At 37.0% G+C, this 343,133-nt stretch carries 290 protein-coding genes, 4 tRNA genes, 4 pseudogenes and 2 riboswitches (1 of these 300 cut by a window edge); of the genes and pseudogenes, 111 read left to right on the top strand and 187 right to left on the bottom strand.

What is annotated here, in order from left to right:
• Positions 1–40: 40 nt before the first annotated feature.
• Positions 41–1,321, bottom strand: a complete 1,281-nt coding sequence (locus J3U37_RS04700) for a tetratricopeptide repeat protein (protein ID WP_267373524.1) — start codon at positions 1,319–1,321, stop codon at positions 41–43.
• 547 nt (positions 1,322–1,868) lie between these two features.
• Between J3U37_RS04700 and J3U37_RS04695 the strand changes: the two genes are divergently transcribed.
• Complete coding sequence (locus J3U37_RS04695) at positions 1,869–3,230, top strand: APC family permease (protein WP_220219484.1); 1,362 nt, start codon at positions 1,869–1,871, stop codon at positions 3,228–3,230.
• A 107-nt stretch (positions 3,231–3,337) separates the two neighbouring features.
• On the opposite strand, the gene J3U37_RS04690 is transcribed toward J3U37_RS04695, so the two are convergent.
• The 9 genes from J3U37_RS04690 to J3U37_RS04650 all read right to left on the bottom strand — a co-directional run bounded on the left by J3U37_RS04690 (position 3,338) and on the right by J3U37_RS04650 (position 14,972).
• Entirely contained in the window at positions 3,338–3,601 is a 264-nt protein-coding gene (locus J3U37_RS04690) for an HPr family phosphocarrier protein (RefSeq protein ID WP_220219483.1), read from the bottom strand.
• Positions 3,602–3,747: 146 nt separating this feature from the next.
• A complete protein-coding gene (locus J3U37_RS04685; RefSeq protein WP_220219482.1) occupies positions 3,748–4,686 on the bottom strand; it encodes a phosphatidate cytidylyltransferase in 939 nt (312 codons plus the stop codon).
• 65 nt (positions 4,687–4,751) lie between these two features.
• On the bottom strand, positions 4,752–5,210 hold the full coding sequence (locus J3U37_RS04680) for a hypothetical protein (RefSeq protein WP_267373522.1): 459 nt from the start codon (positions 5,208–5,210) through the stop codon (positions 4,752–4,754).
• 7 nt (positions 5,211–5,217) lie between these two features.
• Positions 5,218–6,546 (bottom strand): phosphatase PAP2/dual specificity phosphatase family protein, encoded by a 1,329-nt coding sequence (locus tag J3U37_RS04675; RefSeq protein WP_267373520.1) that lies wholly within the window; start codon positions 6,544–6,546, stop codon positions 5,218–5,220.
• Between the two features lie 3 nt (positions 6,547–6,549).
• Positions 6,550–8,301 carry a bifunctional alpha/beta hydrolase/class I SAM-dependent methyltransferase gene (locus tag J3U37_RS04670; RefSeq protein ID WP_267373518.1) on the bottom strand — a complete coding sequence of 584 codons (1,752 nt, stop codon included), beginning with the start codon at positions 8,299–8,301 and terminating at the stop codon, positions 6,550–6,552.
• Positions 8,271–8,921, bottom strand: coding sequence for a CDP-alcohol phosphatidyltransferase family protein (locus J3U37_RS04665; RefSeq protein WP_255556215.1), 651 nt, complete (start codon positions 8,919–8,921; stop codon positions 8,271–8,273). The genes J3U37_RS04670 and J3U37_RS04665 overlap by 31 nt, the downstream gene beginning before the upstream one ends.
• A 73-nt stretch (positions 8,922–8,994) precedes the next feature.
• The gene (locus J3U37_RS04660) at positions 8,995–13,269 is read right to left on the bottom strand and encodes an acyl-CoA dehydratase activase-related protein (protein ID WP_267373516.1); all 4,275 of its coding nucleotides are present in this window, start codon (positions 13,267–13,269) and stop codon (positions 8,995–8,997) included.
• Positions 13,270–13,483: 214 nt separating this feature from the next.
• Entirely contained in the window at positions 13,484–14,209 is a 726-nt protein-coding gene (locus J3U37_RS04655; RefSeq protein ID WP_220219476.1) for an epoxyqueuosine reductase QueH, read from the bottom strand.
• A 271-nt stretch (positions 14,210–14,480) separates the two neighbouring features.
• A complete protein-coding gene (locus J3U37_RS04650; protein WP_267328508.1) occupies positions 14,481–14,972 on the bottom strand; it encodes a hypothetical protein in 492 nt (163 codons plus the stop codon).
• 254 nt (positions 14,973–15,226) lie between these two features.
• Here J3U37_RS04650 and J3U37_RS04645 point away from each other — a divergent pair, with 254 nt between their 5' ends.
• The 5 genes from J3U37_RS04645 to J3U37_RS04625 all read left to right on the top strand — a co-directional run bounded on the left by J3U37_RS04645 (position 15,227) and on the right by J3U37_RS04625 (position 21,636).
• Positions 15,227–16,639, top strand: a complete 1,413-nt coding sequence (locus J3U37_RS04645) for an EmmdR/YeeO family multidrug/toxin efflux MATE transporter (protein ID WP_255556214.1) — start codon at positions 15,227–15,229, stop codon at positions 16,637–16,639.
• Between the two features lie 1,598 nt (positions 16,640–18,237).
• Complete coding sequence (locus tag J3U37_RS04640; RefSeq protein ID WP_267373514.1) at positions 18,238–19,620, top strand: glycoside-pentoside-hexuronide (GPH):cation symporter; 1,383 nt, start codon at positions 18,238–18,240, stop codon at positions 19,618–19,620.
• Positions 19,621–19,664: 44 nt separating this feature from the next.
• The gene (locus J3U37_RS04635; protein WP_267373511.1) at positions 19,665–21,194 is read left to right on the top strand and encodes a glycoside hydrolase 43 family protein; all 1,530 of its coding nucleotides are present in this window, start codon (positions 19,665–19,667) and stop codon (positions 21,192–21,194) included.
• A gap of 143 nt (positions 21,195–21,337) precedes the next feature.
• Entirely contained in the window at positions 21,338–21,415 is a 78-nt protein-coding gene (locus J3U37_RS12120) for a hypothetical protein (protein WP_416379984.1), read from the top strand.
• Between the two features lie 65 nt (positions 21,416–21,480).
• Positions 21,481–21,636: a hypothetical protein gene (locus J3U37_RS04625; RefSeq protein WP_416379983.1), complete on the top strand. Its 156-nt coding sequence runs from the start codon at positions 21,481–21,483 to the stop codon at positions 21,634–21,636.
• Between the two features lie 265 nt (positions 21,637–21,901).
• On the opposite strand, the gene J3U37_RS04620 is transcribed toward J3U37_RS04625, so the two are convergent.
• The 7 genes from J3U37_RS04620 to J3U37_RS04590 all read right to left on the bottom strand — a co-directional run bounded on the left by J3U37_RS04620 (position 21,902) and on the right by J3U37_RS04590 (position 32,096).
• Positions 21,902–24,760, bottom strand: coding sequence for a valine--tRNA ligase (locus J3U37_RS04620; protein ID WP_267373502.1), 2,859 nt, complete (start codon positions 24,758–24,760; stop codon positions 21,902–21,904).
• A gap of 198 nt (positions 24,761–24,958) precedes the next feature.
• Entirely contained in the window at positions 24,959–25,807 is an 849-nt protein-coding gene (panC, locus tag J3U37_RS04615; RefSeq protein WP_267373500.1) for a pantoate--beta-alanine ligase, read from the bottom strand.
• A 4-nt stretch (positions 25,808–25,811) separates the two neighbouring features.
• Complete coding sequence (gene panB, locus J3U37_RS04610) at positions 25,812–26,666, bottom strand: 3-methyl-2-oxobutanoate hydroxymethyltransferase (protein WP_267373498.1); 855 nt, start codon at positions 26,664–26,666, stop codon at positions 25,812–25,814.
• Positions 26,667–26,668: 2 nt separating this feature from the next.
• Positions 26,669–27,508, bottom strand: a complete 840-nt coding sequence (locus tag J3U37_RS04605; protein WP_220219469.1) for a Rossmann-like and DUF2520 domain-containing protein — start codon at positions 27,506–27,508, stop codon at positions 26,669–26,671.
• 890 nt (positions 27,509–28,398) lie between these two features.
• Entirely contained in the window at positions 28,399–29,850 is a 1,452-nt protein-coding gene (locus J3U37_RS04600; protein ID WP_267328516.1) for a hypothetical protein, read from the bottom strand.
• A gap of 291 nt (positions 29,851–30,141) precedes the next feature.
• Positions 30,142–30,597, bottom strand: a complete 456-nt coding sequence (locus J3U37_RS04595; RefSeq protein ID WP_220219467.1) for a DNA polymerase III subunit chi — start codon at positions 30,595–30,597, stop codon at positions 30,142–30,144.
• 17 nt (positions 30,598–30,614) lie between these two features.
• Positions 30,615–32,096 (bottom strand): leucyl aminopeptidase, encoded by a 1,482-nt coding sequence (locus J3U37_RS04590; protein WP_267373495.1) that lies wholly within the window; start codon positions 32,094–32,096, stop codon positions 30,615–30,617.
• Between the two features lie 140 nt (positions 32,097–32,236).
• Between J3U37_RS04590 and lptF the strand changes: the two genes are divergently transcribed.
• The gene (gene lptF, locus J3U37_RS04585; RefSeq protein ID WP_220219465.1) at positions 32,237–33,340 is read left to right on the top strand and encodes an LPS export ABC transporter permease LptF; all 1,104 of its coding nucleotides are present in this window, start codon (positions 32,237–32,239) and stop codon (positions 33,338–33,340) included.
• A 12-nt stretch (positions 33,341–33,352) separates the two neighbouring features.
• Positions 33,353–34,417, top strand: coding sequence for an LPS export ABC transporter permease LptG (gene lptG / locus J3U37_RS04580; protein WP_220219464.1), 1,065 nt, complete (start codon positions 33,353–33,355; stop codon positions 34,415–34,417).
• 110 nt (positions 34,418–34,527) lie between these two features.
• Here lptG and msrB read toward each other — a convergent pair whose 3' ends face one another.
• The 3 genes from msrB to msrA are packed head-to-tail and all read right to left on the bottom strand — an operon-like array spanning position 34,528 to position 36,094.
• Positions 34,528–34,965 (bottom strand): peptide-methionine (R)-S-oxide reductase MsrB, encoded by a 438-nt coding sequence (msrB, locus tag J3U37_RS04575; RefSeq protein ID WP_294833120.1) that lies wholly within the window; start codon positions 34,963–34,965, stop codon positions 34,528–34,530.
• 58 nt (positions 34,966–35,023) lie between these two features.
• Positions 35,024–35,542: a cytochrome b gene (locus J3U37_RS04570; protein WP_220219462.1), complete on the bottom strand. Its 519-nt coding sequence runs from the start codon at positions 35,540–35,542 to the stop codon at positions 35,024–35,026.
• A gap of 15 nt (positions 35,543–35,557) precedes the next feature.
• Positions 35,558–36,094 carry a peptide-methionine (S)-S-oxide reductase MsrA gene (gene msrA / locus J3U37_RS04565; RefSeq protein ID WP_267328519.1) on the bottom strand — a complete coding sequence of 179 codons (537 nt, stop codon included), beginning with the start codon at positions 36,092–36,094 and terminating at the stop codon, positions 35,558–35,560.
• A 156-nt stretch (positions 36,095–36,250) separates the two neighbouring features.
• Between msrA and J3U37_RS04560 the strand changes: the two genes are divergently transcribed.
• Positions 36,251–36,523 (top strand): DksA/TraR family C4-type zinc finger protein, encoded by a 273-nt coding sequence (locus tag J3U37_RS04560; protein ID WP_220219460.1) that lies wholly within the window; start codon positions 36,251–36,253, stop codon positions 36,521–36,523.
• Between the two features lie 69 nt (positions 36,524–36,592).
• On the opposite strand, the gene J3U37_RS04555 is transcribed toward J3U37_RS04560, so the two are convergent.
• On the bottom strand, positions 36,593–37,249 hold the full coding sequence (locus J3U37_RS04555; RefSeq protein WP_220219459.1) for a DUF421 domain-containing protein: 657 nt from the start codon (positions 37,247–37,249) through the stop codon (positions 36,593–36,595).
• Positions 37,250–37,850: 601 nt separating this feature from the next.
• On the opposite strand from J3U37_RS04555, the gene J3U37_RS04550 reads away from it, so the two are divergent.
• Positions 37,851–38,216, top strand: a complete 366-nt coding sequence (locus J3U37_RS04550) for an ester cyclase (RefSeq protein ID WP_220219458.1) — start codon at positions 37,851–37,853, stop codon at positions 38,214–38,216.
• Positions 38,217–38,617: 401 nt separating this feature from the next.
• On the opposite strand, the gene J3U37_RS04545 is transcribed toward J3U37_RS04550, so the two are convergent.
• The 5 genes from J3U37_RS04545 to erpA all read right to left on the bottom strand — a co-directional run bounded on the left by J3U37_RS04545 (position 38,618) and on the right by erpA (position 41,995).
• Positions 38,618–39,781 carry a DUF3829 domain-containing protein gene (locus tag J3U37_RS04545; protein WP_267373493.1) on the bottom strand — a complete coding sequence of 388 codons (1,164 nt, stop codon included), beginning with the start codon at positions 39,779–39,781 and terminating at the stop codon, positions 38,618–38,620.
• Between the two features lie 237 nt (positions 39,782–40,018).
• Positions 40,019–40,094, bottom strand: a tRNA-Gly gene (locus tag J3U37_RS04540).
• An 18-nt stretch (positions 40,095–40,112) separates the two neighbouring features.
• Positions 40,113–40,200 (bottom strand) — tRNA-Leu (locus tag J3U37_RS04535).
• Positions 40,201–40,342: 142 nt separating this feature from the next.
• Complete coding sequence (locus J3U37_RS04530) at positions 40,343–41,242, bottom strand: AraC family transcriptional regulator (protein WP_267373491.1); 900 nt, start codon at positions 41,240–41,242, stop codon at positions 40,343–40,345.
• A gap of 414 nt (positions 41,243–41,656) precedes the next feature.
• The gene (gene erpA / locus J3U37_RS04525) at positions 41,657–41,995 is read right to left on the bottom strand and encodes an iron-sulfur cluster insertion protein ErpA (RefSeq protein ID WP_220219455.1); all 339 of its coding nucleotides are present in this window, start codon (positions 41,993–41,995) and stop codon (positions 41,657–41,659) included.
• Between the two features lie 158 nt (positions 41,996–42,153).
• Here erpA and hemL point away from each other — a divergent pair, with 158 nt between their 5' ends.
• A complete protein-coding gene (hemL, locus tag J3U37_RS04520; RefSeq protein WP_267373490.1) occupies positions 42,154–43,446 on the top strand; it encodes a glutamate-1-semialdehyde 2,1-aminomutase in 1,293 nt (430 codons plus the stop codon).
• 70 nt (positions 43,447–43,516) lie between these two features.
• On the top strand, positions 43,517–43,993 hold the full coding sequence (bcp, locus tag J3U37_RS04515; RefSeq protein WP_220219453.1) for a thioredoxin-dependent thiol peroxidase: 477 nt from the start codon (positions 43,517–43,519) through the stop codon (positions 43,991–43,993).
• Positions 43,994–44,032: 39 nt separating this feature from the next.
• Here the strand turns inward: bcp and J3U37_RS04510 are convergent, their stop codons facing one another.
• Entirely contained in the window at positions 44,033–45,118 is a 1,086-nt protein-coding gene (locus J3U37_RS04510) for an AI-2E family transporter (protein WP_267373489.1), read from the bottom strand.
• Between the two features lie 48 nt (positions 45,119–45,166).
• Positions 45,167–46,693 (bottom strand): helicase HerA-like C-terminal domain-containing protein, encoded by a 1,527-nt coding sequence (locus tag J3U37_RS04505; RefSeq protein ID WP_267373486.1) that lies wholly within the window; start codon positions 46,691–46,693, stop codon positions 45,167–45,169.
• Between the two features lie 109 nt (positions 46,694–46,802).
• Between J3U37_RS04505 and J3U37_RS04500 the strand changes: the two genes are divergently transcribed.
• Positions 46,803–47,018: a YdcH family protein gene (locus J3U37_RS04500; protein ID WP_220219450.1), complete on the top strand. Its 216-nt coding sequence runs from the start codon at positions 46,803–46,805 to the stop codon at positions 47,016–47,018.
• A gap of 452 nt (positions 47,019–47,470) precedes the next feature.
• On the opposite strand, the gene mgtA is transcribed toward J3U37_RS04500, so the two are convergent.
• A complete protein-coding gene (gene mgtA / locus J3U37_RS04495; protein ID WP_267373484.1) occupies positions 47,471–50,179 on the bottom strand; it encodes a magnesium-translocating P-type ATPase in 2,709 nt (902 codons plus the stop codon).
• A gap of 700 nt (positions 50,180–50,879) precedes the next feature.
• On the opposite strand from mgtA, the gene J3U37_RS04490 reads away from it, so the two are divergent.
• On the top strand, positions 50,880–51,659 hold the full coding sequence (locus J3U37_RS04490) for a hypothetical protein (protein WP_267373483.1): 780 nt from the start codon (positions 50,880–50,882) through the stop codon (positions 51,657–51,659).
• 105 nt (positions 51,660–51,764) lie between these two features.
• Here J3U37_RS04490 and J3U37_RS04485 read toward each other — a convergent pair whose 3' ends face one another.
• From J3U37_RS04485 to hutW, 7 genes and pseudogenes are all read right to left on the bottom strand, one after another.
• Positions 51,765–53,657, bottom strand: coding sequence for a DNA topoisomerase III (locus J3U37_RS04485; RefSeq protein ID WP_267373482.1), 1,893 nt, complete (start codon positions 53,655–53,657; stop codon positions 51,765–51,767).
• 624 nt (positions 53,658–54,281) lie between these two features.
• A complete protein-coding gene (zntB, locus tag J3U37_RS04480) occupies positions 54,282–55,283 on the bottom strand; it encodes a zinc transporter ZntB (RefSeq protein WP_267328530.1) in 1,002 nt (333 codons plus the stop codon).
• Between the two features lie 90 nt (positions 55,284–55,373).
• A complete protein-coding gene (locus J3U37_RS04475; RefSeq protein ID WP_220219445.1) occupies positions 55,374–56,159 on the bottom strand; it encodes a heme ABC transporter ATP-binding protein in 786 nt (261 codons plus the stop codon).
• Between the two features lie 3 nt (positions 56,160–56,162).
• Positions 56,163–57,125, bottom strand: coding sequence for a FecCD family ABC transporter permease (locus J3U37_RS04470; protein ID WP_220219631.1), 963 nt, complete (start codon positions 57,123–57,125; stop codon positions 56,163–56,165).
• A gap of 65 nt (positions 57,126–57,190) precedes the next feature.
• Positions 57,191–57,829 carry an NAD(P)H-binding protein gene (locus J3U37_RS04465; protein WP_267373481.1) on the bottom strand — a complete coding sequence of 213 codons (639 nt, stop codon included), beginning with the start codon at positions 57,827–57,829 and terminating at the stop codon, positions 57,191–57,193.
• Positions 57,830–57,843: 14 nt separating this feature from the next.
• Positions 57,844–58,344, bottom strand: coding sequence for a heme utilization cystosolic carrier protein HutX (gene hutX, locus J3U37_RS04460; RefSeq protein ID WP_220219443.1), 501 nt, complete (start codon positions 58,342–58,344; stop codon positions 57,844–57,846).
• A gap of 125 nt (positions 58,345–58,469) precedes the next feature.
• A pseudogene (hutW, locus tag J3U37_RS04455) lies at positions 58,470–59,774 on the bottom strand (heme anaerobic degradation radical SAM methyltransferase ChuW/HutW); the annotation flags it as partial.
• 259 nt (positions 59,775–60,033) lie between these two features.
• Here hutW and J3U37_RS04450 point away from each other — a divergent pair.
• From J3U37_RS04450 to J3U37_RS04405, 10 genes are all read left to right on the top strand, one after another.
• Positions 60,034–60,891: a heme/hemin ABC transporter substrate-binding protein gene (locus J3U37_RS04450; protein ID WP_267328535.1), complete on the top strand. Its 858-nt coding sequence runs from the start codon at positions 60,034–60,036 to the stop codon at positions 60,889–60,891.
• Between the two features lie 92 nt (positions 60,892–60,983).
• Complete coding sequence (locus J3U37_RS04445) at positions 60,984–63,287, top strand: TonB-dependent receptor domain-containing protein (RefSeq protein WP_220219440.1); 2,304 nt, start codon at positions 60,984–60,986, stop codon at positions 63,285–63,287.
• A gap of 330 nt (positions 63,288–63,617) precedes the next feature.
• Positions 63,618–64,256 carry a YjfI family protein gene (locus J3U37_RS04440; protein ID WP_220219439.1) on the top strand — a complete coding sequence of 213 codons (639 nt, stop codon included), beginning with the start codon at positions 63,618–63,620 and terminating at the stop codon, positions 64,254–64,256.
• A gap of 36 nt (positions 64,257–64,292) precedes the next feature.
• The gene (locus J3U37_RS04435) at positions 64,293–64,985 is read left to right on the top strand and encodes a PspA/IM30 family protein (protein WP_267336391.1); all 693 of its coding nucleotides are present in this window, start codon (positions 64,293–64,295) and stop codon (positions 64,983–64,985) included.
• A 109-nt stretch (positions 64,986–65,094) separates the two neighbouring features.
• The gene (locus tag J3U37_RS04430) at positions 65,095–65,757 is read left to right on the top strand and encodes a hypothetical protein (RefSeq protein ID WP_267328536.1); all 663 of its coding nucleotides are present in this window, start codon (positions 65,095–65,097) and stop codon (positions 65,755–65,757) included.
• 35 nt (positions 65,758–65,792) lie between these two features.
• Positions 65,793–67,901, top strand: coding sequence for a hypothetical protein (locus tag J3U37_RS04425; protein WP_366518692.1), 2,109 nt, complete (start codon positions 65,793–65,795; stop codon positions 67,899–67,901).
• A 96-nt stretch (positions 67,902–67,997) separates the two neighbouring features.
• Positions 67,998–72,989, top strand: coding sequence for a DNA repair ATPase (locus J3U37_RS04420; protein WP_267373479.1), 4,992 nt, complete (start codon positions 67,998–68,000; stop codon positions 72,987–72,989).
• A gap of 1,014 nt (positions 72,990–74,003) precedes the next feature.
• Positions 74,004–75,347 carry a tetratricopeptide repeat protein gene (locus J3U37_RS04415; RefSeq protein ID WP_267373477.1) on the top strand — a complete coding sequence of 448 codons (1,344 nt, stop codon included), beginning with the start codon at positions 74,004–74,006 and terminating at the stop codon, positions 75,345–75,347.
• A gap of 141 nt (positions 75,348–75,488) precedes the next feature.
• Positions 75,489–76,865, top strand: a complete 1,377-nt coding sequence (locus tag J3U37_RS04410) for a tetratricopeptide repeat protein (protein WP_267373476.1) — start codon at positions 75,489–75,491, stop codon at positions 76,863–76,865.
• 186 nt (positions 76,866–77,051) lie between these two features.
• Positions 77,052–78,431: a tetratricopeptide repeat protein gene (locus tag J3U37_RS04405; RefSeq protein WP_267373475.1), complete on the top strand. Its 1,380-nt coding sequence runs from the start codon at positions 77,052–77,054 to the stop codon at positions 78,429–78,431.
• Here J3U37_RS04405 and J3U37_RS04400 read toward each other — a convergent pair whose 3' ends face one another.
• The 4 genes from J3U37_RS04400 to J3U37_RS12115 form a co-directional block, all read right to left on the bottom strand.
• Positions 78,432–82,175, bottom strand: coding sequence for a T6SS effector BTH_I2691 family protein (locus J3U37_RS04400; protein ID WP_267373474.1), 3,744 nt, complete (start codon positions 82,173–82,175; stop codon positions 78,432–78,434).
• A gap of 15 nt (positions 82,176–82,190) precedes the next feature.
• Positions 82,191–83,159: a DUF4123 domain-containing protein gene (locus J3U37_RS04395; protein ID WP_267373472.1), complete on the bottom strand. Its 969-nt coding sequence runs from the start codon at positions 83,157–83,159 to the stop codon at positions 82,191–82,193.
• Positions 83,160–83,171: 12 nt separating this feature from the next.
• Positions 83,172–85,595, bottom strand: coding sequence for a type VI secretion system Vgr family protein (locus J3U37_RS04390; protein WP_267373471.1), 2,424 nt, complete (start codon positions 85,593–85,595; stop codon positions 83,172–83,174).
• Between the two features lie 678 nt (positions 85,596–86,273).
• Positions 86,274–86,423: a DUF2612 domain-containing protein gene (locus J3U37_RS12115; RefSeq protein WP_416379978.1), complete on the bottom strand. Its 150-nt coding sequence runs from the start codon at positions 86,421–86,423 to the stop codon at positions 86,274–86,276.
• Between the two features lie 556 nt (positions 86,424–86,979).
• Between J3U37_RS12115 and J3U37_RS12110 the strand changes: the two genes are divergently transcribed.
• From J3U37_RS12110 to J3U37_RS12105, 3 genes are read left to right on the top strand one after another with little or no spacing between them, the layout of a single operon-like run.
• On the top strand, positions 86,980–87,114 hold the full coding sequence (locus J3U37_RS12110) for a type II toxin-antitoxin system HicA family toxin (protein ID WP_416379977.1): 135 nt from the start codon (positions 86,980–86,982) through the stop codon (positions 87,112–87,114).
• 58 nt (positions 87,115–87,172) lie between these two features.
• On the top strand, positions 87,173–87,523 hold the full coding sequence (locus tag J3U37_RS04385) for a type II toxin-antitoxin system HicB family antitoxin (RefSeq protein WP_267373469.1): 351 nt from the start codon (positions 87,173–87,175) through the stop codon (positions 87,521–87,523).
• Positions 87,454–87,624, top strand: a complete 171-nt coding sequence (locus J3U37_RS12105; protein WP_416379976.1) for a type II toxin-antitoxin system HicB family antitoxin — start codon at positions 87,454–87,456, stop codon at positions 87,622–87,624. Before J3U37_RS04385 ends, J3U37_RS12105 begins: the two co-directional genes overlap by 70 nt.
• 97 nt (positions 87,625–87,721) lie before the next feature.
• On the opposite strand, the gene J3U37_RS04380 is transcribed toward J3U37_RS12105, so the two are convergent.
• The 5 genes from J3U37_RS04380 to dusA form a co-directional block, all read right to left on the bottom strand.
• The gene (locus tag J3U37_RS04380; RefSeq protein ID WP_267373468.1) at positions 87,722–88,378 is read right to left on the bottom strand and encodes a DUF7424 family protein; all 657 of its coding nucleotides are present in this window, start codon (positions 88,376–88,378) and stop codon (positions 87,722–87,724) included.
• Positions 88,379–88,421: 43 nt separating this feature from the next.
• Positions 88,422–88,778, bottom strand: a complete 357-nt coding sequence (locus J3U37_RS04375; RefSeq protein ID WP_267373466.1) for a hypothetical protein — start codon at positions 88,776–88,778, stop codon at positions 88,422–88,424.
• Between the two features lie 125 nt (positions 88,779–88,903).
• Positions 88,904–88,980, bottom strand: a tRNA-Arg gene (locus J3U37_RS04370).
• Between the two features lie 237 nt (positions 88,981–89,217).
• Complete coding sequence (rep, locus tag J3U37_RS04365; protein ID WP_267373465.1) at positions 89,218–91,233, bottom strand: DNA helicase Rep; 2,016 nt, start codon at positions 91,231–91,233, stop codon at positions 89,218–89,220.
• A gap of 95 nt (positions 91,234–91,328) precedes the next feature.
• Entirely contained in the window at positions 91,329–92,291 is a 963-nt protein-coding gene (gene dusA, locus J3U37_RS04360; protein WP_267373464.1) for a tRNA dihydrouridine(20/20a) synthase DusA, read from the bottom strand.
• Positions 92,292–92,457: 166 nt separating this feature from the next.
• Here dusA and J3U37_RS12100 point away from each other — a divergent pair.
• Positions 92,458–92,733: pseudogene (locus J3U37_RS12100) on the top strand (site-specific integrase); the annotation flags it as partial.
• 350 nt (positions 92,734–93,083) lie between these two features.
• Here J3U37_RS12100 and bamE read toward each other — a convergent pair.
• Complete coding sequence (gene bamE / locus J3U37_RS04355; protein ID WP_267373463.1) at positions 93,084–93,524, bottom strand: outer membrane protein assembly factor BamE; 441 nt, start codon at positions 93,522–93,524, stop codon at positions 93,084–93,086.
• A gap of 214 nt (positions 93,525–93,738) precedes the next feature.
• Between bamE and J3U37_RS04350 the strand changes: the two genes are divergently transcribed.
• From J3U37_RS04350 to J3U37_RS04325, 6 genes are all read left to right on the top strand, one after another.
• Complete coding sequence (locus J3U37_RS04350) at positions 93,739–94,350, top strand: FKBP-type peptidyl-prolyl cis-trans isomerase (RefSeq protein ID WP_267373461.1); 612 nt, start codon at positions 93,739–93,741, stop codon at positions 94,348–94,350.
• Between the two features lie 567 nt (positions 94,351–94,917).
• Positions 94,918–95,739 carry a 4-hydroxy-tetrahydrodipicolinate reductase gene (gene dapB, locus J3U37_RS04345; protein ID WP_267373460.1) on the top strand — a complete coding sequence of 274 codons (822 nt, stop codon included), beginning with the start codon at positions 94,918–94,920 and terminating at the stop codon, positions 95,737–95,739.
• A 9-nt stretch (positions 95,740–95,748) separates the two neighbouring features.
• Positions 95,749–96,243 (top strand): tRNA adenosine(34) deaminase TadA, encoded by a 495-nt coding sequence (gene tadA / locus J3U37_RS04340; protein WP_220219417.1) that lies wholly within the window; start codon positions 95,749–95,751, stop codon positions 96,241–96,243.
• Between the two features lie 133 nt (positions 96,244–96,376).
• The gene (gene hpt / locus J3U37_RS04335; RefSeq protein ID WP_220219416.1) at positions 96,377–96,916 is read left to right on the top strand and encodes a hypoxanthine phosphoribosyltransferase; all 540 of its coding nucleotides are present in this window, start codon (positions 96,377–96,379) and stop codon (positions 96,914–96,916) included.
• 10 nt (positions 96,917–96,926) lie between these two features.
• Positions 96,927–98,651, top strand: coding sequence for an autotransporter assembly complex protein TamA (locus J3U37_RS04330; RefSeq protein ID WP_366915699.1), 1,725 nt, complete (start codon positions 96,927–96,929; stop codon positions 98,649–98,651).
• A gap of 1 nt (position 98,652) precedes the next feature.
• Entirely contained in the window at positions 98,653–102,453 is a 3,801-nt protein-coding gene (locus tag J3U37_RS04325; RefSeq protein ID WP_267373458.1) for a translocation/assembly module TamB domain-containing protein, read from the top strand.
• A gap of 154 nt (positions 102,454–102,607) precedes the next feature.
• Here J3U37_RS04325 and J3U37_RS04320 read toward each other — a convergent pair whose 3' ends face one another.
• Together J3U37_RS04320 and mnmD are read right to left on the bottom strand one after the other, a co-directional pair.
• Positions 102,608–103,537 (bottom strand): hypothetical protein, encoded by a 930-nt coding sequence (locus J3U37_RS04320; protein WP_267373456.1) that lies wholly within the window; start codon positions 103,535–103,537, stop codon positions 102,608–102,610.
• Positions 103,538–103,659: 122 nt separating this feature from the next.
• The gene (gene mnmD / locus J3U37_RS04315; protein WP_267373455.1) at positions 103,660–104,370 is read right to left on the bottom strand and encodes a tRNA (5-methylaminomethyl-2-thiouridine)(34)-methyltransferase MnmD; all 711 of its coding nucleotides are present in this window, start codon (positions 104,368–104,370) and stop codon (positions 103,660–103,662) included.
• Between the two features lie 90 nt (positions 104,371–104,460).
• On the opposite strand from mnmD, the gene J3U37_RS04310 reads away from it, so the two are divergent.
• From J3U37_RS04310 to J3U37_RS04285, 6 genes are all read left to right on the top strand, one after another.
• Positions 104,461–105,192, top strand: a complete 732-nt coding sequence (locus J3U37_RS04310; RefSeq protein ID WP_267373453.1) for a 1-acylglycerol-3-phosphate O-acyltransferase — start codon at positions 104,461–104,463, stop codon at positions 105,190–105,192.
• A 3-nt stretch (positions 105,193–105,195) separates the two neighbouring features.
• Positions 105,196–105,972 carry a methyltransferase domain-containing protein gene (locus J3U37_RS04305; RefSeq protein WP_267329737.1) on the top strand — a complete coding sequence of 259 codons (777 nt, stop codon included), beginning with the start codon at positions 105,196–105,198 and terminating at the stop codon, positions 105,970–105,972.
• Between the two features lie 262 nt (positions 105,973–106,234).
• Positions 106,235–107,161, top strand: a complete 927-nt coding sequence (gene rfaD, locus J3U37_RS04300) for an ADP-glyceromanno-heptose 6-epimerase (protein ID WP_267329736.1) — start codon at positions 106,235–106,237, stop codon at positions 107,159–107,161.
• An 11-nt stretch (positions 107,162–107,172) separates the two neighbouring features.
• Positions 107,173–108,219 (top strand): ADP-heptose--LPS heptosyltransferase RfaF, encoded by a 1,047-nt coding sequence (gene rfaF, locus J3U37_RS04295; RefSeq protein ID WP_267373452.1) that lies wholly within the window; start codon positions 107,173–107,175, stop codon positions 108,217–108,219.
• A gap of 2 nt (positions 108,220–108,221) precedes the next feature.
• A complete protein-coding gene (gene rfaC, locus J3U37_RS04290) occupies positions 108,222–109,184 on the top strand; it encodes a lipopolysaccharide heptosyltransferase RfaC (protein ID WP_267329734.1) in 963 nt (320 codons plus the stop codon).
• Positions 109,185–109,228: 44 nt separating this feature from the next.
• Complete coding sequence (locus tag J3U37_RS04285; RefSeq protein ID WP_267373450.1) at positions 109,229–109,429, top strand: YaeP family protein; 201 nt, start codon at positions 109,229–109,231, stop codon at positions 109,427–109,429.
• On the opposite strand, the gene J3U37_RS04280 is transcribed toward J3U37_RS04285, so the two are convergent.
• From J3U37_RS04280 to trmA, 3 genes are all read right to left on the bottom strand, one after another.
• A complete protein-coding gene (locus J3U37_RS04280; protein ID WP_220219406.1) occupies positions 109,422–110,825 on the bottom strand; it encodes a heavy metal sensor histidine kinase in 1,404 nt (467 codons plus the stop codon). The genes J3U37_RS04285 and J3U37_RS04280 overlap by 8 nt on opposite strands.
• Entirely contained in the window at positions 110,812–111,498 is a 687-nt protein-coding gene (locus tag J3U37_RS04275) for a heavy metal response regulator transcription factor (RefSeq protein WP_220219405.1), read from the bottom strand. Before J3U37_RS04275 ends, J3U37_RS04280 begins: the two co-directional genes overlap by 14 nt.
• Before the next feature lie 358 nt (positions 111,499–111,856).
• Positions 111,857–112,957: a tRNA (uridine(54)-C5)-methyltransferase TrmA gene (trmA, locus tag J3U37_RS04270; protein WP_267373449.1), complete on the bottom strand. Its 1,101-nt coding sequence runs from the start codon at positions 112,955–112,957 to the stop codon at positions 111,857–111,859.
• Between the two features lie 409 nt (positions 112,958–113,366).
• On the opposite strand from trmA, the gene srmB reads away from it, so the two are divergent.
• Complete coding sequence (gene srmB / locus J3U37_RS04265; protein WP_220219403.1) at positions 113,367–114,680, top strand: ATP-dependent RNA helicase SrmB; 1,314 nt, start codon at positions 113,367–113,369, stop codon at positions 114,678–114,680.
• Positions 114,681–114,799: 119 nt separating this feature from the next.
• Complete coding sequence (locus tag J3U37_RS04260; protein ID WP_267329732.1) at positions 114,800–115,402, top strand: peroxiredoxin C; 603 nt, start codon at positions 114,800–114,802, stop codon at positions 115,400–115,402.
• Between the two features lie 152 nt (positions 115,403–115,554).
• Here the strand turns inward: J3U37_RS04260 and J3U37_RS04255 are convergent, their stop codons facing one another.
• The 4 genes from J3U37_RS04255 to J3U37_RS04240 all read right to left on the bottom strand — a co-directional run bounded on the left by J3U37_RS04255 (position 115,555) and on the right by J3U37_RS04240 (position 117,056).
• Positions 115,555–115,887 (bottom strand): DMT family transporter, encoded by a 333-nt coding sequence (locus J3U37_RS04255; RefSeq protein WP_220219401.1) that lies wholly within the window; start codon positions 115,885–115,887, stop codon positions 115,555–115,557.
• Positions 115,888–116,000: 113 nt separating this feature from the next.
• Positions 116,001–116,076, bottom strand: a tRNA-Lys gene (locus J3U37_RS04250).
• 216 nt (positions 116,077–116,292) lie between these two features.
• Complete coding sequence (locus J3U37_RS04245) at positions 116,293–116,607, bottom strand: DMT family transporter (RefSeq protein WP_220219400.1); 315 nt, start codon at positions 116,605–116,607, stop codon at positions 116,293–116,295.
• A 125-nt stretch (positions 116,608–116,732) separates the two neighbouring features.
• The gene (locus J3U37_RS04240; RefSeq protein WP_220219399.1) at positions 116,733–117,056 is read right to left on the bottom strand and encodes a DMT family transporter; all 324 of its coding nucleotides are present in this window, start codon (positions 117,054–117,056) and stop codon (positions 116,733–116,735) included.
• Between the two features lie 663 nt (positions 117,057–117,719).
• On the opposite strand from J3U37_RS04240, the gene J3U37_RS04235 reads away from it, so the two are divergent.
• From J3U37_RS04235 to J3U37_RS04225, 3 genes are read left to right on the top strand one after another with little or no spacing between them, the layout of a single operon-like run.
• On the top strand, positions 117,720–118,376 hold the full coding sequence (locus tag J3U37_RS04235; RefSeq protein WP_220219398.1) for a nucleoside recognition domain-containing protein: 657 nt from the start codon (positions 117,720–117,722) through the stop codon (positions 118,374–118,376).
• Positions 118,369–118,836, top strand: coding sequence for a YjiG family protein (locus tag J3U37_RS04230; protein WP_267329731.1), 468 nt, complete (start codon positions 118,369–118,371; stop codon positions 118,834–118,836). Before J3U37_RS04235 ends, J3U37_RS04230 begins: the two co-directional genes overlap by 8 nt.
• A 14-nt stretch (positions 118,837–118,850) precedes the next feature.
• Positions 118,851–119,951, top strand: a complete 1,101-nt coding sequence (locus J3U37_RS04225) for a M20 peptidase aminoacylase family protein (RefSeq protein ID WP_267373447.1) — start codon at positions 118,851–118,853, stop codon at positions 119,949–119,951.
• Positions 119,952–120,058: 107 nt separating this feature from the next.
• On the opposite strand, the gene ribB is transcribed toward J3U37_RS04225, so the two are convergent.
• The 6 genes and pseudogenes from ribB to eco form a co-directional block, all read right to left on the bottom strand.
• The gene (gene ribB, locus J3U37_RS04220; RefSeq protein ID WP_220219395.1) at positions 120,059–120,694 is read right to left on the bottom strand and encodes a 3,4-dihydroxy-2-butanone-4-phosphate synthase; all 636 of its coding nucleotides are present in this window, start codon (positions 120,692–120,694) and stop codon (positions 120,059–120,061) included.
• 216 nt (positions 120,695–120,910) lie between these two features.
• Positions 120,911–121,098: riboswitch (FMN riboswitch) on the bottom strand.
• Between the two features lie 122 nt (positions 121,099–121,220).
• The gene (locus J3U37_RS04215) at positions 121,221–121,979 is read right to left on the bottom strand and encodes an ABC transporter permease subunit (RefSeq protein WP_366518694.1); all 759 of its coding nucleotides are present in this window, start codon (positions 121,977–121,979) and stop codon (positions 121,221–121,223) included.
• 243 nt (positions 121,980–122,222) lie between these two features.
• A pseudogene (locus tag J3U37_RS04210) lies at positions 122,223–123,095 on the bottom strand (ABC transporter permease subunit); the annotation flags it as partial.
• Between the two features lie 318 nt (positions 123,096–123,413).
• On the bottom strand, positions 123,414–124,550 hold the full coding sequence (gene potG, locus J3U37_RS04205; RefSeq protein WP_220219393.1) for a putrescine ABC transporter ATP-binding subunit PotG: 1,137 nt from the start codon (positions 124,548–124,550) through the stop codon (positions 123,414–123,416).
• Positions 124,551–124,655: 105 nt separating this feature from the next.
• Positions 124,656–125,765: an extracellular solute-binding protein gene (locus J3U37_RS04200; protein WP_220219392.1), complete on the bottom strand. Its 1,110-nt coding sequence runs from the start codon at positions 125,763–125,765 to the stop codon at positions 124,656–124,658.
• 310 nt (positions 125,766–126,075) lie between these two features.
• The gene (gene eco / locus J3U37_RS04195) at positions 126,076–126,570 is read right to left on the bottom strand and encodes a serine protease inhibitor ecotin (protein ID WP_220219391.1); all 495 of its coding nucleotides are present in this window, start codon (positions 126,568–126,570) and stop codon (positions 126,076–126,078) included.
• A gap of 112 nt (positions 126,571–126,682) precedes the next feature.
• Here eco and ydiK point away from each other — a divergent pair, with 112 nt between their 5' ends.
• Entirely contained in the window at positions 126,683–127,735 is a 1,053-nt protein-coding gene (gene ydiK, locus J3U37_RS04190; RefSeq protein ID WP_220219390.1) for an AI-2E family transporter YdiK, read from the top strand.
• Between the two features lie 128 nt (positions 127,736–127,863).
• Entirely contained in the window at positions 127,864–129,219 is a 1,356-nt protein-coding gene (gene pssA / locus J3U37_RS04185) for a CDP-diacylglycerol--serine O-phosphatidyltransferase (protein ID WP_267373445.1), read from the top strand.
• Between the two features lie 1,083 nt (positions 129,220–130,302).
• On the opposite strand, the gene J3U37_RS04180 is transcribed toward pssA, so the two are convergent.
• From J3U37_RS04180 to J3U37_RS04130, 11 genes are all read right to left on the bottom strand, one after another.
• A complete protein-coding gene (locus J3U37_RS04180; RefSeq protein WP_220219388.1) occupies positions 130,303–131,277 on the bottom strand; it encodes a sugar-binding transcriptional regulator in 975 nt (324 codons plus the stop codon).
• 21 nt (positions 131,278–131,298) lie between these two features.
• Positions 131,299–132,078, bottom strand: a complete 780-nt coding sequence (locus J3U37_RS04175; RefSeq protein WP_267373444.1) for a triose-phosphate isomerase — start codon at positions 132,076–132,078, stop codon at positions 131,299–131,301.
• A gap of 226 nt (positions 132,079–132,304) precedes the next feature.
• On the bottom strand, positions 132,305–133,420 hold the full coding sequence (locus tag J3U37_RS04170; protein ID WP_366915701.1) for a glycerol dehydrogenase: 1,116 nt from the start codon (positions 133,418–133,420) through the stop codon (positions 132,305–132,307).
• A gap of 70 nt (positions 133,421–133,490) precedes the next feature.
• The gene (gene dhaL, locus J3U37_RS04165; RefSeq protein ID WP_267373442.1) at positions 133,491–134,153 is read right to left on the bottom strand and encodes a dihydroxyacetone kinase subunit DhaL; all 663 of its coding nucleotides are present in this window, start codon (positions 134,151–134,153) and stop codon (positions 133,491–133,493) included.
• Between the two features lie 15 nt (positions 134,154–134,168).
• Entirely contained in the window at positions 134,169–135,170 is a 1,002-nt protein-coding gene (locus J3U37_RS04160) for a dihydroxyacetone kinase subunit DhaK (RefSeq protein ID WP_220219384.1), read from the bottom strand.
• A gap of 36 nt (positions 135,171–135,206) precedes the next feature.
• Complete coding sequence (locus tag J3U37_RS04155; protein ID WP_220219383.1) at positions 135,207–135,554, bottom strand: Lin0368 family putative glycerol transporter subunit; 348 nt, start codon at positions 135,552–135,554, stop codon at positions 135,207–135,209.
• 25 nt (positions 135,555–135,579) lie between these two features.
• A complete protein-coding gene (locus J3U37_RS04150; RefSeq protein ID WP_220219382.1) occupies positions 135,580–136,053 on the bottom strand; it encodes a Lin0368 family putative glycerol transporter subunit in 474 nt (157 codons plus the stop codon).
• 15 nt (positions 136,054–136,068) lie between these two features.
• Positions 136,069–136,452, bottom strand: a complete 384-nt coding sequence (gene dhaM, locus J3U37_RS04145) for a dihydroxyacetone kinase phosphoryl donor subunit DhaM (protein ID WP_220219381.1) — start codon at positions 136,450–136,452, stop codon at positions 136,069–136,071.
• Positions 136,453–137,110: 658 nt separating this feature from the next.
• The gene (locus J3U37_RS04140; RefSeq protein WP_267373441.1) at positions 137,111–138,658 is read right to left on the bottom strand and encodes a hypothetical protein; all 1,548 of its coding nucleotides are present in this window, start codon (positions 138,656–138,658) and stop codon (positions 137,111–137,113) included.
• A gap of 581 nt (positions 138,659–139,239) precedes the next feature.
• Positions 139,240–140,775, bottom strand: a complete 1,536-nt coding sequence (locus tag J3U37_RS04135; protein ID WP_324170087.1) for a hypothetical protein — start codon at positions 140,773–140,775, stop codon at positions 139,240–139,242.
• A gap of 721 nt (positions 140,776–141,496) precedes the next feature.
• Positions 141,497–143,473, bottom strand: a complete 1,977-nt coding sequence (locus J3U37_RS04130; protein ID WP_267373439.1) for a TonB-dependent receptor domain-containing protein — start codon at positions 143,471–143,473, stop codon at positions 141,497–141,499.
• 169 nt (positions 143,474–143,642) lie between these two features.
• Between J3U37_RS04130 and J3U37_RS04125 the strand changes: the two genes are divergently transcribed.
• The 4 genes from J3U37_RS04125 to J3U37_RS04110 all read left to right on the top strand — a co-directional run bounded on the left by J3U37_RS04125 (position 143,643) and on the right by J3U37_RS04110 (position 149,437).
• On the top strand, positions 143,643–144,569 hold the full coding sequence (locus J3U37_RS04125; RefSeq protein WP_267373438.1) for a siderophore ABC transporter substrate-binding protein: 927 nt from the start codon (positions 143,643–143,645) through the stop codon (positions 144,567–144,569).
• Positions 144,570–144,903: 334 nt separating this feature from the next.
• Positions 144,904–146,220, top strand: coding sequence for a 30S ribosomal protein S12 methylthiotransferase RimO (gene rimO / locus J3U37_RS04120; RefSeq protein WP_267335806.1), 1,317 nt, complete (start codon positions 144,904–144,906; stop codon positions 146,218–146,220).
• A 9-nt stretch (positions 146,221–146,229) separates the two neighbouring features.
• Entirely contained in the window at positions 146,230–147,618 is a 1,389-nt protein-coding gene (locus tag J3U37_RS04115) for an MATE family efflux transporter (protein WP_220219375.1), read from the top strand.
• Positions 147,619–147,940: 322 nt separating this feature from the next.
• Positions 147,941–149,437, top strand: a complete 1,497-nt coding sequence (locus J3U37_RS04110; RefSeq protein ID WP_267373437.1) for a phosphoethanolamine transferase — start codon at positions 147,941–147,943, stop codon at positions 149,435–149,437.
• A gap of 83 nt (positions 149,438–149,520) precedes the next feature.
• Here J3U37_RS04110 and tkt read toward each other — a convergent pair whose 3' ends face one another.
• From tkt to J3U37_RS04080, 6 genes are all read right to left on the bottom strand, one after another.
• A complete protein-coding gene (tkt, locus tag J3U37_RS04105) occupies positions 149,521–151,527 on the bottom strand; it encodes a transketolase (protein ID WP_267373536.1) in 2,007 nt (668 codons plus the stop codon).
• 125 nt (positions 151,528–151,652) lie between these two features.
• Entirely contained in the window at positions 151,653–152,603 is a 951-nt protein-coding gene (gene tal, locus J3U37_RS04100) for a transaldolase (protein WP_220219373.1), read from the bottom strand.
• A gap of 212 nt (positions 152,604–152,815) precedes the next feature.
• Positions 152,816–153,271 (bottom strand): ribose 5-phosphate isomerase B, encoded by a 456-nt coding sequence (gene rpiB, locus J3U37_RS04095; RefSeq protein WP_220219372.1) that lies wholly within the window; start codon positions 153,269–153,271, stop codon positions 152,816–152,818.
• Between the two features lie 348 nt (positions 153,272–153,619).
• Entirely contained in the window at positions 153,620–153,871 is a 252-nt protein-coding gene (locus J3U37_RS04090) for a FeoC-like transcriptional regulator (RefSeq protein ID WP_220219371.1), read from the bottom strand.
• A gap of 62 nt (positions 153,872–153,933) precedes the next feature.
• The gene (feoB, locus tag J3U37_RS04085) at positions 153,934–156,258 is read right to left on the bottom strand and encodes a Fe(2+) transporter permease subunit FeoB (RefSeq protein WP_267373436.1); all 2,325 of its coding nucleotides are present in this window, start codon (positions 156,256–156,258) and stop codon (positions 153,934–153,936) included.
• Positions 156,255–156,497 (bottom strand): FeoA family protein, encoded by a 243-nt coding sequence (locus tag J3U37_RS04080; protein ID WP_220219369.1) that lies wholly within the window; start codon positions 156,495–156,497, stop codon positions 156,255–156,257. The genes feoB and J3U37_RS04080 overlap by 4 nt, the downstream gene beginning before the upstream one ends.
• A 400-nt stretch (positions 156,498–156,897) precedes the next feature.
• Between J3U37_RS04080 and J3U37_RS04075 the strand changes: the two genes are divergently transcribed.
• From J3U37_RS04075 to J3U37_RS04065, 3 genes are all read left to right on the top strand, one after another.
• Positions 156,898–157,254 (top strand): ArsC family reductase, encoded by a 357-nt coding sequence (locus J3U37_RS04075; RefSeq protein WP_267373435.1) that lies wholly within the window; start codon positions 156,898–156,900, stop codon positions 157,252–157,254.
• 13 nt (positions 157,255–157,267) lie between these two features.
• A complete protein-coding gene (gene dapE / locus J3U37_RS04070; RefSeq protein WP_267373434.1) occupies positions 157,268–158,407 on the top strand; it encodes a succinyl-diaminopimelate desuccinylase in 1,140 nt (379 codons plus the stop codon).
• Positions 158,408–158,503: 96 nt separating this feature from the next.
• The gene (locus tag J3U37_RS04065; protein WP_267373433.1) at positions 158,504–158,695 is read left to right on the top strand and encodes a hypothetical protein; all 192 of its coding nucleotides are present in this window, start codon (positions 158,504–158,506) and stop codon (positions 158,693–158,695) included.
• Between the two features lie 5 nt (positions 158,696–158,700).
• Here J3U37_RS04065 and cysZ read toward each other — a convergent pair whose 3' ends face one another.
• The 7 genes from cysZ to J3U37_RS04030 form a co-directional block, all read right to left on the bottom strand.
• A complete protein-coding gene (cysZ, locus tag J3U37_RS04060; protein WP_267373432.1) occupies positions 158,701–159,519 on the bottom strand; it encodes a sulfate transporter CysZ in 819 nt (272 codons plus the stop codon).
• A gap of 94 nt (positions 159,520–159,613) precedes the next feature.
• A complete protein-coding gene (locus J3U37_RS04055; RefSeq protein ID WP_267373431.1) occupies positions 159,614–161,536 on the bottom strand; it encodes a GNAT family N-acetyltransferase in 1,923 nt (640 codons plus the stop codon).
• A gap of 3 nt (positions 161,537–161,539) precedes the next feature.
• Positions 161,540–161,995, bottom strand: coding sequence for a DUF441 domain-containing protein (locus J3U37_RS04050; protein WP_267329710.1), 456 nt, complete (start codon positions 161,993–161,995; stop codon positions 161,540–161,542).
• Positions 161,995–162,705: a phosphoribosylaminoimidazolesuccinocarboxamide synthase gene (gene purC / locus J3U37_RS04045; RefSeq protein WP_267329709.1), complete on the bottom strand. Its 711-nt coding sequence runs from the start codon at positions 162,703–162,705 to the stop codon at positions 161,995–161,997. Before purC ends, J3U37_RS04050 begins: the two co-directional genes overlap by 1 nt.
• Before the next feature lie 187 nt (positions 162,706–162,892).
• Positions 162,893–163,639 (bottom strand): outer membrane protein assembly factor BamC, encoded by a 747-nt coding sequence (gene bamC, locus J3U37_RS04040; RefSeq protein WP_267329708.1) that lies wholly within the window; start codon positions 163,637–163,639, stop codon positions 162,893–162,895.
• A gap of 35 nt (positions 163,640–163,674) precedes the next feature.
• A complete protein-coding gene (gene dapA, locus J3U37_RS04035) occupies positions 163,675–164,553 on the bottom strand; it encodes a 4-hydroxy-tetrahydrodipicolinate synthase (RefSeq protein WP_220219360.1) in 879 nt (292 codons plus the stop codon).
• A 97-nt stretch (positions 164,554–164,650) separates the two neighbouring features.
• Positions 164,651–165,409 (bottom strand): Nif3-like dinuclear metal center hexameric protein, encoded by a 759-nt coding sequence (locus tag J3U37_RS04030; protein ID WP_267335822.1) that lies wholly within the window; start codon positions 165,407–165,409, stop codon positions 164,651–164,653.
• Positions 165,410–165,929: 520 nt separating this feature from the next.
• Between J3U37_RS04030 and J3U37_RS04025 the strand changes: the two genes are divergently transcribed.
• Both J3U37_RS04025 and rnt read left to right on the top strand, forming a co-directional pair.
• Positions 165,930–166,685, top strand: a complete 756-nt coding sequence (locus J3U37_RS04025; protein ID WP_267373430.1) for a tetratricopeptide repeat protein — start codon at positions 165,930–165,932, stop codon at positions 166,683–166,685.
• Between the two features lie 122 nt (positions 166,686–166,807).
• Positions 166,808–167,449: a ribonuclease T gene (gene rnt / locus J3U37_RS04020; RefSeq protein ID WP_220219357.1), complete on the top strand. Its 642-nt coding sequence runs from the start codon at positions 166,808–166,810 to the stop codon at positions 167,447–167,449.
• 67 nt (positions 167,450–167,516) lie between these two features.
• Here rnt and J3U37_RS04015 read toward each other — a convergent pair whose 3' ends face one another.
• Positions 167,517–167,846, bottom strand: a complete 330-nt coding sequence (locus J3U37_RS04015) for a Grx4 family monothiol glutaredoxin (protein ID WP_294833667.1) — start codon at positions 167,844–167,846, stop codon at positions 167,517–167,519.
• A 453-nt stretch (positions 167,847–168,299) separates the two neighbouring features.
• Here J3U37_RS04015 and yccS point away from each other — a divergent pair, with 453 nt between their 5' ends.
• Positions 168,300–170,444 (top strand): YccS family putative transporter, encoded by a 2,145-nt coding sequence (yccS, locus tag J3U37_RS04010; protein WP_267373429.1) that lies wholly within the window; start codon positions 168,300–168,302, stop codon positions 170,442–170,444.
• Positions 170,445–170,595: 151 nt separating this feature from the next.
• Here the strand turns inward: yccS and J3U37_RS04005 are convergent, their stop codons facing one another.
• The 4 genes from J3U37_RS04005 to yejK all read right to left on the bottom strand — a co-directional run bounded on the left by J3U37_RS04005 (position 170,596) and on the right by yejK (position 174,988).
• Positions 170,596–171,603, bottom strand: a complete 1,008-nt coding sequence (locus J3U37_RS04005) for a hypothetical protein (protein ID WP_267373428.1) — start codon at positions 171,601–171,603, stop codon at positions 170,596–170,598.
• 170 nt (positions 171,604–171,773) lie between these two features.
• Positions 171,774–172,772: a hypothetical protein gene (locus tag J3U37_RS04000; protein WP_267373427.1), complete on the bottom strand. Its 999-nt coding sequence runs from the start codon at positions 172,770–172,772 to the stop codon at positions 171,774–171,776.
• A gap of 317 nt (positions 172,773–173,089) precedes the next feature.
• A complete protein-coding gene (nfo, locus tag J3U37_RS03995; protein ID WP_220219354.1) occupies positions 173,090–173,938 on the bottom strand; it encodes a deoxyribonuclease IV in 849 nt (282 codons plus the stop codon).
• Between the two features lie 45 nt (positions 173,939–173,983).
• The gene (gene yejK / locus J3U37_RS03990; protein ID WP_220219353.1) at positions 173,984–174,988 is read right to left on the bottom strand and encodes a nucleoid-associated protein YejK; all 1,005 of its coding nucleotides are present in this window, start codon (positions 174,986–174,988) and stop codon (positions 173,984–173,986) included.
• Between the two features lie 182 nt (positions 174,989–175,170).
• Between yejK and J3U37_RS03985 the strand changes: the two genes are divergently transcribed.
• Positions 175,171–176,553 (top strand): MATE family efflux transporter, encoded by a 1,383-nt coding sequence (locus tag J3U37_RS03985; protein ID WP_267373426.1) that lies wholly within the window; start codon positions 175,171–175,173, stop codon positions 176,551–176,553.
• Positions 176,554–176,729: 176 nt separating this feature from the next.
• Here J3U37_RS03985 and J3U37_RS03980 read toward each other — a convergent pair whose 3' ends face one another.
• From J3U37_RS03980 to J3U37_RS03970, 3 genes are all read right to left on the bottom strand, one after another.
• A complete protein-coding gene (locus tag J3U37_RS03980) occupies positions 176,730–177,350 on the bottom strand; it encodes a hypothetical protein (protein ID WP_220219351.1) in 621 nt (206 codons plus the stop codon).
• A gap of 52 nt (positions 177,351–177,402) precedes the next feature.
• The gene (locus J3U37_RS03975; RefSeq protein ID WP_267335832.1) at positions 177,403–178,314 is read right to left on the bottom strand and encodes a hypothetical protein; all 912 of its coding nucleotides are present in this window, start codon (positions 178,312–178,314) and stop codon (positions 177,403–177,405) included.
• Between the two features lie 501 nt (positions 178,315–178,815).
• Entirely contained in the window at positions 178,816–179,682 is an 867-nt protein-coding gene (locus tag J3U37_RS03970; protein ID WP_267373425.1) for a YicC/YloC family endoribonuclease, read from the bottom strand.
• Positions 179,683–179,834: 152 nt separating this feature from the next.
• On the opposite strand from J3U37_RS03970, the gene rph reads away from it, so the two are divergent.
• From rph to J3U37_RS03955, 3 genes are all read left to right on the top strand, one after another.
• Positions 179,835–180,551 carry a ribonuclease PH gene (rph, locus tag J3U37_RS03965; RefSeq protein WP_220219348.1) on the top strand — a complete coding sequence of 239 codons (717 nt, stop codon included), beginning with the start codon at positions 179,835–179,837 and terminating at the stop codon, positions 180,549–180,551.
• A 13-nt stretch (positions 180,552–180,564) separates the two neighbouring features.
• Positions 180,565–181,212 carry an orotate phosphoribosyltransferase gene (pyrE, locus tag J3U37_RS03960; RefSeq protein WP_267373424.1) on the top strand — a complete coding sequence of 216 codons (648 nt, stop codon included), beginning with the start codon at positions 180,565–180,567 and terminating at the stop codon, positions 181,210–181,212.
• A 265-nt stretch (positions 181,213–181,477) separates the two neighbouring features.
• Positions 181,478–182,599, top strand: a complete 1,122-nt coding sequence (locus J3U37_RS03955; RefSeq protein ID WP_267373423.1) for an SIMPL domain-containing protein — start codon at positions 181,478–181,480, stop codon at positions 182,597–182,599.
• A 194-nt stretch (positions 182,600–182,793) separates the two neighbouring features.
• Here the strand turns inward: J3U37_RS03955 and J3U37_RS03950 are convergent, their stop codons facing one another.
• The gene (locus J3U37_RS03950) at positions 182,794–183,498 is read right to left on the bottom strand and encodes a GntR family transcriptional regulator (protein ID WP_267335838.1); all 705 of its coding nucleotides are present in this window, start codon (positions 183,496–183,498) and stop codon (positions 182,794–182,796) included.
• 176 nt (positions 183,499–183,674) lie between these two features.
• Here J3U37_RS03950 and J3U37_RS03945 point away from each other — a divergent pair, with 176 nt between their 5' ends.
• Together J3U37_RS03945 and J3U37_RS03940 are read left to right on the top strand one after the other, a co-directional pair.
• A complete protein-coding gene (locus J3U37_RS03945; RefSeq protein ID WP_267373422.1) occupies positions 183,675–185,549 on the top strand; it encodes a glucose PTS transporter subunit IIA in 1,875 nt (624 codons plus the stop codon).
• Between the two features lie 15 nt (positions 185,550–185,564).
• Entirely contained in the window at positions 185,565–187,001 is a 1,437-nt protein-coding gene (locus J3U37_RS03940) for a 6-phospho-beta-glucosidase (protein ID WP_220219343.1), read from the top strand.
• A gap of 122 nt (positions 187,002–187,123) precedes the next feature.
• On the opposite strand, the gene dinB is transcribed toward J3U37_RS03940, so the two are convergent.
• From dinB to J3U37_RS03910, 6 genes are all read right to left on the bottom strand, one after another.
• Entirely contained in the window at positions 187,124–188,179 is a 1,056-nt protein-coding gene (gene dinB / locus J3U37_RS03935; protein ID WP_267373421.1) for a DNA polymerase IV, read from the bottom strand.
• Positions 188,180–188,262: 83 nt separating this feature from the next.
• Complete coding sequence (cptA, locus tag J3U37_RS03930) at positions 188,263–189,969, bottom strand: phosphoethanolamine transferase CptA (protein ID WP_267373420.1); 1,707 nt, start codon at positions 189,967–189,969, stop codon at positions 188,263–188,265.
• Positions 189,970–190,269: 300 nt separating this feature from the next.
• Entirely contained in the window at positions 190,270–190,974 is a 705-nt protein-coding gene (thiQ, locus tag J3U37_RS03925; protein WP_416379982.1) for a thiamine ABC transporter ATP-binding protein ThiQ, read from the bottom strand.
• Positions 190,961–192,529: a thiamine/thiamine pyrophosphate ABC transporter permease gene (thiP, locus tag J3U37_RS03920; protein ID WP_267373418.1), complete on the bottom strand. Its 1,569-nt coding sequence runs from the start codon at positions 192,527–192,529 to the stop codon at positions 190,961–190,963. Before thiP ends, thiQ begins: the two co-directional genes overlap by 14 nt.
• A gap of 13 nt (positions 192,530–192,542) precedes the next feature.
• Complete coding sequence (gene thiB, locus J3U37_RS03915) at positions 192,543–193,541, bottom strand: thiamine ABC transporter substrate binding subunit (protein WP_267373417.1); 999 nt, start codon at positions 193,539–193,541, stop codon at positions 192,543–192,545.
• 40 nt (positions 193,542–193,581) lie between these two features.
• Positions 193,582–193,689, bottom strand: a riboswitch (TPP riboswitch).
• A gap of 43 nt (positions 193,690–193,732) precedes the next feature.
• A complete protein-coding gene (locus tag J3U37_RS03910) occupies positions 193,733–194,377 on the bottom strand; it encodes a hypothetical protein (RefSeq protein WP_267373416.1) in 645 nt (214 codons plus the stop codon).
• 184 nt (positions 194,378–194,561) lie between these two features.
• On the opposite strand from J3U37_RS03910, the gene argS reads away from it, so the two are divergent.
• The 3 genes from argS to J3U37_RS03895 all read left to right on the top strand — a co-directional run bounded on the left by argS (position 194,562) and on the right by J3U37_RS03895 (position 200,121).
• A complete protein-coding gene (gene argS, locus J3U37_RS03905) occupies positions 194,562–196,295 on the top strand; it encodes an arginine--tRNA ligase (protein WP_220219336.1) in 1,734 nt (577 codons plus the stop codon).
• 75 nt (positions 196,296–196,370) lie between these two features.
• Positions 196,371–198,710: a penicillin-binding protein 1C gene (pbpC, locus tag J3U37_RS03900; protein ID WP_220219335.1), complete on the top strand. Its 2,340-nt coding sequence runs from the start codon at positions 196,371–196,373 to the stop codon at positions 198,708–198,710.
• A 397-nt stretch (positions 198,711–199,107) separates the two neighbouring features.
• Positions 199,108–200,121 carry an amidohydrolase family protein gene (locus J3U37_RS03895; protein WP_220219334.1) on the top strand — a complete coding sequence of 338 codons (1,014 nt, stop codon included), beginning with the start codon at positions 199,108–199,110 and terminating at the stop codon, positions 200,119–200,121.
• 316 nt (positions 200,122–200,437) lie between these two features.
• On the opposite strand, the gene rluB is transcribed toward J3U37_RS03895, so the two are convergent.
• The 4 genes from rluB to rnm form a co-directional block, all read right to left on the bottom strand.
• Positions 200,438–201,322 carry a 23S rRNA pseudouridine(2605) synthase RluB gene (gene rluB / locus J3U37_RS03890; RefSeq protein ID WP_220219333.1) on the bottom strand — a complete coding sequence of 295 codons (885 nt, stop codon included), beginning with the start codon at positions 201,320–201,322 and terminating at the stop codon, positions 200,438–200,440.
• Between the two features lie 42 nt (positions 201,323–201,364).
• Positions 201,365–202,069: a DUF3592 domain-containing protein gene (locus tag J3U37_RS03885; RefSeq protein ID WP_267329690.1), complete on the bottom strand. Its 705-nt coding sequence runs from the start codon at positions 202,067–202,069 to the stop codon at positions 201,365–201,367.
• Positions 202,070–202,100: 31 nt separating this feature from the next.
• The gene (locus J3U37_RS03880; protein ID WP_220219331.1) at positions 202,101–202,721 is read right to left on the bottom strand and encodes an L-threonylcarbamoyladenylate synthase; all 621 of its coding nucleotides are present in this window, start codon (positions 202,719–202,721) and stop codon (positions 202,101–202,103) included.
• 107 nt (positions 202,722–202,828) lie between these two features.
• Positions 202,829–203,662 carry an RNase RNM gene (gene rnm, locus J3U37_RS03875; RefSeq protein ID WP_267329689.1) on the bottom strand — a complete coding sequence of 278 codons (834 nt, stop codon included), beginning with the start codon at positions 203,660–203,662 and terminating at the stop codon, positions 202,829–202,831.
• A gap of 72 nt (positions 203,663–203,734) precedes the next feature.
• Here rnm and rraB point away from each other — a divergent pair, with 72 nt between their 5' ends.
• The gene (gene rraB, locus J3U37_RS03870; RefSeq protein WP_220219329.1) at positions 203,735–204,130 is read left to right on the top strand and encodes a ribonuclease E inhibitor RraB; all 396 of its coding nucleotides are present in this window, start codon (positions 203,735–203,737) and stop codon (positions 204,128–204,130) included.
• Between the two features lie 117 nt (positions 204,131–204,247).
• Here the strand turns inward: rraB and J3U37_RS03865 are convergent, their stop codons facing one another.
• From J3U37_RS03865 to prfA, 5 genes are all read right to left on the bottom strand, one after another.
• Positions 204,248–206,920: a beta-N-acetylhexosaminidase gene (locus J3U37_RS03865; protein WP_267373415.1), complete on the bottom strand. Its 2,673-nt coding sequence runs from the start codon at positions 206,918–206,920 to the stop codon at positions 204,248–204,250.
• 9 nt (positions 206,921–206,929) lie between these two features.
• On the bottom strand, positions 206,930–208,345 hold the full coding sequence (locus J3U37_RS03860; protein ID WP_220219327.1) for an OprD family outer membrane porin: 1,416 nt from the start codon (positions 208,343–208,345) through the stop codon (positions 206,930–206,932).
• A 556-nt stretch (positions 208,346–208,901) separates the two neighbouring features.
• On the bottom strand, positions 208,902–209,756 hold the full coding sequence (gene kdsA / locus J3U37_RS03855) for a 3-deoxy-8-phosphooctulonate synthase (RefSeq protein WP_305054793.1): 855 nt from the start codon (positions 209,754–209,756) through the stop codon (positions 208,902–208,904).
• A gap of 18 nt (positions 209,757–209,774) precedes the next feature.
• Positions 209,775–210,611 (bottom strand): peptide chain release factor N(5)-glutamine methyltransferase, encoded by an 837-nt coding sequence (gene prmC / locus J3U37_RS03850; RefSeq protein WP_220219325.1) that lies wholly within the window; start codon positions 210,609–210,611, stop codon positions 209,775–209,777.
• Entirely contained in the window at positions 210,608–211,693 is a 1,086-nt protein-coding gene (gene prfA / locus J3U37_RS03845; protein ID WP_220219324.1) for a peptide chain release factor 1, read from the bottom strand. The genes prmC and prfA overlap by 4 nt, the downstream gene beginning before the upstream one ends.
• 363 nt (positions 211,694–212,056) lie before the next feature.
• Here prfA and J3U37_RS03840 point away from each other — a divergent pair, with 363 nt between their 5' ends.
• The 3 genes from J3U37_RS03840 to J3U37_RS03830 all read left to right on the top strand — a co-directional run bounded on the left by J3U37_RS03840 (position 212,057) and on the right by J3U37_RS03830 (position 215,506).
• Positions 212,057–213,241 (top strand): carbohydrate porin, encoded by a 1,185-nt coding sequence (locus J3U37_RS03840; RefSeq protein WP_267373414.1) that lies wholly within the window; start codon positions 212,057–212,059, stop codon positions 213,239–213,241.
• A gap of 170 nt (positions 213,242–213,411) precedes the next feature.
• Positions 213,412–214,599 carry a mannose-6-phosphate isomerase, class I gene (manA, locus tag J3U37_RS03835; RefSeq protein WP_267373413.1) on the top strand — a complete coding sequence of 396 codons (1,188 nt, stop codon included), beginning with the start codon at positions 213,412–213,414 and terminating at the stop codon, positions 214,597–214,599.
• Between the two features lie 151 nt (positions 214,600–214,750).
• Positions 214,751–215,506, top strand: coding sequence for a GntR family transcriptional regulator (locus tag J3U37_RS03830; protein WP_220219321.1), 756 nt, complete (start codon positions 214,751–214,753; stop codon positions 215,504–215,506).
• A 116-nt stretch (positions 215,507–215,622) separates the two neighbouring features.
• Here the strand turns inward: J3U37_RS03830 and deoC are convergent, their stop codons facing one another.
• Positions 215,623–216,345: a deoxyribose-phosphate aldolase gene (deoC, locus tag J3U37_RS03825; RefSeq protein WP_267335857.1), complete on the bottom strand. Its 723-nt coding sequence runs from the start codon at positions 216,343–216,345 to the stop codon at positions 215,623–215,625.
• 194 nt (positions 216,346–216,539) lie between these two features.
• On the opposite strand from deoC, the gene J3U37_RS03820 reads away from it, so the two are divergent.
• From J3U37_RS03820 to J3U37_RS03805, 4 genes are read left to right on the top strand one after another with little or no spacing between them, the layout of a single operon-like run.
• Positions 216,540–216,962: a PTS sugar transporter subunit IIA gene (locus J3U37_RS03820; protein ID WP_267373412.1), complete on the top strand. Its 423-nt coding sequence runs from the start codon at positions 216,540–216,542 to the stop codon at positions 216,960–216,962.
• Between the two features lie 27 nt (positions 216,963–216,989).
• On the top strand, positions 216,990–217,481 hold the full coding sequence (locus J3U37_RS03815; RefSeq protein ID WP_267335859.1) for a PTS system mannose/fructose/N-acetylgalactosamine-transporter subunit IIB: 492 nt from the start codon (positions 216,990–216,992) through the stop codon (positions 217,479–217,481).
• Positions 217,482–217,505: 24 nt separating this feature from the next.
• Positions 217,506–218,336 carry a PTS mannose/fructose/sorbose/N-acetylgalactosamine transporter subunit IIC gene (locus J3U37_RS03810; RefSeq protein WP_267373411.1) on the top strand — a complete coding sequence of 277 codons (831 nt, stop codon included), beginning with the start codon at positions 217,506–217,508 and terminating at the stop codon, positions 218,334–218,336.
• Positions 218,337–218,350: 14 nt separating this feature from the next.
• Positions 218,351–219,178 (top strand): PTS system mannose/fructose/sorbose family transporter subunit IID, encoded by an 828-nt coding sequence (locus J3U37_RS03805; RefSeq protein ID WP_267373410.1) that lies wholly within the window; start codon positions 218,351–218,353, stop codon positions 219,176–219,178.
• A gap of 235 nt (positions 219,179–219,413) precedes the next feature.
• On the opposite strand, the gene J3U37_RS03800 is transcribed toward J3U37_RS03805, so the two are convergent.
• From J3U37_RS03800 to aceE, 6 genes are all read right to left on the bottom strand, one after another.
• Entirely contained in the window at positions 219,414–219,554 is a 141-nt protein-coding gene (locus J3U37_RS03800; protein ID WP_267373409.1) for a hypothetical protein, read from the bottom strand.
• A 439-nt stretch (positions 219,555–219,993) separates the two neighbouring features.
• Positions 219,994–220,197 (bottom strand): hypothetical protein, encoded by a 204-nt coding sequence (locus tag J3U37_RS03795; RefSeq protein WP_267373408.1) that lies wholly within the window; start codon positions 220,195–220,197, stop codon positions 219,994–219,996.
• Between the two features lie 253 nt (positions 220,198–220,450).
• On the bottom strand, positions 220,451–220,591 hold the full coding sequence (locus tag J3U37_RS03790; RefSeq protein WP_267373407.1) for a hypothetical protein: 141 nt from the start codon (positions 220,589–220,591) through the stop codon (positions 220,451–220,453).
• A 373-nt stretch (positions 220,592–220,964) separates the two neighbouring features.
• Positions 220,965–222,389, bottom strand: a complete 1,425-nt coding sequence (lpdA, locus tag J3U37_RS03785) for a dihydrolipoyl dehydrogenase (protein ID WP_220219310.1) — start codon at positions 222,387–222,389, stop codon at positions 220,965–220,967.
• A 15-nt stretch (positions 222,390–222,404) separates the two neighbouring features.
• On the bottom strand, positions 222,405–224,021 hold the full coding sequence (aceF, locus tag J3U37_RS03780) for a pyruvate dehydrogenase complex dihydrolipoyllysine-residue acetyltransferase (RefSeq protein ID WP_220219309.1): 1,617 nt from the start codon (positions 224,019–224,021) through the stop codon (positions 222,405–222,407).
• Between the two features lie 12 nt (positions 224,022–224,033).
• On the bottom strand, positions 224,034–226,700 hold the full coding sequence (gene aceE / locus J3U37_RS03775; RefSeq protein ID WP_220219308.1) for a pyruvate dehydrogenase (acetyl-transferring), homodimeric type: 2,667 nt from the start codon (positions 226,698–226,700) through the stop codon (positions 224,034–224,036).
• Between the two features lie 374 nt (positions 226,701–227,074).
• Between aceE and lipB the strand changes: the two genes are divergently transcribed.
• The gene (gene lipB, locus J3U37_RS03770) at positions 227,075–227,695 is read left to right on the top strand and encodes a lipoyl(octanoyl) transferase LipB (protein WP_267328771.1); all 621 of its coding nucleotides are present in this window, start codon (positions 227,075–227,077) and stop codon (positions 227,693–227,695) included.
• Between the two features lie 11 nt (positions 227,696–227,706).
• Positions 227,707–228,666, top strand: coding sequence for a lipoyl synthase (lipA, locus tag J3U37_RS03765; RefSeq protein ID WP_220219306.1), 960 nt, complete (start codon positions 227,707–227,709; stop codon positions 228,664–228,666).
• Between the two features lie 17 nt (positions 228,667–228,683).
• Here lipA and J3U37_RS03760 read toward each other — a convergent pair whose 3' ends face one another.
• The gene (locus J3U37_RS03760) at positions 228,684–230,456 is read right to left on the bottom strand and encodes a DUF3413 domain-containing protein (protein ID WP_267373406.1); all 1,773 of its coding nucleotides are present in this window, start codon (positions 230,454–230,456) and stop codon (positions 228,684–228,686) included.
• A 193-nt stretch (positions 230,457–230,649) separates the two neighbouring features.
• On the opposite strand from J3U37_RS03760, the gene J3U37_RS03755 reads away from it, so the two are divergent.
• From J3U37_RS03755 to J3U37_RS03745, 3 genes are all read left to right on the top strand, one after another.
• On the top strand, positions 230,650–232,422 hold the full coding sequence (locus J3U37_RS03755; protein ID WP_267373405.1) for a Lon protease family protein: 1,773 nt from the start codon (positions 230,650–230,652) through the stop codon (positions 232,420–232,422).
• A gap of 142 nt (positions 232,423–232,564) precedes the next feature.
• Positions 232,565–233,086 carry a bifunctional 3-hydroxydecanoyl-ACP dehydratase/trans-2-decenoyl-ACP isomerase gene (gene fabA / locus J3U37_RS03750; protein WP_220219625.1) on the top strand — a complete coding sequence of 174 codons (522 nt, stop codon included), beginning with the start codon at positions 232,565–232,567 and terminating at the stop codon, positions 233,084–233,086.
• Between the two features lie 1,018 nt (positions 233,087–234,104).
• Positions 234,105–234,590, top strand: a complete 486-nt coding sequence (locus tag J3U37_RS03745) for a thermonuclease family protein (RefSeq protein ID WP_267335869.1) — start codon at positions 234,105–234,107, stop codon at positions 234,588–234,590.
• A gap of 14 nt (positions 234,591–234,604) precedes the next feature.
• Here J3U37_RS03745 and J3U37_RS03740 read toward each other — a convergent pair whose 3' ends face one another.
• From J3U37_RS03740 to J3U37_RS03725, 4 genes are all read right to left on the bottom strand, one after another.
• Positions 234,605–234,886: a DUF5339 domain-containing protein gene (locus J3U37_RS03740; RefSeq protein ID WP_220219302.1), complete on the bottom strand. Its 282-nt coding sequence runs from the start codon at positions 234,884–234,886 to the stop codon at positions 234,605–234,607.
• A 177-nt stretch (positions 234,887–235,063) separates the two neighbouring features.
• A complete protein-coding gene (locus J3U37_RS03735; RefSeq protein WP_220219301.1) occupies positions 235,064–235,273 on the bottom strand; it encodes a cold shock domain-containing protein in 210 nt (69 codons plus the stop codon).
• A gap of 313 nt (positions 235,274–235,586) precedes the next feature.
• Positions 235,587–236,396, bottom strand: a complete 810-nt coding sequence (gene proC / locus J3U37_RS03730) for a pyrroline-5-carboxylate reductase (protein WP_267328767.1) — start codon at positions 236,394–236,396, stop codon at positions 235,587–235,589.
• A gap of 144 nt (positions 236,397–236,540) precedes the next feature.
• On the bottom strand, positions 236,541–237,497 hold the full coding sequence (locus J3U37_RS03725) for a type IV pilus twitching motility protein PilT (protein WP_267328766.1): 957 nt from the start codon (positions 237,495–237,497) through the stop codon (positions 236,541–236,543).
• Between the two features lie 33 nt (positions 237,498–237,530).
• Between J3U37_RS03725 and J3U37_RS03720 the strand changes: the two genes are divergently transcribed.
• The gene (locus J3U37_RS03720; RefSeq protein ID WP_267373404.1) at positions 237,531–238,232 is read left to right on the top strand and encodes a YggS family pyridoxal phosphate-dependent enzyme; all 702 of its coding nucleotides are present in this window, start codon (positions 237,531–237,533) and stop codon (positions 238,230–238,232) included.
• Between the two features lie 36 nt (positions 238,233–238,268).
• Complete coding sequence (locus J3U37_RS03715) at positions 238,269–238,826, top strand: YggT family protein (protein WP_220219297.1); 558 nt, start codon at positions 238,269–238,271, stop codon at positions 238,824–238,826.
• Positions 238,827–238,858: 32 nt separating this feature from the next.
• Here J3U37_RS03715 and J3U37_RS03710 read toward each other — a convergent pair whose 3' ends face one another.
• The 4 genes from J3U37_RS03710 to corA all read right to left on the bottom strand — a co-directional run bounded on the left by J3U37_RS03710 (position 238,859) and on the right by corA (position 241,649).
• Entirely contained in the window at positions 238,859–239,281 is a 423-nt protein-coding gene (locus tag J3U37_RS03710) for a YcgN family cysteine cluster protein (RefSeq protein WP_220219296.1), read from the bottom strand.
• Positions 239,278–239,523 (bottom strand): YcgL domain-containing protein, encoded by a 246-nt coding sequence (locus tag J3U37_RS03705; RefSeq protein WP_267373534.1) that lies wholly within the window; start codon positions 239,521–239,523, stop codon positions 239,278–239,280. Before J3U37_RS03705 ends, J3U37_RS03710 begins: the two co-directional genes overlap by 4 nt.
• Positions 239,524–239,550: 27 nt before the next feature.
• On the bottom strand, positions 239,551–240,510 hold the full coding sequence (gene glk, locus J3U37_RS03700; protein WP_267373403.1) for a glucokinase: 960 nt from the start codon (positions 240,508–240,510) through the stop codon (positions 239,551–239,553).
• Positions 240,511–240,707: 197 nt separating this feature from the next.
• The gene (gene corA / locus J3U37_RS03695; RefSeq protein WP_220219293.1) at positions 240,708–241,649 is read right to left on the bottom strand and encodes a magnesium/cobalt transporter CorA; all 942 of its coding nucleotides are present in this window, start codon (positions 241,647–241,649) and stop codon (positions 240,708–240,710) included.
• Positions 241,650–241,865: 216 nt separating this feature from the next.
• On the opposite strand from corA, the gene J3U37_RS03690 reads away from it, so the two are divergent.
• Both J3U37_RS03690 and J3U37_RS03685 read left to right on the top strand, forming a co-directional pair.
• Positions 241,866–242,384: a single-stranded DNA-binding protein gene (locus J3U37_RS03690; RefSeq protein WP_220219292.1), complete on the top strand. Its 519-nt coding sequence runs from the start codon at positions 241,866–241,868 to the stop codon at positions 242,382–242,384.
• A gap of 117 nt (positions 242,385–242,501) precedes the next feature.
• Positions 242,502–243,164 carry a MarC family NAAT transporter gene (locus J3U37_RS03685; protein ID WP_267373532.1) on the top strand — a complete coding sequence of 221 codons (663 nt, stop codon included), beginning with the start codon at positions 242,502–242,504 and terminating at the stop codon, positions 243,162–243,164.
• 17 nt (positions 243,165–243,181) lie between these two features.
• On the opposite strand, the gene J3U37_RS03680 is transcribed toward J3U37_RS03685, so the two are convergent.
• The 12 genes from J3U37_RS03680 to prfC all read right to left on the bottom strand — a co-directional run bounded on the left by J3U37_RS03680 (position 243,182) and on the right by prfC (position 258,496).
• Entirely contained in the window at positions 243,182–243,874 is a 693-nt protein-coding gene (locus J3U37_RS03680; protein ID WP_220219291.1) for a DUF2461 domain-containing protein, read from the bottom strand.
• A gap of 3 nt (positions 243,875–243,877) precedes the next feature.
• Positions 243,878–244,642 carry a 3-deoxy-manno-octulosonate cytidylyltransferase gene (gene kdsB / locus J3U37_RS03675; RefSeq protein ID WP_267373402.1) on the bottom strand — a complete coding sequence of 255 codons (765 nt, stop codon included), beginning with the start codon at positions 244,640–244,642 and terminating at the stop codon, positions 243,878–243,880.
• A 21-nt stretch (positions 244,643–244,663) separates the two neighbouring features.
• A complete protein-coding gene (locus J3U37_RS03670) occupies positions 244,664–244,849 on the bottom strand; it encodes a Trm112 family protein (protein ID WP_267373401.1) in 186 nt (61 codons plus the stop codon).
• 3 nt (positions 244,850–244,852) lie between these two features.
• Complete coding sequence (gene lpxK, locus J3U37_RS03665; RefSeq protein ID WP_267373400.1) at positions 244,853–245,860, bottom strand: tetraacyldisaccharide 4'-kinase; 1,008 nt, start codon at positions 245,858–245,860, stop codon at positions 244,853–244,855.
• Between the two features lie 95 nt (positions 245,861–245,955).
• Positions 245,956–248,265 (bottom strand): DNA internalization-related competence protein ComEC/Rec2, encoded by a 2,310-nt coding sequence (locus tag J3U37_RS03660; RefSeq protein WP_267373399.1) that lies wholly within the window; start codon positions 248,263–248,265, stop codon positions 245,956–245,958.
• 288 nt (positions 248,266–248,553) lie between these two features.
• Positions 248,554–248,844: an integration host factor subunit beta gene (ihfB, locus tag J3U37_RS03655; protein ID WP_220219286.1), complete on the bottom strand. Its 291-nt coding sequence runs from the start codon at positions 248,842–248,844 to the stop codon at positions 248,554–248,556.
• Between the two features lie 98 nt (positions 248,845–248,942).
• Positions 248,943–250,625 (bottom strand): 30S ribosomal protein S1, encoded by a 1,683-nt coding sequence (rpsA, locus tag J3U37_RS03650; RefSeq protein ID WP_220219285.1) that lies wholly within the window; start codon positions 250,623–250,625, stop codon positions 248,943–248,945.
• Positions 250,626–250,738: 113 nt separating this feature from the next.
• The gene (gene cmk / locus J3U37_RS03645) at positions 250,739–251,419 is read right to left on the bottom strand and encodes a (d)CMP kinase (RefSeq protein WP_220219284.1); all 681 of its coding nucleotides are present in this window, start codon (positions 251,417–251,419) and stop codon (positions 250,739–250,741) included.
• A gap of 1 nt (position 251,420) precedes the next feature.
• A complete protein-coding gene (aroA, locus tag J3U37_RS03640) occupies positions 251,421–252,701 on the bottom strand; it encodes a 3-phosphoshikimate 1-carboxyvinyltransferase (RefSeq protein ID WP_267373398.1) in 1,281 nt (426 codons plus the stop codon).
• Between the two features lie 31 nt (positions 252,702–252,732).
• Positions 252,733–253,605 (bottom strand): helix-turn-helix domain-containing protein, encoded by an 873-nt coding sequence (locus J3U37_RS03635; protein WP_220219282.1) that lies wholly within the window; start codon positions 253,603–253,605, stop codon positions 252,733–252,735.
• Positions 253,606–253,705: 100 nt separating this feature from the next.
• Positions 253,706–256,585, bottom strand: a complete 2,880-nt coding sequence (gene ptrA / locus J3U37_RS03630; RefSeq protein WP_267373397.1) for a pitrilysin — start codon at positions 256,583–256,585, stop codon at positions 253,706–253,708.
• A gap of 318 nt (positions 256,586–256,903) precedes the next feature.
• Complete coding sequence (gene prfC / locus J3U37_RS03625; protein ID WP_220219280.1) at positions 256,904–258,496, bottom strand: peptide chain release factor 3; 1,593 nt, start codon at positions 258,494–258,496, stop codon at positions 256,904–256,906.
• Between the two features lie 205 nt (positions 258,497–258,701).
• Here prfC and ilvY point away from each other — a divergent pair, with 205 nt between their 5' ends.
• Both ilvY and J3U37_RS03615 read left to right on the top strand, forming a co-directional pair.
• Complete coding sequence (gene ilvY / locus J3U37_RS03620; protein ID WP_220219279.1) at positions 258,702–259,604, top strand: HTH-type transcriptional activator IlvY; 903 nt, start codon at positions 258,702–258,704, stop codon at positions 259,602–259,604.
• Between the two features lie 65 nt (positions 259,605–259,669).
• The gene (locus J3U37_RS03615; RefSeq protein WP_267373396.1) at positions 259,670–261,763 is read left to right on the top strand and encodes a 3-hydroxybutyrate oligomer hydrolase family protein; all 2,094 of its coding nucleotides are present in this window, start codon (positions 259,670–259,672) and stop codon (positions 261,761–261,763) included.
• A gap of 70 nt (positions 261,764–261,833) precedes the next feature.
• Here the strand turns inward: J3U37_RS03615 and J3U37_RS03610 are convergent, their stop codons facing one another.
• The 3 genes from J3U37_RS03610 to fsa all read right to left on the bottom strand — a co-directional run bounded on the left by J3U37_RS03610 (position 261,834) and on the right by fsa (position 264,034).
• A complete protein-coding gene (locus J3U37_RS03610) occupies positions 261,834–262,418 on the bottom strand; it encodes an ACP phosphodiesterase (protein WP_267373395.1) in 585 nt (194 codons plus the stop codon).
• 15 nt (positions 262,419–262,433) lie between these two features.
• Entirely contained in the window at positions 262,434–263,222 is a 789-nt protein-coding gene (locus tag J3U37_RS03605) for a siderophore-interacting protein (protein ID WP_267328754.1), read from the bottom strand.
• Positions 263,223–263,371: 149 nt separating this feature from the next.
• Complete coding sequence (gene fsa / locus J3U37_RS03600) at positions 263,372–264,034, bottom strand: fructose-6-phosphate aldolase (RefSeq protein WP_267335880.1); 663 nt, start codon at positions 264,032–264,034, stop codon at positions 263,372–263,374.
• Positions 264,035–264,293: 259 nt separating this feature from the next.
• Here fsa and J3U37_RS03595 point away from each other — a divergent pair, with 259 nt between their 5' ends.
• Both J3U37_RS03595 and J3U37_RS03590 read left to right on the top strand, forming a co-directional pair.
• On the top strand, positions 264,294–265,160 hold the full coding sequence (locus J3U37_RS03595) for a helix-turn-helix domain-containing protein (protein WP_220219274.1): 867 nt from the start codon (positions 264,294–264,296) through the stop codon (positions 265,158–265,160).
• Positions 265,161–265,904: 744 nt separating this feature from the next.
• Entirely contained in the window at positions 265,905–266,069 is a 165-nt protein-coding gene (locus J3U37_RS03590; protein ID WP_267373394.1) for a hypothetical protein, read from the top strand.
• A gap of 448 nt (positions 266,070–266,517) precedes the next feature.
• On the opposite strand, the gene J3U37_RS03585 is transcribed toward J3U37_RS03590, so the two are convergent.
• Entirely contained in the window at positions 266,518–266,655 is a 138-nt protein-coding gene (locus tag J3U37_RS03585; RefSeq protein ID WP_267373393.1) for a hypothetical protein, read from the bottom strand.
• Here J3U37_RS03585 and J3U37_RS03580 point away from each other — a divergent pair.
• Positions 266,654–268,072 carry a sodium:proton antiporter gene (locus J3U37_RS03580; protein ID WP_220219272.1) on the top strand — a complete coding sequence of 473 codons (1,419 nt, stop codon included), beginning with the start codon at positions 266,654–266,656 and terminating at the stop codon, positions 268,070–268,072. The two genes, J3U37_RS03585 and J3U37_RS03580, sit on opposite strands and share 2 nt — an antisense overlap.
• A gap of 225 nt (positions 268,073–268,297) precedes the next feature.
• On the opposite strand, the gene J3U37_RS03575 is transcribed toward J3U37_RS03580, so the two are convergent.
• Genes J3U37_RS03575 through J3U37_RS03565 form a run of 3 tightly spaced genes read right to left on the bottom strand, consistent with a single transcriptional unit; the run spans position 268,298 to position 272,464 of the window.
• Positions 268,298–269,482 (bottom strand): carbohydrate porin, encoded by a 1,185-nt coding sequence (locus J3U37_RS03575; protein ID WP_267373392.1) that lies wholly within the window; start codon positions 269,480–269,482, stop codon positions 268,298–268,300.
• 37 nt (positions 269,483–269,519) lie between these two features.
• On the bottom strand, positions 269,520–270,875 hold the full coding sequence (locus J3U37_RS03570) for an MFS transporter (protein WP_267373391.1): 1,356 nt from the start codon (positions 270,873–270,875) through the stop codon (positions 269,520–269,522).
• A 20-nt stretch (positions 270,876–270,895) separates the two neighbouring features.
• Positions 270,896–272,464 carry a hypothetical protein gene (locus J3U37_RS03565; protein WP_267373390.1) on the bottom strand — a complete coding sequence of 523 codons (1,569 nt, stop codon included), beginning with the start codon at positions 272,462–272,464 and terminating at the stop codon, positions 270,896–270,898.
• 409 nt (positions 272,465–272,873) lie between these two features.
• Between J3U37_RS03565 and J3U37_RS03560 the strand changes: the two genes are divergently transcribed.
• Positions 272,874–273,680 (top strand): helix-turn-helix domain-containing protein, encoded by an 807-nt coding sequence (locus J3U37_RS03560; protein ID WP_220219268.1) that lies wholly within the window; start codon positions 272,874–272,876, stop codon positions 273,678–273,680.
• 85 nt (positions 273,681–273,765) lie between these two features.
• Here J3U37_RS03560 and J3U37_RS03555 read toward each other — a convergent pair whose 3' ends face one another.
• Entirely contained in the window at positions 273,766–274,566 is an 801-nt protein-coding gene (locus J3U37_RS03555; protein ID WP_220219267.1) for a DUF1266 domain-containing protein, read from the bottom strand.
• A 316-nt stretch (positions 274,567–274,882) separates the two neighbouring features.
• Here J3U37_RS03555 and rhaS point away from each other — a divergent pair, with 316 nt between their 5' ends.
• Positions 274,883–275,707, top strand: a complete 825-nt coding sequence (gene rhaS / locus J3U37_RS03550; RefSeq protein ID WP_220219266.1) for an HTH-type transcriptional activator RhaS — start codon at positions 274,883–274,885, stop codon at positions 275,705–275,707.
• Between the two features lie 30 nt (positions 275,708–275,737).
• Positions 275,738–276,592, top strand: a complete 855-nt coding sequence (locus J3U37_RS03545; RefSeq protein ID WP_267373389.1) for a helix-turn-helix domain-containing protein — start codon at positions 275,738–275,740, stop codon at positions 276,590–276,592.
• A gap of 42 nt (positions 276,593–276,634) precedes the next feature.
• Here the strand turns inward: J3U37_RS03545 and rhaM are convergent, their stop codons facing one another.
• From rhaM to rhaB, 6 genes are all read right to left on the bottom strand, one after another.
• Complete coding sequence (gene rhaM / locus J3U37_RS03540; RefSeq protein ID WP_267328746.1) at positions 276,635–276,949, bottom strand: L-rhamnose mutarotase; 315 nt, start codon at positions 276,947–276,949, stop codon at positions 276,635–276,637.
• Between the two features lie 89 nt (positions 276,950–277,038).
• The gene (gene fucO / locus J3U37_RS03535; protein ID WP_267373388.1) at positions 277,039–278,193 is read right to left on the bottom strand and encodes a lactaldehyde reductase; all 1,155 of its coding nucleotides are present in this window, start codon (positions 278,191–278,193) and stop codon (positions 277,039–277,041) included.
• Between the two features lie 24 nt (positions 278,194–278,217).
• Positions 278,218–279,252 (bottom strand): L-rhamnose/proton symporter RhaT, encoded by a 1,035-nt coding sequence (rhaT, locus tag J3U37_RS03530; protein WP_267373387.1) that lies wholly within the window; start codon positions 279,250–279,252, stop codon positions 278,218–278,220.
• Positions 279,253–279,312: 60 nt separating this feature from the next.
• Complete coding sequence (gene rhaD, locus J3U37_RS03525; protein ID WP_220219261.1) at positions 279,313–280,134, bottom strand: rhamnulose-1-phosphate aldolase; 822 nt, start codon at positions 280,132–280,134, stop codon at positions 279,313–279,315.
• A 10-nt stretch (positions 280,135–280,144) separates the two neighbouring features.
• Entirely contained in the window at positions 280,145–281,398 is a 1,254-nt protein-coding gene (locus J3U37_RS03520) for an L-rhamnose isomerase (protein ID WP_267373386.1), read from the bottom strand.
• A 39-nt stretch (positions 281,399–281,437) separates the two neighbouring features.
• Entirely contained in the window at positions 281,438–282,850 is a 1,413-nt protein-coding gene (rhaB, locus tag J3U37_RS03515) for a rhamnulokinase (protein WP_267373385.1), read from the bottom strand.
• 209 nt (positions 282,851–283,059) lie between these two features.
• Here rhaB and asd point away from each other — a divergent pair, with 209 nt between their 5' ends.
• Both asd and mscM read left to right on the top strand, forming a co-directional pair.
• Complete coding sequence (asd, locus tag J3U37_RS03510) at positions 283,060–283,908, top strand: archaetidylserine decarboxylase (RefSeq protein ID WP_220219258.1); 849 nt, start codon at positions 283,060–283,062, stop codon at positions 283,906–283,908.
• Positions 283,909–283,993: 85 nt separating this feature from the next.
• Positions 283,994–286,534: pseudogene (mscM, locus tag J3U37_RS03505) on the top strand (miniconductance mechanosensitive channel MscM); the annotation flags it as partial.
• Here mscM and J3U37_RS03500 read toward each other — a convergent pair.
• Positions 286,531–287,061 (bottom strand): DedA family protein, encoded by a 531-nt coding sequence (locus J3U37_RS03500; protein WP_220219256.1) that lies wholly within the window; start codon positions 287,059–287,061, stop codon positions 286,531–286,533. The pseudogene mscM and the gene J3U37_RS03500 overlap by 4 nt on opposite strands.
• Before the next feature lie 202 nt (positions 287,062–287,263).
• On the opposite strand from J3U37_RS03500, the gene fdhD reads away from it, so the two are divergent.
• The 4 genes from fdhD (at position 287,264) to J3U37_RS03480 (ending at position 291,750) form a co-directional block, all read left to right on the top strand.
• Positions 287,264–288,076 (top strand): formate dehydrogenase accessory sulfurtransferase FdhD, encoded by an 813-nt coding sequence (gene fdhD, locus J3U37_RS03495; protein ID WP_267373384.1) that lies wholly within the window; start codon positions 287,264–287,266, stop codon positions 288,074–288,076.
• 425 nt (positions 288,077–288,501) lie between these two features.
• Positions 288,502–289,320 carry a purine-nucleoside phosphorylase gene (locus J3U37_RS03490; RefSeq protein WP_267373383.1) on the top strand — a complete coding sequence of 273 codons (819 nt, stop codon included), beginning with the start codon at positions 288,502–288,504 and terminating at the stop codon, positions 289,318–289,320.
• Positions 289,321–289,382: 62 nt separating this feature from the next.
• The gene (locus J3U37_RS03485) at positions 289,383–290,621 is read left to right on the top strand and encodes a nucleoside permease (RefSeq protein ID WP_220219253.1); all 1,239 of its coding nucleotides are present in this window, start codon (positions 289,383–289,385) and stop codon (positions 290,619–290,621) included.
• 217 nt (positions 290,622–290,838) lie between these two features.
• Positions 290,839–291,750: an EamA family transporter gene (locus J3U37_RS03480; protein WP_267335895.1), complete on the top strand. Its 912-nt coding sequence runs from the start codon at positions 290,839–290,841 to the stop codon at positions 291,748–291,750.
• Positions 291,751–291,826: 76 nt separating this feature from the next.
• On the opposite strand, the gene dsdC is transcribed toward J3U37_RS03480, so the two are convergent.
• A complete protein-coding gene (gene dsdC, locus J3U37_RS03475) occupies positions 291,827–292,795 on the bottom strand; it encodes a DNA-binding transcriptional regulator DsdC (RefSeq protein ID WP_267373382.1) in 969 nt (322 codons plus the stop codon).
• Positions 292,796–293,161: 366 nt separating this feature from the next.
• On the opposite strand from dsdC, the gene J3U37_RS03470 reads away from it, so the two are divergent.
• Positions 293,162–293,449, top strand: a complete 288-nt coding sequence (locus tag J3U37_RS03470; protein ID WP_267373381.1) for a hypothetical protein — start codon at positions 293,162–293,164, stop codon at positions 293,447–293,449.
• 617 nt (positions 293,450–294,066) lie between these two features.
• Complete coding sequence (locus tag J3U37_RS03465) at positions 294,067–294,543, top strand: hypothetical protein (RefSeq protein ID WP_220219249.1); 477 nt, start codon at positions 294,067–294,069, stop codon at positions 294,541–294,543.
• 104 nt (positions 294,544–294,647) lie between these two features.
• Here the strand turns inward: J3U37_RS03465 and amtB are convergent, their stop codons facing one another.
• From amtB to J3U37_RS03420, 9 genes are all read right to left on the bottom strand, one after another.
• Positions 294,648–295,928, bottom strand: coding sequence for an ammonium transporter AmtB (amtB, locus tag J3U37_RS03460; RefSeq protein WP_267373380.1), 1,281 nt, complete (start codon positions 295,926–295,928; stop codon positions 294,648–294,650).
• Positions 295,929–295,948: 20 nt separating this feature from the next.
• Positions 295,949–296,287 carry a P-II family nitrogen regulator gene (glnK, locus tag J3U37_RS03455; RefSeq protein WP_220219247.1) on the bottom strand — a complete coding sequence of 113 codons (339 nt, stop codon included), beginning with the start codon at positions 296,285–296,287 and terminating at the stop codon, positions 295,949–295,951.
• A gap of 252 nt (positions 296,288–296,539) precedes the next feature.
• Positions 296,540–298,027, bottom strand: a complete 1,488-nt coding sequence (gene dgt, locus J3U37_RS03450) for a dGTPase (protein ID WP_267373378.1) — start codon at positions 298,025–298,027, stop codon at positions 296,540–296,542.
• A 48-nt stretch (positions 298,028–298,075) separates the two neighbouring features.
• Positions 298,076–299,146, bottom strand: a complete 1,071-nt coding sequence (purK, locus tag J3U37_RS03445) for a 5-(carboxyamino)imidazole ribonucleotide synthase (protein ID WP_267373377.1) — start codon at positions 299,144–299,146, stop codon at positions 298,076–298,078.
• 1 nt (position 299,147) lies between these two features.
• On the bottom strand, positions 299,148–299,648 hold the full coding sequence (gene purE / locus J3U37_RS03440) for a 5-(carboxyamino)imidazole ribonucleotide mutase (protein WP_267335899.1): 501 nt from the start codon (positions 299,646–299,648) through the stop codon (positions 299,148–299,150).
• Positions 299,649–299,878: 230 nt separating this feature from the next.
• Positions 299,879–300,229 carry a RidA family protein gene (locus J3U37_RS03435; RefSeq protein WP_220219623.1) on the bottom strand — a complete coding sequence of 117 codons (351 nt, stop codon included), beginning with the start codon at positions 300,227–300,229 and terminating at the stop codon, positions 299,879–299,881.
• A 25-nt stretch (positions 300,230–300,254) separates the two neighbouring features.
• Positions 300,255–302,258, bottom strand: a complete 2,004-nt coding sequence (gene uvrB / locus J3U37_RS03430; RefSeq protein WP_267328733.1) for an excinuclease ABC subunit UvrB — start codon at positions 302,256–302,258, stop codon at positions 300,255–300,257.
• A gap of 395 nt (positions 302,259–302,653) precedes the next feature.
• Entirely contained in the window at positions 302,654–304,114 is a 1,461-nt protein-coding gene (gene modF / locus J3U37_RS03425; RefSeq protein ID WP_267373375.1) for a molybdate ABC transporter ATP-binding protein ModF, read from the bottom strand.
• Between the two features lie 15 nt (positions 304,115–304,129).
• Entirely contained in the window at positions 304,130–304,906 is a 777-nt protein-coding gene (locus J3U37_RS03420; protein ID WP_267373374.1) for a TOBE domain-containing protein, read from the bottom strand.
• Between the two features lie 288 nt (positions 304,907–305,194).
• Here J3U37_RS03420 and modA point away from each other — a divergent pair, with 288 nt between their 5' ends.
• The 3 genes from modA to modC are packed head-to-tail and all read left to right on the top strand — an operon-like array spanning position 305,195 to position 307,335.
• Positions 305,195–305,947, top strand: a complete 753-nt coding sequence (gene modA, locus J3U37_RS03415) for a molybdate ABC transporter substrate-binding protein (RefSeq protein ID WP_267328730.1) — start codon at positions 305,195–305,197, stop codon at positions 305,945–305,947.
• A gap of 11 nt (positions 305,948–305,958) precedes the next feature.
• On the top strand, positions 305,959–306,648 hold the full coding sequence (gene modB, locus J3U37_RS03410; protein ID WP_220219239.1) for a molybdate ABC transporter permease subunit: 690 nt from the start codon (positions 305,959–305,961) through the stop codon (positions 306,646–306,648).
• 6 nt (positions 306,649–306,654) lie between these two features.
• Positions 306,655–307,335 carry a molybdenum ABC transporter ATP-binding protein gene (gene modC / locus J3U37_RS03405; protein WP_267373372.1) on the top strand — a complete coding sequence of 227 codons (681 nt, stop codon included), beginning with the start codon at positions 306,655–306,657 and terminating at the stop codon, positions 307,333–307,335.
• On the opposite strand, the gene J3U37_RS03400 is transcribed toward modC, so the two are convergent.
• The 4 genes from J3U37_RS03400 to J3U37_RS03385 form a co-directional block, all read right to left on the bottom strand.
• The gene (locus J3U37_RS03400; RefSeq protein WP_267373370.1) at positions 307,314–308,066 is read right to left on the bottom strand and encodes a UDP-2,3-diacylglucosamine diphosphatase; all 753 of its coding nucleotides are present in this window, start codon (positions 308,064–308,066) and stop codon (positions 307,314–307,316) included. The two genes, modC and J3U37_RS03400, sit on opposite strands and share 22 nt — an antisense overlap.
• Entirely contained in the window at positions 308,059–308,550 is a 492-nt protein-coding gene (gene ppiB, locus J3U37_RS03395) for a peptidylprolyl isomerase B (protein ID WP_267328727.1), read from the bottom strand. Before ppiB ends, J3U37_RS03400 begins: the two co-directional genes overlap by 8 nt.
• A gap of 80 nt (positions 308,551–308,630) precedes the next feature.
• On the bottom strand, positions 308,631–309,479 hold the full coding sequence (gene folD / locus J3U37_RS03390; RefSeq protein WP_267373368.1) for a bifunctional methylenetetrahydrofolate dehydrogenase/methenyltetrahydrofolate cyclohydrolase FolD: 849 nt from the start codon (positions 309,477–309,479) through the stop codon (positions 308,631–308,633).
• 58 nt (positions 309,480–309,537) lie between these two features.
• Positions 309,538–310,230, bottom strand: a complete 693-nt coding sequence (locus J3U37_RS03385; RefSeq protein WP_267373367.1) for a hypothetical protein — start codon at positions 310,228–310,230, stop codon at positions 309,538–309,540.
• Between the two features lie 366 nt (positions 310,231–310,596).
• On the opposite strand from J3U37_RS03385, the gene J3U37_RS03380 reads away from it, so the two are divergent.
• On the top strand, positions 310,597–310,863 hold the full coding sequence (locus J3U37_RS03380) for a GrxA family glutaredoxin (protein WP_034912061.1): 267 nt from the start codon (positions 310,597–310,599) through the stop codon (positions 310,861–310,863).
• A 48-nt stretch (positions 310,864–310,911) separates the two neighbouring features.
• Here the strand turns inward: J3U37_RS03380 and tsaB are convergent, their stop codons facing one another.
• The 4 genes from tsaB to J3U37_RS03360 form a co-directional block, all read right to left on the bottom strand.
• Positions 310,912–311,592, bottom strand: a complete 681-nt coding sequence (gene tsaB / locus J3U37_RS03375) for a tRNA (adenosine(37)-N6)-threonylcarbamoyltransferase complex dimerization subunit type 1 TsaB (protein ID WP_267373366.1) — start codon at positions 311,590–311,592, stop codon at positions 310,912–310,914.
• A 27-nt stretch (positions 311,593–311,619) separates the two neighbouring features.
• A complete protein-coding gene (locus J3U37_RS03370; RefSeq protein WP_267373365.1) occupies positions 311,620–313,524 on the bottom strand; it encodes an ATP-dependent DNA helicase in 1,905 nt (634 codons plus the stop codon).
• Positions 313,525–313,872: 348 nt separating this feature from the next.
• Positions 313,873–314,847, bottom strand: coding sequence for a glycosyltransferase family 8 protein (locus J3U37_RS03365; RefSeq protein WP_220219231.1), 975 nt, complete (start codon positions 314,845–314,847; stop codon positions 313,873–313,875).
• A 10-nt stretch (positions 314,848–314,857) separates the two neighbouring features.
• Entirely contained in the window at positions 314,858–315,835 is a 978-nt protein-coding gene (locus tag J3U37_RS03360; protein ID WP_267373363.1) for a glycosyltransferase family 8 protein, read from the bottom strand.
• Positions 315,836–315,986: 151 nt separating this feature from the next.
• On the opposite strand from J3U37_RS03360, the gene J3U37_RS03355 reads away from it, so the two are divergent.
• On the top strand, positions 315,987–316,943 hold the full coding sequence (locus J3U37_RS03355; protein ID WP_267328722.1) for a glycosyltransferase family 8 protein: 957 nt from the start codon (positions 315,987–315,989) through the stop codon (positions 316,941–316,943).
• Here the strand turns inward: J3U37_RS03355 and J3U37_RS03350 are convergent.
• Positions 316,940–317,908, bottom strand: a complete 969-nt coding sequence (locus tag J3U37_RS03350; protein ID WP_267373362.1) for a glycosyltransferase family 8 protein — start codon at positions 317,906–317,908, stop codon at positions 316,940–316,942. The genes J3U37_RS03355 and J3U37_RS03350 overlap by 4 nt on opposite strands.
• Positions 317,909–318,047: 139 nt before the next feature.
• Between J3U37_RS03350 and J3U37_RS03345 the strand changes: the two genes are divergently transcribed.
• The 3 genes from J3U37_RS03345 to J3U37_RS03335 all read left to right on the top strand — a co-directional run bounded on the left by J3U37_RS03345 (position 318,048) and on the right by J3U37_RS03335 (position 321,136).
• The gene (locus J3U37_RS03345) at positions 318,048–318,983 is read left to right on the top strand and encodes a capsular polysaccharide synthesis protein (protein WP_267373361.1); all 936 of its coding nucleotides are present in this window, start codon (positions 318,048–318,050) and stop codon (positions 318,981–318,983) included.
• A gap of 82 nt (positions 318,984–319,065) precedes the next feature.
• On the top strand, positions 319,066–320,043 hold the full coding sequence (locus J3U37_RS03340) for a glycosyltransferase family 8 protein (protein ID WP_267373360.1): 978 nt from the start codon (positions 319,066–319,068) through the stop codon (positions 320,041–320,043).
• A gap of 16 nt (positions 320,044–320,059) precedes the next feature.
• Positions 320,060–321,136 (top strand): glycosyltransferase family 2 protein, encoded by a 1,077-nt coding sequence (locus tag J3U37_RS03335; RefSeq protein ID WP_267373359.1) that lies wholly within the window; start codon positions 320,060–320,062, stop codon positions 321,134–321,136.
• Here the strand turns inward: J3U37_RS03335 and msbA (J3U37_RS03330) are convergent.
• From msbA (J3U37_RS03330) to J3U37_RS03280, 11 genes are all read right to left on the bottom strand, one after another.
• Complete coding sequence (msbA, locus tag J3U37_RS03330) at positions 321,133–322,926, bottom strand: lipid A export permease/ATP-binding protein MsbA (protein WP_220219224.1); 1,794 nt, start codon at positions 322,924–322,926, stop codon at positions 321,133–321,135. The genes J3U37_RS03335 and msbA (J3U37_RS03330) overlap by 4 nt on opposite strands.
• Before the next feature lie 16 nt (positions 322,927–322,942).
• Complete coding sequence (gene msbA, locus J3U37_RS03325; protein WP_267328717.1) at positions 322,943–324,679, bottom strand: lipid A export permease/ATP-binding protein MsbA; 1,737 nt, start codon at positions 324,677–324,679, stop codon at positions 322,943–322,945.
• A 251-nt stretch (positions 324,680–324,930) separates the two neighbouring features.
• The gene (locus J3U37_RS03320; RefSeq protein WP_267373357.1) at positions 324,931–325,989 is read right to left on the bottom strand and encodes an acyltransferase family protein; all 1,059 of its coding nucleotides are present in this window, start codon (positions 325,987–325,989) and stop codon (positions 324,931–324,933) included.
• 92 nt (positions 325,990–326,081) lie between these two features.
• Positions 326,082–327,173, bottom strand: coding sequence for a glycosyltransferase (locus J3U37_RS03315; protein WP_267373356.1), 1,092 nt, complete (start codon positions 327,171–327,173; stop codon positions 326,082–326,084).
• Positions 327,174–327,212: 39 nt separating this feature from the next.
• On the bottom strand, positions 327,213–329,480 hold the full coding sequence (locus J3U37_RS03310; protein ID WP_267373354.1) for a glycosyltransferase family 8 protein: 2,268 nt from the start codon (positions 329,478–329,480) through the stop codon (positions 327,213–327,215).
• Positions 329,481–329,509: 29 nt separating this feature from the next.
• Positions 329,510–331,462 (bottom strand): HAD family hydrolase, encoded by a 1,953-nt coding sequence (locus tag J3U37_RS03305; RefSeq protein WP_267373353.1) that lies wholly within the window; start codon positions 331,460–331,462, stop codon positions 329,510–329,512.
• 445 nt (positions 331,463–331,907) lie between these two features.
• The gene (gene rfbB, locus J3U37_RS03300) at positions 331,908–332,936 is read right to left on the bottom strand and encodes a dTDP-glucose 4,6-dehydratase (protein WP_267373352.1); all 1,029 of its coding nucleotides are present in this window, start codon (positions 332,934–332,936) and stop codon (positions 331,908–331,910) included.
• Positions 332,937–332,938: 2 nt separating this feature from the next.
• Positions 332,939–334,180, bottom strand: coding sequence for a sigma 54-interacting transcriptional regulator (locus tag J3U37_RS03295; protein ID WP_267373351.1), 1,242 nt, complete (start codon positions 334,178–334,180; stop codon positions 332,939–332,941).
• Positions 334,161–335,204, bottom strand: coding sequence for a beta-N-acetylhexosaminidase (gene nagZ / locus J3U37_RS03290; RefSeq protein WP_267373350.1), 1,044 nt, complete (start codon positions 335,202–335,204; stop codon positions 334,161–334,163). Before nagZ ends, J3U37_RS03295 begins: the two co-directional genes overlap by 20 nt.
• Complete coding sequence (locus J3U37_RS03285; protein ID WP_267373349.1) at positions 335,204–335,899, bottom strand: hypothetical protein; 696 nt, start codon at positions 335,897–335,899, stop codon at positions 335,204–335,206. Before J3U37_RS03285 ends, nagZ begins: the two co-directional genes overlap by 1 nt.
• Positions 335,900–335,903: 4 nt before the next feature.
• The gene (locus tag J3U37_RS03280; RefSeq protein WP_220219214.1) at positions 335,904–336,251 is read right to left on the bottom strand and encodes an HIT domain-containing protein; all 348 of its coding nucleotides are present in this window, start codon (positions 336,249–336,251) and stop codon (positions 335,904–335,906) included.
• A 336-nt stretch (positions 336,252–336,587) separates the two neighbouring features.
• Between J3U37_RS03280 and rpsF the strand changes: the two genes are divergently transcribed.
• From rpsF to rplI, 4 genes are read left to right on the top strand one after another with little or no spacing between them, the layout of a single operon-like run.
• Positions 336,588–336,971: a 30S ribosomal protein S6 gene (gene rpsF, locus J3U37_RS03275; RefSeq protein ID WP_220219213.1), complete on the top strand. Its 384-nt coding sequence runs from the start codon at positions 336,588–336,590 to the stop codon at positions 336,969–336,971.
• Positions 336,958–337,263 carry a primosomal replication protein N gene (gene priB / locus J3U37_RS03270; protein WP_366518690.1) on the top strand — a complete coding sequence of 102 codons (306 nt, stop codon included), beginning with the start codon at positions 336,958–336,960 and terminating at the stop codon, positions 337,261–337,263. Before rpsF ends, priB begins: the two co-directional genes overlap by 14 nt.
• A 4-nt stretch (positions 337,264–337,267) precedes the next feature.
• Positions 337,268–337,495, top strand: a complete 228-nt coding sequence (gene rpsR / locus J3U37_RS03265; RefSeq protein WP_025314965.1) for a 30S ribosomal protein S18 — start codon at positions 337,268–337,270, stop codon at positions 337,493–337,495.
• Positions 337,496–337,517: 22 nt separating this feature from the next.
• Positions 337,518–337,967, top strand: coding sequence for a 50S ribosomal protein L9 (gene rplI / locus J3U37_RS03260; RefSeq protein ID WP_267373347.1), 450 nt, complete (start codon positions 337,518–337,520; stop codon positions 337,965–337,967).
• Between the two features lie 114 nt (positions 337,968–338,081).
• Here the strand turns inward: rplI and ggt are convergent, their stop codons facing one another.
• The 5 genes from ggt to J3U37_RS03235 all read right to left on the bottom strand — a co-directional run.
• Positions 338,082–339,779, bottom strand: a complete 1,698-nt coding sequence (gene ggt / locus J3U37_RS03255; RefSeq protein ID WP_267373345.1) for a gamma-glutamyltransferase — start codon at positions 339,777–339,779, stop codon at positions 338,082–338,084.
• A gap of 234 nt (positions 339,780–340,013) precedes the next feature.
• On the bottom strand, positions 340,014–341,363 hold the full coding sequence (gene celB / locus J3U37_RS03250; RefSeq protein WP_267328706.1) for a PTS cellobiose transporter subunit IIC: 1,350 nt from the start codon (positions 341,361–341,363) through the stop codon (positions 340,014–340,016).
• Positions 341,364–341,377: 14 nt separating this feature from the next.
• Entirely contained in the window at positions 341,378–341,866 is a 489-nt protein-coding gene (locus J3U37_RS03245; RefSeq protein ID WP_220219208.1) for a hypothetical protein, read from the bottom strand.
• 5 nt (positions 341,867–341,871) lie between these two features.
• Complete coding sequence (locus J3U37_RS03240; RefSeq protein WP_416379981.1) at positions 341,872–342,210, bottom strand: PTS cellobiose transporter subunit IIA; 339 nt, start codon at positions 342,208–342,210, stop codon at positions 341,872–341,874.
• Between the two features lie 14 nt (positions 342,211–342,224).
• Positions 342,225–343,133, bottom strand: the 3' portion of a protein-coding gene (locus J3U37_RS03235; protein ID WP_267373343.1) for a BglG family transcription antiterminator. It continues 1,101 nt past the right edge of the window; the window shows 909 of its 2,010 coding nt (coding positions 1,102–2,010); the start codon falls outside the window, past its right edge — the gene reads right to left on this strand; its stop codon occupies positions 342,225–342,227.

Genomic DNA, 343,133 nt, shown 5'->3' with positions numbered 1-343,133 from the left:
CGCTATTTTCTACACTGTCATCTTTACAATACATAACACCTTAATTATGCGTTGCTTCAGTAACACCCTGATCGGCTGCTTTTTTGTACCAATACAACGCTTTTTCTTTATCGACTGCGACACCATCTCCTTTGTCATACATAAGTGCTAAATCATATTGTGCATCACCAAGTCCTTGTTCAGCGGCTTTTGTGTACCAATATAATGCTTTCCTTTTATCAACGTTGACATCATCACCTTCAGCATACATCCTTGCCAAATAATATTGCGCTCCAACAAACCCTTCTTCCACTCCTTGAGCTTGAGAAAACCAATATAACGCTTTTTCCTGATTGGCTTCGACACCCTCACCTTGGTCATACATATAAGCTAACTCTAATTCCGATAAAATATCCCCTTCTTCTACTGCTTTTGTATACCAATATAATGCTTTCCCGATATCAACTTTGACCCCATTACCTTGGGCATACATACGTGCAAAACCAGATAGCACTTCAACAATCCCTAATTCCTGTCTTTCTATTTGAGCTTGAGCTCGGGAGTTCCAATAGAGTGCTTTTTCTTTATTGACTTTAATACCCTCACCTTGGTCATACATATAAGATAACTCTAATTGTGCAGTAATAAACCCTTCTTCTGCTACTTTAGTATACCAATATAGCGCTTTTTCTTTATCGGCTTCGACACCATCCCCGTTGTCATACATAAGTGCTAAATCATATTGTGCATCACCAAGCCCTTGTTCAGCTGCTTTTGTGTACCAATATAGTGCTTTCCTTTTATCAACTTTGACTTCATCACCTTCAGCATACATCCTTGCAAAATAATATTGCACGTAAGCAGCCCCCTTTTCTTCTTCTTGAGCTTGAGAGTACCAATAAAGTGCTTTTTCTTTATTGACTTCGACACCATCTCCTTGGTCATACATATAGGCTAACTCTAATTGCGCATAAATATGACCTTGTTCCGCTGCTTTTGTGAACCAATAGAGTGCTTTATCGTTATCAATGCCGACAAGATGACTGTTGACAACGTACCCCATGTTATACATCAGTGCTAAATAATATTGCGCCTCAACAAGCCCTTGTTCCGCTGCTTTTGTGTACCAATATATCGCTTTTTCTTTATTGCCGACACCTATACGTTGGTAATATATATGTGCTAAATTAAACTGAGCTTCCCTATCTCCATGCTTAGCCTCAGTGTTACAAGCAATTAAAGCTTTTTCAAAATCTTTTTGTTCAAAATAGCTAGCGCAATGATTAGCGTAAGCCGTCGTCGATAATAATGCTGCTAATACAACAAATAGTGTTTTTTTCATGGTTTTCCTTAGATTCCTAAAATATAGTATTTTTTACTTTGCCTACTAATAATAAAAGAACAAAATAGGCTTGCTTTCTTTTACTCGTTAACAATGTACTTTTAAAGGTTTATGGATATATAGAGTTGAAAAAAATGTTAACACACCACTTATTGGGTCACATAAAAATGTCTCTGTTATTAGAAAAGTATTTAACCACACTATTCCCTTTCCTTCAGCAATTAAAAAAGGAATTTATTTTATGAGTAAATAACCTTAGCATATTCTATTTTCATCCTTTTATACTTATTCATCACTGAACGCTTACCTAAATATCAGTCACTTTCAATGCATTTAAACCATCTATTTTGATTAAGATTTGTTTAGAAATAATTCATCCTAAATGGTCAAATTCGCCGTTTGCATAATTTAATGTCAATATAATAAAAATTAGCTTGCATAATTATAATAATGTGGGAGAATTCCCTGCCGCTTTTAGCGGGTAAAAAGGCAAAACTATACTTAGTAGTTTTTTATTGTTTTTTGGGACAGAGGAGCAAAGTTAGTCATGTCCGCAATAAAAATGAAACGAGTTTTAACCACACCTGCATTGATTGCATTTGGTTTAGCTTATATGGTTCCTTTAGGGATCTTTACCACTTATGGGGAAGTTACCGTTGCCAGTAATGGGCACTTACCTGTAGCTTACATTATCACCTTAGCCATGATCTTTTTTACAGCACTGAGCTATTGCCGTATGGCAAATAAGCTACCGATTGCTGGATCTGCCTACTCTTATGTACAACATACCTTTGGAGGCAAAATTGGATTTTTGGTTGGTTGGGCGCAAATCCTTGATTACCTGTTTTTACCGATATTAAATTATTTGGTTTTGGGTATCTATCTTAATGAAGCATTTCCTGATATTCCCGCATGGGTTTTTGTGTTAGGTTCTTTAATTAGCGTAAGCTTTTTAAATTACTTAGGTATTAAGTTAATTAATTCGGTTAATTTTACTTTGATTATTGTTCAAATGATTTTTATCGGGTTATTTATCTTTTTAACACTGACCAATGTTAATTTAACGCCTGAAGCAATGATGAAACCGTTGTTAGTGAATGCGGGCGATTTTAGCGGGCTACTTTCCGGGGCAGCAATATTATGCTTAGCATTTTTAGGATTTGATGCTATTGCAACGTTAGCTGAAGAGTCAAATGATGCGCAAAAATCGTTACCTAGAGCGATTATATGTACCGTGCTTATTGCCGGTTGTATCTTTTTGGTGGTCTCTTATTGTGCCCATTTAGCTTATCCTAACTGGATCGATTTTGCTAATAACAAAGATACTGCAAGTTTAGAAGTTGTGCGCCGTGTAGGTGATATTAGCCATTTAGGTGGTGATTTTATGTATAACTTTTTCCAAGCTGCATATTTAACCGGTGTGTTTGCCTCTGCAATGACTGCACAAACCAGTGTTTCACGCATTTTTTATGCTATGGGGCGTGAAGGTGTGTTACCGAAGCAGATCTTCTATAAAATTCATCCACGCTTTAGAACGCCTTATTTATCGATTATCTTTGTAGCTTGTTTTTCATTGCTATCATTAGTATTAGATCTTAGTCTGGTCGTTTCGATGATAAGCTTTGGCGCCTTAGTTGCTTTTACTTTTGTTAACTTATGTGTTATCAAAAGTTATCTTAGCGGTAAAAACACTAAAACGTTAGCAATCCTGTTTAAATATGGATTATTGCCGGCGATTGGCGTGCTACTTTCTTTGTGGTTGTGGACAAGTTTGGATGAAACAGCGATGGTTGTTGGATTGGTCTGGTTAGCAATTGGCTTTTTATATTTGGTCTATTTAACCAAAGGCTTTAGATCTGCATTACCTTCGATCGATCATAAAGAATTAAGTTCGATTATTAAAGATTAAATTATCTGGTCTACTTACAAGTTTTAGTTACTGTCCTTTTAAAACAATTCCGTCGACATGATGTCGACGGAATAATGAAATTTTTGGTTATGAATAAGTATCGTTAATTACTCACCAAAACCAGTAGCAAATAATTCACGGATTTCATCCATCGCTGCTTGCTCGTCTTCACCGTCACAAATAATTTCGACAGTTGAACCACCTTTAATACCAGCACCAAGCAAACCCATCATACTTTTTAATTTGATCGTTTTATCATTATAAACAAGCTCAATAGATGATTTATAACGACCCGCTAATTTTACCAGTGTCGTTACAGGGCGTGCATGTAAACCAGTTGAATTTTTTACTACCATTTGCTCTTTTAACATATTACAGTCCTTATTTATATCTTAACGTTAATACAATGGCAGTATTTATATCATAAATTGAATAATATTGCTCTTTTTTTGCATGCAAATTTTTGCAAAATAATACGCATCAATGATTTGAAGGATTATTCAATCTCAGTTTACTTTTATCCCCAGAAATATCGAACAACATGGAAAAAAACCGGCGCAGCAAAACAGATTGAATCAAACCGATCAAGCACACCGCCATGCCCCCCGATTAGCCGTCCCCAATCTTTTACGCCCCGATCTCGCTTAATGGCAGACATAACCAATCCACCAAAAAAACCAAGCAAGGTGATCATTAACGAAATCAGCCCGGCTTGCACAAAGCTAAATGGCGTTATCCAAAACAAGCAAGCACCAATAAAGCTTGCCGATAATACCCCACCGACAAAACCTTCAATGGTTTTTGACGGGGATAAATTTGGACTGATTTTATGCTTGCCCCATAATTTTCCAAACACATATTGTAAAACATCGGATAACTGCACAACCAAGACTAAAAAAGCAATAAGCAGTAAGTTTCGGCCTTGATAATTATCGATTTGTAACGCTAATAATGCCGGCACACAAGAGATGCTGTAAACGGTGATTGTCAGCCCCCATTGTACTTCGGCAGTGCGTTCAAGAAAATTTTGGCTTGAACCGGTAATTGACGACAAAATAGCTAACAATAAAAAACCATAAATCGGTATAAAGATACTGAACATCCCATACCAAGAAATGGCAACGAAAATATATTGCAGTGGTAAGGCAACGCCAAAGGCAAAAATTAGCGCATAAAAGTCATAGCGGTTAACGGGGGTTAAGACCAAAAATTCACGCAATGCTAAGCCGGATATAACAAAAAATAGAAAAATGACCGCCAGTTTTCCGATGAAAAATGCCAAACCAATAATTAGCACCATAATCCACCAAGCATTAATGCGGGTGTTTAAATTATCAATCACCGGATTAGGACTTTGCACTCGTCGTTTTAATAACAGACCAATAGTCGATGCGATGACTAAAAACAGACCGATACCCAAAAATAAAAGCAGTGTATCACGTTGGTAATCTGTCATGTCTTTCTCCTGATTGTCTGTTATTGCTCAATGTAGCATTAAGCATTAATGCAGGGTGTGCTTAATTAAAAAAATAACACACCTAACGCCAGAGCTGTTAGTAATCCAAGTTGTAAAATAATACAAGCGATCTGTTTTTTGAATAACTTCATTGTGCCGTTTTCACGTTCATGGATTGATCGCACGTTTTGTTGATTCGCTTTAATCAGATTTAATTGCCCTAAAGCATCGTCTAATTCCGTGATTGCTTCGGGCAGACGGTCGCTTTGGCTGGCAAGATATTCAAATAACTTTCTATCAAAGGCGATACGTAGCGCATAATATTTACTGATTAATCCGATAAAAAAAGTGATCAAACACAATATGATTACATATAGATTGCCGATTGACCAACTTGCCAGTAGCCAGAAAAACAGTGCCATTAAGCTCAATGATAACGACAAAATATCTAATCGCTGGCTGATAAGTAAAAAGCTACTGAATGTCACTAACCTCGTTTTCGTTATATTATCGGTTTGAGTCATCTAATCTTTACCCCTTTTTTAATTGTAAAAACCACTCAGTTAAAATTACACGTTGCGCTTTAGAGATCACAATACTGCTACGACAAGCTTTTACTTTGGCAATGGCTTCATCAAGATTTTGCGCTCGATGCGTCCATAATAACCAAGCAATAACCGCCGTAGCGCTACGGGAATAACCTAATGCACAACACACCAGTAATTTGCCCTTTTGATAATACTGATTAATCACTTCTGCGCTCTGCTGGCACTGCGCCGCGGTTAGCGGGGTCATATCTAAGACCGGTATTAAAGTATAATTGCCCTTAAAAGGCGCTATGGGTAATTCAGCGCATAAGTCCAGCACCGAAACAAACTGGTAGGCTTTGAGCGTTTTAGTTTCCGCTATGCGACCAAGATAAAGCTTTTCTTCGATGATATCGGGGGATGCATGGTTAATGGTCCATAAACGGGAATTGAGCCACATAACAACCCAATAAGGTAAATAAAGTATGGCGATAGCCAACTTAAACCGTCCGTTAGGCTGTTTTTGAAAACCTTTAGCACCTAATAGCAAATAATTAATGGCAACTAATACCAGTGCGCCGGCTAACCATAATAACCACAATGTCTCATGCTTAAAGTAAACAGCCAAACCATAGGTTATAAGCGCAAAAACACTATAGAGCGTCACCCATTTGCCGTTTTTCAAGTGTGAAGCATTTTTGAATAGTGATTGCCCATTATCCGGCCATAACCAGATACATAAGCAACCAACCCATAATCCGGTCGGTATATCAAAAAAGTGGTGTTGCCATGTGGTTAATACGGAAAGCGCAATCAGTAAACACCAAATATTAAGCAGATACTTTGTTGCCACAGATTTAAAATAGCCGGCATAAAATTGCCACAAAATAACCAGTAAGGTGATATGCAGTGACGGGGCTTGATTAAATGGCTTATCAAAGCCCATTAATACCTCAAACAGCCATCCCAAAAAGCCGTCTAAAGCCGGGCGTTCATAGCTGAACTTAAGCGGGAAAAGCAAAAAACAGCCGATACAAATTATTTGAGCGGTCAGTAGTCGTAAACAAAGTGTTTTAACCGATTGCTTACTGGTTGCTAATAAGATTGCCAGACCATACATCAAATCGATTGACCAATAGGGCACAATAGTCCAAGACCAAAGCGGAATTAAGCTTTCCCAGCTAAAAACAATGCTTGTGACATCAGCACGGCTAGCGGTAAATGAGTTGGTTAAATTATAACTGCTAAAGAAAAACAGGCACAATCCAACTAACCATAAGCATTTATAAATGCTTAAATGAGTTGAAGGTGCGGTTGCTGATGTTTTCATCATCGATTAGTGAATGCGCTGTGCTAATGAAACGGTAAAGATGCCCCACTGATCAATGCGCATGGTAATTTTTTTGAAGCCCGCTTGAGCGACAAGCTGATCCATTTCAAGTTGTGTTCGTCTACGCATTATCCAAGGTTGACCGTCTCGATGAGAAGTTAACGCTCTGGCAATAAAGGTTAACTGTGGATGCCAAGGCTGGTTGGTATAAATCAAAAAACCACCAACCGGTATCGCATCGGCTAATCCGGCTAACGAGTTATGGATTAATTGATTATCGCCAAACAGCTCGTAAAGCCCTGAGACAATGGCAAGATTAGGTTTTGGTGATAATTGCGCTAATTGTTGTCGATCAAACGCATCACCTTTTTCAAAACGAACGATATCACTTAAGCCTTTTTGTTCAATCAATGCTTGCCCGTCACGAACATTAATATCGCTATAATCCCTCAATAGCACGTAATCGGGTTTGTGAGCGATTTGAGTAATGGTATCTAAAATATAGCGTCCATGGCCGGCTGCAATATCGACAATATTGACCTTGTCATTTTGTTGCTGTAAACGACTAATCGCCTCTTTTAATAGCTCTTCAAGATTGAGCTTACGTTGTCTAATGCCACGCCAACCAATAGATTGTAAATAGAGATAATCAAAAAATTGCCCTAATTTAGAATTTCCCGCAGGTTCATTCCGATAGACATAATCAAGGGTACTGCCGGAATCAAAGCCAGTTTCTAAACCGAGTTTAATGCCATGAGATATTTTGCCGGCGTACTTTAAGCTTGCCTTAATAAATTTCCAATATAACGGCTTAACTAAACCGGAAGGCGGTAAGGTTAAATTATCGGTTTCTAATCGAGTATAACCTACCCGATCGGCGTTAAGTCGTGACGGCGTATAAGCTGGGCTGGCAAAGCAGCCGAGAATAAAACGCCTTGCTCGTTCAAGAGCGATATGGCGATCTTTTTCACCCAACGTATCATGAAAAAAGCCCGGCAAAATATGAAACTCTTTTTGCGGCGTGCCTAGATTGTCATAAAACTGTTGTTGGGGTTTACGCCTAACCACATAATCCGATCCGGAAACCAGTAATTGAGTCGGTACGGTAATTGCGTTAGCATCTTTTATAATTCTGTCTGATACCGAATAGAGATCGAGCAGTAAACGCACTGAAATCGGTCGGGTAATGAGTGGGTCTTGCGTGAATGAGCGGGCACGTTCAGCATCATGAGTTAATAAATTGGGTTTGACATAACTATTAACAAAGAAATTGCCTTTAAAGTTATACAGCAATTTTAGTCCGGGAACGGCAAGCGGCACATAGAGTTTAACGCTAAAAGCGGGTGATGCTAAGACTAAAGCACGAATATTGGGCACATAATCATGCACCCAAGCGCTGGCAATAACTGCGCCTACACTTTGGGCGATAATAGCGATATCTTGTTGGTTAAGTCCGTACTCTTGGGTGATATGTTCAATAAAACATTGCGCATCTTTGACTAAAGTGGCAAAGTTTGGGGCATCTCCTCGCTCCCCTTCTGATTGTCCGTTTCCTCTTGCATCCCATGCAAAGATTTGGAAATCGGGCAGCGCAAGTTCATCAGCCAGATGCGCAACACGTCCGGAATGTTCATGCCCTCGATGAAACAGCACCAACGCTTGATTTGATTGTTGGTCGCTATCCACAGCCGGCCAATAGCGATAAAAAATTTGGCAGCCATCATGACTTATAAAAGATTTTTCTTGTTGTTGTCGCATAAACTGATCCTTAATTCTTTGGACTCATTCAATCCCTTTTTGATCCGATTTACAATGGTATAGATTAGTAAAGCACTTATCAGCCACAGTAAAGGATTAATCCAATCCAATGGGAGTAAATAGCTTGCAATACCTAAACTGATAACACTGAAAACAAATGCGCGATCACTTTTGCCCATAGGTCCGTCATAACGGCGGGTAGCGCCAATCATCAGTCCCAACACGCCACTATATTCAGTCAGAAACGAAAGCAATACCACAAACATAACTAAACTATAGCTAACAGTAGCAACTTGCGTAAATACAGCGATCAGTGCGCAATCAGATATCACATCACAAATTTCATTTAAGTAAGCGCCTAGATTAGATTTTTGGTTAAACTCTCTTGCCAACATACCGTCAATGGCATTGAGCGCCATACGAATAAACATCCATAGCGGGATGAGATAAAAAACCCATTGATATTGCGCTAATAGCCCAACAATTAATGACACAAAAATCGATCCTATACAAGCAGCGATCGTGACCTGATTAGCCGTAATATCGGCATGGTAAATTTTATTCGCATAAGGGCGAAGTAGAGATTGGAACCGTGATTTTAATTGATATATTGACAACACTTGCAATCCTTTTTAGCCATAAATGAGGGCGTTAACCAACAGATTAAGCAACCATTATAGCGCTTTACATATATTAAACAATGCGTTGTAACTGACTATACTTTAAAGCACTTATCATAAAATGCAAACGATTAAGTACATTTACTTCCCCTGCTCCGTCATCAAAATCAAGATATAGTAGATTAAGTTTAGGATTCAGATCTCGCATCCGCTTTTCAACGCCTTTTGATACCACATGATTGGCGATACAACCAAATGGCTGTAAGCTGATAACATTATCTATCCCTTGCTGGGCAAAAGTCATAATACCGGCTGGAATTAACCAACCTTCACCAAATTGGTTGGCTAAATTTAAGATCTCTTGCGCTTTTTGCGCCATATTGCGCAGGTTATGGAAAGGTTGATAGTATTTAAAGTCCGCTAATATCTGGTTGGTTTTATCGATATAAACCTGCGCTATTTTTTCTAGGAATTTAAGTACATAAGACAGGTAACTATTAGCAATCAGATGATTTTTGATATTGCTGTCATAGTTAACAAAACATTGCGCAAAAAATTCAATCATTGGTGGCATCACCGGCTCAATGCCTTGTTCTATCAGCCACTCTACACTATGTTGATTACCAAAATTATTATATTTGACATAGATTTCACCCACAATACCGATCTGCGGGCAGGCTCTATTGTGCGTTTCAATCTGATTAAACTGCGCCACGGCTTGACTTAATAAAGTAAAAATCGCTTTTTTACCCTTGTGTTGGCTAATAAGCTGTTTTAGTTTGTCGGTGTAAAACCGTTTAAGCTCATCAGCTTGCTGTTTCACTTTTGCCCTCGGCGCAATGGCGTAATACATTTTAGCCAGCGAATCGGCAAACAGCATGGCAAAGAAAGTCGTCGGTAGAGTTTTAAGCCAGTTAATTTTAAAGCCCGGTTGCTCAATTTCATTGATATTACCGGTACTAAGCGAAATAATCGGTACATCGGCAAAACCATTACTTATCATCGCTTTTTTAATTAATGATAGATAGCTACTGGCACGACATTGCCCACCGGTTTGGGTAATGCCAATAGCGACTTGATCACGCTGATATTTCCCCGAACGCAGTGCTTTAATAATGTCGCCGACAATGATTGTTGCCGGATAACAGATCTCGTTATTACAATATTTTAAGCCCCACTCAACCGAACGCTTATCCGGCTTAGGCAAAATTTCCAATTTATAACCGGATAAAGCAAAAATCGGCGGTAACAAAGGCGAATAAAAGTCAGAAATAAACGGCGCTAATATCGTTTTTCGCTGTTTATCGGGTAGCGTAAAAATCGCTGTTTTTTGGCGCTCTTGCAATGTTAATGGTTGGTGATGATTAATCCGGATTGATTCAATAATTGAGCGTAACCGTAATCTAACTGAGCCGGTAGCAGTGATCTCATCAACCCGAATCACGGTGCAGGTTTTGCCTTGCGACGCTAAGATCGCTTTACACTCATCAGTGACAATTGCATCGGGTCCACAACCAAAAGAGTTTAACTGAACAAATTGAATATTATTTGGCTGCTGAGCTACAAACGATGCTGCGGCGTACAGGCGGTTTGGGTAACTCCACTGCGAGCAGATTTGCAGTTCCGGCGAAAGCGCATCAGTGGCGCCCAATACTGAATCTTCGCAAATCACATCACAACCTAAAGCGTTTAAAATCTCAGGGGTTTTATGGTTGATTAAGCTGTCGCTATGATAAGGACGACCAGCTAAAATAAAGACATAACGCCCAGTTTGCTTCGCCTTATCCAACACGTCAACCGCTTTATCATAGAGCGCTTTTTTGTAGTCACTTTGCGCAATCAAGGCTTGTTTAAACGCCTTATTGGCAACTTGTTTAGTAATGCCTAATGATGTTAGATATGCTATGCAGCCTTTTTTAAGCAATTTAATATCACTAAAATTGATGACCGGATAATCAAGCGCAATACCATATTTGCTAGCCGGATTGATAGCGCTATTTATCACTTCGGCATAACTACTGACAATCGGACAGTTATAGCTATTGACCGCATTATTAAACTGTGCCGATTCAAATATCACCATAGGCATAAAAATACGATCAACATTGGCGTTAATCAGCGCCATAATATGCCCGTGCACCAGTTTAGCGGGAAAGCAGATGCTGTCTGACATTACAGTGCCGGCGCCTTTTTCATAAATTTCATGGGTCGAAAATGGTGAAAGGGTCACATTGATACCGCTGGCGGTGAGCAATGTATGCCAAAACGGGAAATTTTCATACTGGCCTAAAACACGAGGAATACCAATATTGATTGTGGCATTTGGCACTTCACCGTTACAGCGATCAAATAAAAGCGAGTTTTTGAAATCAAACATGTTAAATGCATGTTTATCTTGATAAGGATTATTGCTTAAAAAACGTTCGCATTTATTGCCCGAATAATAGCGCTGCCCATTGGCAAAACGGTAAATCATAATATCACAATGATTTTCGCATCCTTTACAGCGTGAAGGCTTAGCTTTGTTATCTAGCGCCTTATCCAAATTATCTAAACCGATAAAGGTTGATAAGCTCGGATGCTCAGCGTAATGATGTTTAGCAAACAGCGCTGAGCCATAAGCGCCCATTAGTTCCGGAATATTGGAGCTGGCGATCTGTGCGCCGGTTAACTGTTCCAGCGCCCGAAATACCGCCGGATTTTTAAACGTTCCCCCTTGCACCACAATATGATCGCCTAGTTTTTTTATATCATGCAACTTCAGCACTTTATGAATGGCATTTTTAATTACCGAAAACGCAAGCCCGGCGGATATATCGCCCATGGTGGCGTTTTCACGCAGTGCTTGTTTCACTTTAGAGTTCATAAATACCGTACAACGAGTCCCTAAATCGCAGGGGCTAGTGGATTGACAAGCGGCATTGGCAAACTCGATCGTATTGGAATTAAGCGATTTTGCAAAGGTTTCAATAAATGAACCACAACCCGATGAACACGCTTCATTTAACTCGATATGATTCACTACGCCATTAGCGATAAAAATGGCTTTCATATCTTGCCCGCCAATATCCATAATAAAACTGACTTTGGGATCAATATGTTTGGCTGCGGCAAAATGCGCCATGGTTTCAACTAATCCATCATCAATAGCAAATGCCGCCTTTAACAGCTCTTCCCCATAACCGGTCACACCGGTGCGAGCAATATTGATGGTTTTGCCGGATGCGGTAATCTCTTGTTTTAACTGTGTTAAGCCTTTAATTAAGGCACTAATGGAGTGTCCATTATTGGGCGCATAATAGCTAAAAAGTAGCTGGTTATCTTCACCAATTAAAGTAATTTTGGTGGTGGTTGAACCACTATCAATACCTAAAAAAGCATTTTGCTTTGAATAATCCGATAGGCTTACGCTGGGGATTTGAATATAGTGACGCTGCTTTTGCCAATCTGCAAAAGATAACGACTGACTAAATAGCGGCTTTAAGCGAGTGGGAGAAGCGAGCTGAATTTTATTTGAAGCAGTTAATCTTTGGGTAAAATCATCAATCGAAAGCACTGTTCGGCAACAGCTATCAATAGCGGCGCCCCATGCCGATAATAGCGTCGGGTGCGCCGTTTGCACAACATCATTAGCATTCAACTTTAAAATATCGCAAGCAGCTTGTTTTAAGGTTGGAATAAATGAAAACGGTCCGCCAATAAACATCACCTTTGGCACAATATCATAGCCTCGAGCAAGGCTGTTTACCAACTGGATACAAACGGCATGTAATACTGAGTAAGCGATATTTTCTTTCGATACATTACGGCTGATAAGATTTTGCACATCGGTTTTGGCAAAAACACCACAGCGGGAGGCAATTGGAAAAATGTTGTCATGATGCTTAGCGAGTTGATCGAATTGTTGTACGGGGGTATAGAGCAAAGTAGCCATTTGATCAATAAAGGCACCTGTTCCACCGGCACAACTGCCATTCATTCGAATATCTGGCGGACGGTCGGGAAAAAAGAAGATCATCTTACTATCTTCACCGCCGATATCAATTAAAGTGCTAACTTGCGGATATTGGCGCTGAACCACTTCAGAAGCCGCAACCACTTCTTGAATAAAGGCAATATTAGCTTTTTCGCATATTCCCATACCGGCCGATCCGGTCACTTTTACCGACAGCTCGATATCATTGCCAATTTTTTGTTTGATTTCGCTTAAAAGGTCAAGCACGGTGGCGATGATATGGGTATTATGACGAACATAATTGCTATAGACAAAATGGTCTTGCTCATCTAACAAGACACATTTCGCAGTAGTCGAACCGACATCCAATCCAAGCCTATATATTTTTGACATAACAAACTCACATTTTGCAAAAAAGGACTTAAAGTATTTAAAGATGCTTATCACAAACTTAGTTTTATCATAATATTTTTAAATAACTTAAGATAGTGTAATTTTTGCAGTTTTTATTTGATGTGTTCAAAATGCACACACTTTATAAGGTGTGTGCTAGCGAAAATATTCAGATATCACTTCACTTTGTGTGGGTTTATCCTTCCCCCCAAAATTAATCTTTTTGGTGTTCAGCTAACCCTTGTTTTGCAGTTGCAATGACATTTTTTAAATCGATGCCCTGCGCTTTGGCGGCAAAAATACAGCCGCAATAACATTGGCGATAGACATCGTACTCTTTGCAAATTTCAATCGATCGTTTATAGCCATTATTCTTCTTAAAATCGGAAGGAAGATAGTTAACTGAGAAGATCTCTTGAATTTCAAAACCTAATTGATTGATCTTCTGACTGTTCTTTTTCGGGCTTAAGGTCAAGGCGCTGGCAAAATAGTCATAGCCCAGCTCTTGCGCTTTAATTGCCGCTAAATCTAACCGCATTTTATAACACAGATGACAACGTTCCCCCCCTTCCGGTGCATCACGCAGATGTTCAACTTGTTTAATAAATTCAGCCGGTTGATATGGCGCTTGTAAAAATTGCACATGGTGACCGGTTTTTTGATTAAAATCGGCAATAAATTTTTGCTGAACAACGCTACGATACTCATATTCAACCCGAGGATGAATATTAGAATTAGCAAAATATATGGTGATATCAGCATATTGTGCTAAATACTCTAAAACATAGGTACTGCAAGGGGCACAACAGCTATGGATCAGTAATTTGGGGCGAATCGATTCGCTTTGCCAATCAGCAATGACCTCTTTTAGCACTGAATCGTAATTGACTTTATTATGGGGATTTAATTTATCAAGAATATCTTTGGCATTAATTAACATGTGAGCTCTTTTATTTTTGTTATTCTGCTAACTGAAATTTTTAAGCCGACTATGATATAGCGATAATCGGTGTCCTTCAAGTTATCGCTATAAATTTTATGGCTAAAAAGGCCGACTTAAAGAGTCAGTTAAGCTTTTAATATTTAACTTAGCTCAAAGCGCTATATTAATATCACACCCTAATAACAAAAACCTTGTTAACAAAACACCGTGTTAATAATAAACCACGTTAATAAAGCATGATATTAACTAAACGATTAACCATATTCACTTAGATTAATAACCCAACCGCGCCGATAATCAGGCATATAACCGGCAAGATAATAAAAATATTGCTGATAATTTTCTTGATACGATCATTGACTAAAAATGTGATAGTGCCAACGGTCATTAGCGTTAAACTCGGATCCATGGCTAACATATCATCAATCGCAACGGCACTAATGCCAATCGTTGCTAAAATGATGCTAAAAAACTCTCGATGTCGGTTTTGAGTGGCAAAGAGAAATAGCATCAAACCCACGCAGATCAAAACAACGGAATAAATGGTATAGTTAGGATTTAATAGCGGATCATGATGTTTGATTGAATACGTTGTTCGAATTAACAAGCCAATCATCACCATAAAAACACTGATGCTTTTGACAACATTATCACTCGCAAAACGCAGAGTGATGCCCAAAATAAATAAACCTAAATAGACCCACCAACAGGTAGTGAGCGTCAATAAAAGTAAGTTCATTGGGGTATTTTCTAAAACCATTTGTCATTGCCTTACATTTTAACGATAAGCTTAATAGGATTAACTTTAATCGATTATCTTGTGCCAGACAAATTAATATTGTCATTTAAATGAAAAATAATATTATCAATAAGATAATAGCCAACTCATCCGCTAAATCATCGTCCAATTTTTTTGACTATTTTTGATCGCTTTTTTAAAACAGCCATTCATTTTTATTTCATAATGGAGTTATAATTGTGTTTATCTTTTCCTGATGTCAATTAGGCCTGAAATTGGATGTTCAACTCCTTAAACGATTAAAGAATCTGCAATTATATAAAAAAAGACACTCGAATAATGTCTTATTGTGGAAAGAGATCTACCCGCTAGCCATTCCAATTTTCATCGAAAATCTATCGGTTATATTAATGGGCATTTTCAGCACTTTTCTGGTCAGTTGGATCGGTAAAGCTGAAATGGCAGCGGTTGGGCTTGCTGAAAGTTTTAATATGATCGTAATGTCCTTTTTTATGGCGGTCGCCCTGGGTACGTCGGTGGTAGTGGCGTTTAGCTTAGGTCGCCATAATCGCAAAAAAGCAGTGGTTGCTGCCCGGCAATCGATTACGCTGTTAGTGATTATATCAATCTTACTATTTCTATTTGTCGAGTTTTCCGGTTATTGGATAGTTGAGATTATTGCTGGAAAAGCCGAAGCAGACGTAAAAGAACTCACGTTAACTTTTCTGCGATTAACGGTGTTAGGCTACCCTGCTTTAGCCTTTATATTGGTTGGTTGTGGGGCATTGCGAGGCGCCGGTAACACTAAATTGCCGATGTACTTAAATATTATTATGAATATCCTCAACTTATCGATAAGTTATATCTTAATTTATGGTATTTTTGGTTGGGGCGGTTTAGGTTTTATTGGTGCCGGAATTGGCTTAACCATTTCACGTTATTGCGGAATGTTCTTTATTTTACTGGTGCTGACCATAAAACCTAGTCGAGCGCTATTTATTCCTTTTCGAAGTTATTTCCATTCATTTAATAGTAAAATCTTGATTGATATTCTTAGCATTGGTATTCCCGCCAGTGTGGAATCGGTGATGTTTAATATCGGTAAGCTGCTTACTCAAACATTTGTTGCCGGAATGGGCACATCGACTATTGCCGCAAACTTTATTGCCTTTTCAATAGCCGGCTTGCTCAACTTACCGGGTGGCACACTTGGCGCAACCTCAACGATCATTGTCGGTAAACGTATCGGCATGGGGCAGATCTATCAACCGACCAGACAACTGAAATTTATCTTTCACTTAACTAACTTTTTACTCTGCTTTTTAGCATTTTTATCCATACCTTTTGCCGGCTTTTTAAGTTCGTTATATACCAATGATCAGGAAGTGATCGACATTGCTAAACATCTCCTGTGGTTTAATGCCCTATTTACGCCATTTTGGGCTTCATCATTTGTTCTACCTTATGGCTTTAAAGGTGCTAAAGATGCCAGTTACACCATGTGGGTCGCTATTGGCAGTATGTGGATGTGCCGAATCGTTGTCGGTTATATCTTTGGTGTATACTTTGGCTTTGGCGTGATTGGTGTCTGGTTTGGTATGTTCCTAGATTGGGTGATAAGAAGCCTGTTTTTCTACCACCGATTAGTCAGTGGCAAATGGTTATGGCGACATCGAAAGCGAAACTAATAGTTTAACGTTTATAATAGCGCAATATTAAAATGTTCCATACAACATAGCCGGTAAGATCTTGTCAAGAAGTTTCAGAAAATACCTATGTTTTAGTAAAAAATCAGATTATCTTTAAGATATATAAAAATATTAATCTTGAATATTATTTAGCTAATATTAATCAATCTAGACCGCCGGTCGTTTATTAAATAAAAAATCATTGGTTATCTTTACATAAATCAAAGCCGGTAAACTCTTGTCAAGAACTTTCAGAAAACACCTATGTTTTAGTAAAATCAGATTATCTTCAAGATATAAAAAATATTAATCCTAAATATTATTTAGTTACTATTAGCTAACTTAAATCGCTAGTCGCTTGTTAAATAAACATCGTTAGTCATTCTTACGTAGATCAAACCAGTAAAATCATGTCAAGAAGTTTCAGAAAATACCTAGGTTCAGTATAAAACAGATTATCTTTAAGATATTAAAAAAATATTAATCCTGAATATTATTTAGCTAATATTAATCAATCTAGACCGCCGGTCGTTTATTAAATAAAAAATCATTGGTTATCTTTACATAAATCAAAGCCGGTAAATTCTTGTCAAGAACTTTCAGAAAACACCTATGTTTTAGTAAAATCAGATTATCTTCAAGATATAAAAAATATTAATCCTGAATATTATTTAGCTAATATTAATCAATCTAAACCGCCGGTCGTTTATTAAATAAAAAATCATTGGTTATCTTTACATAAATCAAAGCCGGTAAATTCTTGTCAAGAACTTTCAGAAAACACCTATGTTTTAGTAAAATCAGATTATCTTCAAGATATAAAAAATATTAATCCTAAATATTATTTAGTTACTATTAGTCAACTTAAATCGCCAGTCGCTTGTTAAATAAACATCGTTAGTCATTCTTACGTAAATCAAACTAGTAAAATCATGTCAAGAAGTTTCAGAAAATACCTATGTTTTAGTAAAAAATTAGATTATCTTTAAGATATTAAAAAAATATTAATCCTGAATGTTCTTTAGCTAATATTAACCAATCTAAACTACCAGTCGCTTATTAAATAGAAAATCATTAGTAATCCTTACGTAAATCAAAGCCGGTAAGATCTTATCAAGAAGTTTCAGAAAATACCTATGTTTAAGCAAAAAAATCAGATTATCTTTAAGATGTTAAAAAGATATTAATCCTAAATATTATTTAGCTAATATTAACCAACCTAAACCACCTGTCGCTTGTTAAATAAAAAATCTTTGGTAATTCTTACTTAAATCAAAACCAATAAACTCTTGCCAAGAAGTTTCAGAAAATACCTATGTTTCAGTATAAAAGCCGAATTTTAACTTTTAAATCGCTTTTCTCTGCAAAACCAAACAGCAAATCTAACCAAATCCCCTTAGTCTTTGTACGATAAAACTGTGATATCAATCACATTAACCATATAACGTAATTACGCTACGCAAAATCGTAATACTGTTTTGAAAACTTATTTTATAAACTCAACTCATGGTTATTGTTTAGCAATAAGTTATCAGCAGTAAACCGTTAATTTATAACGGCTTAACATCGATTGTCATTGGGGTTATAAGGAGATTGTAATGGATAACAAGAAATTATCAGTCATGGAAAAAATAGGATTTGGCATGGGGGATGCGGCATGTGGCATTGTTTACTCGTCGGTCACGATGTTTTTAACCTATTTTTATACTGACATTTATGGTCTTTCAGCTGCGGCGGTTGGGATCATGTTTTTAGCGACACGCATTTTTGATGCGATTATCGACCCAATAACGGGTATGGTGGCTGACCGCACCAAAACCCGTTTTGGTCGATTTCGGCCTTGGCTTGTCTGGTTCTCAATTCCCTATGCCGTGCTTGCCGTGATGACCTATACCACGCCGGATTTTGGTTATTCCGGTAAATTGTTATATGCCTATATTACCTATGCGCTATTAATGCTTTGTTATACTTTTATTAACATCCCATATTGTGCACTTGGTGGGGTGATTACTCGGGATGAGAAAGATCGTCTGAGCGCCCAATCCTATCGTTTTACCATTTCATCAGCATCGGGGTTAATGGTATCAGTCGGCACATTATTTTTAGTCGATTGGCTGGGCAAGGAAGATAAGCAACTGGGCTTTCAACTGACCATGGCGATTATGGGCATTATCGCTATTGGCATGTTACTGCTCTGTTTTTTTACCACCAAAGAGCGTGTGACGCCGATTAAAGATGAGCAAGTCAGCGTTAAAAAAGATCTTAAATGCCTACTTGCCAATGACCAGTGGTGCATTGTTGCTATTATTACTTTTTTCTCGAGTATGGCGGGCGTGATGCGAAGTTCCGCTACGCTTTATTATGCCACCTATTTAATGTTGGGTGGCATCAGTTCAACAGCCGGCACGGCGATGAAATCGGCCTTTGTTTCTACCTCAGTTGTTGGCACCATACTTGGTGCCATGGCAGCAGGATATTTTGCTAAGCGCTTTAGTGCGATTTCACTGTTTAAAAATATTAACTTAATTCTGTTTGCCATTGGTGTGTTGATGTTTTTTGTGCCGCCGGTTTGGTTACCGGTTGTATTTCCTCTCTACTTTTTAATTGGATTTTTTCATCAAATGTATCAACCGTTTAAATGGAATATGATGGCAAACGCCGCTGACTATGGCGAATGGAAATTTGGCCGACGTGCAACCGGGCTTTCATTTTCCGGCAATCTGTTTGCATTAAAATTAGGTATGGCGGTAGCTGGTGCTTTGGTTGGGGTCTGTTTAGGTCTGTTAGGCTATCAAGCTGGCGTCGATGAGCAAACACCACTAGCCACCATGGGCATCATCGGACTGTTAACCATTGGACCGGCATTTTCCTATCTGTTACTTTGGTGGTTAATGCGCTTTTATAAATTAGATGACAACATGATGAAAAAAATTCAAGATGATCTGCTTGCCAGACAAAAGCAAGCTGATAATCATCAGTAAGATAGTGTTTCGGTTATAAATGGACAAACCAGAAAGGTATTAATATGAGCAGTAACTATTATCATAATCCGATTATTTGCGCCGACTATTCTGATCCGGATATTATCCGAGTTGGCGATGACTTTTTTATGGTCGCATCAAGCTTTAATCATTTACCTGCACTACCTGTTTTACATTCTAAGGATTTAATCAACTGGGAGATTATTAATCATGTTTTTTCGTCGTTTGAGTTTGGTGATTATGATCAGGTGCAGCCGGGTAAAGGCGTTTGGGCGCCGTCTATCACTTATCATGATGATAAGTTTTGGGTCTTTTTTAGCACTCCCGATGAAGGTATCTTTATGTGTCATAGCACCGATCCTTGGGGCGAATGGAGCAAACCGCATTGTGTTCAGCCAGCGCTAGGTTGGATTGATCCTTGCCCGTTTTGGGATGATGACGGGCGGGCATGGTTAGTACATGCCTTTGCCCAGAGCCGGTGTGGTCTAAAGCATCAATTACAACTGTTTGAGATGAAAACTGACGGTAGCGAATTAATCGGTGAAGGCAAAATCATTTATGACGGCACCGCCGATTTGCCTACGCTTGAAGGTCCCAAACTGTATAAAAGAAACGGTTGGTACTATATTTTTGCGCCAGCCGGCGGCGTCGAAACCGGTTGGCAAACGGTTTTACGATCCGATAAGCTAACCGGCAATTGGACAGCGCGAAATGTGCTTTTTCAAGGTAACACCCCCATTAATGGCCCACATCAAGGCGGTTGGGTGGAGTTAGCCAATTCGCAGTGCTGGTTTGTACACTTTCAAGATGCCAATGTATATGGGCGAATTGTGCACTTACAGCCAATGTATTGGGACGATGATAACTGGCCAAGGATCGGCCAAACGTTAGATGATCATGGTGCCGGACAACCAGTTTTATCTTACCCGAAACCGCTTGTTAACGGTGAGTCTACAGGCGATAAAATACAAACCAGTGATAATTTTGAGCAGGGAAAATTTGGCTTACAGTGGCAATGGCCAGCCAATCCACAACCACACTGGCTGGCTGATAGTGAGGCGGGATTGGTGTTAAATTGTTGCCCGTTACCGATACGTAATGGGCAAGAGACACTCTATTTTGCGCCAAATTTACTGTTACAAAAATTTGCGGCATTTCAGTTTTCGGCGCAAACAGAAATGACCTTTAACCCAACCCAATCGGGCGATTTTGCCGGAATGATTATTTATGGTGAACGCTATGCAGCTTTAGTTGTTTGTTATGATAACGGTGAATATCGTCTTATGTATCGTTATGGTTGGGTTAAAGATTCGGGTGTTGTTGATGAGTATCATCAGCCGATTGCAAAACTCGACTCCGCCTCCTGTCAACTTAAGGTAGAAGTCGGATTAAATGGTATCTGCCAATTTTACTATCGCCAATCGCAAGATAGTTGGATTGCACTGCCCCGTCAATTTGCCGCCGGTAAAGGTAAATGGGTTGGTGCTAAAATCGGTATGGTGGCAGCAACTGACGCTGGGCAAACTATGGGCGGCAATTGCCATTTTAAATATTTTAGCGTTGTCGCTAAGTGATAAAAAACGCCCACAGTTATCGTGGGCGGTTTAGATTGTTTGTTATAGGCTTTTAATCGCTTGGTATTGCGCTTGAAAATAAGATTGCACTACCCTGTCAATTTGCCGTCGGTAAAGGTAAATGGGTTGGAGCTAAAATCGGTATGGTGGCAGCAACTGACGCTGGGCAAACTATGGGAGGCAATTGCCATTTTAAATATTTCAGCGTGGTCGCTAAGTGATAAAAAAACGCCCACGTTATCGTGGGCGGTTTAGATTGTTTGTTATAGGCTTTTAATCGCTTGGTATTGCGCTTGCAAATGGGATTGCACTCCCCCGCCAATTTGCCGCCGGTAAAGGTAAATGGGTTGGTGCTAAAATCGGTATGGTGGCAGCAACTGACGCTGGGCAAAATATGGGCGGCAATTGCCATTTTAAATATTTCAGCGTGGTCGCTAAGTGATAAAAAAAACGCCCACGTTATCGAGGGCGGTTTAGATTGTTTGTTATAGGCTTTTAATCGCTTGGTATTGCTCTTGCAAATATGATTGCACTTCCCCGTCAATTTGCCTCGGTAAAGGGAAATGGGTTGGTACTAAAATCGGTATGGTGGCAGCAACTGATGCTGGGCAAACCCTAGGTGGCAATTGTCATTTTAAATGTTTTAGCGTGGTCGCTAAGTGACAAAAAAAACGCCCACGGTTGTCGTGGGCGGTTTAGATTGTTTGTTATAGGCTTTTAATCGCTTGGTATTGCTCTTGCAATTTAGCTTTATCATTAATATAGCCTTGTTGTTTTTCTTTCTCTTTCGCCACAACAGCCGCTGGCGCTTTATCGACAAAACTGCTATTGCTAAGTTTTCCGTCGATACGAGCAATTTCGTTATCGATGCGTGCCATCTCTTTTTCCAGTCGAGCTAATTCATCTTCTTTGTTAATTAACCCAGCCATTGGAATAAGTAGTTCAGCACCGTCAACTAACTTAGTGACTGATAATGGCCCGGTTTCACCTTCATCTAACAGCACAATTTCTGATAATCTTGCCAGCGATTCAATAAAGGTTATATTATCACTGATAATACGATGAACAGCAGGTGAAGCTTGGCGAATCAATAATTGTAATGGTTTGCTCGGTGCAATATTCATTTCAGCTCGAATATTACGCACGGCAATCACCGCCTCTTTGATCCAGTTAATATCGGCAACAGCTTGATCGTCAATATGTTTACTATCAAAAGTCGGCATCGGTTGTAACATAATAGTATCAGCCTTGATACGCATTAGTGGTTTAACACTTTGCCAAATTGCTTCAGTAATAAATGGAATAATTGGATGTGCTAAGCGTAACAATGCTTCCAATACCGTCACTAAAGTATGACGAGCAGCACGCTGTTCAGATTGCTCACCATTTGCCAGTACTGATTTGGTTAACTCTAAATACCAGTCACAGAACTGATTCCAAGTAAATTCATATAAAATATTAGCGGCTAAATCAAATCGATAAGTATCGAAGGCTTCTCGATAGGTTTTCACGGTATGATTAAATTCAGCTAATATCCATTTATCGGCTAATGAATAGGCTAAATCACCACCGGTAAAGCCACAATCGTGATCTTGCGTGTTCATAAGGACATAACGGCTGGCATTCCAAAGTTTATTACAGAAGTTGCGGTAACCTTCTAAACGTTTGAGATCCCAATTGATATCACGTCCGGTTGAGGCTAGTGCCGCTAAGGTGAAGCGTAATGCATCAGTACCGTGCGCTTCAATGCCGTTAGGGAACTGTTTTTCAGTACGTTTGGCAATTTTTTCCGCCAGTTGTGGTTGCATCATATTGCCGGTACGTTTTTCCAATAAATCAGCAAGTGAGATGCCGTCAATCATGTCTAAAGGATCGATAACATTCCCTTTAGATTTGGACATTTTTTGCCCTTCTTCATCACGAATTAAGCCTGTAACATAGACTGTTTTAAACGGAATCTGCGGCTTACCGTCTTTATCTTTGATAAAGTGCATGGTCATCATAATCATTCTAGCGACCCAGAAGAAGATGATATCAAAACCGGTGACCAGTACATTGGTTGGGTGGAAAGTTGCCAAATCATCGGTATTTTCCGGCCAACCTAATGTAGAGAAAGTCCAAAGTGCAGATGAGAACCAAGTATCAAGCACATCTTCATCTTGTGATAATACCACATCATCAGCGATATTGTTTTCCCGACGGACTTCGGCTTCGTCTCGTCCAACATAGACATTGCCTTGCGCATCATACCACGCCGGAATACGGTGACCCCACCATAATTGGCGTGAAATACACCAATCTTGAATATCATTCATCCACGAGAAGTACATGTTCTCGTACTGTTTTGGCACAAATTGGATATCGCCATTTTTAACGGCATCAATAGCAGGCTCGGCCAATACTTTCGCTCGCACATACCATTGGTCAGTTAACATTGGCTCAATCACCACGCCGCCACGATCACCATACGGTATGGTTAAATCATGTGGTTCAATCTTTTCTAAAATGCCTTGCGCTTCACAGGCGGCAACAACCGCTTTACGGGCAGCAAATCGTTCTAAATTTTGCAATTCAGTCGGAATATCTCCCCCATAAACATCACTCGGTTCGCCGTTTGTGTCAAACACTTCGGCTTGTGAGCGGATCTCACCGTCAAAGGTGAAGATGTTGATCATCGGTAATTGATGACGGCGACCCACTTCGTAATCATTAAAGTCATGTGCCGGAGTAATTTTTACGCAACCGGTACCTTTTGTCATGTCGGCATGTTCATCACCAATAATCGGAATACGACGATTAACCAAAGGTAAAATAACAAATTTACCGATCAGATCTTGATAGCGAGGATCAGCCGGATTGACCGCTACCCCGGTATCACCTAATAATGTTTCCGGACGCGTTGTAGCGACAACTAAATAATCTTTACCGTCTGCCGTTTTGGCGCCGTCAGCAAGTGGATAACGTAAATGCCACATTGAGCCTTTTACTTCACGATTTTCAACTTCTAAATCAGAAATCGCGGTGCGTAATTTTGGATCCCAGTTGACCAAACGTTTACCACGGTAGATCAAATCTTCCTGATAAAGTCTAACAAATACCTCTTTTACCGCATTTGATAGCCCTTCGTCCATAGTGAAGCGCTCACGATCCCAATCCACCGAATCGCCTAAACGACGCATCTGTTTGGTAATGCTACCGCCTGATTGCGCTTTCCACTCCCAGATTTTTTCGATAAACATTTCACGACCATAATCATGACGGGTTTTGCCCTCTTCGGCAGCAATTTTACGTTCAACCACCATTTGCGTTGCAATACCGGCATGGTCGGTACCCGATTGCCATAACGTATTGTTACCTTGCATACGATGATAACGTATTAATGCATCCATAATGGTTTGTTGGAATGCGTGCCCCATGTGTAAACTTCCGGTCACATTCGGCGGTGGGATAGCGATGCAGTAGCTTGGCTGTGATTTGTCGCCATTAGGCTTAAAATAGCCACTTTGTTCCCAATGTTGATAAATTGGTTGTTCGATTTCTTGTGGATTATAAGTTGTATTTTTCATAATAAATGCATAAATCCTGATTCAAGGCATAAAAATACTATCTATTCTACAGTAAAATAGCCAAACAATAAATTGGCTAAGTGAGAAACTCGTTGATTAAATCTCTTATCAATTTCGCTTTTATTGGAATGATTGGCATTAAAAAACCGCTGTGTCATAAGCGGCCTTTTATACAGTTAAATTTCGATATGTTAAAAGCTAACTGGGTTGATAGATAAAATTATCAATTAATCGTGTTTTACCAATATAAACGGCAAGTGCACATAAGCTATCTTGCTTAAGGGAATCAATCGCATTGAATGATGCCATATCGACAAATTCGATATAATCAATTTTAGCAAGCGGCTCAGCGTTAATTATTGCTTGCATAGCACCGGCAATGATATCAACCGATCTTTCACCCTGTGCAATCATTTCGCCAGCGCATTGAATGGCTCGATAAAGGCAAGTTGCCGCTTCTCTTTCAGTTGCGGATAAATAGCTATTGCGTGAACTTTTTGCCAGTCCGTCTGCTTCTCGCACAATCGGGCAACCAATAATTTCAATATCGACGTTAAGATCGCAAACCATTCGTTTAATCACAGCAAGCTGCTGAGCATCTTTTTGTCCAAAATAGGCTCGATCCGGTTGGGTGATGTTAAATAATTTAGTGACCACCGTGCAGACACCCTTAAAATGTCCCGGTCGCTTTTTACCACATAACGCTTCTGTAAGCCCATTAACATCGACATAACTGTTAAAGTGAGCCTCGTACATTTCGCTGGCTGTTGGGCAAAAGATAAGATCGACTCCCATTTGCTGGCAGGCAATTTTATCTCGCTCAAGATCACGAGGGTAACTTGCCAAATCCTCGTTAGGGGCGAACTGGATGGGATTAACAAAAATGGTCACAATCACTTTTTGATTCTGCTCTTTGGCCGCCGCCATTAAACTTTGGTGCCCTTCATGCAAAAAGCCCATAGTGGGAACTAAACCAATACTTGCGCCGGACTGCCGCCAAGCTTTAACTTGCTGGCGAACTTGATCAATTGAGGTCACAACTTTCACGGTATTATCCTTGATGACTGATGAAAAATTCAGATTTAATTTTTGCCATTACATCGCTATCGATAGCAAATTCATGATTTGCAGACGGAAACTGTTGCTGCTTCACTTCTTCGCAATAATCTTTAAAAGCCTGCTTCATTTGCTCGCCAATTGGCGCAAATGATTTTACAAATTTAGACGATACACCTTCATACATCGACAACATATCTTGATAGACTAAAACCTGACCGTCACAACCAACACCGGCACCAATGCCAATAGTTGGAATGCTAACCAGTTCAGATATCAGTTTTGCCAACTCCGCCGGCACACATTCGAGTAAAATAGCCGCCGCACCTGCTTGCTCAACCGCCAATGCATCAAGCACTATCTTTTTAGCGTCGTTATAGTCTTTGCCTTGAACTTTATATCCGCCTAATGCCAGTACCGATTGTGGCATCAAGCCAATATGCGCAATGACCGGAATCGATGCTTGTGTAATCAATTGAATATGTTCAAAAAACGCCTGCCCGCCTTCAAGCTTGACCGCTTGTGCTTGACCTTCTTGAATTAAACGACCGGCATTATACACCGCATCATAGGGCGAAGTATGGTAGGACATAAAAGGCAGATCAGTCACAACAAAAGCTGTTTTAGCCGCTCTGGCAACCGCTTTGGAGTGGTGAATCATATCTTCCATTGTCACCGATACGGTACTTTGGTAACCCAGCATCACCATTCCCAATGAGTCACCAACCAATAAACAGTCAACGCCACTCTCATCCATTAATCTAGCGGTGGTGTAATCATAGGCGGTTAACATCGTGATTTTTTCTTGATTCAGTTTTCGTTGTTGTAGGGTGAGAATTGTGTTTTTCAAAGTTACAGCTCCAGTTCTAATTGTTTGTAGTCCCTGTTTGGATGTTTTTTTCGACTGATATTAAGCAATATGGTCGATAGTTGCTGGTAAATGGGCTTAAGCTCATCGGGCATGGCCATAATATGTTGTTTGATTGTTTCAACATCGCCACGTTCAACCGGCCCGGTCAACGCATCAATGATACCCGCCCGGCAAGCATTATTGGCATTGCCTAAAAATAGTGGATGCCACGCCTGTTCACTAAACTCTTGATCCAATCCACACTGTTCGTTGAGCAGATCAACACCAATTTGCACCAAAGCCAAAACTTGATTGCTTAGCATGACACAAGCGGCATGGTAAAGCGGCTTTTTAATGGCGGGCAAAATGGCGATAGGGTTGGGGAGTTTTGCGAAAAATTCAGTTAAGGTTGGAATGATATCGGCATTGGCTTCCAGCGTGAAAGACACATTAACCATATCAGAAAAACAATCAAAGCGGTCGTAAATTGCATAGAGTGGATGTAATGAAAAAGCGAAGGGATGAACAACTTTATTTTGGCTAAAGATATGAGACGTTAACAGCCCGCTACAATGGCCAATCCATTTATTGCCAATTGGCAGTTGACACAAATCATACCAAACTTCGGCAATTTGACTATCTGAGACGGTGACCAACAAACAATCACACTTAGCAACTATCTCAGCTAGCGTTAAAAATGCATGACTTTGGGTAAATTCGCTTGCTTGTTTTGCATGCTCATACGAGCGGCTATAAAATCCTGCGACTTCGATTCCACAAGAACTAAAATACTTCCCTAAGGTGCAACCAACCTTCCCTGCACCAATAAAACCAACGATCATAACAGATACAAATAGTTAAAAATTAACGCATTATAGCGTAATTTGCTGTTTATTCAATTGAATTAGTTTTATATAAACAATATCACAGCATAACAAAGGCTAGCGTTTAAAAAGTGATAAAGGTGTTTGTCAAGAAGTTTCAGAAAATATATACGTTTCAGTATAAAACAGTGTTGATTATAGTAAATCTATTAAAAATTTATCTGATTACCCTACCTTAATGGCAACATATTCTTGTCAAAAACTTTCAGAAAATGCATACGTTTTAGTATAAAACTGTTTTAATTACTGTAAATGTTTAAAAAAATCTATCTCACTACCCTATAGAAACGGCAGCGGATTCTTGCCAAGAAGTTCCAGAAAATATATGCGTTTTAGTATAAAACAGTGTTGATTATAATATATCTATTAAAAATCTATCTGATTACCCTACCTTAATGGCAACATATTCTTGTCAAAAACTTTCAGAAAATGCATACGTTTAAGTATAAAACTCTTTGAATTAGAGTAAATCTATTAAAAATCTAGCTTACTTCCTTACATAAACGACAACATATTCTTGTCAAAAACTTTCAGAAAACACATACGTTTCAGTATAAAACTGATTTTTAATTGTGTTTAGAATTCGACTGTTATTTTACAAAATTAAAAATACAACTTTACGCCTTAATAAAGTTTGCATAATTAGGTAGTCAAACATGCTAAAAGCGATGGCGGGATAAGCGTTGGTATATAGACTTTTTACAAAAAGCAAAGCGGAAGAAATACAAATTCAATAAGGCTGAGTTTGTGAGAAGATTAATCGTTATACCAAGAAAATAGGCTGTTAAATTATCTATAAAAAACCTTATAACAAAAATTGCTATAAGGTTTTTTCTCAACAACGATAATTACCAAGCCACACAACTGCTTAAGAAATTACCATAATCATCGTTTCTGAAACCAACAACGCCGGTTCCTGATTCAACTACGTAATGATTTTCGGGACTATGGACGGTCGCAGCCCAATAATAAGCGTCACCATAATCACTATCATAAACTATCCAATCACTATCCGGATAATATTCCCTGGTTACCTTACCCCATTCAGAGAATAAACCACCCATCCATTCGGTAGTCGCACTGTTTCGGTAGCTAATCTTCCTACGGTAAATTTCACCAACCCCTGGTACACCTTCTTCCCAGTTAATTTGGTTACCGGATGAGTCGACGGTACGATTAGAGTTTGTAAAATCCCATACTGCCGGTAGATTGTATGTACCACTTAAGGTGTTACAACGATCAGAACTTTCAGCCCAATTTCTGGAAGGACCATCCGGGAAGGCGATCATCCAGCGCTGGATAAAAAATGAATAAAATGCATTAGTTTTGTTGCGATCGGCGTACAATTTAAAAACTGAAGGTACAAATTTACCGCCATTGGTTGCAGCTGAAGGTCCTTTTAATGTCACTCGCAATTTTCCGTTATGCTCACTTAAGACTAAATGTACCCCTGTTCCACCGAGAGATGAAACGTTAGTACCATTGATATCGATAACTTCAGCAACACTTAAGCCGGCAAGTTTAAGGTCGAAAAATAAGTTGTTAGATCCAATCGTAGGAAAATTGTTTCCCGGATTATTGGTATCATTCATCGTAAAGCCCTTACCTCTAACCCAAGTGTTATCTACATCACCTTCATTGTTAAGATTCGGTTGTGCATAACAAAATTTAACCACAGAAGGGACTTTAGGGTACATATAATAAGCGTGTTGTTCGCCGATAAAAGAACTTTGGTTAGGAATACCATATTGTGTGCTGATCGTGCCATTGTCAGAAGATACCAATAACTTCAAAGGTGCATCACAAGGCTCTAATACAGCATTTTCATTATTTTTAACAAAATTTGTAAGATCGTTACCGTCACCGTCAGTCCAGTTTACCTGTAAATCGCCGGTTATTACCGGGTTATAATCGCCGTCATCATCACCCCAAAAATTGGCATTAAGGATGACATCTTGAATAGGTAGTCGAGGGTAATTCGCGTTTTGTGAAGGCAATGTGACGATAGTTTTTATATCGGAGAACTTGACATTTTCGTTATCAAATTTTATCGGATTTGCTGCCGTTGAGGTATCAGAATGGGCAGTGATTTCTTCGCCATTTGGTAATGTGATTGACAACAAAGGGGATAGATACTCCGTTTTGGTTTGTCCATTATCAAATGTTACATAAGGGGCGTAACCTTCGATACTTCGTAAGGTGGATATCGAGATTGACGTAGCTGGATTGGATAAAGCAAGCAAGCCTAAAGTTAAGAGTAATGTCTTTTTCTTATGAAGAAGACAATTGCATTTCAACATATTTTAGTCCTTTTAGTTATAATTTATTATTATTTGTTATTATTGATTTTTTTTATTGTTTTTTGATCTTTCCTGACCTTTTCGGCAAGTATAAATTAAACATATTCGTTAATCAATAAGTTATACCTATCGTAATAGTCAGGAAAAATTGATCTAAGGTATCTTTCGAACAAAATCTGGAGGATTTGGATTTAACGCAACAGTGATGAAGAGATACTACATAAATATTGCGGGTATAATCGTCTCAACTACTCGAATTCCTAAACTTTTTTACCGATATACTTAGCTATACTAGCTAATTAAGATCGGAATAGTTTTAAGATTAAAACCTGCTTGTTTATAGGTTTTATACCTTTCCCGGGCTAACACTTTCAAGTGTTCATCTACCGGCACAAAGTCAATCACATCTCGGTATACGCCGGAAAATTCCGGGAACTGTTCTTGCAGATTGATCAGTATCTGCCGACTACCGCTACTACGTCTTTGCGGCCAACAAATTTCAACCGGTGAACCACCTCTCATGCCTTCACCGGCTAAATTGTGCGGCACAAAATGTTGCGTATCTTGTTGCCACAGGTATTCATCTATGCGTTCAGCTTGCGCTTGATCTTGACAGGCTACCAGTATCCGTTGCTTTGTTTGCCAAGCTTCGGTAATTTTTTGACAAGCCAATTTTTCATGAAACAAAACACCCGCCTCATCCGCCGGTGCCTTGTTTTCTAAGAGATAAAATATGACTTTTTTCATAAACCCCTATCTTTATATTATTGCGCTAATAGATATTCGATTAACATCGCCACCGGTCTACCGGTTGCACCTTTGTTGGCGCCTGACTGCCAAGCAGTACCGGCGATATCTAAGTGTGCCCATTGATATTTTTCGGTAAAGCGAGATAAAAAACATGCAGCCGTTATTGTGCCACCGTCACGCCCACCGGCATTAACTATATCGGCGCAAGTGGAGTTTATCTGATCTTGAAAATCATCGTCAATAGGTAACGCCCATGCTTTATCGCCTGCGCTGTTTGATGCGGTTATTAACTGTTCAACTAATTTATCATTATTGCCCATTACGCCGGTATAGTGATGACCTAAAGCCACAATACAAGCGCCAGTTAAGGTGGCAATATCAATAACCGTTTTAGGTTGATAACGATCAACGTAGGTTAAGGCATCGCATAACACTAAACGGCCTTCCGCATCGGTATTGATAACTTCAACGGTGATGCCGGACATCGTGGTTAAGATATCGCCCGGTCGATAAGCATTGCCGTCCGGCATGTTTTCGCATCCTGCCATAATACCAACCACATTTATCGGTAAGTTTAATTGAGCAACAGCCTGCATAACACCATAAACGGTTGCCGCACCGCACATGTCATATTTCATCTCATCCATACCGGCTGACGGTTTAATCGAAATGCCGCCCGAATCAAAAGTTAAACCTTTACCGACTAAGACATAAGGCTGCGCTTTTTTATCTTTGGCGCCATGATACTCAATAACGGTCATGATTGATTCGTTTTGTGAACCACGCCCTACCGCTAAATAAGCATTCATATTTAATTTAGCCAGCTCTTTTTCACCTAAACAAGTGACTTTTAACGAAGCATGCTGCTTACCGAGTTTTTTACCTTGTTCTGCTAAGTAGCTGGCATTACAAACATTAGACGGCATATTGGCAATCGTTTTAGTTGCACTAATAGCTTGCGCAATAATGTTACCTTGTGATAAAGCTTCGTTTGCCTGTTTAACCAGTTTTTTATCGCCACAAAGTAAAGTGATTTTGGTTAAACTTGCTAACGGTGATTTTTTTGATTTGTAGTCATCAAAACGATAAGTTAATTGAGCAACAATTTGGGGTAACTGTTTAGCGATCTGTAATGTGATTGATGAATTAATGTTTAAGATATCCCAGCTGATCTCTTTTACTTTTTTCGCTAATAGTTCTTTAACCGCTGCTTGAATAACTTTTTTCGATTGCTTTAAATCAAACGCTTTTAATTTGCCACAACCGACAAAAAGCAGTTTTTGTTTTAATTGAGTTGAGCAGGAATATAAAAAGGTTGTGTGCCCTATTTCGCCACTAATTTCACCTGACTTAATCATTTGGCTAATTAAGCCGTTGGTTGCGAGGTCTAATTCTTTTACTGAATCTATTTGATTTTTATCTAGAAATATTGGCAGCACGAAACATTCGGATTTTTGTTTTGTGATAGTTGCGCTGTTTTTTATTTGAAATTCCATTAGCTTTCTCTTTAGTGTTTGATTTAAAGTGAATGATAACATTTTATCGGTTCATAAAGCGATAGCAACAAAAAGATAACGAAACCTTGCAAATCAGATTATAATAGCCAAATTTGGTTGAACTAGTAGATAGGTAAAATGTGATTATTCGTCGATATTTAGTAAGAGAAACATTGAAAACGCAAGGTGCAATACTATTTATATTATTGCTGATCTTTTTTTCTCAAAAATTAATCAGAATTTTATCCAGCGCCATTGATGGAAACATTCCACGTGATTTAATCATGCCTTTATTAGTGTTAGGCATTTCCAATATGGCTGATCTTATTTTACCGCTTAGCCTGTTTCTCGGTGTGCTTGTGACCTTCGGTCGATTATATGCAGATAGTGAAATGGTTGCAATGCACGCTTGTGGCGTAAAAAAATCGATCAACTATCAAGTTGTGTTCTTTCTTTGCATTTTAACCTGTGGCTTAACTGCCCTCAATAGTCTGTGCTTTGGTCCTTGGTCGAGTTCAAAGCAAGATCAGTTAGTTGAAAATGCGAAAATTAATCCTAGTTTAGCCGGTTTGTTAGCCGGTCAATTCCAGCAAACCCCGGACGGTAATTCTGTTATCTATATTGGTAATGTGAACAATAATAATTTAGACAATGTCTTTATTGCGCAAATTAATCCTAAAAACAATCAACGTCCGTCAATTATTATTGCCAATAAAGGCAAAACTGGGCAAGATGAGCAAGGCAATCAAATTATTACCCTGCAAGATGCTAATCGCTATGAAGGCACCGCTCAATTAAAAGATTTTCGTATTTCAAACTTCCATAACTATTTAGGCATCATCAAACCTAAAGAGTTAGATATGAATAATGAGGATGAAAAGATCGACGTGCAACAGTTAAGTATGACTGAACTGTATCACAGCAATACCGCGAAAGCTAACGCTGAGTTTTATTGGCGATTAACCCTTATTATTTCTGTACCGCTTATGGCCTTTATGGTGATTCCGTTAAGTGTCTCAAGTCCACGGCAAGGGCGATTGGCGCAAATATTGCCGGCATTGTTGCTCTATTTAATCTATTTTCTTTTAGCCAGTTCATTTAAAGCTAACGCCGGCAAAGAGCGGCTCGATCCGGCATTTTGGTTTTATGTTATCAATTTAGGCTATCTAGTTATTGCCTTAATTTTGAATTGTTGGGATAACTTATTTATGCGTAAACTTCGTTTAAAATATATTGCATCGTAAAGGAGAAAAGGGATGTTTTCGATTTTAGATCGCTATATTGGTAAAACTATAATAAGTACAATTGGACTTTGCCTGTTTTTATTAATCAGCCTATCGGGCATTATCCGTTTTATCGATCAGCTTAGAAAAATTAAAGTTGATTATGATGCTTTTTCTGTCGGTATGTATACATTGTTAATGGTGCCTAAAGATTTGGAAATATTTTTCCCAATGGCGGCACTGTTAGGCGCGTTAATCGGCTTAGGTATTTTGGCGTCCCGTAGTGAACTTATCGTTATGGAAACATCGGGATTTAGTCGTTTTAAAATTGCTTTGGCGGTAATGAAAACCGCACTACCCTTAGTTATTTTAACCATGGCTATCGGTGAATGGGTCGCACCCATTAGCGAACAAACCGCACGCAATATGCGTTCAGAAAAGCTTTATGGCAATTCGTTAATGGCTGAACAAGGCAGTTTATGGGCTAAAGACGGTAATGATTATGTGTATATCGGTCATGTTAATAATGACAGTTCGATAGCCAATATTGATATTTATTCAGTGGGTAACAATAAGTTGCTCTCGATAACCCATGCGGTTAGCGGTGTGTTTAAAGACGGTGTTTGGACGTTAAATCAACTTGAAAAGAATGATTTAACTAATCCAAATCAGATCACCAATGTCAATATGCTCTCAATGGAGTGGAAAACCAATATTACGCCCGATAAATTGAGCATTGTGGCTTTCGATCCCGATTCTTTGTCTGCTTCCGGTCTTTATCAATATTCCCAATATTTAAAAAGCTCCGGTCAAGACACCAAATATTATGATCTGCTGTTTTGGAAAAAGATGATTAAACCCGTTTCTGTAGCCGTTATGATGCTATTGGCTTTATCGTTTATATTCGGTCCTTTACGTAGTGTATCTATGGGGATTAGGGTGATTATTGGGATTAGTTTTGGATTTTTGTTCTATATTGCCGACAATCTTTTTGCGCAAATTAGTATTGTTTGGGGTGTCTATCCGGTGGTTGGCTCGCTTCTAACCAGTTTGATCTTCCTGATAATCAGTTACATCTTATTTAAGCGCAAAAACTAAGTTAAATTTTACTAGTGGAAGAATTTAAGGTTAGTTTGCCTATTACTCTAATTTTTGTATCTCCCCCTCCTATCACCCAATGAGAGCATGATAGGAGGGGGGTTGGCTAGCTATTTAAATAGATGCAGATATTCGCCATAACCTTTTGCTTCTAACTCATCTTTCGGAATAAACCGCAACGCAGCAGAGTTAATGCAATAGCGTAAACCACCTAACGTTTTCGGACCGTCGTTAAAGACATGCCCCAGATGCGAATCGGCTTGCTGTGATCTCACCTCTATGCGGCGCATACCGTAGCTGTTATCCTCTTTTTCGATGATACTGTCATTGTTGATTGGCTTAGCAAAACTTGGCCAACCACAGCCAGAATCAAATTTATCTGACGAGGTAAACAGTGGTTCACCCGATACCACATCAACGTAAAGCCCTTCTTGATGATTGTCATTAAACTCGTTTTCAAACGGCGGCTCTGTCCCATTTTGTTGAGTGACATGATATTGCATAGGACTTAGCGCTGAAACGGCTTTTTCTTTCAATAATTTATTCATAACCCACCTATCTTACGCAACTTAATTAATATGAATTAACTTAGGATCGTTAATCGCCTTATAACATCGATTGCAAAGCCTTATCTTTAACCCAAAAATAGTGATATAAAGCCCCGGCAATGTGTAACATCACTAATATGGCTAACAAATACGATCCCACTATATGAACAGAGTGAAAAAATCCATATAACCCATTGGGCATAGGTATAGCCGGTATTGAGATGAGGCCAAACACATTCAAAGCACGGCTACTCATAAGATACCCGGATAAGGGTAATATAAATAATAGAATATAAAGAAATCCCTGAGTTGATTTGGCTAAAATGCGTTGTAATTTCTTATTTTTAGGTAAGACATCCGGCACGCCGTCTTTACTAATGACAATCACACGCCATACGGTAAATAGGAAAACCACGACCCCTAGCGATTTATGCCATAAATAGATATTAGCCATACCACCTAAAATAGGTGACAATGTCACTTTGAAGATTAATAACGCAACGACAATGACCACCAGTAACGCTGATAACCAATGGATCGTTTTTTGTTTACTGCTATATTGTGGATATTTCTGCATTGTTTTTTTTCACTCTCATCTATTTTTATCAGCCCAATTTTTCGAGATAAAGGGTGCTCGACCCGATAACTGGTAATAACGATTATAATGTTCCGGTCGCTTTTTATAGTAATCTTGATGATATTCTTCTGCCGGATAGAATGCAACAGCCGGTTCGATTGCGACATTAATTGGTTGGGAAAAACGTTTGCTGGCAATTAATTTTTGTTTAGACTCTAAAGCCAGTTTATGTTGTGAAGGTGTATGATAAAAGATAACCGGGCGATAAGAGTCACCCCGATCAGCAAACTGCCCATTGGCATCGGTTGGGTCAATTTGTTGCCAAAATATATCAAGCAAGGCTTGATAGGTGATTTTGTTCGGATCAAATGTGATTTCTACCGCTTCAGTATGGCCGGTTGTTCCCTGACAAACTTGCTCATAAGTCGGATTAGGCACATGCCCGCCGGTATAACCAGAGACAACACTTATTACACCCTCATATTTGTCAAACGGCTTAACCATACACCAAAAACAGCCGCCGGCAAATGTTGCTTTTTCATATTTTTGCATAAAGACCTCCGATAAAATAACTCATACCTTTTGAAATTAACGTTATCAGACTACTTTTATCATTCTAACTTTTCTTTTAAGCAATAATCCTCACTTGAAATTGTATAAATTATCACCATATTGATATTCAATATTCCTACACGGGAGGATTTGAATATGGCTAGTGGTTGGGCATCTGATGATGCTGTAAATCAACAAATTGAAGGTACCATTGCTGATGCTATCGAAAATGTTAGACGTCATTTAAACCAAAATACAAAGAGTGCCGATTTTTGTATTGAATGTGGTGAGCCTATTCCCGAAGCTCGCAAACAAGCGCTACCGGGTGTTCAATATTGCTTATCTTGTCAGCAAGAAATCGATAAACAAATTAGCAAAACCGCTACATTATATAATCGACGTGGCAGTAAAGATAGCCAATTGCGTTAGTATTAATGGATAGCAAGGTGGTTAACAATCCAAATCACCTTGCTACTTCATCTTATTGTACCAGTGATGTTATTTATTCGCCTCGCCATTACGCACTGAATCGTATGGATAAATCAGAAATTTGTTATCAAACCATTCCGCACAAAAGATGTCTTCAATCTTATCATAACCCTGTTTTTTGATTTCACTTTTCACCCAATCTTCCGATTTTTTTAGCTGTTCCAGATTATCATGACTGATTCCACCATTTTCGATAATCAATACCGCAATATCTTTTTCACCTTTCTTGATAATGGTTAGTGAGCCATTTAATTCATACCAAACTTGTTTTAGCTGATCAAAAGAGGAGATACCTTGAATATTGACTAACGTCTCAAAGTCTCTGACCGGTAAATTAGCTTTGATAAAGTTATCACTCAATAGATTACCGTTTTTCACCAATTGAATTGGCTCACCGTCAATGGCATCACGCAAACGGGAATTTTTTGATTTAATAAAGCGAATCAATATTAATAATCCCGCCCAAATGGCAACTAATCCAGCCGATTCCCATGCAGAAACTGTTGGACTTAATAACGCTCCCCCGACTAACGCACCGATAACCATGCTACCGACCTGATCTAACTGAGACATTGGCGCTATTTGGCTTTTTCCGGATAATTTGACATAGATAAGTAATATTATTAAAGCTAACAAAAATTTTGGCGCCATTGATAATAAATACATGTCCTACCTCCAAGCTAAGATTTTATTATTCATTCCCGATAAATATGTTTTTAGAAAGATATGTACTGATATATGGAACAATAAAAATATGTGCAAATTGGAATATATTTAGTCACGATAAAATCAATCTATTTTTGCTGACGATTTTAAGCGCTGTAAGATCAGTTAGAACAGAAAACTTCTTTATTTTACACGAATTTGGATATTTTAAAATATCCTACTTACAATAGATATTGATTATATTGATGATAAATGCAGGTCAGTCGGGATTTTAATTAGATAAGTAAAATGTTTTTATCGACGGTTAAAAATCATCAATTTATCGCTTTAATGGTTAAATAATTCCTGTCACAAGTTTTTCGTCAAAATCAACGTAAAAAATATAGCGAGCGGTCATAACAGGTTAAAAACTAGCTATTACGATTAGAAACAGGCATAATAGCTTTATCCTTATGGTGGCAAATCAGCTACTACATACCCGCAAGGGTGTATAAATAATTATCCTATCAACATCTGTCTTATTGAATTTTAATCTTTTTTAACACATTTAATTAATCGTTTTTTAATATTCTTTGTATGATTTTAATAAGGGGTACAGATTATGAAAAACAAGCAATTAGTTGAAAACTTCTTTAAAGATGTATTTATCAATGGCGATGTAGAGAAAATTAAACATTACGTCGCTGAAAACTATATTCAACACAATCCTCAAGTTAAAAATGGTTTAGACGGTTTTACTGAATTTTTTAAGTCTTATATTAAAAGTAAACCAAAATTTGATGTGATTAATATTAGTTGTGAAGCCGATATGGTTTATGTTTTTTATAAAACCACCATGCCCGATGGCTCGATTAGTAAAGTTTGTGATATTTACCGTGTTGAAAATAATAAAATTGCGGAACATTGGGATGTGATTGAATCGCATGTCGAAAAAATTAAATCGGTCAATCATAACAGTGTATTTTAGAAACAGGATTGCTAAAACAGATTTTTAAATCTCGCCTTTCGTGGAAGTTTACTTTGACATAAGCTTCCACGAAACCATGCGCAATTAGCTAACTATCAGTAAATTTTATCGGTGTTTCTAAAGTACTTTAAGCTTCTGTCAAAACAAAGGCTTAGCAAGCAATAAACCAGATATTTTAATAATACTTGCAGCCTAATAAAGCCAAATACCTCAATCAATTCCTGTATTTTTATTTAACATCTAAATGAATTTGAAGTTTCACTGCTTGTTTAGCAAATCATTTAATTTACTAGCCAATAGATCTTGAACTAAGTGTTAAGGTAAAAAATAGCAATTTATTTCAGGTATTTAACCTAACACATGGTAAACAACACACCTTAAAGGTACTGTTTGAAAACTAATTAAGGTTGATTGATACGGTCGTTATAACATTCGACTGCTTGATTATAATGTTCGACCATATACGTTGTTACCGCACGCGGATTATTTCTGATAGCGCGATAATCACCAATAAAATCTTCTAAATATCTTATCATCGAGCTAAATCCCACAATATTTCTACCGTTTTTTTCAGCCATTTGTAGCTCATTTTGTAGCTTGTCGAGTCTGTCCTCTAACAGCGCTAAATATTCATTGGCTTTAGTGATTTTTTCTTTATCCTGAAAATCTTCAAGATAGTCAAATTGCGCTAAGATTTGTTCGCCATAATTTAAACACTCTTCTGCATAAAGTTCTAAGGTTCGACCCTGCTTTTTAAATAACTCTAGACTTAATTTACTTTGCTCATATGCCAACTGTTGGACAGAGGCAGAAAATTGATTATAAAGTTGGTTTGCTTTTAAATAATCTGGCGTAAAAGTCGCCATTAACTCTTTCCCTTTTGCCCCATTATCATCTTCAAAACGTCTGGTGGAGTTATATTTTTCCAGTTCAGCCCAAATCGGTAAAAGCTCATCTAGCGTTGCGATTAGATTACGAGCATGAGTATCTACCGGTTCAATCGGAATCGGATTTTTAGTTAAAGTGGCAATCAAGCTTTGGCGTAACCTTTCGTAACCTCTGGAGTTTAAAAGCAGTGAGGATTCAATAACGCGATAGTTCTTATTTTCAATCCCCTGCTTTATTTTCTCTACCCTATCAGACCAAACCGATAAACCAGCACTTAGGCGTCTACTGTGCTGGTTTGTCGCATCGATATAGTTAGATACTTTCTGAGTTATTTGATACGCTTTTTGTTCTTCAGTTAAATTAGCTGTTGCCGTTGTTTGAGCAGGCTCCACAATCTTTTGAGTATCAAGTTTAACAATATTAGTAATGTTGTCCTGTTGCTTAGTATTTTCAACGTCTGGTTTAGTATTTACGTCGCTTTGTTTAGTATTTACAACATTTGGTTCGGTGTTTACGACTGCATTATCATCAAAAGAATCATCAGATAAATTGATATCATAAGAATTAATTGAAGTTGACACATTAGATTTTTCCGAAACATCATTATTATCACCTTCATCACAACCAGTCAAAGCCAGCACATTAATCACTAATGCTAATAATAATTTTTTTTCCAAAATCTTATCCTTTCAAGCGAATTAAAACTTAAGTTTTGCGTAAAGCATTTATTGTTTATTAGAATTATTGAAAATTCAAGTAGATTATTTTATAAACACTAATTATTTGTGATCCAGATCAGTAATCGGTGTTTTTTGTCGTGCATAAATTTGGATTTTCTCGAATGTTTTGAGAAAACTAGTACAACTGGCAGTTAGCTCGGTTAACGTTTAGGAGATTAAGTAAGGCTTGTTAATTGGAGCGGGAAACGAGGTTCGAACTCGCGACCTCAACCTTGGCAAGGTTGCGCTCTACCAACTGAGCTATTCCCGCATAAGAGATGATTAATAATGGTGCCCGGGGCGAGACTTGAACTCGCACGGCCAAAAAGGCCGAGGGATTTTAAATCCCTTGTGTCTACCGATTTCACCACCCGGGCTCAAAACTGGTTACGTAAGGTAATTCGCTTTGAATGCAGTGCATTTTACCTATCTAAATTTCAACGTCAATAAAAAAATGAAAATAATTGATTAACTGCTCAATGTTTGTCTGATTTGGCCTCTATTCGACCTTGTTTTGATTTAATATCGTTTTTTGAGCATATCATTATTAGGCGAAGCCCCAAACTGGCGTTTGTATTCTCGACTAAACTGTGACTGGCTTTCGTAGCCGACTTGAAAGGCGACCGATTTCACATCTTTACCTTCTTGAAGCATAAGGCGTTCAGCTTCATATAAACGTAACTGTTTTTGAAATTGTAAGGGACTTAGAGTTGTGACTTGACGAAAATGGCGATGAAAGGTTGAGCTCGACATATTCACTAACTTTAATAAGGTATCAACATCAAGTGGCTGAGTGTAGTTATTGCGTAGCCAGTTAATCGCTTTGGCTATCTGCTTAAGGTTTGCCCCTTTTAGATTGGAAAATCGTAGACTTTGACCCAATGGACTGTTAAGCAAATAATAATGAAGTTCTTTGATAAGCAGTGGCGCAATAAAGCCTATACTTTGGGGCTGTTCGAGCAACTCAATTAGGCGCAAAAACGTATCAATAATTTGATGTGTTGCTGTAGAGACGACCACCGCTGATGTGGGTTTATTTGTCGCTAAGTCAGGTTTTATTGCCATTTCGCTAAGTAATTGACTGATGATGTGCTTATCAAGTTTTATTGATATTGAAATAAAAGGATCTTTTGGCGTAGCGCGCGAAATATGAAATACTCCCGGCAGATCGACGCCAACAACCATACATTGGCCTTGACCATAATTGAATGTTTGATTTCCTATCATAGACCGCTTATGCCCCTGCACGACCATGGCAATCATTGGATGATAAAAACAGCTTTCAGGTGGTCTGTCATGGTCATAACGAGATATCATTAATCCCGGAATATCTGTGGAGAGTCGAGCTTGTTGCGGTAGTAGTTGCAAAATCTTCTGTTTTAAATAAGCATGCGTTTGTACCAACCGATCGTTATGCATTTCCCCCCCCTTTGCCTCTCAGCTTTATGTTTTAGATCTTATTATCAAGCCAATTAAACGTTTAGTTGCCACAATTAATTTATTGATGACGTTAAGCAGCAACTATTTGTTGTTGCCATTGGTTAATCTATTTAATAGCAGGTAGTGAACAAAAGATAACATGATAAAGCATGCATTCGAAGATCTGATCTTTTCAAATCTATGCACAAAACAATCATTCAATTTGAGTATGTCACAGCTTGATTAATTTCAATCGGATAAGATCAACCTATTTAAAGATACAAATGAATAAACCTAATAGATTAATTTAAATCAATAATAATCTTTCAGCGTTAACTTAATTAATATGGATAAATCAGCTACAGAAACACATGGTTTCTGAGCCTTTGGTAAGATAAGAAGAGAAAAAGAATACTACACGCTAAAAGATGATCCACAGCCACAAGTTGTTGTTGCATTGGGATTATCAACAACAAAACGCGATCCTTGTAGACCTTCAACATAATCAATCGTTCCACCAACTAAGTATTGTAAACTCATTGGGTCAATAACTAGTGAAACGCCATTTTTTTCGATCGATAGATCATCTTCGTTTACTTTTTCATCAAAAGTAAAACCATACTGAAACCCACTACAACCACCGCCAGTGATGTAGACACGTAATTTTAGATTAGGGTTTTCTTCTTCTGTGACTAGTGATTTAACTTTATTTGCAGCAGCATCAGTAAAGTTAATCGGTAAAGCATCGCTCATTTGATTCTCCTAATAGTTATACTGTCATATTATATACTGTTGGCAAATGAAAATACAAAATGAAAACTTCTATCAGATAAATTTATTAAAGCTTGCTTGAATTAAATTCAATTTTATGAATAAATACATCAACCTTTTCTTTAGAGAATGCCAATATCATGCAAAATACTTTAAAATCTGAAAAGCTTTATCATCAAGCATTATCCTTTATGCCGGGCGGTGTAAATTCGCCAGTTCGGGCTTTTAACGGTGTTGGTGGTACGCCAATATTTATTGAGCGGGCTGACGGTGCTTATATTTATGATGTCGATGAAAAAGCCTATATTGATTATGTCGGCTCTTGGGGTCCAATGATTTTAGGTCACAATGATCCGGATGTGGCTAACGCAGTTATTAAGGCTGTTCATCAAGGTCTGAGCTATGGCGCCCCCACGGAAATTGAAACAAAGGTTGCTGATCTTGTCACCCAGTTAATGCCGTCAATTGAGATGTTACGTATGGTCAACTCCGGTACAGAAGCCACCATGAGCGCAATTCGCGTTGCTCGTGGTTTTACCGGTCGAGATAAAATTATCAAATTTGAAGGCTGCTATCATGGTCATGCGGATTATTTATTAGTTAAGGCCGGTTCCGGCGCCCTTACTTTTGGTCATCCAACATCGCCAGGTGTTCCGCATGATTTTGTTAAACATACTTTAGTTTGTGATTATAATGACTTAGCCTCCGTCGAGCGCCAATTTGAACAACATCCGGATGATATTGCAGCCATCATTATTGAGCCAGTAGCCGGTAATATGAACTGCGTACCGGCCAAAAAAGAATTTTTACATGGTTTGCGATCGTTATGTGATAAATATGGCGCTTTGTTAATTATTGATGAAGTGATGACAGGATTTAGAGTTGCATTAGGTGGAGCGCAAGAGTATTACGATATCACCCCGGATTTAACCTGTTTAGGCAAAATTATTGGCGGAGGAATGCCAGTTGGCGCATTTGGTGGTCGAGCGGAAATAATGCAACAATTAGCGCCGACCGGTCCAATCTATCAAGCCGGCACCCTTTCCGGCAATCCGGTAGCAATGGCTGCGGGATATGCAACTTTAAGCAAATTGAACGATGTGGGGGTTTATCAACAATTAGCGGATAAAACGGCATCATTGGTTAACGGGCTGTCAGATGTCGCCCGGAAACATAATATACCATTAGTAACCAATCATGTGGGCGGTATGTTTGGCTTATTCTTTACAACTGCTTTAGAAGTAACCTGTTATCAAGATGTTATGCAATGTAATGTTGAAATATTCAAAAAATTCTATCATCATATGCTATCTGAGGGTGTTTATTTTGCTCCTTCAGCATTTGAAGCAGGTTTCATGTCACTTATGCATACAGATAGAGAAATTAATCACACCATTGATGCGGCAAGTCGTTTTTTTAGTAATATAAAATGAATTAATGACACAGAGTTTTTAATACCAAATAGAGATTAAAATTTTAAACTATTAACATAGGTAATAATTTATGGTTAATCCACTAAAAGAAGGTGAAAAAGCACCTCAATTTTCTTTACCAGATCAAGATGGGGAGCTAATAAGTTCTAAAGATTTTAAAGGTCAACGTATTTTAATCTATTTTTATCCCAAAGCTATGACGCCTGGTTGTACTATTCAGGCTTGTAATTTACGTGACAGTTCTGATGAATTGAAAAAATATGATGTCGTTGTTATTGGCATTAGTACCGATAAACCGGAAAAGTTGTCACGTTTTGCAGATAAAGAGTTATTAAACTTTACCCTTCTTTCAGATGAAAATCATGAAGTTTGTCAAGCATTTGGTACTTGGGGGGAAAAGGAATTCATGGGGAAAACCTATGACGGTATTCATCGAATCAGTTTTTTAATTGGTAAAGACGGTAAAATAGAAAAAGTCTTCGACAATTTTAAAACCGCTGATCATCATACCGTTGTGTTAGATTATCTTAAATCGCACGCAAAATAGCATCTTATTGCATCACGAATGATAAAGCAGATTAGCCCACTAATCTGCTTTTATTTTTTGATTAATCTTATGGATTTCTTCAGGATTTGGCCAAGCATTAATAATGGCTTTTACTAATGTCGCTAACGGTATTGCGAAAAAGACCCCCCAAAATCCCCACAAACCACCAAAAATAATCACCGCTAAAATGATCACTAATGGGTGCAAATTAAGTTTTTCCGAGAAGAGATAAGGTACTAATAAATTACCGTCTAAAGCTTGAATAAGCACATAGAAGAATATTAAATAGCCAAATTGAGCAGTCAGCCCCCATTGGAACAAGGCGATTAAAACGACCGGAATACTGGAAATAATAATTCCAATATAAGGGATTAAAACTGATAAACCAACGCCTACAGCCAATAACAAGCCATAATCCAGCCCAAAATACCAAAACGGAATATAAACGCTAATGGTTAAAATAAGGATATGTAAAACATTACCGACGATATAATTTGATATTTGCATATCCATTTCAGAAGCAACTTTATTTAAAACTGTTCTATTTTTTGGCAATATCACTGAGCAGTAACCCCAAATTTTAGTTTTATCTTTCAGTAAGAAAAACATAATAATTGGGATTAAAACAGCATTAATCGCGACTGAAACTAAGCTAAACAAAGAAACAATTGAAAATTGTAAAAGCGAATTACCGGTTTGGACAAATTTACTGGTGATACCTTGAATAATTGAATCAAACAATCCTACATCAATCAGTTCCGGATAGTGTTCCGGTAGCGAGGTCAGTAAGTTATTAACAAAATTAAGCATGTTCGGGATATTGGTGATTAAACTGATACTTTGTTGCCAAATTAAGGGAACTAAAATCATAAATCCGGCTAACACCAGCATCACAAATACTAATAAAACAATGATGACTGCAAACGTGCGTGGTATATTCTTTTTATGTAAATAATTGACCGGTCTATCAAGTAGATATGACAACACGATAGCAATTAGAACGGGCAAAAGAATTTTATGAAAGAAGTAGATTATAAAAAATAAAATCAGGATAACAAACATTAACGATACAACATGGGGATCGCTAAATCGTTTTTTATACCATTGCATAAACATTTTAAACATCTACAAACTCCTATTTTGTAAATAATTTTTATTATTATTTAATTATCTTTATTTTTTTATGCCGCCTAATATACCACGACTAATTTGCCGACCAACATTATTTATTATCTGTCTGGTTGCGCTTTTGGCTACTTGTTGAACAACGCCGTCATGTTGCCCACCTTTTGGGCCATTCCAACCAAAAAATAGCGAACGAAGAAAATCGACCACACCACCATGATTGTTCTGTTGATCGGTGTTAGCATCATCAGCATTGGTATTTGGCTCATTAGTATTCGCGTTAGCAACTCCGTTAACGTTAAATCCATCCCTAATTTTTTCGTAAGCGGATTGACGATCAATCGTTTGCGAATATTTATTATAAAATGGCGATTGATGAATAATAGATAATTGGTCATCTAAAGGCATTGGTCCCATTTTTGAGCCAGGGGCAATAATAAATCCACGTTCAACCATGTTGGGGCGCCCTTTTTCATCGAGAAACGAGATTAAAGCTTCACCTACACCTAAGTCCATTATGGCTTTTTCGGTATCGAAATTTGGATTAGCCCGCATAGTTTGCGCTGCAACTTTAACTATTTTTTGATCTTTAGGGGTGAAGGCTCGTAAAGCGTGTTGTACTCGATTGCCTAACTGCCCAAGTACAGTATCGGGGATATCGGTCGGATTTTGGGTTGCAAAATAGACGCCAACGCCTTTTGAACGAATTAAACGAACAACTTGTTCAATTTTTTCTAATAAAGCCGATGAAATATCATTAAATAGCAGGTGGGCTTCATCAAAAAAGAATACCAATTTCGGTTTGTCCAAATCGCCCACTTCTGGCAGATGTTCAAACAGTTCGGAAAGTAACCATAGTAAGAACACCGAATATAATTTTGGTGAATTATATAACTTGTCAGCTGCCAGTATATTGATAACACCATGACCTTGTGCATCTACTTGCAGCAGATCGGCGATATCTAACATAGGTTCGCCTAAGAAATATTCTGCGCCCTCTTGTTCAAGGGTCAATAAGCCCCGTTGGATAGCACCAATTGATGATGAGGAGATATTACCGTATTGAGTTATGAATTTTTTAGCATTATCGCCGACAAATTGAACGAGTGTGCGTAGATCTTTAAAATCGATCAATAATAAGCCATTATCGTCAGCAATTTTAAATACCAGTTGTAAAACGCCGGATTGTATATCATTAAGATTTAATAATCGAGCCAGTAACACCGGGCCAATATCAGACACCGTACTACGAACAGGTATTCCTTTTTCACCAAAAACATCCCATAATGCAATAGGCGATGCAACTGGAGACCAATCTTTAACGCCAATGTTTTCTAACCGAGATTGCAATTTTTCCGTTAATTCACCTTTTAAGCCAATGCCGGTTAGATCGCCTTTTACATCAGCTAAAAAAACAGGAACGCCAATTTGTGAAAAACTCTCAGCCATTTTTTGCAAAGTCACCGTTTTACCTGTACCAGTTGCACCGGTAATTAAACCATGACGGTTAGCTAATGAAGCAAGAATATAAAGATCTTTGCCATTACTTTTGGCAATAACAATTGATTCACTCATGGGTTAAATCCTCATAAAAATTGCTATTAAAACAATTGAGAATATTGTAAGCTGAAACAGTAATAACTGCTAATGTTATTATTTTCACTCACCTGATTAAGGAGTAGCTATGTTTCCTGAATACCGCGATTTGATTTCTAAATTAAAAAATACCGATTTACGTTTTCAAAAACTGTTTGCTGAACATAATGAACTGGATCAAAAAATTAAAAATATTGAATCAGGCATTGCTGTTGATACATCTGAATCGATTGAGACGCTAAAAAAGCTTAAGCTTAAATTGAAAGATCAGCTCTATGAAATACTGAAAAAAGCCTCATCATAGAAGGTTTGTTAATTGTAATAATGCACCCACCATTATAGTAAAGTTTATTCGTGCATTAAATAGAGTGAAAACCGGTTTATGTTTAATTGACTTTGTTGATATTTAAAAAACCCCACATCAGGGGTTTTTTAATCATTAATATAATAAAATATAAATTTTAACTGATTATTTAATACGTTTCTCTTGCGCTTTTCTTTGTTTGCGATTTTTAATGAGCACGATTAAATTTTTATGTGGTGTTTTCATTTTGATTCCTTTTATCGTTATTGTTATAGATGAAAATAGTAAGCTACAAAGCAATGAGTTTTGATTTGTGCTTAAAATTTGTCGGGTCGTAATCAAAAATTATCTTTTTGTAAGTTAAGATAACTTTAACATAAAACCTCGTTTTTTGATATGTTTAAGTTTATTTAGGTAAGCAACCATGTCACTTACCTAATGTTTCACAGCATTTAGAACCATTGTCCGAAACGTTTAATATAAATTCGTTTCATCAATTGAGCCACAACACAATAACTGAGTAAAGTGGCGATCAACCATGGGAAATAGGACCATGGCAACGGTTCAAGACCAATCAGACTTCCCATTGGTGAGAACGGAATATAGATCCCTACTGCCATAATTAGCATTGTCATCACAATGACTGGGAAAGCAGCGGTACTTTGAATAAATGGAATTTTTTGCGTCCGTAACATATGTACAACTAATGTTTGTGACAATAAACCTTCGATAAACCACCCGGAATGGAATAGCGATTGTGCTTCAACACTATTTGCACCAAATACAAACCACATTAACGCATAAGTAGTAATATCAAAAATAGAGGATGTTGGACCAATCCAAATCATAAATCTTTTGATATTTTGTGCATCCCATTTACGTGGTTTTTGTAAAAACTCATCATCCATTTTGTCCCATGGTAATGATAGTTGTGAAATATCATACAAGAGGTTTTGAATTAATAGATGAATCGCCAACATTGGTAAAAATGGTAAAAAAGCACTGGCAACTAACACTGAGAAAATATTTCCAAAGTTAGAACTTGCCGTCATATTTAAGTACTTCATGATATTACCAAAAGTTTCACGACCACAAACCACGCCTTGTTCTAAAACCATTAAGCTTTTTTCCAGCAGGATAATATCGGCCGACTCTTTGGCGATATCGGTTGCTGTATCGACCGATATTCCCACGTCAGCATCTCTTAATGCCGGTGCATCATTAATACCGTCGCCTAAAAAGCCTACTGTATGACCATTTTCTTGTAATAAACGTATAATGCGTGATTTTTGTAACGGTGTTAATTTAGCAAAAATCGTGCGCTGTTCAATTTGCTCTTTAAGTTGAGCATCATCCATTTTCTCAATTTCAGCGCCTAACAGTGGTACACCAGGTTCAAGTCCTACTTCACGGCATACTTTAATTGTGATAATTTCATTATCACCTGTTAACACTTTTACCCCAACACCATGTTCATTTAATGCAGATATAGCCTCGTAAGCACTCTCTTTCGGTGGATCGAGGAAAGTAAGGAAACCACGAATTGCTAACGCTTTTTCATCTTGAACACTGTATTGGTCTTTAGCATCATGACCATCGATATCTTTCACACCAACGGCTAACACTCTAAAACCATCTCGATTGTAATTATGCGCAAGTTCAATTAACGCTTGTTTACGTTCTTCGTTTAATGGTAGATATTGACCATTTTCGTAAACGTAACTGGATATTGAAAGCATCTCTTCAACGGCGCCTTTACAGATCATTAAATGGTTGTCCCCGCCATTTTGTACAACGACAGACAAGCGACGTCGAACAAAGTCAAATGGTAACTCGTCGATTTTTTTGTATAGTCCAACGCCTACTTTTTTAACGTTGGTCTTTTCGTCAGCAAAACGGATGATAGCTTTATCCATTAAGTTTTTCATGCCGCTTTGATAATAGCTATTTAACCATGCAAGCTCTAATACGCTTGGATCTAATTGTCCGTTAATATCCAGATGATGTTCTAAGATAATTTTATCTTGTGTTAATGTACCGGTTTTATCAGTACATAAAATGTCCATGGCACCAAAGTTTTGTATCGCATTTAAACGTTTAACAACGACTTTACGTTTTGCCATTCCAACTGCACCTTTGGCTAGGTTGGCACTGACAATCATTGGTAACATTTCAGGTGTTAAACCAACCGCAACAGCAAGTGCAAATAGCGCAGCTTCGCCCCAGTCACCTTTGGTAAATCCATTAATTAAAAGCACAATCGGTACCATAACGAGCATAAAACGGATAAGTAACCAACTTACACTATTTACCCCTCGATCGAAGGAGGTCTCAGCGCGAGAGCCAACAATCGATTTAGCTAATGATCCAAAATGGGTATCAGAGCCGGTTGCCACAACAATAGCGGTTGCTGTACCACTCACCACATTTGTGCCCATAAAACAGACATTATTGACATCAAGTATATTATCTTTTGATATTTCAGATGAATTAACTTCATCAGATGTTTTTTGTGTCACCGCTCCCAATGTGTCATATTTTTCAACGGGTATAGATTCACCTGTTAATACTGCTTGGCTAACAAATAGATCGCGTGACTCGATCAATCGAATATCAGCCGGTATCATATCTCCGGCAGATAAATAGACAATATCACCCGGTACTATCTCATTAAGTGGTACTTCATAGCGTTCAGGGTTCATATCTTTATGCGGTCGTCTTAGCACAGTTGCCGTTGTACGAATCATAGATTTCAATGCTTCAGCCGCTTTGTTTGATCTGAACTCCTGCCAAAATCTTAATAATCCACTAAGGGTCACCATTATTAAAATAATAAAAATACCTGTAACATCGGTTTCTTCACCTTTTTGTAGTGGTAACCAATAATCCGTCACAAAGCTTACGATAGCTAATACGAGTAAAACAAATATAAAGGGATTATTAAATGCCATAAGCAACTGCATAAAAGCACTTGGGACTTTTTCTCTGGCAACTTCATTTTTGCCATATGTTTCAATGCGAGCTTGAGCATTTTCTTGCGTCAATCCGGACAGGCTTGACTGAAATTTAGCTAAAATAGTTTCTAAGCTATTTTGAGCTTCATCGAGTGCTTTAACCCCTAAATTGTTTTCTGCTTTAACTTTTGATGTGTTTTTAATCATCTTGCGTACCTATATCTAATCTTATTTTTAGATAAAAAAATCCTGCTCATCGTTGAGGTAACAACAATGAGTAATCGAAATGGGTAATTAATCTAAATTAAATGCAAAGCAAAACTAGCGATGTACGCTATTGCTGCACATACAATTAATTTAATGAAATAATTAATTAAGAATTAGATACAACTCGGCGGTTCTAATTGTTTTTGTGATAGATGTAAAATACACAGCATTAAAGTTTGTGCGCATTTAAGTTTTGAGTTTGTGTGATAGCGTGTACAAAATTGCATATCGTTCACCGTTACCGTTTTTATCAATCTCGGCTTGTGAACTGAAAAAATGATTATTTAGACAGGTTCATTAACCGACAATGATTTGATTGAATTTATCGCCCCCGCAAATGGGGTGACCCGAATGAGTGTCCATATTTCTCCTGTAAATTGAACTCTACGCCTTGGATTTCAACTTTTCTTAACCCTCATTTTTAACCACCGTCATCGTTAAAAAAGTAAGAAAAGCTCGAAGGCGTGCAAGTTATACGCCTTTGAACGTAAGAAGTCAACCGATTAAATAAAAATGTAGAAGCATTTGCTTAAAAACAGCACTTATAGTTAGATAATACAAGCTTTCATGACAGAATCATTACAAGTTTTACTTAATTTCAGTTACAATTGTCATATAACGATTTATTTGGGAATTAACAATGGAACTAAACGAATTACTTGCAGATAATTGGTTCAACTTATTTATCATTTTCGTACTTTCGCTAATCGCTTTTATTTTTAGTAAACGCCGTACGATCAACTACTTTGATAACCTTATTAAGTACACAGATATTTTAGAAAAAGCCCCTCAACCCAAATATCAAAAAGATTACTTAAATAATATTAAAAGGAAACTACTTTGGGAAAAAGTCTGTTTTTTTGATGTGGGTAACATTAATAAAGAGCGTATTGCTATCTCGCTAGTCAATGCTGATATCAATAATATTATTGAACTTACTCAGCTCAATTTGCTAACCCAATACTTTAGCATTAAAAACAACAAAATTAATCCCATTAATCCATTGTTGATAAAAGAAATAATCCTAATTTTAGTTGCATCATTCTTTGGTGTTTTTGTGATCTTCTCTAATCTTTTTACTATCTTTGGTTCACATAAGATTGTTAATGTCATTATTGCTATTTTAGCTATCTTTATCATCATGATTATATTAGCACAGTTTGCATCCGGACCTTTCAAACGACTTAATATCTATCGATTGATTCTTAAAGATCGTTCTTTTTTAACACGTGCCAATAACGTGTTATCCGAAATGCTTCCAAAATCAAATCAAACTGTCACAATAAATTTAGATAAGTTAAAAGTGAAAGGCGAAGAAAACAAAGAAAAAGACAATAAACAAGAACAAGACACAAAACAAGAGCACGAACAAGAACAAGAACAAGAACAAGAACAAGAACAAGAACAAGACAATCAATAAATTTATAATTTTTTGCAAAATAAGATTAATGCAAAAACTAGTTAAATAAACAAGGATAACGGAGTTAAAGATAAGCTACTTTGTTATCCTTTTTTAATATGGGGATCAGTTACCAATTTTCAATCTTGAGTTTTTTAACTGCCCAACCAGTGACAAAAGTGAAACATTGAGTTGATGCATAAACTGTTGATAAGAGAACTCTTTTTTGCTGATCTCATCAAGTTGCATCTCCCAATGGGCAGTCATATCCGGCATAGACATCATCTCTGGCAATGACAAAATAAGATTGCGGCCAACAGGTGTTGATCGAATTGTTTTACCTTGTCTGGTTAAAAATTGCCTTTTAAATAGCAGTTCAATTATTCCCGCTCTGGTCGCTTCGGTGCCTAAGCCGTCTGTTTCACGTAATATTTTCTTTATTTCGGGATCTTTAACAAAGCGCGCAATCCCTGTCATTGCAGAAAGTAAGGTAGCATCGGTAAATGGTTTTGGTGGTTGGGTTTCTTTGCTTAACAGTTCGGTATCAACACACTGCACTGACTCGCCTTTTTTTACCAGTTTAGTTAACACTCCGCTCGATTCATTATTTGGATTATCATTGTCGTTTTGATAGTTTTTGCTACGAAACAAGACTTTCCAACCTTCATCAAGCATTTGGTTAGTTTTGGAGATAAATTTTCCACCGACAATATCAACATCAATTTGTAATTCAGCATATTTATAAGCCGGATAAAACTGTGCCAGATATTGGGTGGCGATAACTTGATAAACCGCCTTTTCATTTTCAGTGAGGTTTTCCATTCTTGCTTTGCGCAAGGTAGGGATAATTGCATGGTGCGCCTCAACTTTTTTATCATTCCATGTTTTAGTACGTAAGGTAAAATCAGCATTATCAATAGCCGTTTTTAGCTCAGGACAATTATTTTCAATCGCAGATTTTACCCCATTAATTTGATCAATATGTTCTTGCGGTAAAAACCGGCAATCCGATCTGGGATAGGTGATTAATTTATGTTTTTCATATAACGCTTGGCAAATATCGAGCACATCTTGCGCACTTAAGCCATTTTTTTTCGCCATTTCGATCTGTAAGGCAGAAAGGTTAAATGGCAAAGGTGGTGCAAGCTCTTTCTTTTTGTTACTCACTTTCTCAACAGTGCCTGTTTGATTGATAATTCTTTGACAGACATTTTCTGCTAATGCTTTAACCAGAACTCGCCCTTCTTCATCTTGATAAGGTGCACAAGCTTCGCTAGGTTGCCATTTTGCCTTGAACTTTTCATTATGCTCAGTTTCTAAAACAGCATAAACTTCATAAAATGGTTTTGGGACAAATTGTTCAATATCGATATCACGCCGAACAACTAAACCCAAAATAGGAGTTTGAACACGCCCAATTGATAATACGCCACGATAACCACTTTTTTGCCCAACAATTGTACAAACACGACTCATATTTATACCATAAAGCCAATCGGCTCTCGCTCTCGCTAAAGCCGAAGTGGACAATGGTATAAACTCTTGGTTACTTCGTAACTGTTGTAATGATTTTTCAACCGCACTAGCATTTAAATCACTGATAAGACAGCGCTGGATTGATTTACGTTTCGTATCGGGTAGCTTACAGTAATTTAGTACTTCATCCACCAATAGTTGCCCTTCTCTATCCGGGTCACCCGCGTGAACAATCTGATCGGCTGATTTGATCAGATCAACTAAAATATTAAACTGTTTTGCAGTGTTGCTTTTTGGCATTAATATCCATTTTTCAGGGACAATTGGTAGATCATTAACTTGCCACTTTTTATAACGTTGGTCATAAACCTCTGGCGTCGCTTGTTCAAGTAAATGCCCAATACACCAACTGACAATATCACCATTGCCGGCTTTGATAAAGCCATTCCCTTTTTGATGAGGTTTTGGCAATACATCCGCAATAGCCCTTGCCAGACTAGGTTTTTCAGCAATAAAAAGACGATAGGATTGATTTGATTGCATAATTATTAGTATAAATCATTAATGTTAGACAGTTTAAGCACGTTAGGATTTAGCAAAGCTATCACCTTATTTGTTCTATAAAAAACCGGATAATACCTATCCCGGCAAGCTGATATTTGACCTAGCAAACCAAATAATACGCTGAGTGAAACCAATTAAAGCAAGTTTATATTGTATTTGAAACTTTATGGCGTTAATTTTATGGTCGATACAACGGTTATAGGCGAAATAAAATAATGCACCAGTAGCAATAATATTATCCTTCAAAATAGTCAATCCTTTCCCAATATTGCAAATTCTGCCTAAGACGGTGAATTGTTACATAACTCTTTCGCCCATTCAAGCCCGATAATTTGTTGATAATCATTTTTAATCATTGATTTAATCGATGACATCAGGCTTTTTTGAGTTTCTATTTTGGGCTTTAAATAAAAATAATCAGTCACTGTCTAAAAGAGTGAGTATGTCGATATTCATTTAAACAATGTTACTGTTTTTTAAGGCTTCCTTGCCAATTAGTTTGAATTAAAAATTAATGCCTATTGGTGAATAAAATTTTATAAAGGGATTTTTCAAAACTTCATAAAATTACAATCTAATTTGGTTAAAGAAAAATAACAATGATTACCACCATTTTTTAAATTTGAGCCAAATCGCCGATACAATACTAATGATTAACAGGAGCAATATTAGTCCTATAAATGACCATTGGTGTTCACTAAATGGAATACCGGCCAAATTTACCCCAAGCAGGCTTGTGATAAAAGTTATCGGTGTAAAAATAATGGTAAAGAGCGACATTAAATAGATGCGTTTATTAGTCGATTCTGCCAAAAAGCTATTAATTTGTTCCATAATAGATGCTAAACGCAACAAACAGCTGTCGATATCTGAGACATAGTGGCTTTGTTGGTTAGAAATATCATGCAACCGTTGCCGATCATTATCATCGATCCAAGATATTCGTTCGGTTGAGATTTTAACGAAAATGTCTCGCTGGGGCGATAACAATCTTCGTAATACAATTAACTGTTTTCGCACCCGACCAATTTCTTTATGTGAAAAGATACGCTGATTTAATACTAAATCCTCAAGTTTAATAATTTTATTATGGACACTGTCGAATGATAAATTTACTTGATCACTAATTAGTTCTGAAATCTGTATTAACCAGTCTGCAACATCAACCGGTCCGATACCTTTCTCTAAATTATCTTTTAATTGGAAAATAGCTTCGATTTGCTGATGTCTGGTTGATATGATTAGGTTATCAGTAATAAAGAAGCGAAAAGTTACGATAGGATCAGGTAATTCGTTCGGGGTAAAATTCACCCCTTTTAACACCACCAAAATACCCGAATCAAAGCGTATTTCTTTTGGGATTTGATTCGGTTTGATTAATTCATTTTTGACGATATTTGGAATTAAATTTGTGCTGTTTATCCATTTAATGGTTTGTGGTTTAGCAAAATCTAAATGGATCCAGCAAGGCTGTTGGGTCGTTGCTTTACTGTTTGCGGTTAACGCTAAAGCTTTACCTTTTCCATCTAATTGACAACAAAAAACAGGCTCCGCTGCTAGCAATTTTGAAACTAAAACTGAACTTTCATCGTTATCGTTAGTCATCATTAGCCCCATTTTTTAAGTTTTTATTATTATATACTGATTTTGAACGAAAATGGAGCTAGCAATCAATGCCAATAATTTTTGATCTCATTAGGGGTTTAAATACACTTGTGGTACAGCAGAATTATTCGGATGTGAAAAAATCCCTAATTCTACCCCATACCAATGATTAATATTTTTTTCTGTTAGCACTTCTGCCGGTGTGCCTTGTTCTACAATTTTACCTTGATTGAGCAATATAATTTTATCCGCATACAAAGCCGCTAAATTAAGATCATGTAAAATACAACATACTGCTAATTTTTGTTCCTTAGCAAGCCGTTTTAATAAGCGCAATGTGTGTTGTTGATGATATAAATCCAGTGCTGAAGTCGGCTCATCTAAAAAGAGAATTTTTTCGCTAGGTTCGGGTTGCCACAACTGTACTAATACTCTTGCTAGCTGTACCCGTTGTTGTTCTCCGCCGGATAAACCGCGATAATCCCGATCGGCTAATGATATGCAATCGGTTTGGCGCATGGCATCTTCAATTGCTTCATTAAAATTGGCTTTTCCGTATGGCGCTCTGCCCATTGCAATCACCTCCCTTACTTTAAATGGAAAGGTTAATTGGCTTTGTTGAAGCATGACAGTTCTTATTTTTGCTAACGCTTTGGTTGACCATTGTGATAATGGTTTATTTTGTAAATAGCATTGACCAGATGAAGGCTTTTGATATCCGGTTAACAAACGTAATAACGTTGATTTTCCTGCGCCATTAGGGCCAATTATAATGACAATTTCACCTGCCTTGATATCTAAAGACACATCATTAATTATCATTCGTTCGCCATAACCAAATGTTAGGTTTTTAGCGCATAATATATCATAGTTCATCGATTATTTATGCCTCAAGATAAGCCAAAGAAAATAAGGACCACCAATTAAACTGGTAAATAATCCAACCGGTATCTCAATTGGGGCGACCAGTGTTCTTGCTAACGTATCGGCAAGTAATAATAAACAGGCACCGCCCAAGGCTGAACCGGGCAGTAACCATTGATGATTTGCGCCAATTCGCAAACGGATCATGTGTGGCACAACTAATCCAACAAAGGCAATAATGCCACTGACTGCAACAGCCGTACCAATTAGTACTGCGCATAGCAATAGTAAATAACGTTTTATACGCTGGACATTAATTCCTAAGTAGTGAGCATCTTCATCACCCAGCTGCAATATATTGAGTTGATGAGATAGCTTAAAAATACAGATTAGCGCAGGAACAATTAATGACATGGCAACTAATACCAAATCCCAAGAACCTTTACCTAAATGCCCCATTGACCATAATGAAAGTTGTCGCAATTGAGATTCGTCACTGATATAACTTAAGCATCCCATTACAGCGCCAATAATGGCATTAATGGCAACGCCTAATAACACCATTTTGGCTAAGTTACATTGCTCTTGTAGGCTATAAAGATAAATTAAAAGACAAATAAATAGGCTACCTAAAAATGCGGCAACCATTTTGCCATATAGCATCATGATCGGTGGAAAAATTGTCGGAAACAGTATTGATAATCCAACCATTAAGCTGGCACCACTACTAATACCTAACAAACCTGAATCAGCCAATGGGTTTCTAAATAACCCTTGCATGACCGCACCAGACGTTGCTAATGCCATGCCGACAATTACTGCTAGAATAATTCTTGGTAGCCGAATATTACACCAAATATTCCATAATGGATCATCAAATGACAGACTAGCCAATTGAAACACAGGTAACTTTAATGCACCTGAATTTGCAGAATAAATAATTAAAATCAAAAGTATGGCAGATAAACCCCATAACATTGATCGATGACTAGAATTGCGCACAGATGAACTCCATTTGTAATATTTCAGGCTTTTTATAAATACTAAGAACTAACCGTTAAAGTGGGATCTACAACACTATAAGCGCAATTATCAAGTTGTTGATTAGCAATTTTATCAATAATTATTCTTGCTAGCTCTTTACGGTATACAAATCCATGAACTTCTTGTTGAAAATAACATTGCCCTTGCCCTGTTATTTCACCGTCACGGAGTCCACCTGGTCTTAAAATTAAGAAATTAAGCGCACTGGTTTGTAACCAAACTTCAGCTAGTGATTTTTCCCGAACGGCATTACCAAATGCTTGTTTTGCACGTGAAGATAAGGTTGACCATGAATCGCCACAACCAAGCGAAGTGACTAATACCATCTGTTTTATGCCTGCTTGTTGAGCGCAATCAATAATGACTCGCTGAGCAATATAATTACCGGTTTCACCCCCTAAGGTTGAGACAATTGTAGAATCGGTACCTGCTTTTTGACAAAGGTCGCTAACCAGTTCAACATCGGTTGCATCACCAACATAAGTTTCGATTCCTTGTTGAGACAATTGTTCTGCAAAAGCCGCATCTCTCACTAACGCAATACAACGCCATTTTTCATAGCATTGTTTAACTAATTGAGAAACTTGATAACCTGTTCCATGCTTTGGGCTAACGCCAAATATTAGTAATGTTTTCATGTGATTTTTAATAATTAGTTAATGTTTTTAGCTAAAGCTCTGAATTTTTCTAATTGGTCAGCTTTCAATTGATGTTTTTCATCACGACCAACAAAAATTTTAAACATTGCTTGTCCATAATGATTAAGGAAAATCATTGATGCGGTAGACATTTTCATAAAGCTGCGTTCAATAAAAGCAATATGCTGACAATGTTCGGCTTTAATATGGCCACTTAATCCTTTTTGGTGACGTAAATTGAAATATTTTTGACTGTGTGTTCCCGGTGGTAATTCGCCGGAGATTTCAGCAATAATATCGCCATTATGGATTAAAAATAGCACATCGCCCCATGTGGCAACCTCAGCCCAAATTGTATCAAAGTGGCTACCATCAACAATTTTAGCATCTGGTAGAGCTTGAATTACTTGTGCTAACGGAACTTGAAAATCTTGTGCAATTTTTTCTAATAACTCTTCAGGATTTGATTGCATGTAAGTTGCAAGATTATCTAAATGCGTTTTTTTATCGACCATTGTAATATCCTTTAATTGTGTGATGTTGTTTCGATGTTCTGTTTATGCGAATGAAACTTAGGCATACCCTGCCCCGCTTGCATTGATTGTTTGGCCTGCGCCATTTTTTGTTGCAATTCGATATGTTCCGGATTATTCAGTTGTAATAACAATTGCTGTAAAGCTTGTAACAAGTTACTTGACCAAAAACGGCCGGATAACGTTAGCCGTAAGCAGTGATCTTCATTTTGTAACAGACCATTTTGATGCCATTGTTTGATTAATGGATCGAATAATTCCACTTTATCGGTTAACTGGGTTAAATCAACCCGACCTTTTTCAATTCCTGCTTGTAATTGATATAACCATGAGCCGATTAAGGGCTTACCGGTTAACATCATCAGCGGCTTTTTACCTTGATCGAGCTGTGCATAATACTGGTTTAAATCGCGCTGAATCATAAATGATTGTCCTGCTAATTTTCCACCTGCGCATGATCCAAAAGCAAAAAAATGTGAGCCTTGTTTTATCAGAAAATTATATAAATTTCTTTCGCGACTGGTTTTAGCCCAATGGGCATTGGTTAAATGTGTCCATCCCTGTTTAGCCAGATAATTAGCGCCTTGCAAATAAAAATCACATTTATCCGTAATAGAAGGCAACACGATTCGGTTATTTTCTACCCCTTTAGCCAGTGGTGTGGTAGGTAAAAGGTTTAGAGAGTAAAGATCAACGCCGTCAAGTGGTAGACTATCTGCAATCTCTAAATCACGTTGCCAGCTCTCTGTTGTTTGATTTGGTAAACCAAACATTAAATCACAGACTAAGGCCACGCTATCACGTGAAGCAATGCGTTTAAACCCTTCAATAATTTGTTGTTCAGACGATTGACGACCTAATCTTTGTCTTATTTCAGTATTAAAAGTTTGAATGCCAATTGAGAATCGATTGGCACCAGCTTCAATATAACTATCAATTCGTTCATCATCAAAATCTGAAATCCGCCCTTCAACCGTTATCTCACAATCGGGGGCTAATGGCGCATACTGCTTTAAATAACCGATCACCCGTGCTAGTTGCCCGGCAGCTAATGCAGATGGTGTACCACCACCAAAATAAACAGCATGGATCGGAGCTGATTGCATTGCGGGATTATTAATTTCAAGTGCAATTTCTTTTAATAAATAATCGACATATGTTTCAGTATTAAATTTACGCAATGGGTTTTGATAAAAACCACAAAATTGGCAATGGATATCACAAAAAGGGATATGTATATAAATCAGACGTTTTCGGCCTGCAAGATTGGATTTTTGAAGGTTATTCCATGTATTTTCTATCTCTTGAGGTGGTACTGGTAAACTTGCTTGAAGAGGCATTACAGCCCAACGATTTTTAAACGGTAAAACAGGATTTGAAGCGTAATACGCACTTACATCTAATGATTTCATAACAGCCATTCTTATAAATAATCTTTGCAAATTAAATAATAATTATTATCATTTATCAATATTTTTTATTAGTAAATTTCATAATATATTGATAATTAATTTATTATTTTTTGTTAGAAAAGCAAATCTGTTAACTTTTTAATGACTTTTTTGAAAAATAATTAACATTAGGATATCATTATAATTGTGTTGATAATAGTTATCATTTTCACTATATTATGGATTCTATCTGAAGTCATAACTACATGGAAAACAAGTAATGAAGAATAAAATAATGGCAAAAATTAGTCTATTTTTGTTAATTTTAAGCTTCAACAGTTTAATCAACCATAGCTTTGCTAATGAAAGAATTGTTGTTGCAGGAGGATCCCTCACAGAGATAGTATTTGCTTTAGGTGCGGGAGATCAAGTTGTTGGGGTGGATAAAACCAGTAGCTACCCCGAAAAAGCGAAGCAACTTCCGCAAATCGGATATTGGAAATTATTGAATATTGAAGGTATCTTGTCATTAAATCCTACCCTTTTTATTACTTTAGAGGATGCCGAGCCTGATAACGTTATCAGCCAAGTAAGCCAAGCTAAGGTTGATGTTTTGCCATTGAAGCGAGTTCCGGGCACTATTGAGTTGTTATATGAAAATATTGAAAAAATTTCGGCAAAGCTCAATAAACAAACCGAAGGACAACAATTAACCAATAAGATAAAAACCAACTTAGCACAAATCCAAGACAAAATTACAACTCATCCTCAAAAAGCCAAAGTACTGTTCCTAATGAGCATGGGAGGCACCAATTCTGTCGCAGGCAAAAATACAACAGCAGATGCGTTAATTGAAATTGCGGGCGGTGAGAATCTGGCAAAACATAATAGCTTTAAAAGTTATACCGCGGAATCATTAATTGCTATGGATCCCGAAGTTATTTTGTTAAATAGTCATTCAATTAGCCAGCTAGGCGGGCTTGATAAAGTTAACACAATTCCCGGTATTACCGAAACATCGGCTTTTAAAAATCATCGCATAGTGACGATAGATGATAGCTATTTATTCGGTATCGGCCCCCGTATTGATGAGGTGACAAAAATACTTTATGCAAGTTTTTACCCTGAAAATAAATAACCACAATCGGATTTTAAAAAATAATTATATCAATTAGTTAAAGAAGCAATTGAAGTACATTATTCGTATTTATCATTTTTGAAAGGAATAAAATGTTTGACTTAATTAATCTAAAGAAAACCGGCACGCTAGCAATAGGGTTAACCTTAGCGTTACCTACCGTCGCCGCTCAAACTCAAGATGAAGAAAACAATATTGATACCATTACAGTAACGGCTCATGAAGCCACCAAAACAGCTGGTACTAATACAGAAATTTCGGAATCAGATATTAGACGTGATGGCGGTACGAACTTTGGTAGTATCATGCGTTATCAACCGCTTATTTCAGCGCCGGGCAATATTTCCGGTTCTGGCAGTGGTAAAAGCAGTTGGGATCGTGGAGGATTTACCGGTTACAATATTCGTGGTTTAGATGCTAATCGTGTATCGATTGATATTGACGGGATGCCATTACCGATTGCTCAAGGGCGTGTTAACTCTGTTGGTAGAGCGGGATTTGGTTCATACGGTATTGGTCGTGATTACATTGATACTTATATGTATAACAAGGTTGATATTCAATCTGGCGCAACATCTGTCAGTAATGCAAATAATGCCTTAGGTGGCTCGGTTTCATTCCAAACTAAAACAGCCAGTTATTATTTGTATCCGGGCAAAACCAGCTATTTTGGATTTCAAAATAATTACGACAGCGCCGATAGAAGCTATCATCAAGGTATAACTATCGCCGGAGGTGATGAGTACCTTAATGGAATTCTTGTATTAAGCCGTCGTGACGGACAGCAAGGCCGCAATTACGGAGATTCGATCAATAGCTATCCTGAAAATTGGCACTCAAATTCAATTTTAGCGGGAATTGGATGGCAAATGACGGACGAGCATTTGGTCAACGCAACGATTGATTTCAACAGTAAAACCAAAAACTCTCATTATGATACTTGGGATCGGTATGGTAAAAAAATTGAATCGTATGATCATCAGCGTAGTAAAAATAATCGCTTTAACTTAGCGATTAAAGATCAATGGAAACCAACCAACATTAGTTGGATTGATAGTTTAACCACTCAGATAAATTATCAACGCACAAATGTATTTGATGACACCTATTTGCGCCATAGTTCTAAAGGTAACTTCAATACTCAAACAAATTACAATACAAAATCTTATAACTTTATCACAACCTTATTAAAAAGTTTTGATAATCAAAAAATTACTGCTGGTTTAAATGCTAAGTGGAGTGAAGATGAATCGCCATTTTATACTTCTGCAAAATCACAAAATGGTCGAATTTTCCCTGACGGAGATTATACTAAACCGCAAGCAGATAGCCGTAGCTATCAAATAGGTGGATTCTTTGAAGATCGCATTAGTTTTAATATTAACGATAGCAACAATTTTTATATCGTTCCGGGAGTAAGAGCTATCTATCAAAACACCAAACCACGTAATCTTGAAAATATGGCGGTATCGAATATCAATTCGAGCCAATTAGGTAAACAGTACAATAGTAATAGTGACTTTAAAATCCTACCGTCTCTAGCGTTTATGTACGATCTAAATCCTAATTTAACCGCTTATTTACAATATAAACGTGGCGCACAAATGCCAAACCAAAACCAGTTATACGGTTCGTATTTGGCGCATAGTCAAATGTATGTTTTGGTAGGTGATTCAAATCTTAAAACTGAAACCAGCGATAATTTTGAATTGGGTCTGAAAGGTCAGCCTGTATCTGGTATGACACTATCTTCAGCGGTATTTTATAATAAATACAAGAATTTTATTGCGTATTCTCGTTATAAGAAAAATTTTGTTGGAACAGGCAACCGTATAGTTTACCAATCGGAAAACCGGGATAAAGCCTATATTTACGGAGCAGAATTAAGCAGTGAATTTAATTTTGGCTCATGGTTTGAATCTGTCAATGGCTTAAGCGCTAGATTCGCCATTGGTTATAACCAAGGTAAATCTAAATCAAGCTATTTAGGCGATAAATATGTTGAAATGGATACCATTGCACCATTAAAAAGTACTATTGGTTTAGCATGGGATGATCCAAATAAACTCTATGGAGTTGCTGTGACGGCAACTTTCCAAAAAGGGAAGAAAACAGAATCGACAACACGTGAAACACATAGTAATGACGGAACACCAATTAAAGACTCAACGGACGAATACTTTAGAATCGCCGGACATGGTACCGTTGATTTAACTGGTTATGTCAATATTACTAAAAATGTAAAACTAAGTGGCGGTATTTATAACTTAACTGACCAGAAATACTGGGATTATTTAAGCAATAATAAACTATATCGCTCATCAGATCACAAATACCTAGATATGTTTACCGCTCCGGGTAGAACATTCCAATTAGGTTTAGATATCGATTTTTAATTTAATAGAAAGTTAACATTTACTAATCATAACCCGCTTTAGCGGGTTATTTATTTTCAAAAACCGATCTAAAAGTTTTGTACATTTGATGTAAGATTAATTCTAAAAATAAAATTTAACCTAATCCCCTTCGATAATTTTTTATAAAAACTTTTATTTTAGCCAATTCAAAATGCTTCACCTTAAAAAATATCATTATAAAATATAGAGTTATTAAAATTAAATCCTTTCATTATGTATTTAATAAAATATTACATGTAATATTTACATGTAATATTTTTGTGTTAATATTACTGACATTAAATTCTAATTAAATCCAAAATAAATTTTATGAAAAAAACAAAAGAGATCAAAAACTCAGCCTTCTATCAAAAACAATATCGACAACGATTACGTGAACAAGGTTTAGTAAAAAAAGAAGTTTGGATTTTACCGGAAAATACCTCAAAGCTAGTTGAAATTGAAAAACAGTTTCGCAAACCTTTGATATCAAGTAACGTAATTTATAATCATCAACAGGAAAACAATGAAATGAAAAAAAATGAAGTTTGGTTAATTACAGATCTTTATGAACAATTAAATAATTCTGAATTAGTTAAACAAGGTTATGCAAGTATTGAAATTATCGATGGTGTAGATGCATGTTTGTTTATCATTATGCATGAATATGGCGATTTACCCTTGTATTTAAGTGTTTCAAATCAACAAATTATTGTTGAAGCTCTGCTTTGGCCTGTTGATATGATTAAAGATTTAACCCAATTTAACGAAGAAGTCTTATGTTCACGTAAATTATTTCCTTTATCAACCATAGCGATAGAAAAAAGTGGCGACGGTTCAATAAATTATATAATGTATGGTGCTTTAAGTGCTTCATCAATACTTAACAATATTATTTATGAATTAGAAACTTTATCTGATAATGTGATTAAAGCCACTGAAGCTTTTGAAAATTACATCAATGATTAACCAATTGAATTATGCTAGAAAAAAAGGAGATTAAAAATGGCTATCTTCAAAAAACTTGTTACGGCACTCCGTGGTGGTATCAATGAGGTTGGAGAATCAATTATTGATACTCAAGCTTTACGTATCTTGGATCAAGAAATTCGTGACGCAGATATGGAGTTAAAACAAGCTAAAGAGTCATTAGCAAATATACTTGCTCAACAAAAATTAGCTGATAAAGAAGTAAAACTTACCGCAGAAAAAATCGCTGAGTATGAAAGCTACGCGATAAAAGCGTTAGAAGCAAATAATGAAGAGTTGGCGTTAGAAGTCGCGGAAAAGTTAGCTCAGCTTGAAACGGAGCATGATAACTATCTAAAACAAGCTAAGTGTTTCACTGAAAGTTGTAAAAATTTACGCCAAACCATTTCCCAAACAGAAATTAATATTCGTAATTTAAAACAACAGGTAGATATTGTTAAAGCAACAGAAAGTGTACAAAAAGCTCAATCAGCTGTTGCACAACGTTACGGTGGTTCAACAACCAAATTGCAAACAGCTTTAGATTCATTAGATCGAATCAAGAAACGTCAGGAACAAACGGCGGCAGTATTGGATGCGAAAAATGAACTAGCTAAAAGTGACAGTGCTAACTCGCTTGATAGTAAGCTCGAAGAAGCCGGCATAAAATCAAGTAATAAAAATGCCATTGCCATTTTAGCTCGATTGAAAGAAAAACAAGCTTCCTAGAATTTTATATTATGTAACTATTTTGTTTCTGGTATAAACTAATAAACATTATAACTATTTATCTAACTAAAAATAAAAATGCATATAAAAATGCAATTAAGGAAATATAATGGAGCTTTTTTGGGGAATATTTTTTTCTTTTCCTGTGGTAATTTTCAGTGGATTACTTACGCTTTGTGTGTTGTATTGGTTAACAGCTGCAATTGGTATCTTAACTGTTGATTGTTTAGATGTCGATCTGGACATCGATATGGGCGATTTATCAACAGATATTCCGGGTAATGCATCTGGATTTGCCGGATTATTATTGAAATTAGGCTTCAATCAAGTCCCCATGACACTTGTCATAACCTTAATTTCTTTGCTAGGCTGGTTGATAAGTTATTTTTCCTTTCGTTTTTTTATCTTACCGTTTAGTAACCTTACCTTTGTTTATTACATCGTAGGATTACTCGTTTTATTCATTACCTTTATTGTTGCGGTTTATCTAACTGCATACATCATAAAACCACTCAGACCATTATTTAATAAATTGAATATAACTCAAGATCATAAAGTTTTACTTGGCCAATCAGTAATCATTCGGTCAAGTGCCGTTAATGAAATTAAAGGTGAAGCAATTTATGAAGATGGCGGAGCTAGTTTAATATTGCAAGTAAGATGTAAAGAGCCGAATCAATTTAAGCGTCACGATAAGGCTATCTTGCTACGTTATGATGAAACCGACAATAGCTATGAAATAGTTAGTTTAGAAGAGTTTAATGGATTATAAAAATTAATTTTTTTGGAGAAAAGTAAATTATGTCAATGAATTTCGATACCATCATTTTATTTGCTACAGTTATAGGCGTTATCTTTCTTGTTATTTTAGGTTTTTTCTTATTATTTAAAGCATTCTATATCAAAGTTCCTCAAGGTACTGCGCTTATTGTCAATGATATGAGCTCAAAACCGAAAGTCTACTTTACCGGTGCTTTAGTTTATCCGGTTATACATAAAAAAGAGTTTATGAAAATCTCATTAATTACTTTTGATGTAGAACGTCGTGGTAAAGATGGATTAATTTGTAAAGACAACCTACGTGCTGATATCTGTGTTGCATTCTATTTGCGTGTTAATGAAACCACCGAAGATGTATTAAAAGTTGCAAAATCAATTGGTGTTGACAGAGCATCTGATCAAAAAGCAGTTAGTTCATTATTTAGCGCTAAGTTTTCTGAAGCATTGAAAACCGTGGGTAAACAATTTGAATTAGCCAAATTATTTGAAGATCGCTTAAATTTCCGTGAACGTATTATCGATGTTATCGGTAAAGATCTTAACGGTTATGCGCTTGAAGATGTGGCAATTGACTATTTAGAACAAACACCTATTAAAGCATTAGACCCGGATAATATTTTTGATGCAGAAGGGATTAATAAAATTACTTCAATTACTGCAATTCACAAAGATGAAACCAATAAGCGAGAAAGAGATCTTGAACTGGCTTTAAAGAAAAAAGACACCGAAACTATCGAAGCCAAACTAGAACTTGAACGTCAACAAGCCGATGCAGAAGCACGACAAAAACGTGAAATTGAGACAATCCGTGCTCGTGAAATGGCTGAAACCTTAAAAGTGCAGGAAGAAGAACGATTAAAAGCTGAACAAGCACGCATTCAATCGCAACAGGAAATTGAAGTACGTGAAGAGAATCGTTTACGTGAAGTCGAAGTTGCACAACAAAATCGCCTAAGAGCCATTGCGATTGAAGAAGAACGGGTACAACGTGCACGCTCGCTTGAGATCGTGGCACGGGAACGAGAAGTTGAATTACAACGTATCGAAAAAGATAAAGTTCTTGAAGAAGAAAAGAAAACGATTGCCAATGTAATTCGTGAAAGAGTCGCAGTTGAAAAAACTGTTGCAGTTGAAGAAGAAAACATTAAAGAAGTGCGCGAAGTTTCAAGAGCAGATCGAGAAAAACAAACTACAATCATTGAAGCAGAAGCTCGAGCTGAACAAGAACTGGTAAAACAAGTTAAACAAGCTGAAGCTGATGAAAAAGCATCTAAATATCGTGCAGTTGAAATTAGTACAATGGCACAAGCTGAACTTGAAGCAGCTGCAAAACAATCTGAAGCTAAAAAACAATTAGCACAAGGAATTGAAGCTGAAGAAGCGGCAATTGGCTTAGCTGAAGCGAAAGTCCGTAAAGCTCGTGCAGAAGCAGAAGAAAAAGAAGGATTAGTTAAAGCCAATATCAAAGCTGAAACTTTATTAGCAGAAGCAAAAGGTTGCCAAGAAGTCGGATTATCTGAAGCGAAAGTTATTGAAGCGAAAGCGATTGCAACTGAAAAACAAGGTTTAACAGAAGCTAAAATTCTTGAAGAAAAACTCTCAGCGCAAGCACGTGGTGATGAACGCATCGGCCTTGCTAAAGCAACGGCAACCAAAGAACAAGGTTTAGCAGAAGCATTAGTTATTCGTGAGCGTTTAACTGCTGAAGCAAGCGGTTTAGTTGAGAAATTCCAAGCAATGGCAACGATGAGTGAACAGTCACAAAGCCATGAAGAGTTCCGTTTAGCATTGGAAAAAAGTTTCGAACAAGCCATTGCTGCAATTGCCGCTAATAAAGAAATTGCTAAAGAACAAGCCGAAGTACTTGCAGCCGCATTTAGTAAAGCTAATATCGAAATTGTTGGTGGCAATGATAACTTCTTTAACAGCTTCTCTAAAGCGATTAGTGTTGGTAAAGCTATTGAAGGAACAGTTAACCAAAGCCCTGTTTTACAATCTGCATTACAATCAGTGCTATCACGCTTATCCGGCAATAAGAATGTGAATTTAAAAGAGACGTTAGAAAATACTGATCTAAAGGCACTCGCTAAACAATTTTTATCATCTGATAGTAAAGATAGTGAACAAGACCACTAGACAGATAATTCGTAATTGAATTGTCACTATCATCTGTTTTCGGTAGTTAGCTACCGAAAACAGTAGCCCTTCTACATAATGATCAATGAGTTTAAAATGGCAGAAATAGAACAAGATAACGAACAACAAACAACACTTGATAAAGCTGTTGCTGAAGGTGGTGCTTATGAAATCCTTCGAAAACGTCTCACCGCTTTAGGAATAGAGCTTAACCAAAAAACAGAAGCTTTAAATCAACAAAGGCTGTCCGAATTTGGTAAAAGTGATATGTCAATTATAGGACGAATTCGTATCCGAACGGAAAACAATTGTGTCGCACGAGACATTGTCCGTTTTGGTGATTGGTTACTATTTGGATATAACGTTTTTTTAGGCTTAAAAAAAGAAGCAAAAATTGAAGATGTCTTTTCACTTTATCAACTGGTTGAACGTGACGGTAATTATGAAGCCGATCCTGTAAATCTTTCCGGTACATTTTTAAATATTGATCGTTTTGTTCAAGACTTCAGTGAGTTATATACCTACTACAAAAATGCCCAATTGCTGCAACTGGTTGAACGTGACGGTAAATTACTGGCAAGCTTTCAAATTGGTGAACGATTAAGCGATATCCGTGTATTTCGTTGGTCAATCTCAAGTGATAAGAAAACCATTAACTATATCGATAATCGTGGAGAACGTGATATAGCCCTTCCACCAGCTTACGATTTTGAATGGATTGAAACAACAAGAGAAAATATTGTTAATGGTCGATTTCCACACGTCAATATCTTAGATACTGTGTTTGTCGAAACCATTGGTGGAGATTTGACAATCAAATGTGAAAATAATACCAATGATGGGCTGGGTATTTATCGTGAAGATGTGTTAGATAAAAACCAATCAATAAATGATGCAAAAATTGAATATGCCAAAGTAGGTTCGCTGATACTTTTAAAAGTATTACCATACCGTGAAGAAAATTGGCGCTATTTGATTTATAACACCTTGACCCAAACAGCGCAACGAATTGATTTTATTGGTCAAGCTTGTATTCAACTACCGGAAGATCATGGTGTTATATTTCCTGGTGGATATTACTTGCAAAATGGTGAATATAAAACATTCGACCAATCAATGTCAGGAATGCGTTTTAGACGGATTAGACGTTCCCCAAATGGCGAAGATGTGTTATATATTTTTTATGACCCGTATACGGGTCGCCTGGCGTTATTCAACTACAACATGATTGAACGAAAACTGGATAATCCTATTTTAGGTCATGGTTATGCAGTTTTTGAAGACGGAAGAATGGTTGTTTTTGAAGGTGAAAATGATGAACCAACTCGAGTCCATCCAATGCAAATTTGGCAAACTCCTTTTTATAGCGATGAATTTGCCGCTCAACAACCAACAAACAATAGCTTTTTAGGTAAAATCGGAAACGCTGAACTTGTTCGTGGTATTTCAGATCTTTACTTTATTTCACGTGAAATTGATAACCAATCTATTTCTTCACAGCTCTACAGTAAATTAAGTGAAGACACAAAACGATTATTCGATAGTTATTTTTGGTTAAATGATGAAGTAAATCTTTCATTTTCACCAATATTACGCAATATCACCCAAACCAGTGAATTAGTACTGGATGAATATGAAAAAGTCGAAAGCATACGCCGCCAGTCCGAAAGTGCGATGCGTGAAGCAATCACAAATCAACAAGATTTATTATCAAAGTTATACCCTGATAGCTGGCAAGAAACACAAGAGTTTGTCGATGCTTTAAATGCAATAAAAATGCAATTAGGCAGCCTAGTTACTTTAAGAAGTTATCGCTATATCGATTTAAATCAGATCGATATAATGGAAAATGAACTTAAAGAGCGACAATCAGTTGTTTCATTAGCGACAGCAAACTTTCTCGATAGTGATAAAGCATTAGAACCTTATGCCTTAAAAATAGAAGAAATCGAGAAAGCTCTTGATAAAGCCGATACCGTTGCCAAGTTGATTGAACCAATAGCAATAGCCGATCAAATGTCTAATGATCTTGATATGCTTTCGCAATTAATGGCGACATTAAAATTTGATGATGTCACATTACAAACAAGAATTATTGAAGCTATTGCTGAAGTTTATGCAAAACTCAATCAAACAAAAGCCAAAATCAACCAAAAACGAAAAAACCTATCAAGTACTGAAATGGTTGCTCAATTTGGCGCACAATTCAAACTGTTTGGACAAAGTGTTGCCAGTGCTTTAAGTTTAGCTACCACGCCAGAAAAATGTGACGATGAATTATCAAGGCTTTTAGTACAACTCGAAGAGCTTGAAAATCAATTCAGTGAAAGTGAAGAGTTCCTTAATGATATTCTGGCTAAACGGGAAGAAATATTAGAATCATTTGAAACCCATAAACAATCACTACTTGAAGATAGAACAAGACGAACAGAAGCGTTACTTACGGCTGCCAATCGAATTTTAGATAGTATCCCAAGAAGAACGGCTAAATTTTCTGATCAAAATGAGTTAAATGCTTTTTTTGTTGCCGACGCTTTAGCTTTAAAAATTCGTGAAATAGTCGAAAAATTAAGAGCACTTTTTGATAATGTCAAAGCAGATGATATTGAATCTCGTTTCCAAAGTGCCAGAGATCAATCAATACGCGCCTTACGAGATAAATCAGAAATATTTGAATCTGGCGGAAATGTAATCAAACTGGGGCCAAGACATAAGTTTAGTGTCAACACCCAAGAACTTGATTTAACCATTGTACCAAAAGAAGATCATCTTTATTTGCAATTAACGGGTACTGATTATCAGGAAAGAATTAATCACCCTAAATTAGAAAGTTATAAACCTTTCTGGTCAATTTCATTAGAATCCGAATCGCCTAGTGTTTACCGTGGTGAATATTTAGCATATTCAATAATTAATTCAGCGCTTAAAAAAGAGCATGATTTAAGTTATGACGATTTAAAAAATCAATTAAACCAACCTGAGGTATTAGCTAAAACAGTAAGAGATTATGCGTCAATGCGATATCGTGAGGGCTATGAAAAAGGGATTCACGATCACGATGCATTAAAAATATTAGCCAAACTGATTCCGCTAGGTGAAGCGGCCGGTCTATTACGCTATAACCCTTTAGCCCGAAGCTTAGCTATCCTTTTTTGGCATCATAATCAAAAAAGTGATATTGCCAAATTATGGCCAGAGCGAGCCAAAACTTGTAAAGATATACAGGCGTTATTTGGTCATGATGAAGGTATAAGAAATCTTCAAACAGAGATGTCTTTTGAATTAACCCAATTTTTAGAAAAGTATCCTATTCAACATGAACAGTATCATGTAAAACAAGCAACTGAATATTTAAGCTATATATTAGCCGAAACACCACAAGAATTTACGTTAAGTAAATATGGCCACTATCTATTTGAAGGTTTAAAAGCCCGCCTCGAGGAATCTCATATGTGGGGTGATTTTAACCAATCACAAAGCAATCTTCAAAAACGACTTGCCGATCGCTGGATTCTAATCGAAAGTTGGTTTAAAGGTCTTTGTACCCTACCCCAATATCAAAAACTATCAGACTATATTGCTGAAGCTTTAGTATTGTGTATGTTAGATAAAGAAAGTAGCATTACGCTAGGAATTAGCGAGCTTGAGCTTGATATTTCCATCAACGATTTACTTGGCGATCATCCAAGTATAATTCAGGGAGTGTTGAATATTAATCTTGATGATTTCTTTAGTCGCATGCGTAAACAGTCCAGAATTATTATTCCGGAGTTTCAGCATTATCAAAGTCTTCGTCAGGAAGTACTCGATGAACAACGTGATCTTCTACATCTGGAGGAATTTAAGGCTAAACCATTAAGTTCGTTTGTGCGAAACAAACTCATTAATCAAGTTTACTTACCTATCATTGGTGATAACTTAGCTAAACAAATGGGAACGGTTGGTGAAACTAGACGTACCGATTTAATGGGGTTATTACTGCTTATATCTCCACCGGGTTATGGTAAAACGACATTAATGGAATATGTTGCTAATCGTCTTGGATTAATCTTTATGAAGATTAACGGTCCGGCTTTAGGCCATAGTGTGTTATCTTTCGATCCAAATCAAGCACCGAATGCAACTGCCAAACAAGAGTTAGTAAAACTTAATCTAGCGCTTGAAATGGGAAATAACGTCATGCTTTATATTGATGATATACAGCACACCAATCCGGAATTCTTACAAAAATTCATCTCCCTTTGTGATGGTTCTCGCCGAATCGAAGGTGTTTGGAAAGAAAAAACTAAGACCTATGATCTCCGAGGTAAAAAATTCTGCGTTATTATGTCAGGTAACCCATATACTGAATCAGGAGAAGTATTCAAAATACCAGATATGTTGGCTAACCGTGCAGATATTTATAATTTAGGTGAAGTTCTTGGTGGTATGGATGAAGTTTTTGCTTCAAGTTATATTGAAAACTGCTTAACTTCAAATCCAATTCTAGCACCACTTGCGTTACGTGACTTAAATGATCTTTATCAACTTATTGACCATGCACAAGGCAAGCCACTTAATAGCAATGAATTAAGTTACGCTTACAGCCAAGCAGAAATCAGTGAAATTGTTGCAGTACTTAGTCACCTATTGAAAATTAGAGAAGTGGTATTCAAAGTTAACCAACAATACATCTTTAGTGCTGCTCAATCAGATAAATACCGTACAGAACCACCTTTCAAACTTCAAGGTAGTTATCGAAACATGAATAAACTTGCTGAGAAGGTTTCTTCTGTTATGAATGATGATGAACTTAATCAAATCATTAACGATCACTATTTGGGTGAAGCTCAACTATTAACTAATGGTGCTGAAGAAAATCTTCTTAAACTCGCTGAAATTCGTGGCGTATTAACTGATACACAAACTAAACGTTGGCAACAAATCAAAGCTGATTTTATACGCAATAAAACACTAGGTGGTGATGAAAGTGATACCGGAAACCAAATTGTTACGCAATTGGCTGACTTAGTGCAAAGTGTACAGGCTTTGCAGTTATCATCAAATAAAAAACCGAAAAAAGAGAAAAGAAATACAAAAGGTAAATAGCGAAATTTAATTATATTTTATTGTTAATAAAAAAGGCGGAAATAGACTTCCGCTTTTTTATTATTTAGGAAAAAAGGTAATTAAAATAGGTCAAATCCACATTAATGATAAAAATCCGTATAATAAAAAGGCAAAAATATAACAACTTATTGGTGTGATTATCAATAAAATACCTAATCTTCGCATAATTTTGGTTTTAGCGAAGCATAAAATTATTATACCAATTACGAAAACTAATAAATAAACCCACCAAAACATAAATAGTGACAATAAAAAAAAACCTACTCCATTTAAATAAATCATTTAATTAACTCCATTAATTATTGTTTTTCAAAATTATAACACTAATTAATTTTTATGAACCTTACACGCAAATCTTGATTCAATTATGTCATAACTATCATAATAGAAATTAATATGGCAGATAACGAATATAAAATAGAAAATGGGGGGCTACTAAAGGATGAAGGAAGAAATTATGAAAATAGATTGACTGTTTTATTAAAACCTTATCAATTACAACAATTGTTTTATTAATTTCCTCATTTCGTTTCTTTGAGTCAGCAATATTTTTTGTCGTTCTTTTGCTCTGCCCTATTGATACAATATCTAAGGATCCTTAATCTAAATGAACAATTTATACAGATATAGCTATACCTTCTTTTAGCTAACACCATAGTCCAAAAAATTTTTGTATAGTCCTTATTATTAGAATCACAAGTTTTAAAATATACATAGATTATAAATAAAGTAATACATGCACTAATGAGAAGCAAAATCGATATATAAGGTAAACTATCTTGTTTGGAAAAATATTCATATATAATTTTATATACTATGAAACTCAAAAAGTCTTTGGTGTTATTTCTCTTACCCGTTATTTATGCTAAGCCCTAACAAAGATTTGTAGTGATTATCACGGTGGCATGCTATTTTTTTATTATCTTTTCTATACAATTGCGAATATTAACAATATAATTATTTTGAATAAATTTATCTACAAATGGAATGAAGATGAAAGAGATTTCCCAATTAGTACTTTTGCTCTGTTTTGCGTCGTCTTATGCTTATGCGCATCATGACAACAAGCAAACAACTATAACTTCTCAAAACCCGATCACGCCTGAATCCACAACCTGCATCTTTTCACACAAGAAAGAAAATATTGAAATTTGCACACGTCTAGCCAATAGTGGTGATGCCGTTGCTCAAAATACCTTAGGAGAAATCTTCTACAATATTGAATATTCTTATAAATTTGGCAATCATACTAAAGCCCGATTACTATTCGAAAAAGCCGCAGCGCAAGGGCTTGCCAAAGCCCAATATAATTTAGGTTCCATGTATCGTGACGAATTTAACAATTTTCCTGTTGCCTTAAAATGGTTTGAAAAAGCCGCCGCACAAGGTAATGCAGATGCGCAAAATAGTATTGGCTATATATACGAAAATGCATCGGGCGGTAAACCACCACGCCTATATACATTTGATGAAAAAGGTAAAAGCACCGATCGCAATTTAGCTAAAATCAAAGCGCAATTTGCCAAATTTGATAAAAGTATACCTGTCAATTATTTCAGCCGTACTGTTTACCCACTCAGTGAGTACGGGCAAGGGGTAGAGCCCGATATACAAAAAGCGTTCGAGTGGTACCAAAAAGCGGCAAACCAAGGGCACGCATTGGCACAAGCTAATTTAGCCTATTTTTATCTATTAGGGATTGTGGTTGAGAAAGATGAAAAAAAAGCTTTTGAACTGTATGAACAAGCGGCAAATCAGCAGTTGCCTGCTGCAATAAAATCATTAGCATTTATGCATATGCAAGGGCTGGGTGGTAACAAGGTGGATGTAAATAAAGCTATTGCACTGCTTGAACAAGCCTATCAGTTAACCCCTGATGAAAGTTTATGGCGGATGATTTATACACAAATGTATCTACGTTATAAATACCTAACCAAATTAGAAGAAAATTCTGACAGATACCCTTTTCCTTACGACACAAAAAGTGATGAAGATTACATCTTTGCAAGTTTATTTTTTCTGAATGACTATTACAATTTAAATATGAATATGGGATCACACATACTCACTTTTTCACAACCACGCAGAAAAACCTTAGATGTTTGGCTAGGTAAAAGTCACGATGAACTATCAACCTTAAAAGAGCGTTATCTTATAAAAAAAGCGATTCAAGGCTATTATAACACCATGACTTTATTAAGTTATTACTATAAAGACGAAGTAAAAGATATCCAAAAGGCAATGCTATGGCGTCAATATGCTATTCAAATGGGACAATCTGATCACCCCGACTTTTGGCTAGACTATCCCATTGATGAGGATGATAAAACCCAATAATGTATAGTCATTTAGCACAATTTATTGGTTAATAAAAACAGATAAGTTAAATAAATTGATTGAAAACCCAAAAAATTGTAATGCGTCAACTAACTTTCGGTTTGTATTCAATTGTTTAGTTTATTGACAAATGGAATAAAGATGAAAAAAATCCCTCACCTTGTATTTTGGCTCTGTTTTGCTACGTTTTCGGTGTTAGCAAAAGGTAATAATAAACAGCCTTCTGCACCACCACCTAATGTTATCAAGTCTGACGCTTCAACTTGCCTACATTCACGAGATGTTGATAATCTTAAAATCTGCACAGCACTTGCTGACGGTGGTGATGCTATTGCACAAAATACGCTGGGCGAAATTTTTTACGGCGATAATTTGCTATATCAAAAAGGCGACCATACTAAAGCCAGGCTACTGTTTGAAAAGGCTGCTGCGCAAGGGCTTGCCAAAGCACAATATAATTTAGGTGCCATGTATCGGGATGAATTGAATAATTTTCCCATTGCCTTAAGCTGGTTTGAAAAAGCCGCCGCACAAGGCGATCTTGATGCGCAAAACAGCATTGGCTATATTTATGAAAACGCATCGGGCGGTAAACCGCCACGCCTCTATATTTTTGATGAGCAGGGTAAAAATATCGACCCTGAACTGCCCAATATTGAAGCACAATTTGCACGGTTTGATAAAATGAGCTTACCGCTTGAAGATTATCCTCGTAGTGTTTATCCGCTCAGTGAGTACGGTCAAGGAGTCGAGCCTGATATACAAAAAGCAATTGAATGGTACCAAAAAGCCGCCAGCCAAGGGCATGCTTTGGCACAGACCAACTTAGCCTATTTTTACTTGTTGGGGATTGGGGTTGACAAAGACGAACAAAAAGCCTTTACACTTTATCAACAAGCCGCCAATCAGCAGTTGCCTGCCGCAATAAAAACTTTAGGCTTCTTGTATATGCAAGGGCTGGGGCCTGAAGTCGATGAATATAAAGCCTTTACCCTGTTTGAACAAGCTTATCAGTTACAACCCGATGATAACCTGATAGAATTAATCAGAATATACTTTGGCAATACGTATAACTTTCGAACACAATTAAAACGCCAAAATATCAAATATCGACGGCAATATGATTCTCATACAGAAGTGAGTGATGAAGATTTTATTTATGATCGCTTTCATTTTTTGAATGCCTATTATAATTTAGATTTCAACAAAGGATCGCAAATACTCATTTTTTCAAAATGGCCTCGCAATACCATGGATATTTTATTGGGCAATACCATTGGGGAGCGTTCGGAATTAAAAGAGCGCATTTACATCAAAGAAGCTATCCAAGGCTATCCTAAAACACTATCTTGGTTAAGCTATTATTATAAAGGCGAAGAGCGAGATATTATTCGGGCGCAGTTATGGCGAAAATATGCCTTAAAAATGGGGGCATCTAATCATCCGTCAAACTGGCCCAACTACCCGCCTATTTTAGAAGATGAAATCACATGGCGGATAATGCCTTGGTTCGATTAGTAAAATCAATTATTAATCATCCAACCACTTTAAAATATATTGTTCGGTATAAACAGGTCAGCTTAATATAGGAATTTTAACTCATCGTTTTTTTACGTTTTTAGTTTTTTTGTCCTATTTATGCGATACAATCATGCTGGCTAATGGAACTGTTTTTTAGGTAAAAGATCGACAAATGGAATAAAGATGAAAAAAATCCCTCACCTTATATTTTGGCTCTGTTTTGCTACGTTTTCGGTGTCAGCAAAAGGTAATAATAAACAGCCTTCTGCACCACCACCTAATGTTATCAAGTCTGACGCTTCAACTTGCCTACATTCACGTGACGCGGACAATCTTAAAATCTGCACAGCACTTGCTGACGGTGGTGATGCTATTGCACAAAACACGCTGGGCGAAATTTTTTATGGCGATAATTTGCTGTATCAAAAAGGCGACCACACTAAAGCCAGGCTACTGTTTGAAAAGGCTGCTGCGCAAGGGCTTGCCAAAGCACAATATAATTTAGGTGCCATGTATCGGGATGAATTGAATAATTTTCCCATTGCCTTAAGCTGGTTTGAAAAAGCCGCCGCACAAGGCGATCTTGATGCGCAAAACAGCATTGGCTATATTTATGAAAACGCATCGGGTGGTAAACCGCCACGCTTGTATATATTCGATGAGAACGGTAAAAATATCGACCCTGAACTGCCCAATATCGAAGCACAATTTGCACGGTTTGATAAAATGAGCTTACCGCTTGAAGATTATCCTCGTAGTGTTTATCCACTCAGTGAATACGGTCAAGGAGTCGAGCCTGATATACAAAAAGCAATTGAATGGTACCAAAAAGCCGCCAGCCAAGGGCATGCTTTGGCACAGACCAACTTAGCCTATTTTTATTTGTTGGGAATAGGAGTTGAAAAAGACGAACAAAAAGCCTTTACACTTTATCAACAAGCCGCCAATCAGCAGTTGCCTGCCGCAATAAAAACTTTAGGCTTCTTGTATATGCAAGGGCTGGGGACTGAAGTCGATGAATATAAAGCCTTTACCCTGTTTGAACAAGCTTATCAGTTACAACCCGATGATAACCTGATAGAATTAATCAGAATATACTTTGGCAATACGTATAACTTTCGAACACCACTGGAATGGCAGGATATAAATTATCGCTTGCAATATGATTCTCATACAGAAATCAGTGATGAAGATTTTATTTATGATCGGTTTCACTCTTTTAATGCCTTTTATGATCTAGACATGGCGAATAGTTGGATTATGCTTGATTTTTCAAAATGGCCTCGCAACACCATGGATATTTTATTGGGCAATACCATTGGGGAACGTTCGGAATTAAAAGAGCGATTATATATAAAAAGAGCTATCCAAGGCTATCCTAAAACACTGGCATCATTAAGCTATTACTATAAAGGTGAAGAGCGGGATATTATTCGGGCGCAGTTATGGCGAAAATATGCCTTAAAAATGGGGGCGTCTAATCATCCTTCTGAATGGCCAAACTATCCCCCGATTTTAGCTGACGAATTTGCACGGCGACGGTTTCCACGGATAGCCGATTAATCATATCGACGGTTTATCTTCCAACCATTTTAAAATAAACTGTTCGGTTTTAAACATAATGGTGTGATGCTGATCTTGTTGTTGATTGACATCTTGATTGGTTGGTTCCTCTTTTTTAGGTTGAGAATTAGCCTGTTGACTAGGAAACTGGCTTTCATCAAAAAAACCTTTTAATTCTTCAACATTTTTAAATCCCAAAATTTGCTCAAAGGCATTATTGAACTTATATTTATCGCGTTTTTTTCCAAGTACCGAAAATTTAAGAAACACTTCAATATCGTTATCTTTCATTAAATCAAAAATTAACATAGCAATCAATAACCCAACACTGATTACCCCGGCAGTGACTGATATCAACAAACGACATGCTGCCAGATTGAAAGTTTCTTGTAGCCCTGCACGTAATATAATTTGACCAACTCTGACTTTAAATAGGGTTTTCACCCATTCATAACGGTAAGATAGCCCCAGCAACAAATATAATCCGCCCGACGTGGTCGACAATCCACATGCAAATACCCCCACCCAAGCAGCATAAGTGTTACCCGATTTAAAATTGTCATGAACCTCAATCCCCAGTTGAGCGGAAGTCAAAAAGCCAGTTAATGCCGTAAACACCCCAAAACCAGTTTTAGCAAATCGAAATCCTTTTATTGCTCTGCTATTACGGGCACGGATGATCGATGCCGCTGTATCAGACACCGCCGCTATTAACGAACTGGTGGCAATGGCTTGTTCAAATAATATATCGGTATCATTTTCAAACAGTGACGGCTCTTTCGTCATGATATAGTGCCAGTTATAGGCTTCGAAAGCACCCACTAAAAAGGCAAGTCGTGCACTGCGCAAGCGGATCTGTTGCGAACTAACCATTTTGGTTGCGTCATCGGAAAAAACTTTAAATACCACATTGACCTTATCTTTAAATAGATGATCCAGTTCCACAAACTGGTCTACAAAACGCTTGTCCAGTTGCTTAATAGTGGTGTTTAAGCTTTGGCGCAATTCATCTAACATTTTTTTCACTTTAGCTGGATAAGTTCTCAACATAATGTGCAACCCACCGCCAACCGGCGCGCCACTAAAGCTTTGCGCTTTAAACACTTTATAGGCGGCTTTGGCTTGATACTTCATATGGGCGTAAGTGGTGGCAGATTTCCAGACAACGCCCGATAGGGCTAAAGCTGCCGATTCGGCAATCATTGCCCCTAAACTGTATAAACAGTTATTAATCGGTTTACAAAGTTTAAGCAAATTGTCATACAGTTTTAAAATTTGATTATTAATAAGACCAGGATTGTCATAATTAGATAACCAACGAGTAATAATATTGTGTTTACCAAAACTGGCATCAATGCTAATTGGAATTAAGCCTTCTAGCTTTCGTAAACGTTTTAACTCCATAATCTGATCTAACACTAAAGTGGCTTTACGAAATTGCATGGTAATAATGGAAATTCCCTTGATACCGACATTTACTAATTTATCTTCGGCATATTCAATAGCTTGATTTGTAACCACATGCTTAATAATTTGGGGTAATACATCCCAAAATTTGCGATAATCGAAACTGATGGCACGCCATAACAGGTTAAGGATTGAAGTTTTAATATGAATATAAACTTCGCCTTCCATATTGATATGGTCAATACTTTGTAACTCGTCAATAAAAGCTTTGCCTTCGCCGGTTTTTTCTAACCCTTCTAAGGTAGCATACACTACCGCCGTAAAATAGTAACCATTAAGATTAATTTTTTTTAACTCGTCAACTTCAAAAGTTTTTATTTCCTTTTTATCTTTTGCAGCTTCCAATTCTTCTTCAATTTTCTTATGGCATTCTGCCCAAATCGGACTGGACTCATCGAGTTCAATATTGCGTTCATATGAAAGATCATTAATAAACGTTAAATAATGGCTGGTTTTAAGCCAACTGACGAGCAATTTAGCTCGTTTATTAGCAATTTGATTGACACGATTAGTCAACCTTTTTTCAATATTTTCAAAAGGATGAGCAACCAAACAGCGTTTGTATTTTTTTAATTGCTGTTCAGTTTGGGTATCAATGGTCGATTTATGTTCTTTTGCTTTTTTTTCATATTCTTGCACTAAATATTGATACACGTTATGCATTGATTGTGCATCTTGTCTAATTAAGGCTATTGGTGCTTGGTAATTAAATGATTTATACCTCATGGCTTTATCATAAATACTGCCTTTTATGTATTGCTTATCGATTAACTGGTTAGAAAAAATTGCACTTTCATAAATGGGTTCCCCATCACCATAATAATTTAATTTTAAAAATTTCATAAATCGCTGGTAATATTGATGCCCCAACGGTTTGGCATAAAAATGTTCTTTTACCAATAATATATAGCATCGAACCAGTTGGTAGTAATCACGTGTTGCCGGGGCTTTTATGTTTTGAGCTATTGGCATACTTTTTCTTACTCCAACGATATCTTGAACATTTAACCACGGGTCTAATTGGTGTGCTCTTTGATTTTTCATTTCAATATAGACTGCGTGAGACTTATCGCTGAAGTCGTTTAATGTTTTTTCTTCAAGAAAATCGATATCATCAAAATTTTTATTGTTTGCCATGGCTTGATAGAATGCGTCTTGAGTTGGTGAAAAGCTAAAATCATCTTTTGTTACTTGGTGATTGGAATAGCTTTTTACCACTTTCATCATTTCTTTGACATCAAATTCCATTTCTGCCTCGGTTAAGAATTGACCGAAATGGGCAAATATATCTTTGTAATAGTTATTGAGTTCAATCGCGACGCCTAACGCATCTTCAAGGGCTAAAATCATCGGTTTACCGTGATCGCCACTATAACTTTGCATAGTTCTTTGTAATTGTTGCACATTTAACTGGTGAAGTTCTGCACTCGGCTCTTTTTCTGCATGAGCTGGACTAAATTTAAATGGGATCCAAGATTGTTCAGTGGTGTTAATTTGAATGATATTTTCATAATTTTGGTTGAGTTCCATTGAAGGCTTATTTTTATATAGCCAACGTGACTCAGTATTACCATTTATCAATACATCTTTACCATAGATTTCTTGTTTAGTATCCGGTAACGTATTTTTGCGAATAAAGTCAAAATTGAAGTCTAAAATATCGGTAATGGTTTTTTCAGTGGCAATAGTTGCGCTACTTTGGTTATATTGTTGGTTTTGCCATGCTTCAATATCCAGTTCTTGCATTCTGGTGGTTGGGGATTGTCGATATTCTTTCATCGCTTCGACTGTCCATGGAAACTCACTATAAGCAATATAAACTTTACTGTATCGTGACGGGTTCGGTATGGTTATAAATGCATTTAAGGTCGGATTTTGTTTTAAATTTGGGCATTGAAATTGATCTTCATTGCTCTCCCCCATCGATTTTGTCGATTGCATACCATCTAATTTAATAATTCGACCTTGTTCATCAATGTAATAGATCAACCAATATTGATTTTCTAACTCTTCTTGGGCTGATTCACTTTGGTCACTGTCAGCTTCGTCGTTGCTGGCTTGGTTGGATGGTAAGTATATGTAGATAAAGCCTGCTCGAAGTCGTCTTATATGATATTGGTAGTCATCATTTAATGGAATATCTGTCACCCCTGCTAAATTTGCCCAGCTTGGGCGTTGACTTTTAATGTAAGTGGGTAACACGGCATAACGTGTTGGAAAAATGGCTAACCCCTCATTTTGGCAACCACATTGTTTTATTTCGCTTTGTTCACTCATTTTGTTTCTAATTTCCTATACTCGATTCGGTGTCTGTAAATAGCTTTGCCAATCTTCTGTTTTTATCGCCTTTAATTCATCTAGAAGATGATAATATTGCCTAAGATTAGTACATTGTTTGATTTTGTCTTCAATTTTAGGTTCACAATCAAAATCCGCTCCCCTTATTAGTGCCAATTTTGCCCATTGAAGTTGAAATTGTTCTTCATTTATATTGTTTTTTTTTAAACGGATTAAACTTGGCATTATTGTTTGTAGCGATGCTATTTCATCTATGTATTTTGTGGGATTTACTAGGAGCTGTGAATTGATGATCTGATTATTTATGCCTATACATTCTAAAAGTTGATATTGATCTTTGGTTAATCTTAGTTCACCACTGTTTATCTGCCAAACTTCTCCTTGATGATAATGTGAGTTTAACGTCCCTTCGCGGGTTAACATCGACCAGATTTTTATATGACCAAGTAGTATATTTTGTTGTTTTGACTCTAATACATTCATTAATTGGAAAAATACTGCAGGGTCGTAGAAGCGTAAAAGTATTTTCTTTTGACCGCCCTGTATTGCTAGCTTGGCTAAATCGTCAGCGATTGATTGAGCTTTTTTATGGGTAAATATCCACGCGCAATATTGTTGGCCTATCATTCGAGATTTTATTGATTCCGGTCTTGATTGTTTTAATCCCTGATCAATCATATAGCTTAACATTGTGTGTTCATATTTATCACTCAAATCTAATTCAATAAGCCAGGGGCATTTAGTGGCTGATATTGCATTATGCATTATGCGCACTTGATGTAATCGAAGCCGATTTTGATAATATTGCATATAAAATTCGTCGATTGGACTCAAAAAAGGATCAAGTAATACTAAACAACGGTTTTGATAATCTTGAGACAATGTAATAAGTTGTTGAGTGATGGCTATAGCCTTTTCTGATAATTTACTTACATCAATCGGTGTTTGTCCATATCTTAACATGCTAATTCCTTTTTAATTCAAATCGATACAAGCTTGTTGTTTGCCTACTTGATCATTTTGTGTTACTTGACAATCGACTGAATCACTTAAATTACGTAAATTGCTTAAGCTATTCGGTGCCATTTTTTGCATTGCATTACATTTAAGATAGACATTGTCTTGGGTGCCTAACTCAATACCCGCAGCACTGATTTTAATATACGAACCACAACAAATCAGCGTTATTTCTTGCGCAGCGGCAAAGTCAACATTACTGTCAACACTGTTAATTTGTACATCATGTTTTGCCGCTACCGCTATTTGATTGGTTTGGGCTTGCACATCGACATCACCTTGATTAGCAAACAATTTCATTCCTGATTTTTGAGCCAGTAAGCTAATAGCTTCTGATGTGGATAAGGTAATATTTTTTAACGCTGTAATGTCAGTTTGATTTGCTGTTGTTACTGTAGCACTGTTGGCACTGGAAAGCTGGATATTCTCAGGACTGCTTAAAGCAATACCTTTTTGCGCATAAGCAAGAATTCCCGGCTGATTCATATCTTCTAAAGTGCTTTGTAATTGTTGTTGTGAATCAATATCAGCTACATGACTTTCTGCTTTTTCTGACACATTTTGTAAAGCTTTGGCTATCGATAATGCATTTTCCAGTTCGGTAATTGCTCCTTGCATATCCAATTGCTTGCCTTGCGCTTTCGGTTCAGTTTGACTAGTTAGATAAAGACCACGATCTGCTGCAATCGCACCCCACATATCGGTACGAAGTTCAAAACCTTCACCTCGTTGCTCTTTTTTGTTGTTAACCAGATGACCGATATTTAATTGTGTTTTGCCATATTCCGTTGCCAGTTTGATATGCTCCTGACCTCGTTTATCATCCATACGCAATTTATTGTTGGTTGGGGTGCGAATCACATTACGATGTTTATTTATTGTCGTCACATGGTCAGGATGTGCACTATCATGCATGGCATGCGCAATATATGGACGGTCAGGATTACCATTTGTGAATCCTATGCCCACTTCAGTACCATCAATCAACGGAAAATGGAAGCCATACTGATTGCCAGCATAACTCCGGGCAAGTCTAATCCATAAACTTTCTTTGCCACTTCGCCACTGTGCTAAATCGAAGTTAAATTTAACCCGATAGCGACCATGAATATCAATATAGCCATAAGTATCATTATCTGGACTAGTCACTCTAGCCGGGAGTGTACCTTTAATTTCCGGGCTTGGTAATACTTGTGGACGATAAGGTTTTAATAGATTAAAAGGTATCGCCGTGAATTCAATTCGATAAGGTGTACTACGGTCCCCCTTTCCACGTGTGGTCAAAATTAGAACTCCATCTTCAATGTTACCTAACTGACTGTTCTCAATAAAAACCTGTTGACCCGGAGCAAGAGTAAAATCATTACATTGACCACAAATAATTTGTTGGCGACTGATAGCCAGCTGATGCCTAATTTTGGCATACCAATTGCCACTTTCTACGAAATTTTCATTTTGGTCTTGTTGTTGGTTTTTATAATGTTCATCGTATCGGTAATCATTGCCGTATGTCGTGGATGAATTAACTACCGTATTAGCCGAAGATAGCATGTCATCTTTTGCCTGGCGATAGTTGTAATCATTAACTGTCACGGTTTGCAATGCTAAGAAGGTGCTTTGTTCTAGTGCCCATATGCTGTCACAACTACTGTCTTCCATTCCACTTGGTGTTTTGTGGGTAATGGTGCCATGTTTGGTAAAGCCATTTTGCTCATCCCCTAGTACAATAACATCACAATTATGTTCTTCATGGGTTTCAAAGCGAAGCCAAATCCCGACATCGGCCAGTAATCGCAATATAAAATTTAAATCACTTTCTTTCCACTGTGTTATTAGTTCTCTTGTCGGATAATTTTGCTTTAGTTCTAAGCGGTAGTCTATACCTGTAAAACCATGTTGGCGTAAGATTGACTCCACCACACTAACAACATTTTGATTCTGATAAATAGCACTACCAATATTGTTTTTTAGTAACGCAAATTTAGGTTGTAAGACTATTTGATATCGGGCTTCATCTTTACTGACTGACAGCAAACTAAACTCCGTTACAATTCCATGAACTGTTCGAACTGAAGGTGGTTTACTCAATAAACTAATACCAGCAATTAACGCATCCATTGGCGCCTGTAAAAATGAAAACGAAGCCGGCTGCTTTAAAATGGCATCGATTGATAAAGATCGATTTGCTGAAGTAAAAATAATGGTATATCGCCACGGTTTATCAAGCTGTTCTTGTAAATCAACTGAATAGATTGAGATATTATCTAACTCGTTGGATTGCTCTAGTTTAAGAATGTAACGATTTTGAGCTGTAGTATTATTGTTAAGTGCATCAAGGCCACTTGAAACAATATCAAGTAAAGATTGTTTAGAAAAAGACATCCGTGTATTCCCTACAAAGCATATTCCATAAAAATAAAATAGAAAAGCCATTAGTATTTATTATAATTATTTTTCAAACTAAAAAAAGTTTATATACTAAATAGCATATTGATAAAATATATTTTTGAACACAAATAATCAACATTAAATTAACTTTAATTCATGTTTTTTGACTTAATTAAAAAAATAATTTTTGAGATTATTAATAATATAAATAAATATGGAACATTAATGATGAGAACAATCAATGTATGTTTAACAATTATAATTAAGTTTCGGAAATGGAATATATTTAAAGGGTTTAAGAAATAAAAAGCACTATAGGTGATTTATTAATATTTAAATTTTATTAATTATTCTAATAACATTTCTAAACTAACGATTTAGAATCATTAACTAAACTCAGAGCAAAACTAAATGAAATATCGTGATGATCAGAATACTGTCGATTTTCCATTAATATTACTCCCGATAAGATAATCTTATAATTTTGCTTACTCTAAGTTTTTAACTATTAATTTATAATCACATCTATCGATAATATGTTTCAATCGGATCTGAATTTCTAAACAATATTAAATGAAAGCGCAGTATCGTCTTCCAACCAAAATACTCTTTGGCAATAGCTATTGGTAAAACACGAAATACACCAACAGGGCGACTCACTAAATCCAATTCTTAGCCTGTTGTATCATCAATATTGAGAATATCCGCCACTTGAATAATGTTTCTAAATGTTTGGTCGGTTTCTTCGTAGATAGCTTTAATAGTGCCTAAAGCCTTTGGCTTTGATCTATACTGCCAAATAATGAATTTTTCCCTACTCAATTAGCACCTCAACATTGTTTATCTGTGCATATTCTCGATGATCGATATTTGCTATATTTGAGCCATTAACCGTGAGTTCTTTAATATAAAACCCGTCAACTAGGTTAATGCTTGAGATAATGCGTGATGAATAAACATTTTCGCCGATGTCAAAATCAAGATTTTTAAGGTTGCTTTTGATTTGCTCAGTATTGATATCGTTAAATGATTTATAACGACCAATTACCATTGAGACGTAGATATCGACCTTTTTTGGTCTATCGAAATAAACTCTACGCGGTATACCATTTAATAAATACGAGGATTCAATTTGACCATATAACCCACATCCACCAATTTTCTTTTTAGTAATAACTTACGCTATTTTTATCAGCTACACCTAAAATAACAGCGTTAAATGAGTGAGCAGGTAAAGCTGTATAACCATTTGATTGTGCGAGCTTTATTTAGTTTTAAACTGCTTAAAATAGTAAATCTGTCATAATTTACCTAATCAATAAAAATGTTGACTCATGTGTATATATGTATATAGTGATTTTTAGGTTAGGAGGTAAACATGAAACCAACTGACCTAATAAAAGAACTTATAAATGCAGGATGTGTTCTGAAACGAGTTAGAGGTAGTCATCATATATTTTACTCACCAATAACTAATAAAATATTTCCGGTGCCTCATCCAAAATCGAATTGACCGATTAGCCCAGTAAGAACAATCAAAAAATCGGCGGGGCTTTATAACCCGCCACCCTTTGAGGTATTTTTTTACGCTTGGCATTCAAACACCGAACGATAGCGATCCAGCTTACGGCATTGTTGTGCCTGCGTTATGTGATGATAAATATAGTTGTTATTCTGCCGCCGACAAAGAAAGCGATATCCCAGCAATGGCAACAGAAGCTATCTTGTTGACTGTGCAAGATATGATTGAATCAGACGATTATGATGTCATAGATATTCATAACGATCATGTTCGTATACAAATAACGATGAGTATGCTCATTGCGATACGTGGGTCATTATTGATGTTGATTTGTCATCATTTGTTAGTAAACAAAAAAGATTCAATATTACATTGCCAAATATTCTTATTGATAGAATAGATAACGCATTTAAAGCACTAAACTCTTTTTATAAAGATCTGAGTAATTTTTTGGCTGAAGCAGCTATTAATGAATTAGCAGCACAAAATAGAGCGCGTTAATTATGTTTAATTATTTGCCCCGTCTTCATTATTGAAGCGGGGCATAAAGAATTTTGCGTTACAATCAGCCGCAACTTCCTTGCTTATGTTAAATATTTTATTCTTTCTTTATTTGATATCGCTTGTCATAATCTTCATAAACTAGCGCACCACCGTGTTTAGTTATCGCTAATACAGAAACATCAGAAAGTTTAAATGTCTGAGCTTCACCAGCTACTAACTGATACCAAGAATACGGAAGATAATATTTAGCATCAGCCAAAACACCATGCACCACAATATCCTGGTTTTTGTCTAAATCATTTATGACTGTTATTTGAACAGAAGGTTCAAATTTAGAAAAAGAATTTTTTTGTTCTTGTTGAATTTTGCTTCTAAGATTGTCAGAAAGCAATACAATCATTCCTCCACCAAATCCTCCGTTTCGTATTTGTATATCCCCAGTTTCATCTTTACCGCCGACAGTTATAGGAATTTCAAATAATGCTTTCGAGTCCATTTTTTCACGATAGCATTCTATATATTTTGCGTCGGTAAAAATATTTGAAATTGCTTCTTTTGCATCTGTTACATCAGATGATTCCTTTCTTGAGTCTTTATAATCTGCGCAAGACATAACTTCAACAACAAGTTTCGACTGAATTGTTTTAGCGGTTTCGCTATTGACATCGCTTAAATTTACGGTTGGTGCTAGCTCAACCTTACAACCCGACAGTAATGCAACAGATATTAAGCCTATTAGTATTTTTTTCATTTATTATTCCTCATCCATTAAAAATGACAAAATAACAAATTGATCATACTTTTTCAAACATTCCGCCGACGCAAACTAGTTTGCTGTGCCAGTTTGTAACGTATAAATCTTCATTATGCTCAATCGATATTCCCAAAATTTTTGTTTTGATACTATCAAACACCAACCCTGTTTTGCTCATTTCTCGTTTATAAAGTTCAGTTTGCTTAAGCTCCTTTTGCGATATTTTGAACAGCGCATCTTTTTTTGTAGCCAACTCTTTAGCTTTGTCGATTGCATTATGAAAGGCACCGATTAATTTTTTTCTATACAACACAGCGGTAGCCACCAACGCAACGAAAACCACATTCAATGAAAATAATTTCGACCTGGTTTTATTTACAGCATTGAAATATACCATATATATACCGTTTGCAGGTTGTCGTTATCTACCGTTTAAGATTGTACTAGGTCGGGTAAAAAACTCTAAAAATCCAGACTGGAGAGACTTTTTTCGTTATCGGTCGTAACACGTCGTTGATGAAATGGCGTCCCCTACAGGATTCGAACCTGTGACCTACGGCTTAGAAGGCCGTTGCTCTATCCAGCTGAGCTAAGGAGACAAAGATATGATTTGTTGATTAGACGCAGAGTATTATATAAAGCTATTTCGATCCGTCAATGATTTTTAATCGTTTATCTGGTTAAACATACAAAATATCATCAATTTATTTTTTATTACACAATAAATTATATTTTCACGATTGTAGCTACTTTGAACAAAGTGCTTTTCGGATATTTATAATATATTTTTATATACCCATTAATCGATAATATTTGTTATAACCAGTAAAATTTAATTACTTCGCATTGGCAATTTGCGCTTTTAACATGGCGAGTCTGCTTTGCCCTTGTTGCATTTTCTTTTCTGGTGATAGTTCATTTCGTTGATCTTGCCACTCTAAATCATCTTGTGGAAGCTCCAATAAAAAACGGCTTGGTTCAACATATACCGTTTCGCCAAATTGTTTACGTTGGCGACTAAATGAAAAAGTGAGCTCTTGTTGTGCACGTGTAATACCAACATAAGCAAGGCGGCGCTCTTCTTCTATATTATCTTCATCGATGCTCGTTTGATGAGGTAACACCCCTTCAGACATTCCCACCAAATAAACATAGGGAAACTCTAAACCTTTTGAGGCATGCAAGGTCATTAATTGCACTTGATCAAGCTCTTCTTCCGTTTCATTTCGTTCCAACATATCACGTAACGTGAATCTGGCAACGGCTTGCTCCAAAGTCATTCCTTCATCAAGATCGTCACCATTTAGCATATCATTCAACCAGCTAACAAGCTGTTCCACGTTTCGCATACGCATTTGACCTGCTGTGGGTGAAGCAGATGTTTCATAGATCCAACTTTCATAGTGAATACCATGCAACAGCTCATGGATAGCTTCCATTGGTTCTGATTGTGATTTTCGAATTAAACTGTCAAACCACTGAATAAACTGTTGTAATGACTCCATGCGTTTACCAGATAATAACTCTGTCAGTCCCATATCATGACTTGCTTGATATAAACTCACTGCCCGATGATTTGCCCACTCGCCAAGCTTTTGAATTGTGACCGGACCAATTTCACGTTTAGGGGTATTAATGATACGGATAAAAGCATTATCATCGTCGGGGTTGGTTAATAAACGTAGATAAGCCATGATATCTTTAATTTCAGTTCGAGCAAAAAACGAAGTCCCTCCCGATATTCGGTAAGGAATGCGATACTGCATCAACATTTTTTCAATTAATCGAGCTTGATGATTACCGCGATAAAGAATCGCATATTGCCCAAATTGACTATTATTGGCAAAGCGATGGCCAATCAAATCATTTACGACTTTTTCAGCTTCATGTTCTTCATTATCGGCAGAAATTACTTTGAGCGCTTCACCATATCCTAATTCTGAAAAAAGTTTTTTTTCAAAAATATGGTGATTGTTTTCGATAAGAATATTGGCAACTTTTAATATACGGCCTGAAGAACGATAATTCTGCTCTAACTTAATGACTTCAAGAGTGGGAAAATCTTGCTTAAGTAAGACTAAATTTTTAGGACGAGCACCTCGCCAAGAATAGATAGACTGATCATCATCTCCAACCACAGTAAACTTAGCGCGATCACCGACTAATAACTTTATAAATTCATACTGGCTGGTATTCGTATCTTGATATTCATCGACCAATAAATACCGAATTCGGGTTTGCCATTTATCCCGTACCTCTTCATTATTTTTTAATAGCAAAGTTGGGAGTAAAATGAGATCATCAAAATCAAGAATACTACAAGCTTTCAATTGTTTTTCATAGAGTTGATAACAGTGAGCAAACAATTTTTCTTTATTGGTCTGTGCTCTTGCCATAGCAACAGTTGCATCAACAATATCATTTTTCCAATTTGAAATTGTTGAACGCAATTGATTGATAAGATCTTTATCACCTTCTAACCATTGCTGAGTAAGCTCAGTGAGCAATGCAGTTTGGTCATGATCATCAAATAACGAAAAGTTAGCTTTTATACCAAGATGTTTATATTCACGACGAACGATATCAAGACCTAACGTATGAAATGTCGATATTTTTAGCCCTCTTGCTTCTTGTTTACTTAAAGAATGGCTAATACGCTCTTTCATTTCTCGAGCAGCTTTGTTGGTAAAAGTTACCGCAGCAATTTGACGAGGCAAATACTCTTTTACACGAATCAGATAAGCTATTTTATTAATGATAACCCGAGTTTTTCCAGAGCCTGCACCGGCTAAAACCAGACAAGGCCCGGAAACATATTCAACCGCTTGTTGTTGACTTGAATTTAAACGCACAGTATCAAAACCATAATGAAAATTGCCCGATAGTATATACCGATTCGTAATCAGCGCGCAATTACGCACTGAAATTAGAACATTTAAAAAATCTTTTATTGGATAAAAGTTAAAGCCTGTTCAACAATTTCTAATCCGGCACCCTTTTTGTGCGCATTTTCGCTAAGATAACGCCGCCATTGTTTTGCGCCTTTCCTTCCATTAAATATGCCTAATGTATGACGCATAATATGATTTAACTGAGCGCCTTGTAGAAGCTGTTTTTCAATATATGGATAAAGAGCTAAAATGGCTGATTTAGCGTCAATAATTGGCGTTTGTAGGCCGAAAATTTGCGAGTCTATTTGGGTTAGTAAAAGAGGATTTTGATATGCTTCTCGCCCTATCATTACCCCGTCAACATAATTTAAGTGCTGTTTTATTTCATCAATCGTTTTGATTCCACCATTAATGGCGATAGTTAAATGAGGATAATCTCGTTTAAGCTGATAAACACGCTCATAATCGAGTGGTGGCACTTCACGATTTTCTTTTGGGCTTAACCCTGACAACCAAGCTTTGCGGGCATGTACAATAAAAGTATTGGTGTAACTCGATACTTGTTCAATAAATTGACATAAAAAACCATAACTGTCTAATTCATCGATACCGATTCGGGTTTTAACTGAGACTGGGATATCAACTTGTGCTTGCATTGCCGCTACGCAATCAGCAACCAATTTTGGCTTAGCCATTAAACAAGCACCAAACATACCATTTTGCACGCGATCTGAAGGACATCCAACGTTTAAATTGATTTCATCATAACCACGTTGCTCAGCTAATTTAGCACATTTTGCCAGCGCTTTTGGATCGCTCCCACCTAATTGTAAACAGACTGGATGTTCCTGAGAATTAAACTCTAAATAATCACCTTTACCAAACAAAATCGCACCTGTGGTCACCATTTCAGTGTAAAGCAAAGTTTGTTTCGTTAAGATTCGATGAAAATATCGACAATGCTTATCAGTTAAATCGAGCATTGGGGCTATAGAAAATTTATTTAAGGTTGAATTCATTGATACACCAGTGTTTTATGCTGTTTTGATTGATTTTTAAATAATATTAATTTGGGTTATTTTATCGCATTTTGTTATATTTTTTCATTATCAGGATCCCACACCGGATCCCATGACGATAGGACAAAAATAATTTTGGTTTAAAGCTATGGCTCATTATATCATAGAAAAAGAGGGCAATTATATGCTTGTTCGTTTGCTCGGTGAAGCATGGACTATTCTGCAATCACAACTAAAAAATCAAAAATTTATATTTCCGTTTATTTCTAGCTCAATTACTGCTGGCTTTCAACGTGTCTGAAACAGTTTAGGAAAAGCTAATTAAAGATATCACGATCTATGACAAGAAGATGCCAGGCAATTACTTGAGAAAAGTTTTTCAATTGAGGAAGTGGCGCAGATTACCGAACACAGAAATTTATTTGCTGATAAATATTGTTAGCGTGGATTTTTAAATTGATGATGTTATTTGGTGTGTAAAACCTGAAGCCTTTCAACTGTTCGATATGAACATTCGTTTACTCCCTGTTGGATTTACTGTTGTAGTCCCAGTGAGATTGTATTGGGGCATTGTGGTGCTACTTTCGGCATAAAATGATTACAAAGGTGATCAAAACATTCTAACTGATATTGTGCTAATTTCGCTCTAATTTATGGCTTTGTTCGATTAGCTTCAATACTTTTAAATGGTTTTCGAAATTTATGTTTAGGGATTAGGATTTAAATTGCTGTTTAATTATTGATGAACGTGTTGATTCATCAATAATTAAACAACTCGTTATAGAACGAGTTTTATTCAGATTCGGCGCTACTTGGCGGCAAAGACTCGTTATAATCATCCGACTTAGTTTCAATAGGGTCGGAAATACCTTGTCTATTCATCTCTTCAAGAGTTTGAGAACCCTCTAAAGCTGATGTTTTAATATCAGTTACGATACCCATTTGGTCGAAATAAATAGAATAAGTAATTTGACTTAATTCGCCATGTTGTGGTTGTTGACGGAAAACATAGTACCAAATATTATCCCCAAAAACTGAAGTTAACATTGGTGATCCCATTATAAAAACAACTTGATCTTTAGACTGACCAACTTGTAATAAATCAATGGCTTCTTTAGTTACATAATTACCTTGGTTAATATCCGGGCGATATACCCAACGATCAACCACAGAACAACCAGTTAAAAATATACTAGTGACAATTGCAAGTGCGGTAAATTTACGAAACGGCATCTAACATAATCCATCTAAAATAAAATATAGCCATATTATCGCCGATATTTTAGCTAAGCGCTAGCCAAAATAATAAATTCTTTCATAATTATGTAATCGTAAAGTAATTCCAGCCTGGAAATAATCATGATGACTTGACAATTAAACTCGCATCAAACACTTTAATAGCTTATTATTGATAAACACCACAATTCAACTTTTAAAAAGGTAAAAAATGAAATTAGAATCGATTGAGCAAAAAGCAAGTTATGCTATCGGGCTTCAAATTGGGCAACAATTAAAAGAATCCGGTTTAAAAAATCTGGATTTAGATGCATTAAAATTAGCGATGCAAGATGTTTTGGCAGGAAATCAACCAGCATTACCATTACAAGAATTACATGATGCATTGCGTCATATTCATGAGCAAGCTGCTAAAGAAAAAGCGCAACAAGCGGAAAAAAATGCACAAGCGGGTAAAGATTTTCTAGCTGAGAATCTGAAAAAAGCAGGCGTTAAGTCCACTGAATCAGGTTTACAATATGAAATTATTACCGAAGGTAGTGGCGCAATACCGAAAGCAACCGATCGCGTGCAAGTCCATTATACCGGACAGTTAATTGACGGCACTGTATTTGACAGCTCAGTCCAACGTGGACAACCAGCTGAATTCCCGGTTAATGGCGTTATTCAAGGGTGGGTTGAAGCATTACAACTTATGCCAGAGGGATCAAAATGGCGATTATATATTCCGCAAGAATTAGCTTACGGCGCCCAAGGTGCGGGTGCATCTATTGCGCCATATAGCACATTAATTTTCGATGTTGAATTATTGAAAGTGCTTTAAAAAAAATTGGGCGCATTACTGCGTCCAACTTTATAAGCATCTGCCGTTAAGCAAGCAAATAAGCATTATTCACAGCAATTAGTCATAGAAAACATACCATATAAAAAATAAAAAACAGCGACACCAATTATTATAAGCCAATCCTGTTAATCAATATTCATTTATTGCCCCAATTTGATGACCCAAAACGCTAACACAACAAGCAAAACAAGAATTTTTATCCCTTAAAACATAGCAGCAACTGACTCAGAAAGTGACAATGCCCGTACTAAACCACTTAATATACCAGCGTAACGATTACCATTTAATTTAATCAGCACTGATGCCATAAAAGCTAGCCTTTTAGCTTTAATAGATAATAAATAAAATATTTTTTTCCAGCAGTTGAGATAAATAGCCTAAAGTTAACCGACTAAAAATACCAGCAACATTGAGCAAAAATACGCCATATTTAATACAGTTAAACGATTAAAAGTATATCAATTTAAACTTACGCAGTGTATAACTCGGCTAATTTCAGCTATAATTACTGCTTTTCGACAATGATAAAAGTGTAAGGAAAGAGATATGTCAACAAACATGATTCGAATCGCCATTGCGGGTGCAGGTGGCAAAATGGGGCGCCAGCTTATCCAGTCAGTCTCCCAAATAGCCGGAGTGGAATTAGGTGCTGCATTTGAACGCAAAGGTTCTTCACTAATAGGAAGTGATGCAGGAGAACTTGCCGGTGTTGGCGTTTGTGGCATAACGATTACTGATGAACTTGAACAAGCAAAAGACCAGTTTGATGTATTAATCGATTTTACTCGTCCGGAAGGCACGCTTGCACACTTAGCATTTTGTATTGAAAATAAAAAAATGATGATTATCGGTACGACCGGTTTTGATGATGCAGGAAAACAAGCAATTGTTGCAGCGTCAAAAAAAATTGGGATCGTTTTTGCGGCAAACTTTAGTGTCGGCGTCAATTTAGTCTTAAAACTGCTTGAAAAAGCCGCAAAAATTATGGGCGATTACAGTGATATCGAAATTGTTGAAGCACACCATAGACACAAAGTCGATGCACCTTCAGGAACAGCGCTTGCTATGGGGGAATCGATTGCTGAAGCATTAAATTTTGATTTAAAAGATCGTGCAGTCTATTGCCGTCAAGGACATACCGGTGAAAGACCTAAAGGCGCCATTGGATTTGCAACAATTCGAGCAGGTGACATTGTTGGTGAACATACAGCCATTTTTGCCGATATCGGTGAACGTGTCGAAATCACCCATAAAGCTTCGAGCCGGATGACATTTTCTAATGGCGCTGTTCGAGCGGCATTATGGCTTGCCAAGCAACCGGTTGGCTTATATGACATGCGTGACGTACTTAATTTAAATAATTTATAATATTAAGCCATGTCTGATGAGTACTGGATGCAACACGCAATCAAGCTTGCTAATCATGCCGAATCTATTGGAGAGATCCCTGTCGGTGCAGTGATTGTTGATGAGAATAATCAAATTATTGGTGAAGGTTTTAATCAACCCATTTCAAAGCACAACCCTACTGCACATGCAGAAATGATTGCTATTGCACAAGCCGGCGAGTTTTTAAAAAATTACCGTCTGGTCAATACGACACTTTATGTCACGCTTGAGCCTTGTATTATGTGTGCTGGTGCCATTATCCATAGCCGTATTAAACGGGTAGTATATGGTGCGAGTGACTTGAAAACGGGGGCTGCTGGCTCCTTCACTAACATTTTATCACACGAAGGTATTAACCATTTTGCTCAGGTAACAGGTGGTGTGTTGGCACAAGAGTGTAGCACATTGCTAAGTAATTTTTTCAAAAAGCGTCGGCAACAAAAGAAGTTACTTAAAATAGATTGTAAAAAAGTTTCAGATTAAGTATACGTTTAAGTAGGAAGTCTAAAGATGATTTTCTAATCGACATTAATTAAATAAGCTTACTTATTCTTTTTATCAGGTAAAATTGTTAAAATCATACCTAATTTTAAAATATCAACTTGAGTTATTAGTAATGAAGAAACACACATTGGAAATGATGATATCAGCGGAAGATATACAAAAACGCATCATCGAACTAGGTCAGCAAATTAGTCAAGATTATGCGCATAGTCAAAATGAACTTATTTTAGTTGGCTTACTACGTGGGTCATTTATTTTTATGGCCGATCTTAGCCGAGCAATCACTGTCGGTCACGAAGTCGATTTTATGACAGCCTCGAGCTATGGCAATGCGGTAATCAGTAATCGAGATGTCAAAATATTAAAAGATTTAGATGAAGATATTCGTGATAAAGATGTGTTAATTGTTGAAGATATTATTGATACAGGTAATACTTTAAGTAAAGTGCTGGCGATATTAAAGTTACGTCACCCACGCAGCATTGAAATTTGTACGCTATTAGATAAGCCGTCACGCCGTGAGGTTTCTGTACCGGTTAAATATATCGGCTTTTCTATTCCAGATGAGTTTGTAGTTGGTTATGGCATTGATTACGCGCAACACTACCGTCATTTACCTTATATTGGTCATGTAACATTACTTGAATCTTAAAATTATCGAGGTGCCTGTGTCACGATTGTCCGGTTCATTGTGTTTACTTTTAGCGATAACCACAGCATCAAGTTATGCTGATATGAAGTTATCTATCAAAGGATTATCCGGCGAACTTGAAGATAATGTTGATGCTCGCATTTCATTAATTACCCCAGATAAAATCGATAATACTCCTAATTTCAAACGTTATTTTGAAAGTGAAACCAAAAAAGCGTTACGAGCTTTAGGTTATTATTCGCCAACTTTTCGATATGATAATCAGGATCCTAAAGTATTAGTTGTGCACGTCTCACCCGGTGAGCCGGTTAAGATTGAAAAACTCAATGTAAACATTACCGGTGAAGGACAAAATGATGCCGATTTTCAAGCTTTATTATCACAAGACTTACCTAAAATTGGCGATACATTAAATCACGGTGTTTATGAATCGTTCAAAAAAAGTTTACAAAGTATATCACTTAAAAAAGGCTATTTTGATGCCGATATGACCAAACATCAATTAGCTGTTGCCGATATGTATCATCAAGCATTCTGGAATATTGATTTCAACACCGGACAGCGTTACAAATTTGGTAAAGTTAATTTTCATGATGCCAAAATTCGAAAAGATTATTTAGATAACATCGTCCCATTTAAAGAAGGCGAAGCATATACTGCTGAGCAATTATCTTTGTTGAATCGACGTCTGGCATCAACCAACTGGTTTAACTCAGTGGTAGTATCTCCGGATTTTCCACATCTTACGGCTGATAAAGCCCTACCCATTGATGTTGTCACCACACCACGCAAAAAAAATTCAATGGATTTAGGTCTTGGATTTTCAACCGACAATGGCGTACATGGAAAAATTGGTTGGAATAAACCTTGGATAAATAGTAGAGGGCAAAGTTTTCAAAGCAATCTATCACTTTCATCCCCGGAACAACTCATTACCATGAGTTATAAAATTCCACTTAAAAAATCGCCGCTTGAACAGTATTATACAATTCAAGGTGGATATAAAAAGATTGATAATAATGACACCTACTCACGCTCCTACACTTTTGGAGCACTGCGAAACTGGGATAATTTCAAAGGTTGGCAAACCGCCTTGGGTTTTAATCTATTAAGAGACGATTTTACACAAGGTGACTCAAGTTTTAGAACATTTCTTTATTACCCTTCCCTCAGTATTTCGCGCATCCGTACAGACGGTAATTTATTAGCAATGTGGGGAGATTCCCAACGTTATTCTATCGAATTAGCATCCGAGTCACTTGGCTCAGATATTAATTTAGTTCGATTTCAAGCCCAACAAACTTGGATTCGATCCTTAAAACAATCACATCGATTTATTGCAAGAGGTAACTTTGGCATAATACAAGCTAGCAATTTTGATAGAGTACCACCTTCATTTAGATTCTTTGCTGGTGGTGATCGCAGTATTCGTGGCTATAGTTACCAATCCATTTCTCCTGAAGACAAGAAAGGCAAATTAAAAGGGGCATCTAAGCTCATCACTGGCTCAGCCGAATACCAATACAATTTTACCGGCGCATGGTGGGGAGCGATGTTCATTGATACCGGTGAAGCGATCGATAAAGTCGATAAAGCGAAATTTTATACCGGTACTGGTGTTGGCGTCCGCTGGGCTTCCCCTGTTGGCCCAATAAAAGTCGATTTAGCAACACCATTGAATAGAAAAGACACTGGCTCAATACATCTTTATATTGGTTTAGGAAGTGAATTATAATATGGCTAAAAATCCAATAAGAGTAAAGAAAGCTAACAAAATAAGAAAAAGACGCAAATGGAAAAAACGTAGTATTATTCTACTCTCCATTTTTGTTTTTCTTATTACCTTCATTATTTCAATCATTTACACCAGTTTAGGGGTAAAGCTGACAACGTTTGTGCTAAATAAATTCCTTCCGGAGCTTAAAATAGCGCAAATTGAAGGAACATTTCATGATCTGCATATCAAAGGTTTAACCCTTGAACTACCGGGTATCTATGTTAACGTCGATGATGCAACGTTTAAATTATCCGGTTTATGTTTACTGCAAACTAAGATATGTGTCGATCAATTTAACGCAAGTGACGTAACGGTATCGATAGACACCGATAAACTTGAATTATCACCCGATGAACCTATTCCGGAAAAGCGTGAAATTATCAAAACACCTTTACCAATAGAGCTTAAAAAAACCCATTTAACCAATATCAAAGTCAATGTAAATGATATGCAGTTTGGCATGTCAGATTTTACCGGTAATGGCAGATGGGTAAATGAAAAAATCTATGTATTTCCTTCCGTAGCAAAAGATTTAAGTGCAGTCTTTGCCGATAATCCGGCATTCCCCCCTGCAACGCTATCGCAGCAAAATGCATTACCACTTAACGAACAAATTAATCAAATATTTAACCAGCCGTTAATTAGTTCACTACCTCAAGTCAGTATTCCATTAGATTTTAATGTTATGAGCTTAAGCGGGAACAACTGGTTACTGCATATCGGTGGGCAAGATTACCGTTTTAATAACGTCACCATTCAAACGGATATGGTTGACAACCATATCATGGTCAAAAAGGTCGATACCGATGTCTTAACGCCTTATGCTAATGGGCATGCATTTATCACCGGCGATATAACACTTGGCGATGATTGGCCACTTAAAGCATTAATCAAAGCTGATACAGAACAAAATCATTTAAACAGTCAGATTGCCGGTCATTTACTTGGCCAACTCGATACCAATACACAAATAGAAGGCTTGAATCAAATTAAATTAAATGGCCATATCAATTTTATTGAGAAATATTTACCGGTGATGGCTAAAGTAACCGGTAATCATATTCAGTGGCCAATTGAAGGTAAAGCACAATATCAATTAAATCAGTTTGATTTTGGCATTGACGGCAATGTCCAACAATATACTTTAGCAGCTAAAGCCGCTGTCGAAGGTGAAAACCTACCCGACACAAGTTTTGATATTGCCGGTAATGGTACTAATCAATCCGCTACCTTCGATCATGCGAATATTAAATTGCCACAAGGTGAAGTTACTGCATCTGGTCAGATTGATTGGCAACAGGCGTTGAAATGGGATGCAAATGTCCAAATAAATAATGTTGATTTAACCAAACAATACCCGACCTACCCTATTCGCATTGCCGGTCAAGTTAAAACCAACGGTATGTTAGCCGGTGATACATGGCAATTAAATCTGCCACAATTGCAATTAAAAGGCAGTATTAAACAAGCGCCTTTCACCGCTAGTGGTGATATTTTTGCCAACTCAAATAATGCCATATCTGCCAACAATTTAGCAATAAATTGGGGCAAAAATCAGATCAATATCGATGGCTCATCAGATAAAGGCAATTTAAATGCTAAACTGAATTTGGCGTCATTATCGCTTTTGGTAGATGATATCAACGGCTCAATCGAAGGCAACATAAAAATGAGTGGTACCGCCACTGCGCCAATGATTACGACCAACTTAAATGTTAATAGCTTAAGTTTAAATAATCTATCTGTTGCTAAAGCTAACCTTATCGGTAAAGTACAATATCAAAATCAGATTAGTGGTGAGATAAAACTACTGGGACAAGGCATTGAACTCGCCAATGAAACGATCAAAAAAGCCACTATCGAACTTTCAGGGAATGAAAGCCGGCACACATTAACGGTTGATCTTAACGGAACGCCAGCATCATTTTCCACCTCATTAACCGGTCAAATTAATCATGAACGCACTAAATGGACAGGCGATCTACCACAGGCTTTATTAAAGTTAGGCGATAACAACCAGTGGCATTTAACCCATACATTACCGCTATCTTATGATTTAACTAAACAGGTACCTACAATTGGCGCGCATTGTTGGCGAAACAACAATTCAACAATCTGTCTGGATAAACCATTAATCATCGCCCCTAACACCGATACAAGTATTACTCTTAAAGATATCGACTTAACTCGATTACCCATCCCGAATGACGGTGAAACCAAATTAGAAGGCTATATCAATGGCACGGTAAAAATTAATTTTAACAACAGTAGTTCCATACCGAATATCAAAGCCAACATCAACAGCAATAAAGTTTTTGTTAAGCAGATGATTACCAATCAAGCACTACCTATCCCTTTTAATCTGTTTAACATCAATGCTGAATTTAATGAACAACAAGCGAAAGTCGATTGGAATTTTGGGTTAAATCAACTAGGTAAAATCAGTGGTGATCTCACCATTAGCGACCCGATGCAACAAAAAAGGCTTAGTGGTCAATTAGCGATTAATAATTTGGCTCTGGCGATTATAAACCCGCTACTTGATAAAAATGATTATGCCAAAGGTGCCATTAATGGCGTTGTTAAATTTTCCGGAACACTTAATGATCCTTACTTAAATGGTGGAATTAACTTAAAACATATCGAAATCAAATCCAGCCAACTACCTGTCGATGTTAAATCCGCTATTGTTGATATCGACTTTAACGGCAAATCATCAACCTTAAAAGGTCACTTAACCACAAAAGCAGGTAACATTAATCTTAATGGTCAAGCCAGTTGGAACACTTTGAATAAATGGCAAGCAAGCTTAGTTGTCAACGGCGCGGCTATGGAAGTGACCGTACCGCCAATGATTGTAATGACTGTCATACCAGATATAAAAATCAATGCTAATCAAGACGAGTTAACTTTACTAGGAAAGGTGACCATTCCTAAAGGAAAAATCACGGTTGAATCACTGCCACCGTCAAGTATTGATGTTTCACCGGATGAAGTCATGCTGGATAAAAACTATAAGCAAATCGAACCACAAAAATTTGGTATGAAAATAAATAGTCATCTTGAAATCAACATTGGCGATAAAGTAACCGTCGATGCCTTTGGTTTAAATGCCTCGTTAAAAGGCAATTTAATTGCAACCCAAACCAATAAAGGTTTAGATTTACATGGTGAAATATTAGTTCCAACTGGTCGCTTTCATGCTTATGGGCAAGATTTGATTATCCGCAAAGGTATTATTACCTTCTCAGGCCCAACTGATCAAGCTATGCTAGAAATTGAGGCAATCCGTAACCCCGACTCTATGGACAATAATAATATCACTGCCGGAATACGCGTGACCGGCACTTCAGAAGATCCTAAAATTGAGGTCTTTTCCGATCCGTCCATGTCTCAACAAGAAGCCTTATCTTATTTGGTTCGAGGACAAGGGCTTGATAGCTCAGATCAAAGTGATAACGATATGATGACCGCATTATTAGTAGGTTTCGGAACTGCCAAAACAGGTAAGTTTATCGGTGATATTGGTAATGCATTTGGCATTAAAAATCTTTCGTTAGATACGCAAGGCGCAGGAAACAACTCCAAAGTTGTGGTAAGTGGTTATATTTTACCTAATTTACAACTTAAATATGGTGTTGGAATCTTTGATTCACTGGCAATATTTACTTTAAGATATAGACTTCTGCCTAGCTTATATTTAGAGGCGGCCTCGGGTCTTGCTCAAACATTGGATTTAATTTATCAATTTGATTTTTAACTCAGTAAAAATAAAATTTTAGTTAATCTTGAAAGTATACTTGGGATTGGTTGGACTGAAGATAAATGTTTTATCATTCAATCAAAAACATAGGCAAATCACAATTATTTACTATTATCTAAAACCCCATTAAACATGGGGTTTTAGATGAATCCTAGTTACTAATTTTCTCTTTAAAATTGGTGTAGGACATTCCTCGCTTAATAGCAGCTTCTCTTATTTGGCTACAAGGATAACTGTCTTTAATATTTTGATTTAATTCAATTCTCTTTGACCAGTCATCAACGGTAGAATCAATAGCCACGACTTTATCAACGCATGCATTATAGGTACTGATAAATTCCGCTTGATTATCAACAAAAAATTTCACAACTTCCTGATTTTGTTTTGCCCAAGCTTTTTGCCAGCTACTTCTACAAACTGATGAAAATCTCAAATCATCAGAACAATAAATAGATTCCTTTTCTTCAATGGTTTTGAGATCATCATTTGCTAATTCAGTTGCAGCCTTTTCTTCTAATGCTTGTTCAGCTACACGACAGTTAGATTTCGTTCTAGAATCGAGCTTACATAAAGACAGCATTTCACCCTTGATTTCATCAAATGATAACTGTTTTAACTGATCTTTACCCTCTTGAGCCTTTTCATCATAAATAATCTTCCAAGCTTGACATTTAGCACTACTAGTTCCAAACGTAAATTCTTGGCATTCATCATCCTTCAAATATTCGTTTATAGTTTGTTGCCAAGTAAGTCCTTCTGTTTCTTTTACTATAATGGCCTTCGCTGCATCTAGTGCTTGTTGCTTCTCAGCTTCCTCACGCTCTCTTTCCAATTGCGCCTTTAACTTTTTATCATTGATAATTGCGTTTTTTGCAGCAATGCATTGTTCATCATTGATTAATTTATCATATGCTTTGCGATCCCCTTCTAACTGAGCTTTACTTAATCCATTGGAACACTCTTCTCTTTTTGCTTCAGCAGCATCGAGATTTTTTGAATAATACTCATAATCTTTTTTCTCACAACCGGCCAAACTTAATGCTATAGCAACAACAAATACAACTGTATTTAATATTTTCATCTTAACTCCTTATTATTTATTAATAATTAAGCTCAATTTATATTCCATTAATGATAAATGTTTATTTAAAATCGCAATATTGGCTAAGTTTACCGTAATTTCCGTAATCGTTATAGCATATTTTATAAAGACTTAATGCCAACTAACATTTCACGTTTTATACCAAAACCTTTACGCTTTAATACTTGAAAACCTGCATTGGTTAAATTACGGCGCACAAAACCTGCTGAAGTAAAAGTTGCAAAAGTTCCCGCTGGTCGGGTTAATTTAAAACAATCTTGAAATAAATGTTGTGACCACATATCAGGATTTTTTGCTGGTGAAAAACCGTCAAAAAACCATGCATCAACAAGTATATTAAATTTTGATAAGAAATCAGGATAGGCGCTAATATCATCATAACAAATCGCTAAACTGATATTCGCCTCAATCGGCTCAGATTGAAATAAATAAGATCTTAACTGCTTAGCAAGTAAGGCTAACGTGTCATCATCTATCACATTTTCATGCATTTGCAGCATCTCTTGTGCTGATAATGGATATTTTTCTACACTGAAAAATTTCAATTGTTGAAGAATGTGATTAGGGTATTGTCTTTTAAACGCTAAAAACGCTTTGGATAGTACCAAAAAACTCAAGCCAGAACCAAAACCGGTTTCGCCAACAATAAATGTATCAGACTGATGCGTTAAAAAGCGTTCAACTAAATTATTTCCTTCAACAAAAACATAGTTTGTTTCGGCTACTGCGCCACGGGTATTAAAATAGACATCATCAAAATGTGTCGAAATTGCGGTTTGGTTTTCATCCCAAATAATTGTTGATTTTGGCATAACCGTCCTTTTAGCTGTTATCGGTAGCGGAAACTGTATATTAATGCTGATTACGTATATAATACGCTAAGTTAACTTATGAGGTAAATTATGGTTTTTCTTTTTCGCTTAATTAGTGTTGTCATCTTAGGAGTGATAATCTGTGTTTTAGGTATTATTTTTTGCCTGTTTAATCCGCGTAATCCAAAAAATGTTGCACGCTTTGCGCATCTATTTAGCTTTTTTTTCAAGCCCATTTTGGGCGTAAAAGTTGAAACCCGCCAATATTCCAATATCCAAAACATGGGAAGCTGTGTATTTATTGCCAATCATCAAAATAATTATGACATGATTGTTGCCGCTGACATCGTTCAACCGAAAACCGTCACCGTTGGGAAAAAGAGTTTGGCATGGATCCCATTTTTTGGGCAACTTTATTATCTAATCGGTAATATTTTGATTGATCGTAATAATAAATCTAAAGCACACGATACCATTAGCCAAGTGGTAAAAGAGATCAACAATCGAGGCATATCTATCTGGATGTTTCCCGAAGGGACTCGAAGTCAAGGTCGAGGATTGTTACCTTTTAAAACAGGCGCATTTAAAGCCGCTATAGCCGCAGGTGTACCTATTGTGCCAATCTGTGTGTCGGATACCAATTCAATTAAACTCAATCGTTTAAATAACGGACACGTGATTGTTGAGATGCTTGATCCGATTGAAACCAAAAACCTTCAAAAAGACGATACTCGTGCCTTAATGGAACAGTGTTATCAATTAATGTCTGAAAAATTATCGCAAATCAATGCGCAAGTACAAAAGCTGAATAATCAAAACTAACGTATGAATAAGCAAGATCGAAATTTTGACGATATCAGTGCTAAATTTGCACAAAATATTTATGGTACAACTAAAGGTAAAATACGTGAGGCGATAGTCTGGCAAGAACTTGAACAGATCTTAGCTGACTGTAGTGTTAAAAAGCCATTAAAGATCCTTGACGCGGGTGGTGGGCAGGGACAAATTGCTTGTAAGCTTGCCAGACTAGGGCATCAAATTACCTTGTGTGACATTTCAGCGCAGATGCTTGAACAGACAAAACAAACCGCGATAGCGGAAAACTTACCGATAACGTGTATACATAGTGCCATACAAACGCTTGACCAAGTGACAGATGAACAATTTGACCTAGTGATTTGCCATGCAGTTTTAGAATGGGTAGCTGAGCCAATAACTGTCATTAACGCCTTAAAGAGACATTTAAAAGCTGACGGTTACTTATCGTTAATGTTTTATAATTATGATGCACTGTTATTTAAAACGGTGACACTGGGTAATTTTGGTTATACTCAAGCAGGTTTAGCTAAACGCAAAAAAAAGACCTTATCGCCGGATTTTCCAAGAAAGCCAACTGAAGTTTATACCTGGTTAACCGATCTTAACTTTACCATAACAAATAAAATCGGCATCCGGGTTTTTCATGATTATTTAATCAATAAAAGCAAGTCTGAAACACACTTTGACCAACTATTAGCGCTTGAAAAACAGTATTGTCAAACCGAACCCTATCTTAGTTTAGCAAGATACATTTTATTAACTGCAAAACATAATAATGAGTAATTTCAATAAAAGAGAGAGTTTTAAACGACAATCTCTTTACCCAACCCATTTTTCTACATTGCATCTATTTTTGATAAACATCGTTAACAGCATGAATTAATCGATATAAAAAATAGCAATTAACCGCTTACTACCAAACAATGGTAATTAATTATTCTCAAAACGGATAAAAAACAATATGCATCTAAATGAACACTCGAAAATTTTGTCATAAATCGGTATTATAGAGGCATTAAATTTAATTCGTTTAAAGGTAGTAATTATGATTGTTGTCACTGGCGGTGCAGGTTTTATTGGAAGCAATATTGTTAAAGGTTTAAATAGTATTGGACATAAAGATATTTTAGTTGTCGATGACTTAACTGACGGAACTAAATTTGCAAACTTAGCTGATTTAGACATCGCTGATTACATGGACAAAGATGAGTTTATTTCTGCAATCATCTCTAATGAAAATCTTGATATCGATGTTATTTTTCATCAAGGCGCTTGCTCAGCAACCACTGAGTGGGACGGAAAATTCATGATGGAAAATAATTACAGCTATTCCAAAGATCTCTTACACTACTGTTTAGATTTCAATATCCCATTCCTTTATGCTTCATCAGCGGCAACTTATGGCGGTCGTAGTGATAACTTTATTGAAGAGCGAGCCTACGAAAAACCACTAAATGTATATGGTTACTCTAAATTTTTATTTGATCAATATGTCAGAGAGATTTTACCGCAAGCCACATCGCAAGTTTGTGGTTTTCGCTATTTCAATGTTTACGGACCGCGTGAAACGCATAAAGGCAGTATGGCAAGCGTGGCTTTTCATCTCAATGAGCAATTGAAAAAGGGTGAAAAACCCAAACTATTTGCCGGTAGCGATAACTTTAAACGTGACTTCATTTATGTTGGTGATGTGGTTGATGTCAATTTATGGTTCTGGAAAAATCAAGTATCCGGGATTTTCAATTGCGGTACCGGTCAAGCGGAATCTTTCCAAACCGTAGCAGATGCTGTTATGAGTTATCATCAAACAGGCGAAATTGAATATATTCCCTTCCCTGAGCAGTTAAAAGGACGTTACCAAACCTTTACTCAAGCTGATTTAACTAAATTCCGACAAGCAGGTTGTCAAATAAAATTCAAAACTGTGACCGAAGGCACAACCGAATATATGAAATGGCTCAATGAACAATAAAAAGGAAAAAAATGAAAACTCTCATTATTGGTCCTTCATGGGTTGGCGATATGATGATGTCGCAAAGTTTATATCGAACATTAAAACAGCTTAACCCCGATATTGAAATTGACGTTATGGCACCTTCATGGTGCCGAGCTTTATTAGCTAAAATGCCGGAAGTTAGCCAAGCTATTGCCATGCCGCTAGGTCATGGTGAATTTGCTTTATCTAAGCGTTATCAATTAGGCAAATCGCTACGGGAAAATCATTACCAACAGGCTATCGTTTTACCTAATTCATTTAAATCTGCTTTGATCCCCTATTTTGCTAAAATTCCTAAACGCACAGGCTGGAAAGGTGAAATGCGCTACGGATTACTCAACGATCTTCGTAAATTAAATAAGCAAGCTTATCCGTTAATGGTTGAGCGCTATGTTGCCCTTGCCTATCCAAAGCAAGAGATGCACTCAGCTAAAGATATCCCTCAACCTATACTGTGGCCTAAACTGCATGTCACCATGCCGGAAATTTTAGAAACGTTAACCGCTTTTGATATCCCGCAAGATGCCCCTTTGATAGGTTTTTGTCCTGGGGCTGAATTTGGACCAGCCAAGCGCTGGCCGGATTATCATTATGCAACGCTTGCTGATATGATCGTTAAACAGCATGCTAAAGTGTTAATTTTTGGTTCGGCCAATGATCGCCAAGTCGGTGAACAGATTATGGCAAAGATGACTCACAGCGATCAATGCATTAACCTAGCCGGAAAGACTCAATTAGATCAGGCCATAAATCTAATTGCTGCTTGTAAAGCAGTGGTAACCAATGATTCAGGATTAATGCACGTTGCCGCAGCCCTTGATAGACCGCTTGTAGCGCTGTACGGCCCAAGCAGTCCGGATTTTACGCCACCATTGTCAAATAAGGCTGAAGTGATTCGGTTAATTACCGGTTATCACCGAGTTCGTCGAGGTGATGCGGAACAGGGATATCATCAAAGCTTGATAGATATTAAACCCGATCAAGTGTTTGAAAGTTTAATGAAGCTAATTGTCCGCTGTGAAAAGAGTAATTAATTATGCGTGTACTGGTCGTTAAAACATCTTCAATGGGTGATGTGCTTCACACTTTACCCGCCTTAACCGATGCAGCAAACCATATACCCAATATCACGTTTGATTGGGTTGTTGAGGAAAATTTTGCCCAAATTCCTAGCTGGCATTTTGCGGTTGACACCGTCATACCGGTAGCAATCAGACGCTGGCGAAAGAATTGGTTTTCTCGCCCTGTCCGTAAAGAGCGTCATCAATTTATCCAGCAACTTCGCCAGCAACAATATGATTGTATCATCGATGCCCAAGGATTAATAAAAAGTGCCTTTTTGATTACTCGTAAAGCCCGTGGAATCAAACATGGCTTAGATCGTCAGAGTATCAAAGAGCCTATTGCCAGTTGGTTTTATGATGTTAAACATCATGTCCCAAAACAGATGCATGCCATTGAGCGAGTTAGGTTACTGTTTGCTAAAAGTTTAAATTATACCTTCCCTAACCATACCGGCGATTATGCTATTGCTCGTCATTTTACTCAGGTGCTACCAGAAGACGCTATGCAATATCTGGTATTTCTCCATGCCACCACGCGTGATGAAAAACATTGGACAGAAGATGCATGGCGAGAATTAATTAAACAAATTGAACCAACCGGGTTAACCATTAAACTACCATGGGGTGCGCCGCATGAAGAGCAGCGTGCACTGAGGCTGGCTAAAGGTTTTCAACATGTGCAAGTGTTGCCAAAACTCGCCTTAGATGAAATTGCAACGATCATCGCAGGTGCAAAAGCAGTAGTATCGGTTGATACTGGATTAAGCCATTTAACAGCGGCGTTAGATCGACCCAATATCACCTTATTTGGTCAAACCGATCCTAAGCTAATTGGTGGGTACGGTAAAAATCAACACAGCATAATTTCCGCTGATAAAAGTATGCAAAGCATTAGCGCTAATCAAGTTTATGAAAAATTGGCTCACTTTTTATAATCAATGCTTGAAAGACAAATTTACACACTAAAGGATAAAGTTAAATGAATCAGTATCATGAAACAATTCGTCAAAAATATGCACAAATTGGAAGTAACGAACTCGGTTATATTGATGATGCGCTAGGTGCCGTGATGCAAGTTCTTAATGAAGTAGTGCGTAACGAGCACGTTCCCCAAGAATTAAAAGATAAAGCTGCTTATGCAGCAGCTAATCTATTAATTAGTGATTTTGATGTTAAATAGCCGTTGGCAAATTAATCACAAAGCGGGTTGATTGATCGTCCGATTCAACATAAATCGAGCCTTTATGGGTTTCAATAATCGATTTAACAATCGCAAGTCCAATACCTGCTCCGGATGAATCATTACCGCTACGATGACGTGATTCATCCACACGATAAAATCGATCGAAAAGGTGCGGTAAATGGCGACTGTCGATCTTTTTACCGGGGTTAGAAATAATAATTTTTATTCGCTTTTGCGTCACTTGACTCAAGCTTATTCGGATTGTTTCGTTTTCAGGTGTATAACGAATAGCGTTGGATAGAATATTACTAATCGCTCGCCCTAACATCATTTTATCACCTTGAATATGAGCACACTGACCTTCCAAATCAATAGTGATATTTTTCTCGTCGGTTAACGGTTCAAAGTATTCACACATCATCGTCAACATCTGATGAATATCAATATCGATCAGATTTGGCACTAGTTGGCGGTTATCTGCCTGCGCTAAGAACAGCATATCAGATATCATTTGTGACATTTTTTCATACTCTTCTAAATTAGAGTATAAAATCTCTCGATACTCTTCTGTAGAGCGAGCATTATTTAAAACAATTTGTGTTTGGGTTGTTAAATTAGTAATTGGTGTACGCATCTCATGAGCAATATCTGCTGTGAAATTACGTTGCCGATGAAATACATCTTCCATACGGCTGAGCATCTTATTAAATGCTTTCACTAAACTCACATATTTGGTCGGCACTGAGGCGGTAGAGATTCGATAATTAAGGCTTTTTAAGTTAATTCGCTCAATTTTCTTAATTAATCGGTTAATCGGTTTTTGGGTGTAATAAATAGAGATTAGCGATCCAATTAACGCCAAAACACACGCAATTGCAATAAGTATACCTAAACCAATGCGCAAGCGATAAATAAACTCTAGTTGCAAATCACGTCCAACGGCAACAATGGTGGTAAACTGTTTACCTTCATCTACCATAACCCTTGAAGCAGCAATGCGGTAAGATGATTTATCGACATTCCAAATGGCGGTACTATTTTCGGCAATAATCCGTTCGAATTCACGTTGTGATAAAGCAATTGCCAGATTAGGGCCGCGTGTTCGATAAACAATTTTTCCCGAATCATCTAAAATATAGACAAACAGATGATGGTGACCTGTCAAAATTAACAACAGATTTTGGAAAAACTCATCACGATTATCAGCGGGAGAATAGTAAGTCAATTCTCGCTCAACTGAAGTAATAACCGAATTTAATTCAGTCACATTTTGTTGAATCGAAAACTTCTCAAAAGAGCGTTCGATAAGATAACTAAAACAGTAAAGTAGCCCACAAGTAAGTAGGCATACAATAAGTGGTAAGCGAAATGATATAATTTTACTCTGCTTCATCCAATACATCTAATTTATATCCCATTCCACGGACAGTATGAATTAATTTAGGCTCAAAATCGGCATCGATTTTGTTACGTAAACGCCTAATTGCAACATCAATAACATTGGTATCACTATCAAAATTCATGTCCCACACTTGTGAGGCAATAAGCGATCTAGGCAATACCTCACCCGGATAGCGTAAAAAATATTCCAATAGTAAAAACTCTTTATTGGTTAAATCAATTCGTTTATCGCCACGTGTAACGGTTCGTTTAGGTAGGTCCATTACCAAATCAGCAATACTTAATTGATAATTATTTACTTGTGGCACATTACGCCGTAAAAGTGATTTTACCCGAGCTAATAGTTCGGCAAATGAAAAAGGTTTAACTAAATAGTCATCAGCACCTAAATTTAGCCCTTTAACTTTATCTTCAACACTGCCCATGGCAGTTAGTAACATTATTTGAGTATCTTTACCCGCTTCTCGCAATGATTGAACGATTTTCCAACCGACGATATCCGGAAGCATCACATCGAGAATTATTAAATCATAGTCTTCTGTCATTGCTCGATGATAACCATCGAGACCGTTATTAGTCAGATCAACTATAAATCCAGATTCAACTAATCCCTGACGAAGATACTCTCCTGTTTTTTGTTCATCTTCAACAACTAACAATTTCATTTTGAATATTTCCTTTGTTGTTTTATCAGGTTATCGAATTTGCATAATGGGTTATAGGATATATGAAAAACTCAAATGCAATCATGACAATGTAATGACTATTTTGTAATGTTTGTGTCATTAATTCGTTTGTTTGTGTTTGTTATATTAGCACCACAATGATTCATGAGGCTAGACAGTATTGTTTCATTGTTTTATTTCCTTTCATCCATTCCTTGCAATTTAATGCAGCCCTAGTTTATCTAGGGTTTTTTTTTATCTAAAATAGCACTTATCTTAATAAAACAATAAAACAAAATATAAAGAGATTTGAAATCTTGCCTATTTTAACAAGATTTCTGTTTTTTTAATACGAATATCACGACTTTTTATGTAGAACAATACCCGTTTCAATATGATCAGTATAGGGAAACTGATCAAACATCGCAAAATGGGTAATATCATGCGTTTGTGAAAGCTGTTTTAAATTCTCTTTGAGCGTTTGAGGATTGCAAGAGATATAGATGATTTTGTCATAGCTTTTAAGAATAGTAATGGTATCGTCATCTAAACCGCTACGAGGTGGATCAACAAGTACCGTATTACACTGATAATCATCAAGATTAATGCCTTTCAAACGATTAAATTCACGCTCTTTCTTAATTGCGCTGGTAAATTCTTGAGCTGACAATCGGACAATTTTCAGATTATCTATATGATTGACTTTAATATTATGCTGGGCTGAATAAACCGAAGCTTTGGCAATTTCAGTGGCTAAAACCTGACGGAAATTCTGCGCCAACGCAATAGAAAAATTACCATTACCACAATAAAACTCCAGTAAATCACCGGTTGAATTCTTAGTTACCGCTAACGCCCACTCGAGCATTTTGATATTGATTGCCGCATTGGGTTGAGTAAAGCTATTTTCAACTTGTCGATAGGTCAGCGATCGATCTTGCAATGGTAAAACTTCGTCAACATAATCCACATCAAGACAAATTTTTTGATTACTGGCTCGCCCGACTAAATTAGCCTCAATACCTTGTTCGGCTAATTGTTGCTTTAAAAGCTGGGCTTGCGCAAGCCAATTATCATCTAACTTTTTATGATATAAAAGTGTGATTAAAAGCTGACCACTTAAGGTTGAAAAATAATCTATTTGAAACAGCAAATGGCGTAAGGTTTCATTGTGTTTTAAAAGCGGTAAAATCGCTTGCATCGCTTGATTTATCAATACTGTCGCTATCGGGAAAGTATCAATTCGCACCCGTTTTTTGGTCTTTTTATCATACATAATATGATAAAGATCTTCACCATCATGCCATATTCTAAACTCAGCTCGCATACGATAATGACTGACTGGAGATGAATGAACGACCAATTGAGGAAGGTTAAAATCAGACAATAATGTTGTTAATTGAGTAATTTTATTTTGTAATTGTACTTCGTAATTATCGTTGGTGAAATATTCAGTCATTTTGTTTATCAGATCGTTATAGTAAAAAACAGAGCGTTGATTTTTGGACAACAACATCCAACTAGTAAAGATAAAACTGAACGGTTAAGCATTTAATCAGACAACACAATAAATATTGTTCAAAGCTATACCTTCAAATTTGCCGGACATTCTATCACAAACTCTAAACGATGATAAGTTTCTACTTAAACATATACATTTTCTGAAACTTCTTGACAAAAAATTTAACCATTAATAACAAATCAAAGCTGTATGACAAAAAGTTGAAGTAGTTCATCGATATCCATAATCAACAGATAAACGTTACTAAGCGGTAATTAAATCAAATCAAAATATGTCACATGATAATGATTGTAGTTATAAACATTGTCGCTATAATACTTCTCAAATTTCTGATAAAAAGATAGCTATGACAACACAAACATTTTCCGATCTACAACTTGATGATATTTTAGTGGAGAACTTACAAGCACAAAACATCATCACCCCAACAGTCATTCAAGCGCAAACTATTCCGGCGGCATTAGAAGGCAAAGATATTTTAGGCTCAGCCCCAACCGGTACCGGTAAAACATTAGCTTTCCTTATCCCGGCTGTGCAACATCTATTGGATTTTCCTCGTCGCAAACCTGGGCCACCAAGAATTTTAATCTTAACCCCAACCCGTGAACTTGCCATGCAAATTGCTCAGCAAGCACAAAAACTTACCCAATCAACCCATTTAAGCATCGCAACCATAACCGGTGGTGTCGCTTATATGAACCATGCAGAGATCTTTAGCAAAAATCAAGATATCGTAATAGCAACTACCGGACGACTTTTGCAATATATCAAAGAAGAAAATTTTGATTGTCGTGCGGTTGAAATGCTCATTTTAGATGAAGCTGATCGCATGTTAGATATGGGCTTTTCGCAAGATGTTGAAACCATATCGGCTGAAACACGTTGGCGCAAACAAACCTTACTATTTTCTGCAACACTAGAAGGTAAAGGCTTGTATGACTTTGCTAATCGCATATTAAATAATCCGGTTGAAATCAATGCCGATCCTTCACGCAAAGAGCGCAAAAAAATCCTACAATTTTATTATCGCGCTGATGATTTAACGCATAAAGTGGCGCTATTAACCCATTTACTTAAACAAGAAGAGTTCAAAAAAACAATTGTTTTTGTGCGCAAACGTGAACGTGTTCATGAATTGGTATCAATGCTACATCAAGCGGGGATCCATAGCTGCTATTTAGAAGGCGAAATGGTGCAAGCAAAGCGTAACGAAGCGATAAAAAGAATCAGCAACAATACCGTTAACGTATTAGTTGCAACCGATGTAGCGGCACGAGGGATTGATATTGATGATATCACGCATGTGATCAACTTTGATGCACCAAAAACAGCCGACGTCTATTTACATCGCATAGGTCGCACAGCTCGTGCCGGCAAAAAAGGCACCGCTATCATGCTAATAGAAGCGCACGATAACGAGTTATTACAAAAAATCGAACGCTACATCAATGAACCGATTAAATTAAGAACTATTGACCATTTACGCCCAAAAACTCGTGCGCCTAAACCAGTAACCAAGAAAAAACCTTCGCAGAAGGCAAAATCAAAAAGTATCAGTAAAAAACACGAAGAAACTAACAAGAAAAAGGTAAAACTGCGTCATCGCGATACAAAAAATAAAGGTAAACCGAAAAAATCGATAAAAAAAACCGAACAATAATACCTTTCTTGATAGTTTGTGCTTATGAAATTAATTGCTTATAACAACTGTGACCTCCCCGTTAAATTGTTATAATGCATACCAATTAGATTGATATTTGTTTGAAAAGGAGACATTTTATGACATTAGTCACCCGTAAAGCCCCTGATTTTACTTCTGCAGCTGTTCTAGGTTCTGGTGAGATCGTAAATAATTTTAATTTAGCTCAACACATTAATGGAAAATATGCTGTCGTTTTCTTCTGGCCAATGGATTTCACCTTTGTATGCCCTTCTGAAATTATTGCCTTTGATCATCGTTTAGAAGAGTTTAAAAAACGTGGTGTAGAAGTGATTGGTGTATCAATGGACTCTGAGTATGTGCACAATGCATGGCGCAACACGCCACAAGAAAAAGGTGGTATTGGCGAAGTGAAATTCCCTATCGTTGCCGATATTAAACATAGCATTATGCAAGCTTATGGCGTAGAACATCCTGAAGCAGGTGTTGCGCTTCGTGCTTCATTCTTTATTGATAAATCGGGTATTGTTCGTCATGAAACTATTAATGATTTACCAATTGGCCGTAACATTGATGAAATGCTACGTATCGTCGATGCTTTCCAATTCCACGAAGAGCACGGTGAAGTATGTCCTGCTCAATGGACTAAAGGCAAACAAGGTATGAAAGCTAATCCAAATGGTGTAGCTAGCTTCTTAAAACAACATGCTAACGAAATTTAAATTAAGCAAATAATCGATTATAACTAGCCTAATTATATTTTGGAAAGCACTTGCCGGAGTTAAATTCCGGCTTTTTTATGCCCTCAACGAAATATCCCGTCAGATCACATTCAATGAGTATCAAAGTCAGTTATCAAGACTAATTAATTAAATTAATGTCCTGCAACATTAGAAAATAGGTTAATAATAACCACACCAAATATAATAAAGCCCATACCAATTAAAGCCGCCAGATCTAATGACTGTTTCATAAAGATCCAAGCGATTAAACTGATAATAATAATCCCAATCCCCGACCAAATCGCATAAGCAATCCCAACAGGAATGGTTTTTAAGGCTAAAGAAAGAATATAAAACGAAGCACTATAACCAACAATGGTAATGATTGAATACAGTAAATGAGTAAAACCATTTGACAGTTTTAAGGAAGAAGTTGCAATAACTTCACAAATAATTGCAAAAAAAAGTAATAGATATGAATTCATAATATGACTCATAAGTTAGTTGAAATAAAGAATGAAGACTCGCCATTAATTTTAGTGATAAAAATGATAAATAAAAAACTAAATAATCACTCAATTTAGGAAAAATAGAAATATGGTGGGTTGTGAGGGGATCGAACCCGCGACCAATTGATTAAGAGTCAACTGCTCTACCGACTGAGCTAACAACCCACTAAGACAGTGTGATTATTCTATATAAATTTAGACTGCAATGCAATTAATCAAAAGTTGAAATTAGAAAATAAGTTGATATTGAAAATAAAGAAAATTCAATAAATCAAATCAGCATAATAAAGGCAGAAATTTGGTAAGAATCTTAATGGTTGTATGTTGTATCTAAAATGATCTCGATATTTGATTAATCTCATCAATGTGAATAACGGTATATCACATGGTGAGATGCAAACCAACCACACCAATAATAATAATAGTCAGACCAATTAATCGCTGAATATTTTTAGGCTCATTAAACAAAAACATATTGGCTAACACCGCACCCGATGTGCCAAGACCGACCCAAACCGGGTAAACGATACTTAAATCCAAATAACGTAACGAAAAATAGAAGAGCGCAAACGAAACAAAAAAGCCGCCCCAATACAGTACAATACGTAATAAGCTTTTTTGCTGTGAATAGAGTTTGAGCCCAACAGCACCAACTACCTCAAAAATCGATGCAGTAAATATTAATAACCAACCCATAATAAAGTTCCTAATTTAACGCTTTGACTATCTATAAAAACTAATTATCTAAATGCACTCACGGTTTATATGTGTTAACTGTTTGTACCTGTTAATTATTTTTACTTATTAACTATCATTACATTTTAACTATCAGTACGTTTTAACTGCACAACACCAATAATGATTAACAATACAAAAAACAGTTGAAGAAGATTAAATGTTTGCCCGAAAAGGAGCACATCAATCGCAACCGATCCAATCGCCCCCACACCAGAAAAGATTGCATATACAGTGCCGGTTGGTATGGTTTTACACGCTTTAGTCAGACAAGTAAAATCGACAATAATCACTAGCACAATGATGATCCAGTGCCAAAATTCGGTTGCGATAGTAAATCCAAGAACCCAACTCAATTCAAAAAAGCAGGTCAGTATAACGTATACCCACTCTTTATTCCTGCTATGCATAGCTACCTCACTGAAATTTATTACTTTTTCGCTTTGCTTGATTTTCTTTTTTCACCTTAACGCTTTGGATGAAAATAAAAAGACGGTTCGCAAATTAAACAAATTTGCCACCTAAAGATCGTGATGTTTAAAAGTAGAGAAACAACGCAATTTTTTACTAAAACGTAGGTAGTTTCTGAAACATTTTTACAAAAAATTTATTGCAAATTTCAACATACTCGCTGATTTTATAGCGAAGAAAAATAAATATCAAGGCTAAAACTGTTATAAGTCAATGTTTAAGACTGTTGCTGCCATTATTTTTACCAATCAAACGAAAGTAAAACTTTTAAAAAAACGCAAGGATCAAAATGCCGGCATTATAATGATGCCAACAGAATATAATTGGTTGTTTTATTAGTAATCATTATGGGAAAAACAGCCACCTTTTCAAGGTTAACCAACTGTATAAAAACGATCACATTTTCAATTTAAACGAAATTCAGTATAAAATACCCAAAATAATTTCTGCTACTTTTGATAGCTAACATCGCTATTTAACACTAATTTGTCTATAACTGATTAGAAATAAAACAGAATATAACAGATTAAGTTGATAAAAGTGCAGTAATTATTTTTTTATATTGAAATGAAAAGATTGAATAATCGTAAAAGGAAGATCGCATGTCAAAAAAATCTGACAATGAAGTAAAAGTCGGAATAAAAGCGTATATTTCACTTATTGTGGCTATACTGTTTTTTTCCGGCCTATTTTTTAATGTAGAGGGAAAAGAGTGGCTAGGTGCATTTGATTTTACCAGTCTAAGTGGTAAATTTGGTACGATGCTTCATCCGGAAAAAAATAGTTTTGTGGGTGAAGGCGGCATCAGTGCTCGAGCTGGTTTTATCTTTGCCCTTTCGCTCATACCCACAGTAATGTTAGCCCTGGGCGTTCTTGAAATATTTACCCACTATGGCACCATTCGAGCTGCACATAAATTATTAACTCCTCTACTTAAACCTATCCTAGGTGTGCCGGGCAAAACGGGGCTTGCGCTTATCACTGATTTGCAAAGTACCGACGCCGGTGCGGTTTTAACTAAAGAATTATATGATGACAAGCAAATCACCAAAAAAGATTTAGTAATTATCAGCGCTTGGCAATATTCGGGCGCCGGATTGATTAATAACTATTTTTCAATCGGTTCCGCCCTATTCGCTTCGATGAGTGTTGCCATTTTTATTCCTTTAGTACTGATGATTGTACTTAAGTTTGTCGGTGCCATTTTAGTGCGTCTGGTTCTAAACTCAGTTTATAAGAAGGATTTTAGTAATGAGTAATTCACAAAATCAAACCAACAATCCATTAGATATTTTTGTTATTGGCGCACGTAAAGGCTTTAATATTGCCATTAATAACTTAATGCCCAATATCATCATGGCTTTTGTTATTACCGAAATCTTAAAACGCTTAGGATTAATGCAGCTAATTGGTGATTATTTTTCACCGGTTATGGGGCTTTTTGGTCTACCGGGCGAAGCCATTACGGTCTTACTCACAGCTTGGTTATCCGCTTCAGCAGGTACCGGTGTGGCGGTTAATTTAATTACGCAAGGCTTACTTAGCGCAACCGATGTTACCATTTTGGCACCCGCTATTTTCTTAATGGGCTCACAACTGCAATATATGGGGCGATTGCTGGGCGTTGCTGATGTGCCGAAAAAATACTGGCCATTACTCATGGTAAACAGTATTGTTAATGGTTTAATTGCCATGATTGTTATGCGGTTTATTGTTTGATAAAGGAGATATCAATGTCTACTGTTTTACAACACTATAACCATTTGCATCAGATCCCGGAGCTTGGTTTTCAAGAGCATCAAACAGCGGCTTATATTGCAACCGAGCTTGAAAAAGCAGGTTATAAAGTGACTCGTCATATTAATAATACAACCGGAATAGTGGCGGAGTATGACTCTGGCAAACCCGGACCGGTACTTGCCTTACGGGCTGATATGGATGCGCTTGGGCATATTATTGATGGCGTACATTGTGCAAGACATACTTGTGGTCATGATGGACACTCGTCAATCTTGTTAACGGCAGCAGAAGAGCTAATAAAAGAAGGCAATATTAAGCAAGGCCGTTTAAAGCTTATCTTTCAACCCGCTGAAGAGCTAGGCTCTGGCGCTTTAGCGATGATTGCCGGTGGCGCCATTGATGATGTTGATATGATTATTGGTCTTCATCTTCGTCCTAAAGATGAATGTCCAAAAGGTTTCGCATCGCCGGCAATGTATTATTCGGCTTCTACCACTGTGGAAGTTAATATCCATGGTATACCTGCGCACGGCGCACGGCCACATCTAGGCGTCAATGCATTAGATGCCGCTATGATGGCAATTCAAGCAGTAAATACCATTCATCTTGCGCCTAGTTTAACTTATAGCGTAAAAGCAACACGCTGTATTTGTGATGCTGGCGTCACCAATGCCATTCCGTCAAAAGCCTATGTCTGTTGGGATTTAAGAGCACCGACCAATCCGGCGATGGATGAGTTAAAAGCCAAAACCTTAAAAGCAATTAAACTCAGTGTAGAAGCAATCGGCGCTAAAGCTGATATTGAAGTATCAAAAGAGATCCCAGCAGCTGAGATCGACAACGAAGTTAGCCAAATCATTACTGAGGCTATCGTTGACGTGTTAGGTAGTGAAGGATTAAAAGATCCGATCTTCACCCCAGGTGGCGAGGACTTTTTTAATTACCCAAGAGAACGTAATGTTAAAGCTGGATTTTGGGGATTAGGTTGTGATTTAACACCGGGATTACATCATCCGGAAATGAAGTTTGATTTATCTGCTTTAGAAAATGGTGTCAAAATTACTAAAGCTTGTGCACTAAAAGTTTTAGGTTAATTTAACCATAACTATGTCGATAATGGTGCCAATAACTACACCAATAACTACGCTAATAACTATGCCGACAAATTCGGCATAGTTATCTTCCACCATTTAGCAAGATCTTAAGATTCACGATATTGTACAATATCTTCAATAGTGACCACCGGTAAATGGTGTTTTTTAGCAAACTCAACCACTTGTGGCGCTCTTGCCATAGAGCCGTCATCATTGGTTAATTCACAAATAACCGCAGCAGGTTTGAATCCGGCTAAAGTCACTAAATCAACAGAAGCCTCAGTATGCCCACGACGTGCCAGTACGCCACCTTGTTGAGCCACTAACGGGAACACGTGACCGGGATGATTTAAATCACTGGGTTTTGCATCATCCGCAACGGCTGCTCGAACAGTGGTGACACGATCGGCGGCTGATACCCCGGTTGAGACGCCTTCAGCCGCTTCAATGGTAATCGTGAAAGCGGTATGATTTTTACTGGTGTTATTTGCCACCATCATCGGTAATTGTAATTTTTCACAATAGGCTTTTGGCATGCATAAACAGACAATCCCACTACCATAACGAATGGTCAACGCCATTTGCTCTGTGGTGATTGTTTCAGCTGGCCAAATAATATCGCCTTCATTTTCACGATCTTCATCATCTAACACTAATACACCTTGACCGGCTTTAAGTGCAGATATCGCATTTTTCACACGCTCAATCGGTGTGCCAAACTCATTTAAATTAAACTGATTCATGGTAGTTACCTATCCTGTTATATACAATTAATTGTATTTACACTTAAATCCAATTTGCAACGAACATGCCGTAAATTTAGCTGACTAATTGCCGTATGCGCATTTAGGGCTTTGTCTTCGCTTTTTTATCAATTAAGTATAAATAAATTAAATACCAGAATCAGGGCAAGTGCTTGACCATAGTGATTTTACCTTTCGGTAAATATAGAAAAGATAAGCTACTCTCTTTCATCCAGACTTTAACTGTCGGCTTTGGAATCACACCAAATCTGCTAGACCTTAATCGATTAAAGATATTGAGTGTTTAGTCGGAAACATACCGCACTAAACCAACAAAATAAACGATTAAGCGCTCGTGGGCTATAACCACCGGTGGGGAATTACACCCCGCCCTGAGAATTTTGTCAGAAAACTGACTTAAAACACTATAATACAAAATGCATTAAAAAACACGGACATTTTAAAGAAAAATTGCCGCATATAGCGGCAATAATTAATAAAAGCAATATTGAGTAAAAGCAATAAGTTATTGCATACGAATTTCCCGCATTTTACGTCGCTCAGCTTTACGCATCCACAGCCATGATATAAAACCAATAATGCCGACAATCAATAGAATAATTGTTGCCAGTGCATTGACTTGTGGATCGACCCCTAACCTAACTTTTGAGAAAATAAGTTTAGGCAAAGTCATTGCGCCCGGTCCGGTGACAAAATTCGCAATCACCACATCATCCAGTGATAAGGTAAATGCCAGTAACCAACCCGATACTAACGCTGGGGCGATCATAGGTAAGGTGATAATAAAAAATACCTTAAGCGGATTAGCACCTAAATCGAGTGCCGCCTCTTCTATCGACTTATCTAATTCACGTAAACGGGCACTAATGACCACGGTAACATAAGCGGTACAAAATGTGGCATGCGCCATCCAAATGGTAATTGCGCCACGGTCTTTAGGCCAACCTAATACTTGTCCCATGCCAACAAATAGTAATAACAGTGCCAAACCCGTTATAACATCAGGCATAACCAACGGTGCAGTTGTCATAAATGAGAACAAATTAGCGCCACGGAAACGTCTGAAACGAATAATAGCATAAGCGGCTAATGTACCTAACAAAATAGCCAGCGTTGCTGCGCCTGCGGCAATCGATAAGCTCAATCCGACAGCTTTAAGCAACGTATCATTGTGAATAAGCTCAAAGTACCATTTGGTTGAAAAATCTGCCCATACTGTCACTAAGCGTGAACTATTGAATGAATAGATAATCAAAATAATCATTGGGATATACAAAAAGGAAAATACCACCAATAAAATTAACCCTTTTAAGCAACGACAAACTAACGCAATAGTCACTAGCGTTGTTACAATCAAGCTAAATGTTAAGCAACCAATATAGTAGCTCGCTGAGCCTAATAAACTCAGTCCGGATGATGATATCAACAGCGTTAAAATCATCACACCAAGTAGCGAAGAGATAAAGACGATCAAAGCAGATCGTAGAATAAATGATGAATTATTCATTTATTTACCCCCCGTTTGGCTGTTCTGAAATTTGTTGAAATAATATATTGGCACAATTAATATCAGAAGCATCACACTGGCAACTGCCGATGCCGCTGGCCAATCATGGTTATTGAAGAATTCAGTCCAAAGCTGGGTACCAATCATAATACCTTCTGAAGGTCCTAATAGTTCCGGAATGACATATTCACCCACTGCCGGAATAAAGACCAACATTCCCCCTGCAATAACGCCATTTTTAGTTAATGGCACAATAATTTTGAAAAAGGTCTTAATCGGTTTACAACCTAAATCTAACGCTGCTTCAATTAAGGTCGTATCTACTTTACTTAGTGATGTATAGATTGGCAGAATCACAAACGGCAAATAAGAATAGACAATACCGATATAAACGGCGAAATAAGTTTTCATAATGATCAGCGGCTGATCAATCACGCCTAACCACATTAAAAAATGATTAAGTAAGCCATTTGGATTTAAGATACCAATCCATGCGTAAACCCGAATCAAAAACGAAGTCCAGGAAGGCAATATAATCAAAAGTAACAAAATGTTACGGGTTGACGGTTTACATTGTGAAATTGCCCACGCTAATGGATAGCCAATTAAAATACATAATATTGTTGAAATCGCCGCAATTTTTAGTGATTGCAAATAAGAATCAAGATAGATAGTATCCGTGATTAAATTGACATAATTACCGAAGTTCAAAACAATATTGAGCAGTCCGTCATCATAGCTAAACAGATCAGTATAAGGCGGAACAGCCGAAGCTATCTCGGAAAAACTGATTCTAAACACAATTAAAAATGGCAGTAAAAACAGCAATAACATCCATAAATATGGAATAGCAATGACAGTTAACCGACCATAAAGTGTCATCAAATCAGATTCGTCCCGCTGTTGGCGCATTTTTTTATAAGCAAAATAAATGGCAACTAACCCAGCAGGAATGAACAATATGCTTCCGGCAATAATTAAGCGATAAGCAAATTTTGATGGTTTGTAATTTGCTAAATATAATCCTAAGCATGACAATAAGAAGCTTAATGTCATTGCCGTAAAGAGCGCATCTAAAAATAAGTTATCAAATGCATCAGTTGTTTGAAAACGCCAATAAACATTAAGCAAGACAAATGCATTTAACAACAAACCCAATAAAATGGATCGCATTACTTTATCCTCTTTTGTCTATTCGGTAAGCACAACACAACTATCAACTTCCCAACTTAGGTTGATCACATCCCCCCAAGTTGGCATGCCTTTACGATAGCGATGCTCATTTTGTAACTGTGCAATGATAATTTGTCCGCTGCCCAGTTTAACGTGATAAATCGACAAATCACCAAGATAAGCAATTTCCACCACTTCACCGGTCGCAACGTTATACCCTTCTTCTGGTATTTCATCACATAATTTAATTTTTTCCGGACGTAAGGCAACTTGAATTGGCACACCTTCAACGGCTGGCGAATCATAATCAACTTTGATTGGATGCTTGATCATCGGACAATTGATAATTAATCCGTCTTCTAAGGTTTCTTGCAAAATACCGTCAAAAACATTAACTGAGCCGATAAATTCAGCACTATAACGGCAATTTGGATGCTCATAAATCTCTTCTGGTTCACCAATTTGGACAAATTGTCCTTTGTTCATAATCGCAATTCGCCCTGCCATTGTCATGGCTTCTTCCTGATCATGGGTCACCATAACGCAAGTGGCACCCACTTGCTCTAAAATGCTGACCACTTCCAGTTGCATACGATCACGTAGCTGTTTATCCAGCGCTCCCATTGGCTCATCTAATAATAGGAGTTTCGGCCGTTTAGCTAAACTACGTGCTAAGGCAACACGTTGGCGTTGACCGCCGGATAATTGGTGTGGCTTGCGTCGGCCAAACTGTTCCATATGAACTAGCGCGAGCATCTCTTCAACACGATGTTTGATCTCTTTCGGATCTAACTTGTCTTGCTTTAAACCAAAAGCAATATTTTGCTCAACCGTCATGTGAGGAAATAGAGCATACGATTGAAACATCATATTAATTGGTCGGTTATAAGGTGGCACTTGTGATAAATCTTTACCATCAAGAATAATTTGTCCCGAAGTTGGCTGCTCAAAACCAGCAAGCATACGTAATAACGTAGACTTACCACTACCCGATGCACCCAATAATGCGAAAATCTCACCTTTATAAATGGTTAGATTCACATCATCAACCGCATAATAATCATCATTAAAAACTTTGGTTAAATTTTTGATCTCCAATAATGGAGTTATCATCTTTTTTTTAGGCTGTACCTGATTTGTTGTTTTATCGTTCACTCTTTTTTCCTCTTAACAACAAGCCAAAAAAAACGAGACGGAAAGACTCAACAATCTCTCCGTCTAGAATATATCGTGTAAATAACGCAATTTTTCAATTGACGTTTATCTACCAGTTTTGAGTTTTGTCCACGTACGTGTGATCACACGTTCAAGCTTAGGTTCTTTAACTGTTAAAGTAAATAGTTTTTCCATAACTTCCGGTTTCGGATAAACAGCAGGATCGTTTTTCACTTCCGGTTTAACAAACTGATCATTTGCTACCTTGTTTGCACTAGCAAAATTAACATCGTTAGTGACTTGTGCAGCAATTTCAGGTTTCATAACAAAGTTTAAGAACTCGTGAGCTTCTTCTACGTTAGCGGCATCTTTTGGAATGGCAAAGGTATCAAAAAAGACTAATGCCCCTTCTTTAGGAATTTGATAACCAATATGCACACCGTTTTTAGCTTCGTTAGCTCTATCACGTGATTGTAAAATATCGCCAGACCAACCTAAAATGACACAGATATCACCATTTGCAAGATCGGTAATATATTGTGAAGAGTGGAAATAACGAATATTAGGTCTAACTTTCTCTAACAACTCGTAAGCGGCACCTGTATAATCTTTCGCATCGGTACTATTTGGGTCTTTACCTAAATATTGCAACGCACTGGCAAAGATTTCGGTCGGCGCATCTAAAAATGCCACACCACAATCTTTAAGTTTTTCCATATTTTCAGGTTTAAAGACTAAGTCCCAGCTGTCGACCGGTGCATTATCACCTAAACGCTCTTTAACTTTATCAATATTATAACCAATACCGGTTGTCATCCATACATACGGAATAGCATAAGTGTTATCCGGATCGTGATTTGCCATTAATTTCATTAGATTTGGATCAAGATTTTTCCAATTCGGTAATTTACTTTTATCTAATGGTAAATAGATACCAGATTTGATTTGTCTTGCTAAAAAACTATCTGACGGAGAGACCACATCAAACCCAGAATGACCAGCCATAAGCTTGCCTTCAAGCGCTTCATTGGAATCATACACATCATAAACAAGTTTAATACCGGTGGATTTTTCAAAATCAGCAATAGTTTGATTACCAATTTGACCCGCCCAGTTATAAAAATGCACGACACGATCTTTAGCGATAGCAGATTGAGATAATGCTAGTGAAACACCAGCGATGATTGAAAGAATTGTTTTACGTTGAGTAAACATGCTCACCACTTCTCCTCTAGTTAGGGATATTACATGTTAGACACAAGCCCGTTGTTAACTGACAACGAACCCCCAAATTTTACCATAACCTATTTCTAAATCGTATGGCGAAACCGAGGTAATCAGGTAATCACAAGTCATTAATAATAATGAACAAGTAGAGCTAACCTTGCATTACGAGGGATAAAATACCTTTTTTTTGCCAGATGTCTACATAAAATATCAAATATCTTGAGAATCTGGGCTGAATGATTACATTTTAACCGATCAGCCCAATTTTAGCAGTCTCTTAACAAATAATTTAACGTAATTATTCAGCGGAAGCCTGCAAAGGTTTGCTAGTTGGCTGCCAAACACGGTATTTGACAGTGAGATCACTTGGAACATAAAAAACAATTGGTAAACGGCTGTTATAACCTAACAAACCAATATTGTGATACATAGTGACAAATTGATTATGGTTAGCGCTTTGCGGGCAAGCCATTAAAGTTGAAATGCCGTCATTGACTTTATCAACAACATAATAAGAATAACCCCAGCCTTTGAGCTCTTCTTGCTTAACCGTGCCGGTTAAACTGCGTGAATTACAATCGACACTCATCTCTTTGCCGATCATAACTTCAACTTGTGCACTGTTTTCATCAGCAAGGCTTGGTAAACGAATAACATAACGAGTATAGCCCGTTTTAGCCTCTGGATAAGGCGCAATTTCATTGATATTTTGTACTGCTTGGGGGACGTTTGGTGATTTTGCACAAGCAGATAATGCAACACCCATTAACATTAATAACATTAATTTTTTCATATTATGCCTCCAACAAAAAATTGAATGTATTGACCATTAACACCTTATCATATGCTTTTTAAAGCATAAAGCGTATAATAACACTATCTTACTCAAATAACATGGTACAAAAATGCCAGCTGAAAAAAATACTTATGATCTATTAAAGTTAATTCTTAACTTACTGCTAATTGGATTATTAATTATTGTGACTTATCGGGTCATTGAGCCTTTCTTATTTGGTTTCTTTTGGGCGGTAATGGTTGTCATTGCAACTTGGCCATTAATGATAAAAATACAACAAAAATTGTTTAACAAACGTTGGCTGTCAATTTTAGTTATGGCATTGATATTAGCATTTGTTTGCGTCATTCCGTTTATTTTAATCATTAGTAGCATTGCTCAAAACGGGCATCATATGATTGAATGGGCAAGAACGTTACCCTACAAAGAGTTACCCACATTTGACTGGTTAGAAAACATACCGACGTTTGGTACTGAATTGCATCAAAAATGGTTAGAGCTTAGAAAGACCGACGGCTCAGAATTAATCTCAGATATTCAACCCTACATTGGCACCGTCATTGGTTGGCTGTTAGAACAAGCAACCAATATTAGCGTCTTTATTTTTCATGCCGGGGTGATGATTATTTTTAGCCTTTTACTTTACCTTAAAGGCGAAAGTACCACAAAATATGTCTACCTGTTTGCCAATCGTTTATCTAAACAATACGGAAAAACAACGGTCACCTTAGCGGGTCAATCCATTCGAGCAGTAGCCTTGGGCGTTGTGGTCACCGCTATCACGCTGGCGTTAATTGGTGGCTTAAGCTTTATTGTAACTAAAATGCCATTACCGGGTATTTTAACCTTAATTTTATTTATCTGTTGTGTGGCTCAAATTGGACCTGTCGTTGTCATGCTAGGCTGTATTATTTGGCAATTTTGGGATGGACACACCGTTTACGCTATCGTGCTTATTGTGGTGGCTATCATTTTAACCACCCTTGATAGTGTGATGCGAGCTTATCTAATTAAAAAAGGGGCTGATCTGCCTTTCTTACTGATTTTATTTGGTGTGATTGGTGGTCTACTTGGTTTTGGTATTATGGGACTGTTTATTGGTCCAGTAGTACTTGCGTTAACTTATAAAATTATTCAAACATGGGTTGATGAACAATCTTAAATGATCTGTTTATCAATAAACAATAATGATTAGTGATTTAAACCTTATCCCACATAAAAAGGAGTGTTATTTTCTGATGTAAATTGTGTTATTCTACAATCTATACCAGTTATAATGATATATGAATCATGCGAATACCATTTATAAGATATAATCATCGAAAGCATCTTGATGAATTAGCCAAACTTTCTCAAAATGCTGAACAATATCAGATATTATATGATCCACAAAGTTATCGGTCTGCGTTACTTGAACATATTCAAAAAGCCCAATATCGAATCTATATTGTGGCACTTTATCTTGAACAAGATGAAGCAGGTAAAGAGATCCTTGCCGCCCTTTATCAAGCTAAAAAACTCAACCCTAGTCTGGATATCAAAGTCTTTGTCGATTGGCATCGGGCGCAGCGTGGTCGATTTGGCGAAGATAAATCAAACACCAATGCACGCTACTATTATCAGATGAAAAAGCAACATCCAGATATTGATATTCCGGTCTATGGCGTGCCAATTAATCGACGGGAAGTGCTCGGTGTTTTACATCTAAAAGGATCAATCATTGACGACACGGTCATTTATAGCGGTGCCAGTATTAATAATGTCTATCTACATAAGCTCGATAAATACCGTTATGATCGATATCACTTTATTACCAATAAAGCGTTAGCCGATAGTATGATCAAGTACATTGATGACAACTTTTTACCGTTTGAAGGTTTGCAACGATTAGATATTGAAAATCATAAAACCCGTAAGCAACTGAAATCGGCAATTAAATCGTTACGCCAGCACCTTTCCGGAGCCAATTATCAATATTCCGGCAATGCTGACAACAAATCATTATCAGTTGCGCCTATTGCAGGGTTGGGACGCAATAATGCGTTAAATAAAATTATTCATCATCTGGTTAATATTACTCAGAAGAAAATTATATTTTGCACCCCGTACTTTAATCTACCGAATATTTTAGTACGCGACATTATTCGTTTACTACGTAAAGGTCGAAAAGTTGAGATTATTATTGGTGATAAAGTAGCAAATGACTTTTATATACCGGAAGATCAACCATTTAACATTTCCGGCGGGCTTCCTTATTTATATGAAATTAATTTAAGACGCTTTATCGAACGTCTGCAATCGTATGTTGATAAAGAGCAATTGATTATTCGTTTATGGAAAGATCAAGATCAAACCTATCACTTAAAAGGGGTTTGGGTCGATAATGACTGGATGCTGGTAACCGGTAATAACCTTAATCCTAGAGCTTGGCGTTTAGATCTTGAAAACGGCATTTTAATTCACGATCCAAAACACCAGCTAAAACATCAACTACAACAAGAACTTGATACTATTCGTGAAAAAACCACATTGGTTACGCATTTCCAACAAATTCAAGCTAGCCAATTTTACCCTAAGCAGGTACACAAGCTGATTAAAAGACTTAGTCGTATTCGGGTTGATAGAATTATCAAGCGCTTACTGTAGCCAATAAAATTGCTGATTTTGATTTATCAAATTAAGTTATGTTTGATAACAATTATCCAAACCAGCAATAGTATACCAACCATGCCCCGGTAGCCAATCCTAACTGGGGCATAAATTTTCAAACATATTTATGCTATTTCAATACGCTCATCTCTCAATAAAAGATAAATTATCTTGTCAAGAACTTTCAGAAAATACCTACGTTTTAGTATAAAACTATTAACATTGATTTTAGAAAGAGATCAAAGGCTATATCGGATTATGAAAACTTGCAAAGAAAAGTTTTATCAAATCATCCAAAGATTAACAACTATGGGCTAGTCATCAGCAAAAGTTAAAAAACCCTTGTCAAGAACTTTCAGAAAACACCTATGTTTAAGTAAAAAACATAAATATCGATTTAGAAACAGATCAAAGGCTTTGTCGGCTTAGAAAAATCTATAAAGCTAAGCTTTATCAAATCATCCAAAGATTAACAACTAAGGGCTAGTCATCAGCAAAAGTTAAAAAAACCTTGTCAAGAACTTTCAGAAAATACCTATGTTTTAGTATAAAACTACTAACATTGATTTTAGACAGAAATCAAAGGATATAACTGCTAAAAAACCTTACAAAGCTAAGCTTTATCAAATCATCCAAAGATTAACGACTAAGGCTAGTCATCAGCAGAAGTTAAAAACCCTTGTCAAAAACTTTCAGAAAATACCTGTGTTTTAGTAAAAAACATAAATATCGATTTAGAAAGAGATCAAAGGCTTTGTCGGCTTATAGAAATCTACAAAGCAAAGCTTTGTCAAATCATCCACAGAATAACGACTAGGAACTAGTCATCAGCAAAAGTTAAAAACCCTTGCCAAGAACTTTCAGAAAATACCCATGTTTAAGTAAAAAACATAAATATCGATTTAGAAACAGATCAAAGGCTTTGTCGGCTTAGAAAAATCTATAAAGCTAAGCTTTGTCAAATCATCCAAAGAATAACGACTAGGAACTAGTCATCAGCAGAAGTTAAAACGCTTGCCAAGAACTTTCAGAAAATACCTATGTTTTAGTAAAAAAACTATCGATTTCTTATTCACTTTCTTATTTATTGGTATTTTGTTGCAGGCTTAAAACCATTCTGGCATTTGATGCGCTGGTTGCAATAATATCGATAACACCGGAGCGAAGCGCCCCTAGAATGGCGGTGGCTTTGGTATTTTCTGAGGCGATAGCAATCACACACGGTATATTGCGTAGCTCTTCGATACTTAAGCCAATAACGCGATCATTCATCACTGTATCGACCGGATTACCTTGAATATCGAAAAAGCCATAACCGGCAATATCACCAATCACCCCTTGATTTAACGTGGCGTAGGTGATCTCTTGTGGGGTAAACCAACCGAGTTGAACCATATAACAATTTTCGTTCATATCACCCAGACCAACCAAAGCAATATCGGCTTTAGAGGCTCTTTCTAAGGTATCTTTGATCACTCGATTTTGCATAAATGCACGTTTTAACTCACGGTTTTCAACATAAGCTGGCGCATATAATGTTTCGCTGGTGGCGTTAAATTTTCTGGCAAGGCTTCGACTAATATGGTCAGCATCGATAATTTCGCCAACTCGTTGTGTACCGCCAATTCCACAAATAAATTTACACTGTTTTTCGGGAAATACGCCAATATGGCTGGCAATGGCAGCCACATTGCGGCCCTGTCCCACGGCAACGGTCATGCCATTTTTTAAGGTGCTTGATAGGTAATTAGAAACTAGCGCAGCAACTTGCCGGCGTTGTTCATCTTCATCTTGATGATCTAAAGCAATCAGTGCCCGTTTGATACCAAAATTATTAACAAATTGCTGTTCTATCCGTGAGCTAAAGACAGGATGATATTTAACATTGATTTCAACAATCCCTTCAGCTCTCGCTTTTTTTAATAAACGACCAACTTTAATCCGTGATATACCAAATCGCTTTGCAATCTCCTCTTGAGTCTGTTCATACTCATAGTAGGCAACTGCGATTTCGGTAAGTAGTTCTGACTCTTGTTTATCATTGAATATATCCATTGGTGCGCCTTGTGTTTTATCTTAGCTTTGCTGATTAATAGCGGATAATATATTACAAAAACCTTTAGCTTGCCATGCACTGCGTCCAATAAATAAGCCATCGATGTTCGGTTGCGCAATCAATAAGGTTGAATTTTCAAGGTTTACGCTGCCTCCATACAATAAAATTATTTTATTCGCTATCTCGGTGCCATACATTTCAGTTAGTGCAAGTCTAAGTCGATGATGAATAGATTCTGCTTCTTCCGGTGTAGCCGGAACGCCATGTTCACCAATTGCCCAAATAGGCTCATAGGCAATGATAACTTGTTCAACTTGCGTTTTATCGACGCCATACAGGGCAATTTTCATCTGTTTAACCACGGCTTCATGCGACACGCCCCACGCTTTTTCTTGAGCACTATCACCAATGCATACTAAAGGGGTTAGCTGGTGCTTTAATGCCGCATGTACCTTTTTATTGACAGTCATATCGGTTTCGCCAAAAAATTCCCGTCGCTCTGAATGCCCCATTTCCACCAGTTTAGCGCCGGTATCTTTTGCCATAATCGGCGAAATTTCACCGGTAAAAGCGCCTGAATCTTCAAAATGCATATTTTGTACGCCGGTTAAACAGTTCAGATTATGGCGCTGTATATAGTCAGATACTTCACGAACGCAGGTAAAAGGCGGAATAACAAAAGGTTGGATTTGTTTTTTTAAATTTTCCGGATAGAAGGTTCTTAACTGTTCACAATACAATAGCGCATCAGCTAATGTTTTATTCATTTTCCAGCTAGTGCCAATATAGATTTTTTTCATGATTCATCCTGTAATTAAAAATAGTTAGGCGGTAAATGGCAACGCTCAATTTTAATCAGAAACAACAAGCTTATACATAAGCGAAAACAGACTATTCAGTTTGGTATCTATTGCTTAATAACTTATGTGATTAGATCAATACTTAGCGTTATTAAAAATGACGTTTAAAAATTAAAAAAACACTTCATACAAGTAACAATACCGGTATGAAGTGCGAAATGAATGACTAGTTAAGACCTAACCGTTTTTTGTAATTTTTAACGTGATAATCTGTTGCTTTGATCGCTTGAATCACATCATCAGCCGTCACCTCAAAAGGCATGCTATGAATAGTTTCAACCGGATCTACCGCTTTTTTACCGATAAGTTCAAACTCTTCATCGGTAATTTTATCTAAATGAACTTCCTCGAGCGTAATTGGTAAACCGAGTTTAAGATAGAGGTCGATATAACGCTCCAATTCAGCAATCGGTCGCCCTTCTAAAACCAATTGAGCTATTGTGCCATACGCCACTTTTTCACCGTGGGTTAAATGATGCACATCACCCGGTACCGCAGTAAAGCCGTTATGAATTGCATGAGCGGCGCCTAATCCACCATTTTCAAAGCCAAGGCCACTTAATAACGTATTGGCTTCAACCACGGCTTCTAGAGCTGGGGTAACCAATTTCTTTTCATTCGCTTCTACCGCTAAAAGCGCATATTCAAAGATGGTTTTTTCACACTCTCTGGCAATAGCTTCACCGGCTATGGTTGCAATGCCGCCAGCATCAGTTTTATGACAGCTACGAATTGAAGTTCGTGCTTCAACCCATGTGGCTAAACCGTCAGCAATCCCCGATTTTAATGAGCGAACTGGCGCATTAGCAATCACACGAGTATCAACCAATACCAAATCCGGATTTTTATAATGGTGCCATAGAAAATCAAACACGCCGTCTTCGGTATAGACCACTGACACTTTAGCCGTTGGCGCATCGGTCGAGGCGGTGGTTGGTACGCACACTTTTGGAATGTTATATTTTGCGGCTAAGGCTTTTGCAGTATCTAACGTTTTACCGCCACCGACACCAATAATGGCATCAAATTTTTTATCTTTATACTCATCGAGCAGTCGATTGATTTCAACCATAGAGCACTCACCATTAAACACAGCTTTGGTAATGTCTAATCCTGAGTTGGTTAATGAATCTGCCAGTTGATTTGCCGCTATATTCCAGATGTTTTGATCGGCAAGAATTAAAAAATGCGTTCCAAAAGGTTTAATATACACATCTGCTCGTGTAAGTAAATCTTTACCCTGTACATATCTGTTAGGACTAACAAAAACCTTATCCATAATTACTACCTCTTTTTATGACTTTTTACTCACATTTCATCATCCAAAAATCGAATGATGATTAATACATTGCTTAGGCATTTTGTTGATTTTCTAGTTTTAATTGCTCCAAAAATTGATTTATGATCATCCACGATGATTCAGAACCGGCATCACGATGACCGATCGCCCTTTCACCTAGTCGCATTGAACGCCCTTTTTTAGCTATCAATGCAATGGTATTATCTGACCCTTTTTTCATTTCATCTACGCAGGTTTGTAGTGTCTTTACCGGATCGTCCCTTTCCTGATAATTTTTTAATACATCTAACCCGGGGATCAGGGCATCGACCATGGTTTTATCACCTACTTCGGCTTTGCCTCGAAACTGCACCGCTTCAACGCCGTCTTGATACATTTGACAAAATTCTTTAAAGGTGACCTCTTGTTTTCCAACGGTATGAGTCGCCATTTTCATAAAGAAACTGCCGTATAAAGGCCCTGATGCACCGCCAACTTTACTTAACAAAATCATGCCGACCTTTTTCATCAATTCAGCAATATCCGCCGTTGTTTCAGACAGTGTCGGTAACTGTTTTTCGACCTCCCGAAAACCAATGGTTAAATTAATACCATGATCACCATCACCGATATCGGAATCCAATTTACTGAGATGATCACGATTTTGTTCAGCCATTTCGGCAAGTTTTTTAAATGTTTCGATAAAATAGGACTTAGTTAGCATCAGCGCGCTCATTTCTACTCTCCTTGGTTATTTATAGGCAACTTTGAAATACGGGGTGTCACATGGATGATCTAATAACTGTTTAAGTTCATCATCGAGTTTAATGACAGATATAGACATCCCCACCATATCCATGGAAGTGACATAATTGCCAACCAATGGGTTGTAAATTTTAATGCCCTTTTGCGCCAATAGCAGATGAGCTTTACGATAACAGACATACTGATCCATTAAAGCTAATCCCCCTAGCCCATTAATGAGTAATTGGACTTCATCACCTGATTTGAGTTGGGAATCTTGTAAGATATGATCAATGAGTTGACTAACAACATAATCGGCTTTTTCAAGTTTTGTTCTTTCAATACCCGGCTCACCATGAATGCCCATACCAACTTCCATATCGCCGTCTTGCATTTCAAAAATCGGCTCGCCAGTTACTGGGAGTGTTGATGATGAAAGTGCTACACCAATTGAATAAGTATTGGCATTTGCTTTTTGGGTTAATGCTTTAACTTTGTCGAGATCATATCCTTTAGCTGCGGCGCTACCGGCAACTTTAAAGACAAAAACGTTACCTGCCACACCACGACGATCGGGTATGTTTTTAGAAGAATAGATATCATCGGTTGTGGTGACTGTTTCAACACGAATACCGTCTTGAGCAGCGAGTTCAGCGCCCATATCAAAATTCATTACATCACCGGCATAATTGCCGTAAACAAACAAGCAACCTTTACCGGCATCAACCGCTTTAACCGCTTCATAGCAATATTCTGGCGAAGGTGAAGTATTGACATTGCCCACTGCTGCTGCATCAGCAAAATCTTTACCGACATAACCTAAAAAAGCCGGTTCATGACCTGATCCGCCGCCGATGATAATTCTGACTCTTGGTTCAGCGCTTATCTTTTTACTGACAATAACCCGATCACAGTCATCTTTAAGCTTGACATAATCACTGTGCGCTAAACAGTAGCCTTCTAACATCTCTTCAACGACATCATAGCCATCATTAATTAATCTTCTCATTACACTACCTCTACCTTTTTACTTTTAACCTAACACTTAACCTACCAGGAAAAGTGATAACACATATCCACCGACAATACCTGCACTCACAGCAGCGACGATATTTTTAACTGATTTACGTTTGCTTCCACCTGTTAACGCCGAGGCAACCCAAACACCGACACCTGCCGCAAGTCCCTGATCGACCCAAACTGATCCACTTTGGGTAATCATCGGCGTTGCAATACCATGATTAATGCACCAAACTGTGCCAACAATAAAGGCTGCGGCCATCCAACCACCAATTGGACCCCAATTATCAACCATTCGCCCCCACGCCATTCGGATGACGAAAGGAAAAATAAATCCCCCAATTAATGTTGCAATCGCTAATTTTATTGACATGATTCACTACTCCTTATTCGGTAACTTATCTCTTCTTTTGAAAAACTTTGATTTGTTTATTGCGCAAAATCTTCTCTTTTGCCTCTTTCAATTTTTCAAAATCAGTGCGGCGTAAGCCTGGCTCTCTTGGATTTTCATTAGTAAACTCTTTCTTCTTCGCCATGTCTTTTTCAATATAGGCTGCGGTAATTCCCCCTAAGGTTGCGCCGCAAGTCACCAGAATGATTGTTGGCATTGAAGATACAAACGCCTCTCCACCTTGAATAAAGGTATCTCGCATAATCCCGCATACGGCAATCGCAAGCCCCATATCAACAAAGGCGGCATCATCTTCGTTGCCGGTTAAATTAATGTAGTGATTCATATACCACATAGGTCCAATGATGATGACTGCCGCTAAAAATCCACCAAAAATCCCGTAAGTCCCTAATTGAGACCATACCGACATAACGATCATTCCAGCAATACAATAACCAACAAAACTACGAAAAAATTTCATCGCTATGCTCTCTTCTTAAATATTTTGTAATTCAGCTAAAATACCTTCTACATCGTCATCTACCATGGCTTGTATAGACGCAACAAACGCCCCTTCTACCAAAGGCGCATCGACTAAAGTCACTTTACTTTTGAGCTCTTCATCTTCGATTAGGTCAATAGCGGTTTCAGTACTTAATATCGCACTGCCAATATCAGCAAAAATTAGGATGTTTTTGTGATTTTTAGATTGTTCAATAATGTTGTAAATCGCAACTGCATCGGTTCCCAAACGCCCGTCATCAGTTCCGCCTGCGGAATGAATTTCTACATCTCCGGTTGAATCAACCATCTCTTCTATCATCTCCTTTAAACCATCGGTAATTTTTCTACTATGCGATACTAAAACGATACTAACCATGAATCCTCCGAACAAATGTTTACCTAATAATCTTTTGTTCAATTATATCGAATAAAGTTTTGGCGAAAATGGTTTTATAATAAATTTGTGACTAAGATCTAAATATTTATTCATTTTGTTTTTCAGATGAAAATCACGGTGAAAATGCCAATAGTCAAAATTTCACTATTGTTATTGTGATCTTTTAACAAAATGAACGCTTTTTAGAATGTCATACAAATGTTCATAGCATTGACTTAATAACAACAAAAATCGCCCTAATGGATTGGGTCATGTTAAAAAACAAAGTGATAGACACTTGTTTATCGTTAATCGACAAAGCAATGCACTGATTTTTGAGAAATGAAAACAACCCATCAAAATATGAACAGATCGCTTTTTCTTTGAGTTTTTAGCGAATATCGCCAAATAGATACGTCTTTAATAATCAGTAAAAAGAATGTAGGTTGAAAGCGTTTTAAGCCGATAAGACCACTCATTTAAACTGTTTATTAATTTCATTGATGATTTTGCAATGTTTTGGTTGCTATCAGAAAATCATATTGCTTAACGGTTTTTGATTTGAAAGGGGGTTGCTGAAATATTTAAATAAAACCAACGCTATTAAAATAACGTTGGTTTGGGATGAATTATTATTGAACGATGAATGGTTTAATTTTTACCAAACTTCTTTACACACCTCATGTACCGTAGAAAAAGGAACTGCTGTCCACTTGTTACCTACAACTTTATGCACGCCACTGTTTAACATAAATACCACATGATGCGTATTGCCATTATCAGTGGTATCGGACACCCATGCATGTCGTTGCGATGTACCATTGACTAATCCTGAAGTGAGGAAATCGGATTTAGGATAATATTCTTTTACCACTTGCCCCCATTCGCCATTTAATCCCCCGTCAAATTTTCTGGTCATGGCAACGCCGTGACCGAGATTCCCACTGTCAGCTGTTGGGTCTAATGCTTGCGGGGTATTATTCCAATCGGCGATAGTTAACTGATTTTGAATGCCACCACATAGATCTTCAGAATACTCATTGGTTTCTCTTACATATTTTGCCCAGAATTTAAGATCCGTCCAAAATACGATTCTATCTTCTATACCCTTACTGTCTTTTGGCCAAATAAAAACTTGAAATGTTTTTCTTTGTGGCTTCGCGTTAAAGGTGACTACACCAAGTTCATTGACAGATATATTATCATCATCGGTTGAAAACAGATAATCTTGCTGATCGTTACTCAGCCAAAGTTGAAATGTTGCACCTTTGAAAGCAGTTTTAGGAAATTTATTATTATAACCATTATTATTTAAGAAAAATCCTAATTCCGGATGCCACTGAGATTGTATATATCCACCACCGTGTTTTGTATTTGGCGTTGCACTGATATGATCACTATTCCAGCCATAACCATAAGGCATATCACCGTCATATTGAATCCATGACCAATTTTTGCTACTCATCATTGGGTTAGGTCGGGCGTAGCAAATTTGATTAATGGATGATTTAAAGATATATTCTTGCTTAACATCAGCATAATCAATATTCGATTCAAAAGGCAAGCCGTATTGGGTTGCCGCTTTTATATTTTTGATTGAAAGCACTAATTTATAAGGCGCACGGCAAGGTTCCATTGTGTTATTTAATTCATTTTCCGGCACCTGCTTATACCGACTATCACCCATGCCGTTTCCACCCGGAAGGCTGTAATACCAAGTGGCAGACAATACCCCCTCCGGTATCCCCTCATCACCGTCTTCATCGAAAATCGTCATGCCTAAATTTTCTGCAATATCGGATAATTTAACTTCTTGACCATTGGCTTCAATGATAAGTTTATTATCTTCGTTTGAATCTTGCTTAGCTGGCAAAACCCATTTGATATCGTTATAAGTGGTTGACGGGCTGATCTTAAAATCTTGAATATTGCTTTGACTATCTCGTAACTGCCCGTTCGGCATACTTACAATACTGAGTTTTTCGGTGAAAGCCGATGAATCAACTATCTCACCATTGATTGAGATACTCGGGGAATGACCATGAATTTTTTCGATCGTTGAAATCGAAAATACGGCATTGGCGCAATTGACATAAACTAAAACAAAAACAACAGGCAAATAATTAAACAAATTTACTAATTTATTGTTTTTTAACACCAGCAATAAACTAATACCTCTCTTAATTAAAATTGATATCCAGCTCAATTTGGCTCTCCTTATAAGTCCATTTTTTATAACAAATTATTTTCATAATAATTTAAATGCCTTTTGGGATATTTTTGTTTTATAGTTACATTAGCTAAGCTAGTAATTATTTGCACTAATTGATTAAATAAATATCACTTCTCTAACATTAAATATCTAACTTGATATCTAAGACATTTTGCGAATTATCGTTCTAATTTTTTAAGCAATCAATATGGTGATTATGGCGATTGATCATCAAATATACAGGATGATATTTAGACGATTAAAAAAAATAGACCGGCTTTTTTTAGAAATTTATAAATTTTTGATAAATATTATTGATTAATATCATTTTAATTAATTTTTTCCAAATAAAATCAATCGTTAAACCGATAGATTTTTTTATTAAAGAAAACTTAAATAGTTTTTACCTATTAATTCGATACACAGAATAAATGAACATTTATTTGTTTAATCATTTCATTGTTTTAAAATGCAGATAAATTAACTAACTTATTGAAATATTAATAATATCTAATACAGTTTAGTCACACCAACGCTATCGAAATAACGTTGGTGAGATAGGAATGATTTTATAGTTACCAACCCTCTTTACACACTTCGTATACCATAGCAAAAGGAACGGCTGTCCATTGTGTGCCTTGGACTTTATTTACACCACCATTTAACATAGTGACTACGTTATGTATAGAGCCATTCTCATTGGTATCTGATACCCATGCATGTCGTTGCTCTGTACCATTAACGAATCCTGAAGTTGGAAAATCAGAATTAGGATAATATTCTTTTATAAGTTGACCCCATTCGCTATTTAATCCACCATACGTTTTTCTTGTCATGGTCACGTTAGTCGCCATAACATTGTTATCAGTTGCTGGATCTAATGCTTGCGGGGTATTATTCCAATCAGCGATGGTTAACTGATTTTGAATGCCACCACACAGATTTTCAGAATACTCATTGGTTTGTCTTACATATTTTGCCCAGAAGTCAAATGCTGACCAAAATAAAACTCTATCTTCCAGACCTTTAGCATCTTTTGGCCAGGCAAAAATTTGAAATGCCGCTCTTTTTGGCTTTGCGTTAAAAGTTACAATGCCAAGTTCATCTATCGATATATTTTCATCATCGGTTGACCACAAATAATCTTGCTGATCATTACTCATCCAAAGTTGGAAAGTTGCACCTTTAAATATGGTTCTAGGAAATCTATTGTTGTAATTATCTTCCAGTAAAAATCCTAATTCTGGATCCCATTCTGATTTTAAATATCCGCCGCCGTGTTTTGGATCTGGCGTTGAACTTATATTACGACTATTCCAGCCATAACCATATGGTTCATCGCCGTTATATTGCGTCCATGACCATCTATTGCTATTCATCATTGGGTTAGTTCGGGCGTAACAAATCTTATTAACCTTTGATTTAAAGACATATTCTTGTATTACATCCGCATAGTCAATTTCAGATTCTGACGGCAAGCCATATTCGGTTTGGGCTTTAATATTTTTGATTGATAGCACTAATTTATAAGGCGCACGGCAAGGTTCCATTTTGCTGTTTAACTCACTTTCAGGCACCGGTTTATATTGAGCCTCACCTTTTCCTTTTCCACCCGGAAAGCTGTAATACCAAGTAGCAGATAATACCCCTTGTGGTACCCCTACATCTCCGTCTTCATCGAAAATACCGACCCCTAAATTTGCTGCAATATCGGATAATTTCACTTCCTGACCGTTGGCTTCAATGATAATTTTATTATCTTCATTTGAATCTTGCTTAGCGGGTAAAACCCATTTGATATCGTTATAAGTGGTTGACGGGTCGACTTTAAAATCTAGAATGTCGCTTTGGCGATCACGTAACTTACCGTCTGGCATGCTTACCACAGTTAATTTATCGGAAAATCCGGATGAATCAACTAACTCATCATTAATGGCAATAGCAGGGTAATGCCCATGAATTCTTTCGAGCGTTGAAATCGATAAAACGGCATTGGCGCTATTGATATGACCTAAAACAATTAATGCAGTCAAACAATGAATTTTTGTGTTAAATTTATTGTCAAAAGATTGAGATAAGAAGCCTAACCCTCTTTTAACAATTGGTGACATCCAGTTCAAGTTTGCTCTCCTTATAATTATAATTTTCTAAAACAAATAATACTGATAGTGTTGTTATGTCCTTCAGATATTTTTCACAATTCAGCTTACTAAACTGGTTAACAACTAAACTCAAAATGGTTAAGTAAAACTCACTGATTTAAATTAAGTTTTTAACATCATATCAATAGACACTGAGCACATTATTGATCGGATTAATCGATCAATCAATGTGCTATTAATGGTGATTGACTATCAAATGTACAGATCAGTTTTTCAACAGCACAAAAATAAAAATTAATTTGATTAATTTTTTTTCAGAATAAAAATTCATATCTTTATGATTTGTCATTACTTTATCTTTATTTTTCAAGAAAATTGCCTTAATGCCTAACTAAAATATTTTCCAAAATAAAATTGCTTATTCATGTTATCTATTGAATTAATAGCCAAAAAAATAGGCTTATTTGACTATTATCCGGCAAAATTTAGGGAAAAAATCGAAGATAGCGAGCAGAAGTTTTTTCAAAAAAAGTGGATTATTGGTCAAAATTGCCAAGCTAGCAATTATTCCATTGCTATCCCAATCTCTTAAACTTAATCAGGGCAAATTTAGAAAGTTTTGCTTGTCGAAAAGATAACTAATTGAGGTTGATTAAACGCTTTGTTAATCGTCATTGAGGCGAGATTTCATCAAGTAGTTAAAAAAGATAACTACTTGATGAAAAACTATTTAGAAGTTAATTTCAGCGCCGACAAAATAGCGTCGACCTTCTAATGTTTTACCATAATCTTGATTGCTGACATCTTTATCAAACAGATTATAAACGCCGGCAAACACTTTAGTACTTTTATGCACTTTATAAGCCGCGCCAATATCCCAGAAAGTGTATCCCGGGTATTCAATCTTCTTACCGGTACGGTTAGTGGTGCTTTCTACACCATAGTATGCCATTTTAGCCCATAAATCCCATTGATCTGTGACGTTCCAGTCAAGTTGAGTATTGAACTTTTGTTTAGGCGTACGATTTAATGGTTTACCTTTATTTTTACCGGTCTTTTGTTCGGTCTTCGTCCATGAATAGTTCGAACTTAATAAGAAGTTGCCAAATAATGGTGTTTTAAAGGTCAATTCCAATCCTTTAAGATCGGCTTTATCAACGTTTTCACGCCCTTGAACAAAATCAAATTTTTCTCGATAGCCATTGATTTGACATTTACGCGATCCTGCTTCACCACGGCAAATATAATAGGATTGAATTTTATCTTTATATTTAGTGTAGAACGCTGTTGCCGACGCATCCACACCATAATCATTGGTATAACCTAAGCCAATTTCGAAATTTTGGGTTTTCTCAGGTCTCAAATCCGGGTTACCCATAATCATTCCTTTATTACCGGTACCGGAACCGCCAGTCACTTGTCCCCAATCAGCAACAACTTGACGCAATTGTGGGGCGGCAAATCCTGTTGAATAACCGCCTTTTAAAGTGAAGTTATCATCAATATTCCAAACACTATAAATACGTGGATTCCAGTTACTGCCATAATTCTCATCTTTATTAAAACGTAATCCAAAGGTGAAACTTAAATTATCTAAAACCCGCACCTCATCTTCGGCAAATAAAGCGTAGTTCCAACGGTCAATTTTAGTTAATCGAGTATTTAATTGGTTACCTTTATCATGCAACTCTTGATAGTTATACTTTCCACCAACAGTTAACATATTAATTGAAAACGGAATTGTTATTCGTGTATCGGCATCGGTATTTCGAATCTTCATTTTTCTTTCAGGATTATTGTTGCCTTCATAAGCCACAAAGCTTGTGGTCGAGATATCGCCAAACATGCCGTTATGTGTTAAAGCAAAGCTACTTCGATGATTATCACGTGGGAAGTCGCCTCGATTAGTTGGGCGAGTTTTTCCGGCACTGGCTTTACTTTTTTGTAAAGAACGACCAAAATCCAAATCAAACCTTTGGGTATCGCTGGCATTTAACGATAGCTTACCATTCAAACTTTGTAACTGTTGCTGTGCATGGCCATTGAGAAATTTATCTTCATGCCGTTTCGAATATTGGCCGTAAAGTTGAATACCTAAGATATCTTCAATAATGGGTCCCATTGTTGAAAAACTGGTTACATAAGTATTTTTTTCGCTTGAACGATACGGTATAACAGACTCAAAACGTAATCCGGCATGCCATTCATCCGAGACTTTTTTGGTGATAATGTTAATTACCCCACCCATCGCATCAGATCCATATAATGAAGACATTGGACCCCGAACCACTTCGATGCGATCAATAGCGGTTAACGGCGGCAACCAACCTTGCTCAAAACCCGAATTATCGCTATTTGGTCTGGTCTCACGAGTACTGATTTTTTTACCGTCAACGAGAATCATTGTATATTTTGAATCCATACCACGAATACTGATATCGGTAGAATCACCACCACCAGTAATTGTAACGCCGGGAATATCTTTCAAGGCATCTGTTACATCTCGATAAGGTTTGTTGCTGATCTCTTCTGGTGTAATAACCGATATCGTGGCTGGCGCTTCCTTGACTTGTTGAGCAAATCCCGAAGCTGTAACGACCATAGTTTCAGTTTCAGAATTGGTGTCGGCCATAGCAGCACTTGACAATAATAAAAGGCTAGTGTTAATGACGTGAGTCGCTAACTTCAATTTTCGCTTTATCTCCATTTTTTATAACCCCATTATTTATAATGATATTTTAGACTTCCCCTCAGGTAACACTACAGTAAATGAGAATAATTATCAATATCTTTAATAAAAATTATTTATTAGTAGACAAAGAGCAATTTTTTAAATAATAATGGTTATCATTTTTATTTGCAGAAAGGAAATTATCATGAACAGAAATAAAAAACTACTTTTAAGCACGCTAGCTGCTGTGATTTTAGGTCTTACAGGTTGCCAATCAACCTCAAAAATGAATGTGGTAGTCGATAATAATAGTATTGAAGTGCCTAAATCACCTAAAAAAGTGGTGGTTATGAATTATGGTGCTCTTGATACTTTAGATGCATTAGGTAAAGGCTCAATAGTTACCGCTGTACCACAATCGGTGATCCCTTCTTATCTACAAAAATATAATAATAGTGGTATTGCTGATACCGGCAATATGAAAGAACCCAATATTGACGCAATAAAAAATCTTAAACCCGATTTAATTATCATTGACGGTCGACAAGCCAGTAAAGATGCCCAATTAAGACAAATTGCCCCTGTTCTGAATTTAAGTGTTAATGCCAAAAATTACTATGATTCAACCCGAAATCATATCTATGCGTTAGCCTCTATCACCGGTACAGAAAGTAAAGGTAAAGCGATCATCGAGTCGCTGGATGTTAAACTTCAACAAGCGCAAGCAATCAGTCATAATAGCCATAAAAAGGCCATTGTTGCTATCCATAATGACGGAAAAGTAATTCTTATTAATAACAGTTCAAGCGCAGCCCTTATTCATGATGTGTTAAACGTTAAACGTGCTGTTCCTGTGGAAAGTAACAAAATCACACAAATTGGCGAAAAACCTAAACCAGTATTTATTGATAATAACTATATAAAATCGGTTAAACCTGACATTATTTACGTTGTCGATCGCAGTAAAGCAATTGGTAATACAGCGATGAAAGAGAACTTTTTCGATTCAAAAGTGCTGAAAAATAGTAAAACACAAGTTGTTTATTTAACACCTGATCTTTGGTACCTATCCGGTGGCGGTGCAGAAAGTTTAGAGCGCCAAATTGACGAAGTTATCAATGGGCTAAAATAAATCTTATCTAAAAGCATGATGATTGCAGTTTGTATCTTATCCTAACTCCACCTGCCCTCACGTACGTGAGGGCCTTGTTATTATCCTCAAACAAGATTGACTGATTAAAAACATCTATATTGGTGATTGATTGTTATTTGCTTGCACAATATAACAATCAAATCAACTGAAAATTCTTAACAAATGAAAGCAAATCAAAAATCGCTGTTTCAACAAAATTCAAATGTGATAAAATGCCGTCGTTTTTTTAATAATCAACATTAAGCAGTAAAAGTTTATTAATTCTCAACTTTATACCCCTTAAATATTTAACACTATTATAAATACTATGAATATGTCATCCCCTACTATTGGATTTGTGAGCCTTGGTTGTCCTAAAAATTTAGTTGACTCAGAGCGAATTTTAACCGAATTGCGCACGCAAGGTTATCGTGTGGTACCCAGTTACGATAATGCCGATCTTGTGATCGTCAATACCTGTGGCTTTATCGATAGCGCTGTACAAGAATCGTTAGAAGCGATCGGCGAAGCATTAAATGAAAATGGTAAAGTCATTGTGACCGGCTGTCTTGGCGCGAAAGAAGATCAAATACGTAATGTTCATCCGAAAGTGTTGGAAATATCTGGTCCGCACAGCTATGAAGCGGTACTGACTCATGTCAATAAATATGCACCAAAACCGGCTTATAATCCGTTTACCAGCTTAGTGCCGGAGCAAGGTGTTAAATTGACACCAAAACATTATGCCTATTTAAAAATATCTGAAGGCTGTAATCATAGCTGCACCTTTTGTATTATTCCTTCATTGCGGGGCGAAATGGTCAGTAGACCAATTGGAAATGTGCTTGATGAGGCAAAAAGATTAGCTGAAAGCGGCGTAAAAGAGTTATTGGTTATTGCTCAAGATACTTCAGCTTATGGAGTTGATATTAAAAATCGCACCAATTTTTGGAACGGCATGCCTTTGAAAACCGATATCCAAACTTTGTGTGAGCAGTTAGCTACGTTAGGCATTTGGGTGAGACTGCATTACATGTATCCTTACCCTAGCGTCGATAATTTAATCCCGTTAATGGCTGAAGGCAAAATCTTACCTTATTTAGATGTGCCACTGCAACATGCCAGCCCAACCGTTTTAAAATCGATGAAACGACCGGGAACCATTGACCGAACGCTTGAACGAATACATAAATGGCGAGATATTTGCCCCGATATAACATTACGTTCAACTTTTATTGTCGGTTATCCGGGTGAAACCGAGCAAGACTTTGAGTTACTGCTCGACTTTTTAACTAAAGCCGAACTTGATCGAGTGGGTTGCTTTCCTTATAGTCCGGTTGAAGGGGCACAAGCCAATGCGCTCGCAAATCAGATTCCGGAAGCGATCAAACAAGAGCGTTTTCATCGCTTTATGCAATTACAACAAACAATCTCAAGCAAAAAACTTCGTAATAAAGTTGGTCAAACATTATCAGTTATCATTGATGAAGTGGATGCCGAAGGTGCCATTGGTCGCAGTATGGCAGATGCACCCGAAATTGACGGTGTTGTTTATCTTAATGATGAAAATAGTGTTAAAGTGGGCGATATTGTTCAAGTTGAAATTGAACACTCTGATGAATATGATCTATGGGGAACTGTTAAACAGTAAACAAATCAAATGAAGCTACATTATCGACACGAAATTAAACATATCATTACACTTGCAATACCGGTAATGATTGCCCAAATATCACAAACCGCCATTACGTTTGTTGATACCATTATGGCTGGCAACTATAGTAAAACGGCGCTATCTGGCGTCGCCATTGCTGTCTCTATTTGGCTGCCGACAATCTTATTTGGGCAAGGGTTGCTCACCGTTTTAACCCCTATCATTTCAAACTTAAATGGTGCTGCTAAGCGTAATTTGGTCGCTGACCACACCCGTCAAGGTGTGGTTATTGCACTGATTTTGTCGGTAATGATGATGCTGATTTTATATCATTCCGATAAAATCATCAGCTTAAGAAGCTCAGCTGAGCACCCTATTGATCCGCAAATGGTCGAGGTTGCTGTCTCATTTTTACGCGCCATAATGTGGGGCGTTCCTGCATTCTTGCTGTTTTTAGTCTATCGTAATCAGTGCGAAGGGCTATCCAATACTAAACCGGCAATGGTGATAATCTTTATTGCTTTGCTTGCTAATATTCCAATCAACTACATTTTAATTTACGGCAAGCTAGGTTTGCCGGCTTTTGGTGGTGTTGGATGCGGTATCACGGCGGCAATTATCTTTTGGTTGATGTTTATTTTAATGCGCCTTTATACTTTAACCACAGCAAGCCAAAAGGATATTCGTAACACGCCTGTCACTAAACTGGTCGACTTTGCGATCATCAAAAAAGTGATTGTGCTGGGCACGCCGTTGGCATTGGCGTATTTCTTTGAAATGAGCTTGTTTGCGGTTATCGCCCTGTTAATTGCCCCACTCGGACAAATAACGGTAGCTGCTCATCAAATTATCTTCACAATCAGCAGTTTAACTTTTGCTATCCCTTTATCACTTGGGGTTGCAACCAGTATTCGTGTTGGATATTTACTGGGCAAACAAAAGCCTTCATTAGCCAAACAAACCGCTTATATCAGTCTGGCAATTTCATTTGCGATAGCCGTTGTTGTGGCACTGATTTTGGTGATCTTCAGAACGCCAATTATCGAATTGTTTACCAAAGAGACGGCGGTTATTGCTATTTGTATGCACCTAATTATTTTATTAGCCATTTATCAAGCTTCTGATTATTTGCAAGTGGTAGCCAGTAATGTGCTTCGTGGTTATAAAGATACCCAAAGCATCTTTTTTATTACTCTGCTCTCTTATTGGGTTGTCGGCTTGCCAGTTGGATATATTTTAGCTTTGACCGATCTGGTTATGCAGCCATTGGGGGCTGCCGGTTTTTGGATTGGTATTATTTCCGGACTGGCAGTTGCTGCGGTACTCCTGATTGGCAGAATGATCTATCTACAAAAACAACCAACCGAATTGATTTTAAAACGGGCTTCAAAATAAGCCCATAATAGCCTTAAGCTGAATAAAAATGTATTTCTCAGTTTTAAGGCTATGTTCTCTATTTTCTTTTCATTACTATCATCGCTCTATACCTATTATCTTGCCATACACAGCTTAATAAATTGATGGATCATTGGTAGAAAACCAACAATAAACCTTTCAGCTAAACTGACTTTTACAACTAATAATTGCGTAAAGTTCGATTATTTATATAATGTATTTTTTTGAAATTCTGTAAATTATTTAATAAATTGTAATGTTATTTAAAAAAACTATTTTTCCCCACCTAGTTTGTATTGTCCTTTCAGCTTTATTGGTATATTTGTTAGGGTATCCTTTAAGAGTTGATCGCATTTTACTCACTTATTTTTCCTTGATATTTTTTGCTCATTTTACGCTAGGCAAATTTATTTTTGGTTTTCTATTTATTTTAGCTGCGATCTACTTTCCAACCTCTTATTATTATGGTTCGCCGAATGTTGCGGTTATCAGTGCGCTTTTGGAAACAAATTTAGATGAATCGAGTGAATACTTCAGCCAATTACCCCCACTATTACTTGTTGCGCCAATATTTTTAATCTTAGTTTTTATCTTCACATTTACCAAACTTCAATTTCCGAAGATTAATAACAAATATTTTATTCTCTTTGCTCTGGCTGTCTGTCTTTATAAACCGGTTAAAATATTATGTAAAAGCAATGCCAATTTGCCCGCTACATTTGTGATTGATAATTTCAAATATCCTTTTTTTGAATTTTTTACAGATTTATATACCAGTATAAAAATCTATACCACTGAAAAGCAGCAGCAACTTGAGCAGATTAAGTACGCAAATACCATTCCGATTATCTCGGTCAGCCCAAAACATAAAACTTACGTGATAATGATTGGTGAAAGTGTGCGCAAAGATTATATGAGTGCTTATGGCTTTAAATATGACAATACACCTTTTGCTAATCATAATGCCAGTATCATTTGGGATGGACTTATCGCACCAGCGCCTAATACACAATCATCAATCCCTCATTTTATTAGCCAATCAGTTTTTATCGATGATAAAAAAGTCACCACGCAAATAAATAACAATATAATTAGTATTGCAAATGCAGCGGGGTTTGAAACTTATTGGCTGTCTAATCAAGGGCGATTAGGTAAAATGGAAATTACCGTACCTCGAATTGCCGCCTACTCAAAACATAGCTTTTATACCAAAAAAGGCGAATACAATGGCAAAAATTCCCGTGGAAAACATGATACTTTGCTGTTACCCGAATTAGACACTATTTTATCGACCGAACAAACTCGACCAAGATTGATTGTTATGCACTTAATTGGCTCGCATCCCCACTTTTGCAAACGGTTAGAGTTTGATGTACAGTTTAATCTGAATAATAAAAATATTTCATGCTACGTCAGTAGTATTAAAGAAACCGACGATTTAATAAAAGCAACGATTGAATCTTTACAGAAACATCATGAAGATTATGCGCTGGTCTATTTTTCCGATCATGGTCTTGCTCATACTGATAACTATCAAGACTTAAGACACAATGCGAGTTATCAAAATAGTTATCAAGTGCCTTTAATCTTTTTTGATTCCAATCACACTCAACAACATAGAATCAATAGAACGATATCCGGCTTTCAGTTTGTCTATCTATTAAGCCACTGGTTAGGAATAGAGTTAGATGTTAAGCACGACTATATGCAAAACGAATTAATGGATATTTCAGAACAGAACGATATTAAGATAAAAGACTGGCAAAGCAATGAACTTTATCAGTTTGATAATTTGAAAAAAGATCCTAACCCGTATTAATTGGTTATTTTATTAATCTTGATATCAATAAAAAACGCTATGGCTAAATTAATCGCCATAGCGTTTTTAATGTCAGTAACGTCTTACTTCAATAAACTAGAAGCTTTTTCAACAACGTTTTTAACAGTGAAACCAAATTTCTCAAAGAGTTGTTCTGCCGGGCCTGACTCACCAAAGGTTGTCATACCCACTACTTTACCATTCAGACCCACATATTTATACCAGTAGTCACTAATGCCTGCTTCAATAGCAACACGAGCAGTTACGGTTGAAGGTAAAACTGATTCTTTATAAGCGCTATCTTGTTTATCAAACGCATCAGTACATGGCATTGAAACAACTCGCACTTTTCGACCTGCTTGCGTTAATTGGTGATAAGCTTCAACCGCAAGTTCAACTTCAGAGCCGGTAGCAATAAGAATTAATTCTGGTGTACCTTCGCAATCATTTAAGATATAGCCACCACGATAAACATTATCTAATTGCTCAGCGGTGCGATCTTGTTGTTTAAGATTTTGTCTTGAGAAGATTAATGCTGTTGGTCCATCTTTGCGTTCAACAGCATATTGCCAAGCAATAGCCGATTCAACCTGATCACATGGGCGCCATGTGCTGACATTTGGTGTAACACGTAAACTTGCCATTTGCTCAACAGGTTGATGTGTGGGTCCATCTTCACCCAAACCGATAGAATCATGGGTATAGACAAACAGTGAACGAATTTTCATTAATGCAGCCATACGAATCGCATTACGCGCGTATTCCATAAACATTAAGAAAGTCGCACCATACGGGATAAATCCACCATGAAGGGCAATACCATTCATGATTGCTGACATACCAAATTCACGTACACCATAATGGATATAATTACCATCCGGATTGGCTAAAATTTCTTTCGATCCTGACCACATGGTTAAATTACTCGGTGCTAAGTCAGCCGATCCGCCTAAAAATTCCGGAAGAACAGGGGCAAAAGCTTCGATCGCATTTTGTGATGCTTTACGCGTTGCAATCGTCGCCGGATTTGCTTGTAATTTAGCGATAAAATCTTTAGCTGTTTGTTGCCAGTTAGTTGGTAAATCACCATTGGCTCGACGTTTAAACTCTTTGGCTAGTTCCGGATACGCTTTTGCATAAGCATCAAAACGGCTATTCCATTCGTCTTCAATTTGTTTACCTTTTGCTTTTGCATCCCATGCATCATAATAGGCTTTTGGAATTTCAAATGCGCCATACGACCAGCCTAGTGCTTTACGCGTTGCTTCTATTTCAGCTTCACCTAGTGGCGCACCATGACTATCATGACTACCGGCTTTATTTGGTGAGCCAAATCCAATAACGGTTTTACACATTAAAAGCGACGGCTTGTCGGTGACCGCTTGCGCCTCTTCAATGGCAACACTGATCGCTTTAGCATCGTGACCGTCAATGCCACGAATAACATGCCAACCATAAGCCTCAAAACGTTTAGCGGTATCATCAGTAAACCAACCGTCGATTTCACCGTCAATTGAGATACCATTATCATCATAGAAGCTGATAAGTTTACCTAATTTAAGGGTACCGGCTAGTGAACACACTTCGTGAGAAATGCCTTCCATCATACAACCGTCACCCATAAACACATAAGTGAAGTGGTCTACAATGGTGTGACCGGGTTTGTTAAATTGTGCCGCTAATGTTCGCTCAGCAATCGCCATACCCACTGCGTTAGCAATACCTTGGCCTAAAGGTCCGGTTGTCGTTTCAACACCCGGCACATGACCATATTCGGGGTGGCCTGCGGTTTTTGCATTTAATTGACGGAAGTTAATTAAATCGTCGAGAGTGACGTTATAACCGGTTAAGTGCAATAGACTATAAATCAACATAGACGCATGGCCATTTGATAAAACAAAGCGGTCACGATCAGCCCAGTTTGGGTTTGTTGGATTGTGTTTTAAGAATCCTCGCCATAGTACTTCAGCCATATCCGCCATTCCCATAGGTGCGCCTGGGTGGCCGGATTTCGCTTTTTGTACGCCATCCATGCTTAATGCCCTTATCGCATTCGCCAGTTCGCGGTGAGATAGTGTCGTTGCATTCATGTTCATGATCTCCAAAAAAATTTAATTAATATTCGTTATTGCCGCTACAGTAGTTGACTGTGCAGATTCGTTAATCAAATTAACGAAAGAAAAAGAAAATTAAAGGGGAGCAAGCTCCCCAATTGTTATAAAAGTTCACCAATCATTTGTTCTAATTTACCTTGGTCAACGGCAAAAGCACGGATACCTTCAGCCAGTTTTTCAACTGCCATTGCATCGCTATTGTGTTGCCATCTAAACTCTGCTTCGCTCATTAATTCAGGGCGAGCAACGATAGGTTGATTCGGGTTAAGTTTTTGAACCACCGGCGCATCAGATTGTTGCATTTCGGCCAGTAAATTAGGTGAAATTGTTAGTCTGTCACAGCCCGCTAGCGCTAAGATTTGATCCACTTTACGGAAACTTGCTCCCATAACAATCGTTTTATAGCCATGTTGTTTGTAATAATTATAGATATTACGAACTGAAACCACGCCCGGATCTTCATCAGCAATATAAGGGTCGATAGGTTTTTTAGCTTGATACCAATCATAAATGCGACCAACAAAAGGAGAAATTAAAAAAGCATTCACTTCGGCACAAGCTCGTGCTTGGGCAAATGAGAATAACAACGTTAAGTTACAGTTAATACCTTCTTTTTCTAAAACTTCCGCAGCTTTAATACCTTCCCACGTTGAAGCGATTTTGATTAAGATTCTGGATTTATCAATGCCCTTCTCTTGATAAAGTTCGATAAGACGACGGGCTTTATCAATACAACCTTGCTTATCAAATGATAAACGCGCATCAACTTCGGTTGAAATGCGTCCGGGAACGATTTTTAAAATTTCCGCACCAATATTAACAGCGACTTGATCACAAGCATTAATTAATTGTTGTTGTTTGCTTCCACCGATCTTTTTGGCGGTTTCAATAGCTGAATCAATTAGATAACGGTATTGAGGAAGTTGAGCGGCTTTGAGAACTAAAGAAGGATTGGTAGTTGCATCTTCTGGGGAAAACTGTTTAATCGAATCGATATCACCGGTATCGGCCACAACGACGGTTAGTTTTTTAAATTCATCTAATTGACTCATACTTCTGTATCCTCTAGAACTTTAGGTGTTAAACACGATTATAATAGCATTTTTTCTATAATAAAACGACTGTTCAAGCCGTTAATTATGCCGCCATTTTACAACAAAAAACGATTAAAAACAGATTGAAAACAACGGCTAATATCAACGTTGAGTGATATTATTCTCCTAATTTTGGCGGCATAATTATTGAATAAAACAGTTATTCAAGGTTATTTACTATATAATTCATCATAATAATTAATACGTTCAACTTTAGGTGTTGAACCCCCGCCCTCAAACTCTGATTCTAGCCATGCTTGTACCAGTTTTTTGGCCAGTTCAACGCCAATGACTCTGGCACCCATGGTCATAATCTGGGCATTGTTACTCTTTCTTGCTCGTTCAGCAGAAAAGACATCATGGCACTGAGCGGCTCGAATTCCCGGTACTTTATTGGCGGCGATCGCAACCCCAATCCCTGTACCACAAATTAAAATCCCACGTTCATGCTTACCCTCTTTTATTGAACAAGCAACAGCATTAGCCACATCGGGATATAAAGGATTTGTTGGCTGTTTATCACTGCTATAATCAACCGTTTCAATCCCTTGTTTAGTCAAATATTCAACAATACTATTTCTGAACTCAAAAGCGGCATCATCCGCGCCGATTGCGATAGTTTTCATATTAATTTCCACTCCTTAAATCACGAAAAATGAACATAAGTTCATATTAATATCATTTGTTATTTTTCGATATAAATAAATTCAGTTATGTGACATAAGTCTCGAAAATAGAATTTTTTTTTAAGGAAACAAACCGCCATTTTATACATAAAAAATGATTTTATACTTAAACGTAGGTATTTTCTGAAACTTCTTGACAAGAATTATTCAAAGGTTACAACACAAAACATTTGATTAAAAGAGACAAGTGTAATGATTAGGGTAAAAACAATGTTTGGTTATTGAGCAATGATAAGCTAATAGATTGAACTGATATAAATCAAGCACAATCGATTGTCGCAATATCTGTTAGCTTGCTGGCGGTAGAATCCAGCTATAAATAGGTTGGGAAAGTAAATCACACCCGACACAAGTGCTACATTTGGTTGATTGACAGACTGTGTTAGTTTCGTTCGTCATAACACTGATGATACCTTTATTGACCCAAAAGCTGAGCATTTGGCTTACCGCGCTTTCCGGTAAGCGAAAATGACGGGCAATATCTTGCAAGCTCACCCGCCCTTTTAACTGAACATAATCACGAATTGAGGTTATTAACATACTTACTTAAAGCGCAATATCTTAATTATTGCGCTCCCTTTTATGACATTAATTTGAGAAAACTAGTTACAACAACCGGTATCTTTTGTTGTCGGGCATTTTGGTAATGCCAAATGATTAAATAGCGCTAACTGACCTAACTTACGCAAGCACGCCAGTAAAATGCCGATAAATAAACCACAACCAATCAACCAGTAAATGGCAGAATTGGTTTGCCCTAACAAAGTACATTGATAAAACATGGTCGCAATCAACCACCCAATAATAAATGTCCAACTTGCAACAAACAGCATCCATTTGCTACCCGCTTCACGATAAACCGCCCCTAACGCAGCGGCACAAGGGGTATAAAGTAAAATAAAAATGAGATAAGCCATTGCTGAAGTTGCGCTGACAAATGACAATTTGATTTTTGAAACGGTTTGCAAATTGACATCTAAATTATTTTCAATACTGTCCAGATCTTGACCCACCGTTGTCAGTCCTAACGGATCGACAAGTGCATCAGACAAATGGCTCAAATTTTCCGGTATAGTTGCCACAGCCGATTTAATGCCACCAACAAAGTCATATTGATCGACATCGCTATCCTCACTATCCATTGAATAGAGTGAATTGAGTGTTGCAATAACAGCTTCTTTAGCAAATACCCCGGTAAAAATACCCACAGTTGCCGGCCAGTTTTGCTTATCAATCCCCATAGGTTCAAATACCGGTGTGACCTTTTTACCGATTAGTGATAGCACCGAATTATCAGCATTTTGATGACCAAATGCGTTATCTGTACCCCATGAATTTAGCACGCTAAGCACCGTAACCATAATCACAATCGCTTTACCAGCCCGCACCATAAACCCCTTAAGGCGTTGCCAGGTTAATTTCAGCATACTGCTTAACGTTGGTATTCGATAGACCGGCATTTCCATAATAAAAGGGGTTAATTCGCCTTTTAATAAAGTAATTTTTAGAATAAATCCCGTAATAATCGCTACCGCAATGCCCAGTAAATATAAAATAAATACCACGGTTGATGCATAATGCGGAAAAAAGATAACAGCAAACAGGGTATAAACCGGTAAACGAGCACCACAGGACATAAAAGGGATCATGCAAATTGACATAATGCGGTCACGAGTGCTTTCCAGCGTTCGTGTGCCCATAATGGCCGGTACACCACAGCCAAAGCCAACTAACATCGGTACAAAAGCTTTACCCGGTAACCCGATAGCTCGCATAGCCCGATCGACAATCATTGCGGCGCGAGCTAAATAACCGCTGTCTTCTAAAAAAGAGAGGACAAAAAACATGGCCGCAATAACCGGCACAAAGGTCGAGACAGTGGTAATGCCGGTACCAATACCGTCAGCCAATAGCACATTTAACCACAACGGAGCATTAATTGAGTGGAGTAAATAAGAGACGCCACCAACAAAGATTGTTGTAAATACCCCTTCGAAAAAGTCGATAAACACGGAGCCAAAATTAATCGCAACAAAAAACATGGCATACATCGCAAAGAGAAAAAACGGAATGCCGCTTAATCGTCCTAATACCCATTTATCGAGTTTTTCAGTAAAGCTGATACTTAGCTCCCGCGGTTTATCAATCACGGATTTACATAACCAATCGATAGTTTCATAACGAGCACTGGCTAACGCCACATCGATTTGATTATCGCACCATGCTGATAGTGAATGTCGGCAGTTTTCAAGCTTTTCATTTTCATAATCATTTAACGCATAATGCGCACTATCTAATAACGCATCGATAAGTTGCCAGCGATTAAACTGGTGCACAATACTCTTATCAGGTAATTGACTAATAAAACGGTTAATAATGCTATGTTGCTCGTCACCTAACGTATCGATCGTTGGTTTTGCCACCTGTCGGGTGTTAACCATTTTTTTTATGAGTGAATGAAGTAAATCAATACCCGTTTTACGTTTCGATGAGATAGCCACAACCGGACAGCCCAGCAAATCTGATAATTTTTCAATATTAATTGACTCACCCATAGCCTTAAGCGCATCGGTCATATTAAGCACGACCAACATAGGAACTTGTAGATCAATTAGCTGCATGGTGAGGTATAAACTACGCTGCAAATTTGTTACATCAATAATATTAACGATCACACTATCTTGATTAGTTAATACAAATTCACGGGCGATTAACTCATCTTGCGAAACACGCTGTGGATCAGTTTCAATCGAATAAGTACCGGGAAGATCAATAATCTCATATTGTTGATTTTCAATCGTTAATATCCCACTTTTACGCTCAACAGTGACCCCAGGCCAATTACCTACTCGCTGTTTGGCACCGGTGAGTAAATTAAATAGTGTGGTTTTACCGCTATTAGGATTGCCTATCAGTGCCACCTTCATGGTTTAATCTCCTGAACTTGAATTGATGATGCTTCAAGCCGACGTAGGCAAAGAAAAAATCCTCGTATTTTAATTTCGATAGGATCACCCAGTGGCGCTATACGTACTACGGTTACTTTACAACCGGGTGTGATCCCCATAGCGAGTAGTTTACGACGAAAAGGAGAACAATCCGGCAAAAGCCGATAGATAACCGCCTCTTGACCTATAGCGAGGTGATTGAGTGTTAGGACAGACATTAAATTTCCTAGGTTGATTCGATTTTGAAAGATCTATTTAATAATGCGAACGATTCGCAATATTAATACACATCTAATGAGAAAAAAATAAAGGCAATATTAAAAAAATGGAAATGATTGTCAGTATAATGGTGAAAAAACATCAATTTTTAATAATTTTTTTACTAAATGGATCGATACGGTAATTTTACTTTTATGCTAATACTCGTCGTTTAAAAATCACCCTGATTTTTAGTAATTACTAACAGATTCCACCATACTAAGAATTAGCTTAGTTGAGCCAATAAATTGATTATCAATCAAAAGCGTAAACCGCTAAATAGGTTAATTATCTTCATTGCTGTGTTAAGCTGTTAACTGTTATAATCATTTTATTCTTCGCCTATTTGGAACTATTTTTATGTATAAAATCTACGGTATTAAAAATTGTAATACCATGAAAAAAGCCTTTACTTGGTTAGATGAACATCAGATTAATTATCAATTTCATAACTACAAAACAGACGGCCTTTCGGCAGAGCTTTTACAATCTTTTCTGAAATTAGTCGATTGGCAAAGTTTGCTTAATACCCGTGGCACAACTTGGCGTAAACTTGATGAATCCGTTCGAGCAAAAATTGATAACGAACAAGCAGCCATTAAAATTATGTTAGACAATCCTTCGATTTTAAAACGCCCTTTATTGATAAATGGGCAACGAGCGTTGTTAGGATTTTCCGACGAAAGTTATTCACAATTTGTCAGCCAACCAAAATAAGATTGAGATCACCATGAATGAACCTGTTATTGCCTTAACTAAAGCACTGATTGCCGAAAAATCGATAAGCCCTGATGATAAAAATTGTCAGAAAATCATTATCGAACGATTAAAACCGCTGGGATTTACGATTGAAGAAGTCAATATCGGCCAGACGAAAAATTTATGGGCTTATCATGGTGATCGCCAGGCTAAAACGTTGATGTTTGCCGGTCATACCGATGTTGTGCCAGCGGGAGACGAAAGTAAATGGCAATACCCACCTTTTGAACCGACCATAGATGAAAATGGCGTACTTTACGGGCGCGGCGCTTCGGATATGAAAAGCGGCGTTGCCGCCATGGTGTGTGCCGCTGAAGCGTTTGTAAAAAAGTACCCTAACCATAGTGGCTGTATTGCTTTTTTACTGACCTCTGATGAAGAGGCCGATGCCACCGACGGAACCACTAAAGTTGTGGATTTATTAATGAAACGACACGAACGAGTGGATTATTGTATCGTTGGCGAGCCGTCAAGTGATAGTGTGCTGGGTGATCAAATCAAAAATGGTCGTCGAGGCTCATTAACAGCCAATTTAGTAGTACACGGTATTCAAGGCCACGTTGCCTATCCTCACCTTGCTGATAACCCGGTACACCGTTTTGCACCAGCTTTACATGAACTTGTTACCACAGTTTGGGATAACGGCAATCAATATTTTCCGCAAACTACCATGCAAGTAGCCAATATCAATGGTGGAACAGGCGCAGAAAATGTTGTTCCCGGTGAGTTGTCTGTACAATTTAATTTTCGTTATAGTAGTGAACTGACTGATGACATCATCAAATCCCGTGTTGAGCAAATTTTACAAAAACACCATTTGAACTATACCTTAACTTGGCGACTATCGGGTCATCCATTTTTAACACCACAAGGTGAATTAACTAACGCTGCGGCGAAAGCAATTAAACAATTTACTCAAATTGACACACAATTATCGACCAGTGGTGGCACATCGGACGGCCGTTTTATTGCCAAAATGGGATGTCAGGTTATCGAATTAGGCGTGCTTAATAAAACCATTCATAAAGTCAATGAAAATGCTAATTGTCAGGATATCATTACCTTAACTGCTATCTATCAAAACATACTTGAACAGTTATTATTGACCTAACAGCTATTTAATTTCAGCGTTTTTAAACTGATCATAAAGCGGTCGTTTATTACTCCGCTTTATATCAATCACATGACCTTTGCAAAAGGAGATAACATGGAATGGCTAAAAGATTATTGGTGGATTATTTTAATCATCTTAATTGGTATCTTTATTAACACCATTAAAGCGTTAAACAAACTTAGCTATAAACACTATCTTGAAAAAAAGAAAGGGATAAAACCTATCCCTTATCAAGATGATGATGACGATGATTGGCCGTCAAACAATAAACCGCATAAAAAATAATACGTTTAGCGAAAATCTTCCTTATTGCTTGAAAACAGCGCCGGATGACGATAACGATCGACCCACATTGCTGTCGAACCACAAACAGCAATTGGCATAATAATTAAATTTAACAATGGCACCATGGTAAAAAGGCTGACTAAACTGCCAAAGATTAAATTATCTGCACGGTCTTGTCGAAGTAGTTGTCGCATTCGGTCAAAAGTGATCTTATGATTATCAAATGCATAATCGGCATATTGGATATTAACTTGCCATGCGGTAAATAAAAACCAGATCACCGGCGTTACCGATTGCCCAAAAACCGGAATAAAATAGCTAAGTAGAATTGGAATTGCCCACAGTAAATAATAACCTAATTTTTGCAGTTCACGACGAAAAATCCTAGGTAGATCTTTGATTAAACTTAACCATGAGGTATCAGGAGATGTAATACCGGTTAATTGCGCTTCAACTTGCTCAGCAAGCAAACCATTAAATGGCGCAGCAATCAGGTTGGCTACGGTACTGAAAAAGTAACAAAAGAGTATCACCAGCATTATAATCACAATAAAACCGATAATGTACCCGAGCCAATGCAGCCAGCTAGGTACGAAAGATAGTCCCCAATCTACAAAGCCGGTAATCGAGGTGAAAAACCAATAAAATAGCACTGACATAATCACAATATTTGCAATCAGCGGTAAAAAAACATAGCGCTTAATACCGGGACTAAACGCCAAAGACCAACCTTGCATAAAATAATCAAACCCCGATTTTCTATGTAATTGAGGTTGATTAAAATGTCGATTGTCATTTTTATCTTCTAATTTGTTTGAATTCACATTCAGTTCCTTTAATTTAAATTTAGTGCCGAAAATAGTTATATTAAAACGATCAGTGATAACACTGTGGTCATTTAATTCACGTTTAAATAGTTTAAGATAATGATTTAAGGCACTGGTTAACTTCTTGCTTAATCGCCTTCATTAAGTCATTTCGGCCGGTTAAGTGATACTGTTTTATCACTTGTTGCTCACTTTGAGGATTATGCAGTAACGTTTTTAAAATGGTTAATTTTACTAAGGGTAATTGTTGCTCATGGTGCTGACATAATCGGCAAAGTGCAGCATAAGTTGCTTGAAAAGGACGATGATAGCAGCAAAATCCATAAAGTTCATCTATATCTTGTATTGATAAATGTTGATTATCATCGATGTTTAACATTGTATCAAAAGGTAAATCGATAATATTTTTAAGCCAAAACGCGTTGCGGGCAAGTTTTCGCTGTAATTTGTCAGTTAATGCCTGCCCTTGTTCGGTCAAAGGTCGCAATGCCATAACAGAGTAATTACCACTACTGGCTTGTTTATGGCTTGCAATATGGACTGGCGTAAAACCACAAGCTAGCCAAAACCGATAATTTTCTTCACTGTAGGCAAAGCTTACAGATAAAAAATCATGATGCTGATTGATTGCTTTTGCCATAATCGTTTCGATTAATTGCTTGGCAATATGTTGTCGACGATAAGCACTAGCAACCACGATACGATTAATCCTTAAAGAGTGTAACTGAGCGGCTTGTTTTTCACCGGCATGAGCAACTAAGGATTGCGCCACTAAATTACCTTTAGGTCGACGGCTACCTTGCCATACTTGTTCGATCAGCTCATCGGGCAATTTACCCTCATCAATGGTGACAGCGGCGGCAATGGTTTTATCAGCCATAGTAGCTTGAAATACGCTTAAGTTTTGCGCATCAAACAGGCGCCTTAAATCGATTAATGTGGTTTGATAATGCGCCATTTTTAACAAATAAAAGATCGACCTTAATAGGCTAATATTCGATCTATCTACCTTTGAGTAACTCACTGATTGTGAATAGCTAGGTGAAGAATCTGCTTTGCTCAAGCCACCGTTTAGTAATAGACGATCGGTAAATTGCTCAACCACATCCCCCGCTTGCCAGCGAATTGGCGTGTTAAGCGCAAAAATTTGATAGGATTTATCGTGTAAAAGTTTTAGTAAAAAACCCTGACCGGTACCTTCATAGCCTTCAACGGTGGTGGTTAATAATACCCGACGATTTTGCGCTAATGCTAAATTTATTAATTTGTCGAGCATCGGTAATGGGATCATGGCAGCTTCGTCAATAATCAAGTAATCGGCTACCAGTTCGGTAGCGTTTTCAATTAAGTCATCGGGCGCATCAAACCGGATATCGGGCTTAGCAAATTCAAAAAAAGTGGCCAGCGCACCCTTGTTTGGAGCAGTTACTTGACAGGGTTGATGACGGCTAAATAGACCGGCTAAAGCGGATTTGCCACGCCCTCTTTTAGCAAGCAAAACATTAATGCGTTTATCACTCTCTAAAAGCTGTGTGAGTACTTTTTGCTGCTCAGACACATCGATAGCGAGCGTATCTATTGGTGGAAAATCTTGACTGAGAAAGCCGGCAAACTCAGCTAACGTTTGTTGCAAATGCGCAACAAAATTAGGCACACCAATAGGTAAGCAACTTTCATTCCACCGTAAACTGTCCTGATCTTGCCAATCATTAAAATTCTGCGGTAACAGTAATATTAATACACTGCCTTTCACCAGTGTACCAACCATCATAGCAAAAGCATCAAGATTAAATGCTTCGGTGGCATCAAAAATGGCATGCAAATATTGTTGACCGAGCAAAGCTTTGGTTTTAGTTGGCTCAACAATATTTGGGAGATAATCGGGCAAGTCAGACTGCGCAGTAACAGTTATCCAATCGCCATGATGCTTATCGATTGTGTTACTTAATTGGTTAAATAGTTGCTTTGCCTCACCATGTAACACCCATAGCTTTCTGGTGCTATTAGGATTCATAGCTTAACTTTTTCCAATCAGCAAGGATAATATGCCGGCGGCAATCAAAGGACCAACAGGAATACCTTTAAAGAAGGAAACGCCAATTAGCGTACCAATAATTAAGCCATTGATAATAGTTGGCTGAGCACCAATTAACGAAATGCCACGGGTGCCGAGCCATGAAACCAATATACCCACTAAAATCGCCAGCAAAGATTGCCATGTGGTAAATGATTTAACAATGTCACTGATCTTTAATGATCCGTCGGCTAAAGGTACCATCATTGCCGCGGTTAAAATAACAATGCCAATGGTTAAACCATATTTATTCAAAAATGGGAAATAGCTGATAAGGGGTGTAAGTTTGAAAAGTAACAACAGTAAAACGGCAAACGTCACTGTGTTATTATGGGTTAAATAACACAGTGCTGCTAATCCCAATAGTAGAAAAAAAGAGATATCAAACTGAGCAAACATTACAATGGAACACCAATACGCTTAGCGACTTCTTCGTAAGCTTCAATGACGCCACCCAATCCTTGACGAAAACGGTCTTTATCCATTTTTTTCAAAGTCTCTTTTTCCCATAAACGACATCCGTCAGGTGAAAACTCATCGCCTAAGGTGATTTCGCCGTCAAATAAGCCAAACTCTAATTTGTAATCAACTAAAATTAATCCGGCTTTATCGAATAATTCAGTTAATATGGTATTGATTTTAAAGCTTAGCGCTTGCATTTCATCAAGCTGTTCATCACTGGCTAAGCCGAATGTTTTGCAGTGCGAGCGGTTAACCATTGGATCATGTAACGCATCGTTCTTCAAAAATAATTCAAATGTTGGCGGATTGAGTACTCTGCCCTCTTCAATACCTAAGCGCTTAACTAACGACCCTGCCGCACGATTGCGTACCACGCACTCAACGGGCAACATTTCAAGTTTTTTTACGATAACTTCATTATCTGATAGTAAAGCTTCAACTTGGGTTGGAATACCCGCTTCACGCAATTTCGTCATAATAAAGTAGTTAAATTTATTGTTTACCATACCTTTACGTTCTAATTGTTCAATTCGTAGTCCATCGAATGCAGATGTATCATTTCTAAACTCAAGAATTAAGAGTTCAGGATTGTCAGTGGTATAGACCGTTTTTGCTTTACCACGATAAAGCTCAGCCAACTTTTTCATCTTTATAACCTTATATCAAATTGCCAATAAATAATTAAGGAGCTAATCGCTCCTTAAATTCAAAACTATAGTGTTGCTATGATTAGCACTCATTTGACAGATAACTTGAAATAGCAACATTGCCTGCTCCTTTAAGCTTTAACGCAAAACCCGTCCGATAAGACTCAACCGGGTTATTTATCAGAAATTAGTTTTTAAGATCTTCTTTCAATTCTTGGCTTAGTGATGATCTTTCTGTTTGCTCTGCACCTGTATTTTCATCATTATCTGTTTTGCGTGGTACCACACGTAAAGATTCAGGGGCAACTTCATCCATAATATCATTGAATAAGCCCACTACATAACGTTGAACTTCAATTGGTTGGGATAAGATATCTTCATTTCCGCGTGTTAACGAAGTTAAACGTAACGTAATTGTTTCTGTTTGACCGAGCACTTCTCTGTTAAAAACAAAGGAAGCTTCAATAGATTGATCTTCATCAGCCCGAACAATAAACGCTTTGTCAGTCGTAATGGATTTATTATCACTGTGTTTAATTGGGATGTTTTTATTTGTTAAAACATTACCAATTCGCCCCCAAACATTATCACTTAATGGCGTATTAAACGTGACTGCGCCATTACTGTAGTCAGCAAATGCATCGGCAATAGTAGGAATCGGTAAAACTGGCGGTCTAATATCTAGTTTTTTGCCCAATGCACCTTGTACCTCGTTATTATCAACGTAATAATCATTCGTTTCAGCAGGAACAGTGACACCTTGCGGAATGATTAACGGTTTTAGTGCCGGTGATTGAAGATAATCTTCATTACCGTCGACTTCACGTTTGTAATTTTGATCACTACCACATCCAACAAGAAATACAGAAACTATTGTTGTTAAAATAGCGATTTTTTTTATGGCATTACTTTTAGATAAAGTTTTATTAAACATAGATATCTGCTTATTAATTAAAGGTTATACATAAATTACAGTAAATTGGCTTCTTTTAACGCTTTTTCAACCACAGGAATTGAAGCTTCGCTCAGCGATACCAATGGTAAACGGATTGTTGCATTTTCCATTAAACCTAATTTTGCACAAGCCCATTTTACTGGCGTTGGGTTTGGTTCAATAAATAAATTACTATGCAAAGCTAATAGTGTATCATTCAACATTCGTGCTTCTTTAATTTTGTTTTGCGCAGCAAGTTCACAAACAGTTGCGACCTGTTTTGCTGCCACATTAGCGGTAACAGAAATGACACCATCGCCACCTAAAATCATAAAATCTAAAAAGGTTGAATCATCACCGCTGAGCAGTTTGAAATCATCGCCGACTAATTTTCTGGTTTTATAAACTCGAGATAAGTCACCTGTTGCATCTTTTAGTGCCACGATATTTTTAATTTTGGCTAATCGCCCTACCGTTTCAGGTTTGATATCGCTGCTGGTTCTGCCCGGTACATTATAAAGAATTTGCGGTAGCGCTGTGCTTTCGGCTATCGCTTTGAAATGTTGATACATGCCTTCTTGAGTAGGCTTATTGTAGTATGGCGCAACGGTCAAACATCCCACTACGCCAATATTTTCAACCCGGCGGGTTAATTCAATGGCTTCTTTAGTTGCATTAGCGCCAGTGCCGGCAATGATGTCAATGCGGCCATCAGCGTACTCAATAGTACGTTTGATGACATCAATATGTTCATGATGATCAAGCGTTGCTGATTCGCCAGTGGTACCGACTGAAACAATAGCACAAGTGCCGCTTGCAATATGATATTCTACCAATTTTTTTAAGCTTACATGGTCGACATTTCCTTTAGTATCCATTGGGGTGACAAGTGCGACCAGACTTCCTGTAAACATAAAGCGACCTCTCATATTATGTGTTTATAAAACAACTTAAAAGAATAAAAAAACTGCGAATAAGTATGCGATATTTCTTATTTAAATTCAACTTTTGTTATGCAGGATTATCAATATCGATAAAAATATTTTCTAAGTTATAGTTTCGCGCTAACCATTCACCTAGCATTTTAATACCATATCGCTCAGTAGCGTGATGTCCACAGGCATAAAAATTGATACCGTATTCACGTGCAATGTGAATAGTTCGTTCAGAGACTTCGCCAGTAAAAAACGCATCAAATCCTTGCAAGGCAGCGGTTTCAATAAAATCTTGTCCGCCACCGCTACACCAAGCTACACGTTGAATCACCTCAGGGGCATTATCACCACAAAACAGAACGGAGGATTGATTGTTGTGTAAGATTTTTTCAAGTAAATTTTTGAATTCTAATGCAGTCATCGCTTCAGATAAGCGACCTTTAAACAGCAGATCGGTTATATCTTCACGCTTATCCATTTCGATATTTAATCGCTGGGCTAATTGTGCATTATTTCCTAGGATTGGGTGACCGTCTAATGGTAAATGATAACCAAACAAGTTAATGTCATTCGAGAGTAGCGTTTTGAGTCGTTGATATTTTATGCCGGTAATGGTTTGCGGTTCACTTTTCCAAAAATAGCCATGATGAACTAATACCGCATCGGCTTGCAATTCAACCGCCTTATCTAACAAGCGTTGACAAGCTGTAACCCCAGTCACAATTTTTTTAATTTCACTTCGGCCTTGCACTTGTAATCCATTGGGGGCATAGTCACGATAGCGTAATACTTGCAGTTCAGTATCAATAATGTGTTGAAGTTCGAAATTATGCACAATACTCCTCGCTATTTTTATACTCAAACATAGGGTAAATCTGAAACTTTTTGACAAACAGCTAACCGTTAAAATTAGCTTTAAAATGTTGAGTCCTTTTAATTGACGCCAATTATAGACGCTTTCTGAAAATATCTCACGTGATATTATGTTGAAGTGATAATTAACCTAATTCTCATTTATCCACTACGATTGGCAGCCCATTATCATTTTGCTGATTCAAGATAAATCTTGATGTAAAATAATGCCTCGTTAACCCATTGACTTTAACCAATCACAACAAAAAGATTCTACCTGTTACTTTAAACAAATTAGGATAAAAGCACTTTTTACATTGATCAATTGCTGATTGACTTGTTTTCCAGTTAAATCTTGTGAAAAATTGACGCAGGGCGCAACAAACTAAAAAACTTGGTGTAATTTACTGATTAAAATTTAGTTAAAACACACTGCGAAACAGTTTATTCAAACCGATTATTATGCTAAATTTGCACTTTTTTGGAGTTGAAGGACATATAGTATGCCACTATTAGTTGTAATAAGTATCGTTATTGCATTATTTTTTGCCATTCATGCTGTTAAAAACGGTCAAGATCGTATATGGCTCTATATTCTATTTCTTTTCCCGATACTAGGCAGTGTCGTCTATTTTTTTGCAATCTATCTTTCCGATATTCGCGCTACCCACGTTGGTTACCAATTTGAATCCAAATTGCGCAAAGCACTTGATCCACAGCGTTCACTACGTGAAGCACAAAAAAATTATGATTTATCACCCACTGTCGATGCAAAATTAAGCTTAGCTAAAGCACTAGTTGATAGCAATCGTGCTAGCGAGGCATTACCTTTTTATGAAGAAGCATTAACCGGTATTTATCAAACTGCGCCGGACATCTTGTTGCAATACGCTAATGCACTTTACGAAGATAAACAATTTAATAAAGCAAAACAACAGCTTGATTATCTAAGAGAAAAGAATCCAAATTACAATTCTGAGGAAGGTCATTTACTTTACACTAAAATTTTGGTTGCGTTAGATGATAAACAGCAGGCAAATCAAGAATTTGATGCGCTTATTAGTTACTACCCAAGTTTAGAAGCGATTTCCTATTATTTACAAACATTAATCAATTGGAACGAAATTGATCAGGCTAGAGCAATATTACAAACCATTGAACAACGTTTAAGACATATGCCTAAACACTCGAAACGAATTAATTCACAATGGATTAAAGAGATAGAACAATCAAAGCAAAAACTATCACATTTAAATTAAAGTATATAATTGAAGTGATCACTGATTTATAGCGAAAATGCTAAGGTAACTCAGGTAAAACTAGGCGAATAACGTAAAAACTGGCATAATAACTCTCATTTCAGATAGATAAGACGAATATTGTGCCTAACACTAAACTCTGTGAACGTTTTCGTGGATTCTATCCGGTGGTTATTGATATAGAAACCTCCGGATTTGATCCAAAACTCAATGCTATTTTAGAGATCGCAGCCATTACGCTGAAAATGACGGATGACGGCTGGCTGGAGCCTGATCAAACATTGCAATTTAATGTTAATCCTTTTGCCGATGCGATTTTAGAGCCTACTGCATTAGCTTTTAATGGCATTGATCCTGACAACCCTTTACGTGGCGCAGTTGATGAGAAAGTTGCACTTGAAGCTATCTTTAAAATGGTGCGCAGCGGAATCAAAGCCAATGACTGTACCCGAGCGGTGATTGTGGCACATAATGCACATTTTGATCACAGTTTTTTGATGACTGCAGCTGAAAGAGCTGGCATTAAACGCAACCCTTTTCACCCGTTTGCCACCTTTGATACCGCATCACTTTGTGGTTTAGTATTTGGGCAAACAGTTCTGGCTAAAGCATGTGAAACGGCAAATATTCCGTTCGATCATAAACAAGCCCATTCTGCGCTTTATGATACAGAAAAAACAGCTATCTTATTTTGTGAAATGGTCAATCGGTTTAAACGACTAGGCGGCTGGCCACTGATGCCAAATGAACAGCTTCATAGTTAACACTAATAATGGTTAACACCAATAATAAAGGGAGTGAATACTCCCTTTTTAATGAATACTCAAATGATTATGCAGATTTATATTTTTCCGCAGTTTGCTTAATTAGCGATTGTAATTCACCAGTTTGATACATCTCTAACATAATATCACAACCACCGACTAACTCACCTTCTACCCATAATTGAGGGAACGTTGGCCAATTGGCAAATGCCGGCAATTGCGCACGAATATCCGGATTTTGCAAAATATCAACATAAGCAAATGGCACGCCACATTGTGATAAAACTTGCACAGCTTGCGCCGAAAAACCACAACTAGGCAATTTTGGCGATCCTTTCATATAAAGAATAATGGGATTGTCGGCAATTTGCTTTTTAATTTTATCCAGCGTTGTCATTTCAGTTGTCATAAAAATGGATTCCTTTTAATGATATTTCAAAATTTTGCTCTATTTTAACGTAGATTTTAAATCAGTCCTATTCTCATCAATTCCATTTGCTAGATGTATAACCTAAACTCAGGTCGATTGTTGAAAAATAAATCACATAATATAAACATTTAAAACGAGATAACTTACTAAAAATCAATCAATAATAATTTTTTTAAAGATAATTTAGCAACGATATAGCCAACTAAAAGGCTTTGCCTATTTTTGTGATAAATAGTTTTAAACAACAAATAACCAGTAGTAATATTCAGCCATTTCAACTGTTTTTTCAAAATAATTTAGAGGGTTAAATTGAGTGATGTTAATAATTAATCAGTTAATTTTGCTCAGTGGCCTTACCCTTTTACTCCTTTGAACAATATAGTATGCTACTCATAATCATTGCAACTGACAAATACAATCGTGCAAACAATTCTCTTAACTTTACGTAAAGTTTTTTACAGCAGTAATCTCATTTTCAGTATTCGTATGTTAATTAGCTTAACAGGCTCAACGTTAGTGCCATGGTATTTAGGCTATGTGTCATTAGTCATACCTTTAACGCTGGGTGTTGTTGCTGCTGGATTATCAGAAATTGATACCCGACTATTAAGCCGCTGTATCAATATTGTTTTAACCCTAGTTTGCTTTGCCATTGCCACTTTTTCAGTCGAACTGTTATTCGATTTTCCGTTGTTATTTATTATTGGATTAGTTTGCTCTACCTTTATCTTTATTATGCTTGGCTCTTTAGGGCAAAGATATGGTGTTATTGCCTTTGGCTCGTTGCTCATCGCCGCTTATACCATGCTGGGGCATAATTTATTTAATGATAATTATACCTTACCCTGTTTTCTACTCTTAGGAGCACTTTGGTACAATGTCGTTGCACTAATTGAATCGATTATTCAACCAATCCGAACCACTCAGCAAGCATTGACCGATTGTTTTATCAAGTTAGCACAATATTTGGATGCCAAAGCCGCAATGTTTGACCCTGATGAAACAGACAGATTTTCTAGACAGACGCTGGAATTAACAGAAAGTAATAATCAATTAATTGCGGTTTTTAATCAAACCAAACGCTCACTATTTAATCGGTTAAAAAGCTATCGTGGTCAATCCTATATAAGAAAGATGCTTAGTTACTATTTCGTTGCGCAAGATATTCATGAAAGAGCTAGCTCTTCTCATGGTGATTATCAAGCATTGAGTAAGCAATTTAAGCATAGTGATATTTTATTTCGTTTTGCTCGAATCTTGAATTTACAAGCTAAAGCGTGCGCAAAATTAGCCTTATCGATTAAATTAAATCAAACTTATCAACACGACCCATTATTTGCCCGCTATTTTGCATATCTTGAGGAGGCAATTAATCAATATCAAGCTAATAATCATAGCCATAGCTTACTAATTAAATCATTGCAAAATCTACTACAAAATTTACAGTCTATTGATCTACTGTTAGCCAATATCGATACCGAACAACACCTTTCCAAAGAGCAGGAAAACAATCAACTCGTAGATGAAGAGTTAACCAGCTTTTATGATTTTTTTGCCAAAATTAAACATAACTTAACCATTAAATCGGCGCTGTTTCGGCATGCTATACGAATGAGTGTGGTACTTTTTGTTGGCTATATGGTGATCGCTTTTTCGCATCTGTCGCACGGATATTGGATTATTTTAACCAGCCTTTTTGTCTGCCAACCTAACTATTCAACCACTAAATATCGATTGAAATTGCGGGTACTTGGAACAATTTTAGGGATTATAGTTGGTATTCCGTTAACTTATTTATTTCCAACTGTTGAAGCGCAACTGATATTAATAATTCTAACCGGTTGGTTATTTTTTCTCTTTAAAAATTCGCAATATGCTTATGCAACTGCTTTTATAACTCTATTGGTATTTTTTAGCTTTAGCTTAATTGGTGAAAGTAGTATCGAGGTTGCAGTTTCAAGAATTATCGCAACCCTAATTGGTTGTTTTATAGCTTGGTTTGCGGTCAGTTTTATTTGGCCAGACTGGAAATTTCGCAATTTATCGAAATTAGTTGATCGTGTCTGCCATGATGACAGTCATTATTTAGCCTTAATCGGTCACCAATATCTAACAGGTAAAAGTAATGATCCACAATATCGTGTGGCTCGTCGTGCTGCGCATGATAGCAATGCCGATCTGTCGTCATTGATTAGTTTGATGACCAAAGAGCCACATATGAATCCAGCAGTAATCGATAGCGGATTTCGGTTGTTGACACTCAACCATACACTGATCAGCTATCTTTCCACTTTAGGTGCACATCGCGATAAACAGGTTTCCGAACAGACCTTGGAATTGTTTGATGATCTGACGGTTTATATCATCAATATGCTCACTGTTAAGCAATTAGACACCGAATACCAACCGATTAAGCAATCGGTGGCTAATTATATTGAGTCTATTTCAAACAATGATGATCAAATCAATAATGATCTGCTGGTTATACAACAATTAGCATTAATTTTGGATATTTTGCCAGAAATTGTTTCCCTGATAGGGGAATTGGATATTAAATCAGTTTAATCAAAACTGATTTAATATCGTTAGTTACATTTGTTATTTTAATTTTTTTAGCAAACTTAGTGTGCCTTTCTATTACATTTTTATTGTAATTCTTTCAAATACCAATGTACTTTGGTTAAATTTTAACTGGATAATGTCTTGAAAGTCCCATTTAATGGCGATTATCACATTTAAAATCTATTCTTTCCTCGTAAGGGACAATAAAATCGAGACCTTCACAACCAAATGAAAACCACTCAAAACCAAATACCACTGGTGGTAAATCTTTGAATAATTGTCCTGCCCATTGGAATTTTTCATTTTTATAATCATGGTAATTATTCAACCCAACTAATGACATACCTTCACCTTGGTACATGCGCCTTTTAAAAAGCGTGTTACCTAATTTATCAACAACTACAAGTTCTCTTTCAAAAATTTTATAAATATCCCTTTGTTTTGGCTCTTTTTCATCTACATAATCCTGAACATAAAAAGTCAAATTATTCGCATTGGCCATGTAACTTTTTAGATACTTTGGGACATTTCCATAATTTCTATTTGATAATTTATCTGGTCCTGTATCGGGATAATTTGCATTTGGAATTAACCGCCAGTCAAGTGGTGTAAGTTGTTCTTGTGCAAAAGGATTATCTTTTGTTATAGAAACCAATAAATCATAATTTGAACGAAATCTTGGCAATAAATCTTGCGGTAATTTGAATCCAATTCGATAATCTTCCGTTTCATAAGGAGGCGAACGATCGGATCTATAAGAATCTAATATCGCCGTTGCTTCCATAGATAAAATTGGATAGGAGTATAGTTGATTGTTTGTGTAATCATAAATCCAGAAATACGCATCTTCTGCAATCCCTGCCATTTTCATAAACAATTTACGTTCTTTGTCGGTTAATGTATATTCTTTTGGCGTTAGATTGGCTGGCAGTATTTCCTTGTCAGCATAGGGCGGTAAAGTTTCCGATAACGATACGTGAAAAAATAGCCTATCAGGGTCGATATATTCGACGCTCTCCACATAATATAACTCGACATCTTTTATGACCATTAAATTCGATCCGGAAGTTTCAGATTTATTCGACTTGGTGTTGGTGCTGCAATTGCTGAGTAATAACAATGCGATAAAACTCATCAGTAATAAATATAACTGTTTTTTCATTTTATTTCCTATGCACTTTTTTATAAGACAACGTTAGGCTACTGGTTGTCAGCTTCACTGTTTTAGCACACTTTGTGTGCCTTCCTATTACCTTTATTGTTATTGTAATTCTTTCAAATACCAATGTACTTTGGTCAAATCTTGACTGAATAATGTCTTGAAAGTCCCATTTAATGGCGATTATCACATTTCAATGCTATTCCGTCCCTGTAAGGCACAATAAAATCGAGGCCTTCACAGCTAAATGAAAACCATTCAAAACCAAATACCACTGGGGGTAAATCTTTGAATAATTGTCCTGCCCATTGGAATTTTTGATTTTCATAATCATGGTAATTGTTTAACCCAACTAATGAGGTACCTTCCGATTGATACATGCGCCTTTTAAAAAGAGTTTTACCTTCTTTATCTACAACTAGAAGTTCTCTTTCAAAAATTTTATAAATATCCAGTAGTTGTGGATGTTGTTCATCTACATAATCCTGAACATAAAAAGTCATATTATTCGCATTGGCCATGTAACTTTTTAGATACTTTGGGACATTTCCATAATTTCTATTTGATAATTTATCTGGTCCTGTATCCGGATAATTTGCATTTGGAATTAACCGCCAATCAAGTGGTGTAAGTTGTTTTTGTGCAAAAGGATTATCTTTTGTTATAGAAACCAATAAATCATAGCTTGAATCAATCCTTGGCAATAAATCTTGCGGTAATTCGAATCCAATTCGATAATCTCTCGTATTATAAGGAGGGGAACTATAAACATCTAATATCGCCGTTGCTTCCAAAGATGAAATTGGATAGGAGTATAGTTGATTGTCTGTGTAATCATAAATCCAGAAATACGCATCTTCTCCAATCCCTGCCATTTTCATAAACAATTTACGTTCTTTGTCGGTTAATGTATATTTTTTTTGAGTTAGATTGGCAGGCAATATTTCTTTGTCAGCATCGAGCGGTAAAGTTTCTGATAACGATAAGTGAAAAAATACCCTACCAGGGTCGATATCTTCGATTATCAGCATATGATATATATCGACATCTTTTATGACCTTTAAATTCGATCCGGAAGTTTCAGATTTATTCGACTTGGTGTTGGTGCTGCAATTGCTGAGTAATAACAATGCGATAAAACTCATCAGTAATAAATATAACTGCTTTTTCATTTTATTTCCTATGCACTTTTTTATAAGACAACGTTAGGCTACTGGTTGTCTGGTTCACTGTTTTAGCACACTTTGTGTACCTTCCTATTACCTTTATTGTTATTGTAATTCTTTCAAATACCAATGTACTTTGGTTAAATGTTAACTGGATAATGTCTTGAACGTCCCATTTAATGGCGATTATCACCTTTGGTGTTATTCCGTCATTGTAAGGGAAATAAAATCGAAGTCTTCACAGCTAAATACGAACTATTCAAAGCAAAATACCACTAAAGGTAAATCTTTGAATAGTTGCTCTCTCCAATGGTATTTTTAATTTAATTTTCTTTACTCTGTGCTTTTAACCATGCAATTTCTTGCGCCCAAATATCCGGATCGATAGTTTCGAGAATCAGCGGGATTTCATCAATTCTTGGATCTTGCATAATATATTTAAAAGCCGTTTCACCAATGTTTCCTTTTCCTAAACTATTATGGCGGTCAACATGGCTGGCAAGTTCACTTTTGGCATCGTTTAAATGCATGCCTCGTAAATATTTAAAACCAACAATTTTTTCAAATTCGGCGAAGGTTTCTTGACAAGCTTTTTCAGTACGTAAATCATAACCAGCCGCAAAGGCGTGACAGGTATCGATACAGACACCGACGCGACTTTTATCTTCTACCTGATCAATAATTTGAGCCAAATGTTCAAATTTATAACCTAAATTAGAGCCTTGACCTGCGGTATTTTCTATCACTGCAACGACATTGCTAGTTTTATCTAAAGTCATGTTAATGGATTGAGCAATACGGCTGAGGCATTCATCAACTGATATCTGCTTTAAGTGGCTACCAGGATGAAAATTAAGCAAGGTTAATCCGAGTTGCTCACAGCGCTGCATTTCATCTAAAAAGGCAGTGCGTGATTTTTCAAGTTGTTCACTATCCGGATGACCTAAATTAATAAGGTAACTATCATGTGGCAATATTTGTTTGCTGGTGAAACCATATTTTTCACAGCGCTTTTTAAAGCTATCAATCATGCTGGTTTCAAGCGGCTTGGCATGCCATTGACGTTGATTTTTGGTAAATAGCGCAAATGCAGTCGCGCCGATTTGATAAGCATTAATTGGGGCGTTATCGACCCCACCAGAAGCGCTGACATGCGCACCGACATATTTCATATTTGTGAATCCTGATAATGGTGTTAAAAAAAAGGGAACTTATAATTAGTTTGAACCACTATTACGTTGCAACTGATCACGCAAATTAGGCGGTACACCTTTTATGACTAATGAGTCGGTTTGCGGATCCCATTTAACACGTTCACCCAATAGGTCGGAATCAAAGCTTAATGTTAATCCCCCACCACTTCCTGAAAATTTTTTAAGTTGTCGCAATGCACTACGATCAACCGGAAACGTTTCTTCCAAATCGTAATCACTGTTTTTAACAAATTCCATAAAATTGTTATCGCCATTAGTTGGTAATTCATTAGCGAGGTTTTTAAGCTCAATTTCTTCACCGGCTTGCAACTGAGCTTGGCAATAATTGTAAACATTTTCACGTGCGTGAACTTTGTCTTGTTTATCAAATTGCATTTCCTGACAATAATCATCAACCGCTTTCACCAGCGTTTTATTTTGTGCTTTAGCATCTAACCCTTCGCTGGCACCTAAATAATCCATAAAAAAGTCAGATACTTTACGCCCAACTCGCCCTTTTAAGAAGGTTAAATAACGTTTAGAGTCAGCTTCCGTTTCCCATTCGGTTATATCGATTCGAGCGATAATGTCAGCATGATCAATATCTAAGTATTGAGTTTCAGTAATATCTAATTGTTCATTAACCAACATGCTAAAGCAACTATTGAGCACAGCAATAATTAAATAATCGACAGCAAGATAACGATAATGGCAAAAGACCACCGTTCCGCCTTCAGCAAATGGGTATTTGGCAAGTTCATTACGTAACTGCTTAGTCGATTCTTGGCTAAAATTTAAAAAATCTTGATTCCCTAAGCGGAGTTCTTTAAGAGATTGTTCAAATAAACTTTCGCTATTAAATAGACCATAAGCTTTGCTTTTGTTGTTGTAAATACGATTGATATCTTCGATGAGATTGACCACCGCTTGCTGATTGCTCAGCAATGAATCACGTAATTGTAATTCAATTTCAGTATCACTTTTTCTGATTAATTTATGTAAAATAACTTGTTCTATTTGCACACTCATTGAAAGGATTCCTATTTGGATCGAAGTATTAAATTATGCTATATTCTAACAAAGCTCTATAAAAGTTCTATCAACAATTTGTAACTCTGTTAGACTAATGCATCATTAGTATCTATTTTATACTCAAACGTATACAATTTCTGAAACTTCTTTACAACGTCTAATAGTGGGAAAAAAATAATATGGCTCACTCTCAAGATATCTATCAAGATTTTAAGAATAAAAAAATCAGCTTACTCTTTTGGCAATATGCGTTACCGGCAATCATCGGTACTATTGTTAATACGCTTTATAATATTATTGACGGCATCTTTATTGGTCACTGGATTGGTCGAGAAGCGCTCAGCGCAGCAGGCTTAATTTTACCGGTAATGAATTTAGCTGCAGGAATTGGTATGCTAGTAGGTATTGGTTCAGCAAGCCGGATTTCGATATTTTTAGGTCGTGGTGAAAACGATAATGCCGAGAAAGTTGCCGGTACCTCTTTTATGCTTACCGCAGTGTTGAGCGGTATAACGCTGTCACTGTTGCTCTATTTTGTTGATCCTGTTTTAAGGTTTGTTGGCTCAAGTCCAATCAATCATACCTATGCAAAAGAATTTTTAGAGATCTTCTTACCCGGCAGCATATTTACCACACTGACTTTCAACTACAACAATATGATGCGAGCAAGTGGCTATCCATTTAAAGCCATGGTAACCATGTTTGTGAGTGTAATAGCCAATATTATCTTAGCCCCGATTTTTATTATTGGACTGGGTTGGGGAATGCGAGGAGCAGCACTGGCAACAACATTGTCAATGTTGATAAGCTTTATATTTGTTATGCAGCATTTTTTAAGTAAAAACAGTAATATAAAATTATACCGTCGCAATTTCACGCTTAATTTCCAATATGTAAAAGCCATACTATCTATCGGTATGTCGCCTTTTGCTATGCAAGTTGCCGCATCAATTGTAGTGGTATTTATTAACTGGCAACTTAATCATTATGCATCTTCAGCACATCAATCCGGCGATGATGCCATTGCCGCTTATTCAAATGCCAACCGGCTTATTACATTAATCATCATGATCGTAATCGGCATTAATCAAGGTATGCAACCAATTATTGGTTACAACTATGGCTCTAAAAATTATATTCGAGTTAAGCAAACTTTTATCTATGCAGTTAAGGTCGCAACCGCAGTAACCACATTCGGTTTTCTATTAGGATTTTTTATCCCGGATATTTTAGTGCGGGCCTTCAGTTCCGAAAAAGATTTAGTCGATCTATCAGCACTTGCGTTACGTTATACTACTTTAGCCTTTGCATTTGTTGGCTTTCAAATGGTAACCACTAGCTTTTTCCAATGTATTGGTATGGCAAAAATATCGATTCTTTTAAGCCTTTCAAGGCAAATTTTAATCTTGCTCCCTGCCTTATATATTTTGCCACTATTTTTTGGTTTTGATGGCGTTTGGGCTGCATCACCAACCGCAGATCTGCTTTCAACCGGAACAGCTTATCTTGTACTGTTTTGGTATTTCAGATCAATTAAAAATCGACAATGTTTAAATGACTAATCATTGATTAAATTCAGAGATAGTGAAAACGGCGCAGATTTGCGCCGTTTTTTATAAGACTATAGCAATTAATCTCTATGCTAACAATATTGACATGTTCGCCCCGTGGATAGATTAAAACAAGATATCCTCTACTTTTATTACAAAAGTAAAAGATTGAAAAAAATATTAAAAATTTAATTTGTTTTCTTCACCATATCAGGCAGATCACAAGCCATTACGATCTTACCGTCCAAAGATACAGTTTCCTTCGCCATATCAAGCATACAACAAGCCATTGCGATCTTACCGTCTAAAGATACGGTTTTCTTCGCCATATCAAGCATACAACAAGCCATTGCGATCTTACCGTCCAAAGATACGGTTTTCTTCGCCATATCAGGCATACAACAAGCCATTGCGATCTTACCGTCTAAAGATACGGTTTTCTTCGCTATATCAAGCATACAACAAGCCATTGCGATCTTACCGTCCAAAGATACGGTTTTCTTCGCTATATCAAGCATACAACAAGCCATTGCGATCTTACCGTCCAAAGATACGGTTTTCTTCGCCATATCAAGCAGACAACAAGCCATTGCGATCTTACCGTCTAAAGATACGATTTTCTTCGCCATATCAAGCATACAACAAGTCATTGCGATCTTACCGTCCAAAGATACGGTTTTCTTCACCATATTAGGCAGACAACAAGCCATTGCGATCTTACCGTCTAAAGATACGGTTTTCTTTACCATATCAGGCAGACAACAAGCCATTGCGATCTTACCGTCTAAAGATACGGTTTTCTTTACCATATCAGGCAGACAACAACAGGGAGCGATGTCCCTGTTGTTCTATTTTTGCAAATTAATATAAATTTCGTTTTTGAGTTTGGAAAATTTCATCAGTCTTTGCATCAATATAGTTATTATTTACTAGAATTGAGTCAGAATCTGTTACCGCTTCATATTCTTTCTTATTTTTTTTCAGCTTGATTTTTAGAATACTCAATAGGTTTCTTTCATGACAGTTTGGACATTGGCAGTAAATGTAATTCAATCCTGTTATTTCTTCGGATGTTGGTTCGGACTGCTGAACTAATTCATTTAAATTTTTATAAAAAACAACCTGAGACAATACGTCGGCATAATGGCCTGACTGGCAAGTATTAATATTAGTCACTAACGAATCGTCACTTGCTGAATAAAAATTAAATTTAGAATACCATTTTTGACAGTCCTCACAAAAACAATCATCCATATTTAGTGCAACCGCAGCTGGCCATAAAAACACAATCAACTCAACTAAATAGACAATGCCAAGCAAGATACCTGATATTTCTATACCAGATTTTGAACTACCTTTAGTAATAGTTATTACACGATTAGGAATAATATCACTGATAATAATGTCAAATACAGTTACAGGAGAAAGGAAAAAATCTAACCAATATTCATAATCCATATCGAAGATCAACAGTTCAAAAGTGACCGTCGCAGAATAGTAAGCAAATAAACAAATGATAAGCGCCATTAAAAAACTGACAAGCTCATTTCTTACTTTTGCCAACTTTGTTAAATTACTGGTAATCGTTGTTAATACCCAAGCCATCCCGACAGCCAAGCCGATATCGAGCAGAATTAGCGGGGAAAAACTTGAGATAATTGAATATAAAACACCCAGAAAAATGGCAATGAAAATACCAACTACAGTAAACAAAATGGTTGGAATTAATTGAAATTTTTTCGATAATTGGTATTGACTGTTTGAAAGGTTCATTATTCTATTCCTTACTTATTTCTAAAACATTTAAAAAGTTGAAGCAAAATACAAAAAACGACTACTTGTAAACATCTGTCAGCGTTAAAATTGTCAATTAATTATTATTTTCATTAGACAATGATAGATATTGATTATAAAAAGGCCTGTTATTCTAGACAGGCTAAGTTAAAAGTAAAGATAAATAAATAAAAAATTGTAAAGATCTGAATTGGTAAGGTAATTCAACTCAATTTAAAGATGATTGACGAAATTACAAAATAACATTTAGATAGGTCAGGACAAATAACACGCTAGACGCTCTCACTTTGAGGGATAAAGGTATTGGAGAAAAGAGTCAAATCGGCAGGGAAAACTAACGAAAAATAGCTACAGAGACATAAATACATGCAATAACTACTGGGCAAACAAGATACAATACCTGTTGTGCCCAAGTTAACATAAAAGCGAGAAGATCACATAAGTTTGATAATTGATGACTTGTATCTGCAATAATTAAACTTACTCAATATTTTGTACTTGCTCTCTAATTTGTTCTATCAACACTTTTAGTTCAATTGCACTAGCAGTCACTTGCGCATTAATTGATTTTGAGGCAATGGTATTGGACTCACGGTTAAATTCTTGCATCATAAAATCCAATCGACGCCCGACAGCTTCGTTTTTCTTCAAGATTGAATAGGTTTCTTTAACATGTGTCATTAGACGGTCTAGCTCTTCAGCAACATCAATTCGCTGAGCTAACAGGACTATCTCTTGTTCTAATCGAGAACTATCAAGGTCAATATTTACTTCTTCTAACCTACTTTTTAACCGATCTTTTTGCCATTGAAGTATTTGAGGCATGAAAAGACGAATTTTCTCGACTTCGGCGCTTATCCCTTCTAATCGTTGAGTGATGAGTTGACTTAACGCTTGTCCTTCACGTTCCCGAACAGCAATAAACTCATCTAATGCCGTTTCTAATAACGCTAAAATTTCTTGTGAGATTGTATCTAAATTTTGTTCTTTAGCGGAGAGAACGCCAGGCCAACGTAAAACATCAATCGGATTGACTTCGCCGGATTGATGCTGTGTGGCAATCCAATCAGCGGCATTTAATATTTGCTCAGCTAGCTCTTTATTTAATGATAATTGTTGATGTTGAGTAGCTGGGTCTAACTCGAATCGTAAACTACATTCGACTTTACCTCGTGTTAATCGGTTTCGTAAACGTTCACGAATCAGCGGTTCAAGTGAACGAAACTGTTCTGGTAATCGAATATAAGTCTCTAAATAGCGTTGATTGACCGAGCGCAGTTCCCAAGAAGCATTTCCCCATGATTGGTTTAACTCTTTTCTTGCATAAGCGGTCATACTTGAAATCATGATTGTGTCCTAATTTTAGCAAAATGTTGCTGGGCATTGTATCACAAATTCTGTATAATGTGCCCTTAGCTTAGGCTAAACATCAACGCTATCTGGTTGGTGTCCTCCTAAATGAATAATCAAGACATTTTTTTAAACTGCTGGAGAATTGCATGCGCCCGTCTGGTCGAACTGCGGAACAAGTCCGCCCTATCAAAATTACCCGTCATTATACTAAGCATGCAGAAGGATCTGTATTAGTTGAGTTTGGTGAAACAAAAGTACTTTGTAATGCAACAGTTGATGAAACTGTACCGCGCTTTTTAAAAGGTCAAAATCAAGGTTGGGTAACCGCCGAGTATGGTATGTTACCACGAGCGACTAATTCAAGAACGCAACGTGAAGCGGCTAAAGGTAAACAAACTGGTCGAACAATGGAAATTCAACGTCTTATTGCCCGTTCATTGCGAGCGATGATCGACCTTAAAGTACTGGGTGAATACACAATCACTTTAGATTGCGACGTTATCCAAGCTGACGGTGGTACTCGAACTGCATCGATTACCGGCGCCTGTGTAGCACTCAATGATGCTATTAACACCATGTTAGCCAATGGTCAAATCAAACAAAACCCGATTAAATCTTTAGTTGCTGCTGTTTCTGTCGGCATTGTAGAAGGTGAAGCGATATGTGATTTGGAATATATTGAAGATTCTAATGCGCAAACTGATATGAATGTCGTTATGACAGACGATGGCCGCATAATTGAGATTCAAGGAACAGCAGAAGGTGAGCCATTTAGCCATGATGAGTTATTAAAATTATTAGACTTAGCCAAAAATGGCATAGCAACTATTATAAAAGCTCAAAAACAGGCCTTAAAAGATTAATTGGAGATAATCGATGAAATCATATAAAAGTGAATTTATTGAATTTGCTTTGGATCGGCAAGCATTAAAATTTGGCGAATTCACCTTAAAATCAGGTAGAAAAAGCCCCTATTTTTTTAATGCTGGATTATTCAATACCGGTAAAGATTTAGCGTTATTAGGCCGTTTTTATGCTGCGGCATTGATGGATGCCAACTTAAAATACGATGTTATTTTTGGACCTGCCTACAAAGGCATACCAATTGTTTCATCAACGGTTGTTGCTTTATCAGAACACCATAATGTAGATGTTCCTTATTGCTTCAACCGCAAAGAAGCTAAAGACCATGGCGAAGGCGGTAACTTGGTTGGTAGTTCAATCTATAAGCAACGTGTTATGCTTGTTGACGATGTAATTACAGCCGGTACAGCGATTCGTGAATCAATGCGCATTTTAGAAGATAATCAATCGAAACTAGCGGGTGTCCTGATTTGTTTAGATCGTCAGGAAAAGGGACGAGGTGATTTATCTGCCATTCAAGAAATTAAACAAACCTATCATTGTGATGTCATTTCCATTATCACTCTAGATGATCTTATTCAATATCTCTACAAAGATCCAACAAGACAAGGTCAAGTAAAACAAGTCGAAGCTTACCGTACCGAGTATGGAATCAAATAAAATCAACCCCGTATAACTTAACTATTATTAGTAACAAAAGCATCGTAAGATGCTTTTGTCAATTTATTGTTTTAACCCCCAATTTATTGTCAATTTTATCACTCCGAAGTTTTTACATCTTTTTACAACTTTATACATTTTTAAGACATATTTGATTTTTTTTGAATTACAATCTCTTTCATACAATAAAACGTATACTTGTTAAAATCTTAAACAAGATACTGACCAGTAATACAACAAAAAAACATAAGGCAATAAGAAAACAATGATAAATATAATAAAAACAAAAAAAACAGGGATTTTGTTAGCGATGTTCCTGAACTTAGGGGCTGCTTCGGCAGTCCATTCCTTTCCAAATTCTAACAACTTAAATGTTACTGATGCCTATCTTGAACTTGAAAAATCTAAATACGGAAATGGTTTAGTTCCAGTCGGAACAATTGATGTCAAACATTTAGAAATTATCAGATTGAAACCGGATGTTGTAAACTTTAGCGTAACAGTCAATAGCGAAGGGTTAACACTTACCGAAGCATCAGAAATTAATGATAAGAAAATAAAAGAATTTAAAGATTATTTAATAAAATTAGGGGTGTCAGATAAAAGTTTAACTACTGTGAGGTATGAAAACCAAGAAAAAATAGTATACAAAAAAGACACAGGGATAGAGCAGCAATATAGAGCACGCTATTCGATGGCTATAGAGATTGAAGATGATGATAGCTTATTAGAAATAAAAGAAGTATTAGGTCAATATAATATTTATGATCTCCAAATCGAGCCTAAAACGATAAACTCTAATTCGTATTATTTTACCATCTATGCAATAGCCAATAGTGAAAAGGAAGCCGATAAAAAAGCGAGGGATATTTATTATGCCATTGTTGAAAAATTGAATAAGTTGAACTTAGATACTACTTCAATTGAAGCCACTGATGTTAGCGCCTATGTACCTGACGAATTACAAGAAAAACATCAAATGATCACTCACCGTTTAGCGATTAGCACAGATAAAATTGATGAAATAGGTAAAATTATCGGTAAAGCTCAAGAATTGGATATCATCGTTAACAATGATACCCGTTACGACGTTTCAACAAAAGCTAAGCAAAAAGCAATTGAAGATGTTGAACCATTATTACTCCAGAAGTTGGAAGATAAAGCAACCTTATTTTTATCGAAAAAATATGTTTTAGGTGCGCCTACCCGAATTGATATATCAGACTTAGTTATCATTGAAGCATTAAACAATAATAATAATTACGCCGCCGAAAGAAGTTTTGTAGGCGAAGATAAAAGCGTCGATATTTCGATTCAATCGGAGAAGAAAATGCAGTTAATCATAACCGGTACTTTTGAAATGCTTAAGCTGAAAGTTAATGAGTAATATTATGTTTAGATCCAGATTGATTTATATCTTTGTTCCACATGTTTTACTTGACAATAATTAGTAATTTAATCTCCTTAATTAGTGGTTGTGATAGTTGTTTGTAATAGTTAGTTGTGATAGTTAGTTAAGATAGTTCGCTACTAATTAAGGAGAAATTTTTTATCCGCTCGATTTTCCCTTACGACTTTATCTTACTTAGAATGACTTTGTACATAAAATTTTGCATTATCGTAGTGATAAATAATTTTCGAAAAATCAAATGGCTCACCCGCTGAAGTATAAAAAATTTCTTCCACGCAAAGTGCAGGATCGCCAGCTTGTAAACCTAAGTATTGTGCGATTTCATCATTAAGCTTAATTGCCTTAAAATATTTATCAGAAAAACCAATATTAATTTTACAAATATCTTGAACATAGCTAAAAATTGAGTGTTCGGCAATTTCTTTATTAAGGTAGGGTACGAGCTTTTTGCGATAATATGATTGCTCAAAACCATACACTTTGCCATCAACATAACGCAAACGTTTTATATAATAAACTTGCTCAGTATCATCACACTGTAAGGTCTCTTTCACTTTAGCATTCGGCTGCATTAAATCGACATTAAAAACTTGTGATGTGCCAGGTAGATCGTTTAAATCAACACTAAAACCATGACTTTCTAGAAAATTAAGAAACCCCTGCTTTTTAGGTTGTCGTACGAAGATGCCACTACCTTGTATTTGATAGATAACACCATGCCGCTCTAATCGATTAAGTGCCTTAATAATAGTTGTTCGACTGACTTGATATTGAGCAATTAACCCTTCAATATTGGGTAATTGAGTGTCTTTTGGCAATTTTTGCCGATAGATTTCTTGTTTAATCTTTTCGGCAACATCTTGATATTTTAGCATTTATTTCTCTTTATTGTTTTTATAAATAAATAGCTCTCATTGTAACTTGTTTTAAGTAATTAGTAAGCAGTTTAGGTTAAAAATCAGATCTAGATCACAAACAATATAATTGGTCATTAACAATTTTAAAATTAGGTTTAAGATAAGCTCATTAATTAGTCTAAGGAGCTTAATCGATGTCATCAAAAATAAGAGATTATAATAAACTTGCGGTCGATATTTTACACGAGCTGGGTGGTGAAAATAATATTGTCACCGTTGCTCGTTGCACTACTCGTTTGCGTATAGTAACTGAGAAAACACCGCCTGAGGCAAAAGACAATATTGCCAATATGCCCGGTGTGATCACCGTAGTTGAAAAAGGAGGACAAATACAAATTGTTATTGGAACAAATGTAGAAAAAGTTTATAACGCCTTTATTCAACTTATCAACACCGATAATAAAGTCGCCAATGAAAGCCAAGCCAGCGTACTTAATCGCATCATTGCTACCATGTCAGCGGTATTTGCACCATTTGTGTATGTTTTGGCCGCTGCCGGTATATTGCAAGGGATCCTGATTTTAATTAAATTAGCATACCCGGCGTTTGAGACAACCGGTACTTGTCAAGTTTTAAACTTTATATCATGGGCTCCTTTTGCCTTTTTACCAATCTTTATTGCCATAACCGCTTCTCAACATTTCCGCTGTAATATTTATATTGCCGTTGCTTGTTGTGCGGCGCTGCTATCACCAACATGGGCTGAATTAGCCACACTAATCAAATCCGGACAAGAAATTGATTTATTCGGTATTGCATTATCTGAAACCACTTATACTTCTACTGTCCTACCTCCACTTTTTTTAGTTTGGTTATTGTCTTATTTAGAAAGAGCTTTAGAGCCTCGCTTACATAGCATCATTAAACCACTATTAATGCCACTAATCTGTTTAGTTGTTATGGTACCTCTTACACTACTAGCAATTGGTCCAATTACCGCCGGTGCAGCGCACTATATTGCCAGCGGTTATAACTGGGTGGTTAATTTAGCGCCTTCGATTGCCGGTGGTCTTATTGGTGCTGTATGGCAAGTATTTGTTATTTTTGGTGTGCATTGGGGGATTACGCCAGTTATCATCGAAAACATTAATCAATATGGTCAAGACTCATTCCAAGCATTCCAAACCATTGCCGTTATTGGTCAAGTGGGCGCGGCATTAGGTTTTTATCTAAAAACCAGAAGCAAAGATATGAAGGGCGTGTCACTTTCAGCATTTGTTACCGGTTTGTTTGGCATAACAGAACCAGCGATTTATGGGGTAAACTTACGCTTTAAACGACCATTTATTTACGGTTGTTTATGTGGTGCGTTAGGTGGAATTGTTGCTGGCTTCTTCTCACCATATTACTATACTTACGCCGCTTTACCGGGACCGTTAACAATTGTGAATGCGATTAATCCGGAACATACCGGATCCTTCACTGGCGTCCTATTGGGATCAGCTATCGCCTTGTTTGGTCCTGTATTATTAATGCAATTTTTAGGCACCAATGAAACCGAAAAAGGTAGTGCCAATAACATTGAAAATGATAATCCTACAGTAATATTAGATGAAGTTGAAATTCAAAGCCCTATGACTGGCAGCGCTTTACCACTCTCTGAAGTACCCGATCCGGCTTTTGCACAAAAATTAATGGGTGAAGGTATTGCTATTGAGCCAACTGACAACAAAGTTTACGCGCCAGATAATGGTATTGTCACTGCGGTATTTGAAAGCTCTAAACATGCTATCGGATTAACACTGGATAATGGTGTAGAATTGCTGATTCATGTTGGAATTGATACGGTTAATTTAACCAATAATGAATTTAGCTACCATGTAGCATTAAACCAAAGAGTCAATAAAGGGGATTTACTTATCAGCTTCGATCCTGACAAAATAAAACAAGCAGGCTATCCACTGATTACACCGATTATTATCGTCAATACCGATCAATATCAACAGATCACATTAACGGAAAATAAACCGGTTACCCCTGAAGATATCGTATTTATAATTAAGCAATAAGAAGGAACAACAAATATGAAGCAAAAACCATTTTTATGGGGCGGTGCATTAGCCGCTCATCAATTCGAAGGTGGCTGGAACGAAGGCGGGAAAGGTCCTAGCGTTGTTGATGTTATGACCGCTGGTGCTCATGGTGTGCCAAGACAAATTACCCAAGATATTCAAGCAGACAAATTTTATCCAAATCATACTGCTATCGATTTTTATCATAATTATAAAGATGATATTAAGTTGTTTGCCGAATTAGGCTTAAAATGTTTACGTACTTCAATTGCTTGGACACGTATTTTCCCTAAAGGAGATGAATTAACGCCGAATGAAGAAGGCCTTCGTTTTTACGATAATGTGTTTGATGAACTCATTGCTAACGGAATTGAACCGGTTATAACACTTTCTCATTTTGAGATGCCATTACACATTGCCCGCCATTATGGTGGTTTCCGTAATCGTAAAACGGTAGAATTTTTTGAACGATTTGCGATTGCTTGTTTTGAACGATACAAAAATAAAGTTAAATACTGGATGACATTCAATGAGATCAATAACCAAATGGATACCAGTAATCCGATCTTCTTTTGGACTAATTCCGGGGTACAAGTCAAACCGGGTGAAAATCCACAAGAAGTCCTTTATCAAGTCGCACACTATGAGCTATTAGCTAGTGCAAAAGCAGTTATCGCTGGTAAAAAAATTAATCCGGATTTCCAAATTGGTTGTATGATTTCTCATGTGCCTATTTACCCATATTCTTGTAATCCTGAGGATATGATGGCATCGGAAATCGCTATGCATCAACGCTTCTTCTTCCCTGATGTGCATGTACGTGGTTATTATCCGGCTTATGCGCTTAAAGAGTTTGAACGTGAGGGGTATAAACTTGATATCACAGCCGACGATTTGGCACTGTTAAAACAAGGTACCGTCGATTACATTGGTTTTAGTTACTATATGTCGACAGTAGTTAAAGCGGATGTGAAAAACGACAATCGCGATAACATCGTCAATGGCGCATTACCAAATGCGGTTGAAAATCCTTATATTAAAAGTAGTGATTGGGGTTGGCCGATTGACCCTGAGGGATTACGTTATACCTTAAATCGCTTATATGATCGCTATCAGCTACCGTTATTTATTGTCGAAAATGGTTTTGGTGCCATTGATGAATTAGAGAATGGTAACCAAATTCATGATAAACCAAGAATTGAATACTTAGGCGCACATATTAAGGCGATGTTAAAAGCGATTGATTATGATGGCGTTGATATTATGGGTTATACCGCATGGGGGATTATCGATGTTGTGTCGTTTACCACTGGTGAAATGAAAAAACGGTATGGCGTCATCTATGTTGACCGTGATAACGAAGGAAACGGTAGCATGAAACGTTATAAAAAAGATTCATTTGAATGGTATAAACACGTCATTAGCACTAATGGTCAATGCTTAAAGTAAGCTTTTAGGCTAACGCTCAATTTAAAATAAAGGGGAGCAGTTTGATTAAACACTCCCCTACTTTTATTGTTAACCATTAATTGGGCTTCTATTTGGATTTGGTAATTTTGCTTAAGCAAAAATCAAAAATTAAAAATCAATTGTTTATCCAGTTGTGGATCGATAAGCGTGACATGAAAACCGATAAGGCGCACACCCCGATCTTGTCTGCGCTCATGCCAAACTTTATAAGCCTGTTCAATCAAATCCTGTTTATCGAGTTTCGACCACACATGCTCTTGAGTAGTCAGCTGAAAATCATCAAACTTGAATTTCACCCCTTGTCTGGCTATTGATAAGTCAGAACGTACTTTGCTTAATCTCTTTTCAAGTTCATCAAACAAAGGATCAAACTGCATAAGGCACTCTTCCCAACTATGAATATCGTTAACCAACGTACGCTCAACCCCAACTGATTTTCGTTGCCGATCATTACACACTTCTCGTTCATCAATACCTTGACAGCGTTCATATAAGATTCGACCAAATTTACCAAATTGATTAAGCAGTTTGTTTAAATCATAATTGAGCACATCTTTACAGGTATAAAGTCCTAGCTCAGTCAATTTCTTTTCAGTCACTTTGCCGACACCAGGAATTTTTTTCAACGGTAATTGCTGAATAAAATTATTTACGGCATCGGGTGTAATCACATATTGCCCGTTAGGTTTATTCATGTCAGATGCAATTTTGGCTAAGAATTTCAGCGGAGCCACTCCCGCTGATGCGGTAAGTTCAAGCTCATTGTAAATCGTTTGACAAATATCTTGCGCAATTAAGGTCGCCGACCCTTGGCATAACTTACAATCGGTAACATCTAAATAGGCCTCATCGAGCGATAGTGTTTCAATAGCTTTGGTATAACGCTGGAAAATTTGATGAATTTGATTTGATACCTCTTTATAAACAGCGTGCCTGCCCGGTATCACTTTAAGATTAGGGCATAACTTAACCGCTTGTGCCATTGACATGGCACTATGAATACCAAATTGCCGAGCCTGATAATTTGCGGTGGCAACTACGCCACGTTTACGCGGATCACCCCCTACCGCAATTGGCATATTACGGTAACGGGGATTATCGCGCATTTCAACGGCGGCATAAAAACAATCCATGTCGACATGAATAATTTTTCGCATAATGGCTTTTTAACTAGATCGGTAATATAACTGTATAAATATACAATATCATACCTTAAAAACTTGTGCAAACCGCTAAAAAATTACTTAAGCAACTTATCGAAATCAATGAGTCCATTTTTATCATACGGATCGCCTATCCAGCGGATCGATTGATGAAAATTAGGGTTCACTATACTTTTTTCCGGCTGGTAAGAATCATAACTCAAACCGGCTAAATCAGACCATGTGTGAATCAAATCTTGAGTACTAAATTTACGCTCTACATAGGATTGATAATTATTAGGATGACTTGCTCGCCACTTAGGCGATTGCCAAAGCATAAATGGTACCGTATACATTGTTTGGGTTGGTGCTTTTTCATTGCGCCCTAACACATCATGTGGCGGTGATTGGTAAACATCTTCCCCATGATCAGAAAAATACAACATAAAACCGTTTTCTTGACTATTTTTAAACAAGTTGAAAAGTGTGGTTGTGACATAATCGTTATATCTGATCGCATTATCATAACTGTTATAATAGTCTAGCTTTTCATCATCAATCTTAAATGCTATTTTGTCTTTATCTTTAAAGTGATTCCACTGTTCATCTTTAGGATAACGCAAGGAATATTTCATATGGGTACCAAGCAAGTGTATAACAATAAATTTCTTCTGCGCCGGATCGTTTAACACTTCTCTAAAGGGTTCGAAAACGGATGAGTCATATTGTCTTGAACTTTGATTACGATCGTTATTCATATAAAACTGTTCATCGGCCTGCTTAGAAAACATAGTTAGCATTGTATTGCGTTTGGTCATAGTTTGCTGGTTAGTTATCCAAAAAGTTTTATAACCAGCCTGTTTCATTAAATGTATTAACGACGGTTTTTTCAAATAGAGATCCGGATGCTGTTCATCAGCAAAGGTTAAAGCTTGTTGCAATATCTCAATGGTATAAGGTCTTGATGATACCACGTCATTGAAAACCAAAAATTCCGGATTCTCTTTTTTAAATTGCTCTATTTGTGGCGTTGTCGGCCTGTCATAACCGTAAATGCCCATACGTTGACGAGACGTTGACTCACCAATGATCAGCACCAATGTTCTTGGTGTATCACCATTAGCATCTTTTAAATTTTCAAAAGCAGGCAGCGTTTGCAAATGATTCAAAATATTTTCCATATTAGTTAATTGCGAACGATAGGCTAAATAGCTATTTAAAAGTTGCCATGGCACGGTTGTTTCCATGCGAGACATTAAGTGCGCTGTTGCTTTTTCAAATGAAGTCTTTTTAACTGCCATACTAATAAATAACGGCATTAAAGCATAAGTGATAATTAACAGCGAGCAGATCCACTTGGTCGAATTTTTAACATAAATCGGTTTTACTTTTCGCCAAAGATAAATACCGATTAAAATATAAATCACTAATACTGCTAATAATTTAAAGCTAAAATATTGTTGAATAAATTCATGAGATTCATTGTAGTTTGATTCAGCCATAACAAAAAAGACACTTTGTGAAAACTCTTGACGATAAATCACAAAGTAACCAATGGAGATAAGCGACAAAGCGCCAATAACCAGTCCATAAACGGCGGCAATTTTCCGGGTATGATTTGGAAACAGCAGAACTGGTATCAGCCAAATTAAACTATAAATTATCGCATCACGTAACCCAATTAAATTCGAATGACCCGATAACACAATATAAAGTTGTAACGCACAGGAAAAGTAACAAAAAAATAGAATAACAAAAATAAGTGCAGACCAGCTAAATTTTTGGTTGTCTTTTAACTTTTGCATGAATATCTAACAATATTAAATAATAGGTGATAACACTTTATCTAGCCTAAATTAATAAAACCTTAAAGGCGCAATAGGCGCAATTTATGCAGCAGTCTTTGCTAAAAAAATAAGTTAACAGGCGGAGATCAATAAAGGGATTGACTAAAAAAGCCAAATTTTCTAGTTAACGAGTCGATGCAGTAGGATTTTGATAACAACCACTAAACCATTTGTTCCTTTAATTAAAAATCTCAGTCAAACTGGCAATATTCATCTATTTAAAATTTGCTATTAGCACTATTGGCCAATGCCACCAATTTAGCCAATCTTTAAGCCTAATATTTTAGCTATATGCTGATTTTCAGAAAGTTTCAACTTTTCGGGATGATCATTAAAGATAATTTGCCCATTATCAACAACCAAACAGCGTGAAAAATAGCTTAGGGATTCATCCAGATAATGTGACACCATCATCAAAGTCAGACCATATTGATTACAGATCTGATCTATCAGCGCTAACATCTCAAATCGCAGCGCTTGATCTAACGCCGAAAAAGGCTCATCTAATAGTAAAATAGGACGATGTTGAATCAAACATCGGGCAAGCGCCACACGTTGTGACTGACCACCGGAAAGCTGTTCAGGAAAACGCCCGGCAAACCCTTTAAGCCCAATTTGCTCGAGTATTTGACCTATCAACGACTGCTCATTAGCACTCAATTTTAAAGAGGGTTTGATGCCTAATGCAATATTTTGTTCAATGGTTAAATGGCTAAATAAATTATTATGCTGAAATAGCATAGATGTCGGACGTTCGCTCGGTGGCAAATGGGTAACATTTTGCTGATTAAGAATGATATTTCCACATTGAGGATAAACAAAGCCGGCAATAAGATTTAACAGCGTACTTTTACCTGCGCCACTAGGACCAACGACAATCACCCGCTCTTTAGCGGCGATGTTGAAGTCAAAATAGGTTTTGAAATCATCGTGCTGATAACTGATTTGGTTAAGTTCGATCATCATCTATCACAACCAATATACTTAAAGATAAGATTAATAGAAAAGCAGCAGTAACCATACTATCATGATAATAATAATGTGATATTTGCTCGTATAAATAATAAGGTAATGTGATCACCGATTGCCCACCAAACAACGCAATCACACCAAAATCGCCCAACGATAAAATCATCGAAAATGCAAAACTCATCATAATCAATTTTTTTAATGCTTTAAATTCGATTAAATAAAAATGCTTTAAACCGGTAATATTGAGCGATTGGCTAAGCTGCCAGTAACGCAAAGTAACATCATACATGGGTGCGGCAAGATTTTTAAGCACAAAAGGTAATGCCATAAGCCCATTACAAAGCATAACCAACAGACAAATAAACAGCGTATTATCGGCGTAACGAAATAGCAGTAAAAAAAGCCCCGATGCTAAAACCATACTGGGAATAACCAAAATTAACGAGCCGATCATCATTAAATAATTACTCAATTTTGTCTGCTGGAAAACAAGTAAACGGCTATTCGTCCAAAGTAGCGACAAGCCTAACAACATAGCAATCATCGCTGAGCCTAAAGCAATCAAAATGGAGTACATTAACGCTGATAGAAAAGATTGATTAATCGCAGATAAGCGAAAATAATAAATCCCTTCAACCAATACCGTTAGCATCGGAAGAAAAATAAATAGCACACCTACCCAAATGATGATTCTACATAAAAAACCTAAATAACCCGGTATGGCGAGTTGATAATCGGCTTTAACAAATTTTATGCTAAGTTTCTTTTGTTGATTCAATTTTTGCATCAACAAAATAAAAGTTATACAGCACACAATCTGCAACGCTGAAAGCACAACCGCTTGCATAATGTCAAAATCACGGATAGATTGATAGATTGCCACTTCAATTGTGGTAAACTTTGGTCCCCCACCCAGCGCAAGCACAACGGCAAAACTGGAAAAACAAAGCATAAAAATTAATGCTGCCATAGGTAAGATTTGCCGGCGCAACAAAGGCCATTCAATCAGTTTAACAAAGGCAAAATGAGAAAAATTAAGCTGCGCTGCTAACTGTTTATGTTCGACCGGCACACTTATTAACGTTCGATAAAATAAACAGCAGGCATAGGGAAAATTCAAAAAAACATGCGCCAATAAAATACCCTGTAACCCATAAATCGACAGCGAATAAGGTAAATTAAGAGACTGAAAAAAAACCGATATTAGACCCTGCTTGCCATATACCGACAATAGTCCGGTAACAACCACTAGTGTTGGTAAAATAAAGGTGATCGGCATCAGCTTTAATAGCAGTGCTTTGCCTTTAAAATCAACCATTGATAAAGCTTTCGCCATTAATAATGCAAAGCTGATAGATAAAACAGTCGATAACAGTGATTGATAAAACGTTATTGCTAGAATATGTAATAAATAACTATCAAAATAGACAGTTAAATTATCAGACTCTATGGCAAAGCGAACTAGTGCAAAAAGCGCCGTTGCTAATACCATAAAAATAAAACTAGCGGCGCCAATACCTGCCATTAGCGGTTTTAATTTAAACATCAAATTAACCGTTCTATTTGATCACCGCTGATTGCCATTCACGAATCCACGCTTTTTGATGCTTGCTAACTTGTTCTGCATCAAATTCCAGCGGCTTGTCTATCGGTTTAATTTGATCAAAAGCCGGAGGTAAATCAGTTTTGATAATTGGATACATCACATTTTTTTCAGCAAATAAACGTTGCACTTGTGGTGTTAATAGATATTTTAAAAATTGGCGAGCCAATGGAACTTCTTGGCTATATTTGATAATACCGGCTACCTCAACTTGACGATAATGTCCTTCATCAAAAATGGCCGCTACATAGCGATAATCGTTATCATTTAAAATATGTGCAACCGGTGAAGTGTTATAACTCAACACAAAATCAGCTTCGCCTTTCAAAAACATATTGTAAGACTCGCTCCAACCTTTGGTTACTGTAACGGTATTTTTCGCTATTTTTTGCCACGCTATGGCGGCATCATCACCATAAACTTTCTTCATCCAAAAAAGCAATCCTAAACCGGGTGTACTGGTTCTGGGATCTTGATAGATAATTTTCCAATTTGGCTTGTTATCAACTAATTGATGTAAAGATTGAGGTGGATTTTTAATTTTCTCTTTATTATAAATAAAGGCAAAATAACCATAATCATAAGGCATAAAATCTTCATTCCACCAATCGGTATTTAAGTTATCCGGTTTCTCAATTTGATGAGGTATAATGATATCGGCAAATTTAGCTTGTTCTATCAGATTGTTATCTAACCCCAAAATCACATCAGCATTGGTTTTATCACCTTCAAGCCGAATACGATTTAAAATCGATACACCGTCTCCCAATGTTATCACATCAAGTTGACAGTCACACTGCGCCTCAAAACCTTTTTTGATCGCTTCACCGGGACCCCACTGTGACATAAAAGAGTTATAACTATAGACGGTTAAAGTTGGCTGCTCAGCAAAGACAGCGCCGGCAAAGCACAATAAAGGAAAAACAATAGACAATAACAGATTGTGACGAAACATTTTGCCTCCAAAATAGTAAGTAAAAGACAAAAGGTTTGAGCAGATATTATAACTCAAATCCCTCCGCTGGCATGATCCAGTTCAGGTTCGACGGGTTATGTTAGCAAGTTAACATTCTCAGCCCAACTCGGCACCCCGTTGAGAACGATATTAGTTTAGAGGCTCAAGGTTTAATTGTAAATAGTTACCCTTCACTGTTGCCATTCAAATTTCTCTGCCATTTTGGAAGAGACTAACTTAAATTGCCCTTGATTAATCTGATATACCTGTTCTTTATAAAATTCCGGCTTAGGATCTATATATTCATAGTCCTCATCATAATAGTAAGTCACAAACTGTTTTAGGTTTATTGTTAAATCTTCATTGACAGAAAATTGATTAAAACTACTAACATCTTCATAGCGATATTGACTATCTAAAAGCAAAGCATCAATCAATTTACCTTGTTCATCGTAACTATTTAGTTGAATATTTAACATCTGGGTATCAGCTTCACCATAACCATTGTAAATTATCACTTTATAGAGATAATTATCCTGAACAAAGCCACCTACTACGTAATAGCGGATATCTTGTGTAAATCGATCATATCCAAAAGACTCATTTTTAATCGGAAAATTGATTTCTTGCTCATTCAAGAGTTGAGTGAGTTTTGAATACTTGTCCAAAAAGATAGCGTAACCATCATTATCTTTTTTATAGTATTTTATAAATTGTGAAGAAGTTATGGGGAGTTTTAGGTTTGGCACATTGTCGGATGCTTGAGCAAAGGCTAAAGCAGAAAAAAATAAAAATATATTGAAAATTACACTCCATTTAACAAATTTTTGGAACATTTATCGCTCTCTCTATTTATGCAATTTATTTTGAACATAAAGTAATCTATGTCACGCTAATTTACAATAATTTTATCTTATACAAACACGCTGTATTTACTTGTCCTTAACTAATCCCACAGTGACAATTTATCAATTTACCAGTATTATATTGGGCATTTTATTACAATCAATTAGGTTTAGTGTGAATATTCAACAATTATTAATGCAACGCATTTCACAAGCAATGATTATGGCAGGCGCCGATAAAAACAGCGACGCGCTAATCAAACAATCTGCTAAAGTACAATTTGGTGATTATCAAGCTAATGGCATTATGTCTGCCGCTAAAAAGTTAGGCATGCCACCAAGAGAGCTTGCTGAAAAAGTATTGCAACATCTTGATATCAACGATATCGCTGATAAAGTTGAGATTGCCGGCCCTGGCTTTATTAATATCTTTTTAAAAAATAGCTGGATTGCGCAACAAAATGAAATTGCTTTAAGTAGTGATAAATTGAATATTACTTTACCGGCTAAACCACAAACGATAGTTGTTGACTATTCAGCACCGAATGTCGCCAAAGAGATGCATGTAGGACATTTACGTTCAACGATTATTGGTGATGCCACTGTCAGAGTATTAAGTTTTCTAGGTCATAATGTTATACGAGCCAACCATGTCGGTGATTGGGGCACGCAATTCGGTATGCTTATTGCTTACCTTGAAAAGATGCAAAATGAGCATGCCAATGATATGGATTTGTCAGATTTAGAATCATTTTATCGTGCCGCTAAAAAACACTATGACGAAGACCAAGCATTTGCTGAAAAAGCCCGTAATTACGTGGTTAAATTACAAGGTGGTGATGAGTATTGCCGAGAAATGTGGCGAAAACTTGTTGATATCACTATGACACAAAATATAGCAACCTATAAACGTCTTAATGTCACACTATCATTAGAAGATACCATGGGGGAAAGCATCTATAACAGCATGCTACCGGGTATTGTGGCTGATTTAAGACATAAAAAACTGGCGGTTGAAAGTGACGGGGCAATCGTTGTCTTTTTAGATGAATATAAAAACAAAGAAGGCGAGCCAATGGGTGTCATCATCCAAAAACGTGATGGCGGCTACCTGTATGCTACAACCGATATTGCTTGTGTCAAATACCGTTACGAAACATTGCATGCTGACCGTATACTCTATTATACCGATTCACGTCAACACCAACACCTTGAACAAGTTTGGGCAATTGTACACAAAGCTAAATATGTCCCGGAATCACTAAAACTTGAACATCATATGTTTGGTATGATGTTAGGTAAAGACGGAAAACCATTTAAAACTCGTTCGGGCGATACAGTTAAATTAAATGATCTGCTTGATGAAGCGACAGAACGTGCAACCGTTTTAATTCGCAGTAAAAATCCACAATTGACCGAACAAGAGCTGGCGCAAGTGGTTGATGCTGTTGCTATCGGTGCGGTTAAATATGCCGATCTATCAAAAAACCGCACAACCGATTATGTATTTGATTGGGACAATATGTTGTCGTTTGAAGGCAACACCGCACCCTATTTACAATATGCTTACACTCGTGTACTATCAATCTTCAGAAAATCAAACATTAATGAAGATAGCTTAACCGGTACTATCAGTCTTGAAACGGATAAAGAGCGTGCATTAGCTACCCGCTTAATCCAATTCGATGAAACGATATCAACCGTTGCTAATGAAGGCACACCACATGTGCTGTGTGCTTATTTGTACGATATTGCTACACTATTTTCTAGTTTTTATGAACACTGCCCAATCTTATCTGCTGAAAATGAAAGTCTAAAAACCAGCCGTTTAAAACTGGCTTCATTAACAGCAAAAACCCTTAAAACGGGACTTGATATGTTAGGCATTAAAACTGTTGAAAAAATGTAATACTCCTTACCACCGATATAATATCGGTGGTAATTGATCCCTATTCCTTGAGTAACAATTAGACAGCAAGATAAAATGATTGGATTTATTGTTCGGCAACAAAATAAATTAATGGCAATTGTATTAATCTTGCTAACACTCGTTGCAATTCGCTTATTTCCTCATCCTCCTCTATCCGAATCTCTCTCTTTTTCTAAACGTTTTTACGATGATAACAATCAATTAATCAGAATGACCTTAGCCGACGATGACCGGTATCGGCTTTGGACACCACTTGAAGAGATATCGCCAGATATTATTAACGGCTTATTACTGCATGAAGACCAATGGTTTTATTATCATACCGGCTTTAATCCATTTAGCTTAAGCCGAGCATTTTGGCAAACGTTCGTGAGCGGCGGGAATCGACAAGGCGCATCAACCATTACCATGCAACTGGCTCGCATGCACTGGCGATTAAATACCAAAACGATAGGCGGAAAACTCACCCAAATTGCCAGAGCTATCCAGCTAGAATTAATGTATTCCAAACATGATATTTTAGAAGCTTATCTCAACTATGCACCGTTTGGACGAAATATTGAAAGTATCGGGGCGGCATCATTAATTTATTTCAATAAACCGCCTTCAGAAGTCAATCTACCGGAAGCCTTAACGTTAGTTGTGTTACCGCAATCACCAACCTATCGAACTGATCGCAAAACCGGCATAGCTGGCCCGGCACTGATTAAAGCAAGAAACATGCTTTTTCAACGTTGGCAAGAAAAATACCCGGTTGATAGTAATATCGCTGCACTTTTCGATCAAAAATTGGTTTTACGCCAACCGGAAAAACTACCATTTGTCGCGCCTCACTTTGTTAATCAAATCATGCAAGACCATGTCAGTAATGATCTGGAAGTCCACACCACATTAGATAGCCAATTACAAAAAATTATCACCACACAGGTTGAAGCATTTATTGAACGAAACAGCATAAAAGGCATCAATAATGCAGCTGTTATATTAGTTGATACCCAATCAATGGAAATTAAAGCGCTGATCGGGTCTGCTGACTATTTTAATCAAGCCATTGAAGGGCAAGTTAACGGAACGAATGCCAAACGGTCACCCGGTTCAACGCTAAAACCATTTATCTACGCACTTGGTATCGATCAAGGTTTATTGCATCCTCAAACAATCCTTAAAGATGTCGCAACCAATTTTGGTGCCTATACTCCGGAAAACTTCGACCGTAACTTTCGAGGCCCAATTTCTGCAACTGATGCTTTAATTCACAGCCGCAATATCCCCGCTGTGGCTATTGCGCAAAAATTAAAAAAACCCTCTTTTTATGAATTTTTAGTTAATACGCATATACAAAATTTAGCTGATGAAGCGCATTATGGCTTAGCTTTGGTGTTGGGTGGTGGCGAGATAACTGCTCAAGAGTTAGTGAGTCTATATGCAATGTTGGACAACGGTGGTAACTGGCAACCATTAAAATTTATTAAACACGATAATCAAGTGGAGCCAGAACGACAGTTAAGTGAAGAAGCCGCATTTATGACGCTTGATATGCTGAAAAAAAATACTCGTCCACAAGATATACTGAGCAAAATGCAAAAGAAAATGATTCCCGTTGCGTGGAAGACCGGCACCTCGTGGGGATTTCGTGATGCTTGGACTGCCGGCAATTTTGGTCATTATGCCATGGTAGTATGGTTAGGCAATTTTAATAATCAAGGTAACAATGCCTTTGTTGGAATTGATGCAGCAACCCCACTATTTTTTAATATTGTTGACAGCATCAATGCCTATTATCCTAATATACGCAAAGAAAAGCACCGTATACCGCCAAATTTGAAGCGTGTCGATATTTGTTTAACCAGTGGTAACTTAATGACCCAATGGTGTAAAGCAAAAGGTAAAACATGGTTTATTCCAGGCGTATCACCGATTAAACCCGATACCATTTTCAGACCAGTAAGGGTTGATAATCAAACTGGCAAAGCGGTCTGCCCGCCTTATGATATGGAAAATTCGCATATTGAAGTTTTTGAATTTTGGCCGTCAGATTTAGCCGCTATTTTTGCAAAAGCCGGATTACCGAAAAAAACGCCACCGACAACCCAACATTGCCAGACGGTGCAAAGTCTAAATGGCGAACCCCCTAAAATAACTTCACCGCTTAAAAATGTCGTTTATCAGTTTAGACAAAGTAAGCAAAAAAGTGAGCGAATTAGTTTCACAGCCAATAGTGACGGCGATGTTAAAACACTCTATTGGTTTGTTAATGATACCTTCATTGGGCAATCTGAGCCACACACATCACTAAGCTGGATACCAACCCAAAGTGGATCGTTTAAAGTACTTGTACTTGACGACCTGGGAAGAAGTGATTCAAGAACAATTAAAGTAGAACTATTAAATTAAACCTATTTTGCCACGCTTCTTTGCTTTGTCTCAATTTTGCGACACAAAATTACTCGATATCATAATGAGTTAACTATTTTTATCGGTTTCATTACCGATAAGAGTTGATTAAAATTTGATTCCTCACCGTAAAAATCTAAAAAATAATACTTTAACTATATCATTTATTTAAATATTTTTATAATTATAACACTTGCTATTACCCGTGATTTGGTTAGAATTCTTGCAATTTATTGCATAGGTAAAGCGTAACAAACCATGACAAATCACAATTTAGTTATCCTTAACAATAAACTTTTAAGCACCTTTTATATCCTCCTTTTTGGGGGATTTTTTTTGTCTTTTTTTCATCTTATCAGTAACACTTGTTTAAGTCATTTCATCGTAGAGGCACATTATGACAGATAATAAAAAAATGTTATTAACCAGTCGAGATCAAAGTTTAAAAGCATTTTTAATGAACAAAATTAAGCAAAATGGTGGTTGGGTTAATGCTCATATGCATGCTGACCGAGCTTTTACGATTAACGTTGACAGCTTTGATGTGTATCAAAAACAATCATTAATTGAAAAATGGGATACCTTAGATAAAGTTAAAGCCGCCATGAGTGAAGATGATTACTACCGTCATTTTAGCATGGCAGTTGAACGAATGATTGAACAAGGTGTCAGTGCCATGGGATCGTTTGTTGACATCGATCCTATCGCTCAAGAAAGAGCAATTAAAGGCGCATTACGAGCCCGTGAAACCTATAAAAATGACATCACCATAAAGTTAGTGAACCAAACACTTAAAGGCGTGATTGATAAAGAAGCTCGCTATTGGTTTGATAAAGGCGCTGATTTAGTCGATATTATTGGTGGATTACCTCGCCGTGATGAACGTGACCATGGTGAAGGTATGGGACTTGTTCATCTTGATGTGCTCATGCAAACAGGTAAATCACTGGGCAAAATGGTACATGTTCATGTTGACCAATTTAACTCATCCGATGAGATTGAAACAGAGCAACTGACCGATAAAACGCTTGAACACGGTATGCATGGAAGAGTTGTTGCCATTCACAGTATCTCAATCACTGCGCATAGCTTAGCCTATCGGCAAAAACTCTATAAAAAAATGAAAGAAGCAAAAATGATGGTTATTGCTTGCCCGTTTGCCTGGATTGATAGCCCACGCCGTGAAGAGCAAGGACCAACTCGTAACTCACTAACGCCGGTTGACGAGCTGGCAGCGGCAGGCATTCCGGTTGCCATTGGCACAGATAACGTTAGCGATTATATGCTTCCTTTTTCAACCGGAAATATGTGGGAAGAACTCAAACTATTGGTAACCGGCTGCCGTTATACTGATTTAGATAACGTAGTGAATGTGGCAACCAAAAATGGGCGAATGGTATTAGGGCTTTAATCGTTTTTAAAATACTCAATAACAAGCGCTCTGCTTGATATGATCGTCGAGCCTTGTCGAGCTTACAAAACTTTTAGAGTTAGCTTATAGAGCATGTAGTAGATTTAGGGCGTGTAGTGCATGTAGAGCGTGTAGAGCATATAGAGCGCGTATAAAGCATATAGAGTTTGTAAAGCATGTAGAGCTTGTAGAGCTTGTAAAAAGCATTAAGGCGTTATTCACTGTTTAATAAAAATAGTGGCAAATGTCTTAATGCTTTAACACAAAAATGTGCTATCCCCAATAACACAGCGTTTATTGGGAATAGAAGATAGATTTATTTACGTGTAGGCTTTTTGCTGGTTGCTTGACGTGGTGATTTAGCTAAACGGTCAACTCTTGCTCGTTTTGGTCTGACGATTCGCTTATCTGATGAAGCGTTAGTTTTGGTAAAACTTTTCACTTCGGCCGGCAAACCGACCAGATCACGCAAATAGTTAACCGAATCAATACCGAGTTCAATCCAAGTGCCTCGTGAAAGTCCTTTAGGTAACGTAATATTGCCATAGCGAATACGAAGCAAACGGCTAACTTGTACCTCAATGGCTTCCCACATTCTACGAACTTCTCGATTACGACCTTCGGTTATAACAACATTAAACCACTGATTTAAACCGTCGCCACCTTGCGCTTTAATCGATTTAAATGCCGCTGGTCCGTCTTCCAGTTGTACACCTTTACGCAATTGATTGAGCTGTTGATCGGTCACATTACCAAAAACTCTTACCGCATATTCACGCTCGATCTCATGCCTTGGATGCATAAGTCGGTTGGCAAGTTCGCCGTCGGTGGTAAACAGTAATAAACCAGAGGTATTAATATCAAGCCTGCCAATATTAACCCAACGTGCATTTTTTAAACGAGGCAAATGTTCAAATACCGTTGCCCGACCTTGTGGATCATTTCGGGAACAGATTTCCCCTTCAGGCTTATAGTAGGCTAAAACCCGACAGACCTCTTTTTCTTTACTTCTCAATTGAATTAAGTGGCCATTGATTCGAATCTTAGGGTTAGTATTGACATCAACACGGTCACCTAAAGTGGCTATTTTACCGTCAACACTGATTTTACCTGCACTAATCATGGCTTCAATCTCACGACGAGAGCCATTGCCTAAATTGGCTAACACTTTTTGTAATTTTTCAGAATTCAATTTTTTCATTTTGCCTCGCTACCTTCACAGGTATCTTTATTTAATGATGATTTATTTTACCTTAGGTAAAAAACTAATATCGACATAATAACGTTTTGGATTTGCTTCATCAATATAGACAGTTATTGTCTCTTTATCAATGAAAGGACTAGGATCAAACCAAATATTTTCGCTTTCAAAAAGATAGACATGATTTGATGTTATACTGTCTTGCCATTGACAGTAAATGATATACGGCGAGCGACCTCGAACAGATAATGCGGTGTTTTGTTCAACCGTATTTATCTTCGCTTCAATTTGTCGGCCACTTGTCAGCATCTGACGTTTTAATTTATTTTTCTTAAATTGATAATAAAAATAACTAATACTAATTAAAAATAGTAGGATGCCAATGATTCCAAAAATCATTTCGCCAAGCCACATTGAGAAGAAAGTATTAATTTTTGCATGATTCGAATTTAACGGATCATATAAAATTTCAATCTCATCGCCTTTCTCATAGGCGGGAGGATTACTACCAACATTTGATTTCACCTTTCTAACTTGTTCTTGATTATCAACAAATTGAAAGATAGGAAAATAAGAAACTGATCGGTTGCCATCAGAATCTTTTGAATACGACTCTTCAAAATCAACAATGGTGCCTGTAGCACTGACTGAAGAATTAATAAAATCTATCTGTTTTATCGATTGACGCGCTACCAATATTAATATTCCAATACTGATTATAAAAATAAATGCCATGACTTTTTTCATTTTGTTTTCCTATATTAATTTATAATTTTATTTATATAAAAGGTGCGGTATCACCGCTACCTTGTCGAACTATATCAGGATAATCATGAGTAAGATCAATCACTGTGGTGGGTTGTTCGCTAATATAACCACCATGAACAATGGCATCAAGTTGATGACCAATTTTATCTTCAATCTCGTCCGGATCGGATTGTGCTTCTTCATCATTAGGTAAAATTAAGGTGGTAGTCATTAAGGGCTGACCTAATAATTCGAGAAGCGCTAAATCTATTTTATTATCAGGAATGCGTAAGCCAATGGTTTTACGCTTTTCGTTCATTAAGCGGCGTGGCACTTCTTTACTTGCCGGTAAAATAAACACATATTTACCCGGTGTATTATTCTTCAATAACCGAAATGTTGTATTATCGACAAAGGCATAAGAAGAAAGCTCAGAGAGATCACGACACATTAAGGTAAAGTTGTGATGCTTATCAAGATTGCGAATCTGACAAATACGATCAACGCCATATTTATTATCGAGTAAACAACCAAGCGAATATCCCGAATCGGTAGGAAAGGCAATCACACCGCCGTCGTTTAATATTTTGACAACTTGATCTAACAGACGTGTTTGTGGATTATCAGGGTGAATATAAAAAGTTTGGCTCATAATGTTCTTCTATGTTGATAAATTTAACATCGGATTTTAGTGCTCAAGATTACAGCGACAATATCGCTTTAACACGTAACTAAAATCGGCTTCATTTCTACTTGATACTAAATTTCCCAATTATGCCATATCGGGGTAATACTATCGGGTAATGGTGTTGTTTTACCCAAATCAAGATAATTAACCAAATCATGAAAATCGGAGCCTTGTGAAGCCAGTAATTCAAACTCATTGGCTAATTTAGCTAAACGTTGTAAATCATCTTGCGTTTGTCGGCTTTGCGAAACTTCAAGCGCATCACCGCCACAATCTTTAAAATCTTGAATTAATAACTTTAATTTGGTTAACGTTAAATCGTAACGAGTCGGGTGCGCTAACACGGCTTGCCCACCTGCGGTATGAATCGCTTCGACGGCATGAGCAATACTACACCACTGCGCAGGCACATAGGCATAACCACCTTTACCTAAATAGCGTTTGAATGCACGTTTAATATCTTTAACATGACCATTTGCCACTAAAAAGCGGGCAAAATGTGCTCGTGATACAATATCCCCTTTAGCAAATTGTTGCGCTTGTTGGTAAGCGTTTTCAATACTAACTTTAGCCAACTTCTCGCTAATTGCATGCGCTCGGCTAATCCGCCCTTGCTCTTGTGATGATAGTAACGCTAATAACTGTGGATTATCGATATCAACATTTAGACCCACAATATGGATTTCGTTATGTTTCCATGCGGTTGATATTTCAACACCACAAACTAATTTGACCGGTAAATGTTCATTTTCAATCGTCGCTCTTGCCTCGGGCAAGCCTTTGACCGTATCATGATCGGTAATGGCTAAAAGATCGATCTTGTTTTCAGCCGCTCTTTTGACAAGCTCACTCGGTGTTAAAATACCGTCTGATGCGGTAGTATGAGAATGTAAATCGACGATCACACTTTTTTCTCGAAAATAATTTTTAAACGTGTAATATACCACACAATTTGCGTGACCACTAAAAGGTAAATTATGAAAGATCAAATTCTTCTTGCTCAACAAAATACTCTGGAAATTATTGAAAACCTATTACAAGACGGTAGCGATCCTCATGCGCTTTATATTATTGAACACCATATCTCATCACAACATTTTGATAAACTTGAAAAAGTTGCAGTTGAAGCCTACAAACTAGGCTATGAAGCAACCGACCCGGATGAAGATATTGATGATGCAGGCAATGCGATTATTGGCTTTGATATTGTTGCCGAATGTCCACTAGATGCTAAATTAATTAATGCGCAGATTGAACAAATTGTTACTTTGGCAAATCAATTTGGCGTACATTATGACGGGTGGGGAACTTATTTTGAAGACGGCAGTGATGAGATATTTGATGACATATTTGAAGAAGAAACACTGCACTAATTCCTATCGGCAGTTATCAGCCCCTTTGATTAAATCAAAACAACTCAACTAATTTTATTTAATCCAAACAAATTCTTATCCGTTTGATTAACGGATAAGAATTGAGTATTTAATGGATTATTTCACTTGTTCTACCCGACTTGTTCTTTTTTGATTTGGCGAAACACTGCGAACAACAATTGTCTCTCCCTTATTAATTGCCACCGGCGTAGTGTAACGGTGCCAGGTTTTGCCGTCATCGTTAGAGTATTGAATATGCAAACCCGGGAAAACAATGTTAGCGGTTAGCTGGCCATTTTCAACTTTTGCACCGGGTAGTGGTAAGCGATAATCAATTGCAGCAAGATCGAGTTTAGATAACGCTTTTTGCCCAACTACATTAGCAAAACGAGTCCAGTCATCAAGTAACTTTTGTTGGTCTACATAGTGCGTTTTTCCTTGTTCATATTCACGATCTTTTTGATAATCCGTTTCCCAATCGGCTTTATGCCAAGCTCGTTCCGCTACTGCTAACAGTCTAGGGTACATCATGTATTCCATTTGCGCATCCGTGCGAACAATTTCACTCCATAACTGTGCTGACAAGCCATAACTGCCTGTCCAATTCAAAGTACCTTTGGCGCTAAATACATTACCGTCACGATCGGTTGAGGTTTCGGCGTTTTGCGGTAAATTATTTGGCGCAAAGCTAAACATTTTGCGTTCATCATTAAAACGGGTACCCCAATAATAGCCACTCTCTTGGGGATTGACTTCATACGGGAAATCAAGATAAACATAATCCGGATTTGAGATAATCATCTGATAGCCTTTGTTTGTCCATTCACTGGCTGAATCATATCCTCCCCAATAGAGCGCATCCCAAAAGTTAACTGTTACTTTATCGACAGCAAACGCTTTAGCATTATCGGCATGTTTTACGCCGTCTTGCCATGCCTGCATGTGATTGATGCCATGGTCTTTGATAATCTTACTGGCTTGAATTGCAAAATAGCTAGGTAGATACTCAATATCTTTAATCACCCCTTGTTTAACCAGTGTTTGACAAGCTTGCGATTTTGCCCAAGGATGATCTTCAACGCTTTGATCAACTAACCCTTTACCCTCAACTTTGGTCGCAGCATGGAGGTCTTGATAGCCATTACCTAAACGAATGTTTTTCGCCTCATCGCCACCAAAATGCCAAACGGTGAGTGGTTGCCCGGCTTCGTTATGCATTTTTGCAATTTCAGTAATCACTTTATCGACAAAACGTTTAGATGAATCTAAGCAAGGATTTAGATAACTTTTTCGATCGTAAAATTGTACCGTTGTCGTATTTGAATCATCGGTAGGATCAACTAAACGAAACTCATTAGCTTCTGCTTGTTTACCTTCTGCCATGAGGCGTTGATAACGTGCTTCCATAGACATAATTGCCGCTCTGGCATGTGCCGGCATATCAATTTCGGGGATGACATCAATAAAGCGATCTTTAGCATATTTGACAATTTCAATATAATCACTGCGACTAAAGTAGCCACTACCTAAATTATCACTATCAGGCCCCGATCCTAATTGTGGTAATAAACATTTTGTTTCACTCAGATCGTGACAACGCTTACTACCAACATCGGTCAATTCCGGAAGTCCCGGGATCTCAATTCGCCAACCTTCATCGTCACTAAGGTGAAAATGGAATTTATTTAACTTATAACTCGCCATTTGATCGAGTAACCTTAGCACCGCTTGCTTTGTTTTAAAGTTACGTCCGGTGTCTAACATAATGCCCCGATAATCAAAACGTGGAGAATCTTCGATTTTTACCATAGCAATGGTTGGCTTTTCGGTGACCGGAATCAACGATAAGATCGATTCTACGGCGTAAAAAATTCCTCGCTCATCAAAGGCAGTAATGGTCGCTTGCTTATCGTCAATATTGAGTTGATAAGCACCCGATACCCCATTTTTAAATTTGCTCGCATCAATATTTGCAACAATCTTATAACCTTTATCGGTTAATGCGATGCCTAAGTTATCAAACTGCTGATTTAAAACTGATAAGCTGGCGTCATTAAGTCCTTTTAATTGAAGATGAATGCCATTTTTATCCAGCGTGATATCTTTTTCAGCAAGGGTAAGATGTAAAGGCGTTGGAATAATTTGCCCACGCAATGCTTTTTCATCAAGCGGTTTAATATCGGCATTACGCTCAAACCGAGTGACTGGCGTCATTAAAATATTGTGATCATCAGGCGTGCGCTTCCACTGCTCACCAATCGGTGACACAAAATCCGCCAAGTTTTCAGTGTTAGTATTACCGATAACTTTTGGCGTGGCATCGGTTGATGTCACATACCAACGAGGGATGACATCTGATTGGCTTAATTGCCAATACTCGCCAATGATAGGAATATCAATGCTACTTTTAGCCGGAAAACCGGTAAATTTTTCGGTCGGTTCGATTTTGTGAAGATCACCGGTTAGATGCGTAATTTTAAACTGCTCATTATCAACCGCAAGAATCATACGAATGCTACTGAAATAGATTGCCCAGTCTTTATCTTTAATTTCCGAACCGGTATTGGTTAAAGAGATGTTGGCTTTAAAACACGATGCCCAATCGGCACCTAAAGCCGCACAATCCACACCATGTTGCCCAACAAAATTATCAACAACTTTAAAATTAACATCAAGTTGTGAACTAATTGCATCGACAATTTGTTCCGATGCCAATGCCGATTGTGAAGCACCTAAGCTTAATAACGATGTTATCGACATTGCTAATATGGCTGTTTTAAACTTTTTCATAATATTTACCTATTTTTGTTTAGCATTGAAAATGGTGAATGGAACAGTAACAATGAATTTAATATCTCGCTCATCCTGGAAGATATTGCCATAGCCACCTCCCCAGCTAGGTATACTATTTGAGTGATTATTATACTTAGTGTAATGCAATTGCATTGACACATCTTTTGCTAAGCCATTTTGTACGGTGTAACCTAAATCGAAGTTATAAGCCGACTCAATTAAGCGTCGTTTTTGGTTTTTTTCGGTCGAATTGGGTTTAGCATCCCAACCATAGGCATAAGATGCCCCGGTTTTCCAACCGGCTAAATAAGATGACAGATCACCTAAATCGTAAGTCACTTCAGCAAATAGGGCTTTTTCCCCATTCGCATTGAAGTCAGATCGTGAATTCCACCACACATCTAAACGACCGTTTGAAGAAGCATAATCCGGCGTCATACGTTGTAAAAAGAAGCCTTGTTTACCTTCAGCCTTAACCGCTACCCCTTCAAGGCGTAAACCAACAGGTCCGACTTGATAACCTAATGTTGCCGCTTGTAACCATGCTAAGCCGTCGTAAACATTATCACCTTTATGAGACTGGTCTTTTGCTCCATAAAATTGATAGCTCATGGTTAACGGATTATCCAGCACATCGGTTTTATAAGACACTTTACCAAAATATTGATTCATATAATTTTTGGCTTGACCAAAGGCGGTTTCTAACACTAAATCATTTTTAAAGTCGTATTTCAAACCGGCAGAATGTAGATAATCAATCTTCTTGCCTTTGCCCCATTGTTTAAATTCATAAAGACGTTTATACCATGGTGCTTTATATCTATCTGACCACATATAAGACATCGATAAGGCGCCGGCTTGATCAAAATCGAGAGTAGTACCTAATTCAAAACCGCGGTAAGTACCGGGTAATAAACTCCAGTGAGGGGCTAATAATGTTTGACCGGACGGCTGAATAAAACCGGCTTTTAGCCAAAAGTGTTCATCTTGTTTAAAATTGACTTGTGCTTTATAAAAGCTCACCCCACTGACATCTTTTTTCCAATCCTCATCCCAGCGAGTACGTGCACCACTAAAACCAATTTCATTTGGATGACCATTACCACCATTGCTTACTTCCCAAGCGCCATATCCGCCCAGCTCAATGGCAAACATATCGGCAATATATCCTGAGCGAAAATCTAAATTAGCATTAAAGGTAGATTGACGAATATTGCTTTCATATTTATGTTTAATAACATCTTTTCGTTCTCGATCTCGATTCCAGAAAAAGATATTACCCGAAAGCGAAGAATCATCAATAAATGAACTGTTGTCGGCAGCTTGCGCAGGCACAACACTGGTTAAGAGAGAAATGGATAAAATCAGCTTGGTTATACGATTTAATGAACGGCGTGTTAACAAAGGTTTAGGTAAATTCATATCGGCTTCCTTAAGATGACTTTATTTCATGTATAATTGAGCAAATTGTAACGATTTATCTCAATTAGTAAAAAATCATTTTATTTAAAAAAATTAATTAAATAGTCCTATTTCATCGCACCTTTTAACAATTATGTATCACCAAGTTCTTATCAAAATTTTAAATAATTGCCTATAAAATGCTATTTAATAATGCATAAACATATTTTAGTTAGCAAATTAAATGTTCTTAAATCGTGATCTTCATCACCAAAATAGCCATTTTTTTTGCTATTTACTCGATTAATATCTTAACTTTTTTCGGAATAAAAAATAAGAAATCCGTGTTTTTATTTAAGGAATAGCTCTTTTTTTGATATTTTCAGGTTTTAAATCGCGTGGAGGATAAAATCGACTAACAATTAGCAAAAGTAGAAGAGGTACTGACTGAAATTGAGCAAAAAGGCACAAAAAAAAGAGAAACGGATAAGGTTTCTCTTAAAATATTGAAGATTATAGAAAGTTAAACGTAAAATATAAACTTTTTAATTGATACCAACAAAGGCAATAAAGGCGATTAATTTTCAGTATCAATCTCATCAAAACTTTTGACCAGCTCATCAATTGCTTTCATCTGAATTAAGAAAGATTCAAGCTTATCCAACGGTAGTGCCGACGGACCGTCACATTTTGCATGAGCAGGATCAGGGTGCGACTCTAAAAACAATCCGGCAATACCAACGGCCATACCTGCACGTGCCAGTTCGGTGACTTGTCCTCGACGTCCACCGGATGCGGCGCCCATTGGGTCACGGCATTGTAAAGCATGGGTTACATCAAAGATAACCGGTGAACCGTGACTGACTTTTTTCATCACGTTAAAACCTAGCATATCCACCACCAGATTATCATAACCGAAGCAACTACCACGATCGCAAAGAATAACTTGATCGTTGCCGGCTTCTTCAAATTTTTCAACAATATTACCCATTTGTCCCGGGCTAACAAATTGCGGTTTTTTAACATTAATCACTGCGCCGGTTTTCGCCATGGCAACCACGAGATCGGTTTGGCGGGCTAAAAAAGCGGGTAGCTGAATAACATCAACTACATCGGCAACGGGCTGGCACTGCTGCTCGGTATGCACATCAGTAATAATTCTCACCCCAAACTGCTGTTTGAGTTCCTGAAAAATTTTCATTCCCTCTTCTAAACCCGGTCCACGATAGGAGTGGACAGATGAGCGATTGGCTTTATCAAAAGAAGCTTTGAAAATATACGGGATATCGAGTTTTTCAGTCACAGTGACATAGTGCTCACAAACTTTCATAGCTAAATCACGTGATTCTAAAACATTCATGCCACCAAATAGCACAAAGGGTAAATCATTGGCAACGGTAATATCACCGACTTTGACTTTTTTTTGCTTCATCATAAAAATATTTCCTGTTTAAGGTTTAAACCAGCGACCGAGCGTGACTCTGTCATTGCCACTATAGTCGGTGAAGGTTTCGACTAATTGAAATCCGTGTTGTTTAAAGATTGTTTGCACTGCAAGGCCTTGTTTCCAGCCATGCTCTATTAGCAACCAGCCATATTGATTTAAATGTTTAGTTGCCCCATGCACAATCACTTTAATATCCGCCAGCCCGTCATCTTCTGAAACTAATGCACTTCTAGGCTCATAGCGCACGTCCCCTTGTGATAAATGAATATCGGTCGGTTCGATATACGGTGGGTTACTGATAATCATCGAAAATTTGCGATTCTTTATCGGTTTATACCAATCACCGTGTAAAAAATAGACGTTGTTAACACCTATCTGACTGGCATTTTTTTGCGCTAAAAGCAGTGCATCTTTATTCTTTTCAATCGCAGTAAACAGGCAGTCCGGGCGTTCAGTTGCCATCGCAATAGCAATGGCTCCGGTGCCAGTGCCAAGATCTAACACTTCGCAAGGCACTTTAGGCAAATAGTCTAAACTAAGCTCAACTAATTTTTCGGTATCTGGTCGGGGTATTAAGGTCGAATTTGACACATTAAATTTTAAAGACCAGAACTCTTTTTCACCGGTAATATAAGCGATTGGCTCACCAACTTGACGCCGTTTTAAGTAACCGTCTAAAGCGATAAGCTCCTCATCTGACAGCAAGGTTTCACTAAAGGCCATTAAAAATGTTCGGGTTTTGTGAGTCACAAAACTCAATAAAATCTCGGCATCCCGCTTTGGGCTGTCACTATCGGTTAACGATTGAGAAGCAGATTTAAGCCATTGTAAATAGGTCATTCATCCTGTTCCGATAAAGCAGCCAATTGATCAGCTTGATACTCTTGAACAATTGGATCGATTAACATTTCTAACTTACCTTCCATGACTTCATCTAAACGATAAATTGTTAAGTTGATACGATGATCGGTCACCCGACCTTGCGGATAGTTGTAAGTTCGAATGCGATCTGAGCGATCACCCGACCCTAATAAGTTACGTCGAGTTGAGGCTTCTTCTTGCTGGCGTTTACGAGTTTCAGCATCTTGAATACGCGCCGCTAACACTGACATCGCTTTGGCTTTGTTCTTATGCTGTGAGCGCTCATCTTGACACTCCACCACAATACCGGTTGGAATATGGGTAATACGTATCGCTGAATCGGTGGTATTAACATGCTGACCACCGGCACCGGATGAACGGTAGGTATCGATTTTTAAATCAGCCGGATTGATTTCTGGCATTTCAGCTTCCGGAATCTCCGGCAAAACCGCAACGGTACAAGCGGAGGTGTGAATACGCCCTTGTGATTCAGTTTCCGGCACACGTTGCACACGATGCCCGCCGGATTCAAATTTTAAATTACCATAAACACCGTCACCGCTGACCAGCATAATCACTTCTTTATAGCCACCATGTTCGCCTTCGCTAGCGCTCATAATTTCAACTCGCCAGTTACGTGATTCTGCATAACGGGTATACATACGGGCTAAATCGCCGGCAAAAATGGCCGCCTCATCGCCGCCGGTACCTGCTCTGACTTCAACAAAACAGTTGTAATCGTCATTCGGATCTTTTGGTAATAGCAGAACTTGCAACTCTTTTTCTTGTTGCTCAACTTGACCCAATGCTTCATCCAGCTCTTCTTGTGCCATTTCACTCATTTCAGGATCAGATAGCATCATTTTAGCCGTTTCAATATTTTCTTGTGTCTGTTTCCAGCTAGCAAAGCACTTCACCACGCCGGATAATTGAGCATACTCTTTTGAAAGGGTGCGAAAACGGTTTTGATCTGCAATAACAGCGGCATCTGACAATAACGCTTGAACTTCTTCATAACGCTCTTGTAGAGTCTCCAACTTACTGATAATGGATGATTTCATAAATATATCTATTTTTGGTGATGATTAATTAAATTTGCCCGGCATTATATACTTAATCGCCTATAAAATACAGTTTCTACTTCCTTGCAAATTATTCTCGCCCTTTCGCATTAACGGCTTAAAAGACCAGCAAAGTATATCGAGGATAAATCATTTCACTAAAAATGTTACACGTGTCACAGAAATGAATCTTTACAGTTTGCAAAAACCGCTACGACCTATAACATCAAAAATGTAAACGATATCATTTCTTATTTAATTGTATCATTACCACTAATAATACGTGCTTAATCAAGTAAAAAATGTTATCGCATACATCACTTGTGACAGATTGAATATTTTCGCTATTAGGGAGTGGGTTTTATGAAAAAAATAGTCATGATTAGCTTAATTGGTATAAGTTCAATGGCAAATGCCGCAATCGAGTGGGATACCCCACAAGGGCAACTAAAATTATATGGCGATGTTGAGATTAATGTTGATGCCGCCAGCAGTAAACAACAGCTAAGCTCGTTAAAAGAGACCGCCGATAAAAAGAATAAACCGTCTGATAAAGATCATTGGGATATCAATGGACGTATCTTAATCGGCTTAGACGGTTACCGTGAAATTAACGATAAAAACTTTGCCGGCTTTGTTGTTCAGCCACTTGCCGATCTGGGTGGCGATATGAATCTGGATGATGCGGCTTTCTATTTTGGGCAAAAAAATGAGTGGAATATCAAAATCGGCCGCTTTGAAGCTTATGATATGTTCCCGCTTGGGCAAGATACCTTTTTGGAGTATTCGGGTAATACCGCCAATGATTTATATGAAGACGGCTTTGGTTACATATACATGATGAAAGAGGGACGAGGACGCAGTAAAAATGGCGGCAGTATTGCGTTAAATAAACCGTTTCTCGATAACTTTAATTTTCAATTAAACACGTTAGTTAACAATGGCGAGAAGATGTTTAACAAATCAACGTATCATGGTTATCAGATCGATAAAAAGAAAAACGTTGTCTACTTGCGCCCGGTTTTGTCGTGGAAAAATGACCATTTTTCAACGGCAATAGCCGCCGAAACCAATATCGTTAAAAATGCTTATGGTTATCACGACAGTGAAGGCAAGTTTCACGATCAGTCGAAACGAACAGGATATGGCGCAACCATTTCATGGAACAGTGAAGGTGATTGGGATGCCGCTAATAAAGGGCTTAAAATCAATACCAGCTTTGCCTATATGAACGCCCAGGATGAAAAAGATATGACAATCGGCACCGATATCGTTTGGGAAAAACTGGGGCTTGGCTACTATTTTGCCAATAACGATATCAAAAAATTCAATCCGGAAAACCATATCAAAGACGGTCATATCAACAATAAAGGCAAATATAAGATCCACACCGTCAATGCCTCTTATTTGATTGATAATGTGTTAGACATGGACAACTTCAACCTGTATTTAGGGACTTACTGGTCAATATTAGACAGAAGTAAATCGCATGGTGACAACACCGATGACCGCTACGGGGCACGAGTCAGATTTAAATATTTCTTCTAACTAAGCTAAATCAAGCTTAAATAAAATAAGCCGATTTATGCAGACATAATGCAATAAATTGGCTTATTTTAATAACAGTTGCATAGTTTTCTGGCAAGCGTATAGTTAAAGCAGTCTGGTTAAATTAGACAATATTGACATCACTAGGCAACTTAAAGCGGGATGAAAATATGGATAGAACAATATGGAAACTGGAAAATACGATTAAATATTACGATTGGGGTAGTAAGGATGCGATAACCAAACTATTTGGCATCAAAAATCCTACCGATAAACCCATGGCAGAAGTCTGGATGGGAGATCACCCGTTGGGAAGCTCGATAGCTATCGACAAAGCGCATCAGCCTATCAAGCTCGATAAACTCATCGAAAACTCACCACTTGCGACACTGGGTGAAACAACGTTTAAAACCTTTGCCGGTCTGCCCTTCTTATTTAAAATTCTCTCGGCAAGCAAAGCACTATCGATTCAAGTGCATCCAACACAAGCCAGCGCTAAATTAGGGTTTGAAAAAGAGAACCAATTCGGTATCGCCCTCAATTCACCTAATCGCAACTACAAAGATGCCAATCATAAACCGGAGTTAATTTATGCCTTAACCCCGTTTAAAGCGATGCGTTCATTTCGACCGATTGCGCAAATAGTGGCGCTGTTTGAGCAACTCGCTCTGCCGTCTTTAAGTGAGCAAGTGGCTCAATTGAAAAACAACCCCTGCCCCGAGCAGCTAAAATGTTTTTTCCAATTTTTGCTTACCCTTGCTGGTGATAATAAGCAAACCGTGATAAGCGAGTTACTGTCTAGCATAACACCATTGATTAAAGAGCCTTTTATCACCATAAAACAACTGGCGAAAGATTTTCCGGGCGATATCGGAATTATCATGCCATTATTGCTCAATATTATTGAACTCAAACCGGGACAAGCGATGTTTTTAGCAGCACAAACACCGCATGCTTACCTCAGTGGCACCGGGCTGGAATTAATGGCGAATTCAGATAATGTATTAAGGGCGGGATTAACCCATAAACATATTGATATTACCGAATTAATCAACAATACCAGTTTTGTCAGCGCTCAAGCCGATCAATTATTGATACAACCGGTAATCAATCAAAATAAGATTGATTACCCCGTTCCGGTTGAAGATTTTAAGTTTGAAATTATCCAAAGTGACAATCAAACACGAGAAGATGAAGTCAGCTCGCCACAAATCCTATTGTGTTTGCATGGCGTAGTCAGCTTATCAACGGCATCTGACACTATCACGCTAGCAAAAGGTGAAAGTGCATTTATTGCCTATCAAGCTCAACAATATACTTATCAAGGAGAAGGCATCTTAGCCAAAGCGTTTAATTAATCTTATTAGTTATAAACCAATTAAATTGCTTATATGATGTGAAAGTTAAGCCCAAAATAGTTTGCTAATAAATCGTTTGTGGTAAAAAACTAGCTTAACTTTCTAAAGGCTATTGTAGATTTAATTTACATAAATTAAGCTTTCGATTAATATGTCGTTATATAATTTATCCGACGCTATCATTATGAATCCTATTAATAAAACGCCACGTCATCTGATTATTCAACAAGATTTATTAAAAAAAATACAGTCAGGTCAATATCCTCAAGGGCAATTAATTCCCAAAGAGTGTGAGCTAACCGATATTTATCAAGTCAGCCGCCCGACTGTCCGGCAAGCAATTCAACACTTAGTTAATGAAGGCTATTTAGAACGACGAAAACGACGAGGCACAATCGTTAAGCAACAGAAGATAAATCAAGAATTTACTCATATTATTGAAAGTTATGATTCTGAAATGAATCGCAAAGGCTTACAACCCAAAACACAAGTGCTAACCTTCAAAATAGACAAAGCCACTTGCGAAATCGCAACCAATTTGCAAATTGATGAAAACGATGAGGTTTATAAACTCGTCCGCCTGCGTTATGCCGAAAATAAACCAATTGTGCTCGTTACCACCTATTTACCGGTTGCACGGTTACCCAATTTTCTTGATCACGATTTCACCCAAGAAAAGCTTTATAGCGCATTGGAAAAGATGAACTACCCGATATTGCAAATTCGCCGTAAATTAGAGGTTATTAAAGCCGATGAAACCACCAGTGACTTGTTAGATATTGAAGAAGGCGATCCGATTTTTTATTTTCACTCAACCGCCTTCAGCCAAGAACGACTGGCAATTGAATATTCAATTTCCAAATATCGGGGCGATATTAACTCTTTTATTTTTGAATTAAATCATTAAACCACAACCAAAAAAGGCGTACTGCTTTATTCGCTATCACACATTAGTCTAGTGAGTATATCAATGAAAACCAAATATCCTTGACCGACTGGTGATCAAGGATATTTTGCTATGGCTTACTTCATGCACTGCACATCAATCGTTTGTTGATGACTGTCAAGCAATGTTTGTTTGATCGCTTCAATAATGGCGATGCCGGAACTGGTACCAATTCGCTCCGCCCCAGCCTCCAGCATTTTAATAAACGTATTGGCATCCCGAATTCCACCGGCAGCTTTTACTTTGACGGTATCCCCGACATGCTGTTTCATCAGTTTCACATCTTCAACCGTTGCACCGGTTGGGGCAAAACCGGTTGAGGTTTTAATAAAATCCGGTTTTACTTTAACCGCAATCTGGCACAGGGCAATTTTCTCGGCATCGGTTAAGTAGCAATTTTCAAAAATCACTTTTGAAATAACTTGATGTTTGCGACAAATCGCTACAATTTGCGACATTTCATCTTCAATATAAGCTAAATTACCGATTTTCAATTGGGTAAGATTAATCACATAGTCAATTTCGGTAGCTCCATTATCAATGGCATTTTGGGTTTCAAAACATTTTGCTTCAATTGTCGTTTGCCCCAAAGGAAAAGCAATTGCCGCCCCAATACCGACATCACTGCCCTGCAACAAACTGGCACAAAGCTTTGACTGTACTTGATTAATTGCCACCATTTTAAAATGATAGTTTTTTGCTTCAAGGCAAAGTTTTTCCATCATTGTTGGTGTGGCATCGGCTTTTAAATTGGTGTGATCGATTAATCGGCTTAACTGCGCTAAAGAATATTTTTTCATGTTTTTTATGATCCTTCAATCCTAATATGTAAATACATATATTAGAAATAATCTTCCTTTTGTCAATCAATATTGCCACCAATTTGTGATAAACATCCCAAAATCAAACAAATAAAACATAATCTATTTGTTATGCTAAATTCAATATGTAAATATATATTTATACCGATCGTACAATCAATGGAGGAACGATAATGAAGATAGTAGTCACGTCACACGGAAATTTGTGCGAAGGGATTTTATCCAGCTACCAAATGATAGCGGGCGATAGCGCCAGTTTTATTGCGGTCAAACTCGATGAATCCGGCATTGGTGGTTTTTCGGCAAGATTAACGCAAACCCTAGACCAATTATTAACGGAGCAAAATGGGGTTATCGTTTTAAGTGACATCGTAGGCGGTACGCCCTATAACGAAACGTTACGTTATGCATTAGCTCATCCGGATCGGGTGTTTCTTATTGCCGGTTTGAATTTACCGATGTTGATTCAGGCAGGGACAGCGTTAGAAGAGGCTAGCGATATTCAAGCGGCAGTTCAATCGATTGTTGAGGTAGCACAAAGTGCGGTGACACTAGCTAAAACGGCAATCGATAGTGATGACTGTTTAGATTTTTAATAGGTAATCAGATAGGAGTTAACAGCGATGACAATTACATTAACCCGAGTCGATGATCGTGTTATTCATGGTCAAATTATGACGCGTTGGACTAAAGTGAGACCGGTCGACGGCATACTGGTTGTCGGTGACAATATTGCCGCCGATGAGTTACGCAAAAGGGTATTAAAAGCCGCTGCCGGTAATTTGAAAATTGGTATTTATACCGTCGCCCAAGGGGTTGATAAGATTCAGCAAGGCATGGAATCAACGAAAAATTTTTTTCTAATCAGCGATTCGCCGCAAACGTTTGAAAAACTCCTTAAAGCAGGTGCAAAACTCAATCCCACACTCAATATTGGCTGTATGAATACTCGAGCCGGCGCTAAGGTACTCGGTCGAACGGTTGCTATTGATCAAAATGACTACCAAGCTTTTGACTATCTGGAAAGTCAAGGTATCACGCTCGAATTTCAACTGTTACCAGATGACGAACCGAAAAGCTGGTCGGTGATGAAAAAACGATATGACACCTTATGAGGATCTATTTAAGAGGAAAACATCATGGAAACGATACTTTTTATTCCTGCCCTACTGACCGCCATTTTTTGCTACTTAGGCGCCATTGAATCCCCATGGCTCTTTGGGATGTCCGGTGGCTTTTATGCGGTAGGTAGACCACTGGTTGCCGGCTTACTTGTTGGCTTTGCCTTTGGGGATATTCAATCTGGTGTGGCGTGTGGCTTAGCGGTGCAGGCGGTGTTTATTGCCAATCTATCCACCGGCGGCGCCACCAACAGTGAAATTACCTACGCCGCTTATGGCGGTATTGGTTTAGCGTTAGCCACCACGAAAGAGCCGGCGGTTGCCGTCACATTATCGGTACTTATCGGACAGACTTTTGGTTTGATATTTTATAATACCCGCATGGCGCTTTATTCGTTTTGGAACAACAAAGCGCAACAAGCAGCACAAAACAATAATCCTCGAGGTATTGTGCTAAATCATCTTATCTATCCGCAAATTACCACCTTTTTGATTCGAGCCGTGCCGATATTTTTAGCTATTTTTTACGGTTCGGGTTTAGTTGACTGGTTATTAAGTCATGTACCGGAAGTTATCACCAAAATCATCTCAGTTTTAGGTGGCGTATTGCCGGCGCTGGGCATTGCGATGCTGATGAATATCGTCATTAAATCTAAAATTCAGTTAATTTTCTTCTTTGCCGGTTTTGTGTTACTGGCGTTTGCAGGCTTAAGCATGATCGCATTGGTGTTTATTTCCGCTTTGGTCGCTTACCTGTATTACATGGCAACCAACAAGCCAGCGGTTGCCAATAATAACCCAGCAAATGATACAAATTCAGACATATTTGAAGATGATGATCTGTTCTAATAGGAGTTGTACTAATGGATAAAGTCATTAACAATCAATCAAGATTGACAAAAAAAGAGTTACGCCAAATTTGGTACCGTTGGGGATTTACCCATTTATCCTCAATGAGTTATGAAAAGTTACAGGCGCATGCCTGGGCGTTTTCTTATATTCCCTTTGCTGAAAAATATTACAAAGACGATCCGGAAGCGAAACGCCGGTTATATATTCGGCATTCAATGTTTTATAACACCGAACCGCAAACCGGGCAGATCATTAATGGTATTGTCGCTTCTATGGAAGAAGAGATAGCCTTAGGCAAAAATGTCCCCGAAGAGCTACCGGTCAATATCAAAGCCACCCTTATGGGGCCATTAGCGGGTATCGGTGATTCGCTTATTCAAGGCATTATTGTGCCAATTTTATTATCGATTGCTATGGGTATGGCAGCAAATGGCAATCCGATTGGACCTCTATTTTATATTCTCGCTTATGGGATTTTAGGTCCGCTTATCTCTTATTTAAGTTTCTTTTATGGGTATAAGCTAGGCGTTAATGCGATCGATAATATTATCGGGGATAATGTTAAACGCATTACCGATGCCTTTAATATTCTTGGCATTATGGTGGTAGGCGGGCTGGCCGCCGGCAATATTGTACTTAACTCTACGCTGGAAATCCCCATGGGTGAGTCGATGCGATCATTGCAAAGTGTGCTTGATGATATCTTCCCGAAAATATTACCGCTGTCAATGGTGCTTATTGCTTGGTGGTTGGTGTCGGCAAAACAGCTTAGCGCAACGAAAGTTATTCTTATTTTAACGGCGATTACCACTGTTGGGGTGGTGTTGGGGATTTTTTAAGTTCCTTGTGGATAATGGGGATATTTTGAAAATATCTTAAAATTTTGTTTTTATACTTAAATAAAGGTGTTTTCAGAAGGATCTTGACAAGAATTTGTGTTTTTTGCTTAAACACCTATATTTTCTGAAACTTCTTGACAAGGTTTTACTTTCGTTGAAAGTTTCGAGTTTTTGGTATGCAGGTTTCGGACGCTATTAATTGGTTGGTTTTTTCATTCCGGTGCCTGCGTCCGAATTAGGGGGATTTTTTGCGAAATCCCCCTAATAACCCCCTCGCAGCACCACCCAAAGCGGTCTTCGACTGCCCTCCGCCTTCGTTCGGTCTTAACGCACCGGCGCTGATTTGTTCCGGACAAAGCAGCGCCTCGCCAAACATCCCTGTTTGGCGTGCTAACCTCTCTCAGTTGTCGGCGCTTTGTGAAGGTGCGGGTTGGTGCATGTTTTAGCTTTTGGGAAAAGTAACGATTTGGGTTTGGAGATATTTTAAAAATTTCTTAAACTTTTGTTTTTATACTGAAACGTAGGGTTTTTCTGAAAGTTCTTGTCAAGGTTTCCTATGACTTTTAAGTTATTATTATAGGTAGCAATGTGAATTTTTCGATATATTTGAAAATATCATGAACAGTTATTTTTATACTAAAACGTAGGTGTTTTCTGAAAGTTCTTGACAATGGTTTGTGTTTTTACTTAAACACCTATATTTTCTGAAACTTCTTGACGAGGTTTTACTTTCGTTGAAAGTTGCGAGTTTTTGGTATGCAGGTTTCGGACGCTGTTAATTGGTTGGCATTTTCATTTCGGTGTCAGCGTCCGAATTAGGGGGATTTTTTGCGAAATCCCCCTAATAACCCCCTCGCAGCACCACCCAAAGCGGTCTTCGACTGCCCTCCGCCTTCGTTCGGTCTTAACGCACCGGCGCTGATTTGTTCCGGACAAAGCAGCGCCTCGCCAAACATCCTTGTTTGGCGTGCTAACCTCGCTCTGTTGTCGGCGCTTTGTGAAGGTGCGGGTTGGTGCATGTTTTAGCTTTTGGGAAAAGTAACGATTTGGGTTTGGAGATATTTTAAAAATTTCTTAAACTTTTGTTTTTATACTGAAACGTAGGTGTTTTATGAAAGTTTTTGGCAATGGTTTGTATTTTTACTTAAACACCTATATTTTCTGAAACTTCTTGACAAGATTTTACTTTCGTTGAAAGTTTCGGTTTTTTGGTATGCAGGTTTCGGACGCTGTTAATTGGTTGATATTTTCAATACGCTGTCAGCGTCCGAATTAGGGGGATTTTTTGCGAAATCCCCCTAATAACCCCCTCGCAGCACCACCCAAAGCGGTCTTCGACTGACCTCCGCCTTCGTTCGGTCTTAACGCACCGGCGCTGATTTGTTCCGGACAAAACAGCGCCTCGCCAAACATCCTTGTTTGGCGTGCTAACCTCGCTCAGTTGTCGGCGCTTTGTGAAGGTGCGGGTTGGTGCACTTGTTTGCTTTTGAGAGAGGTAATGGTATGGGTTTGGAGATATTTTAAAAATTTCTTAAACTTTTGGTTTTATACTGAAACGTAGGGTTTTTCTGAAAGTTCTTGTCAAGATTTCGTGTGACTTTTAAGTTATTATTAAAGATAGCAATGTGGATTTTCGATATTTTTGAAAATATCTTAAACAGTTATTTTTATACTAAAACACAGGCATTTTCTGAAAGTTCTTGTCAAAATTGGCTGTGGTGTTGGGTTTTGTGGGGGGGAAAGCCGTCAAGGTTATTGACGGCTTGTTTTTTTTGGTGAATCGTGACTATTTTTTCACTGCTTTGGCATTAGGAAGGTCGGTTACAGTTCCTTCGTAGATTTCTGCCGCTAAGCCTATCGATTCGTGTAAGGTTGGGTGGGCATGGATGGTTAGGGCTATATCTTCTGCATCACAACCCATTTCAACCGCTAGGGTGATTTCACCCAGTAGTTCTCCGCCATTTGCGCCAACAACCGCTCCGCCTAATAGGCGATTGTCTGATTTGTTGAAGATCAGTTTGGTCATCCCTTCTGAACAATCTGAGGCAATTGCTCGTCCGGATGCTGCCCATGGGAAGATCGCTACTTCATAATCGATTCCCTTAGCAATGGCTTCTTTTTCGGTTAATCCAACCCATGCCACTTCCGGCTCGGTGTAAGCAATCGACGGGATAGTTTTTGGATCGAAGTAGTGTTTTTTACCGGCTATCACTTCGGCTGCAACGTGTCCTTCGTGAACACCTTTATGGGCAAGCATTGGTTGACCTACCACATCGCCAATAGCATAAATGTGCGGTACATTGGTGCGCATCTGTTTGTCGACTTCAATAAAGCCACGGTCGGTAACATTGACCCCAGCTTTTTCGGCGCCAATCAATTTTCCGTTTGGTGTGCGACCAATTGCCACTAATACGGCATCATAAGTATGTGTTTCGCTTGTGCCGTCTTTTTTCTCCATGGTGACGTAAATTGCATCATGTTTTGCTTCAACGGATGTGACTTTGGTTTCTAATCTTAAGGTAAACTTCTTCTGAATCTGTTTTGTGAAGACTTTTACCACATCTTTGTCGGCTGCCGGAATGACTTGATCAAACATTTCAACCACGTCCACTTCAGAACCTAGCGCATGGTATACCGTGCCCATTTCCAGACCGATAATTCCGCCACCCATTAACAATAATTTTTTCGGAATGGTGGTTAACGCCAGCGCATCGGTTGAATCCCATATTCTTGGGTCATCGTGCGGTATAAACGGTAGTGTGATAGGACGCGATCCAGCAGCAATAATCGCATTGTCAAACGTAAGTTTAGTAATGCCTTTTGCTGATGTGATATCCATAGTATGGCTACCGGTAAATTGCGCTTCACCTTGAATCACATTGACTTTGCGCATTTTTGCCATGCCGGCAAGGCCATTTGTCAATTGATTGATGACTTTTTCTTTCCATTCACGCACTTTATCAAGTTCAAGTTTTGGCGTGCCAAAGTGGATGCCATGAGCGGTTAAGGATTTAGCTTCATCCATCACTTTTGCCACATGAAGTAAAGCTTTTGACGGAATACAGCCCACATTCAAACACACGCCACCTAAGGTTGAATAGCGTTCAACTAAAGTGACGTCTAATCCTAAATCGGCTGCTCGGAAGGCTGCGGAGTATCCCGCTGGCCCTGCACCTAATACCACAAGTTGGGTTTTAACTTCTTGACTCATATATGATTGCCTCCTTTACATCACTAAACGACGTAAGTCGGATAATACGTTAGCAATATGGCTTAAGAAGCGTGCACCATCTGCCCCGTCAATCACTCGATGATCGAATGATAGTGATAAAGGTAACATTAAGCGTGGTGTGAATTCTTTTCCATTCCATACCGGTTTCATACTTGAGCGTGATACCCCTAAAATACCGACTTCAGGCGCATTGACAATTGGTGTAAATGAGGTAGTACCAATACCGCCAAGGCTTGAAATGGTGAAGCATCCCCCTTGCATATCTGCGCCGGTTAACTTACCTTCACGGGCTTTTTTCGATACTTCAGCCAGTTCACGTGATAGTTCGATAATGCCTTTTTTGTTGACGTCTTTAAATACCGGTACGACTAAACCATTTGGCGTATCTACCGCAACACCAATATTGATGTATTTTTTAATGATGAGCGTTTGCGCATCTTCCGATAGTGAGCTGTTAAAGCGTGGATAAGCCGTTAAGGCACTAGCGACCGCTTTCATAATAAACACTAACGGAGTGATTTTAACATCAAGTTTCTTTTTGTCCGCTTCGGCGTTTTGTTGCTTACGGAATGCTTCAAGATCAGTGATATCGGTTTCATCAAACTCAGTCACATGCGGGATCATCACCCAATTTCGGTGTAGGTTTGCCCCAGAAACTTTCTGAATTTTGGTTAGCGGTAAGCTTTCCACTTCGCCAAATTTGCTGAAATCAACCTTAGGCCATGGCAGTAAGCCCGGTAATGCGCCGGAAGCTGCGCCGGTTTCCACTTGTTTAACAGCATTTTTAACGTAAGCTTGAATATCTTCACGTAAAATACGATGTTTAGGGCCTGTCGGTGGTACTTTTGCTAAATTCACGCCAAATTCACGTGCTAAGCGACGCACAGACGGCGTGGCGTGAGCATAAGCGTCATTTTCAACAAAGTCATCAGCCGTTTTAACCGCAGGTGCCGTCGTTGCCGGAGCGCTGGCTACCGCAACCGGTGCCACATCAGTTTTTGCCGCAGGTGCTGGCGCTGTTGTTGTCGCTGGGCTTGCCGGTGCCGCTGTGGCTGTGACTTCAAACTCCATGATTTTAGAGCCGGTTTTGACTTTGTCACCCACTTTGACTGTAATATTTTTCACAATACCAGCTATTGTTGCCGGTACTTCCATTGACGCTTTATCGCCTTCAACAGTAATTAGCGAGTCATCAACGGCAACACTATCACCGATTTTGACTAAAATTTCAGTTACTTCAACTTCATCACCACCGATATCAGGTACAGTGACATCAACCACTTTGCTAGCTGTCGCTGCGCTGTTTGCCGGGGCAGCCGGTGTTGTAGCGGGCGCATCAGTGGCTTTGGTTTCAGTGCTGGCGGACGCTGCGTTAGCGCCCTCTTCGTCAAATACCATGATATTGACGCCAGTTTTAACTTTGTCGCCCACTTTAACGATGATTGATTTGACGATCCCGGCCTGTGGCGCAGGAATTTCCATTGATGCTTTATCACCTTCAACGGTTAATAACGACTGATCAACTTCAACCCGATCGCCGACTTTAACTAAAATTTCCGTGACTTCAACTTCATCACTACCAATATCAGGTAATTTTATTTCTATACTCATTATTGTTACCTCTTATGCGTTACGTGGGTTAAGTTTGTCGGCATTGATCTCAAACTTTTTGATCGCTTCTTCAACAACACTTGTTTCAATATCACCACGTTTAGCAAGTTCACCCAATGCTGCAACCACAACATAAGATGCATCAACTTCAAAATGATGACGTAAGTTTTCACGACTATCACTGCGTCCAAAGCCGTCGGTACCTAGTACTCGGTAGCTTTCAGCAGGGACAAATCCACGTATTTGCTCGGCATAAAGTTTCATATAATCTGTAGAAACCACAGCTGGATTATTATTCATAATTTGTGCAACATAAGGCACTTTTGGTGTTTCGCTAGGGTGTAACATATTGTAACGTTCACAATCTTGACCGTCTCGTGCAAGTTCAGTAAATGATGTGACGCTGTAGACTTCTGAAGTAATACCATAGTTCTTCGCTAAGATATCAGCCGCTTCTCGTACATGACGTAAAATCGAACCTGAACCTAATAACTGTACAGTTGGTTTACCTTTTTGCCCTTCTACGGTATCAAGTTTGTAGATACCACGGCAGATACCTTCTTCAGCTCCTTCCGGCATAGCAGGTTGTGCATAGTTTTCGTTTAGTGTGGTGATGTAATAGTAGACATTTTCTTGCTCACCATACATACGACGTAAACCGTCTTGCATAATAACAGCAACTTCATAAGCATAAGCCGGATCGTAAGCGATACAATTTGGAATGGTTAATGCTTGGATATGGCTGTGACCGTCTTGGTGTTGTAAACCTTCACCATTTAACGTTGTGCGACCAGATGTACCACCGATCATAAAGCCACGTGCTTGCTGATCACCCGCTGCCCACATTAAATCGCCGACTCGTTGGAAACCAAACATTGAGTAGTAGATATAAAATGGAATCATTGGTAAGTCGTTAGTACTGTATGAAGTTGCCGCTGCCAACCATGAAGCGGTTGCACCACATTCATTGATCCCTTCTTGCAGAATTTGACCTTTTTCATCTTCACGATAGTAAGCCACTTGCTCTCTGTCTTGTGGGGTGTATTGCTGACCGTGAGGGTTGTAAATACCAATTTGACGGAATAAACCTTCCATACCAAAGGTACGTGCTTCATCGGCAAGAATTGGCACTAAACGAGGCGCTAGATCTTTATCTTTAAGCATGATATTTAATGCACGCACAAAAGCAATCGTCGTTGAGATCTCTTTAGATTGCGCTTCAAGTAGTGAAGCAAATTCGCTTAATGGCGGAATCGATACACTGCCGGTGAATTTGGTTAATCTTGAAGGTACATAGCCATGTAATGCATCACGGCGTTCATGAATATATTTATATTCCGGTGTATGTTCTTCAAATTTAATGTAAGGTAGTTTTTCAAGGGCTTCATCGGTAACCGGAATGTTGAAGAAATCACGAACATGACGCACGCCGTCCATATTCATTTTTTTCACTTGGTGAGCGATGTTTTTCGCTTCTGCCGCTTCACCCATACCGTAGCCTTTAATGGTGTGAGCTAAAATGACAGTCGGACGATCTTTAGTCTCTTTAGCTCTTGCAAATGCAGCAAACATTTTAGCCGGGTCTTGACCACCACGATTGAGGCGGAAGATCTCTTCATCGCTCATGTCTTTAACTAATTCGGCTGTTTCCGGATATTTGCCAAAGAAGTGTTCACGGACGTAAGCACCGTCTTTTGATTTTAATGTTTGATAATCACCGTCTAGGGTTTCGTTCATTAAGCGGATTAATTTACCTGAAGTATCTTTTTGTAATAATTTATCCCAGCGATCGCCCCAAAGCACTTTAATCACATTCCAACCCGCACCGGCAAAGACGCCTTCGAGTTCATTGATAATTTTACCATTACCGGTAACAGGACCGTCCAAACGTTGTAAATTACAGTTAACCACAAATACTAAGTTGTCTAATTTTTCACGTGTTGCAACGGTGATTGCGCCTTTTGATTCCGGCTCGTCCATTTCACCGTCACCTAAGAAGGCATAGACAGTTTGTTCAGTAGTATCTTTTAAACCACGATGATTTAAGTATTTTAAGAAACGTGCTTGATAGATTGCACTAATTGGACCTAATCCCATTGATACGGTCGGGAATTGCCAGAATTCAGGCATTAATTTTGGATGAGGATAAGATGATAATCCTTTACCGTGCACTTCTTGACGGAAATTGTCAAGCTGCTCTTCCGTTAGGCGCCCTTCAATGAAAGCACGTGAGTAGATACCCGGTGAGATATGGCCTTGGAAATAGATTAAATCCCCACCGTCTTTGTCGTTACGAGCACGGAAAAAATGGTTAAAACAGACTTCATAGAAAGTCGCCGCAGATTGGAATGATGCCATGTGTCCGCCAAGCTCTAAATCTTTTTTCGATGCTCTAAGAACCATCATAATGGCATTCCAACGGACAATTGAACGAATGCGCCTTTCAATTTCCCAATCTCCTGGGTATGCTGGTTGTTCTTCTACAGGAATGGTATTGATATAGTTACTGGTTGAAGAGCCGAAAAGTAATGGCACGCCGCCATCTCTTGCTTTGTTGACTATTTGTTCAATAATATATTGCGCACGTTCGACGCCTTCTTCACGTATAATTGACTCAATACTTTTCAGCCAATCTTGCGTTTCGACTGGATCGATATCATTCATTTGCATGTCCGACATATTAAAACCTCTTTTTTGTTTAAAAAAATGCAGTTTTGCTATCCTTAGCTACAACCTATGCCATAACTAACTGTATAAGCTTCAATTCTGCATTATGGAGCTTTATGACTATAAGTCTGCCATTTTCGATAGAAAAGTAAAGCAAACCTAAGCCTAGATGTGCATGTTAATTCCTATCAAATTAATCAACTATTTCAATAGATAATAAGAAAATCGCTGTAATTAATTGATATAAATCAAATTTAACTTGCGGGAGATTATTGAAACCAACTTATTTGGTTATACCTTGAAAGCACTGTAGTTGTCAAGCTATAGTAAAATCTGCTATATATTTGTTAATTAACTGTTAAACGGCGTTGGATTAAAGAATAATCATGATTGTTGATAATATCATCATTAAAGATCTTGGGATCACCCCTTACATGACTGCTTACCATGCTATGCATGAGTTCACGGTTAACCGTGATGCTAACACTCCGGATCAAATTTGGTTTGTTGAACATCCTCCGGTTTTCACGCAAGGTAAAGTGGGAAAAGCCGAACATTTGCTAGTTCAATCCGAGATACCGGTTATTCAAACCGATCGGGGTGGGCAGATCACCTATCATGCGCCGGGTCAGCAAATTATGTATGTTTTATTCGATTTAAAAAGAGCAAAAATCGGTATCCGGGATATGGTCAGTTATTTAGAAAATAGTGTCATACAAACCTTAGCACACTATGATATTATAGCTTATGCCAAATCCGACGCGCCCGGCGTATATATTGATGATAAAAAAATCTGTTCGCTAGGCTTACATATCAAACAGGGGTGTACCTTGCATGGGTTGGCACTGAATGTTGATATGGATCTGAAGCCTTTTAATAACATCAATCCTTGTGGTTATGCAGGATTGCAGATGACTCAATTGAAACAATTTCAATCACAAATTGACCGTAATTTAATAAGGAAATTACTCGCTGATAATTTTCTCAGTCAATTACTCAACAAATAAGATATCTAATTATGCAAAATGAAGAAATGACAGTCAGAAGCTCAAAATATCGTGATGCTGACAAAACCCGTTTAATTCCAACAATCACCATAGAAGAAGCGGCACCATTAAAAAAACCCGATTGGATGAGAATTAAACTTTCAGCACATTCCGATAATATTGCGCATATCAAATCCACACTGCGTAAACATGGATTACACTCAGTGTGCGAGGAAGCCTCGTGCCCCAATTTGGCAGAGTGTTTTAACCACGGTACAGCGACTTTTATGATCTTAGGTGATATCTGTACCCGGCGCTGCCCATTTTGTGATGTTGCCCACGGTAGACCTTTACCACCCGATCAGCAAGAGCCACTAAAATTGGCTAAAACCATTGAAGAGATGAAATTGCGCTATGTGGTCATTACCTCAGTTGACCGAGATGACCTTAAAGACGGCGGAGCAAGCCATTTTGCAGCTTGTACACAACAGATTCGCGCCTTAAGCCCGAATGTCAAAGTCGAGACCCTTACGCCCGATTTCCGTGGATGTATCGAGCAAGCGGTCGAGGTATTGAGCGAAGCACCACCCGATGTGTTTAACCATAATTTAGAAAACATTCCTCGTTTATACAAAAAAATTCGACCGGGGGCAAACTATCAAGGTTCGTTGAAATTACTTGCAGCATTTAAAGAGAAGCATCCGGATATTCCAACCAAATCCGGGCTAATGGTCGGGTTGGGCGAAACCAATGAAGAGTTAATTCAAGTGTTGAAAGATTTACGTACGCACGGCGTGACCATGCTAACTTTGGGTCAATATTTGCAACCCAGTCAGTACCATTTACCGGTTGAGCGCTATGTCTCGCCGGCTGAATTTGATGAATTGAAACAGATCGCTTTAGATATGGGATTTACCCATGCGGCCTGTGGCCCATTTGTTCGCTCATCGTATCATGCCGATTTGCAAGCAATGGGGAAAGAGGTGAAGTAATCTTCACCTTTTTTTATTTAGTTATCCACCACCATAAAGCGACGGTTTTCAGTCACAATCTGCAAAAACAGCGGTAAACTCATCTTTTCACTTTTTTGTAACTTGCCAGTTAAATTGTAGATTTTTGAACGACCAAAGGCATCAATAACAATCGTTTTATCGTCATACAAGGCTGCAATTGCATTTTCACCCCCAGCCACAACCCATTGCCGTGGGCTTTGATTAAATAAGTTTTTACCTTGACTGTATTGTTGTGGTGGCGTTGTTACATTCAATACGTCTTGCATTAATGTGCGTAAAATATCCGTTTGAGATGTAATATCAGTGATTTTTGCTTTATCTTTATTTGGCCATGCGATAATCAATGGCATTTTAAGCACTTCCCGATTAAAACGATCACCACTTTCACGGAAAACCAATTTTTTGCTTTCATCAATCGAAATATCATTTGAGCCGGTGATAATAATCACCGTATTATCATAAGCGCCACTTTGTTTCAGATAGGCGATCAAGGATTGTAAATATTGATCTAACTTTTTAGCATCTGACGCTAATTCGGCAATGGTCATCTTTTTGTTTTTCACGCCAAGCGAGTAGTGGATCAATGAGAACAGTGGCGCGTGATTTTCAAGTTTATTTTGCTCATCGTGCCATGCCATCCAATAGTCAGTAGTTTGTTTATTGGACTGTTTTTTCGGTTCCGGCAGCGTAAAGTTAGACAGTAACGCATAACGGTATAAAGGCTCAACAAACCCGCTGGATGAAAACAACCCAAGATTGTAGTGTTGCTTAGCAACAGTATCAAATAAAACCGAAGTCTTATGGCTAGCCAAAATACTGTTGTAATAATTAGGATCTAATCCATAAAACAGTGAAAAGTTATTCAAATAGGCTTGATTGCTAGCACTAAAGTGGTTGTCGAACTGTAAATTGTCTTGTGCAAATTCTTTTAGCCAAGGCATATTGTTGGCTAATAGATGTTCACTCCAACCGTCAATGACAACCATTAATACATTTTGCTTTGTTTGTGGCTCATCAAATACCACTCGTCCCAGTGGGTATTCGATAGCAATAGCAAATGGGTTGCCTTCTTGAATGGTGCGATTTCGGTAGTCGTTCTCTTCAATAAAGCCATATCGTTCAAGGAAATGACGAGCCGTTAACGGGTAAGATAACGGTAAACTCGAACGCTGCATTGTAATTGGACGATAAAAGTTCGCATCAGCCCAGATATGAATTAGGTGAGATGAAACAAAACAGAGAATAAAGCCGATAACAACCGGTTTTGCATAGCGCTTACGTTTACTTAAACTACGCAGTTTTTTCCAGCTCCATAACGAAAATAGAATTTCAATCAGTAAAATAAACGGAATTAAAATAAATGCTGTGCTTAAAAAAGAGGCTTTATTTGAACTCAGTAACTGCCAAATTGATAAGTTAAGGTGCATTCTGAAATGCGAAAACACCTCTAAATCAATTAACAGTAAAGTAATTCCTAAAGTGGCAATAATGGTGGCGAAAATCCGCTGCCAACGTGAGGAATGGATAAAAAAACTGAGTGGAAAAATAAGTACCAAATAAGTAATAAATGTCAAATAACTAAAATGCCCCATTACACTAATAATGGCATAAAATCGCCCCATAAATGTACGTGGCCAATCAGCGATCACCAAATATTGACTACCCAGTATAATGACTACAAAAATATTAAACAGCGTGAACCAGTGTCCCCAACTGACAATCTGCGAAGCTTGGTCATCTTTGATGTGATTATTTTTGAGTTTGAGCATATATAATTGTTGATAATGATATTAAATGAAGAAAACGAAACATTAAAAATTCCCGACAGTTTACCCGATTTTGAAAAATCTTTCTGTAATTTTTTTATTTGTTAGCACAAAGATCCCTGTTATCTGTTGGCGTTGTAATCGATACTTGCTATAATTCAAAATATAATTTAGCTGATCAAATAAGATAATAATTTTGGCAATCAAACAACTCAAATCACAACAGATCCAACCCGATACAAATCTAATCGTAGAACTTGCAAAAAAGAACAAAACACAGACCGATTTACCGGATTTTGGATCAACAAATGTGCTCGCTTGGCAACCTCGTGTCGCCTCAGCGGTATCGCTTTTATGCAATAACAAGACATCAAAATATCGCTCTCGTTTTATGTTATTAAAAGCCACCGAAAGCGAGCTATTTTTTGATTTGTTAAAACAATCGGTTAAAACCAACTTAGCTGAGCCAGCGTTAGGGTATAGTTACAATATTAGTGAAAATAAGATCACTTTAACCACGGCCAAAACCCGTCAAGACAACTTTGCTATTGAAGATAATTGCTTAGCGCAAACTAGCGTTGATCTAGAAAAACTCTTTGGCTGTGTCAGGCAGCCGGACAATCGTCCAATCAAATTGCAAGCAGGGTTAGTTCATCACGCTAATGGTGGTGTGCTCATTTTAGGTTTGCGTTCGCTATTATCGCAACCTGCATTGTGGGTTAAATTAAAACAGATGATTAATAATGGCGTGTTTGAATGGTTTTCAGCCGATGATGCCCACCCTTTACCGTTAACCATTCCAGCCATGCCGCTAGATTTACGGTTAATTTTAGTTGGTGACCGGCTAAGTATGACTGAATTGCAAGAGTTTGAACCGGAGTTTTTCAATTCAGCTATCTATGCTGAATTTGAAAACGAATTAACAATATCATCAGAAAAGCAAATCGATCAGTGGACGAATTATCTGCAATTTATTGCCCAACAATTACAATTACCGGCTATTGAACCGACTGCTTTTATGACAATATTTAAACAAGCAACCCGTTTTACCGGCGATCAAAACTGTCTTCCGTTATCGGTAGAGTGGGCACAATCGCTACTGCTTGAGGCAAGTTATTTTGCCGAAAATAATCAGATTGATAAACTTGCTGTGGGTAAAGCACTTGAACAAAAAGCATGGCGTGAGAACTATCTCACTGAGCGCTTTCATGATGAGTTTTTTACCGATCAAATCGTGATTAACACTAAAGACCAAGTTGTCGGGCAAATTAATGGGTTATCCGTTCTTGAATACCCCGGCTACCCAAAAGCAATTGGTGAGCCAACCCGAATAAGTTGCCTTGTGCATTATGGCGACGGTGAATTTATTGATATTGAGCGCAAAACCGAACTGGCAGGAAATATCCACTCTAAAGGTATGATGATTATGCAGGCTTTTATTATGTCTGAATTTGCCATTAATCATCAATTGCCCTTTTCTACATCGTTAGTATTTGAACAATCTTATAGCGAGATTGACGGTGACAGTGCATCGCTAGCCGGTTTATGCGCGATTATTAGCGCCCTATCCGGTCAAGCTATCGACCAGCAATTGGCAGTAACCGGCTCAGTGGATCAATTCGGTCATGTTCAATCAATCGGCGGGGTAAATGAAAAAATTGAAGGATTTTTTGCCGTTTGTCAGCATCAAGGCTTAACCGGCCAACAAGGTGTGATTATTCCGGCGAGTAATCAACGCCATTTAAGTTTAAGTGATGAGGTGATAGCTGCGGTTGAGCAAGATAAATTCTCGATTTGGACGGTAGAGCATATCGCTGATGCCCTGTATTTATTAACCGGTATTCCCTACAAAGATGAGGCGAATATCAGCCTATATAAATTGATTCATGCTCGTATGCAGTCACTGCTAGTGCAAGAAAAAAAGCAAGATAGTTGGTTTAGCAGGTGGCAAAAATATTGCAAAAAATAGCAATACACAATAAACTTTACCGCCAGGCGCCATTGATAAATGGCTAAGTAACTCACATTACACCGTTACTATTATGCGTAATATTTTAGTCAATAGTGATGTTTATAATCGTGTATGTAATGACAAAATAAAAGGCTTTTTTATGACATTTGAACGTAAATCTTCGTACGATAAAGCGGATCTAATTAAATCAGGAAACAATGAACTCTTTGGTCATGACGGTCCCCCATTACCTTCTGATTTAATGTTAATGATGGATCGTGTTGTTAACATGGATGAGCAAGGCGGTAACTTTGGCAAAGGTTATGTTGAAGCTGAACTTGATATTAACCCTGACTTATGGTTTTTCAAATGTCATTTTAAAAATGACCCGGTGATGCCCGGTTGCCTTGGGCTTGATGCCATGTGGCAATTAGTTGGCTTTTATTTAGGCTGGATTGGTGGTAAAGGTAAAGGTCGAGCGCTGGGCGTAGGCGAGGTAAAATTTGCCGGTCAAGTATTACCAACCAATAAAAAAGTCACCTATAAAATACATTTTAAACGTGTCATTAACCGTAAATTAATTATGGGTATCGGTGACGGTGAAGTTTATGTTGACGGTAAACTTATCTATCAAGCTTCTGATCTAAAAGTCGGGCTATTTCAAGATACTAACGCTTTTTAATTTTTAGTTAAGCTTACTCAGCCTTACAGTTAATCGGTAAGGCTGATCGATAGTTTAATTTTCCAATCTATCTCGCCACTCTGCCAAATCTTTATTTCTGACTACGTTGATATTACTAACCTCTCGTCCATAAGTAATTTTAGCAAGTTGATGCGTAAATCAGTGAAAAACTGATAGCTAGCAAACGAATCTAATTGATGAATAACAAGCTATTATTGGGCTTGATACATGCTTTACTCATTTAGTATTTTTGAAATTACTAGCCTCTCTTCCGTAAGTGATTTTAGTCAATCAATTCGCAATTCAGTGAAAAACGGATAGCTAGCAAACGAATGAATCTAATTGATGAATAACAAGCTATTATTGGCTTGATGCATGCTTTACTCATTTAGTATTTTTGAAATTGCTAGCCTCTCTTCCATAAGTGATTTAGTCAATCAATTCGCAATTCAGTGAAAAACGGATAGCTAGCAAACGAATCTAATTGATGAATAACAAGCTATTATTGGCTTGATGCAGCTTTACTCATTTAGTATTTTTGAAATTACTAGCCTCTCTTCCGTAAGTGATTTTAGTCAATCAATTCGCAATTTAGTGAAAAACGGATAGCAGGCAAACGAATCTAATTGATGAATAACAAGCTAATATTGGGCTTGGTACACGCTTTGTGTATTTAATATTTTTGGAATTGCTAGTCTCTCTTCCAAAAGTGATTTTAGTCAATCAATCCGCAATTCAGTGAAAAACGGATAGCTAGCAAACGAATCTAATTGATGAATAACAAGCTATTATTGGGCTTGGTACACGCTTTGTGTATTTAATATTTTTGGAATTGCTAGTCTCTCTTCCAAAAGTGATTTTAGTCAATCAATCCACAATTCAGTGAAAAACGGATAGCAAGCAAACGAATCTAATTGATGAATAACAAGCTAATATTGGGCTAGATACACGCTTTGCGCATTTAGTATTTTTGGTATTATCGGTATAATAATTTAAATTTTTGTAATTGTTGCCACATATGAAATTAGTTAATCGTTTTTTCCTTGCAATTTTATTATTTTGCCTGTCAATTGGTGTAGTTTTTGCCGACTTAAATGGTACGGTCATTAAGGTGCTCGACGGTGATACGATCGATTTACTGACAATCACAAACCAAAAAGTACGAATCCGTTTGCTGGATATTGATGCACCGGAGAAAGGTCAAGCATACGGTAATGCATCAAGAAAATATTTAGCCTCACTTATTGCCGGCAAATATGTGTTTGTCAAAGCAAACAAAAAAGATATTTATAATAGGACATTAGGCACGATTTTTTATAATAAAATGAATATTAATGCCAAAATGGTTGAAAATGGTTATGCGTGGGCGTATCGATATCGAGGTAAAGCAAGCAATAAATTAATGGTTAAACGAGAAAAGCAAGCCAAATTAAACAACAAAGGGCTATGGAAAGACAAAAATCCGATAGCCCCTTGGCAATTTCGTTATCGTAATAAACAATAAACCTTAACTAAATATTATTTTTTAGTAGGCGTAGCTGCTTGAGCTTGTTTAAGTGCTTCAATACCTTGTTTACATGCAGATTCTTGAGTATCTGTAGGCATTGCAGCTACTTGTTGTTTGCTTTGCTCAAGTCCTGATTTCATCATTTCTAATTGTTCTGCTGTTAATCCTGCAGTTGGCATATCTTTGATATATTCATCGATGCTATCAAAGTAAGTTTGACAAGTAGCAGATAAATCAGCCATGGCAAAAGAAGATAAACTTAATAATACAACAGATAATGCTAACTTTTTCATTGTGTTTCCTTATAATCAATTAATTTTCATTAGATTGTTGTCAACATAAAACAACATTGCTTAAAAAGCAGGAATTATAATATAAAACAAAATGGTAAAAGTCTAGAAAAAAGAAGTAAAGAAATACTGAGGTGGGAACTTACCAGTAACAAGTTACTGGTAAGAAAATAATCAAAATTAGATTATTGTTACATCTGCAGCAGAAGGACCACGTGGGCTATCTTGAATTGAAAATTCAACTTGTTGACCTTCGCCTAAAGTTTTGAATCCGTCACCAGTAATCGCTGAGAAGTGAACAAATACATCTTTGCTGCCGTCAGCAGGAGATATAAAACCAAAACCTTTACTTTCGTTGAACCATTTAACTTGACCTGTTTTTTTAGACATAATAATTTTCCTATAAATAAATTTATCTCAGCCATTAAGGGCTATATTCAAATACATAAAACCTAGACTACTTAAGAACACTGAGAAGAAAAGATGAAGAAAACTAATACAAATCTTGATATCAAGTAAACTACAAACTACGCGAATCAAATGTTACAAAATAAATCTGCATGTTATATGCTGGTGACTATTAACGCACAAAATGTTAAACAACGCAAGCAATCTTTCAATTTATTTAGCTATCCTCGCTAAAAAATCATTTATCATAATTAATTAGTGAGGATACCTTGACCCCGATAATAAAATTCAATAATTATTTTTCAGCAAGCTCTTTTGATTTATTGATCGTTGCTTCAACTGCATCAATCACCGCTGCTCTAAAGCCCTTTTCTTCAAGCATCTGCACCCCTTCAATAGTGGTGCCAGCCGGTGAGCAGACCATATCTTTCAACTCGCCGGGATGTTTGCCAGTAGCGAGTAACAGTTTGGCTGATCCCATTACGGCTTGCGCTGCAAATTTATAGGCTTGTTTTCTTGATAATCCGGCTTTGACAGCACCGTCAGCTAGCGCTTCGATAAACATAAAAACAAAAGCCGGTGAAGAACCACTCGCACCAATAACGGCATCAATTAAATATTCGGGGACAACTTCAGTTTCACCAATACAATTTAATAATCTTTGTACAATCGACAGCTCATCATCTGTCACTTCAGTATTTGGCGTAATGGAGCACATCGCCGCATTAACTAATGCCGGTGTATTTGGCATAACTCGGACAATTTTTTGTTCATAGCCGACACATTTGGCTATGGTTTTAATTGTCACGCCTGCTGCAATTGAGATCACTATAGTATTTTTCTTTAATTCTTTTTGGATATCGTTTAACACATCAACAATGACATTAGGCTTTACCGCAATAAAAACAAGATCGGATTCACGTGCGACATCTCTGGCTGACGCTAAATTATTGATTGCATGTGACGCATTTAATGCTTGCCCTTTTTCAGGGTGAGGATCATAAACATAAATTTGGTTTCCTTGCACAATATTACTGGTTAATATGCCTTGTAATATAGCATTTCCCATATTGCCCAAACCGATAATACCTATACGCTGTTCCATCTATTTTACTCCCCCATTTTTTGAGCTAAATTTGTAACGATTATAGATTACTTTATGCCTAAAACTCAAATCAAAAGCACCGGCATCATGCTCTGTAAATCCCTGCTTCGATGTTGCAATACCGCATCGCCTTTTATCAATATTTTACTCAGTGATTGAATGATGAGTATCAGGCATCAATTGCATGCCATGTTGTTGTCCGGTCTGTATTAACGATAAAATCTGTTTTGTTTTGCCCTCTTTTATTAAGTTAGCAACTGCCGGAGTGTTAATCAGGACTTCAAAAAGGGCTTTACGCTGGTTATCAACCGTGATTAATTGCTGGCATACAATCGCTTGTAAACTATCGGATAATTGACTACGGATAAAGTTTTGCGCATTGCCTTCAAATACATCTATCAGACGATTTATCGTTTCAATCGCCGAACGGGTATGTAATGTTGCTAAAACTAAATGTCCCGTTTCAGCAACCGACAAAGCCGCTTCGATCGATTGTTTATTGCGTAGTTCGCCAAATAGGATAATATCGGGATCTTGTCTTAAAAGACTTTCCATTGCTTGATCAAATTGCGATAATTCACGTTGTTCAATTAATGACTTGTCATTTTGATAGATATACTCAATAGGATCTTCTAAAGTAATAATATGTTTTGCTTGGGTTTGATTTATATATTGGATTAAGGATGCTAATGTGGTTGATTTACCACTACCGGTTGCGCCGGTAACCAGAATGATTCCCGATTGTTGGTTAACAAGCGTTTTTAAAACAGCAGGGACGCCAATTTCAGACATGTCAGCAATGCGGTCATTGATAATTCGAAATACTGCCGATATGCCACGTTGTTGGTAAAAAATATTAACCCGAAAGCGCCCTATTTCATTGTGAAATGCCAAATCAAGTTGGCCATATTGCTGCAACTTATTTACCTGACACATATCGAGCAAGGCAAACAGTTCTGTTTCCAGTTGCGTTGATGATAATTTGTTATCTGATACAAATTGCAATTGTCCGTTAATACGCATACACGGGAAAGCGCCGCTGGAAAGGTGCAAATCCGAGGCATTTTGCGCTACACTAAGTGACAAAATTGATTTTAACATTTACTTTAACCTAAAATTTAATTGAGAATAAACATGAATACTGTAACTGACAATTTAAAGACAATTAAAAATGAAATAATCCAAATCGCTCAACAATGCGATCGTGATCCCAATTCCATTGAGCTTATTGCTGTCAGTAAAACAAAACCTGTCGAATTAATCACACAAGCGATTGAAGCAGGACAATTCTCTTTTGGTGAAAATTATGTGCAAGAAGGTGTTGAAAAGATCCAATATTTCAAACAACATCAGCCAGCTACTGCATTGATTTGGCATTTTATTGGTCCGTTACAATCGAATAAAACCAAATTAGTTGCGGAAAACTTTGATTGGATGCACACGTTAGATCGCTTCAAAATCGCACAGCGTTTAAATGAGCAACGTCCCGATAACATGGCAAAACTTAATGTTCTTATCCAAGTCAATATTAGCCAAGAAGCCAGTAAATCCGGAATATTACCGCAACAAGTTGAAGATTTAGTTGAGCAGGTTATCACTTTGCCTAAGCTAAATTTAAAAGGGTTAATGGCGATACCGGAAATAGAAAATGATTTTGAAAAACAATTGGTTGTTTTTCAACAAATGCAACAGCTTTTACAATCATTACAGGTAAAATACCCATTTATGGATCAGTTATCCATGGGCATGAGTGGCGATATGAAAGCAGCCATTATGGCAGGTAGTACCATGGTGCGTATTGGCACTGCGATCTTTGGAGCAAGACAATATTTATGATATATTGCTGGCAGATAATATATTAAGGAGTACTAAATGATATCACTTATCTTCCTGGGAAATACTGTTTTAACCGTTTGCTTATATGTCATCATTTTACGCTTGTGGATGCAACGAGTGCGGGTTAATTTCGATTTTCCATTCACACAATTTATTGTTCGCATTACCCAACCGGTAATTGCCCCGCTACGAAGATTGATTCCGTCAATTGGGCGGATAGATACCGCCACATGGGTTATCTTTTATATCGTTGCAATAATTAAAGTTATTTTCTTATTTCGCTTTAAAGTGATAAATGCACCACTGTGGAATTCTGCCTATTTATGGTATGCCGTTGCGGTTATGGCACATGCAATTGGACACTTACTATTTTGGTTACTATTTTTTAGAGCGCTTTTAAGTTGGATAAGTCGTGGTCAATCTTCTGCCGACCAGTTACTTGCTCAATTAACCGAGCCATTGGTTGCACCAATCCGTCGTGTCGTTCCACCGATTGGCATGATTGATATCTCATTTATGATAGTGATGTTTATCTTAATCTTTTTGAATTTATTCGCTATTGATATTTTTGGTAATTTTTGGTTAATGCTATAAGCATTTAAAAAAAGGGAGCAATGCTCCCTTTTTTATAGAATGTGATCTTCCCAAAAAATCACATCTTTTTCGTAAACAATCCGATTTCTGACCGATATTTTAAGTTTATGCATCATTTTTTTACTTCCCGTTATCAGTGGGTGCCACTCTGGCAGTTCGCCTGTTTGAGAAAAATAACGGTAGGTACATGTTAAAGGCAACCACTCAATAGTCAGCAGATTTTCACGGGTTAACTTGACGCAATCAGGCTCATAGTCAAAACGATTGTGATAATGTTTACATTGGCAAGTTTTTGAATCAAGTAAATTACACGCTACGTTGGTGTATAGGATTTCGTCAGTATCTTCATCCATTAATTTATTCAAGCAGCACTGACCACAACCGTCACACAGTTGTTCCCATTCATCATCTGTCATTTGCTCAAGTGTTTTGTGTTGCCAAAATGGTTCAATCATACTTTAAAGTCATCTTCATGTAACATTTGTAAGAAAAATCCATCGACCTTGATCTTTTCCTCTATCTCATCAGAAGTGCCAACTACAAACCGTCGTTTTCCGTCCAATAATACTTTCATAACAAATACAGGCTTGCCAAAAATTGACATTACATTTTCAGGAATTGCGGAAAAATCATTTTCATTTTCCATATATAAATAACAGTTCTCTTTTTTATCACTACGATAAATATAACACCACATCATAAAAATAAAACCTTACTCGACTACCTACTTAAGACTATTTTGTAAATAAACACCTGCGCCAAATAGCCCCGGGTCTTCATGCGTTATCACATAAACCGGGACTTTTTTAACCAGATAAGACATTCGTCCTTTGTGTTCAAATGCTTCTCTAAATGGCGATGTTTTAAAAAATTCAATAAAGCGTGGCACAATACCACCGGCAATATAAACCCCACCAAGCGTATTGAGGGTTAGCGCTAAGTTGCCACCAAATCGCCCCATAAACGTACAAAAATAGGTTAATGTTTCTAAACAAATCGGACAACTATTAGCAAGCGCTTTTTTGACGATAATATCAGGTGTCATATCTTCAACAGGTTGATTGTGGATCTGTAATAACGCTTGATAAATATTAACAATACCATTGCCCGATAAAAAACGCTCACTTGAAACACGCCCAAATTTTTTGCGCAACTGAGCTAAAATACGGTCTTCTGCGTCATTGGTCATCGGCAGTTCAGTATGTCCACCTTCACCAGGCAAGCTAATCCAGTTGCCATTGACTTTAATTAAGTGAGAAACGCCCAATCCGGTACCTGCGCCATAAATAGCTATCGGATAATCAAGGTCAGGCTCTTCGCCCCCTATTTTTACCAAATCTGATTTCGGTAGTTGGGGAATCGAACTCGAGACCGCCATAAAATCGTTAATCACTTCAAGTTTGCTTAGATTTAATTCTTTAATCAGCGCTGAACGTGAAAAGGATAAATTATTATTGGTCATATTAATGACATCATCTTCACCAATCGGGCAAGCGATAGCAATACAAGCCTTATCGATTGTCGTTGATTGGGACGCTAAATAATCTTTAATCAGTTTAAGTAAATCATCGTTTTTTGAAATCAGAATTTTGGTGATAGCGGAAAGCTCGTTGGTTGCTAAATTGTATAATGCGAAGCGGGCATTGGTTCCACCAATATCAGTGACTAGTGCATATTGACTCATTGTATTCCCTTGTGTAAAAAATAAATTCTTTTTAATTGAACTGCAAGCTTTTACATCTATCAGTTGCCAAAAGCATAATAGCTTATATTATGAACTAATTATCTTGGTTTAACTAGTTGACTCTGATTGAATTTAATTAATCAATGACCGCTAACTCACCAGTTAGCGGTAAATATTTAATATGGCAAAATTCGAACTTATAACCACTTTTTCAGTTTAAAGTAGATATACGGCGCCACACCTGCTAATAGCATTAATAATAATGAAAACGGGTAACCATACTCCCATTTTAATTCAGGCATAAACTCAAAGTTCATACCATAAGCAGAAGCGACCACGGTAGGCGGTAAAAATACCACCGAAACCACTGAGAAGATCTTAATAATTCGGCTTTGCTCAATATTGATAAAACTCGTTGCAGCTTGCATTAAAAAGTTTACTTTTTGAAACAATGACTCATTATGTGGGACGAGTGATTCAATATCCCGGATTACTTCACGTGCTTGCTCTAACTGGTCAACCGGCATTTTGGCTCGACGCACTAAATAGTTAACCGCTCGCTGGCTATCCATTAAACAGAGGCGGACTTTCCAAGCCGTATCTTCCAGCTCAGCCAGTGAGGTGATCGCTTCATCATAATGCTCTTGAGCGGAACGATCCATGATAATCAAACTTAACTCTTCAAGTTCACTGTAGATATTTTCGATTTGGTCGGCTAACTGCTCTACTTTAACTTCAAACAGATCGAGTAATACTTCATAAGGATTACCGTCGTTTAAATTTTGATAACGTGAGCGCATACGATACAAGCGAAAAGCCGGTAAATCTCGTTCACGTAATGTAAATAAACGGCCATTATGTACAGTAAAAGCTACCGTTGAGTTACCGGCACGATCTTCGGCATCTTCATAAAAAAAGAAAGAGTGGACATGCAATCCTTCATTATCTTCAAAAAAACGAGCCGAGGCTTCAATATCATCCAGTTCAATACTGGTCGCTAAGTTTTGACCTAAATGTGTCAAAACAAAATCACGATCCGCTTCCTCGGGCTCAATTAAATCTATCCAAGTTGCATTTTGTATATCGCCTTCATTAATTTTTACTAATTGTTTGTTTTTTAATCCAAACGCATTAATCATAAGGCCTCCAATAAGGGAAATGTTTTATAACTTTGCATCAACAAATGGCTGGCATTATACTCGTTATAGTCAAAAATTCCTATGACTAAGCAAATCTTTCTGTAACTTTACAATTTGGAGAGAAAATTCCAATATTAAATTAAATTCGATGATGTTAATTCTGTCTCATGTTACAATAGTCACCTTAAATATTTATGCAATTTTTAGGAGTTTATAATGGCAAACCGAGGAATAAATAAAGTCATTTTAGTCGGTAACTTAGGTCAAGATCCAGAAGTTCGTTACATGCCAAATGGTAATGCTGTCGCTAATTTTAGTGTTGCAACTTCAGAATCATGGAAAGATAGACAAACAGGTGAAACCCGAGACCGAACAGAATGGCATCGCGTTGTCGTGTTTGGAAAATTAGCTGAAATTGCTGGCGAATATATCAAAAAAGGCACACAAGTTTATCTTGAAGGTCAATTACAAACTCGTAAATGGCAAGACCAATCAGGCGCCGATCGTTATACGACTGAAGTTGTAATAAACCCAATTGGCGGTACATTACAAATTTTAGGTTCACGTAACAGTGGCGATAATAGCTTTAATGACGGTTCACAAAGTTGGGGACAAAGTGCTAATAACACTTCATCTGCGCCGGCAGCACCTCGCCAAGCGGCACCAACAGCGCCAGCAGCACAACCGGCCACACCTGAGCCACCAATGGATTTTGATGACGATATTCCATTCTAATCTTATCTTTTCAAAATATTATCCTTATATTGGGCGTAAATTTACGCCCTTATATCATTTTGTATTTATTTGAATTATACTGAGTCGCAGTATGTTGATTGGATCTGTATCGATTTTATGCTGGAACTTATTCAAACTGTCGGCTTTGGTTTAATTCTTTTTATTCCTTTAACCAATCCCTTGACCACTGTAGTGCTGTTATTAGGTCTATCTGGCGATATGACCAACGAAGAACGTAATTATCAGTCTAAAATGACCTGTATTTATGTTTTTATTATTATGATTGTATCGTTTTACTGCGGTCAATTGGTGATGAATACCTTTGGTATTTCTATTCCCGGATTGCGCATAGCAGGTGGTATGATTGTTGGCATTATTGGCTTTAGAATGCTTTTCCCTCAACAACCTTCTCACAAAACACTGGAAGCCGATGCTAAGAAGAAAGAAATTTCAAATAATATTGCTTTTGTTCCTTTAGCTATTCCCAGCACGGCCGGACCGGGTACTATTGCGATGATCATCAGTATGGCATCAACCGTTAAAGGGGGCGGATATAACGTGTCTAGTTGGGTTATCTATGCCTCGTCAATACTGGTACCACTTCTCCTGTGCCATATTCTTTGGCTTTGTATGCGTAGTGCGGGCAGTATTATGCGTTTTATGGGAAAAAGTGGCATTGAAGCCACTTCCAGAATAATGGGATTTTTACTGGTTTGTGTTGGCACACAATTTATTATTAATGGTGTAAAAGAGTTGGTAATAAACTTTCCCAATATTTAATCAACAGGTCACAGGTGCTATAAATTAGGGATATTTTTAATCATCTCTACCCGCATTAAGTAATCGTAAAGCGGTACCAGTTGCTTAAATCCTTTAATTAATTTATTGGGTAGCTCACCATTAAGTACATCTTCGATGTTATTGTTGGTTACCATTACGGCCAAATTTTTTCGGTTATACCATGTGGCAATCTTTTCATCTTGTTCTTTAATTAATGGTCGTTTGTAGCAATCACCAACCAGCTCAAATGGCTTTTTAACGCAACGTGTCATTTTTAAAAATTTGTCGGTATCGTTAATTATTTCTTCACGAAATATATCCATTGTCTGCTTTGAAGCACAATAGTATCCAAGCCCGTATTGATAGTAATCGGGGCTAATTTCAAAAAAATAGGCTGGCGCTTCTTTCCAATCCCGATTAGGACGTTTAAAGGTTAACCATAAACGGCTACGATAGAGCGATTTATCTTTCGAAAAACGGGTATCACGATGTATACGGGATATGGTTTTACCAATCGCCGGACGTGTTTCAAACCACTCATCGATTTTCAACATATCGGGAGTTAACTGCTCGACCAATAGTCGAAACGGTTTAACTAAATCGTTATCATAAATAGCTCGATGTTGTTCGAACCATGGTTTACTGTTGTTGATCCAAGCATCTTGTAAAAAATTGAGTCCTGCTTGAGTAAAACCGCTAAACTTTGCCATTAATTACTCCTTAAATAATGCTCTGACTTTGTCTAAATCTTCTTGCGTATCAACCCCAATTGCCGGTGCCTGTTTTGCCACTGCAACATGGATTTTTTCACCATACCACAGTACGCGAAGTTGTTCTAGCATCTCTATTTGTTCTAAGCTAGACGGTGCCCAATTAATATATTGGCGAATAAAACCGGCTCGATAAGCATAAATGCCAATATGGCGTAAGTAGAAATCGCCAATACTTTGCCTATTTACATCAGTTGCCATTTGGGCAAATCGGTCTCTTTCCCAAGGAATGGTTGCACGTGAAAAATAGAGCGCATAACCGTCTTTATCTGTCACCACTTTTACCGCTCCGGGATTAAATGCTTCAAAGGCAGATTCGATCGGTACCGCCAACGTTGCCATACCGGTTTTATATTTAACTAAATTTTCTGCTACTTGGTCGATTATTACCGGTGGTATTAATGGCTCATCACCCTGCACATTCACAATCACTTCATCATCAGCTAATTGATAATAGTTAATGACTTCCGCTAGCCGTTCGGTGCCGGAATTATGTTTGTCGCTGGTTAAAATAACTTCTCCGCCATAACTGCTCACGACATCAAATACTTGCTGATGATCGGTTGCTATAATGACATTGGTTGCACCGGATTTTTTGGCTTGCTCCATAACTCGAACAATCATCGGTTTGCCGTGAATATCAGCCAGGGGTTTTGCCGGTAAACGGCTCGATGCGTACCTGGCGGGAATAATGACAGTGAATTTCATAACAGAAACCTTATATTTTATCTATTCTTGAACTGACTTAGGTTGTGCAATTGACTTAGCTTCGGATTCAAGTAGTACCGGAATTGAATCCTTTATCGGATAAGCTAGCTGATCTGTTGTACAGATCAGCTGATGATTTTCACTATCGAGTTCTAACTTACCATGACATTTCGGGCAAGCAATAGCACTAAGAAGAAGTTCTTTCATTTTTTACTCTCTGTTAAGTTTTATATCTTCTAATAGGGAATAGATTTGCTCAATCGCTTTGGCGGGGATAACCGCATCTATCGGCAGATACCACCAATTTGGTAAAGCAAATTGCTGACATTTTACCGCATCTTTTTCCGTCATTAATAACGTTTGTTGCTTGTTTGCGATATCAGCTAGTGAAGATAAAGTAAAATGTTGATGATCGGCAAAAGCTTCAGTTTTCACTAAATCGGCATTCATTTTCTTAAGCATATCAAAAAAACGTTGCGGATGACTAATTCCGGCAATGGCGCAAATATTAGTTAGTGAAGATAAGGCTTTTTTCTCTTGCGTCAGCAAATTCACCGCATACAGCGGGGTTAATTGCATGGTGTAAGTTTTAGTCGGATATTGCTGCGCTATTTGATTGCCACCTTCGCCATTTAACACAATTAAATCTACCGACTTTAACCGATTTTTACGCTCTCTCATGGGGCCAGCCGGGATCCACCAACCATTGCCAAATAGGCGTTTAGCATCGATAACCACAACTTCAATATCACGCCCTAAGGCATAGTGTTGTAAGCCGTCATCGGTTAAAATTACATCTAATTTATAGCGATTTAATAACGCTTGCACCGCTTCCACCCGTTTCGGCGATACCGCAATCGGCACTTGAGTACGTTGATAAATCAGTACCGGTTCATCCCCAGCTTGGTCAGTGGTGATGTAGTGATCTAAGATGAGTGGATAGCTTTGAGCCTTTCCGCCATAGCCTCTTGAAACCACGCCAACTTGTAAACCTTTAGCCTTTAATGCTTCAATTAAAGCAACCACCAGCGGGGTTTTACCGTTCCCACCTACTGATAAGTTGCCAATTACCATAATTGGCACAGGTGACTTCCACGACTTTAACCAGCCAATTTGATACAATTTCCGACGCACAAAAGCAATCAAACCATACAATAAAGAAAATGGTATCAGTAACCAATAAAGTTTATTTTTACCATACCATATTTTTTCAATCATCTTTTATTATCACTTAATGATGTTAATGAAACCTGTTTTACGATTTTACCTATGTTAACTGTTTAAGGCTTTCATCGTTATTGATAGCAAGTATTTTACTCATAAATCGGTAAACTACCAAACCAATCATGATACCATTTTGGGTTTATTTGTCCCCGCATTGTTTTCATTTGCCAGGTCGAATTATTAAAAAATAGACTAATTTGCCCGGTTTTAGCTGTTACATGATAATCTAATTTTAATGTCTTATATCGTGCTGTCACTTTATCAGACGGCAATTTCCATCCATTATAGCGAGACGTCGATGCGAACGAGAGTTTAGGGTTGATGTGATACAAAAAAGGATAACTTGACGAAGTATTGCTGCCATGGTGTGGCGTTTGCAAAAAGGTCGAGGCTAGTTTATGACGATAGTTCAACACTAATTGATACTCCTGTTTTCGCTCTAAATCGCCAGTTAACAGAACTGAAAATTGACCGTCGGTAACTTGTACAACACAGGAATCTTGATTTTGGGCATTGTCTACCAATTTTGTTGGCCATAGCACGTTAAATGTTAGGTTTTGCCAGCTAAAACTATTCCCCGCTAAACATGGGTACCGATTGGCTAACTGGTTAGAACTGCTCATTAACCATGCTTTAGGGTATCGGCGGGTGATGAACGCTAATCCTCCTATATGGTCATTATGTTGATGACTGATAATAATGCCCTCAACTGTTAATCGATGCCGCTGTAAAAAAGGGATGATAACGCGCTCAGCTGCTGAGCCAGTTTGCCACTGTGCGCCGGTATCATATAAAATAGCACCTCGCCCGTCATGAATAACTATCGCCAAGCCATGCCCCACATCCAGCATATCCAAACGCCACTGATAATTAAGCGGTTGCAATAAAGGACAAGCAAGCATTAGCAGAATAATGCCAACGGTAAGATTAAACCGGCGCCAACATTCGGTGCGAATAACTATCACCAGCAGCCAACCACTGACGCTGAGCAGATAAAAATCAGCTGGCACCGTCAACCACCCCAGATTGAATTGCGCTAAACCGTAAAATAATCCGCTTAGCGATGTTTGAGCAACATACCACCACCATAATGCCAAATGAAATAAATCAAAAATACTGGCTAATAATGCGATTAAAATAGCAGGAAACGTGACTAAAGTTATACAAGGTATCGCCAGTAAATTGGTTAACAATGAAATCACACTTATCCCTTGAAAAATCAACAGTTGCATTGGCAATAACAAAACCGTTAAGCCGAACTGCAAATGCAATAATCGAAATAAATAGTAACGCTTTTTACGTCGGCTAAATTTAGGTAACGGCAGCCATTGAGATAGGAAAATTAAGCAGATCACTGCATAGCAAGATAGCCAAAAGCTTTCGGATAAAATCATAAAAGGATCAAACACTAATAATATTGCGATAATCCGATTTACCTTTTGCCATGAGGTTAAATGGTAACACCTGTAACGCAGGTAGATCCAAATCGTTAACGCCAATATGGCTCGTAATGCCGGAGGATTAAGCCCGGTAAGCCATGCATAAAATAGCGCCCCACCCCATGCAATTAATGAAATCACAATGATATTATTTCCCCGTTGAGGAATAACAAACGTCATCAGTTTGATAATAAAAAAGCTAAAGTAAAACACGATTAAAATATGCATTCCCGATATCGCCATTAAATGGGCAATACCGGTTTGCATCATCATTAATCGCTGCTGCTCAACCAACTGTGAGCGATCACCCAATACCAAAGCGAGTAAAATCCCCCGATAACTAAATAGATTAATATAGGGCAATGCCCTGTCTGCTACCGTTTGTCTGAGAGACAATTTATCGTCTAATAAATTGGCATTAATTAATTTAGCCGTTAATAAATTTTTGTTTGCCATAGCAAAACGCTGGCTATCAAATCCACCTTCATTTAAATAACCATGTACAACTCGAGTTTTAACGGTCAATTGCCAGATCTGTCCGGCTTTGGGTGTTAACCGATCGCTCCACAGCACAGATAACGGAAAAGTGGAGGATAAGTCACTATCGGCAATATCAATCACCGAAAATTTTATGTAATACGCTGAGCGCTCTGCGGAATCCAAATGAGTATCAATGGTGTCAACTTGAGCGGTCACAACCAGAGTTTTATCGATATAAGGCTCAATACTATTTAAATATTGATTAGCATATTGGGTAGACCATAAAAAGCCTAAACCTAAAACACTAATAGCTAGCAGGACATTGCCCATTTTAATAAGCCTAAACAAGCTTAAGATCACCAGTAGCGATCCGATTAAATACCACTGTTTATCAGAAGGCAGTGATGCTAAGAACATTAAGGGTAAGCAACCGACTGAAAACATGATTGCGATTAAATCAATTGAATAACTTTGCCGCATAAGCAGTTAATAACTTATCGTATAAAACGATAATCTTAATTTGTCAGCGCTTTAGTAAAATTGACAGTAGAAGTAAATGGGAGCGATGTTCCAACTTTTTTCAACAAGTTGCAAGTTTGGCTGGGTAAATTTGAGGGGATTGAGTCTTAGCTATTCGGTTATTAATCAAGGAAAGATCAACACTAAGAAACACAAAAGGGATTTGTAGGAAATTGCCATTCAAATAATCAGAAAATAAAAAGCCTTTGATGTTAATCAAAGGCTTTTTTAACACAAGAGTGTAAAGTATTATGCTTTTGCAGCATTGTTTACGCGTTCACGTAATTCTTTACCCGGTTTGAAGTGAGGAATATATTTATGTTTAACATCAACATTCCCACCTGTTCTTGGGTTTCTTGCTTTACGTGGAGCACGGTAATTTAAACTAAAACTACCAAAGCCTCGAATTTCAACACGATCGTTACTTTCCATAGCTAATGCGATCTGCTCGATGATATCTCTAACAGCATCATCAACTAGTTGCACAGGAAGGTGTGCCCGCCAGTTGACTATTTTTTCTGCTAAATCGGATCTGTTCATGGTCACTCCTAATTTGTTTATGTGGCTTAGAACTTTTACATTTTATACCACAAAAGAAAAAGAGGGCAAGCCCTCTTTACTCTTTGCATAAATATTTTTTACTCAGTTTTTGATGCAGCTTTGAATGCTTCAGCCATTGCATTAGTAAATGAAGCATCTTCTTGTGTTGCAGTGTTATTTACCGCAGCAAGCGCTTCTTTTTCGTCAGCTTCATCTTTAGCACGTACAGATAAAGAAATTGCACGAGTTTTACGATCGATGTTAACGATTTTAGCTTCAACTTCATCGCCAACTTTTAATGCTGTAGTTGCATCTTCGATACGTTCACGAGCAATATCTTGTGCTTTTAAGTAGCCTTCGATACCGTCAGCAATTTCAACTGTTGCACCTTTAGCATCAACTGCCGTTACTTTACCTTTAACAATTGTGCCTTTTTTGTAGTTAGAAGCGAAGCTGCTAAATGGATCATCTTCAAGTTGTTTGATACCTAAAGAGATACGTTCACGCTCAGCATCAACTTGTAGTACAACTGCTTCAATATCATCACCTTTCTTATAAGCTTTAACTGCTTCTTCACCTGGCATATTCCAAGAGATATCTGAAAGATGAACTAAACCGTCAATACCACCATCTAAACCGATGAAGATACCGAAATCAGTGATAGATTTGATCTTACCGCTAACTTTATCACCTTTGTTGTGTGATTCAGCAAATTGTAACCATGGGTTTGGTTTACATTGTTTAAGACCTAGAGAAATACGACGACGTTCTTCATCAATTTCAAGTACTACAACTTCAACCACATCACCTAAGCTTACAACTTTAGATGGGTGGATGTTTTTGTTAGTCCAATCCATTTCAGAAACGTGTACTAAACCTTCAACACCAGTTTCGATTTCAACGAAACAACCGTAATCAGTTAAGTTAGTCACTTTACCAGTTACTTTAGTGCCTTCTGGGTAACGTTTAGCAATTGATACCCATGGATCTTCGCCTAATTGTTTTAAGCCAAGAGATACACGTGAACGGTCTTTATCAAATTTAAGAACTTTAACAAGTAATTCTTGACCCACTTCAACCACTTCACTTGGGTGTTTAACACGTTTCCACGCCATATCAGTGATATGAAGTAAACCATCAACCCCACCAAGATCAACGAATGCACCGTAATCAGTAAGATTTTTGATAATACCTTTAACTTCAGAACCTTCTTGTAGATTTTCAAGAAGTTGTTCTCTTTCTGCGCTATTTTCAGATTCGATTACCGCACGACGTGATACAACAACGTTGTTGCGTTTTTGATCTAATTTAATAACTTTTAATTCGATTTCTTTATTTTCGATATGAGAAGTATCGCGTAATGGGCGAACATCAACAAGCGAACCTGGAAGGAACGCACGCACCCCATTAAGATCAACCGTAAAGCCACCTTTAACTTTACCATTGATAACACCTAAAACTGTTGCAGCATCTTCAACTGCTTTTTCTAATGTCAGCCACGCTTCATGGCGTTTAGCTTTTTCACGAGATAGAATTGTTTCACCAAAGCCGTCTTCAATTGAGTCAAGTACAACGTCAACAACGTCGCCAACTTGAACTTCTAATTCGCCTTGGGCATTTTTAAACTGCTCTACTGGAATGGCGGATTCAGATTTTAAACCAGCATCAACTAAAACAACATCTTTGTCGATTGCAACGACAGTACCACGGATCATATTACCAGAACGAGTGTCTAGTTGATTTAAAGACTCTTCAAAGAGTTGAGCAAAAGATTCAGTCATATTTATATACTTAAGTTAAAATTAACGTCCACATCACTTCATGTTTTGTGGGGTTGTTTATGATACTCCACCTATATCCTTATAATGGAGCTATGTTCACACTGTAAGATCGTTTACAATGCAAGTTTTTCGTTTATATACGTAATAGATTGATTGAAAACATCTTGAATAGAAAGCGATGTGGTATCAATTATTAGTGCATCTATTGCCGGTTTTAATGGCGCAACAGCCCGATTACGATCACGCTGGTCACGCGCAGTGATTTCCTGCAAAATTTCGGCGAATTTAGCATGATTTTGCTTATCTTGCAACTGTTTCATTCTTCTTTCTGCTCTTGATTGAGCACTTGCATCAAGAAAAATTTTAACCGGGGCATCAGTAAAAACCACTGTACCCATATCTCGACCGTCGGCAACCAGACCCGGCGCCTGTCTAAAATCCCGTTGTCGCTGTAATAGAGCTTGTCTGACTTCCTCAATAGCTGCCACTTGCGAAGCGGCACCACCGGTTTGTTCAGTGCGAATCTCTTTTGATACATCAAGCCCATTTAAAAGCACTTTGACTTCATTACCCGTGCTGTCAAAGGTTAACGGTAAAGTTAACGCCAGTTGAGCAAGTGAACGTTTGTCATCTAGTGCAATATTTTGTTTAAGTGCCGACAGCGCTAATACCCGATAAATCGCACCGGAATCTAACAGATGCCATTTGAAGTGATTGGCTAACGCTTGGCATAAGGTGCCCTTTCCAACACCACTTGGACCATCAACAGCGATAACAGGGATGATTTTATTCATATTAATATTCGCTCAATCGTTTAAATTGTTCAAAATAATCAGGGAATGTTTTCATTGTGCATTTTGGGTCTAAAATTGTGACAGGGGTATCGGATAACGCCACTAACGAAAAGCACATTGCCATACGATGATCATTATAAGTTTTAATTTCAGCATGCGTTAAAGATTTAGGCGGCACAATAGTGATATAATCATGACCTTCTTCAACTTCTGCCCCAACTTTACGTAGTTCGGTTGACATGGCAGATAAGCGATCAGTTTCTTTAACTCGCCAGTTATAAATATTGCGGATAGTGGTTGCCCCTTTGGCAAAAAGCGCTGTGGTAGCAATGGTCATTGCTGCATCAGGAATATGATTCATATCCATATCAATACCATTAAGCTCATCACAACTACACTCAATATAATCATCCGCCCACGTCACTTTAGCGCCCATTTTTTCTAGTACATGGGCAAATTGAGTATCGCCTTGTAGGCTCTTTTTACCAATACCGGTGACCCGCACCGTTCCGCCTTTTATTGCAGCGGCGGCGAGGAAGTAAGAAGCGGATGACGCATCACCTTCAACTAAATACTGACCGGGTGATTGATATGTTTGATTACCTTTGATAACAAATTTTTGATAGTTATTATTTGTTACTGTTACCCCAAAAATCGCCATCATTTTAATTGTAATATCAATGTAAGGTTTGGATACTAACTCGCCTTTAATGGTAATTTCAGTATCATTTGGCGCCAACGGTGCAGCCATTAATAACGCCGTTAAAAATTGACTGGAAACAGAGCCGTCAACTTCAATGCTGCCGCCGCTAAAACCACCGTGGATATGCAGTGGTGGATAGCCTTCATTTTCCAGATAATCAATTTTGGCGCCACCTTGACGTAGTGCATCAACCAGATGACCGATTGGGCGCTCTTTCATACGTGGTTCGCCAGTGAGAATAATATTATTCTGCGCTAAACATAACGCTGCTGTAAGTGGGCGCATGGCTGTGCCGGCATTGCCTAAAAACAACTCTAATGCTTCACCGGAATGCAATTTACCGCCAATGCCTTGAATATCACAAATCGTTCGGTCATGGGATAATTGAAAGTTAACCTTTAATGCCGATAACGCATCAAGCATATAACGTACATCATCACTATCAAGTAAGTTAGTTAAACGGGTGTTGCCTTTGCTCAAAGCAGATAGTAATAACGCACGATTTGATACACTTTTAGAACCGGGCAGATTGATCGTGCCACTGAATTTTTTTATGGGCTGTAATGTTAAAGATAACATAATGACTCTCTTAAATATCTTGGATAATTCTTTAAAATTTTTCTAAGGTCGCTTTCAATAGATCGATAGCCTGTTGATCTTTAGCGCTATCTTGCCACAACTTATCAAATAATAAACGATAACGTTTAATTGCATCATAAGATGAAGTAATGGAAGCAATACCGGTTGTCACATTTGGCAATTCACCTAACCGAAACGGGCTTATCGCCAGCGATATCGGATTATCGTTTTGATAAAAGATTTGAAAGGTGATCGACGGTATAGCATGCTGCGTAATAGCAATAGTTGGCGCATAAGATTGCTGTTCTAGTAAAGCAATGAGATGATAAACTTCTTCACGAGCTAATAACATCCTTTCTGACTTTCTACCCGGTGAAAGATTTAAATTGCCAACCAAACCAATATGTAAAAATCGTTCCACATTGCGTAAGCTAATTAAATTAATTACCTTCGGTACAGATTGATAAAACTGAGTTTTACGATCTTTTAGTATCGATAATGTGGTGGCATATTTTTGCAAATCAAGGGTTTGACTTGATTCGCCTAACATCATAGTTAAATGAGAAAGATAGTTTGGCGACGTCAATAAAAATGAGAAAGGATCAAAATGGGAGTAAATATGGGTTGATTGCTCTTCTAACTGGCGCATCCGTTCGAAAAAACCTTCGCCACTGGAGTAATACTCAGTATCTATCCCCAGTAAACTTGCTAAAGAAGTCTGTAATAAATTGGCCAGACGCTCTAAGGTTTCGATCTTAACAATTTCACCTTTTTCAAGCCGATATACCGCCGCTCTTGATATTCTGAGACTTTCAGCCACATCTTCAGCACGAAGAGAGGCGGCAATACGATAAGCTCGTAGACGCTGCCCAATAGCACAATAATCAATCGATCCAGTAATCATATTTCACTCAAACTATTTGAATTTTGGCAGTGTATCACAAGGTGATAACATTGCCAATTTTAAGCGAAGATGTTTCAGATTTTATCTGCGTTTGGGCTGATTACTCCATTAAGGCTTTTTGTAGTGCTGCGGCATTTTCATATTCAGTAAATTCCTTAATCGCAACTTTAGGTTTAGCTGCATCGTTACTGTTACCCAGTACTTGTGAGGCTAACACAAAGCCATTTGGTTCAATGATCGAATGTCGATAAAAATCGATTAAATCTTGCTGAGTCACCTTTTTCAATTGCTCAATTCTTTTATTTCTAGAATCGAAGGTAAATCGGGAGTTTCGATAATCTGATAAATAAAGATTAAGCTCTTCTTCCAGTGTTTGCGGTGGCATAGTCAGTTCATCGAGCACCGCTTTTTTGTATTGCTCGATATCCTGCGTTGATAAGGCTTCTAACTTACTTAACATAGTCGGATATAACGCTTGATAACGTTTAAGCAAATAAGCGGTATCATACTGATTGCTTTGTACAATAAAACCTAATCCTAACGAATCGCCAACATAGACCGGAACGGCAAAAACCGCATAACCGAGTTGCTCATTAGTTCGTAACTGGTCATAAAACCATGGGGCAATAATTTTTGAGAGTGTATAACTTAAAATGCCACTATTAATGCGATCATAACCCGCAGGAATATAACTCATTAATAAAGCATTATCAGAGCTTTTCGCTTGCTGAGTGATTTGCGCAAGTAATGGCTTTTTAATGACCAAATTGCTAAACGGCGTAAATTCGACATCTCCCGCTAAATCTTTTTGAATGGAATGATAAAGATCAAGTGAGTCTTGATTAGACAAATTGCCTAAACTGAGCATATAGAGCACTGAACGAGTCATCAACATATCACGGTAAGCGATAATGTCCTGACGAGTGATATTTTGCGTGATTTGGCGCTGTTCACTACGCTCAATATAATGTGGCAAATCCGATAGCCCATTTAATGGTTCAACCGCTAATCTTAAACTTCTGACGTGATCTAATTTATCTAACTTTTCAAGATACCATGATTTAGCTAACGCTAAGCTCTGATCATCAATGGCCACATTTCGATATCGATTAACAATGGTGGTCACCATTTCGGGTAAGTGCTGACTAAAACCGCTGGCTTTAATTAACAAACCGTTATCATAATCGGTTGATAATGACATGCCCGCCACACTGGCTTGAAATTGCAACTGATCCAAATCACGACCCACAATATAGTCTAACAGATCAAAAGCGACATCCGATTTAGCATCGCTAAATGCCTGATTGTTACGTAATGAAAGCAAAATAGCCGCTTTAGGCTCGTTGGCAAAATATTTGCTGGCAAAGTGGATAAAGTTACCACGTTTGCTAAATTCAGCCGGCAGTACTTGAGCGCTATTATTTTCAGAAATTGAGAAATCGTCCGGAATATAAGTATTTAATGCTGGTAAACTAAACGTATAGTGCGCACCTAAAGTTGCCCATTGTGATTTTTGTTCATCGGTAATATTTTTAATCTTATAAGGCGCATCTAAAAAATAGGCCGTTTTATCGGTAGATTGATTCGGTGAAATCACCCAAAGTCTTAAGTTATCCGGCGTTAAAGTCTGTAATCTTTGCGCAATAGCAGATTTATCAAATCGCTCAGCGATATAATCCGAATTTAACACGTGCGCTGTCGGATAGACCAGCATTTGATCCGATAGCCATTCCACATAAGACATATCACGTTCAATTGTTTGATATTTAAACTGCAATGCTAAAACTTTTTTCAGTTCATCATAATAGACCTGCGAAATTCCCTCTTTTTGGATTAAGTGCAAATAGTTAAAAATCGCGCCGATGACTTCATCTTTTTGTAAAAGACCTTCATCGGTCAAACTGACATTGATACTAAAAATACCACTATTACCAAATCGGGTAGGATCAAAAGAGGTATTGATACCTTCAATCAAGCCCTGTTTTTGTAACTGGGCAGAAAGGGTATTTGGGCTACTATTACTGACTAAATAGGCGATATACTCATCACTTTTATCAGCAAATTCGGCCAAATTGTTTTCCATAGGAAACTGTAACAGCAGCAATTTTTTCGGTTGTGCCGGCACCATGTCAATCTGTTTACTTACGCTATCAGATGTCATAGCCGATACATCAACTCGTGGGGCGATAATATTTTTATTGGGAATACGACCAAAGGTCTCTTTGGCTATCTTAGATAATTGACTCATATCTTGGCTACTGTAGATGATGCCGACCATAATATTTGCCGAATAGTAATTATCATGAAAGCCAATTAATGCAGTTTGCAATTTACTGTTGCCTTTATCACTTAATGTTTCTAAATTTCCGCCAGAAAATTGCGCAGACGGATGAAGAGGATTAATGGTTTCTGCATTAACCTGCTCTATTCTAAATCCGTCGTTCGAACGCCCCATTGTCATTTCCGCATTGACGGCGTTTCGCTCTTTATCAGCAAATTTAGGATCTAAGTTTGGCTCAGCAATGGCGTCAGCCAAATAGTCTAAGGCTTTATCAAACGCACTATTTTCAACCTCAAAATAAAATGCAGTGCGGTTTGCTGTTGTGCTGGCATTGTATTTACCGGCATGGCGATTTAAGAATTCGGAAAAACTCGCCGGCTGTGGGTATTTTTTTGAGCCCATTAAGACCATATGTTCGGTATAATGCGCTAGACCTTGTTGATCCTTCGGATCTTGCAATGAGCCAACCGGCAATGCTAAAGAACCCAGCGATTTTACCGCTTTAGGATCGGAAACCAGCAATACTCGCATTTTATTATCAAGTTCAATAACTTGATATTGGCGATCATCGCGTTCACTTTGTTGTACTTTTTCGTATGATATTGATTTTGTCATATTTTTATCTACAGCAAAGGCGGTATTAAAACTCATAACGCTTAATACCGTAATAACTATCAGGTTAAATTTCATCTTATCCATACCCGTTTTTATCCAAAAAAACCATTATATGTCGAACTTATTAAATAAAGCTAAAAGAAAATACCTATACATAAAGTTATAGCAACTTATGTGGAACGTATTGATAACTATTTGATGATTTTTTAATTTGCTTTAGATGCTGACAGGTAACAAACTGATTAAAGTCAATCAAATCATCATTTAAGGAAGGTAAAAACGTAATGAGTGTATCACAGATAACCAATAATACAAATTAACTAAAACAATATAATAAAAAAAGAGCTGAACAGATCAGCTCTCATTTGGAAGTAGTGTGTAGGTTACGGGTTTAAGCGTAAATTAATGTTCACGAGTTTTTCTAAATTCAATATCCGGATAACGCTCTTGAGTCAGATTTAAATTGACCATACTCGGCGCAATATATGACAAGTTGTCGCCACCGTCTAATGCCAGATTTTGTTCACATTTACGCTTGAACTCTTCTAATTTCTTCGCATCGGCGCACTCAACCCAACGAGCGGTGGTGACATTCACCGGCTCATAAATGGCTTCAACGTTATATTCTGATTTTAAGCGAGCAACCACCACATCAAATTGCAGTACCCCAACTGCGCCAACAATTAAATCGTTATTAGCAATTGGACGGAAAACCTGCACCGCACCTTCTTCAGATAATTGCACTAGCCCTTTTAATAACTGTTTCTGTTTTAATGGATCTTTTAAGCGAATACGACGAAACAGCTCCGGAGCAAAATTAGGAATACCGGTAAATTTAAGATCTTCCCCTTGAGTAAACGTGTCACCGATTTGAATGGTACCATGATTGTGTAAACCAATAATATCACCGGCATAAGCTTGCTCAACATGATCACGATCGCCGGCCATAAACGTTAATGCATCAGAGATATTGACATCTTTAGCAATACGAACATGACGTAGTTTCATGCCCTTTTCATATTTACCCGACACAATGCGCATAAATGCTACCCGATCACGATGTTTAGGATCCATATTCGCTTGAATCTTAAACACAAAACCGGTAAATTTTTCCTCGCTTGCTTTAACTTCACGTTTATCCGTTTGCCGAGGTTGTGGCGCCGGTGCCCAAGCAGTTAAACCGTCGAGCATATGATCAACGCCAAAATTACCTAATGCGGTACCAAAGAAGACCGGAGTTAAATCGCCGGATAAAAACGCCTCTAAATCGAACTCATTTGATGCACCTTGCACTAGTTCAAGTTCATCCCGCAATTGCTGAGCTAAATCCTCGCCAACCGCTGAATCTAGCTCAGGATTAGCTAATCCTTTGATTATGCGCACTTCTTGAATAGTGTGACCTTGACCGGATTGGTAAAGATAGGTTTCATCTTTCGCTAAATGATAGACACCTTTAAATAATTTACCACAACCTATCGGCCAGGTAATTGGTGCACACATAATGTTGAGTTCACTTTCAACCTCATCGAGCAGTTCCATAGGATCACGAATATCACGGTCAAGTTTATTCATAAAAGTGAGAATCGGTGTATTACGTAATCGGGTCACTTCCATAAGTTTACGGGTACGATCCTCAACCCCTTTTGCCGCATCAATTACCATTAAACAGCTATCAACAGCGGTTAAGGTTCGATAAGTATCTTCAGAAAAGTCTTCGTGTCCAGGGGTATCAAGTAAATTGACTAAACAGTCATTATAGGGAAATTGCATTACTGAAGTTGTAATTGAAATCCCACGCTGTTTTTCCATTTCCATCCAGTCAGATTTAGCATGCTGCGCATTAGCACCTCGACCTTTTACCGTTCCGGCAGTTTGGATAGCGTGACCGAATAACAACACCTTTTCCGTAATGGTGGTTTTACCCGCATCCGGGTGAGAGATGATCGCAAAAGTGCGACGAGTATTTACTTGATCTAAATAAGCTTGTTCTGTCATAAAGTTTACTGTGTCAACCAACAAAAAATAATCAGCTATTTTAACAGGTATCGCTATACATTGCTATTTAAGTTGTTTATCTTATTTGCCTTATTACGCTATCTATGCATAATAATTGCATTACAAGAAAATCATCCATTAGCATCACTGTGTTGACAAGATGTTTCAGATTTACCTAACGTTTTAGTATAAAACGGAATAAACAATGAATATTCGTGACTTAAAGTTATACTTACATTTATGTGAAACTTGCCATTTTGGTATGACCGCTGACGCTATGCACGTTAGCCCTTCGACCTTATCCAGACAGATTCAACGGTTGGAAGAGCACTTTGGTCATCCGCTGTTTATTCGTGATAACCGTCAAGTACAAATTACCGCTGAGGGTGAAAAAGTTAAACGTTATGCTCAGCAGATGATTAACTTACATCAGCAACTTAGACTTGAATTAGATCAAAGTAAACATCAGCTAGTGGGTGAACTGACACTTTTTTGCTCAGTCACCGCCGCCTATAGCCATTTACCCGAAATCCTCGATAGATTTCGTATTAACTACCCTTTAGTTGAAATTAAATTATCAACCGGCGATGCGGCGGATGCAGTTGAAAAAATACAATCCAACCAAGCTGATTTAGCCATTGCCGGTAAACCAAAACAACTACCGTCCGGAGTTGAATTTTTAAAATTTGGTGAAATAGACATGGTGCTACTTATCCCGAAACTCAATAGTTCATTTAGCGATAAGCTTCATCAAAAAGTCCCCGACTGGCATCACATTCCGTTTATTTTACCGGAACATGGGCCCAGTCGGCACCGCATTGACTTATGGTTTAAACAGCAAAAAATTACCAGCCCTAAAATCTATGCGACTGTCTCAGGCCATGAAGCCATTGTCTCTATGGTCGCGTTAGGTTGTGGTGTGGCACTGTTACCGAAAGTGGTTATGGATAATAGCCCGGAAAGAGTCAGAGAACGAATCATCGAATGGTCAACCAATTTAATGGAACCTTTTGATATAGGCATCTGTGTGCAAAAAAGGCGGTTATCTGAAAAGATTATTGCAGCCTTTTGGGCACTTTGTAACTTAAATTTACCACAAAATCAGTAAAATATTGTGTATAATTAATAGATTGAATCCCTTAATAGATGTAAAAAGGATAGGATATAATAGTAATGAACTTACCAATAAAAAAGATAAAAACAAAAACGATTGCATCATTAATATTTTTCTCATTTGTTGCCAATCCCGTTCTTGCCGACACTGAATCAAATTACCATAGAGATTTTAGCCATAAAAATATTCCGGGAAATCCAATTCCAGGCGGTCTGACTATTAACAGTGTAAATTACTATGACGGTGACAGTGATGACTTAGTCACAGGCGGAATTGGCTTTACTGCATTAACGCAATCTTATAATGCCCCAACCTTTGCCGATCCAACTAATCCAACCACCCAAGAGCTGAGACAAGCGAAACTCAATCGATTTATTGATGCTAAAACTGCAGAAGGCTCGCTATTTGGTTTCCAACGTGAAAAATTAACGCCACTATTTGACGGTAAAATCGCCGGAAGTGAAATATTAGCGACCTATCATGTCAATGAAAGAGTTGGCATGTTATTACAAATTCCGCTGGATTTTGATAAAAACAATCCATGTATCGTTGCAGTGCCCGCCACCGACTCAGACGGGCTGTATAATGCCAAAGATGTGCAAATCCGTGGGCTTTGGGGATTACGCCATAACTGTGCAGTTGTCTATAACGATAAAGGATTAGGTAATGGTGTTTATGATATTACCACCGGACAAGGCTTTACAGTGGACGGTAAAACCGATAAAGACAATATCTTATTTCAACCCCAAATTAGTAATCATGAAAGTTATATTAAAAACTATCCAAATCGTTACGCAATAAAACAACTTCACTCCAAAATGAACCCGGAACAGCGTTGGGGTGAATATGTTATCAAATCGATTGAATTTGCATTTTATGAACTCAATAATTTATACCCGAGTAAGAAATGGATCTCATTTCATAAAGATAACACCATTGTTTTAGTTTATGCTGCCGGTGACGGAGCGGGCGCCGCATTAAAAGCCGGCGAATTAGATCGCAATAATATTATTAATGGGATTGTCGCTGTCAATCCTCAAATACAACCGTCAATTGATAACAACCAATTAATTATTCAAAAAGGAAATAAAACCAAATCGCTGATGCCAAAATCCTTGATCGATTATAGCACACAAGCAGCGCTATATATTCCTTGTGCCATTTCCGCTATCAAACCAAGTAAATTCGATGATAATGTACCTTATGCATCAAAATACCTCTATTCGCTTAATCGCTGTGAAGCATTAAAAAAAGCCGGTTTACTTAAACAAGGCACGCCGGAAGAAGCGTTGAAACAGCTTGAGCCATACGGATTTACAGCAGATTTAAACTACCAGCTACCCTATTTTTACTATACCGAATCAATCGGCTTTCCTTATCAATATATCAGCGCCTATGGTCGATATGATGTGACTGAAAACATGTGCGATTATTCGGTCGCAAGTACCCAACAAAGCCCAATCATGTATCAAGGCAAAGTTGAAGCGTTACAAGCAATCCCATTTGAACAAATATGGGGTCTGTCCAATGGACATTTGCCGGTTTGGAATGGAGATGATGCCACTATTTTAGATCTGGTGGAAAACAAAGATCTCTTATCACCCCGTCGTGAATTTTATTCCCAAACAGAGACCCAAGGAAAAATTGATTATGGTACCAAAGGAGCAATTTGCTTACGGGAAAAAATAAACGATCCAAGAGTCATCAATGGGCATAAGCAAGTGTTAGCTACGGGTGATTTACGCAATAAAAAAACGATTATTGTGCATGGTGCCAATAATGTTAAACAGTTACCAAATGACACCTCACGGGCATATGTGGCTTTAAATAGTAAGATTGAAGGCCCGGCATCACAACTGCGTTATATTGAAGTTGAAAATGCCGGTTATTTAGACGGTACCGCACCATTTGATAATACATTGCTTGCGATAGATTACTATGGTGAAGATGCCATGGAGTGGTTATGGTCTAACGTGACCTCAGACAATAAAACAGCTTTGCCGGAAAGCCAATTAGTTCGAGCCAAAGCCCGAGGGGGTAATTCTGGCCATGCGCCACAAGCCACATCCAAAAATCTAGTCCCTATTTTACAAACGCCGGACACAAAAGATTTGATCAAAATAGAAAACGGGAAAATAACACTTCCAAATTAAGCGACCATGACATCACGCTTTGCTATCGGTTTTACTCAGCTTTATTGAGCTTAGACCGATAGCATTAAATTTAACTGGCTGACAATAGCTTAACATGGTCACACATTTTCGGATAAAGCTGAAAAAATAGCGAGGCTAATGCGTCGTAGTGTTGACCAATATCGATAATGGTGTCTTGCAGCCTTGCTAATTTTGGTCTTCTTGACGCCATGCCAGTTAATACCTGCGCAACAAAATCGAGCGACGCATAATTTACCAACCATTCCCCTCGCCACATTGCATGCATAAAATGTTGATATTCACTAGGATAGGCACTGATAGAGGGTTGTATCTGCTGTTTAGCATATTGATTAAACTCCGACACACTGATACTAAGCCCATATTTTGCCCAATATTTTGATAAAAAATGGTCCCAGACAATATCCAGAGCAATTGGCGCTACACGCCGATGCGGCGAGCAAAAGAGCTGTTTGGCTTGTTGCACTTCCGGCAAGCTATCAATCAGACTATCAATTTTTCGATGCAGAATAATGCCGTCAGCAATCGTTTTAGGATACGCCAAATAGGGATCACCTTTGACAAAATCGGCAACGGTATTACCAATTAACGAACTATTAGCCAAGGTGGCTAAATGTAAGTGAGCTAAAATATTCATTACGTAAATAACGGATTAATCACGATGTTTAAACTCCCCTTCCGCATAACCTTCTCGCCAATAGCTGATCATATGTATCGCATCCGGTGATAAATCACGATATATATCTTTAAGCGTTTGCCGCATAAGCCGAGCCAAATTGCACTCCATTCCCCCCCAAAAAAACAGATCAGAACTATTGGGGATATTGGCACCTTTTATCGCTTCGATAAACTCATCGGGTTGATGAGAATTAGCCACCAACCAAGTGACTTTAAAATCAGCGCTGAAAGACAAGGGCAAAATATCGCTTTTATCATTCACCGCTAAAAAAGCCTGCACTTTCGCTTGAGCGGGTAAATTTTCCAATGTGTAGCTAATAGCTGGCACGGCTGACACATCACCAATTAAAACTAAATTTTGTTGATGATAAGCAAGTTTACTTGCTGCACCAACAAGACCAATCTGATCCCCCGCTTTAGCCTGCTGAGCCCAAACCGATGCCAGCCCGGTTGGGTGAATGACAAAGTCGATCACTAATTGGTTAGTGACAGCATCATAATGGCGGATACTATAGCTACGGGCAAGTTTGCGGATCTTATCGTTAACAACAATCTTATTATTTTCATCTAGCTTAGGAAAAGTAATCTCACCTGTTGTCGGTTCGGCAAATAGCAATTTGACATGCGGGCAAATCCATAAAGGATCCACTTCCAGCGGTTTTTCACAACGAAAATGGAGTCGTAAATAACTTTTTGATAGCTGTTCAACCTTCAATACCGTTAAAAGCGCATTGACGATAGTCCTTGTAGAAGATTTTGGCATAACGGGCATTCCTTATTTTCAGTTAATCAACTTGATTTAACTATCATACCCCAAATTCATTCGATAAGATGCTATCTTTTTAATCGGAAAATCAGATAAGCCCATTTAACGTTGTAAGCAGTTAAATAGGCTATATCTCATGATAAACATCAATAAGTTAAGGCGCCAAAAGCTTTACACCAATCCTGATCAAATTTGGCGATAGCCGCATCAACAGCGGGATCGGAAATAAACAGCTCAGCGACATCGACCGGCAAAGTAACGCCTTGACAGCCGGCTAACAGACAATCTAACGCTTGTCTTGGTGTTCGGAAACTGGCCGCCAAAACGATTGACTCCGGGCAATGCAAATCCAGCAGTTTTTGCAGTTCCTGCACGGTATCTTTGCTGTTTCCACCCTGTGCATCGATTCGGTTAACGTAAGGAGCAATATATTTTGCCCCAGCTAATGCCGCCAAAAAGCCCTGCCCGGCGCCGTAAACAGCCGTGCCTAATGTTGCAATTCCTTGTTCGCTTAACGCCTTAATTGCTTTTAAACCTTCGGCATTGACCGGAATTTTTGTCACAATATTAGGCACCACTTTTCTGAGCTGCTCTGCTTCTTTTATCATTGCTTTAGCATCACTTGAAAGTACTTGAGCAAACAGTACTTTATCGGTGCCTAACAGATCCTGTAGCTCAGTTAACAGTTCAAAAATTGGCTTACCTGATTTTGCTACAATGCTGGGATTAGTGGTCACCCCTTTTATCGGTAAAATAGCGGCTAAACGTTTAATCGCATCAACATCTGCGGTATCTAAATATAATTCCATGCGTCACTCCTAATTAACATTTTTCTCATTAGTCAATGGATAGTGAGCATGGTAAAAAATAGTGAACTGTTAGCCTAGATGACAATGTTGATCTTTACTGGATTTTTGTACGCTCAATGAAAAATTGCGATCCAGATCACACAATAAATTAAACGGTAAAATAGCGCCAATGAAAATCGTTTTTTATCGTTTTTAATCAAGATAACAAAATTATATAATTGTCATTATTCATTGCTTGATTCATTTACGGTTTAGCCATATGAAGAAAGATATCAATCAAATATTAGCTGATTATGTCAATTGCGCACAGCAGATCAAACATCGCTACTTTGCCAATAAAGCGCAAGCGAAACCTTTACACGCTTACCAAACCGAAGTGCCGAAAATTGAGATCGTATTAGCGGGCAAACTTTTGATACAGTGGGCAGATAATGACGGCAATAGAATTGAAAAAACTTTATCGACTGACGATCTGCTCTATATTACCGCACACAGTTGGTATAAACCGTTAAAGACCAGTGCCTGCACCAGCTTAAGTATTTTGTATGATAAACAACAAATTTGCCTGAGTTTAACCCGTTGGGACGGTAGCGATGCAGTGCCTTATAGCCAAATTACCCTGCCCAGACGAGGCCCTCGCATCGGCACTTTTATCCTGCAATCACTGGCAGAGCTAACCTGGCATAATCAACCGTCTGTACAAAATCAAACCGCCTATTTTCTGATTCAAAGCTTACTGAGCGATACATTAGATTTACTCAATGCCGATGTAAAAACTAGCTCAAAAACAACCAGCTTATTTCAAGCGATTCGAAGCTATATTGATAGCCACTTTCGCGAAGATATCAGCCGTGATGTGCTGGCAAACTTATTTTATATTTCGCCCAACTATCTATCTCACTTATTTCAACGGGAAGGAAAAATGGGATTGAATGAATATCTTAACTATATTCGATTAGAATATGCTAAATCGCTTCTTAAAGAGTATGATCTCAATATAAAAGAGGTCGCTTTAGCATCGGGATTTAAAGACAGTAATTATTTTTGCCGAATTTTCCGAAAACAGACCGAACGCTCACCAACCGAATACCGACGCCAATATCACAGCAAATTATTGCAAAAATAGTCATCTTTTTACCTTCGCTAGTTCGCTACGTTCGCCGGTATCCTACTAAATAGTTAAGCTGGGTTTTACCTTGTTGGTATTGACACTTATCACAATTGTTCAGCAACCAATCGAAGCAATGTTCTTGCTTGAAGTAAGCTAGCAAAGGCGAAAGTAGTTTAGGCAATCAAGTAAGAAGCTTTAAATTGTCGTTGGTTAATCTTGTCAAGAAGTTTCAGAAAACACCCACGTTTTAGCAAAAAAACACCCGCCAACCTAACCGAACAACTTGTTTGAATTAAACTAACAATGGCGAAAGCAGTTTAGGCAATCAAGCAAGAAAATTAACTTGTTGCTGATAAATCTTGTCAAGAAGTTTCAGAAAACACCTATGTTTTAGTATAAAGGATGTCCACCAACCTAAGCAAATAACTTGTTTGAATTGAACTAGCAAAGGTGAAAGCTGTTTAGTCAATCAAGCAAGATAATTAACTTGTTGCAAATAAATCTTGTAAAGAAGTTTCAGAAAACACCCACGTTTTAGCAAAAAATACCCGCCAACCTAAGCTAACAACTTGTTTGAATTAAACTAGCAAAGGCGAAAGCAGTTTAAGCAATCAAGCAAGAAACCTTAAATTGCCGTTGATAAATCTTGTCAAGAAGTTTCAGAAAACACCCACGTTTTAGCAAAAACACCCTCCAACCTAAGCTAACAACTTGTTTGAATTAAACTAACAATGGTGAAAGCAGTTTAAGCAATCAAGCATGAAAATTAAAATTGCTGTTGGTAATTCTTGTCAAGAAGTTTCAGAAAACACCCACGTTTTAGCAAAAAACACCCGCCAACCTAACCGAACAACTTGTTTGAATAAAACTAACAATGGCGAAAGCAGTTTAGGCAATCAAGCAAGAAAATTAACTTGTTGCTGATAAATCTTGTCAAGAAGTTTCAGAAAACACCCACGTTTTAGCAAAAAACACCCGCCAACCTAAGCTAACAACTTGTTTGAATTAAACTAGCAAAGGTGAAAGCTGTTTAGTCAATCAAGCAAGATAATTAACTTGTTGCAAATAAATCTTGCCAAGAAGTTTCAGAAAATACCTGCGTTTTAGCAAAAACACCCTCCAACCTAAGCTAACAACTTGTTTGAATTAAGCCAGCAAAAGCGAAAGCTGTTTAAGCAATCAAGCAAGAAACTTTAAATTATCGTTGGTAAATCCTGCCAAGAAGTTTCAGAAAATATATGTGTTTTAGTATAAAAATAGTGTTTTATGCTGTGAAGCCAATTAAAAGTAATAAATTACATCATGCCTGTATGATTAAATACTTAAACCACTGATAGCCGATTGGCACAATGATAAACAGGTTATATCGATTTTAATGGTGAGTGATTAAACAGCCCATAATTTTACCTATCATTTGATCAACCGGCTCTTTTAGCTCACTGATAACTATTCGATAAATCAATTCGGATTTGTTATAATTTTGCCCTTTTAAGCCAATTGACAATGCCATGAAAAAGCCTATTTACCGCTCCTTGTTACCAATTATGTTATTACTGTTTATGCCATTTGATCTTTATGCGGCACAATTTAATGGCGATAGTTTGTCGTTATTTTGGGGCGTGCCGTTTATTGGTATTTTGTTGTCGATTGCTTTAATGCCACTTTTTTTACCGCAATTATGGCATCACCATTATGGTAAAATTATTTGCGGTTGGACGTTGCTATTTTTAGTTTCCGCACTGTTTTCATTCGGTCTACAATCAACGATTTACTTAACCGCTCATGCCATATTAGAAGAGTATATTCCGTTTATTTTGTTACTGCTGGCACTGTTTACCGTGTCCGGTGGTATTTTAGTTAAAAGCCCGATGAAAAGTACCCCTAAATTCAATGTTGGCTTATTGGCGCTGGGCACTTTGCTAGCGTCGATCATGGGTACAACTGGGGCGGCCATGTTAATGATCCGTCCTTTAATTCGAGCCAATCGAGAGCGCCAATATACCGTTCATACCATTATCTTTTTTATCTTTCTAGTGGCAAACATTGGCGGCGGATTAACGCCATTAGGCGATCCGCCGTTATTTATTGGTTTTTTAAAAGGCGTAAGCTTTAGTTGGACAGTACAACATATGTTACTGCCGGTATGGCTAACTACGGCAATATTATTAGCGATTTATTATATGATTGATCGCCACTATTTTTGCCGGCAATATGGCAAGTTAGCAACAACGATGACCGCTAAAAGCAAAGAGCCAACGAAAGTTTATGGCATAAATAATTTGCTGTTATTAGTGGCGATTATTGCTAATGTATTGGTTTCGGGCATCTGGCAATCGTCTATCAGTTTTACAATTTTAGGTGCCCATATCACACTGTCCAACTTAATACGGGATCTATTCTTTATTGTTATTACCCTTATTTCAATCCGCATCACGCCAAAGCAGGTGCGAGCGGGTAATGAGTTTAATTGGGATCCACTGATTGAAGTGGCAAAATTATTTATCGGCATTTTTATCACTATCGTTCCGATGCTGGCTATTTTACGGGCAGGCAATAACGGCGCTTTAGCTTCACTGGTTTCGCTGGTCAATACGTCACAAGGCGAGCCAATAAATGGGATGTATTTTTGGTTTACCGGGTTGCTTTCCGGCTTTTTAGATAATGCGCCGACTTATTTGGTCTTTTTCAACCTAGCCGGCGGCGATGCACCAATGTTAATGACCACGCTGACAAACACGTTGTTAGCCATATCAATGGGATCAGTATTTATGGGCGCACTAAGCTATATTGGTAATGCCCCTAATTTTATGGTGAAAAACATTGCCAGCCAAAACAACATCGCCATGCCCGGCTTTTTCGGTTATATGAAGTGGTCAGTGGCGATTTTAATACCAGTGTTTATCGTTAATCATCTGATATTTTTTTAATCAGTCGGCATAATGGGTTAGTTTACGGCTATCACAGTTAAGCTAATCCATAGTTACTTGTTGGTGGGATCGAAATGTTAAATCCTTAGGCAACACAATCCTTTTCCGGCTTGCTTTGAATAAGCCCTTAAAATTAATTGTATGCTGCAAATTAAAGCATAAAGCAAGGCCAGTTTGATTATGACCTTGCTGTGTGAATTAATTGGTTAATTTAGTGAGATTTACTTAGAATAGATATTTAAATCGCAATCTTGCACCATAGCGATTATCGCTATCACCGCCTTGCTTTTTATCCCGATCAAGATGTGACCAATAAGTCCCTAGATAAAGATTAAAATTATCCATTTCCATCACATTTGGGATTAAATAAGAGGCGTTGATAGTATGTATTTTATATTTGCCTTTGGTCGATATCCCACTTTTATCTTTATAGTTAGGATTAAACGTTTTAATATCATTCGCGGCAAAAATATAACCCAGACCAATGTTATTCCAAACACCATTTAAGCCTGCGGTAAAATCTTTTTCTTGCTCAGCATCTAAATATGCCAAGCTGGAATTAATCAATAAGCCTTGCGCCGATTGATTAAAATCACCTTCACTGTTCCAGCTAAATGTTAAGCCATAGCCGGTACGTTTAGATTGATCTAACCATTTATCTTTAACTTCATCATAATAACGGTAAGCATTGCTCACAACATTATGCTCAACCGCCGCTGCTGCTGAAATGGTACCATTGTTGTAAGCGATAACCGGTCGTAAATAGACGACGTTTTTTTCTTTACGTAGTTTATAGCCATGGTAGGTACTATCGTTAAACAGCGTTGTACCGTCTTTTACCATTGAATTGATTTGAAAATTGAAATCGCCGAATTGTTTGGCTAACTCTAAAGCACCGCCGGTACTACTGCGCCCTCGTCCCTCTTTCATCATATAGATATAGCCAAATCCATCGCTATAGAGATCATTGGCGGTATTGCCCGAATATTCAATAAACGTATCTTGCCCTAATGGGAACATATCATAAGCTTCAAAGCGTCCGACTTTGATCTGCCAATCTTGTTTATGCCCAAAGAAGAAGCTTGCATCATCTAAATTCACTTTGCCACTTAAGTCAGCCAGTGGCTGAACGGAAAATCCGGCATAAGCATTATTTGCCAGCTCTCGTTTACCGTCTAAACCAATTAAGATTCGACCATTAATATCCCAACGATCGCCGTCTTTCGCATCAAAATCCTTTTTTGCCGTTGTTTTAAGCGAAGTTAATTGATGTTTTTTACTTGCCGCATCAATATTAAACTCAACATCACCATATAATTTTAGTGTGCCTTGCTCTGTCAGCCATTCGATTGCTGCTAAAGTTGATGCGGAATATAAACAACAGACGCCTACCATTATTTTTAACTTCATAGACCTTTCCTTATAGATTACTAAATAACATGTCCAACTATGATTTATCTGCATTAATTTGTCGTCTTGCTTCAAGCTCGTTACAAATTGAGGCATAAATATCATCGAGTTTGTAAAACTTACCGATCCAAAACATTGAGGCGATAATTAAAATTGCCGGGAGGTAGAGATAGCAAAGTTTGATCGCAAACAGTGCGCTTGGGGTTTGTACGGCATTGGCGGTATAGCCACCGGATGAGAGCAAAAAGCCAGTGATAGCGCCAGCACCCGCCATGGCGACTTTGCCTAAAAACCCGTTAATCGAGGTTAAAATGCCCGCAGTGTTAATACCGGTTTTCCATACACCATAATCAACCGGATCAGCTTGCATTGAAAAATAGATTGCTGTTCGTTGTCCGGCGCCAATGGATAACACTACCGCACCGATAATCAAACCGATTTGATTCACATCAAACACAATCATTATGCCCATACCGATAAGGTTGATTGTGCTGGAAAACAGATAGATGTGGCGTTTTTTCATATAGCTTGCTAACAGAGGGACGGTCAAGGTTCCGATTAATGGCACAAAGGTCGAAATACCGGCAATGACAGCAGTTAACTCCGGATTTTGCACATAATAGTTAAAATAGTAAACTAATGCGCTCATTTGCAAAAAGAATGCCCCCCACATCAAAAAGATGTTAAAGGCAAAAATCTTCCATGGTGTATTGTCCTTTAAACCCTGCCAAGCTCGAGCTAAGGTCATGCGCTCTTGTTTTATGGTGATCTTCTCTTCCACGTTTTTAAAACTGACAATTAAAAAGAAAGTGGCAATCACACCAAAGATAATGGCAGTATATAAAAAGCCCTGATTTTGATTACCCTGTCCTAAGCTTTTCACTAATGGAAGTGTCGCCACAGCGACAATGGTTGAGCCTAATGATCCGAGCAGGATTCTTACTGATGAAAGTGTAGTACGTTCTAATGAATCGGCCGTTAAAAATGGCAACATCGCACAAAAAGGAATATTCACAACCGTATAGATAAATGACAGGCACAAATAGGTAATAAAGGCATAAATAAGCTTACCGGTTGTACCAAAATCCGGCACGTAAAAAGCCAATATACATAATAGTCCAAACGGCACGGCACCAATAAGAAGCCATGGACGGCAACGCCCCCAACGGGTTGAGGTGTTATCAATAACCAGCCCCATTAAGACATCGGCTACCCCGTCAACCAGACGGGTAACTAAGAACATAATACCGACATAGTAAGCAGGTAGCTCCATGACATCGGTATAGAAAAACATTAAATAGAGCGATATTAATTGCCAGACTAAATTACAAGAGAGATCGGCAATTCCGTAGCCTATACGTTGTCGCCATAATTTAAATACTGAACTGACCATGTTTGAATCCTTTTATCGATTTAAAGAGAATACTGACGAATAAACCATGCCGGTGTACAACTCCATGCGTGGCAATAACTGTTGATGATTTTGCTACCATAAGGCGAATAGCTTGGATTTTGTGGATCAAAGAGCTCCCAAAATGTATCTGCGCCATAATCAACCATTTTTCCCCAATAGGCTTTGATCTCATCGATTGCTTGCTGTTGCATGCCTGTTTTGAAAAGGGCGGCGATAAAGTGATGACGCAGATATGGGGTATTCATATTAATTGCAGGAGGAGAATTGAGCAGATTGCGCATCAGTGTTTGTTGCAGTGGTAAATCATCAACCTCAGCTAAAATCATCCAAATTTGCGTTGCATAGCTCACTTGACGATCGGCACCGCTGACGTAAAAACCCGATTTATCATCCCATAATGTTCTTGCCGCCTGCTTTAGGTGATCGAGCGTTTGTTGTAGGCTTGCGGTTATCGCCGGTTGTAACTGTTGAGCTAACCGCAGGGCTTTATCAACGCAGTAAATTAACACCCCTTGTGAAGCCCCTTGTTTATTTAACGCTTCATGCCAGTCAATAAACGACCACCAATCATCACTATCAGTCACTAAGCCATGTTTATCACAGCGTTCGAGAGCAATTTCGATCTGTCTTAGCGCAATTGGCCATAGCTCTTTAACGGTCTGTTCATCGTGTGTTTGCAGAAAATAGTTATAAAGCACATCGACATAAAAAAGCGAATAATCATATAGAAAGGTATCATCAGCGATAATATCGGGTTTAACAAAAATATTGGCCGATACCATACCGTCTTCACGGCGATGACTGGCAAACAGATATAAGCATCGGCGCACTAAATCATACTGTTTGAATGTGACATCATTAACCAGCGCTTGCAGCCGTAAATCACCTAACCATAACCGACGATCACGTTTTGGCCCGTCCTCGAACACCTCTTGCATACAGTTATGTAGTGTCAGCACTGAAACCTTATCGATTTTTGCTAACTGCGGGTCGTTACTTTGATAGATAACACAATTATCCGGCGCTGAGCTGACGGTATTTAAGGTGATATCTTGAAATTTAATCTGATATTTTGGCGACAAGGAAACCACCTCAATTTTTAAATATCGGAAGCAATAACGGCGCGTTAGGTCGACCTTGGCCGGTAAAATATCGATATATTCATCATGCTGTTGCAACCAACTTTTGCTTAACCAGCCTTGATATTGGCTAAAAGGTTCAGCCACTTCACACAGCGTTTCACCAAAAGTGAACTTGATATGCGCTGGCGCATCGGGTGGACTGCCAACGCTTTGGCACAAAAACGATAAATAACCCACTGCGTGTTGACCAAAATCAATAATAAAACTCTCACCCGATTGAAAGGCTTTTGTGAAATACTCATGTGCACTGCTCACCACTTTAGCCGACCAACCATAAATAGCGGTAGGGTCTTGAATTAGGGTGATAATGTCTTGCGGGTAAATAGCTTTGTGATGAAGAGTGGGTAATAACTTTTCGGCTTTTGCAATGAAAGATTTATCTTTAACCATAACGACATGATCATTTTTCTGTATCTCTTGTGCCATACATTCCTCCTGTAAATAGAGTTAAAAGTATAGCCATGCCCGAATTAACCCAGCCACCTTGTTAATGCCAGATTGGCAGGATAAATGGCAGCAGCAAAAAGATTAGGTAGAGGAAGTTCACATTTTTGGAATTATTATTTTTTATCTAAAAGTCGATTACTTTATTGTGTTAATAAAAGGATTGAAAATTGCATTTTGCAACCATCAATAACCAGAATAATCGTTTTTAATTTCAAACTGTTGCGATAAATCATCAGCAATATTTTTTATTTACTAATCCGCTAACAGGCTAAGAGCAGGATGATAACCAGCAATGAGGCGATTTAAGCTAAGCGATTGACGGTTAACTAAATTGAATATTTTCAATCATCACTTTTTTAAGATTAATTTAAAATTTAGGACTGACACGATGAATACTTTAAAAATTGCCACCTATTTTAATTCTGAATCTGATAAATTAGCGCTTTATAAAAGTGATCCGGAAGGAAATAGTCTTGAACATAATCATGAATTTGACGAGCTTGTGATAGTCGAACAAGGGCATGGTTTACATGTGATTAATGGCAAACCGCTATTTATTCAACAAGGCGATGTGTTTTTGGTGCGTGGTCATGATTACCATTTTTATGACGATTTAGGTACATTGAAGTTAACCAATGTACTGATTAACCCTAATCGCAATTTTGTGTTTTTAAATAAAATCGAAAATCTCTTAAATCCCATTTCCGCAAGTGATTTAAATTCTTATATCTGGCTTACCCCCACTTTACGCAAAGAATGTAATATGGTGATTGACCAGCTCTTTAATTTAGAAACACCTTTAGCGGTGCGTGAATATCTTTTTTTTAAACTCATCACGATTATCAATCAATCGCAAGGACAAGCACAAAAAAATAATACTCGCTATAAATTGCATCTGCTCCTTAATCATTTACAAGAAAACTGCTTTGATCAATATGATTGGCATGATATTGCTCAACGTTTTCATTTAACGTTACGAACCATGTTTAGGCATATTAAACAAGCTACCGGATTAACGCCGGAAAATTACATCAAACGATTAAGGTTAATGTCAGCAAGATTAAAGATTCGAGAAAGTGATATGACTATTACCGAAATATCATTACTTTGCGGTTTTATTAATAGTACTCACTTTACCACTCTGTATAAAAAGACCTTTGGAATTACGCCGTCAGAAGAGCGGAAATTTAATTAACTTTTATTTATTATGGTTAAATATTGAATGAAGATTAGAATGTATTTGAGTGCTTGTGACAGTTCACCCTGTCACAAGCAATAAATTAGTTATTTAATGGGTATTTTAGCCATGGACTATCTTCAGAAGTGGTCGCTTGTGTGTAAATATCAAACAAGCCCGGAATCGATGCATCATCAGGCTGATACACGGCACGACCCAGCATATAACTTTGACCGAATTGTTTCCAATTGGCAAAATGTTCTTTAACAACAGGTAAGACTGAGTTAATCGCTTGCCATGCTTGTTCTTTGTTGATATAGCCCGCAATATAGCTTGCTCTGGCAATATAAACAATGCGGCCTAAATCCCATGCAATAGCGCCTCGAAGTAAAATTTGGTGCACTTCTTCCTGATTTTCGGCGACTTTGTTTTCAATTAAAATTGCAGATACTTGATCTAACCTTGAGCAATACACCCCAATAATTTCACGATAATCTTCCGGGATTTGGTCATTAATATAACTTTGCCACTGTTCTTTGGGAACATTAAGATAAATTTCTATCGCGTTATTAACAATTTTGTGAAATGACCCAAAAGAGGATAAGCATTCAACTGCGCTTTGAGGAGAAAACACATCCCAAGCTGTACCTAAACGATATTTCTGTTCTGTTTTACCGGAGTTTCGGGCATCACTTTCTAAGCTATCCCAACAAAACATATGCTGTTCAGCAATAATTAGCCCAGCAGATAGCGCATTTTGCTGGTCGATTGTCAGTTGTTCAGGTTTGTTGGTATTTTGAGGAAAGGGTTTGTGTCTTAGGGTTTTAATGAGGATTGTAATGACTCTATTGTATTTTACAAGCAGGACTACCAAAAATATCAGAATAACAATTAAGATTTCCATGTAAACGTCTTCTTTTTTAATATAAGTCAAATAAAGTGGCTAAAAAGTATCATAAATAATAGCCTTCAACAAGATGAAATATGAGTATTTTTTATTCTATAAAAAATTAAGCGGTTTTGTGTTAATTTAGCTATTGCTGATTTGTGTTAACGAAGTGATTTTAAAAATGTGAAGCTTCGCACATTTTTAATAAAAATTCACGTACAGCTATAATTTATAGCCAAAATATTCGGTTAGCTGTCCAAATATTAAAGGTGTGAGTTTGATTTACTTTTTAAAATGGTGGTTGTAAGTTTTAAAAAAAATGAGGTTCGCCATGATACAGAAGTTACTTGATAAAGATTTTTTTTCGTCTAGTGAGCAAAAGATCACTGTTGAACCTCGAGAGCCTCAACCTGTCTACCCTGAGCATACTCACAACTTTAACGAGATTGTCATTGTCACCAACGGCTACGGTAAGCATATTTTGAATGGGCGATTGTTTGATCTCTATCCGGGCATGATGTTTTATATTCATGCAACAGATTGTCATCTGTATGAAAATGTGAACAATTTACATCTCACCAATATTTTATTTCGAGATCCCAGTAGCTTTAATTTTATAAATGGCATTCATCAGTTGATACCACAACATGATCCACTCCACTCGCACTATTTTTTTGATAAGAAGTGTGATCAAAATATTCAATATATTCTTCAGCAATTCAATCATATCAACGATGAGTCGAGTGCTTATCAAGAAAGCCTGTTCTTACAACTGCTCATTCTGTTTAAGCAAAATCAGTATGTTAATCAAGGCAGCGGGTCAAGCGATAATCGGGTTAAGCAACTGCTGCGTTATTTGCAAGTGCATTTTAAAGAGCCAATTGATTGGCTAAAAGTGACGCAGCAGTTTTCGTTATCGTTGCGGTCATTTCATCGCCATGTTAAAAATGAGATAGGTATCACTCCGCAAAAGTATTTAATTAAATTACGTTTAGCCGATGCTTATACTCAACTCATTGATACCGATAAGTCCATAACCACTATTGCACAGGAGTGTGGTTTTAATGATAGCGCTTATTTTTCAACATGTTTTAAACATGAGTTTAATTTTTCACCACAAACGCTACGCAAAGATCCCGATAAGCGTTATCATTAGTGCTGTCATTTTTAGGTCAGGAACAGATTTATGGAGAAGTATTTACGTTTATACAAACAAGACTATTTTATTTCACCGATGAATACTGTTACTGTCGAAAAGCGAGATCATCAACAACCTTTTCCGCTCCATTTTCACGATTTTAATGAAATTGTTATTGTTTGTTCGGGTAATGGTTTACATCATTGGAATGATTATATCTATCCGATTACCAGCGGTGATATTTTGTATATTAATCCAAGTGATATTCACGGTTATGAATCGGTGAATAATTTGAAGTTGATTAATATTTTATATTTAAGGCATCAGCTGTTTTTATCTTCAGCTATTGAGAATTATTTACCTAAACAAACGGCAAAACATACTGAGCGAATATGGCGTATTCATCCTTCTTTTATAAAGCAGGTCTCTCCACTTATTAATCAATTAACTATCGAGTCGCAAAAAAATAACCTAGCATCAATCCACTTATCTGAAGCGCTATTTTTACAGCTGGTTATTTTATTAGATCGTATTAAACAACAGCCTAATGAGCAGTCACCTACGGCGACGCATCAATTAGATATTTTATTTACGGTATTACATAACAGTATTGCCAGTGCGTTTAATTTAGAGATGTTTTGCAAACAATACAATATTGCCGCACGTTCGTTGAGTCGTTTATTTAAAAGTCAAACCGGTATGACCATTAATGAGTATTTGCAAAAATGCCGGTTATGTAAAGCCATGTCTTTACTTCGTAATACCCAGCTTTCAATCAGTATTATCGCTGCTGAGTGCGGTTATAACGATAGTAACTATTTTTCGGCTGTGTTTAAAAAAGAGTTGAAGCAAACACCGTCTATCTATCGGTCTCGATTTCAAGATAAGTTAAAACAGGTTTGATTTATGTCAGCTCTCTTTCATCAATATGAAAGAGAGTTAACTTTATTCGAGGTAAAAAACGCTTGTGAGCGCTTCACTGATCGGGCTATTGTCTGCATTACTCGGCATAATGTCTTGCATAAATGCCCACCATTTTTGACAAGCTTGAGTTTGTGCTACCGCTTGCCAGCGCTCTTCTGATTCGATTTCAACATAAGCAAAAAGTAGGTGGCGTTTACTATCAAGAAAAATTGAGTAGTTGTGCGCACCGTGGTCTTTTAACACTTTAACCAGTTCCGGAAATATTTCATCGTGACGTTTTTTATATTCAGCATGTTTGTCGGGATGAACTTGCATAATTGAGGCTTTTCTTATCATGACAACTCCTTTTTGTTGGATTTTTTTGCAGATGAAACAGACCAATTAATCCGTATCAGTCTGTTTCAAGCGTGCTCATTTGCTAATGGTTATTCATAAATGGCAAGATACAATTTTTCAATGTCCTTTACAGTTGCTTGCCGTGGATTGCCACCGGTGCACACATCATCAAAAGCCGCTTGCGCCAGCGCCGGTATATCTTCCAATTTAACGCCGATCGCTTTTAAAGTGGCGGGGATAGCGACATCTTCATTAAGCTGTTTTACCGCATTAACTGCCGCCACTCTGGCTTGTTCGGTTGTCATGCTGTCCGTGCCGGTAACGCCCATTGCTTTAGCGATATCACGGAATTTATCCGCGGTAAAATCAGCATTGTAAGCCATAATATGGGGTAATAGTACTGCATTTGCTACACCATGTGGTGTGCCATAAAAAGCGCCTAGCGGATGTGCCATACCGTGTACTAAGCCTAATCCAACATTTGAAAAGCCCATACCTGCAATATATTGCCCTAAAGCCATATCTTCGCTCCCTTTAGCGATGCCTTTTACCGAATCACGTAAAGCGCGTGAAATAACTTCAATCGCTTTTAGATGAAACATATCTGACAGCTCCCAAGCACCTTTTGTAATATAACCTTCAATCGCATGAGTTAATGCATCCACGCCGGTTGCCGCTTTTAAGCTTGCGGGCATACTTGCCATCATGTCTGAATCAATAATTGCCACAACGGGTATATCATGCGGATCGACGCAGACAAATTTACGCTTTTTCTCTTCATCGGTGATCACATAGTTAATGGTTACCTCGGCCGCTGTACCGGCGGTTGTCGGTATGGCAATGGTCGGGACGGCAGGCTTTTTGGTTGGCGCGACCCCTTCCAAACTTCGCACATCGGCAAATTCCGGGTTATTGATAATAATACCAATGGCTTTAGCAGTATCTTGCGGTGAACCGCCACCGATAGCAATTAAGTAATCTGCTCCCGATGTTTTAAAAACCTCTACCCCTTTTTGAACAATGCCGATCGTTGGATTTGGTATCACTTCATCAAAAATTTGATAATCAAAGCCGTTGTCATCTAATAATTTGGTGACTTTAGTGGCGACATTGAATTTAATTAAATCTTTATCGGTGACGACAAGCGCTTTTTTAAAACCCCGTTTTTTCACTTCATCAACAATATGGCTGATTGAGCCAGCACCAAAATAAGACGTTTCGTTCAGAATCATGCGATAAGACATAATGTGTTTCCTTTAACTATTTATTTAATTTGCCATGCCTAAACCAACCACGTTGGCGGCAACAATAATCACCAAACAACCCAGACACAATATACGCACAGGTTTACTGCCGGTGCCAAACCACTCTTTTAATACCAATCCAACAATGCCACCACATAGCACATAAAAACTCATGTGTAACATCCAACTCATAAAGCCATAATCAGCCGGGATATTGGCATGTCCCCAAGCATAAAAGAAAAATTGGAAGTACCACATTGCACCGCCCAATATGGCGAACAAGGCATTACTGATTAGTAACGATTTGGCAATAGCGATATCTTTTTTAAAGGAGAGTTCAGGTTGGTAGCAAAGGCGTATAATGCAAAAGCCCAGATTAATAATTGCACCACCGCCCATGATGATGACATAACTAGGTAAGGCGACATAAAGATGATCAACCCCCAGTTCAGCAGCTTTGTTATGCATAGGGACAGCGGCGCTCATGGCAAATGACATGCCGGCAGAAAAAATCCCACACATCACAGCAAGTAACAGCCCTTTTTTCAAGTTAAAATCGGCAACTTGTACCCCAAGCGTTTTCTCTTTTAGTAATCCGGCATAAGTGACAATCGCAACGCCAATAACAGCAATAACAACGCCAAGCAGGGTCATTTTACCGCCGATTGAGGCAATGAGTTCACCAAATTGACCTTGTATAATCGGCGTCATCAGTGTGCCAACAATCAAGGTAATGCCAATTGCAATACCTATGCCCATAGACATACCTAAATAACGCATGGTTAGCCCATAACCGATATTACCAACGCCCCACATAGCGCCGAATAAAAACACCGGAAGTAAAGTATCAAAACCGAATGAGCCGTAGTATCCCAAAAAATCCGGGAGCAAATAATAGCTAATCGACCAAGGAAGGATGATCCAAGAAAAGATACCGGCGATAGACCACATCGTTTCCCAAGACCAATTTTTGACTTTTTTTAGTGGAGCGTAAAAACAGGCGGCAGAAGCGGCACCGATAAAGTGCCAAAAAATGCCTAAAATAATTGAACTACTCATATCTGTATCCTTATATTTATTAAAAGATAATGACATCTATCTTTTGATAAAACAGCTTTTTTACTGCAACGCCTCCTGCATTGGTTTGACATCAAACCTTTGTGCCAATAACTTAAATTGTTCAGTAGTGATAGTTTGGCGTTTGCCGCCCATTGATAAGACTTTGACCAGTATTTGAGCAGACTTTTCAGCGGTATCTATCAGACCAAAGGCTTCATCTAATGTAGCGCCGGTGCCAAAGACGCCATGAAATGCCCATAACACAAGCGTGTGTTTCGCCATTTGTTCGGCAGTTGCGTAGCCGATTTCGTCTTTGCCGGGCACCATCCATGGAACCACGCCTACACCGTCGGGAAAGACAACTAAACATTCCGTACTCATTTCCCATAACAAGCGAGTAATCACCGCTGTATCAAGCTCAAGCACATAAGTTAAAGCAATAAGATTGGTTGCATGACAATGCATAATTACCCGATCTTTACCCTGACTGTGTTCAATACGCACGATATGTGATTGCAAGTGAGCCGCTAGCTCTGAGGTAGGTAATCCACCATTTACCAGTCCCCACATGATGTAATAACCTTTGCCCTGCTCGTCAATTTTGACCACCGCCAACGTGTCGGCAGGATCTAAAATGACATTACGAAAGAATTTACCCGATCCGGTGACAATAAAATATTGGTTAGCTAATTTGCTCACATCTTGCGTTAATGATTCATGGCGAGGATTAGCATAAAAGTCGTTTTGGAATGAAATAATGTCACTTTCTAATAATCTTAAACTGACATTACCGCCGTTACGTTCATCCCAACCTTTTAGCCACATATCATAAGTCGCTTTTACCATTGCTTGGACAAACCAAGAAGATTGAATCTGTTGCATTGTTTTCACCTTATTTACGTTGACTTAATACCGCTGTTTCATATTGACGTACTTCTTCGAGCCATTGGCTGCCGACAGGTACATCGTTTAATTGACAATACTTATCCCAAACCGCCTGCCATGGTAACGATTTTTGCTCTTCTAAAAGCGCCAGTCTTGAGGTAAAGTCTCGTTCACGTTCATACTGTTTGAGTTTTTCGGTCGGCTCAAGCAGGGCTTTTAATAAACATTTTTTCATATTGCGGGTACCTATTACCCAAGCGGCAATACGGTTAATTGAGGCATCAAAGAAATCTAAGCCAATATGTACGCGATCGAATAAGTTGTTACGGATGATCTCACTGGCAATGTTTTGGGTTTCGTCATCAAATAAAACCACATGATCGCTATCCCAACGAACCGGGCGGCTGACGTGTAATAATAAGTGTTCAACAAACGGCATTACTGCGGAGATCTTATCTGAAATCACTTCGGTTGGATGAAAATGCCCGGCATCTAAACATAGCGCCGTTTTACGTGAAGTTGCATAGGCTAAATAAAATTCGTTTGATCCGGCAGTATAAGACTCAAGCCCAATACCAAATAGTTTGCTTTCAACCGCATCAATATGATATTTGGGATCAAGTTTTTCACTGATGATTTCATCAATGGCTTGAACTAAACGTTGTCTAGGCGCAAACTTGTCGACGGTTATATCTTTCATGCCGTCCGGTAGCCAGATATTCATCACCGAAGGGGTGCCAAGCTCTTTGCCAAAATATTCTGAGATTTTACGGCAAGCTTTACCATGATCGATCCAAAACTGACGAATTTCATCATCGACATGGGTTAACGTACCTTCATTACTTAGAGGATGAGAAAAGTAAGTTGGGTTAAAATCAAGTCCAATATGCTGTTGTTTCGCCCAATTTACCCAATTAGCGAAATGTTCCGGTTTAATTTCGTTACGATCGACTTTGTGATCAGCCTCTAAATAGCATGCATGTAAATTTAATCTTTTGGGACCTGGGATCAGGCTAAAGGCTTTATCTAAATCAGCTCTTAACTCATCGGCATTACGTGCTTTACCCGGATAGTTGCCGGTTGCTTGAATGCCGCCTGTTAATTCACCTTCTTGTTTTTCAAAGCCGGCGACATCATCGCCCTGCCAGCAATGCACCGATATCGGTAGCCTTGCCATTGCGGCGATTGCGGCATCGGTATCGACACCTAGCTGCTCAAATCGGTTTTTGGCAATTTGATATGCCTTTTCAACTTCACTCATTTGATGCTCCTTAATTCAATATAAAATCATGTTAATTAATTAGTTAGCCATGTTGCGGGGATAATAAATGTCAGTTTTAAAATTATGCGTGATGATCTGGCGTAGCTGTTTAACATCCGCAATATCACCTAAAGAAATGAGTTGGTAACCAACATTACCCAGTGCAGATGACTCAATCGGTCCGGCAGTAACACTAATTTGGCAAAGATCAGCACATAGCTGATTTAAAAATGCGTTTTGACAACCACCCCCAACAATATGTAACGTTTGGATAGGCTGTTTTATTAAGCTTGATAGTTCGGTTAGGACTTCCCGATATAACAGCGCTAAACTATCGAAAATACAGCGAACCAGTTCTGCTAAGCTTTGCGGCTTAAGGCCGTTATGTTCATGACAGAGTTGTTTTAAGGTTTCAGTCATGGATTCTGGGTTTAATAGTCTGGAATCGTTAGGATTGATAACATGTTTAAAAGCGGGTTGTTGCTCAGCTTGCTTAATCAATGAGCGAATATCATTTATTTGGTGTTCGGCGCAAACGCGTTGAAATAACCATAGTCCCATAATATTTTTTAATACCCGATAAGCGCCATTAACGCCCCCTTCATTGGTGATGTTGGCTTTTAAAGCGTGCGGCTCAGTAAAAGGTTGTGATGATTCAATGCCCATTAATGACCAAGTGCCCGAACACAAATAAGCACTATTGTGATTGTTGATAGGTGCGGCAATCACTGCGCTGGCGGTATCATGACTGGCGACAGCAATCACCGGAATCGGATCGCCTTTGGGGCTTTTCCAAGTGCCGACTTGATTACCCGGCATAGTAATTTCACCAAACCATTTACGGGGTAAACCAAGATAGTTCAGTAATTCATCATCCCAATCATGACGGGTGACGTTAACTAACTGGGTTGTTGTTGCATTGGTGTATTCCCGGTTAAGTTTGCCGGTAAGACGATAGATCAGATAATCGGGGATCATCACTAAATCGGTCACTTGTGCTAACCATGACGGATTTTCATTCATCATGGCTTTTAGTTGATAAAGGGTGTTGAAGGTTAAAAACTGGATGCCGGTTTTTTGATAAATCGCCTCAGCGCCCAATTCAGCTTGAACTTGTTCCATAACGCTATCAGTACGATGATCGCGATAGGCATAAGTTGGCCCAACAATCTCGCCGTTGCTGTCAAGCAAGACATAATCCACTCCCCATGTATCAATCCCGATGCTGTCAAGTTTGATATTTTGCTCAACAATTATGCTTAAGCCGTTTAATATTTCTTGCTCTAAATAATTCAGATCCCAACAGTAATGTTTATCTATCGCTTTAAATCCATTACTAAATCGATGTATTTCACTCAGCGTTAAATCTTCCGTTTGCTGATCAAAACTTGCCAACATTACACGACCGCTTGATGCGCCTAAATCTATTGCAGCAACGTATCGAATTGCCATTAAATCTATCCTCATTATTGGTAATGAGCACAGTTTAGAAAACTAATGTGAGTGACACTTTTAATCGATTGCCATTGTTTTGCACTTATTGGCAAAATATTTAAAATCTATGTGATCTAACGCACAAATTGTCGATTTAAGGGCATTTTATACATTCGTTATAAATATTGTTATAATGAAATATTACTAAACTAATTTGAGAGTTTTCTATGTTAAATCAGTTAAAAGCAATGATTCAGTATCTTCTTCCTAAACAGATGTTAACCGTTATTTTTGGTTGGCTGGCAAAAAAACAGTTGGGCATCGTGACAACGTGGATGATTCAAGGCTTTAGTAAGCTGTATAAAATCGATTTGAGTGAAGCTCAAATCAGCAATGTCAAAGAGTATAAAACCTTCAATGATTTCTTTGCTCGTGAACTAAAACAAGATGCTCGCCCTATTGATGCTTCAACCAATTCAGTGGTTATGCCGGCTGACGGAGTTATCAGCCAATTTGGTACAATTCAAGACAATTTATTGTTACAAGCAAAAGGGCACTTTTACACGTTAGATTCACTGCTTGCCTGTCATCCTGACATGATTAAGTTTTTTAAAAATGGCGCTTTTGCCACCACTTATTTATCGCCAAAAAACTATCACCGCTTTCATATGCCGTGTGACGGAACTTTACGGGAAATGATCTATGTGCCCGGTTCGCTATTTTCGGTCAGTAAAGCAACCACTGAATGTATTGCGAATATCTTTGCTCGTAACGAACGTGTGATTTGCCTGTTCGAAACCGATTTTGGACCTATGGCTCAAATTTTAGTTGGCGCAACCATTGTTGGAAGTATTGAAGTTGCTTGGGAAGGCCTAATCACCCCTCCACGTGACGGAATTATGAAACGCTGGACTTATTCGGGCGAGGTGAAATTGTCCAAAGGCGAAGATATGGGCTGTTTCAAACTTGGTTCAACAGTGATTACGTTATTTGCTTCAAACGCCATTGAATTTGACAGTCATCTTAAAATTGGTGATCAAGTTCGTGTAGGCCAAAAATTAGCAGAAAGGATCTAACTTTATGTCAATGCGTGGTTTTTTATGTTGTTTGTTCCTGCTCTTTTCATCCATTGCTGTTGCTCAAGAGAGTATGTTGGTAATTAATAATGAAGATGAACTTTCTGCTATTATTAATGAATTGAATGAAAAAAACGATGATCTTCGTCAAAATTTGGAGTACCAAAAGACTCACTTAACCAGCATTATTAATGAACAAAACAACATCACCACGCAAATTTCGCATGTTCAAAATACGTTAGCAACCTTAGCTGAACAAGGCGAGTGGTTAAGTTTTTCAACAGCGCTTGGCGAAACCTTACGTCAACAATTATTGCGCCTTCCGGAAAAACCAAAATCACAGCCTTTAGATGCCGAAATTGCTGAAGCTAAAGTTCAGCAACTTAATTACACTAACACCTTATCAGCATTAGCTAACTACCCGACATTAAACGGCTCATTAGCTAATGTAAAAATTGCCAGCCAATATCGACGGCTACTTCGTGAACAAAGTGAGCTTCTCAAAACCTTAATCTCCGGTACCGATACCACGATTCTTGAACTCACTAAATTAAAGATTTCTAACAAACAACTGACCAATGCCATTGATGAAGTGAACGAGGCGGCACACCGCTACTTTTTCTGGGTAGCTGATGTCAACCCTATTTCGCTAAACTTTCCGGTCAATCTTGCTAAAGATGTGGTTTATGTCATTTTTTCAATTGATACGTTAACTCAACTCTATAACGCCAGCAGTGAAGTATTGACGGCACCAAAACCACTCTTTTTATTGGTTTTGTCGCTACTGTTTGTGTTTACCCACTTCAAGATGCGCAATAAATATTACGAATTTTTAAACAAATCAGCTTCACGGGTGGGTAAAGTGACGCAAGATAGTTATTCGTTAACCTTAAAAGTGATTATTTACTCCTTAATTATGGCATTACCTATCCCGATTTTGTGGGCGGTATTTGGTTATGCCTTGCAAATTAATTGGGATTATCCTGTCGCTGTCGCTTTGGGTTATGGGGTTAATGCCGCTGCGCCTATTTTATGGGTGTTTATCATTACTGCCCATTTTGCCGCTAAAAATGGGCTGTTTATTACTCATTTCGGCTGGTCAAAACGAAATGTCCGTGAAGCAATGAAATATTATCAACTTTCGGTTTGGGTCGTGATTCCGTTAGTTATGATTGTGATGAGTTTTGATCAATTTAATAACCGTCAATTTGCCGCAACGATTGGTCGCACTGCATTTATTATTTTATGCTTTGCATTAGTGTTTATGACTAACTCAATTCATCGTGCCGGCGTACCACTTTACATTGATAAAAAAGGTTGTGGTGATAATTTATTAAGCCATATTTTATGGTTTATCTTATTAAGTGCCCCATGGTTAGCCATTATTGCCGCTTGCTTAGGTTATCTATCTACCGCACAGGTTTTATTGGGGCGTCTTGAAGCCTCGGTGATTATCTGGTTTGGTCTGTTAGTTATCTATTTTATGATTCGTCGCTGGATGTGGATTCAAAAACGAAGAATTGAATTTGAACGCACCAAACAGCGCCGGCTAGAAAGAATGCAACGAGCCAAAGGTCAGGAAGAAGAGTTATCTCAGGTCAATAATGACGGTGTCGATGAGCCTGTTATTGATTTGGATGTGATTAGTGCTCAGTCGTTACAATTAGTGAGATCAATTATTATGTTAATTGCTCTCATTAGTATGATACTGCTTTGGTCAGAACTCCATTCAGCGTTCGCCTTTATGAATAACATTAAATTGTGGGGGACGACGATTATTGTTAATGGAACAGAAGCGGAACAATATATTACCCTTGGTGCGGTATTTATTGCGATTTTAGTGATGACAATTACCATTCAACTGGTTAAAAACTTACCGGCTCTTTTAGAGCTGGGCATATTACAGCACTTAGATTTAGCGCCCGGTACCAGTTACGCCATATCGACCGTTTCTAAATATATTATTTTAATGATTGGTAGCATGATTGCTTTTTCATTTATCGGTATTGATTGGTCTAAAATACAATGGCTTATTGCCGCCTTAGGTGTTGGTTTAGGTTTTGGTCTTCAAGAAATATTTGCTAACTTTATCTCAGGCCTAATTATTCTATTTGAAAAGCCGGTACGTATTGGTGATACCGTGACTATTCGTGATTTAACCGGTAACATTACCAAAATTAGCACCCGTGCCATTACTATTGTTGATTGGGATCGCAAAGAGATTGTGATGCCAAATAAGGCGTTTATTACTGAACAGCTCGTCAACTGGTCGCTATCGGATTCCATAACCCGAATTGTACTGACGATTCCCGCAACCATTGATGCAGATAGCGAACTGGTTATAAAACTATTACAGCAAGCATCTGATGAGTGTGAATATGTGCTTAAAGATCCGGAGCCACAAGTATTTTTAGTTGATATTCAAGAAGGTATTCAGTTATTTGAGTTACGTGTTTTTGCCGCTGAAATGGGGCACCGCATGCAACTACGTAGCGCTATACATAAATTGATACTCGAGGCGTATCGTCGTCACCATTTAACATTACCATTCCCACCATTGCAAACCAATTTAGAAGCGCTTGGTCGCAAAAGTGGGCGTCGCAGTTATACCGTTGGCACCATTTAACCAAATAGGGTTTCTAACCAACGCATACCGAAAGCGCCGGGGGCAAGTAACACAAAAGCCCAAATCGGCGCTGAGGTGACATTAGCCAAATTAAATTTTGTCGCTGGCATATGCATCGTACCAGCGATAAGTGGTACTAATGCCCGTAAAGGGCCAAAAAAACGACCGATAAAAACGCCAAATGTGCCGTAACGAGCAAAAAACTGTTCGGCTCGATAAACTAATTTTGGGTGTTTATTCAGTGGCCATGCGTTGATCACTTGCTGATGATAATGTTTACCTAACCAGTAAGAGAGCCAGTCACCAAAAATGGCGCCCAACGATGCCACAATCAACACCGGAACAAATGACATAACACCAGCGCCAACCAGTGCACCGGCACCTAATAAAATTGCAGTTGCCGGCACCAGTAAAGAGATAATCGCCAATGACTCACCAAAAGCTAATAGAAAGATAATCGGCAAAGCCCAGACTTGGTGTTGTTGAATAAACTGCATAATTTCATGGGTAATTTCGTGTATTGACATAAGTTTAGTTGCATTAAAATATTGTTAACGATGCTTCATTTTAACATATTAAACCGTGTACGCATCTCAATAAGTCATTGATTGGTAGAACCTTATTATCTTCAATTTTCGTTGATTATTCCGTACTTTCTATTAATTATATCCTCAGTTATTATATTTAACTTACTAATCTCATTGACAACATCAAGATCAAGAGCCAACTATGACAATCGGTATTGAAACACTTACAGTTAATAAATTTATTGCTGCCAAACAGTTGGCACCTGAGTTAGATCAGTTAGCCATAGAAATGCCGGTAGCCCTGATTTATAACGGTATTTCCCACGTGGTGATGATGGCATCGCCTAAAGACTTAGCGTATTTTGCTATTGGTTTTTCATTAACCGAAAAAATTATTACCGCAGTGACGGATATTTATGGCATTGATATCAACCCTACCCCGCAAGGCATTGAAGTACATATTGAACTCTCATCAAGACGCTTTGCTGAACTAAAAAACAAGCGCCGCCACTTAGCTGGCCGAACCGGTTGTGGAATTTGTGGTAGCGAACAGATCGAACAAGTTTGTCAATTTATCCCAACGTTGCCAAACAATCACCGGATTAACTTATCTGATTTTACAAACTCGCTGGCAAGTTTGGAGCAAGTGCAGCTTGTCGGGCAGCAAACAGGTTGCACTCATGCAGCGGTATGGCTCGATTTACAAGGAAACTTTATTGCCGGGTTTGAAGATATCGGTAGGCATGTGGCGTTAGATAAACTATTGGGCTATCGAGCCAAACAATTACAGCAACAGCCTGATCATCCGGCAGGTGTGATTTTGGTCTCCAGTCGAGCCAGTTATGAAATGGTACAAAAGAGTGCTATTTGTGGTATTGAGATCTTACTTGCTGTGTCAGCAGCAACATCGATGGCTGTAGAGCAAGCCAAACAAAGTAATCTCACATTAATAGGATTTTTTCGAGGTACTAAAGGCGTTGTCTATAGTGGTGGTGAGCGGATTGAGGGGTTTTAAACATAATAAAATCCGTAATTGAATAGATATTTAACAGACAAATCACTATGTGCAGTTAAACTAAATTAATTTTTAGCCTAATAATTTGATTTATATGATTTAATACTTGAAATAGCACAAGGCGAATACGCTTTAAGCAATAATCAACTTCCCTTCTTTTAAGAAGATCATCATAATATACGCCGAAATAATAAATACATTGTTTTTATTATATCTTTTTATGTGATCTTTTTCTCGTTTTGAGAAAAAGCAGATTATTTATATCATTTCTTATGACATACTAAGTGATATTAATAATCATCATTCAAATTGCTAATGTTAAATTTATCTTAATTTAGCATTCTGATTATTTATAAGTTTTAGGTGGTTATTTTTATCACTTAGCGTTATTTATTAGCACATATTAAAAATGAAAAGGTACACTCATGCATCAAACAGCAGATATACAACAAGCGGTTAACTATATTCAACAACACACCGATAAAAAACCAACTATCGGCATTATTTTAGGCTCTGGTTTAGGTCCATTTGCTGATACTCTTGAAGATGCCGTTCGCATAGCATATGACAATATCCCACATTTTGCTCAATCGGCTGCGGTCGGTCATGCTAATGAATTAGTCATTGGTAAAAGCGGCGGTAAAACAGTGGTTGCGATGAAAGGACGTTTCCATTATTACGAAGGGTTTTCTTTAGATCAAGTGACTTTTCCTGTTCGTGCAATGAAAATGCTGGGCGTTGAAAAGTTAATTATTACTAATGCCTGTGGTGCCGTTAATACCAGCTTTAAACCCGGCGAACTGATGTTAATTACCGATCATATTAATTTAACTGCCAATAATCCATTAATTGGTCCAAATAACCCTGAGTTAGGGGTACGCTTTTTAGATGTTAGCGAACTTTACAACAAACAGTTACGCGCTACCGTCCTTGACGTTGCTAAAGAACTCAATATTACTTTACAACAAGGTGTCTATGCTTGGTGGACGGGTCCAACTTACGAAACGCCGGCTGAAATTAGAATGATTCGTGTGTTAGGCGCTGATGCTGTGGGTATGTCAACCGTACCGGAAGCAATTGTTGCTCACCATTCAGGTATCAAAACTATTGGTATTTCGTGCTTAACCAATATGGCTTGTGGCATTTTAGATCAGCCATTAGGGCATGAAGAGGTGATTGAAACAGCCGAACGTGTTAAAGCAACTTTCTTACAATTAATTACCAAAACTATCGAACGTTTTTAATTATTCGTTTTTATTATTTTGAGTGGTACAAGCCGTACACACTTATATTATGGATAGCAAACATGAACATAAAAGATAGATTAAAAATAATGTTGTTTTTCCAATATTTTATTTGGGGAAGCTGGTTAGTTACTTTTGGCTCCTATCTGTTTAAGACTTTACACTTTTCAGGTACGGAAGTCGGGATGATTTTTAGCACAAAAGGATTAGCTGCGTTGATTATGCCATGTATTATTGGGATTATTGCCGATAAATTTGTTCAAGCAAAATATCTCTATATGCTTTGTCATTCAATTTGTGCAATAGCGCTTTTTTATGCTGCTTCGGTCGATAATTCCACTGTATTATTTTGGGTCATGCTGTGTAATGCCCTTGCTTTTATGCCAACTATCGCCCTTTCAAACTCGATTAGCTATCATTGTTTAGATAATAGTAAGCTTGATACGGTTACTGTTTTTCCTAAAATAAGAGTGTACGGCACCATTGGTTTTATTATCGCCATGTGGATGATAAGTTTACTCAAATTTGAACTTAGCAATGCACAACTTTATGTCGCATGTGCGGCATCGGTAATACTGGTATTGTATAGTGCAACCTTGCCAGACATTGCAATTAAAAAAGATCCTAAGCAGTCATGGGCTGCTCGATTAGGTTTTGATGCTTTCGTTTTATTCAAGAAGCCGACGATGGCGGTGTTTTTTCTGTTTGCCATGTTACTCGGTGCGATATTACAAATCACTAACACTTATGGTGGCGCTTTCTTGCACGATTTTGATAGAATACCGGAATTTAAAGATAGCTTGATTGTACAATATCCGGCTATTTTACTTTCGGTATCTCAAATGGCGGAAGTCGCTTTTATTTTGACGATCCCATTTTTCCTTAAAAAATTTGGCATCAAAAAAGTAATAATGATCAGCATCATTGCTTGGACTTTAAGATTTGGTCTTTTTGCATTTGGTGATCCAACACCATTTGGCTTTGTGCTTTTGATGTTATCGATGATTGTTTATGGTTGCGCTTTTGACTTTTTTAATATTTCCGGTTCGATATTTATCGAAAAGGAAGTGAGTTCGAATATTCGGGCGAGTGCGCAAGGATTATATATGACAATGGTCAATGGTATTGGCGCTTATTTAGGTTCTATTTTAAGCGGTATTGTCATTGATATGTATACGCATGATGGTGTTAAAGATTGGCAATCAATATGGCTAATTTTCGCTTCTTATGCGCTGATTTTAGGTATTATATTTTATTTTACATTCAACTATGACCATAAGAAAACTGAAACTGCGTTGTAATAACTTCCCAGTCAAATTATTGCGCTAAGCGCAATTGCTTATATTCTATTGTGATCATTTAGGATTAATTTATTAATTATTTTAGAGCTACAGAGGCATCCTCTGTAGGCTCTTATTTGTTTGTGTGTCGAAAATGTTATCGGCAATGTGTTAAAAGTACCGTTTTATAAGTACAGTTTTTGAAATATAGAGTTTTTTAAAGTAACGAGATTTAACTATGAAAGAAAAATTTTTAGGAGGACTATTAGTATTTTTAGGCGCTTGTAGTTTTGGTGTGCTCTCTTCGATTGTAAAAACCGCGTATAAAGCGGGTTATTCATTGGGTGAAGTAACTGGTGTACAATGTTTTTTAGGAATGCTAATTTTGTGGGGTATTCACCTTATAGTCAAAACACTTCACAAATCTAAATCCAATTCAGAAAAAGAACTAAATCAGCCATTAACCAAAAAATGGAAAGTTTGTGCGGTGGGGATTTTCCCTGGTTTAGTCGGTATTTGTTATTATCAATGCGTTCAATTGGTACCCGCTTCGATTGCTATCATTTTGTTAATGCAGTATCTATGGATCAGCGTGATTATTGATTTTGTCATTTTCAAAAATAAACCATCATTTATTCAAATTGTCACTGTCATTGTCATTATTGCTGGAAGCGCTTTAGCAGCAGGTATTTTTAATGAAGATATTCGATTAAACTTGTTTGGTTGTATGTTTGGGCTATTAGCCGCCATTATGTACTCCTTATTTATTACTACCAGCAGTAATATTGGCAATGAATTACCTAAGCTTGAAAAAAGTGCATTGATGATTACCGGTGCTTGCATTGTGACGTTTTTGATTTTTCCGCCGATGTTCTTTTTCAAAATTAATATTCATGATCAACTCTATCAATTAGGTTTTTTACTAGCTTTACTCGGCACAGTACTACCCCCTTTTCTGTTTTCGGTGGGCATTCCCAAAATTGGGATTTCATTTAGTGCGATTTTATCAGCGGCTGAATTGCCGGTTGCGGTAACCTGTTCTTATTTCTACTTGAAAGAGTCAGTTTATTTTAATCAGTGGGTAGGCGTGTTAATTATTTTATTGGCTATCGCCTTACCTAACTTAATCCATATCAAAAAAAGACCCTAATTAAACAGCTTTAAGTGTGGTTAATCAAACCACACTTATTACTGGAATCTTACCTTAATCATTTGCAGCAACCACATTAGCGCTCAATCAATAATGATAGGGGTGATTGTTTGAACTGATTTTTTAACCAATTGATAAAAATATCAACTTTTGGATTATATTTGCCCTGTGATTTACAGACATAATAGCGCTGAGAACAAGGAGCTTCCATATTTGGAAAAGGCGAAATTAATTGACCTGTTTGAAGATATTTTTGGACAAGGAGTTTTCGCCCCATTGCGATTCCAACATGATTTAAGGCTGCGGTTATTGCATAATCTGATCGGTCAAATAGCATATTTTGCATTTTGTTTAAATCACAAGCTAGCGAGAAATAGTTAGTCCACGCCTCCCACTCGGCAAAATTGGAATCGTAGCCATTATTTTGGTTGTCATGTAAAAATATGCATTTGTGAAGATTATCAATGTTTTCATGTAAGTCATGTTTGACTGCATAAGACGGCGTACAAACCGGCAAAATACTTTCGTTCATAAGATGTTCACAAAGCAATTCATCATAATGGAGATCATCATAATAAATTGTAAGATCAACTCGATGCTGGCTAAAGTTAAGAATCTTATTTCCCGATAAAATATTCAACGAAATATAGGGATAATCTTCAATAAACATCGATAATTTAGGGATTAGCCACTCTTGAGCAAAAGACGGACTGGAATAGATAGTTAGCGCGCCAGAGAGTTCTTGATTTTTAATCTCTAATATTTCTTGATTTAGATTATTGAGTGAACTTTTTACTACGTTAAATAAATTATTTCCATCGCGAGTGAGCGATATTCGGCGATGAAATCGTTTAAATAATTTGAAGTTAAGTTCTTCTTCTAATTTATTAATTTGATGACTTACCGCACTTGGGCTGATACATAGTTCTTCAGCTGCCAATGCAAACGATAGGTGCCTTGCGGCTGATTCGAAAGTATGTAACTTTGATAATTGATAGCGGTTGATAACACGATTCTTATTCAGATATTTATCTTCATCGTACATTTACAGCACTCCTATTAGAGCATTATAAAAAATATTACCTAAAAACCTCTTATCCTTACTTAGATACCTACACTAATTTCTTCATGTTGAAGCGTGAGTTAATTTTATGATCTAGATCACATATTTGAAACAATCTAGTTCATGTTAAGTTCATAATTGATCATTTGTCAAATACTGGACAAAAACTTGTAAAAACACTAGCATTTATAAACTAGAAAGATAACATTTTTAATAAAAAAACTTAACTGAGATTTGATTATTTTTTGTATTATCTTTTAGTGAAATTCAGTCTTTAAATATAGCTTCACCTTAGTTTATAAGTATTGTTATCGAGTGTTATTCAATAAAATAAAAAGGAATGAAGTAATGTCACCAGTAGGTATTGAAAAGTTAATACGCCGTCCCCACATAATAAATAATCTTTTATTTTTAGAAGAACTTGTTTTATTCTGTCAAAAACAAGCAAACAAAATTAAAGTTGTTTATTTTTACATTTTTTTGAAATATTGCTTTAATTTTTATTTTATAATTCAAAGAAGCTCATTCAATATTTTATTAACAAATTCAGGAAGAAGAGATAATAAAATGGATTGCACCCTAAATGCTCAATTTCCTAAAAATTTTTACTGTTTAAAACAATTTTATTTGTTTTGAAACGCGATATTTTTATTTGTTAATTAGTCTCTTAATTGACTGTTTACAAGCTGCTTTGAAATAGTAATAAATGTAATAACCTATTAAATTATGAGTAAATGATTAGTTTGATAGCATGATTTTCTAAATTTAATACGGATGTTTTTGTTAGCTTAATTTTGTACAGTTAATGTCTAAGATATGTGCAATAAGAAATTCAATTATTGTGTGTATAGATATCAATGTTTAATTTGTTTTAGTTAGATTCTCGTTAAGTCGTAGTTTTAATGTAGTTAGGACAAATTCAAACGGAGTTGTAAACACATGTTTTAAACATCATCTGCTTGTAGCAAAACAGGCAATTAATAGCATTAATTAATGGAGGGTATTGAGGAACAATTTATTTCTGTTTAATTTTTTTAAGTTGGGTTGTAACGGTAATTAAAGTGGTTTGTTAATCGATGTTATGAACCACCATTAGTTCTAATTTCTAAAAGTAAATAGTAGTTAATTTTGAAATCTTGATTGATTTCATACTGAAACGTTATGTAAAACTGAAACATCTTTACCTAAAAGTAACAATTTTTATTCAATATATTGTTGTTATTTTTATACAATATTAAAAAGGAAGTTACAGAATGAAGACACAGAAAAAACCTTTATTTACGTTAGTACATAGTAATGATGCAATTCCTGAACACAAAACCTTAGCCTATTTAGATCCAACGCTAAATTATTATACTGATCATATTGATGAGATTATTGGGTTACGTATTAAGGAGCTGAAATTACGTCATTCTGAATACAAGGAGTATCATGATAGTAACAGCTCAAATAACAGTGGCGGGTTTTCGTTTATCTTTCGTGAAATATTTGAGTCTGAACACCATGCTAAACAAATTGGCATGCTAAAAGATGAAATTGCAATTGAAAACGAATCGAATAAGGTTAAGCAATTACTTAATACTCGATTAAAAGAGTTAGCAAAAGCTTATCCGGAATTACAACTTAATCTTAATGATGTGGATGTGATACCCACTAAGATTAAAGAGTATCTTTTTGCTCCACCATTAATTTTAACCGAAGACAATGCAATTATGCTTTGGGACGATTAAAAATTTATATCAGTAACAATACAACAATTGTTATAAATCATAATCTACAGCAATAATATGCTGTAGATTATTTAAATAGTGAATCTTTTGTTACTCATATTCAATTAACTATTAAATGCACTTTCACCATGACTATTGATATCCAATCCTTCACGCTCTTGCTCTTCAGGAACACGTAAGCCGACGCAAAGATCAGCGATTTTATACGCGATAAAGGCAACCACGGATGTCCATATAACACAGGTGATAATACTCATCAATTGAACACCCACTTGGCTTAACATATTGGTATCTTCGCTATAACCTAATCCACCTAATGATTCTGATGTGAAAATTCCGGTTAGTAAACAACCGACGATCCCACACACCCCATGTACACCAAAGACATCACAGGTATCATCAACTTTTAAGATACGTTTTAGTGATGAAACGCCCCATACACCGGCAAATCCACAAATAAGACCAATCAGCATTGCTCCGCCAACACCGACAAAGCCGGCCGCTGGAGTTATCCCGACTAATCCGGCAATGACACCGGATACTGCGCCTAAACATGAAGGTTTGCCACGTAATACCCATTCGGCTACCGACCATGCTAAAACCGCTGCGGCGGTGGCAGCTACCGTATTGATAAAGGCAAGACCGGCTATTTCATCTGCATGAGTTGACGATCCGGCGTTGAATCCAAACCAGCCAATATATAAGATTGCAGCCCCCAGATAAACATAAGGTAAATTGAACGGTTTAAGTGGTTCACGGTTATAACCGATTCGATTTTTAATCAGATATGCGCCTATCAAACCGGCAACGGCAGCATTTATGTGTACCACCGTGCCACCGGCAAAATCTAATGCGCCTTCATCACCTAATATTCCGCCGCCCCAAACCATATGTGCCATTGGGATATAAGAGAAGGTGAACCATAAAACAGTAAAAATTAATACGGCTGAAAAACGGATCCGTTCAGCAAACGCGCCTAAAATTAAACAACAGGTTATACAAGCAAATGAGCCTTGAAAAGCAATCCAAATAAGTTCAAAAATGGAACCGGAGATATCGGTAATCCCGACACCAATTAATAAAAAGTGCTCGAAATTGCCAAAAAACCAGTTACCTTCACCAAATGCTAAACTATATCCGTAAACAATCCAAAGTACTGCAATTAACGAAAAACTGACTAATACTTGTGATAACATCGATAGCACATTTTTAGAACGCAGTAATCCTCCATAAAATAGCGCTATTCCCGGAACAGACATAAACAGTACCAGTGCAGTACAGATCATCATAAATGCATTGTCCGCTTTATCGACTATCAAAATTTCATCAGCAAAGGCAGGACAGGAAAGCAATAACCCAATTGGAAAAATCAACTTTTTTAACATAACAATATCCTTAACAATGACTAAAGTGCTGCTTCATCGGTTTCACCGGTACGAATTCGTACCACATGTTCAAGAGCGGTAACAAAAATCTTACCGTCGCCTATTTTGCCGGTATGTGCCGCTTTAGAAATGGTGCTTATCACCTCTTCTAACTGCTCATCATTAATGGCTAGTTCTATTTTGACTTTTGGCAGGAAGTTAACATTGTATTCTGCGCCTCGATACAATTCAGCATGCCCTTTTTGGCGACCAAAACCTTTAACTTCGGTCACCGTTAAGCCTGTTATACCTATGTTGGACAGTGATTCTCGGACTTCTTCTAACTTGAATGGTTTAATAATGACGGTAACTAATTTCATTCATTGCTCCTCATAAATATGATAGATAAGCAATGTAATGCAAAGTACATGCCATAAATTAATGTGCTTTATCTTTGCCAGAAATAGCAGGATATATTGATATCAAGTTAGCTTGCTATTTCGCCAATGAGGCAGATATGCAAGTTTACTACGTTAGAAAGCTAAAGCTGCGGCTTTAGCTTGATCGTGAGTTTTATTTGCGCACTAATATAGTGCAGTGCTGTTTTTTGGTGCCCACTAAAATCAATTTATTTAGAACGTCACCATTAATTTACGATATTCATCATAGGCAAAGTGGTCTGTCATCCCACTGATATAGTCTTGAATCAATCGGCAACGATAATAAAATTCCCAGCAAGCATAATCTGGCTGTTTGATATTGTGTTTTGTCACAGCTTGTTGATAAGCGACACGATGTTTTGATGATAATTTATGATACAAGCGTGTTTCGATAGGATATTTTTTGTGATTGCCATCTTGAACCAGTTTTGTAAAATCGTCGGTTGGCATATCGAGTAAAGGGCTGTAGATATCTAATAATCCGCTTATAATTCGATAGCCTTGCAGTTCAATATTTTCCACTGATTCATGATTAAAAATATGTTCAACCCCAACAGTTTTAAAAATATTAAGCAGTTTATATTCGGCATCATGATCTTCCAGTAAAGCATGATTAAATGAGCCGTGATAGATTGCTTCGATATTTTCAATGAAACGTTCAGCGGCATGCGGAACAAGTCTACCTATTGTATTGACACGTAAATACATAAAGAATTGATCTATGCCTATGGCTTCAAATTGGTTTTGTTTTAGGTTTTCATAAGGGCGGTTTACCACATAATCGAAGAGATCGCCTTTTTTAACAGGCCCCCACGCCTCTTTTAAAGAGTGATATAACTGTTGTACCGTTAAAATTTTCTTTTCAACGGCATCTTCCAAATCAGCAATACAGTATGAGATATCATCGGCTGCTTCCATAATATAGGTAAGCGGATAACGATGAAATGGCTGGATATCTAACTGCTTTGACATCTCTAAGATAAAAGGTTCTTCAGATAAGTAATAACCGGGCTTTTTCATTAAATAGGCAAACTTATCGGGTACTGGTGATGACCAATATGCCGGCTTAGAATATTTAAGTATGGAAGCAATTTGCGAATAAGTTAAATTGAGTTTTAATATTGTGTGAACTAAACGGATCGCTTGAGCATTACCTTCAAAATGGCAGAGATCTTGACGAATCTTTTGTTTTAGTTGGCGGATGTCTTCATTGTCACTGGCATACTCTTCAAGCACTTTATAACGGCTCTGTTTATCGATGCCTAAACGTTGTGTAAACCATTGGTTAATCGCCGCTTCACCAAAATGACCAAATGGTGGGTTACCAATGTCATGCATTAAACACGCCATTTCAACCAGCGTTTCAATCGACATAATCGATTTATCAAGCCCGTATTTTTTCAATTGCCCGGATTTATTTAAACGATCAAGTATCTCTTTGACTATGTAACGCCCAACCTGTTGGACTTCCATTGAGTGAGTTAACCTTGTACGCACAACCGAATTACGTTCTAATGGAAATACTTGAGTTTTTTGTTGTAGGCGTCGTATAGCCGCCGAGTTGATAATTCGACCACGATCACTTTCAAATCGACGTAATACAGCATACTCATCGTTTAGCGTTTCACACTGTTTGCTACTATATCGTTGGTAATTAATTTTTTGATTGAAGTCGATCATGGTACATTCCTTTGAATTAAATTGATAACTTTGTTACACATCAAACCGTTATAACCATTGCTTGGCCCATTCGATCGGAATTTGATAATCAGCCGGCAATAATGGAATAAGTTTATCTAAAGAACGTATTAATTTTTCTGGCTGATTATGCGTTAAGTTAAGATGCCCTACTTTACGTCCTGCCCTTACCTCTTTTTCATACCAATGCAGGTGAACTAACTCATCAGTCAACCAATTGTAATTGAGGTCAGTACCAATTAAATTAACCATAACCGCCGGACTTGAAACATCAGGTTTAGGCATAGGTAAGTTTAATATCGCTCTCAGATGCAATTCAAATTGGCTGATAGATGCGCCATTTTGAGTCCAATGACCACTATTATGTACACGAGGTGCCAGCTCATTAATGAGTAGCTCATCACCTTTAACAAAACACTCCATCGCCATAACCCCAATATAGTTGAGTTTATGCATGATAGTTGCAAGCATTGTTTCTGCTTTAGTTTGTAGCTCCGGCGCTTGCTCCGCCAGTGCAACACTCATTTTTAATATGCCGTCTTGATGTAGGTTGTTGGTCAGTGGATAGAAGACAGTTTCACCTTGGGCATTACGGGCACCAATTAATGACATCTCTTTTTCAAATAAAATCGCTTGTTCAACGATAGCATGTTGATATATATCATCCGGTATATCTATTTCACTATTGATCCCAATGCGCCACTGTCCTCGACCGTCATAACCGCCGATTCGACGTTTTACAATTAGTCGTTCACCCAACTGATTAAACAGTGTTTGCCAGTCCTGTTTATCATTAAGTGGGCACCATTTTGCTGTGGGTAATCCTAGTTCATCCAGTAGTTGTTTTTGGGTTAGGCGATCAGCAATAATTGGGAAGATATTTCGATTAATAAACTGGGGATGATTGGCTAATAGCTGCGTAAAAGGGGTATCTGGCCAGCGTTCAATTTCAGCCGTAATGACTGAATGTTGATAAGGAATCGTATTTGGGTCATCATCTAGCCCCACAGGAAAGACTTTAATACCTAATGGTTCGCCAGCTTGTCTGAGCATGCGCCCTAATTGACCGTTGCCAAGCACACATACAGTTTGAGTTGTCATTTTATGCTTCTACTCTTGGATCAGGATTATTTAATACTTCATCGGTTTGGCTTAAGCGCCATGTCGATAATCGTTGATAAATGTCTTTATCATGTAATGCCAAAATTTGAGCCGCCAATAATGCTGCATTTGCTGCACCCGCTTTACCGATAGCTAATGTGCCAACCGGAATGCCTTTTGGCATTTGAACAATGGAATATAAACTATCTAAGCCACTTAATGCTGCGCTTTGTACCGGCACGCCCAATACCGGCACAAGCGTTTTTGCCGCTAACATACCGGGCAGATGAGCAGCTCCGCCAGCCCCGGCAATAATTACTTCAAATCCTCGTTGCTTTGCATCTTGAGCAAATTGAAATAATTTATCGGGTGTACGATGTGCTGAGACAATTTCGACATGATAAGTAATGGCTAATGCATCAAGGATATCAGCCGCATGTTGCATTGTGTTCCAATCACTTTTAGAGCCCATGACAATGGCTATTTTAGGTTGAATATGCATAGATATAGATGTGAAGATATCAAGTGTTAAGTGTACGAAAGTATACACTAAAATTTAATTATTGAGGATAAAAAAAAGCCAGTATTTGGGGGTAACTATATTTGATTGGACAAACGTAACTTGTTCACCGTTTACGTTTTAGGGACTTTGCCGTTAATTGATTATGAAACGATAAATAGCCCAATAGGGTTGATATCCGCCGACAGCCGTCGGCGGCAGTTGTTTTTAAATTACGGTTTTATTGCGGCAACAATTTTGATTTCAATTAAGTATTCATCTTTCATTAATCCAGCCTGTACGGTACAGCGAACTGGTGCACTTCCTTTTGCCACCCATTCATCCCATGCTTTATTCATAGCGGCGAAATCACTTTTGTTCACTAAAAAAATGGTTACATCTAAAAGTTGTGATTTGTCGCTATTAGCTCTTGCTAAGATTTGATCAATCTCTGCTAATGCGCTTTTGGTTTGCGCATAAGCATCATTAATCAAGTCACTCGGTACACTGGTGTAATAAATAACATTATTGTGGATCACCGCTTCAGACCAGCGATCAGCCGGGTCAATTCGTTTTATGGTCATCATATTTTCCTTTTTTGATGAATAATTAAGAGACTTTAATAAAATCGGCTCGCAATTGTTTTATCTCATCACGTAGTACGCCGGCTTTTTCAAACTCAAGATTTTGTGCTGCTTCGTACATCATCGCTTCAAGCTCTTTGACTCTTGCTTGAACTTCTTTCACCGATACATAGTTATACGATTTACCCGGTTCGAAGGCCTGTACTTTAGCAGTAGATTTTTTAGTGCTCAATCCGGCATCTAAAATATCTTTGATCTCTTTACGGACTGATTTTGGTGTTATGCCATGTTCAGTGTTGAAATCTTCCTGTTTTTTACGACGACGAGCGGTTTCATCAATGGTTTTTTGCATAGCTGGCGTAATTTTGTCCGCATATAATATTGCTCGACCATTAACATTACGAGCGGCACGGCCTACCGTTTGTATCAATGAACTTTCCGAACGTAAAAAGCCTTCTCTGTCAGCATCAAGTATTGCGATAAGGGAAACTTCAGGAATATCGAGCCCTTCTCGTAATAAGTTAATACCCACTAAAACATCAACTTTACCCAGACGTAAATCACGAATAATCTCCATTCGTTCAACAGTATTGATATCTGAGTGTAGATATTTAACTTTAACATTATGCTCAGAAAGATAATCAGTTAAGTTTTCTGCCATACGTTTAGTTAAGGTTGTCACCAGCACGCGTTCATCGTTACGCATCCGGATTTTGATTTCAGATAGTAGATCATCGACCTGAGTCGCAACCGGTCTAACCTCGATAATAGGATCAAGTAGTCCGGTTGGTCTAACCACCTGTTCAATAATCTCTCCACCAGATTTTTCAATTTCATATTTCGCTGGCGTTGCCGATACATAGATCGTTTGTGGCATTATATTTTCAAATTCTGAAAATTTTAATGGTCGATTATCTAATGCAGAAGGTAGACGAAAACCGTACTCAACCAAATTGAGCTTACGCGATCGGTCACCATTATACATAGCCCCTAACTGCGGTATCGCAACATGCGATTCATCAATAAATAATAAACCGTCAGCGGGTAGATAATCAAATAATGTTGCTGGCGGATCGCCCGGATTCCGTTGTGCCAAAAAGCGGGAATAGTTTTCTATCCCGGAACAGTATCCCAATTCGGTCATCATTTCGATATCAAATAAGGTACGTTGAGTTAATCGTTGTTCTTCTAAAAGACGATTATTATCTAATAGCACCTTTTGACGCTCTTTAAGCTCTTGCTTAATTTGCGCAATGGCATTATCCATGATATTTCTTGGCGTAACATAGTGCGTTTTTGGATAAATAGTAATGCGCGGCACTTCATTGATACTATTGCCAGTTAATGGATCGAACATGACTATCTTTTCAACTTCATCATCAAACAGTTCTACTCTTACCGCCAGTTCATCAGAATCAGCTGGGAAAATATCGATAACATCGCCTCTTACCCGAAACGTACCACGACTAAATCCGAGTTCATTTCGAGTATATTGCAACTCTGCTAATCGATTTAAGATTGAACGTTGATCGGTGATTGTTCCTCGAGTTAAATGCAAAATCATTGACATGTAAGTTTCAGGCGCACCTAACCCGTAAATAGCTGAAACCGAAGCAACAATTACCACATCACGTCTTTCTAATAGTGATTTGGTGGCAGAAAGGCGCATTTGTTCAATGTGCTCATTAATAGAAGCATCTTTTTCAATAAACGTATCTGTCGACGGTACATACGATTCAGGCTGATAATAATCATAGTAAGACACAAAATATTCAACGGCATTTTCTGGAAAGAAAGCTTTCATTTCGCCATAAAGTTGCGCTGCTAATGTTTTATTTGGCGCAAGAATTATTGTTGGGCGATTATGTTTAGCTATCACATTGGCCATGGTGAATGTTTTACCTGAACCTGTAACACCTAACAATGTTTGATGTGCAATTCCGTCATCAAGGTTTTGATTAATCCTACTTATTGCTGCTGGTTGATCACCAGCAGGTTTGAAATCGGAACATAATTTAAATTTTCTCATTACATCGCAACCTAATATTTTACCTATTAATAAAAATTATCCCCAAAAAGACTTGACCTTTTCAAATCTTATATTTTTTGTGCATTTGATATAAAAACGCATAAGAATAATAACGAAATGATAACTTGATTTATGCTAACTTATTGATAAATAACAATTTCACACTTCATGATTAAGTTGTAACCAAACCGAGTTAAAACCTGTTAGCCATTGAGGTCAGCACACTTTTCAATAATCTATTCACAGAGTTATCCACAGGCATCGGGGATAACTTCATAAGTATAACCTTTATAAACTTTTTTCATTTTTTCCGGTAAAATTTAACCATGACAAAAAAGTTTTTTTGATGATTTTTCCTATTTTTCAATTTCGGTTCAATAGGTTTTACCAAATACTTAATTTAATTTTTCAATTTTATATTGATAGCTAAAATCAACCTTGGGCACAAAAGTTAGTCGATGAGTGATGCATTTTGGCGCATCCTCGGCATGATGTGATACAAATAACAATTGTGTGTGTCCGTTATTGATTAAGCGATCAATCCAACGTTTAACTAATTCTCGATTTAAATGGTCAAGCCCCTGTAAAGGCTCATCCAAAATCAATAATGTTGGATGCTTCACCAGTGCTCGAGCAATTAATACCAGCCGTTGTTGCCCCCAAGACAGTGATTGAAACGGTTTATCCGCTTGCTGTGTTAATCCTAAAATTGATAACCACTCATCTGCCAGTTTCGACTGCTTATCACTAATAGCTTGATATACGCCAATTGAATCAAAATAGCCGGAAACTAATACATTTTTGACACTTGAACTAACACGATAGTCCAGGTGTAAACTGCTACTCACATAACCAATATGACGTTTAATATCCCAAATCGTTTCACCGGTTCCCCGTTTACGACCAAATAAAGTCAGATCATTATTATATCCCTGAGGATGATCACCGGTAACTAAACTTAACAACGTTGACTTACCCGCACCATTAGGGCCAACAATTTGCCAATTTTCATGAGCTTTAACTTGCCAGTTTAAACCTGCTATGATGACTTTGTCGTCATATTGAACATGTCCATTAATCAGATTAATACGATCTAAGGTATCGGATAGCGGTGCAGGTGATTGCTCGGGATCGGGCAAATCTGCGTTAGGCAAACTTTCAAGATCAGCCAGTAGTTTTACTGTTTCATCGTCTAATATTGTGTCTTTTAGTCCAAATTTCAATAGCTGGCAATCGGCTAATAAGCCAATATAGTTAACAAAAAGAGGGATTTCATTAAAGCGATTTAAAATCAATATGATAGTAATGCCTTGCTTAGATAACTCGCTTAACTTTTCTGCTAAATTTTCTCGGGATAATTGATCCAGTCCATCAAATGGCTCATCTAAAATTAATAATTCAGGCTTTGACATTAATGTTCGGCATATTAAGATTTTACGTGTTTCACCGGTGGATAGGTATTTAAAACGTCTATCTAAAAGATGAGCAATGCCAAATTGTTCTGCTAATTGCTGACAAAGTTTATCATCAACTGTTTTTTCTTGAATAATTTGCGCGGTAGTGAGTCCTGTATCATCCTCCCCTTCACTTAACATATCGGTATTATTACGTTTCCACTCCTCATCGATCAGTTTTTGTAGCTGTTCAAAAGAGATATGCGCTGAGGACTTAAATTGATTGTTAACCTGCCCGGACAATAATGATTGTTCAGAAGCTAGCGCTTTTGCCAGTACTGATTTGCCACTGCCATTACGCCCAACAAAAGCAACACTGGTTCCTTTATCGATTGTTAAAGATTCGATGATAAACACTTTATAATCATTGATTTTATAGTGTGCATTTTCAATATGTAACATAACTACCTCAATAAACTAAACTAATGTTGCGACAATAATGTGTTGGGGATCAATAGATAACGTGATTTGTTTGCCTACCGTTAAAGCGAGAGGTTCAATTTCACAGGTTAATTTACTGGCATAGAGCATTAAACCCGACGGTAATGAAATAGCAATTTCGCTCCACTGCCCCTCTTTGGTTATCGTTTCTACTTTACCGAGTAGACAATTTTGGTTGCTATCATTAAATTCAATTAAAGGCGCTTTAATTAATAAAAGAACAGATTTATCAATGCTTAATTTCAATCGTTCAATACTTTGCTGGGTGATATAAGCTTTTAACTCTGTCTGTTTATCATTCAACTTAACATCGATAAAGCCAGCAATAGTGTTCGTTTCAATCTGCTGCACGCTACCATATAATTGGTTACGCGCACTGGTTTGTAAGGATAATTTTGCCGTTGTCTTTAAAATATCATCAAGCGGTATCTCATCATCACTTAATATTTGAAAAGCGTTATGCTGAAGTTGTGTCAGCAGATCATAAAGTTGAATAAACCTAACGCCATAAGCGCTTAATTTTGTCCCGCCACCATTTTTACCACCAGTTGCGGTAATCAAAAAAGGTTTAGGGGCTAATTGATTGATTTCATTGATAGCATCCCAGGCAGTTCTGTAGCTAATGCCAATTGATTTTGCCGCCTGACTTAGAGAGCCAGTGTGCTCTATCGCTTTTAATAATGCAATACGTCTTGCATCAGTAAATAATTGCTGATTGAGTTTTAATGTTAATAATATTTCTGGCGAGAACATCTTGCTAACCCTTGATAAGCTTTACAGCGACTTTTTGCCTACAGATTAATCTATTTTAGACGCTTTTTGCCTAGGGTTCAAAGTCTGTACTTGTTGTTGGTCATTATATGATAATTTGGTAAATATTGTTTTATTTATTCAATTTGATTAACTATTGATCTTTAATTGTACTTTATAAATTTTTTTGATAGCATCGTTATGTATTATTTTATATAACGATGCTGTGGTTAAGTGATTAATCAATTTTATCGTTAAATTGTTGTCATCATGGAATTTGTGAGAGATTAAATGAAAACATTAACTGGATTTATTTTTGGATTGACAGCTTTGATACTGTCGTTTTCGGCTCTAGCTACACAAAAAGTAACGGTTTTTGCCGCTGCTTCGTTAACTAATGCTATGCAAGATATTGCTACAGCCTATAAAGCAGAGCATCAAGATGCAGAAATTGTCTTTTCATTTGCTTCCTCTTCAGTTTTAGCTAAGCAGATTGAACAAGGTGCCCCAGCCGATATTTTTATGTCAGCAGATCAAAAATGGATGACATATCTTATCGATCATCAGTTAACCAAAAATAAAGAAGATCTATTAAAAAATAGTTTAGTTCTTATTGCACCAAAGCAAGCGAAAATTGATCAAGTCGATATTAATAAAGATACTAATTGGCAAGCCATTTTACCCAAAGGCGAAAGATTAGCTATTGGTGATCCTCAACATGTGCCAGCCGGACTTTATGCTAAAGAGTCGTTAACTCATTTAGGTGTGTATGATAAGCTAGCGCCACAATTTGCCCCTGCCAGTAATGTCCGTGATGCATTAATGTTAGTTGAACGCAATGAAGCAGCTTTAGGTATTGTTTATAGTACGGATGCTAAAGTAAGTGATAAAGTGAAAATTGTTGGTACTTTCCCGGCTGATACTTTTGAATCGATTGAATATCCTATAACAATGTTAAAATCGGAAGCTAATGATTTTTATCAGTACTTAAAATCACCACAGGCTAAGGCGATTTTCGAAAAATATGGATTTATCACTAAATAATCTATTTTATTATGATATTAACGCAATTTGAATGGCAAACCTTACTGCTAAGCTTGAAAGTTGCCGGTGCGGCAATTTTATTTAGTCTGCCACTAGGCATTTTAACAGCTTGGATTTTAGCCCGCTGTCAATTTTGGGGAAAATCTCTCTTTGATAGCGTTGTCCATCTACCTTTAGTTTTGCCACCTGTTGTGTTAGGTTATCTGTTACTTTTGACAATGGGGCGTCATGGGGTAATTGGCGAGTGGTTAAATCATTTTTTCCATATTAGTTTCAGTTTTAATTGGCAAGGTGCAGCGTTGGCCTCTGCAGTGGTTGCTTTCCCGTTAATGGTACGGTCTATACGTTTAGCCATTGAATCTATCGATATTCGTTTAGAAAATGTAGCACGTACATTAGGCGCTAGCTCGTTACGTGTATTTGTTACAATCACCTTACCCTTAGCTTTTCCCGGTGTTTTAATGGGTATTGTTCTCGGGTTTGCTCGCTGTTTAGGTGAGTTTGGTGCGACCATAACTTTTGTCTCAAATATTCAGGGCGAAACACGAACTTTACCATTAGCTATGTATACCTTGCTGCAAATGCCTAATGGTGAATCAGCCGCACTGAGGTTGTGCATTATCTCGATAGTGTTATCACTGGTTGCCCTATTCTTATCTGAAATGTTAAACCGCTGGCATAAAAAGAAGCTGGCAGGGTGATCGGTTATGTTAAAATTAGCAGTGAGCAAACGACTCTCTTCATTTATTTTTGAATTTAACCATACCATAAACTGCCAAGGCGTAACTGCTGTTTTAGGCGTTTCAGGTTCGGGAAAATCAACCTTAATCAATCTTATTAACGGGTTAATCAAACCCGATCAGGGCTTTATTCAACTGAATGATGAAACATTAGTTGATATTGAACAACGACAGTTTATCTTACCGAATAAACGAGATATCGGTACGGTTTTTCAAGATGCTTTGCTTTTTCCCCATTTTACAGTTTCAAAAAATCTGACCTATGGCGCTAAAGGGATTAAGTCGCCCAAATTTGATGAAATTGTTGATGTGCTCAATATCAGCTCCCTATTAGATCGTTATCCGGCAATGTTATCAGGCGGTGAAAAACAGCGTGTTGCCATTGGGCGAGCATTACTTACTAATCCCAAATTACTGCTAATGGACGAGCCACTATCAGCATTGGATATGCCACGTAAAAGAGAATTATTGAGTTATATTGCCAAATTGGTTAGTGATTTTAATATACCTATTATCTATGTCACACATAATATCAACGAAGTGAAGTGTATAGCAGATGAAGTCGTCATTTTAGATCAGGGTCAATTACTTAATTTTGGAAAAACTGATGATATATTGCAAAGTGATTATTTAAAAGCGTGGTTATAAAGTGATACAGTTTCGCTGTTACTCTCTTGCTTAATGTACGAAACACCGTCATGCCAAGCGCCTAGAACGATTCTGCTAGCTTGACGACCATTAATTAAAAAGTGATGCGTAGCAGGTTTATGGGTATGGCCATGTATCATAATATTGGCGTTATGCTGTTTCATCATTGCTTCAACCGCTTGCTGGTTAACATCCATAATGTTTTCAGACTTGACTTGATTATGCGCACTGCTTTCTTGCCGTAATTTTCCGGCGATTTTCGTGCGAATCGTGCGTGGTAACAGTAAAAAGAGCTTTTGCAACCACTTATTATGCATCACTTTACGGAATTTTTGATATTGCCGATCGTCAATACAGAGTAGATCACCATGCAAAAAAAGGATATTTTGGTTTTGATTATCAATACAATTTACATCAGGCAATATCGTCATATCACACATTTTGGCGTACTTTTTTCCTAACAGAAAATCACGATTACCATGGACAAAAAATTTTTTGATATGGCGTTCTGTCAGAGATTGTAATGCGTCAGCCACTTTTTGATGTAACGGTGTATTGACATCATCACCAATCCAATAATCAAATAGATCGCCGAGTATGTAGAGTTCACAATGATCGGGGAGCTGCTCTAAGAAAGACAAAAAGCCTGCGGTGATATCGAAACAACCGCAGGCAGATGTATTGTCAGCAAGATGAATATCTGCAATAAAAAAGCGTGTTGGATTATTCAACCGTAACACTCTTGATTAAAACCTCTTCCACAGGAACATCAGAATGCATACCGGAACGCCCTGTTTTGACAGCTTTAATTTTATCAACAACATCCATACCGTCTACAACTTCCGCAAAAACGCAGTAGCCATAGCCATTGACATCAGATGAACGGTAATTGAGGTAGTCATTATCGACCACATTGATAAAAAATTGCGCCGTAGCAGAATGTGGATCAGAAGTACGCGCCATAGCTAATGTACCACGATTATTTTTTAAACCATTATCAGCTTCGTTTTTGATTGGCGCTTTGGTTTTCTTTTGTTGCATATCCGGCCCGAAACCACCACCTTGAATCATGAAATTATTAATCACTCGGTGGAAGATTGTATTATCGTAAAAACCCTCTTTGCAGTATTCAATAAAATTTTTTACCGTTTCCGGTGCTTTATCTTCATGGGTTTTAATTTTGATATCACCGTATGAAGTGTGAAATATAACCATAAAATGTTCCTTATTTTCATTTTTATTTTATTTTACATCTAAAAAATCTGAAATCTTGTGACATGGTATTGCCCTATCGACTAACTAAACTTTTCACAAGCTTCGAATGTGTTACTCATCAACATCGCTACTGTCATTGGGCCGACTCCACCAGGAACTGGGGTAATCCAACCTGCACGTTTAGCAGCTTCATCAAACTCGACATCCCCCACCAATTTACCATTGGCTAATCGGTTAATACCAACATCGATAACAATTGCACCCGGCTTAATCCATTCGCCTTTCACGTAATTGGCAATTCCCACTCCTGCAACAACAATATCAGCATTGCTGACATGTTTTGCTAAATCAACAGTGCGAGAATGAGTGATAGTTGTTGTACATCCTAATAATAATAACTCCAGTGCCATTGGGCGCCCGACGATACTTGAGGCACCCACTACCGTTGCATTAAGACCCGATAGGTTTACTCCGGTTGATTCTAACATCTTAACAACACCATAAGGGGTGCATGGGCGTAAAATAGGGTCTCGCTGTAATAAATGACCAATATTATAAGGGTGAAAACCATCGACATCTTTACGTGGATCTATGCGTTCAAGCACCTTAGTTTTATCAATATTGTCCGGTAATGGGAGTTGAACTAAAATACCATGTACCTCAGGACGTTGATTAAGTTCATCAATTAGCGCTAATAAATCAGCTTTTGTAGAGCTTGGAAAATCATAAGCAAATGAAGCAAAACCAACATCATCACAAGCTTTTTGCTTATTACTGACATAAATTTTAGATGCAGGGTCGGAGCCTACCTGTATAACTGCTAGCCCCGGAGGAGTTAATCCTTTTTCAACACGTGCTTTAACTTTACTCGCTATGTCATTGCGGATTTGTTGCGATAACGCTTTTCCATCAATTATTTGTGCACTCATAAGTCTTCATTTCTATGTTTACTGAAAATATTATTCTCGCAAAAGTTTTTATTAATGTCTATTCAGTTATGGTTGATTGGTTAAGTTCAGTCAATATTTGTTTATAATTTTGGTCAAAATTGGTTATAACTGAACAAATATTGGCTTCAAAAGCTTTAAGTTTAGGCTTTTGCGCCTTCCATTCGTTTTTGGAAATCTCTTTAATTGCACCCATATTTTTGAAAAAATTAAAATGCAAAATACTGCCACCGACCACATTATAAAAAATACGTTCGCCAATATCTTGTCCTTCTTTTTTTAGATTATTAAAATTTTCAAAGTGAAATTGAGTATTACCTTGTTCAGTGATAATGGCAGTATGAAGCAACTTGACCAAGCGTTTATACAATTTATTTAATTCACTTTTCAGCTCACTATCATCACTTAATTGATTTATTATAGCTTGATCAAAACTTGTCTTTATTTCAAGTAAAAGGTCTAAAGATTGTTGTTCAAGCTTAGGTAGCTGAATCCGAAAATCCTTTTGAAATTGGATTAATTTTTTTTGTAAGGCACGATTTGGCGTTATCGATTTTTGATTTAATATTACATTACCGTTTGGCAAAATAATCAAATCATCCTTTTTATTGTAAATATGCACACTCTCTTTGCTGATAGAGATGTCATAACTGGGTTTAACAGCACACTCTTTTTTAGCAGCATAGACACTCATGGGTAATAACAAAACGATTAATAATATTTTTTTTAACATATTTATATCCAATTAGTTAATTACAACCGATTATAGCTTTCGCTTATCAATAAACATAATAAATAATATTTATTTTTGCTATTTCAAGAAAAGTTTAGTTATAACAGGCTGACTAAAAAACAGTCTTTATTCTCTAATAATATAATCATATTATAAAAATAATGTTGCTGGCTGTTTCAAAAGTGCGATGAAATATATGAAAAAATAAGCAATCTAATTTTGGTGATCCACCTTAAGGCCTTTTTAACTTTCCAATTTGATTATCAATAGATATAATCTATTTAAACAAATATGTTTAACAACTTTTTTTTCTTCAAAACTAAAGTATAGTGAACATATCATTAATATCAATGAAAGAGGTGACAAATGTATACTGTAATTTTTGGTCGTCAAGGCTGTCCGTATTGCGTACGAGCGAAAGAGTTAGCCGAAAAATTATCGCAAGAACGTGATGATTTTTCTTATCGTTATGTCGACATTAATGCAGAAGGCATTACTAAAGAAGATCTTTCTAAAAGTGTGGGCAAGCCAGTTGAAACTGTGCCACAAATCTTTATTGATGAAAAACCAATTGGTGGATGCACTGACTTTGAAGCTTATGCTAAAGAGCATTTAGGTCTTTTCAAAGAGTAATCTTTCATCATCAAATTCTATTTAAAAGCCACTTAATTGTGGCTTTTTTTATCGCCCCAGTAACTTTTTCCATGTTACTTCGTTTCGTAAATAGGTGGGTTCAGCATCCTGTACATTTAGCCACTCATTGTTTTGCCATTTTTGTTCAGCAATGACAATCAAATCTTGAGCATCGGGCAGTAAAACATCACTTTGTTTAATGTTCGTTAACATATCCGGATAAGTTTGCCAGCCAGTACCTGCACAATAAGCTGAGCTGGTTATCGTTTGTATTTTGTCACCGACTTTTTCAGGTGCAACAACGCAAGGAGTGATAACCGCTTGCCATTGATCATCTATATAATGGTATTGTCCTAAGTAGACCTCGTTCATTCTGGCATCGATTGCTGCAATTACATCGGTTGCTTGTTTGTTACGATATGCCCCTTGAGCTAAAGTCATTAACGTTGATACACCTATCATTGGTTTATCAAGCCCCAATGCTAAACCTTGGGCGACCCCAATGCCAATTCGAACACCGGTAAAACTTCCGGGGCCTTGGCCAAAAGCAATAGCATCAACTTGAGAGAGTGAGCAGTCAGATTGGTGCAATATTTTATCTACCATAGGTAGTATTTGCTTAGTATGGTCTCTGGCTGAGATCATAAAATCAGAAGTGATTTCATTACGATAAAGTAAAGCGACCGAACAAGCTTCAGTTGAAGTATCAATTGCTAATATAGTACTCATTTTTTTCCCAAAAATTTTTGTCTTTTGTTAGTTCTTTGATAATAAGAAATTAATTACTTTATTTATATCTCGTGTTCTGGGTGAAGGCGGTAAACTATTAATAAATGTTGCACCGTATGGTCGCATGACCAGACGATTATCACAAATAATAATTGCACCACGATCATTATGGTGACGTATCAAGCGCCCGACACCTTGTTTTAAGGTGATCACCGCTTCTGGTAGTTGTACATCATTAAACGCATCGCCACCTTGCATTTGACAATCCTCCATACGCGCTTTAATAAGTGGATCGTCCGGAGATGTAAATGGTAACTTATCTATGATAACACATGATAGGGTATCGCCTCTAACATCTATCCCCTCCCAAAAGCTACTGGTAGCGATTAACAGTGCATTACCGCTGGCAACAAACTGATCTAATAATTTTACTTTGCTGGTTTCACCTTGAACCAGTACGGGTAATTGGGTCAGCTCTCTAAACTGCTTAGCCAATGCATTCATCATTGCATAAGAGGTACATAAAAAGAAACATCGCCCATTATTTGCTTCAATCACCGGCAATAGAATATTGACCAGTTTTTCCGCATTACCTTGTTCATTAGGTGAAGGAATATAGCGAGGCACACACATTATGGTTTGATGAGCATAATCAAAAGGGCTTTCTAGTATTAATGAGTCAGCATTGGTTAAGCCTAAACGTTTAGTAAAATAATCTAATTGATTATTGACTGACAAAGTAGCAGAGGTAAATATCCAACTGCCTTTTCGTTCCGCTAATAATTCGGTGAACTTATCAGCAACCGATAATGGTGTTAATGCAAAGAGAAAGTAGTTAAGACTACTTTCATACCAATAACTATAGCCGGTGGTGTTGATCTCTTGAAGTCGTTTTAACAGCAAAGTATATTGGCTTACTCTATCAAAACAGTTATCGAGCGTTGAAGAACGACCAATAGCTAATAACATCACTTCGTGACAAAAGTTTAGCGCATCAAAAAGATAAGATAATTCTTGTTTTACAGCAGGTTGATTAAATAAAGTACGTAAATTACCTTTGGGTGCTTGCTGATTAATGACCAACCGTAAATCTTGAGTGCATTTTTGAAGTTTATCGGCACACTGTTGTAGTTGAGCCATGTCTTTGACTTCGGTACGATAACAAAGGGTAATTTCTTTGGCTAAATCAAAAAGTTGTCTACTTGTTAATTGTTCGCCGAAATAATGACAAGCTAAATCTGGAAGTTGATGCGCTTCATCAAAAATCATCACATCAGCTTTAGGTATGAGTTCGCCAAATCCCGTGTCTTTTACTACCACATCCGCTAAAAATAGATGATGATTGACAACAACAACATCCGCATTTAATGCTCGCTTTCGGGCTTTGACGACATAGCAATCGTTATAATGTTCACAATCACTTCCAAGACAACTATCATTAGTGCTGGTTAAAATAGGCCAAATCGGATTACCCTCAGTAACCGTGGTGCATTTACTGATATCGCCATCTTTGGTTTTAATCGACCAGTTTTTGACCCTAGCCAAATCAACACGTAAATCTTTATTGAGATCACCGGCGGCGGCATATTGATGATACAAACGTTCTAAACAAAGATAGTTCGATCTCCCTTTCAGTAACGAGATTTTACCCGTGTAATTTAATGCCTTTTTGATAATCGGTAGATCTTTACTAAATAGTTGTTCTTGTAAGTTTTTAGATCCTGTTGAAAGTATCACTTTCTTTTCACTGCGCAAGGCAGGTACAAGATAAGCGAAAGTTTTACCCGTTCCGGTACCTGCTTCAACCACAAGAGCATGCTGTTTTTCTATCGATTCGGAAACTTTACTCGCCATGTTGCGTTGTGGCTCTCTTGCCACAAAGCCGTCTATCGCTTTAGCCAGTAAACCATTTTCTGCAAAATCATCAATCACTTAACATGCACCTGATAAAAAGATAAATTCAACACATTAATCAAAATAAGAAAATCTATTTAGGAATATTAAAACGCAATGAAAGTTTAGTACTTTCATTTATGCTGATATGAATTTATTTTATAGAATTGAACAATTAACCACTTAAATAAGTGGCATACTATACCAATAACCGAAAGAAAAAGATATACAGGATTAGTTTACACATCGACTAAATCATATTTTTATGCCTAATAATCAATTGATTAAATATTACTGAAAGATGAATAATCGTTAAATCATAAACGTTTGGATAAGCCAATATTGATTAATATTTCAATTAATTTTTCTCAGAGAGAGAATCGCATTTTATTTCAGCAATTTGGTTTTTAAATAGATCAAATAGTGACCTATCCCGGACAAATATTTTTTTTGTTTAAACATCAATCGAGAGTAAGCCCGTATTGATGAGGTTTTCTTTGCACAGTAGAGTGGTAAACAATCATTTCGCCATGGGGATTGTTCTAAATAGTTGTCAAACAATCTGGAGCGATATGGCTGATGCCATGGCTTATTTTTAGTGATGTAATGGATAAGAACCGTATCTTGTGGCACATTGGCATCTTCATTACCATTAACCGATAATGCAAGCAAATTATTATACTTTTGCGGCAAGATAAATCTTTTTTCACCAATAGCAATATTTAACACATCTTGATCAGGAAATTGGTATTTTTCACCACTATTTAAAAGTTTTAATGTCTTAGATGTGATATCTTGCTGACACCAAAGTGGCACATTAATTAACATAACACCTGAATTGAAATACGTGCCAAATATAACATCATATTTAGCGCATTGTGATTGTTGCATATAGGGCATATCAGCAACGGCTGCTACAATAATAGAATCTAAATTAATTTGTTCAATTAAATCCAATTTTTTAATACAAAGCGTATCACTATCAATATACAATAATTTGGTAGCAATATCTTTTAAGATCATTGGCGCTATCAATCTGACGCAAGCGGCAATAGGAAATTGTTCGGTATTTTTTTTATCAATTTTAAACTGATCATTAATCACATATTCAGTTATAGCAACATCATTAGCTTTGATAAGAGAGAGTTTCTTTCTATTTTCATCATTTAGATTATGGGTAAAAAGATGAAAATGAATTGGCTGTTTTTGATTATTTTCAATAACCGAAATAATATCGACTCCAGCAGATAAAGCGTAGTTATCATCAAAACATAAAAGAATATGCAATACGTGTTTAGCATCTGAAAAAGCACAAGACAATAATTCATTTTTTTTATTAATAAATGCATCAACATTAATCACAATCTAACCCTTAATGTTTTTTACAAGCTTTATGTTTTAGATAAAGGAGATAATATTTAATAGCGGCAAAATATTTGTGTTGACTGGCAAGTAATTTTGCATATCGTCTGGTTGTAGAAGGTGCATTTTCATTCGCTACTAATAATTTATCGTTTGCCCACGGTGAGGATGACAAATATCGTTGATAAAGTGGTGTTAAATATAATTGGTACCATGGTTTATTGCCAGTCACATAATGAATTATCACCCCATCATTACCGATCATATTATCTTCTTTTCCGCCTACCGTTAATGAGGTAAGAATATTAAAACGTTTAGGTAAAAATACTGTTTTACCTTGCATCAAAATATTTAATACATCTTGATCAGCAAACTTATATACTTTACCGCTATTTATCATAGCAAACGCTTTATCGGTAAGATTATTATCTACCCACATATCAGTATTAATATAGATCATTCCGGCATTAAAATATTCACCGTAAGGGATATCACAAGCTGGGCATTGCTTTTCCTGTGTTTTATCAACATCAGGTACGACTGCTGCATATTTATCACTTAAATCAGTGTGAATTAATTCATTGAGATTATTTGTACAAAGTACATCGCAATCTAAATATAAAACTCGCGAAGTCACTTTATTTAATATCTGAGGAACGACAAATCGTAAGCAGGTTGAGGCTGATACATGCAATACTAATGTATCAGGATTAATCGAAAAATCATCCCCAATTTCATAACAAATTATGCTAACATTATCGTTGTTTAGTTGATTAAATCTTGATATTTTTTCATTAGTTACATTATTAGCAAACAAATGGAATACCAGATTCTTATCCAAATTATTTGAGATAACCGAAGACATCGCTATTCCTGCTGGCATTGCATAATTGTCATCAAAACAAAATGCAATATGTGTGGTTTCTAAAGATGCTTGAGCATTTTCAAATAATGTAGTGATTTTTTTGATAAAAAGATTTTCTTTCATTTTTTACTAATATTTAAGGATGATTTTAGAAAATTTGAAATAACATTGTAACATACGTTAAATTAAACAATGAAGTAATAATCAATTTTATATTGACATATTAATTGGGTAATGACTAAATATCATAATAGGTTATTTAAGAGTGTCTGAAATGAATAATATTATTAATATCGCATATTGTACTGATTCAAATTATCTTGAACATGTAGGCGTGTCGATAAGCTCTATAGTACATAATAATCTCAATAATAATATTCATTTTCATGTTTTTTTGTATGATGTTTCGCAAGAGGAACAACAGAAGTTACAACAACTTAGCTCTTCAATTACGCTATATTCAATTCCTGTAGAAGAGTTGACAAAATATTCTGATACTCAAAATAACAAAGTCAAACATATCAATCGGTCGATGTATATACGACTATCAGTTCCCAGACTATTAAATGGTATTGTTGATAAATTCATTTATCTTGATGCCGATACTTTATGTTTTGCTGATATTTCTTCAATTTTAGATATCAATATAGATTCAGTGATATGTGCTGTAACGCCCGATTCATTGGATAAACAAAATATGTTGAAAAATCAGGAAAGACTTCAACTTAATTCAACCAAATATTTTAACTCGGGCCTTTTATATATTAATGTTCATAAGTGGATTGAGTTTGATATTGAAAACAAAGTTAATCAGATACTACTTTCTTCTGAAAACAAAAATCTAGTCTATCCTGATCAAGATGCTTTAAATATCGTATTAGAAAATCAAGTTTTATGGATAGATCCAAAATGGAATTATTTATTTACCTGGATGAATGATAAGCAAAAAGAGACATTTTTTTACGATAAAGCGTCTTTACCGTGCATAATTCATTTCACTGGTGCAAGGAAGATGTGGTATCAAGAACACACCGGACTTGCACAAAATTTGTATAATTTTTATAAATACTTCACCCCTTGGGCAAATACCCCTCTTAAAAGTTATAAGCATAAAATGCGGGTTAATGATTATCGTATTTATGCTAAGTCCTTTTTTAAGAAAGGGCAATTTTTTACAAGCCTAAAGTATTTTCTTACTTATATTAAGTTAAAAATAGTGAAAAATAATTAAACTAGTTTTCTTAACAAATATAAATAATAGAATTTAATCGATAAGCTAAATTGTTTTTCTTTGAAACAGTGTTTTGCATAATTGCGTAACCATGATTTCTTTAATGCAAGCGGTCGAGGAGTATTGTTCCAAGGCGATAGAGCATGATAGCTTTGAAATAACTGAGAGTTAAATGTCTGATACCATGGCTTGTATCCAGTAACATAGTGTAATAACACGGTGTAAGGTGCTATCGCTTTTTCTTCATTACAAGGGAAAGTAATATGAATTTTAGTATTATATTTGATAGGTAATAATAATGTTTTATTCTCTAGCAGAATATTTAAAACGTCCTGATCGGCAAAGTGATAAATATTTCCGTCGTTGACCTTCTCAATACATTTATTAGTAAGATCATCTTGCATCCATTTTTCAGAATTTATCAATAAAACTCCTGAATTAAAGTATCTTTCAGAATCAATATTATATAATTGCTTTATTTTGTTTTGCATCGGCTTATCATCGGATATCACCGCAGCAACATAATTTGAAATATCAGTATTATATAATTCTGAAATAGGCTTCAAACAAAGAATATCACTATCGATATAGAGAAATTTCTTAGTTTGTGAATACAATAAAGCTGGTAAAATAAAACGAACACAGGATACAGCTGATAAATAACCAAGTACTAATGTATTGGGATTAATTTCAAAATTATCATTTAAATAATAGATTTTAATAGTGACTTGTTGATTAACTAATTCTTTAAACTTATTTATATTTTCTAATGAAACATTATCGACTAAAAGATGAAAACAAAAACATGAAGAGCTATTGTTTTTTATCACAGAAGTTATTGTTACCCCAGCAGGCATTGCATAATTATCATCAAAGGCTAATGCTATGTGCAACATATTTGAATTTGGTTCATTACTTTCTGAAAAAGTCTCCATTTTATTTACAAATTTCTTCCAATCAAACATACATCATTCTCAATTAATTTTTCTATCTGAATAAAGTTCTTACCACTTATAAATAATCGTTTAAAATAAATTGATAATTTATAGAAAGGATTTTTACATTGTGCTAATATTTTAGAATATAAAGTGAACATTTGAAACCATGCTATCATACAAAGTTACAAAAGAAATAATAAAAATCATAACTTTTCCTATTTTTCTATCTCCGGTTAGAAAAAAAGTTAAAAATTACCTAAAAAACGAAGTTTTTAATCTGCCTTATCGTAAGCAGAAAGAATTTTATGATCATATTGTTAAATATTGTAGTCATACTGCTCAAATGAATTGCGAAGCAGCTTTTACCCCTCCGGAGCAATTACCGATATGGCAAATTTGGTTTCAAGGTGAAGCTAGCGCACCAAATATTGTTAAATTGTGTTTCGAAAGCGTGGAAAAGTATGCTGGCGACCGTAAAATTATTCGGCTAACAGAAGAAAATTATCTTGATTATATTGAGTTGCCAGAATATATCATTGAAAAATATAAAAAAGGCATTATCACGCCAGTACATTTATCAGATATTATTCGAGTTTGCTTATTGGCAAAATATGGCGGTACTTGGATTGATGCGACAGTTTTATTAACTCATAAGATACCACCCCAAATTCTTCAATCCAATTTTTTTGCTTTTCGCATTACTAAAGACAGTGCTTGGTTTGATTGCCACACATATCTGGCATTTGCTAGTTGGTTTATGCATTCTCAACCTAATAATAACTTAATGTGTAGTGTGAGAAACGCCCTTTTTGATTATTGGAAAAATGAAGATAAAATTATTGATTACTTTCTAATATATTTTATTTTTAGATGCCTCATTGATGAGCACAAATGTTTAGCAGATGAATGGAATGCCTCAATTAACTTAATTGAAGAACCGACTCACCTAATGCAATTATCTTTTAATGAAGACTTTTGCTTAGAAAAATTAGAAGAAATCAAAAATAAATCTTCTATACATAAATTAACCTATCGTTATAAAGATAAAGTTAATGGCTCATTTTTAGATAGGTTTTTTAAAGAAAAAGATCTGTTTTATTAAATCTTTCTTGCTCCTAATCTTATTTTTTAGCTATTGATTTTAGGATATAATAACGATAAATAACTATTAATAATTTATTGATATGTATAATATACAAAGCTTCATTGCATCAACTGAGACTATTGCTAAAGCCTCAAACCCAAATTTTTCAACTTTACACATTGCGTTAGGATTCGATGATAATTATGCTATGCCAGCTGGCATAACGATCACTTCAGTAATTAATAATACTTTAGATGTTAATTTGCACTTTCATTTATTTATTGATCAAGTAAGCGAATCAAATATTGAAAAATTTAAACAGCTAGCCGGAGATCGAATTACAATTACAATTTATAGGATTAATAATAATTTTGTCATAAATCCTAAAACTTTAGTTCTTCATATTTCGAATGCTTCAACATGTATTCGTTTTATCATACCGGAATTGTTAAATTCAGTAACAGATAAAGTCATTTACCTTGATAGCGACACGATTTGCTTGAAATCATTAGTACCCCTTGCTAATTATAATATTGATGATTATATAGCCGGCGTAATAAGTGATAGCAAAGATATGCAAGAAGCAATCAGCAAAATGTATAGTTTAGATTCAAGCAAATATTTTAATGCGGGTGTATTATTAATTAATACTAAAAATTGGTGTGAAGCGGGTATTACCGAAAAAGCGCTAAATTTGATTAATGACGGTAATGTTTATAAATTTGCTGATCAAGATGTCTTAAATATTTTGTTGGAAAAGAAAACTTTATTATTACCTATTAAGTTCAATACTAAAATAAAGATTTCAATTGACGCGCATCAAGAAAAAAATATAAAACCTTATACGGTGGTATTACATTATATCTCGCAAAACAAACCTTGGTATAAAGTTTACCAGTCGGAAATTTTCCAGCACTATTTACAGCAATCGCCATGGAAAGATGTAGAATTGCCTTTAAGTGGTAATAGTTCTTCTGTTAGAAATTATGCGAAGTATTTGATGAAACTAGGTAAGTATACATCAGCTTTTTATTACTATATCATATATTTGATATACAAATTCTATAATAAAAAATAAAAGGGATAATTTAGCAATGATTGTGAAGAACACTAATTTAACAGTTATTATACCCTGTTACAATGTTGAGTCATATATTGCTAATTGTTTAGATTCTTTAGTTAATCAGACTTGTTTACCAGAAGAAATAATTTGCGTAGATGATGGTTCAACAGACAAAACTGAAGAAATACTAGTTACATATGCTGCTAAGCATAAGCAAATAAAAATAATTTCTCAACCTAATTTAGGTGTAAGTGCTGCTAGAAATACAGGTATTGAAGCTGCTTCTAAAGATTATGTAATGTTTGTTGATTCAGATGATATAGTTAATACGAACTTATTTAATGAATTTAAAACATCACTAAAAAATAATCCTGAATTAGAATTATTTTACTTTAACTATACATCTTTCAAAGATGAGAAATCTTTGCCTTTGCTTACTGATCTGTCACTAATTGAAACCCCTAAAAAATATTTTGATAGTGGTATAGAGTTATTAGATTTTTTGCTAGAAAAAGAAAATTACTCAGGGGTGACCTGGCAATATATTTTTAAACGTTATTTATTTAAAGAAAAATTCACCGGGAGAATACACGAAGATCACAAAGTTTCTTTAGCGATTCTTAAAAACGCTCATATTTCATGTTATTTTATGAGCAAATTAGCCTATTTGCATAGAAGTCGCCTTTGTTCGCTGTCATCTAATCAACATGTAGATTATAAAAATACTTGTATTTTAAGGGATGTATTGGTTGATTGTTTTGATACGATTAAAAACCTTCCTATATCATCTAATGCCAAAAATAACTACTTTTTTCGGATGAATGTGACTTATTTAGAATTATTACTTAAATCGAGTTACAATTATTCCATACAAGAAAGAGAGAGTATAAAAAAAGATTTAGGTTTATTAAAAATTACTATTAGAATGCATAGAAATAATAAAAGAAAAATAATTCAAAACATTTGCTATGCAATTAAATTTTCCCAAAAAAATAGGTGTTCAATAAATACGAAATTAATATTATTAAAATATGCCGTAACTAAAAAACACCCATATACTAATATTGATAATGAAAATTTTTATTATTCAACATTAAGCCAATATTAATTTATTAATTCAGACCTATTTTTCAAATTGTATAGATTTTTGTAGACCCCATTTTTATTAATGAGTTCATTATGGTTACCTTGCTCTACAATTTGACCATTATCAATGACTAATATAATATCAGCATTTTCAATTGTAGATAGTCTATGCGCAATAACTATTGCGGTTCTCCCAATTTGTAAGGCATCTAAAGCTTTTTGTATAACCTGCTCTGATTCTGTATCCAATGCTGATGTAGCTTCATCTAAAATCAATATAGGACTATTTCTTAAAAGTGCTCTAGCTATTGAAATTCTCTGTCTTTGACCGCCTGACAATAATATACCGCCTTCCCCGACCTTAGTATTAAATCCATCTTTAAATTCCATAATAAAATCATATGCGTAGGCTTTCTTCGCTGCTTCTTCAATTTCTTCTTGAGTATATTCACCAATTTTGCCATAAGCAATATTATTGGTTATCGTATCATTAAATAAGTGAACATTTTGGGATACTAGTCCTATTTGATTTCGTAAACAATATAATGTTAAATCTTGGATATTATAGCCATCAATTAAAATTTCCCCTTCAGTAATATCATAGAATCGGGTTAATAAGCTAGCTATAGTTGTTTTACCTGATCCGGAACGACCAACCAACGCAACTGTGTCGCCCGCTTTTATATTAAAATTAATGTTACGTAGAGCTAAGTCTTGTCTAGTTTCATAACCAAATGAGACATTATTAAAAATGATTTCACCTTTAACTCTTTCAATATCAATTGTACCTTTATCATCTTCTATAGGCTGTTCTAAAATAGCAAATAATGTCTGACAAGCTGCCATTCCTTTTTGGAAGCCGGCATTAACACTAGTTAGATTTTTAATTGGTTGCATTAGTGCAACTAGAGAAGAAAACACTACAGTAAACTCACCAGGAGTAATATTTAAATCAGGATTACTTGCTGTTACAAGAACAAAAGCAATAGCAAAAGAAATAACTAATTGAACAATAGGAGTTGATAAAGCAGATATGGAAGTTAATTTCATTCCATCCCTACGGAATTTGTTATTCACTTTATTAAAGTTTTTTGATTCTTCTTCTTGAGCGCCAAAGACTATGATTTCTCGGTGCCCTTTTAACATTTGCTCAACAGACATAGTTACATTGCCCATTGAGTTTTGCATATTTTTTGCTAGCTTCCTAAATTTCACCGATATAAAAGTAATTAATCCAATTACGACAGGCGTAATAATGATCAAAGACAAGGATAACTGCCAACTGTTATAAAACATAGTATAAAATAGGCCGCAAATAAAAGCTGATTCACGAATAATTGTAATTAATGCATCTGACGATGAAGCAGCCACCTGATCTGTATCATAAATAATTCGGGATAATAATCGTCCTGTTGAATTTTTATCATAATAACTGACTGGAGCATCAACGAAATGGTTAAATAACTTTTGGCGGATTTTCATTACAATTTTTCCAGAAACAAAAGCGAGAAAAACAGAATAACCATAATTTGCAACGCCTCGTAAAAATACCAAACCCAAGATATAAATAGGTGCCATAAATAAAAAATCTTTATCATTCATGGTGAAACCTTTATCAAGTAACGGACGTAATAAAGCAATTAATGAAGTATCAGCGAATGCACTAACAATTAATAAAATAACTGATAAAAATAAAACAAATTTATATCTTAAGATATAAGGAAAAAGTTTTAAAAAAGTTTTCCAAGTTGATGAGTCTTTATCAATATCGCTATACTTGTCATGATTATTTTGATTTGTATTCTGTTTCATTAGTCATTTTTTCAAATTATGAGTTAAATTGCATTTTATGCATTTGTGCATAAATTCCATCTAAATCGATCAATGATATATGATTGCCATCTTCAACAACTTTTCCATCATCAATCACTAGAATTCTATCTGCCTTTTCAATTGTTGATAAACGATGGGCGATTATAATTGACGTACGATTTTTTTGAAGGATTTCAATCGCATCTTGAACTAACTTTTCGGATTCATTATCTAAAGCTGAAGTTGCTTCATCGAGAATTAATATAGGATTATTTCGTAAAAGTACTCGAGCAATAGCTATTCTTTGTCTTTGCCCACCTGATAAAAGAATCCCATTATCACCAACTTCTGTATCTATACCTGATTCTAATTTATCGATAAACTCCATTGCATTGGCTAATTTAGCTGCTTGAATAATATCTTCACGACTATATTTATCTTTTTCGCCATAGCTAATATTTTCTGCAATAGTCCCATTAAACAAATGTACCCGTTGGGAGACATAACCAATTTGATGACGCAGCGACTTTAACGTATATTCTTTAATATCAATTGAATCTAAAAGAATTTCACCTTGTGATACATCATAAAATCGTGGAATTAGGTTTGCGATAGTAGATTTACCTGCACCTGAACGCCCAACTAAAGCAATTGTTTGCCCAGCTTGTATATTTAGAGAAATATCATTTAGTGCAGGAGTATTTCGAGTCGGATATGTAAAAGTTACATGTTTAAATTCAATATTGCCTTTTATATTATTAGCTACAATAGTTCCCTTATCATCTTCTAATGGAGAATTCAAAAGTCCAAATAATGACTCGCAGGCCATCGAACCTTTTTGTAACTCCACATGTAAACTGGTTAATTCTCGTAATGGGCGCATAACAGCCACCATAGCAGAGAAAACAACAGTAAACGATCCCGGTGTAATATCTAAGCTTTGATTAGCAACTAAATATAATACAAAACCTAATCCTAATGTGGCAATCAATTGTATAAGAGGTGTCGATAATCTGGATATAACTTCAATTTTTAACATTCCTCTACGAAAACCGTCATTAAGTTTATAAAAATTATTTTTTTCGTATTTTTTTGCATTAAATATTAAAATTTCTTTGTGTCCTTTCAACATTTCATCACTTGCAATCGAGATTTGCCCCATACCTTGTTGCATAGATGCAATAGTTTTTCTGAATCGTTTAGCAATGAATTGAGCAATAAAAATAATTAAAGGCACAAGAATAATAAGTACTGATGCTAACTTCCAACTACCATAAAGCATAACGATACATAATCCAACTGCATAAGCTATCTCACGGATAAGTATTATTAATGCATCTGAAGAAGCCTTTGATAACATTTGTGTATTATATGTGATAACAGAAACAAGCCCGCCAACAGATTGTTGATCATGAAAACTAACCGGGCTTTTTACTAAATGATCAAATATCATCTGTCTAAAATTTGTTATTACTTTACCTGATAACCACGAAAGGCAATAAGTAGAAGCGTAATTAGAAATTCCTCTTAATCCAATCAAGCCAATAATACCAAAAGCAATAGTTATCAATAGTGCATAATTTTTTCCCATTAGCCCGTTGTCTAATAATGGTTTAGTTAATGATATTAAAGTAGCATCGGTTGCAGCATTTAGTAGCAACCCGAAAATAGCTACAAACAATGCTTTTCTATAAGGTTTAATGAATGGCCAAAGCTTTTTAAGAGTCGTGTAAGAGTTATATTTTTGAGACATTGCGAACACTATGACGTAATAACAATTATATTTATTATACTATAAATGTAACTATTGAAGTTAGTTTTATTAAAAATTTCGTATTTATAATTAGATAAAGAATATTAAAAAAAGTTTATATCTTCGCATTATTTATATTTAACAACAAAAAAAGCTATAGAGTGTAAATATAAATTTCTATATAGCAATATATTATAATTAACAAGTTAAGGTTAGAAGTTAGAACTATTAATAAATGAGTTAGTGATTATCTAATGCCAAATTTTATTAAAGAGTTTATTAATCGGTTTATCAAGATATTTAATATAAATAGCAGATATAAGGAAAGATACAAATAGAGCAATAAAAATTGTCATACCATAACCAATAATTTCGCGAGTGAACGGATATTTATCCCATAATAAACGCTCAAATATCGCATGAGACCAAAAACCGATATCAGAATGAATTAAATATAAAGGATAAGTCATTGCACCTAAAAACTTGATCAAATTATAATATTTGCCTACGCCATTTAAGTTAGAAGCATACCAAACTAACGAGACTACACAAACAGCAGAAAGTAATAAAGCGACATGTGATACTTGATAGTGGAATAAATTAATAGCATCAGTATTATTAAAATATACCATTCGATTATAAATTAATATCGTGCTAAAAAGAATCAATATGATATCTGATGGCTCACATTTATTTTTTCTCATGTTAAAGATAACAATACCAGCAACAAAATGACCTGCATATTGTGTAAGCAGAACATAATTAATTATAGTTGAATTTAAAATAAACTGATTAATAAAAGAAATGATAATCCAAATGAAGCATATTTGATTTTTGTATCTTTTCCATAAATCCAATTGCATCATAATAAAAACTAAAATATAAAAAGTAACTTCAATTTGTATCGTCCAATAAATACTACTGAAAAAAGCATGGCCAAAAGCTTGTGGAAAAAATGTAAGACTATAAAGCAGTGATACTATTCTTTCCAAAGGATCAATCATAGGAACAGAAATAGAAAAGACATAAATTATCAAACCAAAAATGACAAAAGTAGGGACAATTCTATTTATTCTGGATTTTATAAAACCAAATGAACTTTTTCCTTCTGATGATAATGAAATGACAAATCCACTAATTAGAAAAAAAATATCTACCCCAAAATCCCCGAAATATAAGGCATTAATAGCATAACTTTCAGGAATAAAACCGGATAATGGGCTAGCAAAGAAATAATGATAAAAAATAACCATCATGCAAGCTAGAAATCTAAGTCCATCTAGCGCTTCAATTCTTGTTTTTACTTTCATTTTAGATTTCTTTATATTTATCACGTTATTATTTGGAATTAAATTTTTCCTAATTATATAATTAGATAAATTATGCGATTATAAAGCTAACATTAGTTATTTTTGATTTTGTTAGGCTTAGTTTTGACTTTTATTTTTATTCCTAAAAAACAAATTATGTAGCATTTATCTGTTTTCCAAACCCCAATCATTCTTTGCCAAAGATTTAGAAAAAGAGAGTTGACATTTTCAATGCGGGAATAATTTTTTTTATACAATGAAATAATAAAAGGATTTGTAGGATAAAAATCAAGTAATTGAAATTTATTTACTAAATCCGTTGCTTTGGATAATACTTTTTTTCTGCCATTCTTTTTTGCATAATAAAGGCCATCCCAAAGATTTTTTTCAAATAAATCACATAATATTGGTTCAATTTTTGAAAATAAATTCCATTTGAAAATGAATTTTAAAAGATATTCAAAACATAATAATTTGTCTAATCCATTATTACATTTTCCTAATTTTTCAATTTTTCTTTTTGAGGTTAATCCCATAATTGAATTATCTCGTATCGTGTAGTTATATAGCTTTTCATTCATAAAATACACTTTATGAGAAACTAACATGTATGACCAAAAAAAAGGATTGTCTTCGTATAACAAACCATTAGGAAAGCTGATTTTATATTCTTTTATAAGCTCTTGCTTGTAAATTTTATTCCATGCACACACATCCATATTTTTTAAAATCTCGGGAGTTAAACTAATAATCCCATGATATTTATGGATATAATATTTTTCCTGATTCGCATCAGTACATTGAGATTCAAATACTAAATTAGTTGAAAAATAAACTGCATCTATATCATCTGAGTTGAAGTGTTGGAGAGCTAATTCATAAGTATTTATTTCAATATAATCGTCAGAATCAACAAATGTAATAAATTTTCCTGAAGCATTTGATATACCAACATTTCTAGCTACAGATAAACCTTCATTTTGTTTCGAAATGATTTTGATTCTATGATCTATTTCTTGATATTTTTCTAAAATAGATAAAGAATCATCGGTAGATCCGTCATTAATACATATTATTTCAATATTATTTATTGTTTGATTAATGACGCTATCTAAACATCTTTTTAAATAATTAGCTGTATTATATACAGGTATAATAACAGTAAGTATTGGAAACACATCCATAAATTTATCAAAATTTATCTGAGCTAATTAGATTAAACATTATTTTACCTCAATTTCCTGAAATAATCCTTTCAAACCTACAGGGTTAACAGAAACTATTTCAGTATCTGGATAAACATGATTAGCAAAGGTTTTGAAATTTTGCCAACCTTGTAAAATATTTGGCAAATCACCTTTTAAAGAAGGTGATATTGATTTTTTATTATCATCAAAGTAACCATCTTCACTACAATCACATCCAACTAAATAAATTTTCTTAGGATTGGTATATAGGGCAAATGCTAGAGCAGCAAAAACCACTGAGCCGAAATCCGGTAACAAGCAAGAAGAAATATCCCTCACAAATGGTGTATGCATTCCACCCGTATAATAACGCTTTGCACCATATTTAATTAAATAGCTTTCAGGTATTGCACAAGTTTCCATTGTTAGTACATCGCCATAAAATTTCTGACATTTACCTTGGCCATACTGATTTATGTTTGCAATTTCATCTTTTAATCCGGAAATATCCTGGATAAATAAAAAATCAAAATCTACTTTATCAAATTTGTACGCTCTATTTACTCCAATGTGGATCACATTAGGGATAGGTACATAATGATTCAAAGATGGACCTGTAGCAAGTATTGCAATTTCTTTACCATTAAACATATTTTTATATGGTAAGAAAGTTTTTTGATGAGTGATAAACACAGAATTATTAATACTTATTTTTTTATCTAAACCCTGCATTCGAACAGTTAGACTTTGTTTTGTATCTAAATTATCAGCTACAAGTTTATTAACTTCAGTTTCAAGGTTTTTATTCAATGAAGCAAAATTTTCTAAACTATTTTTTGATATCAAATCGAACTCATTTTTAATGTCAATAAATTTTTCATTTATATCATTGATTTCATTTTTAATATTTTCAAATTTAGAATTTAATAATTGGTTATATTCGTCATTCATTGTATTTGTTGGATTATCAGAATTATTAATCGCTAAATGAATATCATCTCGCAATCCTTGTAATTGACAATCAACATGATGCATCAATTTATCATATAACCAATCAGCTCTATTTTTTGAGTCTTGAAAATGCCAATTCATGACGTTTTTCACATCTTCAATTTTGAATTCAAACATTTTCTGCAAATTGATTTTTTTAAATTTCAGCCCTAAAATTCGGTAGCATTTGAAATAAGAATTTACTTGTTTCTTAGAATACAAGCGTATACCTAAAAAGTAATATTTTTTCTCATTATATTTAATCTTTTTCTTAAACAGCGGAATAAAATTAAATAATTTAAAAGTTGAACATGAGTTATTTGGATTATTAAGGTTTTTATGCTCATCAGAATTATTTGTATTTGGCGTTGTATTTATTAATTCCTCATGATAGATTTCTTCCGGTTCAGGCTCTGGCAAATCTGACCATGGAGATAAATGACAATATCGCCACCATATTGAATAAAAAAATCTAACTTTTCGATTTATCCAAGGCTTGTTAGCTCCACCATAGTGATAGATCCTAGGATGATTGAAGGCTTCTTGGATATCTTTCTTATCGTAAAAAGCATCATAGTATAAATCAATGTCGTGATGCATATCACAAAACACATTATATGAAGGAGGAAAATGTTCTAATAAGTGTGGATGAGTCTGACCAACAATATAATTAAGTGTATCTTGATCTGCGTACGGAGGATTTGGGTGATTATCTAAAAATTCAAAAGCTTTTTTGAATAATTCTAATTCTTTTGCTTTTTTAACATTTAATAAAAAGAAACCAGCATTGAAATAAGGATATTTTAATGGATTATTCTGAAAATTTTTTAGATCTTTCCATTCCATAAAATGTTTTAAAATACTATCTCTATATTGCATAGCAAGTATTTCAACAACAGCACCCATAACGTTTTCTTCATCAAACTTATCATATAAATAAGAAAGATCAGAATCAATAATCATATCACCATCAATATAAAAACATTTATCAACATCATCTGGTAATATATCTAGCATTAATAATCTATAATAAACAACAAGATTAACATATTGCAAAACAAATTTACTAGTATCGATACAGTCAAAAAGATGAATATAATCTTCCATCTCGACAAAAATGATTTCGCACGGCCTCACTTTTTTTACATCTTCAAGCCGCTTCTTATCATCTTTAGTAAAACCTTGAACAAATACAAAAAAACGTGCTCGTCTATTCTCGGCTAGGTTAAGCAGAATAGAAGTCATACAAACACCTAATGGAGCTACATAGTTATTATCACCAGTTAAAACAAAATTTATATAACTACTTTTCATCGTTAATGTTTTCCTAAAAATTGATATTTTTATCGATAATATTTCTTAGTAATTGTTAAAATAGGTAGGTTGAAAGCATAATATTTCATTTTGTTCTTCTTTTCTTTCCTTTTATAAACCGGAATATATTTGAACAAATGATAATTGATACGCTTATTTTCCTTATTAATTGTTAAGATTGGCAGATTAAAGAAAAAATATGATGATATATTCTTCTTAGATAATTTTTTTAAAACGACTAAATTACCTATTTTGAATTTATTTTTGATCTGAATTTTATTCTCATATTCAAAATTATACCATTCTTTACAGATTGGAACATATTTTTCATGATTAAAATCAAAAGCATGATTGACATTAGCAAGCATCTTTTTATCTTTTGGAGTGGAAACAGAACAAAAAATATTTACCCAATCGAAAATATTTTTCCACGTAATGAATGGATTACAATTTGGAAATGAAGACAATAAATCCTTCGCAAATTCTACTATACCTTCAGACAGAACAGGATAAATTTCACTACGAATTTTGTCATTATTATCTGGCTTTTTATAGATTGGGTTTCCATTTCTAAAATCTTTGATTGGCGGTTCAGGTGATGTCATAAAAAATTCCATGACATCCCAATCTTTTATCCACGAAAATTTATCTTCTCGATAAGCTCTTAATATATAATCATCTAGATTAATATTTGTATTTTCATTAGCTTGTAACAAAAAGTAGTATCCATAAAGTTGCTTCCCTATTATTTTTTCAATCAATCTTTGCGATGATAAATTAATTGAACAGGTATCGATAATAGCGAGATTTTCTTTTAAAGATAAATTTTCTATATAATCTTTATAAGATTTAGTTTCCTCTTCAGCAAGTTTCTTGTATATATCAATATGTTGCTCAATAAAAGCCACACCTTCTTCAGTTGAAGTGATATTAGGTGTTTTTTCTTTCAAAATATCATTTCGTTCTTTATAGTGAGATAATATATTTTTGACTGCTGAAAATTTTTCATTGGGATCAATATACTTATTTTGATTAAAATCTAGATAAAACAGAGTACTCAATACCCTCGGTGCATAAATATAACTCGATTTAACTTCATCATCATTCATTAGATCAAACACTTTTTTTAATGAATATCCATCTCTAGCAACGAAAAGTGCATTATTTATATTATCTTTTTCGAATGACTTTTTTAACCAATAAACATATGAAAATACGGTCGGTCCGGCGTAATTATAACCAAAGTTTTTCCAATAATTTTTATCAAATTTTAGATGATTATAAGCAAGTAATCCAAGCAATATTGAGGCACCAACATCATTAGGATTTTGATCATAGTACATTTTAGTACGTATATTGCTTTCAAATAACTGATCTATTGCTTTTTTGTAATGATAAGCATCAATTCCTTTCTCTATCGCTCTTTCATAATCTGAATAATAATTATCCCCAATATGTAATAGTGTATTAGGAGCAGTTATATTTAAATCATTTAAAATAAGTGTATAAAGTGTGCCATTGTGTTTTGTAACTAAAGTTTCAGAAGATAAATAAAAATGATCATATTTGTTATAACCATTTTTATGTAAAACATTTATTAATATATCTTTTGGCAAGTACATGTCTGAAGTGATAATTATTTTCTTTTTTTTCTTCAAGGCATATTTGTAAACTTGATAAATATCTTTATTGACTTTTAAAGCCGCTATTTCATGCTCTATTTCTTTACATTTAAAGGTTCGGAAATAATCTGGTAATTGTTGATATATCTCATCTAATGTTATTTCTTCTGCTGAAGTGTGGGCTCTAGCATTAGTTTCAGCCGCTATTCGAGCTTTAAAAAAACCAGGAATATTATAAAGCTTTTCCATATGCAAAAATAAATCTGTAGGTTTTGCATATATTCTTAATAATAGAGTGTCAAAAATATCAAACGAAATTATTTCATGAGTGTCAATTAATTTTTTTACTTTATCTAGCATAAGTATTTAAAACCTTTTAAATGTATAAAAATGATATGCATACATATTCTGTTTATGACAATAAGCAATATATATTTGTATATTTAATGTAAATAATTTATATGATTTTGGTAAGTATATCTTTTTAAAATTACTCTGTCATCTTATGAAAATACATTACTTAAAACAATAATACATAAAGTAATGCTTAAACTAATTTCTATAAATTGTAATTAACAGAATAATGTTTCTAAAAAACGGCAATTTATTTAAAAAGGCATGAAGTAAGAATTTGAGCTGAAACTATTTTCATCATACTCTTACAAATTCACTTAAAAACGATAAATTTTTTCAAACCTATCTCACATTATTATTAAGAAAATAGAGCTTCACTTTTAACAGTGTCGTGAATAAATTTTAACATTATACACACATATTGAAATTGAAACATTAGGTAATCTAAAATTCATCCTATTATTTGTTTGCTATTTAAATATGCTATAACCGTCTTCCTCAACCCACTTTCGAAGTCCTCTTGAGGTTGCCAACCTAATTCTTTCGTTATTTTAGATGAATCGATAGCATATCGATAATCATGGCCCGGTCTGTCAGATACAAATTGAATTAAATCCCGATATTTTATTATTGAACTTTTATATTGGGGAGCGAGTTCATCAAGTATTTTACAAAGTTTTTCAGCTAATGCTATATTGGTTGATTCGTTATTAGCACCAATATTGTATGTTTCGCCTATTTTACCATTGATTAAAACGGAATATAAAGCTTTAGCATTATCTTCCACATAAATCCAATCACGCATTTGCAAGCCTTCACCATAGATAAGTATCGGTTTACCGGCAAGGGCATTTGCAATGACTGATGGAATTAACTTTTCAGGATGTTGGAATGGACCGTAATTATTTGTACTGTGTGTGATAATTGTTGGCAGACCATAGGTTTTATACCAAGATCTGACTAGATGATCGCTTGATGCCTTTGATGCTGAATACGGGCTATTTGGTGCATAAGGGGTTGATTCAGTAAATTTACTCTCGTTTTGTTGCAGTTCGCCATATACTTCATCGGTTGAAACATGAATAAAACGAAAATTCTTTTTCAAATCTTTAGCTAAGTTTTTCCAATAATGATAAGACGATTCTAGCAGTGTGAAGGTTCCAATAACATTGGTTTCAATAAATTTAGCCGGATGATTAATTGAGCGATCTACATGACTTTCAGCCGCCAAATGTATGATTGCATTTGGTTGATACTGCTCAAAAATATGGTCGAGTGCGTGTCGATGACAAATATCCACTTTTTCAAAAAAATATCTGTTGTTGGTGGATACTGATTGCAATGCTTGCAAATTGGCCGCATAAGTCAGTTTATCAAGATTAATAACTTGATGCGCTGTCTGCTCGATAATATATCGAATAACCGCTGAGCCAATGAATCCTGCACCACCCGTTATCAAAATTTTTTTGCTGTCAGACAAAATTATCGCCCTATTCCATAATCTCTTAACTTATTGGCAATCGCTGTATGTGATACCCCTAACCTTTTGGCCAGTTTTCTTGAGCTAGGGTACTTATCATACAGCCTTAATAAAATCTCTTTTTCAAACTGCTTAGTCATTTCATCAAGTGTTTTATTTTCAATATTATTGATCCAAGATAATTGTGAAGTAGTTGGAATCGGTAGCACAATATCTTTTGTTGTTAAAACAGATGAAGTAAGTTGAGCTAATGCTGAATAAAGAACATTTTTAAGCTGACGTACATTACCCGGCCAAGAGTAACGAGTTAAAAACTCTATCACATTGTCATCGATCCTTGGTGGGGTGATCCCTTGTTTGTTGGCAAATTCATCGACAAAGATTTTCGTTAAAGGTGCGATATCATCTTTGCGTTCTTGTAATGAAGGTAGATTCAGCGATAAGACATTAAGCCGATAATAAAGATCTTTTCTAAATTTGCCCTGTTCAACTAAACCGGCCAAATCCACTTTAGTGGCACAAATAATTCTTACATCGACATAAACTTCGTTATCATCCCCAACTCGGCGAAAATAACCGTCATTGATGAATCGTAATAATTTTGTTTGCATTTGAAATGACATTTCATCAATGCCATCAAGTAATACCGATCCACCATTCGCCTGCTCAAAAAAGCCTTTTTTACTTTCAGTTACACCCGGATAAGCACCGGCTGCGTGTCCATATAATTCACTTTCAACGACATCATCGGGCATGGCTGCACAATTTAGCGCTAAGAAGGTTTGATCTCCTCGTGGACTATATTGATGACAAGCATGAGCAAGTAAATCTTTGCCCGTCCCTGTTTCGCCCGATATTAAAAGTGGTTCACGTTGCATTGAAAAAGCTTTAGCTTGTGCAATGAGTTTTTTCATTACCAAACTTTCTGTTGCGAAAATATCAAATGCATGCCGCCCAACAACTTGTATTTTAGATAACCTTTTTTTCAAATATTCAATAGATTGTAAAATAAAGATCGTTTTAGATTGTTCATCGACTTTTTGTAACAGAAAGTATTGAGAATTTAATACAATTATCGTGTCATCTTGGATATCTAAATTTGACGATTCATCTAAATTGAATACTTTTTTATAATTAAATGGTTGATTCAATACTAACGTATTGTGCGTAAATAAAGCTTTTGCTGCACTATTATAGGCAACTAAAAGTTGGTTATTATTAATTTCAATGATTGCCGCTTGCATGATCTGCCCACTTTTCGTTTAGTTTCATTAAATTATTGTGACGAAGTTGCCAATCACGATTATGGATTAATTCATCGTAAGTTACTTTGGTATCGGTCAGTAAGCTTTTAGCTTTTTCTGACTGCAAATTATGCTTTTTATTTAATTCAGCTAGCTGCTGTAAAATAGCTAAAGTACCTTGCCTGTTATTGCAAGCTAACAGCAGATCACAGCCGGCCTCTAATGCTGCCTTTGCTCGCTCAGCATGATTCCCCATAATAGAGGCGCCTTCCATTGATAAATCATCGGAAAAGATGATCCCTTTAAACTGCAATTGCTGCCGTAATACCGTTTTAAGCCAGTAAGATGACCCACTTGCAGGTTTATTATCAAAGGCGCTGTAGATAACGTGAGCTGGCATAATAGCGTCGAGTTTGTCATCGGCAATGAGTTTGGCAAAAATTTGCATATCTTGCTCAATAAGCGATTTATCACGATTATCTATTGGTGTTTCTTTATGTGAGTCAGCAATTACATGCCCATGTCCGGGAAAATGCTTACCGGTTGTTTTCATGCCCGCTGCATGCATACCATCAATCATGGCAGAAGCAACTTGATAGGCAATATCAGCATCTTGATGAAATGAGCGAGTCCCAATGGCTAAACACTCGTGCCCGAGATCTAGCACAGGCGCAAAGCTAAGCTCGATATCAAAAGCGATTAGCTCCATTGCAAGTACCCAACCCGCATCAAATGCCAGTGATTTGGCTTGTGGTAAATCATTTAAAGCGGCAAAAGATTGTGCCGGAGGAATCAGCGTAAATCCCTGTTTAAAACGCTGAACACGACCACCTTCATGATCGACAGAAATTAAAAGGCGTTGCGAAGAATTATCACGAATCTGTTTTATCAATTCTTTTAACTGATTAGGTTCTTGATAATTGCGACTAAATAAAATCACTCCAGCAAGCAACGGATTTTGCAAAAGTTCTTTTTCCTCTTGGGTTAACGATGTGCCTTCAACATCGATCAACAGCGGTCCCATTATTGATTTACCCCTGTAGTTGTATTGGTTGTAGTTGCGTCGATTGTAGTTGCATCGGACGTAGTTGGGGCAGAAATTGTTGTATCCGTTTCAGGTTGAGTTTTTGGCTGAGAAGGAAAATCTTTTGATGTGGCACGAGTTAAAATCTCGCCACTTTGGGTTGAAAGAAGTTCCATAGCAACATTGGCATTATCGGTATCAGTCGGTAATTTATAAATGGTGGTAAATAGGACATAACCAGCACTTAATGATTTAGCCAAACCAATCATTTTACTACGCGAAACAAGTTTATCATCGGCTGAAATGCCCAATGTTTGTTTAGCTTGATTAACAGCCTTTTTATCTACAACGGTATAAGTATTTTGTTTGCTCATCAATTGATATAAAGCACTATCGATTTGATTAGTAGCAAGATAATCACCACTACGATTTTGGATATCACTAATTAAGATCAAGTTATTAGCGCCTCCGGCTTCTGATGAGTGTAATATCTTATCCACAAACGGAGATAAAATCTGATTCCAGTTTGTCTCTTTAACAATCTTCGGTGGTGTATCAACCACACCAGTACTATCTGTCGTTCCATTAATAATTGGCGGGCTAACTCTGACGTTATCTTTTTGCCCCAAAAGGTGGCAACCTGCTAATAAAAGAATTATTGGACCAATAATGAAAACCTGTTTGATTTTATTCATATTATTAACCTATTAATCGACCTAAATTTTTTCCGCCTAACAAATGCATATGAATATGGAAAACTTCTTGCCCCGCATCTTTATTACAATTCATGATTAAACGATAGCCCGTTTCGTCAATGCCTTCTTGTTTGGCAATTTTAGCAGCGACAAGCATCATATGCCCTAGGGTTGCTTCATCTTCTTCTTTTATATGGTTAATGGTTGGAATAAGTTTATTAGGAATAATTAATATATGTGTGGGAGCTTGAGGAGAGATATCACGAAATGCCGTTACTTTATCATCTTGAAAAACGATATCAGCAGGGATTTCTCGTCGGATGATCTTACTAAATATAGTTTCCTGTGTCATTAAAGTTCTCCTTTCTTTTTTATAAGGCTAATATTTACAAACTGACAATTATTATTGAGCAAGCATACCATATTTTAACAACAATAATGTATAGATATCGTTACATTTTACAGTTAGCGAATGATTTTTTGACAAGAAGTTTCAGAAAATATATACGTTTCAGTATAAAAAGCGATTATTTACGTTATCTAATTAAACTTGTCATATTCATTTGTCAATCAGAATAAGTTGATATATAATGCCCCGTCGATTTCAACCGCCTAATTTTCATGTTCCTTGCTTTCAATGGGTTGCGGTTGCCCCGACAGAAAGCTGATTAATCCGTAGGGAGCGATAATGCGTCATTACGAAATTGTATTTATGGTTCACCCAGATCAAAGTGAACAAGTACCGGGTATGATTGAACGTTATACTGGTACATTAACCACTGATGGTGGAAAAATCCATCGTTTAGAAGATTGGGGTCGTCGTCAATTAGCCTATCCTATCGAAAAACTGCACAAAGCACACTATGTGTTAATGAATGTTGAAGCAACTCAAGAAGCTGTTAATGAACTTGAAGATAACTTCCGTTTTAATGATGCAGTCATTCGCAGTTTAATTATGCGTACTAAACATGCTGTAACTGAAACTTCACCAATGTTAAAAGCTAAAGATGAGCGTCGTAACGCTGAAGATGATTTTAGTGAAGTAAACATGGACGATGATTCGGAAGAATAATCGTTTGGTGTTATCGGGCGTTGTTACCAAAACCCCGATAAGAAAAATGAGTCCAAGTGGGATTTCACATTGCCAATTTTATTTAGAACACGTTTCTGAGCAAATTGAAGCAGAACTCACAAGGCAAGCATGGTGCATAATGCCCGTCATTGCCAGTGGACAACAAGAGTTAAGTTACATAAAAAAAGGCAGCAAAGTTTTAGTTAGTGGTTTTATAAGCACTCATACTAAACGTAATAAAACAAGCCAACTTGTTTTACATGCTGACCAAATTAAACTATTAGGAGAATAGCCAAATGGCACGTTATTTCCGTCGTCGCAAATTCTGCCGTTTTACAGCAGAAGGCGTTAAAGAAATTGATTATAAAGATGTTTCTTTATTAAAAAGCTATATCACAGAAAGTGGTAAAATTGTACCAAGCCGTATCACTGGTACTAGCGCAAAATATCAACGTCAATTAGCTCGCGCTATCAAACGCGCTCGTTACTTGGCATTATTACCATACACTGACAACCATCAGTAATTAGCAACAGAGGGAACATATAATGCAAATTATTCTACTCGATAAAGTTGCTAATTTAGGCAGCTTAGGTGATCAAGTTAATGTTAAAGCGGGTTACGCACGTAACTTCTTAATTCCACAAGGTAAAGCAGTACCGGCAACTAAAAAGAATATTGAATACTTTGAAGCTCGTCGTGCTGAATTAGAAGCAAAACTTGCTGAAACATTAAAAGCAGCTGAACAACGTGTAGCTGAAATCAATGCTCTAGCTAAAGTGACTATTGCTTCTAAAGCAGGTGACGAAGGCAGATTATTTGGTTCAATTGGTACTCGTGATATCGCTGATGCAGTTAAAGCTCGTGGCGTTCAAGTATCAAAAAGCGAAGTTCGCCTACCAAATGGTGTATTGCGTACCACTGGTGAGCACGAAGTGTTCTTCCAAGTACACAGCGAAGCTTTTGCTAAACTTATTGTTGATATTATCCCAGAATAATTATCAATTAATAATTTTAAAAACCCGTCAATATGGCGGGTTTTTTTATACTTATCATTTAACCTTTTCAATCAGATAGGATTTAGCGTGTAAAATGCGATATAAGTTAATTATCTATTTTACTATCATTGCTTTACCTCTACCCCGTACATCTGACACAGCTTGAGGTTTATTATCAGTAATTTTTATTACTTGAATATCACCATTAAAATCTTGTTGTTCAAATTGATATCCCATTTGTTCAAGTTTACTCTTTATTGGCTGAGGAACTTTACTTTGAAAAGGTTCGATAAAAATGACATTGCTTGGCAGCAATTGATGATGATAACGTGGTGCATCCACAGCCTCTTTTAATGGCATGTGATTATCAAAAACATTAGTAACCACTTGAAATATTGAAGTAAATATTCTTGAACCACCGGGCGTACCAATGACCATTACAACCTGATTATTTTGAGTAAAAATGCTTGGTGACATCGATGATAATGGACGCTTATTCGGCTCGATTGCATTCGCATCCTTTCCAACGACACCAAACTGATTCGCAACGCCTTGCTTACTACTAAAATCATCCATTTCGTTATTCATTACAATCCCTGTGCCTTCTATGACCACAGACGATCCAAACCAGCCATTTAGCGTATAAGTATTTGAAACAGCATTTCCCCATTTATCAACAATTGAAAAATGAGTAGTTTGTAGCTTTTCATTCTCATTATCTAACCCTGGTCTAACTTGGTCTGTTGCTGTAATCGCTTTGGCATTAATTTGTTTCGCTCGTTGCGAGAGATAATTGGCATCCATTAAGCGTTCAACTGGCACAGTCACAAAGTCAGGATCGCCCATATATTCTGCCCGATCAGCAAATACACGTTTTTCAATCTCAGCAAGTAGATGTATATACGGAGCAGAATTAACCGTTATACCTTTAAATTCATTTGCTAAATCTTGCTTCATTAACAACAATTGAATTAAGCCCACTCCGCCGGAGCTCGGCGGTGGTGCGGTAATGATTTGCATATTTTGCCAATTTGCAATTAACGGAGTTCGCCATTTAGCTTGATAATTGGCTAAATCATCTTCGGTAATTAAGCCGGCATTTTTTGTCATCTGTTTGGCAATTAATTGAGCTGTTTCACCTTTATAAAAACCGTCGCTTCCTTTATCTGCAATACGAGCTAATACTTTCGCTAGTTCAGGCTGCTTAAAAGTTTCACCAGTTCGCATCGTTCCAAAGTACTGTTTGAAATAACCATTAGCAGGCGCCAAAGCTTCGGCTTCTTGATAGCGCTTGACCAATTGTTTGTCTACCGTGAAACCCTCTTGAGCAAAACGTATCGCCGGTGCCATAACCGCTTTCCAATCCAATTTACCAAAACGTTGGTGTACAGCCCACATCCCGGCAACAGTGCCGGGAACACCGGAAGCTTGATGAGAGTATAAGCTTAAATTAGGGATCACATTTTTATCTGCATCAAGATACATATCCTTAGTCGCTTTGCCAGGTGCTACTTCCCGGTAATCAATAAAATAAGGTTTGCCGTCCATCCACAGCGTCATAAATCCGCCACCACCAATATTACCTGCTTCAGGATAGGTGACGGCGAGTGCAAATGCAGTCGCAACAGCTGCATCCACCGCATTTCCGCCTTTAGCTAACATCTCTTGAGCCGCTATAGCGCCGTAATAATCGGGAGAGGCAACTGCGCCAGCTTCAAATAACGGTGGTTTTTGTAAAGTCGCACTAACATGCTGGCTTATGATTAAAAACAATAAAAACCAATAATGTTTTAATGATTTAAGATAAAACATGTTACACCTCCTTAAATTGCTCGTCGCCTTCACGATATAAAAATTAATTAAATACTTGAGCAAAAAAATTATGTAAAGCGTGAAGGAAATATCAATATAGCATAGAAATGCGGAGGTGGATAAATAATAAACAATCAGGTGGAAATTGCTAAATTTGATGCAAATTCAATGATTATAAAAATGAGTGTAAATCTTTTAAATCAAAGATCTACACTCCTGTTATAAATGATATTGTTAAGCGGTTTGTTCTTCTACTATCGGTTTACCCTGTTCATCTTTATAAAGTTTGTTGTCATATAACTTAACAAAAGGTAAATAAATTAATAGCGCTAAAATAGCCGAAAGAATTGCAACAAAAGCCGCTTTAATATCCCCACCAGTTCCGATGAAGGCACCAAGTCCCATTGGTGATGGCCAAGGAACTAATGCGATAATTGGGTTAATCAGCCCCGAATTAATGGCAAAATAACCTAAAGTACCACATGCCATAGGCGCTAAAAAGAAAGGGATTGCTAAATAAGGATTATAAACAATTGGCATACCAAAAATGATAGGCTCATTGATGTTAAAGATTGCCGGTACAGCTGAAGCACGGCCGAGTATTTTTAGTTGACTGGATTTGGCAAAAAAGGCAATAAAGAACGTCATTAATAATGTTGATCCAGATCCCCCTAAAATAACCAGTGAATTATTAAACTCACCGGCAAACGGAATATGTGCCCCTAATACGTTTTCATCCATATTGGTTAACATAATTGGGGTAATAAACGCACCAATAATACTTGCACCATGGATCCCAACAACCCATAAAGCGTGAATCAAAAACAGAATTACCATTACACCCAACCAGCTTTTGGTTAAATTAGTAACAAAAGTAAATGGAACTCCAACAATATTAAAAATATCCGTACCTAAAAAGATTAAAATACCATTGAGAATGATTACCGTAAAAGCGATAACAAAAGTTGGTATTAGTGCGGTAAACGATCGCGAAACGCCTAGTGGCACAGTTTCAGGCATTTTAACCACCCAATTGCGTCGAACACATAAAAAGTAGAGATGAGTCGCTAAAATCGCCATGACAATCGCAATAAATATGCCAGAAGTGCCTAAACGAAAAACAAAAGGTTGTAAGCGAAGACCATTGTAAACTAAATTAGGTTCATCTGTGAGTAGCGAAATAATGCCATTTTGCATGACTAATTCGGGTATTGTCATAAAAAAAGCAAAAACAGATAGCATAGCGCCATTAAGCGCATTGACTTTTAGCCCAGTCTCTTCAGCTTCAATTTTGGTCAGTTCATAACCGACAACAAAATTAAAATACAGCGCCAAAATACCAATTGTCGCAGTATTCGCAATCATGTACAGGTCACTAACTCTAAAAAAGGTATTTTCAAAAAAGCCTTCTAACCCGGTAAATGTTAATGGTAATGTATTGAATACGAGAAACATTGATCCGACGATTGAAAAAGGAACTGAAGCCATACCTGCCGCCATGACAGCTCTTACAATTTTAAATTGCGAAATTTTTGCCATTGGCGCCATTAAAAATTTCTGCAATATTACAAATCCTGTATTCATTTTGTTATCCTCATTTAATTAATAACCTGTTGGTAAGCCTGAATTTTCTGATAAAGTCGATCCTCATTACGCTGAATTTTTTTAATCTTTCTGATAATCAAAAAGCTAATTAATAAGCAAGCCGATAGAACTAACATAATTGTGTTTAAAACCTGCTGAGTATTTTTGAAAAATGGAAAAAAGAAATGAAATAATGAGGTATTAACCACAATCATCAAAAAAACACTGGCAATAAAAACCGCAGAGAAAAAGACGTTTGCATAGGGAAGACGATTATCATGATTACGGTACAGCTTAACTTGTTCAAAAGCTGTTAAAGCACCCAGCAAAAACAACGCCACCGGCAAAATACCTGCAATTGAGAATGAACCAAGTAGAAAAACAGACCAATACAGATTAAGAAATAAGAAAAAGGCAGTACTATAACGAATAGCTAAAAACCGATTATAGTAAAGGTTGGTTAAACTAACTTTTTGTTGCATTTTCAATTGTTTTGACGTCATTGCGTTCACCTCGCTAGTTTTTCAGCAAGCTCTTGGTTTTGCTGGTATAGATTAGCCATCTCAATAGCAATTTCTCGCATTGTCATTGTTGTCATTAAATGATCTTGAGCATGAACCATGATAATTTCCATATTGATCTGCATGCCATTGGCATAATCTTGCAGCAATCCTGTCTGCGATTTATGTGCCTCCAAAATTTCCTCATTAGCTTGCTCAAGTAATTGGTTTGCGTTTGTGAAATCAGCTTTTCTCATCGCCTTAAACGCTTCATGGATCTTTGTTTTGGCATTACCACTGTGCAAAATAATATTAAATGCGATAAGTTGAATTTCCTCGGTGCTCATTTCCTCGTTCATAACTATGCCCCTTTTTCAATGAGTTGAATAAAAAGTTGTTTAAATTGGTCAAAATTTTGTGTCTTTAATAATTTTTCTTGCATTTGTTGATCATCTATCAAGTTAACGATGGCTTTAGTCATCATAGCTAGATTGGTATTTTGATAAATTGAAGGCGAAATCATAAATATGAAATGAATATTAGGATGATGTTCATCCCAACTTAGACCATTTGGTAAGACGGCGATGCCAATTTTAGATAACCGGCCTACAGCAATTGCCGGATGCGGAACGACAATAGTTGGACTAAAAAATATATCACCTAATGTCATACGATTTTCAATTTGCTTTATCATTTCTTGCCTGTAGCCACATGCTTCATTTACCGCCAACCGATCAAGTAATCGATTAAGTATCTGCTCTTTATTTTTAGCTTGATGACAACATATAAAGTAATCTGCCAATAAATCATCGACAATTTGTTCTATATGTACTAAATGTTCCGGTGTGCTGGTTGGATTAGATGTTGCAAGTAGATCTTTACGTACCGATATTTGCACTCTGCGTGATGCAAGATAGCGGCGAATTTGTTGTACATCTTGTTCGGTTAAAAAGACTGAAACGTGAAATACCGGAACTTTAAAAACTTTTGATGAGAGATCAACCGATGAAATAATAAAGTCAATTTCATCAAGCATTTCTGGTTCTATTTCATAGTAACCGCGGGTAGCAACAATTTTAATACGTTCATCAAACTCGTTCTCAATCCGATTTTTGAGTAATTGCGCACTGCCTAAACCGGTAGCGCAAATAATCAATACTTTTGCTTTTTGTTCATTTTTGAGTTTTTCAATGGAAGCTAAAAAGTGCAGTGTTAAATACCCCCATTCATCATCATGAATGGTATAGCGAGCTAAATTACTCAATTGGCT

This window comes from Gilliamella sp. B3172, assembly GCF_026536465.1.
Taxonomy (GTDB): domain Bacteria; phylum Pseudomonadota; class Gammaproteobacteria; order Enterobacterales; family Orbaceae; genus Gilliamella.
The sequence above is the reverse complement of the archived record's forward strand: the minus strand, read 5'-3'. Positions and strand labels throughout refer to the sequence as shown.

Excerpts from the sequence above, each read along its gene's own strand:
- J3U37_RS04130 (WP_267373439.1), bottom strand. The coding sequence starts at position 143,473 with ATGGAGATAAAGCGAAAATTGAAGTTAGCGACTCACGTCATTAACACT.
- J3U37_RS04620 (WP_267373502.1), bottom strand. The coding sequence starts at position 24,760 with ATGAAAAATACAACTTATAATCCACAAGAAATCGAACAACCAATTTAT.
- J3U37_RS03685 (WP_267373532.1), top strand. The coding sequence starts at position 242,502 with ATGCTGGAACTTATTCAAACTGTCGGCTTTGGTTTAATTCTTTTTATT.
- fabA (WP_220219625.1), top strand. The coding sequence starts at position 232,565 with ATGACATTTGAACGTAAATCTTCGTACGATAAAGCGGATCTAATTAAA.
- J3U37_RS04530 (WP_267373491.1), bottom strand. The coding sequence starts at position 41,242 with ATGCATAACGATCGGTTGGTACAAACGCATGCTTATTTAAAACAGAAG.
- zntB (WP_267328530.1), bottom strand. The coding sequence starts at position 55,283 with ATGACTAACGATAACGATGAAAGTTCAGTTTTAGTTTCAAAATTGCTA.
- J3U37_RS04465 (WP_267373481.1), bottom strand. The coding sequence starts at position 57,829 with ATGAAAACATTACTAATATTTGGCGTTAGCCCAAAGCATGGAACAGGT.
- rimO (WP_267335806.1), top strand. The coding sequence starts at position 144,904 with ATGTCATCCCCTACTATTGGATTTGTGAGCCTTGGTTGTCCTAAAAAT.
- J3U37_RS04175 (WP_267373444.1), bottom strand. The coding sequence starts at position 132,078 with ATGAAAAAAATCTATATTGGCACTAGCTGGAAAATGAATAAAACATTA.
- dhaL (WP_267373442.1), bottom strand. The coding sequence starts at position 134,153 with ATGAGCGCGCTGATGCTAACTAAGTCCTATTTTATCGAAACATTTAAA.
- dsdC (WP_267373382.1), bottom strand. The coding sequence starts at position 292,795 with ATGTACGATGAAGATAAATATCTGAATAAGAATCGTGTTATCAACCGC.
- rhaM (WP_267328746.1), bottom strand. The coding sequence starts at position 276,949 with ATGATAAGAAAAGCCTCAATTATGCAAGTTCATCCCGACAAACATGCT.
- rhaD (WP_220219261.1), bottom strand. The coding sequence starts at position 280,134 with ATGCAACAGATTCAATCTTCTTGGTTTGTCCAAGCAATGGTAAAAGCG.
- J3U37_RS04590 (WP_267373495.1), bottom strand. The coding sequence starts at position 32,096 with ATGGAATTTCAAATAAAAAACAGCGCAACTATCACAAAACAAAAATCC.
- tkt (WP_267373536.1), bottom strand. The coding sequence starts at position 151,527 with ATGAATGCAACGACACTATCTCACCGCGAACTGGCGAATGCGATAAGG.
- aceF (WP_220219309.1), bottom strand. The coding sequence starts at position 224,021 with ATGAGTATAGAAATAAAATTACCTGATATTGGTAGTGATGAAGTTGAA.
- msrB (WP_294833120.1), bottom strand. The coding sequence starts at position 34,965 with ATGAATAAATTATTGAAAGAAAAAGCCGTTTCAGCGCTAAGTCCTATG.
- feoB (WP_267373436.1), bottom strand. The coding sequence starts at position 156,258 with ATGAAGGTGGCACTGATAGGCAATCCTAATAGCGGTAAAACCACACTA.
- corA (WP_220219293.1), bottom strand. The coding sequence starts at position 241,649 with ATGATTAATGCGTTTGGATTAAAAAACAAACAATTAGTAAAAATTAAT.
- lptG (WP_220219464.1), top strand. The coding sequence starts at position 33,353 with ATGTTTTCGATTTTAGATCGCTATATTGGTAAAACTATAATAAGTACA.
- J3U37_RS04650 (WP_267328508.1), bottom strand. The coding sequence starts at position 14,972 with ATGGTTTTAGAAAATACCCCAATGAACTTACTTTTATTGACGCTCACT.
- prmC (WP_220219325.1), bottom strand. The coding sequence starts at position 210,611 with ATGACCTATTTACAATGGCTTAAATCTGCTTCTCAATCGTTAACCGAT.
- aceE (WP_220219308.1), bottom strand. The coding sequence starts at position 226,700 with ATGTCGGACATGCAAATGAATGATATCGATCCAGTCGAAACGCAAGAT.
- J3U37_RS04510 (WP_267373489.1), bottom strand. The coding sequence starts at position 45,118 with ATGTTTAAAATGTTTATGCAATGGTATAAAAAACGATTTAGCGATCCC.
- J3U37_RS03820 (WP_267373412.1), top strand. The coding sequence starts at position 216,540 with ATGAAGATAGTAGTCACGTCACACGGAAATTTGTGCGAAGGGATTTTA.
- J3U37_RS03885 (WP_267329690.1), bottom strand. The coding sequence starts at position 202,069 with ATGAAAAAAGTCATGGCATTTATTTTTATAATCAGTATTGGAATATTA.
- uvrB (WP_267328733.1), bottom strand. The coding sequence starts at position 302,258 with ATGAGAAAATTTAAATTATGTTCCGATTTCAAACCTGCTGGTGATCAA.
- rpiB (WP_220219372.1), bottom strand. The coding sequence starts at position 153,271 with ATGAAAACTATCGCAATCGGCGCGGATGATGCCGCTTTTGAGTTCAGA.
- J3U37_RS03490 (WP_267373383.1), top strand. The coding sequence starts at position 288,502 with ATGCATCAAACAGCAGATATACAACAAGCGGTTAACTATATTCAACAA.
- J3U37_RS03830 (WP_220219321.1), top strand. The coding sequence starts at position 214,751 with ATGTCGTTATATAATTTATCCGACGCTATCATTATGAATCCTATTAAT.
- J3U37_RS04680 (WP_267373522.1), bottom strand. The coding sequence starts at position 5,210 with ATGACTCAAACCGATAATATAACGAAAACGAGGTTAGTGACATTCAGT.
- J3U37_RS03705 (WP_267373534.1), bottom strand. The coding sequence starts at position 239,523 with ATGTGGTGTTATATTTATCGTAGTGATAAAAAAGAGAACTGTTATTTA.
- J3U37_RS03760 (WP_267373406.1), bottom strand. The coding sequence starts at position 230,456 with ATGCTCAAACTCAAAAATAATCACATCAAAGATGACCAAGCTTCGCAG.
- J3U37_RS03715 (WP_220219297.1), top strand. The coding sequence starts at position 238,269 with ATGATATCACTTATCTTCCTGGGAAATACTGTTTTAACCGTTTGCTTA.
- hpt (WP_220219416.1), top strand. The coding sequence starts at position 96,377 with ATGAAGAAACACACATTGGAAATGATGATATCAGCGGAAGATATACAA.
- J3U37_RS04125 (WP_267373438.1), top strand. The coding sequence starts at position 143,643 with ATGAACAGAAATAAAAAACTACTTTTAAGCACGCTAGCTGCTGTGATT.
- J3U37_RS04640 (WP_267373514.1), top strand. The coding sequence starts at position 18,238 with ATGGATAACAAGAAATTATCAGTCATGGAAAAAATAGGATTTGGCATG.
- J3U37_RS04255 (WP_220219401.1), bottom strand. The coding sequence starts at position 115,887 with ATGAATTCATATCTATTACTTTTTTTTGCAATTATTTGTGAAGTTATT.
- J3U37_RS04230 (WP_267329731.1), top strand. The coding sequence starts at position 118,369 with ATGAGTAATTCACAAAATCAAACCAACAATCCATTAGATATTTTTGTT.
- J3U37_RS04605 (WP_220219469.1), bottom strand. The coding sequence starts at position 27,508 with ATGATCGTTGGTTTTATTGGTGCAGGGAAGGTTGGTTGCACCTTAGGG.
- J3U37_RS04025 (WP_267373430.1), top strand. The coding sequence starts at position 165,930 with ATGCCACTATTAGTTGTAATAAGTATCGTTATTGCATTATTTTTTGCC.
- srmB (WP_220219403.1), top strand. The coding sequence starts at position 113,367 with ATGACAACACAAACATTTTCCGATCTACAACTTGATGATATTTTAGTG.
- J3U37_RS03350 (WP_267373362.1), bottom strand. The coding sequence starts at position 317,908 with ATGTTTGATTGGAAGAAATTTGTAAATAAAATGGAGACTTTTTCAGAA.
- mnmD (WP_267373455.1), bottom strand. The coding sequence starts at position 104,370 with ATGCCAAAATCAACAATTATTTGGGATGAAAACCAAACCGCAATTTCG.
- J3U37_RS03605 (WP_267328754.1), bottom strand. The coding sequence starts at position 263,222 with ATGCCAAAATCTTCTACAAGGACTATCGTCAATGCGCTTTTAACGGTA.
- rfaF (WP_267373452.1), top strand. The coding sequence starts at position 107,173 with ATGAAAACTCTCATTATTGGTCCTTCATGGGTTGGCGATATGATGATG.
- dapB (WP_267373460.1), top strand. The coding sequence starts at position 94,918 with ATGTCAACAAACATGATTCGAATCGCCATTGCGGGTGCAGGTGGCAAA.
- J3U37_RS03795 (WP_267373408.1), bottom strand. The coding sequence starts at position 220,197 with ATGCACCAACCCGCACCTTCACAAAGCGCCGACAACAGAGCGAGGTTA.
- J3U37_RS03670 (WP_267373401.1), bottom strand. The coding sequence starts at position 244,849 with ATGAAAGAACTTCTTCTTAGTGCTATTGCTTGCCCGAAATGTCATGGT.
- J3U37_RS04655 (WP_220219476.1), bottom strand. The coding sequence starts at position 14,209 with ATGTTAATTAATGCCAAAGATATTCTTGATAAATTAAATCCCCATAAT.
- J3U37_RS04225 (WP_267373447.1), top strand. The coding sequence starts at position 118,851 with ATGTCTACTGTTTTACAACACTATAACCATTTGCATCAGATCCCGGAG.
- J3U37_RS04675 (WP_267373520.1), bottom strand. The coding sequence starts at position 6,546 with ATGATGAAAACATCAGCAACCGCACCTTCAACTCATTTAAGCATTTAT.
- dusA (WP_267373464.1), bottom strand. The coding sequence starts at position 92,291 with ATGAATTCAACCTTAAATAAATTTTCTATAGCCCCAATGCTCGATTTA.
- J3U37_RS04115 (WP_220219375.1), top strand. The coding sequence starts at position 146,230 with ATGAAGCTACATTATCGACACGAAATTAAACATATCATTACACTTGCA.
- J3U37_RS04700 (WP_267373524.1), bottom strand. The coding sequence starts at position 1,321 with ATGAAAAAAACACTATTTGTTGTATTAGCAGCATTATTATCGACGACG.
- modB (WP_220219239.1), top strand. The coding sequence starts at position 305,959 with ATGATATTAACGCAATTTGAATGGCAAACCTTACTGCTAAGCTTGAAA.
- dhaM (WP_220219381.1), bottom strand. The coding sequence starts at position 136,452 with ATGGTTAGTATCGTTTTAGTATCGCATAGTAGAAAAATTACCGATGGT.
- rhaS (WP_220219266.1), top strand. The coding sequence starts at position 274,883 with ATGATACAGAAGTTACTTGATAAAGATTTTTTTTCGTCTAGTGAGCAA.
- J3U37_RS03305 (WP_267373353.1), bottom strand. The coding sequence starts at position 331,462 with ATGCTAGATAAAGTAAAAAAATTAATTGACACTCATGAAATAATTTCG.
- J3U37_RS04235 (WP_220219398.1), top strand. The coding sequence starts at position 117,720 with ATGTCAAAAAAATCTGACAATGAAGTAAAAGTCGGAATAAAAGCGTAT.
- rpsF (WP_220219213.1), top strand. The coding sequence starts at position 336,588 with ATGCGTCATTACGAAATTGTATTTATGGTTCACCCAGATCAAAGTGAA.
- J3U37_RS03285 (WP_267373349.1), bottom strand. The coding sequence starts at position 335,899 with ATGAATAAAATCAAACAGGTTTTCATTATTGGTCCAATAATTCTTTTA.
- J3U37_RS03355 (WP_267328722.1), top strand. The coding sequence starts at position 315,987 with ATGAATAATATTATTAATATCGCATATTGTACTGATTCAAATTATCTT.
- ribB (WP_220219395.1), bottom strand. The coding sequence starts at position 120,694 with ATGAATCAGTTTAATTTAAATGAGTTTGGCACACCGATTGAGCGTGTG.
- J3U37_RS03710 (WP_220219296.1), bottom strand. The coding sequence starts at position 239,281 with ATGATTGAACCATTTTGGCAACACAAAACACTTGAGCAAATGACAGAT.
- kdsA (WP_305054793.1), bottom strand. The coding sequence starts at position 209,756 with ATGAAGCAAAAAAAAGTCAAAGTCGGTGATATTACCGTTGCCAATGAT.
- tsaB (WP_267373366.1), bottom strand. The coding sequence starts at position 311,592 with ATGAGTACTATATTAGCAATTGATACTTCAACTGAAGCTTGTTCGGTC.
- kdsB (WP_267373402.1), bottom strand. The coding sequence starts at position 244,642 with ATGAAATTCACTGTCATTATTCCCGCCAGGTACGCATCGAGCCGTTTA.
- ppiB (WP_267328727.1), bottom strand. The coding sequence starts at position 308,550 with ATGGTTATATTTCACACTTCATACGGTGATATCAAAATTAAAACCCAT.
- purC (WP_267329709.1), bottom strand. The coding sequence starts at position 162,705 with ATGAAAAAGTTGGCTGAGCTTTATCGTGGTAAAGCAAAAACGGTCTAT.
- prfA (WP_220219324.1), bottom strand. The coding sequence starts at position 211,693 with ATGAAATCATCCATTATCAGTAAGTTGGAGACTCTACAAGAGCGTTAT.
- ihfB (WP_220219286.1), bottom strand. The coding sequence starts at position 248,844 with ATGAACAGATCCGATTTAGCAGAAAAAATAGTCAACTGGCGGGCACAC.
- prfC (WP_220219280.1), bottom strand. The coding sequence starts at position 258,496 with ATGACAGAACAAGCTTATTTAGATCAAGTAAATACTCGTCGCACTTTT.
- J3U37_RS04090 (WP_220219371.1), bottom strand. The coding sequence starts at position 153,871 with ATGTTAATAACCTCAATTCGTGATTATGTTCAGTTAAAAGGGCGGGTG.
- thiB (WP_267373417.1), bottom strand. The coding sequence starts at position 193,541 with ATGTTTCGTCACAATCTGTTATTGTCTATTGTTTTTCCTTTATTGTGC.
- J3U37_RS04570 (WP_220219462.1), bottom strand. The coding sequence starts at position 35,542 with ATGCAGAAATATCCACAATATAGCAGTAAACAAAAAACGATCCATTGG.
- mgtA (WP_267373484.1), bottom strand. The coding sequence starts at position 50,179 with ATGATTAAAAACACATCAAAAGTTAAAGCAGAAAACAATTTAGGGGTT.
- J3U37_RS04430 (WP_267328536.1), top strand. The coding sequence starts at position 65,095 with ATGGAGCTTTTTTGGGGAATATTTTTTTCTTTTCCTGTGGTAATTTTC.
- J3U37_RS04135 (WP_324170087.1), bottom strand. The coding sequence starts at position 140,775 with ATGTCACCAATTGTTAAAAGAGGGTTAGGCTTCTTATCTCAATCTTTT.
- J3U37_RS04670 (WP_267373518.1), bottom strand. The coding sequence starts at position 8,301 with ATGCGACAACAACAAGAAAAATCTTTTATAAGTCATGATGGCTGCCAA.
- bcp (WP_220219453.1), top strand. The coding sequence starts at position 43,517 with ATGGTTAATCCACTAAAAGAAGGTGAAAAAGCACCTCAATTTTCTTTA.
- pbpC (WP_220219335.1), top strand. The coding sequence starts at position 196,371 with ATGATTGGATTTATTGTTCGGCAACAAAATAAATTAATGGCAATTGTA.
- J3U37_RS03980 (WP_220219351.1), bottom strand. The coding sequence starts at position 177,350 with ATGGTAAAGAAAACCGTATCTTTAGACGGTAAGATCGCAATGGCTTGT.
- J3U37_RS03480 (WP_267335895.1), top strand. The coding sequence starts at position 290,839 with ATGAAAGAAAAATTTTTAGGAGGACTATTAGTATTTTTAGGCGCTTGT.
- J3U37_RS04415 (WP_267373477.1), top strand. The coding sequence starts at position 74,004 with ATGAAAGAGATTTCCCAATTAGTACTTTTGCTCTGTTTTGCGTCGTCT.
- nfo (WP_220219354.1), bottom strand. The coding sequence starts at position 173,938 with ATGAAATATGTCGGTGCGCATGTCAGCGCTTCTGGTGGGGTCGATAAC.
- J3U37_RS04310 (WP_267373453.1), top strand. The coding sequence starts at position 104,461 with ATGGTTTTTCTTTTTCGCTTAATTAGTGTTGTCATCTTAGGAGTGATA.
- rhaB (WP_267373385.1), bottom strand. The coding sequence starts at position 282,850 with ATGGCAATTCGATACGTTGCTGCAATAGATTTAGGCGCATCAAGCGGT.
- J3U37_RS03615 (WP_267373396.1), top strand. The coding sequence starts at position 259,670 with ATGAACTTACCAATAAAAAAGATAAAAACAAAAACGATTGCATCATTA.
- J3U37_RS04375 (WP_267373466.1), bottom strand. The coding sequence starts at position 88,778 with ATGGTATATTTCAATGCTGTAAATAAAACCAGGTCGAAATTATTTTCA.
- J3U37_RS03470 (WP_267373381.1), top strand. The coding sequence starts at position 293,162 with ATGTCACCAGTAGGTATTGAAAAGTTAATACGCCGTCCCCACATAATA.
- J3U37_RS03660 (WP_267373399.1), bottom strand. The coding sequence starts at position 248,265 with ATGCGGCAAAGTTATTCAATTGATTTAATCGCAATCATGTTTTCAGTC.
- J3U37_RS03380 (WP_034912061.1), top strand. The coding sequence starts at position 310,597 with ATGTATACTGTAATTTTTGGTCGTCAAGGCTGTCCGTATTGCGTACGA.
- J3U37_RS03950 (WP_267335838.1), bottom strand. The coding sequence starts at position 183,498 with ATGCTAAAATATCAAGATGTTGCCGAAAAGATTAAACAAGAAATCTAT.
- J3U37_RS04660 (WP_267373516.1), bottom strand. The coding sequence starts at position 13,269 with ATGTCAAAAATATATAGGCTTGGATTGGATGTCGGTTCGACTACTGCG.
- J3U37_RS03560 (WP_220219268.1), top strand. The coding sequence starts at position 272,874 with ATGAATACTTTAAAAATTGCCACCTATTTTAATTCTGAATCTGATAAA.
- J3U37_RS03245 (WP_220219208.1), bottom strand. The coding sequence starts at position 341,866 with ATGACGTCAAAACAATTGAAAATGCAACAAAAAGTTAGTTTAACCAAC.
- eco (WP_220219391.1), bottom strand. The coding sequence starts at position 126,570 with ATGAAAAAATTAATGTTATTAATGTTAATGGGTGTTGCATTATCTGCT.
- J3U37_RS12120 (WP_416379984.1), top strand. The coding sequence starts at position 21,338 with ATGGTGGCAGCAACTGACGCTGGGCAAACTATGGGAGGCAATTGCCAT.
- J3U37_RS04075 (WP_267373435.1), top strand. The coding sequence starts at position 156,898 with ATGTATAAAATCTACGGTATTAAAAATTGTAATACCATGAAAAAAGCC.
- J3U37_RS03590 (WP_267373394.1), top strand. The coding sequence starts at position 265,905 with ATGAAAATTAAAATTGCTGTTGGTAATTCTTGTCAAGAAGTTTCAGAA.
- J3U37_RS03860 (WP_220219327.1), bottom strand. The coding sequence starts at position 208,345 with ATGAATTTACCTAAACCTTTGTTAACACGCCGTTCATTAAATCGTATA.
- J3U37_RS04015 (WP_294833667.1), bottom strand. The coding sequence starts at position 167,846 with ATGACAACGCTGGATAAAATTAAAAAGCAAATTGCCGACAATCCCATT.
- J3U37_RS03690 (WP_220219292.1), top strand. The coding sequence starts at position 241,866 with ATGGCAAACCGAGGAATAAATAAAGTCATTTTAGTCGGTAACTTAGGT.
- rpsR (WP_025314965.1), top strand. The coding sequence starts at position 337,268 with ATGGCACGTTATTTCCGTCGTCGCAAATTCTGCCGTTTTACAGCAGAA.
- J3U37_RS03240 (WP_416379981.1), bottom strand. The coding sequence starts at position 342,210 with ATGAGCACCGAGGAAATTCAACTTATCGCATTTAATATTATTTTGCAC.
- J3U37_RS03725 (WP_267328766.1), bottom strand. The coding sequence starts at position 237,497 with ATGTTAAAATCAATTTTGTCACTTAGTGTAGCGCAAAATGCCTCGGAT.
- J3U37_RS04200 (WP_220219392.1), bottom strand. The coding sequence starts at position 125,765 with ATGTTTACTCAACGTAAAACAATTCTTTCAATCATCGCTGGTGTTTCA.
- J3U37_RS04055 (WP_267373431.1), bottom strand. The coding sequence starts at position 161,536 with ATGAATCCTAATAGCACCAGAAAGCTATGGGTGTTACATGGTGAGGCA.
- J3U37_RS04505 (WP_267373486.1), bottom strand. The coding sequence starts at position 46,693 with ATGAGTGAATCAATTGTTATTGCCAAAAGTAATGGCAAAGATCTTTAT.
- J3U37_RS04560 (WP_220219460.1), top strand. The coding sequence starts at position 36,251 with ATGGCTAGTGGTTGGGCATCTGATGATGCTGTAAATCAACAAATTGAA.
- J3U37_RS03880 (WP_220219331.1), bottom strand. The coding sequence starts at position 202,721 with ATGAGCCAAACTTTTTATATTCACCCTGATAATCCACAAACACGTCTG.
- J3U37_RS03575 (WP_267373392.1), bottom strand. The coding sequence starts at position 269,482 with ATGAAGTTAAAAATAATGGTAGGCGTCTGTTGTTTATATTCCGCATCA.
- J3U37_RS04280 (WP_220219406.1), bottom strand. The coding sequence starts at position 110,825 with ATGAAGCAGAGTAAAATTATATCATTTCGCTTACCACTTATTGTATGC.
- hemL (WP_267373490.1), top strand. The coding sequence starts at position 42,154 with ATGCAAAATACTTTAAAATCTGAAAAGCTTTATCATCAAGCATTATCC.
- J3U37_RS03720 (WP_267373404.1), top strand. The coding sequence starts at position 237,531 with ATGAATACTGTAACTGACAATTTAAAGACAATTAAAAATGAAATAATC.
- J3U37_RS03805 (WP_267373410.1), top strand. The coding sequence starts at position 218,351 with ATGGATAAAGTCATTAACAATCAATCAAGATTGACAAAAAAAGAGTTA.
- bamE (WP_267373463.1), bottom strand. The coding sequence starts at position 93,524 with ATGCCGTTTCGTAAATTTACCGCACTTGCAATTGTCACTAGTATATTT.
- J3U37_RS03680 (WP_220219291.1), bottom strand. The coding sequence starts at position 243,874 with ATGGCAAAGTTTAGCGGTTTTACTCAAGCAGGACTCAATTTTTTACAA.
- fucO (WP_267373388.1), bottom strand. The coding sequence starts at position 278,193 with ATGTCTTATCGCATGATTCTGAACGAAACGTCTTATTTTGGTGCTGGC.
- fsa (WP_267335880.1), bottom strand. The coding sequence starts at position 264,034 with ATGGAATTATATTTAGATACCGCAGATGTTGATGCGATTAAACGTTTA.
- purE (WP_267335899.1), bottom strand. The coding sequence starts at position 299,648 with ATGCATATTCAACCTAAAATAGCCATTGTCATGGGCTCTAAAAGTGAT.
- J3U37_RS03335 (WP_267373359.1), top strand. The coding sequence starts at position 320,060 with ATGATTGTGAAGAACACTAATTTAACAGTTATTATACCCTGTTACAAT.
- J3U37_RS04155 (WP_220219383.1), bottom strand. The coding sequence starts at position 135,554 with ATGTCAATAAAATTAGCGATTGCAACATTAATTGGGGGATTTATTTTT.
- J3U37_RS03570 (WP_267373391.1), bottom strand. The coding sequence starts at position 270,875 with ATGGTCAGTTCAGTATTTAAATTATGGCGACAACGTATAGGCTACGGA.
- J3U37_RS03520 (WP_267373386.1), bottom strand. The coding sequence starts at position 281,398 with ATGAGTGAAGTTGAAAAGGCATATCAAATTGCCAAAAACCGATTTGAG.
- ptrA (WP_267373397.1), bottom strand. The coding sequence starts at position 256,585 with ATGGATAAGATGAAATTTAACCTGATAGTTATTACGGTATTAAGCGTT.
- glk (WP_267373403.1), bottom strand. The coding sequence starts at position 240,510 with ATGAGTCAATATGCACTAGTCACTGATATTGGTGGAACCAATGCCCGC.
- J3U37_RS03585 (WP_267373393.1), bottom strand. The coding sequence starts at position 266,655 with ATGGCATTGTCAATTGGCTTAAAAGGGCAAAATTATAACAAATCCGAA.
- proC (WP_267328767.1), bottom strand. The coding sequence starts at position 236,396 with ATGGAACAGCGTATAGGTATTATCGGTTTGGGCAATATGGGAAATGCT.
- msbA (WP_220219224.1), bottom strand. The coding sequence starts at position 322,926 with ATGAAACAGAATACAAATCAAAATAATCATGACAAGTATAGCGATATT.
- msbA (WP_267328717.1), bottom strand. The coding sequence starts at position 324,679 with ATGTCTCAAAAATATAACTCTTACACGACTCTTAAAAAGCTTTGGCCA.
- J3U37_RS03800 (WP_267373409.1), bottom strand. The coding sequence starts at position 219,554 with ATGTTTGGCGAGGCGCTGCTTTGTCCGGAACAAATCAGCGCCGGTGCG.
- fdhD (WP_267373384.1), top strand. The coding sequence starts at position 287,264 with ATGACAATCGGTATTGAAACACTTACAGTTAATAAATTTATTGCTGCC.
- lpxK (WP_267373400.1), bottom strand. The coding sequence starts at position 245,860 with ATGATTGAAAAAATATGGTATGGTAAAAATAAACTTTATTGGTTACTG.
- J3U37_RS03315 (WP_267373356.1), bottom strand. The coding sequence starts at position 327,173 with ATGGATGTGTTTCCAATACTTACTGTTATTATACCTGTATATAATACA.
- deoC (WP_267335857.1), bottom strand. The coding sequence starts at position 216,345 with ATGAAAAAATATTCTTTAGCGCAGTTAAGCCGATTAATCGATCACACC.
- asd (WP_220219258.1), top strand. The coding sequence starts at position 283,060 with ATGTTAAATCAGTTAAAAGCAATGATTCAGTATCTTCTTCCTAAACAG.
- cmk (WP_220219284.1), bottom strand. The coding sequence starts at position 251,419 with ATGAATAAAATCATCCCTGTTATCGCTGTTGATGGTCCAAGTGGTGTT.
- J3U37_RS03420 (WP_267373374.1), bottom strand. The coding sequence starts at position 304,906 with ATGTTCTCGCCAGAAATATTATTAACATTAAAACTCAATCAGCAATTA.
- lpdA (WP_220219310.1), bottom strand. The coding sequence starts at position 222,389 with ATGAGTCAAGAAGTTAAAACCCAACTTGTGGTATTAGGTGCAGGGCCA.
- J3U37_RS03310 (WP_267373354.1), bottom strand. The coding sequence starts at position 329,480 with ATGAAAAGTAGTTATATAAATTTTGTTTTAACTGGTGATAATAACTAT.
- J3U37_RS04180 (WP_220219388.1), bottom strand. The coding sequence starts at position 131,277 with ATGGATATATTCAATGATAAACAAGAGTCAGAACTACTTACCGAAATC.
- rhaT (WP_267373387.1), bottom strand. The coding sequence starts at position 279,252 with ATGAGTAGTTCAATTATTTTAGGCATTTTTTGGCACTTTATCGGTGCC.
- tal (WP_220219373.1), bottom strand. The coding sequence starts at position 152,603 with ATGAGTCAATTAGATGAATTTAAAAAACTAACCGTCGTTGTGGCCGAT.
- J3U37_RS04405 (WP_267373475.1), top strand. The coding sequence starts at position 77,052 with ATGAAAAAAATCCCTCACCTTATATTTTGGCTCTGTTTTGCTACGTTT.
- rfaC (WP_267329734.1), top strand. The coding sequence starts at position 108,222 with ATGCGTGTACTGGTCGTTAAAACATCTTCAATGGGTGATGTGCTTCAC.
- J3U37_RS04350 (WP_267373461.1), top strand. The coding sequence starts at position 93,739 with ATGAAATTAGAATCGATTGAGCAAAAAGCAAGTTATGCTATCGGGCTT.
- J3U37_RS04470 (WP_220219631.1), bottom strand. The coding sequence starts at position 57,125 with ATGTTATGGGGTTTATCTGCCATACTTTTGATTTTAATTATTTATTCT.
- J3U37_RS04690 (WP_220219483.1), bottom strand. The coding sequence starts at position 3,601 with ATGTTAAAAGAGCAAATGGTAGTAAAAAATTCAACTGGTTTACATGCA.
- J3U37_RS03295 (WP_267373351.1), bottom strand. The coding sequence starts at position 334,180 with ATGCAAGCGGCAATCATTGAAATTAATAATAACCAACTTTTAGTTGCC.
- J3U37_RS04695 (WP_220219484.1), top strand. The coding sequence starts at position 1,869 with ATGTCCGCAATAAAAATGAAACGAGTTTTAACCACACCTGCATTGATT.
- J3U37_RS03320 (WP_267373357.1), bottom strand. The coding sequence starts at position 325,989 with ATGAAAGTAAAAACAAGAATTGAAGCGCTAGATGGACTTAGATTTCTA.
- J3U37_RS04500 (WP_220219450.1), top strand. The coding sequence starts at position 46,803 with ATGTTTCCTGAATACCGCGATTTGATTTCTAAATTAAAAAATACCGAT.
- J3U37_RS04410 (WP_267373476.1), top strand. The coding sequence starts at position 75,489 with ATGAAAAAAATCCCTCACCTTGTATTTTGGCTCTGTTTTGCTACGTTT.
- lipA (WP_220219306.1), top strand. The coding sequence starts at position 227,707 with ATGCAAAATGAAGAAATGACAGTCAGAAGCTCAAAATATCGTGATGCT.
- J3U37_RS03790 (WP_267373407.1), bottom strand. The coding sequence starts at position 220,591 with ATGTTTGGCGAGGCGCTGTTTTGTCCGGAACAAATCAGCGCCGGTGCG.
- celB (WP_267328706.1), bottom strand. The coding sequence starts at position 341,363 with ATGAATACAGGATTTGTAATATTGCAGAAATTTTTAATGGCGCCAATG.
- J3U37_RS03610 (WP_267373395.1), bottom strand. The coding sequence starts at position 262,418 with ATGAATATTTTAGCTCACTTACATTTAGCCACCTTGGCTAATAGTTCG.
- J3U37_RS03500 (WP_220219256.1), bottom strand. The coding sequence starts at position 287,061 with ATGTCAATACACGAAATTACCCATGAAATTATGCAGTTTATTCAACAA.
- glnK (WP_220219247.1), bottom strand. The coding sequence starts at position 296,287 with ATGAAATTAGTTACCGTCATTATTAAACCATTCAAGTTAGAAGAAGTC.
- modA (WP_267328730.1), top strand. The coding sequence starts at position 305,195 with ATGAAAACATTAACTGGATTTATTTTTGGATTGACAGCTTTGATACTG.
- hutX (WP_220219443.1), bottom strand. The coding sequence starts at position 58,344 with ATGGTCGATAAAAAAACGCATTTAGATAATCTTGCAACTTACATGCAA.
- manA (WP_267373413.1), top strand. The coding sequence starts at position 213,412 with ATGGATAGAACAATATGGAAACTGGAAAATACGATTAAATATTACGAT.
- rpsA (WP_220219285.1), bottom strand. The coding sequence starts at position 250,625 with ATGACTGAATCTTTTGCTCAACTCTTTGAAGAGTCTTTAAATCAACTA.
- thiQ (WP_416379982.1), bottom strand. The coding sequence starts at position 190,974 with ATGATCGAACTTAACCAAATCAGTTATCAGCACGATGATTTCAAAACC.
- J3U37_RS03360 (WP_267373363.1), bottom strand. The coding sequence starts at position 315,835 with ATGAAAGAAAATCTTTTTATCAAAAAAATCACTACATTATTTGAAAAT.
- J3U37_RS04245 (WP_220219400.1), bottom strand. The coding sequence starts at position 116,607 with ATGGGTTGGTTATTAATATTTACTGCATCGATTTTTGAGGTAGTTGGT.
- pyrE (WP_267373424.1), top strand. The coding sequence starts at position 180,565 with ATGAAATCATATAAAAGTGAATTTATTGAATTTGCTTTGGATCGGCAA.
- J3U37_RS03465 (WP_220219249.1), top strand. The coding sequence starts at position 294,067 with ATGAAGACACAGAAAAAACCTTTATTTACGTTAGTACATAGTAATGAT.
- J3U37_RS04555 (WP_220219459.1), bottom strand. The coding sequence starts at position 37,249 with ATGTATTTATTATCAATGGCGCCAAAATTTTTGTTAGCTTTAATAATA.
- J3U37_RS04380 (WP_267373468.1), bottom strand. The coding sequence starts at position 88,378 with ATGAAAAAAATACTAATAGGCTTAATATCTGTTGCATTACTGTCGGGT.
- J3U37_RS03595 (WP_220219274.1), top strand. The coding sequence starts at position 264,294 with ATGAAGAAAGATATCAATCAAATATTAGCTGATTATGTCAATTGCGCA.
- J3U37_RS04325 (WP_267373458.1), top strand. The coding sequence starts at position 98,653 with ATGGCTAAAAATCCAATAAGAGTAAAGAAAGCTAACAAAATAAGAAAA.
- J3U37_RS04450 (WP_267328535.1), top strand. The coding sequence starts at position 60,034 with ATGAAGAATAAAATAATGGCAAAAATTAGTCTATTTTTGTTAATTTTA.
- J3U37_RS03975 (WP_267335832.1), bottom strand. The coding sequence starts at position 178,314 with ATGAACCTTTCAAACAGTCAATACCAATTATCGAAAAAATTTCAATTA.
- J3U37_RS04215 (WP_366518694.1), bottom strand. The coding sequence starts at position 121,979 with ATGATTATTTTGATTATCTATTCATTCAATAGTTCACGCTTAGTGACA.
- J3U37_RS04285 (WP_267373450.1), top strand. The coding sequence starts at position 109,229 with ATGAATCAGTATCATGAAACAATTCGTCAAAAATATGCACAAATTGGA.
- purK (WP_267373377.1), bottom strand. The coding sequence starts at position 299,146 with ATGACAACTCAAACTGTATGTGTGCTTGGCAACGGTCAATTAGGGCGC.
- J3U37_RS04485 (WP_267373482.1), bottom strand. The coding sequence starts at position 53,657 with ATGCAATCAAATCAATCCTATCGTCTTTTTATTGCTGAAAAACCTAGT.
- J3U37_RS04550 (WP_220219458.1), top strand. The coding sequence starts at position 37,851 with ATGAAAAACAAGCAATTAGTTGAAAACTTCTTTAAAGATGTATTTATC.
- J3U37_RS03280 (WP_220219214.1), bottom strand. The coding sequence starts at position 336,251 with ATGACACAGGAAACTATATTTAGTAAGATCATCCGACGAGAAATCCCT.
- J3U37_RS04440 (WP_220219439.1), top strand. The coding sequence starts at position 63,618 with ATGAAAAAAACAAAAGAGATCAAAAACTCAGCCTTCTATCAAAAACAA.
- J3U37_RS04685 (WP_220219482.1), bottom strand. The coding sequence starts at position 4,686 with ATGACAGATTACCAACGTGATACACTGCTTTTATTTTTGGGTATCGGT.
- thiP (WP_267373418.1), bottom strand. The coding sequence starts at position 192,529 with ATGTTTAAATTAAAACCGCTAATGGCAGGTATTGGCGCCGCTAGTTTT.
- J3U37_RS03345 (WP_267373361.1), top strand. The coding sequence starts at position 318,048 with ATGCTATCATACAAAGTTACAAAAGAAATAATAAAAATCATAACTTTT.
- tadA (WP_220219417.1), top strand. The coding sequence starts at position 95,749 with ATGTCTGATGAGTACTGGATGCAACACGCAATCAAGCTTGCTAATCAT.
- J3U37_RS03945 (WP_267373422.1), top strand. The coding sequence starts at position 183,675 with ATGTCATCAAAAATAAGAGATTATAATAAACTTGCGGTCGATATTTTA.
- rfaD (WP_267329736.1), top strand. The coding sequence starts at position 106,235 with ATGATTGTTGTCACTGGCGGTGCAGGTTTTATTGGAAGCAATATTGTT.
- J3U37_RS04150 (WP_220219382.1), bottom strand. The coding sequence starts at position 136,053 with ATGAAATTTTTTCGTAGTTTTGTTGGTTATTGTATTGCTGGAATGATC.
- J3U37_RS03815 (WP_267335859.1), top strand. The coding sequence starts at position 216,990 with ATGACAATTACATTAACCCGAGTCGATGATCGTGTTATTCATGGTCAA.
- J3U37_RS04425 (WP_366518692.1), top strand. The coding sequence starts at position 65,793 with ATGAATTTCGATACCATCATTTTATTTGCTACAGTTATAGGCGTTATC.
- modF (WP_267373375.1), bottom strand. The coding sequence starts at position 304,114 with ATGTTACATATTGAAAATGCACACTATAAAATCAATGATTATAAAGTG.
- aroA (WP_267373398.1), bottom strand. The coding sequence starts at position 252,701 with ATGTTATCTTTAACATTACAGCCCATAAAAAAATTCAGTGGCACGATC.
- amtB (WP_267373380.1), bottom strand. The coding sequence starts at position 295,928 with ATGTTAAAAAAGTTGATTTTTCCAATTGGGTTATTGCTTTCCTGTCCT.
- J3U37_RS04080 (WP_220219369.1), bottom strand. The coding sequence starts at position 156,497 with ATGTCTGTCCTAACACTCAATCACCTCGCTATAGGTCAAGAGGCGGTT.
- ydiK (WP_220219390.1), top strand. The coding sequence starts at position 126,683 with ATGCCAGCTGAAAAAAATACTTATGATCTATTAAAGTTAATTCTTAAC.
- J3U37_RS04595 (WP_220219467.1), bottom strand. The coding sequence starts at position 30,597 with ATGAAAAAAGTCATATTTTATCTCTTAGAAAACAAGGCACCGGCGGAT.
- modC (WP_267373372.1), top strand. The coding sequence starts at position 306,655 with ATGTTAAAATTAGCAGTGAGCAAACGACTCTCTTCATTTATTTTTGAA.
- J3U37_RS03580 (WP_220219272.1), top strand. The coding sequence starts at position 266,654 with ATGAAAAAGCCTATTTACCGCTCCTTGTTACCAATTATGTTATTACTG.
- J3U37_RS04160 (WP_220219384.1), bottom strand. The coding sequence starts at position 135,170 with ATGAGAAGATTAATTAATGATGGCTATGATGTCGTTGAAGAGATGTTA.
- J3U37_RS04240 (WP_220219399.1), bottom strand. The coding sequence starts at position 117,056 with ATGCATAGCAGGAATAAAGAGTGGGTATACGTTATACTGACCTGCTTT.
- J3U37_RS03745 (WP_267335869.1), top strand. The coding sequence starts at position 234,105 with ATGAAATTAGTTAATCGTTTTTTCCTTGCAATTTTATTATTTTGCCTG.
- J3U37_RS03840 (WP_267373414.1), top strand. The coding sequence starts at position 212,057 with ATGAAAAAAATAGTCATGATTAGCTTAATTGGTATAAGTTCAATGGCA.
- J3U37_RS04390 (WP_267373471.1), bottom strand. The coding sequence starts at position 85,595 with ATGTCTTTTTCTAAACAATCTTTACTTGATATTGTTTCAAGTGGCCTT.
- dapE (WP_267373434.1), top strand. The coding sequence starts at position 157,268 with ATGAATGAACCTGTTATTGCCTTAACTAAAGCACTGATTGCCGAAAAA.
- J3U37_RS03970 (WP_267373425.1), bottom strand. The coding sequence starts at position 179,682 with ATGATTTCAAGTATGACCGCTTATGCAAGAAAAGAGTTAAACCAATCA.
- J3U37_RS03385 (WP_267373367.1), bottom strand. The coding sequence starts at position 310,230 with ATGTTAAAAAAAATATTATTAATCGTTTTGTTATTACCCATGAGTGTC.
- J3U37_RS03565 (WP_267373390.1), bottom strand. The coding sequence starts at position 272,464 with ATGGCACAAGAGATACAGAAAAATGATCATGTCGTTATGGTTAAAGAT.
- rraB (WP_220219329.1), top strand. The coding sequence starts at position 203,735 with ATGAAAGATCAAATTCTTCTTGCTCAACAAAATACTCTGGAAATTATT.
- J3U37_RS03340 (WP_267373360.1), top strand. The coding sequence starts at position 319,066 with ATGTATAATATACAAAGCTTCATTGCATCAACTGAGACTATTGCTAAA.
- bamC (WP_267329708.1), bottom strand. The coding sequence starts at position 163,639 with ATGTTTAATAAAACTTTATCTAAAAGTAATGCCATAAAAAAAATCGCT.
- J3U37_RS04420 (WP_267373479.1), top strand. The coding sequence starts at position 67,998 with ATGGCAGAAATAGAACAAGATAACGAACAACAAACAACACTTGATAAA.
- J3U37_RS04395 (WP_267373472.1), bottom strand. The coding sequence starts at position 83,159 with ATGTTAAGATATGGACAAACACCGATTGATGTAAGTAAATTATCAGAA.
- J3U37_RS03895 (WP_220219334.1), top strand. The coding sequence starts at position 199,108 with ATGACAGATAATAAAAAAATGTTATTAACCAGTCGAGATCAAAGTTTA.
- rluB (WP_220219333.1), bottom strand. The coding sequence starts at position 201,322 with ATGAAAAAATTGAATTCTGAAAAATTACAAAAAGTGTTAGCCAATTTA.
- pssA (WP_267373445.1), top strand. The coding sequence starts at position 127,864 with ATGCGAATACCATTTATAAGATATAATCATCGAAAGCATCTTGATGAA.
- J3U37_RS03740 (WP_220219302.1), bottom strand. The coding sequence starts at position 234,886 with ATGAAAAAGTTAGCATTATCTGTTGTATTATTAAGTTTATCTTCTTTT.
- lipB (WP_267328771.1), top strand. The coding sequence starts at position 227,075 with ATGATTGTTGATAATATCATCATTAAAGATCTTGGGATCACCCCTTAC.
- trmA (WP_267373449.1), bottom strand. The coding sequence starts at position 112,957 with ATGACTGAATATTTCACCAACGATAATTACGAAGTACAATTACAAAAT.
- J3U37_RS03435 (WP_220219623.1), bottom strand. The coding sequence starts at position 300,229 with ATGACCATAAAACGAATTGACCCGGCTGATCGCTGGTCTGAAGCGGTG.
- J3U37_RS03985 (WP_267373426.1), top strand. The coding sequence starts at position 175,171 with ATGGCTCACTCTCAAGATATCTATCAAGATTTTAAGAATAAAAAAATC.
- J3U37_RS03555 (WP_220219267.1), bottom strand. The coding sequence starts at position 274,566 with ATGGAAATCTTAATTGTTATTCTGATATTTTTGGTAGTCCTGCTTGTA.
- J3U37_RS03810 (WP_267373411.1), top strand. The coding sequence starts at position 217,506 with ATGGAAACGATACTTTTTATTCCTGCCCTACTGACCGCCATTTTTTGC.
- J3U37_RS03485 (WP_220219253.1), top strand. The coding sequence starts at position 289,383 with ATGAACATAAAAGATAGATTAAAAATAATGTTGTTTTTCCAATATTTT.
- dinB (WP_267373421.1), bottom strand. The coding sequence starts at position 188,179 with ATGCGAAAAATTATTCATGTCGACATGGATTGTTTTTATGCCGCCGTT.
- dapA (WP_220219360.1), bottom strand. The coding sequence starts at position 164,553 with ATGTTTACAGGAAGTCTGGTCGCACTTGTCACCCCAATGGATACTAAA.
- J3U37_RS04065 (WP_267373433.1), top strand. The coding sequence starts at position 158,504 with ATGGAATGGCTAAAAGATTATTGGTGGATTATTTTAATCATCTTAATT.
- J3U37_RS04305 (WP_267329737.1), top strand. The coding sequence starts at position 105,196 with ATGAATAAGCAAGATCGAAATTTTGACGATATCAGTGCTAAATTTGCA.
- J3U37_RS04475 (WP_220219445.1), bottom strand. The coding sequence starts at position 56,159 with ATGAACTATGATATATTATGCGCTAAAAACCTAACATTTGGTTATGGC.
- J3U37_RS03865 (WP_267373415.1), bottom strand. The coding sequence starts at position 206,920 with ATGAAAAAGTTTAAAACAGCCATATTAGCAATGTCGATAACATCGTTA.
- J3U37_RS03735 (WP_220219301.1), bottom strand. The coding sequence starts at position 235,273 with ATGTCTAAAAAAACAGGTCAAGTTAAATGGTTCAACGAAAGTAAAGGT.
- J3U37_RS04320 (WP_267373456.1), bottom strand. The coding sequence starts at position 103,537 with ATGAAAATATTAAATACAGTTGTATTTGTTGTTGCTATAGCATTAAGT.
- rplI (WP_267373347.1), top strand. The coding sequence starts at position 337,518 with ATGCAAATTATTCTACTCGATAAAGTTGCTAATTTAGGCAGCTTAGGT.
- msrA (WP_267328519.1), bottom strand. The coding sequence starts at position 36,094 with ATGCAAAAATATGAAAAAGCAACATTTGCCGGCGGCTGTTTTTGGTGT.
- J3U37_RS04005 (WP_267373428.1), bottom strand. The coding sequence starts at position 171,603 with ATGAAAAAACAGTTATATTTATTACTGATGAGTTTTATCGCATTGTTA.
- J3U37_RS03635 (WP_220219282.1), bottom strand. The coding sequence starts at position 253,605 with ATGATTACTGGATCGATTGATTATTGTGCTATTGGGCAGCGTCTACGA.
- folD (WP_267373368.1), bottom strand. The coding sequence starts at position 309,479 with ATGAGTGCACAAATAATTGATGGAAAAGCGTTATCGCAACAAATCCGC.
- ilvY (WP_220219279.1), top strand. The coding sequence starts at position 258,702 with ATGAATATTCGTGACTTAAAGTTATACTTACATTTATGTGAAACTTGC.
- J3U37_RS04435 (WP_267336391.1), top strand. The coding sequence starts at position 64,293 with ATGGCTATCTTCAAAAAACTTGTTACGGCACTCCGTGGTGGTATCAAT.
- J3U37_RS04600 (WP_267328516.1), bottom strand. The coding sequence starts at position 29,850 with ATGTTGAAATGCAATTGTCTTCTTCATAAGAAAAAGACATTACTCTTA.
- erpA (WP_220219455.1), bottom strand. The coding sequence starts at position 41,995 with ATGAGCGATGCTTTACCGATTAACTTTACTGATGCTGCTGCAAATAAA.
- J3U37_RS04400 (WP_267373474.1), bottom strand. The coding sequence starts at position 82,175 with ATGAGTGAACAAAGCGAAATAAAACAATGTGGTTGCCAAAATGAGGGG.
- yejK (WP_220219353.1), bottom strand. The coding sequence starts at position 174,988 with ATGAGTGTGCAAATAGAACAAGTTATTTTACATAAATTAATCAGAAAA.
- J3U37_RS04445 (WP_220219440.1), top strand. The coding sequence starts at position 60,984 with ATGTTTGACTTAATTAATCTAAAGAAAACCGGCACGCTAGCAATAGGG.
- J3U37_RS03545 (WP_267373389.1), top strand. The coding sequence starts at position 275,738 with ATGGAGAAGTATTTACGTTTATACAAACAAGACTATTTTATTTCACCG.
- J3U37_RS04050 (WP_267329710.1), bottom strand. The coding sequence starts at position 161,995 with ATGTTTGCTCAGTTTGATATCTCTTTTTTTCTACTATTGGGATTAGCA.
- rph (WP_220219348.1), top strand. The coding sequence starts at position 179,835 with ATGCGCCCGTCTGGTCGAACTGCGGAACAAGTCCGCCCTATCAAAATT.
- J3U37_RS04275 (WP_220219405.1), bottom strand. The coding sequence starts at position 111,498 with ATGAAATTGTTAGTTGTTGAAGATGAACAAAAAACAGGAGAGTATCTT.
- J3U37_RS12110 (WP_416379977.1), top strand. The coding sequence starts at position 86,980 with ATGAAACCAACTGACCTAATAAAAGAACTTATAAATGCAGGATGTGTT.
- cptA (WP_267373420.1), bottom strand. The coding sequence starts at position 189,969 with ATGCAAAAGTTAAAAGACAACCAAAAATTTAGCTGGTCTGCACTTATT.
- dgt (WP_267373378.1), bottom strand. The coding sequence starts at position 298,027 with ATGATCGACTTCAATCAAAAAATTAATTACCAACGATATAGTAGCAAA.
- J3U37_RS04635 (WP_267373511.1), top strand. The coding sequence starts at position 19,665 with ATGAGCAGTAACTATTATCATAATCCGATTATTTGCGCCGACTATTCT.
- J3U37_RS03955 (WP_267373423.1), top strand. The coding sequence starts at position 181,478 with ATGATAAATATAATAAAAACAAAAAAAACAGGGATTTTGTTAGCGATG.
- J3U37_RS04000 (WP_267373427.1), bottom strand. The coding sequence starts at position 172,772 with ATGAAAAAGCAGTTATATTTATTACTGATGAGTTTTATCGCATTGTTA.
- ggt (WP_267373345.1), bottom strand. The coding sequence starts at position 339,779 with ATGTTTTATCTTAAATCATTAAAACATTATTGGTTTTTATTGTTTTTA.
- J3U37_RS04260 (WP_267329732.1), top strand. The coding sequence starts at position 114,800 with ATGACATTAGTCACCCGTAAAGCCCCTGATTTTACTTCTGCAGCTGTT.
- J3U37_RS03910 (WP_267373416.1), bottom strand. The coding sequence starts at position 194,377 with ATGTTCCAAAAATTTGTTAAATGGAGTGTAATTTTCAATATATTTTTA.
- J3U37_RS04490 (WP_267373483.1), top strand. The coding sequence starts at position 50,880 with ATGGAACTAAACGAATTACTTGCAGATAATTGGTTCAACTTATTTATC.
- nagZ (WP_267373350.1), bottom strand. The coding sequence starts at position 335,204 with ATGGGACCGCTGTTGATCGATGTTGAAGGCACATCGTTAACCCAAGAG.
- J3U37_RS03940 (WP_220219343.1), top strand. The coding sequence starts at position 185,565 with ATGAAGCAAAAACCATTTTTATGGGGCGGTGCATTAGCCGCTCATCAA.